Raw genomic sequence first — 461,373 nt, 5'->3', positions numbered from 1 at the left:
GTCGCCGAGATGACCTACCAGCAGTGGCTGACCCGCTATCTCGAGCTCGCCATCGGTTCCGATTGCGCGACCGATTTCGATTGCGGCAGCGACCTGGGCGATGCCGTCGCCGATGCGCATGTCAGCCCGTGGCTGGACGTGTCGTGGCGGGAGCGTTTCCGCGAGATGCTGCAGCGCGCCGAGGCCCGCCTGCATCCCGTGGACCGCGGCCCGATCCCGACGCTGTTCGACGACGATGCGGTGCTCGAGCGCCCGTACGCGGCCATCAAGTCGCTCGCGGCGCAGTACACGGACGCCGGCGACGTCGTCCTCCACCCCGCTGATGTCCCGTTCTTCGTCTCCCTCTGCAAGACCCCGGGTAAGCCGGTGAACTTCGTGCCGGTCGTCGACCAGGACGTGCGTCGTTGGTGGCGTTCCGATTCGCTGTGGCAGGCGCACGATCCGCGCTACACGGCCGATCAGGTCTGCGTCATCCCCGGCACTGTCGCCGTCGCGGGCATCACCCGCGTCGACGAGCCGGTCGGTGAGCTTCTCGACCGCTTCGAGAAGGCCACGGTCGACGAGCTCGTCGGATCCGGCGTCGAGCCCACCCCGGTGGTTGCCCGTCGTCATCGCGATGTCGCGACCGGTCTGCTCGACGCTGTGCTGTCGTCGCCCGATGTTGCGTGGGCCGGCCGCCAGACGCGTAGCCCGATCGATCGCCTCGGCGATCTCGACGAGTGGGCTGTCGAGTCGGAGACTGCCGCCGTGCACGCTCCGACCGGCGCGACCTTGACCGTCCTCGACGACGAGCATGTCGGCCTGCGGGTGCCGCTGGCGGGGGATCGCGCCGTCGAGATCCGCATCACGGTGCCCGCATCCGTGAGCACCGGTGGCGCACCGGTCGTCACCGAGGCCGACGCCGATGCCGCCATGTCGGCGCTACTCGGTGTGGCTGCCGGTCAGGAACTTCCGACCGTCAAGAAGGGCGCCGCGCGCATCACCCTCGGCTGGCTGCCGGAGAAGATCGCCGACCACGCCGGTGTCACCGGTGCGGGTCTGCCGGAGAACCTGAGTCCGGGCACCATCGGTGTGCCCGACGTCCTCGTGGGCGCGTGCTGGCCGGCTGTGTTCGCCGCGCTCGGTGCTGCCCGCACCGACGAGAATCTGTCGGTCATCGAGGGCATGCTCGATCTCGTTCATCTCGATCACGCGGTCGATGTGAAGAACGGTCTGTCCACCGATCCGTCGATCCTGGGTGTCAAGGCGCAGGTCGAGAATGTCGCCGACACCGATCTGGGCCGTGTCGTCGAGGTCCACGTGACCATCTCCGCCGACATCGGCGACGGCTCGGGCGACACCACGGTTGCGACCCTGATCGAGCGTTTCGCGATCCGTGGCCGCACCGGCACCGCCGAACTGGCCGATCCGGTCCGCGCGGGTGGTTCGCTGAGCGACGACGTCATCGAGACCCCGCGTCGTCGTCGCCGCGACGCCGTGATCGTCGCCCCGACCGATATGAGCGCGTTCGCTCGCGTGTCGGGCGACCACAACCCGATCCATACGTCGGACAACGCCGCGCTGCTGGCCGGTCTGGGTAGCCCCATCGTCCACGGAATGTGGTTGTCTGCCGCTGCGCAGCAGGTCGCCACGGCCATCGAGTCCGATGCGAAGCTGCCTGTCCGCCGGATGACTGCGTGGACCACGCGTTTCCTCGGCATGGTCCGCCCGGGTGCGAAGATCGACGTGCGCGTCGACCGCATCGCGACCGATCGCGGCGCCGAGATCGTCGAGGTGGGCTGCCGTGTCGACGGTGACCTGGTCATGGTCGCGACGGGCCGTATCGCCGCCCCGAAGACCATCTACGCATTCCCGGGTCAGGGCATTCAGCGTCCCGGTATGGGCCTGGACGCTCGCGCCCGCAGCAAGGCTGCCCGCGAGATCTGGGAGCGCGCGGACAAGCACACCCGCGAGGCGCTGGGCTTCTCGATCCTCGCTGTGGTGCGCGACAATCCGACGGTCCTCAAGGCCCGCGGCGTCACTCACAAGCACCCGGACGGTGTGCTGCACCTGACCCAGTTCACTCAGGTCGCGATGGCGACGCTCGGTGTCGCGCAGATCGCGGAGCTCCGCGAGGCCGGCGCATTCGTCGAGGGTTCGTTGCTGGCCGGTCACTCGGTCGGTGAGTACAACGCTCTGGCCGCGGTTGCCGGTGTGCTCCCGCTCGAAGCGGTGCTCGAGGTCGTCTTCCAGCGCGGCTCGGCGATGCACGCTCTCGTGCCGCGTGACGAGCAGGGCAGGTCGGACTACCGCATGGCCGCGATCCGGCCGTCGCAGTTCGGGTTGGCCGACGAGAACCTGCAGGCGTTCATCTCTGAGGTCGGCGACGATTCCGGAGAGTTCCTCGAGGTCGTGAACCTGAACCTGCGCGGCTCGCAGTATGCGATCGCGGGCACGGTCGCGGGCCTCGACGCCCTCGAGACCGTGATCGAGCGCAAGGTCGCCGAGTTCGGCGGCAAGCGCGCATTCATCCTGGTTCCGGGTATCGATGTGCCGTTCCACTCGACCGTCCTGCGCGGTGGCGTGGACGACTTCCGAGAGCGGCTGCTGCACTTGCTGCCCGAGCAGATCGACCCGAACATCCTCATCGGCCGTTACATCCCGAACCTGGTGCCCAAGCCGTTCAATCTGGGTCGCGAGTTCATCCAGGAGATCGCAGACCTGGTGCCGTCGCAGCCGCTCGCCGACGTCCTCGCGGACTTCGATGCGTGGGCCGCCAAGCCGGTCGTGCTGACCCGCGTGGTGCTCGCCGAGCTCCTCGCGTGGCAGTTCGCGTCGCCGGTCCGCTGGATCGAGACGCAGGATTTGCTGTTCGCCGACGAGTCCGACGGTGGCCTGGGTGTGGAGCGTTTCGTCGAGGTCGGTCTCGGTGCCGCTCCGACCGTCGCGAACCTCGCGTCGCAGACCCTCAAGCTGCCGGGCCGTTTCGGTCAGCCGGTCGAGGTGCTCAACATCGAGCGCGAAGCGTCGGTCGTGTACTCGACCGATGTGGATCCGGCTCCTGTCGAGGACGACGAGCCCGAGGCTCCGTCGGCCGACGCTGCCGCGCCTGCCGCGCCTGCCGCTGCGGCGGCTCCGGCTGCTGCTCCGGCAGCGCCGACCGGTGGCCCGACTCCGGACGACATCGTGTTCAAGGCCGCCGATGCCACGAAGGTGCTCATCGCGCAGTGGACGAAGCTGCGTCCCGATCAGATCGGCCCCGTCGACACGATCGAAGCACTGTGCGACGGTGTGTCGTCGCGTCGTAACCAGCTGCTCGTCGACCTCGGTTCCGAGTTGTCGCTCGGTGCGATCGACGGCGCCGCGGATGCGGACATGGGCGCGCTGGCCGGCACGGTCGACCGCTTGGCCCGCACCTACCGTCCGTTCGGCCCGGTGCTGTCGGATTCGATCAACGATCACCTGCGCAAGGTGTTCGGCCCGTCGGGCAAGCGTCCCGGATACATCGCCGACCGCGTCACCAAGGTGTGGGGTCTGGGCGAAGGCTGGACGCAGCACGTGACGGCGGAGGTCGCGCTCGGCAGCCGCGAGGGGTCGTCCATCCGCGGCGGCGATCTCGGTGGTCTGTCGCAGGGCGCGCTCGGCGATGCCGCTGCGGTCGACACCCTGATCGATGCTGCTGTGCAGTCGGTCGGCTCACGTCGCGGCATCCCCGTGTCGATGCCGTCCGCCGGTGGTGGCGGGGGAGCGACCGTCGATGCAGCTGCTCTCGGTGAGTTCACCGAGCAGATCACCGGTCGGGACGGTGTGCTCGCGAATGCCGCCCGCCTGGTACTCGAGCAGCTGGGCCACAGCGAGCAGGTGTCCGGATTCGCAGACAAGGCCGACGACGAACTCGTCGACCTCGTCTCGGCGGAACTCGGGTCCGATTGGCCGCGTCTGGTCGCGCCGGCGTTCGACGCTCGCAAGGCCGTGCTGATCGACGATCGCTGGGCCACGGCACGTGAGGATCTCGCTCGCGTGTGGCTCGGCGAAGCTCTGGAGGTCGAGCGGTTCGAGGGCGCCGGCCGGACGGTCGCCGCGCACGCTTCCTTCTGGAAGACCAAGGCCGCCGACTCCGGTCGCGCTGTGCTGGCCGAGACCTACGGCCGTATCGCGGCTGCCGCCGAGAACACCGGCGACGCCGAGTATGCCGGCGAGGTCGCCGTGGTCACGGGCGCGAGCAAGGGCGGTATCGGTGCCGCGGTCGCGGGCAAGCTGCTCGCAGGCGGCGCGACGGTGGTCGTCACGACCTCGCGTCTCGATTCGAAGCGCCTCGGGTTCTACAAGGACCTGTACGCGAGCCACGCTCGCGCCGGTGCAGCCCTGTGGGTCGTGCCCGCGAACATGGCGTCCTACTCCGACGTCGATGCCCTCATCGAGTGGCTCGGCACCGAGACCGTGGAGAACGCGGGCGGCGCCAAGAAGCTCATCAAGGATGCGCTGACCCCGACGCTGCTGTTCCCGTTCGCGGCGCCTCGGGTGGCCGGTTCGCTTGCCGACGCCGGTGCTCGCGCCGAGATGGAGATGCGGGTTCTGCTCTGGTCGGTCGAGCGGCTGATCGCCGGGCTGTCCGGCATCGGAGCCGACCACGACGTCGATACCCACCTGCATGTGGTGCTTCCGGGCTCGCCCAACCGCGGCCTGTTCGGTGGCGACGGTGCGTACGGCGAGTCGAAGGCCGCGCTCGATGCGATCGTCACCCGCTGGAGTGCCGAGCGCACGTGGGCCGAGCGCGTCACCCTCGCGCACGCCCTGATCGGCTGGGTGCGGGGCACGGGCCTGATGGGCGGCAACGATCCGCTGGTCGAGGCTGCAGAGGCCGCCGGTGTCCGCACGTGGTCGACGCAGGAGATGGCGACCGAACTGCTGAAGCTGGTCAGTGTCGAGGCCAAGCGTCTCGCCACCGACAAGCCGCTCGTCGCCGACCTCACCGGCGGACTCGCCGAGGCAGGACTCGATCTGCCCGCGCTCGCGAAGCAGGCTCAGGACGCGGCCACCGCCGAGGACGAGCTGGACGAGGACGACTCCGCGACCATCGCGGCGCTGCCCGCGGCCCCGCGTCTCGACGCGACCCCGGCTCCCGAGTGGAGTCAGGTCACCGCCGATCCGGCAGACCTCGTGGTCATCGTCGGTGCCGGCGAGCTCGGCCCGTACGGTTCGTCACGTACCCGCTTCGAGATGGAGGTCGACGAGGAACTGTCGGCCGCCGGTGTGCTCGAACTGGCGTGGGTCACGGGTCTGATCGAGTGGGAGAACGAGCCCAAGCCCGGCTTCTACGACGCCGAGACCGGGGAACTCGTGCCCGAGTCGGAGATCGCCGACCGCTACAACGACGCGGTGGTCGAGCGCTGCGGCATCCGCCGCTACGCCGACGACGGTGCGATGGTGGACAACACGGCTCCGCTGATGACCTCGGTGTTCCTCGACAAGGATCTGTCCTTCGTGGTCGGGTCGGAGGCAGAGGCCCACGCGTTCGTCGACTCCGATCCGGAGAACACGATCGCGGCGGTCGACGCCGAGTCCGGAGATTGGACGGTCACCCGTAAGGCAGGAACCGAGATCCGTGTGCCGCGCAAGGCGAAGCTGACGCGCACGGTCGGTGGTCAGATCCCGACCGGGTTCGATGTCACCCGCTGGGGCATCCCCGCCGATATGGCGGACGCGGTGGACCGTGTGGGTCTGTGGAACATCGTGTCCACGGTCGACGCGTTCCTCACCGGTGGTTTCACCCCGTCCGAGCTGCTGCGCTGGGTGCACCCGTCGATGGTGGCGAACACGCAGGGCACCGGTATGGGCGGAATGACGTCGATGAGGTCGCTGTACATCGACACGCTGCTCGGCGAGAACCGCGCGAACGACATCCTGCAGGAAGCCTTGCCGAACGTCATCGCCGCGCATGTCGTCCAGTCGTACGTCGGTGGCTACGGTGCGATGGTGCACCCGGTCGCGGCGTGTGCCACGGCTGCGGTGTCGGTCGAAGAGGGCGTCGACAAGATCAAGCTGGGCAAGGCCGAGCTGGTCGTCGCCGGTGGCTTCGATGATCTCGGTATCGAGGGCATCGTCGGATTCGGCGATATGTCTGCCACGGCGAAGTCCGACGAGATGACGGCGAAGGGCATCGACGATCGCCGCTTCTCGCGGGCCAACGATCGCCGCCGCGGCGGGTTCGTCGAGTCGGCCGGTGGTGGCACCATCCTGCTGGCGCGTGGTGATCTCGCGCTCGAGATGGGCCTGCCGGTTCTCGGTGTCGTGGCGTACGCCGGTTCGTTCGCGGACGGTGTCCACACCTCGATCCCGGCCCCCGGTATCGGCGCGCTGGGTGCGGGTCGCGGCGGACGCGAGTCGGCTCTGGCGAAGGGACTGCGCACGCTCGGCGTCACCGCCGACGACATCGCGGTCGTCTCCAAGCACGACACGTCGACCGCGGCGAACGATCCGAACGAGTCGGAACTGCACGAGCGTCTGGCCGGGTCGCTCGGCCGCAGTGAGGGCAATCCGCTGTTCGTGGTCTCGCAGAAGTCGCTGACCGGACACGCCAAGGGTGGCGCAGCCGCCTTCCAGCTGGTCGGTCTGTGCCAGGTACTCAGCCAGGGTGTCGTCCCGCCGAACCGCAGCCTGGACTGCGTCGACGAGAAGATGGCCGAGTACGAGCACCTCGTGTGGGCGCGCACGCCGATCCGCTTCGGCGAGCAGTACGCGCTCAAGGCAGGCCTGCTGACCAGCCTCGGCTTCGGTCACGTCTCCGGTCTGATCGCGGTGGTGCACCCGCAGGCGTTCGTCGAGTCGTTGCCTGCCGATCGTCGTGAGGCGTATCTCGAGCAGGCTGCGGAGCGCACGGTCGCGGGTAAGCGGCGCCTGGTGTCGGCGATGACCGGCGGTGCCGCACTGTACGAGCGTCCCGCGGATCGTCGCTTCGGCGGGGACTCTGTTCCGGCCGCGGCCGCACGTCAGCTCGAAGCGGATGTGCTGCTCACCGACGACGCGCGTCTCGGTGACGGCGACGTGTACCGCTCGGGTCTGCCCGGCTGCAAGTAGGCCGGAATCCGAGTGGGCGAGGGAACGCAGCAGAGTACCGAGTAGGCGAGGGAACACAGCAGAGTGATGGGAGTTGCGGGTATCGGTTTCGACCTCGTGTCGGTGCCGGAGTTCGCAGAGCAGTTGCGCCGACCGGGCACGACGATGCTGGCGAACTTCACACCGGGTGAGCGTCGCGACGCGAATACCCGCAGCTCCGATCCTGCCCGCCACTTCGCTGCCCGATGGGCGGCGAAGGAAGCGGTGATCAAGGCGTGGTCTGCGTCGATGTTCGGTAGCCCTCCAGTGCTGCCGGAGACGATTCATCAGCAGATCGAGGTGGTGTCCGACGCGTGGGGTCGGCCCAGTATCCGGCTGCATCGTGAGGTCGCGGAGCATCTCGGCGGCCGGCGGATCCATGTGTCGCTGACGCATGACGGCGACATGGCCGGTGCGTTCGTCGTACTGGAATCAGCAGGCGCGGACACCGAGTCCTGATGCGCTACAGAATTTCGTCCGGGGAGGACGACAGGTAGCAGCGGGGAGCTACACGAGATCAGGCCGAGGAAGCGGATGCTTCCTCGGCCTGGTTCGTTCCGGTGCCCGCAGAGTCCGGCGTGGCTGCGCGTGCGCGTTCGGAGTCCTCACGTCGCTTCCGACGTTTGGCCTGTGCGCGTGAATCCTGTTCGGCGATCTGCAGATACGCGACCATGATCCGCTTGAGTTCGGCGACGGCCTCGGCGTGGGTCTGGTCGTCCTGCACCGAGAAGTTCAGCATCGAGTACACGATGTGGACGAGGACTTCGGCCATGAGCTTGCGGCGCGCCCGGGGCGTGTCCGGGGTGAGCGGCGCGAGCATTCGTGCAACCTGCTCGGCGAATTCCTTCTCGTGGATGGCGCCGGTGGCACGAGTGGACGGGGTGGACTGCATCGCGAGCCACACCTCGCGACGGGAGGGGTCGGTGGTCCACAGGCCGGCCATGTGATCGACGAAATTGTTGAGGAACCGCAGCCAATCGACCGACGGGATACGGCCGTTGAAGGTAGCGAGTTCGTTCTGGACGCCGACGAGATCCTGCCGATTCAGTTCGCAGACGATCACGTACTTGTTGGCGAAGAACTGGTAGAGCGTGCCGATGGGGACGTCGGCGCGGGATGCGACCTCTTCACACGTGAACGACTCGAACCCGACCTCGGTGAGCAGGTCGCGGGACGCGGCCAGCAGCGCGTCGAACTTGCGCCGGCTGCGTTCCTGCGTCGGACGTCGTCTGGGCACGAGTTCCTGCGGCTCCGCCTGGACCTCGAGTGCGGGGTCGATCCGTTGCGGGGCGCGGCGGCCGTTCGTTGCTGACTCCACGCGCCCAGGCTAGCGGCACACTGTACGAAAGCCGAACATGAGTGTGAAAAGGGGTGTCATCAAACGGGGAGTGGCCCCATCGGTACGTGGGCTCACCGCGCGGTTCGACGCCGGAAGAGAGTCGTTGCCGCAACCAGCCCGATGGCTGTGAACGCCACACACCACCCGATCGCGACCATTGCCGAATTGCCGATCGGGGTGCCGGTGAGCAGACCGCGCACCGTCTCGATGACGGGTGTCACCGGCTGGTGTTCGGCGAATCCGCGTAACCAGCTCGGCATCGTGTCCGGCGGTACGAATGCGCTGCTCACATACGGGAGGAAGAGCAGGAAGAACGTGAAGCCGCTTGCAGCCTCCTCGTTTCCGGCGAGCATGCCCAGCGCTGCCGAGACCGCGGAGATCGCGAGGACGAACAGTGCGATGATCCCGACGGCCGCAACCCATTCGACGAGGGTGGCATCGGGCCGGAATCCCATCAGTGCGGCGACGGCGAACACCACGACGGTGCTGGTGAGGTTGCGGACCAGGCTCGCGACGACGTGGCCGGTGAGGACTGCCGAACGTGCGATGGGCATGGACCGGAAGCGGTCGACGATGCCGCGCTGCATGTCGGACGCGACGGCAACAGCGGTCTGTGCGGCGCCGAACGATGCCGACAGCAGCACGATGCCCGGCACGACGTAGTTGAGATAGTCGGTGCCCGTGTCGATCGCGCCGCCGAACACATACACGAACAGCACGAGCAGCAGGACCGGCAGCGCGAGACCCATGAGCAGGGCATCCGGGCTGCGGAGCATGCGTCTGAGGTTTCGGCCGGTCACCGCCGCGTAGTCGCGGGGTAGGTAGCCGGCTCGGTGGGTGAGCGTGTCGGTGAGTGTCACTGCGAGACCTTCTCTCGGTCGGTCCTGCCGGTCAGGGTGAGGAAGACGTCGTCGAGCGTGGGGGAGTGCAGACCGAACTTCTCGACCGGAACTGCTTCGTCGGCGAGGCGGTTGAGCAGTGCGGCCACGTGGGGGAGATCGCCGTCGGTGGGGACTTCGAGAGTGAGAGTGATCCGATCGCTGTCGCCTCCGAGGACCGCGGCTGCCCGATCGAGGTCGGGTTCGGTAGCGAAGCGGAGTTCCAGGTGACCGCCCGGCACCAAGGCCTTGAGCTCGTCCGGAGTGCCTTCGGCGACGATGCGCCCGGCGTCGAGGACTGCAACTCGATCGGCGAGGCGGTCGGCCTCCTCGAGGTACTGCGTGGTGAGGAAGACGGTGACGCCGTCGGCGGCGAGTTCGCGGATGACCTCCCACATCACGAGGCGGCTTCGGGGGTCGAGGCCCGTGGTGGGTTCGTCGAGGAACAGCAGTTGTGGTGCCGCGATGAGGCTCATCGCGATATCGAGCCGACGGGCGGTGCCGCCGGAGAGGGAGCCGGCGCGCCGGTCGACGACGTGCCCGAGATCGAACCGCTCGATCAGTTCGCCGACGCGGTCCTCGATCGTCGCCGAGGGCAGATGGGCCAGCCGCGCCGCAAGGCGAAGGTTCTCGGTGCAGGTGAGCACGTCGTCGATTGCCGCGTACTGGCCGGTGAGAGCAATTCGTTCTCGCACACCGCGCGCGTGTGCGGGTAGGGCGAGCCCGGTGACTTCGACGGTGCCGGAGTCGAAGGGCAGGAGTGTCGTGAGGATCCGCACGGTCGTGGATTTTCCGGCGCCGTTCGCGCCGAGCAGAGCGAAGACGGACCCCTGCTCGACGCGGAGGTCGATGCCGTCGAGCACCGCGGTGGAACCGAATGTCTTGTGCAGTGACTGCACGTGGAGAGCGGCTGGAAGATCGGACATGTCCCGGTCCTTAACTGTGTATGACATATACGGACGTTTATAGCGTATACAGTTTTAGGATTGCGGCAAGACCCCGACAGACGGAGAAGTATGAGTAGTCCCGGACCAGAAGACGAGCTACCGCGCAACGTGCGGCTGGCATGGGGTCTGAGCGACCCCGGCACCCGGGGGCCACGTCGGGGCCTGACGCTCGATCAAGTGCTCGATGCTGCGATCGCCGTCGCGAACACCGAAGGACTCGAGGCGCTCTCGATGAGCCGCGTCGCGAAGGAGCTCGGTTTCACCACGATGTCGCTCTACCGTTACGTCGACAGCAAGGATCAACTCGTCGAACTCGCGTGGGACCGCGCGATCGGGCCGCCTCCCGAGTTGCCATCCGCGGGCTCCTGGCGGGAGCGATTCGACGCCTGGGCAACAGCCGAATACCGGGGGCTGCGCGCCTACAGATGGTTGACCGAGCATCCGATCCGAACGGCCCCGTACTGGCCCAACAACATGCGCTGGCTCGATGCCGGTCTCGGTGCCCTGTCCGAGACCCCCCTCGATGAGGAAGCGAAAGTGCAGATCACCCTGACGGTCTCGCTGTATGTCATCAGCCGTGCGCGCTTCTCGTGGGAACTCGAATCCACCGTCATGGACGACCGGCTGGACTACCCCACGGTGATGCCTCGCATCCTCGACCCGGAGAAGTACCCGTGGGTGCTCGCTGCGGTTGCTGCGGGAGCATTCGATGCCGACGCGGACGACGATCCTGCGGCATGGCACGAACAGGATTTCCGGTTCGGACTCGAGCGGCTGCTCGATGGAATCGACGTATTCATCGGACGATCGGAGGAGAAGCGATGACAGATCTGACCCAACGCATGCGCGAGCGCGTCAGCGCAGCGATGCCGTCGGCCCGGGACGAGCTCGCGACCATGGTCGCCTTCCGCTCGGTCGCCGACCCGCGACAGTTTCCGGTCGGAGAGTGTGTCGGGGCCGCAACCTGGGTGCGCGACGCATTCGCCGCAGCCGGAATCGACCACGTCGAACTCATCGAGACCTCCGACGGGTCGCTCGCGGTTGTCGGGCACACCCCCGCCCCGCCCGGAGCCCCCACCATCCTGCTCTACAGCCACTACGACGTACAGCCCCCGGGCAACGAAGACCTCTGGGACAGCCCGCCGTTCACGCTCACGGAACGCGATGGCCGCTGGTACGGGCGTGGCGCCGCCGACTGCAAGGGCAACATCATGATGCACCTGCTCGCGTTGCGGGCTGTCCTCGAAGACGGAGCGCTGCCCGTGGGCGTTCGGATAGTCATCGAAGGATCGGAGGAGGTGGGCGGCGAAGGCCTCGACCATCTCGTAGCCGAGCGGCGCGAGCTGTTCCAGGCAGACCTCATCATCATCGGCGACAGCGGCAACACCGAGGTGGGAGAACCCACGCTCACCACCACACTGCGCGGTATCGCGAACGTCGACATACACCTCGAAACTCTGAAGGGCGAAGTTCATTCGGGCATGTACGGCGGGGGAGCGCCCGACGCTCTCGCCGCATTGGTGCACCTGCTCGGCACCCTGCGCGATGCCGACGGAAACACGGTCGTCGACGGTCTCGACACCACCGCGACGTGGGACGGCGTGCCGTATCCCGAAGGCAGATTCCGTGCCGACGCCGGTGTCCTCGACGGGGTCTCGCTGCCGACCTCCGGTACGGTCGCCGACGCCGTCTGGGCCCGGCCTGCACTCACCGTGCTCGGAATCGACGCGCCGCCTGTCGTCGGCTCGGCCGCGGCGATCGTGCCTCGCGCGTCTGCGCGACTGAACCTGCGGGTGCCGCCCGGGATCGACGCGACCACCGCGCAGGACGCGCTCGTCGCGCACCTGGAAGCGCATGTTCCATGGGGTGCCCACCTGCGGATCGAGCGCGAAGCCGTCGGCGAACCGTTCCGCGCCGTGACCGACGGGCCCGGCTACACTGCGTTGCGCTCGGCGCTCGAAGCCGCGTACGGACGCGAGGTGGGCACCGCCGGCCAAGGCGGATCGATCCCGCTGTGCACCGCGCTCCGACGCGCGGTGCCGACGGCGGAGATCGCGCTGATCGGCGTCGAGGAGCCCCGCTGCGTCATCCACGCACCGAACGAGAGTGTCGATCCGTCCGAGATCGAGAACCTCGCGGTCGCGGAAGCGGTGCTGTTGAGTTCTCTCGCAGGCGGGGGCGAGTAGATCAGACCGACAGGTCGCGTCGCAGCTTCGCGACGTGCCCGGTCGCCCGGACGTTGTACTGGGCGACCTCGATCTTGCCTTCCTCATCGACGAGGAAGGTCGAACGGATCACGCCGGTGACGGTCTTGCCGTACATCTTCTTTTCCCCGAACGCGCCCCATGCGGTGAGCGTGGTCTTCTCGGGGTCGGAGAGCAACGGGAAGTTCAGCTCCTGGTTGTCGCGGAACTTCGTGAGTTTTGCCGGCTTGTCCGGGGAGATCCCGAGCACGTCGAGTCCGGCCTCGTTCAGTTCTGCGAGGTTGTCGCGGAAATCGCAGGCCTGTTTCGTGCAGCCGGGGGTGCTCGCGGCGGGGTAGAAATAGACGATGACCTTGCGTCCGCGGTAGTCGGACAGCGACACCTCGTTGCCGTCGGCGTCGGCAAGTGTGAAGTCGGGCGCGGTGTCACCGGGAGAGAGTCTGCTGTTTTCCGTCATGTCCGCGACAGTAGTAGACCGTTCGTCCATTACCGTGGTCGCAGCACACTGCAGCGACTTTCTGGAGGATCACGTGGCTAGGGACACCGGCGACATCGAGCGGGACATCGAAAAGGCCCGCAATCAGCTCGCGAGCACGCTCGACGAACTGAGCCTCCGCGCGAATCCGAAGAACCTGGTGGCGAACACCAAGCAGACTCTTGTCGCGAAGGTCAACCAGCCTCAGGTGAAGAAGTACGCCGTCATCGCGGTGGGTGCAGTGGTGGGGCTGCTGGTGTTGCGCAAGGTTCTGCGCTGATTCATGCGTTCCGGTGAGTGCCCGCGTCGTTCTCGACGCGGGCACTCACCGTTTGTGCACGACGGTCCGCCATGTGCCGCGCCGATAAGTGTGACGTGATTCACTGGATGGGTCGGGGTCTGTCTTTGCTCGGAGGAGGCGACCGTCATGCGGGATGTCCAGAGGAGTGCACGACTACTCCTGGCCACGATTCTCGCCACCGTCGTGTGGTTCGGATCCGGAGCTGCGGCCGCTGCGGGGACAGTCGCCGAGGCGCCGCCCGGCGGTGTCGGAGTCGCGGCGGTGGAGCCGGCGGTCGGGGCGGTGGTCGGTGTCGCGCACCCGGTGATCGTGCGATTCACCGCACCCGTCACGGACCGGGCGGCGGCAGAGAACGCAGTGCAGATCTCCACCGCCACGCCCGTCGACGGGCATTTCTCCTGGGTGAGCGATCAGGAACTGCACTGGGTACCCGACGGTTTCTGGCCTGGGAACACTGACGTCACCGTCCTCGTCGGCGGGGCGCGGACTCACTTCCAAGCCGGCGACTCGTTCATTGCGGTTGCCAACCGCTCGACCCACCAGTTCACGGTCAGCCTGAACGGTGAGGTCGTGCGGACGATGCCGACGTCGATGGGCAAGCCGGGGTACGAAACCCCCGTCGGCACGTTCCCGGTGCTCGAGAAGTTCCGGAACCTGGTCATGGACTCGTCGACGTACGGTGTGCCGATCGACGCACCCGAGGGATATCGCATCGACACCGAATATGCGGTGAGGCTCACATGGGGCGGAATCTTCGTGCACGCCGCGCCGTGGTCGGTTGATTCCCAGGGATTCGCGAACGTCAGCCATGGCTGCATCAACCTCAGCACCGAGAACGCCGGCTGGTACTACGGGAACGTCAAGCTCGGAGATCCGGTGATTGTGGAAGGGTGATTTTTTCTACAGTGCCGAAAGAGCCCCACACCGGTAGTGTTTCGGTGTGGGGCTCTTCGTGGTGCGCCATCAGGGACTCGAACCCCGAACCCGCTGATTAAGAGTCAGCTGCTCTGCCAATTGAGCTAATGGCGCTTGGTGTTTCTGTCTCCGGTCCGTTGTCTCGGCGACGAAGAGAAGATTACACACCTTCGAAGATCGCGCCAAATCGCCTGGTCAGAGTCCATTCGGGGTTGTCGGCCGTGTAACGGACGGCTGCGCAGAGACGATTCGGTATTCGAACGTTATCGACGTCGGGGGGCGTCGAAAGGCCTGCTCGAAACATGGGCTGGCAAGATTGCTTTCACATGTGTTACCTGCAGTTTTGGTGCCTGTGGGGAGGCGGGAGCGGAGAGTGGCAGTGCAACAGGAACAAGTGACGAGTCCGCGTCGGCGGCGGACCGGGTCAGTGCTGGGGCTGGTGATCGTCGGGCTTATGGCCTTCGTCACTGCCTGCTCGCCCGGTTCGGGCGGCGGGGCAGACGAGGTGCCGATCGACTCGAACCCGCTCGCGGCGCTGATCAAACCGACGGTGTCGGCCAGCGTGGAGGACGGCGGCGTCGGCTTCTCCCCGATCGACCCGGTGACGGTCTCGGTGGTCAACGGCAAGCTCGAATCGGTGACCCTGCTCAACTCCGAGGGTGGGTCGGTCTCCGGTGCGATCGAGGACGACGCGACCTGGGTCAACACCGAGCCGCTCGGGTACAACCGGCAGTACGTCCTCGAAGCCGTCGCCTACGGGCTCGGTGGTGCCACCACCTCCACCTTGTCGTTCACGACGTCGTCTCCGTCCAATCTCACCCAGCCGTACGTGATGCCCGGTGAAGGTTCGGTCGTCGGTATCGGCCAGCCGGTTGCCGTGCAGTTCGACGAGGACATCCCGAATCGTCTCGCCGCCGAGGAAGCGATCACGATCACGACGAACCCCCCGGTGGAGGGCGCGTTCTACTGGGTCAACAACCGCGAGGTGCGCTGGCGACCAGAGCAGTACTGGGCACCCGGCACCACCGTCTCGGTCGATGTGAAGGCCTACGGTAAGGATCTGGGAGACGGCCTGTTCGGCCAATCCGATGTCAACACCTCGTTCACGATCGGCGACTCGGTGATCATCAGGGTGGACGACAACACCAAACAGGTGGTCGTGAACCGCAACGGTGCCGACGTGATCACGATGCCGACGTCCATGGGTAAGGACGACACGCCCACACCCAACGGCGTCTACACGATCGGAGACCGGTTCGACCACATGATCATGGATTCGTCCACGTACGGGGTGGCCGCGGACTCCCCTCAGGGCTACCGCACCCCGGTGGACTGGGCGACCCGCATGTCCTACAGCGGAATCTTCTTCCACTCGGCTCCGTGGTCGCTCGGCGACCAGGGCTACCGCAACACCAGCCACGGATGCCTGAACCTGAGCCCCGCGAACGCCAAATGGATCTTCGACAACACCAAGCGCGGCGACATCGTCGTCGTGAGCAACACCGTCGGGGGAGTCCTGTCCGGCACCGATGGGCTCGGTGACTGGAACATCCCGTGGGAAACCTGGAAGGCCGGTAACGCGGATGCGTAGCCGGTGACCCGCATTCGAACGTGGCTCAGCGCTGTTGCGGCGCTGGGCCTCGTTGCTCCACAGCTGATCGGGTCGCAGATCGCGACCGCTGCGCCCGCTCCGGGTGCGTCCGCGGGACCGGACTCCGGCGCACTCGTATCGGTCGAACCACTTCCCCTCGAACTCTCGCTCCCCGGCGTTGCCGTCGCCGAGAAGATCGAATACCGCACCCAGTGGCGTTCCGGTGAGCCCACGGTCGCCACCGGCGCGTTGTTCGTGCCGGACGGCGACGCACCTGACGGTGGCTGGCCCGTCGTCGCGTGGGCGCACGGGACGACCGGGGTCGGCGACGACTGTTCGCTGACGACCCGCACCCCACGATCCGACGTCGAGAAGATGTATCTCGGGCACTGGCTCGACCAGGGCTACGCGGTGGTGGCGGCAGACTATCCGGGGCTCGGTTCGGAGGGGCTGCACCGGTACCTCGACGGTCGGAGCGCTGCGAACAGCGTCGTGGACAGCGTCCGTGCCGGTCGTGCAGCCGATCCGTCCCTGTCCGATCGCTGGGTGGTGATCGGACATTCGCAGGGCGGCCACGCGGCTCTGCACACCGCCGACATCGCGACTTCCCGGGCACCGGAACTGGACTTCCGGGGCACCGTCGCGACCGGGGCACCGGCCAATCTGGAGTCGGCATTCACCCTCGGCGTTCCCGGATTCCCGGATCCGGGACTGTGGGGGCTCGTGTCGTTCAGCGGATACCTGTTCTCCGGAGTGCGCGATGCCTATCCCGACGTCGACATCGACAGCTACTTCACTCCGGCCGGGCGGGAGATCCTCGACCAGGCGGAAGTGCTCTGCTACGACGACCTCGATGCCGTCGCTCAGGGTGTGAACATCGGGGAACTGCCGGCACGTCCGATGTCCGAAGGTGAGTTGCCCGCGGTCCTCGCTGATTATCTGGCCGTCCCCACCAGCGGCTACGACCGTCCGATCTTCCTCGGCCACGGCGTGCACGATGTGATGGTGCCGATCCCGTTGTCGGCGAAACTGGCGGCAGACATGACGGCGTCGGGAACCGATGTGGACTATCGGGTCTACATGGCCGGGCACTTCACGGCCATCGAACGGTCTATGCCCGACACCACGCCGTTCGTGGCACAACTTCTCGCGCAGTAGTAACGACGGATTGACGACCGAGTAGGACCACACACGAGAAAGGCCCCGACCGGATTCCGGTCGGGGCCTTTCTTCGGGGTGAGTGACGGGACTCGAACCCGCGACAGCCAGGATCACAACCTGGTGCTCTACCAACTGAACTACACTCACCATCGCATTCGCGTACGGTCTTCGACCGCGTGCGCTTGCGGTACAGATACTAGCGTGACTTTGGTGGAAACGACGAATCGCCTGTTCAGGCGGGTCCGAGGTCCTTCACGGTTGCTGCGATGTCGGCGGACGAGGGCCCGGGTTCGGGAACGAACACGGTGCGCCGGTAATAGCGCAATTCGCGGATCGACTCCTTGATGTCGGCAAGCGCGCGATGCGAGAGGCCCTTCTCCGGCTGACCGAAGTAGATCCGCGGGAACCAGCGGCGCGTCAACTCCTTGATCGAGCTGACATCCACCATCCGGTAGTGGAGGAAGCCGTCCAGCTCGGGCATGTCCCGGGCGATGAAGGTGCGATCGGTTCCGATCGAGTTGCCGGCCAGGGGCGCGGTGCCCGGCTCGGCGACGTGCTCGCGGATGTAGTCGAGCACCAGCTTCTCCGCCTCGGCGAGGCTGACGGTCGAGCGGCGCACCTCCTCCGTGAGTCCGGACTTCGCGTGCATCTGCTGCACCACGTCCGGCATGGCGGCGAGCGCGTCGTCGGCGGCGTGGATGACGATGTCCACTCCGTCGCCCAGCACGTTGAGGTCGCTATCGGTGACAAGCGCAGCAATCTCGATCAGCTTGTCGCTGCCGATCCGCAGCCCGGTCATCTCACAATCGATCCATACGAGTTTGTCCTGCACGACTCACAGAGTAGCGAGACCCTTGAACGGTTAAGGTCGTCGGTGGGTACGCCGAGGTCTGTCAGACGTCGATAGGGGAGATCGAATGGCCGAAACTTCGCGACCGAGCACGACGATTGCCGACGGTTATGACGTCGCAGGGGAGGCGCTGGAGCTGGGCGCTGTCGTGCACGACGGCACGGTCGATCCTGCAGCCCATGTGCGGATACCTCTGGCGACCCTGAACCGTCACGGGCTGGTCGCCGGAGCCACCGGCACGGGCAAGACCAAGACGCTGCAGCTGATCGCGGAACAGCTCTCGTCCGCGGGAGTGCCTGTCGTCGTTGCCGACGTGAAAGGTGACCTGTCGGGACTGTCGGCGGCAGGGGAAACTGCCGATGCGCTGGCAGCCCGTGCGGTGGATACGGGCGACGACGACTGGAATCCGACCGGATTTCCCGTGCGGTTCTATTCGCTCGGCACCGAGGGAGTGGGGATACCTGTTCGTGCGACCGTCACCGCGTTCGGCCCGATTCTGCTGAGCAAGGTGCTCGAACTGAACGCGACCCAGGAATCCACGATGGGGCTGATCTTCCACTGGGCCGACAAGAATGGTCTCGCACTGCTCGACCTGAAGGACCTGCGTCAGACCATCGCACACCTGACGAGCGACGAGGGGAAGACAGAACTCCAGGGGATCGGTGGGGTGTCCAAGGCTACGGCGGGTGTGATCCTGCGTGCGATCGTCAACCTGGAAGCCGCGGGCGGTGACACGTTCTTCGGGGAGCCCGAACTCGAAACCGAAGACCTGCTCGACGTCATCAGCGGGCAGGGGATGCTCAATCTGATCGAGCTCGGTGATCAGGCGATGCGCCCGCAGTTGTTCTCTACATTCCTGATGTGGCTGCTGGCCGACCTGTTCCAGGCGCTGCCGGAAGTCGGCGATCTCGACAAACCGAAGCTGGTGTTTCTCTTCGACGAGGCCCACCTCCTGTTCGCGGACGCCTCCAAGGCGTTCCTGCAGCAGGTGGAGCAGACGGTGAAGCTGATCAGGTCGAAGGGCGTCGGCGTGATCTTCTGCACCCAGCTGCCGACCGACATTCCGAACGCGGTGCTCTCGCAACTCGGAGCGCGCGTGCAGCATGCGCTACGAGCATTCACTCCGGACGACCAGAAGGCCCTGGCGAAAACGGTTCGCACCTATCCGACGACCGAGTTCTACGACCTCGAGGAAGCCCTCACGACGTTGGGGACCGGTGAGGCCATCGTGACGGTGCTGTCCGAAATGGGGGCCCCGACGCCGGTCGCGTGGACGCGGATGCGCCCGCCGAGGTCGCTGATGGACACGGTCGGCGAGAACGCGATGCGTGCGGCAGCGCAGGCGAGCCCGATGTACGGGAAATACGGCCGTACCATCGACCGGGAGTCGGCATACGAAAAGCTCACCGCCACGGTGTCGGGTGCACCGAACAACGATCCGGAATTCGATGTACCTCCGCTGCCGGAGCGCTACGGCGAGCCGGCACCGGCCGCGCCGGCCGATGACGGGCCGTCCCTCGCGGAGCAGGTGCTCGGCAACAGTGCAGTGAAGGGATTCCTTCGTTCGGCAGCGTCGGCCGCCGGTCGTGAGATCTCGCGGAGCATCTTCGGGACCGGCCGCCGGCGCCGCAGGTAGCTCCTAGATCGTCGCCGCGACGCGGGGAGCGGCGGAGCGAGGTTTGCTCGAGGCCCGTGCTCGGTCGGGTCGTGCAGCGACGACCTTCTTGCCGGAATCCTCCTTCGGCTCCTCCTGGAAATCGTTGCACAGGAACGATTCCCGGGAGTCGTCCAGGATTTCCATCCACGGTGCAGGGAGCGGTGGTGCAAGGGTGCCGGTGAGGGTCGACGTGTAGCTACGGTTGCGGTAGCCGATGATGTCGTGCTTCTTGTCCTTCTTCCACTGCTTGAACACCTCGCCCTGGCTCTCGACGTGGAACTCGGGGTAGTCCGTCCGGTCGACGAGGTCGCGGATGTACGCGGCCTGGAAGTCGATGTCCTCGGTCGGATTGCTCAGGGCCTCTTCGCGAGTCCGCCACGAGTCGATGTCTGCGTTGCGTGCGTCGAAGTCGGGCAACGATATCCGGTCCAGCATTACGTCGCGTGCGTACCAGGCCTGCGCATCGAACATGTTGAACGTGAAGTACTGGTCTTGCATCCCGAGGTACATCAGGCGCGGGTTGTCCTGGAAGAATATGCCCTTGTAGATGTTTCGTGGGTACAGCCGGTTGTTGGTGCGCAGCCGCAGATCGTCGGCCAGGAACGGGAAGTGATGCTGGTAGCCGGTGCAGAGCACGATGGCGTCGACCTCGCGGGTGCTGCCGTCCTTGAAATGCGCGGTGGTGCCGTCGACGTGAGTGAGCAGCGGCACCTCGGAGAACGCCTCGGGCCAGTCGTGTCCCATCGGCCCGGAACGGTAGCTGAAAGTGACTTCCTTCGCGCCGTACTTGTAACATTGCGTTCCGATGTCCTCGGCCGAGTAGCTGCTGCCGACGAGAAGCAGTCGCTTGCCGGCGAATTCGGCGGCGTCGCGGAAATCGTGGGCGTGCAGGACGCGTCCGGGGAAACGGTCGAGGCCCTCGAACTCCGGCACGTTCGGAGTGGAGAAGTGCCCGGTGGCGACGACGACGTAGTCGAATTCGTCGGATTCGAGTTCGCCCTTGTCGTGATCCATCACGGTGACGGTGAACTTTTCGGTCTGCTCGGAGTATTCGACCCACCGGACGGCCGTGTTGAACCGGACGTACTTGCGCACGTCACTCTTCTCGACCCGACCCATGATGTAGTCGAGGAGGACTGCGCGCGGTGGGTACGAGGGGATGGGGCGCCCGAAGTGTTCCTCGAAGGAGTAGTCGGCGAACTCGAGGCATTCCTTGGGGCCGTTGGACCACAGGTACCGGTACATGCTCGCGTGAACGGGCTCGCCGTGTGCATCGAGGCCGGTACGCCACGTGTAGTTCCACATTCCGCCCCAGTCCGACTGCTTCTCGAAGCAGACGACGTCGGGGATGTCGTCGAGACCGGCTTTCCGTGCTGCCTCGAAGGCGCGCAACTGCGCGAGCCCACTCGGTCCTGCTCCCAGAATTGCGATCTTCGGCGACAAGATTATTCTCCTGTGTTTGTGAAAAGTTTCCGTAGGTACTTTGTTAACACAGTTGGTTAGTTGTGGGAATTGTCGGCACGCACGCCGACCGAGCCGGGCTTGACAGCAACGCTGCAGGTGGAAGCGGGTGTGCCCGTCTGTGGATTGTGCGGCAGTCGGGTGATAGGGATCACCGTAATACGACAATACCGGCGACCGATGCGTGGCCGCACCGGTCGCCGGTCGTGAAGAGAATGGGGGAGGAGTCAGCCTCCGAGCTTCTTGTAGAACGCCCCCGCGATCGGCGCGGAGATCGACCGCGGGGAGAACTGGCCCGCCGCCGACATCGCCTTCGAGATCAGGCCCGGAACGATGCGCATCCGGTTGTGTGCGAGCGCATCCAGCGACACCTTTGCGGTGTGTTCACTCGAGATCCACAGGAAGTCGGGAACGAGCCGGTCGACGATCGATGCCTCTGACGGATCAGGTTCCTCGGTGCGCACGGGCCCCGGTGCGAGCAACGTGATGTTCACACCGCTTCCCTTGAGTTCTCCGCGGAGAGATTCGGAGAAGGTGTTGACGAACGCCTTCGTCGCCGCGTACGTCGCATTGTTGGGGATCGCCATGTTTCCTGCAGCGGACCCGACCATGAGGATGGCCCCGGACCTGCGCTCCACCATCCCGGGAAGAACCGCCAGTGTCAGATCGTGCACGGCAACAGCATTGAGCTCGACCTGCGCCCGCTCGTAGGACGGATCCAGATCGACCACTGCACCGAATGTGGCGATTCCTGCGTTGTTGCACAGAATACTGATCCGCCGCGTCGACAACTCGTCGACGAGACCGGTGCGGGAATCGCGATCCGACAGGTCGCACGCGCGAACGTCGACTTCGACACCGTGTGCGGTCCTCAGCTCGGTCGCGAGCTCCTCCATGACGTCGCCTCGTCTGGCGACGAGGATCAGCGAATGCCCGCGGGCCGCGAGCTCGGTGGCCAGGGCCTCGCCGATACCGGAGGAGGCTCCGGTGACAACGGCACGGGCATCGGGGTGGGGGTTCGGCAGAGTCACGGTGTCAGCCTAGCGGGGCGTGGGCGTTCGTCGTCCGAGCGGCCGACCCCGCAGCCGGTCACGCGTTCTTCTTGTCCTTCTTCGCTTGACGGCGCGCACCCGCGGCGATCGTCGATGCCTCGTATTTCTTGCGACCGGATGAATCGCGGGTCGAATCGATGCGCGTCTTCCCCTCCGACTTCACCTTCCCTTTGCCCTTGCCTCCTACGCCGTCCGACGACATGGGGGGATCGTTCCGGGCGAGCTCCAAGCGCTCGTCCTTGAGTTCCTGGGCGGACTGTCGTGCCACCGCAGCCAATCGGCGACTGACTCGGGCAAGTGCATCCTCGAACACTTCGGCCTTACCCGCATTGCGTAAGTTCGCCGCCCGGCCGGCTGCGCGGGACTTCTTCTTCCCGACCTTGTCGGCGCCGCTTCGGCGGTAGAGTTTGACGTACTTGTTGCGCGCCCGACGGGTCCGGGTGTGCAGGTCGATCAGGTCGTCCTCGGTGAGTTCGGCAATCTGCGATTTCTTCGTTTCTTGAACGAGAACGAATTCGTCCTCGGACAATGTGTTGACAAGCTTGGCCATGTGAATTCCGATCGTCGAGAATTCGCTTCCAGGCTGCAGAGTATCGGAATGCACATGTCGGCGAACGGTGTTCGACCGGACTTCTCGTACCTGAGAGCAGAAATCGGCCGCGAATTCCGGCCGAACGAGATGGGTCGGTCGTCCCCCCACGACGACCGACCCTGCGCCCGGAGACCTGATCCGGGCGACACTTATTCCGTCGAATACTCGACCACGGGATCGCCGGGTGCGTCCGTGGTGGTGTAGGACGGTCCGAAGTACTCCTGGATTCCGCCTCGGACCTGGTTGATGCGCGCGCCGCCGGCGCCCGAGTGGTCATCGGCCGAGAATCGGAACGGAACGAGGTTGGGGCCCTCGAAGCCGTTGTCGGTGATCGCGGCGACGATCGACTCACGGGTCGGATTCTCGCCGGCCGCTTCGAGTGCCTGCACGAACAGGTACGCCATCGACATTCCGTAGACGATGTTGCCGTCGAACTCGGCCCCGCCGTTGTACTTGTCGTGGATCTCCCGGAACTGGGTCGTCCACTCGTCGTCTTCACTGAAATGCGAGGGCAGATAGTTGGTGCTCAGCAGACCTTCCGCGAGAGGAGCAGCCTCACCGAGGGTGTTGGACAACGTGACGAGGTCGCCGCCGACCGACGCGGTGGTCCACTGCGGAGCGAACCCCAGACGGCCGGCGGTGCCGATCGCCAGTGCGGTGAATCCGGGGATCGTGGAAAGCATGACCACCTCGCAGCCCGCGGCCTGAAGGGCGCCGATCTGAGGTGCGACGTTGGTGTTGCTCGTGGAGTAGGTCTGGCGTTCGACGACGTTCTCGGCGCCGACGATCTGCTCGACCCCCTCGAGGTAGTCGGCTCCGAAGTCGTCGTCCTGACCGAAGGTGCAGATCTTCTTCCCGGGCAGGTTCTTCTGGACGTAGTCGGTCATGACCTTCGCTTCGACCGTGTAGTCGGCGTTGTATCCGAAGGTCAGTGGGTATTTGTCGGGTTGATTCCAGGTTCGCGACCCCGATGCGACGAACAGGTCGGGCACGCCGTTGGTGTTGAGGAAATCGAGAACACCCGAGTGCGTGGGTGTGCCCAGCCCGCCCAGGATCGCGAACACTCCGTCCTGCAGGACGAGCTCGCGCACCACCTGCTGGGTGTTCGCCGGGTTGTAGCCGTCGTCGAGCACTGTGTATTCGATGGTGCGGCCGTGCACACCGCCCTGCTCGTTGACGTGGTCGAAGTATGCCTGGGTCGCGGCGGGGATCTTCGAATAGCCGGCGGCGGCGGGCCCGGTCATCGGCATGTGGGTGCCGATGAGGACGGAGGTGTCGGTGATGCCGGTGGTGTCACCCTCGCCGGAGGAACTGCCTGTCGCGCTGGTACCGCTGCCGCATCCGGCTGCGGTGAGGGTCACGGTCGCCGCGAGTGCGACGAGCGGGATCAGGTGTCGCCGGGATCTGATCATCGGTGTGCCTCTGCTTTCGGTGTGGTGGAGACGGGAACGGGCGCGGGAACCGCACCCGATCGGTGGCGCGGGGAGCGCCCGCGTAGTGACACGGCGTGCACAGCGCGAGAGAACAGACCCTGAAGGCCTGAAGGAGCTACGAGAACGACGGCGATCACGGCAACGCCGAACAGTGCGATCGCGAGGTTGCCGTCGAGGCGCTCGGCGAGCGCCGGGGACATGTGCAGAGAGTCGGTCAGTGCCGCGACGAGTGCGGGCAACACGACCAGAAGGACCGCACCCCACACTGCGCCGAGGAGAGAGCCGAGACCGCCGACGACCACACCCATGAGCAGGAACAGGGAGAACGTCACACCGAATGCGCCGGGCGACGCGCTCTGCGTCACCATCGCCAGAACGCCGCCGCCGAGTCCCGCCGCCCCGGAACTTGCCACGAAAGTGGTGATCTTGGTGCGGGTGACGTCGATTCCGGAGAGTCGGGCGGCGATCTCGTCGTCACGCACGGCCTGCATGCGTCGCCCTGATTCACCGGAGATCAGGTTGGAGAGTGCGAGGACGGTCACGGCGGCAGCGAGCACGGCGACGGTGGCGTGCCATTGCTCGACGGTGAACAGCGCGGAGATCCCGCTCGGGGGACCTTCGACGTACGCCCAGAGCCCCTGGTCCCCACCGAGAAGTCCCGAGAACGTGGTGGTGATCGACGGGATCGCCACGACGAGAGCGAGGGTGAGACCCGCGAGGTACGGGCCGTGCAACCGCGCTGCTGCTGCACCGACGATCATTCCCACGACCGATGTGAGCACAACTGCAGTGGCCAAGGGGACGAGCATTACCGCGATGCCGGTGACTCCCGCGTCGCCCATGCTGTTGGCAGTGAGTGCGAATGTGTAGGCGCCGCAGGCCATCAGTGCTCCGTGTCCGAGCGAGAGCTGGCCGTTGCGTCCGATGAGTACGGTCAATCCAGCTGTGGCACACACGTATGCGGCGATAGTGGCCAGTTGGTAGTTCCGGAACGGTGGCAGGGTGAAGATCGCGACGATCACCACCGCGGTCGTTGCGACGATCCACACCGTACGGGTCACGGATGCGGCGAGTTGTGTCGACTTCATATGTCAGACCTGCCTTGTCGCTGTGCCGGAGAAGATGCCTTGTGGCCGGACCAGGAGGACGCCGAGCAACACCACGAGGACCGCTATCGGCGCGATGCTCCCACTGAGGTATCCGCTGACGTAGCCGAGCAGCAGGCCGGTTGCCAGGCCGCCGATGACTGCGCCGACCGGACTGTCGAGGCCACCGATCACCGCCGCTGTGAACGCGAAGATGAACACGAGGTCGACCGCGTGCGGGTTGAGCCCGAGCTCTGTCGGTACCACGAGCAGCGCTGCCAGAGCTCCGACGGCGCCGGCGAGAGCCCAACCGAGGGTGAGCATCGCCGAGACCTTCACACCCAGCAGCCGTGACACATCCGGTGAGAACGCGGATGCGCGCATCTTCAGTCCGGTATCGGTCCGCGTGAACAGGTACGCCAGCGCGAGGACCACGATGCCGACCGTGACGAACACGAACAGGTCGTAGGGAGAGAGCAGTGCCACATCGCCGAAACGGAACGGATCGCGACTGAAGGGCAGCTGCATCGGACGGAAGTCGTTGCCGTAGAGCATGCCGAGCAGTGCGTGCAGCACCATCACCAAACCCAGCGCGACGATGACGGCGGCCAAGGGGCGGTTGGGGTCGAGGCGGCGCATGAGCACCCGTTCGACGAGCGCTCCGAGAACGAATCCGCCGGCGATGGCGGCGATGAGGCCGTACCAGTACGACCCCGTCGCAGAGGTGACCGAATAGGCGATGTAAGTGGTGGCTGCGGCCATTGCACCCTGCGCGAAGTTGATCACCCGGGTGCCGCGCCAGATGAGGACGAGTGCGAGCGCGAACGCGGCGAAGACGGCTCCGCGGGCGAGACCATCGACGGTGAGGAACAGGAATCTGTCCATGGTGGCTCCTCAGAATCCCAGGTAGGTGGTGCGGAACTCGGGATCGTGTGCGAGTTCGGCGGCGGATGTGGCGATGGCGACGCGCCCCAGCGACAGCACGATCGCCTGATCGGAGATGGGGAGCGCACTGTGTGCGTTCTGCTCGACGAGCACGACCGTGAGCCCGGTGCGGTCGCGCAGGTCGCGTAACGTCGTCATGATCAGGTCGACGATGCGCGGGGCCAGTCCCAGTGAGGGTTCGTCGAGCAGCAGCAACGTCGGTCGCGCCACCAGGGCGCGTCCGATCGCGAGCATTTGCCGTTCCCCGCCGGAGAGCTGGTGCCCCGAGCTGTCGCGGCGCCTGGCGAGCGGCTCGAACATCTCGTACATTTCCGCGACGGCACGCTTGGCGTCGGCGCGATCCTTTCGCCACAGGCCGCCGAGCCTGAGATTCTCGTCGACGGTGAGTTCGCCTATCACGCCGCGCCCCTCGGGGACGTGGGCGACGCCGTGGTGCACCAGTTTCTCGGTGGGCACCCCGCGGAGCGAGGTGCCGGAGACGCTGATGGTGCCCTGGATCGACGGTAGGGACCCGGACAGTGCACGCAGCAGGGTTGTCTTGCCGGCGCCGTTCGGGCCGACCACTGCCGCGATCGTGCCGGCCGGTACCACGAACGCGACGTCCTGCAGCACCGGTGCCGCGCCGTAACCCGCAGTGAGGCTTTCGACCCGGAGCAACGGCGCGCTCACGAGGCCTCCCGGTCGCCGAGGTAGGCCTGAGCAACGACAGGGTCGGCTTTGATCTCATCGGGTGAGCCCTGCGAGATCACGCGTCCGAAATCGAGAACGACGATGTGGTCGCACACCGACATGATCAGGTCGACGTTGTGCTCGACCAGCATCACCGAGACGGTGCCGCCCGCCCGGCGCGGAAGCGCGCCGATGAGTTCGCGCAAGTCGTCGATGTCGGCCTGGTCGAGTCCGCCGGCAGGTTCGTCGAGCAGTACAAGGGTGGGGTCGGAGATGAGGGCACGCGCCAGCGCGACTTTCTTCGCGACCGGGTAGGGCAGCGCCGAGGGGTGGGTGTGGGCGTAACTGCCGATGCCGAATTCGTCGAGCAGGGCCGAGGCGTCGGCGACGGCCTGCCGGTTCCTGCGGGCTGCCGGTGGTAGTCCGAGCAGGCCTGCGGCGAAGGGTGCGCGGTGTCGTGCAGAGGCGCCCGCAGCGACGTTCTCGAGGACGGTCAGTCCGCTGAACAGGCCGAGTCCCTGCAGCGTTCGGGCGACACCCCGGGTCGAGAGGCGGTGAGGGACCGGGGCGAACGGTCCTCCGTCGAACGACATGGAGCCGCTGCACGGGCGGATGAATCCGCAGATGACGTTGAACAGAGTGGTTTTCCCCGCGCCGTTGGGTCCCATGATCCCGACGACCGCTCCGGCGGGGACCCGGAGGCAGACGTCGTCGAGTGCGACGATGCCGCCGAATCGGACGCCGATGCCGGTCAGTTCGAGACGTGAAGTTTCAGCACCGTCGGCGCGGGAAGGAGTCAGTAGCTGCACTGAGAATGCACCTTCGTGTCGGTGATTCGGCGTAATTGTACCGAATCGGAGTTGAAGTTGAGATCGACATCACGTTCGGCGAAAGGTTACAACACCGACGGTGTAAATTCATACCGTCCGAGTGAAAGTTCTGTGCGGGGCCGGTGCAGCCGGGCTCGAAGTGCCCGATCGTCTGCGGCGTCGCTGGCAGACTGTGGAGCGGGCAGTGCTACGAAAGAAACGAGGAAGCGTGGGGACGAACGGCTCCGACGGTCGGACGGCGCGGGCCGAGCGCACTCGCCGGTCGGTGATCGAGGCACACATCCGGCTCATCGAGAGCGGTGAACTGAAACCGACAGGCGCTCAGATCGCCGACGCGGCGGGGGTTTCGCTGCGTGCGTTGTGGGCCAACTTCAACGACCTCGAAACGTTGTTCGCCGCGACGGGCGCCGAAGTGCTCAGTCGCCAGGACGAGCAATTCGAGCCGGTGTCGCCGGAGCTGTCCCTTCCTGACCGGATCGAGCGGTTCTGTGCTCAGCGGGCGCGACTGCTCGAACTCGTTGCGCAACAGGCACGCGCTGCGACGCTTCGCGAATCCGTCTCACCCCAGCTCCGCGCGAATCGGCTGATGCATATCAAGCGCGTGACCGACGAGGTCGAGATCCTGTTCGGGCGCGAGCTCCTGGGGTTGACTCGCACCCGTCGCACTCAGATGGTGCAGGCGCTCGGGATCGCGTCCACGTGGGCGTCCTGGTCGGTGCTCCGCGACGAGTACGCTCTGTCGGTGGACGAAGCGGTGGCGGTCATGCGCCAGTCGGTCTCCGCGCTCCTCGCGTCCGCTGTGCACGTCGCACTCGGCTGATCCGGACTCGGTCGCCCTAGGGATCGAGTGGTCCGCCAGTGGCTTTCAGCTTCTTCTGGACGCGGCGGCCCTGCGCGACCATGAGCGGTACGGCCTTCAGGCCGAACCGAGGAAACAGATCTCCCACGCGGACCACGAGACCGCGCCGGCGAGGGATCGTGGTGACCAACCGAGGCCTGTCGATCACGGTCCGGACGGCACCGACGACTTCGTCGGGCCGGAGCAGCTTGCCGGAGAACGACAGCGCTGAGGCCGGATCGTCGAGTTTGTCGTGAAGCATCGGTGTCCAGATCCCGTCCGGACAGATACAGGAGATGTCGATGTCGGTGATCCCCGCGAGCCGGAGGTCGGCCACCGTGCTCAGGCTGAAGCCGATCGCCGCGTGTTTGGACGCCGCATAGACCGCCTCGCCGGGCACCGCGGTCAGGCCGGCGAGCGACACGATATTGAGGACGTGACCGCCGCCGTTGTCGCGCATGGCGTCGATTGCTGCAACAGTCCCGTTGATCGTGCCGAGCGCGTTGACCTCGATCATCATCCGCCGGGACGCCGCGTCCTGTTCCCAAGCCGGTCCGGTGAGCAGCACTCCGGCGTTGTTCACCCACAGATCGAGGCGCCCCGCACGCTCGATGATCGTGTCCCGGGCGGCTTCCACCTGGGCGGAATCACGGACGTCGACCGCCAGCGAGGTGGCACCGCCTCCGAGTTCGTCGGCCGTTGCCTGTGCTGCCGCGGCGTCCACGTCGGTGACGAGAACGCGGTACCCGCGTTCGACGAGGAGGGCGGCTATCTGCTTGCCGAGGCCGCGACCGGCGCCCGTGACGACCGCGCCGGCGCCTGTGGGGTTCATCTCCGACCGGCCTTGATCTCGCCGTATTCGATACCGCCGTGGGCGTAGGTCGGTACGACAGGCCATTGCCGTTTCCGTGGAGCGAGTTCACTCGACGGCAGGATCTGGAGCCAGCGTGGGTCCGCTGTGCATGGGTCGGCCAAGATCTTCTCCTTGATCATCGAATCGTACTGATCGAGAGAATCCTCCAGGGTATTGGCATTGGGGCAGATTTCGCGGCCGAATTGCTCGTGGTATTTGCGCACACCGGGAATCCGCGAGAGCTCTGGTTGCCAGTTGTCCAGGGAGATACCGTTTTCCGAGGAGACCCACACTCCGTCCGGAGTGTTGACCACCAGCGAGTGGTTGCCGTCGGTGTGGCCGGGCGTCCACAGGAGGGTGATGCCCCTGCCGAGCTCGATGTCGCCGTCGAATGTCACCACCATCGCGGGGTCAACCCCACCGAGCCCTCCCTCGACATACCACGCCCACTGCATGGGATGCAGCGACTGCAGGGTGGCGAGCTCGCGGCTGTGGACCAGCATCTTCGCATCGCCGAACAACGGTCGGCGTGGTTCGGTCTCGCCTTCGATCACCTCGGTGGAGCCCAGGATCATCCGGGGGTCCTGCACGTGCAGGTGGTCGAACGTGCAGAAGTCGATGTCGCCCGGCCTCAGCCCGAGCTTCACAAGCACGTCGCCGGGTTCGTTGTAGTAGCTCAGGACGAACTTCTCCGCGAGATGACCACCGGGGATCCTGTTGATGAGGGCGCGCAGGTTTCGGTAGAACGGAGCCTCGGCCGATCCGTCCGGCACGGTCGGCTCGAACACCAACGTGCGGGGAGTGCCATTCCAGTCGTCGTACTGGACGACGAGCATCCGGTTGATCATCGAGATCAGCGGCAGTGTCGGTACCGACACTGCGTCGTGGAAGGCGTACTTGACCGGGTACGGTGCGGCAGCGATGTCCACCGATTTGATCGCGTGGACCAGGCCCTGCGACGTGAAACGTTCCTTGTAGATCTCCGCCGCATGCCGAACGGCTGTCAGGCGTTCGCCTCGCGGCCAGATCTCATGGACGCCCTCGAAATCCGGTATCACGCGTGCGCCGATGGCCGAGAGTGCCTCGTCGGTTCGTCCTGCCTGCTTCGCCATGGATGTTCTCCCCTGAGCCGTGTGGTTCCGATCCAGGGTGCAAGAGGTGCGGGAGGAAAACTTGTTTCAAGGCGACAATCTCAGACCGGTGGTGCGGCGGAGTTCTCGGGGGCTCATCCCGTACCAGCGTCTGACAGCGTGACTGAGTGAGGCCTGCTCGGCAAAGCCGACGATCTCGGCTACGTGGGTGAACCGCATGTCGTCCGTCGTGATGAGCCGGTGTGCGATATCGCGGCGGATGTCGTCGAGCACCGTGTCGAAGGTGGTGCCTTCCGCGGCGAGTCGCCGCTGCAACGTTCGAGGATGCATCGAGAGCAGACGCGCAACATCGGACAGAGTGGGTTGCGCAGCGAGTGTCGTGGCAAGGATCTTGCGAACGTGCGCGGGCACTGCGCGACCGGGGTCGGTGAAGTTGTCGGCCAGGAAGCGGAGTGCGACCTGCCGGACGGTCTCGTCGGCATCGGTGAAGCGTTCGTCGAGGACCCGTCGGTCGACGCAGATGGCGGCGACGGGACGGCCGAACTTCACGTCGCTGCCGAAGAAATCGGTGTATCGGCGGACAGGCGACAGCGGCCGGTGCGGAATCTCGACCGATCGGAGGCCGATCCGTCCGCCGACGAGCAACTCCGCGATCCGGAAGAAGAGCCCGAGACCCAGCTCGATGCCCTGTCTCGAGTAGGCCGATTCTCGCAGATCCTTGCAGTAGCTCAGTGCAACGACTCCACGACGGCCGTACGGGTCGGGCTCGACGTCCACCTCGAGCGCCGGGCTGTGCACGAACAAGAACCGTGACGCGCACTTCAGCGCCTCTGCCACGGTCGAGGACTCCTGGATCGCCGGTGCAAGCGGGCCGAGGATGCTCAGATCCTGTATCACCGCCAGTCTCAGACCGAAGTCGGGGCAGTGGAGTTCGACGGCTGCAGTGTCGAGCATCGAGTCGTGTGCATCGATGGGGATCAGTTCGTCGTCGGAGGCGGTCAGTTCCCGGGACAGCGCGAACCGCTCGAGTAGCCGATCCGGGTCGCCCCCGAGGTCTTCGACCAACGACGCGAATCCGCGAAGGCTTGCAGCGCGGATCATCGGGACCATGACACGAAAGACTAGCTTCGGGGGAGCGCGCAGTCGCATCGTCGACCGGTCGCTCATAAGCTGCGGGGCATGAACGCACACACGGACGTGAGGCCCGACTCCGGTGCCGACGCGACACGTCGTCAGGTCTTCGCGTGGGGCCTGTGGGACTGGGGCTCGGCAGCATTCAACGCGGTGATCCTCACCTTCGTGTTCTCGGTGTATCTGACCGACTCCGTCGGGGACGATCTGCCGGGATCGATGTCCGCGAGCACGTGGCTCGGCTGGTCGCTCGGTATCGCCGGTTTCGCCATCGCGGTTCTGGCCCCGGTATCTGGGCAGAAGTACGACGCGAACGGACGCCGAAAGCGCTCATTGGGTGTCCTGACCTTCGCGACCGTCGTGCTGATGGCCGGGATGTTCTTCGTCCGCGACGACTATCACTACCTGTGGCTGGGGCTCGTCCTGCTCGGTGCCGGCTCGGTGATCTTCGAACTCGCAAACGTTCCGTACAACGCGATGCTCCGTCAGGTGTCCACCGAGGAGAACATCGGCAGGGTCTCCGGATTCGGCTGGTCCATGGGATATTTCGGTGGCATCGTGCTGCTGTTGTTGTGCTACATGGGTTTCATCGCAGGTGACGGCGACACCCGCGGGTTCCTGTCGATCACCACCGACGACGGCCTCAACATTCGGCTGGTTGCGTTGCTCGCGGCGGTGTGGTTCGCGGTGTTCGCGCTGCCGGTGTTGTTCAACGTGCCCGAGAAGCCACATCAACGCGCCGACGACGAACGGCGGGTGGGGTTCTTCGAGTCGTACAGGGTGCTGTGGCATGACCTGAAGGAACTGTGGAACGAGGACCGCCGCACCGTCGCGTACCTCGGCGCGTCCGCCTTGTTCCGCGACGGACTCGCGGGCGTGTTCACCTTCGGTGCTGTTCTCGCGGTGACCGTCTACGAGATCAGCGCTGCCGACGTGTTGTTGTTCGGTGTGGCCGCGAACGTGGTGTCGGCACTCGGCGCGCTTGCCGCCGGCCGTATCGACGACAGGGTCGGACCGAAGGCAGTCATCGTCGTCTCATTGGTGTCGATGATCGTGGTGGGAGCGGTACTGCTCGTGGTGTCCGGGCCGTTGATGTTCTGGATCTTCGGACTTCTGTTGTGCCTTTTCGTCGGCCCCGCGCAGTCGTCGGCGCGTACCTTCCTGGCGCGCATCACGCCGATCGGCCGCGAGGGACAGATGTTCGGTCTCTATGCCACGACGGGGCGCGCGGTGTCTTTCCTGGCACCGACGTTGTTCGGGTTCTTTGCGTGGTGGTTCGGTGCAGACCGGGCCGGCATCGTGGGTCTGCTCCTCGTGTTGGCGTTGGGCCTGTCTGCGTTGCTGGCCGTGCGAGCGCCGGAACGTTCAGCTGTTCGGTGAGAGCACGCCGACCACCTGCTCCGCTGCATTGCGATGCCCTGCCGCGTTGGGATGGAGAGGGATGCCCGGTGATGTCGGAACGATTCCTTCCATCCATCGCTGTTCAGGGGCGGCACATGCGTCGTGTCCGATCGTCGATGCACGAAGATCGACGAACGCGGCTCCTGCCGCGTGTACCTGCTGTTCCATCCCTGCATTGAGCCGGTCGATCTTGGACTGCAGGTATGTGGCGTCCTGCGGCCATATTCGTTGCTCCGGAAAACATCCGCCGTCCCGGATTCCCGTCGGGTAGCCGACGAACAGGATGCGCGCGTGCGGTGACCGTGCCCGGATCTCGTCGGTGATCGTGCCGTACACCGGAGCGAACGCATCGATCGCGGCATCGACCGGATCGGCCTCTTCTGTCGCGGTCTCCGCGCAGGAGACCCCGACAGGAGCGGCGGCGAGATTGATGCACGAGATCGCCAACTGCACGAGTCCGACGTCGTTTCCTCCGATACCGACCGTGACCAGGTCGGTATCGGGCCGCAGTGCGTCGTATTGCGGTGGCACGGCGGTTCGTGTGAAAGCGGAGATCTGTTGGCCCGGTAAGTCCCCGGAGACGGCCCCGCCGCACGACGCGTCGACGAAGTCGACGACATCGAGTGCCTCCGCGACGAGGCTCGGGTAGTTGACTGCGGCTCTGCCGCACTCGGGGCTCGAGCCCTGCGGTGGGATGCCGGGCCCGGCGACGAACGAATCACCCAGTGCGACGTAGGAGCCGTATGCCGGCTGAGCCGACGCCGGTGCCACTGTCCCCACAGCGGCGGCCGCAGCTGCTACGGAAGCAGTTGCAGCGAAGCGAAACCAAATCGATGACCAGCGCACGTGTCCCCCCGTCGTCCGATCGAACCATCATGACGGTGCGGGACGGTCTTGTCAGGGAAATGGGCGTCAGGCCTTGAAATACACCAGTTGATGCGCGGTGGCGAGCAGAGTGTCGCCCGATCCCCACAGGTGCGCAGTCTGGTCGAAGTAGTTCTTCCCGAATCGATTACTGCGAGCGGTGGCGAGGATCGGTTGATCCGACTGGGCTTCGATCTCGGTAGCGTCTGCGTGATAGTAGATCGTCAGCGTCACCGTACCGGCGGGCAGTGCGTGGCCGCGGCGCAGGAACGCACGGGGGTAGAACACGTCGCACAGGGCTGTGAGCGAGGTGAAGTCGAGGGGGCGTGCAGGCTCGTCCCGAACCCAGAGGGTCGAGGTGGAATCGGGGTGCGGGGAGGCGTCGGCGCCGGGAATCGGGCCCTCCACGAATCGCATGTCGTAGTTCTTGCCCCACGCCACGAAGTCGGGAAACGGGACGGCAGCCACTTCGTCCGCAGGAGGCGCGGTGGGTGCCGGAAGTTCGGTCGACTCCCAGGTGTCCTTGCGGTTGCCGAACACTGCGGTGGCGGTGGTGGTGACAGACCCGTCCTGGGTCAGTTCGACCGTCCAATGCTGGCTCGAACGGTTGGTGCGCACCGGTCGGGCGACCACCTCGAATTCGCCGTAGGCGATCGCTGCAGCGTAATTGACCGTCAGCGACAGCGGAGTTCCGAGGACCTCGGGATGCAGCTGGACGGCCCGCAGCAGTGTTGCAGCCGTGACACCTCCGAACGGCCCGACCATGTTTGCGTACGCGGGGTGGGTGTTTCCGGTGTAGCGGCCCGCATCGATGGCGGTGAGCTCGACTGCGGCGTCGAAGACATGGACGGCGTTCTCGGTTTCGGGCATGAGGTCATGAAACCAGAGTCGGTGACGCTGCTCGATTACCGCCCGGGTAAGTGCGGTGGCAGGTGTGGCACATGGTCACTGCCGCGGTGTGGCGCACATGGTCACTGCCACGGTGTGGCACACAGTTCCTGACGTGCTTTGCTCCAGAACGGGGTGAGCTCGACGGATCCGGCGTCCGGGTGGGTGCGTTGCCCCAGCTCGATGAATTCGAGGACCGTTTTTCCCGCCGTGCGCGAGTACACGCATGCCTGCAGAGCAAGCTCGGCCGCGTCCGCGAAGGGTAGGGAGTTGCCCCACGGGCCGAGGTCGGCCGAATCGACGAACTTGTCGAGATCCGTGCCCCGGCGGTTGTATTCGAGCTGGGTTTCGTAATCACAGGGCTTGCGGAACAGGGCGGTGCAGGTCGTGGAGCGTCCGTCGAGCACGAACGCGCTGTCGTCGAGGGCGCGCCGTGCCGGGTCTTCCGGGGTCTCCCACACCATGAAGAATGCTGCCACAGTGGCTGCGACCATCACGACCAGCAACAGCGCGCCGCGTTTCACGGGAAGCTCCTCATCGACCTTGCCTCACCTGTGCGCGGATGGCGGCCGTGACGGCGCCGGGGGCCTCGTCCGGGACCCAGTGCGACACGCCGTCGAGCACCTCGAAGGTGTAGTCGGCGTCGACGAAGTCGCTGCAGAGTTCCGCGGCGAACCGGCCGACCGCAGCATCGTCGGTGCTCCAGATGTAGGTGGTGGGGACTTCCACCGGCGGGAGGTCTCCGGTAGCGGGGGTCATTGCCCGATACCAGTCGAGGGCGGCGGTGAGCGCGCCCGGTTCGCGGAACACGCGCACGTACTCGTCGATTGCGTCGGTAGCGACTCCTTCGCCGTAGAGGGTGCGGAGGAGGTGCGCGTCATCTGCGAGTAGGACGTGCTCGGCCTTGCCTGCCTCACGAAACAGGGAGAAGTACGTGGAGCGGGCTTTCTGGTCGTCGTCCTCGCGCAACGCCTGACCGAATGCAGCCAGGTGCGGGATCGACAGCGCGGTCAATGATCGCACCCGTGCGGGGTGGTGTGCAGCCACGTGCCATGCGACCGACGAACCCCAGTCGTGGCCGACGATGTGTGCGTCGTCCACTCCGAATGCATCGAGGATTCCGAGGACATCCGAACGCAGATGATGGATCCTGTAGTCCTCGACCTCAGGCGGTCGGGCGCCGGGGGAGTAACCGCGCTGGTCGGGTAGCAGTACCCGCATGCCATCGCCCGCAAGCTCCGCGCCCACTGTGTTCCAGCAGCGCGACGTCTGGGGAAAGCCGTGCAGCAGTATGATCGGTGGTCCGTCAGCGGGGCCCGCGACCCGGACGTCGAAAGTCAGATCGCCGAGGGTGACGGCAGCGGAGTCGAACCCCGCCGAGTCGAACCCCGCTGAATCGAACGATGCTGTTTCGGGCACCTTTCAAAGGTACGTCCCGAAGTCAGTCGTGGAGCGGGTTCCACGCGGCCATTCCGAGCATGATCAGGCGCATCTGCTTCTTGCCGCGTGTGAGGACCTCGGTTTCGGCAGCGCGACCGGGTTCGACGGCAAGCAGGTCCAGCACCACTTCGAACATGGAGGTGACGAGCAGGTCGGCGGCCATCTCGAGGTCGTCGGCCCCCCATGCGGCGAGCTGGGGGATGCGGGCGAGGTCGACTGCGAGTTCGCGGGTGAGCAGGCGGAGTTCGACAGTGAAGGCCCTCGCCACTTCCGGGTGACCGCCATGACGTTCGCGTGCGAGGAATCGGAAGGCGGCTTCATGATCTCGCACCTGTCCGAGTAGTGCGGTCAGCGATGCCTGGGCGTTGGAGGGCCCTGGATTGCGACGTGCGTCGCGCAGGACCGAGCGGAGCAACCGCATCGTGTCGTCGGCGAGTGCGACGCCGAGTTCCTCCATCGATGCGAAATGCCGGTAGAACGCCGTGGGCACGATGCCGACCGCGCGCGTGACCTCACGCAGGCTCACGCTCGCGAAACTGCGATCCGAGGACAGCTCGAGTGCGGCGTCGAGGATCGCCTGACGGGTGCGTTCTTTGCGTTCGGCCCGGCTGGTCGGTTCGGGGGCGGGGGCTGGTTCGGAGGCGGGCGCTACGGGCACGCCCCGAGTGTAGGCAGACCGGGCGCTCCGAGGTCGTGCCGCCCCCGGCGGGAGTGTTACTGGCGTCACATCAGGGTTGACAGCGTTCGGTGCGACCCTGTCACACTGGACTCAGTGTACGAATGTGCACTGAATGAACGCCTCCGCACCGGAAGGTTGGAAATCATGACTGTGAGCCCCGCGCCGAGCCGTGTCCCACGTCGGGTCGGAGTCAGAAAACTGCTCTTCGGAGCGCTTGGTGCGCTCTCGACGCCACATCACCCGGACCGCTACCTCGAACTCGCTGACCCGCTGCTCACGACGGTCGCCAATCGCGCCCGGATCACCGGTATCGATACAAGTGTGCACGGATCGACGACGCTGATTCTGCGTCCCGCACGGCCCTGCCGGTTCGAGCCGGGCCAGCACATCCAGCTCGCTGTCGTGATCGACGGGGTACGGCACGTGCGCACGTTCTCGCCGGCAATCGTGCCGGGATCGCGCGACGTGGTGCTCACCGTCGGTATACGGCCCAGTGGGCTGGTATCGGGTCATCTTGCGGAACACGCACGAGTGGGCGACGTCGTCGAGGTCGGTGACGGCGCAGGGAGCTTCGTACTCCCCGAAGCCCGGCCATCGCGTCTGCTGATGATCAGCGGCGGTTCCGGTATCACCCCGGTGCTGTCGATGCTGGGGTCGCTTGCTTCCGAAAGTGACATGAGCGCAGTGACGTTCGTGCACTACGCGCGCACGTCGGCGCACGTACCCCGCCGCGCGGAGCTCGACGCATTGGCATCGCTGCCCAACATCGAAGTTGTACTCGCTCACACGCGCGGCGATGGTGGACACCTGCACGGACGGTTCGAACGCGCACACCTCGACGCAGTCGCGCCGTGGTTCGCCAGCACTCCCGCCTATGTGTGCGGGCCTTCCGGCCTGGTCGAGAGCGTCCGCGACCTCTACACCGAAGCCGGATCCTCGGATCTGCTGCACACCGAAGAATTCACGCCGCCCACGTACGTCGTCGACCCCGACGACGCGTCCGGCTCGGTGTCGTTCACCGAGTCGGGAATCGTTGCCTCCAACACGGGGGCTACAGTCCTCGAGCAGGCCGAGAATGCCGGACTCGCACCGGAACACGGCTGTCGCATGGGAATCTGCCATACCTGCACCGCGATCCGGACCTCCGGATGCACACGTGACGTGCGCTCGGGTGACCTCGATTCCGAACCAGGTGCGCGCATCCAGATCTGCGTCAGTGCACCCGTCGGCAACGTCGCCGTCGAACTCTGACATCGAAACGAACTTTCCAACCAGAGAAAATGGAGGACAGCATGTTCGGTTTGACTCTTCCGTCGATTCCGTTCCTGCCGTTTCTGTCGGGTGGTCGCACGCAGGTCGTGCCGGATCCGATAGTCCTGAGCCGCGATCAGGTCGACGAGATCGGCCGCGAGTTGGATGCGTTGCGGGAACGCACCGTTGCATCCCTCGGCGCGCAGGACCGTGAATACATCTATCGGATCATCAAGGCCCAGCGTGGATTCGAGGTGGCGGGTCGCGGCCTGCTGTTCCTCGGGTTCTTCCCTCCGGCGTGGGTGGCAGGCGTCGCGTCGCTCAGCGTGTCGAAGATCCTCGACAACATGGAAATCGGCCACAACGTCATGCACGGCCAATACGATTGGATGCGCGAGCCGTCGCTGAACTCCCGCACATTCGAGTGGGACACCGTGTGCCCGTCGGATCAGTGGCGGCACTCCCACAACTACATGCATCACACCTACACCAACATCGTGGGGAAGGACCGTGACATCGGGTACGGCATCCTACGGATGGACCCCGCGCAGAAGTGGCACCCCTACTATCTCGGAAACCCCGTATATGCAACAGTTTTGATGTTGATGTTCGAATGGGGTGTCATGTTCCACGACGCGGAGGTGGAGCGAATAGTCTCGCGTGAGCGGAACTGGCGCGACGTCATCCCGCTGGCAAAGGGCTGGTGGCGGAAGGTGCGGCGGCAGGTGGTCAAAGACTACGTCGCGTTCCCGTTGTTGAGTGGTCCGATGTTCGTTCCGACGCTGGTCGGTAATGCGACCGCCAACCTTGTCCGCAACGTGTGGACATTCTCGATCATCTTCTGCGGTCACTTTCCGTCGGGCGTGCAGTCGTTCTCGAAGGACGAAACCGCGAACGAGACGCGTGGCGAGTGGTATGTCCGTCAGATGCTGGGGAGCGCGAACATCAGCGGCACCCCGCTGTTCCACATCATGTCGGGCAACCTGTCGCACCAGATCGAACACCACCTGTTCCCCGATCTGCCCGCACACCGGTACCCGGAGTTGGCCCCGCACGTGCAGGCACTCTGTGAGAAGCACGGATTGCCCTACAACACCGGTGGTCTGTTCGCGCAGGTTTCCTCCGTCTGGAGGAAGATCTTCCGCTTCGCCCTTCCGCCGGCCCTGGTGTCACCGGAGCCGGAGACGACGGTGCTCATCGACCGTTCGCCGAGTCCCGAGCGAAGCTCCGAGACGGCGGGTACTCTCGCGCGGGACAACGCGTGAGGGGATCCGGCATGGTTGGAAAATTCGAGCGGAACAAGGACGTCATCCAGGAGGTGACCGAATCGACGGCGACGCATGTCGGCGCGATCGCGAGCATCATCGCCGGCGCGGTCCGCGACGTGACCCGCGAGATCGGTGACCTGATCACCGAAGGGATCGAAATGCGCGAAGCCTCGCGGAAGGCGCGCAATGATCACCGCAGTGACGAGGTCTTCGACGAGAAGGACGACTACTTCGACGAGAAGTGAGCAGGACAGACAGAAAGCTCGCAGCCCTGGTGGATGACCACCAGGGCTGCGAGCTTCTACAACGCTTCTGCGAGCTTCGTCAGATGACGCCGAGGGCGAACATCGCGTCGGCAACCTTCACGAAGCCGGCGATGTTGGCGCCGTGCACGTAGTCGCCCGGCTTGCCGTACTCCGCCGCGGTGTCGATGCAGCGCCCGTGGATGTCGCGCATGATGCCCGCGAGGCGTTCATCGGTGTAGTCGAAGTGCCACGAATCGCGTGATGCATTCTGCTGCATCTCCAGCGCGGAGGTGGCGACGCCACCGGCGTTGGCTGCCTTGCCGGGAGCGAAGCGGACGCCCGCCTCGCGGAACACGGAAATACCGCCCGGGGTGGTCGGCATGTTCGCACCCTCGGCGACGACCTTGACACCGTTCTTGACCAGGGTCTTGGCGGCTTCTTCATCGAGCTCGTTCTGGGTGGCGCAGGGCAGCGCGACGTCGCACGGAACGGTCCAGATGTTGCCATCGGGGAAGAACTCGGCGTCCGCGCGCTCATCCACGTATTCGCAGATGCGGCCGCGACGGACTTCCTTGATCTCCTTGAGGAGGGCGAAGTCGATGCCGTTCTTGTCGTAGATGTAGCCCGACGAGTCCGAGCAGGCAACGACCTTGCCGCCGAGCTGGTGGATCTTCTCGATCGCGTAGATCGCGACGTTGCCCGAGCCGGACACGGCAGCGGTTGCACCTTCGAGGGTGTAGCCGCGCGCCTTGGCCATCTCGGCGACGAAGTACGCGACGCCGTAGCCGGTGGCTTCCTTGCGGACCTGCGACCCGCCCCAGGTGAGGCCCTTGCCTGTGAGGACACCGGACTCGTAGGAGTTCGTCAGACGCTTGTACTGGCCGAACAGATAGCCGATCTCGCGTCCACCGACGCCGATGTCACCTGCGGGAACGTCGGTGTACTCACCGATGTGGCGGTGCAGCTCGGTCATGAACGACTGACAGAAGCGCATGATCTCCTGCTCGGAACGACCCTTGGGGTCGAAGTCCGAGCCGCCCTTGCCGCCGCCGATGGGCAGGCCCGTGAGCGCGTTCTTGAAGATCTGCTCGAAGCCGAGGAACTTCACGATGCCGAGGTTGACGCTCGGGTGGAAGCGCAGCCCACCCTTGTAGGGGCCGAGCACGCTGTTGTACTGCACACGGAAACCGCGGTTGACGTGCACCTGGCCGCTGTCGTCGATCCACGGCACGCGGAAGATGATCTGCCGCTCGGGCTCGCAGAGACGCTCGATGAGCCCGAAATCGAAGTAGGACGGGTGACGTTCCAACACTACGTGCAGAGACTCGAACACCTCGGCCGCAGCCTGATGGAACTCGGGTTCGCCCGCGTTGCGGGCCTTGACCTGTTCATAGATCTCTGCGATGCGGTCCGAGGTCGACACGCCCACCTACCTGACTGTGAGAAGACTGTTACACCGTATTTACGTCGTGAACTATAGGTGCCGAGCACGACTGTCTGGTAATCCGGTCCCCTTGTGCGAGAAGGAACACAGCTGCCGCGGCAATTGGGAAACGTGGCCTGAGCGGCAGTCTGAGTGGCGAAACAGGGCGCGTGTTCTCGATCGTGCGGGAGCCCGAGCGGCGTATGCGATTCTACCGACGCCTTCGCCGGGGTGTCCGGCTTCCTCGGACCGATGCACGGCTGTGACCAGGGCGGACGGTTGTCAACGGAGTACTGTTGTCAACGGAGTACTGCGGGACCGAGGGACTCGCACGCGCGCAGGGCGAGCAGATCCTCATCGGGTTTGTCGTCCGGCGCTCGCGACCGTGGGGTGCCCCCGGCAGGACTCGAACCTGCGACCTAGAGATTAGAAGGCTCTTGCTCTATCCAGCTGAGCTACGGGGGCGCGGCCAAAATCTTAACGGGGCCGCGGCAGTGGCTGTGGATGGGGTCGGCTCATGTGGTGTGGGTGGGTCCGGAGTCTTCGGAATCATCGGCGGTGCCCGTCGCGACGTCGCTTCGCGGTGATGATTCGGCGTCGGTGTCGTCGCGTACGTCCACCTTGCCGGTCTGCAGCCTCTGCATCACATGATCGACTCCGATGCCCAGCACCACAGCCAGGCAGATGGAGACGACTGCGCCGAGTAGCGGTTGCTCGTGGAAGAAGCCGCCCACGAGTCGTCCCATCATCGACGAGTACACCGCCCAGGTGATCCCTCCGATGATCGTGAGCGGCACGAACTTCCTCCGCGGGTACCGCGTCGCTCCGGCGGTCATGTTCACGGCGATCCGGCCGATCGGGATGTACCGGGCGGTGATGATGATCGCCGCGCCGCGCTTGTCCAGACCCTTGCGTGCCCAGCCGAACGCTGCTCGGGCCTTGGGCTTGCGCATCCATGCGAAACGCTCGGTGCCGACCTTCCGTCCGATGGTGTAGGCGATGTTGTCGCCGACGATCGCGCCCAGCGCCGCGAGCGGTATGACTACCCACAGGTACGGCTTGCCTGTCGAGCCCGAGAGTGACGCGAGGGTGACCAGGATCGTCTCGCTCGGCACCGGAGGGAAGAAACCGTCGACGACGCAGACGAAGAACAGGAGTGGATACACCCACAAGGCCGCTGCCTGGCCGATGATGAATTCGTTGATCACGTCCATGGGGGCGGTGATGCTCCTGTCGGGTTACAGAGGGTACTGCTCCTACGGTATTCGCAGTCGAGTGAGAGCACATCAGGGTGACTCCCGGATCTCTGTCTCGAGGCCCCGCCTCGACCGCTGTTGCGGTCTGATCGCCTGCGCTCCCTATTCGGGTACCGAATCGAGGGCTGGTCGCAAAAGTCCGATTTCGACTCCCGTAATCCCACGTCGGCGCTACCCTGGGCATCACGGGGATGGCATACAAGCAGCATGTTCGATGTGGTGGGATTCACCCTAGGTCGGGAGTGAGACATGCAGGTTCCGGGCCCATTCGACTACGAGCGCGCGACCGGCGTGGAGCACGCGATAGATCTGCTGGACCGGTTGGGTGAGGAGTCCCGAGTCGTTGCGGGCGGGCACAGCCTCCTGCCGATGATGAAACTCCGGCTCGCAAATCCGGAGCACCTGGTCGACATCAACGATCTCGATGAACTTGCGTACATCGAGATCGAACCCGGAGTGGTCCGCATCGGGGCACTCACTCGTCACCGCGCACTGCTCGAATCCGACGACCTCGCCGCCGTGTTCCCGATCTTCCGGGACGCAGAGAAGGTCATCGCCGATCCGGTGGTGCGAAATCGCGGCACGATCGGCGGCTCGCTGTGTCAGGCCGACCCTGCCGAGGATCTCTCGACAGTGTGCTCGGTGCTCGATGCCACGTGTGTCCTCCGCGGTCCGTCGGGTGTGCGTGAGTTGCCGTTCGCGGCGTTCCACCTCGGACCTTACGAGACGGCGGTGGCGAGCAATGAGCTACTCGTCGAGGTCCGTCTGCCGCGACCCGGCGCCGGTTCGAGTGCCTACGCGAAGGTGGAGCGGCGCACCGGTGACTGGGCGGTCGCTGCGGCCGGCGCCGCGGTGTGGATGTCCGGCGGGGCGATCGCCGACGCCCGAGTCGGCCTCACCGCAGTCCGCGCCGACGACGAGGCACTCGCCGCGATCGCGCGTCTGCTTCGCGGCAGGGTTCCGTCGGAGGAGCTGTTCCGCGAGGCCGGAGCGCTCGCGTCGGCAGCGTGCTCCCCGGAAACCGATCAGCGGGGCACCGCTGAATACAAGCGTCACCTCGCCTCGGAACTGACCGTGCGGACACTGCGCCGCTCGGTGGACAGACTCGACTCGACCGAAAGGGCGTGACGGGATGAAGATCGCGATGACCGTCAATGGTGAAGACGTCGAGTCCGACGTCGAACCGCGCACGTTGCTCGTCCATTACCTCCGCGACCATCTGGGTCTGACCGGAACCCACTGGGGTTGCGACACCAGCAACTGCGGGACGTGCGTCGTCTCGATCGACGGCGAACCGGTCAAGTCCTGCACGACGCTTGCCGCAATGGCCGCGGGCCACGAGGTCGGGACGGTAGAGGGCCTCGAGAAGGACGGCGTCCTCGACCCTGTCCAGGACGGATTCATGCGCTGCCACGGACTCCAGTGCGGATTCTGCACGCCCGGCATGATGATCACCGCCCGCGCGCTGCTCGACCGCGATCCGGACCCGGACGACGCCACGATCCGTGAGGCGATCTCCAGTCAGATCTGCCGGTGCACCGGTTACACCACGATCGTGCGCTCCGTGCGCTGGGCGGCCGAGCACTCGAACTCCGAGAAGGATGCGGAGGTCACATCATGACCGCTGTCGAACCGGACCTCGAAGTCCAGGGAACAGAAGTCCAGGGAACAGAAGAAGACCCGGCCACTGCGGACAACGACCGGAAGCCGTGCGGTCACGGTCGCATGCTCCGCAAGGAGGATCCCCGGTTCATCCGTGGGCAGGGCCATTACGTCGACGACGTGACGCTGCCCGGCATGCTGCACATGGCGATCCTGCGTTCCCCGGTCGCGCACGCTCGGATCGTCGGCATCGATACCTCCGCGGCGTTGGAGCATCCGAAGGTCAAGGCCGTCATCACCGGCGCCGACCTGGCGGAGAAGGGTCTGGCGTGGATGCCGACCCTGTCGAACGACGTGCAGGCTGTGCTCGCCACCGACAAGGTGAGGTTCCACGGTCAGGAGGTGGCGTTCGTCGTGGCCGAGGACCACTATGCGGCCCGCGACGCGCTCGAACTCATCGACGTCGATTACGACATCCTCGACCCCGTCGTGGATGTCCGTACGGCGCTCTCGCCCGACGTACCCGTCATCCGCACCGATCTCGAGGGCAAGACCGACAACCACTGTTTCGATTGGGAAGCCGGCGACGCCGCAGCGACCGATGCGGTCTTCGCGAAAGCCGACGTCATCGCCCGACAGGAGATCGTCTACCCGCGCGTGCACCCCGCACCGATGGAAACGTGCGGCGCCGTCGCCGATTACAACCGGGTCACCGGAAAGCTGACGCTCTGGTCGACGTCCCAGGCACCGCACGCGCACCGCACGCTGTATGCGCTGGTGGCAGGTCTGCCCGAACACAAGATCCAGGTGATCTCACCCGACATCGGCGGTGGATTCGGCAACAAAGTCCCGATCTACCCCGGTTACGTGGGTGCGATCGTCGCGTCGCTCGTCCTCGGCAAGCCCGTCAAGTGGATGGAGGATCGCAGCGAGAACCTGATGAGCACAGGTTTCGCGCGCGACTACATCATGGTCGGCGAGATCGCGGCCACCGAGGAAGGGAAGATTCTCGCGATCCGGTCGCAGGTCCTCGCCGATCACGGCGCCTTCAACGCCACCGCCGCGCCCGTGAAGTATCCGGCCGGGTTCTTCGGCGTCTTCACCGGCAGCTACGACATCGAAGCGGCCTACTGCCACATGACGGCCGTCTACACGAACAAGGCACCCGGCGGAGTCGCGTACGCGTGCTCGTTCCGGATCACCGAGGCCGTGTACTTCGTCGAGCGGCTCGTCGACTGTCTCGCATTCGATCTCGAGATGGATCCGGCGGAACTGCGGCTGAAGAACCTGTTGCGACCCGAACAGTTCCCGTACACCAGCAAGACCGGCTGGAAGTACGATTCGGGCGACTACGAGACCACCATGCGCAAGGCGATGGACATGATCGGCTACGACGATCTGCGCCGCGAACAGGTCGAGCGGCGTGCCCGCGGCGAGCTGATGGGCATCGGCATGTCGTTCTTCACCGAAGCCGTCGGTGCGGGCCCCCGCAAGGACATGGACATCCTGGGTCTCGGCATGGCCGACGGTTGCGAGCTGAGGGTACATCCGACCGGCAAGGCAGTGGTGCGCCTTTCGGTGCAGAGCCAGGGGCAGGGACACGAGACCACGTTCGCGCAGATCGTCGCCGAGGAGATCGGGATCCCGCCCGACGACATCGATGTCGTGCACGGCGATACCGACGCCACCCCGTTCGGTCTCGGGACCTACGGCAGCCGGTCCACACCGGTGTCGGGGGCAGCCGCGGCCCTCGTCGCACGCAAGGTGCGCGACAAGGCGAAGATCATCGCGTCGGGCATGCTCGAAGTCTCCGTCGCCGATCTCGAATGGGAGAAGGGTTCCTTCCATGTCAAGGGCGACCCGTCTGCGTCCGTGACGATCCAGGACATCGCGATGCGCGCGCACGGCGCCGGTGATCTCCCCGAGGGAATCGAGGGTGGTCTCGAGGCCCAGATCTGTTACAACCCTGAGAATCTCACCTACCCGTACGGCGCGTACTTCTGTGTGGTCGACATCGACCCCGGCACCGCCGAGGTGACGGTCCGCCGGTTCCTCGCCGTCGACGACTGCGGCACGCAGATCAACCCGATGATCATCGAGGGCCAGGTGCACGGCGGCATCGTCGACGGCATCGGGATGGCTCTCATGGAAATGATCGCGTTCGACGAGAACGGCACGTGCCTCGGCGGCTCGTTCATGGACTACCTGATCCCCACCGCGCTCGAGGTTCCGACACTGGAGACCGGGCACACGGTCACTCCGTCGCCGCACCATCCGATCGGTGCCAAAGGGATCGGTGAATCCGCCACGGTCGGTTCGCCGCCCGCGATCGTCAATGCGGTGCTGGATGCGTTGAAGCCGCTCGGGGTGCGGCACGCCGATATGCCGTTGACCCCGTCGCGGGTGTGGGAAGCGATGCAGGGTCGGGCGACACCCCCGATCTGATGAACCGATCCGGTGCGAGAGGAGGCGCGGCATGGATCTGAGCATCCGTGAGACACAGCTACATGAAGAACGGCTCCCGTTCGTGCGGGCGACGGTGGTCCGGGCCCAACCGCCGACCTCGGCTCACTCCGGCGACAGTGCGCTCGTTCTCGTCGACGGCACGATCGAAGGCTTCGTGGGTGGGCAGTGCACCGAGACTTCGGTGCGTGCAGCCGCCCGACAGGTGCTCGATCGGGGTGAGAGTCTGTTGTTGCGGGTGTTGCCCGCGGAATCCGATGAATTCCCCGAGACTCCGGGCGCGACGATCGCCGTCAATCCCTGCATGTCGGGAGGGGCGATGGAGATCTTCCTCGAACCGCAGTTGCCACCGACAGTCGTCGCGGTGTCGGGTTCCTCGCCGGTGGCGCAGGCTGTCGCAGACTTCGCCCGCGGAGTCGACTACACGGTGGAGCAGATTCGCGGATCCGACGTTCCACGGCACTCGGCAGCGGTGATCATCGCGACACACGGCGGCGACGAAGCCAGTGTGATCAGGGCGGCGCTCGACGTGGGCGCCGGATACATCGGTCTCGTCGCGAGCCCCAGACGCGGCCGCGCGGTCCTCGACGAGATGGAGCTGACCGCCCCCGAGCGCGCCCGTGTGCACACACCGGCAGGGCTCGACGTCAGGGCGCGGACCGCGGCGGAGATCGGGTTGTCCATCGTCGCCGACATCGTGCGGGCCGTGCGCAGCGGCGAACTCACCCGACTACCGAAGCAGGCACGTCCGGTTCCGCGGACTGCGATCGACCCGGTGTGCGGTATGACGGTGACGGTCGCGGAGTCGACGCCGCACCTCGTCGTCGCAGGCACCGACGTGTGGTTCTGCTGCCCCGGCTGCCGACGCACCTACCAGAAGGAACACGCAGCGTGACCCAGCCGACGCGACCGTGGGTTTTCGACGACGTCGAGGATGTCGTCGCACGGTTCGACGCCCGCGACCATCTCCTCGACGAGGGCACCGCGAGCGCGATGTACCTCGCGGTCGAATTGGGCCGGCCGCTGCTTCTCGAGGGGGAACCCGGTGTCGGCAAGACCACGGCGGCGAAGGTGCTTGCAGATGTCCTCGGGAGCCCGCTGATTCGGCTGCAGTGCTACGAGGGATTGTCGATCTCGGAGGCGTTGTACGACTGGAACTATCAACGTCAACTACTCGCGATCCGTCTCGCCGAAGCGCACGGGACCACGCCGACGGAAGACGATCTCTACACCGAGGAATACCTGCTCGAACGCCCGATTCTCCAGTGCGTGCGGCATCGGGGCGACGCTCCGGCTGTTCTGCTGGTCGACGAGATCGACCGCGCCGACGACGAATTCGAGGCTCTCCTACTCGAGTTCCTCGGTGAATTCACCGTCACCGTCCCGGAACTCGGAACACTCACTGCTGCACAGCGTCCCGTCGTGGTGTTGACGTCCAACCGCAGCCGCGACCTGCACGACGCGTTGCGGCGGCGTTGCCTGTACCACTGGATCGACTATCCGGACCGTGATCGTGCCGTCGCGATTCTGCGGCGCACAGTGCCGGAGGCGGGTGCGGCGCTGATCGAGCGGGCCACCGATTTCGTTGCGACCGTGCGCGCACTCGACCTGGACAAGGCGCCCGGCATCGCGGAGACCATCGACTGGGTGTCTGCGCTCTCGGCGCTGGGTGTCTCGGATCTGGCGCGTCCCGGTGCTGGTGTGTCGTTGGCGGCCCTCGCCAAGACCCCCGACGATCGCGACGTCGTGGGGGAGGCATTCACCGATTTCGTGGTGGCCGGCGCACCGTGACGGCCTTTCTGCTCCCGGGCATCGATCTGGCTGCGTTCGCGGTGGGTCTTGCCGATCGGCTCCGTCGATCCGGCATTGCTGTGACGGTCGACGGTGCTGCGACACTGACCCGCGCGCTGCGTCTGCAACCCCCGCACACTCGTTCGCAGCTGTATTGGGCGACACGACTCTCGCTCGTGGATCGACGCGACAACCTCGAGAAGTTCGACGCCGTGTTCTCGGCGGTGTTCGACCACGGCGCGGTGCCGATGGATCCGCATGCTCGCCGTGCCGGACTCGACGACGGCGGCCACGATCGGCCTTCTACCGATGCTTCGAACGTAGGCCGCCGCAGGCCCGAAGCGGGCGGTGACGTTCCCTGGGTCACGCGCACGGTCACCGGCACCCTCGGAGACCGGGCTCCGGAGGACAACTCCAGACGTGGCGAGCGACTGCCCAGCGCACTCGAGGCCGTCGCCGACCAGCGGTTCTCGGACCTCGATCCCACTCGTCTGGCCGAGATCGCCTCGTGGCTCGAGCATGCTGCGGTGACGTGGCCGACCCGGGTCAGCCGCCGCCGCGAGCCGCATCACAGCGGGCGACTCGATCTGCGCGCGAGCATCGCGGCGTCACGACACACCGGGTACGAACCGGTACGACTCGTCCACACTCGACCTGCGCGGCGTCGCCGGCGACTCGTGCTGTTCTGCGACGTCAGCCGCTCGATGCGCGCCTACGCCGATATCTATCTGCATCTGATGCGCGCCGTCGTGCGCACCGGCGACGCTGAGGTCTTCGCGTTCTCGACCACGGCGACCCGTCTGACACCGACGTTGAAGAACCGCTCCGTCGAGCAGACGATCGACGCCGTCAACGAGCACGTCGAGACACGTTTCGGCGGGACCCGCATCGCAGGATCACTGTCCTCCGTCCTCCGTTCTCACCGGGGCGCTGCCCTGCGCGGCGCGATCGTCGTGATCGCATCGGATGGGTGGGACAGTGACGACCCCGACGACTTGGCGCGGATCATGACGCAGATCCGTCGTCGCGCGCATCGGGTGGTGTGGCTCAATCCGCGCGCCGGTCTGCGCGACTTCGCACCGGCGACAGGGTCGATGGCGGCGGCATTGCCGCACTGCGACGCGCTACTTCCCGCCGACACACTGGTCGCTCTGCGCGACGCGCTCGATGTCGTGCTCCGCCGGCCCTATCTCCATGCGTAGTGGCCTGCCCACAAGCTCGCAGTGCTCATCGATGGGATCGATGCCCGCACCGCTGCCGTCCGGCGGCGCCGGCGGCGTGAACGGTGCGTTCGCGGCGTGGCTCGCTCGAGGGCCTTGTGAGCCTCGATCATTGCGATCTCACCGCGCCGAACCGTTCGTAACGTCGGTGACGTGTGGGTGCCTGCGTCGAGGACTGCTCGAACCGCCGGCATCTCGTCTGCGAGCCGGACGCACGCCGTGTCCAGCGATGTGCCGTCTTCGAGTGCCTGATCGAGGCGGACGGCGAGATGCGTGGTCCACTGTCGCTGCAAGGTGAGAAGGACGTTGTCTCCCGAGCCGAAAAGCTCCATCGCGCGGGGGATCTCATCGAACCGGAGCGCGGAGTCGATGTCTACCTGTGCTCGGGTGAGCACGTCGTCCAGTACAGCCCGCCGTGCTCTGAATGTTTCCCAGGACATCTCGGTCAACTCCCTGAATCCGGTGCGTTCGATGTTCTCGAGGGAAACGCTACGAAGATCCGGCCCCTGTTTCGTCGTGCCACCGTCGAGTCTTTCTCTCCTACCGTGGGTGGAGACGGGATCCGCTCCGGGAACGACGCCGCAGCGGGCGTCTCCGCCTACGCTGATCCTGTGGAATTGATGGCGTACTTCCGCCGTCGTATGGCGGCGAGCGACTACGACTACCCGGTCGGCGTGATGCTGTTCGGCCACATCGGGATGGTCGTCGTCGCCTGTGTCGCCGTGGCGCAGCGTGACGGGTTCGTGCCACCGGGGTGGGCGCTCCTGTTCGGGCTGCTTGCTGCGTCCGCACCGATCGTGGGCGACATGGTCGAACCGGACTCGATGCTCGTGCGGCTGCTCATGGGACTCGTCGTGCTGACGGCGACCTCGCTGCTGCTCGTGCGGCCACCGGACACCGCCTTCGACTTCGCCCCACTCGTTCTCGTGTTGATGGTCGGCGAGATCGCGGCCATGACGCCGTTCTCGGTCAGTGTCGGTGCGTTGGCCGCGGCAGCAGCGGCGCTCACGGCCTTCGGGTTCGCCGGCCACCTCGACGGCGTGCTGTATTACCTCGCCGCCGTCGTGCTCGGGTGGATCATCGGGCGCCTGCTGCTGACCCAGTTGCGGCTTCTGCATCAGGAGCGCGCCGCGAAGTCGATCCAGGCGGAGCAGGCCGCAACCTCCGAACGTCAGAGGATAGCCCGGGAGGTTCACGACGTCGTGGCGCACTCGCTGAGTATCACGCTGCTGCATCTGACCGCCGCGCGTCGCGCGCTGGAGCAGGACCGCGATGTCGACGAAGCCGTCGACGCCTTGACCGACGCCGAGCGATTGGGGCGAGAGGCGATGGCGGACATCCGGCGGACCGTGGGTCTGCTCGACGCTCGACCGGCGGACACCCGTCCCGAACCGACGATCGCGGACATCCCGGAGTTGATCGAGGACTTCCGGCGCGCGGGTGTCCCGGTGGAGTTCGCGATGTCGGGAGACGTCGACGCGGCACCCGGAGCAACCGGCCTGGGCGTGTATCGGATCTGTCAGGAGTCGCTGGCGAACATCGTCAAACATGCCCCGGCCGCGAAGACGGATGTGCAGCTCGAGATCGGCACTGGGAAGCTGACCCTCCAGGTCCACAACGATCTTCGCGCACCCGCTGTGACGCCGTGTGGTCATGAGGGCTCGGGTCTTCGCGGTATGCGGGAGCGCGCGGCGCTGCTCGGCGGTGAACTGCAGGCAGGCCCCGATTCCGGAGGGTGGTCGGTGCGTGCGCAGGTCCCGCTTGCCGTCGACTCGTGCTCGATCGTTCGCCGGATCCCGGGGCTTTCATGATCGACGATGAAATCGGAGTGCTCCTGGTCGATGATCAGGAGCTGGTTCGGTCCGGGCTGCGCCGGATCCTCCGACGCAAGGACGGCTTCGTCATCGTCTCGGAATGTGCAGACGGTTCGGAGGTGCGCGACGCGGTGGCAGCACACCGTCCCGACGTCATCGTGATGGACATCCGGATGAAGCGGGTCGACGGAATCCAGGCGACCCGAGAACTCCGCAGCGCCGACGATCCACCTCCCGTGCTCGTCCTCACGACGTTCGACGACGACGAGTTGCTGTCCGGTGCGCTGCGGGCCGGTGCCGCGGGCTTCATCCTCAAGGACTCTTCGGCAGAGGATCTCATCCGTGCGGTCCGGAGAGTCGCCGCGGGGGACGGCTTCCTCGATCCCACGGTGACCGGTCGCGTGCTGTCGACATACCGCACCTCCGCGATGTCGCCCGAGAACGGTGGTCGGGGTGTCGACGAGCTGACTGCTCGCGAACTCGATGTGCTCGCCCTGATCGGTCGCGGTCACAGCAACGCCGAGATCGGCCGTGAACTGAGCATCGCAGGAGTGACGGTGAAGAGTCACGTCGGACACATTTTCACCAAGCTCGATCTCCGGGACCGTGCTGCTGCCATCGTGTATGCCTTCGACCACGGTGTCGTTACGCCCGGGCACTCCGACGGGGCGTCGTAGTCGACTTTCGCGAGGTCCTACCCTGGTAGGCATGGCAACACCCGACCTCGAGCGTGAGACGCAGCAGCCCGCGCCGGCCCGCGCACGTGGCAACCCCTCAGCATTGTTCGTCCTGTTCGGTGTTGTCGCGGCGATCGTCGCGGCAATCGTCGTGGGGCTTTCGGCGGCGCAGGCGCTCGTATTGCTGGGGATTCCGGATCCCGGTCCGATCACCACCTACGGACTTCCGATGGTGCGCGCGGTGTCGGAGATCGCGACGGTTCTGACGATCGGGTCGTTGTTCTTCGCTGCGTTCCTCGTACCTCCGCAAGCGAACGGGGTCCTCGACGTCGGCGGATACCGCGCAGTGCGGACAGCGGGCGTCGCCGCGGTGGTGTGGGCGGTCACGGCGGCGCTGATGGTGCCGCTGACTCTGTCGGACACCTCCGGTCAGCCGTTCTCCGAGGCAATCAGACCGGCGAACCTGTTCGCCGCTCTCGGCCAGGTCGAGACGTCCCTCGCGTGGGCATGGACGACGGTGCTCGCACTGATCACCGCGATCCTGATCCGACTGGCCCTGCGCTGGTCGTGGACTCCCTATCTGTTGCTGCTCTCGCTCGTGACGTTGATGCCGATCGCACTGACGGGACATTCGTCCACGGGCGGCTCCCACGACATGGCCACCAACAGCCTGGTACTGCATCTGGTGGCGGCGTCGGTATGGGCGGGCGGCCTGTTCGCGGTCCTCGCCCACGCGTGGCGACAAGGCGAGTACTCCGACCTGGCTGCCCGGAGATTCTCGTTCGTCGCGTCCATCGCGTTCGTGGTGATGGCGATCAGCGGCGTGATCAACTCGGCGGTGCGGGTGCCGTTCGACGACCTGTTCACCACCACCTACGGGCGGCTGGTGGTCGCGAAGACGGTGGCCTTGGTCGTGCTCGGCATCTTCGGCTGGGCGCAGCGACGGCGCGCACTGCCCGACCTCGAGGCCGATCCGACGAACCGCGGCGCGTTCGTGCGGTTCGCAGCCGTCGAGTCCCTGATCCTTGCCGCGACCGTGGGCCTGGCGGTGGGTCTCGGACGCACTCCGCCACCACCACCTGCGACGTCACCGTCAGTGCTCGAGGTGGAGCTCGGCTACAACCTCGATGCGCCGCCCACGTTCATGAACCTGTTCTTCGGCGAATGGCGGTTCGACCTGATCTTCGGTACGGCGGCTCTGGTGCTCGCGGCCGGGTACGCCATCGGACTGTGGACGTTGCGCAAGCGCGGCGACACGTGGCCGATCGGTCGGTCCATCGCGTGGTTCTCGGGATGTTTCGTCCTGCTCGTGACGACCAGTTCCGGTGTCGGGATGTATTCGCCCGCCATGTTCAGCGTGCACATGGGCGCCCACATGGCGATGTCGATGCTCACCCCGGTACTGCTCGCCCTCGGCGGAGCGATGACCTTGGCGTTGCGTGCGTTCACACCCGCCGGACGCGGTGCCCCGCCCGGGCCGCGCGAATGGATCCTCGAGTTCCTGCACAGCCCCCCGTCACGCTTCTTGACGCACCCGCTCGTCGCGTCGGTGATGTTCGTCGGCGGGTTCTATGCGTTGTACCTGGGCGGAATCTTCACCACGTTCGCGGACAGTCACACCGCGCACGTGCTCATGAACCTGCACTTCCTGTTGAGCGGCTACCTCTTCTACTGGGTGGTCATCGGTGTCGATCCGGCGCCGCGCGAGGTGCAGCCGGTGACCAAGCTGGCGATGGTGTTCGGGTCGCTTCCGTTCCACGCGTTCTTCGGCGTGACCCTCATGAGCATGGGGTCGGTCATGGCCGAGTCGTACTACCGGGGACTGGCACTGCCGTGGAACGCCGACCTGTTCTCGGACCAGAAGGTCGGTGGCAGTATCGCGTGGTCGGCGGGGGAGATCCCGCTCGTGCTCGTGATGATCGCACTACTGGTGCAGTGGTCGCGTAGCGACGAGCGCACTGCACGGCGCGTGGACCGCGCCGCGGATCGCGACCACGATGCCGATCTGGCCGCACACAATGCCATGTTCGCCGAGTTGGCCCGTCGCGACAGCGCTGGAGCGGAGAGCAGGGCGCCGAACACCGCCGCATCCGACGAAACGCGGACAGGTGAATCGGGTACAGACCACGTATCGTCCTGATTCATGGCCCCGACCCGAGTGGCATCCGCACCGGTAATGCACGCAGCGTGGCGGGGACTTCTCGCCTGTGTCTGCGCCGTAACTCTCGCGTGTGTCGCCGCACCGACGGCGGGCGCGGCGCCCACCCCGGGGTCGGTGGTGTCGGCGGAAACGCTGCCGACGGCTTTGTCGGTGCCGGGTGCGGCGAGCGCTCAGATGATCACCTACCGGACGCAATGGCGTTCCGGGGAGGACACCGTCGGTACAGGGGTGGTGTTCCTGCCGGCCGGTGAGGCACCCGCGGGCGGTTGGCCGGTACTCGCATGGGCGCACGGCACCACCGGACTGTCGGACTCCTGCGCGCCCTCGCGCACCCCGCGCAGCGCCCGCGACACCGCCTACCTCGACCACTGGCTGGGCCAGGGCTACGCGGTGGTGGCAGCCGACTATCCCGGACTGGGCAGCGACGGGCTGCACCGATATCTGGACGGACAGAGCGCGGCGAACAGCATCGTCGACATCGTGCGCGCCGGCCGCGCCGTCGAACCGGGTCTGTCCGACGAGTGGATCGTGGTCGGGCAGTCTCAAGGTGGCCACGCGGCGCTCCACACCGCACACCTCGCGACCGCGCGTGCACCGGAGCTCGACTTCCGGGGCACAGTGACGACCGGTGCGCCGTCCAATCTCGAACGTGTCTTCCCGTTCGGTTTCCCCGGCTTCCCGGACCTGGGTCTCGACGGGCTCACCACCTTCAGCGCGTACATCTTCGCCGGTCTGCGCGACGCGGATCCGGGGCTGGATCTCGACAGCTATCTCACCGATACCGGCCGCGAAGTGCTCGCGGCTGCCGAGGACCTCTGCTACGAAGAGCTGACGGAGCGCTACTCCGGCGTAGGCATCGGCGAGCTGCTCACGAGACCGCTCACCGACGACCGGTTCCGTGCGGCGTTCACCGACTACCTGGCAGTTCCCGTCACGGGATACGACCGGCCGATGTTCCTCGCCCAGGGCCTGCACGACACGATGGTGCCGGCGCCACTGTCGTTCGCGCTCGCCGCCGATCTCACCGCCGGGGGCGCAGCGCCGCAGTTCCGGACGTATCCGACAGGGCACTCCGAGACGATGGCCGCGTCGCTGCCGGACACCACACCGTTCGTCGCGGCGCTGTTCGCCGCGCCCTGATCCAGCTGCCGGAACCGCAGGATGTGGGATCTACGCGTGGGACGGATACGCTGGTCGCCATGGCGGAGTTCATATACACGATGAAGAAGGTGCGCAAGGCGCACGGTGACAAAGTAATTCTCGATGACGTCACCATGAGCTTCTACCCGGGCGCGAAGATCGGTGTCGTCGGGCCCAACGGCGCGGGTAAGTCGTCGATCCTCAAGATCATGGCGGGCCTGGACCAGCCCAGCAACGGCGAGGCCTTCCTCGATCCGGACGCGACGGTCGGGATCCTGTTGCAGGAGCCCCCGCTCAACGAAGAGAAGACGGTCAAGCAGAACGTCGAGGAAGGCCTCGGCGAGATCAAGGTCAAGCTCGATCGGTTCAACGAGATCGCCGAACTCATGGCCACCGACTACTCGGATGAGCTCATGGACGAGATGGGCAAGCTGCAGGAGGAGCTCGACCACGCCAACGCGTGGGACGTCGACTCCCAGCTCGACCAGGCAATGGATGCGCTGCGTTGCCCGCCGCCGGACGAGCCCGTCACCCACCTTTCCGGTGGTGAGCGTCGCCGTGTCGCGTTGTGCAAGTTGCTGCTGAGCAAGCCCGACCTGTTGCTCCTCGACGAGCCCACCAACCACCTCGACGCCGAGTCGGTGTTGTGGCTCGAGCAGTTCCTCGCGTCGTACCCCGGCGCAGTTCTCGCCGTGACTCACGACCGGTACTTCCTCGATCACGTCGCGCAGTGGATCTGTGAGGTCGACCGCGGCAAGCTTCACCCGTACGAGGGCAACTACTCCACCTACCTGGAGAAGAAGGCCGAGCGCCTCGAGGTGCAGGGTAAGAAGGACCAGAAGCTGCAGAAGCGCCTCAAGGAGGAGCTCGAGTGGGTCCGTTCCGGGTCGAAGGCCCGCCAGACGAAGAGCAAGGCGCGTCTCGGTCGCTACGAGGAGATGGCAGCGGAAGCCGAGAAGCACCGCAAGCTGGACTTCGAAGAGATCCAGATCCCGACGCCGCCACGACTCGGCAACATCGTCGTCGAGGTCGATCACCTCGACAAGGGCTTCGACGGCCGCGTCCTGATCAAGGACCTGTCGTTCACATTGCCCCGCAACGGCATCGTCGGTGTCATCGGCCCCAACGGTGTCGGTAAGACCACGCTGTTCAAGACCATCGTCGGCCTCGAAGCGCCCGACAGCGGCACGGTCAAGGTCGGCGACACGGTCAAGCTCAGCTACGTCGATCAGAACCGCGCCAACATCGATCCCACGAAGAACGTGTGGGAGGTCGTCTCCGGCGGCATGGACTACATCGAGGTCGGGCAGAACGAGATGCCGTCCCGCGCGTACGTCAGCGCGTTCGGGTTCAAGGGACCGGACCAGCAGAAGAAGTCCGGCGTGCTCTCCGGCGGTGAGCGCAACCGCCTGAATCTGGCGCTGACGCTCAAAGAGGGCGGCAACCTGATCCTGCTCGACGAACCGACCAACGACCTCGACGTCGAAACCTTGAGCTCGCTCGAGAACGCGCTGCAGCAGTTCCCGGGTTGCGCCGTCGTGATCTCCCACGATCGCTGGTTCCTCGACCGCACGTGTACCCATATCCTCGCGTGGGAGGGCAACGTCGAAGAGGGCCAGTGGTTCTGGTTCGAGGGCAACTTCGAGGCATATGAAGCCAACAAGATCGAGCGTCTCGGTGCCGATGCGGCTCGCCCGCACCGGGTCACCCACCGGAAGCTGACGCGTGACTGATCAGGCAGTTCCCGCGATCTCGGTCGAGCCCTATCGGGCTCAGGTCGAGGTCCGTTGGGGCGATTCGGACCAGCTCGGCCACGTGAACAACTCCAAGATCGTCGAGTACATGCAGGAGGCACGGGTCAAGTTCCTGCAGGCCGACGCGATGCGACACCTCGCGATCGTGGTGCGGAAGATGGACGTCGAGTTCCTTCTTCCCATCAAGTACGAGTCGGGTCCGGTCACGGTCGAGATCACCGCGATGCACGTGGGGAACACCTCCTACACGCTCAGGCATACGGTGCTCGACCGCCACGATGCGGTGTGCGCGCGCGGCGACGCGGTCCTCGTCGGGTTCGACATGCAGACCGAGCGTCCGCGCCCCATCACCGACGGTGAACGCGAGGTACTCACCCGGCATCGGGTCGCTGCGACGACCTGACAGCTGGATCGGATCGGCGACTGCTGACGCTTTCGCCTCCCCACATCGGACGCCGCGGATAGGCTCGACTACGGGCCCGTCCGCGGCGTCCGCGGTTTCGGCGGCAAGCGAGGGGAGTGATGTTTGATGTCGGAATCTGCGGCTTCGCGCGATCTTTCGTCTACGGTGCGAGTCCTGGAGCGCGCTTATCTGCAGTCTCCGGATGGGGTAGGCGATCCCGAAGTCGCTGCCGCCGCGCATCTCGCGCTCGGCCTCGACCGTCTCGCCGGCACGGCCACGACGCGCGTGTACCGGGCGGACGACGCGGTCGGTGCCGCCGTCCAGATCGTCACCGACGACATGCCACTGCTGGTGGAGTCCGTCACCGCGTTGCTCTCGCGTCTCGGTGCGGCGGTCGCCGCACTGGTCCACCCGGTCTTTGCGGTCCACCGCGACCTGGACGGCGTGCTCCTCGACCTGGCGCCGGATGGCGCACTGCAGAGCGACGAGCCCACCGAATCGTGGATACACATCCAGCTGCACCCGACCACCCCGCCGGACGTCCTCGACGGGATCGAATGTGAAATCGACGGTGTGCTCGACGATGTGCGGCAGGTCGTCGCCGACACCGACGCCATGCACACCCTGCAGAACCGGCTTGCCGACGAACTCGAGGCACTCGCTGCCGACCCGGCTTCCGTCCACGCGCCGACCGATCTCGCCGAGACCGCCGAGCTGCTGAGGTGGCTCGCCCGCGGCAACTATGCGGGGCTCGGATATCGAAGGTACGACTTCGGCGTGCCCGACGGCGACGGAGCCTGCAGGTCCAGTCCCGTCCCGCACAGTGGTCTCGGGGTGCTGCGTACGGTGTCCGAGACTGCAGATCCGATCGACCTGCCCGACGAGGTGTATCCGGACCGCAGACCCCTGCTCGTGCTCACTCAGGGCGCGCGGCCTGCGACCGTGCATCGTTCGGTGTATCCGTACTTCGTCGGCGTGGGCATCCTCGACGCAGAGGGCCGCACCGTCGGTGAACACCGCTTCCTCGGTGTCCTCACCGTGACTGCGATGCACGAGAACATCCTCGACATCCCGTTGCTGCGTCGGAATGCCCGGGCAGTGATCGCCCGTGCCGGTGTCGAACTGTCGTCGTACGGCGGTCAATCGATGCTCGAGATCATGCAGACCTTGCCGCGCGCGGAACTGCTGTCGATGGACCAGGAGACTCTCTACAGGACGGTGACGTCCGTGGTCGAGATCCGCCGCCAGGTCCGGCTCTTCGTTCGGGTCGACACCTACGGACGATACGTGTCGTGCCTGGTGTACCTTCCCCGTGACCGGTACACGACGAAGGTCCGCATCCGGATGCAGAACATCCTGCTTCACGAATTCGGCGGTGGCACTCTCGATTACACCGCACGAGTGTCCGAGGGCGACCTTGCGCTGCTGCACGTGACCGTCCGGTTCCCCGACCACGTACGCCCCCGGGTCGACACTTCCGAGAACAACAGGCAACGAATCCAGGCGCTCCTCGCGGAGGCCAGCCGCAGCTGGGAGGATCGGCTCACCGAGGTGGCCGGAACTCATCCGAGCGTCGATCCGGCGTTGGTCCAGCGGTACGTCGACGCCGCCCCCGAGGCGTACAAGGAGGACTTCAGTTCCGAACGTGCTCTCGCCGACCTGATGCGTCTCGAAGTACTCGAACCCGGCGATTTCGACACGCTCGTCTATCGGTCCGACACCGAAGATCACCGGAGTTGGCGCTTCACCCTCTACGTCGGGTCGGAACCGGTGACGCTCGGCCGCGTTCTCCCGGTGCTGCAGAGCCTCGGTGTGGAAGTCGTCGACGAGCGGCCCTACCTGTTGCCGAGATCCGACGGTGTCGACTGCTGGATCTACGACTTCGGCCTGCACCTGCCGAACGATCTCGACCCCGGACTGTTCGACACCGACCCCACACTCGCCGGCCGGATCACCGACATGTTCGCCGCCGTGTGGCGTGGACACGCCGAGACGGACCGTTTCAACGAACTCGTGCTCCGCGCCGGCCTCACCTGGCGGCAGGCCACAATGCTCCGCGCGTACGCGAAATTCCTTCGGCAGACCGGATTTCCGTACAGCCAGTACAACATCGAACGTGTCCTGTTGGGCGCGCCCGGTACGACCGCGTTGCTCGTGGAACTGTTCGCCGCCCGGTTCGATCCCCACCGCGCATCCGACGTCCGCGAGCAGAGCATCACCGATGAACTGCTCGAGAAGATCGACGCTGTCACTGCGCTCGTCGCCGATCGCATCCTGCGGGCAGTGCTGTCATTGGTCCGATCCACCTTGCGAACCAACTTCTTCGTGCCCGATACGGATGACGAGGCGCGCGGCCAGACCCTGGCGTTCAAGTTCGATCCCAGCGGCATCTCGGAACTGCCCGAACCCCGACCGAAATTCGAGGTGTTCGTGTATTCACCGGACATCGAAGGCGTCCACATGCGATTCGGAGCGGTCGCGCGAGGCGGACTGCGCTGGTCCGACCGCCACGAGGATTTCCGCACCGAGATCCTCGGCCTGGTGAAAGCGCAGGCAGTGAAGAACGCGGTGATCGTCCCGGTCGGCGCGAAAGGCGGGTTCGTCGTCAAACGTCCACCGGCACCCACCGGCGACGCCGCCGCGGACCGGCAGGCCGTACGTGCTTCCGGGGAAACCTGCTACCGGCGATTCATCGCTGCCCTGCTCGGCCTCACCGACAACCTCGACCGGGTGAGTGGCACAGCGACCCCGCCGCGGCGAGTGGTACGGCACGACGATGACGACACCTATCTCGTGGTCGCCGCGGACAAAGGCACCGCCACCTTCTCCGACCTCGCCAATTCGGTTGCCGCCGAGTACAAGTACTGGCTCGGCGACGCATTCGCGTCCGGAGGATCGGCCGGATACGACCACAAGGAAATGGGGATCACCGCCCGCGGCGCATGGGAGAGCGTCAAACGGCACTTCCGTGAACTCGGTGTCGACACCCAGAGCCAGGACTTCACCGCGGTGGGCGTCGGCGACATGAGCGGCGACGTGTTCGGCAACGGGATGCTCCTCAGCGAACACATCCGATTGGTCGCCGCGTTCGACCACCGCCACATCTTCCTCGACCCGAATCCGCAGGCGGCGGATTCGTTCGCGGAACGAAGCCGGCTCTTCGAGATACCGCGTTCGTCCTGGGCGGACTACAACCCTGCCCTGATCGGTACCGGAGGTGGAGTGTGGGAACGCACCCGCAAATCGATCCCGATCAGCAACCAGGCTCGCGCGGCGCTCGGTCTGCCCGGTCACGTCACCGAACTCACCCCGCCCGAACTGATCCGCGCGATCCTGCGTGCGCCCGTCGATCTGTTGTGGAACGGAGGCATCGGCACCTACATCAAGGCGCGATCCGAATCGCACGCGGACGTCGGTGACAAGAGCAACGACACGGTCCGCGTCGAAGGCGCCGATCTGCGTGTCCGAGTGGTCGGAGAGGGCGGAAATCTCGGTGTCACCCAACTCGGCCGCATAGAATACGCACGCAACGGCGGAAAGATCAACACCGATGCGATCGACAACTCCGCCGGCGTCGACTGCTCGGACCACGAGGTCAACATCAAGATCCTGCTCGACTCGATGGTCACCTCCGGCGACCTCCCCGTCGAGGACCGAAATCCACTGCTCGCTTCGATGACCGACGATGTGGCCGAACTCGTGCTCTCCGACAACATCGACCAGAACAGTGTCCTGGGCCTGGAACGGGCATCCGCACCCGCGTTGCTCGGCGTCCACCAGCGGCTCATCGCAGCGCTCGAAAGGGAGCGCCGAATCGACCGCGTCCTCGATGCACTCCCCGATGACACGGAGATGGACCAGCGTCGCACAGACGGAGAAGGATTGAGCTCGCCGGAACTGTCGCAACTGCTCGCCCACGTGAAGCTTGCCCTCGTCGACGACCTGCTCGACACCGACCTGCCCGACAGCGACACCTTCGCGACGCGGTTGCCCGACTACTTTCCGCGCGCACTCCGCACGAAGTTCCGCGCAGGGATCAAAGCGCACCCACTCCGCCGCCAGATCGTTGCGACGATCCTGGCCAACGACACCGTCGACAACGGCGGTGTCACCTTCGTCTTCCGACTCTGCGAGGAAACAGGAGCGTCGAGCACCGATGCTGTCCGCGCCTTCGCCGCCGTCACCGAAATATTCGGTCTGCGGGGGATCTGGGATCGGATCAGGGCGGCCGATCTGGCCACCGACATCGCAGACGACCTGCTGCTCGAATCCCGCCGCGCACTCGATCGGGCATCGCGTTGGCTACTGTCGAACCGCCCACAACCGTTGGCCGTCGGCGCCGAGATCAGCCGGTACCGACAGCTGTTCGCGAATCTCGCGCCGCAAGTGGGCGAGTGGATGCGCGGTCACCACGTACAGGACCTGGAGGAACGGACGCAGCACATCCTGTTGCACGAGGCACCTCCGGACATGGTCGCGATGGTGTACCGGCTCCTCGACCAGTTCCCCCTTCTCGACGTCATCGACATCGCGGACATCGTCGAACGGGAGGAAACCGAGGTCGCGGAGTTGTACTACGCGATGGACGCGCACCTGGGCATCGACCGGCTGCTGTCCGCAGTCACCGAACTCGAACGCGGCGACCGGTGGCACTCCCTTGCGCGCCTCGCCCTGCGCGACGAACTCTACGGATCGTTGCGGTCACTCGTCCTCGATGTGCTCGCCGGGGCAGAGCCGGGGGAGACGTGCCCGGAGATGATCGAGGACTGGGAGATGTCGAACGGCTCGCGGCTCGTCCGCGCAAGGTCGGCACTCGACGAGATCTTCGCATCTGGGAGTCTGGACCTGGCCACCTTGTCGGTGGCTGCACGACAGGTCAGGAGCATGGTGCGCACCGGCGCACCCGATCGGAGGTAAACGCGTGAGCGATGCGGGTGAGCAGTTCGGATTCCACACGGAAGTCACGGTGCGGTGGTCCGACATGGACGTCTTCCAGCACATCAACCACGCGCGGATGGTGACTCTGCTCGAAGAAGCCCGCATCCCGTGGCTGTTCGCCGACGGGCGACCCACCCAGAGTCTGCGCGAGGGCGCCGTGATCGCCGACCTCCACGTCCGCTATCGCGGACAGTTGCGACACGACGACGGTCCCCTCGACGTCATGATGTGGACCGAGAAGGTGCGCGCGGTCGACTTCACGATCGGCTACGAGGTGCGGCCCGGCGGTGCTCCCGCCGACTCGGCGCCCTCGATCGTTGCGTCCACCCAGATTGCCGCATTCGACATCGACACGCAGCGACTCCGCCGGCTCACCGACGAGGAACGCGCCTACTTGTCGCGGTGGAAGCGTGCCTGACGGTACGCAGGGAATCGGCGATCGGGCGGTCGCTCTCGCCGGGGAGAGCGACCGCGCCGACCTGGCCGCATTCCTCACCCGCGCGCTGCGTCTCGACGAGGCTGCGGTCGTGCGACTGCGGCGTCGTGGCGACGGTGTGCTCGCTGCCTGGATCCAGACGGGATTCGAGGTCCTCGCCACCCGAATCGTGCGAGGAACAGTCCAGCCTGCAGACCTCAGTGTCGCCGCCGATTCACTGCGGTCCGCACTCACCGCGTCGGTGGGCACTACGAATGCGATCGATCCGGGCTGGGCGATGGACTCGGCGTGGCGGGGAGCATTACCACCGGACGAGGGGTTCACACACGTCGACGATGTCCCGGCCCGGGTCCTCGTCGAACTCGCTCAGCAGGGTGTCGCGCTGACCCGCGACGCGGGAGCACAGGGACCGCCGGCGTCGCTGCTGGCCCAGGAGGTCCTCGAAGTCAGCGGAAGCGAGACCGTCGTCGGGGTACCCATGCGGATGGTGTTCGCGCTCGGGGCGATGGGGTTCGTGCCCACCACCGGCCGCGACACGATGGTCGCCGACGGGATCGCCGCCGACGAAGTGGTGCGGGTGCGTGCCTCGAACACCTGGATCCGGCTCGATGCCCGTTACGGATCGGTCTACCTGCGGAAAAGTGGGGGTATCGGCCTGAGCGTCCTCTGACGAGTGCTCGGGCCGCCGCCCCGACCGTCACACCGGCGAGTTCATCAGCGAATCTGCCGCCATATCGATGTAGTCGACGAGCTGACGACGGTGCGTGGCATCGAGGGTCCGATCGTCGATCGACGCGATTGCAGTGTGCATGCATCGCAACCAGGCGTCGCGCTCGAGGGGACCGATCTTGAACGGATGATGACGCATCCGCAGTCGCGGGTGACCGCGCTCATCCGAATAGGTGCGCGGACCACCCCAATACTGCTCGAGGAACATCCGCATGCGGCGCTCGGCCGGGCCGAGATCTTCCTCGGGATAGAGGGGGCGGACGACCTCGTCCTTCGCCACCTCTTCGTAGAAGCGCGCGACGATCTTGTGGAAGGTCTCGGCGCCGCCGATCTCGTCGTAGAACGTCTGCTGGTCGGTCATCGTGTTCTGCGTACCTCCCTCTCAACGGCCATTGTGCCCGCACCGACGCAAGCGCGCCCGTACGGGGTCGCGTACTCGCCGGTACCCACGACACAGGATGTTCACCGAGGGGTCCTCGATTCGTCCGCGGATTTCGGGTGCGATTTCGAGATATCCATGGTGCACTGTTTCCAGTCTTCCGGAGGTCGTATGAAGCACGCCAGCACAGCACATCGACAACTCCCGCCCGCGGACGCCCCGATCGGGGCGCCGGGGGCCACCACCCTGCATGTGGTACGCGACGACGTCGGTCTACCCGACTGGGTGAAACGTCGGGTGCTGCTGCTCAACGCCACCTACGAGCCGCTCACGGCACTTCCCGCGCGACGTGCCGTGGTCCTCATGGCCGGCGGCAAGGCCGACACGGTGCACGACGACCCGCTCGCACCGATGGTTCGATCGGCCGAATGGTCGGTGCAGTTGCCGTCGGTGATCCGGTTGCGCACCTACGTGCGGGTTCCCTATCACGCGCGAGTGCCCATGACCCGGGCCGCGCTCATGCATCGCGACGGCAACCGTTGCGCGTACTGCGGCTCCAAGGCCGAGACCATCGATCACGTCATTCCCCGCAGTCGCGGCGGAGCGCACGCGTGGGAGAACTGCGTGGCATGCTGTGCACCCTGCAATCACAAGAAGGCCGACAAACTACTCAGTGAACTCGGGTGGACGTTGCGCGCGTCCCTGGTTCCGCCGAAAGGCAGGCATTGGCGCCTGCTGGCCACCCTGCAGGACCTGCATCCGACCTGGCTTCCGTACCTCGGTGAGGGTGCTGCCTGACCGGCGAGGCCGGGCAATCGGACTCGGGTCGGGACCAAATCCGGGGCATGTGAGGTCTTTGGTAGCCACCTGGGATACCTTCTCCCTGTGAGCATTCTCGAGACAACGCTGATATTCGTCGGCATCCCGCTGCTGATCGTTCTGGTATTCGGGGCTATCTCCTGGACCGCGCCCCGTAAGCCCGGCCCGGCCGCATCCGACCACCCGTACAAGCTCGGCGACGAGTGGAACCACGGTGCGCTGCTGTGGACCGCAACCGACGAGGTGACCGAGCACGGTCGCCACGCACATCACGGGCACGCAGCCGGTGCACCGGCTGAGTTGATCGGAGGTACCGCAAGTGGCAAGTGGTGACGTGATTCATGCCCCGGCGCGCAGCGACGCGCCCCTGCCGCACGCTGCGGTACTGACCTCGAGCGGCCGGATCTCTGAGGCTCGCGCCGACGGCATCGAGTTCCCTGGTCCGCCGTTCGAGGACGACGAGATGATCGCCCTCGACGACACGCTCACGGCCGCGATCCGCGCCACCGGTGTGCGCTTCAACGTGTACATCGCCGATGCCGCGGACCCGGCTGCTGCCACAGACGCGGTCTTCCCGTCGACGCCCGAGGCCGAGAACTCGGTGCTCCTTGCGGTGTACCCGAACCAGAAGGCCGTCGAGGTCCGCAGCGGACGCGACGCAGGCCAGGTCACCGACCGGATCGCTCAGCTCGGCGTGACCGCGGCAGTCGGACCGTTCGGCCAGGGACAGCTCATCGACGGCATCATCAGTGCCATTCGCGTGATCGCCAACGCGATCATCGCCCCGTAGGACCCGGCAGTACCGCAGGACATCGGCAGTATCCGTTGCCTGCCTCGGCCCGATGTCACCGTCGGTCACTTCGAGTGACCGACGGTGACATCGGGCCGAGTGCGTATCCGGGGTGCCCGCCGGTCAGGACGCGTCGAACGCCTGAGCGCGCAGTGATCGCACGATCCCGGCGCGCCCCTCGGTGATCAACCGGCGCAGCGCCGGCGGGCGGTCCCCGGCGAGGAACTCGTCGGCCGCCGCGACCGAGGCCTCAGTGATCGACCAGGACGGATACAGGCCCACGACCACGGTCTGCGCGACCTCACTGGACCGACGCTCCCACACATCGGGCACCTCTGCGAAGTACCGGGCCACATAGGGCTCGAGCAGCTCCGACTGGCCGACGGGTGCGAACCCGCCGATGACCGAACGGGCAGTGATGTTCGGGACGGTGTCGTCGCCGACCACTGTCTGCCACACCTGGGCCTTGACTGCTTCCTGCGGCCGGGCCGCGCGTGCCGCCGCTGCCTGCCGGGCACCGGCCGCGGTCGGGTCACGCTCGGCTTCCGCGTCGATGAACGGCGACTCGACGCCTTCGGCGTCGACCTCACCAGCGGCTGCGAGCGCCTGCACGAGACGCCACCGCAGATCGGTGTCCACGACCAGACCGGGAAGTCCGACCTTCGCCGGATCGCCGCCGAGCAACTCCTCGAACACCTCCGTGTGCCACGGCGAGAGCCGGGCGGTGGACAGAGCGTTGACGAAAGCGAGCTGATGGTCGGACGCGGGCTCCGCCTCGCGTGCCAGCTCGAGCAACCGATTCGCGTAGTCGCTCCAGCCCGATGCCTCGGCCCACGCGGGGTCGGCGTAGCTGCCGACGGCTGTGTGCGCCTGCATCAGCAGACGCTGCACGACTCCCACTTCGGTCTCCGCGGCGATACCGCGCTGCACCAGCGCCACGAAATCGCGGGCCTTGAGCTCGGCCTGCCGGGTCATCTCCCACGCGGCCGACCACACCAACGTGCGCGGCAGCGACTCGGCAATGTCTCCGACCCGTTCGATCACCGTGCTCAGCGACTCGTCGTCGAGCCGGACAGCGCAGTAGGTCAGATCGTCGTCGTTGACGAGCACGAACCTGCCGCGATCCACACCGACGAGTTCGGGGACGTCGGTACTCGCGGCAGCGTCGACATCGATCTCGACGCGGTGGGAGCGCACGAGTTTGCCCGAGCCGTCGTCGTCGTAGACACCGATCGCGAGGCGATGCACGCGGAACTCACCTGCACCGGGCTGCGCGCCTTCCTGCACTACTGCGAATCGCGTGAACTTGCCGTCGGCATCGACCTCGAAGTCGGGCCGCAGGATGTTCAGACCCGTCGTCTTGAGCCACTGGGCGCCCCACCCCGACAGGTCGCGGCCCGACGACTTCTCGAGCGCGGCAAGCAGGTCGTCGAAGGTCGCGTTGTCGAAGGCGTGGTCGCGGAAATATGCGCGCAGACCTTCGAGGAACGGCTCCTGCCCGACGTAGGCGACGAGCTGCTTGAGCACCGAGGCGCCCTTCGCGTAGGTGATGCCATCGAAGTTGACCTCGACGGCGGCGAGGTCGGGGATGTCCGCGGCGATCGGATGCGTGGACGGCAGCTGATCCTGCCGGTACGCCCACGACTTCTCGACGTTCGCGAACGTCGTCCACGCGTTGGTGTATTCGGTGGCCGAGGTCTGCGAGAGCACGGACGCGAACGTGGCGAAGGACTCGTTGAGCCACAGATCGTCCCACCAGCGCATGGTGACGAGGTCGCCGAACCACATGTGCGCCATCTCGTGCAGGATCGTCTCGGCGCGCCGCTCGTAGGAGTAGCGGGTGACCTTGGACCGGAAGACGTAGTCCTCGAGGAACGTCACCGCGCCGGCATTCTCCATCGCGCCCGCGTTGAACTCCGGCACGAACAGCTGGTCGTACTTGCCGAAGGCATACGGCACACCGAAGTTCTCGTGGTAGAAGCCGAAGCCCTGCTTGGTCTCCGTGAAGAGACGCTCGGCGTCCATGAACTCGGCGAGGGACGTGCGGCAGTAGAGGCCGAGGGGGATCGTCCCGTGCTCGTCGGTGTAGCTGTCGGTCCACTCGGCGTACGGACCCGCGATGAGCGCAACGAGATAGGTGCTCATCCGTGGGGTGGTGCGGAAGAGGTGCTGACCGGGCGATGCAGCGGTGGTCTGCACTGTTTCGGAATTCGAGATCACCTTCCAGTCGGTGGGGGCGGTGACCGACAGATCGAAGGTGGCCTTGAGATCGGGCTGGTCGAAGCACGCGAACATCCGCTTGGCGTCGGCCGTCTCGAACTGCGAGTACAGGTACACCGCGTCGTCGGTCGGATCGACGAACCGGTGAAGGCCCTCGCCCGTATTCGTGTAGAGGCAGTCGGCGTCGACGACGAGTTCGTTGTGCGCGGCGAGTCCGGTCAGTGCGATGCCGGTGTCCTCGGTATATCCGGACACGTCCACCGGCGAGCCGTTGAGCGTGGCCGAATGCACGGTCTGCGCGATCAGATCGATGAAGGTCGACGCACCCTCGGTCGCATCGAACGTCACGGTGGTGACGGAACGGAACGTGGTGGCTCCCGGCGCTCCGGACCCGTCGGTGAGGTCGAGGACGACGGTGTAGTTGTCGACGCGCAGGACCGCTGCCCGCTCGGCGGCCTGCTCGCGGGTCAGGTTCGGTGGTGCCACAGGAGAACTCCTTCTCACGACGGGATGTCGGTCGGACCCATCCCATCATGGTCGGGCCCCGCTCAGGTGGCGACGTCCGACAACGGCACGTCCGCGTCGGCAAGGCGGGCAGGATCGACGGGGGAGGCGGACGAGATGAGCGCGCGGATGTCGTCGCCGGCGTCCCAGATGTTCACGTTCATCCCGGCCAGCACCTTGTTGTCGCCGTCGAGCCAGAACGCGAGGAACTCGCGTTTCCCGACATCGCCGCGGGTGACCACCCGTGAATCGGGTGGGGCGAGCCCGACGTACTCCATGCCGAGGTCGTACTGGTCGGTGAAGAAGTAGGGGAGGCGGTCGTAGGACGCGTCGATGCCGAGCATCGTCGCCGCGGCAACGGCAGGCTGGTTGAGTGCGTTGGCCCAGTGCTCGACCCTCACGCGACCCCTGAGTGCGGGGTGCAGGGCCGCCGCAATATCGCCGACAGCGACGATGTCGGGGTCACTCGTGGCCAGCGACGCGTCGACGAGAACCCCGCCGTCGACGTCGAGACCCGCGTCCTGGGCGAGTTCGACGTTCGGTGCCGCCCCTACTGCAACGAGCACCGCATCGGCGGGAACTGTGGTGCCATCGGCGAGGACGACGCCTGCGGCGTGGCCGCCGTCGACGGCGATCCCACGCACGGAAGCGCCGAGCCGTAGGTCCACGCCGTGTGTCCGGTGCAGGTCGGCGAACACCGCGCCGATCTGTGGGCCCAGCGACCCGGACAGGGGGACCTCCGCGGATTCGATCACCGTCACGTCGGCGCCGTGCCCCCGTGCGCCCGCCGCGATCTCGAGTCCGATCCATCCCGCGCCGATGATCGCGAGGCGCGCGGGGGTGCCGTCGTCCCGTCGGATCGCAGCGAGCAGGTCGTCGGCCTCGGAGACCGTGCGCAACACGTGGACGCCCGACGCATCGACCCCGGGGAGCGGCAGACGCCGGGAGCGCGATCCGGTCGCGAGTGCCAGCTTGTCGTAGTGCACGGTCGAGCCGTCCGGCAATGTGACGGTGTGCGCGACCGGGTCGATCGCGGTGACCGTCGTGCCGAGGCGAAGGTCGACACGATGGTCTCGGTACCAGTCGCCGCGCTGCACGGTGAAGTCGAGAAGTCTCTTGTCGCCGGCGAAGTACTCCTTCGACAGCGGCGGTCGCTCGTACGGCAGATGTTCCTCGGTGCCGATCAATACGACGTGGCCCGGGAAATCGCGTGCTCGTAATTCCTCCGCCACCTTGGCGCCGGCGAGTCCGGCTCCGACGATCACGAACGTCTTCTCACCCGCCATCGAATGACCTCTCGTTCGTTTGTGCGTGCTCGACGCGTGTACGTCCGGGTCCTCGAGTCCGACGGTACGGGGATCGCGCGCTGCCGCGACGAAGATCGGGAAGAATGCCCCGCGGTGCGGTGTTGCACTCCCTGTAACCCGACACTTGTGAGGAGATCATCTTGAGCGACTCGAACACCGGTACCGCGTCAGGCAAGGACACCGCAGACTTCTGGTTCGACCCGCTGTGCCCGTGGTGCTGGATCACCTCGCGGTGGATCCTCGAGGTCGCCCAGGTGCGCGATATCGAGGCACGCTTCCACGTCATGAGTCTCGCCGTGCTCAACGAGGGTCGCGACCTGCCCGACGAGTATGCCGAGATGATGAAGACCGCCTGGGGCCCGGTGCGCGTGGCGATCGCTGCGTCGCAGAAGTACGGCGACGAGATCCTCGAGAGCCTGTACACCGCGATGGGCACTCGCATCCACAACGAGGGCAACAAGGACCTCGCCGACGTCATCGCCGGTGCTCTCGCCGAGCTCGACCTCGACCCTGTTCTCGCAGAGGCCGCCGAAAGCGAGGACTACGACGAGGCGCTGCGCGAAAGCCATGCGGCCGGGATGGACGCCGTAGGCCCGGACGTGGGAACCCCCACGATCCACGTCAACGGTGTCGCGTTCTTCGGTCCGGTGCTGTCGAAGATCCCGCGCGGAGAAGAGGCAGGCAAGGTCTGGGACGGCGTCGTCGCACTCGCGTCCTACCCGCACTTCTTCGAGCTCAAGCGCAGCCGCGACGAGGACCCGTCGTTCGACTGACGATCGACCGAGAGAAAAGTGTCCCTCCGGCTCGTGAGAGCCGGAGGGACACTGTGTGTCGTAGGGGATCTGTCAGCCGAGGGTCGCCTCGAGGTCGTCGAGGATGGTGTTCGCACCGACCACACCGATGCCGACCATCCAGGTCTCGTCCTCGAACTCGTGGACGTTTCCTGCGGCGACGCCGGGTTGTGCGCCCCACAGACCTGTCACCGCAGCCATGGTGGTCGCGGCCGGATCCCCTCCCGGGTTGGTGAAGAACACGACGTCGCCGTCGATCTCGGTGTAGTTCTCGGGACTGAGCTCGAGCATCGAGTACTCGTTCCAGGCGCGATCCGCACCGAGGTCGTAGCCGACCTGCGTGAGGATCGAGCCCGAGAAGGTGTCAGGACCGTACAGACGGAAATTGTCCGGGCGGAACCGCACCATCGATGCGGTCTGCCCTTCGGCGCCGATGTCCTTACCGATCTGTGCGGCGCGTTCCTCGACGCCGGTGAGGAGGGTTTCCATCTCGTCGGTCTCGCCGACCGCGGCAGCCGTGATGCGGGCCTGCTCCTCCCAGTCGGTGCCAGAGTTCACGGAGAACACCGTCGGCGCGATTGCCGAGAGCTGCTCGTAGAGCGCTTCGTGTCGCACCTGTGCACCGATGATGAGGTCGGGGTTCAGGCTTGCGATGGCCTCGAGGTCGGGCTCCATCGTGGGCCCTACGATCTCGGTGCCCTCGAGGTCGTCGGCGAGGTACGCGGGGACACCGGTCGCCGCACCGGATTCGGTGGCGCCGACCGGCGTGATGCCGAGCGCGACGAGGGCATCGAGGTGCGGGGAGTCGATGACGACGATGCGTTCGGGAGTGCCCTCGATCGTCGTCTCACCCATCGCGTGCTGGACGGTGTAGGACTCGTCGGAGGCGGCGGCCTCGTCGGACGAAGTCGACCCGCAGGCCGACAGGAGGAGCGCTGTTGCGGCAGCGGCAGCGCCCAGGATGACGCGCGTCGATCGACCTTGTGATGTGAACATTCGCTCAATGTATCGGGTTAGGTGAGGGAACCCTCACCACGGGTGGGCGGAGTGGTTCCCTGCTCGCGGCGGTGCCTGTCTAGACTCGGCACATGCGCGTTTACCTGGGAGCCGACCACGCCGGTTTCGAACGTAAGAATCAAATCATCGAGCACCTGACGGCCAACGGCCACGAAGCCGTCGATTGCGGTGCCTTCGAATACGACGCACTCGACGACTACCCGGCGTTCTGCATCGAGGCCGCCCGTCGCACGGTTGCCGATCCGGGGAGCCTCGGGCTCGTCCTCGGCGGCAGCGGTAACGGCGAGCAGATCGCCGCGAACAAGGTCCCCGGTGCGCGCTGCGCGCTGGCGTGGAGCGTCGAGACCGCGAAGCTTGCCCGCGAGCACAACAACGCCCAGCTGATCGGTATCGGCGGCCGGATGCATTCCCTCGAAGAGACGCTCGCGATCGTCGACGCCTTCCTCGCGACCGAGTGGTCGAACGAGGATCGGCACCAGCGTCGCATCGACATCCTCGCCGAGTACGAGAAGTCCGGTGACGCACCCGCGGTACCGGGCGCGAACTGACCGGTGCCCGAAGGACACATCCTGCACCGGCTCGCTCGGTTGCACCATGATCGGTACGCGGGTGCACCGGTGCGGGTGTCCAGCCCCCAGGGGCGTTTCGCCGACGGTGCGGCGACGGTGAACGGACGGGTCCTCACGCACGCCGACGCGTGGGGCAAGCACCTGTTCCACCACTACGAAGGCGCACTGACCGTGCACGTGCACCTCGGCATCTACGGGGCCTTCACCGATTCCGAACTCCCACTCGGGGATCCGGTGGGTCAGGTCCGCATGCGGATGATCGGCTCCGGGCACGGCAGTGACCTGCGCGGACCGGCCGCATGTGAGGTCCTCACCGAGGGGGAGGTCGACGCTATCGAAGCGCGTCTCGGCCCCGACCCGTTGCGAGCCGACGCCGATCCGGAGCAGGCATGGGCGAGGATCAGTCGCTCCCGTAGCCCGATAGGTGGTCTGCTCATGGACCAATCGGTGATTGCGGGCGTCGGCAATGTGTACCGCGCCGAAGTGCTGTTCCGGCACGGCATCCATCCTGAGCGACCCGGCAAGAACCTCTCACGCACCGAATTCGATGCGATCTGGGCCGATCTGGTCGAGTTGATGCAGGTCGGGATGGCGCGGGGTCGCATGCATGTCGTGCGTCCCGAACACGATCACGGTGCACCCGCATATGCGAAGGATCGCCCCCGAACCTACGTCTACCGGCGGGTCGGAGATCCGTGCCGGGTCTGCGGCACGCCGGTGCTCCACAAGGTGATGGGCGCGCGGAACCTGTTCTGGTGCCCGGTCTGTCAACCGAAGTGAACCTGCGCCCGGCAGCTCAGAATCCGTCGAACCCGAAGTCGCCGAGCCCGCTGTCGCCGCCGAACGAGTCGCCGCCGCTGTCGCCGCCGCCGAAGTTGTCGCCACCGCCGTCGGAACCACTGCTGTCGTCGCCACCGAAGTCGTCGCCCGAGGCGGCGTCCGAGCCGTCCGCCGCGCCGCTCTCGAACTCCTGCGCGTCGTACGGCACTCCCGCCATACCCGCGAACAGCGACGAGAACAGGAACATCGAGCCCACACCCCACGCGCCCGCGACGAGGGCGGGCTTCCACCACGGTTCCGAGTACCAGCCGGCCGGCACCGGCCGGCCCGCGACACGGCCGCCCGGGTAGTAGTTCGGTGTCCGTGCCGACGGCGACGGGGATGCGGCGACCTGCCGGCCCTCGAACTCGACCTGACGGTCTTCGGTGACGGATCCCGCCGATTTCTGACCGTCGAGAGTGGGGATCTCCGGTCCGGGATCCATGCCCATCGCGGTGCGGGCAGCGCGGATGTAATACAGCCCTTCGAGCGCGGTCTGCTTCGCGAGTCGTGCCTGGGCGGGGGACTGCGCCTGGTCGATCTGCGAACCGGCCGCGGTGAATCGTTCGGCGGCGTCGGCCAGCGCCTGACGGGACGCGTCGTCGGTGCCGGTGAGGTTGTAGATCTGGCCGCCGAGCCGTTCGATGGCCTGACGGGCGTCGGCTTTGGCGTCGTCGAGATTTCCGGCAGCGTGTCGCGTCGTGGTCTTCTGCGAGCGCGCCACGAAGAACACGACGACGCCCACCGCCACGAGGATGAGAAGAAGTTCCACGGTGAATCCCTCCGACGAGGTCGTCCGGTATGGATTCCAGCGTACCGATCGGGTCAGCTGGAGAGGACGGTCCGCAGACCCGTCCGCAGGCAGGCGTCGAACGCCTGCCGGTCGGGCACCGCCGCAGGGTCGACGGTGAGCCCGACGCAACACGTGTCGAGGTAGGACATCAGTGTCGCGTTGAGTGCGGACCCCAGGGTGCGGCCGAAACCGTAGTAGCGTGCGATACCCGCTCCCGCTACGAACAAGGGTGTTGCCGAACCCGGGACCGTGCAGGTCAGTACGTCGTCGTGACCGAACATCCGAGTTGACGGAAGCACGCTCGGATCGTCGGGCATCTCAGCGGTCACACTGTCGATGCGCTGCATCAGGGCGACCGGCCCGTCGTCGATCTCGGTGCCGCCGAGCGGGACCTGCGCGGGCTCTTCGGATCCGGTACCCGGGATCGCGGCGAACAGATCGTCCGCGGGGGAGCCGTGGGTGTGCCGGTACGCGGCATATCCGAGGAGCACCGCCGCCGCGACGCCGCTTTCGAGTCCGCAGCCGGCGCGATCCACTGCGTCGCGCATCTCGCGGCAGGGAATATCGAGGGTATGGAGGCGGTGCGGCCCATCCGCCGGGATCGCGCGGTGTGGAAGAGGTTGTGATGCCGGAGCGACGATCGCCTTCACCAGATCGGTGGTGGTGTCCACGACGAGTTCGGTCGACGAGCGGAGCGCCTCCGCGGTGTGCTCCGACAGGGTGCGCAGCCACGCCCATACCGACCCGTGCTGTTCGCCGTTGTGCTGCGCAGGTGCACGGTGCCCGTTTCGTTCGGGGCGGACGATGCTGATCAACAGCGCCGCCTGGCCACCGGTGAGCCCGTCCACGAGCGTGAGACCCCAGCTCGGACGACAGGGGTCCACGGTCTCGGGAACAGCGGGAGTCAGCGACAGCACGTCCGGGAATCCGGCCGTGCCGGTCAGTGATACCCGGTCGAGATGCCACGGAGTGTCGTCGTGGTCGCTGTTGCGTCGGGTGACATCGAGTCCGATGGGGACTTCCACCACCCGGTGCCGGAACGCTGCGGCTTCCAGATTTCCGGGCGCGAGCATCGCCGTGACTCGATCCCATTCCGGAACGGCGTCGAGGAGCACTGCTGCGACGACGGATGACCGCGGGGCGGCAGACCCTGCTGCCGCCTCGCCGGACCTCATCGACGCGCGGTCGGGTGTCTCGCTCACACTGGCGACGCTCTCACAGCCGACGGGTGTTCGGTCTCGGATTCGAGTCGGTACCCGGGGATCGAGTCGAAACGGTGATCCGGTCGCTGCAGAAACGCGAACCGCCCGCGATCTCGATGAGATCGCGGGCGGTTCGGTGGAGGGGATGACGGGAATCGAACCCGCGTAGCCAGTTTGGAAGACTGGGGCTCTACCATTGAGCTACATCCCCGCGCCTGCGGCTTTGTCGGTGCTCACCGGGTGGTTTTCCGGTGTTCTCCGGCGTTCGCCGCTTGCAGGATGAGACTGTACCGAACCCGGCTTTGGAATTCATAATCGGGGGGCCGTAGGATTCACACCGGCCCCCGGCACCGCGGCGGGAGCAGTACGACGTCAGCAGTACGACGGGATGTGGCGCAGCTTGGTAGCGCATCCGCTTTGGGAGCGGAGGGTCGCAGGTTCGAATCCTGTCATCCCGACCAGATCGAACAGCGTCAGGGCGCTCAGTAGTGAGAACGAACGACCGACAAGAGCACGACAAAAGGAGTCATGTCCGTGAAGAGCACCGTCGAGCAGCTGAGCCCGACGCGAGTCCGTATCAATGTTGAGGTGCCCTTCGAGGAGCTCCAGCCTGATTTCGACCGCGCCTTCCAGTCCCTCGCCGGCCAGGTGCGGATCCCCGGATTCCGTCCCGGCAAGGCCCCGCGCAAGATCCTCGAGGCTCGCGTCGGTCGCGGTGCGGTGCTCGAGCAGGTCGTCAACGACGCGATCCAGTCGCGCTACTCCGAGGCTGTGACCGCGAACGAGGTCAAGGCCATCGGCCAGCCGGAGATCGACATCACGAAGCTCGAGGACAACGTCGAACTGGTCTTCGCGGCCGAGGTCGACGTGCGCCCCGAGGTCACTCTGCCCGACTTCTCCGAGATCGCGGTCACCGTCGATCCCGTCGAGATCTCCGACGAGGACATCGAAGAGCAGCTGCTGTCGCTGCGTCAGCGTTTCGGCACCCTCACGGGTGTCGAGCGCGCCGTACAGGACGGCGACTTCGTGTCGATCGACCTGTCGGCCACGGTCGACGGTGAAGAAGTCACCGAGGCTGCCACCGAGGGTCTGTCCCACGAGGTCGGCTCCGGCCAGCTCATCGAGGGTCTCGACGAGGCCGTCATCGGTCTCGAGGCCGGCGGGTCGAAGGAGTTCACCTCCACACTCGTCGCCGGTGAGTTCGCGGGCAAGGAAGCCGTCGTCACCGTCAAGGTGAATACGGTCAAGGAGCGTGAACTGCCCGCTGAGGACGACGAGTTCGCGCAGCTCGCCAGCGAGTTCGACACCCTCGACGAGCTGAAGGCAGACCTGCGTGAGCGTGTCGGCCGCGTCAAGCAGGTCGAGCAGGCCGGCCAGATCCGCGACAAGGTGCTCGACGAGCTCCTCGACAAGGTCGAGGTTCCGCTGCCCGAGGCCGTCGTTCAGGCCGAGGTCGACAGCGCACTGCACGATGCGATCCACGAGCTCGACCACGACGAAGCCGAGCTCGACAAGCTTCTCGAGGCTCAGGGTTCGAGTCGCGAGGAGTTCGACAACGAAGCCCGCGAGTCGGCCGAGCGGTCGGTCAAGACCCAGCTGCTCCTCGACGCGATCGCCGAGTCGGAGAAGACCACGGTCGAGCAGGAAGAGCTGACCGAGCGCATCTTCTTCCAGGCGCAGCGCTACGGCATCCCGCCGGAGCAGTTCATCCAGCAGATCAGCCAGGCCAACCAGCTCGGTGCGATCTTCGCCGACGTCCGCCGCGGTAAGGCCCTCGGCTCGGTCGTCGACCGCGTCGACGTCACCGACACCACCGGTGCGAAGGTCGACACCTCCGAGCTTTTCGGCGGCGCGAAGTCCGACTCGGATGAGGCTGCCGAGGACGCCGAGGCGACCGAGGAGAAGGCATCCGAGTAATCGGATCTTTTCCGCTTTGAGCGAAGATGGGCGGCACCGGGCATCCGGTGCCGCCCTGTTTCGTTAGTGTCAATGACAGCAATCCACGATTGACGAGAAGGCAGGTACCCGTGACTCCTCAGAATCCGGCGACATCCATCGGTCCGACGATGACCTCGGCCACCTCTGGGCTGAACCTCAGCGACTCGGTGTACGAACGCCTGCTCCGCGAGCGCATCATCTTCCTCGGCACACAGGTCGACGACGACATCGCCAACAAGCTCTGCGCGCAGATCCTGTTGCTGTCGGCGGAGGACCCCACGCGCGACATCTCGCTGTACATCAACTCGCCGGGTGGCTCGGTCACCGCGGGTATGGCGATCTACGACACGATGAAATACGCGGAGTGCGATGTGGCCACGTTCGCGATGGGCCTGGCTGCGTCGATGGGGCAGTTCCTCCTATCGGCCGGCACAAAGGGTAAGCGCTTCGCCCTGCCGCACGCGCGGATCATGATGCACCAGCCGTCTGCAGGGATCGGCGGTACTGCAAGTGATATCGCCATCATGGCCGAGCAGTTCGCGCACACCAAGCGTGAGATGGCAGAGCTGATCGCCGAGCACACCGGACAATCCGTCGAGCAGATCACCATCGACTCGGACCGCGACCGCTGGTTCACGGCGAATCAGGCACTCGAATACGGCTTCGTCGACCACGTTGTGGCCCGCGCCCAGCAGGCCGGTGGCACGTCGAACTAGTCCCGAGGCCCCCGACCCGCTCCACGTCCCACACATTCTTGGAGAAGCGATGACCAACATGTTCGATCCGCGCCAGCTCGGCGGCCAGGCCCCGAATTCACCGGCGAGCCGTTACATCCTCCCGTCGTTCATCGAGCACTCGAGCTACGGCGTCAAGGAATCCAACCCGTACAACAAGCTCTTCGAGGAACGCATCATCTTCCTGGGTGTCCAGGTCGACGACGCGTCCGCGAACGATGTCATGGCGCAGCTGCTCGTGCTCGAGTCGCTCGATCCCGACCGCGACATCACCATGTACATCAACTCGCCGGGTGGTTCGTTCACGTCGCTGATGGCGATCTACGACACCATGCAGTACGTGCGTGCCGACATCACCACCGTGTGCCTCGGCCAGGCGGCATCCGCCGCAGCCGTGCTGCTCGCGGCCGGTACCCCGGGTAAGCGGCTCGCGCTGCCGAACGCCCGCGTCCTCATCCATCAGCCCGCCACCGGCGGCATTCAGGGCCAGGTCTCCGACCTCGAGATCCAGGCCGCGGAGATCGAGCGCATGCGCCGTCTCATGGAGACGACGCTGGCGAAGCACACCGGCAAGGATCCCGAGCAGATCCGCAAGGACACCGATCGGGACAAGATCCTCACGGCAGCCGAAGCGGTCGAGTACGGTCTGATCGACAATGTGCTCGAGTACCGCAAGTTGTCCGCACAGGGATAGCCGCATCCGGCCCGGTCGAACGCTCCTGAGTGTGTTCGGCCGGGCCGTTGTGCGGGGTTCGAGTTGCTCCACGACCGGCACGCACAAATATGACCGGAAACGCGGAGAACCTGTCGACCCGCGTACCGGAGTCCGGGTACGGTCGTTCAAAGGGCCCGCTCCCCGGGCCGGCGCTCGTCGACGGACACGGGATCGGTTGCACGCACACGAGGAAGTAGGGACCTGACAGATGGCACGTATCGGTGACGGCGGGGATCTGCTCAAGTGCTCGTTCTGCGGAAAGAGCCAGAAGCAGGTCAAGAAGCTCATTGCGGGCCCCGGGGTTTACATCTGCGACGAGTGCATCGACCTCTGCAACGAGATCATCGAGGAGGAACTCGCCGAGACCAGCGAGGTCAAACTCGACGAGCTGCCCAAGCCGGCCGAGATCCGGGAATTCCTCGACAACTACGTCATCGGCCAGGATTCTGCGAAGCGGTCGCTCGCTGTGGCTGTCTACAACCACTACAAGCGCATCCAGGCCGGCGACAAGACACGCGACGCGCGCGGTGAGTCGGTCGAACTCGCCAAGTCGAACATTCTTCTGCTCGGCCCCACGGGCTGCGGCAAGACCTACCTCGCTCAGACTCTCGCGAAGATGCTCAACGTGCCCTTCGCGATCGCCGACGCCACCGCGCTCACCGAGGCCGGTTATGTCGGTGAGGACGTCGAGAACATCCTCCTCAAGCTGATCCAGGCCGCCGACTACGACGTCAAGCGGGCAGAGACCGGCATCATCTACATCGACGAGGTCGACAAGATCGCGCGTAAGAGCGAGAACCCGTCGATCACCCGCGACGTGTCGGGCGAGGGCGTCCAGCAGGCGCTGCTGAAGATCCTCGAGGGCACGCAGGCGTCGGTGCCCCCGCAGGGTGGCCGCAAGCATCCGCACCAGGAATTCATCCAGATCGACACGACGAACGTGCTGTTCATCGTTGCCGGTGCCTTCGCGGGCCTCGAGCGGATCGTCTCCGACCGCGTCGGAAAGCGTGGGATCGGATTCGGCGCCGAGGTGCGATCGAAGGCCGAGATCGACACCACCGATCATTTCGCCGATGTCATGCCCGAAGACCTGATCAAGTTCGGGCTCATTCCCGAGTTCATCGGCCGTCTGCCGATCGTCGCGTCGGTGACGAACCTCGACAAGGACTCGCTTGTCGAGATCCTCTCGGAGCCGAAGAATGCGCTCGTCAAGCAGTACGTGCGACTGTTCGAGATGGACGGCGTGGAACTCGAGTTCACCCGGGACGGACTCGAAGCCGTCGCCGACCAAGCGATCCTGCGCGGAACCGGGGCCCGCGGACTCCGGGCGATCATCGAAGAGGTCCTGCTGCCGGTGATGTACGACATCCCGAGCCGCGACGACGTCGAGAAGGTCGTCATCACCGCGGAGACCGTGACCGACAACGTGCTCCCGACCATCGTGCCGCGCAAGCCCGACCGCGAACGTCGCGAGAAGAGCGCCTGACCTCAGGATCGGCTGCGACGGCCGGCAAGACGTGCGAGGTCGCGGAGTATGCCGGGAGCCCGGCGCGCCATGGTCAGGACTGCGCGGTCGGAGAGGGTCGGGCGGGGCGGTGTCGCCGGGTGCGTAGGCCGGGTCCGGTTCGTCGCCGTGAACATCTGGACCTGGCCGGGGACGCCCTTCAGTCGATGGTTGCCCAGGTCCGTGAAATCGATGTCGGCGCCGATCGCGAGATCGCGCACCCGCTGTGAGCATCGGACCTGCCCTGGCCCGGCGGACGAGGCGATGCGGGCGCCGATGTGCACCGTCATCCCGGTCAACTCCGGGCCGGCGCGGGTGACCGTTCCGACGTGCACACCGGAACGGACCGACAACCCGAGAGTCGTCGTGGTCCGGATGATTCGATGTGCACAGTGGATGGCGGCCGCCGGACCGTCGAACACGCTCAGGGTTCCGTCACCCGCGATACCGACCAGTGTGCCCGCGCCCGCCTCGACCTCGACACGCACCAATCTGTCGTGCGCGGCCAGCAACGATGCGAAGTGAATGTCGCCGATCTGCGCGAGTAGGTCGGTCGAGCGGACGACATCGGTGAAGAGGATGGTGGCGAGGAACCGGTCCGCGTCGACCGGACGGATCGCACCGGTGGCAAGCTCCTCCACGTGGTCGAGCACCGGGATCAACGCCTCGCCCAGGGTTGCGCCGGCCGGGATGGGTGGCAGGTCGTGGAATCGGCCGTTCGGGATGAGTTCGGCGACCCGGCGGACGGCTTCTCGGGCGAACAGACTGTCCGGCTGATGCAACACTTCCGTCGGACATTGGATCGACGGCAATGCCCACGCGTAGTTCGCTCGGATCGCCCACTCGAGGTGTTGCTGTGCAGTTGACGGTGTGGCCGAACAGCGTTCGAGCAGAGCCATGATGCGGCGGTTGTGCGGAACATCGAGTGCAGGGTGCGCCAGGGACGTGAGGTCGCCGTGTCCCCAGCGGGCATATGCGCCCCGATATGAATCGACGAACCGGTCTCGTTGAGAGGCGGTCCACCCGGCCGGTGGGTCGTCGTCGGACACCAGGGTGTCGGACCAGGGTTCGGCGAGGATCAGCCCGGACACCCGGTCGGGACATCGGGCAGCGGCCAGAGCGACCGCTCCGCAAGTGCTGGACGCTCCGACCAGCGTGGCTTGCGCGACTTCAGCATCGTCGAGTACGGCGAGGACGTCGTCGGCCTGCTCCTCGAGCGTCGGGACGTGGTCGACGGGGTCGGACAGTCCGAATCCGCGGCGCTGGAAGAACAGCGAGCGCGCGAAGCTGGAGCAGCGTTCGAAGTTGTAGTGCAGATGAGGATCGGTCCACATCAGGTCCGGGTGCATCATGTCTTCGAAAAACCATGCCACCGGGTGTGGTCCCTCGCCGACGACCTGGTATGCCAGCGCGTGACCGTCGCGCTGGATGTACCGCGTCACAGGCGGGTCCATGGGACAACGATAGGGCCGCGAAGGGCGGAAAACGAGGTCACGAACTCTGTCGAGTTCGTGACCTCGTCCGTCGCAGTTCCGAGAACTACTCGATGTGGCCTGCGCACCATCCGTCGGACATGTCCTAACGCAGTTTGATGCTGCCGCCGTCGACCATCAGTGTCTGGCCCGTCATGTACGACGCGTCGTCGCTGGCGAGGAACACTGCGACACGTCCGATGTCGGATTCGGGGTCGCCGAACCGGTGCAGCGGGGGCTTGGCGAGCAGCACATCCTCGACGCCGGGGTTGGCCTCGATGTACGCCTGGACGCCTTCGGTCAAGGCCAACGGCGAGATGAGGTTGACATTGATGTTCTCGGGGCCCCATTCGTTCGCCGCGACCCGGCTGATCCCGCGGATCGCTTCCTTGGCCGCGGCGTAGGAGGTCTGCGTGACGTTGCCGTCGATGCCGGCTCCGGATGCGAAGTTGATCACCGAGCCCTGATTCGCGGCGAGTTGTGCATGTGCTGCCTGCATGAGCCACAAGGTCGGGTAGAAGCCCGTCCCGAACGACAGATCGAGCATCTCCTGCGTGGTCTCGAGCAGCGGTGCCTGCCGGGACGCATGAGCGTTGTTGACGAGTACGTCGACCTTGCCGAACTCCTGCACCGCGGCGTCCACGATCGCTGCGGCGCTCTCCTTCTCGGAGATGTCGGCATTGAGGAACTTGCCCGCGCCGCTGAGCTCGGCCTCGAGCGCGGCGCCCTTGGCATCGTCGATATCGACGAAGAGAACCCGCGCGCCTTCTTTGGTGAACGCCCTTACGATTCCGCGCCCGATACCGCCGGCCCCGCCGGTGACGATCGCGACCTTGTCTGCAAGCCTCATGCCGTGCTCCTTCGTGGTGGGGTGATCAGTCGATGGCGAGTGCAGCCTTTTCCAGTTCTGCCACGCTGTATGCAGCGTAGTTCTCGTACTGGCCCCGTCCGGTGAAATACGACGAGAGCTGCTGGTCGAGTTCCTCGACGGTGAATGCGGAACCTGCGGCGTCGAAACGGTTTTCGACCTTCGGAGACGCCATGAGCGCGACCATCTTGCCGTACACCACGAAGACCTGTCCGTTGATCTCGTGGGAGGCGGGGGAGGCCAGGTAGGAGACGAGCGTACCGACGCGCTCAGGTGCGAGGCCGTCGAGACCGGTGGTTGCGGAATCGGCGTCGCCGAAGGCCTCGGCGGTCATGGCAGTACGGGCGCGCGGGCAGATCGCGTTGGCTGTGACGCCGTACCGGGAGAGTCCTTGCGAGGTGGACAGCGTCAGTGCGGTGATACCGGCCTTGGCGGCCGAGTAGTTCGGTTGCCCGGCGGAACCGAACAGGAACGCCTCCGACGAGGTGTTGATGACGCGGCCGTACACGGGGCCGCCGGTTTCCTTGCTGGCTGCGCGCCAGTGGACGGCCGCGGCGTGGGAGGTCGCGGCGTGGCCCTTGAGGTGCACGCGAATCACGTCGTCCCAGTCGGATTCGGTGAGGTTGAAGATCATCTTGTCGCGGATGATGCCGGCATTGTTGACGAGGATGTCGAACGAGCCGAACGCCTTGACGGATTCGTCGACGAGACGGCCGCCCAGCGACCAGTCGGAGACGTCGCCGGTCACGGCAATCGCCTGCCCGCCTGCCGCGACGATCTCTTCCGCGACTACGTGTGCAGCGTCGCCCATGTCGTTGACGACGACTGCAGCGCCGGCGGCGGCCAGTGCGAGAGCCTCGGAGCGCCCGAGACCGGCCCCGGCACCCGTCACCACTGCGGTGCGGCCGGTCAGGCTGACAGATTCACCCATGGAAACTCTCCCGTGTTCGATCGGCTCGGTCCTCATGTGACGGATCCGAGCAAAATTAGTATTCATTCTAGTGTGCTGCGGGGGTGTTGTCGGAGCAGCCTGAAGTCTCGCTGTGTGGGAGTCGCCGACATATCGGACCGTGTTCCTGCTGACCAGGACGGCCGGGCGTGTGCGCGGTCGGCGGTGTCTACTCTCACCTCCGTCCGGAGCGTAGGAAGAGGTGAGCCATGCCGAGGATTGCAGAGGCGCGTGATGCGGCAGAGCCCAGTTCGGTGGAGCAGCGTGCGCGGCACGAACGGATTCTGAAGGCGGCCGCGCACCTCGGTGCAGGCAAGGACCTCGAGCGGGTCCAGATGCAGGAGGTTGCGAAGCTGGCGGGCGTCGCAGTCGGCACGCTCTACCGCTACTTCCCATCCAAGACGCATCTGTTCGTCGCGGTGATGGTCGACCAGATCGGACAGATGGGTATTCAGCTCTCGCGACGGTCCTCGACGCCGACGTCTCCATCGGACTCGGTCTGTGATGCGTTGCTGCAGGCGACGCGTGCGTTGCTGCGGACGCCGCTGCTCGCAACCGCAATGATCCAGTCCGCCGCCACGTCGAATGCCGCGATCATTCCCGACGTGGCCAAGATGGACAAGCAGTTCGATCGTCTGCTTCTCGATGCTGCAGGCATCGAGAAGCCGACGCTCCTCGAAGTGACTGTGCTGCGGCTGGTCGTGGCTTTGTGGTTCGGACTGGTGCAGTCGGCGCTCAATGGCCGCACGTCGATTCCGGAGATCGAGTCCGACCTGCGGGTTGCCTGCGACCGCCTGCTCGGTGATCTGAATGGGAGTCCTCGATACCGGGCGTAAGGCGCCCGATCTCGCGCGAGTGAACCACGTTTCCATCCACTGACCAGGTCGGTCCCGCTCGGTGAGACGGGGTGGATGCCGAAGTTTCTGCAGAACTAGAATAAATTCCAGTAGCAGGGCTTCACTTATCACCCATACTCCAGGGAGTGGCATGAACAACGTCGTCATCGTCGAGGCCGCGCGGACACCGATCGGTCGCCGTCGAGGTCAGCTTGCAGGGGTTCACCCCGCAGTGCTGCTCGGGGCAGCGCAGAAAGCCGTCCTGGACCGGACCGGACTGCCTGCCGACCAGGTCGGGCAGCTGGTCGGCGGCGCCGTGACCCAGGCGGGGGAGCAGTCCAACAACGTCACACGACAGGCATGGCTGCACGCCGGACTGCCGTACACCACCGCAGCGACCACCATCGACTGCGCGTGCGGTTCGTCGCAGCAGGCCGTACACATGGTTGCCGGTCTGATCGCATCCGGCCAGATGGACGCCGGAATCGGTTGTGGCGTCGAGGTGATGAGCCGGGTGTTCCTCGGGCAGGCCAACGCGCCCGGAACGGGAAACCCCTACCCGGACGACTGGACGATCGATATGGGAGACCAGTTCACCTCCGCCGAGCGGATCGCACAGCTACGCGGCATCAAGCGTGAAGACGTCGACGCACTCGGCCTCGAGTCGCAGCGACGCGCAGCACAGGCATGGGCCGAGGGTCGCTTCGATCGCGAGATCGTCCCGGTCCAGGCCCCCGTCGTCACCAAGGAAGGTGAGCCCACCGGTGAGATCGCGACCGTCACCCGCGACGGCGGCCTCCGCGAGACGACCGCCGAAGGTTTGGCCGGTCTGAAGCCTGTCATCGAGAATGGCATTCACACCGCCGGAAACTCGTCGCAGGTCAGTGACGGTGCTGCCGCAGTGCTCCTGATGAGCGAGGACAAGGCCCGCGAGGCAGGCTTGCGTCCGCGGGCTCGCATCCTCGCATCCACCCTGGTCGGATCAGACCCGTACTACCACCTCGACGGCCCGGTCGCTTCGACTCAGGCAGTACTCGAACGCACCGGAATGTCGTTGTCGGACATCGACATCGTCGAGATCAACGAAGCCTTCGCCTCTGTCGTGCTGTCGTGGGCCCAGGTGCACGGCGCAGACATGAGCAAGGTCAACGTCAACGGTGGCGCGATCGCGCTCGGCCATCCGGTCGGCTCCACCGGGTCGCGGCTGATCACCAGCGCTCTCCACGAGCTCGAGCGCTCCAACCGTTCGACCGCGCTGGTCACGATGTGCGCGGGTGGCGCGTTGTCCACCGCGACCATCATCGAGCGCATCTGACTCGGCCCTAGGCGACCGAAAACTTCTCTGACAAAGGACCCTTCATGACCCTGGGATTGAGTGACGACGATCGCGACATCCGCGATTCCGTCCGCGGCTGGGCCGCGCGACACGCCACACCGGAAGTGATCCGCGAGGCGGTCGAAGCGAAATCGGAGGCCCGCCCGTCGTATTGGTCCTCGTTTGCCGAACTCGGCATGCTGGGACTGCACCTACCCGAGGAGTTCGGGGGCGCAGACTGCGGACTGCTCGAAACTGCCATCGTGGCCGAGGAACTCGGACGAGCGATGGTGCCCGGGCCGTTCCTGCCGACCGTGGTGGTATCCGCAGTCCTTCATGCGGCCGGGCGAACCGAGGCGCTCACCGGCCTGGCCGACGGCTCGTTGTTCGGTGGCGTGACACTGCAGCCCGGTGATCTGCGGATCGTTCGGGACGGAGACGCGATCATGTTGACGGGAACGTCGAGCTCCGTCCTCGGCGGTCAGGTGGCGGACATCTTCCTGCTCGCTGCGGACGACGCAGGCGAGCCGGCGTTCGTCGTCGTCGACCGCGACCGGGTCGGCGTGGTCGATCTGCCCAGTCATGACGTGGTGCGACGCAACGCGGAGATCTGCGTGGACGGACTTGCCCTCGCCGAGAGTGACGTCCTGACTCTGGACTCGCAGCGCGTCGTCGACATTGCCGTCACGCTGTTCGCGGCGGAGACCGCAGGGCTCGCAGACTGGGCCACCACGACTGCTGCCGAATACGCCCGCGTCCGTCGGCAGTTCGGCCGAGTGATCGGTCAGTTCCAGGGCGTCAAGCACACCGTTGCGCGGATGCTGAGTCTCACCGAACAGGCTCGCGTCACAGCGTGGGACGCTGCCCGCGCGCTCGGGGAGGACGGGGCTGCCGAGGAGGCTTCGCTCGCCGTCGCGGTGGCCGCGGCGACCGCTCTCGACGCGGGATTCCAGGTCACGAGAACCTGCATCCAGGTCTTGGGTGGCATCGGCTACACCTGGGAGCACGACGCGCACCTCTACATGCGACGTGCACAGTCCTTGCGAATCCTGTCGGGTTCCACCGCATCATGGAAGCGTCGGGTCGCGGGTCTCACGCTCGACGGCACCCGCCGGGTCTTGAGCATCGACCTGCCGCCGGAGGCCGAACAGATCCGCGCCGACATTCGCGCCGAACTGGAACCCGCCAAGACGCTCGAGAGTGCCGCGCAGACGTCGTATCTGGCCGAGAAGGGCTACACCACACCGCATCTGCCCGCGCCGTGGGGCAAGACGGCGGATGCGGTCACTCAGCTCGTCATCGCAGAAGAGCTGCGCAGCGCCGAGCTGAAGCCGCACGACATGATCATCGGCAACTGGGTGGTGCCGACGCTGATCGCACACGGCAACGAGGACCAGCTCGCCCGGTTCCTTCCCGGGTCGCTGTGCGGCGACATCGTCTGGTGCCAGCTGTTCTCCGAGCCCGGCGCGGGATCCGACCTCGCCGGCTTGTCCACCAAGGCCGTCAAGGTCGACGGCGGTTGGAAGCTGCAGGGCCAGAAGGTGTGGACGTCGATGGCCCGTGTCGCGGACTGGGGTATCTGCCTGGCACGCACCGACGCCGACGCACCCAAACACAAGGGCCTGTCCTACTTCCTGATCGACATCAGGAACTCCGAGGGACTCGACATCCGTCCGCTGCGCGAGATCACCGGCGACGCGCTGTTCAACGAAGTCTTCTTCGATGACGTGTTCGTGCCCGACGAATGTCTCGTCGGCGAGCCCGGTGACGGCTGGAAGCTGGCCCGCACCACCCTCGCCAACGAGCGGGTGTCGCTGTCGAACGACTCCTCTCTCGGCTCCGGCGGCGAGGCGCTACTGAAGCTGGCTGCGACGATCCCGGGTGGCCTGGATGCCGAACAGCTCACCGTCCTCGGATCGGTCCTGTGCGACGCCCAGTCCGGTGGGCTGATGGGTCTGCGCACCACGCTGCGCTCGCTCACCGGCGCGCAGCCGGGTGCCGAGTCGTCGATTGCCAAACTCCTGGGTGTCGAGCACATCCAGCAGGTGTGGGAGGTTGCGATGGAATGGTCGGGCCCGACGTCGCTGCGCTCCGAGGAGGATCGCTGGTCGATCACCCAGCAGTTCCTGAACTCGCAGAACCTGTCGATTGCCGGCGGTACGACGAATGTCCAGCTCAACATCATCGGTGAGCGGATCCTCGGCTTGCCGCGCGACCCCGAACCCGGAAAGTGACTGCTCATGCCGATCGATGTGAATGCCGCGCTGTCGGCCGAGCCCACCGTCCGTGAGGCCGTCTGGACCGAGCGTGATGTGATCCTCTACCACCTGGGTCTGGGCGCGGGTGCCGACTCTCTTGATCCCGCGGAGCTGCGGTGGGTCTACGAGAAGAACCTGCAGGTGACACCCACCTTCGCGATGGTCGCCGGACAAGGGATTTCGGCTGGTGCTGCGACGCCGGCCGCGATGAACCTGCCCGGCATCGACATCGACCTGCGCAAGATCCTGCACGGCGGTCAGTCGCTGACACTCCACGCGCCGATCCCGGGGTCGGGTACTGCGACGATCTCGTCGCGGGTGTCCGACGTGTGGGACAAGGGCAAGGCCGCAGTGATCGTGCTCGAACAGTCGGCACACGGTGCTGACGGGAGTCCACTGTGGACGTCCGCGATGCAGATCTGGGCACGTGGTGAAGGCGGCTTCGGCGGCGAGTCGGGCCCGGAGCCGGCGGGTTCGGCGCCCGAGCGCGAGGCCGACGACGTCATCGTGTCGCCGACCACGGCCGCGCAGGCATTGGTATATCGACTCAGTGCCGACATGAACCCGCTGCACGCCGATCCGGCGTTCGCGAAGATGGCCGGATTCGATCGGCCGATCCTGCACGGGCTCGCCTCGTACGGCGTCGTGTGCAAGGCAGTCGTCGACGGAGTGCTCGATGGGGATCCGACCCGTGTGAAGTCGTTCTCGGTGCGGTTCGCCGGGTCGCTGTACCCGGGAGAGACCATCGAGACCTCGGTGTGGCGCGACGGCACCACGCTCACCCTGCTGGCGACCTGCCCCGAGCGGGACGGACAGCCGGTGCTCACCCACGCGACCATGGAGCTCCGATGAGAGTCGACCCCGCTACACACCCCACTGTCGGTAACGCGCCCGACGGCACGATCCTGACCTCCGCGCCCCAGGATTCTGCGATGGATCGGGCCACCGCTGCCGCGCGACGCGTGGTCGACGCTCTGCTGCGTACAGATCCCGCCAATGCGAACCTCGAGCGGGTCGCCGAGGAGCTCGACAGCGTCGCCGCGCATCTCGAAGAACACGCTCCCGAGGTGCAGGCACGGCTGATCGACATGTGGCACGGTGAGGGCGTCACCCGGCACGACCCGGTCACCGGGCCGGAGAATGCACTGGCCCCGCCGCTCGTTCTCGCCGGTCGTGACAACGGGTGGGTCGAAGGCGTCGTCGAGTTGACGTTCCCGTACCAGGGTCCTCCCGGACACGTCCACGGTGGTGTTGCTGCGCTGTTGATCGATCACACATTGGGTGTCGCGAACGCGTGGGCAGGACGAAGCGGTGCCACCGCGCAACTCAATGTCCGGTACCACCGTCCGACGCCGTTGTTCGAGCCGCTGACGGTGCGTGGCCGGCTGGTCGAGCAGGATGGTCGGAAGATCAACACGGTCGGTGAGATCACGACGGCCGACGGCACGGTGTGTGTGTCGGTCGAGGCGCTCTTCATCGACAAGACGGTTCCTCGTCCTCGCTGAGGACACGACCGACGCACATCACCGATAGCTGGAAGAGGGCAACATGGGGAAGCTGGACGGACGGGTAGCGATCGTCACAGGCGCCGGAATGGGCATCGGCCGAGGAGTTGCGGGTGCGTTCGCGCGTGAAGGTGCGAGGGTCGTCGTTGCCGATGTCGACGAGACGGCGGGAGTCGACACCGCGAAATGGCTCACCGACGAGTGGGGTGTGCAGGCGACCTTCGTGCGCACCGATGTCACCGACCGCGACCAGGTGCATGCGATGGTCGATACCGCCACCGACGAGTTCGGGCGACTCGACATTCTGGTGAACAACGCGTGGCGGCCCCTGGGCTACGCGCGGTTCGAGAAGACCGCTGAGGAGAACATGCGGGCGGGCTTCGATATGGGCGTGATGTCGGCGTTCTGGGCGATGCAGCGCGCATACCCGGCGCTCGCGGAGCACGGCACCGGTCGAGTGATCAACATGTGCAGCCTCAATGGCGTCAACGCTCACATGTACTCGGTGTACTACAACGCTGCCAAGGAGGCGCTGCGCAGCATGACCCGCACTGCAGCGCGGGAATGGGCGCCGAAGCACGTGTGCTGCAACGTGATCTGTCCCGGGGCGGCGAGTGCGGCCTACAAACGGGTTGCTGAGGCGAACCCTCAGATGGCTGCGGCGCAGGAGGCCGCCAATCCGATGGGTCGTATCGGCGATCCACTCGAGGATATCGGTACCGTCGCTGCGTTCCTGGCGAGCGACGATTCCCGCTACCTGACCGGAAACACCCTCTTCGTCGACGGTGGTAGCCATATCAACGGCGTCCAGTGGGCGCCGAACGTCGACTGATCGGTCGACCGAAGTTCCGATGCTCGATCTGCCCGGTCACGACCGCGGCAGGTCGAGCATTCCTCGTGCTATCTGCAGGACCTCCGCTTCGAACGATGCCGGATCGGGTGCGTCACCGATCTCGTCGGCACGCTCGTAGGAGGAGAACGCTCCGATGACGAACCGCACCATCAGACTCACTCTGCGTCGCGCGTCCACCTCCGGGAGATCGAGTCGATCCGCGATGTCGAGTAGAAGAGTCGACAGGACGTCGAGCGCGTCGTTCGACGGATAGTAATCGGCTTGTGCCGTACCCGGTCCCGGCTTCGACAGAATGTCGAGCGGCGCTGTGGTCAGCCACTGCTCGTTGAATCGTGCCCAATAGCTCGGCCGGGTCCGCGCAACCTGTGCTGCGAGCGGGTGTACGTAGGCGTGCACGAGCCGTTCGAGGCCGGGGCGACCGTCGAGTCCTGCTGCGGCGACCAACGCCGCGCGCTCGGCGTTCATTCGTGGCGCATGCCGGGACCAGATCTCGTCGAGGAGTCCGTGCCACGAGCCGAAATGGTACGTGATGGCCGAATTGTTCCGGTGTCCGGCCTCTTTGACCACTTCGCGTGCGGCCACCCCGTGGATACCGCGGTGCGCGATGAGCCGCTCTGCGGCGTCCAGTAGGGCGAGACGGCCCGTTGACATGGTCATCCAACCACTGTACTAAGAACATCGACTTCAGAATTAATAAGTTCTTCTTAACGGAGGTTCCATGAAGACCTTCCCGTCCCGGCATGCTGCCGCGGCACTCGCATTTGCTTCGGTGCTCGGAGCCGGAGCGTGTTCGAACCCACCTCCGGAGTCGGTCGATTCCGGAGCCGCCGCGCCCGGTTCGCTGATCACCGACCGCCCGATCACTACCGCAGCGGCGCTCCCCAGCGCTCAGCGCACCGAACTGATCACCTACCTGTCCGAAGGTGCTGACGGGCGTCCGGCGTTGGTCTCGGGCACCGTCGCGATCCCGAAGGGTGAGGCACCGGAAAGCGGATGGCCGGTGATCAGCTGGGCCCACGGCACGACCGGCGTCGGCGACGCGTGTGCTCCATCTGCGGACACAGTAGGCGGCCCCGCGCATTCCTACGTCGAACGGACCACGGACATGCTCGACCGATGGGTCGCGGACGGCTACGCGGTGGTCCAGACCGACTACGAAGGCCTCGGCACCCCGGGTGAACACCCGTACATGAACGGGGACAGCGCCGCCAACGCCGTCGTCGACATCGTGCGTGCGGCGCGAGAACTGGAACCGGCCGTCGGCACCAGTTGGGTCGCGATGGGGCACAGCCAGGGCGGACAGGCCGCGCTGTACGCCGCAGCGGTCGCCCCCGACCGCGCCCCCGAACTCGACCTCGCAGGAGTCGTGTCGATGGCTCCGGGCAGCCGCACCAGCGACACGGCCGCCTATTTCGCCGGCGGCGGCCCGGGGATCGAGGCGGCGGTGCCGTTCCTGCCCGTGTTGTTGATCGGCGCCGAAGCAGCTCAGCCGGAGTTGAGCGCCGACGCCATGCTCACCGACGCCTCGCGCGTATTGCTCACCGCTGCGCGCACCGGATGCATGGATGACGTGCGGGCAGCGGCTGCGACGGTCCCTGTCGATCAGGTCTTGGCGCCCGACGCGGACCTCGAGGGATTGGCCGCGTACTACCGGACCCAGGAGCCGGGCGAGCTCACACCCACCGTCCCCACGTTCGTGGTGCAGGGAACCGAGGATGTGCTGGTGAGTCGTCCGCTCACCGACCAGCTCACCGAGGATCTCTGTGCGAACGGCTCGGACGTGACCTACCAGGTCTACGAGGGCGCCGACCACCGCGCAGTCCTCGAGGACTCCTTCGACGACGTGCGTGCCTTCGCCGAAGGGGCGCTCGCTGGCGAGGCTCCCGAAACGACATGCAGCTGAACGGAGTCCGTCAGAGCACCGAGCCGGTGTAGACGTTCATCGAGTTGTCGCGCAGAAAGCCGATCAAGGTCAGGCCCGACTCCTCGGCGAGGTCGACGGCGAGCGACGACGGCGCCGACACCGCCCCGAGCACGGGTACACCGGCCATCACGGCTTTCTGCACGAGCTCGAATGACGCGCGCCCGCTGACGACGAGGACGCTCTCGGAGAGCGGCACTCTCCCTTCCGACAGTGCCCATCCGAGCACCTTGTCGACAGCGTTGTGCCGGCCCACGTCCTCGCGCAGCTGCAGGAGCGACCCGTCGATCGTGAACAGCGCGGCGGCGTGCAGGCCGCCGGTGGACTGGAACACCTTCTGCTGCTGACGCATCAGACGGGGAAGCTCCGACATCGTGCGCGCGAGGACCTCGACATCGCCGCGCAGCGGGAAACGGGTGCGTGTGCGCACCTGCTCGAGCGACTCCTTGCCACACACCCCACATGCCGAGGTGGTGAGGAAGTTCCGCGCCCCGGCACCGTCGGGTACTTCGACGCCGGGGGCGAGCTGGACGTCGAGCACGTTGTAGGTGTTCGCGCCCGTCTCGTCGACGCCGTCGCAGTACCGCGCGATCGCGATGTCGTCCCGGTTGTCGATGATTCCCTCCGCGAGCAGGAATCCGTGTGCCAGTTCCACATCGTGGCCGGGCGTGCGCATCGTGACGGTCAACGCCCGTCCGTTCAGCCGGATCTCGAGGGGTTCCTCGACCGCGAGCGTGTCGGGGCGCCGGATCACACGGTCCGCGGTGACACGCAGGACCGCTCGGCGGGTCGTCACACGTCCCACTACGAATCCATCATTGCTGCAGGTTCGAGCCGCACGGTGATCGCCTTCGATGCCGGAGTATTGGACCTCTTCGCAACATGGTCCAGCGGCACGAGGGGATTGGTCTCGGGGTAGTAGGCCGCCGCGTTGCCCTTCGGAGTGTTGTAGGCGACGACCCGGAAGTCGCGGACGCGGCGTTCTTCGAGCGCGCCCTCGGGGCCAGTGAATTCGGAGACGATGTCGACGAGATCGCCGTCGCGGAATCCGAGATCGGTGATGTCGTCGGGGCTGATGAAGATGACCTTGCGGCCGCCCTTCACGCCGCGGTAGCGGTCGTCGAGCCCGTAGATCGTGGTGTTGTACTGGTCGTGACTCCGCATCGTCTGCAGGATGAGTCTGCCCTCGGGTGTGGGAACCCATTCGAGGTCGTTGACCGAGAAGTTCGCCCGCCCGGTCGCCGTGTGGAATTCGCGAGCGTCGCGCGGGGGGTGCGGGAGTTCGAAGCCGTCGGGCTGCCGCACCCGGCTGTTGTACTCCGCGAACCCCGGTACCACGCGACCGATTGCATCGCGGATGCGGTCGTAATCAGCTTCGAACTGCCCCCAGGGCACCGAGTGATCAGCACCGAGCAGGGTGCGAGCGAGCTGGCACACGATGGCGACTTCGCTGCGCAGATGTTCGGACACCGGCTTCAGTCGTCCTCGGGAAAGATGGACCATCGACATCGAATCCTCGACGGAAACCTCCTGCTTCCCAGTCGACTGGAGGTCGAGGTCGGTGCGGCCGAGGGTGGGGAGGATGAGTGCGGTTCTTCCGTGGACCACGTGGCTGCGGTTGAGTTTCGTCGAGACCTGCACCGTCAGTGCGCAGTTGCGTAAAGCGATCTCGGTGGCTGCGGTGTCGGGTGTGGCCGAGACGAAATTGCCGCCCATTGCCATGAACACCGACGCCTGCCCGTCGCGCATCGAACGGATGGAGTCGACGGTGTCGAAACCGTGCTTGCGCGGAGCCTCGATACCGAATTCGGTGTCCAATGCTGCCAAGAACGATTCGGGCATCTTCTCCCAGATGCCCATCGTGCGGTCGCCCTGGACGTTGGAATGGCCACGCACGGGACATACCCCGGCGCCGCGCTTACCGATCATTCCGCGGGCAAGCAGTATGTTCACAGCCTCGGCGATCGTGGCGACGGCATGGGTGTGCTGGGTGAGCCCCATGGCCCAGCAGATCACGGTCCGCTGTGACGCGATCAGTTCGGCTGCGGTGTCCCGTAACTGGTCGAGGGTCAAGCCGGTTGCTTCGACCACGGTGTCGAGATCGACGTTGCGCACGTGAGTTTCGTAATCGTCGAAACCTGCGCAGTGCGTGTCGACGAATGCGCGGTCGATCACCGTGCCGGGGGCAACGTCCTCGGCCTCGAACAGCAGCCTTCCGAGTCCTTGGAACAGCGCCATGTCTCCGCCGAGGCGGATCTGGAGGAACTCGTCGGCGATATCCACGCCGCGGCCGACCACTCCCGAGACCTTCTGTGGGTCCTTGAACCGCTTGAGGCCTGCCTCGGGAAGGGGATTGATCGCGATGATCCGAGCCCCGTTCGCCTTGGCTTTCTCGAGGGTCGAAAGCATGCGCGGATGGTTCGTTCCCGGATTCTGGCCGGCGATGAGGATGAGATCGGCGGCTTCGACGTCGGGCACCGACACCGAACCCTTACCGATCCCGATCGAGTCGGTCAGTGCGGTGCCCGACGACTCGTGACACATGTTCGAGCAGTCCGGCATGTTATTCGTGCCGAAACTGCGGATCAACAACTGGTACAGGAACGCGGCTTCGTTACTCGTCCGACCCGAGGTGTAGAACACGGCCTGATCGGGTGACGGTAATTCCGTCAGATGATCGGCAATCACCCGGTAGGCGTCGTCCCATTCGATCGGTTCGTAGTGATCAGCGCCCGCACGCAGCACCATCGGGTGAGTGATACGGCCCTGTTGTCCGAGCCAATAGTCGGTCTTGGTGGCGAGCTCGTCGGCGGAGTGCTGTGCGAAGAACGCGGGTGTCACCGTCCGCAGGGTGGCTTCCTCTGCGACCGCCTTCGCCCCGTTCTCACAGAACTCCGCAGGTTTGCGATGCCCGGGGGTCTCGGGCCATGCGCAGCCTGGACAGTCGAAGCCGTGACGCTGGTTGAGTCGGGTCAACGTCTTTGCTGTGCGGATCGCGCCCATCTGCTCGTATGCGCGCTCCAGTGAGACGAGGACCGCGGGGACACCCGCGGCGTAGTCCTTGGCGGGAGACACCTCGAGATCGGACTCGTCGATATCCGCTTCGGGACCGTGTCGCATCATTCCTCCATAGTGGCCCGCGACACGGCGTTGGGCCAATCGATCGGTGGGACCCGTACGACTACGGTACGAGGATGGCCCTTGCTGTCAGACGCGCCGAACAGGCAGATATCGAAGCAGTCGCGTCCGTGTTCGCAGACGCCTTCTTCGACGACCCGTTGATGTCGTGGATGTTCCCCGACGAGGAGAGCCGCATCCGTCGATTGTCACGATTCTTCGCGGCCGAGGTTCGCCACCATATGCTCGCGCTCGGCGGCACAGAGATCGCCGAACTCGACGGGCGTGTCGGTGGTGCGGCGATGTGGGCTCCGCCGGATCGATGGCGCGCGCCGATGGGTGCGACGCTGCGGATGATGCCGGGGCTGATGCGGGCCCTCGGCCGGCACGCCGCACGGGGTCGAGCGGTGGATGATGCACTCGAAGCCGCACATCCCGAGGAGTCGCACTGGTACCTGTCGACGATCGGAACGGCGTCCCATGCGCGGGGCGCGGGATGCGGCACGGCGTTGCTGAAGTCTCGGCTCGATCGGATCGATGCCGAGCACGCGCCCGCATACCTCGAATCCAGCAAGGAAGAGAACGTTCCGTACTACGAGCGGTTCGGTTTCACCGTCACCGGTGAGATCCGCATCCCGCGCGGAGGTCCGACGCTGTCGGCGATGTGGCGCGAGCCGCAGTGACGAGGGCGCGGTAGCGACCGGAGGGAGGAAAGTCGTTGTCGAACGTTTTCGGACCGACTATCGGCGTTGCGGGCGTACGGTGAGAACACACTGCGCCGAAGTCAGGAGTCGTCGTGCCGAAGCTGGAGATCAAGCGCAAGTCCGAGCTCTCCCGAAAAGAAGTGTCCGATCGCCTCATCGCACTCGGACAGGCCCTCGCCGGCGGCTCCGAGGTGGAACTGGGTTCGGGTGGTGACTCGATCGAAATCGTCGTCGCCGATCGCGTCCGGTGGGAGCTCGAGATAGAGGTCGACGGCGACGAGATCGAAATAGAGATCGAGATCAGCTGGCGCGACGATCCGTCCTCGGAATCGACGTCCGATTCGCACACAGAATCGGCCACAACGCCACCGGCCAAGGCGACGCGTCGTGGGAGGCCGCGTAAGAGCGCAGCCGATTGATCGGTGAACGTGATCAAGCCCTTGCTGGACAGGATCCGATCGAATCTGTAGTCATCCCCGCCCGATTGCGCCCACCCGCGTCGGAGGAGGGGCGCAATCGGGAGTATTCGTTCGGCGCTACGCCATCTCCGGGACGTGCAGGTGCGCGATAGCGAGTTCGAACCCGCAGGTGTCGAGCACCTGGGCGCCCGCCTCGCGAACCCCTGCGTCCCGAATGCTGTCGACCCGTTCCCTGTTGTGTTCCATCGCCTCGGCGCTGTCGAACGTCAGCGACGACACCCCGCGGCCGGAGGCACGGTCGAACATGAGTGCGGCGCTGCAGAACCCGTCGAGTTCCTCCATCGCGGGTAGCCCGGCCATCTTCCACACGTCGATGCCGCGGTCGATGTGTGCCGGCTCGGTCTTGAACCACGTGACGCGGCAGCAGGCCCCGCGCTCGGAATGATGGTCGCGGTGCATGACCGCGATCTCCCACCGCGAGACTTCCGTGGTGCCGTGGAAGGTCTCGGCTGCGTCGGTACGCAACGTCTGTACCGGTCCTTCGCTGGCACGTAGCGACTCCTCGTCCCGCCACGAACTGGTCGCGATACACCGGCCGGAGCTGCGATCGATCAGTAGGGACATTCCGAGACAGCCTTCGATATCCGTGAGCGCAGGCATCACGGTGTCGCGTACCTGCTTGATTCCGACGTCGATGTACGACGGATGTGCATTGATGGTGGTCGAACGTGCGAACATGATCGGCACCCTTCTGCTCAGGGCGGCGCCGACACGGCGTCGCCGGTCGTATTCCATATTTCACACTGCACCTCCTCCCCGTCGAAGGCAATGGGCATCGCTCAGTGGGTCGCCATCTCCACCTTGCGACGCTCGGCCTCGGGTACGCCGCCACCGCGCGGCAGGTCGATCCGGAGATCACGCAGGGTGCCGGTGAATGAGAACCTCCCCTTGCGGGCGATCTCCTCCGTGACCGGGCTTCCCCGGTCGACGCCGATATCGAGCTGCTCGTTCATGGAGAAGATCGCCCGCACGGTACGTTCGACCGGGCCTTGTGCAACGACCACATCGTCGACACGCAGGAAAGCGTTGCCGCCCTTGCCTATTCCTCCTCCCTCGTATTCGAAGTGAAGCGAAACCGCACTCCTGCCGGGCGGTAGCGGCTTCGGGGAACGCACGAACGTGTGCTCACGGCCGCAGAAGTTGTAGCAGAACACCGGTTTCGAATCGAGAACATAGAAGGCGAACCCGCCGAACCGGCCGCCGATCCCGGCGAGCATCCCTTCACAGGGCGAGCCATCACTGTCGATCCGTGCGGTCAAGGTGAAGGACTTGTTGAAGAATGACGGTGCCGCTTTCTCCACAAGTCCTTGGATGTGCGGGTACAGGGTGATGCTCGAGCGACCGTCGAACGGGTGCGGCGGGCGAGAGTCTCGCGTGTGACGTTCCACTGTGCGGTCGTCGAGTGGCAGCACTTGATATCGGGCGGCTTCGACGAGGAACAGCTGCTTCAACCGTTCGAGAATGTCCGGATACTCGGAGGCGAGGTCGCGCGCCTGCGACCAGTCCGTTTTCGTGTCGTACAGTTCCCACCGATCTTCGTCGAGGCTCGGCAGTTCCGCACCGGCAGTCGCCATGAGCCATGGAGCCCGATGTGCGGTGACCGCGGTCCATCCTTCGTTATAGATACCCCGATTCCCGAAGATCTCGAAATATTGGGTGACGTGGCGGTCTTCGGCCTCGGGAGCATCGAACGAGTAGTTCATTGCGACACCCTCCATCGGCATCTGCGCGACTCCGTCGACCGTATGGGGCGTCGGAACACCCGCGGCCTCGAGGATCGTCGGGGTGAGGTCGACGCAATGATGCCACTGGTGGCGCAACCCACCCGACTCCGCGATGCCGTCCGGCCATCGCACGATCAGTCCGTTGCGGGTGCCGCCGTAGTGCGACGCGACCTGTTTTGCCCATTGGTAGGGGGTGTCGAGTGCCAGCGCCCACGCCGCGGGGTAGTGGGGATAGCTCGAGGGGGTGCCCAACTCGTCGAACCGGTCGATGACCTCGCGGGTGGTGCTTTCGTATCCGTTGAGGCCCGCGAGATAGTTGAACGACCCTTCCATTCCGCCCTCGGCGGATGCGCCGTTGTCGCCGAGCATGTACACCACGAGAGTGTTGTCGAGAACCTCCATTTCTTCGAGCCGGTCGACCAGACGGCCGACCTGGTCGTCGGTGTGTTCGAGAAAGGCCGCATACAACTCCATCAGCCGCGCGGAAGCCCGGCGTTGTTCTTCGTCCAGCGATTCCCAGTGCGGCAGGCCGGGGGCCCACGGCGCGAGGACGGTCTCGTCCGGTACGACGCCCAATCGCTTCTGTCGCTCCAAGGTGATCTCGCGTTGCCGGTCCCAACCATGATCGAACTCGCCTCGGTACTTGTCGAGGTACTCCTCGGGTATCTGCAGCGGCGCATGGCACGCACCGAACGGCAGATAGCAGAACCATGGCTTGTCCGAATCGATCGCGTCCACACCTTCGATCCACGCGAGCGCGCGGTCCACGAGGTCCTCCGACAGGTGGTATCCCTCTTCCGGGCTACGCGGCGGTTCGACAACCGTGAAGTCTTCGTAGAGCACGGGGCTGAACTGATCCGATTCGGCGCCGAGGAATCCGTAGAACTTGTCGAAGCCTTCTCGGCACGGCCACCGGTCGAACGGTCCCGCCGGAGTGATCTCCCACGCCGGCGTCTGATGCATCTTGCCGAACGCGCCGGTCGCGTACCCGTTCCCCTGAAGGATGCGTGCCACCGTCGCCGCCGATGCGGGACGTGTTCCGTTGTATCCAGGGGCAGCCCCGGCCATTTCGGAAATCACCCCCATCCCGACCGAATGGTGGTTACGGCCGGTGAGTGTCGCGGCGCGGGTCGGGGAACACAGTGCTGTCGTGTGGAATCTCGTGTATTTGAGCCCGTCGTCCGCGAGTCGCTCCGCTGTCGGTGTGCGGCATGGGCCGCCGAACGCCGATGCCGCACCGAATCCGACGTCGTCGATCATGATGAGAAGGATGTTGGGTGCCCCCTGCGGGGGCCGCACTGGTGCACTGCGGTGGAACGGACGGCTCTGGCTGCGGTAATCGACAGCAGCGGAAGGCTGCGGCGAGTGGGTGACGATCGGAAGCGAATGGCGATCCATATGCGAACTCCTTCGGACGTGACGGGTGCAGGTGATTCGGTGACGGTGATCACACACGTTCGTGGCGATGAACCACCGCGGTCTCCTCTGGTCGCATACCGCCGGTAGCCGGCGAACGGCCGTGCTTCATCAGCAGTGCAATGACCACGCCGAGAGCACCGACGAGCGCAGCGGACCCGAATCCGTACACGAATGCCGAGTCCGTGTACACCACGGAACGGCTTCCCGAGCCTGCGCCGCTGACATGGCCGGCCATCACCACGCCCGTCACCGTGACAGCAACCGACGACGTCAACTGCATTCCGACCCCGGCAATCGTGGATCCCACGCCGCTGTGCTCGGAAGGAAGGGCATCCTGCACGAGATTCGCGTTGGACGAGTGCAGGAATCCGACAGCGACACCGGCCAACGCGCTGATCAGGACGACTTGTCCCAGTGATGTCGGCAGTCTGGAACCGAGGAACATGACGAATACGAACAGCACACCGGAGGCAAGCAGAACCTGTCGCGGGCCGAACTTCTTGGCGCAGAACCCGCCCAGAGGGCCGGCGACCATTGCACAAATTCCGAGTGCACATGTCCACAGCGCATACATGGTGGCTGTCAGGCCCGCTCCGTAGGCGACGCCGGGAACTCCTGCCGGGGTCTGGAGCAGCGTCGGCATCATCAGAGCGTGCGCGTTCATCATGTATCCCACACAGGCGACCGCCAGGACGGTCGGTCCGAACCTGCGGCCGAAGAGGATGGAGAAGTCGATGAGTGGATGTACGGCGGTGCGTTGACGCACGACGAACAATGCCAGCATCAGCACGCCCGTCGCCAGGAGCGCCACAGTCGTGGCGGACGACCACCCCCAAGCGGAGCCCTTACTGATTCCTACGAGCAGCACCGCCACGCCGGGACCGAGTAGAACCGTGCCCGGATAGTCGACCGGACGATCGGCCCGCACCGGACTTTCCGGCACCACCACGGCGTACAGCGGAATCAGCGCGACCACGTAGACCGCCAAGAACCAGAACACCGAACGGAAACCGAAGCCGTCGATGAGCCATCCCGCGATGAACGGACCGGCGACAGCCGACATTCCTATTCCCGTCGCGACCACGCCCAACGCGATCGGAACGAAGTCACGCGGCATGACGTCGCGCACGAGACTGTAGGACAGCGCCACGATACCCACCAGCGCGCCCTGTGCCGCACGGCCGACGAGCATGAGCTCGAAGGACGGTGCGATGGCGGAGATGAGACTACCGAGTACGAACACGCATGCCAGCGCCATGATGACACGCTTCTTGCCGACCTTGTCGGAGATCTTTCCGATCAGGGGCATGAGGGTTGCACCCGCGAGGGTCACGATCGAGATCACCCATGCCACATCGAGTGTCCGGAACTCTTCGGCGATGTGCGGCACAGCCGGATACACCATCAGAATTTCGAAGGTGGCGATCTCCGAGAACAGAATGATGACGCCGAGGATGGCAAACAGTTGCCGTCTCGACGCGCCGGCGGTCGGAGGGGTCGGAACATGCACCAGAATTGTCCTTTGTTCGAGCGAGGCGAGGCGAGGACGAGGACGAGTACGGCAAGCAGGCCGTGTCGGGCGACTGCCCACATGCGGGAGAGATACGGACGCCGAGCCGGCATCACGGGTATCGGATCGTGACGCTAATCACGAACTCCCGAACCGTAGCAGGCATGTCCCGCTGAGCGGGACCGGTGGGGCGCGGTGTCGGCCGAAGTGTCGGCGCACTCTCCGACTGCATCCAAAATGACTACGGGCCAGCAAATCCAGAGAATTAAGGCAGTGTCTTGACGACGCGTATCGCGTTGCATACGGTGGCCGTATGTCATCGGCAGTCGATTCACGTCAAGCCCTGCTCGAAGCGGCCGAGCAGTTGTATGCCGCACACGGCCTCGAGGGTGTGTCGATGCGCGACATCGCATCTGCTGCAGGACACCGCAACAACTCGGCCGTGCAATACCATTTCGGAAACCGAGAAGGATTGCTGTTGGCGATCTTCCGATTTCGTATGCACGCCATCAATGAAGTTCGGCGCGCCTACCTCGACCGTGTCGAGTCGTCGGACGGAGAACCTGAGATCCGCGCCCTCGTCGAAGCCGAAATCCGGCCTCTCACCGAGTTTCTCGCGGACGCACCCGCCGGAAGCTACTATGCGCGTTTCCTTGCGCGCGTCTCCCCGTCCGTGGATTTCACATCGCCCGAACTCACTGAGGTTCAAGACGCCGGTAGGGAAATTGTCCAGCGTCTCATCGACGCGCTGTCCCACCTTCCCCGTCGCGTCGCTCTCGCTCGAATCGACCTGATGTTCAACATGATCATCTCCGCGCTCGCGCTGATCGAACAGCGCCGAGCTGAAGGACTTCCCCAACTCGCGAGCTTCGACGACACCGTCGGCCACCTGATCGATATGGCAGTGGGTGCATTGCTCGCAGAACGGACAGGAGCACCATGACCAACGCAATCTCGTCCAGAACAGTGGAAATCGGCGACCACACAATAGAATTCGGTCCTCGTGTTCTTCGTCGCACGGTCGGTGGAAACGTGACCGAGCCCTACGAGACCCTCCGCCTGGAACCGCTGACGCCGTACATCGGAGCCACTGTCACCGGAGTCGATCTCCGCGACCCCGCCGCGGAACAGATCGATGAGCTGCGACGTGCACTGCTGGAATGGAAGGTGCTCTTCTTCCGCGAGCAGAACATCACACCCGCGCAACACCGCGACTTCGCCGGTAACTGGGGCCAACTCGAAGTGCACCCCTTTCTCCCTCAGGGTGAGGTGCCGGAGGTCGTGCACTTCGAGAGAAGCCAGGACGATCCCGGAACCGAGAACATCTGGCACGTCGACGTCACCTGGCAGCAGTGCCCGCCGTTGGGTTCGGTCCTTCGAGCGCTCGAGGTTCCGCCGGCGGGCGGCGACACGTTGTGGGCAGACATGGGCAATGCCTACGACTGCCTTTCTGACGAGGTCAAGGGTCGAATCGATGCTCTGACCGCGGTACACGATTTCGTCCCGTCGTTCGGTCGCGGTATGACTCCCGATCGGCTCGAGGAGATGCGGGCGACCTACCCGCCGGTTTCTCATCCGATCGTGCGGATCCACCCCGAGACGGGACGGAGGACGTTGTTCGTGAACAGCCTCTTCACCACGCACATACCGGATCTCGACCCAGCGGAAGGGCAGCAGCTTCTGCGTCATCTGTTCGACCAGGTGAAGGTTCCGGATTTCCAATGTCGATTCCGCTGGCAACCCGATTCCATTGCGTTCTGGGACAACCGAGCCACACAGCATTACGCCACCAGCGACTACTTTCCCCATCGCCGGGTGATGGAGAGAGTCGCCATCGTCGGTGACGTCCCGCGCTGACCTACCGTGCCGAACGCTGAAATGATGGCAACGTGAACTCTGTGACGCGACGGACCGCACCGAAGAACATGGTGTGGATCCCCGGCAACACGTTCTGGATGGGTTCCGACGAGTTCTATCCCGAAGAACGGCCGGTCCATCAGAAGCACGTCGACGGTTTCTTCATCGACACGCACCCTGTGACGGTCGCCGAGTTTCGCCGGTTCGTCAAGAGCACCGGGTATGTCACCACTGCGGAGACGACGCCCGAGGAGGCGGACTATCCCGGCGCCGATCCGGCGCTGTTGGTGCCGGGTTCCCTCGTGTTCACTCCACCACCCGGGCCGGTACCGCTCGACGACTATCTCAGGTGGTGGACGTGGACGCCCGGAGCCGACTGGCGCCATCCGGAGGGTCCTGGTAGCAATCTCGCAGGGCGGGAGCGGCATCCGGTCACACACGTCTCGTACTTCGATGCGCTCGCCTACGCGCACTGGGCAGGCAAGGACCTCCCCACAGAGGTGGAATGGGAGTTCGCGGCACGAGGCGGTCTCGATCGTGCGCGGTTCGTCTGGGGCGATGAATTCACTCCACGGGGCAGGCACCTGGCAAACACGTGGCAGGGAAGCTTTCCGTGGGAGAACAGGGCCGAGGACGGGTTCGTCGGAACCTCGCCGGTGGGATCCTTCCGTGTCAACGGATATGGCCTGTCGGACATGGCCGGAAATGTGTGGGAGTGGACCGCCGACATTTTCACTCCTGACCACGCAACGGGCTATCGGGACATCGCCCCTGCTCGCGCGTGTTGCACCCCGGCGAACCCTCGTAGCGACGTGGGGGAGGAGCAGATGCCCTATCCGGTGCGGGTGATCAAGGGTGGATCGCATTTGTGTGCGCCCAACTACTGCCTTCGATATCGACCCGCTGCGAGGCAGGGCGAAAGTGTCGAAACCTCGACGTGCCACATCGGATTCCGTTGCATTGTCCGTCCGTCGAAGGACCGTGGCCGATTCCCTCCGGCCCCTACGGCCATGTCGGTCCGATCCCGAGCTACGCGCCCTGCCAGACCGTGTCGAACGGCGTGTGCGCCGACACGCGACCCTTGATGCCGTTCGTGACGAAATCCTTTGCGGCCTTGACTGCCTCGGCGACGTCAGTGCCCTTCGCGAGCTCGGCGGTGATGGCAGCCGCCAGCGTGCACCCGGCGCCGGACACCCGTTCGTTGCCGACCTTCGGCGCGGTCAAGAGGGTGACGTTCTCGCCGTCGAACAACACATCGACAGCTTCGTCGCCGGGCAACTCCACGCCGCCCTTCGCCACGACGTACTTCGGGCCGAGATCGTGGATGCGGCGCGCCGCCTCGGTCAGATCCTCGACGGACTCGATGGAGTCCATCCCCGACAACATCTGAGCTTCGAAGAGGTTCGGAGTGATCACCGTCGCGTGGGGCAGGATCTGCTGGCGCAACGCGTTGTCGGTGTCGAGCGCGGCACCCGGTTCCTGGCCCTTGCAGATCAGAACCGGATCGAGCACCACGTGCCGCCAGCGGGATTTGCCCAGCCCGTCGGCGACGACGTCGATGGTCGCAGGTGTGCCGAGCATGCCGATCTTCACGACGTCCAGGTCGTGCGCGGAGGTGGCGGCCTCGATCTGATCGGCGATGACCTCGGCGGGCACCGGGAAGAAGCGGTGTCCCCAGTCGTTCTTCGGATCGAACGAGACGATGCACGTCGCTGTGCCGACGCCGTACACACCGAGCTGCTGGAACGTCTTGAGATCGACCTGCAGGCCGGCGCCACCGGTCGCTTCCGACCCGGCGATGGTATATGCGAGATCGACCACTGTGCGTTCTCCGTTCGATAGCGGGGAGACGAAACCCGAACTGTTTCGTCGACCGACCAGGTTACAACCGGTGGCCGGACGCCCGCCGATCGCGTCACTCAGGGCGTCCGAAGCGTATCCCCCGGGGTTATCTGCTGACGAGCTGAGACGCCACCGCGGTGCCTGCGGCGACGACACCGACTGCCGGCCAGGCACCGATCTGCTTCGCCAGAGGATGGGAGGCGCCGAACGCGCCCACGTAGGTGGCGACGAGTGCGGCGGTGCGAGCAGGACCGCTCGTACGCGCCCAATGCGTCCCGCACACGGCACCGACGACACCGAGCACGGCGCCGCCGAGCGGACGGTTACCGGTCCGGCGTGCGACAGCGTAGCCGCCGACGAGCCCGCCCGCGGCGAGGGCGGACACGGCGGTCTTGTTCAGTGCCATGAGATCTCTCCTTCTGGTTGCTTGTCCGGCTTCCTCCTCGAGGTAGCCCGACTGCGAATCTGTCCACCGCCACGATCGTCACCATGTCGGCCGACCCGATCGAACCACGTGAGCCGTGCCGGACTCCTCGGACGCGCTCTAAGGTTCTGGGCATGACGGCCTTCGACGACCTCGACGACTACCTTGCGCTACCGCGTGCCACGAGGCTCGTGATGGCGCCCGATGGCGCCCGGCTGGTGCTCGCGCAATCGACCCTCGACGACGCGGCCACGTCGTTCGTCGGTGCGCTGTGGGAGATCGACCCGGTGGGCACCGAACCCGCCCGCCGGCTGACACACGGGGACAGTGGGGAGTCGAACCCGACGTTCACCGCGACCGGCGATCTGCTGTTCACCGCAGTTCGCGGAGGTGACGACGAGCCGGCATCGCTGTGGCGTCTCCCCACCGCAGGTGGTGAAGCCGAGCAGGTGATCGCGCGAAAGGGTGGTGTCGCAGGGGTGCATTCCGCTACCCACGCAGACCGGATCGTGCTCGCCGCGAACGTGCTCGGTCACAGCGACACCGACGACGAACGCGTCCGCTCTGCACGCAAGGACCGCAAGGTCTCGGCCGTGATGCACACCGGCTATCCGGTGCGGTACTGGGACCGCGATCTCGGCCCGGACCGCCCACACCTGCTCACCGTCGGTAATGACGGCGAGCTCACCGACCTGACGCCCGGCGTCCGGAGTTCGTTGCGCAACGCACAACTCGACGTCGTTGCGGACGGCTCGTTTGCCGCGTCGACCTGGGTTGTGGCCGGGCCGCTCGCCTCCCGACGCACGACGCTCGTGCGGATCGACCTGACCACCGGACTGCGCACCCCGCTCGTCGACGACGAGACCGGCGACACGACCCACCCGACGCTGTCGCCGGACGGGACCAGGCTCGCGTACCTGCACGAAGAGCTGAGCGATCCGGACACACCGCCGCGGATCACCCTGCGTGTACTCGACATCCTCGACGGAATCACCACCGTCGAAGCACGCGACTGGGATCGTCGACCCACCTCGATCGCGTGGCTGCCTGACGATGCAGGTCTCATCGTGACCGCCGACGAGAACGGCCGCGCGCCGATCTTCGTGTTGTGGTTCGGAACCGATCGCCCCGAGAAGCTCACCGGCGACGACGCCGCATACACCGACGTGTCCGTCGCCCCCGACGGCTCCGCGCTGTATGCGCTGCGCGCGTCGTACGAGGCGCCGCCCCATCCCGTCCGTGTCGCGCTGACCGGCCCCGATGCCGGAACGGTGACACCGCTCCGGGCACCCGCGGCGCTACCGGTTCTACCCGGACATCTCGTCGACATCGTCGCCACGGCCGACGACGGGACTCGCGTGCGCGGCTGGCTTGCCCTCCCGGACACCGCTACAGCAGATACCCCGGCGCCGCTGCTGCTGTGGATCCACGGCGGGCCGCTCAGCAGCTGGAACACATGGTCGTGGCGGTGGAACCCGTGGCTGCTGGTCGCGCGCGGCTACGCCGTGATGCTGCCCGACCCGGCGCTCTCGACCGGATATGGCGACGACTTCATTCGCCGCGGATGGGGCCGATGGGGCAAGGAGCCCTACACCGATCTCATGGCGATCACCGACGCCGTAGAGGCCCGCGCCGACATCGACGCCGAGCGCACCGCCGCGATGGGTGGATCCTTCGGTGGCTACATGGCAAATTGGGCGGCGGGGCACACCGACCGCTTCCGGGCGATCGTGACGCACGCGAGCCTGTGGGCCCTGGATCAGTTCGTACCGACCACCGACGTCGCGTGGTACTGGCAGCGCGAGATGACCCCCGAGATGGCCGTCGAGAACTCACCGCACCTGTTCGTCGCCGACATCGTCACGCCGATGCTCGTCATCCACGGAGACAAGGACTACCGTGTCCCGATCGGGGAAGCGCTGCGCCTCTGGTACGAGCTGCTCAACGAATCAGGTCTGCCCGCCGAGGACGACGGAACCACAGTCCATCGTTTCCTGTACTTCCCGAGTGAGAACCATTGGGTGCTCAACCCGCAACACGCCAAAGTCTGGTACCAGGCAGTCGAGGCGTTCCTGTCCGAACACGTTCTCGGCACTCCGATCGAACTTCCGGAGATCCTCGGGTGAGTCGGGGAGGCATTCCCGGGCCGTGTCCTGGTGATTTGGGTCATCCGCTTACGATTGTCGGGTGACCAGTGCGCCAGAGAACTCGCAGAATCCTGCCGATGCCCTTCCCAAGAGCTGGGACCCCAGCGCAGTAGAAGGCGATCTGTATCAGGGCTGGGTCGACGCCGGGTATTTCGAGGCCGACCCGGCGAGCGACAAGCCCGGGTACTCGATCGTGTTGCCGCCCCCGAATGTCACCGGCAGCCTGCACATGGGCCACGCGCTCGACCACACCCTGATGGATGCGCTCACACGCCGTAAGCGTATGCAGGGCTTCGAAGTGCTGTGGCTGCCCGGCATGGATCACGCCGGCATCGCGACGCAGACCGTCGTCGAGAAGCAACTCGCCGCCGACGGAAAGAAGAAGGAAGACTTCGGTCGCGAGCTGTTCATCGACAAGGTGTGGGACTGGAAGCGCGAGTCCGGCGGCACCATCCAGGGGCAGATGCGGCGCATCGGCGACGGCGTCGACTGGTCTCGCGACCGCTTCACCATGGACGACGGCCTGTCCCGCGCTGTCCAGACCATCTTCAAGCGGATGTACGACGACGGCCTGATCTACCGCGCCGAGCGGCTCGTGAACTGGTCGCCCGTGCTGCAGACCGCGATCTCCGACATCGAGGTCAAGTTCGAAGAGGTCGAGGGCGAACTCGTCTCCCTGCGCTACGGCTCCCTCGAGGACGACGAACCTCACGTCATCGTCGCGACCACCCGAGTCGAGACGATGCTCGGCGACACCGCCGTCGCGGTTCATCCCGATGACGAGCGCTACAAGCACCTCCTGGGCACGACCCTGGAGCATCCGATCACCGGCCGGCAGATCCCTGTCATCGCCGACGAGTACGTCGACCCCGAATTCGGCACCGGCGCCGTGAAGATCACCCCGGCGCACGACCCCAATGACTTCGAGATGGGCCTGCGCCACAACCTGCCGATGCCCACGATCATGGACAAGACCGGCAGGATTGCCGACTCGGGCACCCGATTCGACGGTATGGACCGCTTCGAGGCCCGCGTCAAGATCCGCGAGGAGCTTGCCGAGCAGGGCCGCGTCGTGGCCGAGAAGCGCCCCTACCTGCACAGCGTCGGACACTCGGAACGCTCCGGCGAGACCATCGAGCCGCGACTGTCGATGCAGTGGTGGGTCAAGGTCGACACCCTCGCCAAGGCGGCCGGTGACGCCGTGCGCGGCGGCGACATGGTGATCCACCCGAAGAGCCAGGAGCCACGCTGGTTCGACTGGATCGACAACATGCACGACTGGTGCATCTCTCGTCAGCTGTGGTGGGGTCACCGCATCCCCATCTGGTACGGGCCCGACGGCGAGGTCGCCTGCTTCGGTCCCGACGAGACCGCCCCCGAGGGTTGGGAGCAGGACCCCGACGTGCTCGACACCTGGTTCTCCTCCGGGTTGTGGCCGTTCTCCACCATGGGTTGGCCGGCGAAGACCCCCGAGCTCGACAAGTTCTATCCCACCAGCGTTCTCGTCACCGGTTACGACATCCTGTTCTTCTGGGTCGCCCGCATGATGATGTTCGGTACCTACGTCTCCGGCGACGAGGCACTCGACGGCGGTGAGGCCGGAACGGTTCCGTTCAAGGACCTGTTCCTGCATGGCCTCGTCCGCGACCAGTTCGGCAAGAAGATGTCGAAGTCGCGCGGCAACGGAATCGACCCCCTCGACTGGGTCGACCGCTTCGGCGCCGACGCCCTGCGCTTCACACTTGCGCGCGGCGCGAACCCCGGCAGCGACCTCGCCGTCGGTGAAGACCACGCCCAGTCGTCGCGGAACTTCGCGAACAAGCTGTTCAACGCTACGAAGTTTGCGCTCATGAACGGCGCGGTCATCGGGGAACTGCCTGCCCGCGACGCCCTCACCGACGCTGACCGCTGGATCCTCGACCGGCTCGAGCAGGTGCGCGCCGAGGTCGACGAGGCATTCGACCGCTACGAGTTCTCCAAGGCGTGCGAGGCGCTCTACCACTTCGCGTGGGACGAGGTGTGCGACTGGTATCTCGAGCTCGCGAAGGTGCAGCTCGCCGAGGGCAGCGCATACGTCGACGGCACCAAGACCGTCCTCGGGACCGTTCTCGATGCACTGCTGCGCCTGCTGCACCCGGTGATCCCGTTCGTCACCGAGACCTTGTGGAAGGTGTTGACCGGTGGTGAGTCCCTGGTGATCGCCGAGTGGCCGGCGGCATCCGGTGTCGCGGCCGACGCCGATTCCTCGCGCCGTATCGAGGATCTGCAGAAGCTCACCACCGAGATCCGCCGATTCCGCAGCGACCAGGGACTCAAGCCGTCGCAGAAGGTCGCGGCACGTCTCGTGAGTATCGACTCGGCGGACCTCGAAGCCCAGGTTCCGGCTGTGCAGGCGCTCGCCCGGCTCACCCCTCCCGAGGACGGATTCGACGCGTCCGCCTCGATCGAGGTGCGCCTCAGTCGCGCCACTGTCACCGTCGAGCTCGACACTTCGGGCACGATCGACATCGGCGCGGAGATCGCGCGTCTGCGCAAGGACCTCACGACGGCCGAGAAGGAACTTGCCGGTACGACGGCCAAGCTCGGCAACGAGGCCTTCCTGTCGAAGGCGCCGGCCCCGGTCGTGGAGAAGATCACGAGCCGAAAGCAGATCGCCGAAGAAGAGATCGCCCGCATCACCGCGCGGCTGAAGGAGCTGGGACAGGCGTGAGTGCCGACAACGCGGGACCGTTCGAGAGGCCTGGGGTACCGTCCCCGGTCGACCTCGCGGAGCTTGCCCTGGTCGAGGCCGAACTCGACAAGCGGTGGCCCGAGACGAAGATCGAGCCGTCACTGACACGGATCTCCGCGTTGATGGACATCCTCGGTTCGCCGCAGCACAATTACCCGTCGATCCACGTCGCGGGGACGAACGGCAAGACGTCGGTGACGCGGATGATCGATGCGCTCCTGACCCGCATGCAGCACCGGACGGGACGTACGACCAGCCCGCACTTGCAGATCGCCACCGAGCGGATCAGTGTCGACGGTGCCCCCATCTCTCCGCGCACCTACGTCGACACCTACCGCGACATCGAGCCGTACGTGCAGATGGTCGACGTGCAATCGGAGGCCGCGGGCGGCCCGAAGATGAGTAAGTTCGAGGTCACCACCGCAATGGCGTTCGCGGCATTCGCCGACACACCTGTCGATGTCGCCATCGTCGAGGTCGGACTCGGCGGACGCTGGGACGCGACGAATGTCGTCACCGGCCAGGTCGCCGTGATCACCCCGATCGGTATCGACCACACCGGGTATCTCGGTGAGACGCTCACCGAGATCGCGGGGGAGAAGGCCGGGATCATCAAGAAGGCCCCCGAGGACGAGCTCGTCCCCCGCGACACCGTCGCGATCATCGCGCAGCAGGAGCCCGAGGCGATGGATGTGCTGCTGCGGCAGGCCGTCGAGGCCGATGCCGCGGTTGCCCGTCAGGGTTCGGAATTCGCAGTGGTGCGTCGCGCCGTCGCTATCGGCGGTCAGCAGCTGGACCTGCAGGGATTGAGCGGGTTGTACACCGATATCTTCCTGCCCCTCCACGGTGAACACCAGGCGTTGAACGCCTCGCTCGCGCTTGCCGCCGTCGAAGCGTTCTTCGGCGCGGGGCCGGACAAACAGCTCGAGGTGGAGACCGTGCGCGCAGCATTCGCGTCGGTGGTCAACCCGGGTCGCCTCGAGCGGGTGCGTAACGCCCCGACGGTGTTCCTCGACGCTGCCCACAATCCGCACGGTGCCAAGGCACTCGCCACGGCACTCGCGGACGAGTTCGACTTCCGCAAGCTCGTCGGCGTGGTCAGCGTGATGGCCGACAAGGACGTGGCAGGACTCATCGAGGCACTCGAACCGGTCTTCGACGAGATCGTCGTCACCCACAATGGTTCGCCGCGGGCCATGGACATCGACGACCTCGCGAATGTTGCGGTCGCTCGTTTCGGAGACGAACGCGTCGTCACCGCTGCGACCCTGGCCGACGCGATCGAGACCGCGATCGCGATCGCGGAGGAGGTCGGCGAGCAGGGCGAAGCCGTATCGGGTGCCGGTGTCGTCGTGACCGGCTCGGTCGTGACTGCCGGAGCGGCGCGCACACTTTTCGGAAAGGACCCTGCGTGAGCAGCGATAACCCTACGTCAGGCGACAACGCCGAGACTCCCGACGGCAACACGGCGGGGGAGGGCAGTGCCGAGACCTCGAAGTTTCAGGGCTCGGAGTTCCTCCCACCGACGACCGACCCGTGGAAGGGATTCCGCGGGGTCATGGCCGGCACACTCGTGCTCGAGGCGATCGTCGTGCTGTTGGTACTCCCGGTGATCGCGACGCTCGGCGGCGGACTGACGGCCGTGTCCACCGGATGCGTCGTGGGGCTCGCAGTGTTGATGTTCCTCGGTGCGGGCGTCCAAGGCCGGTCGTGGGCGATCCCGTTCAACATCGCCCTGCAGGTTCTGACGGTGCTCGGTTTCTTCATCGACCTCGCATTCGGTGCGATCGGTGTCCTGTTCTGCGTTGTCTGGGCGTACCTCCTCTACCTGCGTAAAGACATCAAGGAGCGTGAACAGCGGGGTCTGCTTCCCGGCCAGCGAGGCTGAACCACTACGCTGGCTCCGTGACTGAGCGGACCCTGGTACTCATCAAGCCCGACGGCGTCGCCCGCCGTCATGTCGGAGAAATCCTGTCGCGCATCGAGCGCAAGGGACTGAACATAGCTGCTCTCGAACTGCGCACCGCCACCGAGGACATCGCGGCGGCGCACTACGCGGAGCACGAAGGCAAGCCCTTCTACCCGGGACTGCTCGAGTTCATCACCGGCGGCCCACTGGTCGCCGCGGTGCTCGAAGGGCCCCGCGCGATCGCCGCGTTCCGCCAGCTTGCAGGCGGCACCGACCCTGTCGAGAAGGCCGTCCCGGGTTCGATCCGTGGCGATCTCGGACTCGAAGCCGGGGAAAACCTCGTCCACGGATCGGACTCCGTCGAATCCGCAGAGCGAGAGATCGCGTTGTGGTTCCCCGCACTCGCCTCCGTGTAGGCCTTCGGCTCTTCTGAACGTGCTCGGCGGCGCCCTTCGGGGCGCCGTTGGCGTATCTGTGCATGCCTGTGTGGGATACTGAGGAAGGTTGTACCGCACGAGCCCGCGCGGAACGACCGAAGACATCACGGATCGATGCCCGACATCGCTGTGGCCGAGGAACGCAGGAGATACCTCGCTCGGCCGCACGCTGGATGCACCGGCGCTCGATCTGCGATCAAGCCAGGCACCGCTCGGCCGTGCAGTGAAAACGGGCACTGGACGACCGAGTGATGCGAGACCCGAAGAACTCGCGCTCACTGCGCGAGTACACAAGCAGCGCCCCCGTGTGGCCGCTCACATCGCCTTTTCGCGGTGATGGACGCGCCCGGGGGTCTTAGGAGACTTACGTGGCCGATCAAGAGCCGCAGGAGAACAATTCAACCGAGGCGAATGCCCTGAACCTGCCCGCGAAGATCCGCGTGCATGCTCTTGCCAAGCTTCTCGGATTGACCAGCAAGCAGGTGATGGCGAAGGCCGCCGAGCTCGGCACCGAGCTACGCAGCGCCCACTCGACGCTGCCCCGCGAGGCCGCAGAGGACCTGCACGCAGCGTTGAGTAGTCCGACCGAACAGGCCCCACAGGCGCAGGTGCCGGTCGAGACCGAGGCCGCCGAGGCACCGGAGGTTGTCGAGACACCAGCAGTCGACGAGTACCCAGCCGTCGAAGAGACCTCTGCCGCCGACGAGGCGCCCGCGGGCACCACCCTCGAGCTCGACGACACGAAGGTCGCCGCAGCCACCGAGTCCGTTGCCGCGACTTCCGTGGGTGGACCGACCGGACTGTTCACCTCCCTCGAGGAGGCCACACCGCTGTTCGAGATGCCCGAACCCGCGCCCGGCCGGTCGACCGAGCAGGTCGCCGCACCGCTGTTCCTCCAGCCCGAGGCTCCCTCGGCCGAGGAGGAAGGCGAAACCCGTCCACGCCGCCGTCGCGCCCGTCGTGGCACTGCCGGCCCGGCGGCCGAAGAGGCTGCTACGCCCATCGAAGCCACCACCGACACCGCGGCGGAGACCGAGGCGACCGCCGAGTCGACGGAGTCCGCTCCGGCCGAGGATCGCGACGAGCAGGACGAGCATCCCCGTCGTCGTCGCCGTGGTCGCCGTGGCCGTGGACGTGGCCGCGGCGACAGCGCCGAGAACGAGCAGCACGACGACGAGTCCGCCGAGCAGCCCGACCGTGAGAAGTCGGACCAGGCGAAGCCCGGTGACTCCGAGAGTGGGGGCACCGAGGAGACCGCCGCTCCGGCGGCGGAGACCACCACGGACGAGACCGTTGCGGAAGACGGTGCGGAGGACAGCACGTCGGAGGAGTCCGAGGACGCCTCGGGAGACGACACCCAGGGCGACGGCGCGTCGCGTCGTCGTCGACGTCGTCGTCGGCGCCGCGGTACCGGCGATACCGCCGAGACCGCCTCTGAAGACGATCCGCCCAACACCGTCGTCCACGAGCGGGAACCGCGGACCAAGGCGCGTGCCGTGAAGGACGAGGTCCAGGGCATCAGCGGGTCGACCCGCCTCGAAGCCAAGCGTCAGCGTCGACGCGATGGTCGCGAGGCCGGACGACGGCGCCCGCCGATCCTCACCGAGTCGGAGTTCCTCGCCCGCCGCGAGTCGGTCGAGCGCGTCATGGTCGTCCGCGAGAAGGTCGACGGACCGCACGTCGGCATGACCCAAGTGGCCGTGCTCGAGGACGGCATCCTCGTCGAACACTTCGTGACCAGCGCCGGATCGGCCTCGATGGTCGGCAATATCTACATCGGCCGGGTCCAGAACGTGCTTCCCTCGATGGAGGCCGCGTTCATCGACATCGGCCGCGGCCGCAACGGCGTGCTCTATGCCGGTGAGGTGAATTGGGAAGCGGCAGGTCTCGGTGGCCAGTCCCGCAAGATCGAGCAGGCCCTCAAGCCGGGCGACCAGGTGGTCGTGCAGGTCAGCAAGGATCCGGTCGGTCACAAGGGCGCACGCCTGACCACGCAGATCAGCCTTGCCGGACGATTCCTCGTGTACGTGCCGGGCGGCTCGTCGACAGGTATCAGCCGTAAGTTGCCCGACACCGAACGCAAGCGTCTCAAGGACATCCTCCGCGAGATCGTCCCGGCCGATGCCGGCGTGATCATCCGCACCGCCGCGGAAGGCGTCAGCGAGGACGAACTCGCCCGCGATGTCGCGCGCCTGCAGTCGCAGTGGGAAGCCGTCCGCGAACAGGCCGACAAGGTGCAGTCCGACGGATCGGGCCAGCCGAAGGCGCTGTACGAGGAGCCGGACCTGCTCGTGAAGGTCGTCCGCGACCTGTTCAACGAGGACTTCTCCAAGCTGGTCATCGAAGGTGAGAAGGCCTGGAACACCGTTGAGAGCTACATCCGTACGGTTGCGCCCGACCTGCTTCCGCGGGTGGAGCGTTACCGGTCGGAGTCGTCGGTCGACGTCTTCGGTGCGCACCGGATCGATGAGCAGCTCGCGAAGGCACTGGACCGCAAGGTGTGGCTGCCGTCGGGCGGGACCCTCGTCATCGACCGCACCGAGGCGATGACCGTGGTCGACGTCAACACCGGCAAGTTCACCGGAGCGGGCGGAAACCTCGAGGAGACCGTCACCCGCAACAACCTCGAAGCTGCCGAGGAGGTTGTGCGTCAGATGCGCTTGCGCGACATCGGCGGCATGATCGTGGTCGACTTCATCGACATGGTGCTCGAATCCAACCGCGATCTCGTGCTGCGTCGGCTCACCGAGGCACTCGGACGTGACCGCACCCGGCATCAGGTCTCGGAGGTGACGTCGCTCGGCCTGGTGCAGATGACGCGTAAGCGTCTCGGGACCGGGCTCGTCGAGGCGTTCTCCACGACGTGTGAGCATTGCCAGGGACGCGGCATCATCGTGCACTCCGAGCCGATCGAGTCGAAGCCCGCCGAGGACTCCGGGCGTTCGTCGCAAGGCGGAGGGTCTCGTCGCAAGCGTGGTCGTGACAAGAGCAACCAGCAGGCGGATCCTGTGGCCGAGCCCGCCGCTGCGGCCCCGACGCCCGCTCCCGACCCGGAGGAAGCCGCGAAGCGTGCAGCGCATCCGGTGGCGCTGGCGATGGCTGCACACCACACGCACGACGACACCGAAACGACTGCAGAGTCGACTCCGGACGCCGACAAGGTCGCCGTCGAGGTGGTCGCGGATGTTGTGGTCGCGGAGAAGCCGGACGTCGAAACGAAGCCGGATGAGCCGTCCGAGGCCTCCGGCAGGCCCGTGGCCGATCTCACAGAGAAGTCGGAGGCTCCCGCCGAGCCCGAACGCACCGAGCGGCCCGAGCCTGTGAAGGCCGAGCCCGAGAAGGTCGCGCAGCCCGAGAAGGTCGCGCAGCCCGAGCACACGATGCCCGCGGCCGAGCAGACCGAGCCGGCTCCGCGCCGTCGGCGTGCCCGCAGGGTGTCGCGGGCAGCGGCGGCACCGGTCGACAACGATGCAGGTGAACCCCGGGTGTTCGTGGTGTCGGTGCCTACGCCCGAGGCCACACCGGAGCCTGCTGCGCCGAAGCCGGCAGCGCCGTCGGACGACGGAGCAACCGCGGTGGAGATCGTTCGACGACCGCGTCGTCGTCGCGCTGCGGGACGTCCTGCGGGTCCGCCTGTCGACGCCGAGGTGTGACCCGCTGACGCCGGGTCGCCGCGCGGCGACCCGGCGTCAGCCACACCTGGTTTGACCCTGGTAGTCACCTTCCCGTAATCTTGCACAGTCGCTACTCGGCGATACAGCCCAGCTGCGCCTGGATTCAGGAAGTCGGCGGGACCCGAGTCAGCAGCCACACCAGACCAGTCGTGTCGCACACTGTGACGCGAGCACGTTCGAAGAAGCAAGGGGTAGCCGTCCGATGGCAACGTACGCGATCGTCAAGACCGGCGGTAAGCAGTACAAGGTCGCTGAGGGCGATCTCGTCAAGGTCGAGAAGATCGAGGGTGAGCCCGGCACGGCTGTCTCGCTTGCTCCGGTCCTCGTCGTCGACGGGTCCGCGCTGACCACCGACAGCGATGCGCTGGCCAAGGTTTCGGTCACCGCCGAGATCGTCGAGCACACCAAGGGTCCGAAGATCCGCATCCACAAGTTCAAGAACAAGACCGGGTACCACAAGCGCCAGGGCCACCGTCAGAAGCTGACGGTCGTCAAGGTCACCGGTATCAAGTAACTCGAACTTCGGCTTCCAACCCCAGGAGGGTTCGTCATGGCACACAAGAAGGGCGCATCCAGCTCCCGTAACGGTCGCGATTCGAACGCACAGCGACTCGGCGTCAAGCGTTTCGGCGGTCAGTCCGTCAACGCCGGCGAGATCATCGTGCGTCAGCGTGGCACCCACTTCCACCCGGGCGTGAACGTGGGACGCGGCGGCGACGACACGCTGTTCGCTCTCGAGGCCGGTGCTGTCGAGTTCGGCAGCAAGCGTGGTCGCAAGACCGTCAACATCGTCCCCGTCACGGCAGACGCCTGAGTCAGCCGTCCGATAAGGACACCGCGAGAGCCTTCTCGCGACATACTCCCAATAGGGGCGGGACAGGGTCGCACACCCTGACCCGCCCCTATTGCTTGTTTCATCGGTAGTTTCGTTCGGAGAGAGGTCCACCATGTCCCGCTTCATCGACCGGGTAGTGCTGCACGTCAGCGCCGGCAAGGGTGGCAACGGCTGCGCCTCTGTCCACCGAGAGAAGTTCAAACCCCTCGGCGGTCCCGACGGCGGTAACGGGGGTAGCGGCGGCGACGTCATCCTCGAGGTCGACGAAGGCGTGCACACTCTGCTCGACTTCCACTTCCATCAGCATGCCGCGGCAAAGAACGGTGCTCAGGGCGCCGGTGGCAACCGCGAGGGAGCCAACGGATCCGATCTCGTACTGAAAGTGCCCGAGGGCACGGTGATCCTGGACAAGGACGGCCGCGTACTCGCCGACCTGGTCGGCGCGGGGACCCAGTACATTGCTGCGAACGGCGGCAGAGGTGGGCTCGGCAATGCCGCGCTCGCCTCGCGCGCGCGCAAAGCGCCCGGCTTCGCGCTCCTCGGCGAGGAAGGCGAGGAACTCGACCTCGTCCTCGAACTGAAATCGGTGGCCGACGTGGGTCTCGTCGGATTCCCGTCAGCGGGTAAGTCCTCGCTCGTGTCGGTGCTGTCCGCTGCGAAGCCGAAGATCGCCGACTATCCGTTCACCACCCTGGTTCCGAACCTCGGCGTGGTGCAATCCGGAGACACGACGTTCACCGTTGCCGACGTGCCGGGGCTCATCCCCGGCGCCAGCGAAGGACGCGGCCTGGGACTCGATTTCCTGCGCCACCTCGAGCGGTGCGCCGTGCTCGCGCACGTCGTGGATTGCGCGACCCTCGATCCGGGTCGCGACCCGATCTCCGACGTCGACGCGCTCGAAGCGGAACTCGCCGCATATCAACCTGCCCTCACGGGCGACAGCAGCCTCGGGGAACTCTCCGAGCGCCCTCGCATCGTCATCCTCAACAAAGCAGACGTGCCTGAAGCCGCCGAACTCGCAGAGTTCGTCACACCGGAGTTCGAAGCTCGTGGATGGCCTGTGTTCACGATCTCGGCTGTCAGTCGAGAAGGGTTGCGCCCCTTGACTTTCGCGTTGGCGAAGATGGTCGACGAGTATCGTGTGGCGCACCCGCCTGCCGCGCCGAAGCGCCCTGTGATCCGTCCGGTCGCTCGCAACGAGGACGGGTTCAGCGTCGTTGCCGACCCGGACGAACCGGGTGGATTCATCGTGCGCGGTACCCGCCCGGAGCGCTGGATACGTCAGACCGCATTCGACAACGACGAAGCCGTCGGTTATCTCGCCGATCGTCTCGCACGGCTCGGTGTCGAGAACGAACTCGTCAAACAGGGTGCCCAACCCGGTTGCCATGTCACTATCGGCGACGTCAGCTTCGAATGGGAACCGCAGACGCACGCGGGTGTCGACGTCGTTCCCACGGGCCGTGGCACCGATTCACGCCTCGACCAGACCGATCGCGTCGGCGCGTCCGAACGTCGCCACGCGAAGAAGGTCCGCCGCGGACTCGCAACCGACGACGACGAATTCTGAACCGAGGAGAACAGTGAGCGACACCCGCGGGGTCATCGCTTCCGCACGCAGCATTGTCGTCAAGATCGGATCGTCGGCCATCACGAGTCTGTCCGGTGGTCTCGACCGTGAACGCCTCGATCAACTCGTCGACGCCCTCGAAGCGCGCATGCGGGCCGGTTCGAACGTCACGGTTGTATCCTCGGGCGCGGTCGGTGCCGGGTTGGCACCGCTCGGTCTGACCTCGCGACCTCGCGACCTCGCGACCAAACAGGCTGCCGCGAGCGTGGGGCAACTCGCCCTTGCGCACGCGTGGGGGACGTCGTTCGCCCGGTACGACCGCACAGTCGGTCAGGTGCTTCTCACTGCCGACGACATCGCCCGTCGCACCCAGCATCGCAACGCGCAGCGCACCCTCGACCGGCTCCGGTCATTGGGTGCGGTGCCCGTGGTCAACGAGAACGACACCGTCGCGACGGTCGAGTTGCGGTTCGGCGACAACGACCGTCTCGCCGCGCTCGTGTCGCACCTGACCAGCGCCGACGCACTTGTCCTCCTCTCGGATGTCGACGGGTTGTACGACGGCGATCCGCGTAAGGGCGACGCCACCTTGATCCCCGAGGTCAACAGCCCGGAGGATCTCGACGGCGTCGTCGCCGGCTCGGGTGGTGCACTCGGAACGGGTGGGATGGCGACCAAACTTTCCGCGGCCCGCCTCGCCGCTGACTCCGGGGTGCCTGTGCTGCTGGCCGCCGCGTCGGACGCCGCACAGGCGTTGGGCGCTGCCGATGTGGGCACCGCCTTCGCTGCACGTCCCGAGCGAATGTCGGCCCGCCACTTCTGGGTTCGGCACGCCGCCGACACCGTCGGCACCCTGCATCTCGATGCGGGGGCAGTGCGCGCGGTCGTCGAACGACGTAGGTCGCTGCTCGCGGCCGGGGTCACAGGGATGAGTGGTAGCTTCCACGCCGGCGACGTTGTTGCGCTCGTCGGGCCGGACGAACGCACTGTCGCGCGTGGTGTCGTGGCCTACGACCCGAGCGAGCTCGACTTCATGATCGGCTTCTCCACGCGGCAGTTGCCGCAGGATCTGCAACGACCGGTCGTGCACGCCGACGATCTGGTGCGTATCTAACGCTCCGCCAGTGCACTGAGAATCTCGGAAGCACCCGCGTCGACCTTCACCGCCGCGTGGGTGTCTCCGCGACTCGGGCCACGATTCACGATCGCGACCGGGACGCCCCGTGCTACCGCGCGACGGACGAAGCGGAGCCCGGATTGCACGGTGAGTGAACTTCCCGCGACGAGAAGCACATCCGCGTCGTCGACGAGTTCGAAGGCGGCGTCGACGCGGGAACGCGGCACGATCTCACCGAAGTACACGATGTCGGGTTTGAGCATTCCGCCACATCGGTCGCAGTCGACGACAACGAAATCGCCGGTGTCGGCGACGACAGCGTCGGCATCGGGAGCGACCTCGAGACCGGTGACGCCGTGGGCTCGCTCCTCGAAGCCCGGGTTCGCTGCCGACAACCGTTCGTGCAGCGTGAACCGTGAGAGGCGCTTCTCGCATGCAAGGCACCGGACCTGGGCGTACGAGCCGTGCAGGTCGATCACTCGACGGCTTCCCGCCTTCGTGTGCAGCAGGTCGACGTTCTGGGTGATGACGCCGACGACGGTTCCGCTCCGTTCGAGCGCCGCGACCGCGCGGTGACCGGCATTCGGTCGCGCTGCATCCATGTGGCGCCAGCCGATGTGGTTACGCGCCCAGTAGCGCTGGCGGAACACCGGGTCGCCGACGAACTGCTGAAACGTCATGGGGTTGCGTGGCGGTGAATCGGGCCCTCGGTAATCGGGGATCCCGGAATCTGTCGACACCCCGGCTCCGGTGAGGACCGCGATGCGCCGACCGTCCACGAGCGCACGCAACTTCTCGGACGGGTCCGTCACCGTCGTCATCTGGATACCGAACACAGGCCCTCCTTCGCGGCCTCCATGCTATTCCTGCGCTGTCGTGTCCGTTCCTCGGGCGGGAAGCAGGGCCCGGACGGCGTCGATGCTGTCGGCGTCGACAGGAGACTTGTCGGGGCGATAGCGCAGAACCCGCGCGAAGCGCAGCGCGACACCACCCGGATAGCGGGTGCTGGTCTGCACACCGTCGAGTTCGATCTCCACGACCACCTCTGGTCGCAGGTACACGGTGTGGTCGTCACGGTGGGATTCGAAGTCCGGAAACCGGGTGGTCTGCCATCGCAGCAGTTCGTCGGTCAACCCTTTGAAGGTCTTGCCGACCATGATCGGGGGACCGCCGTCGGGGTCGCGGGCGCCGAGGTGCAGGTTGGACAGGAACCCGGTGCGGCGCCCGTAGCCCCATTCCGCACCGAGGACGATCAGGTCGAGCGTGTGCTCGGGTTTGATCTTCTGCCACGCGTGGCCGCGGCGACCGGCCAGATACGGAGACGCCAGGGACTTGACCATGATCCCCTCGTGACCGTGTTCGAGGGCGGCATCGAGGTGAGCGTGCGCCGCAGCCCGGTCCGGGGCGGCCACCGCCGGAATCCGATGCGCACCCGCGACACGATCGAGCGAGGTAAGGCGTTCGGACAGTGGAAGATCGAGCAGATCGATGCCGTCGAGATGGAGGCAGTCGAAGAAGTACGGGTGGAGGAGGAGTTCGCGTGCCGTGCTCGCCCCGAAGCGGCTCATGGTCTCCTGGAACGGCCGTGGTCGCCCGGAATCGGTGAGAGCGAGCGTCTCTCCGTCCAACACCACACTGCGGCACGGCAGCGCGGCAACGAGCTCGACGAGTTCGGGTACCGACGAGGTGATCTCGCGCAGAGTCCGCGTGAACACCCATACCGAGTCGCCGTCGCGGTGCACCTGAATGCGTGCGCCGTCGAGCTTGTACTCGACGCTGCATTGACCGGCGAACTCGTCGAGCGCCGACTCGACGGACTCGGCGGGCACCGCGAGCATCGGCCGGATCGGGCGCCCGAGCTCGAGTCGGAATGCGGACAGGGCGTCGAGCCCACCGGCAAGCGCAGCGGCCGCCGCGCGGGGGAGTTGCCCCGAGAGCATCACCGCGCGTCGCACGGCGGCGGTCGGCAGCTTCGCGGTCGCTGCCACGGCGTCGGCCATGACGCCTTCGAGTGCGCCCTGGCGGAGCTCCCCGCCGAGCAGCTGCACCAGGAAGGCCTGTTCGTGTGCAGCGGCGCGGGTGAACAGGTCCGCCAGCAGTTCTTTTCTCAGTCCGGTCGATCCGGGACCGGACAGGCCCGCGATGCGGTCGACGAGTGTGCCGACCTCCGTCACCGTCAGAGTCGGATCGTCGGCGGGTGCCGCCTGCAACGCCGTGAGTGTGCGGAACCCGATGCCGATGCGTCCCTGCGGCAGCACACCGGACAACCATGACACCACAGGCTCGACCTCTTCGGGAGTCGCCTGTTCCAGCAGTGCGCGCAGGGCAGCAGTCTTGACCTTCCTCGACCGCGTCGCGGCGACCGTGGCAGATGTCTCGACCACTCGAGTCAACTTCACCGTTCGACGGTATCGCCGGACGGTGTTCGATATCGGCGAACGCCGACAGCGTCAGTGTGCGCCTGCTCCCTTGGCAGCAGCGATGAACCGGCGGATCGCTTCGGAGTCCTTCACACCGCGCGATACTTCGACACCGCTCGAGACGTCGACACCCCAGGGGTGGACGGCGGCGATGGCCGCAGTGACGGTGTCGGGGTACAGACCGCCGGCCAGCAGCCACTGCCCGGTCGGCAGTGACGGCAGAACCGCGGGATCCCAGGATTCGCCACTGCCGGGCTTCGGTGCGTCCACGAGCAGCAGGTCCTCGCCGAACGCACCGGCAGTCAAAGGCTGGGCGGTGTCGGCTCCCACCGCGCGGATCAGCCGCGCGGAGTGTTCTGCGAGCGCGGCGAAGGACTCGGCCGGGTAGTTGCCGTGCAGTTGGATCGCTCGGACCCCGGACGCGTCGGCGAGCGCACGTACCTCCGCGACCGTTTGTCCGGCGAACACACCGACGGTGAGTACGTTCTCGGGTATTTCGGCGGCCAGCTCGGCCGCGCGTTCCGGGGTGACCTGCCGGGGGCTGGCAGTCAGGACGAACCCGATGGCGTCGGCGCCCGCCGAGACGGCTGCCGCAACATGCTCGGGCTCCCGGAGGCCACAGATCTTGACGAACATGAATAGAACCCTACGTCGCCGTCGTCCTGCGGTAGCTCCGGGCGCTTCTCGATGTCGGCGAATGCGGTGTGCGGACCGCGGCCACGGGCGACCATGGACTGCGAGGCGGATCGACGACGGGAGCCAGGGAATGGGAGCAGCAAAGGGTTCGTCGACGGCTGTCGAGCTGGACGTCGACGGCCGGACGGTCCGGATCTCGCATCCCGAGCGCATCTACTTCCCGGCGCTCGGCGTCACCAAGCTCGACCTTGCACGGTATTACATGGCCGTCGGAGATGGCATCGTCCGCGCGCTACGGGATCGTCCGTGCATGCTGCACCGGTTCCCGGATGGCCTTGCGGGAGACAAGGTGCATCAGAAGCGGCTCCCGCGCGGCGCACCGGACTGGGTGCAGACCGTTCGTGTTCACTTCCCTCGATACAACCGCGATGCCGACGAACTGTGCGTCACACATCTCGCGGATGTCGTGTGGGCGGTGCAGATGTCGACGGTGGAGTTCCATCCGTGGAACTCGCGCCGCGCCGACGTGGAGAAGCCCGACGAGTGGCGGATCGATCTCGACCCGATGCCCGAATGCGACTTCGGGAAAGTGCGCCGTGTCGCGTCGGTGGTGCACGAGGTGCTCGACGAACTGGGTGCGGTGGGGTGGCCGAAAACCTCGGGTGGGCACGGGCTGCACGTCTACGTTCGAATCGAGCCGGAATGGGGATTCGACGATGTCCGCAGGGCTGCACTGGCTTTCGCACGTGAAGTCGAGCGGCGCGCGCCGCGGGACGTCACCACCGCGTGGTGGCGTAAGGACAGGGATCCCGCTGCCGTGTTCGTCGACTACAACCAGAATGCCCGCGACCACACGATCGCGAGCGCATACTCGGTGCGCGGTGTTCCGGAGGGAACTGTATCGGCACCGGTGCGGTGGAACGAGATCGACGACCTCGAACCTCGCGATTTCACCATCGAGACCGTCCCCGACCGATTCGCGAAACTCGGTGACCTGTATGCCGGAATCGACGACGATGCGTTCTCGCTCGACCGGCTGCTGGACTGGGCTGATCGGGACGAGCGTAACTCGCCGGAGGGGGACGGATCTCAGTAGCCGGAGCTCACATCGATCACCGCGACGGGTTCGACGCCAGACGCGAACCGCGTGACGTTCTCGACCACCCGTTCCACGTAGGCGGGTACCCGCAGGGCGGGCGGGTTCGAATCGTGCGGCGTGATCATCGCATTGGGCAGCGACCACAAGGGGTGCCCGGCGGGCAGCGGTTCTGGGTCGGTGACGTCGAGTCCGGCACCGGCGATCGTGCCCGCCGTCAGAGCACCGACCAGCGCGTCGGTGTCGATGAGGCTGCCACGTGCGATGTTCACCAGCCACGCGGTCGGCTTCATCGCGGCCAGTTCCTCCGCGCCGATCAGTTGCTCGGTGTCCGGTGTGGCCGCCGCGGAGACTACGAAATGGTCTGCAAGCGGCCAGATTTCGTCGATTCGCTCCACGGGGAAGGTTTCGACTGCACCGGGGACGGGACGTCCGCTCCGATTGACGGCCAGAGTGTGCGCACCGAGCGACGCAAGCATCGGGATGAGTGCCCGTCCGATTCCGCCCGCGCCGATGATGCCGATCGTGGCTCCGCGCAGTGTGCCCAGACGTGGGTAGAACGCCTCGGGTGCCCACGAGGTCGCCACGAGATGGTGGGGTAGCGCTCGGACACCGGCGAGCAGCAACATCAGGGCATGCTCGGCGACCGTGGCGGAGTACGCTCCGGCCGCGGACGTCCACAGCACCTGTGGGTGCCGCCTGATGATGCCCTCCGTGAGCCAGCGTTCGACCCCGGCAGAAGACAGCTGCACCCAGCGCACCGAGTCGGGAAGGGTCGCAGGAAACGAATCCGGTCCGCCGGTCCAGATCACTGCGTCGGGACGCTGCTCGAGCGACACCGGGGTCCCGCCTCCGCTGGTGACCGCCCGGACGAACATGTCGTCGGCCCGGGGGCCGACAGCAATGCGGGGCGAACGCTGAACCGAGGCCATGGCCTCGACTCTATGCGTCCGCCCCGCATCGGTCACGCTGTGTGACCCGGATTCTCGGGTCGATCAGGCAGTTTCTTCGACGATGAGCGGGTAGACCCCGTTCTCGTCGTGCACCTCACGGCCGGTGACCGGCGGGTTGAACACACACAGCATCCGCATGCGGGTGTCTGGCTCGACCCGGTGCCGCTCGTGTCCGTTGAGCAGGTACATCGATCCGGGGACCAGGTCGTACACGACGTCGTTGTCGAGGTCGCGCAGCTTGCCGGTGCCCTCCACCAGCCATACCGCCTCGATGTGGTTGGCGTAGTGGAACTCGTTGATCGTTCCGGCTTCGATGGTCGTCTCGTGGAACGAGAAGCCGACTTTGTCACCGGCGAGGACGATGCGCTTGCTGCGCCACTGTCCGTCTTCGGACGTGATGTCACGCTCGGTGTCGGTGATTTCCTCGGTTGTACGCACGATCATGTGAAGCGATGCTCTTTCTACTGGTGAACGGGGGACGGAGCGGTCAGGAACGGACTTTGGCGGTGGCCTCGGCGAGGATGTTCAGACCGTACTCGAGTTCGTCGTCGGTGATGGTCAGCGGCGGCAGCAGCTTGACGACCTGGTCGGACGGACCCGACGTCTCGGCCAGCAGCCCCTTCTCGAATGCGAGGGCGCACACCTTCTGAGCATCGGACGGGTCTTCGAACACCAGGCCCTGGACCAGACCGCGGCCGCGGGTGGACACACCCTCGAACATGTCGGACAGGTTCATGAAGGTCTGGTGGATGCGCTCACCCTTGCGCAGCGTGCCGCGCTCGAGTTCGTCGTCGGTCCAGTAGTGGCTCAGCGCCTTGGTCGCGGTGATGAACGACGGGCTGTTGCCGCGGAAGGTGCCGTTGTGCTCGCCCGGGCCCCAGACGTCGAGCTCGCGCTTGAACAGTGTGAGGGCCATCGGCAAGCCGTATCCGCCGATCGACTTCGACAGCGTCACGATGTCGGGGGTGATGCCGGCTTCCTCGAAGGAGAAGAACTTGCCGGTACGTCCGCAACCCATCTGAACGTCGTCGACGATGAGCAGGATCTCACGCTCGGAGCACAGATCTGCCAGGGCGCGAAGCCATTCGGCGCGCGCGACGTTGACGCCGCCTTCACCCTGGACGGTTTCGACGATCACCGCGGCGGGGCGGTTGAGACCACTACCGGAATCGTCCAGGACGCGGGAGAACCACTGGAAGTCCTCGGTGACACCGTTGAAGTAATTGTCGAACGGCATCGGGGTCGCGTGCACAAGCGGTACACCGGCACCGGCACGCTTCATCGAGTTTCCGGTCACCGAGAGCGCACCGAGCGTCATGCCATGGAACGCGTTGGTGAAGTTGATGATCGATTCGCGACCGGTGACCTTACGTGCCAGCTTGAGGGCGGCCTCGACGGTGTTGGTGCCGGTGGGGCCGGGGAACTGGACCTTGTAATCGAGTCCGCGCGGCTTCAGGATCACGTTCTCGAAGGTCTCGAGGAGATCGCGCTTGGCGGTGGTCATCATGTCGAGGCCGTGAGTGATCCCGTCCTTCATGATGTAGTCCACCAGAGCGGACTTCAGGACCGGATTGTTGTGGCCGTAGTTCAGCGCACCGGCACCGGCGAAGAAGTCGAGGTAGTCCTTGCCGTCCTCGCTCCGCAACCAGGAGCCGGACGCCGTTTCGAATACTGCGGGCCACCCACGGCTGTAACTGCGGACCTCGGATTCGAGGTGCTCGAAGATATCGTTACCAGTGTGGGTGCTGGGCTTGTCTTCCAGGATGGTCATTTTCTGTGGTCCTCCTGTGATGAATTTCGATGACGAATTCGGCACGGAAAATATTCCGTAATGCCTGATCAGTCGCCGATCGTGTAGAGATCTTCCGCCAGATGTGAATCGGGAAAATCATCGGGAGCGAACAAATCGGTTCGCGTGATATGAGTGCCACGGCGTCGTGCCAGGGCGGTGAACATGGCGATCGAGGCAGCGTTGTCGGGGCTCACGGTCGTTTCCAACCGGGTCACACCGGACGGCCGTAGGCGATCGAGCAGGGCATCGAGCATGCGCCCGGCCACTCCGCGACCGCGCTGATCAGCATCGACGGCTACCTGCCACACGAACAGTGTCTGGGGGGAGTCCTGCCTGCGGTAGCCGGTGATGAATCCGACCGGACGATCGGTCTCGTCGGTTGCTACGACCGACGTCTCGGCGAAGTCGCGACACCACAGCACATATGCATAACCGGAATTGACGTCGAGCACCTCGGAATCGCGGGCAATCTGCCACAAACGCTTTCCGTCGGAGATCTGAGGGCTCCGAAAACTCAATTCAGCCGGTTCGGTCGTCGGGGTACTACTTTCCATAACGGGCTTCATAAGTAGTTCGAACCTAACAAGACTCCGGATCGAAATCACCCCATTGGTCCGAATCGGTGTGGATAGTCCGGGCTCTGCGCAGGTGAGGCGGCGATTGTGAGGCCGGTCACAATTATGTTACGTCCGGTGTTCTCCGAGCGATTACTTCGGGCTCGCCAGAGCGAAGGGCAGGACCCCGTCCGCTCCCGACGCGATGAGATGCCGCGCCGCCATCGTCAAGGTCCACCCGGTATCGGTGACAGCGTCGACGAGGAGCACCGGCCCGTGCTGTCCGTCGAGGTCCAGCGGCTCCCATGCGTCGACCAGAGCGGCGATCCGGTACGCAGAATTCGCGGCGGTCACGGCCGGTGCCCCGGGGCGCCGCCGCAGGACGCCCAGGTTCTGCAGACGGCCGAGCCGAGCGAGCTGCTCGGCGAGCGATTCCACGAGTGCCGGATGATCGGTCGATTCGAGTGCGATCACTGCGGTCGGCCGCTCGGCCCAGTCCCAGGCCGCCAGCACGGCCACCGCGGCCTTCACCACGGACTCGGGCGCCTCGGCATCGGGACCGTCCAGCAGCGTTCGTAGCCGCGGACCCCACCCGAGATCCGACAGCCTGCCGAGTACGCGACCGGGTGCCGGCCCGTCGGTGATCTTCCCGGACAACTTCACGCCCAGGGCGGTCATCCCGGTGGGCCATTGCTTGCGCGGTGCCAGATCGACACCCGGACGTTCGAGTCGGGCGCGGGTGCGTTGTACCTCTTCGTCGTCGACTCGGGCGTTCCATCGAACCCCGGTGCAGTTGTCGCATCGACCACACCCGGGCATGTCGGGACTCGACTCGGGGTCGTCCAACTGGCGCCGCAGGAAGACCATCCGGCAGCCTGTGGTCCGCTCGTACTCGAGCATTGCCTCCTGTTCGGCCGTGCGCGCCGCCTCCAGGCGTGCATAGCGCTCGGCGTCGTACTCCCACGACTGTCCGGTCGCGATCCAGCCGCCTTTGACGCGGCGTACCGCACCGTCGACGTCGAGGACCTTGAGCACCATCTCGAGCCGGGAACGATTGAGGTCGACACGGGGTTCGAGTGCCTGCGTCGACAGCGGACGCTCATCATCCAGTGCGCCGATCACGCGGCGAACCAGCGACTCCTCGGGAAACGCGACCGAAGCGAACCACTTCCATATCTGCCGGTCTTCACTGCCGGGCAGAAGGATGACCTCGGCGCGATCGGTGGATCGGCCGGCGCGCCCGACCTGCTGGTAGTACGAGATCGGTGACGACGGGGCGCCCAGGTGTACCACGAATCCGAGGTCGGGCTTGTCGAAGCCCATCCCGAGCGCGGAGGTTGCGACCAACGCCTTGACGCGATTCGCGAGGAGATCGGCTTCGAGCTGTTCACGCTCGGCGGTGTCGGTCTGCCCGGTGTATGCGGCGACCGTGTGGCCGTGTTCGGCGAGCAATGAGGCAAGGTCGCGTGCCGCGGACACCGTCAGCGCATAGATGATGCCCGAGCCGGGGAGCTCGTGCAGACGTTGTGCAAGCCATGCGGCACGTCGTGCAGGCTCGTCGATCGGTACCACCGACAGATGCAACGACGGCCGGTCGAGCCCACCCCGCAGGACCAGCGTGTCGTCGCTTCCCGCACCCACACCGAGCTGGGTGGCGACATCCGTGACCACCCGATCGTTCGCGGTCGCCGTGGTGGCCAGGACCGGGATTCCCTCACCGAGCTCTGCGACGAGCGTGCGGATACGTCGATAGTCGGGCCGGAAGTCGTGGCCCCAGTCCGACACGCAGTGCGCTTCGTCGACCACGACGAGGCCGGCGTCCCGCGCCAGTGACGGCAGGACCTGGTCGCGGAAGTCCGGATTGTTGAGCCGCTCGGGGCTGACGAGGAGAATGTCGATCTCGCCGTCCGCGATGCGTTGGTGGATCCCATCCCATTCGGTGACGTTTCCGGAATTGATGGTCGCTGCATGCACACCTGCGCGTTCCGCGGCCTCCACCTGATTTCGCATCAACGCGAGTAGCGGAGAGACGATGACGGTGGGCCCGTGGCCGTGTGCGCGGAGAAGTTTGGCGGAGATGAAGTACACCGCGGACTTGCCCCAGCCCGTGCGTTGCACCACGAGTGCGCGGCGCCGGTGCACCACGAGCGCCTCGATCGCCGTCCACTGATCCTCGCGCAGTGTCGCGCCCGGCCCGGCCAGTTCGGTGAGCAGTCGTTCGGCCTCGTCGCGCAGATCGATCATCGGGGTGCTCATGCGCCCATCGTGCACGACCGCACCGACGTCCACCTGTCGCTCGTGCTCACTGGACCGGTGCGGGCACCTACCCGCTGTACGTTGCGGTGATTTCGGTCCGGCAGACACGGGTGGTGTGATCGACGCATCGTTACCGTCGCTAAACTGCCCGCATGTCGATGAGCTCTGCCCCCGCTGCTCCGGTCCCGAACACGGAACGGATACGGAACCGAGAATTTCGCAACAAGATCGTCTCGGCAGAGGAGGCAGTTCGCTACATCCACCCCGGTGACACCGTCGCGGTCAGTGGTTTCGCCAGCGCCGGAACTCCGAAAGCGGTCACTCCCGCGCTCGCCGAGCGGATACGCCGCGCCCGCGCGGCCGGCGAAGAGTTCACCGTCGATCTACTGACCGGTGCGTCGGTCTCGGCCGACGTCGAACGACTGCTCGCCGAGACGGACGGTATTGCTCTGCGGATGCCCTACCAGGCCGAGCCCACCGCTCGTGCGCGCATCAACGACGGGCGCATGGACTACGTCGACATCCACCTGTCTCACGTCGCTCAGCAGGTGTGGGAGGGTTACTACGGCACCGTCGACGTCGCGGTGGTGGAGGTCGCCGGAATCACCGAGTCGGGCGAACTGATCCCGGCGACGTCCGTCGGCAACAGCAAGACCTGGCTCGACGTGGCAGAGAAGATCGTTCTCGAGGTGAATTCGTGGATTCCCGAAGGACTCGCCGGAAGTCACGACATCTACTACGGCACCGCGCTGCCGCCGCACCGCACACCGATCCTCCTCACCGATGTGGACGACCGGATCGGACAGCCCTTCTTCCGCGTGGATCCCGAGCGTGTCGTCGCCGTGGTGGAGACCGACGCACCCGACAGTGCAGTCAAGCTGGCCGCGCCGGATTCGACCAGCGACGCCATCGCCGCGCAGGTCCTGGACTTCTTCGGTCACGAGGTGCGGTCCGGTCGCCTCCCCGCCGACACGCTCCTGCCCCTGCAATCGGGCATCGGCAATGTCGCCAACGCAGTGCTGGCGGGGCTCTCCCGCGGTCCGTACCGGGGACTGACCTGCTATTCGGAGGTCATCCAGGACGGCATGTTGCAGCTCATCGACGACGGCACAGTGCGCTTCGCGTCCTCGACCGCGTTCGCGCTGTCCGCAGCAGGCCTCGACAAGCTGGTGGAGAACATCGACTTCTACCGTGAGCGCATCCTGCTCAGGCCTCAGGAGATCAGCAACCACCCGGAGATCGTCCGGCGCCTGGGCATCATTGCGATGAACGGAATGCTCGAGGCCGACGTCTACGGCAACGTCAACTCCACCCACGTGATGGGGACCAGGATGATGAACGGGATCGGCGGTTCGGGGGACTTCGCCCGCAACGGCTACCTGTCGATGTTCCTGAGCCCGTCCACAGCGCGCGGCGGTGCAATCTCGTCGATCGTGCCGATGGTGCCGCACATCGACCACACCGAGCACGACGTACAGATCCTCGTCACCGAACAGGGACTCGCCGACCTGCGTGGGCTTGCACCGCGCCGTCGTTCACGGGTCGTGATCGAGAAGTGCGCACACCCCGACTACCGCGCCGAGTTGACGGACTACGTCGAGCGCGCTGAAGCCGCAGAGGGCGGGGGACACACTCCACACCTGCTCGGTGAGGCCTTCGGATTCCACCAGCGGTTCCAGCAGACCGGCACCATGCACGCGCGCTGAGCGCGCCGGCTCAGGGACCTTCGACCGGAGCGGGGTCGATCTCCTGCTGGGGGAGGACGTCGATCACCGTCGCCGAGATGTCCTGCAGAGGAGTCGGGCCCGAGCCGTTCGGGATGGTCAGCGCGACGTAGACCGGACGGTCCACCGCGTACCACGTGCTGGCGTCGATACCCTGCTCGGCGCCCGACACCTCGAACCACTGCACCCCGTCGATGACCTGTAGCGAGGCTGCCTGATCGAACTGCGCAGGTCGGTCGAGACCACACCGCAGGACCACTTCGGATGCGTCGGGAGCCTGCCACGCTGCTGCTCCGACCGGGGCGGGATCGGCCAGCTCCGCGCGGGCGAAGTCGCCCATGTCCTCAGGAAGCGCGGCGAGCAGGTCGGTGCACGAACCCGACTCGGCTTCCGGCGCGGGAACCGGCCCGAGCCCCACCGGGCTCGTCACAGGATCCCGCGACACCATGACGGCCGCCACGACGACCCCGGTGAGCAGCGCGACGGGAAGCGCGACCGCGGTGGCGATCATCGCGGGGCTGCGGCGCGGCTCGCCGGCGGTGCTCGCGGTGGCATCGGTCGCGGTCGGATCGGGTTCGGGCGCGGAGTTGTCGTTCATTCAATTCCCGGAATCGGAGGGTGAGCGGGTAGGAAGGTAGCGTTCGACGACGCTAGCAGGGCATGTACTCCGCCCGACCACAGCCGATCGAGAAAGAGGCGCCAGTCACCGTGTCGGATCCGATCGGTTCGTCCAGCAGCCCCGGGCGGGAACCCACCGTTGCCGAGGTGGGGGAGTTCCCCACGATCGCCCGGGCGGTCGCCGGTCGGCGGCAGCCCGCCACGACTTTGGTGGGGCCGGGGCACGACGCCGCGATCGTGGCAGCTGCGGACTGCCGGGTCGCGGTCTCCACCGACATGCTCGTCGAAGGCCGCCATTTCCGGCTGGATTGGTCGTCACCGCAGGATGTCGGGCGCAAGGCGGTCGCGCAGAACGGTGCGGACGTCGCCGCGATGGGAGCGCGACCCACCGCATTCCTCGTGGGACTCGGTTGCCCACCCGACACCCCGGTCTCGGTGCTCGACGGGATTTCCGCGGGTATCGGAGAGGCCGCCGAAGCGATCGGCGCCGGTGTGGTCGGGGGAGACCTCGTTCAGGCCGAACAGGTGATCGTCGCCGTGACCGTCCTCGGCGATCTGCAGGGACGCGCACCGCTGCTGCGCTCGGAGGCACGCGCGGGCGACATCGTCGCGCTCGCCGGCAGCACCGGAGCGTCCGCGGCGGGGCTGGCCCTGCTTGCGGCCGAGCACACCGGATTCACCGACCTCGTCGCCGCCCATCGGGTTCCGTCACCGCCCTACGAGGCCGGTGTCAGCGCCGTGCTCGCGGGGGCCCGTGCCGGCACCGACATCTCCGACGGTCTACTCGCCGACCTCGGGCACATCGCGGTCGCATCGGGCGTTGCGATCGTCGTGGAACAGCACACTCTGGAACCCGGTCCGCGCCTGAGAGCGGCGGCGGGGGAACTCGGGGCCGATCCTTGGAACTGGGTGTTCGCCGGCGGCGAAGACCACGCCCTCGCCGCGTGCTTCCCGCCCGAGGCGGAGTTGCCGGACGGATGGCGACGGATCGGTCGCGTGCACGACGGCAGCGGCGTGACGGTCGACGGGCGAAGCCGGGACGCACCGGGTGGGTGGGAGAGTTTCGGGTCCGCGACCTCGAGATAGGTTTTTCCCATGGCTGTTTACGCTCTCGGTGACCGCACCCCCGATATCCATCCCACCGCCTACGTGCACCCTGACGCGGTGGTCATCGGCAACGTCACGCTCGGTGCTCACGCCTCGGTGTGGCCCACTGCGGTGCTACGGGCCGACTACGGCCGGATCGTCGTCGGTGAAGAGACGAACATCCAGGACGGCACGATCATCCACTGCACGGCGATCGACGACACGATCCTCGGCGCACGGTGCGTGGTCGGGCACAACACTCACATCGAGGGCGCTACGATCGGTGACGGCGCTCTGATCGGTTCGGGTTCTCTGGTGCTCAACGGATCGACGATCGGCGAAGGCGCCCAGGTTGCGGCCGGTGCCCTGATCCCGCCGCGGTTCGAGCTTCCGGCGCGGCGGATGGCCATGGGGATCCCCGCGAAGATCCGTGAAGGATTCGAATTGCCCGAGGGCCACTTCGACGTGAACGCGAAGATGTACGCCGCGAACGCCGACTACTACCGCACGGCCCTGCGTCGTATCGACTGATCGGGTCTCGATCGATCCACCAGAACCGTATCGACAGAAGACCGACCGGAGGAGTTTCCGACGTGAGCGAGCAGACGACCGAGCGGGCGCCGAAGCCTCTGTCCGAGATCGTCGACCCGGGCTGGGCGGAGGCCCTCGCACCCGTCGCCGACGACATCACCGCGATGGGGGCCTTCCTCAGGGCGGAGATTGCAGCTGGGCGGAAGTATCTTCCCGCCGGCGAGAACGTCCTTCGTGCGTTCACCCACCCGTTCGATCGCGTGCGGGTGCTGATCGTCGGGCAGGACCCGTATCCGACGCCCGGCCACGCGGTCGGACTGAGTTTCTCCGTGGCACCGGACGTGCGGCCCATTCCGCGCAGTCTCGCCAACATCTACCGCGAGTACGGCGAAGACCTGGGACTGTCCCAGCCCACCAACGGCGATCTCACTCCCTGGTCGGAGCAGGGCGTGCTGTTACTGAACAGGGTGCTCACCGTGCAACCGGGGGAACCGGCATCGCATCGGCGTAAAGGGTGGGAGGGCGTCACCGAACAGGCGATTCGAGCGCTCGTCGCGCGGGGGACGCCGCTCGTCGCGATTCTGTGGGGCCGCGACGCAGCCACCCTGCGCCCGATGCTCGGCGACATTCCGACCGTCGAGTCTGCGCACCCGTCGCCGCTGTCGGCGTCGCGCGGATTCTTCGGATCGAAACCCTTCAGCCGCGCGAACGCGTTGCTGGTGGAGCAGGGTGGCGAGCCGGTGGACTGGCGTCTGCCCTAGCACCTCGCCCAGCGGCTCGCGGCGATCACTGCTGGTCGGCGTTGGCGCCCAGCGACCAGTCGGGGCGGCGTTTCTCGACGAAGGCGTCCACACCTTCGATGCCGGTGGGGGTGGTCGATGCGGCCGAGATCGATGCGGCCTCGGCGTCCATCTGTTCGGACAGCGACCGATGCACGGAGTCGTTCACCAGACGGTGGATGCCCGCGTAGGCCGCGGTCGGGCCGTGCGCGAGGGTGCGTGCGATTCTCAGGGCCTCGCCTTGGATCTCGTCGTCGCCGACGATCCGGCTGAGAAGCCCGAGCCGGACACCTTCCTCGGCGCTGATCACAGCGTCGGTGAGGATGAGTTCGCGCGCACGGGCGAGCCCCACGACGCGCGGCAGAGTCCACGACATCCCGCCGTCCGGGGTGAATCCGATCGACGGGTAGGCGGCGCGCAGCTTCGTTCCGGGGCCTGCGAACGCGATGTCTGCGTGCAGCACGATGCTCATGCCCGCACCCGCCGCCCAGCCGTGCACTGCGGCGACGACAGGAACTGCGATGGCGTCGAGTGCGCGGACGAAGTCGTGGAACAGGTTCGCGATGTCGAACAGGTGGGCGCTGCGGTCTTCCGCCGCGGCGAAGCCGCGGACGTTTCCACCCGCGCAGAAGTTCGCGCCCTCGCCGACGAGCAGGACTGCACCGATCTCGGGGCCGGCCGAACGCAGGGCGTCGATGCCCTGTCGCATGCCTTCGGGGGACAACGACGTGCCGTGTTCGGCGGTGGCCACGGCGATCCGCAGCACACCGTCCTCCACGCGTACGAGGGACTGTAGGTTATCGGTCACCGTCGCACCATATCGGTATCGGTGACCGAACGATGAAGGCCCCCGGTGCATTACGCACCGGGGGCCTTCATCTACATCTCGACCGGGATCAGCCGCGAGCAACCTTTCCTGCCTTCAGGCAGGAGGTGCACACGTTCATCTTGCGGGTGTTGCCCGGTGCAACCTGAGCGCGGACGCTCTGGATGTTCGGGTTCCAGCGACGGTTGGTACGCCGGTGCGAGTGCGAGACCGACTTCCCGAAGCCGGGGCCCTTGGCGCATACGTCGCAGACGGCAGCCATGTCGCGAACTCCTTGTGTCTAGTGGATATCTTCTGTCTGTGTGTTCGGACACGGGGATCGTCGTCACCCGTGTCAGGCAACCCGACTAGCTTAGCCAACCGGACTGCCTAAGACCAAACCGGACGCGTGAACACGTCGCAGCTAGGCTTTCCACGAGAGTACGAGGGCGCAGGAAAAGGGAGTTGATCGGGTGCTCGAAGTCGGTGAGGGCGTCGACGGTCGAGCGTTGCGCCGGTGGGTCGAGCTCGGTCTGGTCACCCTCGAGGAACGCCGCCACGAGATCAACACTCTCAACGTCTTCCCGGTCCCGGACGGAGACACCGGCACCAACCTCCTTGCCACCTTGCGCGCCGCCGCCGCCGAGCTCGGCGGACCCGTCGACGGTGCACTCACGGTCGGTGCGGTCGCCGAGGCACTCGCTCGCGGCGCATTCGTCGGAGCTCGCGGCAACTCCGGGGTGATCCTTGCGCAGGGTCTGCGCGGCGTCGCGGACTCGATCGCGGGGCTGATCACCGTCGACGGCCGGGACTTTGCCCGCGCCCTGAATCGGGCAGCCACGACCGTGACCGGCGCACTGAGCACCCCCGCGGAGGGCACTGTCGTCACAGTGCTGCGCGCCGCCGCGGCCGGAGCAGAACGCGCTGCGGCCGCCACGACGTCGTTGAAGGTCGCCGTCCGGGCCGCCGCCGATGCGGCGGCTACCGCCCTCGAGGACACACCGGAACAGCTCGATGTTCTCGCCGCGGCCGGAGTCGTCGACGCCGGCGGTCTCGGTCTGCTGATCCTGCTGGACTGCCTCGTCGACATCGTGTCGGGCCAGCGACCCGACCGCCACCTACGCCTCACCAGCACGCCCGTCCCCGACACCGGCGGTCAGGACGTCCCAGATCACGACGGTGCCGAACACGACGGCGGGTCGCAGGACTACGAGGTCATGTACATCGTCGACGGCTCCGATCGCACGCGGATCGCAGTGCTCCGTGCCCGGCTCGACGAACTGGGCGACTCGGTCGCGATCGTCGGGGACGGATCTGCAGGGTGGTCGGTCCACGTGCACTGCTGCGACCCCGGTGCTGCGATCGAAGCAGGAATCGGGGCGGGCAGACTGCGCCGTATCGCCATCACCTGCTTCACGTTGGAAGCAGACCGTGTCGGGCAGTGCGTCACGAGCACTCCGGCTGCTCCGGCGTCCGCCTCCGGCCGCGCGGTCCTCGCGATCGTCTCGGGTGCCGGCGCCGAGGGCTTGTTCGACGCCGAGGGCGCTACCGTCCTCTCTGCCGAGACAGCTGTCGACCCCCGCCTGCTGCTCGATGCGATCCGCTCGCTACCGAGCACGGACGTCCTCGTCCTTCCCAACGGGTGGGTGTCCGAGCAGGACGTCGTCGCAGTGGGTGCGCAGGCCCGAGACGGTCAACGCGAGGTGATGTTCCTACCGTGTTCCTCGATGGTCCAGGGATTGGCATCCCTCGCAGTACACGACTCGGGACGCGCGACCGTCGACGACGCATTCGCCATGTCGGAAGCGGCGGCCGCGACCCGCTGGGGATCGTTGCGATACGCGACCGAACGTGCCTTGACCTGGGTGGGGACGTGCGAACCGGGCGACAGCCTCGGGCTCGCAGGTCGAGATGTCGTAGTTATCGAGCATGATCTTGTGGCAGCGGGTGTGTCGCTGCTCGACAAGATCCTCGCTGCGGGCGGTGAGCTCGTGACGATGCTCGTCGGCGACGGCGCACCCGACGGTCTCGCCGAACAACTGACCCGCCATCTCGACAACCGCCACCCCGAACTCGAGGTCGTGGTGTACCAGGGGGGCCAGCGCAGCGACCTGCTGCAGCTCGGCGTCGAGTAGCCGGTGACCTCGGACGGTCATCGCACGAAACGGAAGGGACGGCAGTGGCGACACTCGCGGACCGCCTCGATCATCTTCTCGGCCGGAAGACTGCCGACAAGCTGTCCGAAGCATTCGGGATGACCACAGTGGAAGACCTGCTGCGGCACTACCCGCACCGCTACGCCACCCAGGGCGCCGAACTCGGCGACACCCAACCGGTCGAGGGTGAGCACGTGACGATCATCGCGCGCGTGGAAAAGGCCGACGAGGTGCGGATGAAGAGCCGGCCGGGCACGCGGCTGGCCGTGGTGCTGGTGTCCGACCGCCACAAGATCGACGTCACCTTCTTCAACCCGCACAAAGTCAAATACAACATCAAGCCCGGGGTGCGCGGTATGTTCTCCGGCACCGTGAAGTACTTTCGCGACAAGTGGAGCCTGGCGCATCCGAGCTACGTCATCCTGCCCGAACCACGCGAACCCGAGGTCGGCGGCGCACCCGCGCCGGTCCGGGTCCGTGGAGCCGGTGCGTTGGCGGGGATGGCGCGCAGCGCCCAAGGCGGCGACGGCATCGACATGTCGATCTTCGACCGGGCCCTGATCCCGATGTATCCGGCGACCCGCGACGTGGAGTCGTGGACCGTGATGCGGTGTGTCCGGCAGGTCCTGGATCAGCTCGACTCCGTCGACGACCCGCTCCCGGACGGGGTGCGCAGCGAGCATTCCCTGATCGGACTCGACGAGGCCCTACGGACGATCCACTTGCCCGATTCCAAGGACGACGTCACCCGCGCGCGGGATCGGTTGCGGTTCGACGAGGCTGTCGCGGTCCAGCTCGTGATGGCACGTCGGCGCCACGACGTCGAGGTGCGCAGCGCACCGAAGTGTCCGCTCCGGGCCGATGCGCTCGCCGACGAGTTCGATCGCAGACTGCCGTTCGAGCTGACCGAGGGGCAGCTCTCCGTGGCGGAGGAGATCTCCGCGGATCTGTCGCAGAACCACCCGATGAACCGATTGCTGCAGGGCGAAGTGGGTTCCGGTAAGACGATCGTGGCGTTGCGCGCGATGCTGCAGGTGATCGATGCCGGTCACCAGTGCGCGTTGCTCGCACCCACCGAGGTCCTCGCAGCCCAGCATGCACGCTCACTCACCGCGATGCTCGGCGACCTCGCCGCCGCCGGCGAGCTCGGCGCGCACGCACTCGCCACCCGCATCACGCTCCTGACCGGATCGATGAAGACGGCGCAGAGGCGGCAGGCACTGAACGAGGCGATGACAGGCGACGCAGGAATAGTGATCGGTACCCACGCACTCATCGAGGACAAGGTCAACTTCTTCGATCTCGGACTGGTCGTGATCGACGAGCAGCACCGATTCGGAGTCGAGCAACGCGACAAGTTGCGGTCCCGCGGCCGCGACGGTGCGGCGCCGCACGTGCTGGTGATGACCGCGACCCCGATCCCGCGCACCATCGCGATGACGGTGCTCGGCGACCTCGAAGTGTCGACTCTGCGTCAGCTCCCGAAGGGACGTTCCCCGATCGTCAGCCGTGTGGTGGCGGCGAAAGTCCATCCGACGTGGGTCGACCGGGCGTGGGAACGCATTCGGGAGGAAACCGTGGAAGGACGCCAGGCGTACGTCGTGTGTTCGCGGATCGGCGACGGAGAGTCCGACGACGACGCTGCCTTCGACCCCGCGACATTCGAACTGCTCGACGAGTCCGCCACAGGTAAGAAGGGAAAACAGAAGCCGCCCGACACCAAATCGGTCCTGCAGCAGTTCGACGAACTGTCTTCCGGTCCGCTGGCAGACCTGCGTGTCGGGTTGTTGCACGGGCGACTCCCCGGCGACGAGAAGGACGCTGTGATGCGTGACTTCGGGGCGGGGGAGATCGACGTGCTGGTGTGCACCACGGTCGTCGAGGTCGGAGTCGACGTACCGAATGCGACGGTGATGGTCATCGTCGATGCCGACCGTTTCGGTGTCAGTCAGCTGCATCAGCTTCGTGGCCGTGTCGGCAGAGGTGGCCATCAGGGCCTGTGCCTGCTCATCACCGACACCAAACCCGGAAGCCCGACGATGACCAGGCTCGAGGCGGTCGCCGGCACCACCGACGGATTCGAACTCGCCCAACTCGATCTGCAGTTGCGCCGTGAAGGCGATGTACTCGGTGTCGCCCAGTCCGGAACGGTGTCGGCCCTGCGTCTGCTGTCGCTCGTCGACGATGTCGAGGTGATCGCCGCCGCGCAGCGATTCGCCCGCGAGGTAACTGAGAAGGACCCGGAACTGAAGCAACATTCGGGGCTCGCGAGCATGGTGGACGCCGCGCTCGACACCAGGAAGGCCGAGTACCTCGAGAAATCCTGACCGGTGGTTATCGGCGCAGTGTGTAGGTCAGGACGGCGTTGCCCTTGTTGGTGATCATGCTGTCGACCAGATTCAGCCTGGTCAGCGGAACGGACTCGTCGAACAGTCGCCGGCCTTCGTTCGTCGCCGCTGGATGGATGGTCAAGGTGAGTGCGTCGACGACACCGGCGAGGAACAGCGAGCGGACCGTCTCGATGCCACCGGCCACGGTGATGCCACCCGAGCCGTCCTGCTGAAGTGTGCGGACGTACTCGACCGGGTCGCCGGTGATCGCGGTGCTGTTCCATCCGAGCGCTACCCCGTCGTGTGCGTCGCCCCGTCGACCGCCGTTCAGGGTCTGCGTGACGACGTGCTTGCGGACCGGGTTGATGAACGCTCCGAACGGGTCGTCGGCGCCCGGCCAGTACTCCGACCACTCCTGCCACAATTTCCGGCCGATGACGACATCGGTCACCCCGTCGAGTGTTTTGGCCATCAGCTCGCCTTCTTCGGGGCCGAAGGCGTCGAACTGGAACTTGTCGGGCGACTCGACGACGCCGTTGACGGAGCTGAACAGATGCGCGGTGGTCTTGCGGGCCATGTGCGTTGTCCTTTCTGCGGTGTGCAACCCGGGGATTTCCCTGTCGACAGTGTCTCGGAACGGCAACTCCCGGTTACAGAAAACGGACCGCACCGACCGAGAAAAATCATCGGTGCGTGTTTCGGAGCGCGGTCGGCCCCGCGGTGCGGTGTTACAGCCTTGCGACTGCGGAGGTTTCGTGTGTGTTACCCGTTCGACGACTGCATCGTTACAGTCCCGCATGAACCCAGCGTTGTCTCGAGATGTGGAATCCCGGCGAAGGAAGTGCTGTTCGGGCACGGTACCGTCGTGCAATGTTCTCCAAAGTGCTTGTCGCCAACCGAGGCGAGATCGCAATTCGCGCGTTTCGCGCTGCCTACGAACTGGGTGCCGAAACGGTCGCGGTGTTTCCGTACGAAGACCGCAAGTCCCTCCACCGTCTGAAGGCCGACGAGGCGTACCAGATCGGTGAAGAAGGCCACCCGGTACGGGCGTACCTGGCGGTCGACGAGATCGTCAATGCCGCCGTGTCGGTGGGCGCCGACGCCATCTACCCCGGTTACGGTTTCCTGTCCGAGAATCCGGACCTCGCCGCGGCGTGCGACCGGGCGGGCATCACGTTCGTCGGTCCGTCGACCGAGATCCTGGAACTGACCGGAAACAAGGCACGCGCGATCGCGGCCGCGAAGGCAGCGGGTCTGCCCGTGCTGGCGTCGTCCGAGCCGTCTGCGGATATCGAGGCGCTCGTCGCGGCGTCGGAGAAGATGACATTCCCGGTATTCGTCAAGGCCGTGGCAGGTGGCGGTGGACGCGGTATGCGACGTGTCGCCGATCCCGCGCAGCTACGCGAATCCATCGAGGCGGCCTCCAGGGAGGCCGACGCGGCATTCGGTGATCCGACGGTCTTCCTCGAACAGGCCGTGGTCAACCCTCGCCACATCGAGGTGCAGATCCTCGCCGACAAGCACGGCAACGTCATCCACCTGTACGAGCGGGACTGCTCGGTGCAGCGCCGCCACCAGAAGGTCATCGAGCTTGCACCGGCCCCGAACCTGGACCCGGAACTCCGCGACCGGATCTGCGCGGACGCCGTCGCGTTCGCCGAGCAGATCGGCTACCAGTGCGCGGGAACCGTCGAGTTCCTCCTCGACGAGCGCGGCAAACACGTCTTCATCGAGATGAACCCGCGCATCCAGGTCGAGCACACGGTGACCGAGGAGATCACCGATGTGGATCTGGTGCAGGCGCAACTGCGGATCGCCTCGGGCGAGACCTTGGCAGACCTCGGTCTGAGCCAGGACAAGATCCGAATCCACGGTGCCGCGTTGCAGTGCCGTATCACCACGGAGGACCCGGCCAACGGCTTCCGTCCGGACACCGGCCGGATCACCGGCTACCGCACCCCGGGTGGTGCAGGTATCCGCCTCGACGGTGGCACCTCGGTCGGCGCAGAGATCTCGGCGCACTTCGACTCGATGCTCGTCAAGCTCACGTGCCGCGGTCGTGACCTCGAGGCGGCCGTCGCCCGCGCCCGTCGTGCGGTCACCGAGTTCCGGATCCGCGGTGTATCGACGAACATCCCGTTCCTGCAGGCCGTGCTCGATGACGAAGACTTCCGCGCGGGTCGCGTGACGACCTCGTTCATCGAAGAGCGCCCGCACCTGCTGACGCTGCGACGCTCGGCCGACCGTGGCACCAAGATCCTCGAATACCTCGCCGACGTCACCGTCAACAAGCCGCACGGCGAGCGGATCGCGACGGTGTACCCGCACGACAAACTCCCCGCGATCGACCTGTCGGCACCTCCGGCTCCCGGGTCGCGGCAACGACTGCTCGAACTCGGCCCCGAGGGCTTCGCGCGGGCACTACGCGAACAGAAGGCCATCGGCGTCACCGACACCACGTTCCGCGACGCACACCAGTCGCTGCTCGCGACGCGTGTGCGCAGCAAGGACCTGCTCACGGTCGCCGGTCACGTCGCGCGCATGACGCCGGAACTGCTGTCGATCGAGGCGTGGGGCGGTGCGACCTACGATGTGGCGCTGCGCTTCCTGCACGAGGATCCGTGGGAGCGGCTCGCGGCGCTGCGTGAGGCCATCCCCAACATCAACCTGCAGATGCTGTTGCGTGGCCGCAACACCGTCGGGTACACCCCGTACCCGGAGGCCGTGACACGCGCGTTCGTACAGGAAGCCGCCGACACGGGCATCGACATCTTCCGCATCTTCGATGCGCTGAACAACGTCGATCAGATGCGTCCGGCGATCGACGCGGTGCGCGAGACGGGCACCACGCTCGCCGAGGTGGCCATGTCCTACACCGGCGACCTGTCGAATCCGAACGAGACGCTATACACCCTCGACTACTACCTGAAGCTGGCCGAGCAGATCGTCGATGCAGGCGCGCACATCATCGCGATCAAGGACATGGCAGGTCTGCTGCGCGCGCCCGCCGCGGCGACGCTGGTCAAGGCGTTGCGCAGCAACTTCGATCTCCCGGTGCACGTGCACACGCACGACACCCCCGGTGGCCAGCTCGCTACTTATGTCGCGGCATGGCACGCCGGAGCCGACGCGGTCGACGGGGCGTCGGCGGCGCTGGCCGGGACGACGAGCCAGCCGGCACTGTCGGCGATCGTTGCGGCAGCGGCGCACAGCGAATTCGACACCGGCCTGGACCTGCAGGCAGTGTGCGATCTCGAGCCGTACTGGGAGGCACTGCGCCGCGTGTACGCGCCGTTCGAGTCGGGCCTGCCTGCACCGACCGGCCGTGTCTACACGCACGAGATCCCGGGTGGGCAGCTGTCGAACCTCCGTCAGCAGGCGATCGCGCTCGGCCTCGGAGACCGGTTCGAGGACGTCGAGGCGGCCTACGCCGGCGCAGACCGACTGCTGGGTCGCCTGATCAAGGTGACTCCGTCCTCGAAGGTGGTCGGTGACCTTGCTCTGCACCTGGTCGGTGCGGGTGTGTCGGTCGACGACTTCGCGGCCGAGCCCGGAAAGTTCGACATCCCGGATTCGGTCATCGGGTTCCTGCGCGGCGATCTCGGAACACCGGCCGGTGGCTGGCCGGAGCCGTTCCGCTCCAAGGCGCTGTCCGGTCGTGGGGAACCGAAGCCCGAGACACCGCTGACCAGTGACGAGGAGAAGGGCCTGGCAGGGTCGTCGCTCGAGCGTCGCACGACCCTCAACCGGTTGCTGTTCGCCGGCCCGGCCCGCGAGTTCGAGCAGCATCGCGAGCAGTACGGCGATACCAGCGAGCTGTCGGCGAATCAGTTCTTCTACGGGCTTCGGTACGGCGAGGAACACCGCGTACGACTCGGCAAGGGCGTCGAACTGCTCATCGGGCTCGAGGCGATCTCCGACGCGGACGAGCGCGGCTTCCGCAACGTGATGTGCCTGCTCAACGGTCAACTTCGTCCGGTGTCGGTGCGTGATCGGTCGATCGCCAGCGAGGTTCCGGCCGCGGAGAAGGCGGACCGTAACGATCCGGGACATGTCGCGGCTCCGTTCGCGGGCACTGTCACGCTCGTCGTGTCCGAGGGCGACAAGGTCGCCGCCGGCGACACGGTCGCCACGATCGAGGCGATGAAGATGGAAGCGGCGATCACTGCGCCGCGCGGTGGGCTGATCACCCGCATCGCAGCCGGACCCGTCCAGCAGGTCGAAGGCGGAGATCTGCTCGTGGTGGTGTCGACGGAGGCAAGCGCCGAGTGACACGAATCGTCGCCGGTCGAGCCGGGGGGCGGCGCCTGAAGGTGCCGCCCCGCGGTACTCGACCGACATCCGAGCGGGTGCGCGAAGCACTGTTCAGTTCGCTCGACGCGCGGATGGATCTCGACGGGGCAGACGTGCTGGACCTCTACGCGGGGTCCGGCGCGCTCGGCCTCGAAGCACTGTCGCGAGGGGCGTCGCACGTGATGCTCGTCGAATCGGACGCGAAAGCGTCCGCGGTGATCCGCGACAACATCGCCACCCTCGGCCTACCCGGTGTGGTGCTCCGGTCCGCGCCTGTCACCACTGTCCTCGCGGCAGGTGCCGATCGTGAATACGACGTGATCTTCGCGGATCCTCCGTATGCGATTGCGGAGGACGCGGTATCGGAGGTGCTCACCGCGCTCGCGGACCACGGCTGGGTGGGGGAGGGCACGATCGTCGTGCTCGAACGCTCCACACGGGCGCCGGAAACCGCGTGGCCCACGGGTTTCGACGTCGGCCGGATCCGGAAGTACGGTGAGACGCGCGTGGAGATCGCCGCCTGTTACGGTGCTGACTCATGAGCCGCGCGGTTTGCCCAGGATCCTTCGACCCGGTCACCAACGGACACCTCGACGTCATCGCCCGTACCGCGGTGCAATTCGACGAGGTGGTGGTCACCATCGTGATCAACCCCAACAAGCAGGGCATGTTCACGGTGCCCGAACGCCTCGAGATGCTCACCGAGGCCACCTCACATCTCAGCAATGTGCGCGTGGATTCGTGGCAGGGTCTGCTGGTCGACTACGCGACCGCAAATGGGATCTCCGCGATCGTCAAGGGTCTGCGCGGCGCAAACGATTTCGACTACGAGCTGCAGATGGCGCAGATGAACCACAAGCTCACCGGCGTCGACACCCTGTTCGTGGCCACCAACCCCGTGTACAGCTACCTGTCGAGTTCGCTCGTCAAGGAGGTTGCCACCTACGGCGGCGACGTCTCCGACATGCTGCCCCAGTCCGTGCACAAGCGGCTTCTGGCGCGTCTCGCCGAACGGGCCGCCCGAAAGTAACTCCCCTCACACCACCGAACCGTGATCCGACACACCGACGCGTGGACCGGAGCCGGAGCCCGAGCTGCGGCAGACTGGACACAGCGCGGTCGCACCGGCCGGGTCGACGGATCAGGATTGGGGTTGGCGTGTACCGGGTATTCGAGGCACTCGACGAACTTGTCGCGATCACCGAAGAGGCACGAAGCGTTCCCATGACGGCGAGCTGCGTGGTCCCGCGCGGCGATGTGCTCGAACTTCTCGACGACGTGAGGGACGCTCTTCCCGCCGAACTGGACGACGCTCAGGACGTTCTCGATCACCGCGACAAGCTGGTCGGCGACGCACGGGCATTGGCGGACAAAACGATCGGTGACGCGGACGACGAAGCGCGCACGCTGGTCGAGGACGCGCGAGCCGACGCCGACCGCATGCTGTCCGACGCGAAGGCGCAGGCAGATCGCATGGTCGGGGAGGCGCGCGCGCACGCGGACGAGCTGGTGGCCGACGCACAGGCGGATGCGGACGCTCTCATCGCCGACGGCCAGCGGCAGTACGAAGCCGTCACCGGCCGGGCCCGATCCGAGGCGGATCGCATGATCGAAGCCGGCAAGGCCGCGTACGACAGGTCCGTCGCGGACGGCGAGGCGGAGCAGGCGCGGTTGGTGTCTCAGGCGGAGGTCGTGCAGGCTGCGCACGCGGAGTCGGCGCGCGTCATCGACGGTGCCCATGCCGAGTCCGATCGGTTGCGCACCGAGTGCGACGAGTACGTCGACAGCAAGCTCGCAGAGTTCGAGGACATTCTCGACACGACTCTGCGGTCGGTCGGTCGTGGTCGTCAGCAACTGAGGACCTCGGGCAGGCCGGACTATGCCGAGGCGGACCATCGGGCGGCTCGGCGTCGGTGAACTGTCGCGCGGTGAACCATCGCGCATGGTGAAGCGCTGTTCTTTCGTGAAACGCGGGGTCATCGCGTACCATAGAGCGGTTGCCCAGTGAATTCACACTGTCTTCTATTCGAAAGTGAGATCGACGTGTCTACCCACCGCTCCGGTACGCGGCATTCCGAACAGGAAGCCGCTCTCGTGCTGGATACGCTCTCGCTGGGGCGTCGTCCCGGTTCGATGCGTACGGTGCAGCGACGTGTCCAATCTCCGTCGCGCATCGGACTCGAAATGATCGCGATCGAGAAAGACAGCGATATCGACCTCGACCTTCGGTTGGAGTCGGTGTCGGAGGGTGTTCTGGTGACCGGTACAGTTCGTGCCGACACCGTCGGTGAATGCTCTCGATGCCTCGAGCCGTTCACGGGCGAGGTGAGTTTGTACCTCACCGAACTGTTCGCCTACCCGAACAGTGTGACCGACCAGACCACGCAGGAAGACGAGGTCTATCGGATCGAGGACGATCTGATCGACCTCGAGCCTGCGATCGTCAACGCGGTCGGATTGGAACTTCCGCTACGTCCGTTGTGCACCGACGACTGTGCGGGACTGTGCTCGGAATGCGGCATTCGCTTGGCGATTGCGGAATCAGGGCATGGGCATGAAATACTGGATCCTCGCTGGGCTGGGTTGGCAGCCGCGTTCGGCGCAGGCTCCGAAGAATCCAGCAGTGCATCCGACAGCAAGAACAACGAGGAGAAGTAGACGTGGCCGTCCCCAAGCGCAGAATGTCGCGTTCCAACACCCGGTCGCGGCGCAGCCAGTGGAACACCACTGCGCCCACGCTCGTCACCTGCCCGAACCGCGGGTGCGGTGAGAAGAAGCTGCCGCACGTGGCGTGCCCGTCGTGTGGCACGTACAACGGCCGTCAGGTGACCGCGCCCGTCTGATCGGTAAAACACGTGACGACTGAGTCGATCGATACCGCACCCGAGGGCGGCGAGGGAGAACATGCATCTCTCCTCGCCGCCCTCGGTGTCCCGGTGGCCCCTGACCTGCTGACCCTGGCATTGACCCACCGCTCGTACGCATACGAGCAGGGTGGTCTGCCGACCAACGAACGACTCGAGTTCCTCGGCGACGCGGTGCTGGGTCTGTCCGTGACCGAATACCTGTACCTGACCCATCCGGACAAACCCGAAGGCGAGCTCGCGAAGATCCGTGCGAGTGTCGTCAACATGCATGCGCTCGCCGAAGTGGCGCGCGGGCTCGGTGACGGCGGGCTGGGCGTACACCTCCTGCTCGGCAAGGGCGAGGAGATGACCGGCGGGCGCGACAAGGCGAGCATCCTCGCCGATGGAATGGAGTCGTTGCTCGGAGCGGTCCACCTGCAGCACGGCATCGAGCTCGCCCGCGAGGTGGTTCTGCGTCTGTTCGCCGAACTGCTCGACCGAGGCCCACGCCTGGGCGCGGGCTTGGACTGGAAGACGAGTCTGCAGGAACTCACCGCCGAACGCGGTGCCGGTGTTCCCGTCTACGAGATCACCGCGACCGGTCCCGACCACGACAAGGAATTCACGGCTACCGCTCTCGTGGCGGGCAAGCCCTACGGTGTCGGTGTCGGTCGGACGAAGAAGGAAGCCGAGCAGAAGGCAGCCTCCACCGCATGGCAGACGTTGTCGGGCGAGGCCGACGAGAACTCCGATACCTCGACCGGGTCGAACTGATCCTGCCGTGCCCGAACTTCCCGAGGTCGAGGTCGTTCGACGTGGGCTCGCTGCCCACGTGCTGGACGCTCGAATGGAGTCCGTCGAGGTTCTGCACCCGAGAGCAGCGCGGCGCCACGAACCCGGCCCGCGTGATCTTGCTCTGCAGCTGACCGGACAGACCGTCGCCGCCGTCGAGCGACGCGGCAAGTACCTCTGGCTGGTCCTCGATCCGACAGGCCTGGCCGTCGTCGTGCATCTCGGGATGAGCGGTCAGATGCTGGTGCAGCCGCCCACGGTGGCGGACGAGAAACACCTGCGGATCCGCGCGGTGCTCGACAGCGGAGCCGACCTACGTTTCGTCGACCAGCGGACCTTCGGAGGATGGGCTCTCGCCCCGCTCATCGAGGTCGACGGTGATCGATTGCCGCTGCCCGTCGCCCACATCGCACGGGATCCGATGGATCCGCGGTTCGATCCGTCCGCGGTGGTGAAGATCCTGCGCGGGAAGCACACCGAGATCAAACGCGCACTGCTCGACCAGACCGTCGTCTCGGGAATCGGCAACATCTACGCCGACGAAGCGCTGTGGCGCGCGCAGATCCACGGAAACAGGATGACCGACACACTGTCGGGCCCGAAACTGCGTGCCGTCCTCGCTGCCGCCCACGATGTCATGGCCGAGGCGCTCGACCAGGGCGGCACGTCGTTCGATGCGTTGTACGTGAACGTCAACGGCGAGTCCGGCTACTTCGAGCGTTCCCTGAACGCATACGGTCAGGAAGACATGGCGTGCCGGCGATGCGGCGCACCGATCCGCCGGGAGAAGTTCATGAACCGCTCGTCCTATTCGTGCCCGCGTTGCCAGCCTCGGCCGCGCAGTATCCGCGGCGGCGCGACCACCAGGGTGTGAGACCCGTCGTGTGTTCGGTGTCGGCCCGCAGTGTGTTCGGTGTCGGCACTGCATGGCAGGATTTCCCGCATGGCTGACCAGAACTCCGAGACCACCCCCACCGAACTGTGGGTCGAACGCACCGGCACCCGCCGCTACACGGGCCGCAGCTCCCGCGGCGCCGAAGTACTCATCGGCTCAGAGACGGTCGACGGTGTCTTCACCCCGGGCGAACTGTTGAAGATCGCCCTGGCCGCGTGTTCCGGAATGAGCTCCGACTTCCCGCTGTCACGGCGTCTCGGCGACGACTACGACGCGACCATCAAGGTGTCCGGTGCTGCCGACCGCGAGAACGAGGTCTACCCGCACCTCGAGGAAGAACTGACCCTCGACCTGTCCGAACTCGACGCCGAAGCTCAGCAGCGCCTCGTCGCGCTCGTCGAGCGATCCGTCGACAAGGTCTGCACCGTCGGACGCACGCTGAAAGCCGGCACGAAGGTGTCGTTGACCATCACCGCCGACGCCTAGGGGAACGCTGTGGCACCTGAACATCGCGACGGCACCGAACGCCTGACGGCCTGGGTACACGGCCGGGTCCAGGGCGTCGGCTTCCGCTGGTTCACTCGTGCCCAGGCACTGGAACTCGGCCTCGTCGGCCACGCCACCAATCATGCGGACGGTCGGGTTCTCGTCATTGCCGAGGGTCCGCGTCACGCGCTCGAGGCGCTGCTCGAATGGCTGCGGTCCGACCTGACACCGGGAGAGGTACGACTGGTGGTCGAAAGTTGGGAACCGGCACGCGGCGGCCTCACCGGGTTCGTCGAGCGCTGACGTCCCGGTAAGGTTTTTCCTCATGCATCTCAAGAGTCTGACACTGAAGGGCTTCAAGTCCTTCGCTTCGTCGACGACTCTGCGCTTCGAGCCCGGTATCACCTGTGTGGTCGGACCCAACGGCTCGGGTAAATCCAACGTGGTCGACGCCCTCACCTGGGTGATGGGGGAGCAGGGCGCCAAAGCACTTCGGGGCGGGAAGATGCAGGACGTCATCTTCGCGGGCACCACAGGACGCCCGCCGCTCGGTCGCGCCGAGGTGACCCTGACGATCGACAACTCGGACGGGGCACTTCCCATCGAGTACTCGGAGGTGTCCGTCACGCGGCGCATGTTCCGCGACGGCGCGGGCGAGTACGAGATCAACGGCACTTCGTGTCGCTTGATGGACGTGCAGGAACTCCTCTCCGACTCGGGTATCGGTCGCGAAATGCACGTGATCGTCGGGCAGGGGCGCCTCGCAGCGATCCTCGAATCTCGTCCGGAAGACAGGCGCGCTTTCATCGAAGAAGCCGCCGGGGTGCTCAAGCACCGTCGTCGCAAGGAAAAAGCGGTCCGCAAGCTGGACTCGATGCAGGCCAACCTTGCTCGGCTGACCGATCTCACAGCCGAATTGCGCCGCCAGCTCAAACCACTAGGACGACAGGCCGAAGTGGCGCGCCGTGCCCAGACTGTTCAGGCCGACCTGCGTGATGCGCGGCTGCGCTTGGCTGCCGACGATCTTGTCACCCGTCGCGCCGAGTTCGTGGGTCAGGACGAGGAGGAACGAGTCCTGCGCGAGCGCCTCGACCACGTCAACGTGATGCTCGACGAGGCCACCACCGACCTCGCCCGTCACGAACAGGCCCTCGCACAACTCACCCCGGGCGCCGAAGCGGCCTCCCAGACCTGGTTCCGGCTCTCTGCACTCGCAGAACGGGTGTCCGCGACAGTGCGGATCGCGCAGGAACGTGCCCGCCACCTCGACGCGGAACCCGAGACCCGCGCCGGGCAGGACCCCGACGAGATGGAAGCACGCGCAGAACGGATCGCCGCCGAAGAGGCCGAACTGATCGAGGCCGTCGAGATCGCGCACGGCACCCTCGACGCCGCGAAGGAACAGCTGGCTGCGCAAGAGGAATACGCGGCAGCAGCCGAACGGGCGCACATGGCGGCGGTCCGGGCCATCGCCGACCGCCGCGAGGGTCTCGCTCGGCTCACCGGTCAGGTCGACACAGTCCGGACCCGCACGGAATCGATCGACGGCGAGATCACGCGGCTCACCGTCGCGATCGAGGAGGCCCGTCGCCGCGGAGTCGAATCGCAGGCCGAGTTCGAAACCGCGCAAGGTCGCATCGACGATCTCGATGCGGGCGAGATCGATGCCGACGCCCAACACGAACGGGCCGTCGAGGCGGCCCGCATCGCCGACGCCCGCGTCGAGGAACTCCAGAACGCCGAACGCGCCGCCGGTAAGGAGGTCGCTTCGCTCGGCGCTCGCATCGAGGCCCTGTCGATGGGGCTCGAGCGCAAGGACGGAGCTGCGTGGCTGCTCGAGCACCACACGGACTCCGGGGTGCTGGGTCCGCTCTCGGACCGTCTGCGGGTCGAACCCGGTTTCGAGGCGGCGGTCGCCGCCGCACTCGGACCAGCCTCGGACGCCCTCACGGTCACGTCGGTGGCCGCGGCGAATTCGCTGGCCACTGCGCTTGCCGACGCCGACCAGGGCAGGGTCGCGTTCCTCGCGGTCGGGGCGGCCGTGCCGGACGAGCCCGGGTCGCTGCCGGCGGATGCTCGGTGGGCGCGCGACGTGATCGAATGCCCTGACGAGCTGCGGGGAGGCCTCGGCGCCGTCCTCGCCGGAATCGTGGTGGTCGACGACCTCGCGGCTGCCGCAATGGTCTGCGCGCAGCGACCGGATCTGCGTGCCGTCACCCGCCGCGGTGATCTCACAGGCTCCGGATGGGTCGTCGGAGGCTCCGATCGTGCGCCGAGCACGCTCGAGATCCAGGCGGCGATCGATTCCTCGAGGGTGGGGCTCGAGGCAGCAGAGCGCCGCTCGGAAGAGCTCGCCGCAGCGCTGACCGGGGCCGACGCGGAACAGAAGGCGCGCGCCGAATACGCCGAACAGACACTCGCGGCACTGAACGAATCCGACGCGGCGATGTCGGCGGTCTACGAACAACTCGGGCGTCTGGGCCAGGCCGCTCGCAACGCCCACGCCGAATCCGAACGTCTCGTCACACAGCGCGCGGCAGCGGAGAAAGAACGCGACGCGGCCCGGGAGAAGCTTGTCGAACTCGAGGAGCGGTTACGGCTCGCGGAGGACGAGCAAGACGGCGGCGACGGTTCAGGCACCGAATCGACCGCTGCCGAGCGGGAGATGGCCGCGGCAGCTCTCACCGAGGTCCGTGCCGTCGAGATGGAGGCCAGGCTCGCCGCGCGTACCGCGGAGGAACGCGCAGAATCGCTGCGTGGAAAGGCCGACTCGCTACGCCGCGCGGCACAGGCCGAACGTGAAGCCCGGGCCCGCGCCGAGCGTGCCCGCGCCACCCGTCGGCAGGCTGCTGCGGTGGCCGCGGCCGTCGCTGCGGCCGGTGCCCGCGTGACCGGCGAACTCGAGACCGCGGTCGCCTCTGCGCACGCACACCGGGAAGAACTGACCCGCCGCCGCACCGAATGCGCCGAGCAACTCGACCGGGCCAGGGGGCTCGTCCGTGAGTTCTCCACTCAGCGCGACCAGCTCACCGATGCCGTGCACCGCGACGAAGTGGCACGGGCGCAGGCTGCGCTGCGCATCGAACAGCTCGAACAGACGATTCTCGAGCAGTTCAGCATCGCGCTCGACGACCTCGTCGCCGAGTACGGCCCCGATGTCCTGCTCCCGCCGACCGATCTCGAAATCGCCGAGTACGAGCAGGCACGCGAACGCGGCGAACAGGTGGTCGCCCCGCAGCCGCAGCCCTACGATCGCGCGACGCAGGAGCGCCGCGCGAAGCGCGCCCAGAAGGATCTCTCGACGCTGGGCAAGGTCAACCCGCTCGCCCTCGAGGAGTTCGCCGCTCTCGAAGAGCGGTACAACTTCCTCGCGACGCAACTCGAGGATGTCAAGAGCGCGCGCAAGGACCTGCTGGCCGTCGTCGAAGAGGTCGACGCGAGGATCCTGCAGGTGTTCACCGAGGCCTACGCCGACGTGGAGCGCGAGTTCGAGCAGGTGTTCGCAAAGCTGTTCCCCGGCGGCGACGGCCGACTTGTCCTCACCGACCCGAAGGACATGCTCACGACGGGCATCGAGGTGGAGGCCCGGCCCCCTGGCAAGAAGGTCAAGAGGTTGTCGCTGCTGTCCGGTGGTGAGAAGTCACTGACTGCCGTTGCGATGCTCGTGGCGATCTTCCGTGCCCGGCCCTCCCCGTTCTACGTCATGGACGAGGTGGAGGCAGCGCTCGACGACACGAACCTGCGGAGGCTGATCGGGTTGTTCGAGCAGCTGCGCGAGAAATCGCAGCTGATCGTCATCACCCACCAGAAGCCGACGATGGAGGTCGCGGACGCGCTGTACGGCGTCAGTATGCGAGGTGACGGCATCACCCGCGTGATCTCCCAGCGTCTGCGCGGGCAGAATGTCACGACACCGGTCCCTGAACCGGAAGGCGAGCTCCAGGCCTGACAGTATGGGTGCGTGAGTACCGGAGCCTGGATAATCATCGCGGCCGCCCTCGCGGTTGTTCTCGTCGCGCTCGTCGTGGGTCTGACGCTCTATCGGCGACGGCAGGTGTCGCTGACGGCGCAGGAGACCCCGCAGCTCGACACGGCGGAAGCCAAGGATCGCTCGGGCGGTTACAAAGCGCAGAGCGGATTCAGTTTCAGCCAGGGTGCGACTGCCACCGCACCACCACAACCGGTCGAACGGCCGGCACCGAAACCCGCGCCGACACCGCCGCCGGAGCCTCGCACCGTGCCGTTGCCGGAGGAGGTCACCGAGGCGCCGCCTTCCACACGGACCCCGGTGGTGCCGCCGCCTGCACCGAAGCCTGCTGAGCGGGCGCCCGTCGAACCGGAGCCTGTCGAACCGGAGGCAGCACCCGGCCCGGTCGTCGCAGAACCTGAGCCTGCGGAGCCGGAGAGTGCGCCCGAGGTCGTTGCCGAGCCCGAAGTCGTCCCCGAGCCTGCGGAGCCGAAACCTGCCGAGCCGAAACCTGCCGAGCCGAAACCTGCGGAGTTCGAGCCTGCGGAGCCCGGCGGAGCGGTCGACGCTGCGCCGACGCAGACTGCTCCCGTCGAAGCAGAGGATGCTCCGGCACCGGTCGAAGCGCCCGCTGTTCCGGCGCTCGACGAGATCGAGCCGACCTCGGGCCGACTCGTACGTCTCCGGGGTCGCCTGGCCCGCTCGCAGAACGCTGTGGGCAAGAGCCTGCTCGGCCTGCTCGGCGGCGGCGATCTGGACGAGGACTCGTGGGAGGAGATCGAGGACACTCTCCTGATCGCGGACCTCGGTTCCGCCACCACCGCGAAGATCGTCGACCGGTTGCGAGAGGAGATGGTTGCGAGCAACGTCCGGTCCGAGGCCGACGCGCGTGCCGTGCTCCGCAAGGTGCTCGTCGACGAACTGCGCCCCGACCTCGATCGTTCCATCCGTGCCCTGCCGCACAACAACCTCCCGTCGGTGCTGCTCGTCGTCGGTGTCAATGGCACGGGTAAGACGACCACGACCGGCAAGCTCGCTCGTGTTCTCGTCGGAGACGGACGTCGAGTCCTGCTCGGCGCCGCCGATACCTTCCGCGCTGCTGCGGCCGATCAGCTCCAGACCTGGGCCGAGCGTGTGGGCGCCGAGGTGGTCCGCGGTAAGGAAGCAGCCGACCCGGCGGCCGTCGCATTCGACGCTGTCGCGAAGGGCATAGACAACGGGGTCGACGCAGTTCTCATCGACACCGCCGGCCGCCTGCATACGAAGACCGGCTTGATGGACGAGCTGGGCAAGGTCAAACGCGTGGTCGAGAAGAAGGCCGCCGTCGACGAAGTTCTGCTGGTGCTCGACGCCACGATCGGGCAGAACGGGCTCATGCAGGCCCGAGTGTTCGCGGAGGTCGTCGACATCACCGGTGTGGTGCTGACGAAACTGGACGGCACCGCCAAGGGCGGAATCGTCTTCCAGGTGCAGCACGAGCTCGGCGTTCCGGTCAAGCTTGTCGGCCTGGGCGAGGGCGCGGATGATCTCGCCCCCTTCGAACCGGGTGCGTTCGTCGACGCGTTGCTGGGCTGACACTTCCGAGCCACGAATCGAGGCCGCTCCCGCTCCGGCGGGAGCGGCCTTGTCGTCTCCCGATGCGGGTTCCCGCGTGAAACATGAACGAAACACCGTCCCGGCACGCGTTCACGCCGACGAAACAGGACGGCGCTTCTGATGAAACATCTCCGCAGGAAGCTTTTCCCAACGACGCGCTCAACGGCGCGAACAACTGGGAGGTGTGCAAGTGGAGGAAGTGGTGAACACCGGCGACGCAGCATGGATGCTCATGGCGGCATCGCTCGTGCTGCTGATGACACCGGGTCTGGCGTTCTTCTACGGCGGCATGTCGCGCGCCAAGTCGGTCCTGAACATGATGATGATGTCGTTCGGCGCAATGGCACTGATCGGCGTGATCTATGTGCTGTGGGGCTGGTCGATGTCGTACGGCTCCGAGAGCATCGGTGGGATCTTCGCGAATCCGTTCGAGCTGTTCGGTCTACAGGGCGCCATCTATGACGCAGAGGGTGGATTCCTGCCGGGGGCCGGCAACTACCCGCAGATCATCGACATCGGGTTCCAGGTCACCTTTGCGATCATCACCACCGCGCTCATCAGCGGTGCGCTCGCCGAGCGCGTGAAATTCGGCACGTGGATGGTGTTCGTCGGGGTCTGGGTGACCCTCGCGTACTTCCCGCTCGCTCACATGGTGTGGGGTGGCGGCCTGCTCTCCGGCTCCGAGGACAGCATTGCGGCGAAGCTGTTCGGCACCGTCGACGACGGTGAAGGGGGGCTGGTCGCGGCTGTCGCACCCATCGACTTCGCCGGTGGCACGGTGGTCCACATCAACGCCGGTATCGCCGCGCTAGTTCTGGTGCTCGTCATCGGCAAGCGCTCCGGTTTCGGCAAGACCGCGTTCCGTCCGCACAATCTTCCGTTCGTGATGCTCGGCGCCGCGCTGCTGTGGTTCGGCTGGTTCGGATTCAACGCTGGATCCGCGTTCGCCGCCGACGGCGTCGCAGGTCTCGCCTGGCTCAACACCACGGTGGCTGCCGCCGCTGCGATTCTGGGCTGGCTGGCCACCGAACGCCTCCGGGACGGCAAGGGCACCAGCCTCGGTGCCGCATCGGGCGCCGTTGCCGGCCTGGTCGCGATCACTCCCGCCGCCGGTTCGCTCAGCCCGGTCGGGTCCATCGTGCTCGGTGCCGTTGCGGGTGTCCTCTCGGCCCTCGCGGTCGGTCTGAAGTACAAGTTCGGCTATGACGACTCGCTCGACGTCGTGGGCGTGCACCTCGTGTCCGGTCTGTGGGGCACGGTCGCCATCGGCCTTCTCGGAACCGAGACCGGACTGTTCTATGGAGGCGACTACAAGCAGCTCGTCATCCAGATCGTGATCGCCCTGGTCGCCCTGGTGTTCACCGCCATCGTCACCGCCGTGATCGCATTGGCTCTGAAGCCGCTGGGCTGGAGGATCAGCGCGGAGGAAGAAGCCCGCGGGATCGACGAGGCCGAGCACGCGGAAACCGCATACGACTTCGCCACAGCACTGAAGTGACAGTTCACCTCGTCTTCGAGGTGGAAAGTGGACGAAGATAACGGGCAAGGGTTACGCGGACAGCAATGACAACGTCCGGTGGGCACCGGGAAGGGATGAGAAATGAAGCTGATCACGGCAATCGTGAAGCCATTCACGCTCGAGGACGTCAAGGCAGGGCTCGAACAGGCCGGGGTGCTCGGAATGACCGTGAGCGAGGTGCAGGGCTACGGGCGCCAGAAGGGTCACACCGAGGTGTACCGAGGCGCCGAGTACTCGGTCGACTTCGTGCCGAAGGTCCGAGTCGAGGTCGTCGTCGACGACTCTGTGGTGGACAAGGTGGTCGACACGATCGTCGAGGCCTCACGCACCGGAAAGATCGGTGACGGCAAGGTGTGGGTCACCCCGGTGGAATCGGTGATTCGAGTCCGCACCGGAGAACGAGGTACGGATGCACTCTGACCCCCATGGGGCAGAGACCCGAGGCCCAGGACACGCTGCGCACGCAGCGGGTCGTGGGCCTTCGGCGTCTTCGAGCCCGAACTCGGCGACGGACCTCTCCGCGGCCAGGGACGCACTCGTCTCCGGCTCCGGCCGCACTCGTCGCCTCGACACCCGAGCGCTGCGCGACGCGCTCGTCGACCTGTTCGACTTCTGGTTGACGACGGAGGGTTCCGAACTCGGAATCAGACCCGACAGCGGCTTCGCGCTCGTCGCGGTCGGGGGACTCGGCCGTCGCGAGATGCTTCCGCACTCCGACGTCGACCTCATCCTGCTCCACGACAACATCGATCCCGAGACGGTGTCATCGGTGGCGGACCGGCTGTGGTATCCGCTGTGGGACGCACACATCCGGCTCGACCACAGTGTCCGGACCGTCCCGCAGGCCTTGCAGGTGGCTTCCAGTGATCTTCCCGCCGCGCTCGGGATGCTCGAGGCCAGGCACATCGCCGGCGACCAGGAACTGAGCAACCTGCTCATCGGTGGCGTGCGTAGGCAGTGGCGTACCGGGATACGAAACCGTTTCGACGAGCTCATCGAGATGACAGAAGCGCGTTGGGAGCGTTCCGGCCAGATCGCACACCGCGCCGAGCCCGATCTCAAGAGCGGTCGCGGAGGGTTGCGGGACGTACAACTGCTCAATGCGTTGTCCGTCGCGCAACTCACCGACGGCATGCCCGGCCTCGGACCGGATGTGCCCGGGGGCGGCCTCGCGGCTGCCCACCGTCACCTGCTCGATGTACGGACGGAACTGCACCGTGTCGCGGGTCGGGGCCGCGATCAACTGCAGGCTCAGGACGCCGACGAGATCGGCGCCGCACTACGCATCGGAGATCGTTTCGACCTTGCGCGTCTACTCACGGAGGCGGCGCGAACGGTCAGCTACTCCGTCGAGGTCGGTATCCGCACCGCGGGCAATTCCCTGCCGCGCAAAGGCCTGTCACGTCTGCGACGTGGACCGGTTCGTCGCCCGCTCGACGAAGGCGTCGTCGAGCATGGCGGAGAGGTTGCTCTGGCCCGCGATGCTCAGCCGAGCAAGGACCCAGGCCTGATCAACCGGGTGGCCGCCGCAGCCGCACGATCGGGTCTGCCCATCTCGGCGGCGACGTTGACCCGGCTGTCGGACCACGCGCCGGAGCTGCGGGAGCCCTGGCCACGGCAGGCGCTCGACGACCTGATCGTGCTGCTCGCGTCGGGGCCTTCTGCCGTCGAAGTCGTGGAGGCGCTCGATCGAACGGGACTGTGGGGACGTCTGTTGCCCGAGTGGGGTGCAGTACGCGACCTCCCACCGCGCGACGCGGTCCACACCTGGACCGTCGATCGCCATCTGGTGGAGACCGCAGTTCACGCGAGTGCACTCACGACGCGGGTGTCCCGCCCTGATCTACTCCTCGTCGGGGCGCTCCTGCACGACATCGGCAAGGGGCGGGGCGGCGATCACAGTGTGGTCGGCGCCGAGGTCGCCCATCAGATCGGGACACGCATGGGGTTGTGGCCGTCGGATCTGTCGGTGCTCACGGCGATGGTCCGACACCACCTGCTACTTCCGCACACTGCGACCCGGCGCGACTTGGACGACCCGGCGACCGTCGAGTCGGTGATGGACGCACTGGGCGGCGACCCGCTGCTCCTCGAACTGCTGCACGCGCTGGCAGAAGCGGATTCGCAGGCCACCGGACCTGGTGTCTGGGGTGACTGGAAAGCCTCGCTCATTCGGGAACTGGTGCGACGTTGCCGATTGGTGATGGCGGGGGAGGACCTTCCGGCTCCGGCCCCGATCGACCCCGAACTCGCGCAGCTCGCCGAGGACGGAGCCATGCATGTCTCGCTCGACCCGCTGCCCGACGGCCGCGGCTACACCGTGACGGTGGTGGCACCGGACGAGCCCGGCGTGTTGTCCGACACCGCGGGAGTGCTGGCCCTCCACGGACTACGAGTGCAGTCGGCTTCCATCGGAAGCCACGCGGGAAGCACCGTCAACAGGTTCATCGTGATGCCGCGATTCGGTGCGCCGCCCGCGGCGGGACTACTGCGGCAGGAGTTCGTGCGGGCCCGGTCCGGCGACCTCGATCTGCTCGCGGAGCTCGAGGCGAAGGATCGTGCGGCGCGCGAGTCCGCACCGTCTGTTGGCCCCGAGCACGCGGTGCCCGGAATGTACTCGCAGGCCCCACCGCGCCTGATCTGGCTCGACACGACGGATCCGGGTCAGATTGTGCTGGAAGTCAGGGCGGAGGACCGGATCGGGATGCTCTGCCGGCTCGCCGGCGTCTTCGAGGATCTCGGAGCGGACGTGCGGTGGGCGACGGTCACGACGATCGGATCGACCGTGGTCGACTCGTTCTGCGTCGATGTGTCGACCGCGGGAACGAGGGCGTCCCGGGAACGGCTCGAGCAGGCCCTGCTGGCGGTCCTTCCCACCCCTGAACCGAAGAAGCCTCCTGCCGTGTCGTGAGGTGACGTCGCGATTCGGGCCGTCCGTCCGGTCTTTCGGTCGGCCGGACGGCCCCACCCTCGGCTGCGGGTGGATGGGAGCGGCTACCCTGGAGCGCAGTATTGTCCGTATTCTCGTCAGACCGCAGGAGCGCATTCGGTGTTCGAATCCCTTTCCGACAGGTTGACAGGGGTCCTCAAGGACCTGCGCGGCAAGGGGCGTCTGTCCGACGCGGACATCGACGCGACGTGCCGCGAGATCCGCCTCGCCCTTCTCGACGCCGACGTGGCGCTGCCCGTCGTGCGCTCGTTCATCAATAAGATCAAGGAACGCGCCAAGGGCGCCGAGGTACACGGCGCGCTGAACCCGGCGCAGCAGGTCGTCAAGATCGTCAATGACGAACTCGTCGGGATCCTCGGCGGCGAGACCCGTCGCCTGCAATTCGCCAAGACCCCTCCGACCGTCATCATGCTGGCCGGTCTGCAGGGCGCGGGTAAGACCACGCTCGCAGGCAAGCTCGCCAAGTGGCTCAAGGACCAGGGGCACACCCCGATGCTGGTGGCGTGCGACCTCCAGCGTCCCGGCGCCGTGACGCAGCTGCAGGTCGTCGGTGAACGTGCTGGTGTCTCGGTGTTCGCGCCGCATCCGGGAACATCGATCGGCGGGGGCGAGAACGCTCTCGGTGTCACGGCCGCCGACCCGGTCGCGGTCGCGCAGCAGGGCATCGCGGAGGCCCGGAACAAGCAGTACGACGTGGTCATCGTCGACACCGCCGGTCGGCTCGGTATCGACGAGGAGCTGATGGCCCAGGCCGCAGGCATCCGAGACGCCGTCCAGCCCGACGAGACCCTGTTCGTCCTCGACGCGATGATCGGTCAGGACGCCGTGAGCACCGCCGAGGCATTCCGTGAGGGTGTCGGCTTCACCGGCGTCGTGCTCACCAAGCTCGACGGCGATGCACGCGGCGGTGCCGCGCTGAGCGTCCGCGAACTGACCGGTCAGCCGATCCTGTTCGCGTCAACGGGCGAGAAGCTCGAAGACTTCGACGTCTTCCACCCCGAGCGCATGGCCAGCCGCATCCTCGGCATGGGTGACGTGCTCACCCTCATCGAGCAGGCCGAGCAACACTTCGACGCCACGCAGGCCGAAGCGACTGCCGCCAAGATCGGCAGTGGCGAACTCACCCTCGAGGACTTCCTCGAGCAGATGATGGCAGTGCGCAAGATGGGTCCGATCGCGAACCTGCTCGGTATGCTGCCCGGCGCGGGTCAGATGAAGGACGCGCTCGCGGGAGTCGACGAGAAACAACTCGACCGGATCCAGGCGATCATCCGCGGCATGACCCCGGCGGAGCGCGCCAACCCGAAGATCATCAACGGCTCGCGTCGACTGCGTATCGCGAACGGTTCCGGCGTGAAGGTCTCCGATGTCAACCAGCTCGTCGACCGCTTCTTCGAAGCGCGGAAGATGATGTCCGCGATGGCGGGTCAGATGGGCATGCCGGGCGCCCGCCGCAACCAGCGTTCGAAGAAGGGCAAGAAGGGGAAGAAGGGTGGCCGCGGGCCGACTCCGCCGAAGGTGCGGGGTGGTCTTCCCGGCGGCATGCCCGCCGGGTTCCCCGGGCTCGGTGGAGGGATGCCCGATCTGTCGAACATGCCGAAGGGCCTCGACGAACTGCCTCCGGGTCTCGACGGGTTCGATCTGTCGAAGTTGAAGTTCCCCAAGAACTAGGACGCATTCGCAATAAGCATGAGGTGTGGTCGGCACCCCCGCGGGCTCCGCCCGACCGCTGATTTCCGGTCCGGATACCACGTCTGGCAGAATGGACCGCTGTCGTCGCATCCGGTTCCGTACCGCGCGGCGGTCACAGGTTGGAGGCAAAACCGGGCGCGCCACACGGGCGCGTCGTCCGAATTGCACGTGACATGCGCGCTCTGCGCGCGAAGGAGAACACAGCAGTGTCTGTCAAGATCAAGCTCACCCGTCTCGGTAAGATCCGCAACCCGCAGTACCGCGTCGTCGTTGCAGACTCGCGCACCCGCCGCAACGGCCGTGCGATCGAGTCCATCGGCCGGTACCAGCCGAAGGAAGATCCGTCGATCATCGAGATCGATTCGGAGCGCGCGCAGTACTGGCTGAGTGTCGGTGCGCAGCCCACCGAGCCGGTTCTCAACCTCCTCAAGATCACCGGCGACTGGCAGAAGTTCAAGGGGCTGCCGGGCACCGAGGGCACCCTGAAGAAGGCAGAGCCCAAGCCGACCAAGCTCGAGCTGTTCCAGGCCGCACTCGCGCAGGCCGAGAACGAGCCGGCCGCAGAAGCGGTCACCCCCAAGAAGAAGAAGGCTGCCAAGGAAGAGGCTGCCGCTGAGTCCACCGAGGCCGCCGAGTAATGAGCGCCGTGGTGGCCGATGCGGTCGAGCATCTCGTCCGTGGCATCGTCGCGCACCCCGATGATGTGCGCGTCGACCTCATCACGGGTCGCCGTGGCCGCACCGTCGAGGTTCATGTCAATCCTGACGACCTCGGCAAGGTGATCGGTCGCGGTGGCCGCACTGCGACGGCACTGCGGACCCTCGTCACCGGAATCGGTGGCCGGGGAATCCGCGTCGACGTCGTCGACACCGACCGCTAGGCGCGCGGCGGTGGAGCTCGTAGTGGGCCGTGTGGTGAAGTCGCACGGCATCAAAGGTGAGGTCGTCGTCGAGGTTCGCACCGACGAACCGGACGAGCGCTTCGCTGTGGGCGCGGTCCTGCGTGGCCGTAAGCCCCGCGAGCAGAAGCTGCACAACTACACGGTGGAAGCCGCCCGGGAGCACTCCGGGCGGCTTCTGCTGCGTTTGCACGGTGTGGCCGACCGCACCGGATCCGACGCGATACGCGGTGTCTTGTTCGTTGTCGACAGTGAGGACCTGTCTCCGTCCGATGATCCCGACGAGTTCTACGATCACGAACTCGAAGGATTGCCGGTCCGGATCGTGGCGGGCCGCCCCGACGGCGGTGCCGAGATCGGCACCGTGCGTGAGGTCCTGCACACCGCCGCGGGCGAACTTCTGTCGATCCGCCCTGCCGACGATGCGAGCCGGGAAATCCTCATCCCGTTCGTCACCGAGATCGTTCCGACGGTGTCGATCGCAGACGGCGTGATCGAGATCGATCCACCCGACGGTCTGCTCGATCCCGATTTCGGGGAGCCGCCCACCAAAGCGAAGAAGCAGCAGGCAAGGACGCTGCGCCGGGCAACCGAGGAGAGCGAGTAGTCGGTGCGGCTCGACGTGGTCACCATCTTTCCCGAGTATCTCGAACCACTGCGTGCCGCCCTGCTCGGCAAGGCGATCGACAAGGGCCTGATCTCGGTCGGAGTACACAACCTGCGCGAGTGGACACACGATGTCCACAAGGCGGTCGACGATTCGCCCTACGGCGGCGGACCCGGCATGGTCATGAAACCCACGGTCTGGGGACCTGCTCTCGACGACGTCCTCGGCGTCGACGAGGGCACGACCGACCCGGATGTGCTGCTCGTCGTTCCCACCCCCGCGGGCAGGCCGTTCGATCAGGCCACCGCGCAACGGTGGTCGACCGAGAAGCGCATCGTCTTCGCGTGCGGTCGATACGAGGGAATCGACCAACGAGTCTTCGATGACGCCGCCACACGCGTCCGCGTCGAGGAAGTCAGCATCGGCGATTACGTGCTGATCGGCGGCGAGGTCGCGGTGCTGGTGATGGTCGAGGCCGTCGTACGCCTGATGCCCGGCGTACTCGGCAATCAGCAGTCACACCAAGAGGATTCGTTCTCCGACGGACTCCTCGAAGGCCCCAGCTACACGCGGCCCGCGAGTTGGCGTGGGCTCGACGTTCCTCCGGTGCTGCTCTCCGGCGACCACGGCAAGGTCGCACAGTGGCGTCATGAACAGTCTCTGATCCGGACCCGCGAGCGACGTCCGGATCTGCTCACAGACGGACAGCGCGCCCGCGACTAGAGGCACCCGTTCGTCCCGTCGCCACTGCATTGTGCTCAGCCGAGTACTTCCTCGACAACCATGGTCACCGTGTCGCGTGCGTGCTGAGCACTCTCGTCCTCCGTCGCGTCGTAGATCGAGGTGTCCGGGAGCGACCAGCCATCGTATTCGGGATCTTCGTAGGTCACCGTCTCCCGCGACAACACGGCGACAACGTACCGGTGGTAGTTGCCGAAGAACCCGGTGGACAGATGAACCCAATGCGCGTCGAGGCAGCACATCCACCCTGCTTTCGACCCGAGGTCCACCGCGTACGAGAGACCGTCGGGCAGGCCGAATTCCTGGTCGTAGCCGTCGGCTCCGGTGGACTCGAAATCGAGTAGATACCCGACGATCCGGGCGGTGGCGGGTTCGTCGAGTCCGGCCCTGCTGCTGAGCAGGTCGTCGTACCAGGTGAGGATGTCCGATGCGGTCGTGACGGTGTTCCACCAGAAATCGACCGGTGCCACCGTTCCCTCGAGCCCGTGGCGACGGGCGACGCGTTCGACGATGTCGGGGCCGTCGAAAACGTCCCACAGCAGGCTCGCGGCGGAATCATCCGACTCCGTGAGCATGGCCCGGATCAGATCGTAGTCGTCGTCTGTCAACGCGATCTCACCGATCCCTTCCCGGAACAGAAGGTCGTCGGCGATGAACAGTTTGACCACCGATGCTGTTTCGAGAGGCTCGTTCACGCCCCCGACCGTTCGCGCACCCGTTGCACGGTCGAGGACCGCCACCGTGATCTCCGCACCGCGCTGTGCGGCAAGCTCCGACGCGGCGTCGATCCGTTCCGCGAGCGTGTCCATCCTGATGGGCACACCGGTGTCGGTGTCGTCGGTGCTCATCTCGACGTGCAGGCCGGCAGCGGACACATCCGACGCGAAGTCGGAGGTCTCGCCGAGGGGTGTTCCGCACGCCGATAACGTTGCTGTCACCACCAGCAACGACAGGCACGACCGGAACAGATCCCAGGTCATCCAACAACTCCTGTGTTCTATTGTGCGGCGCGCACGCGCCGCCGGTCGAAGTTCGGGCTCCACCGGGTAGATGCTCGAGGCGCCCCGGGGAACACCCGAAAGGATAGAGGTAGGGTCGATCGTCGTGACGACCCAACTCGACACCGTGAACCGACGTATCGCCGACGAGCTCGACGTCCGCGAGAACCAGGTGGCTGCGGCGGTGGAACTGCTCGACGGCGGCTCGACCGTGCCGTTCATCGCGCGCTACCGCAAGGAGGTCACCGGCGGGCTCGACGACGCCCAGCTCCGCACCCTCGAAGAGCGCTTGAGGTATCTGCGCGAGCTCGACGAACGCCGCACTGCGATCCTCGAGTCGATCGATGAGCAGGGCAAGCTCGACGACGAGCTTCGCGGACAGATCATGCTTGCCGAGACGAAGGCCCGGCTCGAAGACATCTATCTGCCGTACAAGCCCAAACGCCGCACGAAGGCCCAGATCGCCCGTGAGGCCGGGCACGAGCCCGTCGCCGACGCACTCATCGGCGACCCGACCACCGATCCCGGGCAGTACAGCGCCGAACAGCTCGACGGTGCCCGCGCGATCCTCGTCGAACGTTTCGCCGAGGACGCCGACCTCGTCGGTGAGCTGCGTGAGGCCATGTGGAGCCGCGGGGGCCTGAAGTCCTCGGTTCGGCCCGGGAAGGAAACCGACGGCGCGAAGTTCGCCGACTACTTCGAGTTCTCCGAGCCGTTCGCCGCCCTGCCGTCGCACCGTATCCTCGCCGTTCTGCGCGGCGAGAAGGAAGAGGTCCTCAGCCTGTCGCTGGAACCGGAACTCGAAGAGCAGGAACCCGGAGCACCGTCCTACTACGAAGGCCGGATCGCCGGCCGTTTCGGGATCACCGACCAGGGGCGGCCCGCCGACCGCTGGCTACTCGACACCGTCCGTTGGGCATGGCGAACCAGGCTGCAGGTCTCGATGGGGGTCGACGTGCGGATGCGACTCAAGCAGTCCGCCGAGAGCGACGCCGTCGACGTGTTCGCTGCGAATCTGCGCGACCTCTTGCTGGCAGCGCCGGCCGGAACCCGCCCCACGATGGGCCTCGACCCTGGCTTCCGCACCGGCACCAAGGTGGCCGTCGTCGATGCGACGGGCAAGGTCGTCGACCACACGACGATCTATCCGCACCAGCCGCACAACAAGCACGACCAGTCGCTCGCGACCCTCGCAGCTCTGGTGGTCAAGCACGGTGTCGAGCTCATCGCCATCGGCAACGGCACGGCCTCCCGAGAGACCGACGCGCTCGCCGCCGAGCTGATCGCCAAGTCCGGTGTCACCAACGTGACGAAGATCGTGGTATCGGAGGCCGGCGCCTCGGTGTACTCGGCGTCCGCCTATGCATCCCAGGAACTTCCCGACCTCGACGTGTCGATCCGCGGTGCGGTCTCGATCGCGCGGCGCCTGCAGGATCCGCTCGCCGAGCTGGTCAAGATCGACCCCAAGTCGATCGGTGTCGGCCAGTACCAGCACGACGTGTCCGAGACGATGCTGGCGCGGTCGCTCGGTGCGGTCGTCGAAGATGCGGTGAATGCCGTCGGTGTCGACGTCAACACGGCGTCGGTGCCCCTGCTGTCCCGCGTATCGGGCATCACCGGGTCGCTCGCGGAGAGCATCGTCACCCACCGCGACCAGAACGGCCCGTTCCGCACCCGCAAGGCACTCAAGGATGTCGCCCGGCTCGGTCCGAAGGCCTTCGAACAGTGCGCGGGCTTCCTCCGCATCCCGGGCGGCGACGACCCGCTCGACGAGTCCGCGGTGCACCCCGAGGCCTACCCGGTGGTCCGTCGCATCGTCGACCGCAGTGGTACGGGGGTGCTCGAACTCATCGGAAGCTCTGCCGTGCTCGGAAAGCTGCGGCCGGAGGAGTTCGTCGACGACAAGTTCGGTCTTCCGACCGTCACGGACATCATCAGCGAACTCGAGAAGCCGGGGCGTGATCCGCGCCCCGAGTTCAAGACCGCGACGTTCGCCGCAGGAATCGAGAAGGTGGCCCACCTGGAGCCCGGCATGGTGCTCGAGGGCGTCGTCACCAACGTCGCTGCTTTCGGAGCGTTCGTCGATGTCGGAGTCCACCAGGACGGACTCGTGCACGTCTCGGCGATGTCGCGCAGCTTCGTCCAGGATCCTCATGATGTCGTGAAGTCGGGTGAAGTCGTCAAGGTCAAGGTCCTCGAGGTCGATGTTCCGCGCCAGCGCATCAGCCTCACCTTGCGCCTCGACGACGAGATTCCGTCCGCATCGGACAGTGAAGGCGGCGCCGCGCGCGGAGGACGCCAGGGCGGATCCAGGCCCGCACCGCGCAGTCAGCAGGGCGGCGGCCGCGGACAAGGCGGCCGTGGCCGCGGGCAGAGCGGCAACAAGCAAGGTGGCGGCAAGCAGGACCGGCGCAGCGACGCCGCACCCGCCAACGGATCGATGGCCGACGCTCTGCGCCGAGCCGGTTTCGGCAAGTAACCCGTCTTCGGGTGCCGGTCGTATCGCACCGCGAGCGGCCGGCGCCTGGGATGCTGAAGCACGTGGGGGCAATACGGTCGAGAGCATGGGCAGCGCCCCGATGAGAACGATGCCGCGATGATGAACTGGGTTCGAACCGAGATCAGCGACCAGGGGCGACTACCGCTGCTGTGCTTCCTCCTCGGCTTCGTGGTGGCTTTCGTGTTCATCCGTATCAGCGTCCGGTTGATCCGGGCGAAGGTGCGGTGGTGGCCCGGCAACATCACACCCGGTGGGCTGCACGTACATCACATGGTGTTCGGGGTGGTCACGATGGTCATCGCCGGTGGTGGGCTCATCTCGGTGTACGAGGTGGGCTCCAGGTCCGTCGTTGCCGTCTTCGCTACGTTGTTCGGGGTGGGAGCTGCCCTCACGCTCGACGAGTTCGCGCTGATCTTCTATCTCCACGATGTGTATTGGGAGGAAGAAGGACGGGTATCCGTCGACGCGGTGTTCGTGGCCATTGCCGTAACAGGGATGCTCATGCTCGGTCTTCAACCCCTCGATCTCGTCGACCTCACCAACTTCGACGATGGTGGAGATTGGGTGAACCGATTCGTTCTGGTGGTGTCGGTGCTGGTGAATCTGCTGGTGGCAGGGGTGGTCCTCGCCAAGGGCAAGATCTGGACCGGTCTGGTCGGGCTGTTCGTCGTCCCATTGCTGTGGGTCGGCGCACTCCGCCTGTCGCGGCCGGGAGCGCCGTGGGCCCGCTGGCGCTACCAGGGAAAGACACGGAAGATGACCCGTGCGATCGCGCGTGAACGGCGGTTCCGCAGACCGGTGATCCGAGCGAAGATCTTCGTGCAGGACCTCGTCGCGGGTGCCCCGACCCTCGAAGCGGTGCTCGGCAGCGTCGAACACTCGCGAATAGCTGCGGAAGCGGTCCTCGACAGGACGGTGCACGCGGCTCCGGCACCCGTGATTTCACCCAGCCCGGTGGAGTCTGGCACTATAGACGGGTTGCCCCGTTCGGGCACGCCTACCTGACCTGGGCACGAACCGGTCGAGCCCGCCTCACAGCGGTCGCCGCCAGGTTCCTCTGCTCGAGCGAACAAGAGGATAGAACACCGATGAACACCCTGGACTTTTTGGACGCAAAGTCGCTGCGCGACGACATTCCGAACTTCCGCGCCGGCGACACGCTCGACGTGCACGTCAAGGTTATCGAGGGCTCGAAGGAGCGTGTGCAGGTCTTCAAGGGCGTCGTGATTCGTCGCCAGGGCGGCGGCATCCGCGAGACCTTCACCGTCCGCAAGATCTCGTTCGGCGTCGGCGTCGAGCGCACCTTCCCGGTGCACAGCCCGAACCTCGCGAAGATCGACGTCCTCACCCGCGGTGACGTCCGTCGCGCGAAGCTGTACTACCTGCGCGAGCTGCGCGGCAAGGCTGCGAAGATCAAGGAAAAGCGCTGATCGTCGAATCATGACGACATACTCACTGGCCCGGCCCGGATTCGCATCCGGGCCGGGCTAGTCTGTTCGAGTGGCAGATTCACCGCACGAACCGGCCGGGCCGGACGCGAACCGATACGGCGACGACCGACTCCCGGCACACGACCGGACGCACGGTGCTCACCACAGGAGAGAGGAACCGGACAACCTGAACGACGACAGCGGCACCACGAAGAAGACGAAGAAGCAGAAGTCGTTCTGGCGTGAACTCCCGATCCTCATCGTCGTCGCGCTCGCGCTGAGTTTCCTTCTCCAGACCTTCATCGCCCGCGTGTACCTGATCCCGTCGGAATCGATGGAACCGACACTGCACGGGTGCCCGGGCTGCACCGGCGACCGCATCGTCGTCGAGAAGATCGGTTACCGATTCGGCGATCCGCGGCCCGGAGACGTGATCGTGTTCAAGGGGCCCGATTCGTGGTCCGAGGGGTATTCCTCGACGCGCTCCGAGAACCCCGTCCTCCGCGGGATCCAGGAAGTCGGCTCGCTCGTAGGGTTGGTCCCACCGGACGAGAACGACCTCGTCAAGCGCGTCATCGCGGTGGGCGGCCAGACGGTCGAATGCTGCGACGATCAGGGCCGCATTCTCGTCGACGGACAACCGATCGACGAGCCGTACGTGAAGATGGACTACCCCTTCACTCCCGGCGTCGTCACCTGCGAGACCGAAGTGCCATCCGGACGCTGCTTCGGTCCCGTCACGGTGCCCGAGGGGCATGTGTGGGTGATGGGCGACAACCGCAGCAACTCCGCGGATTCGCGCTATCACGTCGGCGACGAGCACCAAGGCGCCATTCCGTTGGAGAATGTGATCGGAAAGGCGCGCTTCATCGTGCTGCCCCCCGGCCGATGGGGCCTCATCGATTCCCCGGAGATCATGCCTTCGTGAGTACTTGGCCACCGCGACCGGTGATCCGCCGATCATCGGGTCTACGGACGATGGAATCGACACTGCTGCGATGCGGGCTGGGCCCGGTCGCCGGTGTCGACGAGGCCGGTCGCGGGCCGTGTGCCGGTCCGCTGGTCATCGCCGCATGCATCCTCGAGCCCAAGCCGCACCCGTCGTTGGATCGCCTGGACGACTCGAAGAAGTTGACCGAGAGGACCCGCGAAGAGCTCTACGACGCCATCGTGCGACGCGCACCGGCGTGGAGCGTGGTCGAGGTACCGGCCGCCGAAGTCGACGCCATCGGCATTCACGTGGCCAACATCGAGGGGATGAGGCGTGCGATCGCGGGTTTGTCGCTCGCTCCCGGATACGTCCTCACCGACGGATTCCGGGTTCCGGGTCTGCCGGCGCCGTCGCTACCGGTGATCGGAGGGGACGGCGCCGCATCGTGCATCGCCGCGGCGAGTGTGCTCGCAAAGGTGACCCGCGACCGGATCATGGTCGGCCTCGATCGAAAGCATCCGGGGTACGGTTTCGCGATACACAAGGGCTACAGCACGGCGATTCACATGGCGGCACTACGCGAGCTCGGTCCGTCACCCGAACATCGGAGATCATGGGCGAACGTTGCCGCAGTGTGCGGCGACGCACCGTTCCGACGCCGACTCGTCGGTGCCGGAGCGTATGCGGGATGATGACAGAACACACCAGAGTGGGAGGACACCGAGACCGATGAGCGCCGAGGATCTCGAGAAGTACGAAACCGAGATGGAACTCTCGCTGTACCGGGAGTACCGGGACATCGTCGGTCAGTTCGCCTACGTCGTCGAAACCGAGCGGCGCTTCTATCTTGCCAACGCCGTCGAACTGCTTCCGCACAACGCCAACGGCGAGGTGTATTTCGAGGTGCGGATGTCGGATGCGTGGGTGTGGGACATGTACCGTCCCGCGCGATTCGTCAAGCACGTCCGGGTGATCACGTTCAAGGACGTCAACATCGAAGAGCTCGACAAGCCCGAACTGCGACTGCCCGACAAGCTCGGATGAGCGCCGCACCTTAGCTGAGGCCCCGGACACGGAGGCCGTGCGCCGGCCGATGAGTCGGCGGTTGTCCACAGTCGGTCGTTTCATCCACAGATCTCCCGTATCGCGCATCGACGCCCCGATCTCCCGGTTTCCCTGCGGCACAGTGTGTGCACGCAGGGAGGAGCAAGAGGGATGGGACGAAATCAAGAAGTGGGGATCCGCGGTGAGGAACTCGCCGCCGAGCACCTCGAGTCCGCCGGACTGGTGGTCCTCGAACGCAACTGGCGGTGCCGGTACGGCGAGCTGGACCTGATCGCGCAGGACGGCGCGGTCCTCGTGTTCGTGGAGGTCAAGACCCGAACCGGGCTCGGTTACGGCACACCCGCAGAAGCTGTCACCCGTGCCAAAGCGGAGCGGCTACGACGCCTGGCCGGACTGTGGCTCGCCGATCAGGACCGCCGATGGGACAGGATCCGCATCGACGTCGTGACGGTCGTGCTGGTTCGAGGGAAGACCCCCGAGATCACCCACCGCAGGCAGGTGCTCTGATGGCGCTGGGGAAGGCATGGTCGGTGGCCGTGGCGGGTATCGACGGTCACGTCGTCGAGATCGAAGCCGACATCGGTGGGGGCTTGCCGGGCGTGAAGATGGTCGGCCTGCCCGACACAGCACTGCAGGAATCGCGTGACCGCGTCCGCGCGGCGGTGTCCAACTCCGGTGGGAAATGGCCGGATTCGAAGGTGGTGCTGGCGCTGTCGCCCGCGACACTGCCCAAAGTGGGCAGTGTCTACGATCTGGCTCTCGCGTGTGCCGTACTCAATGCCGCGGATGTCGTACCGCTCGAAGCGATGACGAAAACGATTCTGCTGGGCGAACTCGCGCTCGACGGCAGGCTGAGGCCGATCCGTGGAGTACTTCCCGCAGTCGTCACGGCGAAGAAGAACGGGTGGTCGCGAGTCGTGGTGCCCACCGCGATGATGACCGAGGCTTCGCTCGTCGCGGGAATCGACGTGTACGGCGCCGACACCCTCCGCGAGGTGGTGCTGTGGCTGCAGGGCGACGGTCCACTCGATCGCCCCGATCTTCAGGCGGTGCCACCACGGACTCTCCGTTCGGACCTCAGCGAGGTCGTCGGACAGCACGAGGCGCGCCGCGCGATCGAAGTCGCCGCGGCGGGCGCGCATCACCTGATGCTCACCGGTCCGCCCGGAATCGGAAAGACGATGCTGGCCCAACGGCTACCGGGAATCCTTCCCGAACTGAGCGAAACCCATGCCCTCGAAGTGACTGCGGTTCATTCGGTCGCCGGGACCCTCACGGCGGACCGCCCCCTCGTCATGGAACCGCCGTTCATCGCGCCGCATCACACCGCGACGGTGGCCTCGCTCATCGGTGGGGGCACAGGTATGGCAACACCGGGGGCGGTCAGCCGTGCGCATCGAGGGGTGTTGTTCCTCGACGAGGTCGCCGAGATGGGAACGAAGACTCTGGAGGCATTACGAACGCCCCTCGAAGACGGGGAAGTGCGCATCGCCCGCCGAGACGGCGTAGCTCGATATCCCGCCCGATTCCAATTGGTCCTGGCAGCGAATCCCTGCCCGTGCGCGCCGGCTCGCGACGCCGACTGCGTGTGCGTGCCCACCGCGCGGCGCCGATATCTCGGGCGACTGTCGGGACCACTGCTCGATCGTGTCGATCTGCGGGTGCGGATGCAATCCGTCGCGACGAGCGCGCTGATGGGCGAGGCAGGGGAGAGCACCGACGACGTACGGACCCGCGTCGCGACTGCGCGTGCCGCGGCAGCGGAGCGGTGGCAGGACTTCGGATGGGCGACGAACGCGGAGGTTCCGGGGCCGGCTCTGCGTCAGAAATTCCGGTTGCCTGCCACCGTCGTGAAACCGGTGGAGTGGGCGCTGCGAAAGGGCGCGATCACTGCTCGTGGGGCGGACAGAGCACTACGAGTTGCGTGGACATTATGCGACTTGGAGGGGTTGTCCCAACCGACCGAACTTCACGTGGCCGCGGCGCTCGACTTCCGGGATCGAGGTGCCGCATGACCAGCGGATCATCCGTGGACGACAAGGAGGACGCAGCCGAGAGACGGTGTGCCTGGGCGTATCTCTCGACGGTCACCCAAGGCGCCTCGCGGACGGTGTCCGCGGCCATCGCCGAGCACGGGGTCGTCGAGGTCGCAGATGCGGTGCGGGAAGGTTCGGCGGGTGCCGAGCTCACCGCCAAACTCAAGGTTCGTGCCCACCTCGACACGGCCGCCGTCGATCTGGAACGCCTGAACCGGGCAGGTGGGCGACTCGTCACCCCGGACGACGACGAGTGGCCCGCGTGGCAGATGCTCGGGTTCGACCAACTGGAGACGGCCACCGACGCGGAAGGGCCACCGCTGGCGTTGTGGGTGTGGGGCCAGCGGCGGCTCGACGAACTCGTCGAACGCTCCATCGGAATTGTCGGTACCCGCGCGGCCAGCGGCTACGGCGAACATGTGACGGCGGAGATCGCGGGGGACCTCGCAGTCGACGGATGGACGGTGGTGTCCGGGGCAGCATTCGGGATCGATGCCGCGGCGCATCGCGCTGCCCTCGGGGTCGGAGGAACAACCGTTGCGATCCTCGCGTGCGGTGTGGACCGGGCCTATCCTGCCGCGCACGCGAAACTCCTGCGAGGCATCTCCGAAACCGGCCTGGTGATCAGCGAATACCCGCCCGGTACGGTCCCGGCGCGGTACCGATTCCTGGCGCGTAATCGGCTCATTGCGGCGTTGTCAGCGGGAACTGTTGTCGCAGAGGCGGGGTGGCGCAGCGGCGCCCGCAACACGGCAGCGTGGGCTCGCCGGCTGGGCCGACCGGTGGTGGCGGTACCCGGCCCGGTCACCTCGGCGGCGTCGCAAGGATGCCACCGCATGATTCGCGAGGGCGAAGCACGGCTGGTCGGCAATGCGCGGGACATCGTCGAGGAATGCGGTCCGCTCCTCGAAGTCGGCGACGACCGCGATGCCCAGTTCGTTCGAGCGCTCGACGGCCTCTCGGGAGATCTGGTGCTCGTCTACGAGGCGTTGCCGGCGGCGGGCAGGTGCGAGCCGACCGCGCTGGCGGAGGCCGCAGGGCTCTCCGTCGACCGCGTGCGGGGAGCGTTGCCCATACTCGAAATGGAAGGGCTCGTCCATCGCGACGACGGGGGATGGGCTCGGGCTCTTCGCTCTGAGCCTTGAACGCCGAAGAGGTCGTGTTCTCCGTAGTGGGGGAACACGATCTCTTCGTGTAGGTGGACTACTCCGCCGCCGAGGGTTCGGCCGCATCGGCTTCGGGCTCGTCGTCGATGTACCAGACGAGATCTTCGCGATGCCACTTCACGGCGCCGCGGTGAGCCTTGCGGAACTCCTTGAGGACGGCCCTGTCGATCGAGGGGTGACCGCTCTCGCCCACGTAGATCCACTCCGACCCGAACTTCGATTCGATGGCGTCGACCATGTCGGCCTGGCCGACCCTGCGTTCGGTGTTGATGATGTCGACCATCCAGGTGGCAATGTCGGACGCGCTGGTACTCATGGTCTCGAGCGTAGTCGGACGACATCAGGCCACTGCGCCTGACGTCGAACAGCGGGTAGTGTCCCTTAAGGAAGGTAATCCTAATAAGGAGGCAGGGTGGCACCCAAGGGCCCGCAAGCGACAACGTTGACAGTTCTGCGCACAGAGGTTGTGTCCGCGCATTTTGTTCGTGTAGTGCTGGGAGGAGGCGGGTTCGCGGACTTCGTTCCTCGACCCGAGACCGACAGCTACGTCAAGATCGAACTCCCGGCGGGTGACGACACTGTGGTGCGCACCTACACGGTGCGCCGCGTGGACCGGGACGCCGAGGAGATCTGGATCGACTTCGTCGTCCACGGCGACGAGGGGATCGCCGGTCCGTGGGCGCGGTCCGTCCGACCCGGAACGGAGGTCGTGGTTCGAGGTCCCGGAGCGGGTTACCTGCCCGATCCGGCGGCGGACTTCCACCTGCTGGCCGGTGACGAGACAGCTGTCCCCGCGATCGCGGCGGCACTCGAATCCCTCCCGGCTGATGCTGCGGGGGCCGTGTTCATCGAGGTGGCCGGCGAAGCCGACGAACTCGAACTCGAGGCACCGTCCGGGGTCGCCGTGACGTGGCTCCATCGTGGTGTCGCAGCCGGCGATGCCGGCCCGGACCGGATCGACGGCAATGCACCGCTCGTTGCCGCGGTGCAGGGACTGCCATGGCCCGAAGGTGACGTCCAGGTGTTCGTGCACGGTGAGGCGGAAACCGTCATGAAGCACATCCGCCCGTACCTGCGTAAGGAACGCGGAGTGAAACCGGCGCGCGCGTCGATCTCCGGTTACTGGCGTCGCGGCAGGACCGAGGAAGGCTTCCGCACCTGGAAGCGAGAACTCGCCGAGGTCGAGGTCGGCTAGCGCCGAGTCCGTCGAACGGTCAGGTGCGGGGCTCGCGGGTGAGGGTGAGCAGGGCGCTCATCGCGAGTCCCGCCGAGACGACGATCGCAATCGCCATGGGAACGGCGGTGTCCTCTCCGCCCAACCCGACCAGCGGTGAGACGATCGCGGCGAGGCCGAACTGGGACGCGCCCATGATCGCCGAGCCCGTGCCTGCTGCCGACGGCACTTCACCCTGACCGAGGGCTGTGGAATTACCCATCGTGAACCCGAGGCTGAACACGACGGCGAACAGCAGTGGCAGCAGGAGCCAGCGGTGAGCGCCGAATACCACGGTGGTGATCAGCAGCAGTGCCCCCGCGGTCAACATGAGGGTGACACCGAACAACAGGAGCGACCGCACCTCGAACCGGCCGATCAGCCGGGTGTTGATGATGTTCGCGGTCACCAATCCCACCGAGTTGGCTGCGAAGACCAGCGAGAACTGGGTGGCGGACATTCCCAGCACGTTCTGCACCACGAACGGCGATGCCGAGATGTAGGCGAACATCGCGCCGAAGCCGAGCGCGAACGATGCGGCGTACCCGATGAACCTGCGGTTGCCGAGGACGTAGCCGAAGTTGCCTGCAAGCGCAGCGAATCCGCCGCCGTGACGTTTCTCGGGTGGCAGCGTTTCGGGGATGAACACGAGAACCCCGGCGAGCATCGCGATGGAGGCGCCGGTCAGGACCCAGAAAATGCCGCGCCAGCCGATAGGGTCGAGAAGTGCACCGCCGATGATCGGCGCGGCAATGGGTGCGATGCCACCGATGATCATCATGAAGCTGAACAAGCGAGCGGATTCGTGGCCGCTCGTCCGGTCTGCGATGACCGCGCGCGCAAGCACGATTCCGATGCCCCCGCTGAAGCCCTGAATCGCTCGTGCCCCGATGAGGACCTCGATTGTCGGTGCAAGCGCACACACGGCGCTACTCAACGCGAGCACGATGGTGCCGATGACGAGCAGGCGGCGACGACCCCACCCGTCCGACAGGGGACCGGTGATCAACTGACCGATGCCCAGACCTGCCATGAACGTGGTCAGCGTGAGCTGGATCCCGACGGTCGAGGTGCCGAGACTCTCGGACATGATCGGCAGACCGGGGAGATACATATCCGTCGCCAGCGGCGCTGTGGCCGACAGGAGCGCCAGCGCGCACAACATCGGCAAAGAGATCGTTTTACTCACGAACGAACCTTATCGAGGCGCGTTGGCTTGCATGGAGCCGGAACACCGCGCACGGTGGTGCGCATGGACCACGATCCGGCATCGGTGCTGCCACCCGCTCTCGCCGTCCATGTCGAGGATTTCGCCGACCATCTGACATTGCAGTCGAACCGGTCGGCGCACACTGTCCGTGCGTACACGACAGACGTGCGGTCGTTACTCGCTCACCTCGCGCACGGGAAGCCCGACGCGCGCGTGTCCGATATCGACCTCGGGACTCTGCGGGCCTGGCTCGCAAGGCAGGTCGCGTCCGGTGCCGCGCGCAGCACGATCGCGCGGCGCACGTCGTCGGTGCGGACATTCACTGCCTGGCTGGTCCGCTCGGGTCGCACGGAGCACGACCCCGGAACGCGCCTCGCATCAGCACGTGCACACCGGACACTGCCTGCGGTGCTGCATGCCGAGCAGGCGTCGGAAGTCATGGTGGCTGCGGAATCCGGCGCTCGGGAGGAACATCCGGTTGCGCTACGAGACCATGTGATCGTCGAACTGCTGTATGCGACCGGTATCCGGGTCGGGGAACTGTGCGGGCTCGACCTCGACGACGTGGACGCCGAGCGGCGTGTCGTGCGGGTGCTGGGTAAGGGCGACAAGGAACGAACGGTGCCGTACGGGGTGCCCGCCGCGGAGGCGCTCGAACGGTGGGTGACCATCGGCCGGCCGGTCCTGATGACCGCAGTGTCGGGGCCGGCGTTGCTCCTCGGGAAGCGCGGCGGACGGATCGGGCAACGGCAGGTACGCACCGTCGTGCACGAAGCGGTCGGGGCTGTTCCCGGTGCCCCTGATCTCGCTCCGCACGGGCTGCGACACACTGCAGCGACCCATCTTCTCGAGGGCGGTGCCGATCTGCGCGTCGTCCAGGAAGTCCTCGGTCATTCGAGTCTCGCAACCACTCAGCTGTACACGCATGTGTCGGTTGCGCGCCTGCGAGCGGTCCACGAGCAGGCGCATCCCCGTGCTTGAGCCGTGCCTGAGGTGTACGCAGCTCAGTGTGCTTTGGTAGCGTCCCTGCCGATCGGCTGTGGGGGATTCCGGGGGGATTTGATGGCACGTGACGAGTCGAACCATGCACTGCCTGCGTGGTTGCAGGACGAACCTGACCCTCGGCCGACGGCGGCCGCGTCGCGACGGGGTCTGCGTCGGAGTGCTGTGCGCGCGACGGAACAGCACACCGCGGCGCCGGAGATCGGATCGCTAGCGGGCTCGGTCCGGATCGCGGCGCCCGTACGCTCGAGTGCCGCACCGCAGGCTGAGTCGAGCGCACCACCGGTCACTCCCAGCGCAGCGCCGATCTCATCGATCCCCGCCCCGATCGTGCCGCCGGCGTCGGTGCCGTTCTCGATCATTCCGAGTCGACGTGATCCGGAACCGAGTGCGTCGACAGAGTCGGAGCCGGCAGAGGTTGCACAGGAGCCTGCAGTTCTGTCCGCGTCTGTTCTGTCTGCGTCTGCGCCGGATCCGACACCTGAGTCCCACCGGGAATCGGCGCCCGCACCTGATCCCGTGCCCGAGGTGGGGCCCGAGCCGGAACCGGAGCGCACTGCCGAACCCGAACCCGAATCCGAACCCGAGCCGGTCAGGGCGGCGGCGCCGATCAGCGTGCCCGGGCCCGTAGCGGAGGTGAAGCCGCTGCCGGAACCGGAGTGTGCTTCCGAAACGGAGGCGGTCCACATCCCCGCGCCGGTTCGCGAACCCGATCCGGATCCTGTCGTGCGCGACGAACCGGGCTCCACTGCTGTGCCTGAACACACTGCTGTGCCTGAACACACTGCTGTGCCGGAACACACTGCTGTGCCGGAACACACTGCTGTGCCGGATCATCCGCCGTCGAACCTCGACCTCGCGTCGGGGGTCCTCGTCCGCCGTTCTCGGCGTGCTCCGAGCGGTGGGTGGCGGCGCGGCGTGCATCGGCTCACCGGGGGCCTGTTCAATCCCGGCGAATCCTCCGACGACGCGCACCACGACGACCTCGTCGCGCGCATCCGCCAGCCGATCGGCGGCGACTACCGCATCGCAGTGCTCTCACTCAAAGGCGGTGTAGGCAAGACCACCACGACGATCGGGCTCGGCTCGACTTTCTCGTCGATGCGCGGCGACTGCGTGATCGCTGTCGACGCCAACCCTGATTTCGGAACCCTCGCGCAGCGCATCCCTGAGCAGACGCAGTCCACGGTGCGAGATCTGATTGCGGTTGCGGACCGCATCGAACGGTATTCCGATGTGCGTGCTCACACCTCGCAGGCTCCGAGCCGACTCGAAGTGCTTGCCAGCGAACGTGATCCGGCGGTGTCGGAGGCATTCAGCGAGGACGACTATCGTCGCGTCATCGATGTTCTGCAGGTCTACTACAACATCATTCTCACCGACTGCGGAACGGGGATCATGCACTCCGCGATGAAAGGTGTGCTCGATCTGGCCAATGCCCTCGTTCTCGTCGGGTCACCGGCTGTCGATGGTGCTCGCAGCGCCGCCGCGACACTGGACTGGCTCGAGCATCACGGCTACAGCGACCTTGTCGATCGCACGGTCGTGGTGATCAGTTCGCCGCGACCGGGAGCCTCCAATATCGATCTCGACGTGTTGACCGAGCACTTCCTCGCTCGCTGCCGGGCCGTGCAGGTCGTGCCGTTCGACGAGCACCTGGCGGAGGGCGCCGAGATCGACCTGAACCTGTTGCGACCCGCGACCCGACGGGCATTCGCCGAACTCGCGGCCATGGTCGCAGACGATTTCCCGGTCCTGACTGGGCGGCATTCCGCCCATTGGTGACGGTGGCGTACCGGTAGAGACGGCACATCACCATCGAGTTCACACCGGTTCGAGCCGGATCACCGTCCGCTCGACGAGGGGGAGTGGATTCAGATAGTCGTCGCGGTCGCGGCGCAGGCCCCAGTGCAGACACGCATCGACAGGACAGCTCTCGTGTCCCGCTTCCACCGTTCCCAGCGGGTCGCCGGCAGTGATCCGGCGACCCGCCGCCACCGTCGCAGTGACGGGTTCGTAGGTGGTGCGCAGGCCGCCCTGATGGTCGATCGACACGACCGGTTTCCCCGCGACGGTTCCGGCGAACACGACTATCCCGTCACCGGCCGCGAGCACCGTCTGTCCGGGATGCGAGGCGAGATCGACGCCGCGATGACCGGGCAACCAGTTGTGCTCGGGGGGATCGAACGGTCGGGTCACCGTGGGGCGTGGTTCCAGAGGCCAGACGAAGGTGTTCTCTGCGGACGCAGGAGCAGGGCCCATCAGGAACACGAGAGTCGCCAGTAGCGCGAGCGCGGGGATTCGCATGGCCCCACACTTGCCGTTGGAAGGCTGCCGCGACACCTCGAAGAGACGAATGTGGACAACTTCGCGGTTGTCCACAGGGGTGGATCGAGAGACTGCTCTGACGAGGCGGTTGGGAGTTCGAGGTGTCCTGGTCGTATGATTGTCGAGCGGTCTGTGTTTGCAGATCGACTTCGCGCGTCCGCGCGTCGGTGCAACTCCGTCTATACGGATGCACCGTAGATGGCCGTCGCCGGTCCCGCAAGGGTCGACGGGCATGCGGACGCCAGGGCGGGGATCGCAAGATCACCCGCGGCAACCGACATGAAAGAGAGAAACAGGCATGCCTGTTGTAACTATGAGGCAGCTGCTCGACAGCGGCGCCCACTTCGGACACCAGACTCGTCGCTGGAACCCGAAGATGAAGCGGTTCATCTTCACCGACCGCAACGGCATCTACATCATCGACCTGCAGCAGACCCTGACGTACATCGACAAGGCGTACGAGTTCGTCAAGGAGACAGTCGCTCACGGTGGAACGATCCTGTTCGTCGGCACCAAGAAGCAGGCTCAGGAATCCATCGCCGAAGAGGCCACCCGCGTCGGCATGCCGTACGTGAACCAGCGCTGGCTCGGCGGCATGCTCACCAACTTCTCCACCGTCCACAAGCGCCTGCAGCGCCTGAAGGAGCTGGAGGCCATGGAGCAGACCGGTGGTTTCGAGGGTCGCACCAAGAAGGAAATCCTCATGCTCACGCGTGAGATGAACAAGCTCGACCGGACCCTCGGCGGCATCCGTGACATGGCCAAGGTTCCGTCGGCCGTGTGGGTCGTCGACACCAACAAGGAGCACATCGCCGTCGGTGAGGCTCGCAAGCTGAACATTCCGGTCGTCGCGATCCTGGACACCAACTGCGATCCGGACCTCGTCGACTTCCCGATCCCGGGCAACGACGACGCGATCCGCTCCGCGGCGCTGCTGACCAAGGTCGTTGCGTCCGCAGTCGCCGAGGGCCTCCAGGCGCGCGCCGGCAAGAACGCCGACGCCGATGCCAAGCCCGAGGCAGCAGCCGCAGAGCCGCTGCCCGAGTGGGAGCAGGAACTGCTCGCGCAGGCTTCCTCCACCGGCGAAGCGGAAGCAGCCGTCGCGGAAGCACCCGCTGCGGAAGCACCCGCTGCGGAAGCACCCGCTGCGGAAGCACCCGCCGCGGACGCAGCCCCCGAGGCCTGATCCGTTTGCACGGCCCCGACCGGAAGATCGAGAGATCATGGTCGGGGCCGTTGCATCGCGGCCCGGCCCGCACATGAGCGGCGCTATCCGCACCCGAGACTTTTCATCACAGACACAGGAGGCCCGCACAAGATGGCGAACTACACCGCCGCTGATGTCAAGCGTCTCCGCGAGCTCACCGGCTCCGGAATGCTGGACTGCAAGAACGCTCTCGCCGATAACGACGGCGACTTCGACAAGGCCGTCGAGCAGCTGCGCATCAAGGGTGCCAAGGACGTGGGCAAGCGCGCCGAGCGCTCCACCGCCGAAGGCCTCGTTGTTGCCAAGGACGGCGTTCTTGTCGAACTGAACTCCGAGACCGACTTCGTCGCGAAGAACGACGAGTTCCAGGCTCTCGCCAACACGATCGTCGCTGCTGCCGCAGAGGCACGCCCGGCCGACGTCGAGGCCCTCCAGGCCCTCGAGGTCGACGGCAAGACCGTCGGCACCCTGGTGCAGGAGCTGTCCGCCAAGATCGGTGAGAAGCTCGAGATCCGTCGCGTTGCTGCGTTCGACGGCAATGTGTCGGTCTACCTGCACAAGCGTGCATCGGACCTGCCTCCGTCCGTGGGCGTACTCGTCGAGTACACCGGTGAGGGCGACGCCGCAGCCGAGGCTGCCAAGAGCGCTGCCATGCAGGTCGCTGCTCTCAAGGCGAAGTACACCACCCGTGACGAGGTTCCCGAGGACATCGTCGCCGGCGAGCGTCGTATCGCCGAGGAGACCGCCAAGGCAGAAGGTAAGCCGGAGCAGGCTCTGCCGAAGATCGTCGAAGGCCGCGTGAACGGCTTCTTCAAGGACGTCGTACTCCTCGAGCAGTCGTCGGTGACGGATTCGAAGAAGACCGTCAAGGCGATCCTCGACGAGGCCGGAGCCACCGTGACCCGCTTCGTGCGGTTCGAGGTCGGCGCCAGCTAGTCCACCGATCGATCGACCCCGTCGGCTGTGGCCGGCGGGGTCGTGGTGTGTCCGGTGCCGCCAGGTGATCAGCATCCGGTGGTTGCCGTGGCGTGTCGCTTCGCGCCCGGTCTCGGTTCCACCGGGTGAATGAGGCAGGATGATAAGGGCCGATTCATGCGCAACCAGAGGAGAGTCATGTCCGAGCATGCCCACGATCGGCCCGGTTTTCGCCGGGTGCTTCTCAAACTCGGCGGCGAGATGTTCGGTGGTGGCAAGGTCGGGCTCGACCCTGATGTCGTGACGACTGTCGCGCAGCAGATTGCCGAGGTCGTGCGTAGTGGCGTCGAGGTCGCCGTGGTCATCGGTGGTGGCAACTTCTTCCGCGGCGCAGAACTGCAGCAGCGCGGACTCGAGCGTGCGCGCTCCGACTACATGGGCATGCTGGGCACCGTCATGAACTCCCTGGCACTCCAGGACTTCCTCGAGAAGCAGGGCATCGACACCCGGGTACAAACGGCGATCACGATGGGGCAGGTCGCCGAGCCGTACCTTCCGCTCCGCGCGCGCCGCCACCTCGAAAAGGGCCGGGTCGTCATCTTCGGTGCGGGCATGGGCATGCCGTACTTCTCCACCGACACCACCGCGGCGCAACGTGCCCTCGAGATCGGCGCGGACGTCGTTCTGATGGCCAAGGCCGTCGACGGAATCTACTCCGCGGACCCTCGCATCGATCCCGATGCCGAGCTGTACGAGGAGGTCACCCATCGCGAGGTCATCGAGAACGGCCTCAAGGTCGCGGACGCGACCGCGTTCAGCCTGTGCATGGACAACGCCATGCCGATCATGGTCTTCAATCTGCTGACCAAGGGCAATATCGCTCGTGCCGTCGCCGGTGAGAAGATCGGAACGCTCGTACGGTCATGATTGGACAACGGAACATGGAGGAACTGCCGTGATCGATGAAGCTCTCTTCGAGGCCGAGGAGAAGATGGAGAAGGCCATCACCGTGGCCAAGGACGATCTCGGCGGCATCCGCACCGGTCGCGCGAACGCGGGAATGTTCAACCGGATCGTCGTCGACTACTACGGATCGCCCACCCCGGTGACACAGATCGCCAGCATCAACGTGCCCGAGGCGCGGATGGTCATCATCAAGCCCTACGAGGCCTCGCAGCTCGGCGCGATCGAGACCGCGATTCGCAATTCCGATCTCGGGGTCAACCCCACCAACGACGGCAACATCATCCGGATCTCGGTGCCGCAGCTCACCGAGGATCGCCGCCGCGAACTCGTCAAGCAGGCAAAGGGCAAGGGCGAAGACTCGAAGGTGGCTCTGCGGAACGTGCGTCGCAAGGCGATGGAAGAACTCGGCCGCATCCAGAAGGACGGCGAGGCGGGCGAAGACGAGGTCGGTCGCGCGGAGAAGGAACTCGACAAGACCACGGCCAAGTACGTGGCGCAGATCGATGACCTGGTCAAGCACAAGGAAGCCGAGTTGATGGAGGTCTGACGGTGGGCAGAGCCGACGGGTCCTCCGACCCTCAGCTTCCACTCGACGCCGGAGACGCCTCCGACGTCACCGCTGCTGACGCAGCATCACCACCCGACGATGCGACACCGCCCGCCAAGACGTCACGCGCAGGCCGGAACCTTCCCGCCGCTATAGCGGTCGGGGGCGGCCTGGGCGCGCTTGTGATCGTGATCCTCCTGTTCGCTCCCACCGCTTGGCTCGGTGTGGTCGCGGCAGCGATCGCGATCGCGACGTGGGAGGTCACCAAGCGGTTACGTGAAGCGGCTGTGCTCGTGCCACGCCTCCCGCTCCTCGTCGGCGGCCAGGCGATCATCTGGCTGGGTTGGCCTTACGGAACCACCGGCGTCCTCGGAGCGTTCGCGGGGACCGTCGTGGTGACGATGCTGTGGCGACTGTTCGACCACGGTCTGGCTGCGCAGCCGCGCAACTATCTGCGCGACACCGCGGTCGCAGTCTTCACCGCAGCATGGTTGCCACTGCTCGCATCCTTCGCAACGCTGATGGTCCTCGAGGACCAAGGTGCTGCGCGCGTCTTCTGCCTGATGCTCATCTGCGTGGCATCGGACGTCGGCGGCTATGCCGCCGGCGTGCTGTTCGGCAAGCACACCATGGCGCCGGCGATCAGCCCCAAGAAGTCGTGGGAAGGGTTCGGCGGATCACTGGTTGCGTGCGTGGCTGTCGGAATCCTGACCGTCATGTTCCTGCTGGACGGCCAGTGGTGGATCGGCGCGCTTCTCGGCGTCGTGCTCGTGTTGACGGCCACCGCCGGTGACCTGATCGAGTCGCAGGTGAAGCGCGACCTCGGTATCAAGGACATGGGCACGTTGCTTCCCGGCCACGGCGGCATCATGGACCGACTCGACTCGATCCTTCCGTCGGCCTTCGTGACCTGGCTGATCCTCACGATCTTCGTGTAGGCGGGGCTCACGGATCCGGGCGATGGATGAACATCGAGGCGACGACAGGGGCGTGATCGCCAGCCCCAATATCTGGCACTGGCCGGTGGTCTACGAAGAGGAGAACCGCGCCCAGGACACCCGCGGCGCCGTGTACGCGGCGCTGCGGGAGGACGCGGACTGGGCCGGCCTCGACGTCGCCGACGTCGGTTGCGGCACCGGTTTCCACCTCGGCATGTTTGCGGAGACGGCGCGGTCGGTGACCGGAGTCGAACCCCACCCGCCGCTCGTCGAAGCGGCGCGACGACGGGTCGGTCATCTCGCCACGGTCCGGATCCTGCCGGGATCGGCTGCGCACATGCCGCTGCCGGAGGGGTCGGTGGATCTCGTGCACGCCCGGACCGCGTACTTCTTCGGCCCGGGGTGCGGCGCAGGCATCACCGACGCGATGAGGGTCCTGCGCCCCGGCGGAGCACTCGCCATCATCGACCTCGACGCGACGGCGCACCCGTACGGCGAATGGATGCTCGCCGACCTCCCGCACTATCGCCCCCGTGTCGTCGAAGCCTTCTTCGATGCCCAGGGATTCTCGTTGCGGCGGATCGATACCGAATGGAACTTCCCGGATCGGGACAGCCTCGAGCGTGTCCTCGGAATCGAGTTCGGTCCGAAGGTCGCAGCGCGCGCCGTTCGAGAGACGACCGGAACCACCTTGGCCGTGCGCTACCGCCTGCACATCCGGCGCAAGCCGCGCGGCATCGAACTGGGCGCCCCCCGCGGCTGAGCGGAATGTCACCTCGGGTCACTCCAGTGTGCGAAGGTGACGTTCGGCTAGTCGCGGGTGGCTCGGCTCGCGCCCTGGAGCCGGAACACCCGAGCGAGTTCTTTGATCTTCTTCGCCCGCGCCAGCTTCGGTAGGTCGCTCCCGTCCTTGACGCCGTGTCCGTCTTCGCCCAGACGATCGATGATGGTGTGAGCCCAGCCGATATCGTCGGTACTGGGGCTCAGCGCGGCATTCGGGAACCGTGCCCGGTCCGGTGTCATACACAATTTCCCCGACATGCCCATCGACTGGGTCAGCTGCGCTTCCTGCTCGAGGATCGTGGGATCGTCGGTGAGGGACGGGCCGTCGATCGGCCCGGGAAGTTTCGCGGCGCGGCTCGTCACGACAAGCCTCGAGCGCGGATACGCCATGGCGAGGGGCGACGCGCTCATCCCTGTGTCGCGGCGGAAGTCGCCACTGCCGAACACCAGCCGGAACACACCTTCGGCGCGGGCGATTTCAGGTGCTGCCTCGAGCCCCATCGCAGATTCGATCAACACGAGGATCTTGGTGCCGTCCGGCAGGGCGTCGGCGGTGGCGTCCACCTGCTGCCCACTTTCGGCTTTCGCGAGCATGACCCCTTCGAGGCCGGGCACGCCCGCGAGGGCGTCGACGTCGTCGCACCAGTGCGAGGTGGTGGTGTCGTTGATGCGAACCCAGGCCCTGCCGCCGCCTCGCAGCCACTCGATGACACCGGCACGGGCGGCTGCCTTGCCCTCGGCCGCGACCGCGTCTTCGAGATCGAGCACGACGGCATCGGCGGGGGAAGTGGCGGCAGGCTCGAACCGCTCGGGGGCATTGCCGGGGACAAGAAGCCAGGATCGGGCGAACTCGGGAGCAATTCGGGTGGTCATGTCTCGATCTTCCCCCCATCGACGTGTGAATTCATGGGGTGTGAATTTCCGGGCGGTTGGGGTCGAGTATCACAGTGCAGACCGGACAGCCGGCTCGCAAAGCATGGAAGAATGGATCATTATGGCTTCCTCCCTGCCCCTCGTTTTCGATGCTCCCAAGCGCGGTATGCCCCCGCGGCACCTCGCCGACCTCGATGCCGAGCAGCGACGTGAGGCCGTGAAGGAACTGGGCCTTCCGGCCTTCCGCGCCGACCAGATCGCCCGGCAGTACTACGGTCGGCTCGAAGCCGACCCGGAGAAGATGACCGACCTTCCCGCTGCCGTGCGCGACAAGATCGGTGAGGCACTGTTCCCGCCGTTGCTGACCCCGGTCAAGCACATCGCCTGCGACGGTGGCGAGACCCGCAAGACGCTGTGGCGCGCGGGCGACGGTACTCTCCTCGAGAGCGTGCTCATGCGGTACCCGGAGCGCGCGACCCTGTGCATCTCGAGTCAGGCCGGGTGTGGCATGGCCTGCCCGTTCTGCGCGACCGGGCAGGGTGGCCTCGACCGGAACCTGACCACCGCGGAGATCGTCGATCAGGTCCGGGCTGCGGCCGCAGCACTGCGAGACGGCGACGTCGCCGGTGGTCCGGGCCGCTTGTCGAACATCGTGTTCATGGGCATGGGGGAGCCACTCGCCAACTACAAGCGTGTCGTCGCAGCCGTCCGCCGGATCACCTCGCCGGCACCTGAAGGCTTCGGGCTGTCGCAGCGTTCGGTCACGGTCTCGACGGTGGGGCTCGCGCCGGCGATCCGCAAGCTTGCCGATGAGGGCCTGCACGTCACCCTGGCCGTGTCGCTGCACACTCCCGACGACAAGCTCCGCGACACCCTCGTGCCGGTCAACAACCGATGGCCCATCGCCGAGGTTCTCGACGCGGCCCGCTACTACGCCGACAAGACCGGTCGTCGGGTCTCGATCGAGTATGCGCTGATCCGCGACGTGAACGATCAGCCGTGGCGCGCCGATCTGCTGGGTAAGAAGCTGCGCAAGGCGTTGGGCGCTCTCGTACACGTGAATCTGATTCCGCTCAATCCCACCTCTGGTAGCGAATGGGACGCCAGTCCCAAACCTGTCGAGCGGGAGTTCGTCCGCCGGGTCATCGCGCAGGGTGTCTCCTGCACCGTCCGCGACACCCGCGGCCAGGAAATCGCCGCAGCCTGCGGGCAGCTTGCCGCTGAGGGCTGATCACCGGTAAGAGCTCGGGACCGATGGTCTCGGCGGGGACTCACCACGTCCGTATCGCGCCCGGCCGACTTCCGAGGATCTCAGTGTCGGCGTGCTCGCTCAACGCTCACCACGTGTCCTGAGCGCTGTCCAGAGTGTCGGCGTGGTCCTCGGGTCCCGGTATCGCTGTCGTGTCGGCCACGCTGCCCAAGCTGCACACCAGCGCGTCGTAGTGCAGGACCCGGTGGTCGTCGATCCGCACCGTCTCGGCGTCCGCATCCACCGCTGTCACTCAGCCGCGCACGAACTGTGTGCCCGTACCTTCCAGCAGTTCCGGGATGTTCGGATCGGCGAGTTGCTGCTCGGTCGCTGTCAGGTGCAGCCGCAGCCGCTCGGTCTCAAATGATCATTGAGGTCTCTGAAGAACACGGTTTCCTAGACCGCGCGCCGAGGCTCCGCCGGGTCGGTCTCGTCATCGGCGAATTCACCGGCACCGAAGTAGGCGGATTCGACCCGATCGCGTTCTCGAAGGAGCACTCCGGCCTCTCCTTCGAGAACGACCCGGCCGTGGTTGAGCACCACCGCCCGGTCGGACACTGCCAGCGCGAGACCCACATGCTGTTCGACGAGGACGACGGCAATGCTCTCGTCGCGTGCCAGGTCGCGGATGGCAGGCAACATCTGCTCGACGATCATGGGCGCCAACCCCAGACTCATCTCGTCGACCATGAGCAATCGCGGTTCGGCCAGCAGCGCCATCGCGATCGCAAGCATCTGCTGCTCACCGCCGGAGAGCAGCCCGACCGTCCGCGACTGCAGCTTCGCCAAGGCCGGGAACCTGTCGAACACCAGGTGCTCGCGGTTCTTGTCGGGGCGTCGGCGGGCCAGTCGGAGATGCTCACGCACCGTCATGGACGGGAAGAGCCCTCGGTCGTCGGGGACGAAGCGCATGCCTCTGCGCACCATTCGGTAGGGCCGCCTGCTGTCGACCCGTTCGCCCAGGACTGTCACCCGTCCACTCATCATGGGGAGCACACCGGCGAGCGACAACAGGGTGGTGGTCTTTCCGGCCCCGTTGGGCCCCAGGATCGAGAGGACTTCACCGGCCGAGACCGAGAGGTTCACGCCGGCGACCGCGACGACGCCGTTGTAGCCGGCGGTCAGGGACTCTGCCGTGAGCACAGGGTCTTCGGCGGGGGCAGGTTCAGCCATGAGTGCTCTCCATCGGTGCACCCAGATATGCAGCGATCACGGCGGGATCCTTTCTGGCCTGGTCCGGAGTTCCCGAGAAGATGACCTTGCCGAACTCGAGGACGTAGAGGCGATCGCACACGCCCAGTACGAGCGACATGTCGTGGTCGATCAGCAGTGCACCGGGCCCGTCCCGCACGACCGCCCGGATGCGCTCGGCGAACTCGACACTCTCCTGACTGTCGAGGCCCGCAGCGGGCTCGTCCAACAGAAGGACACGACAATGACCCACGAGTGCACGCGCGACACCGACGAGCTTCTGCTGACCGAGAGTGAGATCCCGTGCGAGAGTGTCCCCGACATCGCCGAGCCCGACCGCTCGCAACGTTGCATCCACGACCTCGTTGCTGCCACTCCGCCGACGCCCGATCAGGTCGCGCCACAGCGTCGCGAGACCGCCCGGCCGCATTGCCGCGATCACATTCTGGTTCACGCTCAGGTTCGGGAAGAGCTCGCCCGACTGCCACGTGCGTGAAAGACCGGTGCGGCGACGCCGATGTGGCGGGAGGCCGTTCATCGGGGTGCTGTCGACCGTGATCGTTCCCTCGTAATCGATGAATCCGGTGACGGCGTCGACGAACGTCGTCTTACCGGCACCGTTCGGTCCGATCAGGCCGATGATCTCGCCGGGATACACCTCCAGCGACACATTCTCGTTCGCCACGACACCGCCGTAGCGCACGGTGATGTCCTGGGCCGACAAGCCGCCCCGTACCTCATCCGGCGATCCGGGATCAGGCATCTGCCACCGCCACCTTCCCGTGGTCGACCTCGTCGCCGGTGTCGGATACCGGAGAATCTGTCGCGGCTGCTGGGCCCCGCAGCCTTGCACGTAGCAGTGCGCTGAGTCTGCCTGCCTCACCGTCGATTCCGATCGGATTCATGATTGCAGTGATGATCAGCGCGATCCCGGAGATCAGAGCGTAGTAGTCGCCCAGGTCGAAGATGTTGTGCACCAGCACATAAACGATTCCCAGTGGACCGATGATGCCGGCGATCGCCGCACCACTGAACGAGGTGATGCCGCCGAGATACGCGACTGCCAGCACCTGCAGCCCGACGAACACGGTGAACGACTCGGCCGAGAGTTGACCGGCGCTGTATCCGATGAGACAGCCCGCGACACCGGCGATGAACGCGGACAGCCCGAACCCGATGAGCTTGGTCAACCGGACGTCGATGCCCGCGGCCGCGGCGGCCCGCTCGTTCGCCCGCACTGCGAGGAAGGCGCGCCCGGTGTCGCCCGAGGCGATCCGCATGAACGCCCACACCACGATCGCTGCCACGACCAGGACCGTGAACGAGAACGACAGACGTGCGATGTCGCTGCCCTCACGCACACCGAGGTTCACACCGAACAGCGTGGGATTCCCGATGGGATTCCCCGACGGTGGCGTGAGACTGTAATTGTTGAAGATGAACCGCTCGATGGCCAGTGCCGCGGCGATGGTGACGATGGCCAGCTGAGCACCACGAATCCGGAAGGCGGGCAACGCCACCAGCATGCCGAGGAGGGCGGCCACGAGCGAGCAGAAGACGAGCGCGATCGGGAACGGCATGCTCCAGTTCGTCGTCACCTTCGAGAGCGTAAATCCCGCTGCACCGGCGAACGCCGCCTGGGCCAGCGAGATCTGGCCGAGGTATCCGGTGATGACCACGTACGACAGTGCCAGCAGCATCAGGATGATCGAGTACGTCAGACCGAATCGATAGGTGCCGGACGACACCGCGAGGAGCACACAGGTCGCCACGATCAGGAGGACAGCGGGGACCGGGCGGAAGCGAGGAACCACTACGTCCGGCAGCTTGATCGCCTGCAGTGACCCGCGCGACGGCAACCGGCTACCGAAGACGACCAGTACGACGATGACCACGAGGAACGGCACGACCTGATCGACGCCGGACTGCGCCCACGTGGGCCACCAACTCTCGCCGGCGAGCAGGTTGAGCACCGACTGGAATGCCCCGAGCACCAGCGACGCGATCACGATCGTCGCGACCGACTCCATCCGCGCGACCAGGAGCACCGCGAGCGCCGGAACGACGAGCAGGGAATAGTTCAGCGGGTTGAGGCCCGTCAGGGATGCCCCGAGCAGGACACCGACCGTACTGACCACCGACGCCATGACCATCGCGATCGCTGCGAGCCGATCCGGTGAGAACCCCAGAAGTGTTGCACCCCGCTCGTTCTCCGCTGCAGCACGCGTTGCTGCGCCGGCTCCGGTGAAGCGGAAATACGCCCACACCAGCACTGAGAACACCAGCATGATCGCGACCATCACGACCTCCGCCGACGACATGGAGGTGCCGAACAGCGAGATCGATCCGGAGGGGATCATCGATTCGATCGGGATGTTGTTCGGCCCGAACCTGATGACCACCAATGCTTGGACGGTGAGCATCAGCGCGACGGAGACCACCACCTGCGCCAAGGCCGGTGCACGTCGCACCGGCCTGAACACCAGGTAGTGGGTCACGACCCCGAGCAGTACCGCCATCAGCAGGCCGATTGCCAAGGCAGCCGGTACCGATGGTGCCTTGTCGAACTCGATACTGCCGATCGGCAGGACCAGGGTGCCGTCGATGAGCAGCTGCGCGTAGACGTACGCGCCCCACATGGCTACTGCACCTTGCGCGAAGTTGATGATCCCCGTCGAGCGGTATACGAGGAGCAGTCCGTTGGCGAGGCCGATGTATACCGCGGCGAGACCGAATCCCAGGACGATGAACTGCAGATATGTACTCATGCGCTGCTCCGCTGGGCGTGTGTCGTCAACGAACTTCCGTCAGGAGGTGGGCATCAGTGAAGGATCGAGATCGATATATCCGGCTTCCTCCACCGACCGGAGCGTCCCGTCCTCCTGCACTTCGAAGAAGATCGCCTGCGCATTGCACGTGGTAGCCACACCGGGCCACTGCTGCCCATCGCACGTCACGGTCGGGCCGGCGAAGGTAGAGAAGTCTTTCAGGCCCTTGAACGTGTCGGTGACGGTGGCCGAGGTGATCTCCTCCGACCCGGACAGGATCTCCGCGATGTTGACCAGAGCCGCGAAGGTGTAGATCGACCGTGACGAGAGTTCGTCACCGTAGCCGACCGCATCCATGGAGTCCGCGAAGACATCCAACTGTTCCTGGACCTCGGCGGGCGCGGAGTCCTTGGCGAGCGGCACCCACAGCCGAGGCTGGGTGACGATACCTGCGGCGTCGGTGCCCATGTCGTCAATGAACTGCGAGCACGATCCGGCCAGAATCGTGTCGTCGTAACCCTGCCGGCGCAAGGCCTGGAAGAGACCGGTGCAGCCGTCCTCGGGGAGGGCGATCACCCCGGCCATATCCGGGTCGTCGGAAAGTTGTGTCGCTGCCACCACATTCAAATTGGCACCCGATGCGGGGGGATACTGAACGCTGACGTCGATCCCCATCCGGTCTGCGATCGGCATGATCAGATCGTCGACGTACGCGTGGGAGGTGGGCGACTCGTTGACGGCGAGCGAGGCCTTCGACTTCCCCATGGTGTCGAGGACCGACATGCTCGAGAGTGCGGCGAACGAGACCGGGCCGGTGAAGTAGAACGCCTGCCCGTATTCGGCGGAATCTGCGACGAACGAGCCCGCGAGGGTACCGACGATAGGAATACCCGCCGACGCCAGGATCGGCACCGCGGCACCCATGCTCTGGTCGACCGCGTCGACGACGAGCGGCAGGTCCTTCGACACGAAACCGTTGGCGCAGCTGATCGCGGTCTCCGGGCTGCCGTCGCCACCACACACATCGAGTTCGAGGGGACGTCCGTCGATACCACCGAGCACTTCGTTGACGTAGTGCACGCCGGCTTCGAGCCCGTACGCGGTCTGAGGGTAGGCGGACGCGCCCTTGATCGGGGCCAGCGCACCGATGACGATCGGATCACCGGTCGGAGTGACTCCGGCACTGTCGGTCCCGCCGTCCGAGCTGCATGACGAAAGGGCAAGTGCAGCAACTGCAGCGATGACGCCGATGTGATGCTTCTTCACCTGTGGATCCCACTTTCTCGACTCAGTCGCGGGAGGAGACCGGATGGTCGGGTAGATGCGGAACGAGACCGGGTTCGGGTACGACTCCGAACGAGCGCAGCGCGGTCGCGAGCATCGAATAACAGCCCACTGTGAACACGACATCCATCAACTGCTGACGATCGAATTCCCCCGCGAGCACCACCCACGTATCGTCGCCGATCACGCCGTCGCTGATCAGCTCGTCGGCGGAGGTCAGCAGTGCCCGCTCGATCGGTGGCCAGCCCTCCGTGTGGGGTCCTTCTTCGATGCGGGCGATTTCGTCGGCGGTGATGCCCGCTCGCTCGGCGAGGATGACGTGCTGGGCCCATTCGTACTCTGCGCGACGGAGGTGGGCGATGCGAAGAACGAGAAGTTCCCGGTGCCGGACCGACAGGGTGGAGTGTGCCAGCAGGTGCCGGTTGAAACTCAGGAACGCCATCGCCAGCGAGGGATGCTGCGCGAGGGTTCCGAGCAGGTTCGTCCCCGGTTGTCTGTCGTCTTCGTCCGTGGTGCTCGCTACAGCCGATCGGAAACCGTTGATGTAGGTTGCGATCTCTTCGGTCCAGTCGTCCTCGGGAAGAGGGGGTATCCGGGACATTGTGCGGGGGGTGTCCTTTCGATTCGCGCGGATGGCGGCGGGCAGATCAGGTGTTGCGTCCGCCGTTGACGCCGATCATGATCGCGGTGCGATCGTTCATTTGATCGGTTCCCGTCCGGCGACGGTCGAGCGATTCATGACGCGCGGCTTGTTGTGGTCGAACGCGCAGGCCCGGTGCAGCAGGCCGTGGTTGTCCCAGATCACCAGATCGCCGACAGACCAGGTGTGCTGGTACACCCGATCCGGTGTGGTCGCCCGCTTCTCGAGATCCTCCAACAGGGCCCGGCCCTCATCGAAGTCCATTCCGACGATGTGGGACGCGAACGCCCCGATCACCAGCGAGCGGCGTCCCGAATCATGTTCCCAGACCAGGGGATGCTCCCGAGGCGTCCGAGATGCCCACTCGTCCAGCTGTGCCTGTGTCGGGTTCGGGTAGGACCGACGCTGGATCGCCTCGAACGTGTAGATCGCGTGGAGATCGGCGAAGCGTTCCTTCTCCTCGTCGGACAGATCGTCGTATGCCGAGTAGGTACTGGCGAACTCGGTCTCGCCGCCCTCGCCGGGAATGATCCGGGCGCTGAGCATCGATGCCTTCGATGCGACGTCGTCGGTCAGGCCGTCGATGTGCCAGAAGATGTTGGCCGCCAGATACTCAGCGTTTCCGTTGTCACGATCGAAACTTATCTCCATGATCTCCTCCGCGGCGGGAGGAACATTGGGAAACTTCCGCAACGTGCCCAACTTGCGGCCGAACGCCACTTGGGCGTCATCGTCGGCGTGCAGTTCGCGGAACAGAAGAACGCCGTATTCTTCCAGCGCCTCCATGCATCGGCCGGGAAGGTCGTCGTCATGGAGCAGCCGGTCTACGTCGACGTCGAGAATCTCGGCCCCGACCTTGTCGCTGAGCTTTCTGATGTTGAGGGTGTCCATCGGTCGTTCCTCGCTGTTGTTCAACCTGTAGAGACTGTTGTGCGGTAGGGCGCGGTCAGCTCGGAATGCTCGGCTGCCGGACGTTGGCCAGCGGACGAGTGTAGGAGGGGTCGCTCGTATCCCGGGCCGGAGTGCCGTTGGCGTAGACATCGGGGACGTCCGCGAAAGGAATGTCCATCGACGGAACCATTCCCGACCACTCGATCACGTTGGTGCGTAGTGCGATCCGCCACTCGCCGTCGCGACGTTCCAGCCTGTCGATGTAGCGTCCTCCGGCAATCCAGTTGCTGTCGTCGATGTTTCGGCCTGCGAACAGGTAGTACGTCTCGGTGTGGGCCGTGTCGCCGTCGAGATCGCAGGTGTGGTTCAGCAGATTGTGGTGAGTGGCGTTCTGTCCCTGCGCGTGCATCGCGGTGGACCAGTCGTAGAGATCCACCGGTCCGCCGACGAAACTGCCCGCGGCGATCGTCGCATCGGTGTGGAAGGCAGAGAGGAACAGATCTCGGTCGAAACGGTCCATTGCCCGGCTGAAGCGGGTCAGCGTATCGAGGATCTCCTGGCGATCCAGTAGTGCTTCGAGCTTGGCGATCCTGTCGGACGAGAGGGATGTCACCGGCGTGCTCATGATGTGCTCCGTTGCAGTGAGGAGGAAGAGGAGGGGGCCGGGTCGACACCGAGCCCGGGACGATCTGCTCCCGCGATCGGGGACCAGATGGGTTCGCCGCGGGTTGCTCGGAGTGAGGGGATCTCGCGGCCGTCGATATCTGTGATGCCGTACTCCTGCGCCAGTTCGGCGGTGATGAAGGTGCCGCCCGATCGGCTCATGACGGCGGGATCCTCTGCGAGAGCGGCGATGACGCGACCGGCGAACTCCGGTGAACAGCCGTTCTCCGGACGAGTGGCAGAACCCTCCGCCAGCCCGGGGATGGCGGCCAGGTTCCGTTCCGCACGCTCCGTGAAGGTGAGGCCTTGCCAGATCGATACGGACGCCACGTCGTACGGCTGTAATTCCACGGCCATGTCGCGCGCCATCCGATCCACAGCCGACTTGGCCATCCCGAAGAGGACACCGTAGGTGTAGGCGACGCCGGTGTAGCCGGAGACGGCCACGATGAGTCCCGACTTCTGGGGCGCCATGATGGAGGCAGCGTGCCGGGCGGCCACGAAATTCGAGCGTACGCCCACGTCCACCATCTCCCAGTTCGACAGAGGCTTCTCCCAGAACGGCTCGGGATCCGTCAGATCGTCGGGAAGGGAGAACGCATTGTTGACCAGGATGTCGAGGCGGCCCTGGTCGCGTTCGACGCGGGCGAAGAGCTCGGCAACCTGTTCGTCATCAGCGTGATCGACCTGGACTGCCACACCTGTGCCTCCGCGGCGATCACACTCCGCCGCGGTCTCACCGAGGGTGCCCGGAAGTGGGTGCGAGTCGGGTGTCACCGTGCGCCCGGTGACATACACGGTGGCGCCTTGCTCCGCGAGCGCAAGGGCAATGCCCTTGCCGATCCCGCGGCTGGCACCGGTGACGACGGCGACCTTGCTCGACAGCGCACCCATTCCGGACTCCTGACTGTGTTGTGAGTTATTTCTGTATCGCGAAGGGTCCGGTGCCGAAGAAGGTCTCGCTGTGATCACCGGTGGCCTTGCCTGTGAAGTGGTTGCCGCTGAACGGTGTGCCCATGAGGCCCTGCGACCAATCGACCGACGCACCGTCATCGCGAGACCAGTCGTAGAGCATGGTGCGCTCCGTGATTCGCCACTGTCCGTCGCGCTCCTCGAAACGGTCGAGGTAGCGCCCGCCGAGCACCGTGTCGCGCTCTTCGGTTCCCATATCGACACGGTGGTACGCAGCGACATGGGTTTCGGCCAGGGCAGTGTTGCCGTCCAGTTCGATGTGTGTCTGCCCCAGCAGATGCTGCGTGACCAGAACGGCGGGGGCGCCCGGAACGACCCATGCGAGGTAGTCGTCGAACGAGCCGGCGAAGATTCCGAAATCCACGGTGGCGTCTGGCCAGAACGAAGAACTGACCGCTTTGCCGTCGCGGCGGTCCTCACCACGCGCGAGTCGGACTATGCATGCGCGGACCTCATGATGAGCGAGGAGAACTTTCATATCGGCGTCACCCATTGTCAGCTGCCGCCTTCGGGTGTGTAGCCGAGGATGCCCTTTATCTCGAGGTAGTCGTGGAATCCGAATTCGCCCCACTCACGCCCGTTTCCGCTCTTCTTGTAGCCGCCGAAAGGCGCCCCGAAATCGAATGCGTCGTTGATTGCCACGTTCCCTGCGCGAATCCGTCGTGCGACGCTTCTCGCCTGATCGAGATCTGAGCCTGCCACGAAGCCTGCAAGGCCGTAGTCGGTGTCGTTCGCGATCTCGATAGCGTGATCGATGCTGTCGTAGCCGAGAATGGTGAGAACCGGGCCGAAGATCTCCTCGCGGGCGATCGTCATGTCGTTCTTGACATCGGCGAAGACGGTGGGCTGCACGAAATAGCCGGTCGTCAGCCCATCGGGCCGCCCGACACCACCGGCCACGAGTGTGGCTCCCTCGTCGATGCCCTTCTGAATCAGGCCTTGTACCTTCTCGAACTGCGCCTTCGAGACGACAGGACCGATCGCGGCATCGCCGGTCGGGTCGCCCACGGTCACCTGCGATGCCGCCTCGCGTGCTGCGGCGACGGCTTCCTCCATGCGCTCTCCGGGGACCAGCATTCGCGATGGTGCGCTGCAGGTCTGGCCCGAATTCATCATCATCGTGGCCACACCCTTGCCGACATTTGCAGCCAAGTCGGCGTCGTCGAGAATGACGTTCGGGCCCTTGCCACCGAGCTCCTGCGTGACTCGCTTGACGCCGGCTGCGGCATTGGCCGCGACGTCGATGCCTGCGCGCGTCGACCCGGTGAACGAGACCATGTCGATATCGGGGTGCCCGGAGAGTGCGCGCCCGACGCCGGGGCCGTCGCCCTGGACGAGGTTGAACACACCGGCGGGAACGCCGGCCTCGTCGAGAATCTCGGCGAAGATCTGACCGTTGAACGGCGACTGTTCCGAGGGCTTGAGGATCATCGTGCAGCCGGTCGCGAGGGCCGGGAACACCTTCACCGCGATGAGACTGATCGGCCAATTCCACGGTGTGATCAGGCCGCAGACACCGATGGGCTCCTTGACGACGAGGCTGCCGCCGCGTTGCTCCTCGAAGACGAAGTTCCGGAGAACCTCGATCGCGGTGGTGAGATGCCCGAGACCGAGGTTCACCTGGAAGCCGCTCGCCAATACGACGGGTGCACCCATTTCCTCGGTCAGAGCTGCAGCGATGTCTCCCATCCGTCGCTGGTACACATCGAGGATCTTCTCGAGCAGTGCGAGTCGCTCCTCGCGGCTGGTCGCCGACCACGCGGGGAAGGCGCGCCGTGCGGCAGCGACGGCTTTGTCGACGTCTGCCGATGACCCGAGCGACACCGTGCCTGCGACCTCTTCGGTCGCAGGGTTGACGACCTCGAAGGTGTTCGACTGGGCAGGATCGATCCACTGTCCGTCGATGTAGAACTTCAGATATTCACGCATGGCGACCCGGTTCTCTCGTCTGGTTCCTGTCGGATGTCACTGCTGGCCTTCGGCGTACCAGGTGCGGAATTCGTCGTAGCTCGGCATTTCTTCCGAGTTGGCCTTGGGATCCACGGCGACGTGGATGACGCCCGGCTTACCGCTGGCGTAGGCCCGCTTGATGGCGGGTGCGATGTCTTCGTCGCGCTCGACGTACTCGCCGTAGCATCCGAAGCCTTCCGCGACCTTGTCGAGGCGGGTTTCCTTGCTCCAATGGACACCCGTCTCGAGCGAGTCGTGACCGAAGGTGCGCTTGTAGACGCCTACTTCGAGTCCCCAGGCGTAGTCGACACCGACGACACAGACTAGGGGTAGACCCACTCGTGCGGCCGTCTCCAGTTCGGCGATGTGGAACTGGAACGACGAGTCGCCGGTGATCAGCATCATCGGGCGCTTACCGCCGGCCGCGACACCGGCGCCGACAGCGTAGGGGAGACCCGTGCCGAGATGCCCGAAGTTCTGGTTCCAGATCACGTCGTGCGGCTTCGCCTGCGAGTACGTCCAGCCGAAGATCGTGGTGGCGCCACCGTCGCGGACCATGATGCCGTCGGCAGGGAACGCCTTGGTCGCCTCGACGATCAGACGGGCCGGATGAACGGGGGACATCCCGGACGGTGCGGTCTCCGCGAGCTCTGCGAGCTGTTCGGCCTCCTGCTTGATCCAGCCCTCGAGTTCGGGGGTCGGAGTACGCGGAGAATCCTTCAGCGCATCGACGAGTTGCGGAACGATCGCCCGCAGGTCGCCCACCAGCGGCACGTCGATCGGGCGGTTCACACCGATGGCAGTGGGGTCCTGCTCGACGAGGATCCAGTTGCGGTTCGCCTCGTTCGCGACCCAGTGCCTGCCGCGCCCGAAGTGGACGGGTTCACCGAGTTCGGTGCCGATCGCGAGACACAGATCGGATTTCACGACGGCATCGATCGATGCGGCCGAGAAGCCATAGGGGAACGTGCGGTCTTCGAGACCTTCGATGAAAGAGGTGCCACCAGAGGTCTGGATGACCGGGCATTGCATGAGGTCGGCGAGAGCTTTCACCGAGGCTCCGGCGCGGGAGGTGTGCACACCGTGGCCTACGAGGAGGACGGGCTGCTGTGCGGCGCCGATCAATTCGGCAGCCTTGGCAATGAGGTCGGCTCCGGCCGTCTGCCCCACAAGGCGGTACTTCTCGGGTGGGAGCACCGGAGGAGCATCGATCTCTTCGAGGATGACGTTCTGCGGGTACTCGATGTAGACCGGCCCGGGCGTGCCAGAGAGTGCCTTGCGCAGGCCTTCACGGACGATCTCGTCGGTCTGCTCGGGGTACTCGATACTCGCGTGGTACTTCACGGAATTCTCGACCAGCGCCATCTGCTGCACGAACTGGATGCGGCCACGCCGAACGCGCTGCTCGGTGATGCGGGCGCGCTGGCCACCGAGGAAGATCACCGGCGAGTTCTCGACTTTGGCGCACATGATGGCGCCGGACAGGTTCGCGAGACCGGGGCCGAGCGTACCGATACACACTGCGGCCTTGCCGGTCATGCGTGAGACGGCTTCCGCCATGAACCCGGCGGACTCCTCGTGGTGGGGGGCGACGACATTCCAGCCGCGCTCTTCCGCGAGGCGGAACAGATGAACGAAGTTCGGATCCGGAATGCCGAAGAGCGTATTGATGCCTTCGGCCTCGAAGAGATCCAACATGCGTTCGTAAACCTTAACCGACATGCGTACTGCCCTCCATGGCTATCGCAAAGCTTTTCGTGATGTGGTCGACGTGACCCGAGACGGCGGGCAGGATCCACGGATCGCTGGTGTCACGGATTGCGTCGATGTTCTCGGCGACGTCGTCGATCGACCAGGACGGCCGGTACACACCGGGGGTCTCGGCGATGAACACTTTCGCCATTCGTCCGGCGATGCCGGCGTACATTTCGCCGGTGGCCGAGCAGGATTCGTGGGCGAGCCACCCGACGAGCGGCGCAGTGAGTTCCGGACCCATCGGTGGGTAAGCGGACGTGTCGAGTCCCTCGGCCAGTCTGGTCAGCGCAGCGGGAATGATCACGTTGGATCGGACCCCGTGATCCGCCCCTTCGATCGCCGCGACGTTGGACAGTCCGATCATCCCGGCCTTCGACGCCGCGTAATTGGCGACGTTCGCGTTGCCGTAGATGCCCCCGATCGAGGAGGTCAGGACGATCCGTCCGTATTCTGCTTCACACATCAGCGGAAATGCCGGGCGGACAACGTGGAATGCCCCTCGCAAGTGGACATCGAGTACCGCGTCGAAATCGTCGTACGACATCTCCGACAACGACGCGTAGCGATTGTTGCCCGCGTTGTGGATGAGGATGTCGATGCGGCCGTAGTTGTCGAGTGCGGCCTGGATGATCTTCCGACCGCCCTCGGCGGTCGCAACGGACTCGACACACGCAACCGCCTCACCGCCGGCGACCCGGATCTCCTGGACCACCTCGTGCGCCGGTCCTGCGTCGATGTTCTCTCCGCTGATCGCGGCGCCGGGGTCGTTGACCACGACCTTCGCTCCGAGCGAGGCGAGCAACAGTGCGTAGTCGCGTCCCAGCCCCCGTCCGGCACCGGTGATGACGGCGACGCGATCGTCGAATCGATATGTCACTTCTCGAGCACCAGACCTTCCAGATCGCCAGTGCTGCGCCAGTTTTCGAGAAGTTCGGTGAGTTCGTAGAATCCTCCCCAGAACGGATCACCGAGGAACGACCGCCCGTTCGGCTCGCCTTCACTGTTGTAGTAGCCGGGCGTGCACTCGGTTGTGAAAGTGCTGTTGTCGACCGAGTACTGGCGAACTGTCTGGACCCAGCCCTCCTCGGCTTCCGACGTCGGTTCGACAAGTGTGGCACCGCGGGTCTGCGCCTCTTTGATGATGTACGCGATGTGGTCGGCCTGCTGCTCGAACATCAGCGTGGTGGCCGCCGTGACACCGCCCTGGACGAACCCGGTCGCGAAGTGATTCGGGAAGCCGTGCGCCATGATTCCGTGCAGGGTGCGGAATCCCTTGCCCCAGTGATCGTAGAGCGAGGTGCCCTCGCGGCCGGTGAACGGCGCGATATCGAACTGACGCTCGAGAGCAGTGGTGATCTCGAATCCGCTGGCGAAGACGATGCAGTCGAATTCGTGCTCGACACCGTCCGCGATGATGCCCTTCTCCGTGATGCGTTCGACGCCCTTCGTCTCGGACACGTCGATGAGGGTGACGTTGTCCCGGTTGAAGGTGGGCAGAAATTCGTCGTTGAAGACCGGGCGTTTGCACATGTTGCGGTAGTACGGCTTCAACTTCTCCGCGGTCTCCGGGTCCTCGACGATCGACTCGACCCGCTGGCGGAGTCGTTCCATCGCCTTGTAGTCCTCGATCTCCTTGAGTTCGAGGAACTTCGCGGGATCGGCGAGGGCGGCCCAGCCGTTGGTCTCGTTGAGCTTCGCCGCCAAGTTGCGCGCAACCTCGGTCCAACCGTCGCAGATGAGATCGGGCTCGCCCGGGTTGTAGAACGCGAACGCGGCGTTGTGGAAGTTGCGCTGCCGCTCTGCCCGCCATCCGGGCTTCAGGCTCTTCACCCATTCCGGGTCGGTCGGATAATTGGCGCGTTCGAAGACGTACGACGGTGTCCGCTGGAATACGGTCAGGTGCTTCGCTCCGCGTGCGAGGTGCGGGATCGCCTGGATTCCACTCGAACCCGTGCCGATGACGGCAATCCGCTTGTCGCCGATCTTGTCGAGTCCACCGTGCAGGTCACCACCGGTGTAGTCGAAGTCCCAGCGGGCAGTGTGGAAGGTATGGCCCTTGAAATCCTTGATGCCGGGGATGCCGGGGAGCTTCGGCCGGTTGTAGGGGCCTTGGCACATCACGACGAAGCGGGCGAGGATCTCGTCGCCGCGGTTGGTGCTGATACGCCAGCGTTTGATCTCTTCGTCCCACTCCAGAGACTGGATCAGCGTGTGGAAGAGAGCCTTGTCGTACAGCCCGAAGTGCTGTCCGATGCGCTGGGCATGCTCGAAGCATTCGTCGCCCTTGGAGAACTTCTCCTTGGGCATGTAGCCGGTTTCCTCGAGCAACGGAAGGTAGCAGTACGCATCCGAGTCGATCTGGATACCCGGGTAGCGGTTCCAGTACCAGACGCCACCGAAGTCGCCGCCGAGTTCGATGATCCGATAGTCCTCCACCCCTTGTTGCTGGAGCCGGTGCGCGGTGATCAGGCCGCTGAACCCGCCGCCGAGGACCACTACCTCGATCTCGCCGACGATCGGTTCACGTGGCTCCACCGGCAAGTGCGGATCTCCCGTGTAGAACTCTTCGAATTCGTCGTCGGCCTCGAGGTATTGCTGCTGGCCGTCGGTACGAAGACGCTTGTCGCGTTCGAGGAGATACTTCCGGTGCAGGGCTTCCTGATCGACCTCGGGTGTCTGCGATGGGGCGCAGGGTTGCATGTGAATGTCCTCGGTTAGTGGGGTTTCGGGAGTCAGGCGAGATCGCGAGGAGCGCCGGTCCCCATATAGGTGGCCAGGTTGTGGTGCAGATTGACGACGCTGCGCTCGCGGTACGGGTTGGGGACCGGACCCGAGAAGCCCCGGGTCTTCATGCCCTTCTGCACAGCGGCCATGTTGTGGAAGTCCTGTGGCAGCACCGTGCGCCAGCCCGGATCTTCCGGCGGCGCGAACTCCCACTCGGTCTTCGGCTCCTCGCCGGCGGGGAAGAGTTCGTACACGGCTGCTTCGAAGATGCACTTGTCGGGATCATCACCGTACGGTCGCGCGCTGTAGCAGAGCATGTTGTTCAGGGCGTGACCGATCTGGAAGTTGGGGAAGATCTGCCACGCGGTACCGCTCTTGGCGACGATCTCGGGTGGGACCGTCGGCCAGATGACGCCGCGCTCGGCGTCGTCACGGCGAGCGGAATCGAGCCAGTGCCGTAGGACCTGGTCGGGCGGGGTGCCTTCGGGAAGTTCGTCGACGAGCCGCTGCGCGGCGTCGACGAGAGTCCGCGTGGTGTTGGTGTTCGCGTTCTCCCAGGTGAAATTCTGCATCTCGATCGTCGCTTTGCGGGCGTCCGGCCCGCTGCCGATCCGCAACTTCGCCTGGTTCTCCTCCATGCCCTTGGGTGCGTCATAACCGATGTTGCTGTGCTTGCCCTGGGCCCTGGACCAACCGAGAAACTTGCCGAAGTTCATGAACTCCGGGTGGGTGTACGGAACGTGGTAGGTCTCCATGAACGCCTCGAGGGCGACCTTCCAATTGCAGTCGAACACGAGCCACTTGCGCCAGCGGTAGCGCATGTTCTCCAGCTGGAAGTGATCGAGGAGCGACGCAGCGGGCTCGAGATAGTCCCGCAGGGGCTCGCAGTGCGGATCCATGTTGATCCAGATCCATCCACCCCAGGTGTCGACCTGGACGTCTTTGAGTCGTGTCTTGTCGGCGGTCAGCTGGTTCTTCCAATCGACCTCTTCCGCGGCGAACGTGTTGTTGCCTTCGAGGTCGTAGCGCCATCCGTGGAAGCCGCACACGAACTGCTTGGCGCAGCCGCGCGCCTGACGTTGTCCCTCGGGGGTGTCGACGAGGCGGCGGCCCCGGTGCGAGCAGACATTGTGGTAGGCGCGGATCGTGTCGGGTGACGTGCGCGTGATGATCAGCGAATCATCCATGATGTCGTACGTGAGGTAGTCGCCGACCTTGGGGATCTCCTCGACACGGCCGACCTGCTGCCACACTTTGGACCACAGCTTGTCGCCTTCGGCGCGGGCATAGTCCCGCGAGAGGTACGCCTCGACGCCGATCGTCAGAGGTTCGGAGAGTGGTTCGGTTGGTGCGGAAGCGTCCTGGATATTGTCGACGGTGTCGGTCATGACTTTCTCCCTGTTGAAAGCTGCTGCATTACTGGGTGATAGAAGCGCGGAACGATTCGTCCTTGAGGAAGAGCGAGGTGTGGTCGGCGTCCATATGCGTCCATTTGAGGTTCAGGCCGCCATCCACCAGAATCGTCTGACCCGTGACGTAGCTCGACAGATCGGACAGAAGGAAGAGAATTGCCCCGGCCTGTTCCTCGGGGCGTCCGCGCCTGCCCATGGCGATGGCGCGGCGGTCACGTTCGGGATCTTCGGCGACGTAGGTACCCGAGGACGGTGTTGCGGTCACCCCCGGCGCGACCGCATTCACCCGGATGTCGTCGACGGCCAGTTCGACCGCCATCGTGCGTGTTGCTGCTACCAACCCGGCCTTCGCGGTGCCGTATGCAATGTGGAACGGCGCGGTGTTCATGCCGCTGATCGACGAGATCGAGACGATGGATCCGGGAAGCGACTGTGCCTTCAACTCCGCCGCGACCGCTTGGCTCATGAAGAACATCGTTTCGAGGTTCTGCGTGAACAGCGCGCGCCAGTCCTCCCGCGTCACGCGGGTGGCAGGCATCCATGTGGCGGGTGCGGCGCCGCCGGCGACGTTCACGAGTCCGTACAGCGTGCCGTCCGTCCGCCGGACCGTGTCGAGGACAGAGGCGATGCCCTCGTCCGTCGAGGCATCCGCTGCGACCGGAACCACGGAAAGGCCTGCGGCACTCAGTGGTTCGATGTGGTTGGTGAGGTTCTCCTCGGAGCGGCTCACCGCGACGACGGTGGCGCCGGCCTCCGCGACCATCCTGGTCACCGACGTTCCGATACCGCCACCTGCTGCGCCTGAGACGACGACGATGCGCCCGGACAGATCGACCAGATCGTTGCTCATCGGATGCTCACTTCCCTTCGCGGATGGCGAGGACGCTGCCTTCGGCGTCTGCGGAGATGTAGAGGGTGCCGTCGGGACCGGCGGCGATGCCCGCGAACGGGCCCTGTGGGCCGGCGAACGGAATGATGCCCTTCAGCGGCTTCGGGGCCACGCCCTCGGGTGCGCCCACCGGCAGGTGGCGTGCGATGACCTGCTGCGCCTTGGTCTCGAGATCGACGCTGATCAACGTCTTGGCGTCGACGTCGACGATATAGAGCATTCCGTCGCGTACCAGGATTCCCTGGGGCCGCTCGAGACCGTCGACGAGGGTGTCGACGCCGGCACTCGTCACCGAGATGATCCGTCCCGCTCCGGCTTCGGAGGCGAGGAGAGTGCCGTCCGAGGTGAATGCGAGCCCCGTCGGGTCCTGCAGGCCGGATGCCAGCACCTCGGACTGTCCGGACCGGACCGAGTGGATCTTGCCGGTGCCGATGTCGGCGACTGCGATGGTTCCGGTGGCGGACACTGCGACGCCGTAGGCCTGTTCGAGTCCGCCGAACAGCAGTTCGCTCTCGCCGGTCGCGGGACGGTAGATCGAGACCTGCGTGTCGCCGGCGACGATGAACTCGCCGTCCCCGACAGACGTCACACCGCGGATGTACCCGGGCCACCCGGGGTGGAAGAGCATTCCCACTGTGCGCAGTTCGCCATTGGGCTCGAGCGCGAGCAGGAATGTTCCGTCGGCTACGTAGAGTGTGCCGTCCGCTCCCACCGTCAGGTCCAACGGCCAGGTGAGGCCGTCTGCGAGAGCGGTTCTGGTCTCGCCGCCGCCGAGAACCTCGGTGATCTGGCCGGTGAAGCTCGAGACGAACAGGCGGTCGCCGATGAAGGTGAGGTTGTCGAGACCCGACCCGATATCGGCAAGTACGGTGCTGTCGCCGGTGCGCGGGTCGATCCGAAGGACCTGTCCCGAGGCGACTTGCGGGGAGATGATGTAACCCTCGGAGTCGAACTTCAACGCGACCGGCACACCGAGATCGCCTGCGACGCGCTCGGGTTCGCCACCGTCGGGATCGATACGCCAGATGTCGTTGGTGCCGAGGGCCGGGTAGTACAGCTTGCCGTCCGGTCCGACCTCGAGGGCGTTGGGTAGCTGGAGGCCCTCGACGAGCACCTTCGGTGCGCCACCGTTGAGATCGATCTCCATGAGGCGTCCGTCGGGGCGGCACTCGTCGACGAAGAGGCGTCCCTGGTGGAAGGTGATGCCGTTGACGCCGGGGAGATCGTCGCGCAGCAAGCGCGTGCTTCCGTCGTCGGAGCGGATGCTGATCCGTCCGTCGTAGTACTCGGTGATGTACAGCTCCCCGTCGGGATGGAAGGCCAGGTCGTCGGGAGCGACGATGGCGCTGCCCTTCGGGCTGATGGTCTCGACTACGCCGTTGTCGGGATCGAATGCGCTGATCTGGCTACCGGCCACCTGCGCGACGTAGATGCGTCCGTCCGCGCCGGCCCGGATGCCGTTTGCGCCGTACAGGCGGCTCGGGGGAGTGAGCCGTGTGAGACTCCACCCTTCGGCGAGGTGTGTCGTTGGACCTGTGTAGCGCGACCCTTGCGTCAAGGTAGGTCTCCTCCTGTATGAGAACGCCGATCCGCACTCAGCGAGAACGATGTTCCGCAGTGTTCGAGAGGGAGTGGCGCCGGTGTGTGGGTCTATGTCCGGTTCTCATGGAAATTTAGTGATGCAAGCCACTCCCGGGTGGTGCCTGGCAGTTAATCACGAACCCGCCAGCGCTACAAGTATTGTTATCCTTGCAAGGATTGGGCTAGGCTGAGCGGATGTGAAGAGAATCACGTTCTCGTAAGAGTCTGCGCCCGCGGAATGAGGTGGGCAAGGGTGCCGGCGCACAGCGGAACGGCCGGGCTCGGTCATGAAGACCGAGCCCGGCCGTCCGGTGAGTCGTGGTGGGGGCGGGGGCGCCCCGGAATCAGCTGCGTGGGCGTTGGCGCGCGGGGAACGTATTGCGTGTCATCGCCGCTGATGCGTTGACGATGGTGTCGCCGAAGCGGTCGAGGACGAGCGCCTGGGTTGCCGCGAGGTGGGATCGGGCGAGTCGTTCGGCTTCGGCAACGCGCCCGTCGGCGATCTCCTTGACGATGCGGCGGTGTGCGTGGACGGCGTCTTCGGCCTTGCCTTCGGACGGGTACTCGCCTCGGCGGGTGAGGGCCTCGGCCCAGGCTTCTTCTTGTGCAGACCACAGGGCGACGTAACTGCGCACTGCGTAGCGGATCGTGGCGTTCGGCGTGAACGAGACGATCAGATCGTGGAACTCGCGGGCGGCCTGGGTGAATGCGACTCCGTCGCCGACGAGTTCGGCGGAGGCGTCGATGGATGCGTTGAGTGCCGGGACGACGATCTCGGCGCGGTCCGGGCGTTTCGCGCACTCGGTGACGCACATCGGCTCGAGTAGTTGCAGGCCGGCTGCGAGATCTTCGAGTGTCACCCGGCCGGCTTGGAGTGAGAGTCCGAGGTGGTACGCGGCGGAGAATTCGTCGGGGCGATGCACGTCTGCGCCGCCGATATTGCCCCGGCGTACAGTGACAAGTCCTTCGGTTTCCAGAATGCGGAGGGCTTCTCGCACCGAGGGGTAGCTGACGCCGAAGTCCTTGACCAATTGATCCTGTGTCGGCAGGCGGTAATCGTCATCCGAAAGAATGTGGTCGCGCAATTCGTCGGCGACGGTTTCGGCGATACGGCGCTGTGGCACTCGGCCACGCCGCGGGGTCGTCAAGAAACTCGCCTTTCACGCATGGGTGCAGTCTAACGACAGGGGGTCTTTTCTTCCAAGTATTGAGAGGTTTCAAATTGGCAAGCATTGCTATCCTTGTGAGGATTGACGTAATGTCCGGGCATGGACTTCACGATGGGTGGTGCCGCCCCTGAACTCCGGGGCGAGCTGCGCCGGCTGGTGCATGAGCACGTCCCCCCGCATTTCCTCGGAGCGTTCACCGACGACCCGAGTGATCTCGAAGCGGCGCAAGCGTTCTGCCGCCTGCTTGCGGACAACGGGCTGCTGTGTATGACGTGGCCCGAGGAATTCGGCGGCCGTGGTGCATCGATCTGGGAACAGACCGTGGTGCGAGAGGAAATGTGGGCGCACCACGAGCCCCGCGGCGCGCAGTACATGGGCGTCAATTGGGTGGGCCCCACGATCATGCGTCACGGAACCGCGGAACAGCAGGACACACACCTTCCGCCCATTGCGCGTGGCGAAGTGATCTGGTGTCAAGGATTCAGCGAACCCGAAGCCGGTTCCGACCTCGCGTCGCTGCGTACCGCAGCGCGCCGGGACGGCGACGGCTGGCTCATCTCCGGGCAGAAGATCTGGACGTCCTACGCCACGATGGCACAGTGGTGCTTCCTGCTGGCCCGCACCTCCAACGACGGTCGGAAGCAGCAGGGACTCACTGTTTTTCTCGTCCCGATGTCCGATCCGGCCATCGAGGTCCGCCCGATCCGGGCGATGCTGGGTCCGCATCACCTCAACGAAGTCTTCTTCAACGATCTTCGCGTCACCGATGCCGATGTGCTCGGCACGGTCGACGAAGGGTGGAAGGTCGTGCAGGAGGTACTCGCTTACGAACGCGTCGGTATTGCCCGTTACGCCCGCTGTGAGCGTCTTTTGCAGGCTGCACCGTCGGTTCTCGGTGCGCGATGGGACGATCTGCCGGGCGAGCTGAAGGCGCGCTGGACCCGGATGCTCACGCACTGCCGTCGCGCAAGGCTGCTGGCGTACCGGGTGGTGTCGATGCAGAGCGGAGGCGCTGTCCAGCCAGGTGACGCCGCGGCCTATCGGATCGCGGTGACCACCCTCGATCAGGACAGCGCCGAGGTCCTCACCGAGATAGCCGCGTATGCGACGCCACCGAGTGCCGATACCGACGAGTTCGACGACGACACCGCCAAGTGGTTCCGCCGCGCGGTCGAAGACCACTGGCGCTATTCGCAGGCCGCGACCGTGGCCTCCGGCAGCATCGAAATGCAGCGGATCCTCCTGGCCCGAGCCCTCCTGGCGGCATCATGAACACTGAACTGAGCAAGGAAGCGACCGAGTACGGACGCGAAGCCCTCCGTGCGTTGGAAGCTGCAGGAGGCGATGATCTCGCTCCCCTGATCGAAAGCGACCCTGATCACCGCCGAACCATCGTCGAGCCGACACTCGGTGAGCTCGGTGCCTGGGAACTCGATCCCCGCGGGGATGCCGACGAACTCGAAGCCGCCGCAGCGCTGTGCCGCAGCGTGGGGTTCTGGGCAGTGCCCTACCCGGTGGCCGAAAGACTCGCACGACCCACCGACCTCGACGTCGACGGCTTGGTCGTCGTGGACGATGCCGACCCGAAGGCGCCCATCGCATGCCTCGATCTCCGGTGGGCCGCGGTCAGCGTCGACGGTCGGCGCAGTGCCGTGGACGCCCGGCCGCCGAGCACTCCGCCGCGGATGTCGGCATTCACCTCCCAGCTCGCCCTCCAGCCGATCGACGACGACGGCGCGAAGGATCTTGCCCTCGCGTTGACACTCCCGTGCTGGACTCTCCTCGGAATGCTCGACCGGGCAATGGATCTGACCCGCTCGCACGTGCTCCTGCGCGAACAATTCGGGGCGCCCCTCGCGAAACTGCAGGGCGTCCAGTTCCAGCTCACGGAGGCGGAGGTGGAACGGACCGGACTCGACGTGCTCGCCAAATACACGCTGTGGAGCATCCAGGCGGGCAACGACGAGGCTGTCGACGATGCACTCGCGCTCCGATTGGCCGCCGTCGAGGCGGCACAGATCGTGTTCCGGGTTGCACACCAACTGCACGGAGCCAGCGGATTCTGCGACGAGACCACGGTGTCCTGGATCTCCCGGTACAGCATTCCGCTGCGACGAATCCCGTGGGGCCCGTCCGGGACCGTGGACGCTCTGACCAAGCGGATCGATCGGCGCGGGCTCACCGGCCTGTTCTCCGAAGCTCCCGAGAAGGCGATAGCTACCGAGAAGGCGATGCTGTGAGGTACGAACTCCCGGACGCACTCACCGTCGAGTGCGAAGGCCCCGTCCGCATCGTGACGATCAACCGGCCCGAAGAACTCAACGCCGTCGACCAGGACCTGCACTGGGCGATCGCGCACGTGTGGCGTCAGCTCGCCGCCGACACCGACGCTGCCGTGGTGATCCTCACCGGAGCCGGCCGCGCCTTCAGCGCGGGTGGCGACCTGGACTGGATCACCTCGTTCCTCGACGATCCGGTCGCGCGCGACGAGAGCGTCCGGGAAGGCGCCGAGATCATCGACGAGATGCTCCGCTTCCCTCTGCCTGTGATCGCGGCAGTCAATGGGCCTGCCGTGGGTCTCGGCTGTAGTGTCGCGGTGCTCTGCGATGTGGTCCTCATGTCGGACAAGGCGTACCTGGCCGACCCACACGTCGCAGTAGGGCTCGTCGCGGGCGACGGGGGCGCGGCCTTCTGGCCGCTGCTCACCCCTATCCTGCGCTCGCGGGAATACCTCTACACCGGCGACAGGATCCCGGCGACGACGGCTGTCGAACTCGGCCTGGCTTCGCGCGTCACCGCGCCCGACGACCTGTTGTCCGAGGCGCGACGCCTCGCCGAACGCCTCGCGGCGCAACCCGCACAGGCGTTGCGCAGTACCAAACGTGTGGTCAACATGTATCTGTCCCAAGCGCTCGGCGGTCCGATGCAGGCCGGTTTCGCGGCGGAGATCGCGACCATGCAGTCCGCCGAGCATCGCGACAGATTGCTCGCTCTCCGGGAGAATGCAGTCAACCGGGAGAATGCGGTGAGGACGACTACGCCGAGGGAGAAGGAAGAAGCGCGATGAGTGCCGGGGCGACAAGCATCGGAGCGTCCACACTCGAGGATTTCCGGACCTCGGTCCGCGGTTGGTGCCGCGACCATATCCCCGCAGACTGGCGCCGGGCCCAAACCGATGTCGCCGACGTCGAATTCGTCCGCTTCCAGAAGTCCTGGTTCCAGGAACTACGCGGAGCCGGCTTCGCCGTGCCGCACTGGCCGGAGGACTGGGGCGGTGGCATGTCGGTCGCCGAACAGGTCGTGCTGTACCAGGAACTGGCCGCCCACGACGCGCCCCGACTGGTTCTGCCCTTCGTCTCGATCCACCATGCCGCGTCGACGCTTCTCGCCGCCGGCACCGACGAACAACGGCACCGCCATCTCCCCGCGATCCTCGACGGCGAGATCTGGTGCCAGGGCTTCTCCGAGCCCGGCGCGGGATCCGACATGGCGGCACTCGCGACGAGCGCCCGCAAGGATGGCGACGTCTACATCGTCAACGGTCAGAAACTGTGGGCCAGCGGCGCGTTGTACGCCGACCGGTGTCTGCTGTTGGCCCGCACCGATCCCGATGCCCCGAAGCGCAAGGGCATCTCGTACTTCCTGATGGACATGCGTACCCCCGGAATCGAAGTGCGTCCGATCAAGCAAGCGACCGGCGAATCGCACTTCTGCGAGATATTCCTCAACGATGTCGCCATCCCGGCGACGAACCTCGTCGGACCCGAGAACGAAGGATGGCGGGTCGCGCAGGAAACACTCGGCGCTGAGCGCGGCATGACCATGCTCGAACTCACCGAGCGACTGAGTCACGGCGGGTTCCGTTGGCTCGTCGACCTGTGCACCCGTCCGGGCCCGGACGGGAGGACCCCACTCGACGACACTCGTGTCGCAGACAGGCTTGCCACACTCGAGATCGAGCTCACGGGGCTGCGCGCACTGGTGACGGATTTCGTCGCCGCCGACCGGCCGGGGCCGGCCGACGCGTCGATCGTCAAGCTCTACTACAGCGAGCTGCTCCAGCGCATGACCGATTTCGGCACAGAGATCGCGGGTCTCGCCGCGCACACGGAGCTGCGGAAACCGCAGTCCAGCGGGTGGGAATCAGGGGCATGGATGCTCGATTTCATCGGCTCGTGGGAGTGGACGATCCCGGGCGGAACCAGCGAAATCCAACGCACCATCATCGGGGAACGTGGCCTAGGTCTGCCCCGCGAGCCGACAGGACATCGATGACCGACTCACTCCCAGACCTGTCCGAGTTCCACGACGAACTACGGTCCGTCGCGCGAGGCCTGTTGGCACGATCAGGCCACGACGAGCCGGTCGACTGGGAGTCGATCAGCACGACCGGATGGCTCGGCCTCGAAGTTCCGGGCGAATTCGACGGTACCGACGCCACTTTCGCCGAGGTCGCCGTAATCCTCCGGGAAATCGGCCGCGCGTCCGCACGCGGGCCCTATCCGGCGGTCGCATCACTCGCCGTGGCAGCCCTCGCGCTCCTCGAATCCGGCCCCGAGCGTCTACTCCGCGACACAGCCTCGGGACGCACCGTACCGGTGTTCGTCCTCGGCGGGGAATCAGCAGGCCGGGCCCAGTTCCGGGTGGAGGTCGAGCCGCAGGGAACGATCCTGCAGGGCGCCGCGACGTTCGTGCTCGACGCTACCGGCGCAGACCGGCTTCTCGTACCGGCGCAAGAATCCGACGGCACGATCGTCGTCGTCGACCTCGACCCGGGGGCACCCGGTGTCGCGGTGACGGAGCAGCCGGTCGTGGACGCGACACGCAGTTTCGGCACGGTGCTCGTCGAGGGGGTGACGATCCCGCCGGAATCGGTGTGGCGATTCCACGGTGATCCGCAGGAGGCACTGCAACGGCTGCACGACCGTGCTGCTGTGGCCGTGGCCTGCGACAGTCTCGGCGCGAGCGAAGCGATGCTCGACGCCACGGTCGCCTACGCAGGGATGCGAGAACAGTTCGGACGCAAGATCGGATCGTTCCAGGCGGTCAAGCACGCGTGCGCCGACATGCTCGTTCAGGTGGCGGTGGCCCGAACACTGGTCGACGCGGCAGTGCGCAGCCTGGTGTCCGGAGGCCCGGAGGCGACGACTGCGGCCTCGATGGCCAAGGCCTACAGCTGCGCGGCGGCCGTCGAGATCGCAGGCAAGGCCATGCAGTTGCACGGGGGCATGGGCTACACGTGGGAGAGCGGCATCCACGTGTATCTCAAGCGCGCGACGCTCAACCGCTCGTTGTACGGCTCACCTGCTCTGCACCGGGCGTACCTCGCACAGCGGTACCGGTCCGCCTCCTGAATCCGAACGCGAGAAGCGAGAGGTCCTGCACACGCTTTCGGCGTGTGCAGGACCTCTCGCGTTCCGAGTGGTGAACTACGTTCGAAGACGTTTGATGGCGAGCTCCTTGATGTCGCTCGACTTGATCTTCGCGGTGCCGGTGAGGCTGATCTCCTCGTTGTCGAAGAACAGCACCTCCCGCGGAACCTTGTAGCTGGCGAGCCGCTCGCGTAGGTATCCGCGAATCCCGTCGACGTCGAGGCCGGCTCCCGAATGCGCCACGATGCACGAGACGACTACTTCCCCGAGTGTGTCGTGGGGAACGCCGACCGTGCGCGCCACCTTGACTCCGGGATGCGCGACGAGCGCTTCGTCGACCTCGAGGGGAGACACGTTCGCGCCGCCGGTCTTGATGATGTCCGTGAGCCGACCCTCCCAGTAGAGGCGTCCGGTGTCGTCGAGATAACCGCCGTCGCCGGTGTGGAAGAACCCGTGGTCGTCCACCGTCTCACTGAGCGGAGTACCGACGTACCCGAGCATCAACGTCGGACTCTTGACGCAGATCTCGCCTCGTTCACCCAGGGGTACTACCTCGCCGGTCAATGCGTCGACGATCCGGATCGTCACTCCGGGCAACGGCTTTCCGCTGCTGCCGGCGGCTACATCGGACGGGGTATTGGCCGGGTAACACGTACTGATCGTGAAGGTTTCGGTATTTCCGTACGCATGGCCCGGCTCGTACCACTCATCGGTCACCGTGGGATGACGTGCGACCGGGGTGTTGAAGTCGACGTAGTGGAGGCTGCTCAGATCCGCCTTGTCCCAGTTCGGTGCACCGACGAGCTGAGCCCACTGATGTGGCCATGCGAACGGGAAGTTCACTCGTTCCTTCTCGATGAGCTCGAGTGCTTCGCTCGGGTCGAAGGTGGGTTGCAACACCAGCGACCCACCACTGGCAAGGGTGTTGCCGAGCGCCATCGCGAAATTGCCCGACCAGAAGTAGCCGTTCGCCGTCCAGCACCGAATGTTCAGCTCCGGCGAGAACCCGTACATTCGCCGGAATCGCCACATCTGTATGGACACGCCGCGATGTGCGCTCAGAATGCCCTTCGGCTTGCTGGTGGAACCGGACGAGAAGAACAGCACGGCCACATCGCTTGGCAGGACTGCCGCGGCGGAGGCCTCGACAAGTTCCCGGGACTGCGGTTCGCCGTGGGTGAGGAACTCGTCCCACGACTCGATCGACTCGCCTTCGGCCTTCTTCCCGACCATCGCGACATGCCGAAGGAACGGAAACTTCGCCGAATGCACCTCGGCGGCCCCGGCTGTCCCGATCTGCGGTTCCAGATCGGTCAGCGCCGCGGCGAAGTCGGTCTTCAGAACGTTGCGTTCGAACAGCAGGATCTCCACACCCGAGGTCTCGAGCATGTAGTCGAGCTCCGACGGGGTCGAGAACGTGCTGAGTGTGACTGCGACGCCCCCCGCGAGGGAGGCGCCGAAGACCGCCGTGATCCATTCTGGGCGGTTCGTCATCAGCACGCCCACGCGCCCGTCCTTCGCGAGGCCGAGTCCCCGCAGCGCGCGGGCTACGTCGATCGCCCGCTCCCACAGTTCGGAGTAGGTCCATCGGGTGACCCCGTCGGCTCCGTGCATCACGAGCGCTTCGCGATCGCCGTACAGCTCGGTCACCTCGTGCAGGAAACCGGGCAAGGTGAGTGCTCCGAGCCCGGGTTCGTCGCTCAGCGGTGGTCCCGACACGATCGAAACAGAGTCCACCGATTCTGCCTTCGTCTCAGTACTCATGGGTGACTTCCTGTTGTCTGCTCGGTGCCGCTAGAGCGGCAGCTCGACCTCGGCGAGGGAGGACACGAGGACGTTGCCGTCCTGGTTTGTCAGCCGGAGCTTGACCTGGACGAGCGGTACGCCCCAGGTCGACATGGGTTCCTTGTCGACGATCTCGGCATCGAAGTACGTGACGTCGCCTTCGAAGGAGGGCCCGCGGAAATCCGATTTGATGTGGCGCACCATGCCGTCGAGGCCCGCCCAGTTGGCGAGGAAGTCGGTGCACCACGCGCCCATCGTGGCGCCGTATCCGTAGGCGCGCGCCATGCCGACTTCGCCGGCCTTCTCCTCGTCGATGTGTCCGCGCGAAGGGCCGACGTAGAGACCGTCACGTTTGCGCGGATCGATCTTGGCGCCTTCCTCGTCGAAGCCGAATCCTTCGACCCAGCCCGGATCCTGGTAGACCCACGGATCTTCGATGCCTTCGGGCGCGACCCACTCGAATGTGCCCCAGATGTTGAAGAGGAACGCGCGGTACTCGGTGGTGAACGAAGCGATGGTGTGGGGTCCGAGGACACGTCGGGGCAGTGTGTCGCCGACCTTGACTTCGTCGAACCGAGGAGAGATCCCGGATCGGGTCGTCAGGAGCCATTCGTAGCGGAGGTTCTCGATCTCGAGCAGTTCGGCGTTGGTCCACTTCTTCTTTTCGCCGAGTTGGTTCTCGTACATGCCGCGCTTGGTGGCCTCGGCCGAGAGGTAGCGGATCGCGGTGGAACGCTCCTTGGCGACGAGGACACCGTTCTGATTCTTGTGGACGGTGTCGCCGCGCGAGAACATGGTGGGGCCGGCGAACTTCGTTTCCGTCACCTTGTAGTCGTGGAAGCGTCGCTCCTGGAACAGCTTGTCGCCCGGGCGGACCGGGCAGCCGTAGAACCACCATTCCTCGCCGCCGAAGATGAGATGACTCTCGGGGATGTATCCCACGCAGGCGGGGGCCGCGCCGTGGCCGTAATCCAGCCCCACCGCGATCGATTGGGGGGCAATGATGCCACCGAACCGGGAATTTCGCGCGAACTCGTGGTCCCAGTGGATCGGGTTCGGGTTGTCCATCGCCATGACCCATCGGCGGATGTCGGAGGTACTGCACGGATCCCACAGCTGTCCGCCACCGACGGGCTTGCCGACCCGATGGTCGACGTCGGACAGGTCGAGCTCTACGGGCTTGGTGTCTACGGGCTTCTTCGTCACATGCACTCCTGTTATCGATTGACGTCGACGACGATGCGGCCGCGCACCGTGCCGTCCATGAGCTGGTTCGCTGCGGTGATCGCCTCCTCCAGCGACACCTCCTGGGTGATTGTGTCGAGCGTGCTCGCTTCGAGATCGCGGGACAGGCGTGCCCACGCGGTGAGGCGCCGTTCGCGCGGTGCCATCACACTGTCGATCCCGAGCAGTGACACCCCGCGAAGGATGAAAGGCGCCACCGAGGCCGGGAAATCCATGCCCTGTGCCAGTCCGCACGCGGCCACGGCACCGCCGTAACGGGTCTGTGCGCACGCGTTGGCGAGGGTATGGCTGCCTGCGGTATCGACAACGCCTGCCCACCGCTCCTTCTGCATGGGCTTTCCGGCCGAGGAGAGTTCGGCGCGGTCGATGACGGTTGCGGCGCCCAGCTGCTGCAGGTATTCGGCCTCGGCTGTCTTACCGGTTGCAGCGGCCACTGTGAACCCGGCCTTCGTCAACAGAGCGATCGCGACGCTGCCGACACCACCCGTTGCGCCGGTGACCAGGATTTCGCCCTGATCGGGGGTGACGCCGAAGTTCACCAGGGCATCCACACACAGGCTCGCCGTGTACCCGGCCGTGCCGATCGCCATCGCCTGCCGCGCAGTGAATGCCTCGGGCAGGGGGATCAGCCAGTCGCCCTTCAGTCGTGCCTTCTGGGCGAACCCGCCCCAGTGGGTCTCGCCGACGCCCCAGCCGTTGAGGACCACGCGGTCGCCGGCTTTCCACTCCGGGTGGGAGCTGTCGGAGACGACGCCCGCCGCATCGATGCCGGGGACCATCGGAAACGTGCGCACCACTGGGGATTTACCGGTGATGGCCAACGCGTCCTTGAAGTTCAACGTGGAATATTCCACGTCGACGGTGACGTCCCCTTCTGGGAGTGCCGATTCTTCGATGCTCGTGCGCGTCACCGTTTGGCCGGCTTCGCCCTTCTCGATCACTACTGCCGAAAACATCAGAAACCGATTTCCTTCCTCAGCCCACCCGGGCACGTACGGAGGTTGCGCTCGGTTCGCACGCTACTTCAATCATTACAAGGATGGCAATACTTGAATGTTGGTGCGCAAATGGTGATACTTCCTGTGATCGGCATCACGCCCGGGTGTCTCGACTATCCGGATCGTCGATTTCTGTACGCCGATTTCCGTTGCCGTACCTCGACCTCCGACTGTCCGCGGGTCCTGCCCTGAGACGACTCCATTCTTGTGAGAGGCCATGATGTTTCGACACAGACGTGTACTGTCAGCAGCTGCAGGGGTATTTGCTGCCGTCCTTCTCCTGAGCTCGTGCGGCGACTCGGGTTCGGATGGCTCGAGCGCACCGAGTGAATCGGGAGACCCCGTCGCCGGAGGCACGCTCGAGGTCCTGCAGACCGGGGAACCTCGATCGCTCGATCCCGCAGCGTTGACCAATTACTGGGCATTCCAGCCCACACTCGGGAATGCGCTGTACGGCACCTTGATGGTCAACGACGTCGAGACCCTCGAGATCGAATACAAGATGGCCACCGAGTTCTCGACAACTGACGGCGGTAAGACGTTCACCCTGAAGTTGCAGCCCGACCTCGTCTTCACCGACGGCACACCGCTCGACGCTGCCGCCGTGAAGTACAACTGGGATCGTCTGACGGATCCGACATTGGGATCCACGTCGGGGCGGTGGGCGTCGCAGATCGCCGAGACACGGGTCGAGGACCCGACCACGCTCGGTGTCACGATGAGATCCGAGAATCCGCACTACGCACAGGCGGTCGTGGGGAGTTCGCTGAACTGGATCGCATCCCCAGCAGCGCTCGAACAGGGACAGGCAGCATTCGACGAGAACCCCATCGGTGCAGGACCGTTCACCTTGGAATCGTGGGCACGTCAGGACGCTGTCACGCTGACCAAGAACCCGGACTACTGGGATGCGCCCAAACCGTACCTGGACAGCCTCACGATCCGTACCGTGAGCGACACCAACCAGCGCGTGAACGCGATGACCACCGGCGCAGCGGATCTCGCGTCGGAGACGAACTGGGAGAGCATCGACAAGCTCGAGAATGCGGGCCTGAACGCCGAAGTCGTCGCGACCGGTGGCGGTCAGTTCATGGGCATGAACTTCCGGCGTGCACCGTTCGACGACGAGCGTGCACGTCGGGCTGTGGCACTCGCCGTCGACCTCGAGGCGATCAACACCGCGGTCTACAACGGCATGGGTGAGATTCCGGAAACGCTCTTCGCGGAGAGTTCGCCGTTCTTCTCCGACGTTCCTCTCAAGGAGACCGACCCCGAGACCGCACAGAAACTGTTCGACGAACTCGCCGCCGAAGGCAAGCCGGTGTCGTTCTCGTTCCTGTCGTACCCGACCACCGAGAGCAGGACCCTCGGTGAGGCCTTGCAGGCGCAGCTCAGTGCATTCGAGAACGTCGAGGTGAGGGTCGACGTGGTCGACTACCCGCAAGCGGTGGCTCGGACGGGGTCCCATGATTTCGACATGCTGATTTCCTCGGCCGTCATCCAGGATCCCGACTCCCCGTTGTGGTTGGCTTTCCACAGTGCCTCCTCCGGCAACAACGTGGGGGTGTCCGATCCCGAGCTCGATGCCGCGCTCGACGCCGGCCGCATCTCGGAGAGTGTGGACGAGCGCAAACCCGCATACAACACAGTGCAGGAGCGTCTGGCCGAACTCGTCCCGGGCATCTGGTACTACCGCGCCGTTCCCGGCGTGGTGTGGGCCGACAACGTGCATGGCGTCGAGGTGTATGCGCTCGGATCGCCGTTGCCCGAGGAAATCTGGGTCACCGAATAGGCCCGACCGCGAATCTCGGAAGTTCCTGCTGCGGGTAGCAGTCCGGACGGGGTGGTACCCGCAGCAGGCCGGAACTACGACAGGAGTGCAAGGTGCCAGTGAGTCGACCGCATGTGCTGCCGAGCCGCAGTGCACGGCGAGGGATTTCTCGACCGTTGCTTGTAGCCGTCGCGTCGGTCCTGGTGGCCGCCGGGTGCGGCGGCGGGGGTTCGTCCGGCGGTGGAGGAGCAGGTTCCGACACTCCCGTACCCGGCGGTGAGCTGGTGATGGCCATCAATGTCGAGGGCAAGACGATGGATCCGGTGTGGTGCGCCACCAACGCATTCGAACGATGCGCGCCCGTGTTCGGAACCCTCCTGCGCTACGACGTCGAGAACGAGCAGTTCGTGCCCTCGATGGCGTCGTCGTTCGAATCCGAGGACGGCCGGACCTGGACCCTGAAGCTGCGGGAGGGCGTCCGGTTCAGCGACGGCACCCCGTTCGACGCGGACGCTGTCGTCGTCAATTGGGATCGCATCAAGGATCCTGCGAACCTCTCACCGTCCGCGCTGGTCGCGGCTCCGCTCACGTGGCGGGTCGTCGACCCGCTCACCGTCGAGGTCGTCGCGGAACAGACCGACTTCCAGCTGCCCTGGGCGTTGGCACAGGGCCTGGGCATGATCGGATCGCCGACCGCGATCGCGCAACTCGGTCCCGATTTCGGGAACGCGCCGATCGGTGCGGGCCCCTTCACTCTGGACGCGTGGATCCGCAACTCCGAAGCCACCTATACGGCCAACCCGAATTACTGGGACGAGGGGGCCCCGTATCTCGACAGCTACGTCCTCCAGGTCATCGGCCAGGACGACCAGCGTCTGAATGCGTTGCGGGCCGGTGAGATCGACATCGACTGGTCGCTGCTCGCCAAGGACGCCAAGGCGATCGAGGCGGAGGGTTATACGGTCCACAGCCTCCCGCTCGTCGGCGGAACCGGTCTCAACTTCAACCTCGAAGACCCCGACCTGAAGGACCCGCAGCTGCGCCTCGCTATCCTGAAGACATTCGACAGCGCCCAGATCAACAGCGCCGTGTACCCGGGCGACGAAACGGTCGACGCGTTCCTCTACCCCGACAGTCCCTACCGGGACGACTCGCTCGGAAAGTTCCCCGAGAAGGACGTCGAAGGCGCGCAGAAGCTGTTCGACGAGTATCTGGACCGGACCGGCAAGTCCGATCTGACCTTGCGTCTGAGCACCTTCGCGGGTCTGCCCGCACTCGAACAGGTGGCGCAGATCCTGCAGTCGCAGGCGCAGCAGATCGACGGACTCACCATCCAGATCGACGCCATGGACTACGCCACGCTCGAAGGCGCCCTCAACGCGGGTGACTTCCAACTCGGCGTCGCGGCGGCCCTGTCGCAGAACATGGACGGGATCTACGAGCGGTTCCACTCCAACGGCACACGCAATATCACCGGCTACTCGAATCCGGAGGTGGACGAAGCATTCGAGACGAGCCGGGCGTCGCAGGACCCGCAGGTGGTCTCAGCGGCCTACGAGGTGATCAACGGGGAGATCTCCAACGACGCACCGTTGCGGAACTGGCGATACCAGACCGGATACCTCTTCACCCAGGACTACGTGAAGGACCTGATCATCACGGGTACGCCGAGCGGAGCAGGCGTCTACCTGGATGAAGCATGGATCGACAAGTAACAGGGGGAGCCGGTAGCGGGCGACGAGAGACGAAGAGGTGATCGAAGCGTGGTCGGATCCTCGATCAAGCGAAGCGCGGTGTCCGTCGGGAATTTCCTCCTGCTGGTCTCCATGGTCAGCGTGGCGGTGTTCCTCCTTCTGGAGTTGATTCCCGGCGACCCCGTCGACGCACTGGTGCCACCGGGCGCGTCCGACGAGATGCGCGAGCTCGCCCGCGAGAGCTACGGACTGTCGGATCCACTCGTGGAGCGGTACTTCTCGTGGATCGGCGGAGTCCTCCAGGGCGACTTCGGGCGCTCGTTCACCACGCAGACACCGGTGCTGACGTCGCTCGCAGAACGAGCACCGGTATCTCTGGAACTCGCGATCCTGTCGATGGTGGTGGCCCTCGCGATTTCGCTGCCCATCGGTGTCTGGTCGGCGTACCGCCCCGGCGGCCGCGTCGACAGGATTGCGACAGCACTGACGTCGGCCACGCTCGCCATACCGTCGTTCGCGCTGGGAGTACTGCTCGTCTTCGTGTTCGGCGTGCTGCTCGGGTGGCTCCCGACCCTCGGATGGACGCCGTTCTCCGAGGACCCGATCGAGCACATCCGGTATCTCGTACTGCCCGTCATGACCTTGGCTGCGGGTGAATGCGTGTTGTTCACCCGCCTGCTCAAAGGCGACATGATGGCGACTCTCCAGCAGGATCACGTGCTCTCGGCGCGGGCACGCGGGCTGCCCACCTGGCGCATCCTGACCCGGCACTCGCTGCGACAATCCTCGTTCTCCCTGATCACCGTGTCCGGCGTGGTGATCGGCCGGCTCATCGGTGGAACGGTCATCGTCGAACTGATCTTCTCCCTACCGGGAATGGGCACGCTGGTGGTCAACTCGATCCTCTCTCGCGACTTCATCGTCGTTCAGGCGGTGGTTCTGCTCAGTGCGCTGCTCTACCTGCTGATCAACACCGTTGTCGATGTCGCCTACCCGTGGCTCGACCCGCGCGTGCGGAAAGTGAGTGGATCGTGACAGACCTCGTCCGGAAGGACCACGACATCGGAACACCCGAACAGGTGGCTGCGATCGGTATGACCGCCGCCGCGGTTCCGGCCGCGGTGAAACCGTCTCGCCGACACCGGCGACGCGACTACGGTGCGTTGCTCGGCGCCGTCTGGATAGGACTCGTCGTCCTCGCGGCCCTGACCGCGCAGTGGCTACCACTGCCCGACCCCAACGAGATCACCGACGAGTTCAGCGCGACCCCGGGGTGGGGAGCGCACCCGCTCGGGACGGACTCGCTGGGCCGCGACACCCTTTCGCGATGCATCTACGGCGCGCGGGTGTCGATGACGGTGGCCATCGTCGGTACGACCGTGGCGATGGTCATTGGGGTCACGGCGGGGATGGTCGCCGGATACGTCCGAGGCCCGCTGGACCGGGTCATCTCACTCGTCATCAACTTCCTGCTCTCGTTTCCGGCACTGATCTTCCTCATCGCACTGGTGGCCGCGCTCGGTCCGAGTCTGTCGACGCTGGTGCTCGGCCTCGCACTGCTCGGTATCCCCAACTTCGCGCGTGTCGCGCGGGCAAACACGATCGCGTTCTCCGAACGTGAATTCGTCACGGCTGCCAAGGCACTCGGAGCGGGAACATGGAGGGTGCTTACTCGGGAGCTGCTCGCGAATGTGATGTTGCCCGTCATGTCGCTCGCGCTCGTGGTGATGGCGACACTCGTCGTCGCCGAGGGCAGCTTGAGCTTCCTCGGGCTCGGGGTTCCCCCACCCACGCCGAGCTGGGGCGGGATGCTCGCGGCCGGCCGCGAATCCCTGCGGGAATACCCGCATCTCGTGCTGATCCCCATGCTGTTCTTCTTCCTCACCGTGTACTCGTTCAACAAGCTGGGCGACTGGGTGCGCGGCCGAGTCGGCAAGGAGTCGTCCGTATGAGTGGTGTCGAGAGTCTCGAGAAGGAAGCCGAGAGGTCGGAGGCTGCCGCGCAGAAGGCGTCGCTGTTGGAGGTGCGTGATCTTCGCGTCTGGTTCGATACGCCACGCGGCCTGGTCCGTGCGGTCGACGGCGTCGATCTGACGGTCGATGCCGGACGAACACTCGGCATCGTCGGGGAATCCGGCTCGGGAAAGTCCGTATTGTCACGGGCGATCATGAAGATTCTCGCGCCCAGCGCTCAGGTGCGGCCGGGCAGTGAGATCCGCTTCAACGGTGTGGATCTGGCGACCGTGTCGCCGAAGAAGAACAAGCATCTGTGGGGCGTCGATCTGTCGATGGTGTTCCAGGACCCCATGACCTCCCTCACTCCGGTCATGACGATCGGGCAGCAACTCACCGAAACCCTCCGATTCCACCTGAACCTCGACCGAGCGCAGGCGAAGGCCGAAGCGATCCGATTGCTGACGCTGGTGGGGATACCCGAACCGGCAAGCCGGTTCGCTCAACATCCGCACCACCTGTCCGGTGGCATGCGGCAACGTGTCACGATCGCGCTGGCGATCGCGTGCTCTCCGACGCTGCTCATCGCCGATGAACCGACCACTGCTCTCGATGTCACGGTGCAGCAGCAGATTCTCGATCTTCTCCAAGGTCTGCAGCAGAAATCGAATATGGGGATGATCCTGATCACCCACGACCTCGGTGTCGTGGCAGGGCGTGCTGATTCGATCGCCGTGATGTACGCGGGCAGAATCGTGGAAACAGGGCCGACGCGGCAACTCTTCGCACACATGCGACATCCGTACACCCGGGCCCTGATCGAGGCGATTCCGCGGCTCGCCCACCCGAGTCACACCTACCTGCCCTCGATTCCGGGGCGTCCACCCACGATCGTCGATCCTCCACCCGGATGCAGTTTCGCGCCGAGATGCCCGTCGGCGCAATCCCGATGCCTGATCGAATCTCCGGTGCTCGTCGCCTCGCCCGATTCGCGAGCGCATTCCGCGGCGTGCTTTTTCCCGCTCGGGACTCCGTCGGGGGAGAGAGCCCGCGCAACGAACGTCGCCGCGGGTGTCACCGCGGCGGGCACACTCGTCGACTCGAGGGACGTGAACTGATGGCAGGCAGTGGACTGGCGCACTTGCGCGACGACGACGATGTGGTGTTGAGCGTCCGGAATCTCACGGTGGAGTACGCCGGACGGGGGAGTGAGCGGGTCTTCGCCGTATCGGATGTGAGCCTGGACGCCAGGCGAGGAGAAACGATCGGTCTCGTCGGCGAATCCGGATGCGGAAAGTCGAGCGTCGCCAAGGCGATCATGCAATTACCTGCGCCCACAGCGGGATCGGTGGTCGTCGACGGATCGAACATCGTCGGGCTCCGCGCATCCGCATTGCGCGGACACCGGCGGACACTGCAGATGATCTTCCAGGACCCGATCTCCTCTCTGAATCCTCTGCGCAAGGTCAAGGACATCATTGCGGAGGGACTGAGGATCCAGGGAGGCGTGAGCAAGGCCGACGTCGACAAGCGGACCAGAGACATGATCGAACGGGTCGGGCTCGATCCCGATACCGCCCCGGATCGTCGACCGCACGAGTTCTCCGGTGGTCAGTGCCAGCGGATCTCGATCGCTCGCGCGATGATCCTGGATCCGGAGATCGTGATCTGCGACGAACCGGTGTCGGCGCTCGACGTCTCGGTACAGGCGCAGATCATCAACCTGCTCGAAGAGATGAAACAGCGCTACCGGCTCACCATGGTGTTCATCGCGCACGACCTGGCGGTGGTGAAGAACGTGAGCGACCGCGTGGTCGTCATGTATCTCGGAAAGGTCTGTGAGGTCGCCGGTTCCGACGACCTGTTCACGTCCCCCGTGCATCCCTACACTCGTGCGCTGATCGACTCGATTCCGGATCCGGATCCCGATGCGCAGGTGCCGTCGGCCGTCCTGAGCGGCGACCTGCCGTCTCCGTTGAATCCGCCGAGCGGATGCCGGTTCCGCACCAGGTGCCCGGCCGCGCAGGAGCAGTGCGCGGCCGAAGAACCGGAGATCCGTGAGCTGCGACCGGGACATTTCGCGGCATGCCACTTCCCAGTCGGGGTGGGGTGAGTTCCCCGGCGCGGCTATCGCGCCGTCCAGCCGCCGTCGACAACGACGGTCTGGCCCGTGACATAGCTTCCTGAGTCGCCGGCCAGCCATACGACGGCACCGACGATGTCGTCGGGCGTGCCCTCTTTCGGGAGCGGGGTGTTGCGGCGCAGGTACTCGGTCGCGCGTTCGCTTTCGTAGAGGGGGCCCGTGATCTCGCTGCGGAAGAACCCCGGCGCGACGGTATTGACGCGGATCGAGTGCCGGGCCCACTGCACGGCCAGTTCCGAGGTGAGGCCGGACAGTCCGAGTTTGCTTGCCGCATAGGATGCCTGAGGGATTCCGGGGACACCCACGCGTCCACTGATCGACGAGATGTGGATGATCGAGCCTCGACCGACCGCGCGCATGTGCGGGAACACGTCCTGGGCGAGGCGGAACGGCGCGAGCAGATTGAGGTCCATGGTGCGCCGGATCGCGTCGAGCGGTTCGTCCTCGGCGCGCTCCTCGGTGAACATGCTGCCCGCGCCGTTGATCAGGATCTCCGGTGGGCCGAGCAGTTCGACCACGGCCGGTACGACGGTGCCGACCTGATCGACATCCGACAGGTCGCACGCGACCGCGACGCCTCCGATCCGCTCGGCGAGCTCTTCGAGGCGATCTTTTCGCCGGGCTACCACGGCAACCCGCGCGCCGAGCGACGCGAGAGTCTCGGCCACCGTGGCGCCGAGACCCGACGACGCACCGGTGACGATCGCAACCCGGCCTTCGAGGCCGAACATTCGTGCGGCGGTATCTCGGTTCAACGCCACAGGGAGTCTCCTTGGGTAGGGTGCATGACGAATTCTTGCAGAGACAGGGGCCGAGGGCGGACCCTTCAGATCGCGCCGGAACGACGGTGCGCGTCGATCAGCTCGGGAAGTCCGGCGCGCTGGATCTTGCCCATCGCGTTGACGGGCAGGGCGTCGACCCTGGTCCAGACCTCCGGAACCTTGTACGGCGAGAGTTCGCGCCGGCAGAGTTCGGTAAGTGCATCGAAATCGGGTTGCTCGACCGGGCTTTCGATCACCGCGGCGACCCGTTGCCCGAGCCGATCATCGGGGACCGGATATACGGCGACCTTGGTGACGTCGGGGTGGTTCCCGATGACTCGCTCGACCTCGAGTGGGTACACGTTGGCGCTGCCCCGGATGATGACGAGTTTCTTGCGGTCCAACACCGTCAGGCTGCCGTGCTCGTCGACGGTTCCGATATCGCCGGTGGCAACGGGTCCGGGCTCCGCCGGACGAACTGCACCGTCCTCGAGATATCCGAGCATCGGTGTCCACACGTGCGCCCACGGACCGCTGCTCGCCGCGGTCAGCCGCAGTTCACCTAGTTCACCCGGGGCGAGACGTCGACCCGCGTCGTCGTAGGCGGCGACATCGAGGTGCGGTAGGACTGTTCCGCTGGAGCGTGGCTGCCACTCGTCACCGACGGGATCGATCGACACGACGGTGGGTGCCTCGGTCAGGCCGTAGGTGACGCGGGGGTTCAGGTGGTGTGCGTCGGCGAACGCTCGGCGCAACGCATCGGGAGTGTCGCTGCCGCCGCTCCAGACCTCCTTCAGGGAGCCGAGGTCGAGGTCGGGACGCGCGACGAGATCGTAGATCTGAGCGGGAGCACCGTTCCACACTGTGACCTTCCTCGTGGTGATCCATTCGGAGACGCCCTCGAGATCGCGTCGGTTCATCACCACTGCGCATCCGCCGGCCTGCGCAGTGAGCAGTGTGGACAGCACCATGAGGTTGAGGATCGTGAACGGGAAGCTGTCGCCTTTGCGCAGATCCGGGCCGTACCCGCGGGTGGCGACCAGGACCGCGCCCGGAAGCAGGAGATTGCGCTGGCTGTGGACCACTGCCTTGGGCTTGCCGGAAGTGCCACTCGTGAACGCGATTCCGGCGGGTGCATCGACGTCCAGGTCGAGCGCGGGCGCATCGTTCCCGCGGGCGAGCACTTCGTCCCACCTGTCCGGTTCTACTCGGCCCGGAGTGGTGAGCTTGCAGTGTTCACCGGCGAGGGCAACCGTCGGTGTGCAGAGGTCGTGGAGGTATTGCTGCTCGGTGGTGGGGAGGGCTTCGCCGATGCCGGCCCAGACGGCTCCGATTCGTTGTGTGCCGTGGAAGGCCGCGACGATGTCCAGATCGTTGGGGAGGCATGCTGCGACCCGGTCTCCGGGGCGCACCCCGAGCGACCACAGGGCACCGGCGGCCCGGCGGGCCTGGTCGTCGAGATCCGAGTACGACCAGATGCCCGAGGCGGCTTCGACTGCGGGCGCATTCGGGCGCTCCGCGAGCGCCGCATCGAGAACTCTGTCGATCGTTCCCGGGATGGCATTGTTTTCGTCCACCCACCAGTCATACCACTATCCTTGTAAAGATTCATCTGATAGTTTGGCGCCCACCCGGACGGATGCACATCCGGGACTTCCGACCCGACGCCGCGAGGTTCTGTCCATGAAACACCCAGGTCCCTTGTCCGGAGTGCGTGTCGTCGATCTGACGGCGATGGTGATGGGTCCCTACTGCACCCAGATCATGGCCGACATGGGAGCCGACGTCGTCAAGATCGAACCGCCCGCCGGCGACAACACCCGGTATATCTCGGTAGGACCGGAACCGGGCATGGGCGGTGTGTTCGTCAATGTCAACCGGGGTAAACGCAGCGTCGTCCTCGATCTTCGATCCGAGGAGGGTGCCGCGACCCTGCGCGGACTCATCGCCGACGCCGACGTGTTCATCCACTCGATGCGCGCTACCGCGATCGCCCACCTCGGATTCGGGTACGACGAGGTCGCGGCGCTGAATCCCTCCATCGTGTACACGAATTGCTACGGGTACGGCCGCGGCGGTCCAGACTCGAATCTCACCGCATACGACGACACCATCCAGGCGGAATGCGGACTGCCGTCCGTGCAGGAGCAGTTGACGGGCGAATCCGGCTATGTCGGCACCATCATCGCGGACAAGGTGGCCGGACTGACCGCCCTGTACGCCACCATGATGGCGCTGTTCCATCGTGAACGGACGGGGGAGGGGCAAGAGGTCGAGGTCGCGATGTTCGAGACCATGGCGGCCTTCATGCTCGTCGAACACGGCAACGGGGCGATGTTCACGCCGCCGTTGGGCCCCGCGGTGTATCCCCGCGTGGTGGCGCCCAACCGGAAGCCGTACCGCACCAAGGACGGTCGGATCGCGGCGCTCGTCTACAACGACAAACAATGGACCGCGTTCGTCGAGGCCGTGAAACCACATTGGGCCGGAGAACATTTCGCGACGCTCGCTCAGCGTGCCGCACGCATCGACGAGGTCTACCGGCTGCTCGGCGACACCTTCCTCGAACGCACGACACAGGAGTGGCTCGATCTCCTTCGCTCCCATGACATCCCGGCGGCACCCGTCCGAACGCTCGACGAGCTGTTCGATAACCCGCACCTCGAGGAAGTCGGCTTCTTCGAGGATGTCGAATCGCCTTACGGCACGGTCCGATTCCCTGGGCCCCCGGCCTGGTTCTCGCGCACACCCGGACGCATCTCGGGGCCCGCGCCCAGGCTCGGGGCGAACACCGACGAGATCATCGACGACCTGCGTGTCCCCGCCGCGGTGCGGCTCGGGAACACCGCCGCGGTGCGGCTCGGGAACACCGCCGCGGTGCGGCTCGGGAACACCGCCGCGGTGCGGGACGAAAACACCGCCGCGGTGCGGGACGAAACCACCGCCGCGGTGCGGGACGAAACCACCGAGCGTGACGCATGAACGTCCTGGCGGCACCCGACATCGACGTCCGCGAGTTCCTGCGCCCCGGCGACCGCATCGTGATCGGGCAGGCCTGCGGCGAACCTACGACCCTCATAGAGGCCTTGATCGCCCAGGGCAACGACATCGGCGACCTCACTGTGTTCGTCGCGACCAGCTTCTCCGGGATCTTCAGCCCCGAGACGGCAGGCAGCTTCAGACTGTCGAGCATGGGCGCGATCGGCGCGCTGCGGTCGATGACGAAAGCGCATTGCCTCGACGTCATCCCGTGCCACGTCAGCCAGGTCGGGCCGATGATCGAGGCCGGTATCCTCGGATGCGACGTGGCCTTCGTCCAGGTGAGCGAAGCCGATGCCGACGGGAATCACAGCTACGGACTCATCAGCGACTACGTGCAGGCCGCGGTGCGCAAGGCCCGGGTCGTGGTCGCGGAAGTCAACAGCCAGGTGCCGTTCACGCAAGGCCTGATGCTGCCCGAGTCGAGGATCGACTACGCCGTGCACACTTCGCGCCCGCCCGTCGAGGTGCCACCGGCCCGGATCAGCGACATCGACGAGGCGATCGCGCGACATGCCGCCGACTACATCGGTGACGGTTCCGTCATCCAGATGGGAGTCGGTGCGGTCCCCGACGCGCTGCTGCGGCTGCTGTCGGATCGCAAGGACCTCGGGGTCCATTCGGGGATGCTCGGGGACGGCCTCGTCGATCTCGTCGAAGCGGGTGCGGTGACCAACGCGCGCAAGCGAATCGACCGGGGGGTGTCCATCACCGGAGCGCTCATCGGTACCGGGCGCCTCTACGATTTCGCGCACGACAACCCGCAGATCAGAATGTGTCCCACCGCGTATACCCACGACGCGGTCGTGCTCGCGCAGTTGGAGCGGCTCGTCACCATCAATTCGGCGATGGAGGTGGATCTGACCGGTCAGGTCAATGCAGAGCAGAGCGGCGCGGCCTATCTCGGCGGGACCGGCGGCCAGGTGGATTTCGTGCGTGCGGGGTCCCGGTCGCCGGGAGGCCACGCCATCATGGCCCTGCCTGCGACCGCGAAGGCCGGCACGATCAGCCGGATCACTGCGACGTTGTCGGGCCCGGTCACCACGGCCCGCAGCGATGTCGACGTGATCGTCACCGAGTTCGGTGCGGCGGATCTTCGCGGTCGCTCGCTCGCTGAGCGGGCCCGGCGACTGATCGCCATCGCCCACCCCGACTTCAGAGAACACCTGGCGCGTGACGCCCACACGATCGAGCAGCGAGGCTTCTGAAATGAGCGACGCCGTATTGTTCGATGCCCGCGAGGACGGTATCGCGATCATCACACTCAACCGCCCCGAGGCGCGCAATTGCCTCGCCAAGGATGTCCGCGAGGGCCTGTACGCCGCGTGGGAACGGTTCGAATCCGACCCCGCGCTGCGCGTCGCGATTCTGACCGGAGCGGGCGACAGGGCGTTCTGCGCCGGCGGCGATCTCAAGGAAATGGTGCAGACCGGGATGCGGGTGCCGCCCCGCGATCTGATCCCCGTGCCGTACGACAACGTCGAGCTGACCAAACCGACCATCGCGGCGGTCAACGGCGCCGCGTTCGCCGGGGGATGGCTCCTCGCCCAGTCCTGCGACCTGGCTGTCGCGAGCACCACCGCCACATTCGCGGTGACCGAGGTGAAGGTGGGCAGGAGCTCACCGTGGGCATCGCCCCTGATCCATATGATCCCGCAGCGGATCATGATGGAGATCCTGCTCACCGGTAAACCCATCACGGCGCAGCGCGCCTACGAGATCGGACTCGTCAACCGGATCGCGGATCCACCCGCGTTGCTCGACGCTTCACTCGAACTCGCACGCGAGATTCTCGCCGGCGCGCCGCTGTCGGTCAGAGCGGCGCGGGAGACGGTGATGCTCGCCACGGAAATGGGCCGATCGGCCGCCCTACAGGCCGCGCGGCACGCGTCCGAATATTGCTATACCAGCGACGACGCACAGGAAGGACCGAGGGCGTTCGCGGAGCGGCGCGCGCCCGAATGGTCCGGGCACTGACAGCGGGATCGGGGGAGGGGCCGGTCCCGAATACGACGACACCCGAGGTGCGCGTTCGTGCACTCTCGGGTGTTCGTGTGTGCGTCCTTCTCGGACGGATCCGCGGATCTACCGGGGCTTGCGGCGCCGGACGATGTCGCGAACCAGGAGGAAGACGATCGCGGCCGCGAAGCCGATCAGGTACAGGTCCTCGACCAGGCCGCTGTGGTTGCCGATCATCATCAGCAGCAGAAACGCTGCGAAGAACCAACCCAGGAAGCGGAACAGCCGCGGAGCTTCACCGCTCCATCCCCACTCGGCCGACGGCACTTCTGCCGTGTCGACGTGAGTGGACTGCAACTCGGTACCGGCCACCGTTGTTCCTCCTGCTCGCCAGATGCTGGTGTTGCCGCTAATCGTGACATACGACCGCCCGTCGTATGAAGTGGGGGCCGCGCTGCGCGCGTCGGATTCGTCCCGGTCCGCCACCGCTTCACGAAACACTCGGCCGCATCAGGGACAATGTGTGCGTGGCCGACACAGAAACCTTTGACCGCACGCGGGTGCTGCTTCTCGGCAGCACCGGCTCCATCGGAACCCAGGCGCTCGAGGTGATCGCCGCGAACCCCGACAAGTTCGAGGTCGTCGGCCTCGCGGCGGGCGGAGGGAATATCGGCCTGCTGCAGGAACAGATCAGCACGACCGGTGTCACCGATGTCGCGGTCGCCGATCCCGCCGCGGCATCCCGACTCGACCTCCCTGTCCGGAGTGGACCGGATGCGGTCACCCGGCTAGTGCAGGAAACCGGAGCGGACGTCGTCCTCAACGCATTGGTCGGTTCGCTCGGGCTCGAACCGACCCTCGCTGCCCTCGCGACCGGTGCACGACTGGCACTCGCCAACAAGGAATCACTCGTTGCGGGCGGGGGACTCGTGACCGCGGCGGCAGCGCCCGGGCAGATCGTGCCCGTCGATTCCGAACATTCCGCGCTCGCGCAATGTCTACGCGGAGGCACCGGCGACGAGGTCGCGCGGCTCGTGCTCACCGCGTCGGGCGGACCGTTCCGCGGCTGGACGGCCGCGCAACTCGACTCGGTGACCCCGGAGCAGGCGGGCGCCCACCCGACGTGGTCGATGGGACCGATGAACACGCTGAACTCGGCCTCCCTCGTCAACAAGGGCCTCGAGCTGATCGAAACCCACCTGCTGTTCGGGATCGACTACGACCGCATCGACGTGACTGTGCACCCGCAGTCGATCGTGCACTCGATGGTCACGTTCGTCGATGGTTCCACCCTCGCGCAGGCGTCGCCACCGTCGATGAAACTGCCGATCGCACTTGCCCTCGGATGGCCGAACCGGGTCCCGGACGCCGCCGAGGCGCTCGACTTCGCTACGGCGTCCACATGGCATTTCGAGCCCGTCGACAACGACGTGTTTCCTGCTATCGAACTCGCGCGTGCGGCCGGACGGGGTGGCGGTTGCCTGACTGCGGTGTACAACGCGGCCAACGAGGTGGCCGCCGAGGCGTTCCTCGGCGGTGCGCTCTCGTTCCCGCGAATCGTCGGTACTGTGGAGTCGGTGCTGAGCGACGCCGATCAGTGGTCGGCCGAACCCGCTACCGTTGACGATGTGCTCGCTGCCGACAGCTGGGCCCGTGAGCGGGCCCGCACACTCGTCAAGTAGGAGGATCGGCCACACATGCTGTTCGTTTTGGGCGTCGTGCTCTTCGCCCTCGGCATCGCCGTCTCCATTGCCTTGCACGAGGCCGGTCACATGTGGACCGCACAGAAGCTCGGCATGAAGGTCCGGCGCTACTACATCGGGTTCGGACCGAAAGTGTTCTCGTTCCGCCGCGGCGAGACCGAATACGGACTCAAGGCCATCCCCGCCGGCGGGTTCTGCGACATCGCCGGAATGACCGCGCTCGACGAGCTCGAGCCCGACGAGTACGACCGCGCGATGTACAAGCAGAAGACGTGGAAACGCCTGGTCGTCATGTCCGGCGGTATCGCCATGAACTTCCTGCTCGGCATCGTGCTCGTCTACGGGCTGGCCGTGACCGGAGGGCTCCCCAACACCGACAACCGCGCTGTGGTCGGGGCGCTGGACTGTGCCGCGCCGAGTCAGGCGGGGCCACCGGAATACACGCCCGCCGAGTGCTCGGGGACTGGTCCCGCTCAGCAGGCGGGCATCGAGGTCGGCGATGTGATCGTGGCAGTCGACGGCACCCCGGTCGAAACCTTCGGCGATCTGGTCACGGAGACACAGTCCTTGACGGGTACGGCTGAGTTCACCGTCGAACGCGGCGACGAGACCATCACCGTTCCCGTCACGGTGCAGCCGGTGCAGCGCTGGGTCCTCGACCGCACCGACCCGGACGCAGAGCCCGTGTCGAAGGAAGTCGGCGCGATCGGCGTCGGCGGCGAGCCGACCGTCCTCGAGTACACCCCGCTATCGGCGGTGCCGGCCACCTTCGAGTTCACCGGATTCCTCGCGGCGCGCACCGCCGAAGCCTTGGTGTCGTTGCCGAGCAAGGTCGCCGACCTGTGGACCGCGGTGACGGGCGGGGAACGGTCCATCGACACCCCCGTGAGCGTCGTCGGCGCCAGCGTCATCGGTGGACAGTTCGCCGAACGCGGAATTTGGGAGTCGTTCGTCCTGCTGCTCGCGCAGCTGAACTTCTTCCTCGGCGCCTTCAACCTGGTGCCCCTGCTTCCGCTCGACGGCGGGCACATGGCCGTCGCGATCTACGAGAAGATCCGCAACTGGGTCCGCGGTCTGCGCGGCATGCCGATCGGTGCGCCCGTCGACTACATGAAGCTGCTGCCGTTGACCTATGTCGCGGTGGTCATCGGCGGTGCGTTCATGGTGCTCACTCTCACAGCAGACATCATCAACCCCATCCAGCTGTTCTGACCTGCGCCGGTAGAATCGCGCAGTAGCTACGAAAGAAGGCGAACTGTGACCAGCCCCGTCGGCTTGGGCATGCCCGAGATCCCCGCCGTCCTCGCGCCTCGACGTCAAACGCGACAGCTCGTGGTCGGTGGCGTGGGCGTCGGAAGCGACCATCCCATCTCGGTGCAGTCGATGTGCACCACGAAGACCCACGACATCAACGCGACCCTGCAGCAGATCGCAGAGCTCACCGCCGCGGGCTGCGACATGGTCCGTGTCGCGTGCCCGCGCCAGGAAGACGCCGACGCGCTGTCCGCGATCGCGAAGAAGAGCCAGATCCCGGTCATCGCCGACATCCACTTCCAGCCGCGCTACATTTTTGCGGCGATCGACGCCGGCTGCGCGGCGGTCCGCGTCAACCCGGGCAACATCAAGGAGTTCGACGGCCGCGTCAAGGAGGTTGCCAAGGCAGCCGGCGACGCGGGAATCCCGATCCGCATCGGTGTCAACGCGGGTTCCCTCGACCCGCGCATCATGGCCAAGTACGGCAAGGCCACTCCTGAGGCGCTCGTAGAATCGGCGTTGTGGGAGGCGGGCCTGTTCGAGGAACACGGCTTCGGCGACATCAAGATCTCCGTCAAGCACAACGACCCCGTCGTCATGGTCGAGGCCTACCGGCAGCTGGCCGCGCAGTCCGACTACCCGCTCCATCTCGGTGTCACCGAGGCGGGCCCGGCATTCCAGGGCACCATCAAGTCGGCCGTCGCGTTCGGTGCGTTGTTGTCGCAAGGCATCGGCGACACGATTCGAGTGTCGTTGTCTGCCCCGCCCGCCGAGGAGATCAAGGTCGGGAGTCAGATCCTCCAGTCGCTGAATCTACGACCGCGCAAACTCGAGATCGTTTCGTGCCCGTCGTGCGGTCGCGCCCAGGTCGACGTCTACAAGCTCGCCGACGAAGTTACCGCGGGCCTCGAAGGTATGGAGGTCCCACTGCGTGTCGCGGTGATGGGCTGCGTCGTCAATGGTCCCGGCGAGGCCCGTGAGGCCGATCTCGGCGTCGCCTCCGGAAACGGCAAGGGCCAGATCTTCGTCAAGGGAAAGGTGATCAAGACCGTGCCCGAGGCGCAGATCGTCGAAACACTCATCGAAGAAGCGATGCGGATCGCGGAAGAGATGGAAGACACCGGAGCAGGATCGCCGACCGTGTCCGTCTCCTGATGCCGATGGGTCGTGTGAGGCGCCTGTAGTGCTCTCGGGCCCGTGGAATGAGACACGATTTCCCCGACGGCGTGACACATGGCACTCTGATTTCGTATCGGCTTGTCGACGGGTGGTGAGCGAGTGCTCAAGCTTCTTGGTGTCCGGTCGCTGGGAGGCCGCGACACGGTCGCGGTGCAACGGGTGCTCGCCCGAGACCCCGTGGCATCGTGCATGGTCGCCGGGCGTGTGGAGGAGTACGGACTCGACCACCGTTCCTTCGGCGGCGAGATGTGGAGTCGTGGTGGCCCCGACCAATCGTTGTGCTTCTCGGGTGCGAACCTGATTCCGCTCCTGGGTGATCCGGACGACATCCACGCTTTCGCCGAACGGGCCATGCGCGGCCCACGGCTGTGCTCCTCGGTGGTGGGCCGCGCCGAGTACGCACTCCCGATGTGGGAACTGCTCGAATCGACGTGGGGTCCGCCGCGCGAAGTGCGCGCGGAGCAACCGCTGCTCGTCCTCGACCGTGAACCCCTCATCGAACCCGACTCACGTGTGCGGCGCGTCCGGCCGGAGGAACTCGACCGGTATCTGCCCGCCGCGATCGCCATGTTCATCGAGGAGGTCGGAATCGATCCCCGGTCCGGCGACGGGGGAGCGAGCTACCGGCGCCGAGTCGCGAGCCTCATCGCTGCCGGACGGGCGTGGGCGCGATTCGAACGCGGCCGGGTCGTGTTCAAGGCCGAGGTCGGATCGGTGTCGTCGACCGTGGGACAGATCCAAGGTGTCTGGGTGGACCCGGAGATACGCGGTCAGGGCCTCGGCACCGCAGGCACCGCCGCGGTCGCTGTCGCAGTCACCGCGAGCGGTCGTCTCCCGAGCCTGTATGTCAACAGTTTCAACGTCCGAGCCCGAGCCGCCTACGCGCGTGCAGGGTTCCGCCAGGTCGCGACATTCTCCACTGTGCTCCTGGACTGACGCGGCGCCTGAGCCGGATTCGGGTGTCGACCGCTTACGATGGCGGCGATGAGACCTCGATCCGTTCCGTCGTGCCGTGTCGCGGGGAGATCCGCAGCAGCCGTCACGGCGATGCTGATGCTCCTCGGGCTCGTCGCCGCCTGCACACCGCGTGCGGCAGGTCCGGAGCCGGCGGCCCAACTGTTCCTGAATTCCTTCGCCGAGCAGGACTTTGCGGCGGCGGCCACCCGCACCGACCGGCCGGACGACGCCGAGGCCTCGCTTGTGGAGGTCTGGGACGGCCTGCAGGCGGAGTCGTTGACGGCAACGACAACGGGGGCCCGGCTCGACGGTGACTCCGCCGTCGTCGACTACAGCTACGAATGGCGACTCCCCAGGGATCGGGTGTGGCAGTACACCGGTCAGTTGCACATGGGTCGCAGCGGCGAGGACTGGGTGGTGCGCTGGTCCAAATCCGCCGTGCACCCGCAGCTCGGTGATCGGCAGACGATGTACTTGCGGAGCGATCCTGCGCCGCGGGCCCGGGTCAACGAGCACGCAGGAAGTGACGTACTCGTGCCGGGCATCGTGTACGGCATCGCGTTCGACGCATCCCGGAGCCCTGATATTCCGGCTGCCGCCCGGTCGCTGTCGACCATACTCTCGCAGTTCGACAAGTCCCTGACGGCCCAGTCGATCGCCGAGTCCGTCACCGCAGCCGACGGGCCGCGCGCGGTCGTGCGTCTTCGCCAGGATGACTACGACCTCGTCGCCGGCGCACTGTCGTCGATTCCGGGTGTCGTCGTCACCGAACAGGCCGACATGATCGCGACCGACCGGACCTTCGCCCCGGATCTGATCGGTCAGGTCAAGAAGACCGTCATCGATCAGGTCGACGGCACCGCCGGCTGGAGCGTGGTGCTCGTCAACCAGTACGGCGTCGAAACCGGTGTCCTCACGGAGACCGCGCCGCAACCGGTGCCGTCGTTCTCGATCAGCCTCGACCGCCCGATCCAGGTCGCTGCTCAAGCGGCGGTGGACGGCCGTACGGAGCAGGCGATGATGGTCGTCATCGAGGCCTCGACGGGTGCTGTGCTCGCGGTCGCACAGAACGAGGCGGCTGACAAGGACGGCCCGGTCGCGCTGATGGGGCAGTATCCACCAGGCTCCACTTTCAAGATCATCACCTCGGGTGCGGCGATCGCGAACGGGCTCGCAACCCCGGAGACGATGGTGCCGTGCCCCGGTCGCATCACGATCGGTGAGCGCAGCGTTCCCAACTACAACGAGTTCGCGCTGGGCACGGTCTCGATGGCCACTGCGTTCGCGCGCTCGTGCAACACGACATTCGCCAAGCTCGCGTCCGAGATGGAGCCTGACGCGCTCACCGTCGCTGCCGCCCAGTTCGGTATCGGTGTCGGTCACGACGTGGTGGGCATGCCGACGGACTCGGGATCCGTTCCGCCCGCAGAGGATCTCGTCGAGCGCACCGAGGACGGATTCGGGCAGGGCAGGGTGGTCGTCAGTCCGCTCGGGATGGCGCTCGCCGCGGCGACGGTGTCGAGCGGGCATACCCCGATCCCGTATCTCATCCAGGGGCGGGAGACGGTTGTGGAGGATGAGGCTCCCCCGATCGCCACCGAGGTGGTCGACGGACTGCGCGGCATGATGCGCCTGGTCATCACGAGCGGTACCGCCGACCGGATCCGCGACCAGGGGGACGTCTACGGCAAGACGGGTGAGGCCGAGGTCGAGGGCGGCTCGCATTCGTGGTTCGTCGGCTACCGCGGTGATCTCGCTTTCGCGACACTCGTGGTCCGCGGTGGGAGTTCGGACAACGCGGTGGGCGTCACGCGCGACATGTTCGCGGCCCTGCCACCCGAGTACCGGTCGGACGGTGCCTGACCTCAGGGCAGCAGACCCAGCTTTCTCGCGACGGTGACTGCTTCGTGGCGGGAGTGCACATCGAGTTTGTTCATCGTGCTGCGCAGGTAGCTCTTGACGGTCTCGGATCCCACCGCCAGGCGCCGGGCGATCTCGGCGTTGGTGCAGCCCAACGCTACGTAGGACAGGACGTCCGTCTCTCGCGTCGAGAGCGTGACCTCGGTATCCGACGGCGATTTCCCGACGAGTGCCGACGCGAGACGGTCGGACAGGGCTCTGAGCTTGTGCTGTAGCCCGGCATCGTCGATGTTCTGCGCCAGCGTGCGCAACTCCGCGTGCACCTCCCGCATTTCGGTGGTGGCGATCGGATCTGTCGTGTCGGAGGTGAGATAGCCGAGCATCGCGATCCGCCGGTCCACTTCGTCGCGCACCGTGATCTCGTTCGCCAGCCGGGTCGCAGCGTGAACGAATGCGCTCACGGCCCGATCTCCGAATCGGATTCGCTCGCGCACCGCGCCGTACAGCACCGCACGGGCAGCACCGCCGACCACGACCGGCACCGCCAGGATCGAGCGCAGCCCCTCACCGAGTACCGGACGGTCGAAGTGATGGGTGATCGACGACGCGCTTCCGTAGTCGGCGACGGTCACCGGACGTGCCTCGTCGAGGGCGCGGCCGCCGAGACCTGCGCGCGGCGGCACGACCACTCCCGCCAGACCGTTCGTCCGGGTGCCGAGGAACTCGCTGAGATGCAAGTGCCCGCTCTTCACCTCACCTGCGAAGACAACGGGAACTTGCGCGTGAGAGGCGGTTCGGCGCAGCTCGCTCCGCAGTGCGTCGCCGTCTCGGGGGCGAAGCAGGGATGAGGCAGCGGTAGACACGGTCGGCCACCCCTTTCCGGGGGTATCGAGAGGTTTCTGTGACAGGAATCATAGATCGTGCCAGGGTCGAGTGGGCCCGGCCCCCACACCGATGCCCTACGAAAGGACGGACCGATGGCCGACACAGCGACCCGTGTGCAGGAACTTCTGGACCGCTACGACACAGCCGACGCCACTGCTGCCCGCCTGTTGTGCGACGACCACCCGGCCGACGCGGTGGCATTCACGGTGATCGACGCCGATCTCGGATCGGCCGACCTGACATACGGCGATCTGTCCGAGCAGTCGGCGCGATTCGCGACCGCACTCGCCGATCTCGGTGTGGAACCGGGTGATCATGTCGCGACCCTGATGGGCAAGTCCGCAGACCTGGTCGTCGCGCTGCTCGGCATCTGGCGCCGCGGCGCCGTCCACGTCCCACTGTTCACCGCGTTCGCGCCGCCCGCGATCGCCTTTCGGCTCGGCGCGAGCGGCGCGAAGGTTGTCGTTGCGGACGGTGATCAGGTGGGCAAGCTCGCCCCCGGCGACGACATCCCTCACGATGCGCCGTGGCAGGTGATCGTCGTAGGCGATGGGGACGGTGTCGGATTGGATTTCGCGGAGCTCGTCGAATCCCATTCCGCTGACGATCCGCGAGGAGTTGCGGTGTCGGTGGGCGGCGACGGAGGTCTCGTCCAGCTCTTCACCTCGGGTACCACCGGCACCCCCAAGGGCGTCCCGGTTCCGGTCAAGGCCTTGGCCTCGTTCCACGCCTACCTCGAATTCGGTCTCGACGTCCGTGAGGACGACGTGTTCTGGAACGCGGCGGATCCGGGTTGGGCGTACGGGTTGTACTACGCGCTGCTCGGACCTCTCGCCGCCGGTCGCCGGAGCCTGCTGCTGCACGCCGGGTTCTCCCCGGCGCTCACCTGGCAGGTGCTCGACACCTTCGGCGTCACCAACTTCGCGGCAGCACCGACGGTGTACCGGTCGCTGCGCGCCGACACCGCCCCGCACGCCCCGATCCGTCTGAGGCGGGCATCGTCGGCGGGGGAGCCGCTGACCCCCGACGTGCTGGCCTGGTCGCGCGACACGCTCGGCGTTCTCGTGCGCGACCAGTACGGGCAGACCGAGCACGGCATGTTCGTCGTCGATGCGTGGGCGGACGGCCTTCGCGACGACGTGCCCGAGCGATCGATGGGCAAGCCGTTGCCGGGGTGGTCCTGCGCGGTGCTCCGTGACGACAGCGACGACATCGCCGCCCCCGGCGAACTGGGGCGGGTCGCGATCGATGTCGAGAACAGCCCGCTGGTGTGGTTCACGGGATACGTCGATGCCCCCGACAAGACCGCGACCCGATTCACCGACGACGGTCGCTGGTACCTCACCGGCGACGCCGGGAAGGTCGACGAGAACGGTTTCTACTTCTTCTCCTCGCGCGACGACGACGTCATCATCATGGCCGGTTACCGGATCGGGCCCTTCGACGTCGAATCAGTGCTGGTGATGCATCCCGACGTGGTCGAGGCGGCGGTCGTCGGGCTTCCCGACGAATTGCGCGGTGAGGTTCTCGAAGCGTTCGTGGTGCTCCGCGACGGCGTCGAAGGCGACGATGCGCTCGAATCGGACCTGCAACAACTGGTGAAGAAGAAGTTCGCGGCGCACGCCTACCCGCGCGCGGTCCATTTCGTCCCGCATCTTCCCAAGACTCCGAGCGGCAAGGTGCAGCGGTTCCTGCTGCGGCAGGGCCGGACCACCTGACCGCGACGGTGGGGCACGGAGACTAATCTGGAGCCCATGTCTACCCGTGCCCCGCTCGTCCCCGGAACCCCGACTCCCATTCGTGAGGTCCCCAAGTCCATCGAGCGCCCCGAGTACGTCTGGAAGCCCACGGCGAACGAAGGCAACGAGCCGTGGGTGCAGACACCCGAGACGATCGAGAAGATGCGCATCGCATCGAAGATCGCGGCGCAGGCGCTCGTCGAGGCGGGCAGGGCAGTCGTCCCCGGCGTGACGACCGACGAAATCGACCGCATCGCACACGAGTTCATGTGCGATCACGGGTCCTACCCGTCCGACCTGGGTTACCGCGGATTCTCGAAGTCGGTGTGCGTGTCGCTCAACGAGGTGATCTGCCACGGAATTCCGGACACCACGGTGATCGAGGACGGCGACATCGTCAACATCGACGTGACCGCCTTCATCCACGGTGTCCACGGCGACACCAACGCCACATTCCTGGCCGGAGACGTGTCCGAGGACGCACGACTGCTCGTCGAGCGCACTCACGAGGCGACGATGCGCGCGATCAAGGCGGTCACACCGGGCCGGGCGCTCAACGTCATCGGCCGGGTCATCGAGTCGTACGCCAACCGGTTCGGGTACGGCGTGGTGCGAGACTTCACCGGGCACGGGATCGGTGAGACCTTCCACAACGGACTCGTCATCCTGCACTACGACCGCCCCGACATCGACACGATCATCGAGCCGGGGATGGTGTTCACCATCGAGCCGATGATCAACCTCGGTACCCCGGACTACGAGATCTGGGAGGACGGCTGGACGGTGGTCACCAAGGACCGCAAGTGGAGTGCCCAGTTCGAGCACACCCTCGTCGTCACCGAGACTGGAAGCGAGATCCTCACCCTCCCCTGAGGACTCGGATCACGGCGCTGCTCGGCGCAGGACCCGCCATGAGGCGACGATGGATGCTGCGGCGATCACGATCGGCAGAGCCACGAGCGTCACCACGCGGGGTGTGTCGACGAACCACGACCACAGACCGGACCACGATCGGGTCCACGTCAGCAGGATCGCGGCGAGCCCGCCGGCCATGAAGGCGGTCGCGGTTGCGGTGAGCAGCCCCACTGCGCGCCAGCGGTGATGGATCACACCGACGAGCACGGACAGCCCGACGACGAGGGACATCGTGGCGAAGTAGCAGCCGAACTGGATCAGTGTGTCGTCGGTGAGGTAGCGGAGTACGCCGAACATGCGCATCCGCACGCCCCAGCCGCCCGTCGCTTCCTCGATCACCGAGAGTGCCTGGAGGGCCGCTGCGAACACCAACGATTGGACCAGTCCGATCAGCACGATCGACGACATGAAATGGGCGCGGGTGCTGCCCAACCTCAGGGAGAACGGGAACATCTGCGTCATCGACTGCAGGTAGAACGCGATGACGAATCCGTAGAGCGAGAGCACACTACCGGTGACGTTGTATTGCTGGTCGGTCGTGACCAGCGCGAAGATGATCCACGGGATCGCGAAAGCAGTGACGAGCAGCCCGACGGGCCAGGCGATGAGCAGAGGCCACGCGACCGTCTGGATGCGTGCGACGGACCACACGCGTGCTGCTCCGGTGGTGACGGGGGCTGGTAGGGCGAGCACGGTGGTCACAGTGAGGCCTCCTGTGTTGTCTGCGCGGTCGGTGTTGTCGATGCCGTCGCGGAGCGCGTGTGCGACTCGGTGATGGGGTCGCGGTGGAGGTGGACGACGAGATCCTGCAACGACACGGGGTGGATACTCATCGAGGAAGGCGGATCGGTCTCGTCGATGTCGTCGGATCCTCTGAGGAATGTCGTGCGGACCGTGTTTCCGAGACGCTCATGGCGGAGCACGGTGCGGCTGCCGACGAATCGTGCGACGTCGTCTGCCGGGCCGGCAGCGACCGCGGCGCGGGCGCGTGCCGTATCGGTGTCCACATCGAGGACCAGCCGACCGCGGTCGAGCACGAGTACGTGTTCGAGAAGGTCGGCGACCTCGTCGATGAGGTGTGTCGACAGGACGATCGTGCGTGGGTGCGCGGCGTAGTCGGTGATCAACTCGTCGTAGAACATCTTCCGCGCGACGGCGTCGAGTCCCAGGTAGGGCTCGTCGAAGACGGTCAGCGGAGCACGCGAGGCCAAACCGACGACGATCCCCAGTGCGGAGGTCATACCGCGCGACAACTTCTTGACCCGGCGGTTCTCGGGGAGCGAGAACTCGCGGAGAAGATGGTGCGCGTAGTCGCTGTCCCACAGGGGGAACAGGAGTTCCGATGAGCTGAGTACGTGTTCGACGCGGACCGAGTCGGGATAGCTCGGGGTGTCCGCGACGAAACACATCTGCTGCATGATCGCGGCGTTCTCGTACGGATCGGTTTCGAACACCTCGATCCGGCCGGCGCTCGGGAGCGTCTGCCCGGTGAGGATCTGCATGAGGGTGGTCTTCCCCGCGCCGTTGCGGCCGAGCAGTCCGTAGATGGTGTGGTGCTGCAGTTCGAAATCCACGTCGTCGAGCGCGGCGACGGTGCCGAACTGCTGCCGCAGCCCGAGTGCGCGGACGAGTGGGGGAGTGGGCGTGTCGGACATCAGGTCTCCCAGTTGTCGAGCATCGATTTGAGTTCTTCGGTCGTGACCCCGAGCTTGTCCGCTTCGCGGAGGAGCGGGGCGATGTACTGGAGTGCGAACCGTTCGCGGCGACGTGCCCTGAGGGTGTCGCGGGCGCCGGTGCTGACGAACATGCCGATTCCGCGTTTCTTGTAGAGAATTCCGTCGGAGACCAGGGCATTGAGGCCCTTTGCGGCCGTGGCCGGGTTGATGCGGTGAAAGGTCGCGAGTTCGTTCGTCGATGGCGCCTGCTCCTCTTCGCGAAGTGACCCGTCGATGATCGAGTTCTCCACGAGTTCCGCAATCTGGCGGAACAGTGGTTGCCCACCGTCGGTCAGCATGAGTTCGACGGCAGGTTCATCGGTTCATTACTCATGTAACTAACCGTAGAGCCGAGCCGGGCGGGATGCAATGCCCGATGCGGGATGTTCCGGCGTGTAGCGTTTGGCCGCATGGAAACCAGGACGGTGAGCGCCCCAGGGGGGAGCGTTCGGGTGTATGTCGGGGGGCCGGACAGTCGGCATACGGTGCTGCTGCTTCCCGACGCAGGGGAGTCGGCAGATGTGTACGACGTCGTGTGCGAGCGACTGCACAACTCGGATCTACGCACGGTCGTCGTCGATCACATCGACGGACTCGCCCCGTCGGACGTCTTCGCGATACTCGATGACCTGACGCTGCCGTGGGTGCATCTCGTGGGCAGCGGAGCCGGAGCCGAACTCGCGTGGGCGGTCGCGGCAGGACGGTTCGGGCGGTTCGCGAGTCTCGTCGTCGCCGAACGCGGGCACCCGGCCGTCGCGGATGTCGACGGCATCGTGCGTGACGCTTCGGCGCCCGCCGCGGAGGTTCCGACCACCATCGTGATCGGGAGCGCCGCGCGGCGAGCGGAGGCCGACGGCTCGATGCGCTACGTCACCGGTGAATTCCGGGTGGTCGAACTCGACGGTGTCGAGAACATCCCGGCGCACGCACCTGCAGATTTCGCCTCGGCGATCGCGCTGCGCACCGGAAGCTGGTAGACGAACAACGGCACCTACCCGATCTTCGGATCCGGGAGGTGCCGTTGTTCGATCGGGTCAGAGACCCAGCAGAGCATTCTCGACTAGCTCGGGCAGCGCAGGATGGATCCAGTACTGGCCGGTGGCCATCTCCTGTGCCGTCAGACCGAAGCTCATCGCCTGGATCAGGGGCTGGATCACGGTCGACGCCTGAGCGCCGATGATGTGAGCACCGAGCAGCAGACCGGTGGACCGATCGGCGATCAGCTTGCAGAAGCCCTCGGTGTCCTCCATCGCCCAGCCGTAGGCGACGTCGCTGTAGTTCTGGACCTTGACCGAGATGTCATACCCGGCGGCACGGGCTTGTTCCTCGGTCAACCCGACGGTCGCGATCTGCGGATCGGTGAAGACCGCCGCCGGCACGAAACGATGATCGGACCGCCGCAGCTCGGATGTGTCGCCGCTCCACGCGTCGTGGAGCAGGTTGTGCTGCACGACGCGGGCCTCGTGGTTCGCGACGTGCTTGAGCTGATACGACGACGACACGTCACCGAGCGCGAACACACCGCGCGCGGTGGTGCGCTGGAACTCGTCGACGACGATGCGGCCCTCGTCGTCCAGCTCGATCCCCGCCTTCGCGACGTCGAGCAGGTCGCCGTTGGGTTCGCGACCGGTCGCAACGAGCAACGCGTCGCCGGAGACGACGGTGCCGTCCTCGAGTTCGACCTCGACGCCGTCGCCGACGGGACGGAACCGGCGCGCCGGAGCGGTCAGATGCACGTCCCACTTCTCGCGGGCCAGCGACGTGAATCGTTCGGAGACTTCGGAGTCGAGATGGCGCAGCAGCGCGCCACTGCGCGCGATCACCGACACCCGGGTGCCCAGCGAGGAGAACACATGCGCAAACTCCATGGCGATGAATCCGGTACCGAGAATCACCAACGATTCGGGGAGCTTCGGCAGACGCATGATGTCGTCGCTCGTGTAGTAGTGGACGCCGCTGTCCAGAACGTTTCGGGGCACCGCGGCGCGCGAGCCCGCGGCCACGACCACCTGGTCGGCGGTGATGGTCTCGCCGGTTCCCGTGTCGATCGTGCGCTCACCGACGAACCGGGCATGCTCGCCGTACACGGTGACGTTGTCGCAGTCCTCGCGGCGGTAGCGCTCGCCGCCCGCAGCGATCGGGTCGATGCGTCCGAACACGCGGTCGACGATGTCGTTCCAGCGCACACCGTCGATCGAGGCGTCGATGCCGTATTTACCGGAGGTCCGGATCGTGCGTGCGACCTCGGCTGCGTATACGTACATCTTGGTCGGGATGCACCCGACGTTGAGGCAGGTACCGCCGAAGGTGCCCTCTTCGAGGAGTGCGACGCGCTTGTCGTCGTAGCGCTCGTCGATGAGCGAGTTACCCGATCCGGTGCCGATGATCGCGAGGTCGTAGTGGGTCACGCATGCTCTCCCGTGGTTCGTGGCCGGGCGTCGTCCGCCCGGTTGCCGGCGGTCTCGTCGCCGGTCCTGTGACCGTCCAACCATTCCAGCCACAGGTCCAATTCCCGGAACGCCTCACTCAGCGGCCCCGGTGTGGAAAGGAACACATCGTGCCGGGCGCCGTCGACGGGCACGATCGTCGTCCGGTCGCCGAGACACCCCGCCCACCGGGCGATCTGCCGGACATCGAGAACGGCGTCGACGGTGTCGATCGAGGGGTCGTACTCGGGCGCCGAACCGCTCTTGCCCGAACGCAGGATGAGCGACGGCACCCCGATGTCGAGCCCACGGTGCAGCCGCGCCTGTCCGTGTCGGATCGCGCGGATCCACCCGAACCTGATCGGGAATCCCGTGAGCGGCTTCCAGTCGAGGTCGTACGTCCAGCCGCCCTGCTGCAGGCTCGCCCCGTAGGTGTCGAGCTTCGGGCCGGGTACCGCGTCCTTGGGTCGGAGCCGGCCGATGAGATCGATCGCGGCTGTGCCGACATTGCGCAGATAGGACGGTCCCTGCAGGTCGAACCACGGGCTGTTGAGGATCAGACCTGTCACTCCCGCTCCGCGGACGCCGTCCGGGCGTTTCTGGACGCGATCGAGCCACAGCGGCAGCACGAGACCGCCGGTCGAGTGGGCGGCGAGCAGGACTCCTGGTTCTCGCGAGGGTGACCCCTCCGATCCGCCCACCTCGTCCCGCACGATGCGCAACGCCTCATCGAGCTCGGAGTCGTAGAACTCGAGGTCGGTGACGAAGTGCGGAGTGTGCTCCGGCCCGCGCGACCGGCCGCACTTGCGCAGGTCCAGGGCGTAGAACCGGTAACCCTGAGCGGCAAAGTGCTCGGCCAGGTGCTGTTGGAAGAAATAGTCGGTGAAACCGTGGATATAGAGGACCGCACGATCGGGGAGATCGACATCGTTCGGCTGATACCGGACGAGTGTCGCGCTGATCTGTCCTTCCCCGTCCGGGTCGGTGCCCAGAGGTAGACTGAGCTGCTGGTATCCGTCGCCGAGAATGTCGGGCTGCCAAGTTGTCACTATCACACTGTATTGGTGACCGCGGTAGACGGAAGTGGGTACACAATTGGGTGAAGTGAAACGCCGGTGAACATCCGGGTAACCTGTTCGTCGCAGTCGGCACGATCGTGGTGATCTCGGTGTATGAGAGCGTCCATGTCCGTGTACGGGATACTCACGCGGGCGGACCACCACGGCGGCGGCGCGTGCGAACAGACAAGGAAGTCGATTTCCCAGTGTCAGAGAACGTAGAGGCGAAGACCGATGTAGTGCTCGTAGGCGCGGGCATCATGAGCGCGACCCTCGGAACGCTGCTGCGCCAGCTGCAGCCGGAGTGGTCCATCACGGCGTTCGAGCGGCTCGACGCCGCCGCCGCGGAGAGCAGCGACCCGTGGAACAATGCGGGCACCGGGCACTCCGCTCTGTGTGAGCTCAACTACACCCCCGAGAAGCCCGACGGCTCGGTCGACATCACCAAGGCGATCAACGTCAACGAGCAGTTCCAGGTATCGCGCCAGTTCTGGTCCTACGCGATCGACAAGGGAATCCTGTCGGATCCGAAGAACTTCATCAATCCGATTCCGCACGTCAGCTTCGTGCACGGCGCCGACAACGTGAAGTACCTGCGCGCGCGCTACGACGCCCTTGCCGGACACCCGCTCTTCGCCGGCATGGAGTACTCCGAGAGCCCCGAGTGGTTCTCCGAGCACCTGCCACTCATGGCCGAAGGCCGCGACTTCTCCGACCCGGTCGCGCTGAACTGGACCGAGACCGGCACCGACGTCGACTTCGGTGCGCTCACCAAACAGCTCGTCAACAACGTTGCTGCGTCCGGCGGCACCGTGTTCTTCGGCCACGAGGTCACCAACCTCTCCAAGCAGTCCGATGGCAGCTGGATCGTCAAGGTCCGCAATCGTCGTACCGGTGAGTCGCGCAAGGTTCACGCCAAGTTCGTGTTCGTCGGTGCCGGCGGCGGTGCACTGCACCTGCTGCAGAAGTCCGGGATCGCCGAAGCCAAGGGCTTCGGCGGCTTCCCGGTGTCGGGTGCGTTCCTGCGTTGCACGAACCCCGACGTCATCGCTCGGCACAGCGCCAAGGTCTACGGCAAGGCAGCTGTCGGTGCGCCCCCCATGTCGGTGCCCCACCTCGACACCCGCGTGATCAACGGCGAGCAGGGTCTGCTCTTCGGACCGTACGCCGGCTGGTCGCCGAAGTTCCTCAAGCAGGGCGGCGTGATGGACCTGCCCAAGTCGGTCAAGCCGAACAACCTGATGTCGATGCTCGGCGTGGGCATGACCGAGCTCGGGCTCGTCAAGTACCTCGTCAGCGAGCTCAGTCAGTCGCCCGCCGACCGCATCGTGACACTCTCCGAGTTCGCCCCCGAGGCACGCCTCGAGGACTGGGAACTCATCGTCGCCGGTCAGCGTGTGCAGGTCATCCGTCGTAAGGGTGCGGGCGGTGTCCTCGAGTTCGGTACTGCGGTCGTCAACGCTGCCGACGGAACGATCGCAGGCCTCCTCGGTGCGTCGCCCGGGGCGTCCACCGCTGTCCCGGCGATGCTCGATGTGCTCGAGCGGTGTTTCCCGCAGCAGTGGGCGGGTTGGCAGCCCAAGCTGAAGGAAATGGTGCCCTCGCTGGGCGTCAAGCTGTCCGACAACCCCGCGCTGTTCGAACAGATGTGGGACTGGAGCACCAAGTCTCTCGAGCTCGATGTTGCATCCGACCCGGCGTCGACGGCGCCGGTCGAGGTTGCTGCTGTCTGACACTCACACACATCGTCACAGGCCGGTCCGCACCCAGTGGGAGCGGACCGGCCTGTGTTCACATCGGATCGGAAAGTGGGGACCACCGGGTGCCAACCGAGAACGCCGACGAGACGAATTACCTCGTCGGCCTGAATCTGTCCGGGCGTCGCGTCGTCGTGGTGGGAGGTGGTTCCGTCGCACAGCGCAGACTCGGATTGCTCGCCTCGTCCGGTGCAGACATCCACGTGGTGGCGCGCGCCGCGACGCCGGTGATCGACAGCATGGCGGCCAAGGGACAGATCACCCTCGAACTCCGTGACTACGTCGACGGTGACCTCGACGGCGCCTGGTACGCGATGGCGTGCACCGACGAGTCCGGCACCAATGCTGCGATCGTCGCGGAAGCCGAACGACGCCGGGTGTTCTGTGTGCGGGCGGACAATGCCCGAGAGGGAAGCGCGGTGACACCGGCGACGGCACGACACGACGGTCTGACCGTCGGTGTACTGGCAGGCGGAGACCATCGGCGCTCCGCGTCGGTCCGTACCTCGATCTTCGAGGCGCTCGCAGGTTCGGGCACCTCCGAGATCTCCGATACCGGGAACAAGCCGGTCGGTGTCGCACTGGTCGGTGGTGGCCCGGGCGACCCCGACCTGATCACCGTGCGGGGTCGTCGACTGCTCATGCAGGCCGATGTCGTGGTCGCCGACCATCTGGCGCCGCAACCGCTGCTCGCCGAACTCGCCCCGCACGTCGAGGTGATCGACGCCGCGAAACTGCCTTACGGCAGGGCGATGGCGCAGCAGGCCATCAACGAGATCCTCGTCGATCGCGCCACGGCCGGGAAGTTCGTCGTCCGGCTCAAGGGCGGCGACCCGTATGTGTTCGGACGTGGCTTCGAAGAACTCGAAGCATGCGTCGAGGCCGGCGTGCCCGTGACGGTCGTGCCGGGCATCACCAGCGCGATCTCGGTGCCGTCGGCCGCCGGAATCCCCGTCACGCACCGCGGAGTGACCCACGAGTTCGTGGTGGTCAGCGGTCACGTCGCGCCCGACCATCCGGATTCGCTGACCGACTGGGATGCGCTCGCGAAACTTCGGGGCACCCTCGTGTTGCTGATGGCCGTGGCGCGCATCGAACAGTTCGCCGAGGCCCTCATCTCCGGAGGGCGCCCCTTGGACACCCCCGTGGCCGTCGTGCAGGAAGGGACGCTGCGCAGCCAGCGAGTCCTGCGCGCCGACCTCGCGACCGTCGCTGCACGCGTCCGCGAGGAAGACATCCGCCCGCCTGCGATCATCGTGATAGGCCCGGTCGCCGGATTCACGACGGAAGGTGCGTGACATGACCGACACGTCGAAACAGATGACCACCCGCGCCGTCGCCATCGCGACGCTCGTCCTGAGCGGGCTCCAGCTGATGGTGGTGCTCGACGGCACGGTCGCCAACCTCGCGCTCGCACCGTTGCAGGCCGAACTGGGACTTTCGGACTCCGGCCGCAACTGGGTCCTCACCGCATACGCGCTTGCCTTCGGTGGCCTGATGCTGCTCGGCGGACGGCTCGGCGACAGCTACGGCCGCAAGAAGATGTTCATCGCCGGAGTCGGGGTCTTCACGCTCGCGTCCCTGCTGTGCGGAATCGCGAGCAACGACGTGATGCTGATCGGCGCGCGTGCCTTGCAGGGCGTGGGTGCAGCCGTGGCGTCACCGACGGCCCTCGCCCTGGTGGCGACGACGTTCGCGGCGGGTCCTGCCCGCAACCGGGCGATCGCGGTGTTCGCGGCGATGACAGGTGTCGGATCCATCGCGGGTCTGATCCTCGGCGGGGCACTCACCCAGGTGTCGTGGCGATGGATTTTCCTGATCAATGTGCCGATCGGTGTCGTCATCGTGGTGCTCGCGGTGTTCTCGCTGCGAGAGACCGTGGGCGAGCGACTCGCTCTCGACGTGCCCGGCGCGATTCTTGCGACGCTGGGATGCGCCGGGTTGGTGTTCGCATTGACCGAAGGTCCCGGATTGGGTTGGGGCAGTCCCGCGGTGATCGGGGCACTCATCGCAGGTGTCGTCCTGCTCGGAGCTTTCCTGCTCGTCGAACGTCGTGCAGATAATCCGTTGCTACCGTTCGTGCTGTTCCGCGACAAGAATCGCGTCGCGGTATTCGTGTCGATCTTCTTCGCGGGTGCGGTGATGTTCAGTCTCGCCGCGTTCGTGGCCCTGTTCGTGCAGGACATCCTCGGCTACACCCCGTTGGAGGCCGGCCTCGCGTTCGTTCCGTTCGCATTCGGGCTCGGTGGCGCGGCGGCCGTGTCGTCGAAACTTGTGGCGCGGATCCAGCCGCGCTGGCTGATCGTCACCGGCACCGTCATCATGACCGCGAGCTTGGTGTACGGGTCGGGAATGGACCGCCACGTCGAGTACTTCCCGACCCTGTTCGTGCTGGTGCTCGTCGTCGGGTTCGGTGTCGGACTTGCCGTGGTGCCGCTGCCGCTGTGCGCTGTCGCGGGTGTGGGCCCGCACGAGATCGGGCCGCTGTCGGCCATCGCGCAGGTTGCTCAGACACTCGGGGGGCCAGTGGGCCTCGGCATCATCGGGTCGCTGGCGACATCGAGGGCGTTGTCACTCGGCGGTACGTCCGGTCCGATTGCGACGATGACGGACGCGCAGATCGCGGCGCAGGGGGAGGGCTATCTGTTCGCACTCTTCGGCTGCGCGGTGTGCGCGGTGATCGCGGGTATCGCGGCACTGTTCATCCGGTTCACCCCGGAACAGGTAGCACAGGCACAAGAGGCGGAGAAGGTGGCTCAGACCACCTGACTCGCACGGTCGGGCCGTCCGGCGGGTTGTCAGGTGAGGACGATCAACTCGGTCGGCGATTCGACCTCGACCCGCAACCCGGCCTTCGACGCGACCCGAGCCACACCCTTGACGTCGGTCGGCTCGGCGCGCGTGAGTACCAGTGCTCGCGCAAGCAGACCCTTGTGGTGCTTGTTGAAATGGCTGACCACCTTGCGGGTGCCGTCAGGCTGTTCGGTGAGCACCGTCGCGGTCACCGCGCCGGGTACAGGTCCTAGCTGCTGATAGACACCCGACCGCAGGTCGATGACGAGATCACCGTCCGCTTCCGTCACGATCGCGTCGGACAGCTCCGGGCGCCACAGCGCCGCGAGCGTTCCGAAACCGGGCAGCTTCGATCCGCCCGACAGGCGGTAGGCGGGAACCGGGTCGGCCGCGCGGACTGCGCCGAACAATGCGGATCCCATACCGAGCCTCCGGTAGGCCTTGTCGCGTTGCGCCTTGGTGAAGGAATCGGCGTCGAGCGCGTCGAACAACACTCCCGTGTAGCGGAAGAGCGCCGGCCGAGTCGGGGAGACCCACAGTTTCGCGTTCCGTTCGACCTCGTCGAACTGGGTGGCACCCAATCCGAGAGCACGGCACGAGGCATCCGGATCTGCGGCCAGATCGACGAGGGCCTGTACGAGGAGCTCACGCGTCCCGGTCAGTTGCGGCATCGACAGGTCGCCGAGATCGAGCGGGGCGCCGTCGCCGCCGTCGGACTTCGTCTCGGAAGGGGGAAGAAGCACCAGCACAAACGACAACCGTACCGATCGGGTCGATCGGGTCGCGAGGTAGGCTGACCGATCGTGATCACCCGCATGTCGCACCTGTTCCTCCGCACGCTCCGCGACGACCCGGCCGACGCCGAGGTCGCCAGCCACAAGCTGCTCGTCCGCGCCGGCTACGTGCGCCGCATCGCGCCGGGCGTGTACTCGTGGCTGCCACTGGGCCTGAAGGTGCTGCGCGAGGTGGAACGGGTCGTCCGCGAGGAGATGAACGGCATCGGCGCGCAGGAGATCTCCCTGCCTGCACTGCTCCCGCGCGACCCCTACGAGACGACGAACCGCTGGACCGAGTACGGCCCCGGCCTGTTCCGCCTTCAGGATCGCAAGGGCGGCGATTACCTCCTCGGCCCGACCCATGAGGAGATGTTCGCGCTCACCGTCAAGGGCGAATACAACTCGTACAAGGACTTCCCGGTCACGCTGTATCAGATCCAGACCAAGTACCGCGACGAAGAACGGCCGCGCGCCGGCATTCTGCGCGGCCGCGAATTCACCATGAAGGACTCGTACAGCTTCGACCTCACCGACGAGGGGCTCGCCGAGTCGTACCGCGCACACCGTGACGCATACGAGCGGATCTTCACGCGCCTCGGCGTGAAATACGTGGTCGTGTCCGCGACGTCGGGCGCGATGGGCGGCAGCGCGTCGGAGGAGTTCCTTGCCGAGTCGCCCGCCGGTGAGGACACCTACGTTCGGTGCGTCGAATCCGGGTACGCCGCGAACGTCGAGGCCGTGAAGACCCTGGCCCCGGCACCTGTCCCGATCGAGGGGCAGCCGGAGGCGGTCGTCCACGACACCCCCGACACGCCCACGATCGACACTCTCGTCACTGCGTCCTCTCAGATCCTCGGCCGCGAGGTCGACGCCTCCGAGACGCTCAAGAACATCCTGGTGAAGGTGCGGCAGCCCGGCGGCGAGTGGGAGCTTCTCGGTATCGGTGTCCCGGGCGACCGCGAGGTCGACGACAAGCGTCTCGAAGCCTCCCTCGAGCCGGCCGAGGTCGCTATGCTCGGCGAGTCCGACTTCGCCGCCAATCCGTTCCTCGTCAAGGGGTACATCGGGCCCAAGGCATTGCTGGCCAACGGCGTGCGCTACCTCGTCGACCCCCGGGTCGTCGACGGCAGCTCCTGGATCACCGGCGCCGATCAACACGGCAAGCACGTGTTCGGGCTCGTCGCCGGCCGCGACTTCACCCCCGACGGCACGATCGAGGCGGCAGAGGTGCGCGACGGCGACCCGTCGCCCGACGGAGCCGGACCGCTCGTGTCCGCCCGCGGCATCGAGATCGGTCACGTCTTCCAGCTCGGCCGCAAGTACACCGATGCATTCGAGGTGAACGTCCTCGGGGAGAACGGCAAGCCGGTGCGTCCCACCATGGGCTCCTACGGTGTCGGCGTCTCACGACTCGTCGCCGTGGTCGCCGAGCAGCAGCATGACGACAAGGGCCTGCGCTGGCCTGCAGAGATCGCACCGTTCGACGTGCACCTCGTCATCGCCAACAAGGACGAGCAGGCCCGCGCGGGCGCCGAGGCACTCGCGCAGGAACTCTCCGACGCCGGCGTCGACCTGCTCTTCGACGACCGCAAGGCATCGCCGGGCGTGAAGTTCAAGGACTCCGAGCTGCTCGGAATGCCGCTCGTCGTCGTGGTCGGCCGCGGTTTCGCAGACGGTCACGTCGAACTGCGCGACCGCTTCACCGGCGAGGCCCGCGAGGTGCCCGTCGCGGATGCGGTGAGCGAGGTTCTCGCAGCGACCCGCCGCTGACACGACCGACGGCTGCCGATGAGGTGGTGACGGGGGAGACTGTGTTCCATGGCTGCTGACTGGGAACACACCGACACGTACCTCTCCGACCTCCTCATCGGCAACGACCGAGCCACCGAGTCCGCGCTCGCGGCGAACGCCGAGGCCGGTCTGCCCGCCATCGACGTCTCACGCATGCAGGGCAAGTTCCTGCACCTGCTCGCACGCGCGATGGGCGCACGGACGATCCTCGAGATCGGCACGCTCGGTGGGTACAGCACGATCTGGCTCGCGCGGGCCGTCGGCGACGAAGGGCGCGTGACCACACTCGAATTCGAGCCCCGCCACGCCGAGGTTGCCCGTGCGAACCTGGACCGCGCCGGCGTCGGCGGAGTCGTCGACATCCGCGTCGGCCCCGCCCTGGACTCGTTGCCGCATCTCGAGGGCCCGTTCGATCTCGTGTTCATCGACGCGGACAAGGAGAACAACTCCAACTACGTGCGTGAGGCACTGCGGCTCACCCGCCCGGGCAGCGTCATCATCGTCGACAACGTCGTCCGCGGCGGTGCGATCGCGGACCCGGATCAGGACGACGAACGGGTCCGTGCGTCTCGGGATGTCCTTGCATTGTTCGCATCCGAACCTCGCCTCGACGCGACTGCACTGCAGACGGTGGGGGCGAAGAACTGGGATGGTTTCGCGATGGCGCTGGTCGTCCACTGAGGGCGCTGCCGGACAGGATCTCTCCGAATTGTCCTGATCCGCCACGAGAACCTGTTCCAGTGTCGTAATGTGCGCAGCCATGATCTCCACGGTCGTCTGGGGCACAGGAAACGTCGGGCGCGCGGCTGTTCGCGCCGTCGATGCTCACCCCGAACTCGAGCTGACAGCGGTTCTCGTCCACAACCCGGACAAGGTCGGGCGCGACGCCGGGGACCTGGGTGATCTCGGCCGTGAGATCGGTGTCAGGGCGAGAGCAGATATCGACGCCGTGCTGTCCGAGTGTCCCGCCGCCGTCGTGTACGCGGCGACCGGTGACATCCGGCCCGACGATGCCTTCGCCGACATCCTCCGTGCGCTCCGCACCGGTGCCGTCGTCGTCACCCCCGCGCTGTTCCCGCTGTACGACCACCGCAGTGCACCGCCCGAGATGAGAGAGCCGATCCTGGCGGCGATCGCGGAGGCAGGCGGGTCGCTGTTCGTGTCGGGTATCGACCCGGGGTGGGGCAACGACGTGCTGCCGCTGCTGCTCAGCGGACTCGGTACGACGGTCGAGGGCATCCGCTGCCAGGAGATCTTCGATTACTCGACCTACGACCAGCCCGACTCGGTGCGGTATCTCGTCGGGATGGGTCAGCCGATGGACTACGAACCACCGATGCTCGCGCCGTCGATCCCGACGATGGTGTGGGGCGGACAGGTGCGGTTGATGGCGCGAGGCCTCGGCGTCGAACTCGACGAGATCCGTGAGGTCTTCGACCGGCGGGCCCTCGACGACACCATCACCACCGCGACGATGGGCGACTTCGAGGCGGGCACACAGGGCGCGGTGCGATTCGAGCTGCAGGGCATCATCGGCGGACGGCCCCGAATCGTCATCGAACACGTCACCCGCATCCACCCGAATTGCGCGCCGGACTGGCCGGTTCCACCCGACGGCGGTGCGGGCGCACACCGGGTGATCATCGAGGGACGACCTCGGATCGAAGTCAGTATCGAGGCCGACGACGAAGGCGGGAGCCGGGCGGCCGGCGGCAATGCGACGGCAGTGGGTCGGCTCGTCGGCGCGATCGACTGGCTCGTCGAGCACGAACCCGGCCTCTACGACGCGCTCGAAGTTCCGCTGCGCCCCGCGATCGGCAAACTCGCCGCTGCGGAAGGAGCCCCCGCATGATCATCGACATCCCCGAGGGCAAGGACCCGATCGGCTATGTCTGGGCCGAGATGGTCCCCGGGATCGGGATCCCCGCTTCCCAGTTCTCGCTCTCCGTGTACGAGCACTCGACCATCGACCTGCGCGCGTTCGAAGCCGCGCGGCTACGGATCGCGCAGATCAACGGATGTGTTTTCTGCCAGGACTGGCGCACCGAACGGGACGGAGTCAAGGTCGAGCCCGGTTTCGACCGAGACGTCGAGAACTGGCGCACCACCGAGCACTTCGACGAGCGAACACGACTCGCCACCGAGTACGCCGAGCGATACGCGCTCGATCACCACGGTCTCGACGACGCGTTCTGGGTGCGGATGAAGGCCCACTACACCGACGCCGAGATCGTCGAGTTGTCGATGAGCATCGGATCGTGGCTGGCGTTCGGTCGGCTCAATCACGTGCTCGGGTTGGACACCGCCTGCGTACTACCCGGGCACTGACCGACACGACGAATGATCAGGGTGCGCCGAATACCACGTCCCCGGTGTAGCCGATCATCCACTGCACGCCGTACTTGTCGGTGCACATGCCGAAGCGCTCGGCCCATTCCACCTTCCCCAGTGGCATGGACACCTCACCGCCCTCGGACAGTCCGTCGAACACCCGGTCGGCTTCCTCGGCGCTGTCGGCGTCGATCGAGATCGCGAAATTCGTTCCGGCGGTGACGGTACCCATCGCCTCGGGTACGTCGGATCCCATGAGCGTGCTGTCGCCCAACGGGAGTGCGACGTGGGCGACGCCGTTCTTCTGTTCCTCGGTCAACTCCATGTCGCCGGTGTCCATGTCGCTGAAGCGTGCCAGCTGTAGTTCGCCGCCGAAGACGGATCGGTAGAAGGTGAATACTTCTTCGGTGTTGCCGTTGAAATTCAGGTACGGGTCGACTGATTTCATGATGTGCTCCCATATCGCTGTACGGACGGTCGCGCACCCGCAGTCTAGTGCGCCGATACGCTGCCAACAGGACGAACGACGTCGGTCGAACGGTCAACTCTCCTGCCATCCAGGCCGCACCAGACCGGATTCGTAGGCCAGCACCACCAACTGGGTCCGGTCCCGCGCACCGAGCTTGAGCAAGATCCGGCTCACATGGGTACGCACCGTCGCGGGGCTCAGGAACAGTCGGTCGCCGATCTCACGGTTGGTCAGGCCCTCGGCGACCAGAACCATCACCTCCCGCTCCCTCTCGGTGAGCCGCTCGAGTCCCGGCGCGGGCGGCGCCTGCTTCGTGTGTGCGGCGAACTCCGCCACCAACTTTCGTGTCACCGACGGCGAGAGCAGCGCATCTCCCTCTGCCACGACCCGTACCGCACGAACCAGATCTGCCGGTTCGGTGTGTTTGACGAGGAAACCGGTCGCGCCCACCCGCATCGCTTCGAAGACGTACTCGTCGAGTTCGAATGTCGTCAACACCACCACCCGCACCGAGGACAGTTCGGGGTGGGCCACGATTCGAGCCGTGGCAGCGAGTCCGTCGAGATGTGGCATGCGGATATCCATCAGCACCACGTCCGGGACGAGTGTCTCGGTCATGGCCACCGCAGCCTCGCCGTCGGCGGCCTCTCCGACCACGGTGATGCCGTCCTGTGCGTCGAGCAGCGCAACGAACCCGGCCCGCACGAGCGCCTGATCGTCGGCCACCACAACCCGGATCGTCATCCGGTCACCTCATGCTCGTGGGGGAGTGGCCACTCGGCGCGAACCCGGAAACCGCCGTCGGGCCGCGGTCCCGCAGAGAACGTACCGCCGAGCGCGCGTGCCCGCTCACGCATACCGGCGATACCGTTGCCGCCGCCGCCGACGTCGGATGGACCGGACTCCTCGAGCGTCGGTGGAGTCTTGGTGCCGAAGCGATTGTCGACGTTGATGAGGAGGCGCTGCGCGGTATAGGTGACGGTGACGGTCGCGGGTGCGCCGCCCGCGTGGCGCGCCACGTTCGTCAGAGACTCCTGCACGATCCGCGTCGCGGCGACATCGATGAGATTCGGCACGCGGACCGGCACACCTCGCACCTGGGTCTCGACTTCCACGCCGGCAACACGTGCGCGGTCGACGACAGCATCGAGATCGGCGATCCGGGGCGCCGGCGTGGTCTGCACTCCCTCGCCGCCACTGCGCAACGAGGCGAGAAGCGCGTGTACCTCGTCGATCGCCTCGCGGCTGGTGGTTTTGATCGTGCTCAGAGCGGGACGCGCCTGCTCGGGATGCGCATCGAACAACTCGAGCGCGACCGACGACTGCACGTGGATCAACGACAGACTGTGTGCCAGCACGTCGTGCAGTTCGCGCGCGATCTCGAGTCGTTCCTCGCTCGCGTGTCGTCGGCGTTCCTCCGCGGTCGATCGCTCGGCGGCCGCCAGTCGTTCCTGCCGGGCGAGGCGGGCGGTGCGGCGTTGCCGAATGATCTCCGCCAGTGCGACGAGCACCAGCAGCCACGCCGCGATGCCGGCGGCCTGGATCGCACTCGGTGGCTCTGCGGGGAAGATCGCCGGTCCGCCCCACACGAAATACGCATAGCCCATCGCAGGCAGCGGATACGTACGCCATCGTGATCCGACGGTGCTCGCGGTGAGGAACGCGACGATCAGCGACAGGAACACCGGACCGTACCCGTAGCCGCGCGAAAAATACGTCGCGGTCGCGGCCAGGACGATGAGCAGCACCGTCATCGGATACCGACGCCGCACCAGCAGAGCGATCGGACCGACCAGCAGCAGGACGTACCCGACGGTGTCGAGCGGGACTGCCTGTGTCTGATCGATGTTCGCAGCGCGGCTGCCGATGAGTTGGATCACCGCTATGGCCGCGGCCGATCCCACATCGATCAGCAACAATGCCCGGCCGGCCGGTGGAAAGACCCGGTCGAGCCAGGAGAGACCGCCCGCGGTGCCGCCGGTAGTGACCACAAGCCCGAAGGTAGACCAGCGGGAAGTGTGCTGTCATCGTCCGCGGCGCGTAGCACAGCGGACGCCTCGAGGCCGATGGCGTGAACCGCATATGGAAACCTCGCCGACACGTCATGCTGAAAGCGCGCCGCTGTCCCAGCGCTCTGGTGGACGACACAACTGGGGATGTCGCATGACCATCGATCTGCACGGTACGGCGCGACTCTCGCGCTCACTGATCACCGTCGTCTTCGTGGCGACCGTCGCCGTCCTCGCCGCGGCGTGCTCGACGTCCCCGGCCGACGAACGGGTGCCCGCCCGATCGGCCACTGTCACCCGTCCGGCTGCGCCCGAGGGGACGCTCCCCGCCCCCCTCCGGACAGCACTGCAGGGCGCACTCGATCGGACGGTGACCGAATACGGGGTGCCCGGAGCCGCCGTGGGCGTATGGGTTCCGGGTGAAGGCACCTGGATTGCGACGGTCGGCACCGCAGACATCGAGGGCGAGGTCGCTGTCACCACCGACATGACCTGGCCACTGCGGAGTATCACCAAGTCGTACACCGTCACCCTCATCCTCCAATTGGTGGACGAGGGCACGATCGGTCTCGACGACACGATCGACCAGTACGTCGACGGCGTCACGGACGGAGACAGGATCACTCTCCGAGAACTTGCCGGGATGTCCAGTGGCAACGCCGACTACACCGACGACAGATTTGTCGAAGTGTTCTCCGAGGACCCCGCGAGGATCTTCACGCTCGATGAGTTGAACAGTTTCGTGCTCGGTGCGCCGGCGCAGTTCGCACCCGGGGAGAAAAAGGTCTACACCAACGCGAACACCAACCTGCTCGGCGCCGTCGTCGAGCAGGCAACGGGGCAGCAGTTCGCCGACGTCCTCGACGAGCGCATCCTGAGGCCCCTCGGGCTGGAAGGCACCGAGTACGTCCTCGACGCCGCGCAGTGGGCCGATCCACATCCACTCGGGTACGCGGAGGATGAGGGAGGTCTCGAGGAGCAGCCCGACAACCTGTCGATCTTCGGGCCGGCCGGCTCCATGATCAGCAACCTCGACGACGGTCGAGTGTGGGGCGAGGTCCTTGCCACCGGCATGCTCCTGCAGCCGGAGACCCAAGCCGAGCGGCAACAAGGGGCGCCGTTGGACGTGGGGCCACCGTACGACATCTATGCCCTCGGGATCGGCGAGACGGCAGGATGGTGGGGGCACAACGGCGAGGGCCTCGGTTTCACGGCGGCCATCTTCCACAACCCCGATTCGGGCGCGACCGTCGTGGTCTACATGAACGAATCCGACGTCGTGCCGGAAGCCCACCCTGCCGATCAGATGTTCCGCCGTACGGCAGAGATCCTCGGATCGGGCCGCTGACCCATGGTCCGCGACACGTACGTCATGTGACGCCTCGAGGCCGATGTGCCGACATGCTCGTGCAGCGCATTGTCGAATCATGTCGAACGAAATCGTGGTCACAGACCGACTGACCAAGCGATACGGCACGCAGACCGCCGTGGATTCGGTCGATCTACACGTACACGGTGGCGAGGTCTACGGATTCCTCGGTCCCAACGGCGCCGGAAAGACGACGACGCTGCGTATGTTGGCCGGGCTCGTCCGGCCCACCTCGGGATCCGCGATGGTCTTCGGACGCGCTCCGGGAACACCCGCCGTCGCGTCGCGCGCGGGTGTGCTCATCGAGTCCCCGGGCTTCTATCCGTATCTGTCCGGCCGCGACAACCTCCGGGTGCTTGCCCGATACCGGGCCCTGCAGGACATGCATGTCGAGGCGGCACTGCACCGTGTCGGCCTGCTGGATCGCGGCGACGACCCGTACCGCACCTACTCGATGGGTATGAAACAGCGACTCGGCGTTGGTGCCGCATTGCTCGGTGAGCCGGAGTTGCTGATCCTCGACGAACCCACCAACGGCCTGGACCCTGCGGGGATGGCCGAGATGCGCGACCTCGTCGTCGACCTCGCCGACCACGGTCATGCGGTGCTGTTGTCGAGTCACATGCTCGCCGAGGTCCAAGAGGTGTGCGACCGCGTCGGAGTCATTTCGCACGGCCGCCTCGTTGCTGAATCCACTGTCGCCGATCTGCGCGGCGACAGCAGACTTGCCGTCCGAGCCGAGCCTCTCGATGAGGCGCACAGGGTCCTTGCGCTGCTGGTGTCGCCCGCCGCGCTCGGTCGCGACGGGGACCTGCTGCTCGTCGACATCGACGAAGAGCGGACACCCGGACTGGTGCGGGCATTGGTCGGTGCCGGAATCGAACTGCACGAACTGACCCGACGTGAGCAGTCGCTCGAAGACGTCTTCTTCCGCATGACCACCGACGCACACGAACAGTCGTGAACGAGTAGTTCATGGGCTGCGACAAGGAGCTGTGATGAACACCTTGATTGCCGGGACTCGCGCAGAGCTGCAACGTCTGCGGACATGGCCGACGATGTGGGTACTGCTCGCGTCGTGGATCGTGCTGAACCTCGTCTTCCTGTACGTCTTCGACTACATCACCTTCCGAACCGGGGGAACGACCGGTATGTCGAGCACCGCACCTGCGGAGGTGCTGCTGGATCGGATGCTGCCTGATGCTGTGCCCTCGGTCTTCACCCAGGGGATGGCGATGTTCGGCGGTGCCCTGATGTTGATACTCGGCGCCCTCACCGTCGGCAGCGGATACGGCTGGGGCACCTGGAAGACGGCCTTCACCCAGGGGTCGTCGCGGACAGCGGTGATCGGTGCGACCTTGGCGATGCTCGGCGCCGTGGTCCTCGTTCTCGTGGTCGCCGTGTGCGTGATCGATCTGGGGGTCGCGGCGCTCATCGCGGGCGTCGAATCCCGATCCGCCGCACTTCCGGACCCGGGATCACTACTGCGGGCGCTCGGCGCCGGTGCATTGATTCTGGGGATGTGGACGAGCGCCGGGGCGCTGATCGGCGCGGTCGCGCGTGGACCCGCCCTCTCGGTCGGGCTCGGGCTGGTATGGGTCCTCGTCGTCGAGAATCTGCTGCGCGGCGTCGGTGCGGTCCTCGAACCGATGACGTTGGTGACCGACTGGCTGCCCGGCACCGCGGCGGGGTCGCTGGCCGGTGCACTGCGCGGTGGCGCTGCGGGTGACGCGACACCGGGTGTCGTGGACATTCTGAGCGGCCCGACCGCCGCGGGCGTGCTCGCGGTCTACATCCTTGTGTTCACGGCCGGAACGGTGTGGTGGATGCGCCGCCAGGAAGTGTGACCGTGTGTCGTCTGCCGAGGGGGTCGGCCAGGTCGCAGGTCCTCAGGACCGACCGGGGAACGGCACCGACGGCGGAACGATGCCGAGGTGCGTCCGCCAGTGCGCGGCACGCACCGCGGTGTCGGTGAGTGCCTCGATCGCGTTCGCCCGGGCCGGTTCGCTTCGAGCCCGCTCGACCACCGAGCGCCACGCGACCGCGGTGTCGGTTTCGATCTGCAGTGCGAGTCGTGCGGCACTTGACGGGTCGATGACAGGAAACGGCACCGTGTATCCGGGTGCCGCGACCGGCGGATCTACACCGACCGAGATCAACGCGTCGATCGTGGCGTCGCGCCGCGCACGATGCGCCGCGGTATCGGTCGCCACGTCGTCGGCACGAGCCGGGTCCGCGAATGCGGACACGACGCCGTACCCGAACACAGCGGAGTGTTCGGCCGCGAGGGCATCGACGAGGGATTGCTGTTCGGGACCGAGTTCGGGCGATGTCACGGCAGCAGCACCGCCGTCTCGACCGCGCACGCGGCGCTGATGGAGGCGAGCATCCCCGCGCGGAACCCTTGGAGGGTGCGGCCGACATCAGCCGCGCTGCGCTGCGACTGTGTCAGGCGCTCGCGTAGCAGTTCGACGGTCGGACCTTCTCCGGGCGTAGAGGTCGTGGTCGTCGACGAGGGCGGGGTGTAACTCGTCGTGGCACCTGCCGCGCGAGCGATCTCGGCTACGAGCGCGTCGGCGTGTGCCGTGCGCTCGGAGCTGATCGTGGTCAGTGATTCAGCGAGATCGGGGACGAGAACAACCAGCGCGGTCGCGGTCGACGCATCGGTGCGGGCACGCGCGGCCTGGGCGAGCAACGGGTCGGGTTCCGGCTCGCTGTCGTCGGTGATTCCGCACCCGGTGACGGCCGCCACCGAGACTCCTCCTGCTGCAGCCGAGCACCATCGCAACAGTGTTCGTCGGGACATCGAGGATCGCGTCACTGGCATCGGCACCGGACCATCCTGCCAGTCGGGTGTGACGGACAACGACCCCGGCCTGGTCACGGCGCGGCGAATTGCACGTTAGGCTGGATATCTGCCGGAACGACCGTCCCGGCCGGTGTCCGCTGCGATCACAACTGAACGAGGAGCCCGCTCACCATGCCTGTGCCACCCCCGGAGAGGATCGTCGAGCTCGTCACGGATCTTCTCGACAACGAGGGCTACGACCTCGAGGACGTGGTCGTGACCGCCGCCGGAAAGCACAGCACCGTTCGTCTGATGGTCGACAGTGATGCGGGCCTCGGACTCGACGAGGCGGCCCGCCTGAGCCGTCTGGTGTCCGAAGCGTTCGATTCCGTCTCCGATTTCGGGGAGTCCCCGTACGTCCTCGAAGTGACGAGTCCGGGCATCGGCAGGCCGATGACGCTCGATCGGCACTGGCGGCGCGCTCAGGGCCGCAAGGCTCGGATCGAGACGGCCGACGAGACGTTCGTCGCCCGGATCGGCGAGCTCGTCGGCGACACCATTCGAGTGGTGGCGTCCGACAAGCAGGGTCCTTTCGTTCGATCCCTGCCGCTGTCCGACGTACGCACGGCGGTGGTCGAGATCGAGTTCTCACCCCCGAATCCGCGAGAGCTGGAACTGGCCGGTGGACTGCCGGACGGGCGCGTGCAGGCCGGTGAGATCGACGAGAACGCGGTCGGCGACACGGCAGACGACGACGAGAACGCGGTGGACGACGGCACCGAAAGCAACGAACTGAGGATGGACAAGTGAATATCGAAATTGCGGCTCTGCGGATGCTGGAGTCGGAGAAGAACATTCCGTTCGACGAGCTCATCGAGACGCTCGAGACGGCGTTGCTCACCGCCTACCGGCATGTCGACGGACATCAGCCGCACGCGCGGGTCGTGGTCGATGTCAAGACCGGGGCGATCCAGGTGCTCGCCGAGGAACGCGACGAGGACGGCAACGTCATCGCCGAATGGGACGACACCCCCGAGAACTTCGGGCGCATCGCCGCGACCACTGCCCGCCAGGTGATCATGCAGCGGATCCGCGACGCGGAGCACGAGCAGCGGTTCGGTGAGTTCTCCACTCACGAGGGTGAGATCGTCAGCGGTGTCGTCCAGCGCGACTCACGCGCCAACGCCCGCGGCATGGTGGTCGTCAAGATCGGCGGCGACGCCAGCACCACCGAAGGACTGATCCCGCCGGCCGAGCAGGTGCCGGGAGAGAGCTACGAACACGGCGACCGCATCAAGTGCTATGTCGTGGGTGTCTCGCGCGGCCAACGCGGACCGCAGATCACCCTGTCCCGCACGCACCCGAACCTGGTTCGCAAGCTGTTCGCCCTCGAAGTTCCCGAGATCGCCGACGAGTCCGTCGAGATCGTCGCGGTCGCGCGGGAGTCCGGCCACCGTTCGAAGATCGCTGTGCACTCGGTCGTGCCCGGGCTCAACGCGAAGGGCGCGTGCATCGGACCGATGGGTCAGCGCGTGCGCAACGTGATGCGCGAACTCGGCGAAGAGAAGATCGACATCATCGACTTCGACGAGGACCCCGCGAAGTTCGTCGGCAACGCATTGTCGCCGTCGAAGGTGGTTTCCGTCACGGTCGTGGACCCGGATGCGCGCGCTGCACGGGTGGTCGTTCCCGACTTCCAGTTGTCGCTCGCGATCGGCAAGGAAGGGCAAAACGCACGTCTCGCAGCGCGCCTGACCGGGTGGCGAATCGACATTCGGAGCGACGCTGCACCCGTCGAGGCAGAGGGTGCCGGTGACTCCCCGACAGGCAGGTGAAGGTGGGATGCGGGATTTCGGGCAAAACAGCGGTACAGTGGTCGATGGTTCAGCATGACCTGCCCTCCGTCGGCCCGGAGCGCACCGGCCCGGTGCGCACTTGCGTCGGATGTCGGCAGCGAACGCTGGCTGCCGAACTGCTGAGAGTCGTGGCGCGAGGCTCGGAACCGGAAGGTTTCGTGGTCGTCCCCGATTCGGGGCGCAGGCTTTCAGGGCGAGGTGCATGGATGCATCCCACCGTGGAGTGTCTGAACCTGGCCGTTCGGCGTCGAGCATTCGGCAGAGCACTGAAGGTGTCCGGAGGTCCGGATATCTCAGCGCTGGATCAGCTGGTCGGGTCCATGGCGGAGAGGTCGCACAACGACCCCGACGGCAGGACACCAACAGTGACATCGAACTCTGAGAAGAACAGGCACGAACACTCATGAGCACACCGTGAAGCACCAGCGATGAACGTCCATCGGAGATAACCCGAGGTCGTGCGGGCATTGGCCGCTCGACCTCATCAGTGAGGAGAGCAGTGGCAGGCAAGGCCCGCGTGCACGAGTTGGCAAAAGAACTCGGTGTCACAAGTAAGGAACTACTCGCAAAGCTCAAGGAGCAAGGCGAGTTCGTGAAGTCAGCGTCTTCGACGGTGGAGCCCCCGGTGGCACGCCGCCTGCGTGATTCGTTCGGGAAGGCGAATGGCGACGACGCCCCGACGGCGAAGTCCGCTCCCAGCCCCGGCCCGCGTCCCGGCGCACCGCGTCCGGGTCCGCGCCCGGCAGCTCCGGCACCCGCAGCTCCGGCACCCGCAGCTCCAGCTGCTGCCGCGCCTGCAGCTCAGGAGAAGGAAACGCCGGCGGCCCAGACCCCGGCACCGGCCCCTTCGGCACGGCCGAGGCCCGGTGCCCCCAAGCCCGCAGCTCCGGCTCCCGCAGCTCCGGCCCCCGCCGCGCCTGCAGCTGCAGCTCCGGCGCCTGCAGCTCCGGCCGCCCAGGAAGCTCCGCAGGCGGAGGCTCAGGCTTCCGCTGCGAAGCCGGCACCGAAGGCTCCGACGCCGGGTCCGAAGCCGGCCCCGCGTCCGGGTCCGAAGTCCCCGCGCGTCGGTAACAACCCGTACTCGTCCGCTCCTGCCGAGCGGCCCGCTCCGCGCCCGGCCGGTCCCCGTCCGGGACCCGGCGGACCGCGTCCCGCTCCCGGTCAGGGCGGCCCCCGCCCGACTCCGGGCCAGGGACGTCCGGCCGCCGGTGGTCAGCGTCCGGCTCCGGGCCAGGGCGGTCCCCGTCCGGCTCCCGGCCAGGGCGGACCTCGTCCGTCCCCCGGTTCCATGCCTCCGCGCCCGAACCCGGGTGCGATGCCGCAGCGTGCTGCGCGTCCGGCCGCGGCCGGACGTCCGGGTCGCCCGGGCGGCGCACCCGGCGGTCGTCCCGGCGGTGGCGGCGGCTACCGCGGTGGCGGAGCCGGTGGTGGTGCAGGCGGCGGCGCCGGTGCAGGTGCCGGTGCAGGTGCTCCCGGCGGCTTCCGGGGTCGTCCCGGTGGCGGCGGCGGTGGCCGTGGACGCGGCGGTGCAGCCGGTGCGTTCGGTCGTCCCGGTGGAGCTCCGCGTCGTGGCCGTAAGTCGAAGCGGCAGAAGCGGCAGGAATACGATTCGATGCAGGCGCCCGCCGTCGGTGGCGTGCGGCTGCCACGCGGCAGCGGTGAGACAATTCGTCTCGCACGTGGCGCGTCGTTGTCCGACTTCGCGGAGAAGATCGACGCGAACCCGGCAGCACTCGTGCAGGCCCTCTTCAACCTGGGCGAGATGGTCACGGCCACTCAGTCGGTCAACGATGAGACGCTCGAGCTGCTCGGCTCGGAGATGAACTACGTCGTGCAGGTCGTCTCGCCCGAGGACGAGGACCGCGAACTGCTCGAGTCGTTCGACATCCAGTACGGCGAGGATGAAGGCGGCGAGGAAGAGCTCCAGCAGCGTCCTCCGGTGGTCACGGTCATGGGTCACGTCGACCACGGCAAGACCCGACTGCTCGACACCATCCGTAAGGCCAACGTCCGTGAGGCGGAGGCCGGTGGCATCACGCAGCACATCGGTGCCTACCAGGTCATGACACACCTCAACGGTGAAGATCGCCTGATCACCTTCATCGACACCCCGGGTCACGAGGCGTTCACCGCTATGCGTGCCCGCGGTGCGAAGTCGACCGACCTCGCGATTCTCGTGGTCGCGGCGGACGACGGTGTCATGCCGCAGACCGTCGAGGCGATCAACCACGCACAGGCGGCCGACGTGCCGATCGTCGTCGCGGTGAACAAGATCGACAAGGAGGGCGCGAACCCGGACAAGATCCGGCAGCAGCTCACCGAGTACGGCCTGGTCACCGAGGAATACGGCGGCGACACCATGTTCGTCGACATCTCCGCGAAGCAGGGTCTGCACATCGACGAACTGCTCGAGGCCGTGCTGCTCACCGCAGACGCGTCCCTCGACCTGCGGGCGAACCCGGACATGGAGGCGCAGGGCGTCGCCATCGAGGCGCACCTCGACCGCGGTCGCGGTCCGGTGGCCACGGTCCTGATCCAGCGCGGCACCCTGCGTGTCGGCGACTCCATCGTCGCCGGCGACGCGTACGGCCGCGTGCGGCGCATGGTCGACGAGTTCGGTGAGGACGTGCACGAGGCGCTTCCGTCGCGGCCCGTCCAGGTCATCGGCTTCACGTCGGTGCCCGGTGCAGGTGACAACCTGGTCGTCGTCGAGGAAGACCGCATCGCCCGGCAGATCGCCGACCGGCGCAATGCGCGCAAGCGCAACGCTCTGGCCGCGAAGAGCCGCAAGCGGATCAGCCTCGAGGATCTCGATGCAGCTCTCAAGGAGCACAACGAGCTCAACCTCATCCTCAAGGGCGACAACTCGGGTACCGTCGAGGCCCTCGAAGAGGCGCTCATGGGTATCGAGATCGACGACGAGGTGCGTCTGCGGGTCATCGACCGCGGTGTCGGTGGAGTCACCGAGACCAACGTCAACCTCGCTGCGGCGTCGAACGCCGTGATCATCGGCTTCAACGTTCGCGCCGAAGGCAAGGCCACGGAGCTGGCGAACCGCGAGGGCGTCGACATCCGCTACTACTCGATCATCTACCAGGCGATCGACGAGGTGGAGAAGGCTCTCAAGGGCATGCTCAAGCCGATCTACGAGGAGGTCGAGCTCGGCCGCGCCGAGATCCGTGCGATCTTCAAGTCGTCGAAGGTCGGCAACATCGCCGGTTGCCTCGTGCAGTCGGGAATCGTCAAGCGCAACGCCAAGGCACGTCTGCTCCGCGACAACAACGTGGTTGCGGAGACCGTCACGATCTCGTCGCTGCGGCGTGAGAAGGACGACGTCGTCGAGGTGCGCGAAGGCTACGAATGTGGTCTCACGGTCACCTACTCCGACATCAAGGTCGGCGATGTGATCGAGGCGTACGAGTTGCGCGAGAAGCCGCGCGACTGACACATCTCGACCGGTGGCGGTGGACGACCATGTCGTCCGCCGCCACGGGCGTGTCGAGAGATCCGGATCCGACGGGGAAGGGCCGACGATGTATCTGGGAGCGCTCGAGCTGGACATCCTCCTGGGCGACGTCCATTCGCTCAAGGGGAAGCGATCGCTGATCAGGCCGGTTCTCGCTGAGTTGCGTCGTCTGGGTGTATCGGCATCGGAGACCGGAGACCAGGATCTGCATCGACGCACGAAGCTCGGTGTGGCAGTGGCCGCACCCGACCTCGCGCACGTACGCGAGATACTCGACAAGTGTGAGAATCTCGCCGCGGACCGTCCCGAACTGGAACTGCTCTCCACCAGACGAAGAGTGTTCGGCCCGGAAGACTGACGGACCGACAGAACACAGAGAGTGGTCGCCGCAGACCGGCGACCGAGGAGGAACGAACGACATGGCCGATCCAGCACGCGCGCGCCGCCTCGCGAAGCGCATCTCTACCATCGTGGCCACCGCGATCGACCATGAGATCAAGGACCCACGGCTCGAATTCATCACCATCACCGACGCGAAGGTCACCGCCGACCTGCACGACGCGACGGTCTACTACACCGTGCGCGGCGCAGATCTGGACACCGAGGCCGACCTCGAGTCGGCAGCCGCCGGGCTCGAGAAGGCCAAGGGAATCCTGCGATCGAAGGTCGGTGCCGCAACCGGTGTCCGATTCACCCCGACGTTGACGTTCGCGACCGACACCGTTCCTGAAACCGCTCGTCACATGGAAGAACTCCTCGAGCGGGCACGCGCGGCGGACGACGAGGTGGCACGGGCACGTGAGGGCGCGGTCCCGGCAGGCGACTCCGATCCGTACAAGGAACCTCGCGAACGTGACGACGACGAATAACGACATCATGTCCGACTTCGAATCGTCGCCCGGCCACGACAGCGCAGTCGATCTCGACGGTGCCGTCGCGCTGCTCTCCGCTGCGGAGACGGTGACCGTGCTGTGCCACGTCCAGCCCGATGCCGACACCCTCGGCAGCGGGCTGGCGCTAGGCATGGTCCTCGAACGACGAGGGATCCCCGTGCAGGTGGCGTTCGCGACGCCCGACGCGGTGCCCTTGTCGATGCGAGGCCTGCCGGGCGTCCATCTGATCGCTGCGGCGGATGAGGTCCGGGACGAAGTGGACCTGCTCGTCGCGGTGGACTGCGGCACGGCCGGTCGTCTCGGCGGGTTGCGGACCAGACTCGAGGGCGCCCGGAACTCGCTGGTCATCGACCACCACCGATCCAACACGAGATTCGGAACCCACAATCTCATCGACGCGGGCGCCGAGGCCACCGCGACAGTGCTCGCGGACGTCTTCGACACCTGGGGTATCGAGATCGATACCGACATCGCTCACTGCCTGTTCGCCGGGCTCGCCACCGACACCGGGTCGTTCCGGTGGGTGCGACCGGGTACCCACACGCTCGCGGAGCGTTTGCTCGCGACCGGTATCGACGGTGCGAACATCACCCGCACACTTCTCGACACACACCCGTTCGGCTGGTTGCCGATGCTCTCGTCGGTCCTGGCGTCCGCGACGCTGGTACCGGAGGCCGCGAGCGATCGTGGACTGGTATACGCATTGGTGCGTCGCGCGGACTCCGCACACCTCGGTGCCGAAGAGATCGAGAGCGTCATCGACATAGTGCGTACCACGGTGGAAGCCGAGGTCGCTGCGGTGTTCAAGGAGGTCGGTCCGCAGGAATGGACGGTGTCGTTGCGCTCCAAGCGCGACGTGGACGTCTCACTCGTGGCGACCGCCCTCGGAGGTGGCGGGCACCGATTCGCGTCCGGCTACACCGCACACGGCGACTCCGAGGAGATCGTCGCTGCCCTGCGCGCCGCGCTCGGATGATGGGGTCGGCAGAACCCGCGGCGATCCCACTCGACGTATCCGGTCGGCGAATCCTCGGGCTCGCGCTGCCGGCGCTCGGAGTGCTTGCCGCTGAGCCCCTCTACCTGCTGTTCGACATCGCTGTCGTGGGACGACTCGGCGCGCTGCCGCTCGCCGGGCTGGCCATCGGCGGTCTCGTCCTCGCCCAGGTCACGACGCAGCTGACCTTCTTGTCGTACGGGACGACCGCCCGTGCCGCGCGGTTCCACGGCGCCGACCGGCACGACGACGCCGTCACGGAAGGAATCCAGGCCACCTGGCTGGCGCTATGTGTCGGTGCCGTGATCGTCGTGATCGGGCAGCTGCTCGCGGCACCTGTCGCGAGCCTGATCGCCGGTGACGACGAGATCGCGACCGCCGCCGTGTCCTGGCTGCGTGTCGCGCTGTTCGGTGCGCCGCTGATCCTCATCAGCCTTGCCGGCAACGGGTGGATGCGCGGCGTACAGGACACCGCACGACCACTGCGATATGTGGTGCTGGGGTTGGGTCTCTCGGCGGTGTTGTGCCCGATCCTGGTGCACGGCCTGCTCGGAGCTCCACGGTGGGAACTCGTCGGTTCGGCGGTCGCCAACGTCGTGGGGCAGTTCGTCGCTGCTGCGCTGTTCATCGTGGCACTGTTGCGGTCGGGTGTGTCGTATCGGCCGCGTCGTGCGGTGATCGTCGCGCAATTGCGCCTCGGCCGCGATCTGATCGCCCGGAGCCTGGCGTTCCAGGTGTGCTTCCTCTCTGCGGCCGCGGTGGCCGCGCGGTTCGGTGCCGCTGCCGTCGCCGGGCACCAGGTGGTTCTCCAATTGTGGAACTTCGTCACGCTCGCCCTCGACTCGCTCGCCATCGCAGCACAAGCGCTCGTCGGTTCTGCCCTCGGAGCGAAGGACACGCGCCTCGCGAACCGGATCGCCTGGCGGGTGACGGCCTGGTCGGCCCTGTTCGGGGCGTGCCTTGCGCTGTTCTTCCTCGTCGGTCGCACAATCATCCCCGGCCTCTTCACCACCGATGACGCCGTACTCGGCCAGATCGATGTCGCATGGTGGTTCTTCATCGCGATCATGCCGCTGGCAGGAGTGGTGTTCGCGTTGGACGGAGTGCTGCTCGGCGCGGGCGACGCAGCGTTCCTCCGCACTGCCACACTCGCGGCCGCGCTACTGGGGTTCCTGCCGTTGATCTGGGGCTCGCTCGCCTTCGACTGGGGGCTTGCGGGAATTTGGACGGGGCTTACGGTGTTCATCGTGTTTCGGATGATTGCCGTCGTGTGGCGCACCCGGACGGGACGCTGGGCAGTGACGGGTGCGGACCGGCAGGTCCGCGCGGACAACGGAACGGGAGGGTAGGAACCGGTGGCAGCGAAACTGTGGGCGGTCAGTGACATCCATGTGGCACACCGGGGCAACCGGCCGGTCACCGAGGATCTGTTCCCCGAATCGCCGGACGACTGGCTCATTGTCGCCGGCGATGTCTCGGAAAAGACCGATGACATTCGTTGGGCGCTGAAACTACTCGGTGAACGCTTCGCGAAGGTGATCTGGGTTCCCGGCAATCACGAACTGTGGACCACAGCGAAAGATCCCGTACAGATGCACGGGGTTGCTCGCTACGACTACCTCGTGACGATGTGCCGCGAACTCGGCGTGATCACCCCGGAGGACCCGTATCCGGTCTGGGAGGGTGACGACGGGCCGGTCACGTTGGTGCCGATGTTCCTGCTGTACGACTACTCGTTTCTGCCGGACGGCACCACCACGAAGGCGGACGGCCTCGCGTTGGCGCGGGAGCGCAATGTGGTCGCGACCGACGAATTCCTGCTGAAGCCCGATCCGTACATCACCCGCGACACGTGGTGCCGGGCGCGCCTCGAGCAGACTCGCGCGCGGCTCGACGCGCTCGATCCCGAACTGCCGACCGTACTGATCAATCACTTCCCGCTCGTCCGTGAACCCACTCGCATGCTGTTCTATCCCGAGTTCGCGCTGTGGTGTGGCACCACGGAGACAGCCGACTGGCACGTGCGGTACCGGGCGATGTGCAGTGTGTACGGGCACCTCCACATCCCGCGCACCACCTACTACGACGGGGTGCGCTTCGAGGAGGTGTCGGTCGGATATCCGCGCGAATGGCAGCGACGTGGCCTCCCGGACAATGTGCTGCGCCAGATCCTGCCCGTCCCGGACTACCCGCCGGGCACGCTCAACAAGTGGGGCGGTCACTTCACGGTGACCCCCGAGATGGAAGCCGAAGCCGAGAAGTTTCGGGCGGAACGAGAGAAGGAACTGCGGTGACGGAGTCGACGACCGAATCCCAGGTCGGTGCACGAGGCGGTCTGATCGCGCGGATCGTTCCGGACGGCGTCGCTGCCGCGGAACTGTTCTCCGACCCACCGGGCCTGGTGGCCCACCCTCAGGAGGAACCCCTCATCGCCAGAGCGGTCGAGAAGCGTCGCCGCGAGTTCATCGGCGCGCGACATTGTGCGCGTCAGGCGATGAGCCGGCTCGGCGTCGAACCGGCCCCGATCCTCAAGGGCGACAAGGGTGCACCGGTCTGGCCACGCGGAGTGGTCGGCAGTCTCACACACTGCGACGGCTACCGCGGAGCCGTCCTCGGCTACTCGCTGCAGGTCCGTTCGCTCGGGATCGACGCCGAGCCGCACGACCGCCTCCCGGACGGTGTCCTCGACGCCGTCAGTCTCGACGTCGAACGCACATGGCTCGCCTCGGCCACCGACACCGACCTGCATTGGGATCGGGTGCTGTTCTGCGCCAAGGAAGCCACCTACAAGGCGTGGTTCCCGCTCACCGGCCGGTGGCTCGGTTTCGAAGACGCCCACATCACTTTCGAACGCGACGAGTCGGGCGCGACCTCGGGCACATTCCGGTCGAAGCTGCTGGTCCCGGGCGACACCTCGGACGGACCGCCGCTGACCGGTTTCGACGGTCGTTGGCTGGTGGACGACGGCCTGGTGCTCACCGCGATCACGGTGCGCTGACCCTTGACCGAATCCGCCTCCGAAAACCCCGCCCTCACCCGCGCCGGACTGCTCGTCGTCGACAAACCGGCGGGCATGACCAGCCACGATGTCGTCGCTCGGTGTCGAAAACTGATGGGCACCCGCAAGATCGGCCATGCCGGCACCCTCGACCCGATGGCAACCGGGGTTCTGGTGCTCGGCGTCGAACGGGCCACCAAGCTGCTGGGGCTGCTGGCACTGACCACCAAGTCGTACACCGCCACGATTCGCCTCGGTCAGAGCACAGTCACCGATGACGCGGAAGGCGAGGTCCTCGACACCGTTGACGCCTCGACGGTGACCGACGACAGGATCGCCGCGGAAATCGCCGCTCTCACCGGAGAAATCGAACAGGTCCCCGCCAGCGTCAGCGCGATCAAGATCGATGGTAAGCGCGCATACGCGCGGATGCGCGAAGGCGAAGCCGTGGAGATCCCCGCGCGTACGGTCACCGTGTCGCGTTTCGAAACCATTGCTCGCCGCGACCTCGCGGAGGAGGCGTTCGTCGATCTCGATGTCGAGGTCGACTGCTCGTCCGGGACGTACATCCGGGCGCTGGCCCGGGACCTCGGTGTCGCACTGGATGTCGGCGGCCACCTCACTGCACTGCGCCGCACGACGGTGGGCCCGTTCGGGCTCGAGCATGCACGCACCCTCGAGCAGTTGGCGGACGATCCGGTCCCGAGCCTCGACCTCGACGCGGCAATCCTCACGGCATTCCCCACACGCTCCGTGACGGACGACGAGGCCGTGGTGCTCTCGCACGGCCGCTGGCTCGACCCGATCGGAATGCCGGGTGTGTACGCCACGATCGATCCACAAGGGCGAGCAGTGGCGTTGCTCCAGGAGAAGGGTAAGCGGGCGTCATCGGTGTTCGTAGTTCGCCCGTCGAACATCTGAGGACGTTCCGTCGGCGATCGGGTCCGAGACAGGGGCCATGTGAAGCGTGAGTCGTTCGAGGAGTAGCTCGGTGGCGGGCGTCCGTATTTCGGGGTGACCGACGAGGCCGACCATGACACTGGTCTCTGCCTCGTCGGCATCGACGAGCAGGGCCCCACCGCCGGCGGCGAGGCTACGCGGGATGACAAGTAGACCCATCCCCCGTGTGTGCAGGTCCCATGCCATGCCGGGTGTCGAGACCTGGACGGCGATTTCGAGACGGGTCCGGGCTCGCCGCGCCGCCGATTCGAGGGCGTCGCGTGCGCCAGCGCCGGCATCGAGGACCACAAGAGGTTCGCTACTCAGATCGGTGATCGCGACAGTGCGTGTCGTGGCCGGAAGGCCGACCACTATGAGCGGGTCGCGCATCAGTTCCACCCACCGCAGGTGCGTCGGATCGGTGCGCACCACAATCGCGATGTCGAGTGCTCCGTCGGACACCGACTGCACCAGGTCGTTGCTCGACGCGGAGGTGATGACGAGTTCGACACCGGGGAACTCGGATGCGAAGGTCGCCAGAGTGTCGCCCAGTTCAGGGATTTCGGCGCCCGTCACGAGACCCAGTCGTACCCGTCCGCGACGAATCCCTGCAACGTCGTCGACTGCCTGTTGCACGCCGTCGAGTGCGGTAAGTGCGGCCCGCGCCCTCGGTAGAGCCGCCTCGCCCGGATGCGAAAGCCGCACCTGACGGCTCGTGCGGGTGAACAGTCGTTGCCCGAGAATCGATTCGAGTTCTTTGATCCGTGAGCTGATCGTCGATTGCGCGATCCCGAGCCGGTCGGCGGCGGCCCCGAAGGACTCTTCCTCGGCCACGGCGACAAACGCTTGGAGCTTCAATACATCCATCATAATTTTCGATGCTACTGATCGAATCTATCGGTTTGATTAATCGATAAACGACGGAGAGACTGGGATGCACAAGACAAGGAAGGGTGCCATGACGAATCCGGAGACCGGAGTGGCGGACGGATTGCCGTGGCTCGCGGCCGACACGTTGACCATGTCCGTGTTCCACAACGCACTTCGCCGCGACCTCGAGCGATCCGAGATTCTCCTGGGATCTCCCGAGAACCTGTCGCCCCGTCGCAGTCGGCGCCTGGGTCGTCACCTCCAGTGGATGATGCACACACTTCGATGGCATCACGAAGGGGAAGACCATCACCTCTGGCCGCTGCTCCTCGAGCGCGAACCCGGAAGCTCGGCGGTACTCGACGCGATGCAGGCCGAGCACCACGCGATCGACGGGCCGGTGCTTGCCCTCGAAGCTCACGCGCGCGGACTTGTCGCCGGGCGGACGGAGCCTCGCGACGTGATGGACGCAGTGAAGACGCTGGCAAAACCACTGATCGAACATCTCGCACACGAAGAAGACGAGGCCATGGAGATCGTGTCCCGAGTGCTCAGCCACCGGGACTGGAACGACTTCGAGCAACGCGCGTGGATCGACGGGTACACCGTATGGGAATCCGTCCGCTTCGTCGCCTGGATGGTCGACGGTGTCGAGTGGAACAGACCGATCCGTCGGCGGGCAGGGCTGCCGGCTCCGATCTACTGGGCCGTCGTGAAGCCGCTGGCGCTCATTGCTCACGTTCCTGGGCTCAGTATCTGGGCGGGCACACCTGCCGCCCGGGTGAGGAGCCGCGTCGCATGAGACCGATCGTGTTCGGCGGCACCGGACGCCTGCTCGCGAAACATGCGTGGGTTGCCGAACATCGATCCGGGCACGCTCACGTCGTGACGAACCCCGACTCGTAGGCCACGATCACCGCCTGAGTCCGGTCGCGCACACCGAGCTTGGCCAGAATCGCACTGACATGCGATTTGACCGTCTCGGCTCCGACGAACATATGCGTGGCGATTTCGGCGTTCGACATGCCCCGGGTCATCAACCGCAGAACGGTCGACTCCCGTTCGGTGAGCGTCGCACGATCGAGTTGTTCGCGCGCGGGCGCGTTGCTGTGGCCCGCCGCGAGTGTCCGGACAGTAGCGGGATAGAGGAGCGAATCCCCTTCGGCCACTGTGCGGACGGCATTGGCGATCTCGGCGGGGCGGGCACGCTTGAGAAGGAATCCGTTTGCACCCGCACGCAAGGCACGGTAGACGTACTCGTCGTTCTCGAAGGTCGTGACGATCAGGATCTTCGGCGGTGACGGTACGGTCCGCAGGACAAGGCGCGTCGCGTCGATCCCGTCCATCAGCGGCATCCGCACATCCATCGCGATCACCGTCGGCTGCAGTCGCCGGAGAAGCGGGACGACGGCGGCACCGTCTCCGGCCTCGCCCACGACCACGATGTCCGGCTGAGCGTCGAGGATCGCGCGCAGTCCCGCGCGGGCAAGTGGTTCGTCGTCGACGAGGAGCACGGTGATCGTCATGCGTATCACCGCGTTCCGTCGAACGGGAGCGTGACGTGGACCTGCCAGACGCCGTCGGCCGGTCCGGTGACCGCGCGGCCACCGAGAAGTTCCGTGCGTTCGTGGATACCGCGCAACCCGCTCCCACGATCGGTGTGGGACACGCCGACAGGTAGTGCGCTCGTCACCTCCAGTTCGAGCCGATCGGCATCCACCTGTGCTCGGACGAGGACCGGGCCGGGACCGGCATGACGCAACGCGTTGGTCAGCGACTCCTGCACGATGCGGTAGCCCTCTCGAGAGAGAGGCCCGGGCACACGATCGAGAGGGCCGGTGACCACGACGTCGACCTCGGCACCCGCGGATCGTGCGGACTCCACCAGACGATGAGCATCGGCGAGAGCGGGACGCTGACCAGGCCCTGTGGAATCGCGCAGCACGAGGAGGACTCGATCGAGGTCGTCGAGCGCGGCACGGCCGGTTTCTTCGATGGCGCGCAGCGCACGCGCCGTGAACTCGGGATCCTCGGCGGCACGGGCCGCGCCGGCCTGCAGCACCGCCGCGGTGAGGGCATGACCGATCGAATCGTGCAGTTCGCGAGCCAGACGGGTGTGCTCGAGGAGAAGGTCCGTGCGTTCCTCCAAGGCCCGCATCCGATCCGCGGCAGAGGGGCCGAGCAACCAGCGTGCCAGAACGGTGACCAGGGACCCGAGCCCGATAACCGTCGTGAGAATCACCACGACGGGAAGTGGGATCAGCAGCGCGTACCACCACTGCGGTTGCTCGATCCGCACGAGGGCGTCTCCGCTCGGCGCACCTCCGACCGCTGCACCGACGAGATCCGCGCACACGATGATCATCGGTACGCACACGGCGCACAGCACCGCGCTGAGTGCGAGCCTGACCTCGAGCCAGAGCACGGTGCGCCACCGATCGGACCAACTCGCCGACGATGCGGCGCCGATTGACGGCTCGTCAGCACGGGCTCCCTCACCGGGAGTGAGGAAGAGGCGCGCCTGGATTCCTTCTGCGAGCCGCATCGCCGGCACCAACCCCACCGGCACGACGAACAGGGCGAGCATGTACGGCCGGTCGTCGTCGATGAAGATCCACACCGCAGCGAACGCCAACGGCAGACACAGGTGTAGTCCGCGGCTGTAGGTGGCCGGCCGGGCGACCAGCCGGCCGATCTCGCGGATCATGCGTTCATGGTGCCAGTTGCGACGCCGCCGGTGGCTCCCCGAAACGGGGGAGACGAATCCCACCCGTGGGGGGAGATCGCGCGACCGGATCGGATGACGCTGAGTGCATGACCACGATCGAAGTGCACGAGCTCACCAAGGTATACGGATCGACCCGGGCGGTCGACCGCGTGACGTTCTCGGTGCGCCCCGGGGTGGTGACCGGATTCCTCGGTCCCAACGGTGCCGGCAAATCCACCACGATGCGCATGATCCTCGGCCTCGACCGGCCGACCTCCGGCAGTGCCGCGATCGACGGCAAGCCTTTCGCGGAAGCGGAGAAACCGCTGACGCTGGCCGGCTCGCTGCTCGACGCGGACGCCGCGCACCCGGGACGGACCGCACGGAACCACCTGCTGGCGCTCGCAGCGAGTAATCGCATCCCGACAGACCGTGTCGGCGCGGTCCTCGACGAGGTCGGACTGTCCGCTGTCGAGGGTCGGCGAGTCTCGTCCTTCTCTCTCGGAATGCGCCAGCGCCTCGGGATCGCCGCCGCACTACTCGGGGACCCGCTGGTACTGATATTGGACGAGCCGACCAACGGGCTGGACCCGGAGGGGATCATCTGGATCAGAGAAGCGTTGCCGCGGTTCGCACGCGAAGGCCGCAGCGTCCTGGTTTCGAGTCATCTGATGTCCGAAATGGCCTCGTATGCAGATCACCTCCTGGTGCTCGGCGAAGGTCGGATCCTCGCTGATGCTCCCACTGACGAGTTCGTCCGTGCTCATGCCGAATCGTCCGTACGCCTGCGCACTCCGCACGGCACAAGCCCCGCCGAGGTGCTCGCGCATTCCGGTTTCACGGCCGTCGAGGACGAGAGCGGGCGGTGGATGGTCCGCGGTGCCCGGATCGACGAGATCGGAGCGCTGCTCGCCGACGCGGGCATCCCCGTCCTCGAACTCGCAGAGCAACAGGTCTCGCTCGAACAGGCCTACCTTGCTCTGACGTCGTGCGCGACGGCCCACACATCCGGCACGACACACCAGGAGGTCTAGCCATGTCGTATGCACCGGTGCTCCGTTCGGAGTGGATCAAGGTACGGTCCCTGCCGTCACTCGGCGGGGTGCTCACGCTCCTCTTCGTCGTGACGGTGGGATTCTCCTTGGTCGGCAGTGCGACGCTGGGAAAGGAAGAGGCCGGCGAACCCGATTTCGACCCGCTGCTGATCTCCTTCTTCGGTGTCAACTTCGGCCAGGTCGTCGCGATCACCTTCGGTGCCCTCGCTGCGGCTGCACAGTTCAAGAACAACGGGCTGAGGATCTGGCTCGTCGCGGTGCCCCGCCGCGGTGTCTTCTACCTCGCCGGACTGGCCGTGGTCGCGGGACTCACTTTCGTCGTCGGCCTGGCGACGGCACTCGTGTGTTTCGTCGGTGGTCGAATGCTGCTGGGAGAGCACCGGATGTCGTCGATGGACACGGCTGCGGGCCGCGCGATCCTCGGGTGTGCCGTCTATCTGACCTTGATGGCACTGTTCGCGGCGGGCGTGGCAACCCTGTTACGAAATGCCGCAGCCACACTGGGAATTCTCGTCCCGCTCGTGCTGCTGCTGTCGTTCGTGCTCGGTGATGTCGCAGGCAGCAGCGGCGTCGCCGACTATCTGCCCGATCGCGCGGGTCGTCAGGTGCTCGTGCTGGATCCGGTCGGCTCGCCGGGGCCCTGGGCGGGTATGGCCGTGACCGCGGTGTGGGCGGGTGCAGCCGTACTCGCGGGTTGGTGCGGGCTCCGTCGTCGCGACTGCTGACGGGCGGGTCAGACGATCCAGATGGCCTCGGCTGCAGGATTTCCGAGATCCACTGTGGTGCCGTCCGGGCTTCCGATACGCACCGAGACGGTACCGGCGAAGTCGCGGCGTTCGACCACTTCGATGTCGGTGTCGAGAGCGATACCGACCTCGTCGAAGTAGCGCAGCATCGCCGGGTCGGAGTCGGAGATCCGGGCAACACGTCCGCCCTCTCCGTCGCCGAACTCGCTGAGTGCGCGGGCGGGCGGCGCGGGGATCGAGCCTGCCGCCGTGGGGATCGGGTCGCCGTGCGGGTCGCGCTCTGGATGGCCGAGCTTCGCGTCGATCGCGGCGATCATGCGCTCGGAGACGGCATGTTCGAGAACTTCCGCCTCGTCGTGCACCTCGTCCCAGCCGTAGCCGAGCTCGCTGACGAGAAATGTCTCGATGAGGCGGTGCCGGCGCACCATTGCGACGGCGGCGTCGCGGCCGCTGTCGGTGAGCGAGATGGACCCGTAGCGGGCGTGGTCGACCATTCCCTGGTCGGCGAGTCTGCGGACCGCTTCGGACACCGTCGACGCCGAGACGCCGAGGCGCTCGGCGAGCAGCTTCGTCGAGACCTTTTCACCCGACCATTCCTGGACGGTCCAGATGATCTTCAGGTAGTCCTGGGCAACCGACGACAAGGTGTCGGTCACGGTGGAGGGCTCACGACTGTCAGGCACGGGACCAGCTTAGGTAACCTTCAGCCGAGAATCACCTTCTCGGGCCGGTTGCCGGCGCAGTGCAGTGGTCACCAGGCCCTGTCGCGGTGCGAAGAGGTATGCGGCAGCGAACAGAGTGGCCTGAGCGAGGACCACCACGCCGCCGGTCGCCGCGTCGGTGTAGTAGCTCGTATACACCCCGACCACCGAACCGAGTGCGCCGAGCACCGGCGCGATGACCAGCATTCGGGACATCCTGTCGGTCAGCAGATATGCGGTGGCGCCGGGGATGATGAGCATCGCGACCACGAGAATCACGCCGACGGCCTGGATCGCGCTCACGATCGTGATGGCGAGCAGAGCGAGCAGCAGTGCCGAGAGCCTGGCGGGGGAGATGCCGAGCGTGTGTGCCTGGACCCGGTCGAACGCGAACAAGGTCAGATCGCGGCGTTTCGCGGCGAGAACCACGAACACTGCGGCCGCGAGGCCGGAGATCTGCCACACGTCGGATGTCGACAGGCCCAGCAGATTGCCGAACAGCACGTGGTGCAGGTCGATCTGGCTGGGATTCTTCGAGATCAGCACGATACCGAGAGCGAACAGCGTGGTGAAGACCGTTCCGATCGCGGCGTCCTCCTTGATCTTCGTGGTCCCGCGGACCAGCCAGATCAACGCCACCGCGAGACCTGCGAACAACAACGCGCCCAGGGCGAACGGCGCACCTACGAGGTAGGCCAGGACAACCCCGGGAAGTACGGCGTGTGACACGGCGTCGCCCATCAGGGACCATCCGATCAGCACGAGCCAGCAGCTCAGCAGAGCACACACCACGGTCGTGACGACCGCGACGACGAGGGCGCGCTGCATGAATCCGTACTGCAGTGGTTCGAGAATCAGCTCGAGCATCACGACACCTCTTCCGGCGCGGTGCTCGCACCGAACGCGCGCGCAAGATTCTCCGGCCGCAACACCTCATCGGGAGTGTCGTGCAGGACCACCCGCCTCTGTAGCAGGACCGCCTCGTCGCACAGCTGTGACAGGCCCGCGAGGTCGTGGGTGGCGATCAGCAAGGCGTGTCCGTCGGCAGCGAGGTCGCGGAGCACCTCGGTCAGCGCCGCCTGGGTAGTCGTGTCGACGCCGGCGAAAGGTTCGTCGAGGAGCAGCAGCGGTGCGCGCTGCGCGATGGCCCGTGCGACGAACACACGTTTGCGCTGGCCTCCGGACAACTGCCCGATCTGGCGGTGGGCGAGCGCGGTCATGCCGACGCGCTCGAGTGCCTCCGCGACCGCCTCGTGGTCGACGCGACGTGCTCGGCGCATCCATCCCTGGTGCCCGTAGCGCCCGGTCATCACGACGTCGCGTACACCGATCGGGAAGTCCCAGTCGACGCCCTCGGCCTGCGGAACGTATGCCACGGCGCCGGACCGTCGCGCCGCGGTGATTCCGATACCGCCGATGGTGACTTCACCTTCGTCCGGCTTGACCAGACCCATCACGGACTTGAAGAGGGTGGACTTTCCTGAGCCGTTGGTGCCGACGAGCCCGCACACTCTGCCGGGGGCGAGTTCGAGGCTCACCCCGTCGAGTGCGACGACGGTGTCGTATCGGACGGTGACGTGATCCAGGCTCAGTGCAGGGCGGGAGAGGCGGGCACGGTCGGGGTGCGCGGTGCCGGAGAGTGTCACGGGTTCAGTCCTGACGTGATGGTTGCGACATCGTGGCGGAGAAGGTCGAGATAGGTGGGCACCGGGCCGTCGGGTTCGGACAGGGAATCGACGTAGAGGGTGCCTCCGTACGTGGCACCGGTGTCGTCGGCGACCTGCCGCTGTGCCTTGTCGGAGACGGTGGATTCGCAGAACACCGCCGGGATGTCGTTGTCGCGGACGAAATCGACCGTGCGGGCGACCTGTTGCGGAGTGCCCTGCTGGTCGGAGTTGACCGGCCACAGGTAGGCCTCGCGCATTCCGGCGTCGCGCACGAGATAGCCGAATGCGCCTTCGCAGGTGACCAGTGCCCGCTGGTGTTCGGGAACGGTTGCCAGCGTCGTGACGAGTTCGTCGTGTACGGCCTGTAGTTCGGTCCGGTAGGCGGCGGCGTTGGCTGCGAAATCCGCGGCGTGCTCGGGAACGAGCTCGCTCAGCGCGGCCTCGATGTTGTCGACGTAGATCTGCGCGGTCAGCGGTGACATCCACGCGTGGGGGTTGAGCTGTGTCGAGGACGCGTCGCCGATGGGCAGGGGTTCGACACCGTCGGTCAGCACTACGTGTGCGGCGTCCGTGTCGGCGAGGAACTGCTCGAACCAGCGTTCGAGACCGAGTCCGTTGTCGAGGACGAGAGCCGCCTCGGCGGCATGTCTCAGGTCGCCGGGTGTCGGCTCGTAGCCGTGCACTTCGGCGCCGGGTTTCGTGATCGATTCCACCCGGATGTGGTCGCCTGCGACGGTGCGTGTCATATCGGCGAGCACGGTGAAGGTGGTCAACACGAGGGGATCGGTGTCGGTCTGTGCGGTGCCGCATGCGGTGAGTGCGACGAGTGAGGCAGCGACCATGGCAAATTTGGCTGGTCTCATCAAAAAGTTCGGCACACCGAAATTATGCAGAGCACTGTTTCGGATTGTCCACTCGGGCCGAGTCCGAGGGCGAGGATGCCGGTCCGTGCTCGGGGTCGTAGGCTTTCCGATGTGCAGAGATGGCGAGGTCTGGACGAGATACCTGCGGACTGGGGTCGGTGCGTGGTCACGATCGGCGTGTTCGACGGCGTGCATCGAGGTCACCAGCAACTGATCACCCGTGCGGTGAAGTCAGCGAAGGAGCGGGGCATCGCCAGTGTGTTGATGACCTTCGATCCGCACCCGATGGAAGTGGTTCGCCCTGGGAGTCATCCGGCCCAGCTGACCACCTTGGCCCGCCGTGCCGAACTCGCCGAGGGGCTCGGCGTCGACGTGTTCTGCGTGATGCCGTTCACTCCCGAGTTCATGAAGCTCTCGCCCGAGCGCTACGCCCGCGAGATCCTCGTCGAGCGGTTGCACGTCGCCGAGGTCGTGGTGGGGGAGAACTTCACCTTCGGTAAGAAGGCCGCGGGGACTGTGGAGATGCTCCGCACGATCGGCGAACGCTTCGGTTTCGCGGTCGACGGGCAGACGCTGCTTGCCGAACATGCGGTGACGTTCTCGTCGACCTACATCCGGTCGTGCGTCGACGCCGGCGACATGGCCGCCGCCACCGATGCTCTCGGCCGCCCCCATCGTGTGGAAGGTGTCGTCGTGCACGGCGACGGACGCGGCCGGGGGCTGGGGTTCCCCACGGCGAACATCGCACCCCCGATGTATGCGGCCATTCCGGCGGACGGTGTCTACGCCGCATGGTTCACCGTCCTCGATTCAGGATCCCCCGTGGACGGGCTCGAGACCGGTCTGCGCTACTGCGCCGCGGTGTCGGTGGGGACGAACCCCACCTTCTCCGGCCGTAATCGCACGGTCGAGGCATTCGTGCTCGACGAGGAGGCCGACCTCTACGGGCAGCACGTCGCAGTCGACTTCGTCGAGCGGCTTCGAGGTATGGAGAAGTTCGATTCCGTCGAGGCATTGATTTCCGCCATGCATCGCGACGCGGACCGTGCCCGTGACCTCCTGGTGGAAGGCGCGTAGTCCGTTCGGATGAAACCCGCGGTAAGGGGATTGTTTTCGGAATGTAGCCGATCACAATTCGGAGCATGTTGTTTCGTGATTGGAGAGAGGCGCGCCTCTCGTGGGTCGATGCCGGCAATTACTACGGCTCGACGCCCGATCACTCGACGGACTGGTGGTCTTTCGCCGCGTTCACCGAAGACGCCGGTCGAAGGCCGAGCCGTGACGAGATCCGCGCGTATGTCGACGGGCGACTGACACTTCTCGGCACACTTGCGCGTCGAGTCGTGGATGCGCCGGCAGGCCTCGACTATCCCTACTGGGTTCGCACCGACATGTCCGTCGACGCCGTCCTCGCCGTGTACGACGAACCGTGCGACAGCTTCGACCACTGGCTCGATCGGGTGGCGCCGCGCAGCGCCCGCGGACTCGACTCTCGGCGCTGTCCGTGGCGGATCCACGTCTTCCCCGGAGTGCCGGCGCCCGGGGGCGAGCCTGCCACCCTCACGATCGTCGTGGTCCAGGCCAGTCACGCGATGTTGGTGGGAGGGTCGGTGCGGCCGTTGTTCGACGCGTTGTTCGGGTCTGGGGATCGCCCCCTCGTCGTGGACGGACTTCCCCCGGCCGCGCTTCGCCCGCGCCCGGTCGCTGCGGCCGTCCACGGATTCCTGCGAACCGCTGTGCGGTCGGTCCCCGCGGTGATCTCACTGGCGGCGACACGCCGCGCCCTCCGAGCTGCGGCACCGGAGCCGAGGTCGCAGCCGATGCCCGGCCCGGGAACGACACCGGTCATCGACAGGCACGTCCGGATCATCCGGCCCGACCTCGATGCGGTCACGGGGACCCGGACGCGGACTGTAACCGTGCTCGGGCTGACCGCGGTCTCGCTCGCATTGGAGCGGTACCACGCCGAACGCAACGAGCCTGGCCCTGCAGCTGCCGCGCGGGCCGCTGTGCCGGTGGCTCTCGGCCGGGATGCCGCAGCGCTCGGTGTCAACCGGATCGCCGGGGCACTCATCGATCTGCACTTCGATATTCCGGATGCGGAGGAACGGATGGCCGCGATCGCCGAGGATCTGGCGCACGAACGCACGAGAGCTGCATCGCCGGCTGTCGTTGCCGGGCTCGTCCGCAACGGAAGGGAGGCGTCTCCGTTCCATCGTCGAGCGTTGCGCATTCTCGACGATGCGCTCGCCGAAGGGGCCGTGCCGCGGGTCGGAACGGTGGTGAGCAGTGTGAACTGCGGGGCGGACGTGAGCTGGTCGTTGCCGTGGGGCGAATTCCGGTTCACCGCCGGTATCCAGGCGCTTGCGCGGGGTGCAGAGTTCCTGCACACCTTCGTCCGCGCGGGGGATGCATTCGCCGTGACCGTGATGGGTCGTCTGCACGCAGGTGAGCCTGATGGCGCGAGCCGGGTCGATCGCTACGTCGAACTCCTGCGTGAATGCTTCGTCGAGGTGGCTGAGCTCGACGCGGCGGCGGCAGGCGTCGCAGGAGCAAGGACCCGTCCAGTAGGCCGGCAGTGAAGCGCCAGGTGAACATCTGGTAGCGTTGCGCGTCGGTGTGTGCTGCGGTTCGTGGCGGCTGCACCGCCGGGCCCCGGCCCGATCTTCATCACGCGGACATCAGTGATCAGGAGTAGAACAGTGGCATTGACCACCGAGCAGAAGAAGCAGATCCTCGGCGAGTACGGTCTCCACGAGACCGACACCGGTTCGCCGGAGGCGCAGGTGGCGATGCTCACCAAGCGCATCACCGATCTGACCGAGCACCTGAAGCAGCACAAGCACGACCACCACTCCCGCCGCGGCCTGCTGCTGCTGGTCGGTCGTCGTCGCCGTCTGCTCAAGTACGTCGAGAAGGTCGACGTCGCGCGTTACCGCGCGCTCATCCAGCGTCTGGGCCTGCGTCGCTGACGCAGTCCGGAAACGACACGATCTGCATTCGCTGATCTTTTCCGATAGCCAACGGGGTACCCCTTAGACTGGGCCTCGTTGGCTATCGGTGTATGCGCCGCAATGGCCGGCGCAGCGCATCGCCGTCGACGGCGATGATCCGTACGCACCGACGGTGTCGGTCTTCGGTAGTGACTCTCCGGCACGCGACGTGCCGGTGGGTTTCGATCGATGGCCGCCTCCGTGAGATAGGTGCGCAGCCGTGGCCAAGGGGGCCCGGCGCCCGCGCGGGTACGGCGAAGACGAAGAGGGAAGAGAAGATACAAAGATGACCAGCAATTCCGCAGTCGAGACCGACGAAGGCGTCTACGAAGCCGTCGCGACCCTCGACAATGGTGCCTTCGGCACCCGCACCATTCGATTCGAAACCGGTCGGCTCGCCCAGCAGGCCGCCGGCGCCGTCGTCGCCTACCTCGACGACGAGACCATGCTGCTGTCGGCCACCAGCGCCTCGAAGCAGCCCAAGGACCATTTCGACTTCTTCCCGCTGACGGTGGATGTCGAAGAACGTATGTATGCAGCGGGTCGCATTCCCGGCTCGTTCTTCCGTCGTGAAGGCCGGCCCTCGACCGACGCGATCCTCACCTGCCGCCTCATCGACCGGCCGCTGCGTCCGTCGTTCGTCGACGGTCTGCGCAACGAGATCCAGGTTGTCGTCACGGTTCTGAGCCTGAACCCCAACGACCTCTACGACGTCGTCGCGATCAACGCCGCGTCCGCCTCCACCCAGCTCGCGGGCCTGCCGTTCTCCGGTCCCGTCGGTGGTGTGCGCGTCGCGCTCATCACGTCGGAGGAGAACAGGGCCGGCCAGTGGGTGGCGTTCCCGACCGTCGAGCAGCTCGAGAACGCTGTGTTCGACATGGTTGTTGCAGGCCGCATCGTCGGCGGTGGCGACGACCCGGATTCCGCCGATGTCGCCATCATGATGGTCGAGGCGGAAGCCACCGACAACGTGATCGCACTCGTCGAGGGTGGCGCACAGGCTCCCACCGAGACGGTCGTCGCGGAGGGACTCGAAGCCGCGAAGCCGTTCATCGCACGCCTGTGCATCGCACAGCAGCAGCTTGCCACCGCGGCCGCGAAGCCCACAGGTGACTTCCCGCTTTTCCCGCCGTACCAGGACGACGTGTACGCCGCGGTCGAGGCCGCAGCGTCCGCCAAGCTCGCCGAGGCTCTCACGATCGCCGGCAAGCAGGAGCGCGACGACCGCACCGACGAGGTCAAGGTGGAGATCCTCCAGCAGGTCGCTCCGAGCTTCGAAGGCCGTGAGAAGGAGATCGGCGCAGCATTCCGCTCGCTGACCAAGAAGCTCGTGCGTCAGCGGATCCTCCGCGACCAGTTCCGCATCGACGGTCGCGGCATCACGGATATCCGCGCGCTCTCGGCCGAGGTCGCGATCGTGCCGCGTGCACACGGTTCGGCCCTGTTCGAGCGCGGCGAAACCCAGATCATGGGTGTCACCACGCTCGACATGGTGAAGATGGCGCAGCAGGTCGACTCGCTCGGTCCCGAGACGAGCAAGCGCTACATGCACCACTACAACTTCCCGCCGTACTCGACCGGCGAGACCGGTCGTGTCGGTTCGCCGAAGCGTCGCGAGATCGGCCACGGCGCACTCGCCGAGCGGGCCCTCATCCCGGTGCTTCCGAGCCAGGAAGAGTTCCCGTACGCGATCCGTCAGGTGTCCGAGGCGCTGAGCTCCAACGGCTCGACGTCGATGGGTTCGGTGTGTGCGTCGACCCTGTCGCTGCTCAACGCCGGTGTGCCGCTCAAGGCGCCGGTTGCCGGCATCGCAATGGGCCTGGTCTCGGATGAGATCGAGCTCGAGAACGGCACCCGCGAGACCCGGTATGTGGCCCTCACGGACATCCTCGGTGCGGAAGATGCATTCGGCGACATGGACTTCAAGGTCGCCGGCACCAAGGACTTCGTCACCGCGCTGCAGCTCGACACCAAGCTCGACGGCATCCCGTCGCAGGTTCTCGCAGGTGCGCTGTCGCAGGCCCACGATGCCCGCGCCACGATCCTCGAGGTCATGGCCGAAGCGATCGACGCTCCGGACGAGATGAGCCCGTTCGCACCGCGCATCACCACCATCAAGGTCCCCGTGGACAAGATCGGCGAGGTCATCGGCCCCAAGGGCAAGATGATCAACTCGATCACCGAGGAGACCGGCGCCAACATCTCGATCGAAGATGACGGCACCGTCTACGTCGGTGCTGCGGACGGCCCGTCCGCACAGGCCGCGATCGACAAGATCAACGCCATCGCGAACCCGCAGCTGCCGAAGGTCGGCGAGCGCTTCCTGGGCACGGTCGTCAAGACCACCGCCTTCGGTGCGTTCGTGTCGCTCCTTCCGGGACGCGACGGTCTCGTGCACATCAGCAAGCTGGGTAACGGTAAGAGGATTGCCAAGGTCGAAGATGTCGTCAACGTCGGGTCGAAGATCCGCGTCGAGATCGCCGACATCGACAACCGCGGCAAGATCAGCCTGATCCCTGTCGAGGAGGAGGCCGCCGCTGAGCCGGCTGCCGCCGCAGAGGCAGCCACCGAGGCTGCCGACTCCTGATCTCTCCCGCACACGCCCGCGCGTGGTTCTCCCTGAACGGGGAGAACTGCCCGCGGGCGTTGTGATATCCGGACTCCGGAATTATCGACGAAAGTCCCTGTTTCCAGAGGGCTTTCGCTCAATCCGCACCCTAGGCGGTAGATGAGGGCGACAGCCAGGGGCTTTCGTACTCAAGTTCGAATTCACAAACGTCGTCAGTTGTAACGTTTACCCAAATATGCACGCGCCTCCACTCCGGAGTGGTTACCTGAGGGAGTGAACACGGTTGCAGCGACTGGCATCGGGGCACGACCCGGGTTCAATCTGGCACTGGCCACCTGGGTATCTGCCATAAATTTCTGGGCCTGGAACATGATCGGCCCTCTATCCACCACGTATGCGGGCGACATGTCGCTCAGTAGCAGCGAGGCGTCGATGCTCGTCGCGACGCCGATCCTCGTGGGCTCGCTCGGGCGAATTGCAGTCGGGCCCCTCACCGACCGGTACGGCGGCCGGTTCATGTTCATCCTCGTCACCGTCGCCTCGATCGTCCCGGTGCTCGCGGTCGGATTCGCGGGTGAGGCGGGCTCCTATCCGCTGCTCCTGGTATTCGGATTCTTCCTCGGCATCGCGGGCACGATCTTCGCGGTCGGAATTCCGTTCGCGAACAGCTGGTACGACGCGTCCCGCCGAGGTTTCGCCACGGGAGTGTTCGGCGCCGGCATGGTCGGTACCGCTCTGTCTGCGTTCTTCACCCCGCGCTTCGTCGGCTGGTTCGGGACGATCGCCACCCACGTGATCATCGCGATCGCACTCGCACTCACGGCCGTCCTGTGTGTCGTCGCGATGAAGAACTCGCCGACCTTCACCCCGAACACCGACAAGGTGACCCCGAAGCTTATTGCGGCCTGCAAGCTGCGAGTGACATGGGAGATGTCGTTCCTCTACGCCATCGTGTTCGGCGGGTTCGTGGCATTCAGCAACTACCTGCCCACGTACATCAAGACGATCTACGACTTCTCGGCAGTCGACGCGGGGACGAGGACGGCCGGATTCGCGGTCGCCGCGGTCATCGCCCGCCCCATCGGCGGTGCACTCTCCGACCGGATCCCACCGAAATACGTTGTGCTGACGTCACTCGCAGGTACCGCTGTCACGGCGTTCATCGCCACCCTGAAGCCTCCACCGGACGTCTGGTCGGCCACCGACTTCATCGCGATGGCGATCTTCCTGGGCATCGGGACCGGCGGCGTGTTCGCGTGGGTCGCGCGGCGGTCGCCCGCGAAGTCGGTCGGTAGCGTTACCGGAATTGTCGCTGCTGCAGGTGGTTTGGGTGGTTACTTCCCGCCGCTGGTGATGGGCGCGACATACGACCCGGTCGACAACGACTACACGGTCGGTCTGCTGTTGCTCGTCGCGACAGCGCTGATCGCGCTGGCCTACACCGCACTCAAACTGAAGACACGTGAACCGGCAACCGATACGGCAGCCGGTACACCGCAGCCGCAGGAGGAATCGAAGTGACCACAGAGAAGAGCGGTACGGGCGGAGCGCTCGAGGAACTCCTCGTTCGCAGCGGTCGGTTCTTCACTCCTGGACAGGATTCCGACGACGGTCGTACCGTCACCCGCCAGGGCGGCCGTGAAGGCGACGTGTTCTACCGCGACCGCTGGAGCCACGACAAGGTGGTTCGATCCACGCACGGCGTCAATTGCACGGGGTCGTGTTCGTGGAAGATCTATGTCAAGGACGGGATCATCACCTGGGAGACACAGGAGACCGACTATCCGTCGGTGGGTCCCGACCGTCCTGAATACGAACCGCGAGGGTGCCCCCGAGGGGCCGCGTTCTCGTGGTACACGTACTCGCCGACCCGGGTGCGGTATCCGTACGCACGGGGTGTGCTCGTCGAGATGTACCGCGAGGCCAGACAACGCCTCGGCGACCCGGTGCTCGCCTGGGCCGACATCCAGAACGACCCCGAGCGGCGCGCCCGCTATCAACGGGCCCGCGGCAAAGGCGGTCTGGTCCGCGTGACGTGGACCGAGGCCACCGAGATGATCGCGGCCGCGCACGTGCACACGATCAAGGAGTACGGTCCCGACCGCGTCTCGGGATTCTCGCCGATCCCGGCGATGTCGATGGTGTCGTTCGCGGCCGGTTCGCGATTCATCGAGTTGCTCGGTGGCGTCATGACCTCGTTCTACGACTGGTACGCCGACCTTCCCGTCGCATCCCCGCAGGTGTTCGGTGATCAGACGGATGTGCCCGAGTCCGGTGACTGGTGGGACGCCGCGTATCTGATGATGTGGGGCTCGAATGTCCCCGTCACGAGGACACCCGACGCACACTGGATGGCAGAGGTCCGCTATCGGGGCACGAAGGTCGTCTCGATCAGTCCCGATTACGCCGACAACACCAAGTTCGCCGACGAATGGATGCCGTGTGCCGCCGGCACCGACGGAGCCCTCGCGATGTCGATGGGCCACGTGCTGCTCAATGAGTTCTACGTACAGCAGCGGGTCCCGTTCTTCGTCGACTACGTGCGGCAGTACACGGATCTGCCGTTCCTGGTGAAGCTGGAAGAGCGCGACGGCAGACTCGTGCCGGGTAAGAACCTCACCGCGGCCGACCTCGGCCACGATGTGGAGAATGCCGCGTTCAAGCCGGTGCTGCTCGACGGTGCCACCGACACCGTCGTGGCGCCGAACGGCTCGCTCGGACACCGATACGGCGACGACGGCGTCGGAAAATGGAACCTGGATCTCGGCGATCTCGTACCGACGTTGACGGTTGCTCCGGTCGGTGGCGCAACCGGCGAGAGCGCGGCGGTGCATCTGCCCAGTTTCGATTCGATCGATGGTCACGGTGAGAGCATCGAGCGTGGAGTCCCGGTACGCCGCGTCGGTGACCACCTGGTGTGCACCGTGTTCGACCTGATGCTCGCTCAGTACGGCGTGAACCGGCCGGTCCTGAACCTGCCGGGGCAGTGGCCCACCGGATACGACGATGCGAACTCGCCCTACACGCCGGCGTGGCAGGAATCGATCACCGGAGTGTCGGCGGGACAGGCCATCCGGATCGCGAAGGAATTCGCCCGCAATGCCGAGGAATCGGGCGGCCGCTCGATGATCATCATGGGTGCGGGCATCTGCCAGTGGTTCCACGGCGACGCCACCTATCGCGCTGTGCTGGCGTTGCTGCTGCTCACCGGATCGATGGGCCGGAACGGCGGCGGCTGGGCGCATTACGTGGGTCAGGAGAAGTGCCGTCCTGTGACCGGGTGGGCCGCGATGGCGATGGGCACCGACTGGAGTCGGCCGCCGCGACAGATGGCCGGTACCTCGTACTGGTACGTGCACACTGATCAGTGGCGCTACGACGGATACCGCGCCGACGCCCTGGCCAGCCCGCTCGGGCGCGGTCGATTCCGCGACAAGCACACGATGGATGTGATGGCCTCGGCCGTCGCGATGGGATGGACCCCGTTCTATCCGCAGTTCGAGCGGAACAGTCTCGACGTCGCAGACGAGGCACGTGCCGCCGGCAAGGAGATCCCCGCGTACGTCGCGGAGCAACTGGCGAGCGGTGACCTCCCACTGTCGGTGACCGATCCCGACAATCCGAAGAACTGGCCGCGGGTGTTGAGCGTGTGGCGTTCGAATCTGCTCGGGTCCTCGAGCAAGGGCAACGAGTACTTCCTGCAGCACTTGCTCGGAACAGACTCGAACCTGCAGGGCGAGCAGACCACCGACGGTCTGCGGCCGAGCGAGGTGACGTGGCCCGACACCGTGCCGGAGGGCAAGCTCGACATGCTGATGTCGATCGACTTCCGCATGACCTCCACCACGCTGTTCTCGGATGTCGTACTGCCTGCCGCGACGTGGTACGAGAAGGGCGACCTGTCGAGCACCGATATGCATCCCTACATCCACGCGTTCAGTCCCGCGATCGACCCGCCCTGGGAAACCCGTTCGGACTACGATGCATTCGGTGCCATCGCGAAGGCGTTCAGTGCGCAGGCACGCACGCATCTGGGTACCCGCACCGACGTCGTGATGGGTACGCTCCAGCACGACACCCCGGGAGCGATGGCCTTCCCGTCCGGCATCGAGAACGATTGGCGCAAGACCGGTGAGGTTCCGGTCCCGGGGAAGACGATGGGTCCGCTCGTGGTCGTCGAGCGTGACTACGCCGCCATCGCCGACAAGTGGTCGACGCTCGGGCCGCTCGTGGACAATCTCGGACTGACCACCAAGGGCGTGACCACCCATCCCACCGAGGAGGTCGCCGAACTCGCCGCGAAGTTCGGAGTGATGAACACCGGTGCCGGTGCGGGCCGCCCGGCGGTCACCACTGCCGAGCGGATGGCCGACGTGATCCTGTCGCTGTCCGGAACCTCCAACGGCCGGCTGGCCGTGGAAGGATTCCGCGAACTCGAGAGACGCACAGGTCGGCGTCTCGTTCATCTGGCCGAGGGCAGCGAAGAGCGCCGGATCACCTACGCCGACACTCAGGCCAGACCGGTCCCGGTAATCACCAGCCCCGAATGGTCCGGCAGTGAGACCGGTGGCCGGCGTTACGCCCCGTTCACGGTGAACATCGAGGAACTCAAACCGTTCCACACCCTCACCGGTCGCATGCACTTCTATCTCGACCACGATTGGATCGAAGAGGTCGGAGAACAGTTACCCACCTACCGGCCGCCGCTGGACATGTCGAGACTGTTCGGCGAGTCCGCACTCGGAACGACCGACGGAGTCGGTCTGACCGTGCGGTATCTGACGCCGCATTCCAAATGGTCGATCCATTCCGAGTACCAGGACAACCTCTTCATGCTGTCGCTCTCGCGTGGTGGACCGACGATGTGGATGAGCCCCGCCGATGCGGCGAAGATCGCGGTCCGGGACAACGATTGGGTCGAGGCTGTCAACCGCAACGGTGTGGTGGTGTGCCGCGCGGTCGTCTCGCACCGCATGCCCGAAGGGGTCGTGTACGTCTACCACGCACAGGAGCGCACGATCGACGTGCCGCTGACCGAAACCACCGGCAAGCGCGGCGGTATCCACAACTCGATCACGAGAATCCTGATCAAACCGACGCACATGGCGGGCGGGTACGCGCAGACGTCATACGCATTCAACTATCTCGGACCCACCGGAAATCAGCGTGACGAAGTGACGGTGGTCCGCCGCCGCAGCCAGGAGGTGACGTACTGATGAAGGTCATGGCGCAGATGGCGATGGTGATGAACCTCGACAAGTGCATCGGATGCCACACGTGTTCGGTGACCTGCAAGCAGGCCTGGACCAACCGCTCGGGTACCGAGTACGTGTGGTTCAACAACGTCGAAACCAGACCCGGACAGGGGTATCCGCGCAGGTACGAGGATCAGGAGAAGTGGCGAGGTGGCTGGGTCCGCGACAAGAAGGGCCGACTGCGTCTGCGCGACGGCGGGCGCATCCACAAGCTGACCCGGATCTTCTCGAACCCGAAGATGCCGTCGATCGACGACTACTACGAGCCGTGGACCTACGACTACGAGAACCTCACCACAGCGCCGCTCGGCAACGAGATCCCGGTTGCGCCGCCCCGCAGCCTCATCAGCGGCAAACCGATGAAGGTGGAGTGGTCGGCGAACTGGGACGACGACCTCGGCGGTTCCCCCGAGATCGTGCCGGAGGACCCGATCCTGCAGAAGGTCAACGAGGAGGTCAAACTCCAGCTCGAAGAGACCTTCATGTTCTACCTCCCACGGATCTGTGAGCACTGCCTGAATCCGTCGTGCGTGGCCTCGTGCCCGTCGGGCGCCATCTACAAGCGCAGCGAGGACGGCATAGTTCTCGTCGACCAGGATCGTTGCCGAGGCTGGCGGATGTGTGTGTCGGGCTGCCCGTACAAGAAGGTGTATTTCAACCACAAGACGGGCAAGGCCGAGAAGTGCACGTTCTGCTACCCGCGGATCGAGGTCGGGTTGCCGACGGTGTGCGCGGAGACCTGCGTCGGCCGGCTCCGGTACATCGGGCTCGTGCTCTACGACGTCGACAAGGTGCTCGACGCCGCGTCCGTCGAGGACGACAAGGATCTGTACGAGGCGCAGCGGCAGCTCATCCTGGACCCGAACGACCCGGACGTCATCGCCGGTGCACGGGCCGAAGGGATTTCCGACGAGTGGATCACCGCAGCACAACGGTCGCCGATCCACGCACTGATCAACAAGTACAAAGTGGCGTTGCCGCTGCATCCGGAATACCGGACCATGCCGATGGTCTGGTACATCCCACCGCTGTCGCCCGTCGTCGACGCCGTCAGCCGCGACGGCCACGACGGCGAGGACCTCGGAAACCTGTTCGGTGCACTCGAATCACTACGCATCCCCATCCGTTACCTCGCGGAACTGTTCACCGCAGGCGACACAGGCGTGGTCGAAAGTGTCCTGCACCGGCTCGCTGCGATGCGCTCGTACATGCGTGATGTCAACCTCGGCCGCGATACCCAGCCGCACATTCCACAGGCGGTGGGCATGACCGAGGAAGACATGTACGAGATGTACCGGTTGCTCGCGCTCGCCAAATACGACGAGCGGTACGTCATCCCGACCGCGTACGCGGCCGAGGGGCACAAGCTCGAGGAGACCGCCACCGACTGCGCGTTGTCGTTCGACGGCGGACCCGGCATGTACGAATCGGGTCCGTTCGGCGAGTCCAGCGGCGGGCCGGTTCCCGTTGCCGTCGAGACGTTCCATGCGCTCAAACAACGGCAGACGTCGGAAGAGATGGGGGCGAACGCGAGTAACCCCTCCCGAGTGAATTTGCTGAACTGGGATGGAAAAGGTGTTCCCGCAGGCATATTCCCGCAGAATCGCAGCGACGATGTGGAGGAGAACCGATGAAGCTGCTTCGCCGACCGACGCGACGCGACCTCGTGTCGGTGAGGTTGCAGCACCGCGCGATCAGGCAGGCAGCATCGCTGCTGCTCGCGTATCCCGATGAACGGACACCGTCGAGACTCGTCACCGTCGACGCTCTGCTCGAGCACGTCACCGGACCCGAACGCGAGGCATTGGAGCGCACCGTGTCGTACCTCCGCGAGACCGAACCCCTCGTGGCGGCACGCGAGTACGTCGAGACGTTCGACATGCGCCGCCGCTCGACGATGTACCTGACCTACTGGACCGGCGGCGACACACGCAACCGCGGGACCGAGATCCACGCGTTCGCACGTGCCTACCGTGATGCGGGAGTCGCGCCACCTGCCGGGGAGGCCCCCGACCACCTGCCTGTGGTGCTCGAGTTCGCTGCGACGGTCGATCCCGAAGTGGGGCAGCAGTTGCTCGCCGCGCATCGGGCGCCTCTGGACGTGCTGCAGACCGCGCTCGTCGAATGCGGCTCTCCGTATGCCGACCCCGTGACCGCGGTGTGTGCCACGCTCCCGCCGGTCACGGACCAGGAGGTGCAGCGAGCACGGCACCTGGCGGAGGCGGGGCCGCCCGCCGAGGCGATCGGACTGCAGCCCTTCACCCTCACCGTGCCGCCGCGCAGCGACGGCAGTTCCGCTCGAGAAGCTCGAGAAGGAGGTCGGCCGGCATGAGCGCAGGCGAGATCTACTGGGACATCGTGCCGTACGTGGCCCTCGTCGCACTGATCGTCGGCACGTGGTGGCGATACCGATACGACAAGTTCGGGTGGACGACCCGCTCGTCGCAGTTGTACGAGAACCGGTTGTTGCGGATCGGCAGTCCGTTGTTCCACTTCGGCATGCTCGTGGTGATCCTCGGACATTTCATCGGTCTGGTGATCCCGGAGTCCTGGACGGAAGCCGTCGGCATCAGCGAACACATGTACCACTGGGGCGCGGCGGTTCCGGGCATCATCGCGGGTGTCGCGACGCTGCTCGGCGTGGCTCTGCTGGTCTACCGTCGGCGCACCAGGGGTCCCGTGTTCAGCGCGACCACTCTCAACGACAAAGTCATGTATGTCGTGCTGGTCGCCGCGATCGTCGCCGGGCTCGGCACGACGATGATCGGCGCCGTCGAGGCCAACGAAGCGCACAATTACCGCGAGACGGTGTCCCCGTGGTTCCGGTCGATCTGGATTCTGCAGCCCCGGGGCGACCTGATGGCAGAGGCACCACTCTCGTTCCACATCCATGTGACGGTGGCGCTGGTGTTGTTCGCGATCTGGCCGTTCACGCGACTCGTCCACGCTTTCAGTGCGCCCATCGCATACCTGTTCCGCCCGTACATCGTGTACCGCGGACGCGACGATGCCGCGAAGGGACAGCTCGTCGGATCGCAACCTCGACGCCGAGGTTGGTGACGAGAACACAGCGGTCGGTGACGTGGAGGCACAGGTAGTCGCGTGTAGTGTGTGGTGTTCCGTGCCTTGAACACAGCTCTCACCACAGACGAATCACCGACAGCGCAGGACCGTAGAACAGCCCATGGCAACAACCTTCGATTCCCTTTCACTCGACACCCCGTCGGCAGTCGCCGACACCGGCGTACGGCGCACCGTGCTTCCCGGCGGCGTGCGTGTGGTCACCGAACATGTGCCGGGTGTGCGATCGGCAGCGGTGGGTGTGTGGGTGGGTGTCGGCTCCCGCGATGAGCAACCCTCGGTTGCAGGAGCTGCGCATTTTCTCGAGCATCTGCTGTTCAAGGCGACCCCCACCCGATCCGCCCTCGACATTGCAGAACTCGTCGACGGGATCGGCGGTGAGCTCAACGCGTTCACCAGCAAGGAACACACCTGCTTCTACGCGCATGTACTCGACGACGACCTTCCGATCGCCGTAGATGTTGTCGCGGACGTGGTGTTGCGCGGCAAGTGCCGCAGCACCGACGTCGACCTCGAGCGCCAGGTGGTGCTCGAAGAAATCGCCATCCGCGACGACGACCCCGAGGATCTCCTCGGCGACGCCCTGCTGACCGCGCTCTACGGTGATCATCCGGTCGGCCGTCCGATCGTCGGGTCGACGGAATCGATCGAGTCGATGACCCGCAACCAACTGCACTCGTTCCACGTGCGTCGGTACACACCGCAGCGGATGGTGGTGGCGGTGGCAGGCAACGTCGATCATGCTCACACGGTCGAACTTGTCCGCCGCGCGTTCGCCGGCCACCTCGACGAGTCCGCCCACGCGGCACCGCGCCGCGAAGGGACGTTGCGGTTGCGCACCGCACCCACCTTGAGCATCACCGATCAGGACAACGAGCAAGCGCACTTCAGCCTCGGCGTCCGCGCATTCGGCCGGCATGACCCCAGGCGGTGGGCTCTGTCGGTCCTCAACACCGCAATCGGCGGCGGCTTGAGCTCGCGGCTGTTCCAGGAAGTGCGTGAGAAGCGCGGGCTCGCGTACTCCGTCTACTCGGGCGTCGACACGTTCGCCGACACCGGTGCGTTCTCGACCTACGTCGGATGTCAGCCCGAGAACCTCGGTGACGTCGCCACGGTGGTGCGTGAAGTCCTCACTGATGTGGCAGAACACGGCATCACCGACGCGGAGTGTGCGCGCGCGAAGGGATCGCTGCGTGGCGGACTCGTCCTCGGACTCGAGGACACCGGAGCCCGTATGCACAGGATCGGCCGCAGCGAACTGAGCTACGGGCGGCACTGGGGGATCACGGAGACCCTCGAGCGCATCGCGACCGTCACCACCGAGCAGGTGCGTGAAGTGGCCGGCGAACTGCTCCACCGCCCCTGTGCGGCGGCAGTCGTCGGACCTTACCGGCGGGCACGCGACCTCCCCGCGTCCGTGCGCGGGATCGTGGCCTGAGACCGCGCCTCCTCCCGCCGACCTGATGATCACGCCCGTTGCGTAGGCTTTCCCGAGAGTACGGCGACGGGAAGGACGTGGATCGGTGGCGGACAAGGCAGCTCTTCGGGTAGGGGTCCTCGGAGCGAAGGGCAAGGTGGGTCAGGCCATCTGCGACGCAGTCGATGCAGCAGCCGACCTCGAACTGGCCGCGGCAGTCGACAAGGGCGACGGCCTCGACGCATTCGTGTCGTCCGGAACCCAGGTCGTGGTGGACTTCACCCACCCCGACGTCGTGATGGGCAATCTGCAGTTCCTGATCGAGAACGGCATCCACGCCGTTGTCGGAACCACCGGATTCGACGACGCGCGCCTCGAGCAGGTCCGGGGATGGCTCGCCGCGAAACCCGAGATCGGCGTGCTCATCGCACCCAACTTTGCGATCGGTGCCGTGCTGTCCATGCGATTCGCGCAGGCCGCCGCGCGCTTCTTCGATTCCGTGGAGGTCATCGAACTCCACCACCCGAACAAGGCCGACGCGCCGTCGGGCACGGCATACCGCACAGCGCGGTTGATCGCCGAGGCCCGCGCCGCGGCCGGGGTGGGTCGCAGCCCCGACGCCACCAGCACCGAACTCGACGGCGCACGTGGCGCGGACGTCGACGGCGTGCGGGTGCATTCGGTGCGCGTGGCAGGCCTGGTCGCGCACCAGGAAGTACTCCTCGGCACGCAGGGTGAGACGCTCACGATCCGGCACGACTCGATCGATCGGTCGTCGTTCGCCCCCGGTGTTCTCCTCGGCGTCCGCGAGATCGGCTCGCGTCCCGGGCTGACCGTGGGAATCGACCCACTGCTCGACCTGTGAGTTCCCCAGCGTCCACCGGTCGCGATGTCGCGAAGGTGGTCATCGCGATCGCTTTCATCGTCGGGGCACTCGCGTTCTACTTCGTGAGACTGGGACACACCGGGATCTCGCTGATCACGAGCGGCGAAGCGGTGTCGATCGTGTTCGGAATCGGCGTGTTCCTGCTCCCACTGGTGGGTGTGTGGATCGTGTACGCGACTCTGCGTGCGGGGCTGGACCATCAGCGACTATCCCGTCGCATCCACGAAGAGGGCCTCGACCTCGACGTCAGCGACCTTCCGCGAATGGCGTCGGGTCGTATCGAGCGTGACGCCGCGGACGAGCTGTTCCAGTCGGTGAAAGCCGAGTGGGAGGCCGACCCCGACAACTGGCGCAACTCGTATCGCCTCGCCCGTGCCTACGATTTCGCGGGCGACCGCAGCCGGGCGCGAGAGACGATGAAACGCGCCGTGGCCTTGGAGAAGTCCGAGCGCGACGGCGAGGGGTAGCCGCTCGTCGCAGTCCGTGGGAATGCGTACTCTGCGGGCATGACCGAGGAGAGCTTTCGTACCCTGCTCGTGGTGCACCACACCCCGTCGCCGTTCATGCAGGCGATGTTCGAAGCCGTGCTGGCGGGCGCCACCGATCCCGAGATCGAAGGTGTGAAAGTGGTCCGGCGGCCGGCACTCACGGTCTCACCGACCGACATGCTCGAGGCGGACGGTTATCTGCTCGGGACACCCGCCAACCTCGGGTACATCAGCGGTGCACTCAAGCACGCGTTCGACGTCTGCTACTACCCGTGCCTCGATTCGACGCGGGGCCGACCCTACGGGTTGTACCTCCACGGCAACGAGGGCACCGAAGGTGCCGAGCGCGCCGTCGACACCATCACCACGGGGCTCGGGTGGGTGAAGGCCGCCGACTACGTCGTCGTGTCGGGTAAACCGAGCAAGAGCGATCTCGAGGCCTGCTGGGAACTCGGCGCGACCGTCGCGGCCCAGCTGATGGACTGAGCGCGACGGTCGCGCTCGCTAGACGAAGTTCGTCTCCACGAACTTCGTCAGGCCCTTGCCCGCGGTCTCGATCGCTGTCTTCTCCGCGCGGCGCACCAAGAAGCCGGGCACCGGGATCTTCGGGTCGATCGCGAGGCTGAAGTCGACCTTGGTTCCCTTGTCCGATGCGGTGAGCGTGTACGAGCCGTCCTGCACGTTCTGCTGGGCGCTCTCCACGAGGGTCCACGACATCGATTCGTCGCCGTTCCACGAATAGTCGACGACCTGCTCGTCGGTGATGCCGATGATCGAGACGGTCATCCGCACGCGGTGAGGCCTGCCGTCGGGGTGAGTGCTCTCGACCGTCACGGACTTGTGCGTCGACGACCATTCGGGCAGGCGATCGACTGCGGCGATCCCCGCCATCACCTGTTCCGGTGTCGCCTTGATCTCGAAGCTTCTGGTGCTGCTGACGGCCATGACTACTCCACCCCTCGGGTCCGCACCCTTCGCGAACTGCGCCTTCACGTGCGACGGCAATCTACCGCACGGACACGCGGAAGGAGTGGTCAGTCGGTATGTCGTTCGTCGGTACCGCCGATGGTGTCGTCGTTGCCGGCATCACCGGTCTCGGCGGGTGTGGGCTTCTCGGTATCGACCCCTGCGTCGGCATCGGCTCGGGTCTCGGGTGCCGGGGGCGTGGTCGGCTTCGAGGTGGGCCAACGCCATTCGTCGGCGCGGCGCTGGTAGCGCATCTGCTCGCGCAACGCGCCCTGGACCGCCTGCCCCACCCACGAATTGAGCGAGACTCCGCTCTGTGCGGCGGCCTCCTCTGCGCGGGTCTTGATCTGCTCGACGAGTCGCAGTGTGACGCGGCTGATATCGCCGGTCATCTCCTCGAAGGTCGGGGGAGTGTCGTCGACTTCGGGTGCCGGGCCGTTGTGAACCTCGACGACGGCCTCGGTTCCCTCGAGGCGGACGGTGACCCTGCGGTCGCCGAGCTGCTCGGACACCTCTGATGCGAGGTCGGACAGTGCGCTCAGGACGGCGAGCCGGGTGGGCGCGGCAATGGCTGTGGCGACGGCTGCGGCGGTGCGTCGTGTCTGCTCGTCGCCCAACTCTGCCGCGGTTCGTACGGAGTCGGTGATGGCGTCGGTATAGGCATCGATGTTCATGACGTCAGTGTGACGTCATCGATGATGTCAGTCAACTGTCATTTCTGATGTCATGCGGGTCCATCGAATGATCGGGCGTTAAGGTCGTGCAGAAGTACCGTGCGGAAACGCGGAGGGGAGACGAGCATGGCGCCGGAACCGATCGGACTGCAGGTCAGGCTCATCGCCAAGACAGAATTCCTGCCTCCCGAAGACGTACCCTGGGACACCGATGCGGACGGTGGGGAAGCGCTCGTCGAATTCGCAGGTCGCGCGTGCTATCAGAGTTGGGCCAAGCCGAATCCTCGGACCGCGACCAACGGCGGATACCTCAAGCACCTTCTCGCGGTCGGTCACGATTCGGTACTGGAACACGCGACCGTCACCTTCTACATCACCGGAATCTCGCGGTCGTGCACACACGAACTGATCCGGCATCGGCACTTCTCCTTCTCGCAGCTGTCGCAACGCTTCGTCCCAGGTGGGGACGCTCCCGTCGTGATTCCCCCGGCTATCGAGGGCGATGAAGGGCTCGAGGACTTGTTCTTTCGTGCCGTCGAACGCAGTCGCGATGCGTACGTCGAGCTCATCGACGCGCTCGACGAGAAACTGGAGCACCTCCCGCCCGGGCCGCTGCGTGCCAAGCAGGTTCGTGAAGCCGCGAGAGGGGTCCTGCCGAACGCCACCGAGACCCGGATCGTGGTGACCGGCAACTACCGGTCGTGGCGGCATTTCGTCGCGATGCGCGCGACCGAGCATGCTGATGTCGAGATCAGGAGGCTCGCCGTCGAATGTCTGCGGCAGCTTACCGACGCGGCACCGAACGCCTTCTGCGACTTCACGATCAACACACTGGCCGACGGCACGGAGGTAGCCTCGGGAGGCTTCCAGATCGACGGCTGAGAGCGCAGTCGGTTCGGGTCGTACGCGAGCCGTGTTCCGGGTGGGAGTGTCCACGCGGTAGCCTTCTGACCATGACCAACGGTGATTCCGCAACTGCTGTCGAGCTTCCGTTCGGCACCATCGCAACAGCGATGGTGACCCCGTTCACTGCCGAGGGCAAGCTCGATGTCGATGCGGGTGTGCGCCTCGCGACCTATCTGGTCGACGGTGGCTGTGACGCGCTGGTTCTCGCCGGTACCACCGGCGAATCGCCCACCACCACCGAGAACGAGAAGATCGAACTGATGCGGGCAGTGCTCGCCGCAGTCGGCGACCGCGCAAAGATCATCGCCGGCGCCGGAAGCAACGACACCGCTCACAGTGCCGAGCTGGCCCGCGATGCCGCTCGGGCCGGGGCTCACGGCCTGCTCGTGGTGACCCCCTACTACTCGCGTCCGCCGCAGGCCGGTCTCTACGCACACTTCGTCGCTGTGGCCGATGCCACCGATCTTCCGGTCATGATCTACGACATTCCGCCGCGCTCTGTCGTCCCGGTCGAGACGGACACCCTGCGACTTCTTGCAGAGCATCCCCGCATCGTCGCGGTCAAAGACGCCAAGGGCGACCTCAATGCCGGCGCGGAACTGATCGGCACCACCGACCTGAAATTCTATTCGGGAGATGACCCACTGAATTTGCCATGGCTGTCCGTCGGCGCGGTGGGCTTCGTGAGCGTCATCGGCCACCTGGTACCCGGACGCCTGCGTGAACTGCACACCGCATTCGTCGCCGGCGACCTCGAACTCGCACGGAAGATCAACCTGTCGTTGATTCCCATCTACCGCGCGGTCGCGCGACTCGGTGGGGTGAGCGCGTCCAAGGCCGGTCTGCGCCTGATGGGCATCGATGTGGGGGAACCTCGACTGCCACAGGTTGCGCCGGTGACCGCCCAGATCGATGCGCTGGCCGCAGATCTGCATGCAGCGGGGGTGCTGTGATGAGCCGTCCCAACCGTGGTCGTGGTCGCGTCACCCGTAATGCCGGCCCGCCGACCTCCAAGCCGACCCGCCGCGTTGCCCAGACCTCCGCCGCCACGAGGCGCCCCGACCCCCGGCCCGCGACAGACCCCACTGCGCGTCTCGGAACGCCGCCGAAGGCACCGAAGTCCGGGCTGCGAGTTGTCGCTCTCGGTGGCATCGGCGAAATCGGCCGAAACATGACGGTGTTCGAACATCAGGGTCGTTTGCTCATCGTCGACTGCGGTGTGCTCTTCCCTGAGGACCAGCAGCCCGGCGTCGACCTCATCCTCCCCGACTTCCGGTACATCGAGAACCGGATGGACGACATCGAAGCGGTAATCCTGACCCACGGTCACGAGGATCACATCGGTGCGTTGCCCTTCCTGCTGCGCCTCCGCCCGGACATCCCGGTCGTCGGCTCGAAATTCACTCTCGCGCTGGTCTCCGCGAAGTGCCGCGAGCATCGGCTTCGCCCGAACCTCCTCGAGGTGACCGAGGGGGAGCGAACCACTCACGGCCCGTTCCAGTGCGAGTACTTCGCTGTGAACCACTCGATTCCGGATGCCCTCGCCGTTGCGATCCGCACCACGGCCGGAGTCGTGCTCCACACCGGCGACATCAAACTCGACCAATTGCCGCTGGACAACCGCCTCACCGACCTCGCGGGATTCTCGCGCCTCGGCGACGAGGGCGTCGACTTGTTCCTTGTCGACTCCACCAACGCGGAGGTTCCCGGGTTCGTCACCCCGGAACGAGAGATCGGCGGCGTGCTCGACAACGTCATCGGCAAAGCGAAGAACCGCGTCATCGTCGCGTCGTTCGCGAGCCATGTGCACCGCATCCAGCAGGTCGTCGACGTTGCGCATCGTTACAACAGGCGCGTGGCATTCGTCGGCCGCTCCATGGTCCGCAACATGCAGATCGCCCAGGACCTCGGGTACCTCCACGTGCCGGACGGCCTCGAGGTCAACATCGACACTGCGGCGTCGCTGCCCGACGACCGGGTCGTGCTCGTGTCGACGGGCTCGCAAGGTGAGCCGCTCTCGGCGCTCTCGCGCATGGCCCGTGGTGAGCACCGTCAGATCAATGTCAAGGCCGACGATCTCGTAGTGCTCGCGTCATCCCTGATTCCGGGCAACGAGAACTCGGTGTTCGCGGTGGTCAACGGGCTCGCCAAGCGTGGGGCCACAGTCGTCACGCAACAGAACGCGAAGGTGCACGTCTCCGGGCACGCCTCGGCCGGTGAATTGCTGTACCTGTACAACGCAGTCCGCCCCACCAATGCGATGCCGGTGCACGGCGAGTGGCGTCACCTCCGGGCCAACGCGGCGCTCGCCGAGGCCACCGGCGTACCGAAGGAGCGGATCGTGCTCGCGGAGGACGGCGTTGTCGTCGACATGGTGGACGGTCTCGCTGAGATCGTCGGCCGGGTCCCGGTCGGACACGTGTACGTGGATGGGCTCTCGGTCGGCGATGTCGGCGAATCAACGCTGTCGGACCGCTTGGTACTGGGCGAAGGCGGCTTCATCTCGATCTCCGTCGCTGTCGATGCCGCGACCGGTCGTGCAGTGAGCGCACCCGAAGTGTCGGGGCGCGGTTTCTCCGACGACCCGACCGCGCTCAACGATGCGGCACAACTGGTCGACAAGGCGCTCAACGAACTTGCGGCCGAAGGAGTCACCGAGACACACCGCATCGCGCAAGGCATCCGCCGTGTCGTCGGTCGATGGGTTGCCGACACATACCGTCGTCGTCCGATGATCGTGCCCACTGTCATCGCGGTCTCCTGAGGCCACACGCCGGGTACGGTCGTGCCGTCGCGCGAGTTGCTCGTTAGAGTGGCCGAATGAGCCTTGCGCGACGCGAACGGCACGCCATGGTCAAGACCATGTCGGAGATGGGCCCGGAAGCCCGGACACTCTGCGGCGACTGGACGACCCGCGACCTCGCGGCACACCTGCTGGTGCGCGAGCGTCGCGTCGACACGATGCCCGGAATCATGATCCCTGCGCTGGCCGGCCACACCGAGAAGGTCCGGCGCGAGATGACCGACCGTCAGTGGGCACACTTGCTCGCCGACATAGATTCCGGGCCGCCGAAGTGGTCGCCTCTGTATCTCGTCGACTCGGTCGCGAACGCAACCGAGATGTTCGTGCACCACGAGGACGTGCGACGAGGCGAACCCGGATGGGAGCCGCGCCGGTTGTCTGCAGAAGACCAGGACGAGCTCTGGAAGTACGCTCGGGTCATCGGCCGCACCAGCTACGGGGGTAGCGACATCACTGTCGCTTTCGAACGCCCGGGTGGTGACCGGGTCACGGTCCGCAAGCGGGGACCGCGAACTGTCGTGCTGAGCGGGGAGCCGTCCGAACTGCTCCTCCATGCCTTCGGCCGCGACGAAGTTCGCCTCGAGCAGGACGGGAACGAGGCGGATATCGCGGAGCTCGCGGCATCCCGAAGGGGACTCTGACCAGCACATAGGTTCCCCGCAGAGTGCGAGCAGGGTTCGGTGTTGTGATCAGCGCCGCCGCGTGCGCCCCGTGTTGCTGATGGTTCGTGAGTGGTCGGTGCGGCTACCCTGGCGGATATGGCAGGAAAGTCGGGCAGCCGCGCATCGTCCACCGCGACCTCTCGGTCGGGGACGCGCGCATCGACCTCTTCCGGTCGGGCCAAGCCTGCTGCCACCAAATCGGGATCGTCCGCGAGGACGCCTTCTGCGCGTTCCGCGAAGGGATCGACAGCGAACAAGTCGGCTTCCAGGACATCGACCGCGAAAGCGTCCTCCGCGAAGGCCTCGACCTCGAAGTCACCGGCCAAGCGGAAGCCGCAGGCCTCCGGTTCTCGCGCTTCGTCGACGGCACGCCGATCCACCGCGGCGCGTCCGCGTGGCGGTCCCGCACCGCAACCTCGTCGAGGGTCGGGAGGACTGCTCACCGCGATCGGCAAGAGCGTCGGTGCCGGCTGGTTCATGATCGCCCGGGGGCTCGGTGCCACCACACGGACGATGGGTCGCGCTACCGATATCGAACACGGTCACCGGCGTGACGGAATCGCCCTGGGTCTCGTCGCATTCGCAGTCGTTGTCGCCGGTTCGGTGTGGTTCGGTGTGGGCGGCCCGGTCGGCGAGTGGGTCGAAACCGGAGTACGTGCGGTGACGGGCGGGGCGAGCGCCGTGTTGCCTCTCGTCGCCGTCGGTGTCGCCGTGGTTCTCATGCGGACCGAACCCTGGCCGGAGGCCCGCCCGCGCCTGGTCCTCGGATCGCTACTGGTCGCGATCCCCGCGTTGGGGCTCTGGCACATCGCGTCCGGTTCGCCCACCGATGCAGAAGGACGATCGGAGGGTGCCGGATTCGTCGGTGCTGCCGTCGGTGGTCCGATCACTGCGGGCCTGACGGTGTGGTTGTCGGTGCCGCTCATGTTGATGGCCATGGGCTTCGGCGTCCTGTTGATCACCGGCACCACCATCCGCGAACTACCCGAACTCTTCCGCGACTACTTCGGCCTGCCCTACCGCGATGACGACGGGTACGGGCACTACGACGAGCACGGCGAGTACGACCCCGAGCACGACGGTTACTCCGACCATCTCAACCCGTTGCTCTACGAGGACGGCACCGAGAAGCCGCGGCCGCGTCGTCGCCGAACCCCCAGCGAGAACTACCCCACAGACGAGTTCGATGGCGACGCACGTACCGAAGTCCTGCCGCTGTGGGACGAGCCGGAGCCCGAAGTCGCCCCGGTGCCGGAACCCGAACCGGAAGCCCCGAAGCCCCGGGCTCGCGCCAAGGCCAAGCCGGTGTCGGCTGCAGCCGCAGTACCGACCCCCGCGCCGCCGGAACCCGATCCCGACGTCATCGAACCGATGGTTCCCGACCGCGTGGTCGACGGCGACTACATCCTGCCGTCTCTGAATCTGCTGATGGCGGGCGATCCGCCGAAGACTCGGTCCGCCGCCAACGACGAGATGATCGAGTCGATCACCGAGGTTCTCGAGCAGTTCAAGATCGATGCGGCGGTCACCGGTTTCACTCGTGGCCCGACGGTGACTCGGTACGAGGTGGAGCTCGGTCCTGGGGTGAAGGTGGAGAAGATCACCGCGCTCGCCCGCAACATCGCGTACGCCGTCGCCACCGACAATGTTCGGCTGCTCGCGCCGATCCCCGGCAAATCCGCTGTCGGTATCGAGGTACCCAACTCCGATCGTGAACTCGTGCGTCTGTCCGACGTGCTCGCGGCGCCCTCGACCCGCCGCGACCACCATCCGCTCGTCATCGGACTCGGTAAGGACATCGAGGGAGACTTCGTCTCCGCGAACCTGGCGAAGATGCCGCACTTGCTGGTTGCGGGTTCCACCGGTTCCGGCAAGTCGAGTTTCGTCAACTCCATGCTGGTGTCGCTGCTGATCCGGGCGACGCCGGAAGAGGTTCGGATGATCCTCATCGACCCGAAGATGGTCGAGCTCACCCCGTATGAGGGCATCCCGCACCTGATCACTCCGATCATCACGCAGCCGAAGAAGGCTGCAGCAGCCCTGGCATGGCTCGTCGAGGAAATGGAGCAGCGCTACCAGGACATGCAGGCCAACCGTGTCCGGCACATCGACGATTTCAATACGAAGGTCAAGTCGGGTGAGATCACGGCGCCGCTGGGTAGCGAACGCGTCTACCGCCCGTATCCGTACATTCTCGCGATCGTCGACGAGCTCGCCGATCTCATGATGACCGCACCGCGCGACGTCGAGGACGCGATCGTGCGGATCACCCAGAAGGCCCGTGCGGCCGGCATCCACCTCGTTCTGGCAACTCAGCGGCCGTCCGTCGACGTCGTGACCGGCCTGATCAAGACGAACGTGCCGTCGCGCCTCGCATTTGCGACGAGTTCGCTGACGGATTCGCGGGTCATCCTCGACCAGCCCGGCGCGGAGAAACTCATCGGCATGGGCGACGGCCTGTTCCTGCCCATGGGGGCGGGCAAGCCCGTTCGTATGCAGGGTGCCTTCATCACCGATGAGGAGATCTCGGCCGTCGTCGAGTTCGCCAAGACGCAGGCGGAGCCCGAATACAACGAGGGCGTCACCGTGCCGAAGGCGGGGGAGAGGAAGGACGTCGACCCCGACATCGGCGACGACCTCGACGTGTTCCTGCAGGCCGTGGAGCTTGTCGTCACAAGCCAATTCGGATCGACGTCGATGCTTCAGCGCAAGCTCCGCGTCGGCTTCGCGAAGGCAGGCCGTTTGATGGACCTGATGGAGACCCGCCAAGTGGTGGGGCCGAGCGAGGGCAGCAAGGCTCGTGAAGTGCTCGTCAAGCCCGACGAGCTCGACGGACTGCTCTATTCGATCCGGGGCGGTGGAGATCCCTCCGACGCGGACAACGGCGACGCGTGAGGCGTCCGAGTTGACGCCGTAGGTGACTGTGGCACAATCGGGGAAGCTGTGGAGGGGAGTATCCCTTGATCCGCGGCAGTCTCGTCAACACGGGCGGCACCGTTGCCGCTCCGGGGCTGTCGGTCCGAGTCGAATCTCGGGCGGGAGAGACCTCCGGCAGGTACGCATACCTACCGGAAGGCCCAGGTGCCCATGCACGTCACAGTGACCACGTGGTTGATCACGATTGCTGTCATTCTCGGACTGTTCGTCTTCGACTTCTTTGCGCACGTCCGCAAGCCGCATGCGCCGACCCTTCGAGAATCGGGTTTCTGGTCGGCGGTGTTCATCGGGATCGCGATCGTCTTCGGTCTCGTCGTGTTCGCCATCTGGGGACCGACCTATGGAGGCGAGTACTTCGCCGGGTACATCACCGAGAAGGCGCTTTCGGTGGACAACCTGTTCGTGTTCGTGATCATCATGGCTACATTCGCGGTACCGCGAGAGTTCCAGCAGAAGGTCCTCACCATCGGTATCGTGCTCGCGCTGATCATGCGCGGTGCTTTCATCGCCGTCGGTGCCGCTGCGATCAACACCTACAGCTGGGTCTTCTACCTGTTCGGCTTCTTCCTCCTGTACACCGCCATCAAGCTCATGCGCGAGAACGGCGAGGAGAACGACAAGCCGTCGGAAAGCAAGATCGTCTCGATCGCACGGAAATTCCTTCCGGTCCACGACGAGTACGACGGCGACAAACTGATCACGCGCATCGACGGTAAGCGACTCGTCACTCCGATGCTGCTCGCGCTCATCGCGATCGGGTTCACCGACATCCTGTTCGCGCTCGACTCGATCCCGGCGATCTACGGCCTGACCAGCGAGCCATACCTGGTGTTCACCGCCAACGCATTCGCCCTGATGGGTCTGCGCCAGCTGTTCTTCCTCATCGGCGGCCTGCTCGAGCGCCTCGTCTACCTGTCGTACGGCCTGTCGGTGATCCTCGCGTTCATCGGCGTCAAGCTGGTCCTCCATGCTCTGCACGAGAACACGCTCGGCTTCATCAACGGCGGCGAGCATGTGGCGGTCCCCGAGATCTCGACTTCCGTGTCGCTGATCGTGATCGTCGGGGTGCTCATCGTCACCACGGTCGCGAGCCTGATCAAGACCAGGAACGACGACAAGAAGCAGAGTGACGACACTCCCGACGACGACAGCACGACGGAGGCGGAGAACCTCAGTCGTTGAACACGCCCATCACGGGGGTCCACCCGGTGATGCGGACAGTGTCGACGAGTGTCAACTGAGCGAACGGATCCTGCGCCATCAGATCGTGTGCGGCTGCCTCATCGGCCACGTCGATGAGGATCAGCGCACCCGAACCGTCGACCCACGGTCCGGTCGCCCGCACCGTGCCTGCCTCGACCAGATCTCCGAGCCAGGCACGGTGCTTCGGCCGGTGCTCGTCGCGGGTCGCGGCCGTGGCCTCGGAGTAGGTGTATTCGACTGCGAACAGCGCCATGGGTTCTCACTTCCGTGCAGGGTCGGTCATTCGGAGGCTCTCACATTTCGGAGGTGCGCTCACAAGGTGAGCAGCATCCGGGTGTTGCCGAGAGTGTTGGGCTTCACGTAGCTCAAGTCCAGGAACTCGGCGACGCCGGTATCGTACGACCGGCACATCTCCGCGAAGACCTCGGAGGTCACCGGCGTTCCGTCGATTTCAGTGAACCCATGTCGCGCGAAGAACGAGACCTCGAAGGTGAGGACGAAAAGCCGCTCGAGTTCGAGCTCGTGCGCGACCTCGATCAGGCGTGAGACGATGAGATGTCCTGTGCCGCGTCCGGTGACCTGCGGATCCACCGCTATGGTGCGAATTTCGCCGAGGTCCGACCACAGGACGTGAAGGGCTCCGCACCCGACCAGTTTGCCCGTCTGTTCGGCGACCCAGAACTCCTGAACGGATTCGTACAGGGTCACGAGATTCTTCTCGAGGAGGATCTTCCCGGCGTATATGTCGATCAATTGCTTGATCGCCGGCACGTCGGATGTTCGGGCGCGGCGCACCTCGATCCGGTCGTTCGTGTCCTGTTCGTGGGCCGGTGAAGTCATGCGGTGAACAGTAGCGCGTGAATGTACCGATATTGTGGGCGCATGAGCACGCCCCGCCAGTCCGTTGCCGCATCGGGCGGGAGCGGCGCCGCACCGGGACCGCATGCCGGTTCCACGCACGATCCCGTCCCGCTCTGGAACATCGCCAACATCCTCACGGTGATGCGCATTGCGCTCGTCCCGGTGTTTCTCGCCGTCCTTTTCATCGGTGATGGACAGGAGACGGTCTGGAGGCTCGCTGCCGCCGCGATCTTCGCGATCGCTGCGATCACCGACCGTATCGACGGTCAGCTCGCCCGCCGGCTCGGCCTTGTCACGGATTTCGGGAAAATGGCCGACCCGATCGCCGACAAGGCGCTCATCGGAGCTGCACTGGTGGGATTGTCGCTGCTCGGCGACCTGTCATGGTGGGTCACCGGAATCATCGCCGTCCGCGAACTGGGAATCACGGCGCTGCGCTTCGCAGTGCTGCGGCATGCGGTGATACCCGCCAGCCGCGGCGGCAAACTCAAGACGTTGGTGCAGACCGTCGCGATCGGTGTGTATCTTCTTCCGCTGCCCGACGCCGTCGGGCCGTTCGCCACGGCACTGATCCTGCTGGCGGTCGTGCTCACTGTCGTCACCGGGCTCGATTACGTGGTCCAGGCGGCGAGGCTGCGCGCCGGCGTGCGTCGCGCCGAGCAGGAGCACCGGAATGGCGAACCCACATGACACCGGGTGGAGACCCGCTGGTGGCGGCCATCGTGCACGCGAACTCGTCGACGTCCTGAAAGCGCGCGGGGAGACGGTGACGGACTCTCGGAGCGGTCGATGCGGCCGTGTCGGAGCCACTCACGCGCTTGGGTTCCTCGTCGGCGTTGTAATGTCTGTGCACCGCGGTATTCGAAGTCCGGAGGATGCCCGGGAACCTCGCGACCGTGTCGCGCGTTGTCGAGGTGTAGGCACGACGGACGAAGGAGGATGCGATGGCGCTGTTGTTGCGTGAGGCACTCGGTGACAGCCTTCGGCGCACCCGTGTTTCGCAGAGCCGCACCCTGCGCGAGGTCTCCAGCAGCGCCCGGGTCAGCCTCGGTTACCTCTCGGAGGTCGAACGAGGTCGCAAGGAAGCGTCGAGCGAACTGCTCGCCGCTATCTGCGATGCACTCGCTGTACCCCTGTCCGACGTGCTTTTCGACGTCAGCGAGTCGCTGGCCGATCGGACTCTGCGGCGTACCAGCGCGGACGTCGTGATACCGGATACGTACGCAAACCCGGACGCGGCACGCTCCGAGTCGGGTGCAGAGACCGTCGATGCCGGCCTGCTTGCCCAGGATCCGCTGCTCGCCCAGGAGTCGCTCATCACGCAGGAGACTCGCGTGGTGATTCCGGCACCGGCGGCGCGGGCGCTCGCTGCGGCCTAACATGGATCACGACCGTGTCGGCCTCGCCGGATACGGACGAAAGCGACACAGCGTGGGTCACCGCCCGGGGGGTGGCCCGAGTCGCCAGGTGGAATCGTCGGATCGGTCGGGTCGAAGGTGACCGGCACGGCGGACCGGAACCGGTGTGCGAGGGTCGCGCACCGGGTCGCGTTCGGCGCGGCGTACAGATGGAGGCGGGATCACACCCATGGCTAATCCGTTCGTCAAGGGTTGGAAGTACCTCATGGCGCTCTTCAACTCCAAGATCGATGAGAAGGCCGATCCGAAGGTCCAGATTCAGCAGGCGATCGAAGACGCACAGCGTCAGCACCAGGCCCTGTCACAGCAGGCAGCATCCGTGATCGGCAACCAGCGTCAGCTGGAGATGAAGCTGAACCGGCAGCTGGACGAGGTCGAGAAGCTGAATGCGAGCGCTCGTCAGGCCGTGATGATGGCCGACCAGGCCGGCAATGCGGGCGACACGGAGAAGGCGATCCAGTACACCAACGCGGCGGAGGCTTTCGCCGCGCAACTCGTCACCGCCGAACAATCGGTCGAGGATCTGAAGGTTCTCCATGATCAGTCGTTGCAGGCAGCGGCACAGGCCAAGAAGGCCGTCGAGCAGAACGCCATGGCGCTCCAACAGAAGGTGGCCGAGCGTACGAAGCTGCTCAGCCAGCTCGAGCAGGCGAAGATGCAGGAACGCGTCAGCGAATCGCTGAGGTCCATGGACTCGACGCTCTCCGCGCCGGGCACCACCCCGAGCCTGGATGCTGTGCGTGAGAAGATCGAACAGCGCTATGCCACCGCGCTCGGCTCGGCCGAACTCGCTCAGAACTCGGTGCAGGGCCGCATGCTCGAGGTGCAGCAGGCCACCGTCCAGATGGCCGGTCACAGCCGTCTCGAACAGATCCGTGCCTCGATGAAGGGCGATGCTCTGCCCGGCGGTGCACCGGCGAACCCCGCCGTCAACACCGCCAAAGAGCCTCCGAACGCTGCAGGCTCCGCTGGATCCCATTAGTCGCTGAACCTCCATCGAAGCGGAACTCGGAACCATGGGCTCACCCGGCGACGGCCGGACCGGAATGACTCCCGGTCCGGCCGTCGCCGCGCTCAGAGACGTCACCGACGCGGCCGTGGACGCCGCGCGACGATGGCGCGACCCGGCAGCGAAGCTACGACGCAAGAAGCGCCGCGCACGTCGCCGTGCCGGGTTCTTCGGTGCGACCGCCGGAACGTGGGGTATCGGCACCGCGACCCTGGTCGCAGCGTCGGCCCCCGACTGGACGATCGTGGCCACCGGTGGCGCGACGGCCGTGTTCGCGGTGCCTGCCGTGTTCGCGTTGCGCCGGTTCCGTCGGCTCGACTCGGTACCACTTCCACCTACCCTTCCGGGGCGCCGGTCGCTGCCGCCGGTGGGTTCGGTGGCCAGAGCGGCTATGGAACGGTTGTCGAGCAATGAGCAGGGCCTCGCACAGTTGCTCGACGTCGTCTCGAGGTCGGGTGCCGTGGCAGGCGACGATCTCGAGGAGATCGGGGAGGCTGCGCGGTCGGCGTCGTCTGCGCTCGACGCCGTGGTCGAAGACATCGTGGCCCTCGAATCGGCAGCTCGGGCCAGTGCGGCCGCAGGAGCCCACGTGGGTCCCGCTATCACAGCAGCGGGTGAGCGGCTCGACGCGGGTGTGGATCAATACGAACAACTCGTCTCCGCTGCAGCGAAACTCGCCGCAGCGCCCGAAGGTACCCGCTCGATGGCGCTCGACCGACAGCGCTCCGAACTCATCGACGCGTCGGATCGTCTCGAGAGCTGGGCGCAGTCATGGCGGGAGATCGAGCAGATCCAGCAGCGCCACCGGAACTGAACTGTCATTTCTTCGGGAACTCGGGCACACGAACCCGTCAGTCGTCGACCCCGCGTGCCGCGAGAGCTTCTCCCATGGCTTCCGCGGTCATGAGGGCGCCTACCACAACGGGCACCACCAGAGCCCGCACCGAGAAGCTCAGCCCGCGTGCTTTGCGTGCCTCGGTGACACGCGCGACCATCGAACCCAGAAGCGGAATACAGCGGATCGTCATCACGAGGACGAGACCCACACGATCCGAATCCACACCCACCCGACGAAGCGGCCGCACGCCCGCGACGATCGCGTCGAGCATGTCTGTCATACGGGTGGTCAGCGTGACCAGCAAGGCGAGAGCGATCGCCAGCAACAATGACCCGCAGATCACTACGGCACGTTCCCACCCCGCCACGATCACCTGGAACACCGCGATGAGCGTGAGCATCCACAGCAGCGGCCGCAATTGCGTCACAGCGAGGCGTACCGGAATGCGGGCGAGGGCGTACACCCCCGCGACAACGATCGCGCAGGGAAGCACCTGCCACGGTTGTCGGATCCACAGCGTCAGAGCCACGATCGCGAGTGCGACGGCAAGGAGCTTGACCCCTGCCGGTGCGCGATGCAGTGGAGAGTTCCCCGGATGGTGGAGCCCGACGATGCTCACCCGATGAGGTCCCGGTAGTACGCGATCGCCGGATCGGGCGCATCGTCGGCGACGATACGGCCGGAGTCGACGACGAGGACCCGATCGAAGTCGCTCAGCAGGTCGAGATGGTGGGTCACGACGACCAGTTGTTGTTCGAGACTCGCGAACGTCCGAGCGATCAGCTTGGTATTGCGCAGGTCGAGGAGAGTGGTCGGTTCGTCCGCGACCAGGACCTGCGGGTCGGTGACCATGATGGCTGCGAGTGCGAGCAATTGTTTCTGGCCGCCGGACAGGAGGTGACTCGGGTGATCGTGATGCGCGGCGAGGCCGAAGTCGTCGAGCACCTGCCGGACCCGCTCGCCGCGCTCGGCCTTACCGAGCGGGCTACGTCGCAGAGAGAACGCGACGTCCTCCGAGACCGTCGGCATCACGATCTGGTGATCCGGGTCGGTGAAGACGAACCCCACCCGCTTGCGCACCTCGCGACCTTTACGGTCGGTGTCGAGTCCGTCGACGGTCACGGAGCCGGAGGTGGGGACGACCAACCCGTTGATCATCCGTGCCAGCGTCGATTTCCCACTGCCGTTCGCGCCGACGATGCCGATGCGCTGCTCGGTGAGGGTGACGTTCACGTCATCGAGGACTGCGCGCTCGCCGTAGGCGTGGCGGACCTGCTGGAATCGGATCTCGCTCATTCGATGGCTGCGTCGATCAGTGTGCGGGATCGGCGGCGGGAGCGGATCTGACCGGGGACATGAGCAGGGCCGGGTAGGCGCGGTGTACCTGGGCTGCGACGGCAGCGGCCACGACGGCTTTGAACAGGTCGCCCGGGAGGAACGCGACGTTGGCCGCGGTTGCGGCCCACACGGTCAGATCGGTTCGCAGCACCATTCCGGCGATTCCGAACACGTACAGCACCACGATGCCACCGAGTACGTTCACCGCGATTCCGGGCAGAACGCGGTAGCGGGGGAGCATGCGGGCGCTGAGCCAGCCGATCACCACGACCGCCGGGATCCAGCCGATCAGGAAACCTGCAGTCGGGCCGGCAAGAGAAGTGAGCGTGGTCCGCCCACCCGCGAGTACCGGCAGCGCAAGACCGAGCACGATCACAGTCGAGACGGACAGCACTCCCTTACGTGCCCCGAGCAATGCGCCGGCGAGCATCACCCCGAGGGTCTGCAGGGTGATGGGTACGCCGGAGGATCCGATCGTGATCTGGCCCGGCAGACCGAGAGCGATGATGAGGGCGGCGAATACCGCGATCTGTGCGAGGTCGCGGGCGGAGGTGCGGGGGCTCGGGGACACGTTCACTCAGCTTCCGACAAGAGGAGGACCAAACCCGTAGAGCGTAGGCGGGAGCGGCGAGATCCGCACCACCACCCTGGGCGAACGGCGACCCCGAGATGCACAGCAGGGTTCTGCGGGTATCCCCTGATCTTTCCCTGATCTATGCTCTGAGCTGCTGTTTTCTTATCTCCGACGTGTCAGGATCGACTGAGTACGACACAGAACGTGCTCAGGCACGAGGTGGGAGAAGACGATGTTCTGGAAAATTGTCGGAGTAGTGGTGCTCGTGTGGATCGGGCTCGCGGTGATCGGTGCCGTGTTCGACCACCTCTTCGGGATCCTGGTGCTCGGTGCGATCGCGTTCGGCGGTTACATGCTGTACAAGGCCATCTCCGGGGGAAAACGGCGCGACGACATCACAAGGGTCTGAGCGAGAACGCATAGTGGACGCATGGAACATGTGCCGGAGGACTGGACCAGGGGAATCGTCGTCGTCGCGCATCCCGACGACATCGAATACGGAGCGGCTGCCGCGGTGGCCCGATGGACTCGGCAGGGCAAGGACATCCGGTACGTCCTCGCCACCAGTGGCGAGGCGGGGATAGCGGGCCTGCCGCCCGCTGAGTGTGGTCCGCTCCGGGAGGAAGAGGAGCGGGCATCGGCGGCGATCGTCGGAGTCGAGACCGTCGAGTTCCTCGGTCATCCGGACGGGCGACTCGTCGCAGGACCGGATATGCGACGGGACCTCGCCGCGGCGATCCGACGGCATCGGCCCGAGATGGTCGTGACTGCGAATTTCGGACTTACCTGGTTCCCCGGGGCATTGAACAGCGCCGATCACCGTGCGCTCGGCCTGAGCGTGCTGGACGCGGTGGCCGATGCCGCCAACGAATGGATCTTTCCCGAGCTCACCGAGGAAAAAGGGCTCGCTCCGTGGTCGGGGGTACGGTGGGTTGCCGTGAACACCCCCGGCGCGACGCATGCAGTCGATGTCACCGACACCGTCGAGGTTGCGGTGGAGTCGCTCTCCGCACACCGTCGGTACCTCGAGGCGCTCGCCGACACCGACGTCGCGCAGCAGGCCCGAGCGCAGGTCGAGATGGCATCCGCACCGCTACCCGGATTCCCTGCGCCCCATGCGGTGGGGTTCGATCTCTACACCTTCGCCGGCTAGATCTGCCGGCCGGTTCCAGCGGCTGTCGCGTGACCGAGTGACCGAGTGACCGAGTGATCACACTCGTGTGGCAGTCTGGGCCGATGCGAGTGGCATTGGTGGCCGGCCCCGATGCGGGACACGCGATTCCGGCCATTGCGCTGGGCAAGCGGTTCGTCGAATCCGGTCACGAGGTGGTTCTCTTCACCGGTGAACGCTGGTTCGACATCGACGTTCCCGGCGTGACCGTGGCGCCCCTCGACGGGCTCACCCCGCGGCCACAGGACAACGACGGTGACGCGGGCTCGAAGATCCACGCCCGGGCCGCGTACATCGCGAGCCTCCTGTTGCCCGGTCTCAGCGCGCTCCTGCCGGACCTTGTCGTGTCCGACGTCATCACGGCGGGTGGGGGAATGGCTGCGGAGCGGCTCGGGATCCCCTGGGTCGAGTTGTCTCCGCACCCGTTGTACCTGCCGTCGCGTGGTCTGCCGCCGATCGGCAGCGGACTCGAGATCGGGACGGGCCTGCGCGGCCGGGCTCGCGACGTGATGCTGCGCGGGCTCACGGCGCGGTCGTTGCGGCAGGGGGAACGTGAACGCGCTGCTGCGCGCGTCGGGATCGGTCTGGTCGCGCAGGATCCGGGTCCGAACGCGAGACTCATCGCGACCGTGCCCGCGCTCGAGGTACCGCGACCCGATTGGCCGGCGAACGCCCACGTCGTGGGACCCTTGCACTGGGAACCGACCGACACTGTTCTCGATCCGCCTCCGGGTGACGGGCCACTCGTGATGGTCGCGCCGTCGACGGCCACCACCGGAGTCGACGGCATGCTCGACGCGGTGTGCGAGGGACTCGATGGGCTGGGGATGCGTGTCGCGGCCACGATGCTCGACCCATCCGGGCAAGCGCTTCCCGAATGGGCCGTGGCCGGGCGGGGTCGACAGGACGTGCTGCTCCGCGACGCGGATGTCGTGGTGTGCGGTGGCGGCCACGGGATGCTCGCCAAGGCATTGAGTGCCGGGGTGCCGGCAGTGATCGTGCCGGGTGAGGGCGATCAGTGGGAGCTTGCGAATCGGGCCGCGCGGCAGGGGAGCGCAGTAGTGGTCCGGCCTCTCGAAGCCGTGGCGGTCCGGAACGCGGTCTCGGCGGTCCTGGCGGAACCGAGGTTCGCCGAGGCGGCTCGTCGCGCTGCCTCCACCGCGACGGACGTGCAGGATCCGGTCGCAGTGTGCCTGGATGCTGTTCACTGATGGAGGTGCCGGCTGCGAACGTCGCTGCGTGCAGTTCGTTCGGGCCGTTACGGTGGTGGGGTGCGATTGACAGAGTTCCACGAGATGGTCCGAGACGAATTCGGGCAGATGTACGGCGATGCCCTCCTGCGTGACCACATACTGCTCGAGTTGGGTGGACACACCGCGGCGCAAGCGCTCGAAGCAGGTCAGGAGCCTCGTGCGGTATGGCGGGCGCTGTGTGAGGAGTTCGACGTACCCGCCGTGCGTCGTTGATCGAACACATTTGCATGCGTTCGAACAGATGTTCCCTTATGCTGGGGTTGCTCGATGGTGAAGTGCGTCTGTCCACAGGCGCCGTTTTCATCCACAGATTCGGCGGGTCCGCGGTCGTGGCAGCGAAATGTGTCGGTGCCCGGATATAGCGTCGTCGGCAATAGGACGAGACACGATGAAGGGGACCAAGATGGCAGCACAGGCACAAGATCGCGATAAGGCGCTCGAGCTCGCACTGGCTCAGATCGACAAGAACTTCGGCAAGGGTTCCGTGATGCGCCTCGGCGAGGAGGCTCGTGCGCCGATCGCTGTGATCCCGACGGGGTCGATCGCGCTCGACGTCGCGCTCGGTATCGGTGGCCTGCCGCGCGGCCGTGTCGTCGAGGTCTACGGCCCGGAATCCTCGGGTAAGACCACGGTTGCGCTCCACGCTGTGGCCAATGCGCAGGCCGCCGGCGGTATCGCCGCGTTCATCGATGCGGAGCACGCTCTCGATCCGGAATATGCACGGAAGCTCGGCGTCGACACCGACGCTCTGCTCGTGTCGCAACCCGATACGGGTGAGCAGGCACTCGAGATCGCCGACATGCTGATCCGCTCCGGCGCGCTCGACATCCTCGTCATCGACTCGGTCGCCGCCCTCGTGCCGCGCGCCGAGATCGAAGGAGAGATGGGCGACAGCCACGTCGGCCTGCAGGCCCGGTTGATGAGCCAGGCGTTGCGCAAGATGACGGGTGCACTCAGCAACTCCGGCACCACCGCGATCTTCATCAATCAGCTGCGTGAAAAAATCGGCGTGATGTTCGGTTCTCCCGAAACGACCACGGGCGGTAAGGCTTTGAAGTTCTACGCTTCGGTCCGTCTGGACGTCCGGCGCATCGAGACGCTCAAGGACGGCGGCGACGCGGTCGGCAACCGCACTCGCGTCAAGGTCGTCAAGAACAAGGTTGCCCCACCGTTCAAGCAGGCCGAGTTCGATATCCTCTACGGTCAGGGCATCAGCAAGGAAGGCTCGCTGATCGACATGGGTGTCGAGCACGGCTTCATCCGTAAGTCCGGTTCCTGGTACACGTACGAGGGTGATCAGCTCGGCCAGGGCAAGGAGAATGCCCGCAAGTTCCTGCTCGAGAACACCGACATCTGCGACGAAGTCGAGAAGAAGATCAAGGAGAAGCTCGGTATCGGTGCAGTCCTGACCGACACGGAGTCAGCAGCAGAAGAGGCCGACTTCTAGTCGCCGGCGTCAATCCTGCGGAGGCACGGGCCATGGGTCCGTGCCTCCCTCATGTCCGGCATGGGCGTGGCCGGGCAGGCGCGACAGTTCGGACAAGCGCTGCGGACGTTGATCTCGAAAAGTACGAGTATCCGATCTCCACACGATCATCCTGGCGCCGCGCTCGTGTCGATGACATTCGCGCCCTACCTCGGTACGGCGAGTGGAGGGAGGCCGACGTGCGCTGTGACCGCGTTGGTGAACTGGAACAACCTCGATACCGGCGCTTCGGGTTCGGTTCCGGAATACATGGTGAGCCATTCGAGGGGCTCGCGCCGAGTCATCAGGACGGCGGATACGTGGACATCCCTACGGGGCCGGGGCGAGTCCTGTTCTCCGTCGCCACCACGACTCTGTACCACGCCGTCCCGGCGCCCCTCGAGGTGTTCGTCCCCTGAGCGCTTCACCGATCTTCTGGCAGCATCTGTGGGATGACGGTGCGTCCCATACGGTTGTGTGTCTTCGGTGATTCCTTTGTCGCGGGTGTCGGGGACTCCACGTATCGCGGTTGGGTGGGCCGAGTCGCCGAGTATGTAGTCGGCGAGTTGCCCATCGATCTCACTGTCTACAACCTCGGCGTCAGGCGCGACACGTCCTCCGACGTGCGGGCGCGTTGGAAGAGCGAAGCGCGGGCCCGGCTTCCCTCCGAGTGCGACAACCGGGTGATCGTGTCGTTCGGAGTGAACGACACGACGTTGCAGGACGGCTCACGTCGCGTCGAGCCTGACGAGTCCGAATCCAATCTCGCCGCGATCCTCGACCTGGCGGCGTCCCACGGATGGACGACACTCGTGGTCGGGCCGCCACCGATTGCAGACGAGCGGCAGAACGTGCGTACGGCCGCGCTCGACGAGCGGTTCGCGGCGCTGTGCCGGGAGCATGCTGCGCCCTACCTGCACACGTTCTCACGTCTTTCCGGTGAAACGTCATGGATGCGGGAAGCGGCACAGGGTGATGGTGCGCACCCGGGTGTGCAGGGCTACGTCGACCTGGCCGCCCTCGTACGCTCCGACATCCGTGACTGGCTCAGGACATCCGCGGATTCGGTCGGTGGCCGCGTCTAGGGTTCTCGCCATGGACGATCCTGAAGATGTCGGACCATCCGAGCGCGAAGCGGCCACCGCACCCGGTGGTCGTCGGCGTCGTGCCCGACCGGAACCCCGAGGTGGCACCGAAGCGCAGGCCAAGGACGTGTGCCTGAGGCTTCTCACCGATCGTGCCCGGAGTCGTGCCGAACTCGCCACCAAACTCGAGCAGAAGGGCTTCACGGCCGATGTGGCCGAGCGCACCCTCGATCGCCTCACCGAGGTGGGGTTGATCGACGACGCGGACTTCGCCCAGCAGTGGGTGCGCTCGAGGCATCTGTACTCCGGCAAGGGTAAGCGTGCGATCGCACTGGAGTTGCGCCGTAAGGGCATCGACCAGCAGGACGCGGCCGATGCCCTCGATACGATCGACAGTGAATCCGAACGGGACCGTGCTGTCGAACTGGTCAGGAAGAAACTCCGCACCCAGGCGTCGTTGCCCACCGAGGGGGATCGTCGCGAGATCGCGGCCGAACGCGACAAGCTGGTACGACGCCTCGTCGGGATGCTCGCCCGTCGCGGCTACACGCAGGGGATGGCCTTCGAGGTGGTCCGCGACGAGCTCGGGTCTTTCGAAGCAGACGCGAACGAACCACTCGACTGAACTTTCCGCTCGTCACCTCACCGAGGAGGGCCGGTGAGGTCCATCCCGGGCACTGCCGTGACGGGCACCGGGGCATCCGGCGCGCCGCCGGTCGTCGCACCCCGGCGCCGGCTGGACCGCAAACGCTTCTCGAGCCACGTCGCGAAGCGGGTCAAAGCGCTGTTCAGGATGATCATGATCGCGGCCACCACCAGCAGCGACGGTAGGTAGTTCTGGAAGTAGGCCCCGAGTTGCTGTCCCGACCGCACCACTTCGACGTAGCCGATGAGGTAGCCCAGTGCGGAGTCCTTGAGCGCGATCACCATCTGCGACACGATTGCCGGAAGCATCACGGTCACAGCCTGAGGCAACAGGATCAACCGCATGGTCTGGCCCTTGCGCAGGCCGATCGCCGATGCCGCTTCGGTCTGGCCCTTGGGGAGTGAGTTGATGCCGGCGCGCACGATCTCGGCGATCACCGATCCGTTGTAGAGCGTCAGGCCGGTCACGACTGCGGCCAGTGCAAGGTAATCGGATTTGAACAGGCGGTACTCGGCGAACACCTGGTACGCGAAGATCATCAGGATGAGCACGGGGATCGCGCGGAACAGTTCGACGATGAACCCGGACACCATCCGAATGGAACGATGCTCGGACATGCGGCCGATGCCCAGAATCGCACCCAGAATCAATGCCAGCACGATCGACAGCGCAGCGGCGACGAGAGTGCCCCGAATACCTGGGATCAGATACGTCGTCCAGCTCGACGACTCGAGGAACGGGTCCCACTTGGCTGCAGTGAGCTGCCCCTGGGAATCCAATGCGCGGTACACGACATACGCAATGACCACGAGAACGACGCCCACGACGACGGACAGCACGCGGTACAGCGCGCGCGCCTTCGGACCGGGAGCGTCGTAGAGAACAGTGCCTTCCGAACTCATCGCGCTACCTCGAATCGCTTGCTGAGCCAGCCGAACAGCAGGCCGGTCGGGAGGGTCAGGATCACGAAGCCCAAGGCGAAGATCCCGCCGATGACGAAGATGGCGGCCTCGTTCTCGATCATCGTCTTCATCAGCAGGGACGCCTCGGCCACACCGATCACCGACGCGATGGTCGAGTTCTTGGTGAGCGCGATGAGCACGGAACCGAGCGGTGCGATGACTGCGCGGAATGCCTGCGGCAGCACGATGAACCGGAGATTCTGGCTGAACGTCAGGCCCAGGGAGCGGCCTGCTTCGGACTGCCCGAGGTGGACGGTGTTGATGCCGGCGCGCAGCGACTCGCACACGAAGGCGGCGGTATAGACCGTGAGTCCCAGTACCGCGAGCCGGAAGTTGTTGTCCACGAGGAATGTCGGAGATGACTGCGGCGCGAGATTGATCTGAAGCGTCTGCGACAGTCCGAACAGACAGAAGATGATGATCAGCGTCAGCGGCGTGTTCCGGAAGACAGTGACGTACGCCGTGCCGATGGCCCTGGCGACCGGGATCGGCGACACGCGCATGGCGGCGAGGATCGTTCCGAGGATCAGCGAACCGATCGCGGACAACACTGTCAGCTGGATCGTCGTCCAGAATGCTTCGAGCAGTTGACTGCCGTACTTGCTCAGCAGATCCACAGGTCAACTCCGGGATCGAGGGGACGGGAACTATCGGGGGCCGTTCGGCCGGTCCGTGAGCTCGTCACGAACCGGCCGGACGTACCTGGGGAGCAACGCCGGATCAGTACCGATCGACGGTCGGCGGCTCCGGCAACGGGTACCCGGACGCACCGACGGTGGCCTCGAAGGCCTCCGCCCAGGCTCCGCTGTCGATCATCTCCTGGATCGCATCGTTGATGGCGGTCCGCGACGCGTCGTCACCCTGGGCCAGGCCGATGCCGTATCGCTCCTCGGTGAACGGCTCACCGACGACCTTGAAGTCGCCGGGGCTCTGTGCCGCATACCCGGCGAGAATGATGTCGTCGGTGGTCACCGCATCGACCGCGCCGTTGCGCAACGCTTCCACGCAGGCGGAATAGGTGTCGAACTCCTGCAACTGCACGTCCTGCGCGTACGTGTCCTTGACGTTCTGTGCAGGGGTCGAACCCGTCACCGAACACAAGCGCTTACCGCCGTTGAGCGATTCCGGACCGGTGATCTCGGTTTCATCGGCGCGCACGAGCAGCGACTGGCCGGCGATGAAATACGGTCCGGCGAAGTCGACCTTCTCCTTGCGGGCGTCGGTGATCGAGTAGGTCGCGACGATGTAGTCGACCTCGCCGTTCTGGATCAGCGTCTCGCGCTGAGCCGACGGCGACTCCTTGAACTCGATGTTCTCCTCGGACACTCCGAGCTGCCCGGCCACGTATTTGGCGACCTCGACATCGAATCCGCTGAACGTACCGTCGGGGTTGCGGAGGCCGAGCCCGGGCTGATCGAATTTGATTCCGACCACGAGGTTGCCGTTTTCCGCCGAGCTCGTGACACTGCGGGTTTCGTCGCCACCACACGCTGTGGCAGCGAGAGCAACGGCAATGACGCCGATGCCGACGCGGATCGAGCGGGACATTTTCATCGAGAACCTCCGGTTGTGGTGTTCGGTGCGGGCTGTCGTGCCGTGGTGCTCAGGTGCGCCGTGGTGCTCAGTGGCTGAGGATCTTGCCGAGGAAATCCTTGGCTCGATCGGATTTGGGAGCGGTGAAGAACTCGGTGGGATCGGTGTCCTCGACGATGCGGCCGTCGGCCATGAACAAGACGCGGTCGCCGGCCTTGCGGGCGAAGCCCATCTCGTGGGTGACGACGACCATCGTCATTCCCTCCTTGGCGAGCGAGGTCATCACGTCGAGAACCTCCTGGACCATCTCCGGGTCGAGTGCGGAGGTGGGCTCGTCGAACAGCATCACCTTCGGGCTCATGGCCAGCGCGCGGGCGATCGCGACGCGTTGCTGCTGACCGCCGGAGAGTTGTGCGGGGTATTTGTCGGCCTGATTTGCGATTCCCACGCGGTCGAGCAACTGCAGGGCGCTCTCCTGCGCCGCGTCCTTCTTCTGCTTGCGGACCTTGAGCGGGCCGAGCATCACGTTCTCGAGGATGGTCTTGTGTGCGAAGAGGTTGAACGACTGGAACACCATGCCGACATCGGCGCGCAGCGCTGCCAAGGCCTTGCCTTCGTCCGGAAGGGTCTTGCCGTCGACCCGGATCTCGCCGGAGTCGATCGGCTCGAGCCGGTTGATGGTCCGGCACAGCGTGGACTTTCCGGACCCCGACGGACCCACCACGATGACCACCTGGCCGGACGGAACCTCGATGTCGATGTCTTGGAGGACATGCAGAGCACCGAAGTGTTTATTGACGTTCGTCATCGTGATCATCGGGGTTGTGCTGCCCGATTCCCCCGAAGGCTTCGCCGAACCCGCTTCCGCTGGTGTCATGATCAAGACCCTATGCGGTCGCTGTCAGGAACCTCCACATTTCGTCCCATCGACATTCAACTTTTACAGCGACGGGGCCGCGAGACCGGAACGTCGCTGTGCCGGACGTCGGTGCGGCGCGGCGGACACGGTCACCGCCGGGACGGTCGGTTATTCTCGTGAGCTACCCTGAGACGTGTCATTGATCGACGATGTTGCCCCGAACACAGGTGCCCGGACCTACGAGGTCCGCACCTACGGCTGCCAGATGAACGTGCACGATTCGGAGCGTTTGTCCGGCCTGTTGGAAGACGCCGGATTCACTCGAGCCGACCCCGGCGCGTCACCGGACCTGGTGGTCTTCAACACCTGCGCGGTTCGCGAGAACGCCGACAACAAGTTGTACGGCAACCTGAGTCATCTCCGGCCGGTCAAGGACGAGAACCCGAACATGCAGATCGCCGTCGGGGGGTGTCTGGCGCAGAAGGATCGTGCCACCGTCGTGAAGAAGGCACCGTGGGTCGATGTCGTGTTCGGCACCCACAACATCGGCAATCTCCCGGCGCTCCTCGACCGTGCACGCCACAATCGCAAGGCCGAGGTCGAGATCCTCGAGTCGCTCGAAGCATTCCCCTCGACGCTCCCCGCGAAGCGCGAGTCACCCTATGCGGGCTGGGTGTCGATCTCGGTCGGATGCAACAACACGTGCACCTTCTGCATCGTGCCTGCCCTACGCGGCAAAGAGGTCGATCGCCGACCCGGAGACATCCTCGCCGAGGTACAGGCGCTCGTCGACGAGGGCGTTCTCGAAGTGACACTGCTCGGGCAGAACGTCAACTCGTACGGGCGTTCCTTCGCCGACCCGGAACAACCCCGCGATCGCGGAGCATTCGCGTCGTTGCTCCGCGCGTGCGGCGACATCGACGGTCTCGAGCGCGTGCGGTTCACCTCGCCGCATCCCGCCGAGTTCACCGACGACGTCATCGAAGCGATGGCGTCGACACCCAACGTCTGCCCCCAGCTCCACATGCCGTTGCAGTCCGGCAGCGACCGGGTCCTGCGCGCGATGCGTCGTTCGTACCGCAAGGAGAAGTTCCTCGGCATCATCGAACGGGTCCGTGCGGCCATGCCGCACGCCGCCATCACCACCGACATCATCGTCGGGTTCCCCGGCGAGACCGAAGAGGACTTCCAGGACACCCTCGATGTCGTCGAGAAGGCACGGTTCACCAGTGCCTTCACCTTCCAGTACTCCAAGCGCCCCGGCACACCCGCCGCCGATATGGACGAACAGCTCCCGAAGGCCGTCGTCCAGGAGCGGTACGAGCGGTTGATCGCGCTCCAGGAGCGCATCACCCTCGAGGAGAACCGCAAGCTCATCGGTGCCGAGGTCGAACTGCTCGTCGCGTCCGGTGAAGGCCGCAAAAATGCAGAAACCGCCCGGATGAGCGGTCGCGCACGCGACGGACGTCTCGTGCACTTCCGGCCGGAAGGCAACATCGACACCGCGGTCCGGCCCGGCGACATTCTCACGATCGTCGTCAGCGACGCCGCTCCGCATCATCTCGTCGCCGACACCCCGATCCTCACCCACCGCCGCACTCGCGCGGGCGACCACTTCGAACAGGGGCGCCTGCCCAAGACGAAACCGATCGGTGTGGGGCTCGGTCTGCCGAGCATCGGTGCCCCTGAACCCCTACCGACACAGATGGGATGCAACGCATGACGACGGGCGAGAACAGTCCGAACATCGACAGGGGCACGGATGGTGACACAGACCGGCTGAGCGACCAGGGGCTCAGAGCGGCCCGCGCCGACCTCGAGGCGGCCGAACGCAGGATCGCGGGTGAGATCGACCCCGGAGCCCGCGCGATGTTCGTCGCCGTCGCGGTGCTCGTGCTCCTCGGCTCGTTCAGCCTTCCGCACGCCGGTTCAGCCAACGGGTGGGACGTTCTCTCGTTCGCGTCCGACGCGACAGCAGAGTCGATTGCGCTTCCGTCTCGCATCTTCGTGTGGCTCGCACTCGTCTTCGGTGGCGTCGCGTCGATCCTCGCGCTCGTGACCCGCAAATGGTTTCTGGCATGGGTCGCCGCCGCCGGTTCCGCTGTGTCGATCATCTTCGGGTTGCTCACGGTGTGGTCACGTCAGACGCTCCCGGTCGACTCCGGCGCGTCCGGGCCCGGAATCGGCGTGTTCCTCGGCTGGCTCGCCGTCATGGTCCTGACGTTCCACTGGGTCCGCGTGGCCTGGTCCCGTACGTCCGCGCAGCTCGAGGCCACGGCCGAGCTGCGGCGCGTCGCCGAAGAGGACGACCGCCGGGGAATGTTCGGTGGCCATCTGAAGTAGGGCCGCACACTTTTGCGGCGAGCCCCGTTCGGGCCGGATTCCTGCCGGCACGAACGGGGCTCGTTCTTGTTCGGGGTCTGCGGTCAGCGTTCGCCGACGGCGCTTTCCGCGGCTTCCGCCCACTCGCGCCACTGTGCGGCCTGAGCGAGCGCCGCATCGGCGTCCTTGGTGCGGCCCTTCGCCTGTGCCTTCTCCGCTTGTTCCTCGAATTGCTGGACTCGTTCGCGGAACTGAGCAGCGCGGGCGAGGGCTTCGGGGTCGGTCCGCCGCCACTCGCTGTCGGACGCTTCGCGGACGCGCTTCTCGATCGCGCGCAGGCGGCCCTCGAGATCGTGCATCCGGTCGCGCGGGACCTTGCCGATCGTCTCCCACCGCTCCTGCAGCTCGCGCAGCCGGTTGCGCGCTGCTTCCAGGTCGGCCGCCGGGTCGATCGTCGACGCCGATTCGAGCAGGGTTTCCTTCGCGCGGGCGTTTTCCTCGAACTCCGCGTCACGCTCGGCAGACGCAGCATTGCGCGCGGCGAAGAAGACGTCCTGTGCGCCCTTGAAGCGCTTCCACAGCTGGTCGTCGGCCTCGCGCGGGGCGCGACCCGACGCCTTCCACTCGGCCAGCAGATCCCGGAAAGCTGCGGCGGTTGCGCCCCAGTCGGTCGAGTCCTGCAGTGCTTCGGCGCGGACGACCAACTCTTCCTTCATGGTCCGAGCGGAGGCGCGTTCACGATCGAGTTCGGCGAAGTGGGCGCCGCGGCGACGGTTGAATGCCTCTCGCGCCTTCGAATAGCGGCGCCACAGCGCGTCGTCGGTCTTACGGTCGACACCGCGGATCGACTTCCACTCGTCGAGGATCTCCCGCAGGCGGTCGCCTGCGGCCTTCCAATGTGTCGACTCCGCGCCGATCTCCTCGGCCTCCGCCGCGAGCGTTTCCTTGCGGGCGGTGGCCTCCGCGCGGTGCTGTTCCTTCTCCTGCTTCTGGGCGACCGCGGCCTTGTCGGACTCCTCGATCACACCTGTCAGTCGTGTCGCGAGAGTGTCGAGGTCGCCGATCACCGCTGCGGTCGGCAACGACTCGAGGAGTGCCTCGGCCGCCACGCGGGTCTTCTTGGCGTCACCGGAGCCCGACGTCAGACGCGTCTCCAGCAGCGCGACCTCGGTGGCGAGATCGTCGTAACGCCGTCCGAAGTGCTCGAGACCCTCGGCCGCGTTACCTGCCTGCCACGAACCGATGCAACGCTCACCATCGGCGGTCCGAACCCACGCGGTGCCGTCCTCGTCCACCCGCCCGAACTTGCTGGGATCGCTGGCCGGTACCGCAGGGGCGTGCGGATGCGTCTGTCCCGATACCGGATGAGGCTTGGGTGCATGCTCGGACCCGGTCGGGGTGGGCTTCGCTACACCTGGGCGGGGGGCTCCCGGCTTCGGGGGACCGGGACGCGGCGGTGTGCCGGACACCTGTTCGGGCGTCGGGTCCTGTGCGTTCGGTTCGGTCATCGCTACCTCATCTCTGCCGCGCGGCACGGCTGCCTGATCGCATCGCTTACCGCAGGTCCGGTCACGGGCATCCGTGATCACGTCCGCCCCCTATTGAAACAGGTCGCGCGCCTGCGGGGCTCCGGGTCCGGTCGACTACCGTGGCTGATGTGTTGATCGCTGCGGTGTTCGTGCCTTCCCCGCCTCTTCTCGTGCCCGAATTGGTCGGACTCGCTGCTTCCGAGACCGACGACCTACGACACGCCGTACTCGATTCGGTGCGCTGCATCGGTGACGTCGACGAATGGATCGTGGTGGGCACGGAAGCGGACGCCGCGGAAGTGCCGTCCACCGCCATCGGAACCTTCCGCGGATTCGGTGCCGACGTCCGGGTTGCACTCGGTCCCGCAGTCGGTACCGCCACCGGAATGCCGGACGCCGACATGCCCCTCACTGCGCTGATCGCGGGATGGCTTCGCGAGCGCACATCCCCCGAAACCCGCGCCGACGTGCACGTCCTCGCCCGCGCGACGGATCCGGTCGAGTGCGCGCAGCTGGGAAAGACGTTGCGAGCGCTCCTCGACGCCGACACGACGCGGCGAGGGTTGCTCATCGTCGCCGATGGCGCCGCAACACTGACAGCGAAGGCCCCCGGAGCATTCGACGAGAGGTCGGCCGCGGTAGAGGACACCCTGGGCGAAGCCCTCGCCGCCGGAGATCCACACGGCCTGGCCGCGCTCGACGCCGGTCTGTGCGACGACATCGCACTGACGGGGCGCGCCGCGTGGCAGGTTCTCGCAGGGGCCTTCGCTCAACCCCCGTCCGAGGCGACGATCGAGTACAGCGCCGCACCCTACGGCGTGGGATATCACGTGGGGATCTGGCGCCCGTGAGCATTCCGGGGCACCTCCGCCCGATCGCAGTGGTGGGCCCGACCGCCACAGGGAAATCGGATCTCGGACTGGATCTCGCCGAAGCCCTCGGAGGCGAGATCGTCAACATCGACGCGATGCAGCAGTACCGTGGCATGGACATCGGCACCGCGAAGCTGCCGGTCGACGAGAGACGTGGGATCCCGCACCACCAGCTGGACGTCCTCGACGTCACTGAGACCGCGACCGTCGCGCGCTATCAGGAGGCCGCCACCGCCGATGTCGAGGGCATCCTCGCGTCCGGCCGAGTGCCGATCGTCGTCGGCGGGTCGATGATGTACGTGCAGTCCCTGCTCGACGAGTGGCAGTTTCCTGCGACCGACCCCGAGGTCCGTGCGAAATGGGAAGCTGTTCTCGCCGACGGGGGGCCGGCCGCTGTCCACGAGGCGCTGTGCCGCGCCGACCCCACCGCAGCCCAGGTGATCCTGCCTACGGACGGGCGGCGCATGGTCCGTGCACTGGAAGTTGTCGAACTGACCGGTCTTCCGTTCGCGGCGTCACAACCGACCGTCGGCGATCCGCGATGGGGCACCGTGATCCTCGGCGTCGACCGCGACACGACAGATCTGGACGAACGCATCGCGAAGCGCACCGCTCTGATGTTCGAACTCGGGCTCGTCGACGAGGTGCGTGCACTGATCGACCGCGGATTGCGCGATGGCGTGACGGCGCCCCGCGCGATCGGATACGCACAGATCCTCACGTATCTGGAAGGCCGATGCGACCTCGACCACGCCCGCGAACGGACGTTCATCGGAACCAGGCGGTATGTCCGGCGGCAGCGGTCGTGGTTCCGCCGCGACCACCGGATCCACTGGGTCGACGGAGCCGACCCGAGCGTGACCGCCGAAGCGCTGCGGGTCGTCGAGTCCTGCACCGGCGGAGAGCGGGACTCTCGCTAAGGTTGACGGCATGGAGTTCAGCAAAGGTCACGGCACCGAGAACGATTTCGTCATCCTCCCCGATCCCGATGCCCGGCTGACTCTCACGCCCGACCGGATCGCGGCACTGTGTGATCGACGTCGTGGACTCGGAGCCGACGGGGTGCTGCGTGTCGCGCGGGCCGGAGCACTGGTCGAAACAGGTCTGCTCGATGCGCTCCCGGGAGGTACGAGCGCCGACGACTGGTTCATGGACTACCGCAACGCCGACGGATCGATCGCCGAGATGTGCGGCAACGGTGTACGGGTCTTCGCGCATTACTTGACCGCAGAAGGGCTCGAGAACCGGGAGAACTTCGTCGTCGGGTCGAGGGCCGGCGGTAAGCCCGTGCAGGTCCATTCGGCCGGACCGGTTGCGGGAGACGTCACGGTGGAGATGGGACGGGTTGCACAACTCGGCGAGTCGTCCGCCACGATCGACGGCCGCGTATATACCGGAATCGGGATCGACGTCGGCAACCCGCATCTGGCCTGCGTCGATCCGAATCTGACCAGCGCCGGCCTTGCCGCACTCGACCTCACCTCGCCTGGATACGACCCCGGATTCTTCCCACAGGGCGTCAACATCGAATTCCTGACCCCGATCGAATCGGGTGCCGTCGAGATGCGCGTGCACGAACGAGGGGTCGGCGAGACCCGCTCGTGCGGTACCGGCACGGTCGCGGCTGCCGCAGCAGCCCTGAGGTACGACGGGGCCGCCAGCGGTGTCGTGCGAGTGCGGATCCTCGGGGGCGCCGTCGAGGTGCGGATCGAGGACGAGCATGCCTGGTTGCGCGGGCCGTCGGTACTGGTCGCGCACGGCACGATCAGCGACGAATGGTGGTCGGCACTCGCATGAGCTCATCCCCTCGCGTGACCGCCGAAAAAACTCGAATGCACCGAATCGGGCTTCGTGGGACGATGGAAGTTGTATGACGAACACATCGCGCACTCGCAACACGACAGACGGCACCGATCGCACCGGGTACGACGGTCCCGAAGGCTGGGCTCACGACGACCCTTCGGTGGGCGAGATGCAGCTCGAAGACCGCAGCGCCCTCCGGCGCGTCGCGGGTCTGTCCACCGAACTCGAAGACATCACCGAGGTCGAATACCGGCAGCTCCGTCTCGAACGGGTCGTGCTGGTCGGTGTCTGGACGGGCGGTACCGCCGCCCAGGCGGATGCGAGCCTCGCCGAACTCGCCGCACTCGCAGAAACCGCCGGCTCGGAGGTGCTCGAGGGAATGGTGCAGCGCCGCGACAAGCCGGACGCTGCCACCTACATCGGTTCGGGCAAGGCCGAGGAGCTACGCGAGATCGTGCTCGCCACCGGCGCCGACACCGTGGTCTGCGACGGCGAACTCACTCCCGCCCAGCTGACCGCCCTGGAGAAGGTCGTCAAGGTCAAGGTCATCGACCGGACGGCCCTCATCCTCGACATCTTCGCCCAACACGCGACCTCACGCGAGGGCAAGGCTCAGGTCTCACTCGCACAGATGGAGTACATGCTGCCGCGACTGCGTGGCTGGGGTGAGTCGATGTCGCGCCAGGCAGGCGGTCGTGCCGGCAGCAACGGCGGCGTAGGTCTCCGCGGTCCCGGTGAAACCAAGATCGAAACGGACCGTCGTCGTATCCGGGAACGGATGGCGAAGCTACGTCGGGAGATCAAGGGAATGAAGGCGGCCCGCGACACGAAGCGGACTCGCCGACTGCGCAACGGAGTCCCCTCCGTCGCGATCGTCGGCTACACCAACGCCGGCAAATCGAGTCTGCTCAACCGGCTCACCGGGTCTGGTGTCCTGGTGGAGAACGCGCTGTTCGCCACCCTGGATCCGACGACACGGCGCGCCGCGCTACCCGACGGCAGGGAATTCGTTCTGACCGACACGGTCGGATTCGTGCGGCACCTGCCGACTCAGCTCGTGGAGGCCTTCCGGTCGACCCTCGAAGAGGTCGCCGACGCCGACCTTCTGCTGCACGTGGTCGACGGATCCGATCCGCTCCCGACCGAGCAGATCAAAGCGGTCCGCGAGGTTCTGACAGATGTCGTGCGCGAGTCCGACGGCCCTCCACCGCCCGAGTTGATCGTCGTCAACAAGGTCGATGCGGCCGATCCGGTCACCCTGACCCAACTGCGCGGGCTCTTGACCGACTCGGTGTTCGTCTCGGCGTACACCGGCGAGGGCGTCGAGGAGCTGCGCGAGCGACTCGGCCGGCTGCTCGAGGACCCGGACGTGGAGGTGAAGGCCCTCGTGCCGTACACCCGCGGAGATCTGCTGTCCCGGATCCACTCGGACGGGCAGATCCTTCATTCCGCGCACGAGGCGGACGGCACACGAGTGCATGCCAGGGTTCCGCGGGCGCTCGCCTCGGCGTTGGACGAGTACGCCGCCTGATGGGTTCGCTGCGCGACGCCGGTGTGGTCACCGCCGTCGCGCTCGCGTGCGCCCTTCCGGGCGCGCCCGCCGCGGCGGACACCGTGGAAGTTCCGGTCGCGGACTTTCCGGCGGAGGTCCTGTGCACACCGGACGATCCGGCTCTCGACGAACTGTCCGGTCTTGCCGTGGTCGGTGGGCGGCTGTTCGCGACACCTGACGCGGGTGCCGACGAATCGGTGGTCGAACTCGATGCGGACTGCGGAGTGGTGCAACGGTTTCCGGTCCCCGTCGATCCCTACGATATCGAGGATCTTGCGGCCGGTCCCGACGGCAGACTCTGGCTCGCAGACATCGGCGACAACACCTCCGCGCGGCAGACGGTGGCGCTGATCTCGCTCGATCCGGACAGCGGAGCAGGCGACCTGCACCGCCTGAGCTACCCGGATGGTCCGCGCGATGCGGAGGCCGTGCTGGTGTCCGCGAGCGGCGAACCGTTGATCATCACCAAGTCGTTGTTCGGTGCGAGCGGAATCTACCGGCCGGTGCGCGGGCGCACGGTCGAGCGACTGGAGTCGCCGGGACCGACGCCGCTCGAGAAGGTGGGTTCCCTTGCATTGGGTCCCACCGAAACCCCAGGGGGGCCGCTCCCCGGGGCATCGTCGACGTTGATCACCGGCGGCGCAGTCAGCGCCGACGGGACGGTCGCAGCGGTGCGCACCTACACCGACGTCTATCTGTTCCACGCGCCCGATGGCGATCTCGCCGGTGCAGTGGGTCGAGGTCCCGTGCTTCGCGTGCCGGTCCCCGACGAACCCCAGGGGGAGTCGGTGGCGTTCACCGCGTCCGGCGACCTGCTGACCGCCTCCGAAGCGACCGTTGCGGGCGGCACCGTCACCGGCGAGCGACCTCCGATCCGGGTGTTTCGTGGGGTGGCCGGCTACTTTGCCGCCGATCCGAGGGCGGAGGCAGAGTCCGACCCCGGATCGGCCGCCAGCGGGCGGATCGGAGCCGTAGTGGCGGCCGGCTCGGTGATCTTGATCGGAGCTGCCACGCTCGGGTGGCGTCTGCGCGCCCGGCGTACCTGACCGTCCGCGTGGGTCAGGCGTCGAGATCCGCGGCGACGAGTTCGCTGACCTGTGCGAGGACGACCTCGTCGTCGCACTGGACCGTGACCGCGACACCCTGTGAGGCGCCGAGTGTCATGATCATCAAGGCGGATCCCGCATCGACGGGATCGCCTCCGTCGACCGACAGCGTCACCGGAACTCCTGATGCGACGACGGCTTCGGCGATGATTCCGGCGGGACGTGCGTGCAGGCCGATGGACGAGCCGACCTTGACGGTGTTGACGGGCATGGGTACTCCTTGGTGTGGGGTTGGAGGATCAAACGGTGGCCGGTCGAGGCCCGGCTTCGGGTGCTGCGGGACTGCGGGATTCGGTACGGGTGAACTCCTTTGCGAGGGTGACGCTGAGCGCGGCGACGACTGTGCCCACCATGAGTGCGACGAAGAACCACAGCACACGATCCATCGCGAACACCACGAAGATGCCACCGTGAGGTGCACTCAACGTCACATCGGTCGCCATGATGATTCCACCGGTGACTGCGCCGCCGAGCATCATCGACGGGATCACCCGGAACGGATCCGCTGCTGCGAACGGGATGGCGCCCTCCGAGATGAAGGAGGCACCGAGAAGCCATGCGGCCTTGCCGTTCTCACGCTCGGCGGGGCTGTAGAGACGCGGTCGCACGAGGGAGGAGAGCGCCATCGCGAGCGGCGGCACCATACCGGCGGCCATCACGGCGGCCATGATCTGCAGAGACGCATGGTTGGACACGTCGAGTCCTGCCACGGCGAACGCATATGCCGCCTTGTTGACCGGTCCTCCGAGATCGAAACACATCATGAGACCGAGGATGACGCCGAGGGCAACGGCAGAGCCGCCGGACAGGCCGTTGAGCCAGTCGGTGAGACCGGTGGTGATCGCGGCGAGCGGCCTGCCCAGGACCAGGAACATGAGTCCGCCGACGATCAGGCTTGCGAGCAGTGGGATGATCACCACCGGCATCAACCCACGAGCCCACGTGGGCAGCGGAATCCGACCCACCCACAGCGCTGCGAAACCGGCGATGAGACCGCCGACCAGACCGCCGATGAACCCTGCGCCGACGAACACTGCAACGGCACCGGCGGTGAAACCGGGGGCGAGACCGGGACGGTCGGCGATCGCGTAGGCGATGTACCCGGCAAGCGCGGGTACGAGGAAGGAGAATGCGAGCGAGCCGATCTGGTACAGCACAGCGCCGAGGTAGATCGCGAATCCGCCGTCGGGCAGATTCGTCAGCGAATTGTCCACGACGATGCCGGAAGCGGAGTCGGAGATATCGTAGCCACCGAGCAGGAACCCGAGGGCGATGAGCAGACCACCGGCAGCGACGAAGGGAATCATGTAGCTGACGCCGGTGAGCAGGATCTGCCTCAGCCGGGTGCCCCATCCGACGTCGGCTGTGTTGCTCTCGCCGGTGGTGTCTGCTGCGCCTGCCTCGACTCGGGCGGCCTTCGGATCAGTGGCAGCATGCAGGGCTTCGGTGACCATCACGTCCGGTTCGTTGATCGCGCGTTTGACGCCCGAGGCGATCACCGGCTTGCCTGCGAACCGCTCTTTGCCCTTCACTCCCACATCGGTAGCGAAGATCACGGCGTCGGCGGCAGCGATGACGGCTGCCGGAATCGGGGTGCTTCCGCTCGAACCCTGCGTCTCGACGTGCAGCGTAATTCCGGCGCGTTCGGCTGCGGCGGTGAGCGCATCGGCAGCCATGTAGGTGTGGGCGATTCCTGTGGGGCAGGCGGTGACTGCGACCACGGACCGCTCGGACGGTTCGGGCTCCTGCGCTGCCTGACTTCCGCCGACCGACCCAGCGGTGGTCTCGGCCGGTGTGGCAGCGGGAGAGGCAGGGAGGACGTCCTCGACCAAGGCGATCACCTCGTCGGGTCCCGGCGCGTCGCGAAGTGCTGCGACGAAATCGGGCCGGACGAGTGCACGGGCCAGAGCGGTGAGAAGGCGCATATGGTCTGCTCCGGCGCCTTCGGGTGCAGCGATGAGGAACACCAGGTCGGCAGGGCCGTCGGGCGCGCCGAAGTCGACCTTCGGTGAGAGTCTGGCGAATCCGAGCGACGGCGTGGTGATCGTCGCGTGTCGGCAGTGAGGGATCGCGATCCCACCGGGCAGTCCGGTCGCCGACTTGGCCTCACGCTCGAGCACTGCGGCGGTGAGGGCGTCTCGGTCGGTAGCGCGGCCCGCATCCGTCAGCCTGCCGGCCAGTGTCGCGATCACCGATTCTCTGTCTGCTCCGAGATCGGTGTCGAGCGTGATGAGTTCGGCGTCGATGACCGACGGGCCGGGCGCGCGCCCGGAAGCGAAGTCTGGCATCACATGTCCTTAGGAGTGGGGGAGTGGGGGTGTGTGATGAACGGGGTCGTCGGGAACGAGTTCGGCCGGGACCGCGGAGGGGTCGACAGCGTCGGGCCCGGGAATGCGAGTTCCGGGCAGCGCGACTGCGGCGCTGCCGTACGCGACGGCCAGGCGGAGTCGATCAGCAGCGGCAGCGCCTGCGCGGTCGGCGACGAGATAGCCGGCGAGGGACGAATCGCCGGCACCCACGGTGCTGCGCGTGGTGACGGGTGGAGGAGTCGCCCGCCACACGCCTTCGGGTGTGATCAGGACGGCACCGGCCGACCCGAGGGTGGCGAGTACCGTTCCCACCCCTCGTGCGACGAGCATGCGCCCGGCGTCCGCGACGGATCGAATGTCGCCGCGCGCAGCATCGTCCTCGAGCGACTTCGCGTCGCATCCCGTCAGTTGGGCGAGCTCATCGGAATTCGGCTTGATGAGATCGGGGGCGGTCTCGGGGAATCCGGCTGCGAGCGCTAGCAGTGGAGTCTCCGATGTGTCGACTGCGACACGGCACCCGGTGGGACGTAGTGCACGTACGAGGTCGGCGTAGAACCCATCCGGAACGCCGGGCGGAAGTGAACCGGACAGCACGACCCAGCCGTCGGCACGCGCGTTCTCGACCATGGCCTCGACCAGTTCCGTCCGGGTGGCCGCCGAGCACAGGGCGCCGGGCTCGTTGAGCTTCGTCGTGGTTCCGTCGGATTCGGCGATGGTGATATTCGTGCGTGCATGCGCGGACGTCGGGACCGCACGGTACGGAATTCCGCGCTCGTTCAAGGCTGCGAGCAACGGGTCGTCGGGGTTGACGGGGAGCACCGCGAGAACGTCGTGGCCGGCTCGATGCAGGACACGCGCGACATTGATGCCTTTGCCCCCGGGATCGACGGTCGTCGCGCCGGCGCGGTGCACGGCCCCGCGTCGGAGCGGCCCGTCCAGATCGACAGTGCGGTCCAGGCTGGGATTGGCAGTCAGTGTGACGATCATGCCGTCACCACCTCGATTCCGTGTTCGATCAAGCGGTCTCGGTCTGCGTCGTCGAGGTCTGTATCGGTCACAAGGACGTCGACGGCCTCGATCGGCGCGAAGCTCAAGAGGTGTCGTCGGCCGATCTTCGAGGAGTCCGTCACAACGACCACCCGATCGGCGCAGCGCACCATCGCGCGTTTGACGGCGGCCTCGTCGGAGTCCGGCGTGGACAGCCCGTGCTCGATCGTGAGGGCGTTGGTTCCGATGAACGCCACGTCCACATTGAGGATCTCCAGGAACCTCAGGGCTTCGGGCCCTACGGCGGCCTGGGTTGTGCCACGCACCCGACCACCGATCAAGTGCAGCTTCACCGGCGCCGACCCGGCCAGGCGCGCGGCAATCGGCACCGAATTGGTTGCGACCGTGATTTCGGTATCGCTCGGCAGGACGGCTGCGACTCTACTGGTGGTGGTGCCGGCGTCGAGGATCACGCTGCCCCCCGTGCCGGGGAGGAAGTGCGCCGCGGCCGCTGCGATCCGGTCCTTGTGGCCGGCACGGGTGTTCTCTCGTTCGGCGAGGCCGGGCTCCGAGACGGTGAGTGCCGTTGCGGGAACCGCCCCGCCGTGTACACGCCGGATGTGTCCGAGGCGTTCGAGGAGTGCGAGGTCGCGTCGCACGGTCTCCGATGTGACGTCGTAGCGTTCGGCGAGATCGGTGACGGACACACGGCCCTGGCGTCCGATCAGGTCCGCGATCGCCTGTTGACGTTCCTCTGCGTACACCCGAGCCCCTTGCGTTGAATGTTGGATAATGTTGTTTTACGCCCGTATGTGTTGACATGTCAATGCCTACGAGTAATCTGAATCACAGACGCAGTCGCGGTGAGGAGACGGAATGACGAACGAGGCACCAGTTCTGCAGGGCACGCCGGTAGTGCCCGGAGTCGGATACGGGCCGGTGATCCGGCCTGCCCCACGTCCGCAGATCACCACGTCGTCGGATGTCGTTCCGGACACTGCGCGAGAAGCCGAGGTTGCCCGGTTCGATGCAGCGGTGGAAGAGGTCGCCGGTCGTCTGAGGGCACGCGCCGCGCGCGCCTCAGGAGCAGCTGCGGAAGTGCTTCAGGCCAACGCGGTACTGGTGGAAGACCGCGCCTGGCGCGCGGCTGTGGACGGAAAGATCCGAGCCGGATCGGACGCAGTTGCCGCCACTGTCGGCGCGACAGACCAGTTCGTCACGATCTTCGAGAAGATCGGCGGGCTGCAGGCGGAGCGGGTCACTGATCTGGTCGACATCCGGGACCGCGTGCTCGCCGAATTGAACGGCGAGCCCGAGCCCGGCATCGACACACCCGACGTTCCCTCGGTTCTGCTGGCCGATGATCTCGCACCGGCCGACACCGCCGCTCTCGATCCCGTACTTGTCGTCGCAATTGCAACGAAGCTCGGCGGACCGACCAGTCATACCGCGATCATCGCGAGACAGCTCGGTATCCCGTGTGTCGTCGCGATGGCAGGTATCGACGACATCGAATCCGGAACGTCGGTCATGGTCGACGGCGGGACCGGGCGGCTCGTTGTCGAACCCGACCACGAGAATGCGGAAGCCGTTATCGCGAAGGACAGGGCAGATCGTGCCCGCATCGCGATGTGGGCCGGCCCCGGGCAGACCTCCGACGCGCAACCGATCGCGATCCTGGCCAACGTCCAGGACGGTGCAGGCGCGCGCACCGCCCGGTCGACTCCGGCCGAAGGTGTGGGCTTGTTCCGCACCGAACTGTGTTTCCTGGATCGTGACACAGAACCGACCGTCGATGAGCAGATCGACATCTACTCCGAGGTGTTCGAGGCATACCAGGGCCGAAAGGTCGTGCTCCGCACCCTCGATGCGGGTTCCGACAAGCCACTGCGGTTCGCAGATCATCCGGACGAACACAACCCCGCGCTCGGTGTCCGAGGCATCCGCATCGCCGCCGCGACCCCGGGAATCCTCGAACGGCAACTCGATGCGGTCGCGGCCGCCGCGGTGCGCACCGGTGCGACGCCGTGGGTGATGGCTCCGATGGTCGCCACCGTGGCCGAGGCAGCCGCGTTCGCCGAACAGGTCCGTTACCGGAACCTGGTGCCCGGCGTGATGATCGAGGTGCCTTCCGCGGCGTTGCTCGCCGACCGCGTGCTCGCCCACGTCGATTTCCTCTCGATCGGGACGAACGACCTCGCTCAGTACACGATGGCGGCAGACCGGATGTCGCCGGCATTGGCGTCGTTGACCGATGCCTGGCAGCCGGCGGTGCTGGCCCTGGTCGCACGCACGACAGAAGCTGGTTCCGCCGCAGGAAAACCCGTGGGGGTGTGCGGCGAGGCCGCGGCCGATCCACTCCTCGCCTGCGTTCTCGTGGGGATGGGTGTGTCGTCGCTGTCGTGCGCGGCATCGGCTGTCGCCGCGGTCGGTGCGAGACTGGCGACAGTGACCGCGGCGCAGTGTCAGGACGCTGCACACGCAGTTCTGGGCACCGACGATCCTGCTGCGGCGCGTGCTGCGGCGTCGCGCATCCTCGGCTGAGGTAGGCAAACGGCGTTGCACTTTCTCGACCGGTGTCACGTACACCTGTCCTGAGTCTTACGATCTCCGTCGTGAATGAACGCGTGCGGCCGACGAGTCGCAACATGGGTTTCGGCTGGGCATTGCACGGTGACGGACGACAGATCGAGGCCGGTGCGGTCGTCGCTCCCGACGAGCGGTTGTCGTGGCCGCGCACCATCGGTATCGGTATGCAGCACGTGATTGCCATGTTCGGCGCCACGCTGCTCGTGCCGACCATCACCGGATTCCCGGTGACCACCACATTGCTCTTCTCTGGTATCGGCACCGTTCTGTTCCTGCTCATCACCCGAGGTCGGGTACCGAGCTATCTAGGATCGTCCTTCGCATTCATCGCGCCCCTGTCGGCATCTGCGGGGAGCGGTCCGGCCGCGCAGCTCGGCGGTATCGTCGCAGCCGGCGTTGTGCTTGCCGTCATCGGTCTGATCGTCAAGGTGCTCGGCTCGCGTGTGATCGACGCGGTGATGCCTCCCGTCGTCACCGGTGCGGTGGTCGCTCTGATCGGACTCAATCTCGCACCGACCGCGGCGGGATCGTTCGAAGCACAACCGTTGATCGGTGCCGTCACTCTCGTGTCCATCCTCGTGGTCACGGTGCTCGGCCGCGGCCTCTTCGGAAGACTGGGGATCCTCGTCGGTGTGGTCATCGGGTGGGTCTTCGCATGGTTCAGCGGGGGGCTCGCTCCCGACCGAGTCGATGCGCTGCAGGCGGCAGCCTGGTTCGGCGCACCCGAATTACGAGCGCCGACCTTCGAATTGTCCGTCGTGCTGCTGACGCTGCCCGTGGTCATCGTCCTGATCGCCGAGAATGTGGGCCACGTCAAGGCAGTCGCCGCGATGACGGGTCGGAACCTCGACGACGTCGCCGGTGACGCCCTGTTCGCCGACGGACTGGCGACCACCATTGCCGGCGTAGGCGGTGGATCGGGCACCACCACCTACGCCGAGAACATCGGCGTCATGGCTGCAACCCGCGTGTATTCCACGGCCGCGTACTGGGTGGCTGCGCTGACCGCGGTGGTGCTCGCCTTCTCCCCGAAGTTCGGGGCGCTCGTGTTCACGGTGCCCGACGGTGTTCTCGGCGGCGCCACACTCGTCCTGTACGGGCTGATCGGGCTCCTGGGCGTGCGGATCTGGATGGACGCGAAGATCGACTTCACCTCCCCGGTCAACCTCATGGTGGTGGCAGCTGCGCTCGTCGCAGGTATCGGCGACCTGACGTTGTCGATCGGATCGGTCGAGCTCGGTGGCATCGCGTGGGGCTCGATGGGAATCCTCGTCGCCTACCCGCTCCTGCGCCGATTGGCCGACCTGCGCAGCTGACTTCAGGTTGTCCCGGTCACAAAATCTGCTCGCTCCTGTCAGAGTCACCGTGCATCCGCGTGCATACCGTGGATATGTCCACGTCGTCACTGACCAGGAGCGCAGATGGAACGCACCCTTTTCGAGCCCGAACACGACCTGTTCCGAGAGTCGTACCGGAAGTTCCTCGAACAGGAGGTGGCGCCTTTCCACGAGCAGTGGGAGAAGGACAAGATCGTCGACCGCGAAGTGTGGAAGAAGGCAGGCGCCCAGGGGTTTCTGGGAATGGCCGTACCCGAAGAGTTCGGTGGCGGAGGTGTCGACGACTTCCGCTACAACGTCGTTCTGACCGAGGAGACCACTCGCGGGGGATACAGCGGTGTCGGTTTCATGCTCCACAACGATGTCGTGGCGCCCTACCTGCTGAACCTCGCGGACGAGGAGCAGAAGAAGCGGTGGCTCCCGGGATTCTGTTCCGGCGAAATCATCACCGCCATCGCGATGACCGAGCCCGGCACCGGCAGTGACCTCCAGGGCATCAAGACTCGCGCGGTTCGCGACGGTGACGACTGGGTCCTCAACGGATCCAAGACGTTCATCACCAATGGGATCAACGCCGACCTGGTGATCGTGGTCGCGTGCACCGACCCGGAGAAGGGCGCACAGGGCTTCTCCCTGCTTGTCGTCGAGCGCGGCATGCCGGGCTTCGAGCGTGGCCGCAATCTCGACAAGATCGGTCTCGACGCGCAGGACACCGCCGAGCTCAGCTTCGACGACGTGCGTGTCCCCGCCGCCAATATGCTCGGCGAAGAGGGCCTGGGCTTCATCTACCTGATGCAGAACCTTCCGCAGGAGCGGCTGTCGATCGCTGTGGTCGCGGCCGCCGCGATGGAACAGGTCCTCGAGGACACGATCCAGTACTGCCGCGACCGCAAGGCCTTCGGCAAGCCGATCGGCAGGTTCCAGAACAGCCGATTCGAGCTCGCCGAGTTGTCGACGGAAGCTCTGCTTGCCCGGGTGTTCGTGGACAAGTGCGTCGAGCTGCTCAACGTCGGTGCCCTCACCGTGCAGGAAGCTGCGATGGCCAAGTACTGGACTACTGACAAGCAGGTCGAGCTCATCGACCGCTGCCTCCAGCTGCACGGCGGTTACGGCTACATGCGTGAATACCCGATTGCGAAGGCGTACCTCGATTCTCGGGTCCAGAAGATCTACGGCGGCACGAACGAGATCATGAAGGAGGTCATCGGCCGCAGTCTGAACATCTGACCGCTGCGCCCCTGATCGCTGACGCACCGCACGAGGCCGGTGTGGTTCCACCGAGGTGGAACCACACCGGCCTCGATGTGTCTAACGGTGCAGGTGCCGGGCCGTGATGTGCGGCCGGAGGATCTACGGTCAGAGCTTGCGGATGACTGTGACCACCTTGCCGAGAATGACGGCGTCGTTACCCGGGATCGGTTCGAACATCGGATTGTGCGGCATGAGCCAGACGTCGTTCTTCACCCGTTTGAACGTCTTGACAGTGGCCTCGCCATCGAGCATGGCTGCAACGATGTCGCCGCTCTCGGCGACATTCTGCTGGCGAATCACAACCCAGTCGCCGTCGCAGATCGCCGCGTTGATCATCGATTCGCCGACGACCTTCAGTAGGAACAGCGACCCCTGGCCGACAACTTCACGGGGGAGTGGGAAGACGTTCTCGATGGCCTCCTCCGCGAGGATCGGACCGCCCGCTGCGATGCGTCCGACCACGGGAACGAGTGCGGCCGACGGGATGTCGTCGGAAGAGATTGCCGGAATGACCTCGCCGGCAGTGTCGGGCGTGACCTGCGGGTCGTCGAACCCGCGTACGTCTACCGCGCGCGGGCGGTTGGGGTCGCGGCGCAGCATGCCTTTGCGCTCGAGGGTGCGGAGTTGGTGTGCGACCGAGGACGTGCTGTTGAGGCCGACCGCGTCGCCGATTTCGCGGATGCTCGGCGGGTATCCCCGCTCGGCAACCGATGTGCGAATCACTTCGAGGACGCGGCGTTGACGCTCGGTGAGCGCGGTGCTGTCGGTGCCGGACGACTTCTTCGGCCGGCTGGTCGCGGAGTTGGCGTCCGTCATGGTCGTGACCTCCGTGCGTCGAGTTTCTGATGTGTTGTGTGTGACCTTTCGAATCTAACCGGATCCGGTCCGTATATCAAACATCTGTTCGAGATTGTTTCGAACAAACCAGCGACAAGTTCGGCCGGTCGTGATAGAAAGCTCGAACACGTATTCGTTCGAATAGGTGGGCGAATCTACCGACTCATGACTGCCACGGAGGATCCGATGGGCGCAGCACTGTTGACGGAATTCCGCACGACCGCTCCGGCCGGGACGAGTGCGATCCCACCGGCATCGCCGCTGTGGGCGGGGGGCGACGATCGGTACCCGGTTCGGTACGAGGGGAGGTCCTGTGCGCACCCACCTGCCATCCGCGTACGTCACTCGCTGCTGCAGGTACTCGCCACGGTGGTGTTCACGGCCGTCGCGGTCACGGCGATCCTCTGTGTCGCGCATATTCGTACGAGCCAGATCTCAGCGGAATCCGGCCGCTCCATACCGGTCGTGACCGAGGCGGCGTCGCCCGTCGGGGCGAGGGGAGCGGTCACCGGTGGGAGATGACGGCGCGGTGTCGACCCACCCGGATTCCAGGAGCACACGACATGTGCGGGTATTGTCTGAATCTGTCAGTCACACCACCCCGTGTGGTCGCGTCGGGACGACCCTGCCCCCGGGCGAGATCGATCCTTCGAGTACGGCATCGTTTCGTCGGCGACGTCGCGGCCACCACGGCAGCGACGAAGGAATCGACATGTACTGCCCGTATTGCCGGCACCCCGACTCCAGGGTCGTCGATTCGCGTGAAGCCGACGAGGGCGCCGCGATTCGCCGTCGTCGGGCGTGTCCGGAGTGCGGTCGCCGATTCACCACGGTCGAGGCCGCCGTGCTGTCGGTCGTCAAGCGCAGCGGCGTGACCGAGCCGTTCAGCCGCGAGAAGGTCGTGCGCGGTGTCGCGCGCGCCTGCCAAGGACGCGATGTAGACAACGACGCCCTGAACAAGCTTGCGCAACAGGTCGAAGACGCCGTGCGCGCCAAAGGCGCACCGGAGATACCCAGCCACGAGGTGGGGCTTGCGATCCTCGGGCCTTTGCGCGACCTCGACGAGGTCGCTTACCTCCGATTCGCCTCGGTGTACCGATCCTTCAGCTCCGCCGAGGATTTCGAACGTGAGATCACGGAGTTGCGCGAACATCAACGCACCCGCGACGTCTCCGCCGACATGGACTGATCCGTCCGGACCTGCCGGTCGGTCGCGTGGCGATCGTTTCGTCAGCGGATCGAATCGATGGCCTTCAGTACCCGCTTCTCCGACACCGGAACCCGCGTGCCCATCCCTTGGGCGAACAAGCTCACACGCAGCTCCTCGATCATCCAGTAGACATCCACGACGTCGCGTGCGGTTCGGCGTTCCTGCGGCAACCGCGCGAGCAGCTTGTCGTAGGCCGCATACACCCGATCGAGGACATCCATGGCCTGGGCATCGCGATTAGCGCTTGCGGGCAGCGCTTCGAGCCGCTGAGCGGCGGCAGCGAGATAACGGGGTAGGTCGGCCAGGCGACGAGTGCCCAGGTCGGTGACGAACCCGGCGAAGAGCAACGAAGACAGTTGCTCGCGGACGTCGTCCGCGGCCTCACCGCGAACCCGATCCAGCAGCACGCCCACCTGATGGGCCTTGCTCAGTGCAGGGACCACGGACTTCAGCAGGTGCGCGACGCGTCGGGGGAGTTCGCTGCGCACGACCGCGGCGAGCGCGTCGAATTCCTCGGGAGTCCGTACCGGCTTCCCGTGCGCGGCGATCAATTCGTCGACTGCGCACGCCCGGCAGTCCTCGATGAGCGCGTCGAACGAACCGTCCGGATTGCGGCCGAGCGCCAGTCGCTCCGGGTTCGTCAGACCGGAGGTCACGACCTTCGCCTTGGTGGGCGCAGCGGCGAGAAGAAGTGCGCGCAACCCGGCGCGGGTGGCGGCGCGCTGCGCCTGAGGCGTGCTCAGCACGCGGACCGCGACACCCTCGCCCTCCGATACCAGGGCGGGATAGCCGGTCACCTGCTGTCCGCCGACCTCACGTGTGACCGTCTGCGGCAGCGTACCGAGGGTCTCGGCCGTCCACGCGACCGCCGGTGCACGTTCGGTGCCCGAGGCGGCACGCGCGACCTCGGCGTCGACCCGCGTCGAGAGCTGCTGTCGCAGCGTGCTGAGGCTCTTGCTGCGGCCCAGTACCCCTCCGCTCTCGTCGATCGCTGCGAACGTCATCTTCAGGTGATCGGGCAGTGCCGATGGAGTGAAGTCACCCGGTTCGATCCTGCAGTTCCCGAGCCGCGACAACTCACGGGCGAGCGCGTTGACGAGAGGCTCACTACGCGCGGTCACCGACGCGAGAGCGGCCTTCGCGAAATCGGGTGCCGGAACCACCTGGCGTCGAATCTGTTTCGGCATGCTCTTGATCAGGGCGGTGACGAGTTCGTGGCGTAGTCCGGGAACCAGCCAATCGAATCCGACGGGTCGGACTCCCGCGAGCAGCGCCACCGGGATCCTGGCGGTGACACCGTCGTCCTCGGTGCCCGGCTCGAACTGGTAGGTCAGCGGGAACTGCAGCTCGCCTTGTCGCCATGCGTCTGGGTAGTCGCCCTCCAGAACTGCCGCCGCGTCCTGATTTACCACCGTCTCGGGAGTGAAGGTCAGCAGGCCCGGTTCGTTCTGCCGGGCCTGCTTCCACCAGGTGTCGAAATGCCTGGCGGAGACGACCTCCGGTCCGACACGTCGATCGTAGAACTCGAACAGTGCGTCATCGTCGACGACCAGGTCGCGCCGCCGCGCGCGGTGCTCGAGCTCTTCGACATCATCGAGCAACGCCCGGTTCTCGTGGAAGAACTTGTGTCGGGTCTGCCACTCGCCCTGCACGAGCGCGTGCCTGATGAACAGCTCGCGCGAAGCCTCGGGATCGATCGGTCCGTACTGGACCCGGCGTTGGGCGACGAGCGGGATGCCGTAGAGCGTGACACGCTCGTATGCCATCGCCGCTTGCTGCTTGGTCGACCAATGCGGCTCCGAGTACGTGCGCTTGATCAGGTGAGGAGCGAGCTTCTCCGCCCACTCGGGTTCGATCCGCGCCGCCATCCTGCCCCACAGTCGCGACGTCTCGACCAGCTCGCCGGCCATGACCCATCGAGGTGGCTTCTTGAACAGGGACGAGCCAGGGAAGATCGCGAAACGTGCCCCGCGTGCGCCGAGGAAGTCGCGTTTGTCGCCCTCGCGCAATCCGATATGCGAGAGCAGTCCGGCGAGCAGTGACTGGTGGACCCTGTCGTCGCTGACCTCCCGGTGTGCGGTCTCCCAACCGAGGTTCAGCGTGATCTGGCGGAGCTGCCCCTGGAGGTCCTGCCACTCCCGGATACGCATCCAGTGCAGGAACTCGCTGCGGCACAATTTTCGGAACTGGTTGGACGACAGCTCTTTCCGCTGTTCCTTGAGGTAGTCCCACAGGCGAAGGAAGGCGAGGAAATCGGATCCGTCGACGTTGAACCGCGCGTGCTTCTCATCGGCCGCCTGCTGATGTTCGGTGGGCCGCTCGCGGACATCCTGGATCGACAACGCCGACACGATGATGAGGACCTCGCGCAGACATCCGTTGCGGTGCCCCTCGACGATCATGCGCGCCATGCGGGGATCGACGGGCAGACGCGCGAGTTCCCGGCCGGTATCGGTCAAACGTGGGGTTTCGTCCTTGGAGGCGGGTTCGATCGCGCCGAGCTCGTGCAGCAGGGCGATACCGTCGCGGATCGCGCGTGGGTCGGGTGGCTCGACGAACGGGAACGACGCGATTTCGCCAAGACCGAGTGCCGTCATCTGCAGGATGACCGACGCGAGGTTGGTGCGCAGAATCTCGGGTTCGGTGAACTCGGGACGCGACTCGAAGTCGTCCTCTGAATACAGGCGGATGCAGATACCGTCGGCGACACGACCGCAACGACCGGCGCGCTGTCGAGCGGACGCCTGCGAGATCTCCTCGATGGGCAGTCTCTGGACCTTCGTCCGCACTGAGTACCGAGAGATGCGGGCAGTACCGGGGTCGACGACGTAGCGGATCCCGGGCACCGTCAGCGAGGTCTCGGCGACATTGGTCGACAGCACGACGCGACGTCCGGTGTGCCCGGTGAAGACGCGGTGTTGTTCGGCCGCCGACAATCGGCCGTAGAGGGGGAGGATCTCGGTGTTGCGCAGTTTACGATCGCGCAGTGCGTCGGCGGTGTCGCGGATCTCGCGCTCACCCGACAGGAACACGAGGATGTCGCCGTCGCCGGCCGATTGCAGCTCCTCGACCGCTTCGCACACGGCGTCGACAGGGTCGCGGTCGACGAGTTGGTCGCCCCGCTCGACGGTCAGCGGCCGATACCGCACTTCGACCGGATACGTGCGCCCGGAGACCTCGACGATCGGGGCCGGCGTCCCGTCCGAGTCGGCGAAGTGTTCCGCGAATCGTTCGGGGTCGATCGTCGCCGAGGTGATGATCACCTTCAGGTCGGGTCTGCGGGGGAGTAGCTGCTTGAGATACCCGAGGAGGAAGTCGATGTTGAGGCTGCGTTCGTGCGCCTCGTCGATGATCAGTGTGTCGTAGCGGCGCAGCATGCGGTCCCGCTGTATCTCGGCGAGCAGGATACCGTCGGTCATCAGCTTGACCAGGGTGTGATCGGACACCTGGTCGGTGAAGCGAACCGTATAGCCGACGGTGTCGCCGAGTTCGGAGCCGAGTTCTTCGGACAGTCGCTCGGCGACCGCACGCGCCGCGATACGACGGGGCTGAGTGTGCCCGACGAGGCCGCGCACACCGCGTCCGAGTTCGAGACAGATCTTCGGAATCTGAGTGGTCTTGCCGGACCCGGTCTCGCCCGCGACCACGACCACCTGGTGGTCGCGGATCGCGTCCGCGATGTCGTCCTTGCGCTGGGATACCGGAAGGTCTTCCGGGTACCGGATCTCGGGGACGGACACGAGGCGCTGCGCTTGGCGTGCGCGTGCGGAGTCGATGTCGCGGGCGATCTTGGTGAGCGCGTCATCGCCGCGGGCTCGATCGAGGCGGCGCCGGAACCGATGCTCGTCGCTGAGCGACACCTCGGTCAGGGCTGCGCGAAGGTCGCGGCGGTTCGGGGCAGGAGAGATGGACATGCTGGTCATACAGCCTAGCTACTATCGGAACGATGGTGCGACACCGGTGCGCGCGAAGCGGGTCGGCCGACGAGTGCCCGAGGCCGCGCAATGACCGGCGCGTCGGCGCATCAACGGATCGTCGGCGAATTCTCTTGCGTCTCCTACAGGGGGAGATACGAGAGTAGGGACATAGGGACCGACGGCCGCCGGTGCGGTCGATGAGGTCGTTGCGGGTTTTGCTACGGACCGTAGGCCGAACGCGGCGCGCTGAGCTCACAGGTCCTGCCGAAGCGAATACGAGATCGTGCACTCTTTCGATCGCGGCATAGATCGTCCACTTTCATGGAACTGTCCAACCCATACGATGGTGGAAAACCGGTAGTCGTGGACAGGAGCTGACTGTGGGTGCGTTGTGGCACGGATTCGCCGATATGGGTGTCGTGGAGCGGGACGGGGCCTTCGTCGTGGCCCGTGGAGAGGGCGCATACATCTGGGATGACGCCGGTACCCGCTATCTCGACGCGACAGCAGGCCTGTGGTTCGCCAACGTCGGACACGGTCGTACCGAGATCGGTGAGGCCGTTGCCGCGCAGCTCGCGAAGGTCGCGCACTTCTCGAACTTCGGTGATTTCGCTGCCGAGCCCACGATCGCTCTCGCCGAGCGGCTCGCGGAGATCGCACCGGTCCCCGGCAGTAAGATCTTCTTCACCTCGGGCGGCTCAGACTCGATCGATACTGCAGCGAAGCTGGCCCGCCGCTATTGGCAGGAGATCGGGCGGTCGAGCAAGACACTGATCATCAGCCGCGAGAAGGCTTACCACGGGATGCACGTCGGCGGCACGTCGATGGCGGGTATACCCGTCAATGCAGAGGGCTACGGCGAGCTGTGGACCGACACGGCCACCGTGCCCTGGAACGACGCCAAAGGTCTGCTCGAACTCATCGAGAAGATCGGGGCCGACAACATCGCGGCATTCTTCTGCGAACCGATCATCGGCGCCGGGGGCGTATACCTGCCGCCGGACGGCTACCTCGCGGAGATCCGCGACATCTGCCGCGACCACGACATCCTGTTCGTCGTCGACGAGGTGGTGACCGGGTTCGGCCGGATCGGCGGTTCGTGGTTCGCGTCGACGAGGTTCGATCTGCAGCCCGACATCGTGACGACAGCCAAGGGCCTGACGTCGGGATACCTGCCGATGGGTGCGGTGTTCGTGGCACCGCGCGTCGCCGAACCGTTCTTCGCCGGCGGTGTGTGGTGGCGCCACGGCTACACCTACGGTGGTCACGCGGCGGCGGCCGCGGCCGCACACGCGAACCTCGATATCCTCGAACGCGAGAATCTGCTCGACGATTCGGCGCGCCTCGAGAAGACGCTCCACGAGAAGCTCGCTCCGCTCGCAGATCATCCGAAGGTCGCGGAGGTGCGTAGCGGTATCGGTGCTGTCGCGGCTGTGCAACTCGCCGATCCAGGAGAGGCCCCGAGCTTCGTGAAAACCCTTCGGGAGCACGGCATCTCGGGCCGCGCGGCGGGTCAGGGCGCAATGCAGATCTCGCCGTCGTTCGTGATGACGGACGACCAGGTGCAGGATCTCGCCGACGGTTTCGCTGCAGCCCTGGGCTGATGCGAAACCGGTGCCGATGGAAATGCCTCAGCGCCGTGACCGGATCCGTCGTAACAGACGGCGGATCCGGTTCTTCGGGCTCACCGGGACCGCGGTGAGGGGCATTTCCTCGGTGCTGTCCTGCGCGGCGACTGCTCGTGCGTACCGTTCATGAAGGACGGACCGGATCTCGTCGGGAGTGTAGTCACGGCGCCTGCGTTCGTTTCGCAGGGTGATCGCACCGGTCGCCGCGACTCCCACAACGCCGGCCAGTCCGAGCAACTTCCACATCGTGCTGGTACGAAGAGTCATACAGCGACCCTAGCTGTGAGTGGTCCACGGCACGCTTTCCTCGAGTAACCCGGAGGTATCATGCAACCCGGTCCGACGCCGTCGCGTCTCACTCTGGACAAGGCAGTGGATCTCACACGTACGGGGGACATCTGGGTCTTCCGTGGTAAGAGTGGGGCGGACCGGGCCATCCAGACGCTGACCAATGCCCCTGTCAACCATGTCGGCATGACGGTGGCATTCGCTGACCTGCCGCCGCTGATGTGGCATGCGGAACTGGGGCGGAGCCTGCCCGACATGTGGACCGGTCGGCATCAACGTGGCGTCCAACTGCACGATCTGCGCAGCGCGGTACAGGTGTGGGGAGCGCGCTACGGGCAGCGCGGTTGGCTTCGTCAACTCTCTGTTCCCGTCACCGGGGAACAAGAGGATCAGCTGCTGCGTACCATCGCTCGCCTGGACGGAACACCCTTCCCCTCCACAGCGAAACTCGCCGGTCGATGGTTCGCGGGTCGCGTACCTCGCCTGAAGCGACGCGAGTCCGGTCTCGAAAATGCGTACTGCGCCGAGGTCGTAGCAGTGACGATGGAGGCGATGGGGATCCTCGAGCAACGACATCGGGGGAGCAGTTGGTACGACCCGGGAAGGTTCTGGAGCGGTGACAGATTGCCGTTGGCGCCCGGTGTCGAGTTCGGTGGTGAGATCGAAGTGGTGCTCGACGCGACCGATATCGCCGAGGGTGAGGTGCTGGGCGGAAGTCCGTCGACCACAACCGCATAGCCATGCATTTTCGTGGGGCCCGGGGATGCGGAAAGGGACCTCTCCGAAGAGAGGTCCCTTTCCGTCGACGCGGTAGATCAGGCGTTGGCGCCGGCGAGGATCTCGCTGGCGGTGATCGCCTGGGCCACGCCCTGAAGGGTCGCGGCGACCTTGACGGCCTCCCAGACCTGCTCCTTGGTGAGGCCTTCCTTGCGGACGACGTTGTCGTGCGCTGCGGTGCAGTCGTGGCATCCGTTGATCGTGGACACTGCGAGTGACCACAGCTCGAAGTCGGATTTCTCGACGCCGGGGCTGCCGATGATGTTCATCCGCAGGCCCATGCGCACCTGTGCGTACTCGTCGCCGAGGAAGCCCTTGGCGCGGTAAGCGACATTGTTCATGCCCATGATCGACGCTGCGCCGAGTGCGGCGTTGTACGCTTCTGCCGACAGCACGTCAGCGGCTTCTTCCGAGATCTCCGTGAGCACGGTCGCCGACTTGGTGGCGGCCGCGGCAGCGAGGAACGTGCCCCACAGCTGCTGCTCGTTGAGCTCGGTCGAGCGAGCGAGCGAACTCAGATTGAGCTTGAGATCCTTCGCGTACTCGGGGAGAGCGTTCTTCAGATTGTCGACACTCACTGCAGCGCTGCCTTGACGAGTTCGCCCGCGTTGAGGGTCGGGTCGTTCTTCTTCCAGTTGCACGCGCACAGCTCGTCGGACTGCAGGGCGTCGAGGACCCGGAGGACCTCGTCGACGTTGCGGCCCACGGAGCCGGCGGTGACGGACACGAACTGGATCTCGTTGTTCGGGTCGATGATGAAGGTGGCGCGATCGGCGACACCGTCGGCGTTCAGAACGCCGGTGGCGGAGACGAGCTCACGGTTGAGGTCCGACAGCATCGGGAAGGGGAGGGTCTTGAGATCCTCGTGCTGTGCACGCCACTGGAAGTGCACGAACTCGTTGTCCACGGACGCGCCGAGGACCTGCGTGTCGCGGTCCGCGAACTCCTCGTTCAGCTTGCCGAATGCGGCGATCTCGGTCGGGCAGATGAAGGTGAAGTCCTTCGGCCAGAAGAAGACGACCTTCCACTTGCCGGCGTAGTCGTCGCTGGTGATGGTGGTGAAGTAGTCGTCGGGCTGTGCGGCGTCGACCTGCGACAGGTCGCCGCCGATGAGGGCCTTCAGGTTGAAAGCGGGGAACTGATCGCCGATGGTCAGCAATGCCATTTTCGGTCCTCTCGTGGGGGTGTCTCGTGAACAAGCGAGTCGAACACGCACGCCACGCCCGATGACGTGGATCTGTGCGCTACCGGACGATCCTTGCGGTCCGTTCTCCGGTACGAGATTCATCCTGCCGGAAAATTTTCAAAAGGTAAAGGTGATTACTCGCACTACACTGATAGGCGTGTCCGATCAGACTTATCACCCGACCCTGTCACAGCTGCGTGCGTTCGTGGCCGTCGCCACTTATAAGCACTTCGGAACGGCCGCAGCACGATTGAATGTGAGCCAACCCACACTGTCGCAGGGACTCGCGTCGCTCGAGAACGGTCTCGGCGTGCAATTGATCGAAAGAAGCACCCGCCGCGTGCTCGTCACCCCCGCGGGTGCGCGACTCCTCGCCCAGGCCAAGGCGATTCTCGACGCCACCGACGGGTTCGTCGCCGCGGCAGCGGGAGTGTCCGACGGCTTCTCGGGCCCGCTGAGGATCGGGTTGATTCCCACGGTCGCGCCCTATTTCCTGCCCGGCCTGCTCCCTGAACTCCGCACGCGTATGCCCAATCTCGCCGTGCACGTGATCGAGGACCAGACGGCCCGGCTCCTCGGTGCGCTGCGCTCGGGCACCCTGGACGTCGCCGTGCTCGCCCTACCGTCCGATGTCGCCGGGGTAGTGGAGATCCCGCTGTACGCCGAGGACTTCATCCTCGTCGTACCCACGGACCATCGCTATGCAGGCCAGGTCGATCTCCCACTGTCGATCCTCGACGAACTCCCACTCCTGCTTCTCGACGAAGGCCACTGCCTCCGCGACCAGACGCTCGATCTGTGCCGATCCGTCGACGCGAGGCCCGATGCGGGGGACACCCGCGCAACCTCCCTGGCCACCGTCGTGCGATGCGTTGCAGGCGGTCTCGGCGTCACACTCGTGCCCGCATCGGCGGTACCGGTGGAAACAGCGGGCGGCGACCTGGCCGTGGCACACTTTGCTGCACCCGAGCCGGGACGCACCATCGGGTTGGTCTTCCGGGCATCGAGCGCGCGTGCCGACGACTACAGAGCGTTGGCCGACGTGTTGCGGTCGCAGGCACCGCCGCAGTGCCGCGTCGTCGGTTGATCGGCCGCGCGGTGGACGACGCTGATCAGCCGCGTCCGCGGCGGGAGCGTCCGGCGCTCTTGCCTCGACCGGTGGCTCCGCGGCGCGACTTCGGCTTCTTGTCGCCGACGACCTTCTTCGGTTGCGAACCCTGGCGCTCGCCCCGACGTTTGCCGGTGCTCTTCGGTGCGGCTTCCGTTTCTGGGTGATCCTGCCGGCCACGGGAACTGTTCGCGGTCCGCCCCCGGACGATGCCGACGAACTCGTCCACACGTTCGGTGGTGCGGTCGGTGAGCCACACGAGGCCGACCTGCGACTGCGGAGCGTCGACGACCGGCCGATAGGTCAGATCCTTGCGATGATGCAGACGAGCGAGCGACTGCGGCGTCACCAGTACCCCCACCTCGGACACGACATGCGAGATCGCGTCCTCAGTGGTCGCGGGCCTCTCGAATGCCTCCTCGCCGGGCATACTCACCCAATCGAGCACGTCATCGAGGGGATGCAGCACGGTCTCGTCCGCGAGGTCCGACACCGATACCTCGTCGACGACGGCGATCGCGTGTTCTTTCGGCACGACCACAACCGAGGTCTCGGTGTAGAGGGTGATCACCGACAGTCCGTCACGCTCGAGCGGCAACCTCAGCAGCGCAATATCGGCCGTGCCGTCCCGCAGGCACTCGGCTCCCGATGTCGACTCCACCGGAACGAGCTCGATCGATATGTCCGGAATTCGTTCCTTCCACACCCGAACCCACTTGGCAGGGGTCACGCCAGGGACGTAGGACAGGCGAAACACCGGAGCGGACTCATCGTTCACCGGAACCAGGGTACCGGCCCCGTGTCATCGCTCAGCCCTCGACGATCTCGAACTCGTCGAAGACGACCTCACCGGCAGCATCCGACTCGGCGAGGTTGACCTCCCCGATCAACGCCCAGCCGTGATCGCCCTCTGGATCGGCCAGGGTCTGACGTACCCGCCACACGGCGGAACCCATCTCGGCCGAGAACAACAACGGGCCACGCGCATCGGGCCCCGTGCCGATCTCGTCGTACTCGTCGAAGTAGAGCTCGAGCAGATCCGACCAGTCCTCCGCGTCGAGCCCGTCACCGAGCTCGGCGAGATCGTTCCACCGTTGCCGCGACGCGAGCTCGACGCGTTTGAACATCGCGTTGCGCACCATCACCCGGAACGCACGAGTGTTCGCCGAGAGCGGCCGTGGTGTGTCGGCGCCGAACGCGATCTGCTGATCGTCGGATTCGGCACCCGGGTTGGTGAGCGACTCCCACTCGTCGAGCAGCGACGAATCGACCTGCCGGATCAGCTCGCCGAGCCACTCTGTGATGTCCTCGAGCTCCTCGGTGCGCGCGGCATCGGGAACCGTCTGACGCAACGCCCGGTAGGCATCGGCGAGATACCGCAGCACCAGCCCTTCCGATCGCGCCAGTCCGTAGTGGCTGACCAACTCGGCGAACGTCATTGCGCGCTCGATCATGTCGCGCACGACGGACTTCGGTGACAGTGGGAACTCGGAGACCCACGGGTGGCCACCGCGGTAGGTCTCGAACGCCGGCTCGAGAAGCTCCACGAGAGGCTTGGGCCAGCTGACTTCTTCGAGCAGTTCCATCCGCTCGTCGTACTCGATGCCGTCGGCCTTCATCTCGGCGACAGCCTCACCACGCGCTGCGTGCTGCTGCGCCATGAGGATCTGACGAGGATTGTCGAGGGTCGATTCGATCACCGACACCACGTCGAGCGCGTACGTCGTCGATTCCATGTCGAGCAGCTCGATCGCGGCCAGGGCGAACGGGGACAGTGGCTGGTTCAGTGCGAAGTCGCGCTGCAGATCGACGGTCAGGCGCGCCATGCGTCCGTCCTCGTCGGGTGCGTCGAGCTGTTGCACGACCCCCGCCTGCAACAGGCCGCGATACAGCGAAATCGCCTTGAGAATGTGCTTGCGCTGCGCCGGCCGCTGTTCGTGGTTGTCCTCGAGCAGGTGACGCATCGCGTCGAAGCAGTTGCCGGGCCGCGCAATGACGTTGAGAAGCATCGAGTTGCTCACTGCGAACCGGGACTGCAGTGGTTCCGGGGACGCGGTGATGAGCTTGTCGAAGGTGCCCTGCCCCCAGGAGACGAACCCTTCGGGCGCCTTCTTACGTTGGACCTTGCGTCGCTTCTTGGGATCCTCACCGGCCTTGGCGAGTGCGCGGATGTTCTCGATCTCGTGTTCGGGTGCTTGCACGACGACACTTCCCATGGTGTCGTAGCCGGCGCGCCCGGCCCGCCCCGAGATCTGGTGGAACTCACGTGCCTTGAGCTGCCGCGTGCGGGTGCCGTCGTACTTGGTCAGCCCCGTGAGCAGTACCGTGCGGATCGGCACGTTGATGCCGACACCGAGGGTGTCGGTGCCGCAGATGACCTTGAGGAGGCCGTCCTGCGCGAGCTTCTCGATCAGGCGTCGGTACTTGGGCAACATGCCTGCGTGGTGGACTCCGATTCCGTGTCGGACCAACCGCGAGAGTGTCTTCCCGAATCCGGTGGTGAACCGGAATCCGCCCAAGGCATCGGCGATGGCCGCCTTCTCCTCCTTGGAGCTCATGTTGACGCTGGTGAGGGCCTGCGCCCGCTCGAGCGCTGCGGCCTGTGTGAAGTGCACGACGTACACCGGGGCCTGATGGGTGGTGACGAGCTCTTCGATGGCCTCGCCGATCGGAACCTGAGAGTACGAGAACGTCAGCGGAACGGGTCGTTCGGAGCCCGAGACCTCCACAGTGGGTCGCCCGGTACGCCGAGTGAGATCGCGCTTCAGGAAAGTGACGTCGCCGAGTGTCGCCGACATGAGCAGGAACTGTGCGTTCGGGAGTTCGACGATCGGTACCTGCCACGCCCACCCGCGTTCGGGTTCGGAATAGAAATGGAACTCGTCCATCACGACCTGGCCGATGTCGGAGTTCGCGCCCTCGCGCAACGCGAGGTTCGCGACGATCTCGGCGGTCGCGCAGATGATCGGTGCTCCCGCATTGACGGAGGCGTCGCCGGTCATCATTCCGACCTGGTCGGCGCCGAACACATCGCACAGTGCGAAGAACTTCTCGCTCACGAGCGCCTTGATCGGTGCTGTGTAGAAGGTGCGCTTTCCCGTGGCCAGCGCCTGGAAATGAGCACCGAGCGCGACCATGGACTTCCCGGAGCCGGTGGGGGTCGCGAGGATCACGTTGGCGCCGGAGACGAGCTCCATCAACGCCTCCTCCTGCGCCGGGTAGAGCGTGATGCCCCGGTCCGTCGTCCAGGAGGTGAACGCGTCGAAGAGGGAGTCGTCGTCGACAGTGTCGGGTATCAGATCCGGAAGCAGCACCGCTCCAGGCTAGTCGGAACGCCCACCGGCCCTACGTCGCGCTGCGTTCGTCCGATCCCATTGCGCCCAGGACGGCGGTGCGTGTTGCCGGGCCGCCGGTGATCCGGGATTCGCTCACACCCGTGAGCAGCAGCTGACGCCACTGCGCCTCGTCGAACTTCAGCGGTGTGGTGGAGTCGAGGAAATCCTCGATCACCCGCAGGAAGCGGATCGGGTCGTCCCGGAACGGGAAGTGTCCTGAACCGTGGAACACCTCGAGTCGCGAACCTGGCATGGCCGAATGTGCGAGGTATGCGTGTCCGATCGGGATCACACCGTCCTGATCGCCCCAGATCAACTGCACCGGGACATCCTCTGTGAGATAGCAACGATCGAGCATCGTCACCACTTGACCACGCCAGTCGACGACTGCCCGGAGGGTGCGCAGATAGGCCTCGTATGCGGTCGGATCGGGCAGGCCGGAAAGGATCCGGACGAGATCGCTCGTATCGTGGAGCAACGTCCCAGGTTGGAGCGGCGAACCATGGATGTGGCCGAGCAGGGTGCCCACGAGCTTCACCGCAGGCACGGCTCCGGGAAGCCTGAGCAGTTTGAGCAGATCGCTCACTCCAGGCAGGGACACCAGCCGCAAGGCCGGATGTACGTCCTTGGTGACACCACCGGACGATACGAGTACGAGACGCTCGACCATCTCCGGGAACTGGTAACCGAACTGCATCGCAACCCCGCCCCCGAGGGAGTGCCCGATGATCGTGGCCCGCTCGACGCCGAGAACCGACAGCAGGTCGCGAACTCCATTTGCGTATGCGGCGACGGAGTAGTCGGCGCGAGGCTTGTCCGAACGGCCGTGACCGAGCAGGTCGGGAGCGATGACGGTGTACTTCTTCGCAAGATGTGGGAGGACGTCGAGCCAGGTGGACGAGTTGTCGCCGATTCCGTGGATCAACACCAGCACCGGTCCGCTCCCGGCGAGGCGGAAGGCGCGTCGGTATCCGTGGATGGTCCGGAAGACCATCCGTGGTTCCGTATCGGGAACCGGACGCAACGTGCGCGCTCGCGATGTAGCCATCAGTCTCTCCTGCCGTCCACGGGCTGCAGCCGTCCGGTCTCCGATCGGGGCTCGGTAGGTGATAGGTGATCGTTGCCTGCTCACCTTTGCATGCCGGGCGAGCATACTTTCTGTATGTGACGTCAGCAATAACGATCGTGACCGGTATGTAATGCCGCAGCGCGATATGGAGCAATACCCGGATCGGCCGCGTCACACTCTGCTGATTCTCAGGAGGTGTCAGGACTCGGTGTCGGTGTCCGTCTCCCCGTCCTTGCGCTCGTACTCGGCGAGGAAGCGTTCGAACTCGGCTCCGAGCTCGTCCCCACTGGGCAAACTCTCATCGGTCGGTAGGGGAGTGGACTGCTGCTCCTGCGCGGCCACGTAGCTGTCGTACTGCCGTTCGAGCGCATGCACGACGGACAGCACCTCCTCATTACCCTCGATGTGCTCGTCGACCTGCTCGCGAACACGCGCGGCAGCCTCGCCCAACGCTCCGAGTGGAAGGTCGAGATTCCCGACTTCGGCAACATTGATCAGCAGCGACTCTGCCGCGGCCGGGTAATCGGTCTGCGCGAGGTAGTGCGGCACGTGCACCGAGAACCCGACGGCCTCGTGGCCGTGCTGCGCCATCCGGAACTCGAGCAACGACGACGCGCCCGCCGGAACCTGCAGCTGACCGGACCAGCGGTGATGATCAGCGATCAGGTCCTTGTTCGTCGAGTGTGCGGTCACGCCCAGCGGACGGGTGTGCGGAATCGCCATGGGGATCGAGTTCAGGCCGATCGTGCGCCGAACTCCGAACTGCTCCGCCAACAGGCGGACCGCCGTGATGAAGCGCTCCCATTTCAGGTCCGGCTCGATGCCGGCGAGCAACAGGAACGGGGTACCCGCGTTGTCGATGAGCGCGTACAGGTTGAGTTCGGGCGCGGCGTACTCGGAGAAGTGATCCGATTCGAACGTCATCATCGGCCGGCGGGAACGGTAGTCGACCAGTTCATCGACTGCGAAGGAGGCCACGACCTCGGTCTCGAGCTGCTCTCGCAGATGTGTGGTGGCCAGATGCACAGCATGCCCGGCATCGGAAAACCCTTCAAGCCCGTGCACCAGCACTGGGCCTTGCCCGTCGGCCGATGTCAGCCGAGGAGCGGGAAACTCCAGCTCATACATCCTGGACTGCTCGTCCATATCCGAACCACTCCGATCACGTCGTCGTAGCCTTCTGCCCGGTGGCGCACCGGCGTGGCATGGTGGTGTTCGAGTCTAATTGAACCGAAAACAGCGCTCGACGGGGTATTCCGCCCCGGTGAACGAGAACAGCGGAGGATCGGGTGGCTGTGAACGCAGTGCGTCGGCAGCACGATCGACATGCGTGTCGTGTGGTCATGTGCGCGGCGCTGATCATCACTGCATCGGGTTGCTCGACCACGGTGCCCGGCACCGCAAGGCCCGAATCCATGTCGAGGTCCGTCTCCGTGACCGGGGTATCCGATCCCGCCCTGGACCGCCCGTTGCCCGCTGCGCTTCTGTTGCCGCCCGAGGAGTTCCCCGCTTCGTACCAGGCCGTGACGCTGCCCCCGTCGGCAGTGGCACAGGCCGCCCCCGATCTGGCCGGGATCCCGGTCGGAGCAAGGGTCGAACCGCCCGGATGCCTCCCACTCCCGCAGAACTACGGCCCCGAAGGGACCGCGATGGCCGTCGGGACCTCCGAGGACGGCGGTGCCACCATCAGCGTCGAAGTGGTAGTCCCGGCCCCCGAACTCCCCGAACTGAGGAATCACCTCGGAGAGTGCGGCGAGGTCCATGCCACTCATCGCGGAGTGACCTCCACTGTCGACACCGTCGCCGCGCCGGAGCCGCTTCCACCGATGGGTGGGGTACGGACCTTGGCGTACACCCGCACTGTGACCTCCGGGCAGCCGGGCCACGAGCTGACCCAGTCGATGGAGACCTTCGGTGCTCAACTCGGAGACGCCAGAATTCTGGTGACCTACATGACCTTCGACGACCGCGAGGTCGACCGCGATGCCCTCGACATCGCGTTCCACAACGCCGTGGTGTACGCGTTCGGGGGGTGACCGGTACCTCGGCAGCGGTGTGGTCCGGGTCCCCACTGGTTCGGCGAATACTCGAGCCGAACCCCACCACGTCGTCGGCGCACCTTCGGAGGGCGACGCTAACAGTTAGTGCCGACACCGAATGCAGATCCGGTTGCCCGGCTCGAGGTCTTCGGCGTGGTTGTCCACAGCTGCCGCATCCATCCACAGATTTTCGGATTCCGCGTCCGAGGCCGGATTTCGCTGGTCGCGATCGTGGATCGTGCTGGCATGACCGCATCGACATCATCCTCACAGCCCCTGCACCTGTCGGACATCGGTGAACTCCTCGCGGCAGTTCCTGCCTTGCTCGGCTTCCACCCGACCCGCTCGTTCCTCGTATTGAGCCTTTCACCCACGCAGCGCTCAGCGGCCGAGGTCGTGCGGGGCGACGCGATCGGTGCCGTCATGCGGCACGACCTTCTACTGCCACGTGCCGACGAACCGATTCCTGCACCGATGAGCGCCGCATTCGAGCGGTTCTGCACGGTCTGCGTCCGCGAAGGGGCACGCGCCGTGCTGGTGGTGCTCGTCGACGACAGGCTCGACCATCCGCACTGCCCCGCCGCCGGCGCCGCAGTGCGCCTGCTCGAGGAATTCGCCGACGAACTCGCACTGTCCGGTATCGAAGTCGCCGGCGTCCACGCCACCCCCGAAATTGCTCGTGGACGAGTGTGGTTCACACCTGAGGGGGACGTGAACGGGACGATTCCCGATCCCGAGAGTTCGGTCGTTGCCGCCACACGAGTGTTCGGTGGTAGTCCGATCAGACGGTCGCGGGACGAACTCGAGGCGCTGCTCGCCCCCTCGCCGCCTGAGCATCGCCGGCGGGTGGGGCAGTACATCGACGACGTCATCGACGCCCGCGACCTGGCGTACGAGCATGCGGCGCGGGCCGGCGGCTCCGACCGTGCAGACCGCATGGAGCTCGAAGCACTGCTCGGACGCCTCGCAGAATTCGGTGACGGCGTCGAGCTCCGAGCTCAGGAATGCGCCGAAGTGGCTGTGCTCCTCGCGAATCCGACGGTACGTGACTCGGTACTCGCGTTGGCGACAGGAGCGCAGGCGCGCGCTGCCGAACGCATGTGGGTCGAGCTTGCCCGCGCATTGCCCGACCCGGAACGAGCCGACGCTGCCGCACTCGTCGCGTTCAGCGCCTACGTGCGAGGCGACGGCCCGTTCGTGGGCGTTGCGCTCGGAGTCGCGCTGGAATCGAACCCACGCCACCGCCTCTCGGATCTGTTGGACCAGGCATTGCAGGCCGGGCTGCGTCCCGAAGCCGTTCGAGGGTTGGCGGACACCGGCTACGAGATCGCCGCCCGGCTGGGCGTGGTGCTGCCCCCGCCCGGTCCGACGGAATGATCAGCGGCGGGCGGCGTGTGCGCGATCACCGAGATTCCGCATGAATTCCCAGGCGTCCGCGACGATCTCGTCGAGGTCGGTGTGTTCGGGCTTCCAGCCGAGTTCATCGATCGCGCGCGCGCTCGACGCGATCAACACCGCAGGATCACCTGCGCGTCGCGGGGCATCGACAGCAGCGATGGAAAGCCCGGTGATTCGCTCGCATGACGAGATGACCTCGCGCACGGTGAAGCCCTCGCCGCTGCCGAGGTTGTAGATGGGGTGCGATCCCGCAGTTGCATTCGCCAGCGCCAGCAAGTGCGCGTCGGCTAGGTCCTTGACGTGGATGTAGTCGCGGATCGCGGTGCCGTCCTTGGTCGGCCAATCGGTCCCGAATACCGAGATACGCTCGCGTTGCCCCAGTGCGACCTGCAGGATGAGTGGGATCAGATGTGTTTCGACGACACGATTCTCGCCGGCGCCCCCGTAAGCACCGGCCACGTTGAAGTAGCGCAGGCTGGTCGCGGCGAGCCCGTGGGCGTGAGCATACGACGAGATCGCATGATCGATCGCGAGTTTGGAGGCTCCGTATGGATTGGTCGGCCTGGTGGGTGCATCCTCGGTGATCGGTACCTCCTCGGGCTCACCGTAGGTCGCTGCGGTGGACGAGAAGACCAGCCGCGGCGTGCCCGACAACCGCATCGCGTCGAGCAGTGCGAGCGTAGTGACGACGTTGCCCTGCCAGTATTTCTCGGGTGACTCCACCGATTCTCCGACGAGCGACTGCGCGCCGAAGTGGAGCACGCCGTCGAACCGAGGTGATGATCCTCCGACTCCCAGAACCTCTGCGGCCACATCTGCGATGTCGCCGTGGATGAACTCGGCACCGGGCGGAACGGCGTCGGCGTTACCCGTGGACAGATCGTCGACGACGACCACGTCGTGGCCGTTCTCGAGCAGCACCGTGCTGCACACGCTGCCCACATAGCCGGCGCCGCCGGTCACCAGAAGTTTCACGCTGGGTCTCCTCTTCCACCGGCCCACCCGGGGCCGGTGGAAGAGGCCCGGCGTCAGACCTGCTTCACCTGCACGGCATGGGCCATCTCGTCGGAAAGCTCGAAAGTGCTGTGACCGGTCACGGTGATCATCACCGAACCCGGACGCGTCTCGACTGTAACGCGTGCGTCGGGCACGACGCCCGCCTCACGCAGCCGAGCGATCACATCGGGGTCCGACTGGACGTACTCGGCAAGCCTGCGCACCACGACGGCGGTAGGTTGCCCGCTCGGGATCTCGGTCAAGCGCACCAGCTTCTCGTCCGAGACTGCGGCCCTGTCGAGACCCAGTTCGGCGAGTCCGGGGATGGGGTTGCCGTACGGCGAGGTGGTCGGATTGTTGAGTACCTCGACGAGACGGCGCTCCACCTCCTCGCTCATCACATGTTCCCAGCGGCACGCCTCGGCGTGCACATTCTCCCAGTCGAGCCCAATCACGTCGACAAGCAACCGCTCTGCGAGACGGTGCTTACGCATGACGGAGACGGCGAGATCCCTGCCCTTCTCCGTCAGTTGCAGATGGCGGTCACCTGCGACGCGCAGCAACCCGTCGCGTTCCATGCGGGCGACGGTTTGGCTGACCGTCGGACCGCTCTGTTCGAGGCGTTCGGCAATGCGTGCCCGCAGGGGCACCACACCTTCCTCCTCCAAGTCGTAGATCGTCCGGAGATACATCTCCGTTGTATCGACCAGGTCCTTCACTCTCACACCCCTTCGTCTGCGCCCGATTCTAACCGTGGCGTTCGGGTGGTGGGTGAGGTCCGATGCTCGCGCGACCCGGGGCAGGCAAGTAGCGTCTGTGTTCATGACCACGAGCTCCACCGCGGCAGGCGGTTCGACACATCTGGGCGGCGACCGTGTGGTGGTCTGGAGCCCCGATTACCTGGACTATCGATGGGGTCCGAGCCACCCGATGAACCCGACCCGGCTCGATCTGACGATGGCGCTCTCGCGTAGCCTCGGGCTGCTCGAGGGCGTCGAAACGGTGCGTCCGGACCCCGCCGACGACGCAGACCTCCTCCGCATCCACACCTCCGGGTATGTAGACGCCGTGAAGAAGGCGGGTGCGGCGCCTGCCGGGGCAGAGCCTCCGGCCGATACACCGCACGGTCTGGGCACCGAAGACAATCCGATCTTCCCGAAAATGCACGAGGCGAGCGCCACCCTGGCGGGCGGTACGCTGGCCGCTGCTCGCGAGATCGCGTCCGGCCGAACGCACAGGGCGGTGAGCATCGGCGGTGGCATGCATCATGCGATGGCCGACTGGGCCGCCGGATTCTGTGTCTACAACGACGCCGCGATCGCCATCTCGTGGTTGCTCGACCAAGGCTACGACCGCATCGCCTACGTCGACGTCGACGCCCATCACGGCGACGGGGTCCAGCACGCATTCCTGGACGACCCGCGTGTGCTGACGGTGTCGATTCATCAGCACCCGGCGACTCTGTGGCCGAACACCGGCTGGTCGAGTGAGGTCGGGGCGGGCGCGGCAGAAGGTACCGCCATCAATCTGCCCGTCCTTCCCGGCACGGTCGATTCGTTGTGGTTGCGGGCATTCCACGCCGTCGTACCCGGCGCGATCGCCGCTTTCCGTCCACAGATCCTCATCAGCCAGTGCGGTGCCGACAGTCACCGCGAAGATCCGTTGGCCGATCTGTCGCTCACCGTCGATGGGCAACGTGCGTCCTACCTCGTCATGCGTGATCTCGCGGACCGTTACTGCGAAGGGCGATGGCTTGCGTTGGGCGGGGGCGGATACGGCCTGGTCCGGGTTGTGCCGCGCTCGTGGACACACCTGATCGCCGCGGCGCTCGACCGTGAGATCGACCTCACTGCAAAGGTTCCCGACGACTGGCGCGAGCGTGTCGGGGCCATGGCCCCAGGAGTCGACCTTCCCACCGAAATGGGTGAAGGAGCAGACTTGTCATATCTTCCGTGGGACGGTCCCGGTGGCACACCTGAAACCGGCGTCGCGTCTCTCGATCGCGCGCTGACCCGAATCGATTCCGCGATCATCGCTACGCGCCGAGCATGCTTCCCGCTCCTCGGGCTGGACCCGGAGGATCCCCGTGACTGACTCGGAGAGCACGCAGGCACCTGTGGGCAGCGAATCCACTCGCGCACCTGATGCGGGTGCCGATCCCGATCGTGAGCGGGCACTCGCGATCGCGCGTGACTATCCACGGCACTGGGTTGCTGATGTGCTTGCCTCCGACGGTGGTGTCGTCCATCTGAGGCCGATCGTTCCGGAGGACGCCGACAAGATCGTCGAATTCCACGGAAAGTTGTCGGAACGGACGCGGTACCTCCGCTACTTCGGACCGTATCCGACTATCTCGAAGCGCGACCTGTTCAATTTCACAGTCGTCGATCACCGCAAGCGGGTGGCGTTCGTTGCGATGCTCGGCGACGAGATCATCGCGGTCGGCCGTTACGAAGGACTGTCGTCGGAAGGCGACGGTCTGTCCGCAGAAGTCGCATTCACCGTGTCGGACTCGCATCAGGGGCGCGGGCTGGGACCCATCCTGCTCGAGCATCTCGCGGGAGCTGCCGCGGAGAACGGACTCCGTCGCTTCGTTGCCGAGGTCCTCGCAGAGAACCGTCACATGATCTCGGTGTTCCGTGAGGCCGGGTACCAGGTCAGCCGCAGTTTCGAGGGCGGTGTGGTGCGGTTGGAGTTCGACATCGACCCAACCGAGGCGTTGGTGTCGGTGCGTAACGCGCGCGAGCGCGCCGCGGAGGCTCGCAGCGTCCGCAACATCCTGAGCCCGGAAAGCGTCGCAGTGATCGGTGCGTCCACCGACAGCCGGAAGGTCGGCAACGCCGTCCTGGTGAACATGCTGCGTAGCGGATTCACCGGCCCGGTCTATCCGGTGAACGCCGAACACCGGTCGGTACGGGGTGTGCGCGCCTACCCGACGGTGCGCGACATCCCCGACGAGATCGACCTCGCGATCGCCGCCGTCCCTGCCGAATCGATCGACGCGGTCCTCGACGACTGCCTCGCGAAAGGCGTCAAAGCGCTTCTGGTCGTGTCGTCCGGATTCGGTGAGACAGGACCCGAAGGGCGCGACGCAGAGCGGCGCCTGGCGCACGCCGCGCGTGCGCACGGGATGCGGCTGATCGGGCCCAACGCCCTCGGAGTTGCCAACAACGATCCGGCGTTCAGGCTCAATGCGACGCTCGCCCCCATCCTGCCTGCAGCAGGCAACGTCGGGTTCTTCTGCCAGTCGGGTGCGTTGGGCATCGCGATTCTCGACGAAGCTGCGAAGACCGGCGTGGGTCTGTCCTCGTTCGTGTCCGCCGGCAACCGCGCCGATCTGTCGGGAAACGACCTGCTGCAGTACTGGGACACCGACCCCGCGACCGAGGTCGTGCTCCTCTACCTCGAGAGTTTCGGCAACCCGCGCAAGTTCTCGCGCATCGCACGCCGCGTCGCACGGAGCAAGCCGATCGTGGCGGTGAAGTCGGGCCGGCACGCGGTACCCCCGGTTCTCGAGGCCCGCACAGGTGAGATGGACGACGCGATCGTGCGCCACCTGTTCGAACAGGCCGGCGTCGTCCAGGTCGAATCGATTGCGCAACTGTTCGATTCGGCGTTGTTGTTCAGCTATCAGCCGCTGCCCGCCGGCCCACGGGTCGCGGTGGTGGGTAACTCCACGGCGCTCGGGGTACTCGCCGTGGATGCGGCGAGAGGGCAGGGACTCAAGCCCGCCGACGCAGTGGATCTCGGTGCGCAGGCCACCCCGGAAGAGTTCGCCGCGGCCGTCGCCCAGGCGATCGGAGCACCCGAGATCGATGCGGTCATCGCGGTGTTCGTTCCCCCTGTTGCGGTGACGGTCGAGCCGTACGCGCAGGCACTGCGCGATGCGGTGGCGGATGCCGAGAAGCCGGTGGTCACCACGTTCCTCGCGACCGAGGGCATCCCCGATGTTCTTGCGGTACGCGATGAGGCAGGCAACCCGGTGCGGGGGTCGGTGCCGTCGTATCCCGGTCCGGAGCGTGCGGCGACGGCGCTGGCCCGCGCGTGGAGGTATGCCAAGTGGCGGTCACGCCCGCAGTCGCAGGTGGTCCGTCCGGCGGGGATCGACCCGGAGCGTGCCCACGCCCTCGTCGACGGCTGGCTCGACACCACGCCGAACGGTCGCTATCTGTCCGACACGGAGACGGCACTGCTGCTCTCGTGCTACGGCGTGCACATCGCCACGTTCCGGTCGGTGACCACCGAGAGCGAAGCGGTCGCCGCCGCCCACGAGATCGGCTTCCCCGTAGCGGTCAAGGCGACCGGGGCGCAGTGGCGTCACCGGCCCGATCTGACCGGTGTCCGACTCGACCTCGTCGACGACGATTCGGTCCGAATCGCCTACCGTGACCTCGCCGCGGTGTCGGGGGAGCCGCTGCTTCACGTGCAGAAGATGGCGACCAAGGGGATCGGATGTGCGATTCGGGTGCAGGACGACCCGTCGTTCGGTTCGTTGATCTCCTTCGGTGTCGCGGGCGTCATCTCCGATCTGCTCGGTGACCGCGCCTACCAGGTATTGCCACTGACGGAGGACGAGGCCGTCGAACTGATCGACGCGCCGAAGGCCGCGCCGCTGTTGACCGGCTACCGCAATGCTGCACCGGCCAATCGCGCCGCGCTCGTCGATATCGTGCAGCGCATCTCGGCGCTCGCCGACGATCTGCCCGAGGTTCGTGAACTCGTGTGTGAACCGGTACTGGCGTCTCCGATCGGTGCCGAACTCACCGATGCGCACCTGAGGATCGGCCCGGAAGCGCAGCACCCCCTCGACCTGGGGCCGCGCCGGTTGCGGTGACCGTTCAGAGCAGGCCTTCAACAGCACGATCCCCGAGAACCCAGCCCGGTTCTCGGGGATCGCTGGAGCTGACGCGCCCGGTCAGCTTGCATATGCGCGGAGGCGATCTGCACGCTCGCCTTCGCGGAGTTTGCCCATCACTTCGCGTTCGATCTGCCGTACGCGTTCGCGCGACAGACCGAACAGCTTGCCGATCTGGTCGAGCGTGCGCGGTTGGCCGTCGTCGAGCCCGTACCGGAGGCGGATGACCTGCTGCTCCCGCTCGTCGAGGGTCCCGAGAACGCTACGGACATCACTGTGCAGGAGCCCGGCGATCACCGCGGTCTCGGCGGAGGTCGCCTCGGCGTCCTCGATGAAGTCGCCCAGAGGGGCTTCCTCGTCGCTGCCGACCGGCATGTCCAAGCTCACCGGGTCGCGGCTGTGGTCGAGCAGATCAGCGATCTTCGTGACCGGGATGCCGGACTCTTCCGCCAGTTCGTCGTCGGTGGCCTCGCGGCCGAGTTGCTGGTGCAGTTCCCGCTTGATCCTGGCGAGCTTGTTGACCTGCTCGACGAGGTGGACGGGGAGCCGGATGGTACGGCTCTGATCGGCCATGCCGCGGGTGATGGCCTGACGGATCCACCACGTGGCGTAGGTGGAGAACTTGAAGCCCTTCGCATAGTCGAACTTCTCCATTGCCCGGATGAGGCCGAGGTTGCCTTCCTGGATCAGGTCGAGCAGGGGCATTCCGCGTCCGGTGTAACGCTTGGCGAGCGACACCACGAGCCGCAGATTCGCTTCGAGCAGGTGGCTACGAGCTGCCTGGCCCTCACGTACGACGATCGCAAGGTCGCGCTTCTTCGCAGGTGAGAGACGCTTCTTGGTCTCGAGCACATGTTTGGCGTAGAGGCCGGCCTCGATCCGCTTTGCCAGTTCGACCTCGTCCGCTGCGGTCAGCAGCGCCGTCTTTCCGATGCCGTTCAGATAAACGCGCACAAGATCGGCGGCGGGACTTTGATTGTCGAGGTCGGAATTGACTCGAGCGGTTGTTGCGGGGCGTGCCATGACGTGCCTCCTCATCGGTGGTGTCTCACAGGGTTCAACGCTCGAGTCACCCGGGAAAGTTCCCGCCGGTTCCCGATCCCCAGCGCTGCGACCTGCGCAAACCTGGAGGCTCGTCTGAGAAGTTGCTGAGAGATCAGCTGAGGGGGTCGCTGTGGGAACTGTGCCCGGCCCCTTGGATCTCTACCGGTTCGACGAGACCGTGACGGACGAGCCCCTGCATCAGGGGCACTGCCATGGCCGTCAGTGCGTCCTCGTCCTCTCCGTGCGCTGCGGCGAGCAGGGAGACCAGATCACCCAACGGGAGGCCGTCGGCGCGCAGACCGCCGAGCAGGTTCGCCGCAAGATCGTCCACCTCGTGCTGCCACGCGGGCCCGTCCCCACGATGCACCCGGGTGACGACCTGGGTCCAGCCCTCGTCGCCCGGCAGGAAGACACGCTCGAGTGCGGTGTCGGCGCGTACTCGGAACCGCGATTCGAGGACGTCGTGATCACGGAGCCACTGAAGGCGTGAGAAATAGTCGATCGACTCGGGGCCGAGCGCATCGGTGAAGGCATGGCGCAGGTCCTCGGCCAGCACGTCCGACGGCTCATCCGTACGGCGCAGATAGACGAACCCGAAACCGACGCCCTCGACACCGTTGAGTTCGAAGTGGTCGAACCACTTCTCGGCGCGCACCGCGACTGCCGGGTCGCGCTGATCGGCGTCGCCGTCCCGGAGCCACGTCCCGATGTAAAGAGCGGGGTCGGCGACATCACGCTGCACGATCCATGCGTCCACGCCGTGCGCGGGCAACCACGACGCGACGCGTGCCCGCCAGTCCTGGCCCTCGACATGAACCCATGACGCGAGAATGGACGCGGTCCCTCCCGGGTTCAGATGGTCGACGGCCTGCGAGATCATCAGTTTGCTTGCGCCGTCGAGATCGAGCCCCGAATCACGGTAGCTGTGCTCCACCTGGCCACTGCTCACCACGAACGGCGGATTCGCGACGATCCGGTCGAAGCGACGTCCCGCCACGGGCTCGAACCACGAGCCCTCGAGCAGTTCGAGGTCCAGGTCGTTCAGCGCGGCCGAAGCCGCGGCCAGAGTGAGGCACCGCGGAGTGATGTCGGTTGCGGTCACCCTGTCGGCGTACTCTGCCGCGTGGATCGCCTGGACACCGCATCCTGTGCCCAGATCGAGCACGGAGCCCACCCGATCGGTGGGGGTGGCCTGGAGCAGCGACAGGGATGCCTGCCCGACCCCCAGCACATGATCAGGACGGGTGGGAGCCGGGCGAAGCGCACCGTCGAGGTCCGACAGCACCCAGAGGTTGCCCCCGCCGGCGTCCATCGGCCGCAGATCCAGCTTGGACCGCACACGGTCTGCGTCTCGTTCGAGCAGGCCCGCGGCGATCGCGTCGTCGAGACCCAGAGGGGCAAAGGCCGCGGCGACCTCGCCGACGGGGCACGTGTCCTGCAACAGGAGCAGCCGCACCAGCACCCCCAGATCGCCTGCGTCACGCGTGGCGCGTCGCGCCGCAACGGGTTCGCTGCGCCCCAGCGCGGCGTGCGCTTCGGCGCCCAGAAGTCCGCGCACGCTGTCGATGTCGTAGCGACACCGGATCAACGCACTACGAAGGGACGGGCAGATAGACAGGAGCAGGTCGCGGTCCACGAGGGCATTCTCTCAGCCGTCGTGCACCACGCCATGACGCGCCCATGTTCGTGTCGAGCGCCGCGGGCGTGGCTGTGAGTGTGCCGAGTGTGTCCCGCGTCGGGTCAGCCGTCGATCACGCGGTGCTCGTGTGCCTCGAGTGCCCCGAGTTCCTCGCGCCGACCGTCCCAGCGGCTCGGCTCGCCCTTACGTCGCGGTGGCCGGTCGTTCGCGACGAGCACCGCGATCCACGGCAGGGGAATCGAGAGCCCGATGATCGCCATCGCGATCCAGGGATTCGCCCACACGCCGTACGAGACGGCGGCCAGGATCAGGGCGGGGATACGGAACGCCATCAATGTCATGTATTTGCGGACCCGCGCTCGGTGCTGGTCCTCGAGAGACGCCTCCGCCTCCGTGATCAGTACCGGGTTATCGGGCGATCCGCTCTCGTGGGATCCGCCGAAACCAGGTGTTCTTGCCATATCTACTACCTTCCCACGCCCGTAGATCGAATGCACATACCGGTCGGGGGGCCCGGTGCGGCATCATGGACACGTGAGTACGGATATCAAGGAACGGCCGGATACCACCACCGACGAAACCACCAGCGACGACACTCCCAAGTTCTTCCACTACGTGAAGAAGAACAAGATCGCTGAAAGCGCCGTCATGGGCACCCACGTGGTTGCGCTGTGCGGGGAGGTCTTTCCGGTGACCAAGTCGGCGAAGCCCGGCTCCCCGGTGTGCCCCGAATGCAAGAAGGTCTACGACGGTCTGCGCAAGGGCGACTGAGGTAGTCGGGTCAGGGGAGCGTTCTCCGCTGACCCGGGGTTTCGCGGCGAAACCGGATCATCATCGGCCGAGGTGATCGAAGCCTCCTCGGCCGTTTCGTCGTGTCCGGACGATGTCGGGTTCCCGGATGCGGTCGGGCGGTCGACCGGGCACGTGTCGGGCGCATACTCGTCGGACGTGCACGGGTCGGACGGATATGCATCGTCGTAGCCGGGAAGCTCATCGGAACGGAGAAGGTCGGTGAGCCGGATTGGACTGGCCATCGTGATCCGCCGCGTCAGGTTGGTGACCGCACCTTCCTCGGGTGACGGCTGCTTGTCGGCCTGCTCGGCGAGCCACACGCGCCATTGTTCGATCCGTGTTGCTCGTGCGGGCCACATTTCCTGAACAGTGGCGTTGAACTCGGCGCCGATGACCACGGCGAAACCGAGGAAGAACGTGAACAGCAGGAACGCGATCGGTGCGGCCAGTGCACCGTAGGTATATCCGTGGTCGGAGATCCAGGTCAGATACCTGCGCAGACCTGCGCTCGCGAGAATGAAGAACGCACCGGCGAGGATCGCGCCTCCGAGTAGCCGATGCCACGGCAGGGTCTTCGGCAATGCCACCTTGTACAGCGTGGTCAGGGCGACGAGCAGGAGGAGGCCGACACCCGGATAGTAGAAAGTGTCGACGATCTGCGATCCCACCGAGTACCACGACTGGGGGAGCAGACGCCCGATCATCGTCGGTCCCAGCGCCACGAGGGGCAGTGTGACGACCGCCAGGATGAGAAACATCACGTACAGCAGCAGGCCGAACACGCGCTGCCAGACCGGGTGGCGGTGATCCTGTTGGCCGTGTGCTTCGACGATCGAGTCGACGAATGTCGAGATCGCGGACGATCCGGCCCACAGTGACAACACGAACCCCAACGACATCACGTCTGCGCGCCCGCGATTGAGGACGTCGTAGACCGTTGGTGCGATGATCTGGTCGACGACGCTGTCGCTGAAGGCGGTGCGGGTGAAGGTGACGATCTTGGACACGATGATGTCGGGGATGTCGGGGCCGAACCATCCGCCCACGTAACCGAGGCTTCCGAGCAGTCCGAGGAGCAGCGGGGGTAGCGACAACGTCTGCCAGAACGCAGCTGTCGCGGCCTTACTGAAGATCGAGTGGTTCCACGCGGATGTCGCGGTGTGACCGAGCACCCGGGCCCACACGCCTACCGCGCGCCGTAGGCGGCGCGGTCCAGACCTGGGGGGTACGGCTGTCGCGTTCATCTACTTCCAGCATTCCTGATGACACGACGTGATGCGCGCCCCACATGCGGTTGTCGGTGTCTCGGATTCTGTCACGACCGTCACTTCCGATCCTCATCGGCTTGGCGGTTCGGGACGTCGATCGGAGAGCGGAGGCGATAGGCTGCATGGCGGTCGGTGGTCGGGGTTTCGAGTTCTGCCGTCGCCGACCGGAGTTGAGCGGACAAGGAGCACGAAGAACCGGTGAGCACCGAAACCGTCGGACAGGCTACGACCTCCGCCCCCGGGGGACAGCTGCGCGCGTGGCAGCGTCGCGCCCTGACCAAGTACCTCGCCACAAAACCTCGCGATTTCCTCGCGGTGGCCACGCCAGGGGCCGGCAAGACCACTTTCGCGCTGAGGGTCGCGTCGGAACTGTTGAAGGACCGGACCGTCGATCAGGTGACGGTCGTTGCACCGACCGAGCACCTCAAGCACCAGTGGTCGTCGGCCGCGTCGCGGGTGGGCATCGCGCTGGACTCGAATTTCACCAACTCCACGGGCCAGACCTCGAGCGACTACCAGGGCGTCGTCGTGACCTACGCACAGGTGGCATCCCACCCGTTCAAGCACCGAGTACGCACCGAAGCGCGCCGCACCTTGGTCATCCTCGACGAGATCCACCACGGCGGTGACGCCAAAAGCTGGGGGGAGGGGATCCTCGAGGCATTCGGCGATGCGACCCGACGTCTCGCACTGACCGGTACCCCCTTCCGCAGCGATGACAGCGCGATCCCGTTCGTGACGTACGAACCGAACGGGGAAGGCCTGATGCAATCGAAGGCCGACCACTCCTACGGATACTCCGACGCGCTCGCAGACGGGGTCGTGCGGCCGGTCGTGTTCCTCGCCTATTCAGGTGAGGCCCGCTGGCGAACCAACGCGGGGGAGGAGTACACCGCCCGGCTCGGTGAGCCGCTCAGCGCCGAACACACCGCCCGTGCGTGGCGCACCGCGCTCGACCCCGAGGGCGACTGGGTGCCCGCGGTGCTGGGCGCTGCCAACACCCGACTCGAACAGCTACGTGCGGGCGGCATGCCGGACGCCGGCGGACTCGTCATCGCGACCGATCAGACGGTTGCTCGTGCCTACGCCAAGACCCTCGAACAACTCACAGGGGAGCAGCCCGCCGTCGTCCTGTCCGACGACCCCACCGCGTCGTCGCGAATCTCCGAGTTCAGCGAAGGGGCCCAGCGGTGGATGGTCGCGGTCCGGATGGTCTCCGAAGGCGTCGATGTCCCGAGGCTTGCCGTCGGTGTGTATGCGACCAGCGCGTCGACCCCCTTGTTCTTCGCGCAGGCGATCGGACGTTTCGTGCGCGCGAGGCAGAAGGGCGAGACGGCCAGCGTGTTCCTGCCGTCCGTACCGGTGCTGCTCGAACTCGCCAGCCAGCTCGAAGCGCAACGCGACCACATCCTGGGCAAGCCTCACCGGGTCAAGGAAGGTTTCGACGACGAACTGCTCGCCGACGCCAACCGCAGGAAGGACGAGCCCGGCGAGGACGAGAAGGCCTACACCTCGATCGGTGCTGAGGCCGAACTCGACCAGGTGATCTACGACGGTTCCTCCTTCGGCACCGCCACGTTCTCGGGCAGTGACGAGGAAGCAGACTATCTCGGTCTACCGGGGCTGCTGGATGCAGATCAGATGAGGGCCTTGCTGCGTCAGCGGCAGGAGAAGCAACTCGACAGAACCGAGATCCAGCAGGCGCCGGCCCCTCCGCAGCAGGTGGCGGAACGGCTCGCTGCAGCCGACGAGCTTCCCCAGCTGCGCCGCGAACTCAATTCCCTGGTGGCGGTCGTGCACCATCGCACGCGTAAACCGCACGGCGTCATCCATGGAGAACTCCGACGCCAGTGCGGTGGCCCACCGACCGCGATGGCGAGCGCCGAGCAGTTGCGCGACCGCATCGCTATTCTGCGGAGCTGGTGACCAACCGACTGCTGGTGACGAACCGGCCGTGAACGACGAAACGGGCGACTGCTGGAAAGCAGTCGCCCGTTTGCCGGGTCGAGTCGCGGAACCGTGGGTTCCGGACGGCGGATCAGACGGTGGCGTCGGCGTCGGCGTCGGTCACGACCGTGGCACCGAGCTCACGGAGCCGATCGGTGTGTTCGTTTGCGTGATGACCGCAGAACAACAGTTCGCCGCCTGTGGGAAGGACAGCGCGTACGCGAGCGGCTGCATTGCACCGATCGCACCTGTCGGCGGCGGTCAACTTCGGGGTGGTCAACGTACCGGGCATGACTCCTCCAAACTGGCCACCTTCGACAACGGTCGCCTGGGGTCTGGTCCGCCGCGCCGGGGATAGCGCGGTAGATCTACTCTTACAGACGATTCGCGTTCGCGGGTTGTTCCCTTCAGCGTCCATTCGTGTTGTGTTTCACGAATTCACCTGGAGAAACCCCAGGACGTGGGGATTTGCGGATTTGTCCGCTGTCTCACAGCGCGGTTGTTCGCTCACAGCGCAGCAGTCGAGCACGGCGCGTCGCGGTGCCGTCTGCACTTCGACGGTGCGAACAATGGGGGCATGATTGGAACTCTGCTGCACATCTGCCCGCGGGACGAGTGGCTCTGCGCTCGAGATACACGCGCCGTGACGCCCCCCTCATTGGACGACGTGGGGTTCGTGCACCTGTCGACGCCCGACCAGGTCCACCTGCCTGCGAATCGCTTGTTCCACGGGCGCACGGACCTGGTCCTGCTGTGTATCGACCCATCCCGCTTGATCGATGACGTGCGGTTCGAACCGGGGGTGCCGGAGGATCCCGAGTCGATGCGGTTCCCGCATCTGTACGGGCCGTTACCGGTCGACGCAGTCGTGGATGTCGTCGACTATCGGCCGGGCGACGACGGACGATTCTCGCCCCTGTGATCGAGTCTGTCACGCGAGAACGGCGAAGCGACGCTTGACAACGTCGCTTCGCCGTTCCGGATCGTCTGTGGCCTACTGTGCGGTGGCCTTGCGGGCTACGTGACTAGTCGAGGTAGTCGCGCAGGACCTGGGACCGCGACGGGTGGCGCAGCTTCGACATGGTCTTCGACTCGATCTGGCGGATGCGCTCACGTGTCACCCCGTAGACCTGACCGATCTCATCGAGGGTGCGGGGCTGACCGTCCGTGAGGCCGAAACGCAGTCGCACAACACCGGCCTCTCGCTCGGAGAGCGTCTCGAGCACGGACTGAAGCTGATCCTGCAGCAGCGTGAACGACACAGCATCGACCGCGACGACAGCTTCGGAGTCCTCGATGAAGTCGCCGAGTTGGCTGTCGCCCTCGTCGCCGATGGTTTGGTCGAGCGAAATGGGCTCACGCGCGTACTGCTGGATCTCCAGCACCTTCTCCGGCGTGATATCCATTTCCTTCGCAAGCTCTTCGGGGGTGGGCTCGCGACCCAAATCCTGGAGCAGCTCGCGCTGGATACGGCCGAGCTTGTTGATGACCTCGACCATGTGCACCGGGATGCGAATCGTACGGGCCTGGTCGGCCATAGCGCGGGTGATGGCCTGACGAATCCACCACGTCGCGTATGTCGAGAACTTGTAGCCCTTGGTGTAGTCGAACTTCTCGACTGCACGGATCAGGCCCAGGTTGCCCTCCTGGATGAGGTCCAGGAACGCCATACCGCGGCCGGTGTAACGCTTGGCGAGGGAGACAACCAGTCGGAGGTTCGCCTCGAGGAGGTGGTTCTTCGCGCGGTTGCCGTCGCGGCAGATCCAGTTCATGTCGCGGCGCTGGGCCACCGGGAGCTTTTCGCCCTTCGCGGCGAGTTCCTGCAAGCGGAACGTCGCGTAGAGGCCGGCCTCGATGCGCTTCGCGAGCTCGACCTCCTCCTCGGCGTTGAGGAGCGCAACCTTGCCGATCTGCTTGAGGTAGGCACGGACCGAGTCGGCGGAGGCGGTGAGCTCCGCGTCCTTGCGGGCCTGACGCAGCGCCTCGGACTCCTCTTCGTCCCACACGAAATCGCCGGACGCTTTGTCCTTTTCGGTGGGCTCGTCTTCCTCCGTTGCCGTGTCGTCGGCGGCGAGTTCGCCTTCCGCCACGTCGATGTCTTCGAGCTCCGGTTCTGCTGCACCGTCGAAGTCGTCGTCGCCGGCCTTGGCCGCGGTCTTCTTCGCCGCAGTCTTCTTGGCGGCCTTCTTGGCGGGTGCCTTCTTCGCCGCGGCCTTCTTGGCGGGTGCCTTCTTCGCCGCGGCCTTCTTGGTCGGTGGGTTCGCCGCGTGTGTCGCGGTGTCTGCAGCGTCGGCGGCGCCCGAAGCGTCCGCGACGGGTGCCGATTCCTTCTGTGAATCAGCGGTGTGGATGTCGGTGGCTGCCACGTACGCCCTTTCGTGACGAGGTAGTGCGGCGTCGCGCCAGAGGTGTTCCGGCGGAGAGGTCTGTCGGGATCAGGCCGGGTTCCGGCCGGCTGTGCACCATTGTAACGATCCCTGTGACCGAGGATGTGTCGGACTCAAGGAGTCGTAGCGGTTTTCGCAGCGTATGCAGCGCCGACGATCCCCGCGGTGTTGCGTAGTTCGGCCGGGACGACGGGAGTGTCGTTCGTCAGCAGCGGAATCCACTTCTCGTGTTTTCGGCTGATGCCGCCGCCCACGATGAAGAGGTCGGGCCACAGCAGCGCCTCGAAACGCTCCAGGACCAGGGAGACCTCCCGGGCCCACCGCTTGTAGGACCAGTCGTGGTGCTCCTTGACCGAGGAGGCGGCACGATGCTCGGCTTCCTTGCCGTCGACCTCCATGTGTCCGAATTCTGTGTTCGGGAGCAGGACACCGTTGTGCAGAACTGCCGAGCCGATACCGGTGCCGAAGGTCAGGAGGATGACCACTCCGTCGGTGTCGGCTGCTGCGCCGAACCGATCCTCGGCGATGCCTGCGGCGTCGGCATCGTTGAGGACCGTGACGTGTCGTGCATCGAGCGCCGTCGAGAACAGGGCCCGCGCGTCCGCTCCGATCCACGAGGAATCGATGTTGGCGGCGGTCCGGGCGACTCCTCCGGTCACCACGCTCGGGAGGGTGATACCGACGGGGCCGTCCCACCCCGCTTGCTCGATGATCTCGGCCACGGTCGCAGCCACAGCGTCGGGAGTCGACGGTTGTGGCGTGAGGATCTTGATCCGGTCGCCGATCAACTGGCCTGTGGACAGGTCGACCAGGCCGCCCTTCACTCCGCTTCCGCCGACGTCGACGCCGAATCCCGTGTCGGCGGAGTCGGCTGGGGCGAGGGGTGGTTCCTGCGTCATGTGGTGCTCACTCTCCGGGTCGGTCCACAGCACGGGTCGGTCGGCCGCAACGCCTGTGGGGCAACGATAGTTCTAAACTCGAGGTTCTGTGGGTGGTGCGGGCGATGCGCGTGTGTTCCGATGGTCGAGTGCCAGATGACATCGATTCCCGTACCGTCTCCCAGTCCGATCCCGCCGCGCTCCGGGCGGTCGCCGTGAGCGTTGCGGTGGAAGCGGCCGCGCATGTGCGTCGGCGTCGTGCCGAGCTGTTCGGCTCGGACCTGCCGTTCGGTGGTGACGGCAACTCTGTGCAGACGAAATCGACCGACACGGACCCGGTCACCATCGCCGACACCGAAACGGAGGACCTCATCCGCGGTCGCCTCGAGCAGCTGAGACCCGGCGACGGATTCCTGGGCGAGGAGAGCGGCGGCAGCACCGGAGCGGACGGGGGCGGCGTGGGGGAGGTCGGGGTCCAGTGGGTCGTCGATCCCATCGACGGCACGGTGAACTTCGTCTACGGGATTCCTGCGTACGCGGTCAGTGTCGCGGCCCGGATCGGCGGCGTCTCGGTGGCAGGCGCCGTTGTCGACGTCGCGTCAGGGGATCTCTACACGGCGGCAGCAGGCCTCGGCGCGACGCGTACCGACGCCGACGGGGTCGTGACGAGGCTGCGCTGCACGCCGGTGACCGACCTCGGGCTTGCGCTCGTAGCCACGGGATTCTCCTACTCCGCGGAGCGGAGGGCGATCCAGGGCAGGTTGGTGGCGGACCTGTTGCCGCAGGTACGAGATATCCGGCGGATCGGAGCTGCGGCACTGGATCTGTGCATGGTGGCGTCGGGGCGGGTCGACGCCCATTACGAGCACGGCCTCAATCCCTGGGACTGGGCGGCCGGTGCGCTCATCGCATCCGAAGCGGGCGCCGCAGTCCGATTGCCTACGGGATTCGGCGACGACGGCGAGGTCATGACCGCCGCGGCGCCTGGCGTGGCGGACGCATTCGCGGCGGTGCTCGCAGAAATCGGTGCGGCGGCACCTGTTCCTGCATGACAGCGTCGTCGGGTTCTCGTCCGGAACCAGGGTGAATTCGGTTCGAAATCAGGGCGTATTCGGATGAAATAGGAAATTTGCCCGATTCTGCGAATTGTGTGTGCGGTCAGCAGGGTGCATTGAGCGCAGCGTCGAGGAGTTCCACATCGAGAGGTGCGGATTTCTCGCCCACAGGAGCCTCCCGCAACGTGCGCAACAGTTCTTCGGCGTCGGCGCTCGGCGTCATGTCGCGGAAATATGTACCCAGTGCGAGATCGATCGTGTCGTCCTGTCGATCGTCGAGAATCAGCTCTGCACACGGCGCAACGAGGCGGGCGGTGATCGCCGCGGCGCGACCGCTCTCACCGAACCGGACCTGACCGTGGCACTGCATGTTCTGATCGACGTACACCGGATCGTTACCCGCCTGAACATCCGGCGCACTTGCAAAGCCGTAGTCGCTGAGCTGCGCCGCGACAGTGGAGGCCTGCCCGCGCTCACCGTTCGCGTTGAACACCCGCACACGGGTCGCGGCGAGCGGGGCCGGATCGATGTCGAGCATGGTCGAACGGTCCACGACCTGCCCGAGCGGGGCAGGCGGGGGGCTCTCGGGATCGGCAGGTGCGGTGGGTGGAGCCGGGCATGCCACCGTGGTCGTCGTGGTGTCCGCCGTGGTGAACACCGAGGTCCAGACCACGATGGTGCTCGCGGCGAGTACGGCACCCGCGAGCGCGGCGGGAATCCACCGGCGACGATGGAACGGCCGACCGCGCTTATCGGTTGCGCTGCCTTCGGTGATCAGGGAAACCACGCGGGTCTGCCTTTCGTCTCGTCGCCATGCGTTCGGTGCGCCGTTCACTGTAGAGGGCGGGTTGGTCGGTGCGATGGAGGCGTACCGGGTCAGGAATGTCACGGTCACCGTGATGTTGGTGACGATTTCCGGTCGATTTCGATGAAATCGTGAATCGATTGCATATTCCGCTCTGCTGTCGGCTATTGTTCGGCGGCCGAGCGTCGTCCAACGACGAGGGCGACGGGTTCGGACTCGGGGTATTTCGGGGATACCGACGACAAACCGATACCTGTGGGAACTTCACCGCACGGTCGGGCGTTGCCTTGGCCGGGAGCATCACCGTGGTTCCCTGTCGAGCACCTGTAAGAGGACTAGAGGTAAGAGGGAAATGGCGACTGACTACGACGCACCGCGGCGGACCGACAGCGACGATGTGTCGGAAGACTCACTCGAAGAATTGAAGGCACGGCGTAACGAGGCGCAGTCCGCGGTAGTGGACGTCGACGAATCGGACACGGCCGAATCCTTCGAGCTCCCGGGCGCGGACCTGTCCGGCGAGGAACTGTCCGTTCGGGTGGTGCCGAAACAGGCCGATGAATTCACCTGCTCGAGCTGCTTCCTGGTGCATCACCGGAGCCGCCTCGCGAGCGAGGAGGGCGGACAGATGATCTGCCGTGACTGCGCCTGGTGACGAAGCCTCCGCGCTGAATCGACTTCGAAACGCCGCAGCATGGACCTGAAGGTTCCTGCTGCGGCGTAGAAGTCTGTGCTGTGGGGCGGGGCCGAGCGGTCAGCTCTTCGAGGGCTCTCCGTGTCCCAGAGCGGCCAGGAGCGCCGCCGGCCGTCTCGTGCTGATCAGCCAGTAGGGCGTCGGATCCTCCGGGTCGTCGAGGACGATCAGAGCCATCGTCGTGATCCACGGACGATGTCGCACGAACGCGGCGGGGTCGAGTTGCCGGCCGAGCGCGGCGCTTTTCGCGGAGCCCGGGACGACGACCCCGCGGGAGATCAGCTCCACCGGAAGGTGGGCCTGCTCGACGACGAGTTCGCCGTCGATGACCTCGACACGCCGTCGCGACAGCCACACCAGTACCCACAGGGCGAATGGGATCAGTACGGCGTACGGCACCCACGCGTACATCCCGGGTGCGCCCATGTGCAGTTCGGCTGCGAGCAACGCTGCGATTCCGATACCGATGGGCCACCACCAGATCGGAACCCACAACCGTTCGGAGTAGGTCGGCGTGTGGGTCAACGAGCCGGTGGCGCTGCCGGAGCTGGAGGTATCAGACACGCACCCAGGATAGTCGCCTGACGATCGGGCATGGACATCCGGAGAGTAGTCTCGGTGCACGTGACCGACCTTTCCCCCATCCCGCTGCGTCGTCTCGACCCGGGTGTCCCCATGCCGACACGGGCGCACGCAGGTGACGCGGGCGTGGATCTGTGTGCCACCAGCGATGTAACGATCGAACCCGGACATCGGGTGCTCGTCGGAACCGGGATATCCGTAGCGTTGCCAGTGGGGACCGTCGGATTGATCCATCCGCGCTCGGGCCTCGCCGCCAAGTTCGGACTTTCCGTGGTGAACACACCTGGAACTGTCGATGCCGGATATCGGGGAGAGATCAAGGTCTGCTTGATCAACCACGACACCGAGCACGCGATCGAGGTGAACCGGGGCGACCGCATTGCGCAGCTCCTCGTGCAGCGGGTCGAACTCGTCGACTTCGTGGAGGTCGATGAGCTCGACGACACCACCCGCGGTGCCGGTGGTTACGGCTCGAGTGGTGGCCACGCCGGCCTCGTGAAGGAAGGGTCCTGACATGTTCGGACGACGCAAGAACCGCTCCGACGACGCGACGACCGACGAATTCGAACGTATCGAGGGTTCCCTCGCGGGCGACTCCGACGGCGCTGCAGCGTCCGACGACGGCCCGTACGACATCGACGCGATCGGTGAGGACGAGGTCGGAACCTCGCGACTCGACCTCGGCTCGGTGCTCGTCCCGATTCCTCAGGGCGGTCAGATCCAGGTGGAGATGGCTCCCAACGGGAACCCGCAGTCCGTACATCTGGTGACACAGCACGGACGAATCACCGTCGCGGCCTACGCCGCACCCAAGTCGCCCGGCCAGTGGCGTGAAGTCGCTGCCGAACTGGCCGAGACGCTGCGCAACGACAACGCCACTGTGAGCATGGAGACCGGTCCGTGGGGCCGGGAGCTGCACGGAAGCACTCCGAACGCAGACATGCGGTTCATCGGCATCGACGGCTACCGCTGGATGATCCGCTGTGTCGCTGCTGGTCCGGCGGGAGCAGCCTCCGCGAACGGTCCCTTGGTCGCGGCAGCGCACGCGGTGCTCGCCGATACCGTTGTGCGCCGAGGCAAGGAACCTCACCCCGTGCGCACCCCCCTGCCGGTCGTCCTTCCCCAGTCGCTCGCGGATCAGCTCGCCGCCGCCGCAGAACAGCAACAGCAAGCGGCGCGCCAGGCAGGTGGACAGCAGCAGGGCCAGGTCCGGCCGCAGCAGCCGGGAGCACCGACATCGGGGCAGCAGGCTCCCCCTGCACGGCCGCAGCCGCGTCCGCGTACGGGCGGGTCGGGTTCGGCCATGCAGCAATTGGGGTTCTGACACCACGATTGTGACCAGGTGCACCGTTCCCATGTCGGTGCGCTGCGCCCGTTCCTACCCTGTCGCGGTGGCCCGCTTCCCGCGGAATGCCATGTCGAGTGCTCCGAGGCATCCCGCGCCGAGTACTGCCGGATCGGTTCCCACGTCGTCCAGGGTGACGGTTGTCAGGGCGGCGAACGGCAACGCGGTGTCCCACCCGCGCCCCACGTCGAGCGGATGAACTGCATCGTCGATGGCGGCGGTGATACCGACGGGCACCGTCACCGAACGCAATTCGTCGACGTCGAGTGCTCGGTAACCCGCGGCTTCCTCGAGTGCCTCGGGAAGAGCCGGCCACTGGGAGCGCCACGAGCGTGACAGCGTGGCTCCCAGCCATGTGGGGCTCGACTCGACCATTGCTGCAGTGACCGACTCCAGGCCGCGGGCGCGTAGCTGCGATGCCGTCCAGCGGGCACTGGCGGCAGCGGGGGAGTCGTCCGGATTTCCCGTCCAGGCGGGGAGAGCCGCGAGCACACCGACTGCGAGCGCCGAGTGCGACGCTGCCCAGTGCAGTGCGACAGCCGCGCCGATGGACACGCCACCGACGAGGATGGGACCGTCGAGAGCGGCACGGTCCATCGCCTCGCAGTAGCTCGCGACCACATTACGAGGATCCGGTTCCACCGCAATCGTGGTGATACCACGGCGCTGCAGTGGGACCGCGAAAGAATCGTGGGCGAACTGCGCGTCTGACCCCGTCCCCGGTAGGACGACTGCGGTCACAGCGGTGTCGTACGGTGTGGCGGCGGAATCTCGCGTCATGGGTGCGATCCTGCCGAATCGATTCGAAGGCCGTCCACCCGGTGTGGTTGTCTCCCCCGTGGATCGGTCTACAGTGGCGGACGAAGGACAGTGTCGCGGCGCGAGACCCGTGCCGCCCGTTTCAGGAGCGCGCTATGGCATCCGCCGCAGCCGGCTACATTCGCCGGCTCACCCGTCGCCTCACCGAGGATCTCGAAGAACTCGATGCGGAGGAGATGGCCGAATCATCACACGCGACGGGCGCGCTACCTGTCGTCTCCTGCGCCAGAGGGCAGGAAGTGACGATGTTCGGGCGACTGAGAAGTGTGGAGGCCTCGTCGAAGACTGCGTGCGCCTCGGTGGAGGCCGAACTCTTCGACGGCACCGATTCGATCCTGCTCGTGTGGATCGGGCGTCGGCGTATTCCCGGCATCGAACCCGGTAAGACCCTGCAGGTCCGCGGTCGGGTCGGCGAGCGGGACGGCCGTAAGGCCATCTACAACCCGTACTACGAGCTCAGGGACCCGGTCTGAACGATGTACTCGCAGCTCTGCGGGAGTGGCCGGCGCGCCCGAGTGTGGCACCCTCGTATACGTGAGTGATACCAGCCGGCAGACCCTTCTCGAACAACTCGGTGGACTCAGCGGGTTGGTGTACTCGACGTTGCCCGTGCTGGTGTTCGTTCCGATCAACAGTGTGTGGGGCCTCACTGCCGCGATCTGGACTGCGGTCGCGGTCGCGTGTGGTGTCCTGGTGTGGCGACTGATCCGGCGGACACCTATCCAGCCCGCCATCTCCGGATTCATGGGCGTGGCCCTGTGCGCCTTCATTGCGCACCGGACCGGCGACGCCAAGGGCTACTTCCTGTTCGGCATCTACGCGAGCCTGGTCTACGGAGGCGCGTTCGTTCTGTCGGTGCTCGTGCGGCGGCCTCTGGTAGGCGTGATCTGGGGGATGCTCAACGGCCAGGGTTCGCGCTGGCGTGCCCATCGCGACGCGGTGCGGTCCTATGACATCGCGACAGTCGCGTGGGCGCTGGTGTTCATTGCGCGCTATCTGGTGCAGAACCATCTCTACGACGAGGATCGGACAGGCTGGCTCGCCGCCGCTCGAATCGGTATGGGTTGGCCGCTGACGGCGCTGGCGCTGCTCGTGACTCTCTGGGCCGTCCGCAAGGCCGACAGGCTCGTCGAGCCGACAGCGGACGAGTACGAGGCGGACTCGGACGCCGAGTCGGACACCGGCACAGCCACAGACACGGGGGTCGCGTCTCACGACACACCCGCACCGTACGACAAGCGCTAGCGTTCGATCAGGGTGCGAAGCTCTTCTTCGACCTCTTCCGACGCGACGAAGAGCAGTTCGTCGCCGCCCTCGAGCGGATCGTCGGCTTGAGGGACGATCACGCGGTCACCGCGCAGGATCGTCACGAGCGCGACGTCGCGGGGTAGTGCAAGCTTCCGGACCGGTTTGCCGGCCAACGCGGTTGTGTCAGGCAGTGTGATCTCGACGAGGTTCGCGCCCTTGCGCAGTGTCATCAGTCGAACGAGATCCCCCACCGAGACCGCTTCCTCGACGAGTGAGGCCAGCATCCTCGGGGTGGACACGGCTACGTCGACGCCCCACGACTCGTCGAACAGCCATTCGTTGCGTGGATCGTTGACCCGAGCCACGACACGCGCGACACCGAACTCCGTAGTGGCGAGGAGGCTCAGCACCAGGTTCGCCTTGTCGTCGCCGGTCGCCGCGATCACCACGTCGTACTGTTCGAGCCCTGCCTCCTCGAGCAGGCTGAGTTCACAGGCATCGCCGTGGACCCATTTCGCATCGGGCACGGCGGTGGGATCGACGTGATCGAGCTTGCGCTCGACGAGCATCACCTCGTGCTCGTTACGCAGAAGTTCACGGGCGATGGAGCGTCCGACCGCACCTGCACCTGCGATGACAACCTTCATCGGAATGTCCTCACTCGTCGTTGTCGGCGGGCGGATTCTCGGCCAGCGCGATCGATTCGGCGACGGTTCCCGACACTGCCGCGATGTAGACCTGGTCGTCGGCCTGGATCAGGGTCTTCCGATCGGGGAGCACCCCCGCACCGAATCGGATGAGGAATGCGACCCTGGCCCCGGTGGCCGCCTCGAGATCGGTGACACGTCGGCCCACCCATTCCTCGTGGACATTGACCTCGCAGACCGCGACCGACCCCGTCGGGTCGCGCCAGCGCGCATTCTCACTCTCGTGGGTGAGAGTGTGCAGGAGCCGATCGGTGGTCCACGGCACCGTGGCGATGGTGGGAATCCCGAGCCGTTCGTACACGGCGGCGCGTTTCGCGTCGTAGATCCGTGCGACCACACGCTCCACGCCGAAGGTCTCGCGGGCTGTTCGCGCGGAGATGATGTTGGAATTGTCGCCGGAGGACACTGCGGCGAACGCGTGGGCGTGCTCGATTCCGGCGTCGATCAGGACGTCACGATCGAAGCCCATCCCGACGACCGTGCGACCGGGGAAGTCGTCGCCCAGTCGGAGGAATGCCCCCGCGTCGCGGTCGATGACCGCCACGTCGTGACCGAGCCGGGCCAGCGCGGTGGCCACCGACGATCCCACACGGCCGCAACCCATGACCACCACGTACACCACGCACTCCGTTCGTCGGCACCTCCTGCCGAACGGAAACCGTACCGCTCCGACGGCAACGGCGGGTGGAATGACCCGGACACCGGGTCGTGATGTGCCGGGTACGGCTTAGGCTGGGCGCGTGTCCAAGCTTTCCACCGCCACGAAGCGGCTTCTGCTGGGTCGGCCGTTTCGAAGCGACACCCTCGGGCACACGCTGCTCCCCAAACGCATCGCGCTGCCCGTGTTCGCCTCGGATGCTCTCTCGTCGATCGCGTACGCGCCGGAGGAGATCTTCCTCGTCCTGTCGGTTGCGGGCCTGTCGGCGTACGCCTTCACTCCGTGGGTCGGTATCGCGGTCGCGGTGGTGCTGGTCATCGTGGTGGCCAGTTACCGCCAGAATGTGCGCGCCTACCCGTCCGGCGGTGGTGACTACGAGGTCGCGACCAAGAATCTCGGGCCCACCGCGGGGCTGACGGTCGGCAGCGCGCTGCTCGTGGACTACGTGCTCATTCTCGCGGTGTCGATTTCGTCGGCCGCGGCCAACATCGGCTCGGCCGTGCCGTTCGTTGCACAGCACAAGGTGTTGTTCGCGATCCTGGCGATCGGTCTCCTCACCGCCATGAATCTGCGCGGTATGCGGGAGGCAGGAACCGCGTTCGCGATTCCCACCTACGCGTTCATGGCGGCCATGGCCATCATGATCGTCTGGGGGTTCGTGCGGATCTTCGTGTTCGGAGACGACCTGCGCGCGGAGTCCGCCGACTTCGAACTCGTGGCGGAGCAGACGGATCTGACGGCGATCGCCTTCGTGTTCCTGATCGCGCGTGCGTTCTCGTCCGGGTGTGCGGCCCTCACCGGTGTGGAAGCGATCAGCACGGGAGTCCCGGCGTTCCGAAAGCCCAAGGCCCGCAATGCTGCAACCACGTTGCTGTTGCTGGGCGCGGTCGCGGTGCCGTTGTTCCTCGGGGTCGTGTTGCTTGCGGGTCGGATCGGTGTCGTGGTGGCCGAGCATCCCGCCACCCAATTGAAGGGTGCGCCCGAAGGGTACGAACAGAAGACGCTCGTCGCGCAACTCGCGCATGCGGTGTTCGCAGGCTTTCCTGTCGGCTTCTTCCTCGTCACCGTGGCAACCGCACTGATCCTGTTGCTCGCCGCGAACACTGCGTTCAGTGGGTTCCCGGCGCTGGCGTCGGTGCTCGCGCAGAACCGGTATCTGCCGCGGCAGCTGCACACGCGCGGTGACAAGCTGGCGTTCAGCAACGGGATTCTGTTCCTGTCGGGCGTGGCGGTCGTGTTCGTGTGGGTGTTCGATGCCCGGGTCACCCAGCTGATCCAGCTGTACATCGTGGGTGTGTTCGTCGCCTTCACGCTCGGACAGGCGGGCATGGTGCGGCACTGGACGCGGCACCTGAAGGTGGAAACCGAGCCGGCCGAGCGGGGACGGATGATACGCGCGCGCATGATCAACGGTCTCGGATCGATAGCCACCACCCTGGTGCTGATCATCGTGCTGGCCACGAAATTCGCCGGTGGAGCGTGGATCGCCGTCCTCATGATCCTGGTCATGTTCGTGCTGATGAAAGCGATCCGGCGTCATTACGACAGCGTGGCCGCGGAACTCGAGGCAGCGGAATGGGACGGCGTACTGCCCAGTCGCACGCACTCGATCGTCCTGGTGTCGACGCTGCACATGCCGACACGACGGGCCTTGGCCTTCGCCCGGGCAACACGCCCCGATACCCTCGAGGCGATCACGGTCAATGTCGACGATGCGAATACCCGTCAACTGGTCCGGGACTGGGACGCCAGCGACATCACGGTACCGTTGAAGGTCGTCGAGTCGCCGTATCGCGAGATCACCCGGCCGGTTCTGGACTACGTGCGACGTGTACGGCGGGATTCGCCGCGCGACGTCGTCACCGTGTTCATTCCGGAGTACGTGGTCGGGCACTGGTGGGAGCAGATCCTCCACAACCAGAGCGCCCTGAGATTGAAGAGTCGTCTGCTCTTCCAGCCGGGAGTGATGGTCACGAGCGTGCCGTGGCAGTTGCGTTCGTCTGCGAAGGTGCCGAAGGACCGGATCGACACTGTGCCCGGGGCCATCCGCCGCGGGTTGGAGAACGAAGCGGGTCACCGACCCGCGAAACAGGAGGAAGATCAGTGAGCCGCCAGGGTCAGCAGAATGCAGGAACCGACTGGTCCGGGCAGCGGATCGAGGTGATGCTCGGCAATCCCGCCCACGGCGGCTTCTGCGTCGCCCGCCACGACGGGCGTGTGATGTTCGTGCGGCACGGTCTGCCGGGGGAGCGGGTGTTCGCGGTCGTCACCGAGGACCGCGGTGGGTCCTTCTGTTTCGCCGATGCGGTGGAGATCCTGGAAGCATCGGATGATCGCGTCGACCGGGTGTGTCCCATCTCCGGTCCCGGCGGTGCCGGATGCTGTGACATGTCGCATGCCACGCCTGCGGCGCAACGGGATATCGCCGCGGCCGTGGTCGCCGAACAGTTGCGTCGCCTGGGCGGAGTTGAGCGGGACGTGGTCGTCGAGGAAATCCCCGGGGGCGCGGGGGACGGCACTCGGTGGCGAACGCGGGTGCGATTGGCCGTCGATGCGGCGGGAACGCCGGGGTACAGGCGCTACCACAGCAACGATGTGGTGCCGGACCTCGGTTGCACCCAGATCGACCAGCGTGCCTACACCGACCTGGTCGAACACGTGTGGCAACCGGGTGCCGACCTACAGGTCGTCCTCGACGCGGGCGGACAGCGGCACGTGGTGGAGATCGCACCACCGGTGGTGTCGCGTACCGGTCGGCGCAGCCCGGGCCGGCGTGGTGCGTCGGCGAGGCGCGCCGCGGTGAACGCACCACGCGCGGAGCGGGTCATCGAGGGATCCGGCCGCCCGGTCGAGCGGGTGGGGTCGCGGGAATGGCGGTTGGCCGCCACCGGATTCTGGCAGGCTCATCGAGGGTCCGCGCAGACGTACTCGACCGTGGTGGGCGAGTGGGCCGACGCCGCGGCCGGCAGCACGGTGTGGGATCTCTACGGCGGGGTCGGCGTGTTCGCGGCGGCGGTGGCCGACCAGGTCGGTGTATCCGGATGGGTCGAGTCGGTGGAGTCGTCGCGTCAGGCGGTGGACGACGGCGCGGAGGCGCTCGCAGACCTGTCTCAGGTGTCGTTCCGGCACGGGCGGGTCGAGCGTGTCATCGGTGCACTCGCGGCCCCCGACGTGGTGATCCTCGATCCGCCGCGCGCCGGTGCAGGCAAGGACGTCGTTGCTGCGATCGCAGATGCGGCGCCTCGGCGGGTGATCCATCTCGGTTGCGATCCGGCGTCGTTCGGTCGTGATGTGGGTCTTTATCGCGCGCAAGGATACGAGCTGGCGGACCTGCGCGCATTTGCTGCATTCCCGTCGACGCACCACGTGGAGTGCCTCGCGCTGTTCACGCGCTGACGTCTTCTCCGTCCGGATTCCGGACTGTCCGATTCGCGAAGTAATTGCTTGCGGCATGCAACTAACTGTATAGTTGCATGCCGCAAGCAATTGATTCTCGAATTTCGGAGGTCCGCGTGACTGCTGTTCAACCCGACACGGTGCACGCGCTCGCCGACTCGATTTTCCTCTTCGGCCGAACCCTGCGTGCCGCGCTGACACAGAGCGAGCCGGATCTGCTCCCCAACGCGCTCGCCAGTGTGCTCTTTCTGCTGGCCCGCACAGGGCAATGTCGTCCGAGTGCGCTGGCCGCCGAAATGCATGTCGGTCAGTCTTCGCTCAGCCGGCACATCGGTGAACTCGTAGACCGAGGGTTCATAGACAGGCATTCCGACCCCGACGACAAACGGGCACACCTGGTGTCCTGTTCGCCGGAAGGGCTCGACATGCTCGCAGCCATTCGTGCCCGGCGCACCGAACGGCTGGCCACCCAACTGGACGACTGGAGCGAGGCGCAGGTTGCCGACGCTCTCGAAGTCATCGCCCGGCTCGACGCTGCCCTGAGCCCCATAGCCGCCAACGACGCGGCCGCCACCACCAACGTCCAAAGGAACTGTTCATGAGTACAACCGCCGTCACGGACGGTGCTTCGACGCCGCCCGGCCCCGATCCGGATTCCGACTCGCTGTTGACCCATCGCGAGATCCTCACGGTCCTCGCCGGCCTTCTCGCCGCATTGTTCACCGCGCTGCTCAGCAGCACGATCGTGTCGACCGCCCTTCCGACGATCATCGCGGATCTGAAGGGAACTCAGACCCAGTACGCCTGGGTGATCACCACGGCGCTGCTCGCCAACGCTGCGTCCACCCCGATCTGGGGCAAGCTGTCCGACCTGTTCAACAAGAAGCTTCTCGTCCAGCTGTCGATCCTGATCTTCGTCGGAGGATCGGTGCTCGCCGGCCTCTCGCAGGACGTCACGGTGCTCCTCGGTGCTCGCGTCATCCAGGGCATCGGGATGGGTGGTCTGACCGCGCTGGTCGTGGCCATCATCGGCAGCATCATCCCGCCGCGTGAACGTGGTCGTTACTCCGGCTACATGGGGGCCGTGATGGCTGTCGCCATGTCGGGCGGTCCGGTGCTCGGTGGCGTGATCGTCGACAGCCCGCTCGGGTGGCGCTGGTGCTTCTACGTGTGCGTCCCTCTCGCTGTCATCGCGTTGGTGCTCCTGCAGCGCACCCTGAAGGTGGCGACGGAACGCAAGAAGAATGTGAAGATCGACTGGTTCGGTGCGACCTTGATCACCGCCGGTGTGAGCGTTCTGCTCATCTGGGTGTCGTTCGCAGGCAAGGAAGGCTACTACGAGTGGTTCTCCCTCGAGTCCGCCGCCTACGTCGTCGCAGGTCTGGCACTGCTCGCCGCGACCGTGTTCGTGGAGTCGAAGGTTGCGGATCCGATCATCCCGCTGAAGATCATCACCGAACGTACGACCGCGCTGGCGATCGTCGCGTCGATCGCCGTCGGAGTCGGCCTGTTCGGTGCCACCACATTCCTCACCCAGTACTTCCAGACGGCTCGCAGCTTCAGCCCGACCGCGGCGGGTCTGCTCACCATCCCGATGGTCGTGGGCACGCTGGTGTCGTCGACCCTGTCGGGACAGCTGATCACGCGGTTCGGTCAGTGGAAGCCGTTCATCGTCGGCGGCGCTGTGCTCCAGTTCATCGGATTCGCGCTCCTCGGCACTATCGATCACACCACCTCGCTCGTCGTCATCGGCATCTACATCGCGATCGTGGGCCTCGGCACAGGCATGCTGATGCAGAATCTCGTCCTCGCAGTGCAGAACACCGTGAGCGTGAAGAACATCGGCGCGGCGAGCAGCTCGGTCGCGTTCTTCCGTACGTTCGGTGGCGCCATCGGTGTGTCGATCCTGGGTTCGATCCTCGCAGCGCGTGTCTCCACCCTCTCCTCCGACGGATTCGCGAAGCTCGGAATCGACACCTCGGCATCGGGTGGTGGCAGTGCCAATCTGGATCTCGACGCCCTCCCCGCGCCGGTCGCGGAGGTCGTGCATACGGCCTACGGAGACGCCACGGGTACGCTCTTCCTCGTAGCTGCCGGATTCGCACTGGTTACTCTGGTGGCAGTGGTGCTCATCCCGAACCGTGAGTTGCGCACCACGATCGACATCGTCGACGAGGAGCTCACGACCGACCGTCGTGCCCCGAACGCCGAGGTGTAGGGAGGCATCGAGCGAGGCGCACATGTGTCGCCCGACCTGTGCGTCTCGCGGGTGTGAGTGATGTGACGGTCCGAACCGTGCAGCCGCTCCGTAGAATGCAGTAACTGCTCGCGCACCGTCGCGGGAATCACGATCCGGAGGGAGCTAGATCCGTTGGGTGTCCTGTCCCGCATCCAGTCACCCGACGATGTGCGTCGTCTCTCGCCGAGCGAGGTCACGCAACTCGCAGGTGAGATCCGAGGCTTCCTCGTCGAGAAGGTGGCGGCAACCGGGGGACACCTCGGCCCCAACCTCGGCGTGGTCGAGCTGACGCTTGCGCTCCATCGCGTGTTCGACTCGCCGCACGACCCGATCCTGTTCGACACAGGCCATCAGGCCTACGTCCACAAGATTCTCACCGGTCGCAAGGACGACTTCGACACGCTGCGGCAGCGCGGTGGCCTGTCCGGATACCCGTGCCGGGCCGAGAGCGAGCACGACTGGATCGAGTCGTCGCATGCCTCCGCCGCGCTGTCCTACGCCGACGGTCTCGCGAAAGCGTACGAACTCAGCGGTCAGGACCGCACGGTCGTGGCAGTGGTCGGAGACGGAGCCCTCACCGGCGGGATGTGTTGGGAAGCTCTCAACAACATCGCCGCCGGCAGTACACGCTCGCTGGTGATGGTGGTCAACGACAACGGACGCTCGTACGCACCGACCATCGGTGGCCTCGCCGAGCACCTGGCTGCGTTGCGTCTGCGGCCCGGCTACGAGCGTGCGCTCGACAACGGTCGCCGCATGGTCAAGAAGATCCCCTGGTTCGGCGCCGCCGCGTACTCCGTACTCCACGGGATGAAGACCGGGCTCAAGGATGCGGTGAGCCCGCAGGTGCTGTTCACCGATCTCGGGATCAAGTACCTCGGTCCGGTCGACGGCCACGACGAGCAGGCACTCGAAGCTGCCCTACGCCGCGCGAAGGCGTACGGCGGACCTGTGATCGTGCACGCGGTCACCCGGAAGGGCGCGGGGTACGCGCCGGCCGAGAACCATCAGGCCGACCAGATGCACGCCACCGGCGTGATGGATCCGCGCACGGGACGCGCAACGTCGTCGTCGAAACCGGACTGGACGTCTGTGTTCTCGGACGAACTGATCGCCCGAGCCGAGGTCCGCGACGACATCGTCGCGATCACCGCCGCGATGGCCGGTCCGACCGGACTCGCGAAGTTCGGCGAGCGTTTCCCCGACCGGACCTTCGATGTGGGGATTGCCGAGCAGCACGCGGTGACCTCCGCGGCAGGTTTGGCTCTCGGTGGTATGCACCCCGTTGTCGCGGTGTATTCGACGTTTCTCAACCGGGCGTTCGATCAGCTCCTCATGGACGTGGCACTGCTGAAGCAACCAGTGACGTTGGTTCTCGATCGAGCCGGGATCACGGGTGTGGACGGCGCGAGCCACAACGGCATGTGGGACATGTCGCTTCTCGGCATCGTCCCCGGCATCCGCGTGGCAGCGCCGCGCGACGGCGCCACGCTCCGCGAAGAACTCGGTGAAGCCCTCGACGTCGACGACGGCCCGACCGTCCTCCGATTCCCCAAGGGCGCTGTCGGAGACGACATCCCGGCGATCGAACGCCTCGACGGTACGGTCGATGTGCTGCGGATGCCGGAGGCCGGGAGGGGCGACGTCCTGTTCGTCGCAGTCGGAGCATTCGCATCCCTGGCACTCGACGCGGCGGACCGCCTCGCCAAGCAGGGCATTACTGCCGCCGTCGTCGACCCTCGGTGGGTGCTCCCGGTCCCAGATGTGGTGACCGACCTCGCGGTGGGATTCCGACTCGTCGTCACCGTCGAAGACGGCGGAGTGCACGGCGGAGTGGGATCGGCTGTGTCTTCGGCGTTGCGCAGCAACGACATCGACGTGCCTGCCCGCGATCTCGCGGTGCCCCAACAGTTCCTCGACCACGCCTCGCGCGGCGAGATCCATCAGCAGCTCGGTCTGACCGCGCAGGATGTCGCGCGTCAGGTCACGGGTTGGGTGGTGGGCCTCGACGGCAGCGACGCCTCGGAGACGATCGCGCAGCATTGAGCCGGAGGATCGTGCACTGGGGTCTCAGGGCACTGGGGTGTCAGGTGTGCATGTCCTCGAGTTCCATGCCTTTGGTCTCGGGGATCTTCGACTTGACGAAGAAGAACGACAGCAGTGCGAAGAACGCGAACAGGCCGTAGAGGAACCACAACCCCACCGACTCCGTGAGAGGCGGGAAGGCCAGGGTGACGGTGAAGTTCGCGATCCAGTTGGCGGCGGTACTCAGACCGAGCGCCAGCGCGCGCATCCGGTTCGGGAACATCTCGCCGAGCATCACCCACATGATCGGGCCCCACGTGGCGGCGAAGAAGACCACGAACGCGTTGGCGCCGACGAGTGCCACCGTGCCCCACGGAGCAGGCAGCTGCAGATCCTCGCCGCTACCGGTGGCTTGCGAGAACGCGATGGCAGCGAGCAGAAGACTGACGAACATGCCGATCGACCCCACCATCAGAAGGGGGCGCCGCCCGATCTTGTCGACGAACAGGATCGCGACGAACGTCATCACGACGTTGATGACCGCGGTGATCACGGATGTCGTGAACGACTGGTTCTCGCTGAACCCCACCGACTTCCACAGGGTCGTCGAGTAATAGAAGATCGCGTTGATACCGACGAACTGCTGGAAGATCGCCATCGTGATGCCGACCCACACCAGCGGCTGCAGACCGAAGGTCGGGCCGCGGATATCGTCGAACGATCGCGCCGATTCGCGGCGCAGCGTGAGCCGGATCTCTGCGACACGTTCGTCCGGATGCAGGTCGCCGGTGACATTGGCGAGAACTTGGGCGGCCTCCTCGTCGAGATCCTTGCCGACCAGGAATCGGGGGGATTCGGGGATCATCATCGCCAGCACGCCGTACACGATCGCGGGGATCACGCCCACGAGGAACATCCAGCGCCACGCCTCGAGCGTCCACCACAATTCGTTCGAGGCGCCGCCTGCGGCGTTCTGCAGGACCGCGTCGGACAGCAGGGCGGAGAAGATACCCAGGGTGATCGCGAGTTGTTGCAGCGACGCGAGGCTGCCTCGATAACGCGCGGGTGCGATCTCCGAGATGTACGTCGGTGCGATGACGGACGCGATGCCGATTCCGAGACCACCGAGAACACGCCACAACATCAGATCCGGGACGCTGAACGCGAGGCCCGAACCGATCGACGAGACGATGAACAGCGCCGAGCCGAGCATCATGACCTTCTTGCGGCCCCAGCGATCGGCGAGCTGACCGGCGAACCAGGCGCCGACGGCACATCCGAGCAGTGCGATCGCCACGGCGAAACCTGTGAAGAACGACCCCAGTTCGAAATGGCCCTGGATGGAGTCGACGGCCCCGTTGATGACCGAACTGTCGAAGCCGAAGAGGAAGCCGCCGACCGCGGCGGCAACGGTGACCGCGATGACCTTGGCGGCGTGCCCGCTCGAGGGCTGCGTGGGTTGGGACATTTCCACTCGCACCTGCTCTTCCGTGGATACCGGTCACCGGCGGATTCTCGTCCCGCGCAGTGTCGGACCAATTCACGCTAGCTCTCCGGTCACCGTCCCGCGGCAAGATCACGAAACGAGGGCGTGCCACCGATCGGTGACACGCCCTCGTTTGGTCGGGTATCCGGAGACGTCAGGACACGCTTGCGACTCCCGGCGCCAGGAAGCGCTGTCCGTTGACCGCGTCGGAGGCTCCGGTGCGGTCCAGGTACGGCGTGATCCCGCCGTTCCAGAATGCGAAACCGCCGCCGAGGATCAGGCACAGGTCGATGTCCTCCGGAGCCGCGACCACGCCCTCGTCGAGCATGATGCGGATTTCCTCCGCGAACGCCCGGCGGGTCCGGTCGAGGACCTCGTCGGCCGTCGACGGGTTGTCACCCTGTGGCCACAGTGCTGCGACCTCGGGGTCGACGACCTGCTTGCCGCCCTCGTAGGACCACACACCGGGCTTCTTCGCCGCGACGAGTGCCTCGAGGCCGGGGGAGGAGACGAAGCGATCAGGGTACGCGGCCTGGAGGGTCTCGCCGGTGTGCAGCGCGATGGCCGGGCCGACGAGCGCGAGGAGTGTGAACGGCGACATCGGCATGCCCAGCGCACCGACGGCGTTGTCCGCCACGTCGAGCGGGGTGCCCTCGTCCACCGCGGTCATGACCTCACCGAGGGTGCGGGTGACGAGACGGTTGAACACGAAGCCGGGCTTGTCGCCGCACAACACCGCAGACTTCTTCAGCGACTTCGCGGTGGCGAACGCCGTTGCGAGAGTCGCGTCGTCGGTGTGCTCGCCCTTGATCACCTCGAGGAGCGGCAGGACCGCGACCGGATTGAAGAAGTGGAAGCCCACGACCCGCTCCGGGTGCCGCAGATCCGCGGCCATCTCCGTGATCGACAGCGACGACGTGTTGGTCGCGAGAATCGTCTCGGGTGCGACGTGCTGTTCGAGTTCGGCGAACACGTTCTTCTTGACGTCCATGTTCTCGAAGACGGCTTCGATGACGAAGTCCGTCTTCGCGAACGCCGCCTTGTCGAGAGAACCGGATACGAGTGCCTTGAGACGATTCGCCGCGTCCGGGGAGAGGCGGCCCTTGCCCTGCAGCTTGTCGATCTCGGTGTGCACGTAGCCCACACCCTTGTCGATGCGTTCCTGATCGATGTCGGTGAGGATCACCGGCACTTTCAGCTGACGCACGAACAGCAGCGCGAGCTGGCTTGCCATCAGGCCGGCACCGACGATGCCCACACCGGTGATCTTCCGGGCGAGCGACTTGTCCGGAGCACCGGCCGGACGCTTGGCGCGCTTGTTGACGAGATCGAACGAGTACAGGCCCGCGCGCAGTTCATCGGTCAGGAGCAGGTCCGCGAGTGCTTCGTCTTCGGCAGCGAAACCCTTGTCGAGCGACGCGGAGTCCGAGATATCCGTGGAACGGGCGAGCTCGAGCAGCTCGATCGCGCGGAGAGCAGCGGGAGCGAAGCCGCGGGTCTTGCCGTCGACCAGGGCCTTCGCCCGGGCGATCGCAGCATCCCAGCCGGCGTCGCGGTCGATCTCCAGGCGCGCAGGCGTGATCTGGCCGTTGATGACCTTCGCGGCCCAGGCGAGCGACTGCTCGAGGAAGTCCGCCGAGCCGAAGACCGCGTCGGCAAAGCCGAGCGTCTCTGCCTGCGTTGCGCGGATGGTGCGCCCGTTGTTGAGCGGGTTCTCGAGGATGAGCGTGACCGCGTGCTCCGGACCGACGATGTTCGGCAGCAACTGGGTGCCACCCCATCCGGGGACGAGGCCCAGCATGGTCTCGGGCAGGCCCAGAGCGGGAACATTGTCCGCGACGGTGCGGTAGTGCGCGTGCAGACCCACTTCGAGTCCGCCGCCGAGCGCGAGACCGTTCACGAACGCGAACGTCGGGATCGACGACTCGCGCAACTTACGGAACACGTCGTGGCCGAGTTTGCCGAGTTCGACGCCCTGCGCGTGCTCGGTGACCGCGGGGACACCCTTGAGATCGGCGCCGGCAGCGAAGATGAACGGCTTGCCGGTGACGGCGACGGCTGCGGGGTTCGCGGCGAACGCCTCGTCGAGGGCAGCGCCGAACGCGGTCAGGCCGGCGGGTCCGAACGAGTTCGGCTTGGTGTGGTCGAACCCATTGTCGAGGGTGACCAGGGCGATCTGCCCGTCGAGGCCGGGGACGGACACGAACCTGGTGTAGGCGTTCGTCACGACCTCGTCGGCGAACAGGGACGAAAGATCGGTCATGACTACTTGTCTCCCTCGAAGTTCGGGTTCTCCCAGATCACGGTGCCGCCCATGCCGAGACCGATGCACATGGTGGTCAGTCCGTAGCGCACCTCGGGATGCTGCGCGAACTGGTGGGAGAGTTGGGTCATCAGGCGGACACCCGACGATGCGAGTGGGTGTCCGCACGCGATCGCGCCGCCCCACTGGTTGACGCGGGGGTCGTCGTCGGCGATGCCGTAGTGCTCGAGGAATGCGAGCACCTGCACAGCGAACGCCTCGTTGATCTCGAACAGTCCGATGTCGTCGATGCTCAGGCCGGTGCGGGCCAGAACCTTCTCGGTCGCCGGAACGGGGCCGATACCCATGACGGCGGGGTCGACACCCTGGAAGGCGAAGCCGACCATGCGCATGCCGATCGGCAGGCCCAATTCGCGCGCGGTGTCCTCTCCGGCGAGGATCGCGGCGGTGGCACCGTCGTTGAGACCGGCGGCGTTACCTGCGGTGATCCGGCCCGCGGGACGGAACGGGGTTTTGAGCTTCGCAAGATCGTCGATCGTCGTCCCGGGGCGAGGCGGTTCGTCTTCGGTGGCCAGACCCCAGCCCGAGCCCGAGCGGGTCGCGACGGGCACGAGAGTGTCGGCGATCCAGCCGGCCTTCTTGGCTGCGTCGTACTTGTTCTGGCTGTTGACCGCGTAGGCGTCGGTGCGGGCCTTGGTGATGCTCGGGAACCGGTCGTGCAGGTTCTCGGCGGTGTTGCCCATCACCAGGGCGGACGGGTCGACGAGTTTGTCGGCGAGGAAGCGGGGGTTCGGGTCGGCGCCCTCACCCATCGGATGGCGGCCCATGTGCTCGACGCCGCCGGCGATGACGACGTCGTACTGACCGAAACCGATGCCCGATGCGGTAGTGGTCACAGCGGTCATTGCGCCGGCGCACATGCGATCGATGGCGAAGCCCGGCACGGATTCGGGGAGCCCGGCGAGGATCGCGGAGGTGCGACCGATCGTCAGTCCCTGGTCGCCGGTCTGGGTGGTCGCCGCGACAGCGACCTCGTCGACACGGGCGGGATCGAGCTGGGGGTTGCGGCGCATCAGTTCCCGGATGGCCTTGACGACGAGATCGTCGGCGCGGGTGTCGGCGTAGATGCCCTTCGGGCCCGCCTTGCCGAACGGGGTACGTATGCCGTCGACGAAGACGACGTTGCGTTGGTTCGAGGTGGTGGAAGCCACGCGTTTTCCTCCCGGTGGAGCGGTGTCCTCGCCGACACGTTCCGCGGCGAGGCGATGCGGCCGGGTACCAGGGGGTCACCGGCCTCGGAATCACTCTACATCCTCATTACCGGTCAGTAACTTGCGCGGCGCGGAGCCTCTATCCCTCGTCCGTGAGCGCCTTCGCGAGCCGTGGGATCGTCAGCTCTCGCTGCCACGGGCGCGCACCGCCGGCGGTGAACCGGTTATCGATGTACGCGACCGCATCGGCGGGCGCAGCGAGGTCCCAGTCCCAGCACAGGCGTCGCACGAGTTCGGGGCTCACGAGATTCTCGACCGGAACCGAGACCTCCTCGCTCAATGCGGAGAGTTCGGTACGAGCGGCCGTCAGGCGAGCGGCGGCCTCAGGGTGATGACGCGACCAGCGCCCTGCGGGAGGTGGTCCGTCGAATGTTTGAGTCAGTGGGGGAAGCTCTGAGTCCGGCAGTGCGCGGGCGCGTTCGATCGCCGAGAACCACACCCGAGCCGAGCGACGTTGGCGCGGGCCGCCGAAGACGGGCAGCTCCCGCAGGTCGCCGATCGTCCGTGGACCGGCTTGTGCCGCTGCGACAATCGCGGAATCCGGCAGGATCCGTCCGGGTGCGATGTCGCGCCGGGATGCGACTTCGTCTCGTGCCGACCACAATTCCCGAACGATCGCCAGCTTGCGGGCATTCTTGATCGCGTGGACGCCTGAGGTGCGACGCCATCGCTCGGGCTTCGGCTTCGGCGGTCCTGCGAGTCGGATGTGCTCGAATTCCTGTGCAGCCCACTCCGACTTGCCCTGCCGGTCCAATTCGGCGGCCATCTCGGCGCGGAGCTCGACGAGGATTTCGACGTCGAGCGCGGCGTAGTTGAGCCATGAGTCGGGCAGCGGGCGTTTCGACCAGTCGGCGGCGCCGTGTCCTTTCCTCAGTTCCAGCCCGAGTGTCTGCGTGACGATTGCGGCCAGTCCGACCCGTGGGAATCCCGCCAGTCGGCCGGCAAGTTCGGTGTCGTAGAGCGCCGCCGGACGCAGGCCGAGTTCGTCGAGGCCGGGTAGATCCTGATCGGCCGAATGAAGCACCCACTCGAGTTCGTTGATCACCGATGCGAGAGATCCGAGATCTGCGGCGGTCGGGATGGGATCGAGCAGGACGGTGCCCGCACCGTCGCGGCGGAGCTGGATGAGATACGCGCGGGCGGAGTAGCGATAACCCGAGGCGCGCTCGGCGTCGACCGCGAGCGGACCGTGACCGCGGGCCAGCAGTGTTGCGGCCTCTTCGACGCCTGCCGCTGTGGTGACGACGTCGGGGACGCCGTCTCGAGGAGCCAGCAACGGTACAGCGGGCGCTTCATCCGAAGGGATCGGGTCGTGATCGTTTGCTGCCGACATGGCCGTGACTCTATCGCTGCAAGCGTGCGACCCCGGCCGGTGGCAGTCCCGCCGCGTATGCGAGGACCTCGCAGAACGCCTCGACGTGAGGAGCGAGCACCTCGGAGGTCGGGGTCCACGACGCCCGCAGTTCCAGTTGATGTGCGCGCGCCGGTCCCGCGATGTCGCCGAAACGCACCGAACTCGTCGACGTGACCGTGCCCCCGAGAGCGGTCAGAGGTTCGTGATGTGCCTCGAGCGCATCGACGAGCCAGCTCCATGCAACTTCGGGCAGCAGCGGGTCGGAGGCCAGGGAGGCGTCGACATCGGCCTGGATGTACGAGACGAGGCGGGTGGTCCCGTGCCAGGCTTCGTCACCGTCGGGGTCGTACAACAGAATCAGCCGCCCGAACGCGTCGCCCTCCGACTCTTCCGGAACTTCGGGCTCGTCGGGGTGGAGCACTTCGGCGCCGAGCGCGTAGCTGAACGGAGCGAGACGCTGCGGTGGCCGGATCGGCTCGACCTCGATCTCCGGGCGCACTGTGGCCGCATTCATCGCATCGACAGCAGCGCGAAAGCGGGCCGGCTCGGCAGGCGAGGTGGTCACGCAAGCGGACGTTAGTGCCGGTGACCGAGCGCACGCGGGAGGCGCGCCGATTCCAGCGAACCGGACACGCGTGGCAGCATGGGCAGCGACCCGTGCCTTTCGGAAGAACGAGGATCGATGACCGGCTTGGAGAACACGAACGTCGGCTCCACTGCGGCCACGCAGTACCCCACGCGGCGGGCTCTCCCGCATGCGCCACTTCTCGCCGCGGCGCGCGGCGAGCGACCGGTGCACCGGCCGGTGTGGTTCATGCGTCAGGCCGGCCGCTCGCTGCCCGAATACCGCGAGCTCCGAGCGGGCATCGGCATGCTCGAATCCTGCTTCGACCCTGAACTCGTGTGCGAGATCACCATGCAGCCCGTGCGCCGACACAAGGTCGATGCCGCGATCCTGTTCTCCGATATCGTCGTGCCCCTCAAAGCGGCGGGCATCGATCTCGACATCGTTGCCGGAACCGGCCCCGTCGTCGCGAACCCTCTCCGCACGGCAGCCGATGTCGCCGCACTGCCGCGTCTCGAACAGGACGAGGTCGGTGCCGTTGCGCGCGCAGTGAACCTGCTGACCCGCGAACTGGGCGATACACCGCTCATCGGGTTCGCCGGTGCACCGTTCACACTCGCGTCGTACCTGGTCGAGGGCGGACCGAGCCGCAATCACGAACACACCAAAGCGCTCATGCACGCGGACCCGAAAACCTGGCACACACTGCTCGGCCGGCTCACCGATATCGCCATCGTGTTTCTGCGCGCGCAGCTCGAAGCAGGTGTCGACGCCGTCCAACTCTTCGACTCGTGGGCAGGTGCACTCTCGCTCGCCGACTACCGAGAATTCGTCATGCCTCATTCGCAGCGGGTGTTCGCCGAACTCGAGTCTGCCGGTGTTCCCCGAATCCACTTCGGTGTCGGAACGGGAGAACTTCTCGGCGCGATGGGTGAGGTCGGCGCCGATGTCGTGGGTGTCGACTGGCGGGTGCCGCTCGACGTCGCGGCGCAGCGCGTCGGCGCGGGCAAGCCCCTGCAGGGCAATCTCGACCCGGCGCTGTTGTTCGCCGGCTGGGAGGTCGTCGAGTCCGAGGTTCGTCGCGTGATCGTCGCGGCCGACCGTGCTCTCTCCGCCGGTGCGACCGGACACATCTTCAACCTCGGTCACGGTGTGCTTCCCGATACCGATCCGAGCATCCTCACCCGGGTGGTCGAGCTGGTGCATTCGCTGTGAGCAGACCCGTTGTCGCCGTGGTCGGTGGTGGCGTCACCGGGCTCGTCGCGGCATACCGGCTTCGTGCGTCCTTCGGCCCGGACGCCCGCATCGTGCTGCTCGAGCGGTCGGATCGACTCGGTGGCAAGCTTCGGACGGTGGCCTTGGCGGATGGTCCCGTCGATGTCGGTGCCGAGGCATTCATCGCCAGGCGACCCGAAGTGCCCGCGCTGCTCGACGAACTCGGGCTCACCGATCAACTCGTCCATCCGTCAGGGGCACGCCCCCTCGTCTACGCGGGTGCGGCACTGCACCCCCTGCCCACCGGAACTTTGATGGGGATCCCTGCCGACGCGCGATCGCTCGACGGGCTCGTCGACGACGACGCTCTCGCCCGCATCGTGGGGGAGCCCGGGATCCCACTGAACTGGGACAGCGACGGCGACATGTCGGTCGCGGAGTTGGTCGGCTCTCGATTCGGCGAGCAGGTGGTGCGCCGCAGCGTCGACCCGCTGCTCGGTGGCGTCTACTCCGGCCTGTCCGACACAGCCGGGGTGCGTGCCACGGTGCCGACCCTCGCGCGCGCACTCGACGACGGTGCGGCGAGCCTGAGCGAGGCGGTCGCGAGCGCGCTGCCGGCTCCGTCCGGCACACCGGTCTTCGGCGCCTTGCGCGGCGGCTACGGAGTGCTCCTCGACGCACTCGAGGAGGCAGCCGGGGCCGAGATCCGCTACGGAACCGTGGCCTCGAACCTGCGTCGTGTCGGGGATCGCTGGTCACTCGATCCGGTCGGCGAGGTCGACGGTGTGATCTTGGCGGTACCCGCACCGGAGGCAGCAGCTCTGCTGGCCGGATCGGTCCCGCCCGCCGCGGCGCAGGCCGCAGAGATTCCGCTCGCGTCGTCGGTGACCGTGTCGCTCGCGTTGCCGTCGGACGCGGCACTACCGCAGAACTCGGGCATTCTCGTCGCCACGGGAGAGGAACTGTCGGCCAAGGCATTCACACTGTCCGGGCGAAAGTGGCCACACCTCGCCGAACGCGACGTCACACTCGTCCGTGTGTCGTTCGGCAGGTTCGGCGACGACAGGCTCGTCGATGCATCCGACGAACAGCTGATCACCCTTGCCCGCGCCGATCTCGCCACCGTCACCGGTGTCGCCGACGAGCCCTCGGCTGCATTCGTGCAGCGGTGGCACGGCGGCCTGCCCCAGTACCGGGCCGGACACACCGAGATCGTGGCGGCGTTCGAGCGGGAGATCGACGGAATCGACGGGCTCGCCGTAGCCGGCGCGATGCTGCACGGAGTCGGTGTGCCGGCGTGTGTCGAATCAGGCACAAAGGCCGCAGCACGGCTCGCGACACGAATGGCAGGATGAGGGGTATGGCACGTCTCGATTTCGACAAGCTCAATTCCACCCTTCGCTACGCGATGTGGTCGGTGTTCCAGGTCAGGCCCGGCGCACTCGGTGACGACCGGACGGAGGCCATCGAGGACTTCCAGAAGTTCCTCGCCTCGTTCGAGGGCACCGATGTCATCGTGCGTGGGGTCTACGACATTGCAGGGATGCGCGCCGACGCAGACTTCATGATCTGGACCCACGCCGAGCACATCGAGGATCTGCAGAAGTTCTACGCGGACTTCCGCCGCACCACGATCCTCGGGCGTGCGAGTACCGCAGTGTGGTCGAACACCGCACTGCACCGGCCTGCGGAGTTCAACAAGAGCCACCTTCCCGCGTTCGTTGCGGGGGAGGAGCCGGGTGACTACATCTGCGTGTACCCGTTCGTACGTTCCTACGAGTGGTATCTCCTTCCCGACGCCGAACGTCGCAAGATGCTCGCGGACCACGGCAAGGAGGCACGTCCGTATCCGGAGGTCCGTGCGAACACGGTTCCCTCGTTCGCGCTCGGCGACTACGAATGGATTCTCGCGTTCGAAGCCCCGGCCCTGGACCGGATCGTCGATCTGATGCGCGACCTGCGTGCCACCGAGGCGCGTCGGCACGTCCGGGAGGAGACCCCGTTCTTCGCGGGTCCGCGCGTGGCGCCGGAGTCGCTGATCACCTCGCTGCCTTGACCACATCCGGCGAGTCGCGGCACTCCCGAACGGCCGATGCGAGGTATTCGCAGATGGCCCACTGGGGGATGTTCTCGGCCCAGGTGGACGGCGGCGAGGTCGTCGCCGTCCACCCGTACGCCGGCGACCGCGAACCGTCGCCCCTTCTCGGAAACGTGCCGGGTTCGGTACGGCACGGTGCCCGTATCGCCGGTCCGGTGGTGCGTCGCGGGTGGCTCGAGAGCGGGCCCGGTCCTACCACGCGCCGCGGCAGCGACGAGTTCGTCGCCGTGTCGTGGGACGAACTGACCGAACTGCTCGCCCGTGAATTGCGACGTGTCGCGGACCGTTACGGCAATCGCTCGATCTTCGGCGGTTCCTACGGATGGTCCGCGCCCGGACGCTTCCATCACGCGCAGAGTCAGGTGCATCGCTTCCTCAAGATGCTCGGCGGATACACCCGGTCGGTGCACAGCTATTCGCTCGGCGCGACCGGTGTGGTCATGCCCCGCGTCGTCGGGACCCATTGGAAACTGTTCGCGCGCTCGACCAATTGGGATCTCATCGCCCGGCACACGGAACTGTTCGTGTGCTTCGGTGGCGTCCCCCTCAAGAACACCTCCATCAACGACGGTGGGAACAGCGACCACCCCACCCGCGATGCGCTCGACCGGATGCGGGCTCGCGGGGGGCACATCGTGTCGATCAGCCCGCTGCGCGACGACACGCACGGTGAGTGCGAGTGGCTGGCACCGCGGCCGGGAAGCGATGTCGCGATCATGCTCGCGCTGGCCTATGTCCTGGCTACCGAGGGTCTCGCCGACCGCAGCTTCCTCGACCGCTACTGCACGGGTTACGACAAGTTCGAGGATTATCTGCTCGGCCGCACGGACGGGATCCCGAAGACGCCGCAGTGGGCGGCGGAGCTGTCGGGACTGACCGCGCACACGTTGATCGAACTCGCACGCCGAATGGCGTCTTCACGGACGTTGGTGACGGTGTCGTGGTCGCTGCAGCGGGTGCGGTACGGCGAGCAGGCGCCATGGACCGGAATCACATTGGCGGCCATGCTCGGGCAGATCGGCATACCGGGTGGTGGCTTCGGTCACGGGTACGGATCGATGAACGAACCGGGCACTGCACCGGTGCCGTATCCGTTGCCCACCCTGTTCCAGGGCAACAACGACGTGGACGATTTCATCCCGGTGGCCGCGATCTCCGACCTGTTGTTGCGACCGGGGGAGAAGTTCGACTACGACGGCAAGCAGTTCACGTTCCCCGACATCCGGCTCGTCTACTGGGCGGGCGGAAATCCGTTCCATCACCATCAGGACCTCGGCCGGCTCCGTCATGCGCTGGGACGTCCCGACACGATCGTTGTCCACGATCCGTACTGGACCCCGATGGCCAAGCACGCCGACATCGTCGTGCCATCTACCACGACCCTCGAACGCAACGACCTGACCTGCACACGCAGCGACCCCTTGCTGGTTGCGATGCACGCGGCGGTACCCCGATTCGAGGACGCCCGCGACGACTACGACACATTCTCGGCACTTGCGTATCGGCTCGGTTTCGGCGACAGGTTCACCGAGAAACGCAGCGCGCAGGAATGGCTCGAATACCTCTACGGGCAGTGGCGCGGATTCGTCCTCGCCGATCCCGCCAGGGCCGAGGATCCGCCGGAGTTCGACGAGTTCTGGCGTCGCGGTCATGTGCGGATGCGCACCGAGGACGATCTGACATCGTTCGAGGAATTCCGCGACGACCCGCAACGCGACCCGCTGCGAACCCCCAGCGGCCGCATCGAGATCTTCTCGGCGGACATCGACGGGTTCGGCTACGAGGACTGCGCCGGCCATCCGAAGTGGTACGCGCCGGAGGAGTGGCTCGGAGGCGCACGTGCCGAGCAGTACCCGCTGCATCTGATCGCGAATCAGCCGCGCACTCGGCTCCACGGCCAGCTCGACCACGGCGCGGTCAGCCAGGCGTCGAAGATTCGGGGGCGCGAGCCGATCCGGATGCATCCCGAGGACGCTGTAGCGCGCACCCTCTCCGAGGGTGATGTGGTGCGGGTGTTCAACGATCGTGGTGCGTGCCTTGCCGGGGTGGTACTCGACGACGGAGTGCTGCGTGGCGTTGTGCAGCTCTCGACCGGTGCGTGGTACGACCCCCTCGACCCGGACGACCCCGAATCGATGTGTGTGCACGGAAACCCGAACGTGCTCACCGCCGACGTGGGTACCTCGCGCCTGTCGAACGGCTGCACCGGTCAGCACGTACTCGTCGAGATCGAGCGCTTCGACGGTGAGCTCCCTCCGATTCGGGCATACGACCCACCGACCATCCGGCGCCGTCTGTGAAACACGTCACTATGCGAGTGATGTCGCAGTAGTCTGAACACTCATGAAGCGTCGTGCGGTAAGCGATCGTCGTCTGCGGGCTGCCGGCGCCGCAGTCGCATTGGTTCTGTTCGCCGGTGCGTGCGCGGATTCGGGGGACGACACATCCTCCGCCGCATCGGCAACGGAGACGGCGACGACATCGGGTTCCGAAGCCCCTGCAGCCGGGACCCCGAACCCGGTGGATCAGGCCGGACTGCAGTCTGCGCTCGAATCCGGCGCGCAGGAATTCCTCCTACCCGGAGCGGTCGCGCTGCTGCGGACGCCGTCGGGCACGATCACCGCGACCTACGGCACCACCGAGCGTGACGGAGGCGATCCGGTCTCCCCGGACGACCACATCCGCATCGGCTCCAACACGAAGACCTGGACGGCGACCGTGATCCTCCAGTTGGTGTCCGAGGGCGCACTGTCGCTGTCGGACCCGGTGTCGAAACATCGTCCCGATGTCCCGAACGGCGAGAACATCACGATAGAACAGCTCTTGAACATGCGCTCCGGTCTGTACAACTACAGCGAGACACCGGAACTCAACGAGTCGCTCGACAACGACCCGGAGCGGGTGTGGCAGCCCGACGAGTTGCTCGCACTCGCCTTCGCGCATCCGCCGTATTTCCCGCCGGGGGAGGGCTACCACTATTCGAACACCAATTACATACTGCTCGGCCTGATCGCAGAACAGCTCGACGGCCAGCCCTTGTCGGACATAGTCGACGAACGGATCTTCCGGTCGGCCCGGATGACGAATTCGTCGTTCCCGGACGCGACCGAGGTGACGCTCCCCACTCCGTACTCGCACGGCTACATGTTCGGCACCAACATGCTCACCCTCACAGATCCGGCGCTGCCGGAGGAGATGCAGACCGAAGCCGAGAACGGAACTCTCGCCCCGGCCGACGTCACGACCAGCAATCCGTCGTGGGCATGGGCGGCGGGGGCGGGTATCGCGACCGCGAACGACCTCGCCACGTGGGTCGAGGCGCTCACCGACGGTTCGATGCTCGATGCGGACCTGCAACGACAGCGGATGGACAGTATCGTTCCGACCGATCCGTCGACTCCGGACGCGGCGGGCTACGGCTGGGGGATCGCCAAGATGGGCCCGATGTACGGACACACCGGAGAGCTCCCGGGATACAACTCGTTCATGGGGTCCGATCCGGAGAACGGCATGACCCTGATCGTGTGGGCGAACCTGGCGCCCGGCGTCGACGGCCGCGACCCTGCCACGACGATCGCGAAGGGCCTGATCGACGAGATGTACGCGAACTGAGGCGTACCAACAGCTAGCGTCTACGTAAACCTGATACTCCCTGCCACCTACATGCCAGGCGGTCCAGATCCACGTCCCTCACGGCTACCCGAAACATCCTGCGACACCGCGGGCTCGACCGTGCCCCACACCGACGCTTCAGACGCAGGACAAGACTTCACCTCGTTCACCCCCTCAGAGGCCGACGGGGTCGGAACACTACGGCGGACCCGGCGATGCCGCGGCCTCCCGGGTGTCGGGCCGGTCTTGTCCCGGCACTTGCGCACCGGAGCATGCTCGGTGGTCCGGATCTCCAGGCTCCCAGCACGGGTGCGGACCGCAGCACCTCGGCCGAGGAGAGCACGCTTGGCGAGGTTCACCCCCGCCACATGACCACGATTCCCACCCAGTCGGCAGGACTCGCACCACGCAGTGTGATAGCCACCCGGGCGGGCCAGTTCCTCGTTGCAGCCCGGACATAACGCCGACGATCCCCGGGCGGGGACGGTCACCACCACCGCGCCCACCCGAGCTGCGGTGTGGGTCAGAGCATCGGCGGCTTTACGGCGCGCGGACTGCGCCGCCCGAGTGTTGTTCACCCGGCCCCGTCCACGCGGTTCGAGACTCGCGAGATCTTCGACCGCGATCACCGTCGCGTCGGCGGCGACCGCGTAGTCGGTGACCTGACGCGCGAAATGAAACGCCAACTCCCGATTGATCTTCCCGCGCTTGACACCGACCGCAGCGCGGTTCGCGTCGAGCACCGCGATCGTCGCGTCCAACTCCGCCCGCAGCTGTGGCGGTGCGTTCTCGGCGAGCGTGCTGAGCCGAGCCGATTTCCGGTGCAGGAATTGGCCTTCGGTCTGTAACCGGGCCAGCTTGATACCCAGTCCGCGGTCGTCGTAGGTGTAACCCCGAAAATCGGAGATCAGGCCGTCGCCGGTGTCGGCGGTGATCGCGGCGGCGCCGAGGGCCGGTGACCAGTCCACCCCCACCGCCACTGTGGCACTGGTCAGGTCACCGGCGGGGACGGCTTCGGTGGCCGCGCAGCGCAGCAGCAGACCTCGACCGTCGAGGGTCAGGGTCGGCAGATGCCACGCAGTGACCGGGCGGCCGTGCAGGTGCGGTGGGAGCGCGGCGGTCAACCGCACCGCCCGCCAGTGCGCTCGCCTGGCGGGGGTCGCTGTGGTCGGGAGCTTCACGGTCAACACCATCGTGTCGGCGGTGACGGTGAGCTCGGCGAGTTGCCGATCGGCGGCGGCGAGGCGGGCCATCGGGCTGACCTGCGGTGGGGTTTGGATGTCGGTGATCCGCAGCCGTTCGGGCTGCGCAGCATCCGGGGTCGCGATATCCGGGGTCGCAGCCTCCGAGGTCACCTCGTTGCCCCTGCGGGTACGGGCGACCAGCTGCCGTCGTACACCGCGGGCGAATCCCGACGGCACAGTCAGCTCCCCACTCGCCGGCGGGGCGATATGTCCGGTGGCGGGATCGAACCGGGCCGACAGCGACGCGATCGCCGTGTCGCGGTAGGTCAAGGTCCGCAATGTCGCTGTGGCGTGTGCGGTGACCACCCGGCTCACCCGCGACGGCACATAACACCCGTCGGGGTAGGTGGGGGTCCAGCCGAGGCGGGCGGCGACGACGTGCCCGTGTTTCGGCAGTGCCCGGCCGCCGCGGTCGCGACCGGCGGCGAGAATGTCGAAAGTGTCGGGGTGCCACAGCCTGGTGAGTAGTTCTGTTTCGGCACTGGTGATCAGGTCGAGCAGCCACCCGACGCGAACATCGATGTCGCCGAGTCCGATCGGGTCGCCGGTGGTGTCGTCGACCGCCGCATGGGGGCGGGTGGTGAACGAGAACTGGCGTCGCTCGGTCAGTTCGGTGCCGGTCATCATACCTCTCCTTTTCCGCCCGAGTGCGGGCAGCACCGATGGGTGCCGCACGTGTTCCTTTCCGGCGGTGCCGGTGTCAGGTCTCGGCGGTGACGACAACGCGGGCCACCGACATGTTCTGTTCGGCCCGCACCGCGGGCGCCTGGGGTGGTACTCCGTGGTCTCGTCGAGGGGTGAAGGAGGCCGGAAGGGATATCTGTGAGTATGAGGGAGTATCGGCTTTCTCATCGACTGTTGTTAGCCTTCGACATCATGGGCACGAACTCTTTCGACGCGGTTCTGTTCGACTTCTCCGGCACGCTCTTTCGGCTGGAGGAGGACGACAGCTGGATGGAGCAGATCACCGACAGCGCCGGTGCACAGTTCGACGTGCACCAGCAGGCCGAATTGATGCGACGTCTCACGGCCCCGACCGGACAACCCGTCGAGATGGACGCCGAAGAACATCACGCCTGGACCAACCGTGACCGCGACCCGGCGTGGCATCGAGAGGCGTATCTCACGGTGCTGAGCAGATCCGGTGTCGCCGACCCTCAGCAGGCACAGAGTTTGTATGCGAAGGTGACGGACCCGGCCTGCTGGACCGTCTATCCCGACACGGTCCCGGTGATCGAGGCTCTCTCGGGCGACGGCTACCGCATCGGGGTGCTCAGCAACATCGCTTTCGACATCCGACCCGCCTTCGCCGCACTCGGAATCGATGATCTCGTCTCGGCGTTCACGCTGTCGTTCGAAGTGGGGGCGGTCAAGCCGGAACCGGAGATCTTCCGGCACGCCGTCGAGACGCTGGGCGTCGATCCCGCACGGACTCTCATGATCGGCGACAGCGAGCAGGCCGACGGTGCAGCCCGCGAGGTCGGATGTTCGTTCCAGCTCGTCGAACCTCGCCCCACTGCAGAACGACCCGATGCATTGTGGCGAGCGCTGTCGGCCGCAGGCATCAGTCCTTCGGAACCAGGCGCAGGGAGATCGAGTTGATGCAGTACCGCTGATCGGTGGGCGTCGGATAGCCCTCGCCTTCGAACACATGGCCCATGTGGCTGTGGCATGCCGCGCACAGCACCTCGACCCGTCGCATCCCGAGACTGTCGTCGGCATGCAGGATCACGGCGTCGGAGTCGGCCGGATCGAAGAACGACGGCCAGCCGCAGTGCGAATGGAACTTCTCCGAGCTCCGGAACAACTCTGCACCACATGCGCGGCACTCGTAGACACCCTCGGTCTCGGAATCTGTGTATTCGCCGGTGAACGGACGTTCGGTACCCGCCTGGCGCAGTACTGCGTACTCGGCCGGGGTCAACTTGGCGCGCCATTCGTCGTCGCTGTGCGTGACCTTCGGTGCGGGTTCCGATCGGGGAGTGGAAGTCATGGCCTCCACGCTAGCGGTGTGCGAGTGACTGTGCCACGAGGTACGTCAGGTCACGAGCGGTCAGGCAGAACAGGTGCGATCTCGGGTTCCGGTCCCTGATCCGGATTCGGCCGGCCAGTGGTTTCCGCCTCCGCTGAACGCAACAGATGCGACGGTTCGATCCCACCGTCGAGACGACCCTCGCGGCGCGCGGCAAGATAGCGGTCGAGGAGTACGGCGAAGACCACGATCAGCAGCAGGGACCAGCCGAACGTCGTCTTCATGTACTCGGCTGCACGACCGGCCTCGACCCAACGTCCGGACAGCCATGAGTCGTAGCTGAGGAAACCGTAGACGGCGAGCCACGCCGGCCAGTTACGCATGACCGAGTTCGGGAGCAATACCGTCATGATCAGCGGGAAGAGCATCATCGAGTAGTACATCTGACCGAGCGAACTGAGCAGGAACGATGCGCCGAGCAGCACGCCGGTGCTCGTGCAGACGAAGAACACGTCGTCCTTGCGGCAGTAGCGGTACAGCAACCACATCGACGCGACGACCATCAGTGCCAGCGCTACGCGCAGGCCTGCGACCAGCCAGCCCGGAAGCCCGTAGTACATGCCGTTGCCGACGATCGCGCTGTTGAAGTAGTCGCGCGATTCCAGCAGGTACGGGACGGTGTGCTCGACGAACTGCCACGCGTCGACCGACAAGGGCAACGCGATGATCGTCAGTGCAAGGGGAACACCGGCGGCCGTGACGAAAACCTTCCACTGCCCACGCAGAAGAGGCAACAACAGCAAGGGGGCCAGAATCGGTTTGACGGCGAACGTGAGACCGATCGCGACACCTGCCCACAGGTCACGGCGCTTGAGCAGCAAGGTCAGGAACGCCACCTCGCCGAGCAGCACGAGGCCGTTGATGTTGGTGAACACGAGGGTGTTGGTCACGGTCTCGGAGGAGAACGCGGCCAGCACGAGGATCGGTGCGATCGGGGAATCGAGACGTAATCCGAACATCCGCAGCAGCAGATAGAGCGCAATCAGGATGGCGATGGCGTTCGCGAGGATGAACAGCCACCGGGAGCGCTCCGGGTCGATCACGGCGATCGGTGAGATCAGCAGCGTCCCCGACGGTGGATACAGGTAGTGCGGATCGACCCAGTCGAAGTTGGCGGTGTAGACCGGGCGACGATTGAGAAATGCCAGGGCGGCCTCGTACACGGGCTTGAAGTCGTCGGTCCGGAATCCGTTGACGGCTTTGATGATGACCCGGTGCAGCACCGTCAGTACGGCCAGTGGCCACACGACGCACTTGATCACTTCCGCTGTGGTGCGGGCGGTGCGAGGCTCGAGACTCCTGAGGAACACTACGGCACGGTACACCGCAACCGGACCGAACGACGCATCCAGGGAATCTGCACGGCCGTGATCAGGCCGGGCAGAGGCTCCCATTCGGAGGAAGCGCCCCGTCTGCGACATATGCTTCGGTGCGGCCCTGTGCACATGTCGAATGGAGTGTCGCCGAATATCCGGCGCCCTGCCATGCCAGTGCCGTCCATCGGATTCCGCTCGCGGTCAGCGCACCGGTCACCGATTCCAGGCCCGCGTTTCCGACGATCGGGTCCGCTGCCGCACTGGTGACGAGCACCGGTACGTCGAGGGCGGCCGGGAGCGCCGGCGCCGCCATACTCGGCCACGCCGCACACGACGTTGCTGCGACGGCGGCATCACCACCGAACAGCGGATACGTCGTGGACCAGTTCTTCTGGAGCTCAGCGGCGCGCATCGGTGTCGGCCATCGCTGCCCGTCGCTGCACCGCGACACCCACTGGCCATCCGTCGACAGCATCGCTTCTGCTGTCCCCACGGATTCGAGCAGCGGCATGATGTCGCCGTCACGGGCGGCGGCCAGAATGTCGGACAGCTCGCGGATGCGGGCCTGCAGGTCGGCGCGGGGAGTGCCCAGGAAGGCGGTGATCGCCGTCAGAAGCGCATTCGACGAGACCGGCGCGAGCAGGCCGTCCGCGGCGCGGCCGTAGAGTTCCTCGATCGCTCCGCGCGGATCCGGCCCCAGCGAGCACTCCAGAGCAGCGCATCGACGAGAGAACTCGTCGACTGCGGCCTCCGCACCTCGCGCACTCGATTCGGCGAGCAGTTCGGCATCCGCGGTCGCTGCGGCCGGCGAATCCAGGATCAGTCGCCCGACACCACCTGGATAGGCGGCTGCGTATGCGAGCGCGACGGTCGCGCCGTTACCGATACCGAGCAACCCCAGCCGGTCGACATCCCAGGCTCGGCGCAGCTGCTCGATATCGCTCGCGGCATGCGATGCACCGAACATCAATTGCTGTGGCTGCAGGTAGTCGGTGCACGAGATGGTCGCCTGCCGGCCGAGTTCGGCGACGCGATCGGATGCATCACCGCTGCGGCCGAATTGCCCGAGATCTGCGAGGGCACGGCGATCTGCTCCGAAGATGCAGTCGATCTCCTGGGAGAGCCCGAGCCCGCGACGGTCGACGGCGACCAGAGGCCGAGCGGTCAAGATCGTCGACATCGGGCCCGTCGCGAGTGCGGCGAGCGCCCGGCTCGACGGAATGTCGGAGCCGGTCGTCACGACGAGCGGTGCGACGTCGGTGGGCGTATCAGCGATCCGCGCCCGGAGCACGCCGAGCGGGAACGATCCGGGTATCGCGCCCGTCACGTCGATGGGTGTGGGAACCTGTGCGCATTCGAGAACGAGTCCGGTCGGGCCCGGTGGCAATGCGAATCCACCGATCGTCTCGGAGGTGCAGTCACGCCAAGCGAGGTCGCTCTGCGGCACCGGAAGTTCGGTGGCACCCGGGTCGCTCTCTTCTTGCTCTGCCGGTTGCCCGTCGCCCACGTCCTGGACGACCGCCACGTCGGGACGGATGGAGGGACCCGCTCCGCATGCGGCCACCGCCGACGCAACTGCGAGCCAACACACAGCGAGCACCCCGGTTCTGCGCATGCGGACAGCCTGCCAGGTGTGCGCCGCGGTGGTGCGCACCGGTGCGCCCGGAATGGGACGACGTCTACCTCTGTCGCGCTCCGATACGGTGAACTCGACGTGAACGGCCTGTGAAGTAGGTCCCATTACCCCGTCCTGTGCTGGATGTGCCATTCGCCGCCACTATCCTGGTGAAATGCACGAACGTCTCGTCGACCGGAATCCGGTGGTGCCCGCAGACCAACTGGTGGCGCAAATGGTGCCGCCCGCGATGTTCGACGAGGTGAGTTTCGCGTCGTACATCCCGGACCCCAACGAGCCCAGTCAGGCAGCTGCCGTTGCTGCGGCCGAAGCGTTCGTGGGGAAGGTCGGGAAGATCCGCAGCGGCAAGCGCGGGTTGTTCGGTCGCAAGGCACCGTCCACGGGTGCGGGCCTGTATCTCGACGGCGGGTTCGGCGTCGGTAAGACCCACCTCCTCGCTTCGATCTTCCACAGTGCGCCTTCACCCAAGGCTTTCGGCACGTTCGTCGAACTCACCCACGTCGTCGGTGCGCTCGGCTTCAACAAGGCCGTCGAGGAACTGTCGAGCCACAGTGTGCTGTGCATCGACGAGTTCGAACTCGACGATCCCGGCGATACCATGCTGGTGTCCCGGCTGCTGACCGAGCTGTCGGCCCGCGGAGTCTCGATCGTCGCCACCTCGAACACCCTTCCCGGTCAGCTCGGCGAGGGCCGGTTCGCGGCGCAGGACTTCCTTCGCGAGATCAAGAAGCTCGGGTCCATCTTCGAGACGCTCCGCGTCGACGGTCCCGACTACCGTCACCGCGACCTTCCGCCGGCACCCGAACCGGTCGATTCGAAGGTTCTGGTCGAACGTGCCACGGAGGTTCCCGGAGCTACGCTCGACGATTTCGACGAGTTGTGCACCCACCTCAGTACGCTGCACCCCTCGCGCTACGGAAAACTGGTCGAGGGTGTGAGCGCGGTGTTCCTCAACGGCGTCCACCCGGCCCAGGATCAGTCCGTTGCACTACGACTGGTGGTCCTCGCCGACCGGCTCTACGACGCGAGCATCCCGGTGACGGTAGCGGGAGCGAAGCTCGACGAGATCTTCACGCCCGAGATGCTGGCCGGCGGCTACCGCAAGAAGTACCTGCGCGCCACTTCGCGTCTCCTCGCGTTGTCGCGCTTCGAGGTTCCTGCCTGAAGTTCCGCGGACCGATCGTCGGGCCGGGTGCGCAGGGCTCGACGTCCCTCCAGTTCCGATGTCACTGCACTCGTGATGCAGCGCGTCCTACAAGGTGCGCTGCATCACGTGGTCACGGTGGATTTGCGAACCGACCGTGAACGTACGCTCGCCGACGACGTCGAACCCTTCTTTCGTATAGAAGCGCCGGGCTCGCGCATTCTGCTGATTGACACCGAGCCACAATCCGGTGTGACCGCCTGAACGACCGAGTTCGACGACGGCTGCCATGAGTGCCTTCGAGACTCCCGTGCCATGTCCGCCGGGGAGTACGTAGAATTTGCTGATCTCGATCGACGGGCGCGCCGTGATCATCGCAGCGATTTCCGGGTCTTCGGGCGGAGCATCGATTGCCATCGCGTACCCGACGATCTCACCGCCGATCGACGCCTTGAGAACGATCCGCGACGGGTCCGTGAGGTACTCGGTGAATCGTTCGGCTGTGAGTGTGGCCTCGATGAAGGCGGCAACGTCTGTGCTCGAGGCATCGGGTGGGCACGCCATCGGAAATGTCGCGGCCGCCACGTCGGCAATGCTCTCGGCGTCCCAGATTCCCGCACGTTCCACAGAGACGGGTGCGGTGGCTTCTTCGAGTGGTGTCGGCATGATTCCAGTGAACCAGCCGGCGGGTCCCGGCGGGTGCCGGCCCGAAAAGTGCCTGGAAATGGCTGAACCCCAGCCTTGGATGGGGGGTCATGGCTGGGGTTCATTTACCATCGGGGGGGATGGCTCTTCCCACGATACATGAGGGATTCCTCAGCTTCCAAGTTGTGTCCCGATTCGAGGGGTCACGGTTTCGTCACACAGTTTCGGGGTGGAAGTTTGCGCTCGTCACAACGAAGTTCTAGGGTGAGGCGTTATGAAGCGCGTACTCGTAGTTCACCGCCGTAGCGGGGTCTGATTCGGACCGGCCCCTCGCTGCGGGCCCCTGAGCTGCGTGTCGGTCCTCCCTTCTCGTTGGAGACCACTACCGATGAACGCCTTCGATTCTTTTGCTTCGGCACATGCCCGTACCTCCGCACCGTCCTGGCAGGATCGGTTGCCCCTGCCATTGCGGGCCGACGCGGCGGGACTGACCTGGGAACGATTCACTGCCATCCATGCACCGCAGAACGGTCCGGTGCGTCTCGGTGGATGGAGCGCCACCGCACTGGGAGCGGGGCGCAGTTCGTACGAGGCGACACTCGCGGTGCACGCATCGATCCACACTGCGTCGGCAGTGGCGAACGGCCCGGTGGCGGGAATGACCGCACTGCTCCACGATCTCGGAATCCACCTCGAGATCCTCTCGTTCGACCAGCGTGAACTCGGTGGAGCGCACGCGACGTTCCTCCTGTGTCGGGAGGGTGACCGGCAGATGTGGGCAATGGGAATGGGGGAGACCGCAGCGGAGTCCACGCTGCGCGCCATGATTGCCGGCGCCAACCGGCTCAGTGTCGGTCGCTGACCAGAGAACAGCGAAGTCCCCCTTCGGAATCCGAAGGGGGACTTCGCTGTTCTCTGGTGCGCGATACTGGGATTGAACCAGTGACCTCTTCCGTGTCAGGGAAGCGCTCTCCCGCTGAGCTAATCGCGCCGGCTACTGACGCCGGTGTGGAGCGGATGACGGGATTCGAACCCGCGACCCTCACCTTGGCAAGGTGATGCGCTACCAGCTGCGCTACATCCGCATGTGCACGTTGGGGTGAAACTGGGTCGACCCACGTGCTGGTCGACCCTGGTGCGCGATACTGGGATTGAACCAGTGACCTCTTCCGTGTCAGGGAAGCGCTCTCCCGCTGAGCTAATCGCGCGAGGTGGAGACGGGAATCGAACCCGTGTGCACGGCTTTGCAGGCCGTTGCCTCACCACTCGGCCACTCCACCATAAAAGGTCGAGACCAACCTCTCGAGCGGATGACGGGATTCGAACCCGCGACCCTCACCTTGGCAAGGTGATGCGCTACCAGCTGCGCTACATCCGCATTCGCACCGTGGCGTCGTGCTCTCCGTGGTGCGGTTAAAAACTTAGCCGACCATCGCGGAAACACACAAATCTGCAGGTCAGTGCAAGGAAACTCGGTCAGGACGGCGCTTGGAAGGGCTGTGTGGGTCCGTTGGAAGGGGTCGTCGGGGAGCGGACTGGGCGCCAGGAATGCGGCGACGGCACGTGTGCGGCCGGGGAGAGCGGCGCGCCCGGCGCGCAGTGTTCCCCTATTCCGCGCAGTGTTCCTCTACTCGGGGAGGCGCTGCTCTCGGCACGTGAGCTCACGAGAGGGCGGTGGCTGGGGTCATCGTTCGGGGTGCGACACCGGAAAGTGGTGTGACCTGCTGATTCGTTTTCGTCCCAGGGTGCATGTTAAATTTCTTTGCGTTCGAGCCGCTGCGAAGCGGAACGGTCCCGTGGCTCAGTGGAAGAGCGTCCCGTTCACACCGGGAAGGTCGCTGGTTCGATCCCAGCCGGGACCACAGGTTCGCAAAAAGGGCACCCTGCACAGGGTGCCCTTTTTGCGTATCTTGGCATGCAACTGTCGAGAGCAACGGTGACTGTGTCATCCGGTGGGACGAAAGACTCGTCGCCCGCTCGACGATGTGCACGTCTGCGGCCATCGAAGTCCGTGCGGGCGATGCAGGATCAGACCACGGTGGTTCGAGGAGGATTCGTCAGATGAGTGTCGCAGACGGCGCATGGCAGGCAGTGGGGACGACGGGCGCCCGCTTCGGGTCCAGGCGTCCACGCCACCGCACGAAGAGGGACGATCTTGTATATTCGCCCTCTGAAGAGGGTGAACGGTCGTCGGAGTTCGATGCTGCTGCGACACCGGCGTCGGCCCAGGGGGTAGGGCCGACCACCGGAGAACAGGTGGCTGCCGGTGAGATGGCGCGCCGGGAGCCACGCATGATGGATCGCACGTTCGACGGCACTGGTCACGAAGGCACTGGGGGAGTCGGGAAATTGGAAGAACACACATCATCGTTCGTGAGGCCGTTCGTCCGAAGTGGTGGCCGTACCCGGACCGATATGGACCTGCCACTCGAGGCTCTGGTGTCCACGGTCCCGTCCTCGACGAGCATGATGGCCGGCAGGTTCGCCGAGGAGCATCGCGTCGTCGTCGGCCTGTGTGCGCAACCGCGCTCGACGATGGAGGTGGCCGCTCTGGCGGGAATCCCCCTCGGAGTGGCCCGAGTGCTGATCGGCGACCTCGCGGGAGCGGGCATCCTGACCGTGCACAGCACCGTGGACCAGGTCGGGCCGGGCAGCGCTCTTCTCGAACGGGTCCTCACGGGGCTGCACTCACTCTGACAGTCCGCGCGTCGTAGCGGTGTTTCGCTCCGGTATGCCCTGTGTTCGGTGGTGTGAGCGCATATCGATAGCATGGGGACGTTGCCGTCGCGCATCGCAGTCGCGCCCGGTAGCAGCCCCCAGAACAGGCATCCAGCCGAGGAGTCCAGCACAGTGACCACGCCCGCATCCGCGAAACCAGCCACGCTCGTCCGGGTGCCCGCGGGGACCACTGCCGCTTCCGCCGTGCGTGAGGCCGGACTCTCGACCAAGGGCCCCGATGCCATCGTGGTCGTCCGGGACGACGAAGGTGCGCTGCGCGATCTTGCCTGGATTCCCGACGTGGACGTCGAGGTCGAGGCAGTCGGCGCCGACACCGAGGACGGCCGCAGCGTGATCCGGCACTCGGCCGCGCATGTCCTTGCGCAGGCGGTGCAGCAGGAATTCCCCGAGGCCAAACTCGGTATCGGCCCGCCGATCAAGGACGGCTTCTACTACGACTTCCAGGTCGAGCGGCCGTTCACGCCCGAGGATCTCGCGAAGCTCGAGAAGCGCATGAAGAAGATCGTCAAGGATGCGCAGCGCTTCTCCCGCCGCGTCGTCGAGAACATCGAGGACGCCCGCGAGGAACTGCAGAACGAGCCGTTCAAGCTCGAGCTCATCGACGACAAGTCCGGCAGCAGCGACTTCGAACCGGACCCCGAGATCATGGAGGTCGGCGGCAAAGAGCTGACCATCTACGACAATCTCAACCCGCGCACGGGTGAGCTGGTCTGGAAGGACCTGTGCCGTGGCCCGCACCTGCCGACCACCAAGTTCATCCCTGCGTTCAAGCTCACCCGCAGCTCCGCCGCGTATTGGCGAGGCGACCAGGACAACGCCGACCTCCAGCGGATCTACGGCACCGCGTGGGAATCCACCGAGGCGCTCGAGAGTCACCTGGAACTACTCGCCGAGGCCGAGCGCCGCGATCATCGCAAGCTCGGCGCCGAACTCGACCTGTTCTCGTTCCCTGACGAGCTCGGTTCGGGTCTGCCGGTGTTCCATCCCAAGGGCGGCATCATCCGCCAGGAGATGGAGAACTACTCGCGTCAGCGCCACGTCGACGCCGGATACGACTTCGTCAACACCCCGCACATCACCAAGGGGCACCTCTACGAGGTCTCGGGTCATCTCGATTGGTACAAGGACGGCATGTTCCCGGCGATGCACATCGACGAGGAACTGAACGACGACGGCACGATCCGCAAGCCCGGCCAGGACTACTACCTCAAGCCGATGAACTGCCCGATGCACGACCTGATCTTCCGGTCGCGAGGGCGTTCGTACCGCGAGCTTCCGCTCCGCATGTTCGAGTTCGGCTCCGTCTATCGCTACGAGAAGTCCGGTGTCGTCCACGGACTCACACGTGTGCGCGGCATGACACAGGACGACGCGCACATCTTCTGCACGCCGGAACAGATGCGCGACGAGCTCACCACGATCTTGAATTTCATCCTCGACGTGCTCAAGGATTACGGACTCGACGACTACTACCTCGAGTTGTCGACGAAGAACCCGAAGAAGTTCGTCGGTAGCGACGAGTTGTGGGAGACGGCCACCGAGACGCTGCGTGAGGTCGCGGAGTCCTCGGGCCTGACGTTGGTCCCGGATCCGGGCGGCGCCGCGTTCTACGGGCCGAAGATCTCTGTTCAGGTCAATGACGCGCTCGGCCGCAACTGGCAGATGTCCACTATTCAGCTCGACTTCAATCTGCCCGAGCTCTTCGAACTCGAATACACCGGATCGGACGGTGCCAAGCATCGCCCGGTGATGATCCACCGTGCACTGTTCGGCTCGATCGAGCGGTTCTTCGGTGTGCTCACCGAGCACTACGCCGGTGCGTTCCCCGCATGGCTCTCGCCGGTCCAGGTGGTCGGTATCCCGGTCGCTGCCGAGTTCGAGGAGCATCTCTTCGACGTCGTCGGCAAACTGAAGTCGGCCGGGATCCGCGCCGAGGTGGATGTGTCCGACGACCGCATGCAGAAGAAGATCCGAACCCACACCACGCAGAAGGTTCCCTTCATGCTGCTCGCCGGCGAACGCGACGTCGCCGCCGGTGCGGTGAGCTTCCGATTCCGCGACGGCACCCAGGTCAACGGTGTGCCCGTCGACGAGGCAGTGAGCATCGTCTCGGACTGGGTCCGCCGACGCGACAACGCCTCTCCCACCGCGGAGCTGGTGCGTCCGGCAGAACAGGGAGCGACCTCTTGACCGGCGAGGGAACTCCCGGGCCCGCCGACACCGCCGATTCGATGATCGATCGCGGTGTCGGTGAATCCGACCATCTGCAACGACTGTGGTCACCGCACCGGATGTCGTACATCACCGAGTCCCCAGGACTGCGGAGCGAGCCGTACGAGCCGTTCACCGAGATCCCGAAGATGGCCGACGAAGAAGGTCTGGTCGTCGCCCGCGGTGAATCCGTGTACGCGGTGCTCAATCTCTACCCGTACAACCCGGGCCACCTCATGGTGGTGCCGTACCGGCGGGTGGCGAACCTCGAAGACCTCACGGGGGAGGAGAGCACCGAGCTCATGGCGTTCGCTCAGCGGGCGCTTCGGGTGATCAAGAAGGTGTCGCGTCCCCACGGGTTCAACGTCGGACTCAATCTGGGTGCCGCCGCGGGAGGTTCGTTGTCCGAACACCTGCACCTGCATGTGGTGCCACGCTGGGGCGGCGACGCGAACTTCATCACCGTCCTCGGCGGCTCCAAGGTGATGGTGCAGCTGCTGCGTGACACCCGCGCGTTGCTGGCCTCGGCATGGGACGAGTGACGCCGGCCGAAGACGGGCCCACACCCGACCGTGCCCACGGTCCGACGGTGCGTCATGGCAGGATCGGATTCCGGACACGTCGGGCGAAGGGAAATTCGGGGGTCTCGGAATGCTGAGCTTCTTCGGTCGCGCATCGGTGTCGAAGGTGACAGCACCGCTCGGTCAGGCCTTGAACCGCACGGGCCTGACCCCGGACGCCGTGACCATCATCGGCACGGTCGCCACGATCGCAGCTGCCCTCACACTCTTCCCGGCCGGCCACCTGTTCGTCGGCACGCTCGTCATCTGGCTGTTCGTGATGTTCGACATGCTCGACGGTGCGATGGCACGTGCCCGCGGCGGCGGAACGCGTTTCGGTGCCGTCCTGGACGCCACGTGCGACCGAGTCGCCGACGGAGCGATTTTCGCGGGACTGGCGTGGTGGGCGATTTATCACGAGCAGAGCCGGCCGCTGGTGATCGCGACGCTGATATGCCTCGTGTGTTCACAGGTGATCTCGTATGCCAAGGCGCGCGCCGAGGCGAGCGGCCTGTCGGCCGACGGCGGTCTCATCGAACGCCCCGATCGTCTCGTGATCGTGCTCGTCGGCTCCGGACTGACCGGACTCGGTCTCGACTGGGCCATCCACGTCGCGATGTGGCTGCTCGCCGCAGGTTCGGTCATCACGGTGTTCCAGCGTGTTCTCGCGGTGCGGAACTCGCCGGGCGCGCGTGAACTGCTACCGATCGCGCCGACGTCGGCTTCGGCGTCCGAGACGGATACCGGAAACGGGGAGCAGTCGTGAACGGCGAGGACCGGGAATGAACACGGCCGAGCGAGTCTCGGACCTCGGATACGCTGCGGGATGGCGACTGGTACGACTGTTGCCGGAACGCGTCGCGACGAAGCTGTTCGATGCAGGAGCGGACTTCGCTTCCCGTCGGAACGGCGGACCGAACCAACTGCGCCGCAACCTCTCCCGCGTTCTCGGCGTTCCTCCAGGACAGGTACCCGATGGCCTGATCAAAGCTTCGGTCAGATCGTACGCGCGCTATTGGCGTGAATCCTTCCGGCTTCCGTCGATGGATCTCGACGCCACCGCGGCGTCGATCGACTCCGCGGTCGAAGGCCGCGAACACATAGAGGCGGCGTTGGCTGCCGGTCGTGGCGTGGTTCTGGCGCTGCCGCACAGCGGCAACTGGGACATGGCCGGCGTGTGGTGTGTCCGCACATACGGCGGGTTGTCCACGGTGGCCGAGCGTCTACGCCCCGAGTCGTTGTTCCGTCGCTTCGTCGAGTACCGAGAGGGCCTCGGGTTCGAGGTGTTCCCGCTTTCGGGTGGTGAGAGTCCCCCGTTCGTCGAGTTGTCGGCGCGTCTGCGCGACAACAAGGTCGTCTGCCTGCTGGGGGAGCGCGATCTCGCGCGCAAGGGTGTGCCCGTGACGTTCATGGGAGAACCCACGCGTATGCCTGCCGGACCGGCGAAACTGGCGATCGAGACCAACGCAGCCCTGCTTCCCGTGCATTGCTGGTTCACCGACGACGGATGGGGATTCCGGGTCCATCCGGAGATCGACGTCAGCGACGGTATCGCCAGCGCCACGCAGCACCTCGCCGACCGATTCGCTGCCGATATCGCGGAGCACCCTGCAGACTGGCACATGTTGCAACCACTGTGGATGGACGACCTGTCCGACTCACGACGCGCCCGAATGGAGGAGTGAGTGAGGATCGGAATGGTCTGTCCGTACTCGTTCGATGTACCGGGTGGTGTCCAGGCCCACGTCGTGGATCTCGCCGAGGTTCTCATCGCGCGCGGACACGAGGTGAGCGTGCTCGCGCCCGCCTCCGAGACGACGGTGCTACCCGACTTCGTCGTCTCTGCGGGTAGAGCGGTCGCGATCCCATACAACGGATCGGTGGCCCGCCTGAGCTTCGGCCCCGTCTCCTACGCGCGAGTGCGGCGCTGGATCAACGACAACAACTTCGACGTCCTCCACATCCACGAACCGAATGCACCGAGCCTGTCGATGCTCGCATTGAAGATCGCCGAGGGGCCGATTGTCGCGACGTTCCACACGTCGACGACGAAGTCGCTGGTACTCAGTACTTTCCAAGGGGTTCTGCAGCCGTTTCTCGAGAAGATCAGCGGTCGCATCGCGGTGTCCGAACTCGCTCGTCGCTGGCAGGTCACCTCGCTCGGAGCCGATGCCGTGGAGGTCCCCAACGGAGTCGACGTGCCGTTCTTCCGGCACTCTCCGCCGCTTCCCGGATATCCGCGGGCCGGCCGGACGGTGCTGTTCCTCGGCCGCTTCGACGAATCCCGAAAGGGTATGGATGTGCTCGTCGGTGCGTTGCCCGCACTGGTGGCGCGATACCCGGATATCGAGATCCTGGTCGTGGGTCGCGGTGACGAGGACAGACTCCGCAAGGATGCAGGACCGCACGCAGGCCACCTCCGGTTTCTCGGACAGGTCGACGACGATGAGAAGGCCTCAGCGATGCGCAGCGCCGACGTGTACTGCGCACCGAATCTCGGCGGGGAAAGTTTCGGGATCGTCCTCGTCGAGGCGATGGCATCGGGTACTGCCGTCGTCGCCTCCGAACTCGATGCGTTCAGGCGAGTGCTGCGCGACGGGCGAGCAGGGGTGCTCGTCCCCGTCGGGGACTCCAAGGCGCTCGCCGACGGCATCCTGGAGGTTCTCGACGACGACGACCGCCGCGCCGCGTTGGTCGACGCCGGATCCGAGGTCGTGGAGACCTACGATTGGCCGGTGGTGGCCGACCAGATCTTGCGGGTGTACGAGACGGTCACCGTCGGCGCCGGACCTGTGCGGGAGGTGCGGTCGTGACTCTCAGCGCTCTGACGATCCTCGTCCTGTCGCTGATCGCAGCCGTCGTCCTGTTGCTCGGCCTGTGGGCATACGCGACAGCGAATCGCCTCGATCGGTTGCACGTGCGGTCGGACCTCTCGTGGCAGGCGCTCGATGCAGCCCTCGCCCGTCGCGCCGTGGTGGTGCGCAGCATCGCAGCATCCACGTCCGCTTCGGAGGGTCGTCGGTTGTCGATGCTGGCCGACCGGGCGGAACGCGCAGACCGTGCGCACCGGGAAACCGCCGAGAACGAACTCTCCGTTGCCCTCGCAGGCCTCGACGTCGAACGATTGCGCCCGCAGCTGGTCGCCGAACTCGCCGACTCCGAGGCCCGCGTGCTCATCGCGAGAAGGTTCCACAACGATGCTGTGCGAGACACGCTCGCGTTGCGCACTCGTCGCCCGGTGCGGTGGCTCCACCTCGGCGGCACCGCACCGCTGCCGACGTACTTCGAGATAGCCGAACGCGAACCGGACAAGGCAGGCGCTGTCGAGAAGATCGGGACCGTCGAGAAGTCGAGGGTGGCCCCATCGCAATCGCCGATCCCGGATCGGGCTCGCACATCGGCGCGGGTGGTGCTGCTCGACGACATCGGGCGTGTGCTCCTGCTTCGCGGTCACGATCCGGCACGCCCGCGGGTGCGCTTCTGGTTCACTGTCGGTGGCGCAGTGGAACCCGGCGAGGACCTGCGTGTCGCAGCCGTCCGGGAACTCGCGGAGGAGACCGGGCGCACCGTCGCCCCCGAACAGCTCGTCGGACCGGTGTGGCGGCGAGTGGCCGTCTTCCCGTTCAACGGTGAGGTACTGCATTCCGAAGAACTGTTCTTCGTCCTGCAGACACCCGGATTCGAGCCCGGCTCCGAAGGATTCACCGAGCTCGAACGTCGCATGGACCTCGAATTCAGGTGGTTCGACACCGAAGGGCTCCGCGAACTGGTCTCTGCGGGAGAACCGCTGTACCCGCAGGACCTCCCGGAACTCCTCGACGAGGCCCGGCGTATCGCCGGCAGCCGCGAGGAAACAGCTCTGAACGCCCCAGTGCGCGCCATTCGCTGACCTCGACGATCTCGACAGCGCTCCGACAAGGCCAGCGCATCGCGACTGGCTATGGGGAACCACCCGCACACGGTCATAGGCTCGGCGAGTCGCGATTCGTTTCTGCGCGACGACCATTCTGCGTCGACTTCGTCGTGCCGGATGTGCTGCGTCGGTTCGCTGCGTCAGTTCTGTTGTGTCGAGTTTCTTCTGAGGAGTTCAGCTGTGAGTACCCCGGACACCACCGCCCCCACCGGTACCGCTCGCGTCAAGCGCGGGATGGCCGAGATGCTCAAGGGCGGTGTGATCATGGATGTGGTCACCGCGGACCAGGCCAAGATCGCCGAGGATGCGGGAGCGGTCGCTGTCATGGCACTCGAACGCGTGCCCGCGGACATCCGTGCACAGGGCGGGGTCTCGAGGATGAGTGATCCCGACATGATCGACGGCATCATCGGCGCCGTCTCCATCCCCGTCATGGCCAAGGCGCGGATCGGGCACTTCGTCGAGGCGCAGGTGTTGCAGGCGCTCGGAGTCGACTACATCGACGAGTCCGAGGTCCTCACCCCCGCCGACTACGAGAACCACATCGACAAGTTCGCATTCACCGTGCCATTCGTGTGTGGTGCCACCAATCTCGGGGAAGCGTTGCGCCGCATCAACGAAGGTGCAGCGATGATCCGCTCCAAGGGCGAGGCCGGCACCGGTGATGTCTCCAACGCCACGACCCACATGCGGCAGATCAGGCAGCAGATCCGGCGACTGAGCTCGCTTCCCGAGGACGAACTCTACGTCGCGGCGAAGGAACTGCAGGCCCCGTACGACCTCGTCGTCGAGGTCGCGAAGGCAGGAAAGCTTCCGGTGACGTTGTTCACGGCCGGGGGTATCGCCACCCCCGCGGATGCCGCGATGATGATGCAGCTCGGCGCCGAGGGTGTGTTCGTCGGTTCCGGGATCTTCAAGTCCGGCAACCCCGAACAGCGTGCCGCGGCAATCGTCAAAGCCACCACCTTCTACGACGACCCCGACGTGCTTGCCAAGGTGTCGCGCGGACTGGGCGAGGCCATGGTCGGCATCAACGTCGACGAGATCCCCGCGCCGCACCGGCTCGCCGAGCGCGGATGGTAGCCATCCCTGCCTTGTCGCCGTCGTCCGGCGGATAACCTACTTCCGGGTACAAAACGGAAGGGTCCCGCATGGCGAAGATCGAAGACATCCTCGAACTCGAACGAATCGAAGAGAACATCTTCCGCGGCATCGCAACGGAGACGTTGCTGCCGCGGACGTTCGGTGGCCAGGTAGCGGGGCAGGCACTGGTATCGGCAGTACGCACCGTGGTCCCGGAATTCCAGGTCCACTCCCTGCACGGCTATTTCCTCCGTCCGGGAGACCCGACCAAGGGAATCGTGTACCAGGTCGACCGGATCCGTGACGGTCGCTCGTTCTGTACACGCCGCGTCACTGCGGTGCAGGACGGTCATGCGATCTTCACGATGTCGGCGTCGTTCCACGCCGACGATCAGGGCATCGAACATCAGGACGAGATGCCCACAGTCCCCACGCCGGAAGAGCTCCCCGATGCGAAGACACTCGTCGAGCAAGGTCGCGAGGAATTCGCGTGGGCACTGCGCGAGTGGTCGAACTGGGATTTCCGATTCGTGCCACCGGAGCACATGGTTGCCGACCGCGGGGTGGCCGCGCACCAGCGAGTGTGGTTCCGGTCGCGCGTCACACTCCCGGACGACCCGGTCTTCCACGTGTGCACACTCGCCTATATGAGTGATATGACCCTGCTCGGCTCGGCCCACGTCATCCACCCCGACGAAAAGACCCAGGACGCGTCCCTCGACCACGCCATGTGGTTCCTGCGTCCGTTCCGAGCCGACGACTGGTTGCTCTACGACCAGACGTCGCCCTCCGCTGGGTTCGGCCGTGCATTGACACAGGGCCGGATCTACGACAGCAGAGGAAACATGGTCGCCGCAGTCGTTCAGGAAGGACTCACGCGCTATCTGCGTGAGTCCTGATCTGCCGACCTCGGTAGTTACGTGCGGCGGCCGCCGACAACACGAGAGGAAGGCGGTCCGCCGTGGCTACTGCGCTGCTGCACACCACTCCGACGATTGGGGTGCTCGCACTCCAAGGCGACGTGCGGGAACATCGAGCGGCGCTCGAATCGGCCGGTGCGCGCACCGTCGCGCTGCGCCGCGAAAGCGAACTCGACGCGGTCGACGGCATCGTGATTCCCGGAGGTGAATCGACGACGATGAGTAGGCTGCTCCGGGTATTCGACCTGCTCGAACCGTTGCGGGCGCGGCTGAAGGAGGGTCTGCCCGCCTACGGCTCGTGCGCCGGGATGATCCTACTTGCCACCGAGGTACTCGACACCCGGCCGGATGCCGAGCATCTCGACGCGCTCGACATCACCGTGCGGCGGAACGCCTTCGGCCGCCAGGTGGATTCGTTCGAGACCGATCTCGACATGACCGGAGTCGACGGTGGTCCGGTGCGGGCCGTGTTCATCCGCGCACCCTGGGTGGAGCGGGTCGGGCCCGACGTCGAGGTCCTCGCTCGAGTTCCTCAGGGTCCGGCCGAGGGACGGGTGGTCGCGGTGCGGCGCGACGGGGTGTTCGCGACGTCGTTCCACCCCGAGGTGACCGGTGATCTGCGTGTCCATCGACTCTTCGTCGAGACTGTGCGCTCGCACGCGGGAGCCCGGTAGGTAGACTCGACTCTCCGAAGTGTCGGTTTCACCGACTTCACATCGCCGGAAGGGGCTCCAAGCGAATGAGCGGCCACTCCAAATGGGCCACCACCAAGCACAAGAAGGCGGCCATCGACGCCAAGCGCGGCAAGATGTTCGCGAAACTCATCAAGAACATCGAGGTGGCAGCTCGCACCGGCGGTGGTGACCCTGGCGGGAATCCGACCCTCTTCGACGCCATCCAGAAGGCGAAGAAGAGTTCGGTACCGAACGACAACATCGAACGCGCCCGCAAGCGTGGCGGGGGCGAAGAGGCCGGCGGCGCCGACTGGCAGAACATCACGTACGAGGGATACGGCCCCAACGGTGTCGCATTGCTCATCGAGTGCCTCACCGACAACCGCAATCGTGCTGCGGGTGAGGTGCGTACGGCGATGACACGCAACGGCGGCAACATGGCGGATCCGGGTTCGGTCGCCTACCTGTTCACCCGCAAGGGCGTCGTCACGCTCGAGAAGAACGGCCACTCCGAGGACGACCTCCTCGAAATCGTCCTCGACGCGGGAGCCGAGGAGATCAACGACCTCGGAGAGTCGTTCGAGATCGTGTCCGAGCCCACGGATCTGATTGCCGTCCGAACCGCGCTCATCGATGCGGGAATCGACTACGACGCGGCCGATCCCGACTTCCGTGCCTCGGTCGAGGTACCTGTCGATGCGGAGGGCGCGCGGAAGGTCATGAAGCTCATCGATGCGCTCGAAGACTGCGACGATGTGCAGGATGTCTACTCGAACGTCGACATCCCCGACGAGGTTCTCGCCGAACTCGATGCCTGATCGACCGCCGTGGCGGCGGCCCGAGGGCCGCCGCCACGGCAGGGGCGGTGGCGGGCGCGTGTCGTTCGGGCAGCCGTCGGCGTGTTCCGCTAGGCTCTCGAACAACTGTTCGTAGTGCGTGAAGGGTGTGGCGGTTGCGTGTGATGGGTGTCGACCCCGGGCTGACACGATGCGGATTCGGGATGGTCGACACCGGCCGAGGCCGGGTCGTCGTGCCGGTTGCCGTCGATGTGATCCGCACGCCCCCCGATCTCGACCTCGCCGAGCGGCTGCTGCAGATCTCCGATGCCGCTGAAGAATGGCTCGATCGCTACACGCCGGATGTCGTCGCCGTCGAGCGGGTCTTCTCGCAGAACAACGTTCGCACCGCGATGGGAACCGCACAAGCCGGCGGAGTCGTCGCCCTGTCCGCCGCCCGACGTGGGATTCCGGTCATGTTCCACACCCCCAGTCAGGTCAAATCCGCGGTCACCGGTAACGGTAGCGCCGACAAGAAGCAGATGACCGCAATGGTCACCCGCATCCTCGGCCTCGACACCCCACCGAAACCGGCCGACGCCGCCGACGCACTGGCCCTGGCCATCTGCCACTGTTGGCGGGCTCCGATGCTGGCACGGATGGCAGCAGCGGAAGCTGCCGCGGAAGAACAGAAGCGACGGTACGAGCAACGGCTACGCGACCAGGTCGCGGCCCGGAAGGCAGGGACACGGTGATCGCCTCGGTGCGCGGAGAGGTCCTCGAGATTGCGCTCGACCACGTCGTCGTCGAATCCGGCGGAATCGGGTATCGCGTCAACGCCACGCCAGCCACCCTCGCGACATTGCGTCGCGGCAACGAAGCACGCCTCGTGACCGCGATGATAGTCCGCGAGGACTCCATGACCCTCTACGGATTCGCCGCTCCGGAGGCGCGCGACCTCTTCGGATTGCTGCAGACCGTGTCGGGTGTGGGACCGCGCCTCGCGATGGCGACACTCGCCGTCCTCGAACCCACGGCACTGCGTGCGGCACTCGCCGACGGGAACACCGCGGCCCTCACCCGCGTCCCCGGAATCGGCAAGCGCGGCGCCGAGCGCATGATCGTCGAGCTGCGCGACAAGGTTGCCGCGTACGGCGTCGACGAGGACGCGCCGGCGCTGTCCACGATGTCCTCGCCGATCAGGGAGCAGGTCGTCGAGGCTCTCGTCGGACTGGGCTTCCCGCTCAAACAGGCGGAGCAGTCGACCGACACAGTGTTGAAAGCGGACCCTGCTGCCGACACGTCCGCCGCGTTGCGTGCGGCCCTGTCGGCGTTGGGTAGGTCGCGATGACCGACGACGACACACCCGACCCTTTCGTCGACGAGTCGCCGGTGACTGCGGAGTACACCTCGTCCGACGGCGAGATCGAAGCGAGTCTGCGTCCGAAGAATCTCGACGACTTCATCGGTCAACCTCGGGTGCGAGAGCAGCTGCAGCTGGTGTTGCGCGGAGCGAAGATGCGCGGCGGTACGCCCGACCACATCCTTCTGTCCGGCCCGCCCGGACTGGGGAAGACCTCGATGGCAATGATCATCGCCGGAGAACTCGGGTCTTCGCTCCGGCTGACATCAGGGCCGGCGCTCGAACGTGCCGGTGACCTCGCCGCGATGCTGTCGAACCTGGTGGAAGGAGATGTTCTCTTCATCGACGAGATCCATCGGATCGCCCGACCGGCGGAGGAGATGCTCTATCTGGCGATGGAGGACTTCCGCGTGGATGTCATCGTCGGCAAGGGCCCGGGTGCGACGTCGATCCCACTCGAGGTCGCCCCGTTCACACTGGTCGGCGCGACCACCCGTTCCGGTGCTCTGACCGGTCCGCTGCGCGACCGGTTCGGCTTCACCGCCCACATGGACTTCTACGACCCGCCGGAACTCCAGCGGATTCTGCAGCGCTCGGCGCGCATCCTGGGTATCGAGCTGCACGAGGATTCGAGCGCGGAGATCGCCGGTCGTTCCCGCGGAACACCACGCATCGCGAACCGTCTGCTGCGGCGTGTCCGTGACTACGCCGACGTCCGCGCCGACGGCATCGTCACCTTGGAGATCGCGCAGGCCGCTCTCGAGGTGTACGACGTGGATCGGATCGGGCTCGATCGGCTCGACCGCGCAGTGCTCGGTGCGCTCGTGCGCAGCTTCGGCGGCGGGCCGGTGGGTGTGTCGACGCTTGCGGTCGCCGTGGGGGAGGAGCCTGCCACGGTCGAGGAGGTCTGCGAACCGTTTCTCGTGCGTGCGGGCATGGTGGCGCGCACTCCGAGGGGGCGTGTCGCGACTCAGGCCGCATGGTTGCAGTTGGGCCTGACGCCCCCGCCGGACGCGGCAGCCGGGGGGATCGAGGTGCGTGCTCGAGAGCCGCAGGTCGATTCGTTTGCCGAGGAGTGAACGGGGCTATCGCGGCAAACCGGACGGCAGGACATACCCTCCCGTCCGCGGTAGTGGCACACTGGTCTATTGCGTCGGTCCACGGAGGCCGACAGAGCGTTGCTGTGGTGGACACCGCTGCGACACCGGTTACGAACTCGAGGACTGACTTCAACGATGGAATTGCTCTTCCCGCTCCTGATTCTCGCTCTGCTGGTGCCCACGTTCCTGGGTGTGCGGCGACAGAAGAAGGAGATGCAGAAGGTCACGGCGCTTCAGGACTCCCTCAATGTCGGCGACCGCGTGGCGACCACTGCGGGCCTGCACGCGACCATCACAGGACTGCGCGACGACACCGTCGATCTCGAGATCGCCCCGGGCGTGGTCACGGAATGGTCGCGCCTGGTCATCCGTGAGCGCATCGAGGAGCCGACCGAGACCGACGACCTCGACTCGATTTCGCTGCGCAAGGACGACAACGCCGCATCACCCGAATCGGGTGCGACCGAGCACTGAGGCGTACGCTCGGCCGTCTCGACCCCGCGACGCGTCATGCGTGGTCGGCACCGTGGTACTCGGTGTCGATCCGCCACGTCCTGCACGGCCGTATCACCGACCCACTCACTCGTATCGAGGAGATTGACAGACCGTGGCACCTTCCAATGGATCGGTGCATCCCGCGCGCGCACTCGCCCTGTTCGGGGTGATTCTCGTCGCGTTGTATGCACTGGTCTTCTTCACCGGGGACAAGTCGCCGACCCCGAAACTCGGCATCGATCTGCAGGGTGGCACGCGAGTGACCCTGACGGCACGCACACCCGACGGGAGCAACCCGAGCCAGGAGAGTCTTTCCCAGGCTCAGCAGATCATCGAGACCCGCGTCAACGGTCTCGGCGTGTCGGGTTCCGAAGTGGTCGTCGACGGCGACAACTTGGTGATCACGGTTCCCGGTGACGACAGCTCGCAGGCGAAGACGCTCGGCCAGACCGCACGCCTGTACATCCGGCCGGTGGTCGGTGGACCGATCGACAGTTCTCTCACAGCCGACCAGCTGACCGAGCAGGCGCCACCGGAGGGCACCGACCAGGCAGCGCCGGAGGGCACCGACCCGGCGTTACCGGCCCAGCCGGAGACGGCAGAACAGCCTGTGAACGACGCTCCGGAACCCCAGGGGCGACCGTTCCCCGCGCAGGATCCCACCGACGTTCCGGTCGAAACCGATGTTCCGGCCGAGCCGGGGGACGCGACTGCCCCGGTAACGGAGGAGCCTGCCCCCGCGCCGGAAGAGTCCGAGCCGCTCTCCCAGCAGGAACAGGCCGCGGCCGACATCGCTGCCGCGAAGGCGACCCGGCAGAGCGAAGACCCCATGGTGCAGCAGGAGGCCGCGCTCGCGCTCGACTGCGCGGCCACCGACCCGTTGGCGGGTAACGACGATCCGGCGCTCCCACTGGTGTCGTGCTCGACCGACGGCACCTCGATCTACCTGCTCGGACCGAGCATCATCGATGGGCAGCAGATCGAAGACGCGACCTCCGGTTTCAACAGCCAGCAGTCGCGCTACGAGGTGAGCTTGACCTTCGACAGCGAGGGCAGCACCACGTGGGCGCAGTACACCGCCGCGAACATCGGTTCGCAGGCCGCGTTCGTCCTCGACTCCAAGGTCGTGAGCGCCCCGGTCATCCAGGGCGCTACACCCGCCGGTAGCGCTACATCGATCACAGGTCAGTTCACCAATACACAGGCCACCGAGCTCGCGAACACTCTCAAGTACGGCTCGCTCCCATTGTCGTTCGTCGCCTCCGAGGCTCAGACCGTGTCCGCCACCTTGGGCTTCGCATCCCTCGAAGCAGGCCTGATCGCAGGTGCGGTCGGTCTGGTCCTGGTGCTGATCTTCTGCCTCGTCTACTACAGAATGCTGGGGCTGCTCACCGCGTTGTCGCTGGTGCTCGCCGGTCTGGCCGTCTACGCCATCATGGTGCTGCTCGGCAGATACATCGGTTACACCCTCGACCTTGCGGGCATTGCAGGTCTGATCATCGGTATCGGCATGACGGCCGACTCGTTCGTCGTGTTCTTCGAACGGATCAAGGACGAGATCCGCGAGGGTCGTAGCTTCCGGTCGGCTGTGCCTCGTGGTTGGGCCCGTGCCCGCCGCACCATCCTCTCGGGTAACGCGGTCAGCTTCATCTCCGCGGCGGTGTTGTACGTCCTTGCGATCGGACAGGTCCGGGGCTTCGCGTTCACGCTGGGCCTGACCACGATCCTCGACGTCGTCGTGGTGTTCCTGGTGACGTGGCCGCTCGTCCATCTCGCGTCCAGGTCGAAGACGTGGTCCAAGCCGAGCATGAACGGTCTCGGCGCGATTCAAGAGGTGGCGCGTGAGCGTCAGCTCGCTGCGGCTGCGGCGAAGGAGGCGTGACGATGACCGACACGACCACAACGACATCGACCGCCCCGCGGAAGGGCCGGCTGTCCGGCCTGTACACCGGTACAGGCGCCTTCGAGATCATCGGACGTCGCAAGCGCTACTACATCATCACCGCTGTGATCGTGGCGGTCGCTCTGCTCAGCATGCTCGTGCGTGGCTTCACATTGGGTATCGATTTCGAGGGCGGCACGCGGATCCAGATGCCGGCGGTGGCCGGCGCGACCGCCTCCGAGGTCGAAACGGTGTTCAGCGACGCGATCGGATCCGAACCGGAATCGGTCCAGACCGTCGGTGCGGGTGCCGGGGCCACCTTCCAGATCCGGTCGGAGGCTCTCGACATCGGTCAGGTCGAGGCGGTACAGACAGCGCTGTTCGACGAATTCCAGCCGGTGGGCGCCGATGGAGAGCCCTCGCGCAACGCGATCAGCGTGGCCGACGTCAGCTCGACCTGGGGCGGGCAGATCACCCAGAAGGCACTGATCGCGCTGCTGGTGTTCCTGGTTATCGTCAGCGTCTACATCGGGGTGCGGTACGAGCGCGACATGGCGATCGCCGCGATCGCCGCGATGTTCTTCGATATCGGTGTCACCGCAGGCATCTACTCCTTGGTCGGGTTCGAGGTGACACCCGCGACTGTCATCGGTCTGCTCACGATCCTCGGGTTCTCGCTGTACGACACAGTGGTGGTGTTCGACAAGGTCGAGGAGAACACCCGCGGAATCTTGCACCTGCATCGGCGTACCTACGCGGAGCAGGCCAACCTCGCGGTCAACCAGACCTTGATGAGGTCGATCAACACCACTGTCATCTCGGTGCTTCCGGTGATCGCGCTCATGGTGATCGCCGTGTGGATGCTCGGTGTCGGAACCCTCAAGGATCTCGCCCTGGTGCAGTTGGTGGGCATCGTGGTCGGCGCGTATTCGTCGGTGTTCTTCGCGAGTCCGCTTCTCGTTACGCTCAAGGAATGGCGCGGTCCGGTCGCGAAGCACACCCGAAAGGTGCTCGCGAAGCGGGAAGAGGCGGCGGCACGTGCGGAGAGCCGGGCCGGTGACCTCGCACCGGCGGGTGCCGACGCTTCGGCAGCGTCGACCGTGAGCTTCGCCGCACAGCGGCCCGCGGTCGCACCACAGCGGACTCCGCAACCAGGTGCCCGCCCGACCGGAAAGCGTGCCAAGAGAAGGTCCTGATATGGCTGCGAGTGAACGCAACGAGCGACCCCACACCCGACGCAGCCGACTCTCCCGGAGGGTGGTCGCGGTCGGCGCGGCACTTGCCGCGGCTGCTGTGACCACCGTGGCGTGCGGCACGGAAGATGAGCCGCTGCCGTCGATCGGATACATGATCGACAACACGGTGACCTCGTACAACGCGAATACTGTGGACGGCGCGGCCTCCGGAGCCCGGCAGTCGCTGGCCAGAGTGCTGCCGGGATTCGGGTACGTGGGCCCCGCCGGCCGTGTCGTCGCCGATACCGATATCGGTATCGCCACGGAAGTGCCCGGCGAGCAACTCACCGTCCAGTACCGGCTGTCTCCGGGCAGCGTCTACTCCGACGGTGTACCGATGTCGTGCGACGATCTCGTGCTCACGTGGGCCGCCGCGAGCGGCCGCTTCACCGCGCCCGACGAGTCGGGTGCCGAGACCGACCTCTTCGATGCGGCGTTGCACGGTGGATACTCCGACATCGAGCGCATCGACTGCGCCCCGGGTTCCAAGGACGCCACCGTGGTGTTCCGTTCCGGTCGTGGCGACACCGACTGGAGGGCTCTGTTCGGTGCAACCGAGCTGATGCCTTCGCACGTCGCAGCGCGGGCGTCAGGGGTCTCCGACCTCGTCGGTGTCCTGAGCGGAGGTGACGTCGAATCGGTCCGGCCGATCGCCCAGTTCTGGAATACCGGATGGACATTGACGCCGGGTGCTCTGGACCCGAGTCTGCTGCCGTCGTCGGGGCCGTACCGGATCGAGTCCTACACGGTCGAGGAGGGTCTCGTCCTCGTCGCGAACGAGAGGTGGTGGGGCAACCCGCCGGGCACCGACCGGATCGTCGTGTGGCCGCGAGGAACCGCAGCGCAGACTGCGGCCGAAGAGGGACAGGTCCAGGTCGTCGACACTGCCGACGGGGCGCTCGGACACACCTCGGCGCTGGGGGAGACGGTCGAGACGACCACCGTGGTCTCGCGTAACCTCGAACAACTGGTCCTGGCGACGAACGGCGTCTTCGAGAACCCGGCGGCTCGTCGCGCATTGGCGTCGTGCGTTCCGCGGCAGCAATTGTTCGACGAGCTCGGCGCGGCGACCGACGGCGCGCAATCGGGTCAGGTGGGGTCGCGGTTGCTTCCGGTGGATTCGCCGCTCTATCCGCTCGTGATCGGCCCGTCCGAGCGGTTCGGCGCGGTGGATCTCGATGCCGCGCGCGCCGAACGTGAAACGTCGGGGCAGGAGCGGATCCAGGTGCGGATCGGGTATACGACACCGGACATCCGCCGCGGGCGCACCGTCGAGCTGATCGCCGAGTCGTGCCGTGACGCGGGCATCGACGTCGTCGACGCGGGATCCGAGACGTTCGTCCCGTCACAGCTGGGTGCAGGCGAAATCGACGCCGTCCTCAGCGGGACGGCCGGAGCGGCGGGAGCCGGCGGCCGCGCTGATATGGAAGATGCTCGCGGCGCACTGAATTCCCGTGCGGGAAGCAATATCGGCGCTTACGCGAACGGGCGTATCGACGAGATCCTCGACGGTCTCCTCGTGGCCGGCGACAACGCTTCGGTACTGGGTCTGGTGGAGGAGGGCGAGCGGATTCTGTGGGACGAGATGCCCACATTGCCGCTGTTCCTGCAGCCGCGCACCATCGGGTTTGCCCCGGACATGAACGCAGCTGTCAGCAATCCGACGACCGCAGGTGCGGGTTGGAACATGGATCGGTGGATACTTACCGGGTGAACGTTCTACGCACTGCCGATCCTGATCTGCTTCGAGAGGCCGCTGCCGCGGTGACTGCCCACACCCGCTGGGTCGACGATTTCCCGAGCCCAGGTGTTCGCTTCGCCGATCTCACGCCGGTGTTCGCCCATGGCCCGGCGTACTCGGCAATCGTCGCGGCGCTGGCCTCGGCTGCTCCGGATGCAGAGCTTGTCGCCGGGATCGACGCCCGCGGATTCCTGCTCGGCGGAGGAATGGCGCGCGAGCTCGGTGTGGGGGTGCTTGCGGTGCGCAAAGCGGGCAAGCTTCCGCCGCCGGTGCAGAAATGCGAGTACACGCTCGAATACGGCACGGCCGCCATCGAGATACCCGACGCGTCGCCCACGCTGCGTGGGCGCAGGGTGCTCGTGGTCGACGATGTGCTCGCCACCGGCGGGACACTCGGCGCCACCCTCGAACTACTCGAGCGGGTCGGGGCGGAGATCGTCGGGGTCACGGTGGTGACAGAGCTCGAAGCGTTCGGCGGGCGCGCACGCCTGGAAAGCTACCCACTGACGTCGCTCGTGCGTCTCTGAGGATTACAGTTGGCGGAAAGCCGGTGTGCCGGAGCGAGCGATGGGAGGAGCGGGGATGACCCAGAATCTTGACAAGTCCCAGAGCGCTGGTGCGGCACCGGCCCCGACAGCTGCGTCGAGTTCGGCGTCGCGGCGTGTGCGGGCCCGGCTCGCGCGCAGGATCACCGGTCAGCGCGGCGCCTCCGTCAAGCCGGTGCTCGAACCGCTGGTGACGATTCACCGGGAGCTGTATCCGAAGGCCGACCTGTCGCAGTTGCAGCGCGCCTACGATGTCGCGGAGGAACGGCACGCGAGTCAGAGGCGCAAGTCCGGCGATCCGTACATCACCCATCCGCTGGCGGTCGCGACGATCCTCGCAGAGCTCGGTATGGACACGACGACGTTGATCGCCGCACTGCTGCACGACACGGTCGAAGACACCGGATACACCCTCGAGCAGCTCACCTCGGAGTTCGGTGAGGAGGTTGCGCACCTCGTCGACGGTGTCACCAAGCTCGACAAGGTCGTGCTCGGCAACGCCGCGGAGGCCGAGACCATCCGCAAGATGATCATTGCGATGGCCCGCGACCCGCGGGTGCTGGTGATCAAGGTTGCGGACCGGCTGCACAACATGCGCACGATGCGGTTCCTACCGCCCGAGAAGCAGGCGCGGAAGGCTCGCGAAACCCTCGAGGTCATCGCGCCGCTCGCGCACCGGCTCGGGATGGCGACCGTCAAGTGGGAACTCGAGGACCTCTCGTTCGCCATTCTTCATCCGAAGAAGTACGAGGAGATCGTGCGACTGGTCGCGAACCGCGCTCCGTCCCGCGACACCTACCTGGCCAAGGTCCGCGACGAGATCGGGTCGTCGCTTGCCGGGTCCCGGATCGACGCGACCGTGGAGGGGCGACCCAAGCACTACTGGTCGATCTACCAGAAGATGATCGTCAAGGGCCGCGACTTCGACGACATCCACGACCTGGTGGGCATGCGGATCCTGTGCAACGAGGTGCGCGATTGTTACGCCGCTGTCGGTGTCGTGCATTCGCTGTGGCAACCGATGGCGGGACGGTTCAAGGACTACATCGCGCAGCCGCGGTACGGGGTGTACCAGTCGCTGCACACCACGGTGATCGGTCCCGAAGGCAAGCCGCTCGAGGTACAGATCCGGACCCGCGATATGCACCGGACCGCCGAGTTCGGCATCGCCGCGCACTGGCGGTACAAGGAGACGAAGGGCCGGAACTCGGGCGATGTCGCCGAGGTCGACGACATGGCGTGGATGCGTCAACTCCTCGACTGGCAGCGTGAAGCCGCCGACCCGGGCGAATTCCTCGAATCACTGCGTTACGACCTCGCGGTCAAGGAGATCTTCGTGTTCACCCCCAAGGGGGAGGTGATCACGCTGCCGTCCGGTTCGACGCCCGTGGACTTCGCCTACGCGGTGCACACCGAGGTCGGGCATCGATGTATCGGTGCCCGGGTCAACGGTCGGCTCGTCGCTCTCGAACGCAAACTGGAGAACGGCGAGGTCGTCGAGGTGTTCACCTCGAAGGACCCGAATGCCGGACCGACCCGTGACTGGCAGGCCTTCGTCGTTTCGCCCCGCGCGAAGGCGAAGATCCGGCAGTGGTTCGCCAAGGAACGCCGTGAGGAGGCGCTCGAGGCGGGCAAGGATGCGATCGCGAAGGAAGTCCGCCGCGTCGGGCTGCCGTTGCAGCGGTTGATGAACGCCGACCTCATGGTTGCCGTGGCCAAGGAGCTGCACTACGCCGATGTGTCGGCGCTCTACACCGCAGTCGGTGAGCACCATGTGTCGGCGCATCACGCCGTGCAGCGGCTCGTCGCGTTGCTCGGTGGTGTCGGCGGGGTCGAGGAAGAACTTGCCGAGCGGTCCACACCGTCGACGATTCCCACCCGGTCGCGGCAGAGCGGCGACTCGGGCATCCTCGTTCCGGGTGCGCCGGGCACCGTGTCGAAGCTGGCGAAGTGCTGCACCCCGGTGCCGGGTGACGAGATCATGGGATTCGTGACGCGAACCGGATCGGTGAGTGTGCACCGCACCGACTGCACGAATGCGAATTCTCTGCGCGAGCAGTCGGAACGGATCATCGAGGTCGAGTGGGCACCGTCGCCGTCATCGGTGTTCCTCGTCGCGATCCAGATCGAGGCGCTCGATCGGCATCGGTTGCTCTCGGACGTGACGAAGGCGTTGGCCGACGAGAAGGTCAACATCCTGTCCGCATCCGTCACCACGACCGGCGACCGTGTCGCGGTGAGCCGCTTCACCTTCGAGATGGGCGATCCGAAGCATCTCGGGCACGTTCTGAACGTGGTCCGCAACGTGGAGGGTGTGTACGACGTCTACCGCGTGACCTCGGCGTCCTAGCGTCGGCCGGCGAGCGTCACCTCGTCGAGGTGATCGTCACAGGAGTGTTCGGCACACCCCCGCCCAGCACCGAGCTGTCGTCGTGGCCTGCTGCGGCCGCGGCATCGAGAAGTGCCAATGACTCGTCGGTGATGCGACCGAATGCGGTGTAGTCGGGGCGCAGCAGGGTGTCGCCGGTGATGAGGAAGAACTGACTCCCGTTCGTGTCGGCTCTGCCGCTGTCCGCTACGGCTACGGTTCCGCGCGGGTACACGACGATGTCTGCGGGTCTTCCCGTCGCGGTCTGTTCGGTCAACTGCGGCACGGGGTATTCGTCGGGATAGGTGTAGCCGGGGCCGCCGGTGCCTGTCCCTGTCGGATCGCCGCACTGGTAGTACTGCTCACCGATTTCGTCGGAGAGTCGATGACACGAGGTGCCGCTGTAGAAGCCCTGCTGTGCGAGGCCGACGAAACTGTTGACCGTGCACGGGGCATGGCCTCTGTCGAGGACGAGACCGATGCGGCCGATCGATGTGTCGAGCGTTACTTCCACGGTGCCGGTCGTGGATGCGGACGTCGACGGGGCGGTCGCGGTCCGTGACGCCGATTCCGTAGGTGTGTACGAACAGGAGACGGTGGCACTATCCAACGGAGGCACATCGGGGAGGCGGGGGTACTTCGAAACGGACTCGCTGGTCAGCGCGTGGCTGGAGGCCTGGGTCGTGGCGGTGGCGGGTGGGGGTGCTGCGGCCTCGCCGCTGGAGCAGCCGGCTGTCAGTGCTGCACCGAGGAGCACGCCCACGACGGCTGCGACGCCGCGCAATCCGGACGAGCCGGTCGATGTAGGAGGTATCACAGAGTCGGAAGCGTAGCGGATTACATCACGATTTGTCAGCGGTATTGTCACACTTTCGTCACTGCACGCCGGTGCTTCGGTGGTCGACACAGACTCGTCGGTCGACACAGAAGACACAGAAACGGGGTGCTCCCACCGTGATGGCGAGGAGCACCCCGTGTATTCGGTAGCTGTCGTCTACGACGAGACGGTCACCGATTCGATCTGGACAGGAAGGTTCGGGGCTCCGCCGCCGGCGGACATCGAACCATCGTCGCCTGCAGCGGCGACCTCCTCGATGACTGCGAGGCCGGCTTCGTCGACCGTGCCGAACACCGTGTACGTCGGAGGCAGCTGCGAATCCTCGTACACGAGGAAGAACTGGCTGCCGTTGCTGCCAGGCTGTCCGGTGTTGGCCATGGCGATCGTGCCCCGCGGGTAGACCACCGGCTGGCGCAGCTGCGGGGCACCCTGTGCGTAGACGTTCTCCGGGTACTCGGTGTCGAAGCCGTAGCCTGGGCCTCCGGTTCCGGTGCCCGTCGGATCACCGCACTGCAGCACCTGCAGCCCCGGCGACGTCACGAGCCGGTGGCAGGGGGTGTCGTCGAAATATCCCTGCTCGGCAAGGGAGACGAAACTGTTCACCGTGCACGGTGCGGACGCCCGGTCCAGCAGCAGCCCGATGGGACCGGCGCTCGTCGTCATCGACACCTCGGCGATGCCGGCCGCCGACACGTCCGAGTCGGACGGCGGGGTCACCTCCTTTGCGGCTTGTCCGTCCGGTGTGTAGGTGCACGAGACCGGGTCGCCGTCCGTGGGACGCTCCGGCAGCACGCCCGACGCAGGTGGCTGCTCGGCTTCGGAGCTGATGGATGAGGTTGTCGTCGTGTCGCTCGCGGAGTCGTCGGCGCAGCCGGCCAACAGCAGGGCCAGCCCTGCGCCGGCGGCAACGGTTGTGCGCAATCGGATCATCAGTCCATCCTCACACTCGTGAGAGTTGTTTCGAGGGCCGGGGCGCCGTCCTGGCCGCCACCCGCAACTCCGTCCGCCGCGATCTTGTCGAGGGTCTGGAGCCCGGTCTCGTCGATCTCACCGAAGACGGTGTACTGCGGCGGAAGGACAGAATCGCCGTACACCAGGAAGAACTGGCTGCCGTTCGTCCCCGGTCCGGCATTCGCCATCGCGAGGGTACCGCGCTTGTAGGTCATCGGCTCTTGCGATGCGGGGTCGTCGGGTGCGAACTGATCGGTGGGGAACTCGTTCGCGAACTGGTACCCGGGGCCCCCGGACCCGGACCCCGTCGGGTCACCGCACTGCAGCACCTGCAGACTGGGGGCCGTCGTCAGCCGGTGGCAGGTGGTCGCGTCGAAATAGTCCTGTGCTGCGAGGGACAGGAAGCTGTTGACCGTGCACGGAGAATCGTCGTTGTGCAGGACCAGCCCGATGTTGCCCTGCGACGTCTCGACACTGACGCTGATGTCGGTGTTGGACTCGCCCGAGGTGAGGATCCCCTCGGTGCGCGGTGGCTCCGCGGGCTTCGATGGTTCACGGCCGTCGGCCGGATACGCGCAGCTCACCGACTCGGCGAGAGGTTCGGCGCGGCCGTCGGGCAGCGCCGGGTATTCGGATTCCGACGTGTCGGTTGCGGTGGTGTCGGTGGCGTCGGTGTCCGTGTTCTCGGAGTCCCCGTTCATGGACCACAGGACGGCGGCCGCGCCGACCACCACGACGACCCCGAGCGCCGACAATCCGATAGTCAGGCGACGTCGTTTGCGCTCGCGTTCCGCTCGGCGCTCGAGCTGACGCTCGAGTTTGCGTTTCGCGGCCTGGCGCCGCTGTGCATTGCTCGGCACTGCAGTTGTCCTCCCGTGAACCGATCGATGTGCTGGTGCCCGCATTCAGGCCGAGTCGAGTTTGCCACCCCAACCTGAGAACGGGGCGTCTGGGCACAGCGCTTAGGCTGTACGAGACCACGAATGCCCACACCGTAGGAGCGATGCTCGTGCTCGTAACCGGATTCCCCGCGGGGATGTTCCAGACGAACTGCTACATCCTTGCGCAGGACAACGCGAAAGAGTGCGTCGTCGTCGACCCAGGCCAGGACGCCGCGGAGCCTCTGATCGAGTTCCTCACCGGCTCCGACATGACCCCACGGGCCGTGTTGCTCACGCACGGTCACCTCGACCACGTCTGGTCCGCTCAGGCCGTTGCCGATCGGTTCTCGATTCCCACCTACATCCACCCGGACGATCGTCACATGCTCAGCGATCCCGGTGTCGGATTGGGATCGAGCCTCGCTCCGATGCTCGAAGGAACCACATTCACCGAGCCGCACGAGGTGATCGAGCTCGCCGACGGCGACGAGGTCGAGCACGCGGGCATCAAGTTCGTCGTCGATCACACACCCGGCCACACCCAGGGCTCTGTCGTGCTGCGCACCCGCACCAGCAACCCGGACGGTGTCGAGTTCGAGGTCGCACTGACAGGCGACACGCTGTTCCAGGGATCGATCGGTCGGTCCGACCTTCCCGGGGGCAACCACGAGCAACTGCTCGCGTCGATCGCCGCGAAGTTGCTTGTCCTCGACGACACCACAGCGATACTGCCCGGGCACGGCGGTTCCAGCACGATCGGGCAGGAGCGGGCCTCGAATCCCTTCCTGGTCGGTCTCGCCGGATCCCGCTGACCCGATCCGGCGTATCGACACTTCCGACGAGAGAAAGCAGCGACAGTGAGCAAGGCCTCCACGTTTTCGGCTCCCAAGGGCGTGCCCGATTACGTTCCCCCTCAGTCCGCCGAGTTCGTGGCGGTACGCGACGGTTTGACCCGAGCCGCGCGCCTGGCGGGATACGGGCACATCGAGCTGCCGATCTTCGAGGACACCGGACTGTTCGCGCGTGGTGTGGGCGAGTCGACCGATGTCGTCACCAAGGAGATGTACACCTTCGCCGATCGCGGTGATCGATCGGTGACATTGCGACCCGAGGGCACCGCCGGCGTCATGCGCGCGGTGATAGAGCACGGCCTCGACCGCGGGCAGCTGCCCGTCAAGTTGTCGTACTCGGGACCGTTCTTTCGCTACGAACGACCCCAGGCGGGGCGCTATCGGCAGTTGCAGCAGGTCGGAGTCGAGGCGATCGGTATCGACGATCCGGCTCTCGACGCCGAGGTCATCGCCATCGCCGATGCGGGCTTCCGCGCCGTGGGTCTCGAGGGTTTCCGCCTCGAGCTCACCTCTCTGGGGGACGATACCTGCCGGCCGCAGTACCGGGAACGGTTGCAGGAGTTCTTGTTCGGTCTTCCCCTCGACGAGGAGACGCGTCGCCGTGCGGAGATCAATCCGCTGCGCGTGCTCGACGACAAGCGTCCCGAGGTTCGGGAGATGACCTCCGACGCACCGCTGATGCTCGACAATCTTTCCGACACCGCGCAGGCGCACTTCGACGAAGTGCGGGCACACCTCGATGCGCTCGGGGTGCCCTACGTGGTCAACCCCCGCATGGTGCGTGGACTCGACTACTACACCAAGACCACGTTCGAATTCGTGCACGACGGACTCGGCGCTCAATCCGGCATCGGCGGTGGTGGCCGGTACGACGGACTCATGGAACAGCTCGGCGGACAGCCGCTGTCCGGCATCGGATTCGGGCTCGGCGTCGATCGCACCATCCTCGCGCTCGCAGCGGAAGGCAAGACAGCGGCTACCCCTGCGAGATGCGAGGTGTACGGCATTCCGATGGGCGATGCGGCGAAGGCCGCGCTCGTACCGGTGGCGCACCACCTGCGGACCGCAGGAATCCGCGTCGACCTCGCCTACGGTGGCCGCGGCCTCAAAGGCGCGATGAAGGCGGCCGACAAGTCCGGCGCTGTCGTCGCCCTGGTCCTCGGCGACCGGGAACTCGAGGCCGGGGAGATCGTCGTCAAGGATCTCCGCAACGGTGAACAGGAGACCGTGCCGCTCGCCGAGGTCGTCGCACGCGTGGGTGAGGCAGTTGACCGCGCCTGACGGTCGGCAAGCGCCGAGACCGGAGCCGGTGGCCCTCGATCTGATTCCGGCGCAACTGCTGGCGCCGCGCGCCCGCAGACTCGCGATGCTGGCCATCCTCGGGGGACTGATCGTGGGCGCGATCGTATGGCTTGTCGCACCGTGGTGGGTCGCGGCCCTGGTTGCCGCCGTCGTAGGCCTCACGCCCGCGCTCGGTGCGCTCGCCGCGACGAAGCGGAATATCCGGCTCGACGGAACGGTGATCACGGCGAGTGGATTGTTCCGATCACACAGGGTCGAACTCGAGCACCTCGCGGGGATCGAACTCCTCGTGCGTGCGGCCCGGGTGTCGCAGGTCATCGTGCGGGTCAACGATGGCAGCCATGGCCTGATCATGGTTCCGATCGCGTTGTACAGCGGCGAGGGCGGCCGTGAGCTGGATATTCTGGCTCTACGGAAGTTGGCGGACGCCGTCGCATCCAGTGAGCTCGCGTCCGCGGCCGCGATCTCGTCGGTTCTCGTCGAGCAACTGCGCGCGGAAGCGCGCGGTGCCGGGTTGGGTGAACGCCCGTTGTATCGCGCGGTCGAACTGGCTCGTGCCGCGGGACGAGTCCCGCAGACGACACTGACCGATCATGAAGTGGCGTCGCTCGTCGAGTAGCCCTTCCGGATCTTCTCGGGATCCGGAAGGGTCACCCTGAGCGGACATCCCTGCGGGTGTGCTGCCCGCTGGGCCGATCACCACTCGTCGTCGACGGCCCCGATCACCGCGGGGGTCACGAACGGTAGCTCGCCGACCACTTCGCTGCTGGTCCCGGAGGCGATGAGAATGCCCCGAGTGCCGCGGTGCTCGGTGTCCTCGCTGCGGTTCGTTGCAGCCATCGGTGCGCCACCGAGGGAAGCGCCGCGGGCGGTCGCGCCGACGGCTGCGGTACCGGCTGTACTCGCGCCGCTGGATGTCGGTGCCATGGAGAAAGGTGCCCCGGCCGACGGCATCGCTGTTGCACCGGCATTCGCGGCACCGTAGCTGCCGACCGCACTGCCGTATCCCGTCCCGATACTTCCCGCGCCGAGTCCTGCGGCACCGACACCCGACGTGACCGAGGTCGCCATCGTGGCGGCTGCGCCGGTGGGGATGGTGGAGGTGGGAAGGGTCGAGGCGGGCCCGCCGACAGTGCCGGAGAAGACTTCGTCGATCTTCGGCACCGCGCCCGAGACCGTGCTTGCGAGGCCACTGGGATCGAGTGGCATCGACGTCGAGGCCGGTGCCGGTACCGGGATCGGGGGAGTCAATGCATTCATCGCTACGGTGTGTCCGGTGAGTTCTCCGCGGGTGCGTGCGACGACCGCAAGTGCAGAACTGACGTGCTCGACGGCCGACGCGATCAGCGCCGCCTGTCCGGGCGGAGTCATCGCCACCGGTGCGGTCGCTACAGCGGATGCAATGAAAGAGTGTGCAATGCCGGTCAACTCGATGTTCCCGCGTTCCACGGTGGCGGTTGCCGCGCGCGTGACCTGACCGATGAGGTTGCCGCGCTCACTCAATTCGTAGGACGCGAACTGCGCTCTGGTCGAGTGATCGGCCGCCATATCGGCGGCAGTGCCCTCCCACGATTCGGGCAGGGCAGCAAGGGCCGATCGGCCGAGGGATGCCGCACCGTCGAGCAGATGTGAGCCCTGCTGGAGAATGGTCGAGGGATCGAGTGCGTCGCAGATGCCGGTGCCGAACATACTTCCCAGTTCGACGACAGGTCGGAGCAATTCGTCGATCTCGGGCAGTGTGGGGACCGGAATCGACTGCAGCAGTTCTGCAATCGCTTCCGGTCCGGGTGCAGCCGGCGGCACGAAGCCGGGAAGCGCCGGTGCCGGCGGAAGCGGCATGTCGAGTACGGGTGCCACCGGCGATGCGCGCAAGGCATCGAGCACGGTGGGGGAGGCCTCGGGCGCCTGGATGGGCGCGACGGTGTTCACGCCAGGCTCCCGTTGGAGCGTGCGAGCGCAATGGCGGTGGCGGCGTCGGTGCCGTCGTACGCGGCCGCAGCCTCATGTGCGGCAATGCCATTGGACGCGTAGGCGAGCGTCAGCTGTCCCACCGCGCGTGTGTGTTCGCTCTGCGCGGCCACGAAGGCCGCGAGGAAATCTGCGCCGATCAATCCCATGGCCGGACTCAGTGACGCTACATTCGCCCCCAGGTCCATCGACCCGGCCTGCGCAACCTGCTCTGCTGCATGAAGATTGGTGCTTCCATACAGCCGGACCCCATCGGGAACCACCCGGATTCCGGCACTGGGAATCAAACCGCTCATCGAACCCCCCTCGATATCAACGTGAGGAGCACTTTAGCTCGAGGCGACCCGAGGTGCGACCGGGCCTGCGTCGTCGGGTAAGCGGTGGCGATGGTCGAACACCGATTCGACCGTACGGTTGACAGCTGCTCGTACGAGTGTTCGACTGTGGGTATGCGGTGGACGACGCAGGCGGTGGACGCGGACGACGGTGCGCTGCCCGGGCTCGAGCGCTCCGGTCTCGTACGGCGCGTGCAGACACCCGAATTCGACGGCATCACCTTTCACGAGGTGTTGTGCAAAAGTGCGCTGAACAAGACACCCGAGGCATCACGTCTACCGTTCGACTACACGGTCAACACGTTCCGTGGGTGCAGCCACGCGTGTCGCTATTGCTTCGCGCGACCGACCCACGAGTACCTCGACCTCGACGCCGGCCACGACTTCGACACCCAGCTCGTGGTCAAGACCAACGTCGCAGCTGTCCTTCGCCGCGAGCTTGCGCGCAAATCCTGGAAGCGTGAGCACGTGGCGCTCGGCACCAACACCGATCCGTATCAGCGTGCCGAAGGTCGATATCGGTTGATGCCGGGCGTCATCGGGGCCCTCGCGGAATCCGGCACGCCGTTCTCGATTCTGACGAAAGGTACGCTCCTCCGGCGCGACCTGCCGTTGATCGCGCTCGCGTCGCGTCAGGTCGACGTCCGTGTGTCCGTCTCGCTGGCGATCGGCGACCACGAACTGCAACAGCAGATCGAGCCTGGCACGCCGTCCCCGAAGGCCAGGCTCGACCTGATTCGCGCGATCGCCGATGCCGGGATGTCCTGTCATGTGATGGTCGCTCCCGTCATCCCGTTTCTCACGGATTCGAAGCAGCACCTCGAGGGTCTCTTCGCTGATCTCGCAGCCGCGGGTGCGTCCGGAGTCACCGTGATCCCGATGCATCTACGCGGATCCACCCGCGGATGGTTTCTGTCCTGGATGAGTGCGGAACATCCCGCCCTGCTACCGAGGTATCGGCGGCTCTACGGTCGAGGGGCCTACGTCTCCCCGGAGTACACCCGCTGGCTCGATGCCCGAGTGGATCCACTCGTCGAGCGGTACGGGCTCGCCGGTCGGCAACCGGCGCATCGAGGCGCTGAGACCCCGGCCTCCCCGAAATCTGAACCGGTCGGTCCTCCCACGCTCTTCTGATGTGCGAAACCCGGTGCATAGAGGAATTGGTCGGGCGCCTTCGAGGAATTCGGTCACCTGCCGAGCGGGTTCTACGACACTAAGTAGTATTCGCGGTCGGGGCAGTCCTACCATCGAGCCGTGACCACCACACAACCGGTCGAGCGACCCAAGAGTTGGCATCAGCGCGCGGGTATGCCCGTGCGAGTGTGGCTCGTGGTACTCATCCTCGCCGGGCTCACGCATCCGTTCCTTCCTGAGTCGCGATGGCTGCTCGTGCATCTGTTCACCCTGGGCGCAGTCACCAACTCGATCGTGGTGTGGTCGCAGACTCTTGCCGAACGCTTCCTGGGATATCGCCTCCCCGAATCGGAGCGGGGGCCTCAGCTCGTCAAGATCTACCTCCTCAATGCAGGCATCGTCGTCACGATCATCGGTGTCGTCGGCGGGTGGTTCCCCGTCACCCTCATCGGAGCGGTGCTCATCGGAGCGATGGTGGCGTGGCATGCGATCTCGCTGCTGTTATTGATCCGGCGAGCGCAGCGCGCGAGAGTCGAGGCGGGTGACAGCCCGGCGGAGCACGCGCAGAGCGTGTGGTTTCTTGTCGCCTCGTCGGCGATGTTGCCGTTCGGCGCCGGATTCGGCGCGGTGTTGGCGTACGGGGCAACCGAGCAGGCAGAAGCCGGATTCCTTCTGGCCCACCAGGCCATGAATCTGCTCGGGTTCCTGGGTCTGGCCGCCGCGGGTGTGCTCACCGTGATGTACCCGAATCTGATCGGGATGGACAAGGCCGGTGTGGAGCGACGTCCCGCGGCTCTGGCGATCCTGCTCGTCGGTATCGCCGCACTGATGGTGGGTGCCTTGACCGGGTACCCGCTTCTCGCCGCGGCCGGATGCGCGGCCTATCTTGCCGGGTGGATCGTGGTGGCCGGACCGCTGTTGCGTGGCGCCCTCTCGCATCCGCCTGATGGATATGCTGCCGCGTCCGTGACCGCGGCGATGTTGTGGCTGCTCGGGTCGCTTGCGGTCCTGGCGATTGTGCTCGCGACCGGTCCGATGGTTCCCGACCGGGCAACGCTGATGACCGTTCCCTTCCTCGCCGGATTCGCGGCGCAACTGCTGTTCGGCGTCATGAGCCATCTGCTGCCCACGCTGATGGGCGGGGGACCCGCCGTCGTCGGTCGCGGCGTCGACAAGATGAATCGGTGGTGGGTCTGGCGAATCGTCGTCATCAACATCGGTCTGTTGCTGTTCCTGCTGCCACTCGAGAGTTGGATGCGGGTCGGGGTCACCGCGCTGGTCATGCTCGCATTCGTGATGTTCCTGCCGGTCATGATCACCAGTGCCAAGGCGTCGGTGGCGGGTCGTCGGGCGGTGATGTCGGGGCGGACCGTACCCGACTACGTCCCGGCCATCCATCAGCGTGGGCTTCAGGCGACCTCCGCGTTGGCGTGCCTCGCGCTCGTGGCCGCCGTCATGTCGGGTATCGGTGGGGGTATCGGTGGTCAGGACGCATCGGCCGGTGTCACCCCGACCGGGAACACCACCGAAATCCACATCGAAGCCGTCGGGATGCGCTTCACACCCGAATCCGTCACCGTTCCGGCAGGTGATCGTCTCGTCCTCACCGTCGTGAACTCCGACGATCAGGTGCACGATCTGGTTCTCGCGACCGGACACGACACCGGCAGGCTGGCGCCCGGCGAGTCGTCGACCCTCGATGTCGGAGTGGTCGGCGCCGATATCGACGGGTGGTGCTCGATCGTCGGGCATCGGCAGCAGGGCATGGCGTTCCGTATCGTCGCTGAAGGCGGGGACGACGTCACGGTCCACCACCACGGCGCGGCAGCCGGAGCGCCGACGGTGGACCTCGCCGCCGAACCCGACGCGGATTTCGTGGCCCGCGACCCGTTGCTCGCGCCCGCACCCGACGGGACGACACATCGGTACACCTTCGAGATCACCGAAGTTCCTGGTGAATACGCCGTGGGTGTACCGCAGGCGATGTGGACGTACAACGGACAAGCGATGGGCCCGACCCTGCGGGGGAGGGTCGGCGACATCTTCGAGATCACGATGGTCAACCACGGCAGTATGGGGCACTCCATCGATTTCCATGCCGGCATGGTCGGACCCGACGGACCGATGCGCACGATCAACCCGGGTGAGGAGCTGATCTATCGCTTCCGTGCCGAGCACAGTGGAATCTGGCTGTACCACTGCGCGACTGCGCCGATGGCTGTTCACATCGCTGCCGGGATGTTCGGCGCCGTCGTCATCGACCCGCCGAGCCTTGCAGCGGTCGACGCGGAATACCTCATGGTGCAGTCGGACGCCTATCTCGGCGACGGGGAGGTCGATGCTGTGAAGGTTGCCGCAGGCACTCCGGATCTGGTGATGTTCAACGCGTTCGCCGACCAGTACGTGCATCGTCCACTGCACGCCGAGGTCGGCGACCGCCTGCGTATCTGGGTCCTCGATGCCGGTCCCAACGAGTCGGTCGGCTTCCACATCGTCGGGACCCAATTCGACACCGTGTACAAGGAGGGCGCCTACCTGTTGCGTGCCGGCGACCCGGACAGCGGGGGCTCGCAGGTCCTCGATCTCGCGGTCGCGCAGGGCGGGTTCGTCGAAGTCCAGTTCGTCGAACCCGGCACCTACACGTTCCTCGATCATCGGATGTTCGACGGCGACCGCGGCGCGATGGGCAGGATCGTCGTCGGATGACGCAGGAATACAGTCGGATCACGCTGCGTCGTGAGACCGGTTCGGCATCAGATTGCCGAGCGCGGATGCCCATGGGTCCTGCCGGTCGGGGAAACACCGTGTGAGCAGATCGACCATGACGGCAGGGGCGATGGACGCTCCCGGTGACGCACCGAGAAGTCCCGCGATCGTCCCGTCGGCGCTCGTGACGAGCTCGGTTCCGAATGTCAGTACGCCGTGGCCGTGCTCGTCCGGCTTGATGAGCTGTGCACGCTGTCCGGCCTGCACGAGGTACCAGTCAGCGGGATCTGCGCCCGGGTAGAACCGGAGGAGTTGCGCGAACTTGCGGTGCTTCGACGAGGCGAGTTGCCCGAGGAGGTATCGCACGAGAGCCAGGTTGCGCAGGCCCGCGGTGACCATCACGGCGGCGTTGCGCAGGCGGATCGTGCGGAACAGGTCGGACAGCCGGCCGTGTCGGAGTAGCCGGGTGCTGAATGTTGCGTACGGTCCGAACATCAATGACCGTGTCCCGTCGACCACGCGCACGTCGAGGTGCGGCACCGACATCGGCGGAGCACCGACGTCGGCCTGGCCGTAGACCTTCGCGTCGTGCCGTGCGACGACCACCGGGTTGTCGGTGCGAAAGAACTGTGCGCCGACGGGGAACACGGCGTATCCACGCACCTCATCGACCCGGGCCTTCTGGAGCAACTCCAGTGCGTAGCCGCCGGCACCGACGAAGACGAACCGTGATGTGAGACGGAAACCTTGCCCACTTGCCCGGTCTCGACCGGTGATCACCCACAGTCCGTCGTCGCAGCGGTGCAGCCGAGTGACTTCGTGGTGCAGACGTACGTCGGTGCCGCGGGTCGCGATGTCGTCGACGAGCCATCTGGTCAGTGCACCGAAATCGACGTCGGTGCCGGCGTGGTGGCGTGAGGCGGCCATGGGTCCGGTGTGGGTGCGGCCCTCGACCAGCAGGGGAGCCCACTCGCGGATGGTCTCGGGGTCCTCGGTGAATTCCATGTCGGAGAACGTCGGCGATGTCCGCAGGGTGTCGACCCGGGCGCGCAGGTATTCGACGTCTCGTTCGCCGAACACGATGTCCATGTGCGGTGCGGGAGTGAGGAACTCCGGCATGGTGTCATCGGCTGCCAGTGACGACCAGAACCGTCGGGAGAGGCAGAATCGGTGCGCGATGTCCTGCGCTGTCGCGCCGTCGGTGGGGTCGGGCATGTAGTTGAGTTCCGCGTAGCCGGAGTGTCCGGTGCCGGCGTTGTTCCATGCGCTGGAACTCTCACCGGCGATTTCGTCGAGGCGCTCGAGGAGGACTATCGAGGCGTCGGGTTCGAGGCGGGACATCATGGCGCCGAGGGTGGCGGACATGATCCCGCCTCCGATCAGGACGACATCGTGGATGGTGTCGGATGTGTTGTCGCTCATGGGAAACACTCCTTCTCTCGCTGGTGTCCCCAGCTTCCTCCGCAGATATCAATCCGTCCAATGAGATATTTTGTGGATTATCATCCGAATATGGATGGATACAGGTCGGGTCGGATCGCCGAGATCGTGCCACTGCTCGCAGCGTTCGACACCGCCGCGACGGAAGGACACATCACTCACGCGGCCGCTGTCCTCGGTGTGCCGCAGTCGTCACTGAGCAGGCGACTGAAATCGCTCGAGCAGATCCTCGGGGTGGCGCTGTTCCAGCCGGTCGGTCGGGGTGTCGCACTGACCGCTGCTGGTCGCGAACTGCACGAACGTACCCGCGGCGTGGTCCGGGTGCTCGACGACGCAGTGAATGTCGTACACAGCAACGCTGACCCCGACAGTGGATCGGTCCGTTTCGGGTTTCCCCTCACGCTCGGCCCGGTGAGCATTCCCTCGCTGCTCGCCGAATTCCACGACACGGCACCGCGCATCCGGTTCGGTCTCGTCCAGGCTCACGGCGAAGCGCTGTGCGCGATGGTCCGCGAGGGTCGTCTCGATCTCGCCGTCGTGATTCCACCCCCGGACGATCTGGCTGTCGTGCTACTCGGGAAGCAACGGATTCTGCTGTATGTCGCCCCGTCGCATCGGCTTGCCGACCGTGGCGAGGTCGACCTCACAGACCTCGCCGCAGAGCACTTCATCGCGAATCCGCCCGTATTCCACCTGCGTCGACTTCTCGATTCCTGGTGCAAGGAGGCAGGGTTCGTTCCGAACGTCGCATTCGAGATCGGTGAGTTCGAGACGGCCCGCGCACTCGTCGCACAGGGGTTGGGTGTTGCGTTGTTGCCGGCGTCCGTGTCCCGCGACGACCTCGTCGGGATTCCGTTGACGGGCAACCGGGACCGCGACATCGGGCTCGTCAGCGGACACCACCGCCCGACTCCGGCCGTCGCGCGGTTGCACGAACACATCGTGCGCAGAGCGGGAGCGTTCGTTCCGGGAGGACGGTGATCGGCAGAGACGATCAGTTCGGGAGATCGAGCAGATACTTGTCGAGCACAGCGCGCACCTCGTCGGAGATCGGCGCCGCACCGCCTTCCGGTTTCGTGCCGACGTCGATGGAGGTCGCCAGCGCAACGCACCGGCCGTGCTGGAACAGCGCCGAGCCGAGTACCAGCGACGAGGTACCCACCTTCGACACGCCGGTGGAGATCACGACTTCGTGGGGATAGAAGACCTCGGCGAGATAATCTATCTCGATCCGGGCCAGCACCGCGCGTTCGAACGCGGGTCCGCCGAGAGCGGAGGTGAGTTCCTCCATCACGAGGACACGGGCCTGCTCGAAGTATCGGGCGATAGAGACGTTGTTGACGTGCCCGAGCGCGTCGACGTCACCGAACAACGGAGTGACTGCACGGCGCAGCGGATACAGGTCCTGCGACAGTCGTCGCGGATCGTGGCGCATCGAGGGTTCGGCCTTTCGCGTGCAGGTGTGATCGTCGGTCCACGATACCCGGGGTGAGACGAGGGAGGCGGCGTCGATCTCGCTCAACGGAGTTGCGCGCGCATCCACTCGGGGGCGGGGTTGCTGTGCGCACTCCCTGCCACGAACACGGTCGGCACGGTCTCGTTTCCGTCGTTGACCTCGCGGACCCGTTCTGCCGCTGCGGGGTCGCGCCAGATGTTCACCCAGATCGCACGATCGGCGCGGCGAAGCAGGGATGCCCGCAGGCGCATGCAGAACATGCACCCCGGGCGCCAGTAGATCACCGGAGTGTTCGTATCGGCGGCCTCGCGGCGAGCGGTCGCATCGTCGACATGGCGCGGGAAGACCAACGGAGATCCGATCCAGGCGAGCGCGAGCAGGACGACCGTGATGGCGATCGAGGCCGGGGTGAGCGCTCCGGTTGTCAGAACGAGCACCGCGACTGCGACGATCGCCAGCGACGGAACCCAGGTTCTCCACATGGGCCACAGCGTACTGGCGCTCGCATCTCGGGTGAGTCGGACTCGGAGAGGGCAAGCCGCCACGCTAGCGTTGTCGATCATGGTTGTCACCGAGCGTTCACCTCGTATACCCCCGAGGTTGGTCCAGTCGATGCTTCTACCTGCCATGCCGACCGCGGTCGTCCTGGCACTGCTCGCTGTGGCGGCGGTGCCCGTCCGTGATGAGCTCTATCTCGCGATCGCGCAGACATTCGAAGCGTCGTTCCTGGGACCGGCAGCGGGGGTCGTCGCAGACAAGGGGCTGCTTGTCCTCGTGGCCACCGCAGGTGTACTCGCCGTGTGGTCCTGGCGCGAGGATCGACGCGCTTTCCGCACTCTCGTGGTCGCCGGGACCGGGGTGATCGCCGCATACCTGCTCAGCGAATTCATCAAGCTGGTGGTGACCGAACCGCGGCCGTGTCGGACTCTGGGTATCGCGACCGTTCTGGAGTGTCCGGAGATCGGTGACTGGTCATGGCCGTCGAATCATTCCGTGATCGCAGCATCGTTCGCCACCGCGTGTGTGCTCGCCGTCCGACGGTCACTCTGGTTCGTCGCCCCGCTGGCTACGGTTCTCGGACTCTCGCGCGTGACCGTCGGCGTGCACTACGTACACGACGTGTTCTCGGGTATGGCGTTGGGTGTGCTGGTGGTCTCGTTGGTGACCGCGGCGCTACTCCCGGTAGCGGCTCGGATCGGAGGACGCTCAGGATCCGAGCAGGTCAGGCCTTCCAGTCGTCCTGGCGAACTCGGTGGCGGCTGAGAATCGAAATGCGATTGAACGAGTTCATGGCAATCGCGACCCAGATGATCGCGGAGAGTTGCTCGTCGTTCAATGCCGTCCGCGCCTCGGCGTAGCGGCAGTCCTGTTCGTACGACGACGGCAGGGTGGTCACCAGTTCGGCGAGTGTCAGCGCGGCGCACTCCGCGTCGGTGAACAGGTCGGTGTCGCGCCATGCGGGCAGTACGGCGAGGCGCTGGGCCTTCTCGCCCGCTTTCAGTGCGTCACGAATATGCACGTCGAGGCAGTAGGCACACCCGTTGATCTGCGACACACGGATATTGACGAGCTCGGCGAGCTTCCGATCGAGGCCCGCCTCACTCACGGCGTCCCGGACAGCGACCGCGACGGCCACTTGCGCGCGGTATACCGGTCGGGTCTGCTTGTCGATGGAGATGCGCTCGGCGTGGTTCATGCCGGTCCACCGGGCCGGTCGACGATGCTGTCGTAGTCGTGGTGCTTGGTCACGTACTTCGCGACGTACGGGCATACCGGAACGATGCGCCCGCCGTGTGACGCGACGTCGTCGAGAGCGAACTTCACGAGGCGGCCGGCGAGGCCGAGACCGCCGTAGTTCTCGTCCACCTCGGTGTGGACGAATACGCGCTGGGTGCCTTCACCTGCGCGGTAGTCGGTGTGTCCGATGACGGTGTCGCCTTCGAGGATCTCGTAGCGGTTCCGCTGGGGATTGTGGGAGACGGTGATATCGGCGAGGCGGGGATCGGGGGTGTCCGTGGGCATTTCTGCATCCTTCCGGAAATCGCGGTCGGCTTCGAGCGTAGCTGCGAGGGGGCGAAGTGTCGGTCGTGTGCGTGTTCGACGGTCAGGTGGTGCTCCTGCGTTCCTGCATGTGGTCGCGCATGGTGGTGAAGGCGTCGGCCATCACGGTGATGTCGTCGGGGGAGAGGACGTCGAACATCGTTGCGCGTACCGCGGCGACATGACCGGGGCCGGCGTCGGCGAGTGTCGCGGCGCCCTTGTCGGTCAATGCGGCCCAGGCACCGCGCTTGTCGGATTCGCATTCGACGCGTTGCACCCACCCGGCGGCCTCCATTCGGGTGATCGCGCGGGTGATGCCGCTTCGTGTCGTGGTGCTTGCGTCGGAGAGTTCTCGCATCCGAAGCCTGCGGTCTTCTGCTTCGGAGAGCAGGACGAGAATCTCGTAATCGGCGAACGAGATCCCTGAGTCGCGCACCAGCTGCTTGTCCAGGTCCTGGATGAGCATGCGGGTGGCGTCGAGGTAGGACCGCCACAACCGATGTTCATCGTGGGTCAGCCAACTTGTCGGTTCCATACCTCAACCGTAGCAGGTAGTTGACGACGCAACTATCACTCTGTCATGATGGTTGAGAGATCAACTAGTTCGGCAGGTGTCCGCTGCCGGTGAGTGGAAAGAGGGCCGACATGACCGCCACCGCGCAGGTCCATGATTCGTTCGCGCAGCGACGCGAGGAGATCCGGGAGCGCTATCTGCGGCCTGAGGGCTCACGTCCGGAATCGTCGGCGCGCGGATTGCACCACACGGCGATCGTGAGCAGCGACGTCGAACGCACCGTGAAGTTCTATCAGGAACTGCTCGAATTCCCGCTGGTCGAACTCATCGAGAACCGCGACTATCCCGGATCGTCTCATTTCTTCTTCGGCATCGGCAACGGAAACCTCTTGGCGTTCTTCGACTTCCCCGGACTCGATGTCGGCTCCTACCGGGAGGTGCTGGGCGGATTGCATCACATCGCGATCAGCATCGAACCCTCGAAGTGGGAATACCTGCGCGACAAGCTCGTCGCTGCCGGGATCGAACTCGTCGAACACAGCGAAGTCTCGCTGTACTTCCCGGGCCCCGACGGCGAACGTCTCGAGCTCATCGCCGATCCGCTCGGAGAAATGTACGGCTCGACCATCCTCTGAGTCGACGCCGGCCGGTATATGCAGCGCCGGTAGCGCAGACTGAACCATGAGTTCCGCACCAGACCGGAAGGCCACGATCGAGATGAGCAACACGGACGCCACCCCCACCGAGATCCTCTGCCAGGCCGAGAACCATCCGGTCGGCGACACCCGGAATCCACGCGTCGAGATCATCACCTCACGCGAGGTGCCGCTCGGTGGTCCGCGTGCCATGCCCGTGCGACGCACGCTGCCCCAACGACAACGCTCACTCATCGGCGCGTGGTGTTTCGTCGACCATTACGGACCCGACGACGTCTCCGTCACCGGCGGCATGGACGTCGCGCCTCACCCTCATACCGGTTTGCAGACCGTGAGCTGGCTGTTCACCGGGGAGGTCGAGCACCGGGACAGCAACGGGGTGCACGCCATGGTGTTGCCGGGCGAGGTGAATCTGATGACCGGTGGCCACGGGATCTGCCACTCGGAGGTCTCGACACCGGCGACGACCACTCTTCACGGCGTCCAGCTGTGGGTGGCGCTGCCCGACTCCGACCGCGACACCCCACGCGACTTCCAGCACCACGTGCCCGAACCCATCGACCTCGGCGGCGGCACCGGCAGAGTCTTCCTCGGTAGCCTCGCCGGTGACACCTCACCCGTGCACACCTTCACACCGCTGCTCGGTGTCGAGATCACCGTCGACCCCGCCGCCACCATCACGTTCGACGTCGACCCCGAGTTCGAACACGGAGTCCTCGTCGACACCGGAGAAGTGGCACTCTTCGACACCGTCCTGCAACGAGCAGCGCTCGGCTACGTCGGCACCGGCGTACCCAGGCTGACCCTGACCAACCGCACCGGCGAACCCGCTCGCCTGATCCTGCTGGGAGGGACACCGTTCGGCGAGGAGATCGTCATGTGGTGGAACTTCGTCGCTCGTTCCCACGACGAGATCGTCGCCTACCGCGACGCGTGGCAGAACGAATCCGACAGATTCGGAAGCGTCGAAGGCTACGTGGGCGACGTCGCGCGTTTGCCGGCACCGAGTCTGCCGAACGCGCAGATCCGCCCCCGTCGCAACCCGCCCACCGTAGATCCGAACTGCTGACCCGGAGAACCGATCATCATGAACACCACCGTCCACGAACCTCGCCTCGATGTCCGCCGTGCAGACGACCGACTGAAGACGAAGATCGCCTGGCTCGATTCGAAGCATTCCTTTTCCTTCGGTCATCACTACGACCCCGCAAACACTCACCACGGTGTTCTGATGGTCAACAACGACGACATCGTCACACCCGGCCAGGGCTTCGACACGCATCCCCATCAGGACATGGAGATCGTCACCTGGGTCCTCCAGGGTTCACTCGTCCACCAGGATTCGACCGGCCATTCCGGCGTCATCTACCCAGGTCTGGCTCAGCGCATGACTGCCGGCTCCGGAATTCTCCATTCGGAGAAGAACGACTCGTGGCGCTTCGACGGCGCCACCGGCCTGCACTCCGAGCAGCACGACACACCGGTGCACTTCGTCCAGATGTGGGTGCTGCCCGACGAATCCGGGGTGACCCCGGGATACGAGCAACTCGAGATCGACCACGAACTGCTCTCCGGAGGCCTCGTTCCCGTCGCCTCCGGAATGAAGGACCACGCCGGCCATGCGGCGATCCGTATCCGGAATCGACATGCGGCGCTGCACGTGTCGCGGATGCAGCCCGGGAACCCGGTATCACTTCCCGACGCACCGTTCCTGCACGTGTTCGTCGCGCGCGGCAACGCTGCCCTCGAAGGTGTCGGGCTGCTCGCTGAAGGAGACGCAGTGCGCGTCAGCGGCGGCGGTGGGCAACAACTGATCACCGACACCGGCGCCGAAGTTCTCGTATGGGAGATGCACGCCACAGTCGGAGGTTGAATCCAACCCGCGGGTCTACGGACTGCCCTAACCGATGGTCTGCAGCCGCGGCCACATCTCGTCCCACGACGAGGTGCGGTCGCGGCACACCCATATCGTCTCGCCTTGTTCGTCGTTGTCGAGATCGACGCCGTTGTCGACGCGCGCGGCCGGTGTCACCGACCCGAACCAGCGGCGCAGCACCGATTCGTCGAACCCGACCGCGATGACGGTGCGCGCGGACTCGGGCGGCGGGCCCCACGACGCGTAGCTGTTGTGCCCGCTGTACGCGGGCGGCAGAACGACATGTGACGAATACAGATCGATCGCGCCGGCCTCGCCGTAGTTCCCGCCGAGAAAGACGGTGTGGGGGAGTTCATGCGTGGGTAAGGCGGCGTAGACGCCGGCGACAGTGCCTGCGAATTCGGGCCAGCCCACGGTTTCCCCCGCGTCGTAGTTCAGCGCCGCGATCGGGGTCTCGTGCAGATCCTCCGCGGAAACGAGTGGGAGGAACAGGAACGCCGAGGTTACGGCGCTCAACGCCAGCGCGGCACCCACCAGCCCTGCCCGAAGCGTCGTGTGTGCCCAGCGCACGGTCGGCGCCGCCCCGGCGGCAAGCAGGATCGGGAACATCCCGGCCGAATAGTACGGTTTGCCGCCGGTCACCAGGAAGAGGATCGCGAGCAGCGCGTACGCAACGGCGAATGCCCGGTAGGTTCGCACAGCGGGATCGTGCGTGAGCCGCCAGAGACCGGCGATCCATACCGGCGCCAGCCAGATGCTCACCAGCACCAGCTGGAACGGCAGAAACAGCCACCGTGATTCGCTCGTCCCCGAGCTTCCCGCGGCGATCGCGGTCGACAATTCGAGTTGCGGCCATCCGTGCCCGGCCTGCCAGATCAGGTACGGCGACCACACCACCACTGCGGCGAGCACACCCGCGGGGACCCACGCGGTGCGCAGCGCCGAACGGGGTCCGGCTGTCAGCACTCCGATGAACACGGCGAGGAGGAAGAAGGCGACGAGCATCTTGTTCTGCAAGGCGATTCCCGCCGTCACGCCGACGAGTAACCAGGTGGGTCCGCCATCCCGCAGGGCACGCACCAACAGCCAACTCAGAATCGTCCACGCGAGCAGATCGAACGTGGAGGTCGACAACAGATGCCCCACACCTGCGAGATACGCCGACACCGACATGCACGCGGCTGCGAGTACCGCGGTCGTGCGACTCGCCTCGAACTCGCGCGCTATCAGGCCGGTACACAACACGATCAGGCCTGCAGCGAGCGCAGAGAACACGCGCAGACCCACCGGGGACTCACCGAAGAGCTCGGACGCAGCCCGTGCGAACAGTGGTGTGAGCGGCGGTTGATCGACGTATCCGAACGCCGGTTCCTGCCCTGCACGAACGAAATACAATTCGTCACGGTGATATCCGTACCGGCCCGCGGTGGCGAGCAGCACGAGCGAGACGAGCAGACCGAGGCCTGTGAGCCATGGCCACACCACCGTAGGTTCACGCGACGGTGCCGGTCGAGGTCGTGATGTCGTCATGGTGTGTCGCCATCCCTCGACGGTCGGGTCGTGTGCAGAGCCCATCGTGCCTGTCGGGTGGCCGCCGTAGGCTCAAAATGTGCACTCTTCTTCCAGGGACCTCTCTGCCGCCTCGACAACACTGCTCCGGGAGAACGGCCCGCATACCCTCTCGGAGCTTGTTGCAGCGCTCTCCGACCGAGGCTTCGGCGACCCCGCGCAGATCGAGGCCGCGATCGAACTCGACGATGCCCTCGTCGACCCCGTGATCACCGAGCTCCGGGACGGGCGCTACGTCGCACTCGACGCCCTGCTCGACGGGCGCGTCTTCACCCATCGGCTCACCGTGGACGAAATCGCGGCGAATGCGCTCGAGATGTTCGACGTGTTGCTACCTGCCCTGATCCTGCCGAACGACCCGCCGATCAGCGTGGGCATTCCCGGGATCCACGACGAGATTCTCGCGTCCCGTTCACTGACCGACACGCCCTGGGCGCAATTCGGGGTCGTCGTCCTGCCCGAGGACTTCCTGACTCCGCACAGGGCCGGCGACCTCGTCGCCCTCACCGTCCGACACGGTGAGGTCACCGTCGACCGGGTCGGAGACGAACCGGCACCGGGCACGCTCGGTGCGTGGGTAGCGGCGATGTCGGAACGCACACGCGACTCCGACCTCTACATCGAACTCGATCTGCTCGAAGCGCTCGTCGCCGATCCGCAACTGGCTCGCGACACGTGCACCCCGCTGAGCGAACAACTCGCCGACACAGGATTCGAACGTACCGGCAACAAGCTGATCCGGACGGACACGGCACCCGCCCCGAGTCAGGTCGAACAGGAGGCCGCCGCATCCGAGTGGTTCGGTAAGGCGTTCGGTCTGGACGCCGCCTCGGCGCACGCCGCCACGCGCTTTCTGGCACTTCTGATGTCGTGGTCACTCGAGGAAAGGGACGTCGACTTTTCACTCGAGGCGTACCTGGACGAGTACTTCGAAGAACCCGACACAGCGACACCACTGGCGGATCCGGCCGTTGCACAACTGGTGTCGGACGAAGCTCTGCTGCGGCTCGGAATCGAGTCGTACGAGATGGCACAGGCGGCTGATCAGCTTCTGCGCCGCGGGCCTCGCGTCACCCGCGCTGCCGCACACTGGATGATCGGACGGGCCGAACTCGCCCGCGGCGACGTGATCGAGGCCGAACGACGCTATCAGCTCGCAACATCGGAGAATCCCGGCTTCGCACCGGCACTGGAAGACCTCGCGACCTTCGCGGCGATGCGAGGCGATGCGACCGCGGGTCTGCTGTTGCTCGAGCGCACCGCCACCGGAACGCAGCACGCGATGTATCCGTTCCTGCAGCATTTCAAGCCGGTCGAGCACCCCGAGTTGGGCCGTAACGACCGCTGCTGGTGCGGCTCCGGCCGCAAGTACAAGGTGTGCCATCTCGGTAAGAGCGACACCCCGCTCGGGCATCGCGCCGTGTGGCTGTATGCGAAGGCCGGTCTGATCATCGACCAACCGCGCTGGCAACGGCTTTTCGCCGAGGTCGATCGGGCCAACGACGACGTGCGGTTGGTATCGGACGTCGTGTTGTTCGACGGTGGAGCGTTCGACGATTTCGTCGAACGCTGGGCCACAGTACTTCCCGACGACGAACTCGACCTCGCGCATCGGTGGCGTGGTGCGCCGCTCATCATGGGCGTAGTCGTCGAGGTGCGTCCCGGAGACGGGTTCACCGTCCGCGATGGGAGAAGCGGTGAGACCCGGAGTGTGATGGACCGGACGGTGGGAGATGACGTGAGCGTCGGCGACACCGTCGTGGTCCGGCCACTCCCGGTCGGCGACGAGTGGCACAACTACATCGGGGTCCACCCGGTCGCAGACGATCGTCGCGAAGAGATGCGCGACCTCCTCGACGCACCGGAGCTGTCCCCGAAGGCCCTGGGGCGGGTGCTCGGGGACAGCGACCGGTGACGTCGAAGGAACACTCAGGCGGTGTCGTGCTCCGCCGGGAGCAGTCGTGCCAGAACGTCGGTGAGAGTGATCAGCCCGACCACCCGACCGTCGTCGGTCACCGTCGCCAGATGATTCCGGGTCTCGCGCATCGTGCCCAGCGCTTCGTACACCGGAATCGCAGCATCGAGGGTGAGCGCCGGCCGCATCAGGTCTCCGGCGGTCACTCCGTCACCGGCCTGCAGACTGTCGCGCACATGCACGACCCCGTCGATATGACCGTTTCCGCGCACGAGAAGGCGTAGGTGTCCGGTGCGGCGGACCGTGTCCTGGATCTCCTCTGCGGTCGCTTCCGGTGGGACGCTGCTCGGTCGTGCTGCAGGCGTGACGATATCGCCCACCGTGAGGGTCTGGAGTTCGAGTGCGCTCGTAAGATGGCCGTGGTATCGCTCGTCGAGTGTCCCTACCGTGGCGGAGTGCTCGACCAGGTGACGCAGTGCGTCGGGGTCCTGACCCGACGCCACCTGGTCCACCGCTTCGACGCCGAGCTTGCGCAGAACCCAGTTCGCCATGTGGTTGAGCTGCACGATGAGCGGTCGCGTGACCCACATGAATGCACGCATGGGAAGTGCGAGCATCGTCGCGGACTTCTCCGGGTGCGCGATGGCCCACGACTTCGGCGCCATCTCGCCGACCACCAGATGCAGGAATGTGACGATGATCAGTGCCAACACGAACCCGGCGACGTCGGCCAACCACAACGGCGCACCCCACGCTTCGAACGCCGGGGTGAGCCAATGATGCACCGCAGGTTTGGTGATCGCACCGAGAGCCAGCGTGCACACGGTGATACCGAGCTGAGACCCGGCGAGCAACACCGACAGTTCCGACGCGCTGCGTAATGCTGCGCGAGCAGAACGGCTCTGTGGCGCAGCATCTTCCAGTCGGTGTCGGCGTGCGGCTATCAATGCGAACTCGACGGCGACGAAGAACGCGCTCGCCGCGATCAACACTACGGTCGTGACCGCAACCACCCAGGGATTACTCATCGTCGTTCACCTCGTCGGTCTGCAGTGTCACGAACACCGACGACGGAACATGCTTGTCGACTGCGCGTACCTCGGCAACGAGATACTTCGCGGGAGGCGCCGACTCGTGCACGAGGTCGGCCGGGTCCGGGTCGACGGCGACAGTCACCGTGTCGCCCACCTCGGGAAGCCCACCGAACTCGGCGATCACCAGGCCCGCGAGAGTCTCGTAATCCCCTTCGGGAAGGACGGCGTCCAGCGTGCGGATCACTTCGTCGAGGTGCGCGTCGCCGCGGATGAGCCAACCGTCGCCCGAGCGTGTGATCACCTGTGTCTCGACTGCGGGGTCGTGTTCGTCGGCGATCTCGCCGACAAGTTCCTCGGCGATGTCCTCGACGGTGACGACACCGGCGAAACCACCGTATTCGTCGATCACCAACGCCATCTCCTCGCCCTCGGTATTCAAGTGCTCGAGCACGCCGGGCAGTGCCAGGGTCGTCGGAACGATCACCGCGGGCCTGCACCACTGTCGTGCTGTGCCGGTCGGATCCTCGACGGCCAGCAGGTCGTGCAGATGCACGACACCGCGGACGTCGTCCGACGAGGTGCCGGCAACCGGATAACGGGTATGGCCGGTGCCCATCTTGGTGAGGACACTGGCGACGGATTCGTCGATGTCGACGAAATCAACCCGGGCTCGGGGGATCATCGCGTGCTCGGCGGTACGGGTCGGGAAGTCGAGGATTCGGTCGAGGAGCTTCGACAGCTCTGCAGGAAGCTCGCCGGTGTCGCGGGATTCCGCGACGATGTGCTCGAGGTCGCGGGGTGTCGCCGAATGCTCCACGTCGTGGACCGGCTCGATACCCAACGCTTTCAACAGCAGGTTCGACGAGGCGTCGAACATGCGGATCAACCAACCGAAGATCTTCAGGTACACGGTGGTGGACAACGCGAGCCAACGAGCGACCGGTTCGGGGCGGGCGATCGCGAGGTTCTTGGGGACGAGCTCACCGAACACCATTTGGACCACTGTCGAGAACAGCACCGCAAGTACAGTGCCCACTGCGACACCGACGGCAGTAGGCACCCCCACACCGCCGAGCAACTCGCCGAGGCCACTTCCGATCAGAGGCTCAGCGACGTAGCCGACGAGCAGACCGGTGACGGTGATACCGAGCTGCGCGCCGGAAAGCATGAAGGAGGTGCGGCGCGTGACCGACAGGACACGCGCAGAGGACTTGTCTCCGCTTTCGGCGCGGGCCTTCATCCGCGAGCGGTCGACCGCCATGTAAGCGAATTCCTGGGCCACGAAGTAGCCGGTCAGAGCGGTGATGGCCAGGACGACGAAAATTCCGAAGGCGATCCCGAGTGCGGTCAGCATCCGGGATACCGGGTTCCGGGAACGAACCGGGGTTCAGGGACGGGGTGATCGTCCACAGACGGGGCGGGTCTTCGAGGTTTGCGCTTGGCGCGTCTCATAGTTCTCTCTGTGTGTATTCGCGGACAGATGCTCATCCAGGATAAGGGTCCCTACGCCGGTGGGGCGTATCGACGGCCCTCGAGGAGGCGGCTCGGCGCTCTGCTGCAGTGTCTTCGGGAGTCGAGGGACCGTCGAAGAACGCCGGGTGAAGGTGTGAAGAACACTCGGTTGCAGCGTCCCGCGAAAGAATGATCACCGAGTTGGTGGATTATTAGGTTTGTCCGATGTGCCGAATTCGGGCGGTGGAAATTCTACTCGGCGATGTGTAAAACGATCTTCTGCAACATTGTTCGAGATCAATTTTTCGATTGCGATAGAGTTCGCGGCGAATAGAGAGGTGCTGTGCAGCGTCGACCGTTCTACCTGCTGAAAGATAGATCGTTGCACAGTTGTGATCGGTCCGTGATTCGATTCACGCAAGCGGAATGTGATGTGAAACTCAGTGCGTCCGCGATGCGGGATCCGGAATTTCTGGTAACAATTGACCTGCGTTCGTTACCGCGATCGCACCGCTGTTGATTCTCCACAGATGGGATTTACATCATGCTCGCTGATCTGGCCGAATTCTTCGTCAACGCCGCCGACCTCTTCGGTGCACTCGACTTCTTCAGTGGTTCCGCTGAGGGAATCAGCAGCGCCCAGCAGTAACGCTGTCGACGAGCGGACCCGCGGGCTCTTGCCTGCGGGTCCGAGTCGTTTCGGCGCCTATCGTGGACGTCATGGCAATCGCAACCACTGACCATGTCTCACGCGACGAGTTGCTCGACTTCATCCGACCCCGCCACCGGGGAGTGCTGATCACGTGGCGGGAATCCGGCGCACCGCAGGTCTCGCCCGTGACGCTCGGCGTCGACGACGACGGCAGGATCGTCATCGCGACCTATCCGCAGCGGGCCAAGTCGGCGAATCTGCGCCGCACTCCGCGCGCGACCGTGTGCATCCTGTCCGACGAGTTCAACGGCGCCTACGTGCAGGTCGATGGCACTGCGGAAGTGCTCGACATGCCCGACGCCGTCGAGTCGCTCGTCGACTACTTCCGTTGCATCTCCGGCGAGCACTCGGACTGGGACGAATACCGCGACGCTATGCGCGCGCAGAACAAGTCGCTCATCCGGATCTCCATCGACTCATGGGGTCCCATCGCTACAGGTGGATTCCCACCGGAACTTCAGCGCTGACTGCGCGGCTCACCGGTGATCGGATTCCGGATGCTGCGGGCGGTAGAGCCCTTGGGTGGTGCGCCGCATCGGCCGGTCTCGTCGGTCGTGGCGACGATACAGAACGGTGATGCGGCAAGCCGATCCGCGTCGTACGGGTGCAACCTCGCACGTACCTTGTGCGCCGCGCGGAAGGCCGGCTCGCAGACAATGCATGTCGATGCCCGCATCTAAAGTGAGCGCATGGTGCTACGGACTGTCGACGTCGGTGAACGCAGAGCACGCCTCGCGGCCCGCCACCGCATTGCCCCGGCGCATCGCGCGCCCGATGCAGTCGAAGCTGCCAGGAGCATGGTGTGCCTGCACGGCACCGACCCGGCAACCGTGTACCTCTCGGCGTGGTCGCGCGTCGACGACTTCTCCGTGGCCGAACTCGAGGACGCCTTCTACGAGGACCGAACTCTGGTCAAGCACCTCGCGATGCGCCGCACCGTCTTCGTGTTTCCGCGCGCGGTACTGCCGGCTGCGCAGGCCGGTGCAAGCAACCGGGTGGCAGCCGCCCAGCGTCGCAGCGTGATCAAAGACGTCGAACGCGCCGGGTTGCACCGGGACGGCGCACAGTGGCTCGACGAGGCCACCGAGAGTGTCCTCGATGCCCTGGCCGGTGCTCGGGAAGCCACCTCATCCGAATTACGTTCCGAAATACCGATTCTCGACGCATCGATCGACTACGGAATCGGAAAATCGTGGGGCGGGAAGGTTCCCTTCGCGCCGCGCGTGATGACGGTGTTGTCGGCCTCGGGCCAGGTGGTCCGGGCCTCCAACAACGG

General features: G+C 66.0%; 422 protein-coding genes and 11 tRNA genes (2 of these 433 cut by a window edge). 260 read left to right on the top strand and 173 right to left on the bottom strand.

Translation table 11 applies throughout. The annotated features are described in order from the left end of the window. A protein-coding gene (locus ACZ46K_RS22285) for a fatty acid synthase subunit beta domain-containing protein (protein ID WP_464744832.1) crosses the window boundary here: on the top strand, window positions 1–7,056 show its 3' portion. The gene continues 2,238 nt to the left of window position 1, outside the view; the window shows 7,056 of its 9,294 coding nt (coding positions 2,239–9,294); its start codon lies off the left edge, out of view; the stop codon is at window positions 7,054–7,056. A gap of 66 nt (window positions 7,057–7,122) precedes the next feature. Beyond that, entirely contained in the window at window positions 7,123–7,533 is a 411-nt protein-coding gene (gene acpS / locus ACZ46K_RS22280) for a holo-ACP synthase AcpS (RefSeq protein ID WP_054807391.1), read from the top strand. Between the two features lie 58 nt (window positions 7,534–7,591). Here the strand turns inward: acpS and ACZ46K_RS22275 are convergent, their stop codons facing one another. The 3 genes from ACZ46K_RS22275 to ACZ46K_RS22265 all read right to left on the bottom strand — a co-directional run bounded on the left by ACZ46K_RS22275 (window position 7,592) and on the right by ACZ46K_RS22265 (window position 10,217). Further along, complete coding sequence (locus tag ACZ46K_RS22275) at window positions 7,592–8,392, bottom strand: TetR family transcriptional regulator (protein WP_464744830.1); 801 nt, start codon at window positions 8,390–8,392, stop codon at window positions 7,592–7,594. A gap of 92 nt (window positions 8,393–8,484) precedes the next feature. Next, window positions 8,485–9,273, bottom strand: coding sequence for an ABC transporter permease (locus tag ACZ46K_RS22270; RefSeq protein WP_464744828.1), 789 nt, complete (start codon window positions 9,271–9,273; stop codon window positions 8,485–8,487). Beyond that, on the bottom strand, window positions 9,270–10,217 hold the full coding sequence (locus ACZ46K_RS22265) for an ATP-binding cassette domain-containing protein (RefSeq protein ID WP_464744827.1): 948 nt from the start codon (window positions 10,215–10,217) through the stop codon (window positions 9,270–9,272). The genes ACZ46K_RS22270 and ACZ46K_RS22265 overlap by 4 nt, the downstream gene beginning before the upstream one ends. A 90-nt stretch (window positions 10,218–10,307) precedes the next feature. On the opposite strand from ACZ46K_RS22265, the gene ACZ46K_RS22260 reads away from it, so the two are divergent. Together ACZ46K_RS22260 and ACZ46K_RS22255 are read left to right on the top strand one after the other, a co-directional pair. Next, the gene (locus tag ACZ46K_RS22260; protein ID WP_054807390.1) at window positions 10,308–11,063 is read left to right on the top strand and encodes a TetR/AcrR family transcriptional regulator; all 756 of its coding nucleotides are present in this window, start codon (window positions 10,308–10,310) and stop codon (window positions 11,061–11,063) included. Next, window positions 11,060–12,424 carry a M20/M25/M40 family metallo-hydrolase gene (locus ACZ46K_RS22255; RefSeq protein ID WP_464744825.1) on the top strand — a complete coding sequence of 455 codons (1,365 nt, stop codon included), beginning with the start codon at window positions 11,060–11,062 and terminating at the stop codon, window positions 12,422–12,424. Before ACZ46K_RS22260 ends, ACZ46K_RS22255 begins: the two co-directional genes overlap by 4 nt. Before the next feature lies 1 nt (window position 12,425). Here the strand turns inward: ACZ46K_RS22255 and bcp are convergent, their stop codons facing one another. Next, a complete protein-coding gene (bcp, locus tag ACZ46K_RS22250; RefSeq protein WP_054808020.1) occupies window positions 12,426–12,899 on the bottom strand; it encodes a thioredoxin-dependent thiol peroxidase in 474 nt (157 codons plus the stop codon). 73 nt (window positions 12,900–12,972) lie between these two features. Here bcp and ACZ46K_RS22245 point away from each other — a divergent pair, with 73 nt between their 5' ends. Together ACZ46K_RS22245 and ACZ46K_RS22240 are read left to right on the top strand one after the other, a co-directional pair. After that, entirely contained in the window at window positions 12,973–13,197 is a 225-nt protein-coding gene (locus ACZ46K_RS22245; RefSeq protein WP_054720792.1) for a DUF3618 domain-containing protein, read from the top strand. Window positions 13,198–13,344: 147 nt separating this feature from the next. After that, window positions 13,345–14,112, top strand: coding sequence for a L,D-transpeptidase (locus ACZ46K_RS22240; protein WP_464744823.1), 768 nt, complete (start codon window positions 13,345–13,347; stop codon window positions 14,110–14,112). Window positions 14,113–14,171: 59 nt separating this feature from the next. Here the strand turns inward: ACZ46K_RS22240 and ACZ46K_RS22235 are convergent. Further along, window positions 14,172–14,247 (bottom strand) — tRNA-Lys (locus ACZ46K_RS22235). Between the two features lie 340 nt (window positions 14,248–14,587). On the opposite strand from ACZ46K_RS22235, the gene ACZ46K_RS22230 reads away from it, so the two are divergent. Both ACZ46K_RS22230 and ACZ46K_RS22225 read left to right on the top strand, forming a co-directional pair. Then, window positions 14,588–15,724 (top strand): L,D-transpeptidase, encoded by a 1,137-nt coding sequence (locus ACZ46K_RS22230; protein WP_464749440.1) that lies wholly within the window; start codon window positions 14,588–14,590, stop codon window positions 15,722–15,724. Window positions 15,725–15,766: 42 nt separating this feature from the next. Beyond that, window positions 15,767–16,882: a lipase family protein gene (locus ACZ46K_RS22225; RefSeq protein WP_464749439.1), complete on the top strand. Its 1,116-nt coding sequence runs from the start codon at window positions 15,767–15,769 to the stop codon at window positions 16,880–16,882. A gap of 77 nt (window positions 16,883–16,959) precedes the next feature. On the opposite strand, the gene ACZ46K_RS22220 is transcribed toward ACZ46K_RS22225, so the two are convergent. Both ACZ46K_RS22220 and orn read right to left on the bottom strand, forming a co-directional pair. Further along, window positions 16,960–17,032: transfer RNA gene (locus ACZ46K_RS22220), tRNA-His, on the bottom strand. 85 nt (window positions 17,033–17,117) lie between these two features. Beyond that, complete coding sequence (orn, locus tag ACZ46K_RS22215) at window positions 17,118–17,717, bottom strand: oligoribonuclease (RefSeq protein WP_464744821.1); 600 nt, start codon at window positions 17,715–17,717, stop codon at window positions 17,118–17,120. Window positions 17,718–17,802: 85 nt separating this feature from the next. On the opposite strand from orn, the gene ACZ46K_RS22210 reads away from it, so the two are divergent. Then, window positions 17,803–19,371, top strand: coding sequence for a helicase HerA-like domain-containing protein (locus ACZ46K_RS22210; protein WP_054805235.1), 1,569 nt, complete (start codon window positions 17,803–17,805; stop codon window positions 19,369–19,371). A 3-nt stretch (window positions 19,372–19,374) separates the two neighbouring features. Here the strand turns inward: ACZ46K_RS22210 and ACZ46K_RS22205 are convergent, their stop codons facing one another. From ACZ46K_RS22205 to ACZ46K_RS22170, 8 genes are all read right to left on the bottom strand, one after another. Beyond that, complete coding sequence (locus ACZ46K_RS22205; protein ID WP_464744819.1) at window positions 19,375–20,835, bottom strand: flavin-containing monooxygenase; 1,461 nt, start codon at window positions 20,833–20,835, stop codon at window positions 19,375–19,377. Between the two features lie 245 nt (window positions 20,836–21,080). After that, a complete protein-coding gene (gene cmrA, locus ACZ46K_RS22200) occupies window positions 21,081–21,884 on the bottom strand; it encodes a mycolate reductase (RefSeq protein ID WP_464744817.1) in 804 nt (267 codons plus the stop codon). 58 nt (window positions 21,885–21,942) lie between these two features. Beyond that, complete coding sequence (locus ACZ46K_RS22195; RefSeq protein ID WP_054809874.1) at window positions 21,943–22,455, bottom strand: hypothetical protein; 513 nt, start codon at window positions 22,453–22,455, stop codon at window positions 21,943–21,945. Between the two features lie 191 nt (window positions 22,456–22,646). After that, window positions 22,647–23,909, bottom strand: coding sequence for an ABC transporter substrate-binding protein (locus ACZ46K_RS22190; RefSeq protein WP_054805236.1), 1,263 nt, complete (start codon window positions 23,907–23,909; stop codon window positions 22,647–22,649). Beyond that, a complete protein-coding gene (locus tag ACZ46K_RS22185) occupies window positions 23,906–25,018 on the bottom strand; it encodes a branched-chain amino acid ABC transporter permease (RefSeq protein ID WP_464744815.1) in 1,113 nt (370 codons plus the stop codon). The genes ACZ46K_RS22190 and ACZ46K_RS22185 overlap by 4 nt, the downstream gene beginning before the upstream one ends. A gap of 3 nt (window positions 25,019–25,021) precedes the next feature. Further along, window positions 25,022–25,900, bottom strand: coding sequence for a branched-chain amino acid ABC transporter permease (locus tag ACZ46K_RS22180; RefSeq protein ID WP_054805237.1), 879 nt, complete (start codon window positions 25,898–25,900; stop codon window positions 25,022–25,024). A 9-nt stretch (window positions 25,901–25,909) separates the two neighbouring features. Beyond that, complete coding sequence (locus ACZ46K_RS22175) at window positions 25,910–26,629, bottom strand: ABC transporter ATP-binding protein (RefSeq protein ID WP_464744813.1); 720 nt, start codon at window positions 26,627–26,629, stop codon at window positions 25,910–25,912. Continuing rightward, window positions 26,626–27,438 carry an ABC transporter ATP-binding protein gene (locus ACZ46K_RS22170; RefSeq protein WP_054809873.1) on the bottom strand — a complete coding sequence of 271 codons (813 nt, stop codon included), beginning with the start codon at window positions 27,436–27,438 and terminating at the stop codon, window positions 26,626–26,628. Before ACZ46K_RS22170 ends, ACZ46K_RS22175 begins: the two co-directional genes overlap by 4 nt. 229 nt (window positions 27,439–27,667) lie before the next feature. On the opposite strand from ACZ46K_RS22170, the gene ACZ46K_RS22165 reads away from it, so the two are divergent. Beyond that, complete coding sequence (locus tag ACZ46K_RS22165; protein WP_054805243.1) at window positions 27,668–28,279, top strand: hypothetical protein; 612 nt, start codon at window positions 27,668–27,670, stop codon at window positions 28,277–28,279. A gap of 16 nt (window positions 28,280–28,295) precedes the next feature. On the opposite strand, the gene ACZ46K_RS22160 is transcribed toward ACZ46K_RS22165, so the two are convergent. From ACZ46K_RS22160 to ACZ46K_RS22150, 3 genes are all read right to left on the bottom strand, one after another. After that, a complete protein-coding gene (locus tag ACZ46K_RS22160) occupies window positions 28,296–29,129 on the bottom strand; it encodes an SDR family oxidoreductase (protein ID WP_464744811.1) in 834 nt (277 codons plus the stop codon). Beyond that, complete coding sequence (locus ACZ46K_RS22155; protein ID WP_464744809.1) at window positions 29,126–30,262, bottom strand: MBL fold metallo-hydrolase; 1,137 nt, start codon at window positions 30,260–30,262, stop codon at window positions 29,126–29,128. Before ACZ46K_RS22155 ends, ACZ46K_RS22160 begins: the two co-directional genes overlap by 4 nt. Before the next feature lie 66 nt (window positions 30,263–30,328). Further along, a complete protein-coding gene (locus ACZ46K_RS22150; RefSeq protein ID WP_464744807.1) occupies window positions 30,329–31,351 on the bottom strand; it encodes an AraC family transcriptional regulator in 1,023 nt (340 codons plus the stop codon). 69 nt (window positions 31,352–31,420) lie between these two features. Here ACZ46K_RS22150 and ACZ46K_RS22145 point away from each other — a divergent pair, with 69 nt between their 5' ends. Next, window positions 31,421–32,752 carry an MFS transporter gene (locus ACZ46K_RS22145; RefSeq protein WP_054805238.1) on the top strand — a complete coding sequence of 444 codons (1,332 nt, stop codon included), beginning with the start codon at window positions 31,421–31,423 and terminating at the stop codon, window positions 32,750–32,752. On the opposite strand, the gene ACZ46K_RS22140 is transcribed toward ACZ46K_RS22145, so the two are convergent. The 5 genes from ACZ46K_RS22140 to ACZ46K_RS22120 all read right to left on the bottom strand — a co-directional run bounded on the left by ACZ46K_RS22140 (window position 32,738) and on the right by ACZ46K_RS22120 (window position 36,623). Next, on the bottom strand, window positions 32,738–33,544 hold the full coding sequence (locus ACZ46K_RS22140) for an SGNH/GDSL hydrolase family protein (RefSeq protein ID WP_464744805.1): 807 nt from the start codon (window positions 33,542–33,544) through the stop codon (window positions 32,738–32,740). The two genes, ACZ46K_RS22145 and ACZ46K_RS22140, sit on opposite strands and share 15 nt — an antisense overlap. A gap of 141 nt (window positions 33,545–33,685) precedes the next feature. Beyond that, the gene (locus ACZ46K_RS22135; protein ID WP_464744803.1) at window positions 33,686–34,507 is read right to left on the bottom strand and encodes an acyl-CoA thioesterase; all 822 of its coding nucleotides are present in this window, start codon (window positions 34,505–34,507) and stop codon (window positions 33,686–33,688) included. A 101-nt stretch (window positions 34,508–34,608) separates the two neighbouring features. Further along, on the bottom strand, window positions 34,609–35,049 hold the full coding sequence (locus ACZ46K_RS22130; protein ID WP_054805240.1) for a hypothetical protein: 441 nt from the start codon (window positions 35,047–35,049) through the stop codon (window positions 34,609–34,611). Between the two features lie 10 nt (window positions 35,050–35,059). Then, entirely contained in the window at window positions 35,060–35,944 is an 885-nt protein-coding gene (locus tag ACZ46K_RS22125; protein WP_464744801.1) for an alpha/beta fold hydrolase, read from the bottom strand. A gap of 22 nt (window positions 35,945–35,966) precedes the next feature. Beyond that, window positions 35,967–36,623: a TetR family transcriptional regulator gene (locus ACZ46K_RS22120; RefSeq protein WP_054805241.1), complete on the bottom strand. Its 657-nt coding sequence runs from the start codon at window positions 36,621–36,623 to the stop codon at window positions 35,967–35,969. Between the two features lie 165 nt (window positions 36,624–36,788). On the opposite strand from ACZ46K_RS22120, the gene ACZ46K_RS22115 reads away from it, so the two are divergent. Genes ACZ46K_RS22115 through ACZ46K_RS22105 form a run of 3 tightly spaced genes read left to right on the top strand, consistent with a single transcriptional unit; the run spans window position 36,789 to window position 39,408 of the window. Further along, window positions 36,789–37,895, top strand: coding sequence for a 2Fe-2S iron-sulfur cluster-binding protein (locus tag ACZ46K_RS22115; RefSeq protein ID WP_054805244.1), 1,107 nt, complete (start codon window positions 36,789–36,791; stop codon window positions 37,893–37,895). Window positions 37,896–37,936: 41 nt separating this feature from the next. Further along, the gene (locus tag ACZ46K_RS22110) at window positions 37,937–39,160 is read left to right on the top strand and encodes a fatty acid desaturase family protein (protein WP_054805245.1); all 1,224 of its coding nucleotides are present in this window, start codon (window positions 37,937–37,939) and stop codon (window positions 39,158–39,160) included. Window positions 39,161–39,171: 11 nt separating this feature from the next. Then, window positions 39,172–39,408 (top strand): hypothetical protein, encoded by a 237-nt coding sequence (locus ACZ46K_RS22105; RefSeq protein WP_054805246.1) that lies wholly within the window; start codon window positions 39,172–39,174, stop codon window positions 39,406–39,408. A 79-nt stretch (window positions 39,409–39,487) separates the two neighbouring features. On the opposite strand, the gene gdhA is transcribed toward ACZ46K_RS22105, so the two are convergent. From gdhA to ACZ46K_RS22090, 3 genes are all read right to left on the bottom strand, one after another. Next, entirely contained in the window at window positions 39,488–40,831 is a 1,344-nt protein-coding gene (gene gdhA / locus ACZ46K_RS22100) for an NADP-specific glutamate dehydrogenase (protein WP_464744799.1), read from the bottom strand. Window positions 40,832–41,222: 391 nt separating this feature from the next. Then, window positions 41,223–41,296: transfer RNA gene (locus ACZ46K_RS22095), tRNA-Arg, on the bottom strand. A 50-nt stretch (window positions 41,297–41,346) separates the two neighbouring features. Next, complete coding sequence (locus ACZ46K_RS22090) at window positions 41,347–42,045, bottom strand: DedA family protein (RefSeq protein ID WP_054805242.1); 699 nt, start codon at window positions 42,043–42,045, stop codon at window positions 41,347–41,349. Between the two features lie 291 nt (window positions 42,046–42,336). On the opposite strand from ACZ46K_RS22090, the gene ACZ46K_RS22085 reads away from it, so the two are divergent. From ACZ46K_RS22085 to ACZ46K_RS22060, 6 genes are read left to right on the top strand one after another with little or no spacing between them, the layout of a single operon-like run. Continuing rightward, complete coding sequence (locus ACZ46K_RS22085) at window positions 42,337–43,215, top strand: FAD binding domain-containing protein (protein ID WP_464744797.1); 879 nt, start codon at window positions 42,337–42,339, stop codon at window positions 43,213–43,215. 4 nt (window positions 43,216–43,219) lie between these two features. Then, window positions 43,220–43,708: a (2Fe-2S)-binding protein gene (locus ACZ46K_RS22080; RefSeq protein ID WP_054807657.1), complete on the top strand. Its 489-nt coding sequence runs from the start codon at window positions 43,220–43,222 to the stop codon at window positions 43,706–43,708. Beyond that, complete coding sequence (locus ACZ46K_RS22075; RefSeq protein ID WP_464744795.1) at window positions 43,705–46,134, top strand: aerobic carbon-monoxide dehydrogenase large subunit; 2,430 nt, start codon at window positions 43,705–43,707, stop codon at window positions 46,132–46,134. Before ACZ46K_RS22080 ends, ACZ46K_RS22075 begins: the two co-directional genes overlap by 4 nt. Window positions 46,135–46,165: 31 nt before the next feature. Continuing rightward, window positions 46,166–47,047: an XdhC family protein gene (locus ACZ46K_RS22070; RefSeq protein ID WP_464744793.1), complete on the top strand. Its 882-nt coding sequence runs from the start codon at window positions 46,166–46,168 to the stop codon at window positions 47,045–47,047. After that, entirely contained in the window at window positions 47,044–47,943 is a 900-nt protein-coding gene (locus ACZ46K_RS22065; RefSeq protein WP_054806228.1) for an AAA family ATPase, read from the top strand. Before ACZ46K_RS22070 ends, ACZ46K_RS22065 begins: the two co-directional genes overlap by 4 nt. After that, window positions 47,940–49,145, top strand: coding sequence for a vWA domain-containing protein (locus tag ACZ46K_RS22060; protein WP_464744791.1), 1,206 nt, complete (start codon window positions 47,940–47,942; stop codon window positions 49,143–49,145). Before ACZ46K_RS22065 ends, ACZ46K_RS22060 begins: the two co-directional genes overlap by 4 nt. Here the strand turns inward: ACZ46K_RS22060 and ACZ46K_RS22055 are convergent. Then, on the bottom strand, window positions 49,130–49,603 hold the full coding sequence (locus ACZ46K_RS22055; protein ID WP_464744789.1) for a hypothetical protein: 474 nt from the start codon (window positions 49,601–49,603) through the stop codon (window positions 49,130–49,132). The two genes, ACZ46K_RS22060 and ACZ46K_RS22055, sit on opposite strands and share 16 nt — an antisense overlap. Before the next feature lie 105 nt (window positions 49,604–49,708). Here ACZ46K_RS22055 and ACZ46K_RS22050 point away from each other — a divergent pair, with 105 nt between their 5' ends. The 9 genes from ACZ46K_RS22050 (at window position 49,709) to ACZ46K_RS22010 (ending at window position 63,156) form a co-directional block, all read left to right on the top strand. Next, complete coding sequence (locus ACZ46K_RS22050; RefSeq protein ID WP_464744787.1) at window positions 49,709–50,974, top strand: sensor histidine kinase; 1,266 nt, start codon at window positions 49,709–49,711, stop codon at window positions 50,972–50,974. Further along, entirely contained in the window at window positions 50,971–51,654 is a 684-nt protein-coding gene (locus ACZ46K_RS22045; RefSeq protein ID WP_054806229.1) for a response regulator transcription factor, read from the top strand. Before ACZ46K_RS22050 ends, ACZ46K_RS22045 begins: the two co-directional genes overlap by 4 nt. 31 nt (window positions 51,655–51,685) lie before the next feature. Next, complete coding sequence (locus ACZ46K_RS22040) at window positions 51,686–53,794, top strand: bifunctional copper resistance protein CopD/cytochrome c oxidase assembly protein (RefSeq protein WP_054810497.1); 2,109 nt, start codon at window positions 51,686–51,688, stop codon at window positions 53,792–53,794. A 36-nt stretch (window positions 53,795–53,830) separates the two neighbouring features. Next, on the top strand, window positions 53,831–54,955 hold the full coding sequence (locus tag ACZ46K_RS22035) for a lipase family protein (protein ID WP_464749438.1): 1,125 nt from the start codon (window positions 53,831–53,833) through the stop codon (window positions 54,953–54,955). Between the two features lie 59 nt (window positions 54,956–55,014). Then, a complete protein-coding gene (gene ettA / locus ACZ46K_RS22030) occupies window positions 55,015–56,688 on the top strand; it encodes an energy-dependent translational throttle protein EttA (RefSeq protein WP_464744785.1) in 1,674 nt (557 codons plus the stop codon). Then, the gene (locus tag ACZ46K_RS22025) at window positions 56,681–57,112 is read left to right on the top strand and encodes an acyl-CoA thioesterase (protein ID WP_464744783.1); all 432 of its coding nucleotides are present in this window, start codon (window positions 56,681–56,683) and stop codon (window positions 57,110–57,112) included. Before ettA ends, ACZ46K_RS22025 begins: the two co-directional genes overlap by 8 nt. 126 nt (window positions 57,113–57,238) lie before the next feature. Continuing rightward, window positions 57,239–62,029, top strand: a complete 4,791-nt coding sequence (locus tag ACZ46K_RS22020) for an NAD-glutamate dehydrogenase (RefSeq protein WP_464744781.1) — start codon at window positions 57,239–57,241, stop codon at window positions 62,027–62,029. A 4-nt stretch (window positions 62,030–62,033) separates the two neighbouring features. Beyond that, a complete protein-coding gene (locus ACZ46K_RS22015) occupies window positions 62,034–62,468 on the top strand; it encodes an acyl-CoA thioesterase (protein WP_054806224.1) in 435 nt (144 codons plus the stop codon). 13 nt (window positions 62,469–62,481) lie between these two features. Next, the gene (locus tag ACZ46K_RS22010; RefSeq protein ID WP_464749437.1) at window positions 62,482–63,156 is read left to right on the top strand and encodes a DUF8010 domain-containing protein; all 675 of its coding nucleotides are present in this window, start codon (window positions 62,482–62,484) and stop codon (window positions 63,154–63,156) included. Window positions 63,157–63,183: 27 nt separating this feature from the next. Here the strand turns inward: ACZ46K_RS22010 and ACZ46K_RS22005 are convergent, their stop codons facing one another. Continuing rightward, window positions 63,184–63,576, bottom strand: a complete 393-nt coding sequence (locus ACZ46K_RS22005; protein WP_054807825.1) for a globin — start codon at window positions 63,574–63,576, stop codon at window positions 63,184–63,186. 189 nt (window positions 63,577–63,765) lie between these two features. Here ACZ46K_RS22005 and ACZ46K_RS22000 point away from each other — a divergent pair, with 189 nt between their 5' ends. The 3 genes from ACZ46K_RS22000 (at window position 63,766) to ACZ46K_RS21990 (ending at window position 65,203) form a co-directional block, all read left to right on the top strand. Continuing rightward, complete coding sequence (locus ACZ46K_RS22000) at window positions 63,766–64,392, top strand: HNH endonuclease (protein ID WP_464744779.1); 627 nt, start codon at window positions 63,766–63,768, stop codon at window positions 64,390–64,392. Between the two features lie 87 nt (window positions 64,393–64,479). Then, a complete protein-coding gene (ctaJ, locus tag ACZ46K_RS21995; RefSeq protein ID WP_054807824.1) occupies window positions 64,480–64,746 on the top strand; it encodes an aa3-type cytochrome oxidase subunit CtaJ in 267 nt (88 codons plus the stop codon). Then, the gene (locus ACZ46K_RS21990) at window positions 64,733–65,203 is read left to right on the top strand and encodes a DUF5130 family protein (protein ID WP_054807823.1); all 471 of its coding nucleotides are present in this window, start codon (window positions 64,733–64,735) and stop codon (window positions 65,201–65,203) included. The genes ctaJ and ACZ46K_RS21990 overlap by 14 nt, the downstream gene beginning before the upstream one ends. 123 nt (window positions 65,204–65,326) lie before the next feature. On the opposite strand, the gene pepN is transcribed toward ACZ46K_RS21990, so the two are convergent. Further along, on the bottom strand, window positions 65,327–67,909 hold the full coding sequence (gene pepN, locus ACZ46K_RS21985; RefSeq protein WP_464744777.1) for an aminopeptidase N: 2,583 nt from the start codon (window positions 67,907–67,909) through the stop codon (window positions 65,327–65,329). Between the two features lie 62 nt (window positions 67,910–67,971). Continuing rightward, window positions 67,972–69,213, bottom strand: coding sequence for an NAD(P)/FAD-dependent oxidoreductase (locus tag ACZ46K_RS21980; RefSeq protein ID WP_464744775.1), 1,242 nt, complete (start codon window positions 69,211–69,213; stop codon window positions 67,972–67,974). Window positions 69,214–69,374: 161 nt separating this feature from the next. Between ACZ46K_RS21980 and ACZ46K_RS21975 the strand changes: the two genes are divergently transcribed. Beyond that, window positions 69,375–70,007 (top strand): mycothiol-dependent nitroreductase Rv2466c family protein, encoded by a 633-nt coding sequence (locus ACZ46K_RS21975; RefSeq protein ID WP_054807628.1) that lies wholly within the window; start codon window positions 69,375–69,377, stop codon window positions 70,005–70,007. A 72-nt stretch (window positions 70,008–70,079) separates the two neighbouring features. Here the strand turns inward: ACZ46K_RS21975 and ACZ46K_RS21970 are convergent, their stop codons facing one another. After that, window positions 70,080–71,021, bottom strand: coding sequence for an ABC transporter substrate-binding protein (locus ACZ46K_RS21970; protein WP_464744773.1), 942 nt, complete (start codon window positions 71,019–71,021; stop codon window positions 70,080–70,082). A 92-nt stretch (window positions 71,022–71,113) separates the two neighbouring features. On the opposite strand from ACZ46K_RS21970, the gene ACZ46K_RS21965 reads away from it, so the two are divergent. Next, window positions 71,114–71,590 (top strand): ribose-5-phosphate isomerase, encoded by a 477-nt coding sequence (locus ACZ46K_RS21965; RefSeq protein WP_054810780.1) that lies wholly within the window; start codon window positions 71,114–71,116, stop codon window positions 71,588–71,590. A gap of 3 nt (window positions 71,591–71,593) precedes the next feature. Next, window positions 71,594–72,391: an Fpg/Nei family DNA glycosylase gene (locus tag ACZ46K_RS21960; protein ID WP_464744771.1), complete on the top strand. Its 798-nt coding sequence runs from the start codon at window positions 71,594–71,596 to the stop codon at window positions 72,389–72,391. Between the two features lie 16 nt (window positions 72,392–72,407). On the opposite strand, the gene ACZ46K_RS21955 is transcribed toward ACZ46K_RS21960, so the two are convergent. From ACZ46K_RS21955 to ACZ46K_RS21945, 3 genes are all read right to left on the bottom strand, one after another. Further along, a complete protein-coding gene (locus ACZ46K_RS21955) occupies window positions 72,408–73,202 on the bottom strand; it encodes a DUF1542 domain-containing protein (RefSeq protein WP_464744769.1) in 795 nt (264 codons plus the stop codon). 53 nt (window positions 73,203–73,255) lie between these two features. Further along, a complete protein-coding gene (locus ACZ46K_RS21950; protein WP_464744768.1) occupies window positions 73,256–74,425 on the bottom strand; it encodes a WS/DGAT domain-containing protein in 1,170 nt (389 codons plus the stop codon). Between the two features lie 137 nt (window positions 74,426–74,562). Next, window positions 74,563–74,636 (bottom strand) — tRNA-Gly (locus ACZ46K_RS21945). A 173-nt stretch (window positions 74,637–74,809) separates the two neighbouring features. Here ACZ46K_RS21945 and ACZ46K_RS21940 point away from each other — a divergent pair. The 5 genes from ACZ46K_RS21940 (at window position 74,810) to clpX (ending at window position 79,298) form a co-directional block, all read left to right on the top strand. Beyond that, window positions 74,810–74,886: transfer RNA gene (locus tag ACZ46K_RS21940), tRNA-Pro, on the top strand. Between the two features lie 73 nt (window positions 74,887–74,959). Continuing rightward, window positions 74,960–76,342, top strand: a complete 1,383-nt coding sequence (tig, locus tag ACZ46K_RS21935; protein ID WP_464749436.1) for a trigger factor — start codon at window positions 74,960–74,962, stop codon at window positions 76,340–76,342. A 110-nt stretch (window positions 76,343–76,452) separates the two neighbouring features. Then, entirely contained in the window at window positions 76,453–77,079 is a 627-nt protein-coding gene (locus ACZ46K_RS21930) for an ATP-dependent Clp protease proteolytic subunit (RefSeq protein ID WP_464744766.1), read from the top strand. Window positions 77,080–77,128: 49 nt separating this feature from the next. Further along, window positions 77,129–77,791: an ATP-dependent Clp protease proteolytic subunit gene (locus ACZ46K_RS21925; protein WP_054806000.1), complete on the top strand. Its 663-nt coding sequence runs from the start codon at window positions 77,129–77,131 to the stop codon at window positions 77,789–77,791. Window positions 77,792–78,020: 229 nt separating this feature from the next. Next, on the top strand, window positions 78,021–79,298 hold the full coding sequence (clpX, locus tag ACZ46K_RS21920; protein WP_464744764.1) for an ATP-dependent Clp protease ATP-binding subunit ClpX: 1,278 nt from the start codon (window positions 78,021–78,023) through the stop codon (window positions 79,296–79,298). 2 nt (window positions 79,299–79,300) lie between these two features. Here the strand turns inward: clpX and ACZ46K_RS21915 are convergent, their stop codons facing one another. The 3 genes from ACZ46K_RS21915 to ACZ46K_RS21905 form a co-directional block, all read right to left on the bottom strand. Continuing rightward, on the bottom strand, window positions 79,301–80,770 hold the full coding sequence (locus ACZ46K_RS21915; RefSeq protein WP_464744762.1) for an adenylate/guanylate cyclase domain-containing protein: 1,470 nt from the start codon (window positions 80,768–80,770) through the stop codon (window positions 79,301–79,303). Window positions 80,771–80,894: 124 nt separating this feature from the next. Further along, window positions 80,895–81,638: an SDR family NAD(P)-dependent oxidoreductase gene (locus ACZ46K_RS21910; protein WP_464744760.1), complete on the bottom strand. Its 744-nt coding sequence runs from the start codon at window positions 81,636–81,638 to the stop codon at window positions 80,895–80,897. A 25-nt stretch (window positions 81,639–81,663) separates the two neighbouring features. Further along, window positions 81,664–82,587 carry a 3-oxoacyl-ACP reductase gene (locus ACZ46K_RS21905; RefSeq protein ID WP_054806001.1) on the bottom strand — a complete coding sequence of 308 codons (924 nt, stop codon included), beginning with the start codon at window positions 82,585–82,587 and terminating at the stop codon, window positions 81,664–81,666. Window positions 82,588–82,814: 227 nt separating this feature from the next. Here ACZ46K_RS21905 and ACZ46K_RS21900 point away from each other — a divergent pair, with 227 nt between their 5' ends. From ACZ46K_RS21900 to ACZ46K_RS21875, 6 genes are all read left to right on the top strand, one after another. Then, on the top strand, window positions 82,815–83,441 hold the full coding sequence (locus ACZ46K_RS21900; protein ID WP_054806002.1) for a TetR/AcrR family transcriptional regulator: 627 nt from the start codon (window positions 82,815–82,817) through the stop codon (window positions 83,439–83,441). A gap of 151 nt (window positions 83,442–83,592) precedes the next feature. After that, window positions 83,593–84,756, top strand: coding sequence for a steroid 3-ketoacyl-CoA thiolase (locus ACZ46K_RS21895; protein ID WP_054806003.1), 1,164 nt, complete (start codon window positions 83,593–83,595; stop codon window positions 84,754–84,756). A gap of 44 nt (window positions 84,757–84,800) precedes the next feature. Continuing rightward, window positions 84,801–86,990: an acyl-CoA dehydrogenase gene (locus tag ACZ46K_RS21890; RefSeq protein WP_464744758.1), complete on the top strand. Its 2,190-nt coding sequence runs from the start codon at window positions 84,801–84,803 to the stop codon at window positions 86,988–86,990. Between the two features lie 6 nt (window positions 86,991–86,996). Further along, entirely contained in the window at window positions 86,997–87,866 is an 870-nt protein-coding gene (locus ACZ46K_RS21885) for a MaoC/PaaZ C-terminal domain-containing protein (protein WP_464744756.1), read from the top strand. Continuing rightward, the gene (locus ACZ46K_RS21880; RefSeq protein WP_054810848.1) at window positions 87,863–88,519 is read left to right on the top strand and encodes a PaaI family thioesterase; all 657 of its coding nucleotides are present in this window, start codon (window positions 87,863–87,865) and stop codon (window positions 88,517–88,519) included. Before ACZ46K_RS21885 ends, ACZ46K_RS21880 begins: the two co-directional genes overlap by 4 nt. 43 nt (window positions 88,520–88,562) lie before the next feature. Next, window positions 88,563–89,351, top strand: coding sequence for an SDR family NAD(P)-dependent oxidoreductase (locus tag ACZ46K_RS21875; RefSeq protein ID WP_054806004.1), 789 nt, complete (start codon window positions 88,563–88,565; stop codon window positions 89,349–89,351). 36 nt (window positions 89,352–89,387) lie between these two features. Here ACZ46K_RS21875 and ACZ46K_RS21870 read toward each other — a convergent pair whose 3' ends face one another. Next, window positions 89,388–90,029: a TetR/AcrR family transcriptional regulator gene (locus ACZ46K_RS21870; RefSeq protein ID WP_054806005.1), complete on the bottom strand. Its 642-nt coding sequence runs from the start codon at window positions 90,027–90,029 to the stop codon at window positions 89,388–89,390. Between the two features lie 61 nt (window positions 90,030–90,090). On the opposite strand from ACZ46K_RS21870, the gene ACZ46K_RS21865 reads away from it, so the two are divergent. Beyond that, complete coding sequence (locus ACZ46K_RS21865) at window positions 90,091–91,275, top strand: alpha/beta fold hydrolase (protein WP_464744754.1); 1,185 nt, start codon at window positions 90,091–90,093, stop codon at window positions 91,273–91,275. Between the two features lie 10 nt (window positions 91,276–91,285). Here ACZ46K_RS21865 and fdhD read toward each other — a convergent pair whose 3' ends face one another. Both fdhD and ACZ46K_RS21855 read right to left on the bottom strand, forming a co-directional pair. Continuing rightward, window positions 91,286–92,098 (bottom strand): formate dehydrogenase accessory sulfurtransferase FdhD, encoded by an 813-nt coding sequence (gene fdhD, locus ACZ46K_RS21860; protein ID WP_054806466.1) that lies wholly within the window; start codon window positions 92,096–92,098, stop codon window positions 91,286–91,288. Continuing rightward, window positions 92,098–94,416 (bottom strand): FdhF/YdeP family oxidoreductase, encoded by a 2,319-nt coding sequence (locus ACZ46K_RS21855; RefSeq protein ID WP_054810767.1) that lies wholly within the window; start codon window positions 94,414–94,416, stop codon window positions 92,098–92,100. The genes fdhD and ACZ46K_RS21855 overlap by 1 nt, the downstream gene beginning before the upstream one ends. Before the next feature lie 71 nt (window positions 94,417–94,487). Between ACZ46K_RS21855 and ACZ46K_RS21850 the strand changes: the two genes are divergently transcribed. Both ACZ46K_RS21850 and ACZ46K_RS21845 read left to right on the top strand, forming a co-directional pair. Then, entirely contained in the window at window positions 94,488–95,093 is a 606-nt protein-coding gene (locus tag ACZ46K_RS21850; RefSeq protein WP_464744752.1) for a GNAT family N-acetyltransferase, read from the top strand. 113 nt (window positions 95,094–95,206) lie between these two features. Continuing rightward, window positions 95,207–95,533, top strand: coding sequence for an amphi-Trp domain-containing protein (locus ACZ46K_RS21845; RefSeq protein WP_054806467.1), 327 nt, complete (start codon window positions 95,207–95,209; stop codon window positions 95,531–95,533). Window positions 95,534–95,650: 117 nt separating this feature from the next. Here ACZ46K_RS21845 and ACZ46K_RS21840 read toward each other — a convergent pair whose 3' ends face one another. From ACZ46K_RS21840 to ACZ46K_RS21830, 3 genes are all read right to left on the bottom strand, one after another. Then, entirely contained in the window at window positions 95,651–96,280 is a 630-nt protein-coding gene (locus tag ACZ46K_RS21840; RefSeq protein WP_464749435.1) for a hypothetical protein, read from the bottom strand. A 92-nt stretch (window positions 96,281–96,372) separates the two neighbouring features. Then, on the bottom strand, window positions 96,373–98,715 hold the full coding sequence (locus ACZ46K_RS21835) for an arylsulfatase (protein ID WP_464744750.1): 2,343 nt from the start codon (window positions 98,713–98,715) through the stop codon (window positions 96,373–96,375). Window positions 98,716–98,764: 49 nt separating this feature from the next. Then, window positions 98,765–100,246: an MFS transporter gene (locus tag ACZ46K_RS21830; RefSeq protein WP_464744748.1), complete on the bottom strand. Its 1,482-nt coding sequence runs from the start codon at window positions 100,244–100,246 to the stop codon at window positions 98,765–98,767. A 313-nt stretch (window positions 100,247–100,559) separates the two neighbouring features. Here ACZ46K_RS21830 and ACZ46K_RS21825 point away from each other — a divergent pair, with 313 nt between their 5' ends. From ACZ46K_RS21825 to ACZ46K_RS21815, 3 genes are all read left to right on the top strand, one after another. Continuing rightward, window positions 100,560–101,189: a TetR/AcrR family transcriptional regulator gene (locus tag ACZ46K_RS21825; RefSeq protein WP_054806470.1), complete on the top strand. Its 630-nt coding sequence runs from the start codon at window positions 100,560–100,562 to the stop codon at window positions 101,187–101,189. After that, window positions 101,186–102,103, top strand: coding sequence for a TauD/TfdA dioxygenase family protein (locus tag ACZ46K_RS21820; RefSeq protein ID WP_054806471.1), 918 nt, complete (start codon window positions 101,186–101,188; stop codon window positions 102,101–102,103). Before ACZ46K_RS21825 ends, ACZ46K_RS21820 begins: the two co-directional genes overlap by 4 nt. Window positions 102,104–102,171: 68 nt before the next feature. Next, the gene (locus ACZ46K_RS21815; protein WP_464749434.1) at window positions 102,172–103,188 is read left to right on the top strand and encodes a formylglycine-generating enzyme family protein; all 1,017 of its coding nucleotides are present in this window, start codon (window positions 102,172–102,174) and stop codon (window positions 103,186–103,188) included. Here ACZ46K_RS21815 and thiD read toward each other — a convergent pair. Together thiD and ACZ46K_RS21805 are read right to left on the bottom strand one after the other, a co-directional pair. Then, entirely contained in the window at window positions 103,133–103,924 is a 792-nt protein-coding gene (gene thiD, locus ACZ46K_RS21810) for a bifunctional hydroxymethylpyrimidine kinase/phosphomethylpyrimidine kinase (RefSeq protein ID WP_054810346.1), read from the bottom strand. The two genes, ACZ46K_RS21815 and thiD, sit on opposite strands and share 56 nt — an antisense overlap. Before the next feature lie 127 nt (window positions 103,925–104,051). Then, entirely contained in the window at window positions 104,052–104,351 is a 300-nt protein-coding gene (locus ACZ46K_RS21805; protein WP_463369152.1) for a hypothetical protein, read from the bottom strand. A 152-nt stretch (window positions 104,352–104,503) separates the two neighbouring features. On the opposite strand from ACZ46K_RS21805, the gene ACZ46K_RS21800 reads away from it, so the two are divergent. From ACZ46K_RS21800 to proB, 10 genes are all read left to right on the top strand, one after another. Beyond that, window positions 104,504–106,495, top strand: coding sequence for an alpha/beta hydrolase family protein (locus ACZ46K_RS21800; RefSeq protein ID WP_464744746.1), 1,992 nt, complete (start codon window positions 104,504–104,506; stop codon window positions 106,493–106,495). A 61-nt stretch (window positions 106,496–106,556) separates the two neighbouring features. Further along, the gene (locus ACZ46K_RS21795) at window positions 106,557–109,226 is read left to right on the top strand and encodes a valine--tRNA ligase (RefSeq protein WP_464744744.1); all 2,670 of its coding nucleotides are present in this window, start codon (window positions 106,557–106,559) and stop codon (window positions 109,224–109,226) included. After that, window positions 109,223–110,662, top strand: a complete 1,440-nt coding sequence (gene folC / locus ACZ46K_RS21790) for a bifunctional tetrahydrofolate synthase/dihydrofolate synthase (RefSeq protein WP_464744742.1) — start codon at window positions 109,223–109,225, stop codon at window positions 110,660–110,662. Before ACZ46K_RS21795 ends, folC begins: the two co-directional genes overlap by 4 nt. Before the next feature lie 143 nt (window positions 110,663–110,805). Further along, window positions 110,806–111,135: a DUF4233 domain-containing protein gene (locus ACZ46K_RS21785; protein WP_464749433.1), complete on the top strand. Its 330-nt coding sequence runs from the start codon at window positions 110,806–110,808 to the stop codon at window positions 111,133–111,135. 17 nt (window positions 111,136–111,152) lie between these two features. Next, window positions 111,153–111,572 carry a nucleoside-diphosphate kinase gene (gene ndk, locus ACZ46K_RS21780; protein ID WP_054807123.1) on the top strand — a complete coding sequence of 140 codons (420 nt, stop codon included), beginning with the start codon at window positions 111,153–111,155 and terminating at the stop codon, window positions 111,570–111,572. A 389-nt stretch (window positions 111,573–111,961) separates the two neighbouring features. Beyond that, the gene (locus ACZ46K_RS21775; protein WP_464744740.1) at window positions 111,962–115,246 is read left to right on the top strand and encodes a translation initiation factor IF-2 N-terminal domain-containing protein; all 3,285 of its coding nucleotides are present in this window, start codon (window positions 111,962–111,964) and stop codon (window positions 115,244–115,246) included. Window positions 115,247–115,469: 223 nt separating this feature from the next. After that, on the top strand, window positions 115,470–115,781 hold the full coding sequence (gene rplU / locus ACZ46K_RS21770) for a 50S ribosomal protein L21 (protein ID WP_054720120.1): 312 nt from the start codon (window positions 115,470–115,472) through the stop codon (window positions 115,779–115,781). Between the two features lie 36 nt (window positions 115,782–115,817). Next, window positions 115,818–116,081, top strand: coding sequence for a 50S ribosomal protein L27 (gene rpmA / locus ACZ46K_RS21765; protein WP_054720124.1), 264 nt, complete (start codon window positions 115,818–115,820; stop codon window positions 116,079–116,081). Window positions 116,082–116,214: 133 nt separating this feature from the next. Beyond that, window positions 116,215–117,672 carry a GTPase ObgE gene (gene obgE / locus ACZ46K_RS21760; protein ID WP_464744738.1) on the top strand — a complete coding sequence of 486 codons (1,458 nt, stop codon included), beginning with the start codon at window positions 116,215–116,217 and terminating at the stop codon, window positions 117,670–117,672. A gap of 13 nt (window positions 117,673–117,685) precedes the next feature. Then, a complete protein-coding gene (gene proB, locus ACZ46K_RS21755; RefSeq protein WP_464744736.1) occupies window positions 117,686–118,786 on the top strand; it encodes a glutamate 5-kinase in 1,101 nt (366 codons plus the stop codon). Here the strand turns inward: proB and ACZ46K_RS21750 are convergent. Genes ACZ46K_RS21750 through ACZ46K_RS21740 form a run of 3 tightly spaced genes read right to left on the bottom strand, consistent with a single transcriptional unit; the run spans window position 118,783 to window position 121,845 of the window. Next, complete coding sequence (locus ACZ46K_RS21750) at window positions 118,783–119,610, bottom strand: Sir2 family NAD-dependent protein deacetylase (RefSeq protein WP_054810964.1); 828 nt, start codon at window positions 119,608–119,610, stop codon at window positions 118,783–118,785. The genes proB and ACZ46K_RS21750 overlap by 4 nt on opposite strands. 39 nt (window positions 119,611–119,649) lie before the next feature. After that, complete coding sequence (locus tag ACZ46K_RS21745) at window positions 119,650–121,188, bottom strand: ATP-dependent DNA ligase (RefSeq protein ID WP_464744734.1); 1,539 nt, start codon at window positions 121,186–121,188, stop codon at window positions 119,650–119,652. A 51-nt stretch (window positions 121,189–121,239) separates the two neighbouring features. Then, entirely contained in the window at window positions 121,240–121,845 is a 606-nt protein-coding gene (locus ACZ46K_RS21740; protein WP_054807339.1) for a phosphoribosylanthranilate isomerase, read from the bottom strand. 130 nt (window positions 121,846–121,975) lie between these two features. Between ACZ46K_RS21740 and ligD the strand changes: the two genes are divergently transcribed. Next, window positions 121,976–122,941 (top strand): non-homologous end-joining DNA ligase, encoded by a 966-nt coding sequence (ligD, locus tag ACZ46K_RS21735; RefSeq protein ID WP_054807340.1) that lies wholly within the window; start codon window positions 121,976–121,978, stop codon window positions 122,939–122,941. Here the strand turns inward: ligD and ACZ46K_RS21730 are convergent. The 5 genes from ACZ46K_RS21730 to ACZ46K_RS21710 form a co-directional block, all read right to left on the bottom strand. Next, window positions 122,935–123,873, bottom strand: a complete 939-nt coding sequence (locus ACZ46K_RS21730; protein ID WP_464744732.1) for a D-isomer specific 2-hydroxyacid dehydrogenase family protein — start codon at window positions 123,871–123,873, stop codon at window positions 122,935–122,937. The two genes, ligD and ACZ46K_RS21730, sit on opposite strands and share 7 nt — an antisense overlap. Window positions 123,874–123,936: 63 nt before the next feature. Next, window positions 123,937–124,338: an ectoine synthase gene (locus ACZ46K_RS21725; RefSeq protein ID WP_464744730.1), complete on the bottom strand. Its 402-nt coding sequence runs from the start codon at window positions 124,336–124,338 to the stop codon at window positions 123,937–123,939. 43 nt (window positions 124,339–124,381) lie between these two features. Then, a complete protein-coding gene (ectB, locus tag ACZ46K_RS21720) occupies window positions 124,382–125,665 on the bottom strand; it encodes a diaminobutyrate--2-oxoglutarate transaminase (protein WP_054807341.1) in 1,284 nt (427 codons plus the stop codon). A gap of 68 nt (window positions 125,666–125,733) precedes the next feature. Further along, window positions 125,734–126,252, bottom strand: coding sequence for a diaminobutyrate acetyltransferase (gene ectA, locus ACZ46K_RS21715; protein ID WP_464749432.1), 519 nt, complete (start codon window positions 126,250–126,252; stop codon window positions 125,734–125,736). 141 nt (window positions 126,253–126,393) lie between these two features. Then, on the bottom strand, window positions 126,394–128,496 hold the full coding sequence (locus ACZ46K_RS21710; protein WP_464744728.1) for a RecQ family ATP-dependent DNA helicase: 2,103 nt from the start codon (window positions 128,494–128,496) through the stop codon (window positions 126,394–126,396). A 152-nt stretch (window positions 128,497–128,648) separates the two neighbouring features. Here ACZ46K_RS21710 and ACZ46K_RS21705 point away from each other — a divergent pair, with 152 nt between their 5' ends. Continuing rightward, window positions 128,649–130,202: a succinate CoA transferase gene (locus tag ACZ46K_RS21705; RefSeq protein WP_054810779.1), complete on the top strand. Its 1,554-nt coding sequence runs from the start codon at window positions 128,649–128,651 to the stop codon at window positions 130,200–130,202. A gap of 10 nt (window positions 130,203–130,212) precedes the next feature. Here the strand turns inward: ACZ46K_RS21705 and ACZ46K_RS21700 are convergent, their stop codons facing one another. Further along, complete coding sequence (locus ACZ46K_RS21700) at window positions 130,213–130,818, bottom strand: DUF3515 domain-containing protein (RefSeq protein ID WP_464744726.1); 606 nt, start codon at window positions 130,816–130,818, stop codon at window positions 130,213–130,215. 62 nt (window positions 130,819–130,880) lie between these two features. On the opposite strand from ACZ46K_RS21700, the gene ACZ46K_RS21695 reads away from it, so the two are divergent. From ACZ46K_RS21695 to ACZ46K_RS21685, 3 genes are all read left to right on the top strand, one after another. After that, the gene (locus tag ACZ46K_RS21695) at window positions 130,881–131,924 is read left to right on the top strand and encodes a thiamine-phosphate kinase (RefSeq protein WP_464744724.1); all 1,044 of its coding nucleotides are present in this window, start codon (window positions 130,881–130,883) and stop codon (window positions 131,922–131,924) included. A 9-nt stretch (window positions 131,925–131,933) separates the two neighbouring features. Beyond that, window positions 131,934–132,455 (top strand): gamma carbonic anhydrase family protein, encoded by a 522-nt coding sequence (locus tag ACZ46K_RS21690; RefSeq protein WP_054810871.1) that lies wholly within the window; start codon window positions 131,934–131,936, stop codon window positions 132,453–132,455. 62 nt (window positions 132,456–132,517) lie between these two features. Beyond that, window positions 132,518–133,216 carry a uracil-DNA glycosylase gene (locus tag ACZ46K_RS21685; protein WP_464744722.1) on the top strand — a complete coding sequence of 233 codons (699 nt, stop codon included), beginning with the start codon at window positions 132,518–132,520 and terminating at the stop codon, window positions 133,214–133,216. Between the two features lie 25 nt (window positions 133,217–133,241). On the opposite strand, the gene ACZ46K_RS21680 is transcribed toward ACZ46K_RS21685, so the two are convergent. Next, window positions 133,242–134,093, bottom strand: coding sequence for an enoyl-CoA hydratase/isomerase family protein (locus ACZ46K_RS21680; protein WP_464744720.1), 852 nt, complete (start codon window positions 134,091–134,093; stop codon window positions 133,242–133,244). A gap of 37 nt (window positions 134,094–134,130) precedes the next feature. Then, window positions 134,131–134,322, bottom strand: coding sequence for a 50S ribosomal protein L28 (rpmB, locus tag ACZ46K_RS21675; protein WP_054720034.1), 192 nt, complete (start codon window positions 134,320–134,322; stop codon window positions 134,131–134,133). A 190-nt stretch (window positions 134,323–134,512) separates the two neighbouring features. On the opposite strand from rpmB, the gene ACZ46K_RS21670 reads away from it, so the two are divergent. Both ACZ46K_RS21670 and recG read left to right on the top strand, forming a co-directional pair. Beyond that, a complete protein-coding gene (locus ACZ46K_RS21670) occupies window positions 134,513–136,174 on the top strand; it encodes a DAK2 domain-containing protein (RefSeq protein WP_464744718.1) in 1,662 nt (553 codons plus the stop codon). Between the two features lie 44 nt (window positions 136,175–136,218). After that, window positions 136,219–138,522, top strand: coding sequence for an ATP-dependent DNA helicase RecG (gene recG / locus ACZ46K_RS21665; protein ID WP_464744716.1), 2,304 nt, complete (start codon window positions 136,219–136,221; stop codon window positions 138,520–138,522). A gap of 7 nt (window positions 138,523–138,529) precedes the next feature. On the opposite strand, the gene ACZ46K_RS21660 is transcribed toward recG, so the two are convergent. Then, the gene (locus ACZ46K_RS21660; RefSeq protein ID WP_054810668.1) at window positions 138,530–139,102 is read right to left on the bottom strand and encodes a dihydrofolate reductase family protein; all 573 of its coding nucleotides are present in this window, start codon (window positions 139,100–139,102) and stop codon (window positions 138,530–138,532) included. Window positions 139,103–139,395: 293 nt separating this feature from the next. On the opposite strand from ACZ46K_RS21660, the gene ACZ46K_RS21655 reads away from it, so the two are divergent. The 20 genes from ACZ46K_RS21655 (at window position 139,396) to trmD (ending at window position 161,789) form a co-directional block, all read left to right on the top strand. Then, the gene (locus ACZ46K_RS21655; protein WP_464744714.1) at window positions 139,396–142,797 is read left to right on the top strand and encodes a pyruvate carboxylase; all 3,402 of its coding nucleotides are present in this window, start codon (window positions 139,396–139,398) and stop codon (window positions 142,795–142,797) included. Then, window positions 142,794–143,360, top strand: a complete 567-nt coding sequence (rsmD, locus tag ACZ46K_RS21650; protein ID WP_464744712.1) for a 16S rRNA (guanine(966)-N(2))-methyltransferase RsmD — start codon at window positions 142,794–142,796, stop codon at window positions 143,358–143,360. Before ACZ46K_RS21655 ends, rsmD begins: the two co-directional genes overlap by 4 nt. Beyond that, the gene (gene coaD, locus ACZ46K_RS21645; protein WP_054807858.1) at window positions 143,357–143,848 is read left to right on the top strand and encodes a pantetheine-phosphate adenylyltransferase; all 492 of its coding nucleotides are present in this window, start codon (window positions 143,357–143,359) and stop codon (window positions 143,846–143,848) included. The genes rsmD and coaD overlap by 4 nt, the downstream gene beginning before the upstream one ends. A gap of 128 nt (window positions 143,849–143,976) precedes the next feature. Next, window positions 143,977–144,735: a DivIVA domain-containing protein gene (locus ACZ46K_RS21640; protein WP_464744710.1), complete on the top strand. Its 759-nt coding sequence runs from the start codon at window positions 143,977–143,979 to the stop codon at window positions 144,733–144,735. A 216-nt stretch (window positions 144,736–144,951) separates the two neighbouring features. Further along, the gene (locus tag ACZ46K_RS21635) at window positions 144,952–145,476 is read left to right on the top strand and encodes a YceD family protein (protein ID WP_464749431.1); all 525 of its coding nucleotides are present in this window, start codon (window positions 144,952–144,954) and stop codon (window positions 145,474–145,476) included. A 2-nt stretch (window positions 145,477–145,478) separates the two neighbouring features. Then, window positions 145,479–145,661, top strand: a complete 183-nt coding sequence (gene rpmF, locus ACZ46K_RS21630; protein ID WP_006551208.1) for a 50S ribosomal protein L32 — start codon at window positions 145,479–145,481, stop codon at window positions 145,659–145,661. A gap of 12 nt (window positions 145,662–145,673) precedes the next feature. Continuing rightward, on the top strand, window positions 145,674–146,438 hold the full coding sequence (gene rnc, locus ACZ46K_RS21625; RefSeq protein ID WP_464744708.1) for a ribonuclease III: 765 nt from the start codon (window positions 145,674–145,676) through the stop codon (window positions 146,436–146,438). Between the two features lie 7 nt (window positions 146,439–146,445). Beyond that, window positions 146,446–147,330: a bifunctional DNA-formamidopyrimidine glycosylase/DNA-(apurinic or apyrimidinic site) lyase gene (mutM, locus tag ACZ46K_RS21620; protein ID WP_054807426.1), complete on the top strand. Its 885-nt coding sequence runs from the start codon at window positions 146,446–146,448 to the stop codon at window positions 147,328–147,330. A gap of 69 nt (window positions 147,331–147,399) precedes the next feature. After that, on the top strand, window positions 147,400–147,837 hold the full coding sequence (locus ACZ46K_RS21615) for an OsmC family protein (RefSeq protein WP_054810674.1): 438 nt from the start codon (window positions 147,400–147,402) through the stop codon (window positions 147,835–147,837). A 9-nt stretch (window positions 147,838–147,846) separates the two neighbouring features. Next, window positions 147,847–148,140, top strand: a complete 294-nt coding sequence (locus ACZ46K_RS21610; RefSeq protein ID WP_054810675.1) for an acylphosphatase — start codon at window positions 147,847–147,849, stop codon at window positions 148,138–148,140. Between the two features lie 22 nt (window positions 148,141–148,162). After that, a complete protein-coding gene (smc, locus tag ACZ46K_RS21605; protein ID WP_464744706.1) occupies window positions 148,163–151,786 on the top strand; it encodes a chromosome segregation protein SMC in 3,624 nt (1,207 codons plus the stop codon). 12 nt (window positions 151,787–151,798) lie between these two features. Then, window positions 151,799–153,379, top strand: a complete 1,581-nt coding sequence (ftsY, locus tag ACZ46K_RS21600) for a signal recognition particle-docking protein FtsY (protein WP_464744704.1) — start codon at window positions 151,799–151,801, stop codon at window positions 153,377–153,379. A 211-nt stretch (window positions 153,380–153,590) separates the two neighbouring features. Beyond that, window positions 153,591–154,898 (top strand): ammonium transporter, encoded by a 1,308-nt coding sequence (locus tag ACZ46K_RS21595; RefSeq protein ID WP_464744702.1) that lies wholly within the window; start codon window positions 153,591–153,593, stop codon window positions 154,896–154,898. A gap of 102 nt (window positions 154,899–155,000) precedes the next feature. Next, entirely contained in the window at window positions 155,001–155,339 is a 339-nt protein-coding gene (locus ACZ46K_RS21590) for a P-II family nitrogen regulator (protein WP_054717737.1), read from the top strand. Continuing rightward, window positions 155,329–157,830 carry a [protein-PII] uridylyltransferase gene (locus tag ACZ46K_RS21585; RefSeq protein ID WP_464744700.1) on the top strand — a complete coding sequence of 834 codons (2,502 nt, stop codon included), beginning with the start codon at window positions 155,329–155,331 and terminating at the stop codon, window positions 157,828–157,830. The genes ACZ46K_RS21590 and ACZ46K_RS21585 overlap by 11 nt, the downstream gene beginning before the upstream one ends. Before the next feature lie 138 nt (window positions 157,831–157,968). Then, entirely contained in the window at window positions 157,969–159,540 is a 1,572-nt protein-coding gene (gene ffh / locus ACZ46K_RS21580; protein WP_054810392.1) for a signal recognition particle protein, read from the top strand. A gap of 227 nt (window positions 159,541–159,767) precedes the next feature. Further along, window positions 159,768–160,199, top strand: coding sequence for a 30S ribosomal protein S16 (gene rpsP / locus ACZ46K_RS21575; protein WP_054806564.1), 432 nt, complete (start codon window positions 159,768–159,770; stop codon window positions 160,197–160,199). After that, complete coding sequence (locus ACZ46K_RS21570; protein WP_054718064.1) at window positions 160,199–160,441, top strand: RNA-binding protein; 243 nt, start codon at window positions 160,199–160,201, stop codon at window positions 160,439–160,441. Before rpsP ends, ACZ46K_RS21570 begins: the two co-directional genes overlap by 1 nt. Before the next feature lie 10 nt (window positions 160,442–160,451). After that, window positions 160,452–161,066, top strand: a complete 615-nt coding sequence (gene rimM, locus ACZ46K_RS21565; protein WP_054806562.1) for a ribosome maturation factor RimM — start codon at window positions 160,452–160,454, stop codon at window positions 161,064–161,066. 3 nt (window positions 161,067–161,069) lie between these two features. Further along, a complete protein-coding gene (gene trmD / locus ACZ46K_RS21560; RefSeq protein ID WP_054810391.1) occupies window positions 161,070–161,789 on the top strand; it encodes a tRNA (guanosine(37)-N1)-methyltransferase TrmD in 720 nt (239 codons plus the stop codon). A gap of 35 nt (window positions 161,790–161,824) precedes the next feature. On the opposite strand, the gene ACZ46K_RS21555 is transcribed toward trmD, so the two are convergent. Beyond that, window positions 161,825–162,787 carry a serine hydrolase gene (locus ACZ46K_RS21555; protein ID WP_054806561.1) on the bottom strand — a complete coding sequence of 321 codons (963 nt, stop codon included), beginning with the start codon at window positions 162,785–162,787 and terminating at the stop codon, window positions 161,825–161,827. Window positions 162,788–162,911: 124 nt separating this feature from the next. Between ACZ46K_RS21555 and ACZ46K_RS21550 the strand changes: the two genes are divergently transcribed. From ACZ46K_RS21550 to dprA, 9 genes are all read left to right on the top strand, one after another. Next, window positions 162,912–165,284 (top strand): Tex family protein, encoded by a 2,373-nt coding sequence (locus ACZ46K_RS21550; protein WP_464744698.1) that lies wholly within the window; start codon window positions 162,912–162,914, stop codon window positions 165,282–165,284. A 117-nt stretch (window positions 165,285–165,401) separates the two neighbouring features. Further along, window positions 165,402–166,310: a hypothetical protein gene (locus ACZ46K_RS21545; protein WP_054810658.1), complete on the top strand. Its 909-nt coding sequence runs from the start codon at window positions 165,402–165,404 to the stop codon at window positions 166,308–166,310. A gap of 83 nt (window positions 166,311–166,393) precedes the next feature. Further along, window positions 166,394–166,735, top strand: a complete 342-nt coding sequence (gene rplS, locus ACZ46K_RS21540; protein ID WP_054807264.1) for a 50S ribosomal protein L19 — start codon at window positions 166,394–166,396, stop codon at window positions 166,733–166,735. Window positions 166,736–166,922: 187 nt separating this feature from the next. Then, on the top strand, window positions 166,923–167,663 hold the full coding sequence (gene lepB, locus ACZ46K_RS21535) for a signal peptidase I (RefSeq protein WP_054807266.1): 741 nt from the start codon (window positions 166,923–166,925) through the stop codon (window positions 167,661–167,663). After that, on the top strand, window positions 167,660–168,358 hold the full coding sequence (locus ACZ46K_RS21530) for a ribonuclease HII (protein ID WP_464744696.1): 699 nt from the start codon (window positions 167,660–167,662) through the stop codon (window positions 168,356–168,358). Before lepB ends, ACZ46K_RS21530 begins: the two co-directional genes overlap by 4 nt. A 37-nt stretch (window positions 168,359–168,395) precedes the next feature. Further along, the gene (locus ACZ46K_RS21525) at window positions 168,396–168,710 is read left to right on the top strand and encodes a DUF2469 domain-containing protein (protein ID WP_006550963.1); all 315 of its coding nucleotides are present in this window, start codon (window positions 168,396–168,398) and stop codon (window positions 168,708–168,710) included. Between the two features lie 171 nt (window positions 168,711–168,881). Beyond that, the gene (locus ACZ46K_RS21520; RefSeq protein ID WP_054807265.1) at window positions 168,882–169,238 is read left to right on the top strand and encodes a YraN family protein; all 357 of its coding nucleotides are present in this window, start codon (window positions 168,882–168,884) and stop codon (window positions 169,236–169,238) included. Next, entirely contained in the window at window positions 169,238–170,746 is a 1,509-nt protein-coding gene (locus ACZ46K_RS21515) for a YifB family Mg chelatase-like AAA ATPase (RefSeq protein ID WP_054807262.1), read from the top strand. Before ACZ46K_RS21520 ends, ACZ46K_RS21515 begins: the two co-directional genes overlap by 1 nt. Further along, the gene (dprA, locus tag ACZ46K_RS21510; RefSeq protein ID WP_464744691.1) at window positions 170,743–171,912 is read left to right on the top strand and encodes a DNA-processing protein DprA; all 1,170 of its coding nucleotides are present in this window, start codon (window positions 170,743–170,745) and stop codon (window positions 171,910–171,912) included. Before ACZ46K_RS21515 ends, dprA begins: the two co-directional genes overlap by 4 nt. 58 nt (window positions 171,913–171,970) lie before the next feature. Here the strand turns inward: dprA and ACZ46K_RS21505 are convergent, their stop codons facing one another. Then, window positions 171,971–172,249 (bottom strand): DUF6953 family protein, encoded by a 279-nt coding sequence (locus tag ACZ46K_RS21505; protein WP_054807790.1) that lies wholly within the window; start codon window positions 172,247–172,249, stop codon window positions 171,971–171,973. A 96-nt stretch (window positions 172,250–172,345) separates the two neighbouring features. Here ACZ46K_RS21505 and ACZ46K_RS21500 point away from each other — a divergent pair, with 96 nt between their 5' ends. Then, a complete protein-coding gene (locus tag ACZ46K_RS21500) occupies window positions 172,346–173,128 on the top strand; it encodes a siderophore-interacting protein (RefSeq protein WP_054807791.1) in 783 nt (260 codons plus the stop codon). Window positions 173,129–173,147: 19 nt separating this feature from the next. On the opposite strand, the gene ACZ46K_RS21495 is transcribed toward ACZ46K_RS21500, so the two are convergent. Continuing rightward, a complete protein-coding gene (locus tag ACZ46K_RS21495) occupies window positions 173,148–174,311 on the bottom strand; it encodes a Bcr/CflA family efflux MFS transporter (RefSeq protein WP_054807792.1) in 1,164 nt (387 codons plus the stop codon). An 87-nt stretch (window positions 174,312–174,398) separates the two neighbouring features. Here ACZ46K_RS21495 and ACZ46K_RS21490 point away from each other — a divergent pair, with 87 nt between their 5' ends. After that, window positions 174,399–175,337: a tyrosine recombinase XerC gene (locus ACZ46K_RS21490; RefSeq protein ID WP_464744689.1), complete on the top strand. Its 939-nt coding sequence runs from the start codon at window positions 174,399–174,401 to the stop codon at window positions 175,335–175,337. An 81-nt stretch (window positions 175,338–175,418) separates the two neighbouring features. Continuing rightward, window positions 175,419–177,143 carry a MinD/ParA family ATP-binding protein gene (locus ACZ46K_RS21485; RefSeq protein WP_464744687.1) on the top strand — a complete coding sequence of 575 codons (1,725 nt, stop codon included), beginning with the start codon at window positions 175,419–175,421 and terminating at the stop codon, window positions 177,141–177,143. A gap of 39 nt (window positions 177,144–177,182) precedes the next feature. Here the strand turns inward: ACZ46K_RS21485 and ACZ46K_RS21480 are convergent, their stop codons facing one another. Beyond that, the gene (locus tag ACZ46K_RS21480; protein ID WP_054807765.1) at window positions 177,183–177,665 is read right to left on the bottom strand and encodes a M23 family metallopeptidase; all 483 of its coding nucleotides are present in this window, start codon (window positions 177,663–177,665) and stop codon (window positions 177,183–177,185) included. Window positions 177,666–177,984: 319 nt separating this feature from the next. Between ACZ46K_RS21480 and rpsB the strand changes: the two genes are divergently transcribed. The 6 genes from rpsB (at window position 177,985) to ACZ46K_RS21450 (ending at window position 183,022) form a co-directional block, all read left to right on the top strand. After that, window positions 177,985–178,872: a 30S ribosomal protein S2 gene (gene rpsB, locus ACZ46K_RS21475; RefSeq protein WP_464744685.1), complete on the top strand. Its 888-nt coding sequence runs from the start codon at window positions 177,985–177,987 to the stop codon at window positions 178,870–178,872. Window positions 178,873–179,004: 132 nt separating this feature from the next. Further along, window positions 179,005–179,829, top strand: coding sequence for a translation elongation factor Ts (gene tsf, locus ACZ46K_RS21470; RefSeq protein ID WP_464744683.1), 825 nt, complete (start codon window positions 179,005–179,007; stop codon window positions 179,827–179,829). Between the two features lie 177 nt (window positions 179,830–180,006). Continuing rightward, the gene (gene pyrH / locus ACZ46K_RS21465) at window positions 180,007–180,735 is read left to right on the top strand and encodes a UMP kinase (RefSeq protein WP_132470557.1); all 729 of its coding nucleotides are present in this window, start codon (window positions 180,007–180,009) and stop codon (window positions 180,733–180,735) included. A gap of 28 nt (window positions 180,736–180,763) precedes the next feature. Continuing rightward, a complete protein-coding gene (frr, locus tag ACZ46K_RS21460) occupies window positions 180,764–181,321 on the top strand; it encodes a ribosome recycling factor (RefSeq protein WP_054805528.1) in 558 nt (185 codons plus the stop codon). 2 nt (window positions 181,322–181,323) lie between these two features. Next, window positions 181,324–182,259 carry a phosphatidate cytidylyltransferase gene (locus ACZ46K_RS21455; RefSeq protein ID WP_464744681.1) on the top strand — a complete coding sequence of 312 codons (936 nt, stop codon included), beginning with the start codon at window positions 181,324–181,326 and terminating at the stop codon, window positions 182,257–182,259. 22 nt (window positions 182,260–182,281) lie between these two features. Then, a complete protein-coding gene (locus ACZ46K_RS21450) occupies window positions 182,282–183,022 on the top strand; it encodes a class I SAM-dependent methyltransferase (protein ID WP_464744679.1) in 741 nt (246 codons plus the stop codon). Window positions 183,023–183,069: 47 nt separating this feature from the next. Here ACZ46K_RS21450 and ACZ46K_RS21445 read toward each other — a convergent pair whose 3' ends face one another. Beyond that, window positions 183,070–183,915 (bottom strand): HpcH/HpaI aldolase/citrate lyase family protein, encoded by an 846-nt coding sequence (locus ACZ46K_RS21445; protein WP_464744678.1) that lies wholly within the window; start codon window positions 183,913–183,915, stop codon window positions 183,070–183,072. Between the two features lie 121 nt (window positions 183,916–184,036). On the opposite strand from ACZ46K_RS21445, the gene rlmN reads away from it, so the two are divergent. Beyond that, complete coding sequence (rlmN, locus tag ACZ46K_RS21440) at window positions 184,037–185,146, top strand: dual-specificity RNA methyltransferase RlmN (RefSeq protein ID WP_464744677.1); 1,110 nt, start codon at window positions 184,037–184,039, stop codon at window positions 185,144–185,146. A gap of 106 nt (window positions 185,147–185,252) precedes the next feature. Here the strand turns inward: rlmN and ACZ46K_RS21435 are convergent, their stop codons facing one another. The 18 genes from ACZ46K_RS21435 to ACZ46K_RS21350 form a co-directional block, all read right to left on the bottom strand. Further along, window positions 185,253–185,417, bottom strand: coding sequence for a hypothetical protein (locus tag ACZ46K_RS21435; RefSeq protein WP_464744675.1), 165 nt, complete (start codon window positions 185,415–185,417; stop codon window positions 185,253–185,255). Between the two features lie 143 nt (window positions 185,418–185,560). Then, window positions 185,561–186,337, bottom strand: a complete 777-nt coding sequence (locus ACZ46K_RS21430; RefSeq protein ID WP_464744673.1) for an ABC transporter ATP-binding protein — start codon at window positions 186,335–186,337, stop codon at window positions 185,561–185,563. Then, the gene (locus tag ACZ46K_RS21425; protein WP_464744672.1) at window positions 186,330–187,118 is read right to left on the bottom strand and encodes an ABC transporter ATP-binding protein; all 789 of its coding nucleotides are present in this window, start codon (window positions 187,116–187,118) and stop codon (window positions 186,330–186,332) included. The genes ACZ46K_RS21430 and ACZ46K_RS21425 overlap by 8 nt, the downstream gene beginning before the upstream one ends. Then, window positions 187,111–189,123 carry an ABC transporter permease gene (locus tag ACZ46K_RS21420; RefSeq protein WP_464744670.1) on the bottom strand — a complete coding sequence of 671 codons (2,013 nt, stop codon included), beginning with the start codon at window positions 189,121–189,123 and terminating at the stop codon, window positions 187,111–187,113. The genes ACZ46K_RS21425 and ACZ46K_RS21420 overlap by 8 nt, the downstream gene beginning before the upstream one ends. A 39-nt stretch (window positions 189,124–189,162) precedes the next feature. After that, the gene (locus tag ACZ46K_RS21415; RefSeq protein WP_464744668.1) at window positions 189,163–190,389 is read right to left on the bottom strand and encodes an ABC transporter substrate-binding protein; all 1,227 of its coding nucleotides are present in this window, start codon (window positions 190,387–190,389) and stop codon (window positions 189,163–189,165) included. A 22-nt stretch (window positions 190,390–190,411) separates the two neighbouring features. After that, window positions 190,412–191,008 (bottom strand): carboxymuconolactone decarboxylase family protein, encoded by a 597-nt coding sequence (locus tag ACZ46K_RS21410; protein ID WP_054809597.1) that lies wholly within the window; start codon window positions 191,006–191,008, stop codon window positions 190,412–190,414. Between the two features lie 96 nt (window positions 191,009–191,104). After that, the gene (locus ACZ46K_RS21405) at window positions 191,105–191,938 is read right to left on the bottom strand and encodes a TauD/TfdA dioxygenase family protein (protein WP_464744666.1); all 834 of its coding nucleotides are present in this window, start codon (window positions 191,936–191,938) and stop codon (window positions 191,105–191,107) included. Window positions 191,939–191,993: 55 nt separating this feature from the next. Next, window positions 191,994–192,563: a nuclear transport factor 2 family protein gene (locus ACZ46K_RS21400; RefSeq protein ID WP_054805524.1), complete on the bottom strand. Its 570-nt coding sequence runs from the start codon at window positions 192,561–192,563 to the stop codon at window positions 191,994–191,996. After that, a complete protein-coding gene (locus ACZ46K_RS21395) occupies window positions 192,560–193,495 on the bottom strand; it encodes an SDR family NAD(P)-dependent oxidoreductase (protein WP_464744664.1) in 936 nt (311 codons plus the stop codon). The genes ACZ46K_RS21400 and ACZ46K_RS21395 overlap by 4 nt, the downstream gene beginning before the upstream one ends. A gap of 25 nt (window positions 193,496–193,520) precedes the next feature. Then, complete coding sequence (locus ACZ46K_RS21390; protein ID WP_054805523.1) at window positions 193,521–194,066, bottom strand: nuclear transport factor 2 family protein; 546 nt, start codon at window positions 194,064–194,066, stop codon at window positions 193,521–193,523. Window positions 194,067–194,068: 2 nt separating this feature from the next. Further along, window positions 194,069–195,502 (bottom strand): aldehyde dehydrogenase family protein, encoded by a 1,434-nt coding sequence (locus ACZ46K_RS21385; RefSeq protein WP_054809598.1) that lies wholly within the window; start codon window positions 195,500–195,502, stop codon window positions 194,069–194,071. A gap of 36 nt (window positions 195,503–195,538) precedes the next feature. Continuing rightward, window positions 195,539–197,245, bottom strand: coding sequence for a thiamine pyrophosphate-binding protein (locus tag ACZ46K_RS21380; RefSeq protein WP_464744662.1), 1,707 nt, complete (start codon window positions 197,243–197,245; stop codon window positions 195,539–195,541). Further along, complete coding sequence (locus ACZ46K_RS21375) at window positions 197,235–198,155, bottom strand: SDR family NAD(P)-dependent oxidoreductase (protein ID WP_054805522.1); 921 nt, start codon at window positions 198,153–198,155, stop codon at window positions 197,235–197,237. The genes ACZ46K_RS21380 and ACZ46K_RS21375 overlap by 11 nt, the downstream gene beginning before the upstream one ends. Then, window positions 198,152–199,978 carry a flavin-containing monooxygenase gene (locus tag ACZ46K_RS21370; RefSeq protein WP_464744660.1) on the bottom strand — a complete coding sequence of 609 codons (1,827 nt, stop codon included), beginning with the start codon at window positions 199,976–199,978 and terminating at the stop codon, window positions 198,152–198,154. Before ACZ46K_RS21370 ends, ACZ46K_RS21375 begins: the two co-directional genes overlap by 4 nt. Before the next feature lie 32 nt (window positions 199,979–200,010). Next, on the bottom strand, window positions 200,011–201,390 hold the full coding sequence (locus tag ACZ46K_RS21365; protein ID WP_054805521.1) for an aromatic ring-hydroxylating oxygenase subunit alpha: 1,380 nt from the start codon (window positions 201,388–201,390) through the stop codon (window positions 200,011–200,013). 28 nt (window positions 201,391–201,418) lie between these two features. After that, a complete protein-coding gene (locus ACZ46K_RS21360) occupies window positions 201,419–202,264 on the bottom strand; it encodes an SDR family NAD(P)-dependent oxidoreductase (protein WP_054809599.1) in 846 nt (281 codons plus the stop codon). Window positions 202,265–202,271: 7 nt separating this feature from the next. Next, entirely contained in the window at window positions 202,272–203,861 is a 1,590-nt protein-coding gene (locus ACZ46K_RS21355) for an SMP-30/gluconolactonase/LRE family protein (RefSeq protein ID WP_464744658.1), read from the bottom strand. 367 nt (window positions 203,862–204,228) lie between these two features. Next, window positions 204,229–205,032 carry a FadR/GntR family transcriptional regulator gene (locus tag ACZ46K_RS21350; protein ID WP_464744657.1) on the bottom strand — a complete coding sequence of 268 codons (804 nt, stop codon included), beginning with the start codon at window positions 205,030–205,032 and terminating at the stop codon, window positions 204,229–204,231. Between the two features lie 120 nt (window positions 205,033–205,152). Between ACZ46K_RS21350 and ACZ46K_RS21345 the strand changes: the two genes are divergently transcribed. The 5 genes from ACZ46K_RS21345 to ACZ46K_RS21325 are packed head-to-tail and all read left to right on the top strand — an operon-like array spanning window position 205,153 to window position 210,407. Continuing rightward, window positions 205,153–206,325, top strand: coding sequence for an acyl-CoA dehydrogenase family protein (locus ACZ46K_RS21345; RefSeq protein ID WP_054805803.1), 1,173 nt, complete (start codon window positions 205,153–205,155; stop codon window positions 206,323–206,325). Then, window positions 206,322–207,293: an acyl-CoA dehydrogenase family protein gene (locus ACZ46K_RS21340; RefSeq protein WP_464744655.1), complete on the top strand. Its 972-nt coding sequence runs from the start codon at window positions 206,322–206,324 to the stop codon at window positions 207,291–207,293. The genes ACZ46K_RS21345 and ACZ46K_RS21340 overlap by 4 nt, the downstream gene beginning before the upstream one ends. Further along, window positions 207,290–208,120 carry an enoyl-CoA hydratase/isomerase family protein gene (locus ACZ46K_RS21335; RefSeq protein ID WP_464744653.1) on the top strand — a complete coding sequence of 277 codons (831 nt, stop codon included), beginning with the start codon at window positions 207,290–207,292 and terminating at the stop codon, window positions 208,118–208,120. Before ACZ46K_RS21340 ends, ACZ46K_RS21335 begins: the two co-directional genes overlap by 4 nt. Then, on the top strand, window positions 208,117–209,328 hold the full coding sequence (locus ACZ46K_RS21330; protein ID WP_054809600.1) for an acyl-CoA dehydrogenase family protein: 1,212 nt from the start codon (window positions 208,117–208,119) through the stop codon (window positions 209,326–209,328). The genes ACZ46K_RS21335 and ACZ46K_RS21330 overlap by 4 nt, the downstream gene beginning before the upstream one ends. Then, window positions 209,325–210,407: an acyl-CoA dehydrogenase family protein gene (locus ACZ46K_RS21325; protein ID WP_054809601.1), complete on the top strand. Its 1,083-nt coding sequence runs from the start codon at window positions 209,325–209,327 to the stop codon at window positions 210,405–210,407. Before ACZ46K_RS21330 ends, ACZ46K_RS21325 begins: the two co-directional genes overlap by 4 nt. 75 nt (window positions 210,408–210,482) lie before the next feature. On the opposite strand, the gene ACZ46K_RS21320 is transcribed toward ACZ46K_RS21325, so the two are convergent. Genes ACZ46K_RS21320 through acuI form a run of 3 tightly spaced genes read right to left on the bottom strand, consistent with a single transcriptional unit; the run spans window position 210,483 to window position 214,411 of the window. Then, window positions 210,483–212,189, bottom strand: coding sequence for a class I adenylate-forming enzyme family protein (locus ACZ46K_RS21320; protein WP_464744651.1), 1,707 nt, complete (start codon window positions 212,187–212,189; stop codon window positions 210,483–210,485). Window positions 212,190–212,219: 30 nt separating this feature from the next. Beyond that, window positions 212,220–213,416, bottom strand: coding sequence for a MaoC family dehydratase (locus ACZ46K_RS21315; RefSeq protein WP_464744649.1), 1,197 nt, complete (start codon window positions 213,414–213,416; stop codon window positions 212,220–212,222). A gap of 11 nt (window positions 213,417–213,427) precedes the next feature. Further along, window positions 213,428–214,411, bottom strand: coding sequence for an acrylyl-CoA reductase (NADPH) (gene acuI / locus ACZ46K_RS21310; RefSeq protein WP_464744647.1), 984 nt, complete (start codon window positions 214,409–214,411; stop codon window positions 213,428–213,430). Window positions 214,412–214,859: 448 nt separating this feature from the next. Here acuI and ACZ46K_RS21305 point away from each other — a divergent pair, with 448 nt between their 5' ends. From ACZ46K_RS21305 to ACZ46K_RS21280, 6 genes are all read left to right on the top strand, one after another. Continuing rightward, the gene (locus tag ACZ46K_RS21305; protein WP_464744645.1) at window positions 214,860–216,245 is read left to right on the top strand and encodes an ABC transporter substrate-binding protein; all 1,386 of its coding nucleotides are present in this window, start codon (window positions 214,860–214,862) and stop codon (window positions 216,243–216,245) included. A gap of 155 nt (window positions 216,246–216,400) precedes the next feature. Then, window positions 216,401–217,939 carry an ABC transporter substrate-binding protein gene (locus ACZ46K_RS21300; protein ID WP_464744643.1) on the top strand — a complete coding sequence of 513 codons (1,539 nt, stop codon included), beginning with the start codon at window positions 216,401–216,403 and terminating at the stop codon, window positions 217,937–217,939. Window positions 217,940–217,987: 48 nt separating this feature from the next. After that, on the top strand, window positions 217,988–218,953 hold the full coding sequence (locus ACZ46K_RS21295; RefSeq protein ID WP_464744641.1) for an ABC transporter permease: 966 nt from the start codon (window positions 217,988–217,990) through the stop codon (window positions 218,951–218,953). After that, window positions 218,950–219,870 carry an ABC transporter permease gene (locus tag ACZ46K_RS21290; protein WP_464744639.1) on the top strand — a complete coding sequence of 307 codons (921 nt, stop codon included), beginning with the start codon at window positions 218,950–218,952 and terminating at the stop codon, window positions 219,868–219,870. The genes ACZ46K_RS21295 and ACZ46K_RS21290 overlap by 4 nt, the downstream gene beginning before the upstream one ends. Continuing rightward, complete coding sequence (locus ACZ46K_RS21285; protein WP_464744637.1) at window positions 219,867–220,988, top strand: ABC transporter ATP-binding protein; 1,122 nt, start codon at window positions 219,867–219,869, stop codon at window positions 220,986–220,988. The genes ACZ46K_RS21290 and ACZ46K_RS21285 overlap by 4 nt, the downstream gene beginning before the upstream one ends. Continuing rightward, window positions 220,988–221,983 (top strand): ABC transporter ATP-binding protein, encoded by a 996-nt coding sequence (locus tag ACZ46K_RS21280; protein ID WP_464744635.1) that lies wholly within the window; start codon window positions 220,988–220,990, stop codon window positions 221,981–221,983. The genes ACZ46K_RS21285 and ACZ46K_RS21280 overlap by 1 nt, the downstream gene beginning before the upstream one ends. Window positions 221,984–221,997: 14 nt before the next feature. Here the strand turns inward: ACZ46K_RS21280 and ACZ46K_RS21275 are convergent, their stop codons facing one another. Then, window positions 221,998–222,774 carry an SDR family NAD(P)-dependent oxidoreductase gene (locus tag ACZ46K_RS21275; RefSeq protein ID WP_464744633.1) on the bottom strand — a complete coding sequence of 259 codons (777 nt, stop codon included), beginning with the start codon at window positions 222,772–222,774 and terminating at the stop codon, window positions 221,998–222,000. 65 nt (window positions 222,775–222,839) lie between these two features. Beyond that, on the bottom strand, window positions 222,840–224,351 hold the full coding sequence (locus tag ACZ46K_RS21270) for a class I adenylate-forming enzyme family protein (RefSeq protein WP_464744631.1): 1,512 nt from the start codon (window positions 224,349–224,351) through the stop codon (window positions 222,840–222,842). Between the two features lie 106 nt (window positions 224,352–224,457). Here ACZ46K_RS21270 and ACZ46K_RS21265 point away from each other — a divergent pair, with 106 nt between their 5' ends. The 3 genes from ACZ46K_RS21265 to ACZ46K_RS21255 are packed head-to-tail and all read left to right on the top strand — an operon-like array spanning window position 224,458 to window position 227,790. Continuing rightward, window positions 224,458–225,756, top strand: coding sequence for a CaiB/BaiF CoA transferase family protein (locus ACZ46K_RS21265; RefSeq protein ID WP_464744629.1), 1,299 nt, complete (start codon window positions 224,458–224,460; stop codon window positions 225,754–225,756). Continuing rightward, the gene (locus tag ACZ46K_RS21260; RefSeq protein WP_464744627.1) at window positions 225,753–227,021 is read left to right on the top strand and encodes an acetyl-CoA hydrolase/transferase family protein; all 1,269 of its coding nucleotides are present in this window, start codon (window positions 225,753–225,755) and stop codon (window positions 227,019–227,021) included. The genes ACZ46K_RS21265 and ACZ46K_RS21260 overlap by 4 nt, the downstream gene beginning before the upstream one ends. A 1-nt stretch (window position 227,022) precedes the next feature. Further along, a complete protein-coding gene (locus ACZ46K_RS21255; RefSeq protein WP_464744625.1) occupies window positions 227,023–227,790 on the top strand; it encodes an enoyl-CoA hydratase/isomerase family protein in 768 nt (255 codons plus the stop codon). Between the two features lie 108 nt (window positions 227,791–227,898). On the opposite strand, the gene ACZ46K_RS21250 is transcribed toward ACZ46K_RS21255, so the two are convergent. Continuing rightward, window positions 227,899–228,144 (bottom strand): DUF2631 domain-containing protein, encoded by a 246-nt coding sequence (locus ACZ46K_RS21250; RefSeq protein WP_054807758.1) that lies wholly within the window; start codon window positions 228,142–228,144, stop codon window positions 227,899–227,901. 155 nt (window positions 228,145–228,299) lie between these two features. On the opposite strand from ACZ46K_RS21250, the gene dxr reads away from it, so the two are divergent. The 5 genes from dxr (at window position 228,300) to ACZ46K_RS21225 (ending at window position 234,728) form a co-directional block, all read left to right on the top strand. Next, complete coding sequence (gene dxr / locus ACZ46K_RS21245; protein WP_464744623.1) at window positions 228,300–229,454, top strand: 1-deoxy-D-xylulose-5-phosphate reductoisomerase; 1,155 nt, start codon at window positions 228,300–228,302, stop codon at window positions 229,452–229,454. 15 nt (window positions 229,455–229,469) lie between these two features. Beyond that, window positions 229,470–230,687 carry a M50 family metallopeptidase gene (locus ACZ46K_RS21240; RefSeq protein WP_054807145.1) on the top strand — a complete coding sequence of 406 codons (1,218 nt, stop codon included), beginning with the start codon at window positions 229,470–229,472 and terminating at the stop codon, window positions 230,685–230,687. A gap of 45 nt (window positions 230,688–230,732) precedes the next feature. After that, entirely contained in the window at window positions 230,733–231,884 is a 1,152-nt protein-coding gene (ispG, locus tag ACZ46K_RS21235) for a flavodoxin-dependent (E)-4-hydroxy-3-methylbut-2-enyl-diphosphate synthase (RefSeq protein ID WP_464744621.1), read from the top strand. 123 nt (window positions 231,885–232,007) lie between these two features. Then, the gene (locus ACZ46K_RS21230) at window positions 232,008–232,844 is read left to right on the top strand and encodes a GNAT family N-acetyltransferase (RefSeq protein ID WP_054807146.1); all 837 of its coding nucleotides are present in this window, start codon (window positions 232,008–232,010) and stop codon (window positions 232,842–232,844) included. Between the two features lie 48 nt (window positions 232,845–232,892). Beyond that, complete coding sequence (locus tag ACZ46K_RS21225; RefSeq protein ID WP_464744619.1) at window positions 232,893–234,728, top strand: penicillin-binding transpeptidase domain-containing protein; 1,836 nt, start codon at window positions 232,893–232,895, stop codon at window positions 234,726–234,728. Window positions 234,729–234,730: 2 nt separating this feature from the next. On the opposite strand, the gene ACZ46K_RS21220 is transcribed toward ACZ46K_RS21225, so the two are convergent. Then, a complete protein-coding gene (locus tag ACZ46K_RS21220) occupies window positions 234,731–235,588 on the bottom strand; it encodes a LuxR C-terminal-related transcriptional regulator (RefSeq protein WP_054807147.1) in 858 nt (285 codons plus the stop codon). 114 nt (window positions 235,589–235,702) lie between these two features. On the opposite strand from ACZ46K_RS21220, the gene ACZ46K_RS21215 reads away from it, so the two are divergent. Together ACZ46K_RS21215 and map are read left to right on the top strand one after the other, a co-directional pair. Further along, the gene (locus ACZ46K_RS21215) at window positions 235,703–237,328 is read left to right on the top strand and encodes an AMP-binding protein (protein WP_464744617.1); all 1,626 of its coding nucleotides are present in this window, start codon (window positions 235,703–235,705) and stop codon (window positions 237,326–237,328) included. A gap of 36 nt (window positions 237,329–237,364) precedes the next feature. Then, entirely contained in the window at window positions 237,365–238,222 is an 858-nt protein-coding gene (map, locus tag ACZ46K_RS21210; protein ID WP_054810760.1) for a type I methionyl aminopeptidase, read from the top strand. A gap of 9 nt (window positions 238,223–238,231) precedes the next feature. Here map and ACZ46K_RS21205 read toward each other — a convergent pair whose 3' ends face one another. From ACZ46K_RS21205 to ACZ46K_RS21195, 3 genes are read right to left on the bottom strand one after another with little or no spacing between them, the layout of a single operon-like run. Next, on the bottom strand, window positions 238,232–238,966 hold the full coding sequence (locus tag ACZ46K_RS21205) for a hypothetical protein (protein ID WP_464744615.1): 735 nt from the start codon (window positions 238,964–238,966) through the stop codon (window positions 238,232–238,234). Then, window positions 238,963–239,919, bottom strand: coding sequence for an ABC transporter ATP-binding protein (locus ACZ46K_RS21200; RefSeq protein WP_464744613.1), 957 nt, complete (start codon window positions 239,917–239,919; stop codon window positions 238,963–238,965). Before ACZ46K_RS21200 ends, ACZ46K_RS21205 begins: the two co-directional genes overlap by 4 nt. Then, the gene (locus tag ACZ46K_RS21195; RefSeq protein ID WP_464749430.1) at window positions 239,919–240,275 is read right to left on the bottom strand and encodes a GntR family transcriptional regulator; all 357 of its coding nucleotides are present in this window, start codon (window positions 240,273–240,275) and stop codon (window positions 239,919–239,921) included. The genes ACZ46K_RS21200 and ACZ46K_RS21195 overlap by 1 nt, the downstream gene beginning before the upstream one ends. A gap of 114 nt (window positions 240,276–240,389) precedes the next feature. Between ACZ46K_RS21195 and ACZ46K_RS21190 the strand changes: the two genes are divergently transcribed. Next, on the top strand, window positions 240,390–240,956 hold the full coding sequence (locus tag ACZ46K_RS21190; protein WP_464744612.1) for an alpha/beta fold hydrolase: 567 nt from the start codon (window positions 240,390–240,392) through the stop codon (window positions 240,954–240,956). A gap of 57 nt (window positions 240,957–241,013) precedes the next feature. Here ACZ46K_RS21190 and mtr read toward each other — a convergent pair whose 3' ends face one another. Both mtr and ACZ46K_RS21180 read right to left on the bottom strand, forming a co-directional pair. Next, window positions 241,014–242,387 carry a mycothione reductase gene (gene mtr, locus ACZ46K_RS21185; protein WP_464744610.1) on the bottom strand — a complete coding sequence of 458 codons (1,374 nt, stop codon included), beginning with the start codon at window positions 242,385–242,387 and terminating at the stop codon, window positions 241,014–241,016. Beyond that, complete coding sequence (locus tag ACZ46K_RS21180; protein ID WP_464744608.1) at window positions 242,384–243,454, bottom strand: alpha/beta hydrolase; 1,071 nt, start codon at window positions 243,452–243,454, stop codon at window positions 242,384–242,386. The genes mtr and ACZ46K_RS21180 overlap by 4 nt, the downstream gene beginning before the upstream one ends. Window positions 243,455–243,669: 215 nt before the next feature. Between ACZ46K_RS21180 and mqo (ACZ46K_RS21175) the strand changes: the two genes are divergently transcribed. The 3 genes from mqo (ACZ46K_RS21175) (at window position 243,670) to ACZ46K_RS21165 (ending at window position 247,989) form a co-directional block, all read left to right on the top strand. Next, a complete protein-coding gene (gene mqo, locus ACZ46K_RS21175; protein WP_464744606.1) occupies window positions 243,670–245,196 on the top strand; it encodes a malate dehydrogenase (quinone) in 1,527 nt (508 codons plus the stop codon). Window positions 245,197–245,285: 89 nt separating this feature from the next. Then, window positions 245,286–246,518 carry a uroporphyrinogen-III C-methyltransferase gene (gene cobA, locus ACZ46K_RS21170; RefSeq protein WP_464744604.1) on the top strand — a complete coding sequence of 411 codons (1,233 nt, stop codon included), beginning with the start codon at window positions 245,286–245,288 and terminating at the stop codon, window positions 246,516–246,518. Between the two features lies 1 nt (window position 246,519). Further along, complete coding sequence (locus ACZ46K_RS21165; protein WP_054806055.1) at window positions 246,520–247,989, top strand: MFS transporter; 1,470 nt, start codon at window positions 246,520–246,522, stop codon at window positions 247,987–247,989. A gap of 29 nt (window positions 247,990–248,018) precedes the next feature. Here the strand turns inward: ACZ46K_RS21165 and yaaA are convergent, their stop codons facing one another. Then, complete coding sequence (gene yaaA / locus ACZ46K_RS21160; protein ID WP_054806053.1) at window positions 248,019–248,762, bottom strand: peroxide stress protein YaaA; 744 nt, start codon at window positions 248,760–248,762, stop codon at window positions 248,019–248,021. 54 nt (window positions 248,763–248,816) lie between these two features. Between yaaA and ACZ46K_RS21155 the strand changes: the two genes are divergently transcribed. From ACZ46K_RS21155 to ACZ46K_RS21140, 4 genes are all read left to right on the top strand, one after another. Beyond that, entirely contained in the window at window positions 248,817–250,559 is a 1,743-nt protein-coding gene (locus ACZ46K_RS21155) for a proline--tRNA ligase (RefSeq protein WP_464744602.1), read from the top strand. Window positions 250,560–250,607: 48 nt separating this feature from the next. Then, on the top strand, window positions 250,608–251,261 hold the full coding sequence (locus tag ACZ46K_RS21150) for an O-methyltransferase (protein ID WP_054806052.1): 654 nt from the start codon (window positions 250,608–250,610) through the stop codon (window positions 251,259–251,261). Between the two features lie 79 nt (window positions 251,262–251,340). Further along, the gene (locus ACZ46K_RS21145) at window positions 251,341–252,432 is read left to right on the top strand and encodes an NAD(P)H-dependent amine dehydrogenase family protein (RefSeq protein ID WP_464744599.1); all 1,092 of its coding nucleotides are present in this window, start codon (window positions 251,341–251,343) and stop codon (window positions 252,430–252,432) included. Next, window positions 252,429–252,908: a carboxymuconolactone decarboxylase family protein gene (locus ACZ46K_RS21140; RefSeq protein ID WP_054810777.1), complete on the top strand. Its 480-nt coding sequence runs from the start codon at window positions 252,429–252,431 to the stop codon at window positions 252,906–252,908. Before ACZ46K_RS21145 ends, ACZ46K_RS21140 begins: the two co-directional genes overlap by 4 nt. A 16-nt stretch (window positions 252,909–252,924) precedes the next feature. Here ACZ46K_RS21140 and ACZ46K_RS21135 read toward each other — a convergent pair whose 3' ends face one another. From ACZ46K_RS21135 to ACZ46K_RS21125, 3 genes are all read right to left on the bottom strand, one after another. Further along, window positions 252,925–253,359, bottom strand: coding sequence for a VOC family protein (locus ACZ46K_RS21135; protein ID WP_464744597.1), 435 nt, complete (start codon window positions 253,357–253,359; stop codon window positions 252,925–252,927). A 93-nt stretch (window positions 253,360–253,452) separates the two neighbouring features. Beyond that, on the bottom strand, window positions 253,453–254,124 hold the full coding sequence (locus ACZ46K_RS21130; RefSeq protein ID WP_054810775.1) for a response regulator: 672 nt from the start codon (window positions 254,122–254,124) through the stop codon (window positions 253,453–253,455). Further along, window positions 254,121–255,371 (bottom strand): sensor histidine kinase, encoded by a 1,251-nt coding sequence (locus tag ACZ46K_RS21125; protein ID WP_464744595.1) that lies wholly within the window; start codon window positions 255,369–255,371, stop codon window positions 254,121–254,123. Before ACZ46K_RS21125 ends, ACZ46K_RS21130 begins: the two co-directional genes overlap by 4 nt. Window positions 255,372–255,543: 172 nt before the next feature. On the opposite strand from ACZ46K_RS21125, the gene ACZ46K_RS21120 reads away from it, so the two are divergent. From ACZ46K_RS21120 to ACZ46K_RS21110, 3 genes are all read left to right on the top strand, one after another. After that, on the top strand, window positions 255,544–256,737 hold the full coding sequence (locus ACZ46K_RS21120; protein ID WP_464744593.1) for a serine hydrolase domain-containing protein: 1,194 nt from the start codon (window positions 255,544–255,546) through the stop codon (window positions 256,735–256,737). Between the two features lie 79 nt (window positions 256,738–256,816). Then, window positions 256,817–257,722, top strand: a complete 906-nt coding sequence (locus ACZ46K_RS21115) for an ABC transporter ATP-binding protein (RefSeq protein WP_054810899.1) — start codon at window positions 256,817–256,819, stop codon at window positions 257,720–257,722. Between the two features lie 34 nt (window positions 257,723–257,756). Continuing rightward, complete coding sequence (locus ACZ46K_RS21110) at window positions 257,757–258,605, top strand: ABC transporter permease (RefSeq protein WP_464744591.1); 849 nt, start codon at window positions 257,757–257,759, stop codon at window positions 258,603–258,605. A 42-nt stretch (window positions 258,606–258,647) separates the two neighbouring features. On the opposite strand, the gene ACZ46K_RS21105 is transcribed toward ACZ46K_RS21110, so the two are convergent. Both ACZ46K_RS21105 and ACZ46K_RS21100 read right to left on the bottom strand, forming a co-directional pair. After that, complete coding sequence (locus tag ACZ46K_RS21105; protein WP_464744589.1) at window positions 258,648–259,094, bottom strand: ferritin-like domain-containing protein; 447 nt, start codon at window positions 259,092–259,094, stop codon at window positions 258,648–258,650. Then, window positions 259,091–259,510: a hypothetical protein gene (locus tag ACZ46K_RS21100; RefSeq protein WP_464744588.1), complete on the bottom strand. Its 420-nt coding sequence runs from the start codon at window positions 259,508–259,510 to the stop codon at window positions 259,091–259,093. Before ACZ46K_RS21100 ends, ACZ46K_RS21105 begins: the two co-directional genes overlap by 4 nt. 228 nt (window positions 259,511–259,738) lie before the next feature. Here ACZ46K_RS21100 and rimP point away from each other — a divergent pair, with 228 nt between their 5' ends. From rimP to truB, 11 genes are all read left to right on the top strand, one after another. After that, window positions 259,739–260,356 (top strand): ribosome maturation factor RimP, encoded by a 618-nt coding sequence (gene rimP / locus ACZ46K_RS21095; RefSeq protein ID WP_054807671.1) that lies wholly within the window; start codon window positions 259,739–259,741, stop codon window positions 260,354–260,356. Continuing rightward, window positions 260,353–261,381 (top strand): transcription termination factor NusA, encoded by a 1,029-nt coding sequence (gene nusA, locus ACZ46K_RS21090; protein WP_054807670.1) that lies wholly within the window; start codon window positions 260,353–260,355, stop codon window positions 261,379–261,381. The genes rimP and nusA overlap by 4 nt, the downstream gene beginning before the upstream one ends. A gap of 44 nt (window positions 261,382–261,425) precedes the next feature. Next, a complete protein-coding gene (locus tag ACZ46K_RS21085; protein WP_464744586.1) occupies window positions 261,426–261,809 on the top strand; it encodes a YlxR family protein in 384 nt (127 codons plus the stop codon). A gap of 92 nt (window positions 261,810–261,901) precedes the next feature. After that, complete coding sequence (gene infB / locus ACZ46K_RS21080) at window positions 261,902–264,847, top strand: translation initiation factor IF-2 (protein ID WP_464744584.1); 2,946 nt, start codon at window positions 261,902–261,904, stop codon at window positions 264,845–264,847. Between the two features lie 88 nt (window positions 264,848–264,935). After that, on the top strand, window positions 264,936–265,226 hold the full coding sequence (locus tag ACZ46K_RS21075) for a DUF503 domain-containing protein (RefSeq protein WP_054806849.1): 291 nt from the start codon (window positions 264,936–264,938) through the stop codon (window positions 265,224–265,226). Window positions 265,227–265,287: 61 nt separating this feature from the next. Then, window positions 265,288–265,737 carry a 30S ribosome-binding factor RbfA gene (gene rbfA / locus ACZ46K_RS21070; RefSeq protein WP_054806847.1) on the top strand — a complete coding sequence of 150 codons (450 nt, stop codon included), beginning with the start codon at window positions 265,288–265,290 and terminating at the stop codon, window positions 265,735–265,737. Further along, entirely contained in the window at window positions 265,721–266,737 is a 1,017-nt protein-coding gene (locus ACZ46K_RS21065; RefSeq protein ID WP_464744581.1) for a DHH family phosphoesterase, read from the top strand. Before rbfA ends, ACZ46K_RS21065 begins: the two co-directional genes overlap by 17 nt. Beyond that, window positions 266,734–268,104, top strand: a complete 1,371-nt coding sequence (locus tag ACZ46K_RS21060; RefSeq protein WP_464744579.1) for an MATE family efflux transporter — start codon at window positions 266,734–266,736, stop codon at window positions 268,102–268,104. The genes ACZ46K_RS21065 and ACZ46K_RS21060 overlap by 4 nt, the downstream gene beginning before the upstream one ends. Window positions 268,105–268,110: 6 nt before the next feature. Then, complete coding sequence (locus tag ACZ46K_RS21055) at window positions 268,111–269,049, top strand: metallophosphoesterase family protein (protein ID WP_464744577.1); 939 nt, start codon at window positions 268,111–268,113, stop codon at window positions 269,047–269,049. A gap of 41 nt (window positions 269,050–269,090) precedes the next feature. Next, a complete protein-coding gene (npt, locus tag ACZ46K_RS21050; protein ID WP_054810177.1) occupies window positions 269,091–269,753 on the top strand; it encodes a 4'-phosphopantetheinyl transferase Npt in 663 nt (220 codons plus the stop codon). 3 nt (window positions 269,754–269,756) lie between these two features. Continuing rightward, entirely contained in the window at window positions 269,757–270,674 is a 918-nt protein-coding gene (gene truB, locus ACZ46K_RS21045) for a tRNA pseudouridine(55) synthase TruB (protein ID WP_054806846.1), read from the top strand. On the opposite strand, the gene ACZ46K_RS21040 is transcribed toward truB, so the two are convergent. Further along, window positions 270,639–271,562: a LysR substrate-binding domain-containing protein gene (locus ACZ46K_RS21040; protein WP_054806845.1), complete on the bottom strand. Its 924-nt coding sequence runs from the start codon at window positions 271,560–271,562 to the stop codon at window positions 270,639–270,641. The genes truB and ACZ46K_RS21040 overlap by 36 nt on opposite strands. Before the next feature lie 88 nt (window positions 271,563–271,650). On the opposite strand from ACZ46K_RS21040, the gene ACZ46K_RS21035 reads away from it, so the two are divergent. Further along, a complete protein-coding gene (locus ACZ46K_RS21035; protein ID WP_464744576.1) occupies window positions 271,651–272,364 on the top strand; it encodes a hemerythrin domain-containing protein in 714 nt (237 codons plus the stop codon). A gap of 76 nt (window positions 272,365–272,440) precedes the next feature. Here ACZ46K_RS21035 and ACZ46K_RS21030 read toward each other — a convergent pair whose 3' ends face one another. After that, the gene (locus ACZ46K_RS21030; RefSeq protein WP_464744574.1) at window positions 272,441–273,088 is read right to left on the bottom strand and encodes a response regulator transcription factor; all 648 of its coding nucleotides are present in this window, start codon (window positions 273,086–273,088) and stop codon (window positions 272,441–272,443) included. Window positions 273,089–273,093: 5 nt separating this feature from the next. Continuing rightward, complete coding sequence (locus tag ACZ46K_RS21025; protein WP_464744572.1) at window positions 273,094–274,269, bottom strand: sensor histidine kinase; 1,176 nt, start codon at window positions 274,267–274,269, stop codon at window positions 273,094–273,096. 107 nt (window positions 274,270–274,376) lie between these two features. Between ACZ46K_RS21025 and ACZ46K_RS21020 the strand changes: the two genes are divergently transcribed. Then, complete coding sequence (locus ACZ46K_RS21020) at window positions 274,377–275,303, top strand: ABC transporter ATP-binding protein (protein WP_464744570.1); 927 nt, start codon at window positions 274,377–274,379, stop codon at window positions 275,301–275,303. A gap of 2 nt (window positions 275,304–275,305) precedes the next feature. Continuing rightward, complete coding sequence (locus ACZ46K_RS21015; protein WP_054810175.1) at window positions 275,306–276,049, top strand: ABC transporter permease; 744 nt, start codon at window positions 275,306–275,308, stop codon at window positions 276,047–276,049. 8 nt (window positions 276,050–276,057) lie between these two features. On the opposite strand, the gene ACZ46K_RS21010 is transcribed toward ACZ46K_RS21015, so the two are convergent. The 4 genes from ACZ46K_RS21010 to ACZ46K_RS20995 are packed head-to-tail and all read right to left on the bottom strand — an operon-like array spanning window position 276,058 to window position 279,280. Next, window positions 276,058–276,753, bottom strand: a complete 696-nt coding sequence (locus tag ACZ46K_RS21010; protein ID WP_464744568.1) for a metal-dependent transcriptional regulator — start codon at window positions 276,751–276,753, stop codon at window positions 276,058–276,060. A gap of 9 nt (window positions 276,754–276,762) precedes the next feature. After that, complete coding sequence (locus ACZ46K_RS21005; protein WP_464744567.1) at window positions 276,763–277,638, bottom strand: metal ABC transporter permease; 876 nt, start codon at window positions 277,636–277,638, stop codon at window positions 276,763–276,765. Next, window positions 277,638–278,363, bottom strand: a complete 726-nt coding sequence (locus ACZ46K_RS21000) for a metal ABC transporter ATP-binding protein (RefSeq protein ID WP_464749429.1) — start codon at window positions 278,361–278,363, stop codon at window positions 277,638–277,640. The genes ACZ46K_RS21005 and ACZ46K_RS21000 overlap by 1 nt, the downstream gene beginning before the upstream one ends. 50 nt (window positions 278,364–278,413) lie before the next feature. After that, on the bottom strand, window positions 278,414–279,280 hold the full coding sequence (locus ACZ46K_RS20995; protein ID WP_464744565.1) for a metal ABC transporter substrate-binding protein: 867 nt from the start codon (window positions 279,278–279,280) through the stop codon (window positions 278,414–278,416). Between the two features lie 132 nt (window positions 279,281–279,412). On the opposite strand from ACZ46K_RS20995, the gene ACZ46K_RS20990 reads away from it, so the two are divergent. From ACZ46K_RS20990 to ACZ46K_RS20930, 13 genes are all read left to right on the top strand, one after another. After that, window positions 279,413–280,378 (top strand): bifunctional riboflavin kinase/FAD synthetase, encoded by a 966-nt coding sequence (locus tag ACZ46K_RS20990; RefSeq protein ID WP_464744564.1) that lies wholly within the window; start codon window positions 279,413–279,415, stop codon window positions 280,376–280,378. Between the two features lie 65 nt (window positions 280,379–280,443). Continuing rightward, window positions 280,444–281,883 (top strand): DUF1298 domain-containing protein, encoded by a 1,440-nt coding sequence (locus ACZ46K_RS20985; protein ID WP_464744562.1) that lies wholly within the window; start codon window positions 280,444–280,446, stop codon window positions 281,881–281,883. Window positions 281,884–282,003: 120 nt separating this feature from the next. Continuing rightward, a complete protein-coding gene (gene rpsO / locus ACZ46K_RS20980; protein ID WP_054806682.1) occupies window positions 282,004–282,273 on the top strand; it encodes a 30S ribosomal protein S15 in 270 nt (89 codons plus the stop codon). Between the two features lie 307 nt (window positions 282,274–282,580). Beyond that, on the top strand, window positions 282,581–284,881 hold the full coding sequence (locus ACZ46K_RS20975) for a polyribonucleotide nucleotidyltransferase (protein ID WP_464744560.1): 2,301 nt from the start codon (window positions 282,581–282,583) through the stop codon (window positions 284,879–284,881). Between the two features lie 255 nt (window positions 284,882–285,136). After that, window positions 285,137–286,384 carry a nitrate/nitrite transporter gene (locus tag ACZ46K_RS20970; protein WP_464744558.1) on the top strand — a complete coding sequence of 416 codons (1,248 nt, stop codon included), beginning with the start codon at window positions 285,137–285,139 and terminating at the stop codon, window positions 286,382–286,384. Further along, window positions 286,381–290,079 (top strand): nitrate reductase subunit alpha, encoded by a 3,699-nt coding sequence (locus tag ACZ46K_RS20965; protein WP_464744556.1) that lies wholly within the window; start codon window positions 286,381–286,383, stop codon window positions 290,077–290,079. The genes ACZ46K_RS20970 and ACZ46K_RS20965 overlap by 4 nt, the downstream gene beginning before the upstream one ends. After that, window positions 290,079–291,752 (top strand): nitrate reductase subunit beta, encoded by a 1,674-nt coding sequence (gene narH / locus ACZ46K_RS20960; RefSeq protein WP_054806680.1) that lies wholly within the window; start codon window positions 290,079–290,081, stop codon window positions 291,750–291,752. Before ACZ46K_RS20965 ends, narH begins: the two co-directional genes overlap by 1 nt. Beyond that, entirely contained in the window at window positions 291,749–292,450 is a 702-nt protein-coding gene (gene narJ, locus ACZ46K_RS20955) for a nitrate reductase molybdenum cofactor assembly chaperone (RefSeq protein ID WP_464744554.1), read from the top strand. Before narH ends, narJ begins: the two co-directional genes overlap by 4 nt. Continuing rightward, window positions 292,447–293,178 (top strand): respiratory nitrate reductase subunit gamma, encoded by a 732-nt coding sequence (gene narI, locus ACZ46K_RS20950; RefSeq protein WP_054810881.1) that lies wholly within the window; start codon window positions 292,447–292,449, stop codon window positions 293,176–293,178. The genes narJ and narI overlap by 4 nt, the downstream gene beginning before the upstream one ends. A gap of 124 nt (window positions 293,179–293,302) precedes the next feature. Further along, window positions 293,303–294,637: a M16 family metallopeptidase gene (locus ACZ46K_RS20945; protein WP_464744552.1), complete on the top strand. Its 1,335-nt coding sequence runs from the start codon at window positions 293,303–293,305 to the stop codon at window positions 294,635–294,637. 85 nt (window positions 294,638–294,722) lie between these two features. Further along, window positions 294,723–295,481 carry a 4-hydroxy-tetrahydrodipicolinate reductase gene (gene dapB, locus ACZ46K_RS20940; protein WP_464744550.1) on the top strand — a complete coding sequence of 253 codons (759 nt, stop codon included), beginning with the start codon at window positions 294,723–294,725 and terminating at the stop codon, window positions 295,479–295,481. Then, a complete protein-coding gene (locus ACZ46K_RS20935; RefSeq protein ID WP_054810754.1) occupies window positions 295,478–295,969 on the top strand; it encodes a hypothetical protein in 492 nt (163 codons plus the stop codon). Before dapB ends, ACZ46K_RS20935 begins: the two co-directional genes overlap by 4 nt. A 39-nt stretch (window positions 295,970–296,008) precedes the next feature. Then, the gene (locus ACZ46K_RS20930; protein WP_054807570.1) at window positions 296,009–296,476 is read left to right on the top strand and encodes a flavodoxin family protein; all 468 of its coding nucleotides are present in this window, start codon (window positions 296,009–296,011) and stop codon (window positions 296,474–296,476) included. Window positions 296,477–296,494: 18 nt separating this feature from the next. Here the strand turns inward: ACZ46K_RS20930 and ACZ46K_RS20925 are convergent, their stop codons facing one another. Together ACZ46K_RS20925 and ACZ46K_RS20920 are read right to left on the bottom strand one after the other, a co-directional pair. Beyond that, a complete protein-coding gene (locus tag ACZ46K_RS20925; RefSeq protein ID WP_054807572.1) occupies window positions 296,495–296,935 on the bottom strand; it encodes an SRPBCC family protein in 441 nt (146 codons plus the stop codon). An 89-nt stretch (window positions 296,936–297,024) separates the two neighbouring features. Beyond that, on the bottom strand, window positions 297,025–297,630 hold the full coding sequence (locus ACZ46K_RS20920) for a toxin-antitoxin system HicB family antitoxin (protein WP_464744547.1): 606 nt from the start codon (window positions 297,628–297,630) through the stop codon (window positions 297,025–297,027). 126 nt (window positions 297,631–297,756) lie between these two features. Here ACZ46K_RS20920 and thyX point away from each other — a divergent pair, with 126 nt between their 5' ends. From thyX to ACZ46K_RS20890, 6 genes are all read left to right on the top strand, one after another. Continuing rightward, window positions 297,757–298,512, top strand: a complete 756-nt coding sequence (gene thyX, locus ACZ46K_RS20915) for an FAD-dependent thymidylate synthase (protein ID WP_464744545.1) — start codon at window positions 297,757–297,759, stop codon at window positions 298,510–298,512. Between the two features lie 71 nt (window positions 298,513–298,583). Beyond that, window positions 298,584–299,489: a 4-hydroxy-tetrahydrodipicolinate synthase gene (gene dapA, locus ACZ46K_RS20910; RefSeq protein WP_054810753.1), complete on the top strand. Its 906-nt coding sequence runs from the start codon at window positions 298,584–298,586 to the stop codon at window positions 299,487–299,489. Beyond that, window positions 299,489–301,300, top strand: coding sequence for a ribonuclease J (locus ACZ46K_RS20905; protein ID WP_464744543.1), 1,812 nt, complete (start codon window positions 299,489–299,491; stop codon window positions 301,298–301,300). Before dapA ends, ACZ46K_RS20905 begins: the two co-directional genes overlap by 1 nt. Window positions 301,301–301,356: 56 nt before the next feature. Next, window positions 301,357–301,980, top strand: a complete 624-nt coding sequence (locus ACZ46K_RS20900; protein WP_464744541.1) for a TIGR03085 family metal-binding protein — start codon at window positions 301,357–301,359, stop codon at window positions 301,978–301,980. 117 nt (window positions 301,981–302,097) lie between these two features. After that, window positions 302,098–304,896: a DNA translocase FtsK gene (locus ACZ46K_RS20895; RefSeq protein WP_464744539.1), complete on the top strand. Its 2,799-nt coding sequence runs from the start codon at window positions 302,098–302,100 to the stop codon at window positions 304,894–304,896. A gap of 192 nt (window positions 304,897–305,088) precedes the next feature. Further along, the gene (locus ACZ46K_RS20890) at window positions 305,089–306,120 is read left to right on the top strand and encodes a TerC family protein (protein ID WP_054806816.1); all 1,032 of its coding nucleotides are present in this window, start codon (window positions 305,089–305,091) and stop codon (window positions 306,118–306,120) included. On the opposite strand, the gene ACZ46K_RS20885 is transcribed toward ACZ46K_RS20890, so the two are convergent. Continuing rightward, window positions 306,110–306,394, bottom strand: coding sequence for a YciI family protein (locus ACZ46K_RS20885; RefSeq protein ID WP_054806815.1), 285 nt, complete (start codon window positions 306,392–306,394; stop codon window positions 306,110–306,112). The two genes, ACZ46K_RS20890 and ACZ46K_RS20885, sit on opposite strands and share 11 nt — an antisense overlap. 59 nt (window positions 306,395–306,453) lie before the next feature. Beyond that, a complete protein-coding gene (locus ACZ46K_RS20880) occupies window positions 306,454–306,981 on the bottom strand; it encodes an amino-acid N-acetyltransferase (protein ID WP_464744537.1) in 528 nt (175 codons plus the stop codon). A 42-nt stretch (window positions 306,982–307,023) separates the two neighbouring features. Here ACZ46K_RS20880 and pgsA (ACZ46K_RS20875) point away from each other — a divergent pair, with 42 nt between their 5' ends. The 4 genes from pgsA (ACZ46K_RS20875) to pspM all read left to right on the top strand — a co-directional run bounded on the left by pgsA (ACZ46K_RS20875) (window position 307,024) and on the right by pspM (window position 310,243). Continuing rightward, window positions 307,024–307,692, top strand: coding sequence for a CDP-diacylglycerol--glycerol-3-phosphate 3-phosphatidyltransferase (gene pgsA, locus ACZ46K_RS20875; RefSeq protein WP_054806814.1), 669 nt, complete (start codon window positions 307,024–307,026; stop codon window positions 307,690–307,692). 254 nt (window positions 307,693–307,946) lie between these two features. Continuing rightward, entirely contained in the window at window positions 307,947–308,381 is a 435-nt protein-coding gene (locus ACZ46K_RS20870; protein ID WP_054806813.1) for a helix-turn-helix domain-containing protein, read from the top strand. A gap of 208 nt (window positions 308,382–308,589) precedes the next feature. Beyond that, window positions 308,590–309,402: a PspA/IM30 family protein gene (locus tag ACZ46K_RS20865; protein WP_054806812.1), complete on the top strand. Its 813-nt coding sequence runs from the start codon at window positions 308,590–308,592 to the stop codon at window positions 309,400–309,402. A gap of 34 nt (window positions 309,403–309,436) precedes the next feature. Beyond that, window positions 309,437–310,243, top strand: a complete 807-nt coding sequence (pspM, locus tag ACZ46K_RS20860) for a phage shock envelope stress response protein PspM (protein ID WP_464744535.1) — start codon at window positions 309,437–309,439, stop codon at window positions 310,241–310,243. 37 nt (window positions 310,244–310,280) lie between these two features. Here pspM and ACZ46K_RS20855 read toward each other — a convergent pair whose 3' ends face one another. Genes ACZ46K_RS20855 through ACZ46K_RS20845 form a run of 3 tightly spaced genes read right to left on the bottom strand, consistent with a single transcriptional unit; the run spans window position 310,281 to window position 312,176 of the window. Next, window positions 310,281–310,886: an energy-coupling factor transporter transmembrane component T family protein gene (locus ACZ46K_RS20855; RefSeq protein ID WP_464744533.1), complete on the bottom strand. Its 606-nt coding sequence runs from the start codon at window positions 310,884–310,886 to the stop codon at window positions 310,281–310,283. Beyond that, a complete protein-coding gene (locus ACZ46K_RS20850) occupies window positions 310,883–311,563 on the bottom strand; it encodes an energy-coupling factor ABC transporter ATP-binding protein (RefSeq protein WP_054807574.1) in 681 nt (226 codons plus the stop codon). Before ACZ46K_RS20850 ends, ACZ46K_RS20855 begins: the two co-directional genes overlap by 4 nt. Before the next feature lie 16 nt (window positions 311,564–311,579). Next, window positions 311,580–312,176, bottom strand: a complete 597-nt coding sequence (locus tag ACZ46K_RS20845; RefSeq protein ID WP_464749428.1) for a biotin transporter BioY — start codon at window positions 312,174–312,176, stop codon at window positions 311,580–311,582. A 235-nt stretch (window positions 312,177–312,411) separates the two neighbouring features. Between ACZ46K_RS20845 and ACZ46K_RS20840 the strand changes: the two genes are divergently transcribed. From ACZ46K_RS20840 to recX, 7 genes are all read left to right on the top strand, one after another. Further along, window positions 312,412–312,588: a hypothetical protein gene (locus ACZ46K_RS20840; RefSeq protein WP_464744531.1), complete on the top strand. Its 177-nt coding sequence runs from the start codon at window positions 312,412–312,414 to the stop codon at window positions 312,586–312,588. Window positions 312,589–312,609: 21 nt separating this feature from the next. Beyond that, window positions 312,610–313,332 carry a PIG-L deacetylase family protein gene (locus ACZ46K_RS20835; protein WP_054807575.1) on the top strand — a complete coding sequence of 241 codons (723 nt, stop codon included), beginning with the start codon at window positions 312,610–312,612 and terminating at the stop codon, window positions 313,330–313,332. 83 nt (window positions 313,333–313,415) lie between these two features. Then, the gene (locus tag ACZ46K_RS20830; RefSeq protein ID WP_464744529.1) at window positions 313,416–314,561 is read left to right on the top strand and encodes a glycosyltransferase; all 1,146 of its coding nucleotides are present in this window, start codon (window positions 313,416–313,418) and stop codon (window positions 314,559–314,561) included. A gap of 60 nt (window positions 314,562–314,621) precedes the next feature. Continuing rightward, window positions 314,622–314,816 (top strand): DUF3046 domain-containing protein, encoded by a 195-nt coding sequence (locus tag ACZ46K_RS20825; protein ID WP_054807621.1) that lies wholly within the window; start codon window positions 314,622–314,624, stop codon window positions 314,814–314,816. Between the two features lie 190 nt (window positions 314,817–315,006). Next, window positions 315,007–316,050 (top strand): recombinase RecA, encoded by a 1,044-nt coding sequence (gene recA / locus ACZ46K_RS20820; protein WP_054810773.1) that lies wholly within the window; start codon window positions 315,007–315,009, stop codon window positions 316,048–316,050. A gap of 470 nt (window positions 316,051–316,520) precedes the next feature. After that, on the top strand, window positions 316,521–317,153 hold the full coding sequence (locus ACZ46K_RS20815) for a DUF459 domain-containing protein (RefSeq protein ID WP_054807622.1): 633 nt from the start codon (window positions 316,521–316,523) through the stop codon (window positions 317,151–317,153). Window positions 317,154–317,163: 10 nt separating this feature from the next. Further along, a complete protein-coding gene (recX, locus tag ACZ46K_RS20810) occupies window positions 317,164–317,778 on the top strand; it encodes a recombination regulator RecX (protein ID WP_464744527.1) in 615 nt (204 codons plus the stop codon). Between the two features lie 17 nt (window positions 317,779–317,795). Here recX and ACZ46K_RS20805 read toward each other — a convergent pair whose 3' ends face one another. The 4 genes from ACZ46K_RS20805 to ACZ46K_RS20790 form a co-directional block, all read right to left on the bottom strand. Then, window positions 317,796–318,701: an amino acid ABC transporter permease gene (locus ACZ46K_RS20805; RefSeq protein ID WP_464744525.1), complete on the bottom strand. Its 906-nt coding sequence runs from the start codon at window positions 318,699–318,701 to the stop codon at window positions 317,796–317,798. Beyond that, entirely contained in the window at window positions 318,698–319,378 is a 681-nt protein-coding gene (locus tag ACZ46K_RS20800) for an amino acid ABC transporter permease (RefSeq protein WP_054807316.1), read from the bottom strand. Before ACZ46K_RS20800 ends, ACZ46K_RS20805 begins: the two co-directional genes overlap by 4 nt. A gap of 103 nt (window positions 319,379–319,481) precedes the next feature. After that, the gene (locus ACZ46K_RS20795) at window positions 319,482–320,315 is read right to left on the bottom strand and encodes a glutamate ABC transporter substrate-binding protein (RefSeq protein ID WP_464744522.1); all 834 of its coding nucleotides are present in this window, start codon (window positions 320,313–320,315) and stop codon (window positions 319,482–319,484) included. Window positions 320,316–320,382: 67 nt separating this feature from the next. Beyond that, a complete protein-coding gene (locus ACZ46K_RS20790) occupies window positions 320,383–321,111 on the bottom strand; it encodes an ATP-binding cassette domain-containing protein (protein WP_054807315.1) in 729 nt (242 codons plus the stop codon). 235 nt (window positions 321,112–321,346) lie between these two features. Between ACZ46K_RS20790 and miaB the strand changes: the two genes are divergently transcribed. Further along, the gene (miaB, locus tag ACZ46K_RS20785) at window positions 321,347–322,876 is read left to right on the top strand and encodes a tRNA (N6-isopentenyl adenosine(37)-C2)-methylthiotransferase MiaB (protein ID WP_464744520.1); all 1,530 of its coding nucleotides are present in this window, start codon (window positions 321,347–321,349) and stop codon (window positions 322,874–322,876) included. Then, a complete protein-coding gene (locus ACZ46K_RS20780) occupies window positions 322,864–323,496 on the top strand; it encodes an Rv2732c family membrane protein (RefSeq protein ID WP_464744518.1) in 633 nt (210 codons plus the stop codon). The genes miaB and ACZ46K_RS20780 overlap by 13 nt, the downstream gene beginning before the upstream one ends. Before the next feature lie 83 nt (window positions 323,497–323,579). On the opposite strand, the gene ACZ46K_RS20775 is transcribed toward ACZ46K_RS20780, so the two are convergent. Beyond that, window positions 323,580–324,983, bottom strand: coding sequence for a DUF349 domain-containing protein (locus ACZ46K_RS20775; protein WP_464744516.1), 1,404 nt, complete (start codon window positions 324,981–324,983; stop codon window positions 323,580–323,582). A 140-nt stretch (window positions 324,984–325,123) separates the two neighbouring features. Here ACZ46K_RS20775 and ACZ46K_RS20770 point away from each other — a divergent pair, with 140 nt between their 5' ends. The 5 genes from ACZ46K_RS20770 to ACZ46K_RS20750 all read left to right on the top strand — a co-directional run bounded on the left by ACZ46K_RS20770 (window position 325,124) and on the right by ACZ46K_RS20750 (window position 330,277). Further along, entirely contained in the window at window positions 325,124–325,855 is a 732-nt protein-coding gene (locus ACZ46K_RS20770) for a class III extradiol ring-cleavage dioxygenase family protein (protein WP_464744514.1), read from the top strand. Further along, window positions 325,843–326,796 (top strand): tRNA (adenosine(37)-N6)-dimethylallyltransferase MiaA, encoded by a 954-nt coding sequence (miaA, locus tag ACZ46K_RS20765; RefSeq protein ID WP_054807428.1) that lies wholly within the window; start codon window positions 325,843–325,845, stop codon window positions 326,794–326,796. The genes ACZ46K_RS20770 and miaA overlap by 13 nt, the downstream gene beginning before the upstream one ends. A gap of 10 nt (window positions 326,797–326,806) precedes the next feature. Further along, entirely contained in the window at window positions 326,807–327,673 is an 867-nt protein-coding gene (gene dapF, locus ACZ46K_RS20760; protein ID WP_464744512.1) for a diaminopimelate epimerase, read from the top strand. Between the two features lie 73 nt (window positions 327,674–327,746). Next, complete coding sequence (gene hflX / locus ACZ46K_RS20755) at window positions 327,747–329,210, top strand: GTPase HflX (protein WP_464744510.1); 1,464 nt, start codon at window positions 327,747–327,749, stop codon at window positions 329,208–329,210. Continuing rightward, window positions 329,210–330,277 carry a hypothetical protein gene (locus tag ACZ46K_RS20750; RefSeq protein WP_464744508.1) on the top strand — a complete coding sequence of 356 codons (1,068 nt, stop codon included), beginning with the start codon at window positions 329,210–329,212 and terminating at the stop codon, window positions 330,275–330,277. The genes hflX and ACZ46K_RS20750 overlap by 1 nt, the downstream gene beginning before the upstream one ends. A 13-nt stretch (window positions 330,278–330,290) precedes the next feature. Here the strand turns inward: ACZ46K_RS20750 and ACZ46K_RS20745 are convergent, their stop codons facing one another. The 4 genes from ACZ46K_RS20745 to ACZ46K_RS20730 are packed head-to-tail and all read right to left on the bottom strand — an operon-like array spanning window position 330,291 to window position 334,397. Beyond that, entirely contained in the window at window positions 330,291–330,548 is a 258-nt protein-coding gene (locus ACZ46K_RS20745) for an HPr family phosphocarrier protein (protein ID WP_464744506.1), read from the bottom strand. A gap of 28 nt (window positions 330,549–330,576) precedes the next feature. Next, window positions 330,577–332,625, bottom strand: coding sequence for a PTS fructose transporter subunit IIABC (locus ACZ46K_RS20740; protein ID WP_464744504.1), 2,049 nt, complete (start codon window positions 332,623–332,625; stop codon window positions 330,577–330,579). 9 nt (window positions 332,626–332,634) lie between these two features. Then, window positions 332,635–333,633 carry a 1-phosphofructokinase gene (pfkB, locus tag ACZ46K_RS20735; RefSeq protein ID WP_464744502.1) on the bottom strand — a complete coding sequence of 333 codons (999 nt, stop codon included), beginning with the start codon at window positions 333,631–333,633 and terminating at the stop codon, window positions 332,635–332,637. After that, on the bottom strand, window positions 333,630–334,397 hold the full coding sequence (locus ACZ46K_RS20730; protein ID WP_054810386.1) for a DeoR/GlpR family DNA-binding transcription regulator: 768 nt from the start codon (window positions 334,395–334,397) through the stop codon (window positions 333,630–333,632). Before ACZ46K_RS20730 ends, pfkB begins: the two co-directional genes overlap by 4 nt. Window positions 334,398–334,509: 112 nt before the next feature. Between ACZ46K_RS20730 and ptsP the strand changes: the two genes are divergently transcribed. The 3 genes from ptsP (at window position 334,510) to ACZ46K_RS20715 (ending at window position 338,786) form a co-directional block, all read left to right on the top strand. Next, window positions 334,510–336,177: a phosphoenolpyruvate--protein phosphotransferase gene (gene ptsP / locus ACZ46K_RS20725; protein ID WP_464744500.1), complete on the top strand. Its 1,668-nt coding sequence runs from the start codon at window positions 334,510–334,512 to the stop codon at window positions 336,175–336,177. Between the two features lie 104 nt (window positions 336,178–336,281). Next, the gene (locus ACZ46K_RS20720) at window positions 336,282–337,538 is read left to right on the top strand and encodes a uracil-xanthine permease family protein (RefSeq protein WP_464749427.1); all 1,257 of its coding nucleotides are present in this window, start codon (window positions 336,282–336,284) and stop codon (window positions 337,536–337,538) included. A gap of 105 nt (window positions 337,539–337,643) precedes the next feature. After that, window positions 337,644–338,786, top strand: a complete 1,143-nt coding sequence (locus tag ACZ46K_RS20715) for an acyl-CoA dehydrogenase family protein (protein ID WP_464744498.1) — start codon at window positions 337,644–337,646, stop codon at window positions 338,784–338,786. 129 nt (window positions 338,787–338,915) lie between these two features. Here the strand turns inward: ACZ46K_RS20715 and lexA are convergent, their stop codons facing one another. Next, window positions 338,916–339,626 (bottom strand): transcriptional repressor LexA, encoded by a 711-nt coding sequence (lexA, locus tag ACZ46K_RS20710; RefSeq protein WP_054806951.1) that lies wholly within the window; start codon window positions 339,624–339,626, stop codon window positions 338,916–338,918. Between the two features lie 186 nt (window positions 339,627–339,812). On the opposite strand from lexA, the gene ACZ46K_RS20705 reads away from it, so the two are divergent. Then, window positions 339,813–340,169, top strand: a complete 357-nt coding sequence (locus ACZ46K_RS20705) for a hypothetical protein (RefSeq protein ID WP_054806952.1) — start codon at window positions 339,813–339,815, stop codon at window positions 340,167–340,169. Between the two features lie 190 nt (window positions 340,170–340,359). After that, the gene (nrdR, locus tag ACZ46K_RS20700; RefSeq protein WP_464744496.1) at window positions 340,360–340,836 is read left to right on the top strand and encodes a transcriptional regulator NrdR; all 477 of its coding nucleotides are present in this window, start codon (window positions 340,360–340,362) and stop codon (window positions 340,834–340,836) included. Between the two features lie 41 nt (window positions 340,837–340,877). Here nrdR and hrpA read toward each other — a convergent pair whose 3' ends face one another. Beyond that, a complete protein-coding gene (gene hrpA, locus ACZ46K_RS20695; protein WP_464749425.1) occupies window positions 340,878–344,771 on the bottom strand; it encodes an ATP-dependent RNA helicase HrpA in 3,894 nt (1,297 codons plus the stop codon). A 413-nt stretch (window positions 344,772–345,184) separates the two neighbouring features. Between hrpA and ACZ46K_RS20690 the strand changes: the two genes are divergently transcribed. After that, window positions 345,185–346,378 (top strand): aminotransferase family protein, encoded by a 1,194-nt coding sequence (locus tag ACZ46K_RS20690; RefSeq protein ID WP_464749424.1) that lies wholly within the window; start codon window positions 345,185–345,187, stop codon window positions 346,376–346,378. A gap of 27 nt (window positions 346,379–346,405) precedes the next feature. On the opposite strand, the gene ACZ46K_RS20685 is transcribed toward ACZ46K_RS20690, so the two are convergent. Then, a complete protein-coding gene (locus ACZ46K_RS20685) occupies window positions 346,406–346,669 on the bottom strand; it encodes a hypothetical protein (protein ID WP_464744495.1) in 264 nt (87 codons plus the stop codon). A gap of 60 nt (window positions 346,670–346,729) precedes the next feature. Between ACZ46K_RS20685 and ACZ46K_RS20680 the strand changes: the two genes are divergently transcribed. Next, complete coding sequence (locus ACZ46K_RS20680) at window positions 346,730–347,428, top strand: hypothetical protein (RefSeq protein ID WP_054807048.1); 699 nt, start codon at window positions 346,730–346,732, stop codon at window positions 347,426–347,428. 77 nt (window positions 347,429–347,505) lie between these two features. Here ACZ46K_RS20680 and ahpD read toward each other — a convergent pair whose 3' ends face one another. Together ahpD and ACZ46K_RS20670 are read right to left on the bottom strand one after the other, a co-directional pair. Then, window positions 347,506–348,045: an alkylhydroperoxidase, AhpD family gene (gene ahpD / locus ACZ46K_RS20675; RefSeq protein ID WP_054807049.1), complete on the bottom strand. Its 540-nt coding sequence runs from the start codon at window positions 348,043–348,045 to the stop codon at window positions 347,506–347,508. Then, entirely contained in the window at window positions 348,042–348,632 is a 591-nt protein-coding gene (locus ACZ46K_RS20670; protein WP_054716170.1) for a peroxiredoxin, read from the bottom strand. Before ACZ46K_RS20670 ends, ahpD begins: the two co-directional genes overlap by 4 nt. Before the next feature lie 178 nt (window positions 348,633–348,810). On the opposite strand from ACZ46K_RS20670, the gene ACZ46K_RS20665 reads away from it, so the two are divergent. Next, window positions 348,811–349,740: a LysR substrate-binding domain-containing protein gene (locus ACZ46K_RS20665; RefSeq protein WP_054807050.1), complete on the top strand. Its 930-nt coding sequence runs from the start codon at window positions 348,811–348,813 to the stop codon at window positions 349,738–349,740. A gap of 25 nt (window positions 349,741–349,765) precedes the next feature. Here the strand turns inward: ACZ46K_RS20665 and ACZ46K_RS20660 are convergent, their stop codons facing one another. From ACZ46K_RS20660 to ACZ46K_RS20645, 4 genes are all read right to left on the bottom strand, one after another. Next, window positions 349,766–350,539, bottom strand: coding sequence for a LysR family substrate-binding domain-containing protein (locus tag ACZ46K_RS20660; RefSeq protein ID WP_054806178.1), 774 nt, complete (start codon window positions 350,537–350,539; stop codon window positions 349,766–349,768). 31 nt (window positions 350,540–350,570) lie between these two features. Next, window positions 350,571–353,075, bottom strand: coding sequence for a DEAD/DEAH box helicase (locus ACZ46K_RS20655; RefSeq protein WP_464744492.1), 2,505 nt, complete (start codon window positions 353,073–353,075; stop codon window positions 350,571–350,573). A gap of 31 nt (window positions 353,076–353,106) precedes the next feature. Further along, entirely contained in the window at window positions 353,107–354,144 is a 1,038-nt protein-coding gene (locus ACZ46K_RS20650) for an alpha/beta fold hydrolase (RefSeq protein WP_054806176.1), read from the bottom strand. A gap of 219 nt (window positions 354,145–354,363) precedes the next feature. Further along, the gene (locus ACZ46K_RS20645; protein ID WP_054806175.1) at window positions 354,364–355,311 is read right to left on the bottom strand and encodes a proteasome assembly chaperone family protein; all 948 of its coding nucleotides are present in this window, start codon (window positions 355,309–355,311) and stop codon (window positions 354,364–354,366) included. A 143-nt stretch (window positions 355,312–355,454) separates the two neighbouring features. On the opposite strand from ACZ46K_RS20645, the gene ACZ46K_RS20640 reads away from it, so the two are divergent. Next, on the top strand, window positions 355,455–356,201 hold the full coding sequence (locus tag ACZ46K_RS20640; RefSeq protein WP_464744490.1) for a DUF5642 family protein: 747 nt from the start codon (window positions 355,455–355,457) through the stop codon (window positions 356,199–356,201). A 249-nt stretch (window positions 356,202–356,450) separates the two neighbouring features. After that, on the top strand, window positions 356,451–357,581 hold the full coding sequence (locus tag ACZ46K_RS20635) for a DUF4192 domain-containing protein (RefSeq protein WP_464744488.1): 1,131 nt from the start codon (window positions 356,451–356,453) through the stop codon (window positions 357,579–357,581). Here ACZ46K_RS20635 and galE read toward each other — a convergent pair whose 3' ends face one another. Further along, on the bottom strand, window positions 357,582–358,577 hold the full coding sequence (gene galE, locus ACZ46K_RS20630; protein WP_464744486.1) for a UDP-glucose 4-epimerase GalE: 996 nt from the start codon (window positions 358,575–358,577) through the stop codon (window positions 357,582–357,584). A gap of 53 nt (window positions 358,578–358,630) precedes the next feature. Further along, window positions 358,631–359,317, bottom strand: a complete 687-nt coding sequence (locus tag ACZ46K_RS20625; protein WP_054806174.1) for a metal-dependent transcriptional regulator — start codon at window positions 359,315–359,317, stop codon at window positions 358,631–358,633. Window positions 359,318–359,420: 103 nt separating this feature from the next. Here ACZ46K_RS20625 and ACZ46K_RS20620 point away from each other — a divergent pair, with 103 nt between their 5' ends. Together ACZ46K_RS20620 and ACZ46K_RS20615 are read left to right on the top strand one after the other, a co-directional pair. Then, a complete protein-coding gene (locus tag ACZ46K_RS20620; RefSeq protein ID WP_054806177.1) occupies window positions 359,421–360,692 on the top strand; it encodes an acetoin utilization protein AcuC in 1,272 nt (423 codons plus the stop codon). A gap of 88 nt (window positions 360,693–360,780) precedes the next feature. After that, complete coding sequence (locus ACZ46K_RS20615; RefSeq protein ID WP_464749422.1) at window positions 360,781–363,432, top strand: bifunctional acetate--CoA ligase family protein/GNAT family N-acetyltransferase; 2,652 nt, start codon at window positions 360,781–360,783, stop codon at window positions 363,430–363,432. Window positions 363,433–363,513: 81 nt separating this feature from the next. Here ACZ46K_RS20615 and ACZ46K_RS20610 read toward each other — a convergent pair whose 3' ends face one another. The 3 genes from ACZ46K_RS20610 to ACZ46K_RS20600 all read right to left on the bottom strand — a co-directional run bounded on the left by ACZ46K_RS20610 (window position 363,514) and on the right by ACZ46K_RS20600 (window position 366,597). Then, complete coding sequence (locus ACZ46K_RS20610) at window positions 363,514–364,476, bottom strand: sigma-70 family RNA polymerase sigma factor (protein WP_054806173.1); 963 nt, start codon at window positions 364,474–364,476, stop codon at window positions 363,514–363,516. A gap of 133 nt (window positions 364,477–364,609) precedes the next feature. Then, window positions 364,610–366,133, bottom strand: coding sequence for a DUF7782 domain-containing protein (locus ACZ46K_RS20605; RefSeq protein WP_464744483.1), 1,524 nt, complete (start codon window positions 366,131–366,133; stop codon window positions 364,610–364,612). A gap of 104 nt (window positions 366,134–366,237) precedes the next feature. After that, window positions 366,238–366,597 (bottom strand): DUF3099 domain-containing protein, encoded by a 360-nt coding sequence (locus tag ACZ46K_RS20600; protein ID WP_464744481.1) that lies wholly within the window; start codon window positions 366,595–366,597, stop codon window positions 366,238–366,240. A gap of 73 nt (window positions 366,598–366,670) precedes the next feature. On the opposite strand from ACZ46K_RS20600, the gene ACZ46K_RS20595 reads away from it, so the two are divergent. Then, entirely contained in the window at window positions 366,671–366,907 is a 237-nt protein-coding gene (locus ACZ46K_RS20595; protein ID WP_054714474.1) for a DUF3039 domain-containing protein, read from the top strand. Here the strand turns inward: ACZ46K_RS20595 and ACZ46K_RS20590 are convergent. Then, window positions 366,880–368,172, bottom strand: coding sequence for a YihY/virulence factor BrkB family protein (locus ACZ46K_RS20590; RefSeq protein ID WP_464744480.1), 1,293 nt, complete (start codon window positions 368,170–368,172; stop codon window positions 366,880–366,882). The genes ACZ46K_RS20595 and ACZ46K_RS20590 overlap by 28 nt on opposite strands. Window positions 368,173–368,394: 222 nt before the next feature. On the opposite strand from ACZ46K_RS20590, the gene ACZ46K_RS20585 reads away from it, so the two are divergent. Then, a complete protein-coding gene (locus ACZ46K_RS20585) occupies window positions 368,395–370,122 on the top strand; it encodes a DEAD/DEAH box helicase (protein ID WP_464744478.1) in 1,728 nt (575 codons plus the stop codon). 112 nt (window positions 370,123–370,234) lie between these two features. On the opposite strand, the gene ACZ46K_RS20580 is transcribed toward ACZ46K_RS20585, so the two are convergent. After that, entirely contained in the window at window positions 370,235–370,435 is a 201-nt protein-coding gene (locus ACZ46K_RS20580; RefSeq protein ID WP_054807508.1) for a DUF7455 domain-containing protein, read from the bottom strand. A 285-nt stretch (window positions 370,436–370,720) separates the two neighbouring features. Here ACZ46K_RS20580 and ACZ46K_RS20575 point away from each other — a divergent pair, with 285 nt between their 5' ends. Next, window positions 370,721–371,065: a DUF952 domain-containing protein gene (locus ACZ46K_RS20575; RefSeq protein ID WP_464744476.1), complete on the top strand. Its 345-nt coding sequence runs from the start codon at window positions 370,721–370,723 to the stop codon at window positions 371,063–371,065. Between the two features lie 103 nt (window positions 371,066–371,168). On the opposite strand, the gene ACZ46K_RS20570 is transcribed toward ACZ46K_RS20575, so the two are convergent. Next, on the bottom strand, window positions 371,169–372,509 hold the full coding sequence (locus tag ACZ46K_RS20570) for an RNA polymerase sigma factor (protein WP_464744474.1): 1,341 nt from the start codon (window positions 372,507–372,509) through the stop codon (window positions 371,169–371,171). Window positions 372,510–372,643: 134 nt separating this feature from the next. Continuing rightward, a complete protein-coding gene (gene ppgK / locus ACZ46K_RS20565) occupies window positions 372,644–373,429 on the bottom strand; it encodes a polyphosphate--glucose phosphotransferase (RefSeq protein ID WP_464744472.1) in 786 nt (261 codons plus the stop codon). Window positions 373,430–373,557: 128 nt separating this feature from the next. Here ppgK and ACZ46K_RS20560 point away from each other — a divergent pair, with 128 nt between their 5' ends. Beyond that, window positions 373,558–374,460: an inositol monophosphatase family protein gene (locus ACZ46K_RS20560; RefSeq protein ID WP_464744470.1), complete on the top strand. Its 903-nt coding sequence runs from the start codon at window positions 373,558–373,560 to the stop codon at window positions 374,458–374,460. Window positions 374,461–374,566: 106 nt separating this feature from the next. Here the strand turns inward: ACZ46K_RS20560 and cei are convergent, their stop codons facing one another. Then, entirely contained in the window at window positions 374,567–375,250 is a 684-nt protein-coding gene (gene cei / locus ACZ46K_RS20555) for an envelope integrity protein Cei (protein WP_054807643.1), read from the bottom strand. A gap of 370 nt (window positions 375,251–375,620) precedes the next feature. On the opposite strand from cei, the gene ACZ46K_RS20550 reads away from it, so the two are divergent. After that, window positions 375,621–375,923 (top strand): DUF4193 domain-containing protein, encoded by a 303-nt coding sequence (locus ACZ46K_RS20550; protein ID WP_054714450.1) that lies wholly within the window; start codon window positions 375,621–375,623, stop codon window positions 375,921–375,923. A gap of 99 nt (window positions 375,924–376,022) precedes the next feature. Here ACZ46K_RS20550 and ACZ46K_RS20545 read toward each other — a convergent pair whose 3' ends face one another. Continuing rightward, complete coding sequence (locus ACZ46K_RS20545) at window positions 376,023–376,526, bottom strand: DUF3093 domain-containing protein (RefSeq protein WP_464744468.1); 504 nt, start codon at window positions 376,524–376,526, stop codon at window positions 376,023–376,025. A gap of 30 nt (window positions 376,527–376,556) precedes the next feature. Here ACZ46K_RS20545 and dut point away from each other — a divergent pair, with 30 nt between their 5' ends. Both dut and ACZ46K_RS20535 read left to right on the top strand, forming a co-directional pair. Next, on the top strand, window positions 376,557–377,057 hold the full coding sequence (gene dut / locus ACZ46K_RS20540) for a dUTP diphosphatase (RefSeq protein ID WP_054807642.1): 501 nt from the start codon (window positions 376,557–376,559) through the stop codon (window positions 377,055–377,057). 1 nt (window position 377,058) lies between these two features. Next, window positions 377,059–377,868: a DUF3710 domain-containing protein gene (locus tag ACZ46K_RS20535; RefSeq protein ID WP_464744466.1), complete on the top strand. Its 810-nt coding sequence runs from the start codon at window positions 377,059–377,061 to the stop codon at window positions 377,866–377,868. Window positions 377,869–377,922: 54 nt separating this feature from the next. On the opposite strand, the gene ACZ46K_RS20530 is transcribed toward ACZ46K_RS20535, so the two are convergent. Next, window positions 377,923–378,669 carry a hypothetical protein gene (locus ACZ46K_RS20530; RefSeq protein WP_054810566.1) on the bottom strand — a complete coding sequence of 249 codons (747 nt, stop codon included), beginning with the start codon at window positions 378,667–378,669 and terminating at the stop codon, window positions 377,923–377,925. A gap of 134 nt (window positions 378,670–378,803) precedes the next feature. Here ACZ46K_RS20530 and ACZ46K_RS20525 point away from each other — a divergent pair, with 134 nt between their 5' ends. Both ACZ46K_RS20525 and ACZ46K_RS20520 read left to right on the top strand, forming a co-directional pair. Continuing rightward, window positions 378,804–379,181 carry a hypothetical protein gene (locus ACZ46K_RS20525; protein ID WP_054807276.1) on the top strand — a complete coding sequence of 126 codons (378 nt, stop codon included), beginning with the start codon at window positions 378,804–378,806 and terminating at the stop codon, window positions 379,179–379,181. A gap of 61 nt (window positions 379,182–379,242) precedes the next feature. Further along, entirely contained in the window at window positions 379,243–379,953 is a 711-nt protein-coding gene (locus ACZ46K_RS20520; RefSeq protein WP_054807275.1) for a DUF3159 domain-containing protein, read from the top strand. Here the strand turns inward: ACZ46K_RS20520 and ACZ46K_RS20515 are convergent. Both ACZ46K_RS20515 and ACZ46K_RS20510 read right to left on the bottom strand, forming a co-directional pair. Further along, window positions 379,950–380,603: a potassium channel family protein gene (locus tag ACZ46K_RS20515; protein WP_054807273.1), complete on the bottom strand. Its 654-nt coding sequence runs from the start codon at window positions 380,601–380,603 to the stop codon at window positions 379,950–379,952. The two genes, ACZ46K_RS20520 and ACZ46K_RS20515, sit on opposite strands and share 4 nt — an antisense overlap. A 10-nt stretch (window positions 380,604–380,613) precedes the next feature. Next, window positions 380,614–381,282 carry an NAD-binding protein gene (locus ACZ46K_RS20510; protein WP_054807274.1) on the bottom strand — a complete coding sequence of 223 codons (669 nt, stop codon included), beginning with the start codon at window positions 381,280–381,282 and terminating at the stop codon, window positions 380,614–380,616. A gap of 121 nt (window positions 381,283–381,403) precedes the next feature. Here ACZ46K_RS20510 and ACZ46K_RS20505 point away from each other — a divergent pair, with 121 nt between their 5' ends. The 5 genes from ACZ46K_RS20505 to dxs all read left to right on the top strand — a co-directional run bounded on the left by ACZ46K_RS20505 (window position 381,404) and on the right by dxs (window position 389,002). Continuing rightward, window positions 381,404–383,428 (top strand): APC family permease, encoded by a 2,025-nt coding sequence (locus ACZ46K_RS20505; RefSeq protein ID WP_054807272.1) that lies wholly within the window; start codon window positions 381,404–381,406, stop codon window positions 383,426–383,428. Beyond that, on the top strand, window positions 383,425–384,717 hold the full coding sequence (locus ACZ46K_RS20500; RefSeq protein ID WP_464744463.1) for a class I SAM-dependent RNA methyltransferase: 1,293 nt from the start codon (window positions 383,425–383,427) through the stop codon (window positions 384,715–384,717). The genes ACZ46K_RS20505 and ACZ46K_RS20500 overlap by 4 nt, the downstream gene beginning before the upstream one ends. A gap of 116 nt (window positions 384,718–384,833) precedes the next feature. Next, on the top strand, window positions 384,834–385,319 hold the full coding sequence (locus ACZ46K_RS20495) for a MarR family winged helix-turn-helix transcriptional regulator (RefSeq protein WP_464744461.1): 486 nt from the start codon (window positions 384,834–384,836) through the stop codon (window positions 385,317–385,319). Next, complete coding sequence (locus ACZ46K_RS20490) at window positions 385,316–386,935, top strand: MDR family MFS transporter (RefSeq protein WP_464744459.1); 1,620 nt, start codon at window positions 385,316–385,318, stop codon at window positions 386,933–386,935. Before ACZ46K_RS20495 ends, ACZ46K_RS20490 begins: the two co-directional genes overlap by 4 nt. A gap of 153 nt (window positions 386,936–387,088) precedes the next feature. Continuing rightward, complete coding sequence (dxs, locus tag ACZ46K_RS20485; RefSeq protein WP_464744457.1) at window positions 387,089–389,002, top strand: 1-deoxy-D-xylulose-5-phosphate synthase; 1,914 nt, start codon at window positions 387,089–387,091, stop codon at window positions 389,000–389,002. Between the two features lie 40 nt (window positions 389,003–389,042). Here dxs and ACZ46K_RS20480 read toward each other — a convergent pair whose 3' ends face one another. The 5 genes from ACZ46K_RS20480 to ACZ46K_RS20460 form a co-directional block, all read right to left on the bottom strand. Further along, window positions 389,043–390,449, bottom strand: a complete 1,407-nt coding sequence (locus tag ACZ46K_RS20480; protein WP_054806638.1) for a sugar porter family MFS transporter — start codon at window positions 390,447–390,449, stop codon at window positions 389,043–389,045. A 172-nt stretch (window positions 390,450–390,621) separates the two neighbouring features. Then, window positions 390,622–392,730 (bottom strand): 3-hydroxyacyl-CoA dehydrogenase NAD-binding domain-containing protein, encoded by a 2,109-nt coding sequence (locus ACZ46K_RS20475; RefSeq protein WP_464744455.1) that lies wholly within the window; start codon window positions 392,728–392,730, stop codon window positions 390,622–390,624. 2 nt (window positions 392,731–392,732) lie between these two features. After that, window positions 392,733–393,941, bottom strand: coding sequence for a thiolase family protein (locus ACZ46K_RS20470; protein ID WP_054810256.1), 1,209 nt, complete (start codon window positions 393,939–393,941; stop codon window positions 392,733–392,735). Window positions 393,942–394,080: 139 nt separating this feature from the next. After that, a complete protein-coding gene (locus ACZ46K_RS20465; protein WP_054810257.1) occupies window positions 394,081–395,334 on the bottom strand; it encodes an HRDC domain-containing protein in 1,254 nt (417 codons plus the stop codon). A 10-nt stretch (window positions 395,335–395,344) separates the two neighbouring features. Beyond that, complete coding sequence (locus ACZ46K_RS20460; RefSeq protein ID WP_054806636.1) at window positions 395,345–395,920, bottom strand: DUF3000 family protein; 576 nt, start codon at window positions 395,918–395,920, stop codon at window positions 395,345–395,347. 117 nt (window positions 395,921–396,037) lie between these two features. Here ACZ46K_RS20460 and hemE point away from each other — a divergent pair, with 117 nt between their 5' ends. From hemE to ACZ46K_RS20435, 5 genes are read left to right on the top strand one after another with little or no spacing between them, the layout of a single operon-like run. Continuing rightward, on the top strand, window positions 396,038–397,135 hold the full coding sequence (hemE, locus tag ACZ46K_RS20455) for a uroporphyrinogen decarboxylase (protein ID WP_464744452.1): 1,098 nt from the start codon (window positions 396,038–396,040) through the stop codon (window positions 397,133–397,135). After that, entirely contained in the window at window positions 397,132–398,490 is a 1,359-nt protein-coding gene (locus ACZ46K_RS20450) for a protoporphyrinogen oxidase (RefSeq protein WP_464744450.1), read from the top strand. Before hemE ends, ACZ46K_RS20450 begins: the two co-directional genes overlap by 4 nt. Before the next feature lie 5 nt (window positions 398,491–398,495). Continuing rightward, window positions 398,496–399,191 carry a hydrogen peroxide-dependent heme synthase gene (hemQ, locus tag ACZ46K_RS20445; RefSeq protein ID WP_464744448.1) on the top strand — a complete coding sequence of 232 codons (696 nt, stop codon included), beginning with the start codon at window positions 398,496–398,498 and terminating at the stop codon, window positions 399,189–399,191. 53 nt (window positions 399,192–399,244) lie between these two features. Continuing rightward, window positions 399,245–401,533 (top strand): molybdopterin-dependent oxidoreductase, encoded by a 2,289-nt coding sequence (locus ACZ46K_RS20440; protein WP_464744446.1) that lies wholly within the window; start codon window positions 399,245–399,247, stop codon window positions 401,531–401,533. Between the two features lie 43 nt (window positions 401,534–401,576). After that, window positions 401,577–402,845, top strand: coding sequence for a serine hydrolase domain-containing protein (locus tag ACZ46K_RS20435; RefSeq protein ID WP_054807580.1), 1,269 nt, complete (start codon window positions 401,577–401,579; stop codon window positions 402,843–402,845). A gap of 47 nt (window positions 402,846–402,892) precedes the next feature. On the opposite strand, the gene ACZ46K_RS20430 is transcribed toward ACZ46K_RS20435, so the two are convergent. Next, window positions 402,893–404,713 (bottom strand): transposase family protein, encoded by a 1,821-nt coding sequence (locus ACZ46K_RS20430; RefSeq protein ID WP_464749421.1) that lies wholly within the window; start codon window positions 404,711–404,713, stop codon window positions 402,893–402,895. A gap of 252 nt (window positions 404,714–404,965) precedes the next feature. On the opposite strand from ACZ46K_RS20430, the gene ACZ46K_RS20425 reads away from it, so the two are divergent. Further along, complete coding sequence (locus tag ACZ46K_RS20425; RefSeq protein WP_054809876.1) at window positions 404,966–405,691, top strand: HAD-IA family hydrolase; 726 nt, start codon at window positions 404,966–404,968, stop codon at window positions 405,689–405,691. On the opposite strand, the gene msrB is transcribed toward ACZ46K_RS20425, so the two are convergent. From msrB to ACZ46K_RS20410, 3 genes are all read right to left on the bottom strand, one after another. Further along, entirely contained in the window at window positions 405,654–406,082 is a 429-nt protein-coding gene (gene msrB / locus ACZ46K_RS20420; RefSeq protein ID WP_054809883.1) for a peptide-methionine (R)-S-oxide reductase MsrB, read from the bottom strand. The two genes, ACZ46K_RS20425 and msrB, sit on opposite strands and share 38 nt — an antisense overlap. Before the next feature lie 50 nt (window positions 406,083–406,132). Then, on the bottom strand, window positions 406,133–407,431 hold the full coding sequence (locus ACZ46K_RS20415; RefSeq protein WP_464744444.1) for a glycosyltransferase family 87 protein: 1,299 nt from the start codon (window positions 407,429–407,431) through the stop codon (window positions 406,133–406,135). Window positions 407,432–407,492: 61 nt separating this feature from the next. After that, window positions 407,493–409,052 (bottom strand): alpha/beta hydrolase, encoded by a 1,560-nt coding sequence (locus tag ACZ46K_RS20410; protein ID WP_464749420.1) that lies wholly within the window; start codon window positions 409,050–409,052, stop codon window positions 407,493–407,495. A 175-nt stretch (window positions 409,053–409,227) separates the two neighbouring features. Here ACZ46K_RS20410 and zapE point away from each other — a divergent pair, with 175 nt between their 5' ends. Further along, window positions 409,228–410,238, top strand: a complete 1,011-nt coding sequence (zapE, locus tag ACZ46K_RS20405; protein WP_054805925.1) for a cell division protein ZapE — start codon at window positions 409,228–409,230, stop codon at window positions 410,236–410,238. An 87-nt stretch (window positions 410,239–410,325) separates the two neighbouring features. Here zapE and ACZ46K_RS20400 read toward each other — a convergent pair whose 3' ends face one another. Then, window positions 410,326–410,883 carry an N-acetyltransferase family protein gene (locus ACZ46K_RS20400; protein ID WP_464744442.1) on the bottom strand — a complete coding sequence of 186 codons (558 nt, stop codon included), beginning with the start codon at window positions 410,881–410,883 and terminating at the stop codon, window positions 410,326–410,328. Between the two features lie 367 nt (window positions 410,884–411,250). On the opposite strand from ACZ46K_RS20400, the gene ACZ46K_RS20395 reads away from it, so the two are divergent. Continuing rightward, window positions 411,251–411,724: a 2-isopropylmalate synthase gene (locus ACZ46K_RS20395; RefSeq protein WP_054805924.1), complete on the top strand. Its 474-nt coding sequence runs from the start codon at window positions 411,251–411,253 to the stop codon at window positions 411,722–411,724. Between the two features lie 54 nt (window positions 411,725–411,778). On the opposite strand, the gene ACZ46K_RS20390 is transcribed toward ACZ46K_RS20395, so the two are convergent. The 5 genes from ACZ46K_RS20390 to ACZ46K_RS20370 form a co-directional block, all read right to left on the bottom strand. After that, window positions 411,779–411,853: transfer RNA gene (locus tag ACZ46K_RS20390), tRNA-Val, on the bottom strand. 18 nt (window positions 411,854–411,871) lie between these two features. Then, window positions 411,872–411,947 (bottom strand) — tRNA-Gly (locus ACZ46K_RS20385). A 48-nt stretch (window positions 411,948–411,995) separates the two neighbouring features. Beyond that, window positions 411,996–412,070, bottom strand: a tRNA-Val gene (locus ACZ46K_RS20380). Window position 412,071: 1 nt separating this feature from the next. Then, window positions 412,072–412,142: transfer RNA gene (locus ACZ46K_RS20375), tRNA-Cys, on the bottom strand. A 25-nt stretch (window positions 412,143–412,167) separates the two neighbouring features. After that, window positions 412,168–412,240 (bottom strand) — tRNA-Gly (locus tag ACZ46K_RS20370). 412 nt (window positions 412,241–412,652) lie between these two features. On the opposite strand from ACZ46K_RS20370, the gene ACZ46K_RS20365 reads away from it, so the two are divergent. The 21 genes from ACZ46K_RS20365 to ACZ46K_RS20265 all read left to right on the top strand — a co-directional run bounded on the left by ACZ46K_RS20365 (window position 412,653) and on the right by ACZ46K_RS20265 (window position 434,449). Further along, a tRNA-Val gene (locus ACZ46K_RS20365) sits at window positions 412,653–412,724 on the top strand. Between the two features lie 199 nt (window positions 412,725–412,923). Then, complete coding sequence (locus tag ACZ46K_RS20360; protein WP_464744440.1) at window positions 412,924–413,559, top strand: DUF742 domain-containing protein; 636 nt, start codon at window positions 412,924–412,926, stop codon at window positions 413,557–413,559. A 153-nt stretch (window positions 413,560–413,712) separates the two neighbouring features. Further along, complete coding sequence (thrS, locus tag ACZ46K_RS20355; RefSeq protein ID WP_054805929.1) at window positions 413,713–415,791, top strand: threonine--tRNA ligase; 2,079 nt, start codon at window positions 413,713–413,715, stop codon at window positions 415,789–415,791. A 41-nt stretch (window positions 415,792–415,832) separates the two neighbouring features. Further along, a complete protein-coding gene (locus ACZ46K_RS20350) occupies window positions 415,833–416,354 on the top strand; it encodes an ATP adenylyltransferase (protein ID WP_054805928.1) in 522 nt (173 codons plus the stop codon). A 109-nt stretch (window positions 416,355–416,463) separates the two neighbouring features. Next, window positions 416,464–417,138, top strand: a complete 675-nt coding sequence (gene pgsA, locus ACZ46K_RS20345) for a phosphatidylinositol phosphate synthase (protein WP_054805922.1) — start codon at window positions 416,464–416,466, stop codon at window positions 417,136–417,138. Window positions 417,139–417,154: 16 nt separating this feature from the next. Continuing rightward, window positions 417,155–418,057 (top strand): phosphatidylinositol mannoside acyltransferase, encoded by a 903-nt coding sequence (locus ACZ46K_RS20340; RefSeq protein WP_054805921.1) that lies wholly within the window; start codon window positions 417,155–417,157, stop codon window positions 418,055–418,057. Further along, window positions 418,058–419,185: a glycosyltransferase family 4 protein gene (locus ACZ46K_RS20335; protein ID WP_054809880.1), complete on the top strand. Its 1,128-nt coding sequence runs from the start codon at window positions 418,058–418,060 to the stop codon at window positions 419,183–419,185. It begins immediately after the preceding gene. Continuing rightward, entirely contained in the window at window positions 419,182–420,261 is a 1,080-nt protein-coding gene (locus ACZ46K_RS20330; RefSeq protein ID WP_464744437.1) for an NUDIX hydrolase, read from the top strand. Before ACZ46K_RS20335 ends, ACZ46K_RS20330 begins: the two co-directional genes overlap by 4 nt. Before the next feature lie 204 nt (window positions 420,262–420,465). After that, window positions 420,466–421,368, top strand: a complete 903-nt coding sequence (gene pdxS / locus ACZ46K_RS20325; protein WP_054805919.1) for a pyridoxal 5'-phosphate synthase lyase subunit PdxS — start codon at window positions 420,466–420,468, stop codon at window positions 421,366–421,368. 68 nt (window positions 421,369–421,436) lie between these two features. Further along, window positions 421,437–422,267: an acyl-CoA thioesterase gene (locus ACZ46K_RS20320; protein WP_464744435.1), complete on the top strand. Its 831-nt coding sequence runs from the start codon at window positions 421,437–421,439 to the stop codon at window positions 422,265–422,267. 77 nt (window positions 422,268–422,344) lie between these two features. Continuing rightward, window positions 422,345–422,962 carry a pyridoxal 5'-phosphate synthase glutaminase subunit PdxT gene (gene pdxT / locus ACZ46K_RS20315; RefSeq protein ID WP_464749418.1) on the top strand — a complete coding sequence of 206 codons (618 nt, stop codon included), beginning with the start codon at window positions 422,345–422,347 and terminating at the stop codon, window positions 422,960–422,962. Window positions 422,963–423,027: 65 nt separating this feature from the next. Further along, window positions 423,028–423,780 carry a YebC/PmpR family DNA-binding transcriptional regulator gene (locus ACZ46K_RS20310; RefSeq protein ID WP_054809881.1) on the top strand — a complete coding sequence of 251 codons (753 nt, stop codon included), beginning with the start codon at window positions 423,028–423,030 and terminating at the stop codon, window positions 423,778–423,780. Window positions 423,781–423,914: 134 nt separating this feature from the next. After that, window positions 423,915–424,493, top strand: coding sequence for a crossover junction endodeoxyribonuclease RuvC (gene ruvC, locus ACZ46K_RS20305; RefSeq protein ID WP_054807941.1), 579 nt, complete (start codon window positions 423,915–423,917; stop codon window positions 424,491–424,493). Then, window positions 424,490–425,089, top strand: coding sequence for a Holliday junction branch migration protein RuvA (ruvA, locus tag ACZ46K_RS20300; RefSeq protein ID WP_054807940.1), 600 nt, complete (start codon window positions 424,490–424,492; stop codon window positions 425,087–425,089). Before ruvC ends, ruvA begins: the two co-directional genes overlap by 4 nt. Next, the gene (ruvB, locus tag ACZ46K_RS20295) at window positions 425,086–426,180 is read left to right on the top strand and encodes a Holliday junction branch migration DNA helicase RuvB (RefSeq protein ID WP_054809882.1); all 1,095 of its coding nucleotides are present in this window, start codon (window positions 425,086–425,088) and stop codon (window positions 426,178–426,180) included. The genes ruvA and ruvB overlap by 4 nt, the downstream gene beginning before the upstream one ends. 156 nt (window positions 426,181–426,336) lie before the next feature. Beyond that, entirely contained in the window at window positions 426,337–426,675 is a 339-nt protein-coding gene (yajC, locus tag ACZ46K_RS20290) for a preprotein translocase subunit YajC (protein WP_054807662.1), read from the top strand. 133 nt (window positions 426,676–426,808) lie between these two features. Then, window positions 426,809–428,578, top strand: a complete 1,770-nt coding sequence (gene secD / locus ACZ46K_RS20285; protein WP_464744433.1) for a protein translocase subunit SecD — start codon at window positions 426,809–426,811, stop codon at window positions 428,576–428,578. Between the two features lie 2 nt (window positions 428,579–428,580). Beyond that, window positions 428,581–429,774, top strand: a complete 1,194-nt coding sequence (gene secF, locus ACZ46K_RS20280; RefSeq protein WP_464744431.1) for a protein translocase subunit SecF — start codon at window positions 428,581–428,583, stop codon at window positions 429,772–429,774. Between the two features lies 1 nt (window position 429,775). Next, window positions 429,776–431,527: an ABC transporter substrate-binding protein gene (locus tag ACZ46K_RS20275; protein WP_464744429.1), complete on the top strand. Its 1,752-nt coding sequence runs from the start codon at window positions 429,776–429,778 to the stop codon at window positions 431,525–431,527. Next, window positions 431,524–432,081 (top strand): adenine phosphoribosyltransferase, encoded by a 558-nt coding sequence (locus ACZ46K_RS20270; protein WP_054810696.1) that lies wholly within the window; start codon window positions 431,524–431,526, stop codon window positions 432,079–432,081. The genes ACZ46K_RS20275 and ACZ46K_RS20270 overlap by 4 nt, the downstream gene beginning before the upstream one ends. A 55-nt stretch (window positions 432,082–432,136) precedes the next feature. Then, on the top strand, window positions 432,137–434,449 hold the full coding sequence (locus ACZ46K_RS20265) for a RelA/SpoT family protein (protein ID WP_464744427.1): 2,313 nt from the start codon (window positions 432,137–432,139) through the stop codon (window positions 434,447–434,449). Window positions 434,450–434,465: 16 nt separating this feature from the next. Here the strand turns inward: ACZ46K_RS20265 and ACZ46K_RS20260 are convergent, their stop codons facing one another. Next, window positions 434,466–434,981, bottom strand: coding sequence for a peptidylprolyl isomerase (locus ACZ46K_RS20260; protein WP_464744425.1), 516 nt, complete (start codon window positions 434,979–434,981; stop codon window positions 434,466–434,468). Between the two features lie 10 nt (window positions 434,982–434,991). Here ACZ46K_RS20260 and ACZ46K_RS20255 point away from each other — a divergent pair, with 10 nt between their 5' ends. Beyond that, complete coding sequence (locus ACZ46K_RS20255; protein ID WP_464744423.1) at window positions 434,992–435,300, top strand: hypothetical protein; 309 nt, start codon at window positions 434,992–434,994, stop codon at window positions 435,298–435,300. 161 nt (window positions 435,301–435,461) lie between these two features. Here the strand turns inward: ACZ46K_RS20255 and ACZ46K_RS20250 are convergent, their stop codons facing one another. Beyond that, a complete protein-coding gene (locus ACZ46K_RS20250; protein ID WP_054807321.1) occupies window positions 435,462–436,235 on the bottom strand; it encodes a peptidylprolyl isomerase in 774 nt (257 codons plus the stop codon). After that, window positions 436,235–437,116, bottom strand: coding sequence for a peptidylprolyl isomerase (locus ACZ46K_RS20245; protein ID WP_054807320.1), 882 nt, complete (start codon window positions 437,114–437,116; stop codon window positions 436,235–436,237). Before ACZ46K_RS20245 ends, ACZ46K_RS20250 begins: the two co-directional genes overlap by 1 nt. Before the next feature lie 149 nt (window positions 437,117–437,265). Between ACZ46K_RS20245 and ACZ46K_RS20240 the strand changes: the two genes are divergently transcribed. The 3 genes from ACZ46K_RS20240 to ACZ46K_RS20230 all read left to right on the top strand — a co-directional run bounded on the left by ACZ46K_RS20240 (window position 437,266) and on the right by ACZ46K_RS20230 (window position 439,909). Continuing rightward, entirely contained in the window at window positions 437,266–437,949 is a 684-nt protein-coding gene (locus tag ACZ46K_RS20240) for an MBL fold metallo-hydrolase (protein WP_464749417.1), read from the top strand. A gap of 45 nt (window positions 437,950–437,994) precedes the next feature. Next, window positions 437,995–439,269 (top strand): histidine--tRNA ligase, encoded by a 1,275-nt coding sequence (gene hisS / locus ACZ46K_RS20235; RefSeq protein WP_464744422.1) that lies wholly within the window; start codon window positions 437,995–437,997, stop codon window positions 439,267–439,269. An 85-nt stretch (window positions 439,270–439,354) separates the two neighbouring features. After that, the gene (locus ACZ46K_RS20230; RefSeq protein WP_464749416.1) at window positions 439,355–439,909 is read left to right on the top strand and encodes a hypothetical protein; all 555 of its coding nucleotides are present in this window, start codon (window positions 439,355–439,357) and stop codon (window positions 439,907–439,909) included. 77 nt (window positions 439,910–439,986) lie between these two features. On the opposite strand, the gene ACZ46K_RS20225 is transcribed toward ACZ46K_RS20230, so the two are convergent. Next, window positions 439,987–441,219 (bottom strand): hypothetical protein, encoded by a 1,233-nt coding sequence (locus ACZ46K_RS20225; RefSeq protein WP_464744420.1) that lies wholly within the window; start codon window positions 441,217–441,219, stop codon window positions 439,987–439,989. Then, window positions 441,216–441,554, bottom strand: coding sequence for a type VII secretion target (locus tag ACZ46K_RS20220; protein WP_054805694.1), 339 nt, complete (start codon window positions 441,552–441,554; stop codon window positions 441,216–441,218). Before ACZ46K_RS20220 ends, ACZ46K_RS20225 begins: the two co-directional genes overlap by 4 nt. Window positions 441,555–441,707: 153 nt before the next feature. On the opposite strand from ACZ46K_RS20220, the gene ACZ46K_RS20215 reads away from it, so the two are divergent. Next, a complete protein-coding gene (locus tag ACZ46K_RS20215; protein WP_054805710.1) occupies window positions 441,708–442,727 on the top strand; it encodes an Rv2578c family radical SAM protein in 1,020 nt (339 codons plus the stop codon). 120 nt (window positions 442,728–442,847) lie between these two features. Next, complete coding sequence (locus tag ACZ46K_RS20210) at window positions 442,848–445,433, top strand: multicopper oxidase domain-containing protein (RefSeq protein WP_464744418.1); 2,586 nt, start codon at window positions 442,848–442,850, stop codon at window positions 445,431–445,433. 18 nt (window positions 445,434–445,451) lie between these two features. On the opposite strand, the gene mqo (ACZ46K_RS20205) is transcribed toward ACZ46K_RS20210, so the two are convergent. Then, a complete protein-coding gene (mqo, locus tag ACZ46K_RS20205) occupies window positions 445,452–446,855 on the bottom strand; it encodes a malate dehydrogenase (quinone) (RefSeq protein ID WP_054805698.1) in 1,404 nt (467 codons plus the stop codon). Window positions 446,856–446,945: 90 nt separating this feature from the next. Between mqo (ACZ46K_RS20205) and ACZ46K_RS20200 the strand changes: the two genes are divergently transcribed. Further along, window positions 446,946–447,854, top strand: a complete 909-nt coding sequence (locus ACZ46K_RS20200) for a LysR substrate-binding domain-containing protein (protein WP_054805699.1) — start codon at window positions 446,946–446,948, stop codon at window positions 447,852–447,854. Between the two features lie 13 nt (window positions 447,855–447,867). Here ACZ46K_RS20200 and ACZ46K_RS20195 read toward each other — a convergent pair whose 3' ends face one another. After that, a complete protein-coding gene (locus ACZ46K_RS20195; RefSeq protein ID WP_464744416.1) occupies window positions 447,868–448,395 on the bottom strand; it encodes an acyl-CoA thioesterase in 528 nt (175 codons plus the stop codon). After that, on the bottom strand, window positions 448,392–448,811 hold the full coding sequence (locus ACZ46K_RS20190; protein WP_464744414.1) for a glutaredoxin domain-containing protein: 420 nt from the start codon (window positions 448,809–448,811) through the stop codon (window positions 448,392–448,394). The genes ACZ46K_RS20195 and ACZ46K_RS20190 overlap by 4 nt, the downstream gene beginning before the upstream one ends. A gap of 130 nt (window positions 448,812–448,941) precedes the next feature. On the opposite strand from ACZ46K_RS20190, the gene ACZ46K_RS20185 reads away from it, so the two are divergent. Beyond that, on the top strand, window positions 448,942–449,592 hold the full coding sequence (locus ACZ46K_RS20185; protein WP_464744412.1) for a phosphatase PAP2 family protein: 651 nt from the start codon (window positions 448,942–448,944) through the stop codon (window positions 449,590–449,592). Here the strand turns inward: ACZ46K_RS20185 and ACZ46K_RS20180 are convergent. From ACZ46K_RS20180 to ACZ46K_RS20170, 3 genes are all read right to left on the bottom strand, one after another. Continuing rightward, window positions 449,552–450,025, bottom strand: coding sequence for a carboxymuconolactone decarboxylase family protein (locus ACZ46K_RS20180; protein ID WP_054805701.1), 474 nt, complete (start codon window positions 450,023–450,025; stop codon window positions 449,552–449,554). The genes ACZ46K_RS20185 and ACZ46K_RS20180 overlap by 41 nt on opposite strands. Beyond that, on the bottom strand, window positions 450,022–450,351 hold the full coding sequence (locus ACZ46K_RS20175) for a GNAT family N-acetyltransferase (RefSeq protein ID WP_054805702.1): 330 nt from the start codon (window positions 450,349–450,351) through the stop codon (window positions 450,022–450,024). Before ACZ46K_RS20175 ends, ACZ46K_RS20180 begins: the two co-directional genes overlap by 4 nt. 82 nt (window positions 450,352–450,433) lie before the next feature. After that, on the bottom strand, window positions 450,434–450,904 hold the full coding sequence (locus ACZ46K_RS20170; RefSeq protein ID WP_464744410.1) for a MarR family winged helix-turn-helix transcriptional regulator: 471 nt from the start codon (window positions 450,902–450,904) through the stop codon (window positions 450,434–450,436). Window positions 450,905–451,014: 110 nt separating this feature from the next. On the opposite strand from ACZ46K_RS20170, the gene ACZ46K_RS20165 reads away from it, so the two are divergent. The 3 genes from ACZ46K_RS20165 to ACZ46K_RS20155 all read left to right on the top strand — a co-directional run bounded on the left by ACZ46K_RS20165 (window position 451,015) and on the right by ACZ46K_RS20155 (window position 453,412). Beyond that, window positions 451,015–451,518 (top strand): VOC family protein, encoded by a 504-nt coding sequence (locus tag ACZ46K_RS20165; RefSeq protein WP_054805703.1) that lies wholly within the window; start codon window positions 451,015–451,017, stop codon window positions 451,516–451,518. 82 nt (window positions 451,519–451,600) lie between these two features. Further along, a complete protein-coding gene (locus tag ACZ46K_RS20160; RefSeq protein ID WP_054809570.1) occupies window positions 451,601–452,608 on the top strand; it encodes a pirin family protein in 1,008 nt (335 codons plus the stop codon). 18 nt (window positions 452,609–452,626) lie between these two features. Continuing rightward, on the top strand, window positions 452,627–453,412 hold the full coding sequence (locus ACZ46K_RS20155) for a pirin family protein (protein WP_464744408.1): 786 nt from the start codon (window positions 452,627–452,629) through the stop codon (window positions 453,410–453,412). Between the two features lie 27 nt (window positions 453,413–453,439). Here the strand turns inward: ACZ46K_RS20155 and ACZ46K_RS20150 are convergent, their stop codons facing one another. Then, window positions 453,440–454,945, bottom strand: coding sequence for a glycosyltransferase family 39 protein (locus ACZ46K_RS20150; protein ID WP_464744406.1), 1,506 nt, complete (start codon window positions 454,943–454,945; stop codon window positions 453,440–453,442). 79 nt (window positions 454,946–455,024) lie between these two features. Between ACZ46K_RS20150 and ACZ46K_RS20145 the strand changes: the two genes are divergently transcribed. Next, window positions 455,025–456,899 (top strand): SEC-C metal-binding domain-containing protein, encoded by a 1,875-nt coding sequence (locus tag ACZ46K_RS20145; RefSeq protein ID WP_464744404.1) that lies wholly within the window; start codon window positions 455,025–455,027, stop codon window positions 456,897–456,899. 14 nt (window positions 456,900–456,913) lie between these two features. Here ACZ46K_RS20145 and ACZ46K_RS20140 read toward each other — a convergent pair whose 3' ends face one another. Then, on the bottom strand, window positions 456,914–457,927 hold the full coding sequence (locus ACZ46K_RS20140) for a hemolysin family protein (protein ID WP_054809575.1): 1,014 nt from the start codon (window positions 457,925–457,927) through the stop codon (window positions 456,914–456,916). Next, entirely contained in the window at window positions 457,920–459,287 is a 1,368-nt protein-coding gene (locus ACZ46K_RS20135; protein ID WP_464744402.1) for a hemolysin family protein, read from the bottom strand. Before ACZ46K_RS20135 ends, ACZ46K_RS20140 begins: the two co-directional genes overlap by 8 nt. 818 nt (window positions 459,288–460,105) lie before the next feature. Here ACZ46K_RS20135 and ACZ46K_RS20130 point away from each other — a divergent pair. Further along, window positions 460,106–460,564 (top strand): PPOX class F420-dependent oxidoreductase, encoded by a 459-nt coding sequence (locus ACZ46K_RS20130; RefSeq protein ID WP_464744400.1) that lies wholly within the window; start codon window positions 460,106–460,108, stop codon window positions 460,562–460,564. Between the two features lie 222 nt (window positions 460,565–460,786). Beyond that, window positions 460,787–461,373 carry the beginning of a winged helix DNA-binding domain-containing protein gene (locus tag ACZ46K_RS20125; RefSeq protein ID WP_464744398.1) on the top strand. 598 nt of this gene lie beyond the right edge of the window, so only the first 587 of its 1,185 coding nucleotides appear in the window; it begins with the start codon at window positions 460,787–460,789; its stop codon lies off the right edge, out of view.

It is taken from the genome of Rhodococcus sp. JCM 9793, assembly GCF_055380405.1.
This window is presented reverse-complemented; position numbering and strand designations above follow the sequence as displayed.

Excerpts from the sequence above, each read along its gene's own strand:
- acpS (WP_054807391.1), top strand. The coding sequence starts at position 7,123 with ATGGGAGTTGCGGGTATCGGTTTCGACCTCGTGTCGGTGCCGGAGTTC.
- ACZ46K_RS22265 (WP_464744827.1), bottom strand. The coding sequence starts at position 10,217 with ATGTCCGATCTTCCAGCCGCTCTCCACGTGCAGTCACTGCACAAGACA.
- ACZ46K_RS22260 (WP_054807390.1), top strand. The coding sequence starts at position 10,308 with ATGAGTAGTCCCGGACCAGAAGACGAGCTACCGCGCAACGTGCGGCTG.
- ACZ46K_RS22255 (WP_464744825.1), top strand. The coding sequence starts at position 11,060 with ATGACAGATCTGACCCAACGCATGCGCGAGCGCGTCAGCGCAGCGATG.
- bcp (WP_054808020.1), bottom strand. The coding sequence starts at position 12,899 with ATGACGGAAAACAGCAGACTCTCTCCCGGTGACACCGCGCCCGACTTC.
- ACZ46K_RS22240 (WP_464744823.1), top strand. The coding sequence starts at position 13,345 with ATGCGGGATGTCCAGAGGAGTGCACGACTACTCCTGGCCACGATTCTC.
- ACZ46K_RS22230 (WP_464749440.1), top strand. The coding sequence starts at position 14,588 with ATGGCCTTCGTCACTGCCTGCTCGCCCGGTTCGGGCGGCGGGGCAGAC.
- ACZ46K_RS22210 (WP_054805235.1), top strand. The coding sequence starts at position 17,803 with ATGGCCGAAACTTCGCGACCGAGCACGACGATTGCCGACGGTTATGAC.
- ACZ46K_RS22195 (WP_054809874.1), bottom strand. The coding sequence starts at position 22,455 with ATGGCCAAGCTTGTCAACACATTGTCCGAGGACGAATTCGTTCTCGTT.
- ACZ46K_RS22190 (WP_054805236.1), bottom strand. The coding sequence starts at position 23,909 with ATGATCAGATCCCGGCGACACCTGATCCCGCTCGTCGCACTCGCGGCG.
- ACZ46K_RS22185 (WP_464744815.1), bottom strand. The coding sequence starts at position 25,018 with ATGAAGTCGACACAACTCGCCGCATCCGTGACCCGTACGGTGTGGATC.
- ACZ46K_RS22180 (WP_054805237.1), bottom strand. The coding sequence starts at position 25,900 with ATGGACAGATTCCTGTTCCTCACCGTCGATGGTCTCGCCCGCGGAGCC.
- ACZ46K_RS22160 (WP_464744811.1), bottom strand. The coding sequence starts at position 29,129 with ATGAACCCCACAGGCGCCGGCGCGGTCGTCACGGGCGCCGGTCGCGGC.
- ACZ46K_RS22155 (WP_464744809.1), bottom strand. The coding sequence starts at position 30,262 with ATGGCGAAGCAGGCAGGACGAACCGACGAGGCACTCTCGGCCATCGGC.
- ACZ46K_RS22150 (WP_464744807.1), bottom strand. The coding sequence starts at position 31,351 with ATGGTCCCGATGATCCGCGCTGCAAGCCTTCGCGGATTCGCGTCGTTG.
- ACZ46K_RS22145 (WP_054805238.1), top strand. The coding sequence starts at position 31,421 with ATGAACGCACACACGGACGTGAGGCCCGACTCCGGTGCCGACGCGACA.
- ACZ46K_RS22135 (WP_464744803.1), bottom strand. The coding sequence starts at position 34,507 with ATGCCCGAAACCGAGAACGCCGTCCATGTCTTCGACGCCGCAGTCGAG.
- ACZ46K_RS22115 (WP_054805244.1), top strand. The coding sequence starts at position 36,789 with ATGACTGTGAGCCCCGCGCCGAGCCGTGTCCCACGTCGGGTCGGAGTC.
- ACZ46K_RS22110 (WP_054805245.1), top strand. The coding sequence starts at position 37,937 with ATGTTCGGTTTGACTCTTCCGTCGATTCCGTTCCTGCCGTTTCTGTCG.
- ACZ46K_RS22105 (WP_054805246.1), top strand. The coding sequence starts at position 39,172 with ATGGTTGGAAAATTCGAGCGGAACAAGGACGTCATCCAGGAGGTGACC.
- ACZ46K_RS22090 (WP_054805242.1), bottom strand. The coding sequence starts at position 42,045 with ATGGACGTGATCAACGAATTCATCATCGGCCAGGCAGCGGCCTTGTGG.
- ACZ46K_RS22085 (WP_464744797.1), top strand. The coding sequence starts at position 42,337 with ATGCAGGTTCCGGGCCCATTCGACTACGAGCGCGCGACCGGCGTGGAG.
- ACZ46K_RS22080 (WP_054807657.1), top strand. The coding sequence starts at position 43,220 with ATGAAGATCGCGATGACCGTCAATGGTGAAGACGTCGAGTCCGACGTC.
- ACZ46K_RS22075 (WP_464744795.1), top strand. The coding sequence starts at position 43,705 with ATGACCGCTGTCGAACCGGACCTCGAAGTCCAGGGAACAGAAGTCCAG.
- ACZ46K_RS22070 (WP_464744793.1), top strand. The coding sequence starts at position 46,166 with ATGGATCTGAGCATCCGTGAGACACAGCTACATGAAGAACGGCTCCCG.
- ACZ46K_RS22055 (WP_464744789.1), bottom strand. The coding sequence starts at position 49,603 with ATGTCCTGGGAAACATTCAGAGCACGGCGGGCTGTACTGGACGACGTG.
- ACZ46K_RS22045 (WP_054806229.1), top strand. The coding sequence starts at position 50,971 with ATGATCGACGATGAAATCGGAGTGCTCCTGGTCGATGATCAGGAGCTG.
- ACZ46K_RS22040 (WP_054810497.1), top strand. The coding sequence starts at position 51,686 with ATGGCAACACCCGACCTCGAGCGTGAGACGCAGCAGCCCGCGCCGGCC.
- ACZ46K_RS22035 (WP_464749438.1), top strand. The coding sequence starts at position 53,831 with ATGCACGCAGCGTGGCGGGGACTTCTCGCCTGTGTCTGCGCCGTAACT.
- ettA (WP_464744785.1), top strand. The coding sequence starts at position 55,015 with ATGGCGGAGTTCATATACACGATGAAGAAGGTGCGCAAGGCGCACGGT.
- ACZ46K_RS22020 (WP_464744781.1), top strand. The coding sequence starts at position 57,239 with ATGTCGGAATCTGCGGCTTCGCGCGATCTTTCGTCTACGGTGCGAGTC.
- ACZ46K_RS22005 (WP_054807825.1), bottom strand. The coding sequence starts at position 63,576 with ATGACCGACCAGCAGACGTTCTACGACGAGATCGGCGGCGCCGAGACC.
- ACZ46K_RS22000 (WP_464744779.1), top strand. The coding sequence starts at position 63,766 with ATGAAGCACGCCAGCACAGCACATCGACAACTCCCGCCCGCGGACGCC.
- ACZ46K_RS21980 (WP_464744775.1), bottom strand. The coding sequence starts at position 69,213 with ATGGCGGGTGAGAAGACGTTCGTGATCGTCGGAGCCGGACTCGCCGGC.
- ACZ46K_RS21970 (WP_464744773.1), bottom strand. The coding sequence starts at position 71,021 with ATGTTCACATCACAAGGTCGATCGACGCGCGTCATCCTGGGCGCTGCC.
- ACZ46K_RS21965 (WP_054810780.1), top strand. The coding sequence starts at position 71,114 with ATGCGCGTTTACCTGGGAGCCGACCACGCCGGTTTCGAACGTAAGAAT.
- ACZ46K_RS21925 (WP_054806000.1), top strand. The coding sequence starts at position 77,129 with ATGACCAACATGTTCGATCCGCGCCAGCTCGGCGGCCAGGCCCCGAAT.
- clpX (WP_464744764.1), top strand. The coding sequence starts at position 78,021 with ATGGCACGTATCGGTGACGGCGGGGATCTGCTCAAGTGCTCGTTCTGC.
- ACZ46K_RS21915 (WP_464744762.1), bottom strand. The coding sequence starts at position 80,770 with ATGGACCCGCCTGTGACGCGGTACATCCAGCGCGACGGTCACGCGCTG.
- ACZ46K_RS21910 (WP_464744760.1), bottom strand. The coding sequence starts at position 81,638 with ATGAGGCTTGCAGACAAGGTCGCGATCGTCACCGGCGGGGCCGGCGGT.
- ACZ46K_RS21905 (WP_054806001.1), bottom strand. The coding sequence starts at position 82,587 with ATGGGTGAATCTGTCAGCCTGACCGGCCGCACCGCAGTGGTGACGGGT.
- ACZ46K_RS21900 (WP_054806002.1), top strand. The coding sequence starts at position 82,815 with ATGCCGAGGATTGCAGAGGCGCGTGATGCGGCAGAGCCCAGTTCGGTG.
- ACZ46K_RS21895 (WP_054806003.1), top strand. The coding sequence starts at position 83,593 with ATGAACAACGTCGTCATCGTCGAGGCCGCGCGGACACCGATCGGTCGC.
- ACZ46K_RS21890 (WP_464744758.1), top strand. The coding sequence starts at position 84,801 with ATGACCCTGGGATTGAGTGACGACGATCGCGACATCCGCGATTCCGTC.
- ACZ46K_RS21885 (WP_464744756.1), top strand. The coding sequence starts at position 86,997 with ATGCCGATCGATGTGAATGCCGCGCTGTCGGCCGAGCCCACCGTCCGT.
- ACZ46K_RS21880 (WP_054810848.1), top strand. The coding sequence starts at position 87,863 with ATGAGAGTCGACCCCGCTACACACCCCACTGTCGGTAACGCGCCCGAC.
- ACZ46K_RS21875 (WP_054806004.1), top strand. The coding sequence starts at position 88,563 with ATGGGGAAGCTGGACGGACGGGTAGCGATCGTCACAGGCGCCGGAATG.
- ACZ46K_RS21870 (WP_054806005.1), bottom strand. The coding sequence starts at position 90,029 with ATGACCATGTCAACGGGCCGTCTCGCCCTACTGGACGCCGCAGAGCGG.
- ACZ46K_RS21865 (WP_464744754.1), top strand. The coding sequence starts at position 90,091 with ATGAAGACCTTCCCGTCCCGGCATGCTGCCGCGGCACTCGCATTTGCT.
- ACZ46K_RS21855 (WP_054810767.1), bottom strand. The coding sequence starts at position 94,416 with ATGATGCGACACGGTCCCGAAGCGGATATCGACGAGTCCGATCTCGAG.
- ACZ46K_RS21850 (WP_464744752.1), top strand. The coding sequence starts at position 94,488 with ATGGCCCTTGCTGTCAGACGCGCCGAACAGGCAGATATCGAAGCAGTC.
- ACZ46K_RS21835 (WP_464744750.1), bottom strand. The coding sequence starts at position 98,715 with ATGGATCGCCATTCGCTTCCGATCGTCACCCACTCGCCGCAGCCTTCC.
- ACZ46K_RS21825 (WP_054806470.1), top strand. The coding sequence starts at position 100,560 with ATGTCATCGGCAGTCGATTCACGTCAAGCCCTGCTCGAAGCGGCCGAG.
- ACZ46K_RS21820 (WP_054806471.1), top strand. The coding sequence starts at position 101,186 with ATGACCAACGCAATCTCGTCCAGAACAGTGGAAATCGGCGACCACACA.
- ACZ46K_RS21815 (WP_464749434.1), top strand. The coding sequence starts at position 102,172 with ATGGTGTGGATCCCCGGCAACACGTTCTGGATGGGTTCCGACGAGTTC.
- ACZ46K_RS21805 (WP_463369152.1), bottom strand. The coding sequence starts at position 104,351 with ATGGCACTGAACAAGACCGCCGTGTCCGCCCTCGCCGCGGGCGGGCTC.
- ACZ46K_RS21800 (WP_464744746.1), top strand. The coding sequence starts at position 104,504 with ATGACGGCCTTCGACGACCTCGACGACTACCTTGCGCTACCGCGTGCC.
- ACZ46K_RS21785 (WP_464749433.1), top strand. The coding sequence starts at position 110,806 with ATGGCCGGCACACTCGTGCTCGAGGCGATCGTCGTGCTGTTGGTACTC.
- rplU (WP_054720120.1), top strand. The coding sequence starts at position 115,470 with ATGGCAACGTACGCGATCGTCAAGACCGGCGGTAAGCAGTACAAGGTC.
- rpmA (WP_054720124.1), top strand. The coding sequence starts at position 115,818 with ATGGCACACAAGAAGGGCGCATCCAGCTCCCGTAACGGTCGCGATTCG.
- obgE (WP_464744738.1), top strand. The coding sequence starts at position 116,215 with ATGTCCCGCTTCATCGACCGGGTAGTGCTGCACGTCAGCGCCGGCAAG.
- ACZ46K_RS21750 (WP_054810964.1), bottom strand. The coding sequence starts at position 119,610 with ATGACGACGGTGACGGACCCGTCCGAGAAGTTGCGTGCGCTCGTGGAC.
- ACZ46K_RS21740 (WP_054807339.1), bottom strand. The coding sequence starts at position 121,845 with ATGTTCGTCAAGATCTGTGGCCTCCGGGAGCCCGAGCATGTTGCGGCA.
- ligD (WP_054807340.1), top strand. The coding sequence starts at position 121,976 with ATGGGAGCAGCAAAGGGTTCGTCGACGGCTGTCGAGCTGGACGTCGAC.
- ACZ46K_RS21730 (WP_464744732.1), bottom strand. The coding sequence starts at position 123,873 with ATGGCCTCGGTTCAGCGTTCGCCCCGCATTGCTGTCGGCCCCCGGGCC.
- ACZ46K_RS21725 (WP_464744730.1), bottom strand. The coding sequence starts at position 124,338 with ATGATCGTGCGTACAACCGAGGAAATCACCGACACCGAGCGTGACATC.
- ectB (WP_054807341.1), bottom strand. The coding sequence starts at position 125,665 with ATGACCATCCTGGAAGACAAGCCCAGCACCCACACTGGTAACGATATC.
- ectA (WP_464749432.1), bottom strand. The coding sequence starts at position 126,252 with ATGAAGCCCGTTATGGAAAGTAGTACCCCGACGACCGAACCGGCTGAA.
- ACZ46K_RS21710 (WP_464744728.1), bottom strand. The coding sequence starts at position 128,496 with ATGAGCACCCCGATGATCGATCTGCGCGACGAGGCCGAACGACTGCTC.
- ACZ46K_RS21705 (WP_054810779.1), top strand. The coding sequence starts at position 128,649 with ATGTCGATGAGCTCTGCCCCCGCTGCTCCGGTCCCGAACACGGAACGG.
- ACZ46K_RS21700 (WP_464744726.1), bottom strand. The coding sequence starts at position 130,818 with ATGAACGACAACTCCGCGCCCGAACCCGATCCGACCGCGACCGATGCC.
- ACZ46K_RS21695 (WP_464744724.1), top strand. The coding sequence starts at position 130,881 with ATGTACTCCGCCCGACCACAGCCGATCGAGAAAGAGGCGCCAGTCACC.
- ACZ46K_RS21690 (WP_054810871.1), top strand. The coding sequence starts at position 131,934 with ATGGCTGTTTACGCTCTCGGTGACCGCACCCCCGATATCCATCCCACC.
- ACZ46K_RS21680 (WP_464744720.1), bottom strand. The coding sequence starts at position 134,093 with ATGCACCGGGGGCCTTCATCGTTCGGTCACCGATACCGATATGGTGCG.
- rpmB (WP_054720034.1), bottom strand. The coding sequence starts at position 134,322 with ATGGCTGCCGTCTGCGACGTATGCGCCAAGGGCCCCGGCTTCGGGAAG.
- ACZ46K_RS21660 (WP_054810668.1), bottom strand. The coding sequence starts at position 139,102 with ATGGCCCGCAAGACCACCGCGCATCTGTTCAGCTCCGTCAACGGCGTC.
- ACZ46K_RS21655 (WP_464744714.1), top strand. The coding sequence starts at position 139,396 with ATGTTCTCCAAAGTGCTTGTCGCCAACCGAGGCGAGATCGCAATTCGC.
- coaD (WP_054807858.1), top strand. The coding sequence starts at position 143,357 with ATGAGCCGCGCGGTTTGCCCAGGATCCTTCGACCCGGTCACCAACGGA.
- ACZ46K_RS21635 (WP_464749431.1), top strand. The coding sequence starts at position 144,952 with ATGCGTACGGTGCAGCGACGTGTCCAATCTCCGTCGCGCATCGGACTC.
- ACZ46K_RS21615 (WP_054810674.1), top strand. The coding sequence starts at position 147,400 with ATGGCTGACCAGAACTCCGAGACCACCCCCACCGAACTGTGGGTCGAA.
- smc (WP_464744706.1), top strand. The coding sequence starts at position 148,163 with ATGCATCTCAAGAGTCTGACACTGAAGGGCTTCAAGTCCTTCGCTTCG.
- ACZ46K_RS21590 (WP_054717737.1), top strand. The coding sequence starts at position 155,001 with ATGAAGCTGATCACGGCAATCGTGAAGCCATTCACGCTCGAGGACGTC.
- ACZ46K_RS21585 (WP_464744700.1), top strand. The coding sequence starts at position 155,329 with ATGCACTCTGACCCCCATGGGGCAGAGACCCGAGGCCCAGGACACGCT.
- ACZ46K_RS21570 (WP_054718064.1), top strand. The coding sequence starts at position 160,199 with ATGAGCGCCGTGGTGGCCGATGCGGTCGAGCATCTCGTCCGTGGCATC.
- ACZ46K_RS21555 (WP_054806561.1), bottom strand. The coding sequence starts at position 162,787 with ATGACCTGGGATCTGTTCCGGTCGTGCCTGTCGTTGCTGGTGGTGACA.
- ACZ46K_RS21545 (WP_054810658.1), top strand. The coding sequence starts at position 165,402 with ATGATGAACTGGGTTCGAACCGAGATCAGCGACCAGGGGCGACTACCG.
- rplS (WP_054807264.1), top strand. The coding sequence starts at position 166,394 with ATGAACACCCTGGACTTTTTGGACGCAAAGTCGCTGCGCGACGACATT.
- ACZ46K_RS21525 (WP_006550963.1), top strand. The coding sequence starts at position 168,396 with ATGAGCGCCGAGGATCTCGAGAAGTACGAAACCGAGATGGAACTCTCG.
- ACZ46K_RS21520 (WP_054807265.1), top strand. The coding sequence starts at position 168,882 with ATGGGACGAAATCAAGAAGTGGGGATCCGCGGTGAGGAACTCGCCGCC.
- ACZ46K_RS21515 (WP_054807262.1), top strand. The coding sequence starts at position 169,238 with ATGGCGCTGGGGAAGGCATGGTCGGTGGCCGTGGCGGGTATCGACGGT.
- dprA (WP_464744691.1), top strand. The coding sequence starts at position 170,743 with ATGACCAGCGGATCATCCGTGGACGACAAGGAGGACGCAGCCGAGAGA.
- ACZ46K_RS21505 (WP_054807790.1), bottom strand. The coding sequence starts at position 172,249 with ATGAGTACCAGCGCGTCCGACATTGCCACCTGGATGGTCGACATCATC.
- ACZ46K_RS21495 (WP_054807792.1), bottom strand. The coding sequence starts at position 174,311 with ATGTTGTGCGCGCTGGCGCTCCTGTCGGCCACAGCGCCGCTGGCGACG.
- ACZ46K_RS21490 (WP_464744689.1), top strand. The coding sequence starts at position 174,399 with ATGGACCACGATCCGGCATCGGTGCTGCCACCCGCTCTCGCCGTCCAT.
- ACZ46K_RS21485 (WP_464744687.1), top strand. The coding sequence starts at position 175,419 with ATGGCACGTGACGAGTCGAACCATGCACTGCCTGCGTGGTTGCAGGAC.
- ACZ46K_RS21480 (WP_054807765.1), bottom strand. The coding sequence starts at position 177,665 with ATGCGAATCCCCGCGCTCGCGCTACTGGCGACTCTCGTGTTCCTGATG.
- rpsB (WP_464744685.1), top strand. The coding sequence starts at position 177,985 with ATGCCTGTTGTAACTATGAGGCAGCTGCTCGACAGCGGCGCCCACTTC.
- tsf (WP_464744683.1), top strand. The coding sequence starts at position 179,005 with ATGGCGAACTACACCGCCGCTGATGTCAAGCGTCTCCGCGAGCTCACC.
- pyrH (WP_132470557.1), top strand. The coding sequence starts at position 180,007 with ATGTCCGAGCATGCCCACGATCGGCCCGGTTTTCGCCGGGTGCTTCTC.
- ACZ46K_RS21450 (WP_464744679.1), top strand. The coding sequence starts at position 182,282 with ATGGATGAACATCGAGGCGACGACAGGGGCGTGATCGCCAGCCCCAAT.
- ACZ46K_RS21445 (WP_464744678.1), bottom strand. The coding sequence starts at position 183,915 with ATGACCACCCGAATTGCTCCCGAGTTCGCCCGATCCTGGCTTCTTGTC.
- rlmN (WP_464744677.1), top strand. The coding sequence starts at position 184,037 with ATGGCTTCCTCCCTGCCCCTCGTTTTCGATGCTCCCAAGCGCGGTATG.
- ACZ46K_RS21430 (WP_464744673.1), bottom strand. The coding sequence starts at position 186,337 with ATGGCTGAACCTGCCCCCGCCGAAGACCCTGTGCTCACGGCAGAGTCC.
- ACZ46K_RS21425 (WP_464744672.1), bottom strand. The coding sequence starts at position 187,118 with ATGCCTGATCCCGGATCGCCGGATGAGGTACGGGGCGGCTTGTCGGCC.
- ACZ46K_RS21420 (WP_464744670.1), bottom strand. The coding sequence starts at position 189,123 with ATGAGTACATATCTGCAGTTCATCGTCCTGGGATTCGGTCTCGCCGCG.
- ACZ46K_RS21410 (WP_054809597.1), bottom strand. The coding sequence starts at position 191,008 with ATGTCCCGGATACCCCCTCTTCCCGAGGACGACTGGACCGAAGAGATC.
- ACZ46K_RS21405 (WP_464744666.1), bottom strand. The coding sequence starts at position 191,938 with ATGGACACCCTCAACATCAGAAAGCTCAGCGACAAGGTCGGGGCCGAG.
- ACZ46K_RS21400 (WP_054805524.1), bottom strand. The coding sequence starts at position 192,563 with ATGAGCACGCCGGTGACATCCCTCTCGTCCGACAGGATCGCCAAGCTC.
- ACZ46K_RS21395 (WP_464744664.1), bottom strand. The coding sequence starts at position 193,495 with ATGGGTGCGCTGTCGAGCAAGGTCGCCGTCGTCACCGGTGCCAGCCGC.
- ACZ46K_RS21390 (WP_054805523.1), bottom strand. The coding sequence starts at position 194,066 with ATGGGTGACGCCGATATGAAAGTTCTCCTCGCTCATCATGAGGTCCGC.
- ACZ46K_RS21385 (WP_054809598.1), bottom strand. The coding sequence starts at position 195,502 with ATGCGTGAATATCTGAAGTTCTACATCGACGGACAGTGGATCGATCCT.
- ACZ46K_RS21380 (WP_464744662.1), bottom strand. The coding sequence starts at position 197,245 with ATGTCGGTTAAGGTTTACGAACGCATGTTGGATCTCTTCGAGGCCGAA.
- ACZ46K_RS21370 (WP_464744660.1), bottom strand. The coding sequence starts at position 199,978 with ATGCAACCCTGCGCCCCATCGCAGACACCCGAGGTCGATCAGGAAGCC.
- ACZ46K_RS21365 (WP_054805521.1), bottom strand. The coding sequence starts at position 201,390 with ATGACCGACACCGTCGACAATATCCAGGACGCTTCCGCACCAACCGAA.
- ACZ46K_RS21360 (WP_054809599.1), bottom strand. The coding sequence starts at position 202,264 with ATGAGCAACGATCTGGTCGATCTGTCCGGGCGCATCGTCGTCGTCTCA.
- ACZ46K_RS21345 (WP_054805803.1), top strand. The coding sequence starts at position 205,153 with ATGGACTTCACGATGGGTGGTGCCGCCCCTGAACTCCGGGGCGAGCTG.
- ACZ46K_RS21340 (WP_464744655.1), top strand. The coding sequence starts at position 206,322 with ATGAACACTGAACTGAGCAAGGAAGCGACCGAGTACGGACGCGAAGCC.
- ACZ46K_RS21330 (WP_054809600.1), top strand. The coding sequence starts at position 208,117 with ATGAGTGCCGGGGCGACAAGCATCGGAGCGTCCACACTCGAGGATTTC.
- ACZ46K_RS21325 (WP_054809601.1), top strand. The coding sequence starts at position 209,325 with ATGACCGACTCACTCCCAGACCTGTCCGAGTTCCACGACGAACTACGG.
- ACZ46K_RS21320 (WP_464744651.1), bottom strand. The coding sequence starts at position 212,189 with ATGAGTACTGAGACGAAGGCAGAATCGGTGGACTCTGTTTCGATCGTG.
- acuI (WP_464744647.1), bottom strand. The coding sequence starts at position 214,411 with ATGTTTTCGGCAGTAGTGATCGAGAAGGGCGAAGCCGGCCAAACGGTG.
- ACZ46K_RS21285 (WP_464744637.1), top strand. The coding sequence starts at position 219,867 with ATGAGTGGTGTCGAGAGTCTCGAGAAGGAAGCCGAGAGGTCGGAGGCT.
- ACZ46K_RS21280 (WP_464744635.1), top strand. The coding sequence starts at position 220,988 with ATGGCAGGCAGTGGACTGGCGCACTTGCGCGACGACGACGATGTGGTG.
- ACZ46K_RS21265 (WP_464744629.1), top strand. The coding sequence starts at position 224,458 with ATGAAACACCCAGGTCCCTTGTCCGGAGTGCGTGTCGTCGATCTGACG.
- ACZ46K_RS21260 (WP_464744627.1), top strand. The coding sequence starts at position 225,753 with ATGAACGTCCTGGCGGCACCCGACATCGACGTCCGCGAGTTCCTGCGC.
- ACZ46K_RS21255 (WP_464744625.1), top strand. The coding sequence starts at position 227,023 with ATGAGCGACGCCGTATTGTTCGATGCCCGCGAGGACGGTATCGCGATC.
- ACZ46K_RS21240 (WP_054807145.1), top strand. The coding sequence starts at position 229,470 with ATGCTGTTCGTTTTGGGCGTCGTGCTCTTCGCCCTCGGCATCGCCGTC.
- ACZ46K_RS21225 (WP_464744619.1), top strand. The coding sequence starts at position 232,893 with ATGAGACCTCGATCCGTTCCGTCGTGCCGTGTCGCGGGGAGATCCGCA.
- ACZ46K_RS21215 (WP_464744617.1), top strand. The coding sequence starts at position 235,703 with ATGGCCGACACAGCGACCCGTGTGCAGGAACTTCTGGACCGCTACGAC.
- map (WP_054810760.1), top strand. The coding sequence starts at position 237,365 with ATGTCTACCCGTGCCCCGCTCGTCCCCGGAACCCCGACTCCCATTCGT.
- ACZ46K_RS21200 (WP_464744613.1), bottom strand. The coding sequence starts at position 239,919 with ATGTCCGACACGCCCACTCCCCCACTCGTCCGCGCACTCGGGCTGCGG.
- ACZ46K_RS21190 (WP_464744612.1), top strand. The coding sequence starts at position 240,390 with ATGGAAACCAGGACGGTGAGCGCCCCAGGGGGGAGCGTTCGGGTGTAT.
- ACZ46K_RS21165 (WP_054806055.1), top strand. The coding sequence starts at position 246,520 with ATGACCGACACGTCGAAACAGATGACCACCCGCGCCGTCGCCATCGCG.
- ACZ46K_RS21150 (WP_054806052.1), top strand. The coding sequence starts at position 250,608 with ATGGCTGCTGACTGGGAACACACCGACACGTACCTCTCCGACCTCCTC.
- ACZ46K_RS21145 (WP_464744599.1), top strand. The coding sequence starts at position 251,341 with ATGATCTCCACGGTCGTCTGGGGCACAGGAAACGTCGGGCGCGCGGCT.
- ACZ46K_RS21140 (WP_054810777.1), top strand. The coding sequence starts at position 252,429 with ATGATCATCGACATCCCCGAGGGCAAGGACCCGATCGGCTATGTCTGG.
- ACZ46K_RS21135 (WP_464744597.1), bottom strand. The coding sequence starts at position 253,359 with ATGAAATCAGTCGACCCGTACCTGAATTTCAACGGCAACACCGAAGAA.
- ACZ46K_RS21130 (WP_054810775.1), bottom strand. The coding sequence starts at position 254,124 with ATGACGATCCGGGTTGTGGTGGCCGACGATCAGGCGCTCGTGCGGGCC.
- ACZ46K_RS21120 (WP_464744593.1), top strand. The coding sequence starts at position 255,544 with ATGACCATCGATCTGCACGGTACGGCGCGACTCTCGCGCTCACTGATC.
- ACZ46K_RS21115 (WP_054810899.1), top strand. The coding sequence starts at position 256,817 with ATGTCGAACGAAATCGTGGTCACAGACCGACTGACCAAGCGATACGGC.
- ACZ46K_RS21110 (WP_464744591.1), top strand. The coding sequence starts at position 257,757 with ATGAACACCTTGATTGCCGGGACTCGCGCAGAGCTGCAACGTCTGCGG.
- rimP (WP_054807671.1), top strand. The coding sequence starts at position 259,739 with ATGCCTGTGCCACCCCCGGAGAGGATCGTCGAGCTCGTCACGGATCTT.
- ACZ46K_RS21085 (WP_464744586.1), top strand. The coding sequence starts at position 261,426 with ATGGTTCAGCATGACCTGCCCTCCGTCGGCCCGGAGCGCACCGGCCCG.
- ACZ46K_RS21075 (WP_054806849.1), top strand. The coding sequence starts at position 264,936 with ATGTATCTGGGAGCGCTCGAGCTGGACATCCTCCTGGGCGACGTCCAT.
- rbfA (WP_054806847.1), top strand. The coding sequence starts at position 265,288 with ATGGCCGATCCAGCACGCGCGCGCCGCCTCGCGAAGCGCATCTCTACC.
- ACZ46K_RS21060 (WP_464744579.1), top strand. The coding sequence starts at position 266,734 with ATGATGGGGTCGGCAGAACCCGCGGCGATCCCACTCGACGTATCCGGT.
- ACZ46K_RS21040 (WP_054806845.1), bottom strand. The coding sequence starts at position 271,562 with ATGATGGATGTATTGAAGCTCCAAGCGTTTGTCGCCGTGGCCGAGGAA.
- ACZ46K_RS21035 (WP_464744576.1), top strand. The coding sequence starts at position 271,651 with ATGACGAATCCGGAGACCGGAGTGGCGGACGGATTGCCGTGGCTCGCG.
- ACZ46K_RS21030 (WP_464744574.1), bottom strand. The coding sequence starts at position 273,088 with ATGACGATCACCGTGCTCCTCGTCGACGACGAACCACTTGCCCGCGCG.
- ACZ46K_RS21025 (WP_464744572.1), bottom strand. The coding sequence starts at position 274,269 with ATGATCCGCGAGATCGGCCGGCTGGTCGCCCGGCCGGCCACCTACAGC.
- ACZ46K_RS21020 (WP_464744570.1), top strand. The coding sequence starts at position 274,377 with ATGACCACGATCGAAGTGCACGAGCTCACCAAGGTATACGGATCGACC.
- ACZ46K_RS21015 (WP_054810175.1), top strand. The coding sequence starts at position 275,306 with ATGTCGTATGCACCGGTGCTCCGTTCGGAGTGGATCAAGGTACGGTCC.
- ACZ46K_RS21005 (WP_464744567.1), bottom strand. The coding sequence starts at position 277,638 with ATGCTCGAGCTGATTCTCGAACCACTGCAGTACGGATTCATGCAGCGC.
- ACZ46K_RS20995 (WP_464744565.1), bottom strand. The coding sequence starts at position 279,280 with ATGGTCGCTGCCTCACTCGTCGCACTCACCGCATGCGGCACCGCACAG.
- ACZ46K_RS20985 (WP_464744562.1), top strand. The coding sequence starts at position 280,444 with ATGTTGTTTCGTGATTGGAGAGAGGCGCGCCTCTCGTGGGTCGATGCC.
- ACZ46K_RS20975 (WP_464744560.1), top strand. The coding sequence starts at position 282,581 with ATGACCAGCAATTCCGCAGTCGAGACCGACGAAGGCGTCTACGAAGCC.
- narH (WP_054806680.1), top strand. The coding sequence starts at position 290,079 with ATGAAGGTCATGGCGCAGATGGCGATGGTGATGAACCTCGACAAGTGC.
- narJ (WP_464744554.1), top strand. The coding sequence starts at position 291,749 with ATGAAGCTGCTTCGCCGACCGACGCGACGCGACCTCGTGTCGGTGAGG.
- narI (WP_054810881.1), top strand. The coding sequence starts at position 292,447 with ATGAGCGCAGGCGAGATCTACTGGGACATCGTGCCGTACGTGGCCCTC.
- ACZ46K_RS20945 (WP_464744552.1), top strand. The coding sequence starts at position 293,303 with ATGGCAACAACCTTCGATTCCCTTTCACTCGACACCCCGTCGGCAGTC.
- ACZ46K_RS20930 (WP_054807570.1), top strand. The coding sequence starts at position 296,009 with ATGACCGAGGAGAGCTTTCGTACCCTGCTCGTGGTGCACCACACCCCG.
- ACZ46K_RS20925 (WP_054807572.1), bottom strand. The coding sequence starts at position 296,935 with ATGGCCGTCAGCAGCACCAGAAGCTTCGAGATCAAGGCGACACCGGAA.
- ACZ46K_RS20920 (WP_464744547.1), bottom strand. The coding sequence starts at position 297,630 with ATGAACATCGATGCCTATACCGACGCCATCACCGACTCCGTACGAACC.
- thyX (WP_464744545.1), top strand. The coding sequence starts at position 297,757 with ATGGCGCCGGAACCGATCGGACTGCAGGTCAGGCTCATCGCCAAGACA.
- dapA (WP_054810753.1), top strand. The coding sequence starts at position 298,584 with ATGACCAACGGTGATTCCGCAACTGCTGTCGAGCTTCCGTTCGGCACC.
- ACZ46K_RS20905 (WP_464744543.1), top strand. The coding sequence starts at position 299,489 with ATGAGCCGTCCCAACCGTGGTCGTGGTCGCGTCACCCGTAATGCCGGC.
- ACZ46K_RS20900 (WP_464744541.1), top strand. The coding sequence starts at position 301,357 with ATGAGCCTTGCGCGACGCGAACGGCACGCCATGGTCAAGACCATGTCG.
- ACZ46K_RS20895 (WP_464744539.1), top strand. The coding sequence starts at position 302,098 with ATGGCAGGAAAGTCGGGCAGCCGCGCATCGTCCACCGCGACCTCTCGG.
- ACZ46K_RS20890 (WP_054806816.1), top strand. The coding sequence starts at position 305,089 with ATGCACGTCACAGTGACCACGTGGTTGATCACGATTGCTGTCATTCTC.
- ACZ46K_RS20885 (WP_054806815.1), bottom strand. The coding sequence starts at position 306,394 with ATGGCGCTGTTCGCAGTCGAATACACCTACTCCGAGGCCACGGCCGCG.
- ACZ46K_RS20880 (WP_464744537.1), bottom strand. The coding sequence starts at position 306,981 with ATGACTTCACCGGCCCACGAACAGGACACGAACGACCGGATCGAGGTG.
- pgsA (WP_054806814.1), top strand. The coding sequence starts at position 307,024 with ATGAGCACGCCCCGCCAGTCCGTTGCCGCATCGGGCGGGAGCGGCGCC.
- ACZ46K_RS20870 (WP_054806813.1), top strand. The coding sequence starts at position 307,947 with ATGGCGCTGTTGTTGCGTGAGGCACTCGGTGACAGCCTTCGGCGCACC.
- ACZ46K_RS20865 (WP_054806812.1), top strand. The coding sequence starts at position 308,590 with ATGGCTAATCCGTTCGTCAAGGGTTGGAAGTACCTCATGGCGCTCTTC.
- pspM (WP_464744535.1), top strand. The coding sequence starts at position 309,437 with ATGGGCTCACCCGGCGACGGCCGGACCGGAATGACTCCCGGTCCGGCC.
- ACZ46K_RS20850 (WP_054807574.1), bottom strand. The coding sequence starts at position 311,563 with ATGAGCGAGATCCGATTCCAGCAGGTCCGCCACGCCTACGGCGAGCGC.
- ACZ46K_RS20840 (WP_464744531.1), top strand. The coding sequence starts at position 312,412 with ATGTTCTGGAAAATTGTCGGAGTAGTGGTGCTCGTGTGGATCGGGCTC.
- ACZ46K_RS20835 (WP_054807575.1), top strand. The coding sequence starts at position 312,610 with ATGGAACATGTGCCGGAGGACTGGACCAGGGGAATCGTCGTCGTCGCG.
- ACZ46K_RS20830 (WP_464744529.1), top strand. The coding sequence starts at position 313,416 with ATGCGAGTGGCATTGGTGGCCGGCCCCGATGCGGGACACGCGATTCCG.
- recA (WP_054810773.1), top strand. The coding sequence starts at position 315,007 with ATGGCAGCACAGGCACAAGATCGCGATAAGGCGCTCGAGCTCGCACTG.
- ACZ46K_RS20815 (WP_054807622.1), top strand. The coding sequence starts at position 316,521 with ATGACGGTGCGTCCCATACGGTTGTGTGTCTTCGGTGATTCCTTTGTC.
- recX (WP_464744527.1), top strand. The coding sequence starts at position 317,164 with ATGGACGATCCTGAAGATGTCGGACCATCCGAGCGCGAAGCGGCCACC.
- ACZ46K_RS20805 (WP_464744525.1), bottom strand. The coding sequence starts at position 318,701 with ATGAGTTCGGAAGGCACTGTTCTCTACGACGCTCCCGGTCCGAAGGCG.
- ACZ46K_RS20795 (WP_464744522.1), bottom strand. The coding sequence starts at position 320,315 with ATGAAAATGTCCCGCTCGATCCGCGTCGGCATCGGCGTCATTGCCGTT.
- ACZ46K_RS20790 (WP_054807315.1), bottom strand. The coding sequence starts at position 321,111 with ATGATCACGATGACGAACGTCAATAAACACTTCGGTGCTCTGCATGTC.
- ACZ46K_RS20780 (WP_464744518.1), top strand. The coding sequence starts at position 322,864 with ATGCAACGCATGACGACGGGCGAGAACAGTCCGAACATCGACAGGGGC.
- ACZ46K_RS20775 (WP_464744516.1), bottom strand. The coding sequence starts at position 324,983 with ATGACCGAACCGAACGCACAGGACCCGACGCCCGAACAGGTGTCCGGC.
- dapF (WP_464744512.1), top strand. The coding sequence starts at position 326,807 with ATGGAGTTCAGCAAAGGTCACGGCACCGAGAACGATTTCGTCATCCTC.
- hflX (WP_464744510.1), top strand. The coding sequence starts at position 327,747 with ATGACGAACACATCGCGCACTCGCAACACGACAGACGGCACCGATCGC.
- ACZ46K_RS20750 (WP_464744508.1), top strand. The coding sequence starts at position 329,210 with ATGGGTTCGCTGCGCGACGCCGGTGTGGTCACCGCCGTCGCGCTCGCG.
- ACZ46K_RS20745 (WP_464744506.1), bottom strand. The coding sequence starts at position 330,548 with ATGCCCGTCAACACCGTCAAGGTCGGCTCGTCCATCGGCCTGCACGCA.
- ACZ46K_RS20740 (WP_464744504.1), bottom strand. The coding sequence starts at position 332,625 with ATGCCAGACTTCGCTTCCGGGCGCGCGCCCGGCCCGTCGGTCATCGAC.
- pfkB (WP_464744502.1), bottom strand. The coding sequence starts at position 333,633 with ATGATCGTCACACTGACTGCCAATCCCAGCCTGGACCGCACTGTCGAT.
- ptsP (WP_464744500.1), top strand. The coding sequence starts at position 334,510 with ATGACGAACGAGGCACCAGTTCTGCAGGGCACGCCGGTAGTGCCCGGA.
- ACZ46K_RS20720 (WP_464749427.1), top strand. The coding sequence starts at position 336,282 with ATGGGTTTCGGCTGGGCATTGCACGGTGACGGACGACAGATCGAGGCC.
- ACZ46K_RS20715 (WP_464744498.1), top strand. The coding sequence starts at position 337,644 with ATGGAACGCACCCTTTTCGAGCCCGAACACGACCTGTTCCGAGAGTCG.
- lexA (WP_054806951.1), bottom strand. The coding sequence starts at position 339,626 with ATGACGGACGCCAACTCCGCGACCAGCCGGCCGAAGAAGTCGTCCGGC.
- ACZ46K_RS20705 (WP_054806952.1), top strand. The coding sequence starts at position 339,813 with ATGACTGCCACGGAGGATCCGATGGGCGCAGCACTGTTGACGGAATTC.
- nrdR (WP_464744496.1), top strand. The coding sequence starts at position 340,360 with ATGTACTGCCCGTATTGCCGGCACCCCGACTCCAGGGTCGTCGATTCG.
- hrpA (WP_464749425.1), bottom strand. The coding sequence starts at position 344,771 with ATGTCCATCTCTCCTGCCCCGAACCGCCGCGACCTTCGCGCAGCCCTG.
- ACZ46K_RS20690 (WP_464749424.1), top strand. The coding sequence starts at position 345,185 with ATGGGTGTCGTGGAGCGGGACGGGGCCTTCGTCGTGGCCCGTGGAGAG.
- ACZ46K_RS20685 (WP_464744495.1), bottom strand. The coding sequence starts at position 346,669 with ATGACTCTTCGTACCAGCACGATGTGGAAGTTGCTCGGACTGGCCGGC.
- ACZ46K_RS20680 (WP_054807048.1), top strand. The coding sequence starts at position 346,730 with ATGCAACCCGGTCCGACGCCGTCGCGTCTCACTCTGGACAAGGCAGTG.
- ACZ46K_RS20670 (WP_054716170.1), bottom strand. The coding sequence starts at position 348,632 with ATGGCATTGCTGACCATCGGCGATCAGTTCCCCGCTTTCAACCTGAAG.
- ACZ46K_RS20650 (WP_054806176.1), bottom strand. The coding sequence starts at position 354,144 with ATGGCTACATCGCGAGCGCGCACGTTGCGTCCGGTTCCCGATACGGAA.
- ACZ46K_RS20645 (WP_054806175.1), bottom strand. The coding sequence starts at position 355,311 with ATGGACGAGCAGTCCAGGATGTATGAGCTGGAGTTTCCCGCTCCTCGG.
- ACZ46K_RS20635 (WP_464744488.1), top strand. The coding sequence starts at position 356,451 with ATGACCGCATCGACATCATCCTCACAGCCCCTGCACCTGTCGGACATC.
- ACZ46K_RS20620 (WP_054806177.1), top strand. The coding sequence starts at position 359,421 with ATGACCACGAGCTCCACCGCGGCAGGCGGTTCGACACATCTGGGCGGC.
- ACZ46K_RS20610 (WP_054806173.1), bottom strand. The coding sequence starts at position 364,476 with ATGGCACGCCCCGCAACAACCGCTCGAGTCAATTCCGACCTCGACAAT.
- ACZ46K_RS20600 (WP_464744481.1), bottom strand. The coding sequence starts at position 366,597 with ATGGCAAGAACACCTGGTTTCGGCGGATCCCACGAGAGCGGATCGCCC.
- ACZ46K_RS20590 (WP_464744480.1), bottom strand. The coding sequence starts at position 368,172 with ATGAACGCGACAGCCGTACCCCCCAGGTCTGGACCGCGCCGCCTACGG.
- ACZ46K_RS20580 (WP_054807508.1), bottom strand. The coding sequence starts at position 370,435 with ATGCCCGGTACGTTGACCACCCCGAAGTTGACCGCCGCCGACAGGTGC.
- ACZ46K_RS20575 (WP_464744476.1), top strand. The coding sequence starts at position 370,721 with ATGATTGGAACTCTGCTGCACATCTGCCCGCGGGACGAGTGGCTCTGC.
- ppgK (WP_464744472.1), bottom strand. The coding sequence starts at position 373,429 with ATGACGCAGGAACCACCCCTCGCCCCAGCCGACTCCGCCGACACGGGA.
- ACZ46K_RS20550 (WP_054714450.1), top strand. The coding sequence starts at position 375,621 with ATGGCGACTGACTACGACGCACCGCGGCGGACCGACAGCGACGATGTG.
- dut (WP_054807642.1), top strand. The coding sequence starts at position 376,557 with ATGGACATCCGGAGAGTAGTCTCGGTGCACGTGACCGACCTTTCCCCC.
- ACZ46K_RS20535 (WP_464744466.1), top strand. The coding sequence starts at position 377,059 with ATGTTCGGACGACGCAAGAACCGCTCCGACGACGCGACGACCGACGAA.
- ACZ46K_RS20530 (WP_054810566.1), bottom strand. The coding sequence starts at position 378,669 with ATGACGCGAGATTCCGCCGCCACACCGTACGACACCGCTGTGACCGCA.
- ACZ46K_RS20525 (WP_054807276.1), top strand. The coding sequence starts at position 378,804 with ATGGCATCCGCCGCAGCCGGCTACATTCGCCGGCTCACCCGTCGCCTC.
- ACZ46K_RS20515 (WP_054807273.1), bottom strand. The coding sequence starts at position 380,603 with ATGAAGGTTGTCATCGCAGGTGCAGGTGCGGTCGGACGCTCCATCGCC.
- ACZ46K_RS20490 (WP_464744459.1), top strand. The coding sequence starts at position 385,316 with ATGAGTACAACCGCCGTCACGGACGGTGCTTCGACGCCGCCCGGCCCC.
- ACZ46K_RS20480 (WP_054806638.1), bottom strand. The coding sequence starts at position 390,449 with ATGTCCCAACCCACGCAGCCCTCGAGCGGGCACGCCGCCAAGGTCATC.
- ACZ46K_RS20475 (WP_464744455.1), bottom strand. The coding sequence starts at position 392,730 with ATGACCGATCTTTCGTCCCTGTTCGCCGACGAGGTCGTGACGAACGCC.
- ACZ46K_RS20465 (WP_054810257.1), bottom strand. The coding sequence starts at position 395,334 with ATGTCGGCAGCAAACGATCACGACCCGATCCCTTCGGATGAAGCGCCC.
- hemE (WP_464744452.1), top strand. The coding sequence starts at position 396,038 with ATGACCGGCTTGGAGAACACGAACGTCGGCTCCACTGCGGCCACGCAG.
- hemQ (WP_464744448.1), top strand. The coding sequence starts at position 398,496 with ATGGCACGTCTCGATTTCGACAAGCTCAATTCCACCCTTCGCTACGCG.
- ACZ46K_RS20440 (WP_464744446.1), top strand. The coding sequence starts at position 399,245 with ATGGCCCACTGGGGGATGTTCTCGGCCCAGGTGGACGGCGGCGAGGTC.
- ACZ46K_RS20435 (WP_054807580.1), top strand. The coding sequence starts at position 401,577 with ATGAAGCGTCGTGCGGTAAGCGATCGTCGTCTGCGGGCTGCCGGCGCC.
- ACZ46K_RS20430 (WP_464749421.1), bottom strand. The coding sequence starts at position 404,713 with ATGACCGGCACCGAACTGACCGAGCGACGCCAGTTCTCGTTCACCACC.
- ACZ46K_RS20425 (WP_054809876.1), top strand. The coding sequence starts at position 404,966 with ATGGGCACGAACTCTTTCGACGCGGTTCTGTTCGACTTCTCCGGCACG.
- msrB (WP_054809883.1), bottom strand. The coding sequence starts at position 406,082 with ATGACTTCCACTCCCCGATCGGAACCCGCACCGAAGGTCACGCACAGC.
- ACZ46K_RS20410 (WP_464749420.1), bottom strand. The coding sequence starts at position 409,052 with ATGCGCAGAACCGGGGTGCTCGCTGTGTGTTGGCTCGCAGTTGCGTCG.
- zapE (WP_054805925.1), top strand. The coding sequence starts at position 409,228 with ATGCACGAACGTCTCGTCGACCGGAATCCGGTGGTGCCCGCAGACCAA.
- ACZ46K_RS20400 (WP_464744442.1), bottom strand. The coding sequence starts at position 410,883 with ATGCCGACACCACTCGAAGAAGCCACCGCACCCGTCTCTGTGGAACGT.
- ACZ46K_RS20395 (WP_054805924.1), top strand. The coding sequence starts at position 411,251 with ATGAACGCCTTCGATTCTTTTGCTTCGGCACATGCCCGTACCTCCGCA.
- ACZ46K_RS20360 (WP_464744440.1), top strand. The coding sequence starts at position 412,924 with ATGAGTGTCGCAGACGGCGCATGGCAGGCAGTGGGGACGACGGGCGCC.
- ACZ46K_RS20350 (WP_054805928.1), top strand. The coding sequence starts at position 415,833 with ATGATCGATCGCGGTGTCGGTGAATCCGACCATCTGCAACGACTGTGG.
- pgsA (WP_054805922.1), top strand. The coding sequence starts at position 416,464 with ATGCTGAGCTTCTTCGGTCGCGCATCGGTGTCGAAGGTGACAGCACCG.
- ACZ46K_RS20340 (WP_054805921.1), top strand. The coding sequence starts at position 417,155 with ATGAACACGGCCGAGCGAGTCTCGGACCTCGGATACGCTGCGGGATGG.
- ACZ46K_RS20320 (WP_464744435.1), top strand. The coding sequence starts at position 421,437 with ATGGCGAAGATCGAAGACATCCTCGAACTCGAACGAATCGAAGAGAAC.
- ACZ46K_RS20310 (WP_054809881.1), top strand. The coding sequence starts at position 423,028 with ATGAGCGGCCACTCCAAATGGGCCACCACCAAGCACAAGAAGGCGGCC.
- ruvB (WP_054809882.1), top strand. The coding sequence starts at position 425,086 with ATGACCGACGACGACACACCCGACCCTTTCGTCGACGAGTCGCCGGTG.
- yajC (WP_054807662.1), top strand. The coding sequence starts at position 426,337 with ATGGAATTGCTCTTCCCGCTCCTGATTCTCGCTCTGCTGGTGCCCACG.
- secF (WP_464744431.1), top strand. The coding sequence starts at position 428,581 with ATGACCGACACGACCACAACGACATCGACCGCCCCGCGGAAGGGCCGG.
- ACZ46K_RS20275 (WP_464744429.1), top strand. The coding sequence starts at position 429,776 with ATGGCTGCGAGTGAACGCAACGAGCGACCCCACACCCGACGCAGCCGA.
- ACZ46K_RS20265 (WP_464744427.1), top strand. The coding sequence starts at position 432,137 with ATGACCCAGAATCTTGACAAGTCCCAGAGCGCTGGTGCGGCACCGGCC.
- ACZ46K_RS20250 (WP_054807321.1), bottom strand. The coding sequence starts at position 436,235 with ATGATCCGATTGCGCACAACCGTTGCCGCCGGCGCAGGGCTGGCCCTG.
- ACZ46K_RS20230 (WP_464749416.1), top strand. The coding sequence starts at position 439,355 with ATGCTGGCCATCCTCGGGGGACTGATCGTGGGCGCGATCGTATGGCTT.
- ACZ46K_RS20220 (WP_054805694.1), bottom strand. The coding sequence starts at position 441,554 with ATGAGCGGTTTGATTCCCAGTGCCGGAATCCGGGTGGTTCCCGATGGG.
- ACZ46K_RS20215 (WP_054805710.1), top strand. The coding sequence starts at position 441,708 with ATGCGGTGGACGACGCAGGCGGTGGACGCGGACGACGGTGCGCTGCCC.
- mqo (WP_054805698.1), bottom strand. The coding sequence starts at position 446,855 with ATGAGCGACAACACATCCGACACCATCCACGATGTCGTCCTGATCGGA.
- ACZ46K_RS20200 (WP_054805699.1), top strand. The coding sequence starts at position 446,946 with ATGGATGGATACAGGTCGGGTCGGATCGCCGAGATCGTGCCACTGCTC.
- ACZ46K_RS20190 (WP_464744414.1), bottom strand. The coding sequence starts at position 448,811 with ATGTGGAGAACCTGGGTTCCGTCGCTGGCGATCGTCGCAGTCGCGGTG.
- ACZ46K_RS20185 (WP_464744412.1), top strand. The coding sequence starts at position 448,942 with ATGCTTCTACCTGCCATGCCGACCGCGGTCGTCCTGGCACTGCTCGCT.
- ACZ46K_RS20180 (WP_054805701.1), bottom strand. The coding sequence starts at position 450,025 with ATGAACCACGCCGAGCGCATCTCCATCGACAAGCAGACCCGACCGGTA.
- ACZ46K_RS20175 (WP_054805702.1), bottom strand. The coding sequence starts at position 450,351 with ATGCCCACGGACACCCCCGATCCCCGCCTCGCCGATATCACCGTCTCC.
- ACZ46K_RS20170 (WP_464744410.1), bottom strand. The coding sequence starts at position 450,904 with ATGGAACCGACAAGTTGGCTGACCCACGATGAACATCGGTTGTGGCGG.
- ACZ46K_RS20165 (WP_054805703.1), top strand. The coding sequence starts at position 451,015 with ATGACCGCCACCGCGCAGGTCCATGATTCGTTCGCGCAGCGACGCGAG.
- ACZ46K_RS20160 (WP_054809570.1), top strand. The coding sequence starts at position 451,601 with ATGAGCAACACGGACGCCACCCCCACCGAGATCCTCTGCCAGGCCGAG.
- ACZ46K_RS20155 (WP_464744408.1), top strand. The coding sequence starts at position 452,627 with ATGAACACCACCGTCCACGAACCTCGCCTCGATGTCCGCCGTGCAGAC.
- ACZ46K_RS20150 (WP_464744406.1), bottom strand. The coding sequence starts at position 454,945 with ATGACGACATCACGACCTCGACCGGCACCGTCGCGTGAACCTACGGTG.
- ACZ46K_RS20140 (WP_054809575.1), bottom strand. The coding sequence starts at position 457,927 with ATGAGTAATCCCTGGGTGGTTGCGGTCACGACCGTAGTGTTGATCGCG.
- ACZ46K_RS20135 (WP_464744402.1), bottom strand. The coding sequence starts at position 459,287 with ATGCTGACCGCACTCGGGATCGCCTTCGGAATTTTCGTCGTCCTGGCC.
- ACZ46K_RS20130 (WP_464744400.1), top strand. The coding sequence starts at position 460,106 with ATGGCAATCGCAACCACTGACCATGTCTCACGCGACGAGTTGCTCGAC.